We start from the raw sequence: 365,314 nt of genomic DNA, 5'->3' as shown, positions 1-365,314 counted from the left end.
CCACCGTAAACATTCAGCCCTAAACTACCAAAGTCCAATGGAATATGAAAACCATTACTTTTATTCTTTAACCTAAGCAAGTCAACTGTTCATCAAAACCGGTACACCTCAGTTCTCAGGTGTTTGCTTTTGAGTGGTCGTGGAGGGCTTTTGAGGTCTTGTTTCCATGATCATTGTTTTTGAGGTGAGTGAATGGAAACCCTCTCTTAATTTACTACTATTCTAGTCCACTTTTCGCTGAAGATTTACATACAGTGGTAAAAAGTTCATGAAACAACTCTTCACCATAAAGCTGGCGGGTACGTGAGATGGTGGAGTGCCAGGGCAGTTCTTCATCCATGTCATAGCCCAGGAAGTAAAGCATATCCAGGCGCATGGAAGCAGTATCGATGATGCGTCGATCAGAGAGCAGGTTTTCAAAGTAGCCGATCAACAGCAGTTTAAAAAACACCACCGGGTCAATGCTTTTCTGACCATCACGACCATAGTACTTTTTGGTTCGCACATATAGCCAATGCAGGTCCAGAGCCTCTTTGAGCCTGCGGTAAAAGTTGTGGGATGGAACACGGTCGGAGAGCTGAAAATGGGTGAACAGCTTCTCGGAGTAGTGCTTGCGGCCTTGCATGCCAAAAGATAATCAGCAACACGCTTCAATGCAAGCAGAGATGACGAAAGTTTTGTACGTTGTCCAACATGCACATGGTGTTTCTAAAACAGCGGCTGGATTGCAAATGCTGAACATTATATCTTTAATCATCAATAGAACATAGGTGGGGCTGAAGGAACACAGAATGCCGCTGCTTCAGAAACACGTCCTACGTTAGGCACCACTTTTTTGAAGACACAACTAACACTAACAGCAATTGCGATAATCCTTTCTTAATGCGGCAAAACGGGTGGCAAAGGACATGGAAAGCTTTTATCTGCTACAAAAGCCTTTTGTCGTGATGGCAAGAATTTCTTCCGCAGGAGGCCTATATTAATTTTAGAAAAACAACTTCAACTATAAATTGATAGTGAACACTTAGGACTATTGTATAAATGAAAGAAATTGTTTTCCTATTATGCACAATAAGTTTAGTTGTATTTTGTTCTGGATGAACATTAAAAAAATCTAGAAAAGGGGATTGAATTTGCGACGGTATTTTTTTCACTTAAATTGAAGCATGAAACATTCGATTCATTAGAAAAAACTTATGCAAACAATCACTACTAACCTAAATCACTCCTCAAAAATCAACCTACAATTTTCTTATTGCCATGCAATGCCCATATTGCTTTATGGGTTAATTTCATACTAAACGCGTAACAAAAAAATTGAACTATGGCGATTCCTGATTTTCCTAATGGCTTTGAGTCCTGGCAAAAAACACATTTTGAAGTAGTAGAGGTTTTGGTGTATATGCGCGAATTGGATGAAGACAAACAACCCAAAAATTTCGCGGAGTTGCAGGACCGGTCGGCAACCGACAAACTCTACAACCTTGCCCTTTATTTTACCAACAAATACGAAGAACAGACAAAAGGTAAAACTAGGGAACGCAGCCTGTTCGACGAAATTGAAGAATTCGTTTGGCAGGAAATCAAGCATGTATAACCGATTTTTTGCGATTAAGAACATGAGATTAGATAAATACGGTTGCAACTGCATATTCATCTTGCTACGGGTTGCATCGTTTAATGTGCAGTACCGAGGGGCTTTGCATAGAAATAAAACAACTAGCATTTGTGCGCTGCATGAAATGATCTTTTCAGCTGCTTGTTGCGGTGTTTTGTCATTTCATTTCCGCGTCGCTCCTTAGCTTTTTTTGCCACTTGCCAAAGCATTGATGCAACTAGATGCATCTGGTTGCTGGCTCCAAGCAGCACTCCGCAAAACTTTAACCCAACCATAAGGCGCTGGCAACGCACCACGGTATGTGAATTGCTCCTCAATAATAAAAAGCACAAAATGAGTAATACTGCCAAGCGAGTGGTGGTTGTAGGCGGCGGATTTGCCGGCATACATGTGATCAAAAAATTGCAATCAGATCAACGCTTTCACATAACCCTGGTGGATAAAAACAATTATCATTTTTTTCCACCCCTGCTCTACCAAGTGTCTACCGCTTTTATCGAGCCCTCCAATATCAGCTATCCCTTCCGGCGCATGTTCCAGGAAAAAGAAAACCTGCGCTTTCATATGGGCGAACTTGTCGCCGTCAGGCCCGAAACCAACACCATCGAAACAACGCATGGCATTTTGCCGTACGATTACCTGGTGTTGGCCTTGGGTACGGAAACGAATTATTTTGGCATGCAAAACGTGAAGGAGGCAGCCCTCCCGATGAAAACCATCGACGAAGCGCTTTCCCTGCGCAATACGCTTTTGCTGAACATGGAACAGGCAACGCGGGCCAAAAGCAAGGAAGACCGTGACCGACTGCTCAACATAGTTATTGCCGGCGGCGGGCCCACCGGCGTTGAAATGGCAGGCATGCTGGCCGAACTTGGCCGCAATGTGGCGGTGAAAGAATACCCCGAGATCCAGGATTTTGGCAGCCATCTTTACTTGGTGGATGCAGGCCCTACCCTATTGGGCCCGATGAGCGAAAAAGCGCAGGCCGAAGCGCTGGAGGTGTTGCAAAAGCTGGGCGTGCACGTTATTTTAAACACGGCCGTTAAAGATTACACCGAAGGCCGCGTGGTGCTGGCCAACGGCACCGTCATCGAAACCAATGCACTGATTTGGGCCTCGGGTGTGATAGCCCGCGAGGTGCCCGGCCTGCCCAAAGAACTGTTGGGCCGTGGCCGCAGGGTGCTGGTAGATGAGGTGAACCGCGTACAGGGCATACCCAATATTTTTGCGCTGGGCGATTTGTGTTTTCAAACCACCGACAAAGCTTTTCCTAATGGGCACCCACAAGTGGCGCAGGTGGCTATTCAGCAGGGCGAATTCCTGGCAAAAAATTTACGGCGGCTCGAGTCCAACGAAACGCTTCAGGCATTTGCGTACAACGACAAAGGCAGCATGGCCATTATTTCGAAATACAAGGCCGTGGCCGATTTGCCGAAGGTTTCCTTTAAAGGTTTTGCCGCCTGGCTGGTATGGCTGTTCATCCACATCATTCCGCTGGTGGGCTTCCGAAATAAACTGATGCTGGCGATGAGCTGGTTTTGGTCGTTCCTTACCAACGACCCCACTTTGCGGCTCATCATCCGGCCCGATAAAAAAGCGGAATCAACCAGCAACTCGGTGGCACATGCCAACCCAGTGGTGCAGCCGCTGGGCAACAAAGTGTAACACTGAATTGCTTTATAAATAAAAGCCGGCACGCCACTTCAATGTATGGTGTACCGGCTTTTTAGTTTTTGGCAAAATATGCGGCAGCTACTTTGAGGTTCCGTTCACTTCGTCGAGCGGGCGGCGGCGGGCCGCTCCTATTGTTTTAAAATGCGTTGGCGTGAGGCCTGTTACCTTTTTAAACTGGTTGGATAGATGCTGCACGCTGCTGTAACCCAGTTGCAACGCAATTTGCGACAGCGACAGCTCGCCGTAAACCAGCAGCTCCTTGGCCCGCTCTATTTTTTGTGCAATAAAATACTGCTCGATGGTCATCCCCTCCACCGATGAAAACAAGTGGCTCAGGTACGAATATTCGTGGTGCAGTTGCTTCGACAGGTAATCGGAAAGATTGTCCTGGATATCGTCCGGGTCTTGTGCCAGGCGGCGCAGCACCAGCTTTTTGATTTGTTCAATCAGGCGTGTTTTTTTATCGTCAATCAGTTCAAAACCTTCTTCGTGCAGCCGTTGCCGCAGTTGCTCCAGTTGTTCGGCGTCGGGTGGCTCCTGTAGCGGCACTTCGCCCAGCAACACCTGTTCGTGCCCAATGCCCAGTTCGGCCAGTATGCCGATAACCGATTTGATGCAGCGGTTGCACACCATGTTTTTTACATACAACACCATGAGGCTAAGGTAATGATTGGCGCAAACCCGGTGAATATGCAAGTTCCTAAAATGCAGTATCCGCCACCATTTCCCTTCCTCTTTTTCAAACCGTTATATTTGCCGCTATAACACTTCATTTTCATGATCAAGGTTGGCGTTTTCGGTACCGGGCACCTGGGCAAATTTCATTTGAACAACTGGAAAGAGCTTGAAGGCGTGGAATTGGTGGGCTTTTACGATCCACACGATGCCACGGCCGAGGCTGTAGCTGCCCAATACGGCTTGCGCCGCTACACCAGCGAAGACGAACTGATTGCCGCCGTTGATGCCATCGACGTGGTAACGCCTACCGACCAGCATTTTTCGGTGTGCGACCGCGCCATCCGCAACGGCAAACATGTGTTTGTAGAAAAACCCATGGCCAACACTATGAACGAGGCAGCCCAACTGGTTAAGCTGGTGAAGGAAAGCAATGTAAAACTGCAGGTAGGCCATGTAGAGCGGTTCAACCCGGCTTTTCTAGCTGCGCAAAACCTGGCGCTGTCGCCCATGTTTATTGAGGTGCACCGCCTGGCGCAATTCAACCCGCGGGGCACCGAGGTGAGCGTTATTCTCGACCTGATGATCCACGACATTGATGCTATTTTGTCGATTGTAAAAAGCGAGGTGCGTACTGTATCGGCTTCGGGTGTTGCGGTTTTAACCGACACACCGGATATTGCCAACGTCCGCATTGAGTTTCACAACGGCTGCGTGGCCAACCTTACCTCCAGCCGCATTTCGCTAAAGAAAATGCGCAAGATGCGCCTGTTTCAAAAAGACGCTTACATCGGCATCGACTTTTTGGAAAAGAAAACCGAGGTCATCAAGTTGAAAGAAGCCACCGATACCGGCACGTTTGATTTTGACATAGAAACACCGCAGGGCGTAAAAACCATTGCCATGGCTACGCCGCCGGTGCCCGAAGTAAATGCCATCAGGAAGGAACTGGAATCTTTTGCCGACGCCATCCGAAACAACACCGTGCCGGTGGTAAACGAAATTGACGGTTACCGCGCCATGGAAGTGGCCCACCAGATCTTAAGCAAAATCAATAAAGTATAGCGGCAATGACGCCATTCCGCAGCTATATCCGCAGCCACTGGTATGCGGTTTCCGACTTTGTAGCCGCACTGGCCGCCTGGCTCCTTTTTGATGTGCTACGCAAGGCGATGCTCAACGAAACCGTGCCGTTGGTCAACGGCTGGCATTTTGTGCTGTTCCTCCTTATTCCTTTTGGGTGGCTGGCCCTGTTTAGCCTCATGGGCGCTTATACCAAGCTGTATGCAAAATCACGGGCCAGCGAGTTGGCCAATACAATTGTTGGTTCCTTCCTCGGCACCATCGTGCTCTTTTTTGTACTGCTGGCCAACGATGTGTACAACTACAATTACAACTATTACTACACGGCTTTTGCTTCGCTTTTTGTGTTGCAAACCGGCTGCACGTTTGTAGGCCGGTTTATTTTGCTGTCCATAACCAAGCGCCAAATTGCCCAGGGCGTCATCTCCTTTCCGGCGGCCATCATCGGCCAACCTGAAGCGGCGCTCAACTTATATCACCTTACCAGCCGCAAGCTGGCGGTGGAAGGATATAGTGTAAAAGGATTCATCCCCGCCGAAGTATCGCCGGCGCAGAATGGCATGGCCTTCCTGGGCACACTGCCGAATCTGGAAGCGTTGGTGGACCAGCACCGCCTGCAACTGGTGCTGCTGGCACTTTCCAAACGGGAAGAAGACCAGATCGCCGACCTCGTTAGCCGCCTGAGTACTAAGGATGTGCACATCAGGCTACAACCGGATTTGCTCGATATTCTTTCGGGATCGGTAAAAACCGGCAACGTATTGACCGTGCCACTGGTGAACCTGAACGGCAACCCAATGGCGCCCTGGCAGCAGCATGTAAAGCGCCTGGTAGATGTGGTGCTGGCAGGCGGCGCACTCATTTTACTAATGCCGCTGATGATCTATGTGGCGCTTCGGGTAAATGCATCGTCGCCGGGCCCGGTGCTGTTCCGGCAGCAGCGCATTGGCTACCGCGGTCGCCCTTTTACTATGATCAAATTCCGAAGCATGTACCTCGGTGCTGAGGCCGATGGCCCTGCGTTGTCGTCCGACAATGATCCGCGCATCACACCATGGGGCCGCGTTATGCGCAAATGGCGCCTCGACGAATTGCCACAGCTTTGGAATGTACTGCGCGGCGATATGAGCCTGGTGGGCCCCCGTCCGGAGCGGGCTTTTTATATCAACCAGATTGTTGCGCAGTTTCCCTACTACAACTTTTTTTTCAAGGTAAAACCCGGCCTAACTTCCTGGGGTATGGTGCAGTTTGGCTACGCCGAAAACATCGAGGAAATGCTGGAGCGTGCCCGCTTCGACCTGGTTTATATTGAAAATGTGTCCTTGCTGCTCGATCTGAAGATCATGCTGCATACGCTGCGGATCATTTTTTTAGGCAAAGGAAAATGACAGTTTGCCATTGCGCTTCGCGTTTGCTTCATTTATCTACTTCGGCTGCAACATTCGTTCGCTATGTCCGCGGCAAAGCCTTTGCATGAAATAGCGTAACCGGTGAAAAAAACAGAACCGTTTTAAAGGCCATGCTGTATTTTGCTGCTTTACAATCTGACGCCTTGATAAACCAAACGGTCCATACTGCTTTTCGCTGCTGCGCTGCACGGCTTCGCAATTCCCGGTTTCTATTATTGCCTTTTGCATTGCTGCTGTTGCAGCAGGCGCAGGCACAATACTGGCAGCAACGGGTAGACTACCAACTGGAAGCTACCCTCAATGATACCAGCCGCACACTGGACGGATTTGCCACCATTAATTATTACAACAATTCGCCGGACACGCTGCGCTATATTCCTTTTCATCTTTGGCCCAATGCTTATAAAAATGATCAAACAGCACTGAGCGAACAGTTGCTGCGCATGGGGCAAACCGCCTTTTATTTTGCCGATAAAAACCAACGCGGCTACATCAACCGCCTTGATTTTAAAGTAAACGGTGCAAGGGTGCAGGTAGAGGCCCATCCGCAATATATTGATGTAGTTAGCCTGCTGCTGGAGGCGCCGCTGCCGCCGGGTGGCAACATCCGCATTACCACACCGTTTTTTGTAAAACTGCCCTTCAACTTTAGCCGCGGCGGGTATGATGGAAATTCATTTCAACTCACCCAGTGGTATCCCAAACCTGCTGTGTACGACCACAAAGGCTGGCACCCCATGCCGTATTTGCACCAAGGTGAGTTTTACAGCAATTTTGGAAAATTTGATGTGCGCATCACGCTGCCCGCAAAATACAAAGTGGCAGCTACGGGCTTGCTGCAGGAAATGGTTTTAACCAAACAAAACGGCACATCTGCGCCAATACCTGTTGCCAAAACCAAAAAAGCGGTTACACCTTCACGTAAGTCAGTGAGCAAAACAAAACCTGTCACTGCAAAAAGTAAAATTGCATTTACCGATACCTTGCCAACAGGCTTGCAAACGCTGCGCTATATGCAGGACAGCGTGCATGATTTTGCCCTGTTTGCAGCGCCCAATTACATTGTGCAAAAAGATACTTGCCGCTTGCCCTCGGGCCGGGTTATTTTGGTGCAATCCCTTTATACCGCGGCGCAGCAAAAAGTGTGGAACCAATCTATTGCCATGCTCAAAGAAGCGGTGCGCCATCGCAGCCAGCTCATTGGGGAATATCCCTTTGGCGTGGTAACGGCTGTGCAAGGGCCGGAAAGTTTTGGCGGCGGTATGGAGTATCCAACCATTACGGTCATTTCGCCACAGCAAGACCCGCTGATCCTTGCCGAACTGATTGGGCACGAAGTAGGACACAACTGGTTCCAGGGTATTCTTGCCTCTAATGAGCGGGCACATGCGTGGCTCGACGAGGGTTTGAACAGTTACTACGACCGGCGGCACCGAAGGGAAAAAGCCACCGGCAGTGCCCTAAATAAAAATGTACCCGACCTGGGCTTATTGCTAAACCGCGGCGAAGAATTGCTGCTGCAAACAAAAGTGCGGCAGAAGCTGGCGCAGCCAATCAATACCAAATCGGATGCCTTTAGCCCACTCAATTATTTGCTGGTTTCCTACACCAAAACGGCGCTTTGGCTCGAGAGCCTGGAAGCCCGCATTGGGCGGGACCAATTTGACAAAGCTATGCAGGCTTATTACAGCCAGTGGCAGTTTAAACACCCCTACCCCGAAGATTTTAGAAAAGTGCTGGAAGTGCAAACAGGACAGGATCTGCAATCATTCTTTGCCCACTTGGACGAAAAAAAAGTATTGAACGACACCGCCATGCGGGGCTTTAAAGTTGCATCCACGTTGGCGCCCAAAAGCATTGCTGCTTATTTGCGCCAGCCCACGCAAACTTTGCTGCTCATTTCGCCTGCGCTTGGGTATAACCGTTATGACCGTGTAATGGCCGGTGCACTGTTCACCAATTACAAAATTCCGCCGTCAAAGTTTCAATTTGCGGTAGTGCCGCTCTATGCATTTGGGTCAAAACAATTGAACGGGATTGGCCGGGCCGGCTACAACTGGTATACCGACGGCCGCATCCGCCGCACCGAGTTGTTCATGAACGCAGCGCGTTTTGCAAACAACAGTTTTGAACAAGAAAACGGCGCAAAACAAGTGGCGAGTTTCCTGAAAATTGCTCCAGGTATCCGGGCCACATTTAGGGAGCAAAGTCCGGCCAGCACACGGCGCACACAGGTGCATTGGAAAAGCTATTTTTTTCGCGAAGATGCATTTCGTTTTGGCAGGGATACGGTTTTTGGCAACGGCGATACCAGCATTTTTACTACTGCCCGCACTGTACAAGAAAGCCGTACCCTGCACCAGTTGCGGCTTACGTTGCAAGACCTTCGTGAATTGTACCCGTACAAAGCCGAAGTGCAGGTAGAGTTCGGCAAACAGTTTATCCGCCCCGCTATTACCGCACAATACTTTTTGAACTATGCCGGTGGCGGTGGATTGGACGCCCGGTTTTTTGGTGGCGCCTTGCTTTTTCCTAAAGGCCGAACCCTGCAACGCGAAATCGCAGCCGACCGCTATGGGTTGAACATGACCGGTCCCGACGGCTACCACGATTACACATACAATAACTATTTTATTGGCCGCAATGAATTTGAAGGATTTTCGAGCCAGCAAATTTTGATGCGGGATGGCGGGTTTAAAATGCGCACCGACCTGCTGGCCCAACCCGTAGGCCGCTCCGCAAAATGGCTGATGGCTATGAACTTTAGTTCATCCCTGCCCGACAAGATTAACCCGCTTTCGGTGCTGCCTTTTAAAATTCCGTTGCGTGTGTTTGCCGATGTGGGCACCTATGCCGAGGCCTGGAACGACCGGCAGGAAGGCTCCCGTTTTTTGTTTGATGCCGGCCTGCAGTTGCCGCTTTTTGGCGACCTGGTGCAGGTGTACCTGCCGCTCCTGTACAGCGCTCCGTTCCGCGATTACCAAAAAGCGTATATTCCGAAACAGCGCATGTTGAAAACGCTTTCGTTTTCCATCCAATTAAACCAACGGCCGCTGAACAAAGTATTTCGTGAAGTGGACCTATGAGCAGCGGGGCTAATATAAGGCACCTTAAACGGGCCGAAATTGACCCTACGAAGTGGGATGCCTGCATTGATGCATCACCTAATGGATTGGTGTATGCATATAGCTGGTACCTGGATGCCATGTGCGACCAATGGGATGGGCTGGTGCTGGATGATTATGCCGCAGTTATGTCTATACCGTGGCGAAAAAAATGGGGGATCAAATATGTGTACACGCCGGCGTTTGTGCAGCAGTTGGGACTCATCGGGAATATTGGGCAGCCGCTCTTAGCAATATTTTTGAGCCGCTTACCACAGATATGCTCATTTGGTGATTATCATTTAAATTTTGATAACCCTAACCCCAATCTTGTTGTACGGTCAAACTTTCTTTTGTCGCTCAATCAACAATACAGCACAATACAGAAAGGGTATAATAAGCATTTGCAACGCAATTTATCCCGTACCGTAAATAGTGGCTTGACTTACGAAAAGGATGACAATTTTAATAAAGCCATCACCAATTTTCGCAGCATATTTTCGCAGGACTTACCAGGAGTAAAAAAGCGCGACTATGATAATCTTACCCACTTCTGTGCGAACAATAAAAACTGGATTATTCGAAAGGTTATAGATAACAGCGGAGCAATTGTAGCAACAGCATTGATCTTAACGGCAAAAAACCGGTACTATTTGTTGCTGCCTGCAGTTACAGCCGCTGGCAGAGCTTTATCAGCCGGGCATTTTATGATTGATCAGTTCATACAGGAACACGCAGGCAGCAACGCCTTTCTCGATTTTGAGGGCTCAGACCTCCCCGGTGTAAAACGTTTTTATGCTTCTTTTGGTGGAGTCAACCAACCCTATTTCTTCCACCACTGGAATCATTTACCCATTCCACTTCGTTGGATAAAAAAATAGCAGCGAAAAAATCGCTGCTATTTTTATGTATATTTTTTTGTGCTAATTACACAATCAGCAATAAGTTTTACTTCTATTAATTCCAGATTAGCATAGCCAACGTTTCTACCTTTCCTTCACCAAACTTTTATCCAAAAATCCTTGCCGGATCATGCCTTCGGCAAACAGCAAATCGGCGGGGCGGGTAATTTTTATATTGTGCTCATCGCCAGGTACCAGCGATACTTTTAATCCAAATGCTTCCACCACTGTGGCTTCATCAGTGAAACGTTCTTTATAATCGATTTCAAAAGCGGGCAGTAAAATACGGCTGTGAAAAGTTTGTGGTGTTTGCACCAGCACCACGCGGTCGCGGTCCATCACCTCGTTGGTGTTTTCTTCGGCGTTCAGCAGCCGCACACTGTCGCGAACACGCACTGCAGGCACCGCACTGCCGGTTTCCAATGCATTTTCAAAACAGCGATGGATCAAATCAACCGTTACTAAACAGCGCACAGCATCGTGCACAAATACGATGGCATCTTTACCTACATGCCGCAAACCAGCCTGCACCGAATGAAAACGGGTTTCCCCACCCGATGTGATTTGTATGCGGGAGTAATCAAAGAATGCATCGATCACTTCTCGGCCCAGGTCGGTATAATCTTCGGGCAGTACCAACACGATGCGCAGGTCATCAAATGCATCCAAGAAAGTTTTCAGCGTATAATACAACACCGGCTTATCATGCAACATCAAAAACTGTTTTGGAATGGCGGCACCCATGCGCATTCCCGTACCCCCAGCAACAATCACGGCGTATTTCTGCATAAAAATTGTTTGTAGACCGGGACAAATGTAGCTTTAACCACAACCCCCGACATGGTGCAAATTAGCAAGAAAATTTATTTGGCAGCGACCGCATTCGTGCTGCTGTGCGGTTGCGCAAAAAAAGAGCCGCCGCAAACCCCGCCGCTGTTGCAATTGCGGCAAATTGGGCAGTTGGCTACCGCCGAAATGGAAGTTTCGAAAGTGGTGCGGGCCCGTGATGAAGACACCTGGTATAAGCTGGGCGAACGGCGCATGCTCATCACCTGCCGGGCCCGCATCAAAGCCGGTGTAAACCTGGAGCAATTGAAAGAAATGGACGTGGTGCAACAGGGTGGCAGCATCCTCATCAAGCTGCCGCCGCCACAGATCATTTCTTTTTCGATGCCGCCGGAAGCCATCCGTGTTTCGTATACCGATATCGGTCATTTTCGCGACCCGTTTTCGCAAACCGAAACCAACGCCATTATGAAACAGGCCGAAAGCCAGATTCGCCGGCATGCCGATAGCCTGGATATACTGGCCAGGGCAAAAGCTGGCGCCATTACTTTTGTTACCCGCTTTTTTGTGCAGGCAGGGTTTGAAGAAGTGATCGTTGAATAATACAAGGCAATTAATTTTTGAAAAACATTTCGCTGGAACAGCACTCACCGATAAGCCGAAGCATGAAGAGAATTTTGATCAATGTTGTTTTACTCGTTGTACTGGTCGCCGGCAGCTGGTGGTTGCTGCAACGGGCAGCCATACAGCCATTAAGGGAAATGTTTCGCAGCAAACCAATTGTGGTAGATGAGTCGCCGTTGCTGGTACAAAACATTAGGGAGCTGGCGCAATTGATGACCATTGAATACTACGATGAAGTGGTGGCCGATAGCAGCCGCGGCGCTGCACTGTTGCCGTTTCCACCCTACATTATTCCGGCCCGCCAATCGTTGGTATTGGTGGTAAAAGGCAGGCTGCTGGCCGGCATTGATTTGCAGCAACTGGACACCAGTCATATCCGCATTTACAACGACACCATCAGCATAGTGCTGCCCAAAGCGGAAGTGTTGGAAGTAGAAGTAAATCCTTCAGGGATTGAAACTTTTTCTGAAAAAGGAGAATGGAGCCAGCGTGCCGTTGCGGCCCTTACCGCCAAGGCAAGAGACCAGATGCTGCGCAATGCAGCAGCACAAGGAGTCCTGCGCCGTGCTGATGAAAAAGGAAAACAGTTGGTGGAGCAACTGCTGTTGTATGCGGGCTATAAAAATGTGGTGGTGATAACGCCGGATCTTGATTGAGGTTTTGAAGATTAGAATTGCAATTGCGTAGCCCGTCATTGCGCGGCGCAGCAGATGTTTAGTGGCAGAAATAATTCATGCGCCGAAGCAATCTCCAGCAACAAAAAAATATATGCAACAATTGCTTGGTAGTGAGTAAAAAGGGGGGTTGCTTCGGCGCGGAAAATGTTGATTGTTCAAGCCACCTAATCGCCTCGCACTGATGGAGCACATAACATTCTACTCCCGCCGCTTGCCACGCAATGCCAGATAATACAGCGGAATACCGAGCAACACAATGATCAATCCAGGCCAGGTAAACTTTGGCTTGTAAAACACCAGCAAAATACAAAAGGTTAAACCCATGGCGATGTACAGTGCGGGCAGCACCGGGTAACCTATAGCCTTGTACGGCCGTGGCGCTTCGGGGCGCTGCTTGCGGAGTAAAAAGATACCGGCAATAGTGAGCATATAAAAAATCACCACCACAAACGAAACCATATCCAGCAGGTCGCCGTAGCGGCCGCTGAGGCATAAAATGGCCGCCACCACGCATTGTGCCCAAAGTGCCCACTCAGGTACCGCATTCTTGTTGAGCGTACCAGCTTTTTGAAAAAACAAGCCGTCGTTGGCCATGGAGTAATACACACGTGCACCGGCCAGGATCAGTCCGTTGTTACAGCCAAAAGTCGAAATCATGATCATGATGGCGATGACATAGGTGCCGATGTTGCCGAAGATGGCATTGGCTGCAGATACTGCTACCCTATCGGCGGGCGCCGTGGCAATGCCGCTCAACGGCAGCACAGCGAGGTACATAAAATTGGCAGCCACGTAAATAACGGTAACGATGAGGGTACCCAAAAACAAGCTGAGGCCAATATTGCGTTGCGGGTTTTTGATTTCACCGGCAATAAAGGTTACGTTGTTCCATGCATCCGAGCTGAATATGGAACCAACCATGCTGGCGGCAATAGCGCCCAGTGCCGCAATGCCCAGCACGGTGCCAATGTTTCCATCGGCGCTGATCGATTTCATGGTCCAAGCATCGGCCCAATTGGCATTCCAAACATCGGTATCAAAGGCCAGTATAAAACCAAAAAGGATTAAGCCAAATAGCGACACCAATTTGGTTACGGTAAATGTTGTTTGGATCAGTTTGCCTTCTTTAACTCCTCGGGTATTGATCCACGTTAGTAACACAATGAGTGCAATGGAAACAAGTTGTGCCGGGTAAACTTTTAGCCAGCCCAGGTCCATCAAAATGTTAGCGTCGGTCATTTCCAGCGCGGGAATAAAATAGCCGGCAAACTTGGAAAAAGCAACGCCCACTGCGGCAATGGTGCCGGTTTGAATGACCGAGAAAAAACTCCAGCCATACAAGAATCCAATAAGTGGATTATACGCTTCTTTAAGGTAGACATACTGCCCCCCTGCGCGGGGAAACATGGCGCTCAGTTCGCCATAGCTCAGCGCAGCAGTAAGGGTCATAAAACCGGTAATGAGCCAAACAGCAATCAGCCAGCCGGCACTGCCTACGTTGCGGGTAATGTCGGCACTCACAATAAAAATACCCGAGCCAATCATGGAGCCCGCCACAATCATCGTGGCATCGAGCAGGCCCAGCGACCGCTTGAAATGGGTTTCTTTTTCGGCAGTTGCGGGCACGGTAGCAGTTTGCGGCATAACCAGTTTAGTTTGGGCGTCAAGATAAGGAAATGTGGGCAGCGCCTTGGTACCAAATTGCTGTGCGCTTTGCCGGATGAAATTGCAGTAGCTACACTGCTCCACAAAGAACAGGAAGATGAACGGAGCGTCGCAACAGGTGTTGCACAAAGTTGATCGGGCCGGAAACAAAAAAGCCGCTGCATAGTGCAGCTGCTTTTACAAACAGTTTGTATAGAATGGCGTACAATTACTTTTTACTATACCCGGCGTTCAGGCCTTTTACCACATCATCGGTGATGTTGTATGCCGTATCGCGGAAATAAAACAGGCCGGGCTCGTATGCAAAAATGTATGAGTAGTTTTTGTTGTTGTTATAGGTTTTGAGGTAGTCTTCGATGCGGGTTTTCACATCACGCATTTTGCGCATATAAAAATCCTGGTACTCCTGGTCAAGCGCGGCTTTGCGGTTCTGCATGTTCTGCTGCATCTGCATCATATCGCGGGTGGCCATTTCGCTTTGCACCTGGCTCATGGTAGCGGCTTGTCCCTGGTATTGTGCAGCTTTGTCGCGGTAGGTTTTTTCGAGGCGTGCCAATTCGGTGTTGATGGCTTCTTCCTTGCGGGCCAGTTCGCCTTTTACATCTTTCACCATCGAGAAGGATGCTTCCAGAGAATCCATTTCGAAATAAGCAATCCGGAATTCTTTAGCGGCCGGCGCAGCATCGGTGCTCACAGCAGCTTTTGGTGTTTCTTTTTTGCCGGAAGAAAAATGCAGGTAAAACAGCACACCTACCAATACTAACAGCACAACGTTTAACAGGAGTAATCCGCGATTCATTTTTTGCAAAATTGTTGTGCAAAGAAAAGGGCAAAAGGGTATTCGACGCCGAAACGGCCCGGCTTTTATGAAACATTTACAGCGAGGTACAGCTTTTGATAAACGTTTAGAAAAAAATCGTTATGGGAATCATCAGTTGGATTTTATTGGGCCTGGTTGCCGGTGCACTGGCAAAGGCCATTCGCCCGGGCCGCGACCCACAGGGCTGTATCGTTACCATGATCATTGGCATTGTAGGCGCCGTGCTGGGCGGCTGGATCGCCACTATGTTTGGCTGGGGCCGTGTAGATGGATTTAACGTGTACAGCCTGCTGGTAGCCACTGGTGGCGCCGTGCTGGCATTGGCCATTTGGGCAGCAGTTACGGGTAACCGGCGCAGGGATATCTAAGCTTTGTCCTAAACAATTATTGCAAGCCGGGTAAGGCCGCATTGAAATATTGTTTTAGGCTCATTGCTTTCTAATAGAACCACGGCAGTGGCTGCATTTTATTTTGTATAAACAAATTGCAGCCGGCGCCGTGGTTTGTTTTTTGGGTAATAAAAAATCCCCTCACTTTTTGGTGAGGGGACTAAAAGTATAAGGCGTTGAGTTGTCTTCTTGTTTAGGGTTTTCTTAGTACGGACGCCTTTGCTTTTCTAGGGTTGGAATAGTTTTCTTCGGAACGGCGGATCAAAAACGGGCTCTTTTCAAGGATAGATTGGATACTGGTTTTTCGAAAAAATAGAAGTTGACTGATACTGGATTTTGATTTTAGTTTTTCTGGGAACTGGATTCTGGTCTTTTTGGATTTGGACTTTGCTTTTTGGTTTTTTTCAGGATCTGGATCAATTTTGTCTTGTGGACGGTTCTTTGGATTTGGATTGGATTTGGTCTTTTCTTGGATACTGGTAGATTGATGTGCATCAATCAACTTCTGCCACAAAAGTAGGAGTATCAGCTCATCCATACAATCGCGATTATGCCCTAATTTTTTCTTATGGAAAATACTTAGTGCACGTACAACCTCCTACCGGCGTGGGTTTCGGGCATCGTTGTTATTCTTCGTACAAATACGATTACAATATTTTTGCTATTCATTCCTCATTGCACCTCAATGGATGGGCTTGTTATTGACAGGCTATTTTCCGATAAATTAAAACACTAAGTATTTTCCTGTACCACATTAAATTTTTATTGCAGATGCGCACCAACCAGCTGGCTATTTTACCAATAATAACATGCAACAACATGCATTCATTTTAAATAAAATGTCCGCCAAACGATAGACTCACGGGCATGTACATGCGCAAAAGTGAAAGCGCATATGATCGCTGCAATATTTTTTTATATAAAAAAAGAACCCCGCCGGCTGGCAGGGTTCTATCTTATCAATCTTTAGAAATCTTAAGAATCACTGGTTACTCTTCTTCGTCGAAACTCATCACCTCGCGGGTAGTTTGCAACAACTCGTATTCTTCTTTCGAACCTACGATGGTATTGTCAAACTCACGCAGACCCGTACCCGCAGGGATTGGGTGACCGGTGATTACGTTTTCTTTCAGACCCAGCATGTCATCGGCCTTACCTTGGATGGCTGCAGAAGAAAGCACCTTGGTGGTTTCCTGGAACGACGCAGCCGAGATCCAGCTTTGTGTACCCAGCGAAGCTTTGGTGATACCCAGCAACGTTGGCGACGAAGTAGCAGGTTGCGCATCGCGGAACTCAACCAGCTTTTTATCGGCACGGCGCAGGATGGAGTTTTCTTCCCGCAGTTCGCGCAGCGTAACGATCTGGCCGGCACGCATTTTCGAAGATTCGCCCGGTTCGGTCACTACCTTCTTGTCGAAGATATAGTCGTTCTCATCGAGGAACTCGAATTTGTCTACCAGGTCTTCTTCGAGGAAGCGGGTGTCGCCCGGATCCTGGATCGATACCTTACGCATCATCTGGCGTACGATCACTTCAATATGCTTGTCGTTGATCTTTACACCCTGCAAGCGATACACTTCCTGGATTTCGTTCACCACGTATTGCTGTACTGCAAATGGTCCCTGGATGTTCAGGATATCCTGCGGTGAAGTTTGACCATCGGAAAGCGCATTACCGGCTTTGATAAAGTCGCCGTCTTGTGCCAGGATCTGGCGGGTCAGCGGAACGAGGTATTTCTTGGTAACACCATCTTTTGCTTCGATGATGATCTCGCGGTTACCGCGTTTTACAGCACCCATGGTTACCACACCGTCAATTTCGGAAACGATGGCAGGGTTAGATGGATTACGTGCTTCAAACAGTTCGGTTACGCGGGGCAGACCACCGGTGATGTCGCGGAGTTTACCCAACACCCGAGGAATTTTTACCAGTACCTGGCCAGCTTTTACCTGGTCGCCTTCGTCCACAACAATGTGTGAACCGGTAGGCAGGTTGTAGCTTTTACGCTCCTTACCTTCCACCAGAATCGAAGGAATCTTTGTTTTATCGCGGGTTTCGATAACCACCTTTTCGCGGTGGCCGGTCTGTTCGTCCGACTCTTCGCGGTAGGTAACGCCATCGATTACGTTCTCGTATTTCAGTTCACCATCGATCTCGGCAATGATTACGTTGTTGAACGGATCCCAGGTACAGATCACCTGACCTTTCTGAATGGTCTGGCCATCTTTAACGGCCAGTGTAGCACCGTAAGGGATGTTCATTACGTTGAGCAAACGGTCGTTTTTCACGTCCATATTGCGGATCTCACCGGTACGGCCGATAACCACCTGTACTTTCTCGCCTTCGTTGTTCAGAACGGTTACAGTACGCAAACCGTCGAACTGCAGGGTACCGTCGAACTTGGCCAGCATGGTAGATTCTACAGCTGCAGAACCGGCCACACCACCCACGTGGAAGGTACGGAGGGTAAGCTGAGTACCGGGTTCACCGATGGACTGTGCAGCGATGATACCAACGGCATCACCACGCTGTGCGGTGTAACCTGTAGCCAGGTTTTTACCATAGCATTTTACGCAAGTACCACGTTTGCTTTCGCAAGCCAGTACCGAGCGGATCTCTACGGTTTCAATACCCGAATCTTCGATCTTCTGGGCAATCTCCGGAGTGATTTCTTCACCTGCTGCAATGATCAGTTCATCGGTCAGCGGGTTATAGATATCGTGTACCGATGTGCGGCCTTCAATACGGTCGCTCAGCGGCTCGATGATGTCTTCGTTGTCTTTCAGTGCCGAAGTAGCAATACCACGCAGGGTACCGCAGTCATCGTCGGCAATTACCACATCCTGTGCAACGTCCACCAAACGACGGGTCAGGTAACCGGCATCGGCCGTTTTCAGGGCCGTATCCGCCAGACCCTTACGGGCACCGTGGGTAGAGATAAAGTAGTCCAATACGTTCAGACCGCCTTTAAAGTTGGAGAGGATCGGGTTTTCGATGATCTCCGAACCGGTAGAACCAGACTTACGCGGCTTGGCCATCAGACCCCTCATACCAGCCAGCTGTTTGATCTGCTGTTTGGAACCACGGGCACCTGAATCGAGCATCATGAATACCGAGTTAAAGCCTTGCTTGTCGGTAGCCAGTTCGCGGATCAGGGTTTCGGTGATGCGGGTATCTACGCGGGACCAAATGTCAACGATCTGGTTGTAACGTTCGTTGTTGGTGATCAGACCCATGTTGTAGTTTTCCCAAACCTCTTCTACTTCTGCCTTCGCATTTTCCAGCAGTTCGTTTTTGATGTCGGGGATGATCAGGTCGTTGATCGAGAACGAAAGACCACCGGAGAAGGCCATGCGGAAACCAAGCTGCTTGATATCATCAAGGAACTTAGCCGTTTTTGGAATGTTAGTGATGCGGATGATATCGCCAATGATTTCACGCAGGTTTTTCTTGGTAAGCAGGGCGTTTACAAAACCAACCTCATCGGGCACATGTTGGTTGAACAACACACGGCCTACAGTAGTTTCCAGCAGTTTATTAACCAGTTGCTCATTTTCACGAACATTTGTTTTTACGCGGATATGCGCATGCAGGTCAACACGGCCTTCGTTGTAGGCAATGATCACCTCTTCTTCGCTGTAAAACGCTTTGCCTTCGCCGCGAACTTTTAACTCGTCGGTAGATTTGCGGCCTTTGGAAATATAATACAGACCCAGTACCATGTCCTGCGAAGGCAGGGTGATGGGGGTACCGTTTTGCGGGTTCAAAATGTTGTGCGAAGCCAGCATCAGCAATTGCGCTTCCAGTACGGCAGCGTTGCTCAGCGGTACGTGGACGGCCATTTGGTCGCCGTCAAAGTCGGCGTTGAACGCCGCGGTAACGAGGGGGTGCAGCTGTATGGCTTTACCTTCAATCAATCGGGGCTGGAAAGCCTGAATGGAAAGGCGGTGCAGCGTTGGGGCACGGTTGAGCATTACGGGGTGACCTTTCAGGATGTTTTCCAGAATGTCCCAGATAACGGCTTCTTTTTTATCAACCAGCTTGCGGGCCGATTTTACGGTTTTTACAATGCCACGCTCAATCAGCTTGCGGATAATGAACGGCTTGAAGAGCTCGGCAGCCATATCTTTTGGCAAACCGCACTCATGCAGTTTCAGCTCGGGGCCTACCACAATCACCGAACGGCCGGAGTAGTCCACGCGTTTACCCAACAGGTTTTGACGGAAACGGCCTTGTTTACCTTTCAGTACATCGGAAAGGGACTTCAGGGCACGGCCACCTTCAGCTTTAACGGCGTTAGACTTACGGCTGTTGTCAAATAAGCTGTCCACGGCCTCCTGCAGCATACGCTTTTCGTTACGCAGGATCACCTCGGGGGCTTTGATCTCCAGCAGACGCTTCAGGCGGTTGTTGCGGATGATTACCCGGCGGTACAGGTCGTTCAGGTCGGACGACGCAAAACGGCCACCATCCAGGGGAACGAGCGGACGCAGTTCGGGTGGAATAACCGGGATGTACTGCATTACCATCCACTCGGGGCGGTTGGTGATGCGGGTATTGGCATCGCGGAACGACTCCACCACCGACAGGCGCTTCAGGGCGTCAGCCTTACGCTGCTGCGATGTTTCGGTAGCAGCGGCGTTGCGCAGGTCGAAAGAAAGCTGGTCCAGATCGATGCGGGCCAGCATATCGTGCACAGCCTCGGCACCCATCTTTGCAATGAATTTATTGGGATCCTCGTCGGGCAGGTACTGGTTATCCTTGGGCAGGGTATCCAGGATGTCGAGGTATTCTTCTTCGGTGAGCAGGTCGCCGTAGTTCTGGCCTTTATCGGCACGGATGCCGGACTGAATCACCACAAAACGTTCGTAGTATACGATGCTTTCCAACTTTTTGGAAGAGGTACCCAGCAGGTAACCAATTTTGTTCGGCAGGCTTTTGAAGTACCAGATGTGTACCACCGGCACTACCAGCTTGATGTGGCCCATGCGTTCGCGGCGCACTTTTTTCTCGGTAACTTCTACACCGCAGCGGTCGCATACGATGCCTTTGTAGCGGATGCGTTTGTATTTGCCGCAGGCGCATTCATAGTCCTTTACCGGACCAAAGATGCGCTCACAGAACAAACCATCCCGCTCCGGCTTGTAGGTCCGGTAGTTGATGGTCTCAGGCTTCAGCACCTCGCCAAAACTCTTCTCCAGGATAGAGTCGGGCGAAGCCAGTCCGATCGTAATCTTCGAAAACGTTGCTTTCGGACGATTGTCTTTTTTTAGAGCCATATAATGATTGGTAATTTTTACGTTTTTTTCCGGCGTTCAACAAAAATTGCCCTGCATAGCAAGGCCTTAACCGCTCTTTTGAACAGTTGAAAACTTATTGAACACCAATAATTTAAGTGATTGTGCTTTAGACAATGGGGCCAATATACCTAAATTAAGACGGCAAAGGTAAGGGAAATGGCCGGAAAATTTATCCACAACTTGGGGCGATGGGAGGATTAACGGATTGTTGGGAGCAGCGGCGCAGAATATTGAACAGAGGAACAAGGAACTTCGAACAGACGAAGTTGAATGGCGAATAACGAACAAGGAACAATGAATGTCGAACCGGAGAAGGAAAAAGCCATTTAATATTCTTGTGGGTTCTGGCTGGTGTGCCGTAAACGCAGAATCTTGATTTTATCTTCCAGCACACGATAGCTGATCCTGAACCGGTAGGTTTCAAATGCCCGGTAACTTCCGTCGTTACCAGATTTGTATTTATCAGGAGGATGCATTTCCGGATTTTCCCTCAATCGGCCTGTTTGCTCCAGAATCTTATCCCGAACTTTTGCGGCATTTTGAATTGAGTCTTCCTTTATTTATAGAATGGCCTCTTTAAATGCATCAAGTGCAGCTTTATCCCAAATAATTTGGCGTTGCATTTTACCAATCTTTAGACATTCGTTCTACTTCTTCCTGCGTTTGGAACGCTCCGGCGTTAATCCTTTGTTCCGCCGCTTCTATGTCCCGGTTATATTCTTCTAAAGTTTGCTGGCCGTCCGGCACAAATGATTGCACCACCTTCAACAGTGATTCTTTTTGCACGGTGGTCAGCCTCGACCAGTAAGCCATAAACTCTGTATCTAATGAGGGGGCAGCCATAAAATACATTTGTACAAATTTACCCTTTTACCTCTCCGACCGACCTAGTTTCTTTTAAAAACCGCTCCCTGATTACATCCATCACGGCCACATTGCGGACCTTGCTCTCGAGCCAGGAAATAATATCGAGGTACAGGAAAGCGCGGGTTTCATATTTGTTGCGTTCCAGGCCACGCAGTTTTTCCAGCAGTTTTTGAAATTCCTCCTTTACCTGGAACCGCGATAGCTGCAGCGATTTACGCAAAAACCGCATGATCTCCTCCTCTACCCCGCTGATGTTTTCCATTTTCAACATAAAGCGGTACACCGATTTCATCAGGTATTCCAGCAGCTCGTAATTACCCAATTCGTAATGCGCAATCAGGTGCAGCAGGCGGGCATAACACTGGAGGTCGCTGCGGAGGTCGGTCTTCCAGTTGATAATTTTATTTAAATAATCAATCGACTGCTCGTATTGACCGCAGCCAAAATACAGCGAGGCAAATTTGTAATAAAACACCAGCACCCGGTGGCGATCCATGTATAGTCCGTAGTCGCTCAGCTTTTCTTCAATCTGCGGGATCAACTGCACGCCTTCGCGAAAAGTGCCGCACATAAAGTGTTTGTTGATGCGGCCGATATTGAGGTATACAAAAGCCTGTATCCGGTTGTTTTCGCTGGCCGATATGGATTTGTTTTCGGCAAAAGCCTCAAACTGCTGCAGCACTTCCCGAAACCTGGGATAGTTGCCGAGGTCGAAATGCGCACTGAGCAGGTTGTGCATGCCTTTGATATAATTGGCCGTATCAATATCGATCATGAAGGGCTGATCGTGAAAAAGGTCCACCCATTTTTGCGTATAGCGGTAATACATCAAAAAGTCGTGGCGAATGAACGCATACCAGCAATAGCTTTGAAACAGGTACAGCTTTTCGTAAAAGCCTGCTGCCTTTGCGGCGTCTTTAGGCAGGTGTTTTTTAAAATAATCCTGTAGCACAATCTCGTCCCGCTCGTTGCGGGCATGACCGTTTTTAATGTACCAGCTATACAGTTGAAGCGCCAGGTTCGATAGCTGCGTCATCAGCACCAGGCGGCCGTTTACGGCATCGGCTTCCGAAGTGAGCTGGTCGGCGCGGTCCTGCATGCTGCGGGTAATATGCAGCGATTCGATCTTTTTTTCCAGCGAAATAACCTGCACCATAATGGTGACTTGGTTGTGCGACCGGGCAGTTTCTTTTATTTTATCCAGCAGCTTCAGGCTTTGGTGGTACAGGCCTTTTTTATACAAAATGCGGGCATAGTCGAGTTGCTCGTGGAGTTGTATATCAATATCGGCGCCGTTATCCAACAAACGCAGCGATGCTAGTATTTGTTTATATAATAGCGCTTTGGTGTTGGACAGCTGCAGCTTGGAGATGCCGGGTGCTTTTTTCAAAATGGCTGCTTCGTCGTATTCGGACAGTTTATCCATAGCATCGAACAACTGCACCACTTTCAGTTCTTCGTTCGATGAATTACGGGTGGAGTAGAGTTTAAAATTCCGCTTTTCGCTCTTCGAAAGAGAACGGACCAATAAAAAAAGAGGGTCGGCAGAACGGTTGGGCATCGTAATTCTTTTTGAACAAATGTATTGGAAACCAATAATATAGATAGATAATCCGGACAGTTAAGCAATGTAAATTAATCCATATTTTAGTTCTGCTGCGCCAATAGGCCATGCTACATTTACATCAGAGCGGGCTGTTTCTCATAATAAGCAAGCAATCGTTAATACCGGCCCGCTCTAAAATTTTTCCGCTCCGAAATAGATGTTAAGGGTGAATGGGCCTGATTGTTTCGATCAGGCATTTTTTAAACCCGCCGGCGTTGAAACGAAAACCATCAAAAAGCAGCAGGCCCACGTGAGGCGCCTCGCGAAAAAGAACTTTATTCTATGGCCGATAACAAAGTCTATATTTTCGACACTACCCTGCGCGATGGCGAACAAGTACCCGGCTGTAAGCTGAATACTTCCGAAAAAATTGAGCTGGCCCTCCAACTCGAGGCTTTGGGTGTAGACATTATTGAAGCGGGTTTCCCTATTTCGTCTCCCGGCGATTTTGAGTCGGTAAATGCCATTGCTAAAATTGTAAAAAACGCTACCGTTTGCGGCCTCAGCCGTGCGGTGCAAAAAGATATTGAAGTGGCCGGCGAGGCACTGAAGCCCGCGGCCCGCAAAAGAATCCATACCGGCATCGGCACTTCCGACCTGCACATCAAAGCAAAATTTAATGCTACCCGCGAAGAGATTTTGCAGCGTGCCATCCAGGCCGTGAAATGGGCCCGCAACTTTACCGACGACGTAGAGTTTTATGCAGAAGATGCCGGCCGCACCGACAACGAATTTTTAGCCCGGGTAGTGGAGGCTGTTATTGCAGCCGGCGCCACTACCGTTAATATCCCAGATACGACTGGCTATTGTTTGCCCCATCAGTACGGAGAAAAAATCGCTTATCTCGTCAACAACGTGCCCAATGTAGATAAAGCGGTCCTCTCCTGTCATTGCCACAACGATCTTGGGTTGGCCACTGCCAATTCCATTGCCGGCGTAATAGCCGGTGCCCGCCAGATCGAGTGCACCATCAACGGCCTTGGCGAACGTGCAGGCAACACTGCACTGGAAGAAGTGGTGATGATTTTGCAACAGCACAAGCTTGGCCTCTACACCAATGTAAACGCCAAAATGCTGAACCCGCTGAGCCGCATGGTAAGCGATGTTATGCGCATGCCGGTGCAACCCAACAAAGCCATTGTTGGCGGCAACGCATTTTCACATTCGTCCGGCATTCACCAGGACGGCTTTTTGAAAGATGCGCAGACCTACGAGATCATCAACCCCGTAGAAGTGGGCGCCGAAGAAAGCAAGATCGTGCTCACAGCCCGCAGCGGCCGCAGCGCATTGGCGCACCGCCTGCAGAAACTGGGCTTTCAATACACCCGCAACGACATCGACGTTTTGTACCAGGAATTTCTGAAAGTAGCCGACGCTAAAAAAGAAGTGCTGGAAGACGACCTGGTCGCTATTTCGAAAGCATATCAGAAGGAAGCAGTGGTGGCGTAGAAAGATGATGGATGATGGATGGTAGATGATTGAGTTGATAGTTAACAGTTCGTAGTTGATAGTGAAAACAACATTGACCATTGACCATTCACGATTGACGTTTCACGTTTCACGAAAGAACAATATTTCACACTCCCCATGGGTAAGACCTTAGTAGAAAAAATTTGGGAAAAACATGTGGTTCGCTCTATTGAAGGCGGACCAGACGTGTTATATATCGACAAGCACCTCATTCACGAAGTAACTTCTCCGCAGGCGTTTGCCGGGCTGGAGAAAAGAGGCATTCCTGTAGCGCGTCCGCAGCAGGTGGTAGCCACCGCCGACCACAACGTGCCCACCATCAACCAACACCTGCCCATCCGCGAAGAACTGTCGCGCAAACAGGTAGAAAAACTGATCGAGAACTGCGCCAATCACGGCATTGAATTATACGGCCTTGGTCACCGCTACCAGGGCATTGTGCATGTTATCGGGCCAGAACTGGGCTTCACCCAACCAGGCATGACCATCGTTTGCGGCGACAGCCACACTTCCACACATGGCGCCTTTGGTTCCATTGCATTTGGCATTGGCACATCGGAAGTAGAAATGGTGTTGGCTACGCAATGCCTCATGCAAAGCAAACCCAAACTGATGCGCATCAACGTTGAAGGCGAACTAGCCAAAGGCGTTGTTGCAAAAGATATTATCCTCTACATCATTGCGCAGATCTCTGCCAGCGGGGCCACCGGCTTTTTTGTGGAGTATGCCGGTTCGGCCATCCGCTCGCTGAGCATGGAAGGCCGCATGACCATCTGCAACATGAGCATTGAAATGGGAGCCCGCGGCGGACTTATCGCTCCGGACCAAACCACATTTGACTATGTGCAAGGCCGCACTTTTGCCCCCAAAGGCGAAGTATGGGATAAAAAACTGGCCGAATGGAAAGAGTTGTATTCAGATGCGGATGCACAATTTGATCACGAGATCAACATCAATGCAGCCGATATCGAACCCATGATTACCTGGGGCACCAACCCGGGCCTGGGCATTGGCATTAACGATGCAATTCCAACTACCGAAACACTTTCGGAAGGCGAAAAACGCAACCTGAAAAAAGCGCTGGAATATATGGGCCTGCAAGAGGGCAAAGCCATTAAAGGCATGCCGGTGCAACATGTGTTCATTGGCTCTTGCACCAACAGCCGTATTGAAGATCTGCGCCTGGTGGCCGATGTGGTAAAAGGTCGCCGCAAGAACGACAATGTTAAAGTAATGATCGTTCCCGGCTCGCAGCAAGTGGCCGAGCAGGTACGTGCCGAAGGGCTCGATAAAATTTTTGAAGCCGCCGGCTTTGAAGTACGTCAGGCCGGATGCAGCGCATGCCTCGGCATGAATGAAGACAAAGTGCCCGCAGGCGAATATTGCATTTCCACTTCCAACAGAAACTTTGAAGGAAGGCAAGGCGCCGGTGCCCGCACACTGTTGGCCAGCCCGCTCACTGCAGCGGCCGCAGCCATCACCGGAGTAGTAACCGATGTTCGTGAACTTTTAGGATAATCTGAATGCAACCCATAAGAATTGTACATAGCACATTCGTTCCGCTGCCACTGGAGCAGGTAGATACCGACCAGATCATTCCGGCCCGCTTTTTAAAAGCAACCACCCGCGATGGATTTGGCAAAAACCTGTTTCGCGACTGGCGTTATGAGGCTGACGATGAAACAAAGCCGAAAAAAGATTTTGTCCTTAACAACCCATTATACCGCGGCGAAATTTTAGTAGCCGGTAAAAATTTTGGTTGTGGATCATCCCGAGAACATGCGGCATGGGCTGTACTGGATTATGGTTTTAAAGTAGTGGTGTCGTCATTTTTCGCCGACATTTTTAAAAACAACGCACTCAACAACGGCGTGCTGCCGGTACAGGTCAGCGAAGGCTTTTTGCAGCAAATTTTTGAGCAGGGCCCGGATGCAACTTTGACTGTTGACCTCGAAGCACAAACCATCACCATCGATGCAACTGGTGCTCACGAACAGTTTGAGATCAACAACTATAAGAAAACCTGTCTTCTCAATGGATACGACGACATTGATTATCTGCTGAGCATGAAGAGTGAGATTGAGGCATTTGAAACAGCTAGAAACTAGCAACAAGTTATCAGCTTCAAGCCGCAAGAAAATATTTGAAGCTTTCTAAAAATACTAGTGTGAATAAAAATATTGCAGTCATAAACGGTGATGGGATTGGCCCGGAGGTAACCGCCCAATCAATCAGGGTGCTGAATGCCATTGGTGAAAAGTTTGGCCACCAGTTCAATTACACCTATTGCCTGATGGGTGCCGATGCTATTGACAAAACCGGCAACCCGCTGCCCGACGAAACCATTGAAGTGTGCTTAAATGCTGATGCGATTTTGTTTGGCGCCATAGGCCATCCCAAATACGACAACGACCCCACAGCAAAGGTGCGTCCGGAGCAGGGGCTGCTGAAGCTGCGCAAATCGCTGCAACTGTTTGCCAACATCCGCCCCGTAAATACTTATCCTGCACTAGAACATTTGTCGCCATTGAAAGCAAAGCAACTCGAGAACGTTGACTTTGTAATTTACCGCGAACTGACCGGAGGCATTTATTTTGGTGAAAAGAAAGTGGCAGACGATTATAGCGAAGCTTCCGACCTCTGTGTTTATTCCAAACCCGAGATCGAACGTATAGCACACTTGGCTTTTAAAGCAGCACAACAGCGCCGCAAGAAATTGACGCTTGTTGATAAAGCCAACGTGTTGGAAACATCACGCCTGTGGCGCAAAGTAGTGCAGGAAATTGCACCGCAGTACAGCGATGTGCAGGTTGACTTTTTGTTTGTAGACAACGCGGCCATGCAGATCATCGTTAACCCCAAGCAGTTCGATGTAATGCTTACAGAGAACATGTTTGGCGATATTCTTTCCGATGAAGCTTCGGTTATTTCTGGTTCATTAGGCTTGTTGCCTTCTGCTTCGGTGGGTGCTGCTACTGCGCTATTCGAGCCCATTCATGGTTCTTACCCGCAAGCTGCCGGAAAGGACATTGCCAACCCCACCGGTTCCATTCTTTCTGCAGCTATGATGCTGGAGTATTTTAACTTGCTCGAAGAAGCAGCAATTGTACGTTCGGGTGTGGCCTGGGCCTTGAGCAATGGCTTTGTAACAAAAGACATCGACGGCGTGAACTATTACTTCACTTCCACCATCGGCGAACTGATTGCCGACTATGTACACAACCGCGTGAACACCGAAGTGAACCGCAACAACATCGAGCTGCGCAAATCAACCATCATATAACAACCACAGATTAAAGGATTGAAAATGATTTCCACCATTGCACATATAGCCGTAGGCATTATTGCTGTCGTGGTCATTATTATTCCGGCATAAACTGGAGGCGTTTACTTTTTACTACCATATAAAAACCGCCTCCACTGGAAAGGCGGTTTTTTTTGAAACATACTGCATCAAAATTTTAGACAAACAATGAGCGACGCAACAACACCACAGGCAGGCAATGGCATTTTGAACAAATACAGCCGTGTGCTGACGCAGGACGAAACCCAACCCGCGGCACAGGCCATGCTGTATGGCATTGGCCTCAGCGATGACGACATGAACAAGGCACAGGTAGGCATAGTGAGCATGGGCTACGATGGCAATACCTGCAACATGCACCTCAACGACCTGGCTAAAATTGTAAAGCAAGGCACCTGGGACAACGACCTCGTGGGCCTCATCTTCAACACCATTGGCGTGAGTGACGGCATGAGCAATGGCACCGATGGCATGCGCTATTCGCTGGTGAGCCGTGATGTAATTGCTGATTCCATTGAAGCCGTTTGCGGCGCTCAATATTACGATGGCGTGATTGCACTGCCTGGTTGCGACAAAAACATGCCTGGTTCCATCATTGCCATGGGCCGTTTGAATCGCCCTGCCATCATGGTATATGGCGGTACCATCGCTCCGGGCCATCACAACGGCCAGGATCTGAATATTGTTTCGGCGTTTGAAGCACTCGGTCAAAAAATTGCCGGTACCATCACGCCCGAAGATTTTAAATGCGTGGTAAAAGCATCCTGCCCCGGCGCTGGTGCCTGCGGAGGCATGTACACGGCCAACACAATGGCCGCGGCCATCGAAGCACTGGGCATGAGCCTGCCGTACTCTTCTTCCAACCCCGCAATTTCTGAAGATAAAAAACGGGAATGCCTCGAAGCAGGTAAAGCCATCCGCCTGTTGCTCGAAAAAGATATTAAGCCTTCGGACATCATGACCCGCAAGGCTTTTGAAAACGCCATTGTTACCATCATTGTGCTGGGTGGTTCTACCAACGCGGTGCTGCACCTGATTGCTATGGCCCGCAGTGTGGATGTCCCTCTGACGCAAGACGACATTCAAGCCATCAGTGACCGCACACCGGTGCTGGCCGATTTTAAACCGAGCGGCAAATACCTGATGCAGGATTTGTACCAGCACGGCGGTGTGCCTGCAGTAATGAAGTACCTGTTGCAAAAAGGTTTGCTGCATGGCGACTGCCTTACGGTAACCGGCAAAACCGTAGCGGAAAACCTGGCCGATGTTCCTGAACTGGATTTTGAAACACAAAAAATCATCCTGCCGCTGGAAACACCTTTGAAAGCATCAGGACATCTACAAATATTGTATGGCAACTTGGCCGAAGGCGGCTCGGTTGCAAAAATCAGTGGCAAAGAAGGCGAACGCTTTGAAGGCCCCGCCCGTGTATTTGATGGCGAACAGGAACTCATTGCCGGCATCCAAAGCGGCCGAGTCCAACCCGGTGATGTCGTCGTTATCCGCTACGTAGGACCTAAAGGTGGACCCGGCATGCCCGAAATGCTAAAACCAACATCAGCCATCATTGGCGCAGGTTTAGGCAAATCGGTAGCGCTCATCACGGATGGCCGGTTCAGTGGCGGCACCCACGGTTTTGTGGTGGGCCACATTACCCCCGAAGCCTACGAAGGCGGCAACATAGCACTGGTGCAGGATGGCGACACCATCACCATCGATGCAGTAAACAATACGATATCGGTGAAACTGAGCGACGGCGAGCTGTTGGGCCGCAGGGCACAATGGCAGCAGCCGCAGCCAAAAGCAACAAAAGGCTTGCTTTTTAAATACGCACAAAGCGTAAAAAATGCCGCCAACGGTTGCGTTACCGACGAAGCATAAATCATTTTCTTTCTTGACCGCATAAACTTGTAGCATATGACTACGCAAACACTCAACGCCGAAATTCAGCAGCCAGCCGAAACCCCAAATCCCCTTCAGGAAGTATCGGGCTCCGTGGCTGTGCTGGAAGCACTCATTGCCGAAGGCGTTGATACCATTTTTGGATATCCCGGGGGCGCCATTATGCCTATTTATGATGCGCTGTACGATTACAACGAAAAGATCGAGCACATACTGGTGCGCCACGAGCAGGGCGGCATCCATGCAGGCCAGGGCTATGCCCGCACATCGGGTCGGGTAGGCGTGGTGTTTGCCACCAGCGGACCCGGCGCCACCAACCTGGTTACCGGCCTGGCCGATGCACAGATCGACAGCACGCCGCTGGTTTGCATCACCGGCCAGGTGTTTGCACACCTGCTGGGCACCGACGCCTTCCAGGAAACCGATGTAATCAATATTACCACGCCGGTAACCAAATGGAACTACCAGGTTACCGATGCTTCCGAAATCCCGGAGGTAATGGCCAAGGCCTTTTACATTGCCCGCAGCGGCAGGCCCGGCCCGGTGCTGATTGACATTACCAAAAATGCGCAGCTGCAAAAATTTGCCTACAGCGGTTACACGCCTTGCAACCATATTCGCAGCTACCGCCCCAAGCCCATTGTACGCAAAGAATATGTGGAGGAAGCGGCACGCCTGATCAACAGCGCAGAAAAACCATTCATACTTTTTGGCCAGGGTATCATCCTGGGCAAGGCTGAAAAAGAGTTCAAACAATTTGTTGAAAAATCGGGCATTCCTGCTGCCTGGACCATCATGGGCCTGAGCGCATTACCTACCGATCATCCGCAAAACGTGGGCATGCTGGGCATGCACGGCAACTATGGCCCCAATGTACTCACCAACGAATGCGATGTGCTCATTGCCATCGGCATGCGTTTCGATGACCGCGTTACCGGCCGCCTCGATAAATATGCGAAGCAGGCAAAAGTGATCCACCTGGACATCGATCCTGCCGAAATTGACAAGAATGTAAAAGCAACTGTTCCGGTTTGGGGCGACTGTAAAGAAACCCTGCCGATGCTCACCGAATTGATCGAGCAAAAAGTGTATCCTCAATGGCTCGAAAAGTTCAATGAGTTCCGCAACCAGGAAGAGCAGATTTGCATACAGCCTGAGAAAAACCCCGACACCGAGATCATGAGCATGGCCGAAGTGCTGGAAGCGCTCAACGAACTCACCAACGGCGATGCCGTAATTGTTACCGATGTAGGCCAGCACCAGATGGTGGCCTGCCGCTATGCCAAGTTCAACGCATCGAAAAGCAATGTAACATCGGGCGGCCTCGGCACCATGGGTTTTGCACTGCCAGCAGCCATTGGCGCTAAGTACGGCGCACCGCAGCGTACCGTTGTAGCCATCATCGGCGATGGCGGTTTTCAAATGACGCTGCAGGAACTGGGCACCATCATGCAGTTCGATGTGAATGTAAAGATCCTCATCCTTAACAACGAGTTTTTGGGCATGGTGCGCCAGTGGCAACAACTGTTTCACGACCGCCGCTATTCGTTTGTAAACATCACTTCGCCCGACTTTGTGATGCTGGCAAAAAGCTACGGCGTTGAAGGACAAAAAGTGGCGCAGCGCGAAGGCCTGAAAGCCGCCCTGAAAGCTATGCTGGAGCACAACGGATCGTATTTACTGGAAGTGATGGTGGGCAGAGAAAACAACGTGTTCCCGATGGTGCCGCAAGGTTGCAGCGTATCGGAGATCCGCTTGCAGTAATCTTTTTCACTAGAACTGCGAAAGTAACGGCGAAGAATAAGCGCTTTTATGTAGCCAGCTACAGTAGCACTGTTCAGCACCGGTTGCGTCGCACACTTCATCGGCTAACACATCATTCAACAAAGGCATCATGAAACAGGAATATACCATCACCGTTTATACCGAAAACCATATTGGCCTGCTCAACCGCATCGCCATTATTTTTTCGCGCCGCAAAATCAACATTGATTCGCTCAACACCTCTCCTTCCGAGATCGAAGGCATCCACCGCTTCACCATCGTGATCGATGAAACTGAAGAAGTAGTGCACAAACTAGTACGCCAGATCGAAAAACAGGTGGAAGTGTTGAAAGCATACTACAACACGCCGGAAGAAATTGTATGGCAGGAAATGGCGCTGTACAAAGTGCCCACCGACGAAATTGCCGAAAAGGTAAAAGTAGAACGCCTGCTGCGCCAGTACGGTGCCCGTGCAGTTGTGATCCGCAAAGATTACACGGTGTTTGAAGCCACCGGCCACCGCGAGGAAACTGACAAACTGGTGGAAGTATTGGCACCTTATGGGCTTATCGAGTTTGTACGGACGGCCCGTGTGGCCATTATCAAAGCCAGCAAAGGTTTCCACGACAAACTAAAAGAGTTTGAAGAAGCCGAACCCGGCGAGGAAGTGATCGAAAACGAATACCTGAGCCAGCGCGAAGCGCTGTTTCCGGACACAGGATATTGATGTTTTACTGGTCAGGCCACTTGGAGTGGCCTGACCAGTAAAACCAGATTTACGATTGACGATCTCGGATTGCGGATTTATTAAAAACAACAAGTGTACCACTGGAGTGCACCTTCCGAAATCCGAAATCGCAAATCCGAAATTTTGGCCTCCCAGACTTTTACGAAATAAACAAAACACAAGCACTCATAAACAACAATCAACCATGGCAAAATTAAATTTCGGTGGTGTTGAGGAAAACGTAGTAACCCGCGACGAGTTCCCGCTTTCCAAGGCACAACAGGTTTTAGCAAATGAAACAGTAGCCGTAATCGGTTACGGTGTTCAAGGTCCCGGCCAGGCACTCAACCAAAAAGACAATGGCATCAACGTGATCGTTGGCCAGCGCAAAAACTCAAAGACTTGGGATAAGGCAATCGCAGATGGTTTTGTACCCGGTGAAACTCTTTTTGAAATTGAAGAAGCGCTCCAACGCGGTACCATCATTTGCTACCTGCTGAGCGATGCCGCCCAGATTGCCCTGTGGCCTACCGTGCAAAAACACCTCACGCCAGGCAAAGCCCTGTATTTTTCGCATGGCTTTGGCATCACGTTCAACGAGCAAACTGGCATCATTCCGCCGTCCGATGTGGATGTATTCCTGGTAGCACCAAAAGGTTCGGGCACTTCACTGCGCCGTATGTTCCTGCAGGGCCGTGGCCTCAACTCTTCTTATGCCATTTACCAGGATGCAACCGGCCGCGCTAAAGAGCGGGTTATTGCACTGGGTATCGCCGTAGGCAGTGGCTACCTGTTCGAAACCGATTTCCGCAAAGAAGTATACTCCGATCTTACCGGCGAACGCGGTACCTTGATGGGCGCCATCCAGGGCATTTTTGCAGCACAATATCAAGTGCTGCGCGACAAAGGCCACACGCCTTCCGAAGCATTCAACGAAACCGTTGAAGAACTGACCCAGAGCCTGATGCCGCTGGTGGCCGAAAACGGTATGGACTGGATGTACGCCAACTGCTCTACTACCGCTCAGCGCGGCGCACTGGACTGGTGGAAAAAGTTCCGCGATGCAACCGCCCCTGTTTTCCGCGAACTGTACGAAAGTGTGGAAACCGGTAAAGAATCGCAGCGTTCAATCGACTCCAACTCGCAGCCTGATTACCGCGAGAAGTTAGAAGTGGAATTGAAAGAATTGCGCGAAAGCGAAATGTGGCAAGCCGGCAAAACCGTACGCAGCCTGCGTCCGGAAAACCAAAAGGTTGAAGCCGACGCAACAGCATAAATCATATTCGTGAAACGTGAAACGCCAAACGTGAAGAGATAAAATGGTTTATTGAACGAGCGGCAATGCTACTATGAAACTTTAGTTGCGACGCTCCATTCAACACCTGTAACGCTCATCAGCATTTGTATTACACAATGCTTGTAGCAACGCTACTTTTCACGTTTGACTTTTCACGTTTCACGATTTCCAAAAAGTATCAATGACATCGACCCACACCCTACCCGCACTGGATGTTGCAGGTGCAGCAGAGCGTTTAAAAAAAGTAGTGACCCGCACACCGCTGGCCTACAGCCACAACTTGTCCCGAAAGTATGGCGCCACCATTCTGCTCAAACGCGAAGACCTGCAAGTGGTACGTTCTTATAAACTGCGCGGTGCCTACAACATGATCGCATCGCTGCCGCAGGAGCAGCTCGAACATGGTGTTGTGTGTGCATCGGCCGGAAACCATGCTCAGGGCTTTGCTTACTCGTGCCGCAAAAAAGGCATTCGTGGTGTGGTGTTCATGCCCATCATCACGCCGCAGCAAAAAGTGCAGCAAACCAAAATGTTTGGCGAAGGCTTTATCGAGATCAAACTCGTAGGCGACACTTTTGACGATTGCGCGGCTGCTGCAAAAGAATACACACTGGCCAACGGCCTTACGTTCATTCCCCCGTTTGATGACCTGCGCATCATTGAAGGGCAGGCAACCGTAGGATTGGAAATACTCGAAGACCAGTCGGACATTGATTATATTTTTGTGCCGGTTGGCGGCGGCGGACTGGCCGCAGGTGTCGGCAGTTATTTTAAAAACTTTTCGCCCAAAACAAAAATCATCGGCTTGGAACCGGAAGGTGCGCCATCGATGAAAACCGCACTGGATGCAGGCCATCCGGTGACGTTAGAAAACATTGAACGCTTTGTAGACGGCGCTGCCGTAAAACGCGTGGGCGAAATCACCTTTTCCATTTGCAAAGAAGTGCTCGATGAAATGCACCTCGTAGCCGAAGGACAGGTTTGCTCCACCATTCTCAAATTATACAACGAAGATGCACTGGTGGTAGAACCCGCCGGCGCATTGTCCATTGCCGCACTGGATCATTTTGCCGATGAAATCAGGGGCAAAACCGTGGTATGCGTGGTCAGCGGATCGAACAACGATATTGCCCGTATGCAGGAGATCAAAGAACGGTCGCTGCAATACGAAGGGCTGAAGCACTATTTCCTCATCCGCTTTGCACAGCGCCCCGGCGCACTGAAAGAGTTTGTAAACCATGTACTGGGCCCCACCGACGACATTGTGCGGTTTGAGTACATGCAAAAGCACAACAAAGAAACCGGCCCTGCGTTGGTAGGCATTGAATTGCAATCGAAAACCGATTATGAAGTGCTGCTCACCAATATGAACCATTACGGCATCAACTACACCGAACTAAATAAGAACGATAACCTATTCGGCTACCTCGTATAATCACCATAAAAGACATTTCTTTTAAAGAATCCGCTTTTTTTCACACGCATTTCTATATTTTATTTAATGAAATGCTGTTTTTGTTGTAATTTCAAGCGATTGCCCCACCATATGATTAATGACTGATTTTTCGGGCAACCGACATTTTTTTAAATATATCAATGAAGCGTATGGCTGGCAACACCGGATTATATTCTCCCGCATTTGAACGCGACTCCTGTGGCATTGGCTTTGTGGCCAATATTAAAGGGCACAAATCACATCAGCATATTTCTGATGCCCTTACCATCCTCGAAAACATGGAGCACCGCGGTGCCTGCGGCTGCGAAAACAACACCGGCGACGGCGCCGGTATCATGATCCAGACACCCCATGAATTTTTCTTCGACGAATGCGTGAAGCTGGGCGTACACCTGCCTTCATTTGGCCGCTACGGCGTAGGCGTGCTGTTTTTTCCCAAAGACATCAGGCTGAAGGAAGAATGCCGCGATATTTTTAACCGCGCCGCCGAAAAGCTTGGCCTCGAAATCATTGCATACCGCAAGGTTCCCGTTAACCCCGATGGCATTGGTGCCACCGCCCTTTCGGTGGAGCCCGAAATGGAGCAGGTGTTTATTGCATCGCCCGACCATATTTCGAACCCTGAAGAATTTGAACGTAAATTGTTTGTGCTGCGCAACTACGCATCGCACCTCATCAACAATACCGTAAAACGCGACAACATCGGGTTTTACATTGCATCGCTTTCGTACAAAACCGTGGTGTACAAAGGCCAGCTTACCTCCAACCAGGTGCGTGGCTATTTCCCCGACCTGCAAAACAAGCGGGTAGTTTCGGCGTTTGGCCTGGTGCACAGCCGTTTTGCCACCAACACTTTTCCTTCGTGGAAACTGGCACAGCCGTTCCGGTTTATTGCCCACAACGGTGAGATCAACACGGTACAGGGCAACCTGAACTGGTTGAAAACTAACGAACGCAATTTTACCACGCCATACTTTTCCCGCGAGGAGATGGAGATGCTGCTGCCGATCGTTTCGGATGGACAATCCGACTCGGCCAGCCTCGACAACATGATTGAACTGCTGGCGCTCTGCGGCCGGTCGCTGCCGCATGTGATGATGATGCTGATCCCCGAAGCATGGGACGGCAACGACCTGATGGACCCGGTAAAAAAAGCATTTTACGAATTCCACGCTTCCTTTATGGAGCCTTGGGATGGCCCCGCCTCTATTTCGTTTACCGACGGAAAAATCATTGGCGCCACCCTCGACCGCAACGGTTTGCGCCCCTCCCGCTACGCTGTTACCAACGACGACCGCGTAATTATGGCCTCGGAAACCGGCGCACTGCCCGTTGACCCGAAAATTGTGATTGAAAAAGGCCGCCTGCAGCCCGGCAAAATGTTCGTGGTGGACATGGAGCAGGGCCGCATCATTTCCGACGACGAGCTGAAACAAACCATCTGCGGCCAAAAGCCTTATGCAGAGTTTTTGAACAAATACAAGATCCGCCTCGAGGAGTTGCCCGAGCCCCGCGTAACCTTTACGCACCTCGAGCATGAGCAGGTGTTCAAGTACCAAAAAGCTTTTGGCTACAGCACCGAAGACCTCGAAAACATCATTGCGCCAATGGCGCTGGACGGCAAGGAGCCCATTGGCTCGATGGGTACCGATGTGCCGCTGGCCGTGCTGAGCGACCAGCCGCAGCACCTCACTTCTTATTTTAAACAACTGTTTGCACAGGTTACCAACCCGCCCATCGATCCCATCCGCGAACGGCTGGTAATGTCGTTGGCCACGTTTGTGGGCAACAACGGTAGTTTGCTTACGGAAGATCCCATTGCTTGTCACACTGTGGCGTTGAAACAGCCCATCCTGAATAACCACGAGCTGGAAAAAATCCGCTCGATCGATACCGGCATTTTCCAGGCAAAAACATTGCAGCTTTATTTCCGCGCCGATGGCAAACCCGGCTCGCTGCAACGCGGCCTGGAGCGACTTTGCCGCTACGCAGTAGATGCGGTGGATGATGGTTTTGAAGTCCTGATCCTTTCCGACCGTGCCATCGACTCCGACCACGCCCCCATTCCATCCTTGCTGGCAACGGCGGCGGTGCACCATCACCTGATCCGTAAAGGAAAACGTGGACAGGTAGGCTTGGTGGTGGAAGCCGGCGACTGCTGGGAAGTGCATCATTTTGCCTGCCTGGTTGCCTTTGGCGCCACGGCCATCAACCCATACCTGGCGCTTTCGTCCATCCGCGACATGAAGCTGCAGGGCTTGCTGGAAACAAACCTCGACCCCGATTACCTGAAAAAAAATTATGTAAAAGCGGTTAACGAAGGGCTGCTGAAGGTGTTCTCTAAAATGGGCATCTCCACGCTGCAATCGTACCAGGGTGCACAGATCTTCGAGATTATCGGCATCAACCGTTCGGTGGTAGATAAATATTTTACCGGCGCTGTTTCCCGCATTGAAGGCATGGGCCTCGACGAAATAGCACGGGAAACTTTGGCCAAACACAACTTGGCATTTTCGCAAAAAGAACTGCCGGTTGACCGCCTGCCCGTTGGCGGCATTTACCAGTGGAAACGCAAAGGTGAATACCACCTGTTCAACCCGCAAACCATTCACCTGCTGCAATACAGCACGAGGCTGAACGATTACAACACGTTCAAAAAATATTCGAAACTGGTAAATGAGCAAACCGAAAAAGCGGCAACACTGCGCGGCCTCTTCCAGTTCAAACGCAACCGTCCTTCTATTTCCATCGACGAAGTAGAATCGGCCGAGAATATTTACAAACGCTTTGCTACCGGCGCTATGTCGTTTGGCTCCATTTCGCATGAAGCCCACAGCACACTGGCCATTGCCATGAACCGCCTGGGCGGTAAAAGCAATACCGGCGAAGGTGGCGAAGACGAGCTGCGCTACGAAAAGCTGCCCAACGGCGACTCGATGCGTTCGGCAATCAAACAGGTAGCCTCGGCCCGTTTTGGGGTAACGTCTTACTACCTCACCATGGCCGACGAGCTGCAGATCAAAATGGCGCAGGGTGCCAAGCCCGGCGAAGGCGGCCAGCTGCCCGGCCACAAAGTGGACGAATGGATCGGAAAAGTACGCCACGCCACTCCTGGCGTAGGTTTGATCTCTCCGCCTCCGCACCACGACATTTACTCGATTGAAGATTTGGCGCAGTTGATTTTTGATTTGAAAAATGCCAACCGCGAAGCCCGCATTTCTGTAAAACTGGTATCAAAAGCAGGCGTGGGCACCATTGCAGCCGGCGTTACCAAAGCAAAAGCCGATGTGGTGCTGATTGCCGGCCACGATGGCGGCACTGGTGCTTCGCCGCTGAGCTCCATCAAACATGCTGGTTTGCCCTGGGAACTGGGCCTTGCCGAAACACACCAGACCCTGGTAAAAAATAAACTGCGCAGCCGCGTGGTGGTTCAGGCCGACGGTCAAATGAAAACCGGTCGCGACATTGCCATTGCCACCCTGCTGGGTGCCGAAGAATGGGGCATCGCCACTGCCGCACTGGTGGTGGAAGGCTGCATCATGATGCGTAAATGTCACCTTAACACCTGCCCGGTGGGTGTAGCTACGCAAGATCCGGAGCTGCGCAAACGCTTTAATGGCGATGCAGAGCACGTGGTGAATTTCTTTAAATTCATTACGCAGGAACTGCGGGAAATTATGGCTGAACTGGGCTTCCGCACCATCAACGAAATGGTGGGCCAGGTTGATTGCCTGGAGCCCCGCAACGACGTAAGCCACTGGAAATACAGCAAGCTTGATCTTTCCCCGATTTTATACAAAGAACCCGCATCGCTGTACACCGGTTTGTACAAGCAGGAAGAGCAGGACCACGGCATTGCCAATGTGCTGGACTGGAAACTGATTGAAGCAGCAAAACCAGCCCTGGAACGCAGCGAAAAAGTGTACCAGGAGTTTAAGTGCATCAACACCGACCGCAGCATCGGCACCATGCTTTCGAACGAAATTTCGAAAACGCATAAAGCAGCCGGTTTGCCTGAAGACACCATCCACTACAAGTTTACCGGAACCGCCGGGCAAAGCTTTGGTGCGTTTAATACCAACGGACTGACGCTGGAACTGGAAGGCGATGCCAATGATTATTTTGGCAAAGGCTTATCAGGCGCCAAGCTGGTGGTGTACCCTTCGGCCGACGCAGGATTTGTGCCCGAGGAAAACATCATCATCGGCAACGTGGCCTTTTATGGCGGCACGTCGGGCTCGGCATACATCCGCGGTAAAGCAGGCGAACGCTTTGCGGTACGCAACTCCGGCGTAACTGCAGTAGTAGAGGGTGTTGGCGACCATGGCTGCGAGTACATGACCGGCGGCTGCGTGGTGATCCTCGGTAATACGGGACGCAACTTTGCAGCAGGCATGAGTGGCGGTATTGCTTACGTATACGATGTAACTGGCAATTTTGCTACGTTGTGCAACAACGAAATGGTAGACCTCGACCCCGTAGGCAGCGAAGATGCAGTGCAGCTGCGCAACATGATCGAAAATCATTTTGCCTACACCGGCAGCACTGTTGCCCGCTTTGTACTCGACGACTTTGATGCCCAGCTGCGCAATTTTGTAAAAGTGTTTCCCCGCGATTACAAAAAAGTGCTCCAGGCAAAAGCGCAGGCCGTTAAAGTGTAAAAAATATTTGAACCGCAAAAACACAATGGAGTGCGAAAAGCTCCGGCGTGTTTTTATGGTTTAAAAACCATCATCAATCATCTATCAACCATCATCTTCAATATGGGTAAGCCCACAGGATTTTTGGAATTTACTCGCGAACTGCCGGCCAAACGGCCTGTGCAGGAGCGGGTACAGGATTACAACGAATTTATTGAGCGATACTCCGAACAGCAGCTCAACAAACAGGCAGCCCGCTGCATGGATTGCGGCGTTCCGTTTTGCCACAATGGCTGCCCGCTGGGCAACATCATCCCGGAGTTTAACGATGCGGTGTACCGCAAGTCGTGGGAAGAAGCCTACGAAATACTTTCCCTCACCAACAACTTTCCCGAGTTTACCGGCCGCATTTGCCCCGCCCCTTGCGAAAGTGCCTGCGTACTGGGCATCAACCAGCCGCCCATTACCATCGAGGAAATTGAAAAGCACATCATTGAAATTGCTTTTGAAAAAGGCCTGGTAAAACCAAAAGCACCGCTGGTACGCACCGGCAAGAAAGTAGCTGTGATTGGTTCCGGCCCCGCTGGTATGGCCGCTGCTGCGCAACTGAATTATGCAGGTCACCTGGTTACCGTTTTTGAACGCGATGATGCGCCGGGCGGACTGCTCCGCTACGGCATTCCGGATTTTAAACTGGAAAAATGGGTGATCGACCGCCGCGTAGAACTGCTGGAGCAGGAAGGTGTGGCGTTTAAATACAACGCCAATGTAGGCGTGAATGTGAGTGTAAACGACCTGCTGCGTGAATTCAATGCTATTGTGCTGGCAGGTGGCTCCACTGTGCCCCGCGACCTGCCCGTGCCGGGCCGCGACCTGAAAGGCGTTCATTTTGCCATGCAATTTTTAAAACAGCAAAACAAACGCAACGCCGGCCTCGACCCGCTGGCAAACCCGCAGATCGAAAGCAATATTTTTTCCGAACAACTCAACGCTGCCGGCAAAAACGTAATCGTGATTGGCGGCGGTGATACCGGCTCGGACTGTGTAGGTACATCCAACCGGCACGGCGCCAAATCCATTGCACAATTTGAGCTGCTGCCCAAGCCGCCCGAAAGCCGTGCCGCATCGATGCCCTGGCCCACCTACCCCATGGTGCTGAAAACTTCCACTTCGCATGAAGAGGGCGTGGAACGCCATTGGGCTGTAGCCACCAAAGCCTTTTTGGGCGACGAAGCGGGCAACTTGCGGGCCCTGCAAGTGGTGGACCTGGAATGGAAGATCACCGAAGACGGCCGCCCTGCTTCTTTTGTAGAAGTTCCGGGATCGGAGCGGGAAATGCCCTGCGAACTGGCACTGCTGGCCATGGGTTTTGTGCATCCGCAAAAAGAAGGACTGCTGGCCCAACTCGACGTAGAGTTGGACGAACGGGGCAACGTGAAAGCTTCGGAGAAAGCGTACCAGACCTCGATTGGTAAAATATTCACTGCCGGCGATATGCGCCGCGGCCAGAGCCTGGTGGTTTGGGCGATCTCGGAAGGCCGGGAATGTGCCCGCAAAGTGGATGAGTACCTGATGGGTTACTCCATTTTGGAGTCAAAAGACCAAAGTTTGATCGCATTATAGAATTTAAAATACACTGTAAAATTCACTAAAAAGCTGCACTTGTTGCAGCTTTTTTGTTTTTGAGCGCTTTTCACCGAATCAAAATTATTTGAAAACGCCCATTACCAGCGGTAAGAAATAAATTATGAAATAATATATCTGTTTACACTAATAAATATTAGCGCGTTAACATTTAATTTAGTAATAGAAACGAACAGATAGTTTTTTATTTAATTTAAAATTGCTACGTGTATGCTTAAATTCAAACGCTCCATTTCCTTCCTTATTCTGGGCGTTATTGCCTTAGGCGCAGCCTTCGTTCCTTCCCTCCCTACTTTCGACGATGGTGGCAAAATTTATAATAGCGCCGATATTGCATGGATTATTGTTGCAGCGGCCCTGGTATTCCTGATGACGCCCGGTCTGGCTTTCTTCTACGGTGGCATGGTACACCGCAAGAACGTGATCTCTACCATGATCAAAAGCATCGTGGCCACAGGCGTGGTAAGCGTGTTGTGGGTAACGGTGGGCTTCAGCCTTTGCTTTGGCGACTCTATAGGCGGCTTTATCGGCGACCCTACCACGTTTATGTTTTTTAAAAACGTGCTGTCCGGCGCTCCTGAACTGGCTGGCGGTGCCACTAAGTTTACAATCCCACTGGCACTGTTTGCCATGTTCCAATTAATGTTCGCCATCATCACCCCCGGACTGGTGGTAGGTGCCGTGGCCGAACGCATCCGTTTTACTTCTTATGTTTTATTTATAGCCCTTTTTAGCCTGCTGATTTATGCTCCTATTGCACACTGGACCTGGCATCCCGATGGCTTCCTGTTTCAAATGGGCGCCCTTGATTTTGCCGGCGGTACCGTAGTGCACATTTCTGCTGGTTGCGCTGCATTGGTTGGCGCCATAGTGTTGAAACGCCGCCAGGTGCATCTTGAGCAGAAAGAAATTCCGCCTGCAAACATTCCTTACGTACTGATTGGAACCGGTTTGCTATGGTTTGGCTGGTTTGGCTTCAACGCAGGTTCGGCACTGGGTGCCAACGCACTGGCTGTTTCCGCTTTTGCCACTACCAACACGGCTGCTGCTGCCGCAGGTCTTTCCTGGATGTTCTTTGATGTACTGCGCGGTAAAAAACCTTCTGTATTGGGCTTTTGCATCGGTGCGGTGGTTGGCCTGGTGGCCATTACGCCTGCGGCTGGTTTTGTAGCTGTTCCGCAATCCATCACCATCGGTGTGGTTGCCGCGGTGATCTCTAACCTCGCTGTTTACTACAAACAACGCTCTACACTGGACGATACCCTCGACGTATTTCCCTGCCACGGTATTGGCGGCATGGTAGGTATGCTGCTGACTGGCGTGTTTGCCACCAAAACCATCAATGGCGCCGGCGCCGATGGCCTGATGTATGGCAATGTAGATTTCTTCCTGACACAGGTAAAAGCACTGGCCATTGTGGTGGCTTACAGCGTAGCCATGTCGTTTGTCATCTTTAAAATTGTAAACCTGATCCAACCGCTGCGCGTAGCACCAGAAGACGAAGAACTGGGCCTGGATGCATCGCAGCACGACGAAAAATACCTGCAAGGCACACTGCTGGTTGATAAAAAAGGAAAGATCGAAGAAGAAGCACTTTCTGAAATTTAATGCCCGCCCTGAATACTATCTAAAGGCAGAAGGGCTACAATAACCACTGGGGCCCTTCTCCTTTTCAACTTCCTGCCTAACAATACTTGTACCCCGTTTTACCAAAACAAAAAAGGCACAGCACCGAATAAGCCTCTGATCCAGGCAAATGGGCTGCACCTTAATTTCTACTTACGTAAAAACCAAATCAATGTTACGAAAAATAATCTTTTCAGCAGTAGCTGCTGCGGCTACCTGCACACAAGTAAATGCTCAGGATTCAACAGAGGCGCAACCAAAATTAGCTATATCCGGGTACGTAGATGTGTACTATCGCTTTAACCTGAGCAACCCTAAAAAGGCCACCGACCAGTTCAACAACTTCACTTCGTTTACCAATTCGCAAAACTCATTTGAACTGAACATGGCTTCGGTAAAACTGGAGCACAGCTTTGGTAAAGTAGGCGTGGTGGCTGATCTTGGCTTTGGCAAAAGAGCCGAAGAATTTTCTTATGCCGATGACAAAACAAGGCTCGCAATCAAACAGGCTTATGTAAGCTACAGCCCACTGGCCAATGTAAAACTATCGGCTGGTAGCTGGGCTACGCATGTGGGCTACGAACTGGTAGACCCGACGCTGAACCGCAACTACAGCATGAGTTACATGTTTTCGTACGGCCCCTTTGCACACACCGGCATCAAGGCCGATGTTGCTTTGGGTAAAAGCGGGTTCATGATCGGTGTAACCAACCCCACCGACCTGAAATCGGCCAACTTTGCCCGCAAATTTTTGATTGCGCAATACAGCCTTTCAATGATCGACGACAAGTTGAAAGCGTATGTAAACTACCAGGGCGGCAAACCCGGCGATGGCCAGCGCATGAACCAGTTTGACATTACTGTAACCGGTGCCATTTCCAACAAGTTCAGCATGGGTTATAACGGAACCGTACAATCGCTGCAGGCAAAAGAAAATGGTGGCAAATTTGGCGACGGCAGCAAATGGTGGGGATCGGCGCTTTATTTCAACTTAGATCCAACCGAGAACTTCGGTCTCACCTGGCGCACCGAGTATTTCTCCAACGAGAAAGCCGTGGTAGCGGCACCGGAAGCCAACATCTTTTCCAACACACTTTCTGCAAATTTCAAAGTAGGACCACTCACCATCATTCCTGAAATCCGCCTTGAAAACGCAAATACCGCTATCTATACAAAAGGCGACAAAATTGGTGCTGAAAAAAGCACTGCCAGCGCACTGGTTGCCGCGGTATACGCATTCTAAGGCAGCCAAGGTTCACATCGAGAAAAACAAAACAAGGGACACCAAATGGTGTCCCTTAATTTTTTGTGCAGTTATAAAAAAATGCAGCCTTAATTATTGCAAACCCGCTGCTAAGCCGAGTTGCGGCCGGCATTGATGATACCAAACGAACAGCGCACCAGCAGCCTTTCCAGCGACTCGCGGCCTTCGGCAGGATGCTGGCCTGCTTCGATTTTGCGGATTACGCAAATGGCATATTGCTGGATGGTTGTAAGCGGCAACACGATGCGTTCCCGCATTTGAATCGACAACTGGTCCACAGGGTAATCGGCCATCAGTTCGGTCTTATCGGTCAGTTGCAAAATGTAACGCTGCGTCAGCTCGTACTCTTCGTAAATCATGCGCCAGATCTCGCCAAACTGCGGGTCATCGGCCAGGTAAGCAGTGAGCGGGAAAAAGCATTTACGCATCGCCATCTCACAGTTATCAATAAGCGTTTTAAAAAAAAGCGACGACCGATACAGTTCTTTCAATTGGCCCATCTTGCCGCGGCTTTCCAACTCTTTCAGCGAACTGCCCACGCCGTAATAACCCGGCACGTTTTGTTTGAGCTGGCTCCATGAACCCACGAACGGAATGGCCCGCAAATCTTTCAGCGATAGCTTTGCATTAGCACTACGTTTTGCCGGGCGGCTGCCGATGTTGGTTTCGGCGTAAAACTTCAATGGACTTACATGCGACAGGTATGGCAAAAAGAGCGGATGCTCTTTCAACGCCTGGTACGATTTCAAGCCTTCGTCTGCAAGTTCCTGCATCAAGGCAACATCGCCATCATCGAGCAGGCGCTCCTTGCGTGGAAATAAATCATTGGTAATACCGGCATTGAGCAATTGCTCAATATTGAATTGTGCCGAATCGATGGTGCCAAAGTTGGATGAAACCGTTTGGCCCTGGATGGTCAGTTGTATTTCTTTATTGGAAATATTCTTACCCATCGATGCATAAAACTTATGCGTTTTACCACCGCCCCGTGCAGGAGGACCGCCACGGCCATCAAAGAACACCACATCGATGCCGTATTCTTTAGAAACCTGGGTTAGTTCTTCTTTTGCTTTATAAATGCTCCAGTTGGCCATCAGGTAGCCACCATCTTTGGTACCATCTGAAAAGCCCACCATGATCGTTTGCGTATTGCGGCGCAGACGCAGGTGGCTTTTATAGTCTTCGTTTTCGTACAGGCGGCGCATGATGTCCGGTGCATGGCGCAGGTCATCGATGGTTTCAAAAAGCGGAACAATATCTACCCGCATGTCCGCTTTTTTCCAGCCACCCAGCAGGAACAATCCGTACACTTCCAGCACATTCCTGGCCTTGTTGCACTGGCTGATGATGTAGCGATGGCAACCCAGCTCACCGTTTTCCTGTTGGATTGTTTTTACTGCACCCACCGAAAGCAGCGTGTCTTTTACCAACGCATCATCAAAGCTGTCGGCGTTGGCCGGCGTGCTTATTTGGGTGAGCAACCGCTCCTGCTCTTCTTCTGAAAGTTGCGCGTAATTAGTCGGTAGCCCCGCGCCCTTTGCAGCAATAGCTTCCAGCACCTGCCCGTGGCTGTCGCTGTCCTGCCTGATGTCCAATGATGCAAAATGCATCCCGAACACCTGCACTTTGTTGATCAGCAGGTCGAGCTGGTTGAGGAACAAACCATTGTGCTGGTGTACCAGTATATCACGAATGGCCTGCAGTTTTTCCAGAATAAAATCGCGGGAAATATCCAGCTGGTGGCCCGGTATAAACAGGTTCGTGTACAGGCGTTCTTCCAGCTCAATGAGGATTACATCAAGCCCGCGGAAAGTAAGCCGGCGTTTGAGCTTGCGCACATCCAGGTAATAACATTTCAGCACGCTGGAACGCAGCGCTGCCGCCACTTTCAGCGTTGTTTCGGTGGTTACGTTCGGGTTGCCGTCGCGGTCGCCACCGGGCCAAAAGCCCATATTGATCACCGCATTTTGCGATGAAAGTGCATGCGGGAACCGTTCTTTTAAATACGTAACAATGCGGCCTGCAGCGTTGTAAAAAATATTTTCTAAATACCACACCAGGCTCACTGCTTCATCATAAGGTGTGGGCTTTTGTTTTTTGAAAAATGGCGTTTTACCCAATTGCTGCAACAGCAGGTTTACCAGCTGCGCATTGTTATCGGAAAGTGCTTTGGAGAGATCGTGTATGATGCCCAACACCGGGCCGGGATAAAACTGCGTGGGATGCGCCGTAAGCACCAGCCGGATGGCAAAGTCTTTCAGCTTTTCCGACAGTTCCTCTTCGCTGCCCGTCTGCAGCACTTCACTTTCTAGGTGCTTTAGCGAGCCGGCACCATTGATGTCGTGCACTTCTTTAAAAGCAGCATCTTCAAGGGCATCGAACAGCACCACCTGCCGCTCCACGTACTGCACAAAACGAAACAGGACATCGATCTGTTCGCGTGGGCTGGAAAGCATGGTATAGCGCTGGAAAAAATCATCAATAATCTGCTCCGGGCTTTGCTTTTTCTTAAAGCCTTCTTCGCAATGATTGAGCAACAGCGAAAGCTGCACACCTGTTTTTTCGATGCGGTGAAACGGTAGTGAAGTAAATAGGGAATTGTACAGTTGAAACTTGATGCCGACACTGTTTTTAAACTGCTGCAATCCGCGGGAAGCGTTGTGATCCATGAACGTTTATCCTTTCAGTGATGAAATAGTAATCATTAATTTGATATGGCAGCATCCTTGCAAGCGTATGAAAGTACAGCGAAGGCAGCATTTCATAAAATAATTTTTATAAATTTTGCCTGTTTATTGAATAATCTTTACCTTGGCACTCTATCCACGTGTTTTATTCTACACAACATATCATTCCTTCCACTACGGCAACCAGCCTTACTATGACTATTGCCCGCACTACAACCATCACCATTATTACAACCCGAAAGGGTTGTCTGTAGTCATATTGCCTGTTGGGCCCCTGCGCTGAATACCGAGTTAACACTCCAATTTATTACGCTTATACAGTAACCAAACTGTTTGTTTAAATACCCTCAAATGTTTGTATTAAAATTTGGTGGCACTTCGGTGGCACATGCTGAAAATATAAAGAAAGTTACAGCCATCGTTCGTGAAAAAGTGGCCACGGGAAAAGCGCTGGTGGTTGTATCGGCACTGAGTGGCGTAACCGATGCGCTGCTGCGCTGCGGAACACTGGCGGCCCTGGGCAATGCAGCGTATAAACAAGACCTGCAGGAAGTAACCCAACGCCACCTCGATGCGGTGCAAAACCTGCTGCCCCTCACCCACCAAAGTGCACTGCTGAGCCGCGTGATGCAGCAATGCCACGAAGTGGAAGATCTGTGCAACGGCATTTTCCTGCTGGGCGAATTTTCGGATCGTACCCGCGATAAGTTGCTGGCCTACGGCGAGCTGCTTTCTTCGCAAATTATTTCGACTTATTGGGCATCGGAGAGCCTGGAAAACCAATGGATCGATTCGCGGCAAATGATTGTAACAGACAGCAAGTTTACCAACGCAACCGTTGATGTAGCGGCAACCGAAGAAAAAATCAAAGACCATTTTGCAGCAGCCAATGCGCAACTCTTTATTGCGCCCGGCTTTGTAGCGGCCAATGAACAAGGTGTAACTACCACGCTGGGCCGCGGTGGCTCGGACTATACCGCGGCTATTTATGGCGCAGCCTTAAATGCAACCGAAGTGGAAATCTGGACCGATGTATCAGGCATGATGACCGCCGACCCACGGCTGGTAACCAATGCACGCCCCATTGTGCAGATCTCCTACCACGAAGCCATGGAACTATCGCATTTTGGTGCAAAAGTTATTTACCCGCCTACCGTATCGCCGCTGATGCACAAAGGCATACCGGTTTGGGTAAAAAATACGTTCGCACCAGCAGATTACGGCACGGTGATCAAAGCCGAAGTGGCCGGCAACGGCAACACCATCCGGGGCATTTCCAGCATCAACAATATTGCGTTGCTTTCACTTGAAGGCAGCAGCATGGTGGGCATCCCGGGCTTTAGCAAACGTTTGTTTGAGGCACTTGCCAACAGCAACATCAACGTGATCCTCATCACGCAGGCATCGTCGGAGCATTCTATCTGTGTGGGCGTAAACGAAAACGCAGCCGAAAGAGCCAAACTGGCCGTGGATAAGGCTTTCAGCCCTGAAATTGAAGCAGGCAAGGTAAACCCGCTGTCGGTTGAAACCGGTCTTTCCATTATAGCCGTAGTCGGCGACAATATGAAAAGCCACGCAGGAACGAGCGGAAAAATGTTTGCTGCCATTGGCCGCAACGGCATCAATGTGCGGGCCATTGCTCAAGGTTCATCAGAACGAAATATTTCCGCAGTGATCGCATCAGCCGATGTAAAAAAAGCAGTGAACGTGTTGCACGAAGCCTTTTTTGAAACAACATATAAGCAGGTCAATCTTTTTGTGATTGGCACCGGCAATGTAGGCGGCAAATTGCTGGCGCAAATGCAGCAGCAGGTGCAATACCTGCAGCAACACCTGCACCTGCAAATACGCCTGATTGGCTTGGCCAACAGCCGCAAAATGCTATTTGCCGATAACGGTATTGATTTAAACAACTGGAAAGCGCAACTGGACGGCGGTGAGCCTATGGAGTTGCAGCAGTTTGTGCAAAAAATTGAAGAAAAAAACCTGCGCAACTCCGTGTTTGTAGATGTAACAGCCAATGCGCAAGTGGCATCCATTTATGACCAGTTGCTGGAGCGTAGCATATCGGTAGTGGCGTGCAACAAAATCGCTTGTTCATCACCGTATGTACATTACCGTAAGCTTAAGGATCTTTCACGAGAGTACAACGCTGCCTTTCATTTTGAAACAAACGTGGGTGCAAGCCTGCCCATCATCGGCACCATCAACGACCTGTTGCGCAGCGGCGATGCCGTGCAAAAAATGCAGGCAGTACTCAGTGGCACTCTCAATTTTGTGTTTAACAATTACGACGGCACCCGCAGCTTTGCACAGGTGGTGCGGCAGGCGCAGGATGAAGGCTACACCGAGCCCGACCCGCGGCTTGACCTGAGCGGCACCGATGTGGCCCGCAAAATCCTGATCCTGGCAAGGGAAGCCGGCGAGCAACTGGAAATGGAAGACATCACCAACCAGCCGTTTATGCCGGAAAGTTGCATGCAGGGCAGCGTGGAAGATTTTTATGCCGAAATGGAACGCCAGGAACCGCATTTCAGAAGCCTGCTGGATACCGCCAATGCGGAAGGTAAAAAGCTGAAGTTTGTAGCGCAATACCACAACGGCAAAGCCGCAGTGGGCCTGCAACACATTGACCCGGCACACGACTTTTTCCATCTTTATGGCAAAGACAATATTGTGCTGTTTTACACCAACCGTTACACCGAGCAACCGATGGTGGTAAAAGGCGCCGGCGCCGGAGCAGAGGTAACCGCATCAGGTGTGTTTGCCGATGTGATCCGGGCGGCGAGGATTTAAATCAATTATGAATGATAAATTATGGATGATGAGATTCCCTCCTAATTCCTAATTTATAATTCAACAATTATAACTATTAACGTGACTTCAATAAAAGTACAGGCGCCGGGAACGGTAGCCAATCTTGTTTGCGGCTTCGATGTGCTGGGTCTTTGTCTGGAAGCACCATACGATACCATGGAAGTGCGGCTGCTGAACGAACGCAAAGTGATCGTTCAAAGTGCGGACGGCTATCCCTTACCCACGGATCCGTTGCAAAACACTGCCGGTGCGCCGCTGGTTGAGATGATCAAGGAGCTGGACGAATCCATAGGCTTTGAAGTGCTCATCCACAAAGCCATCAAACCGGGCAGCGGCATTGGTTCCAGCGCAGCCAGTGCAGCGGGTGCCGTGGTGGCTGCCAATCACTTGCTGAACCTGCGTTTTAGCAAAGAAGACCTGGTGCGCTTTGCGCTTTTTGGCGAAAAAGTAGCATCGGGTGTAAAGCACGCCGACAATATTGCGCCTTGTATTCACGGCGGCATCACGCTCATCCGATCCATTTACCCACTGGATATTATTTCGATACCAGCACCGGAACTGTATGTAACGGTGGTGCATCCGCAAATTGAAGTAAAGACCTCCGATGCCCGACAGATCCTGCGCAAGGAAGTTTTGCTGAAAGACGCCATCAAACAATGGGGCAATATTGCGGGCCTGGTGGCGGGTTTTATGAAATCGGATTACGACCTCATTGGCCGGTCGCTGGAAGACGTGATCATTGAGCCGCTGCGCAGTATTTTAATTCCGGGCTTTGCCGAGGTGAAATCAAAATCAATCGAAGCAGGCGCATTGGGTGGCGGTATTTCAGGCTCAGGCCCTTCCATTTTTATGCTCAGCAAGGATAAAGAAACCGCCGAAGCCGTGTCCAACATCATGCATGAAACTTACCAGCGCATTGGGTTGGAGCACCACACTTATGTGACGCGGGTAAACGGACAAGGCGTTACCGTAGTTGTTTAGGAAACCGCTTTTTATTTACCTAAACCACTAAAACCTAAACCTTCAAATCATTTTCCAAACAGCAACATGCAATTTCACAGCCTCAATAAACAAGCACCCGCGGTTGATTTCCGCACTGCTACCATCAACGGGCAAGCTCCTGATAAAGGTTTGTATTTTCCAGAGCACATTCCATTTCTGCCCAACGATTTTATCAATGAAATCAACTTTTACTCCAAGGAAGAAGTGGCCCTGCAAGTGATTGCGCCTTATGTGGGCAACAGCATTCCGCGCAGCGAGCTGCAACGCATTGTTGCGGAAACAGTGGCTTTTGATTTCCCACTGGTACCCATAACCGAAAACATACAATCGCTTGAGTTGTACCATGGGCCAACGCTGGCGTTTAAAGATGTGGGCGCCCGGTTTATGAGCCGTTGCCTTGGCTATTTTGTGCAGGGTCAAAATGGAAAAGTAACCGTGCTGGTGGCCACATCAGGTGATACAGGCGGTGCTGTTGCCAATGGTTTTTATGGCGTTGATGGCGTTGATGTGATAATTCTTTATCCATCCGGTAAAGTAAGCCCAGTGCAGGAGCTACAGCTTACAACCCTTGGTAAAAACGTAACGGCACTGGAAGTGGCCGGCCGCTTTGACGATTGCCAACGCATGGTAAAGCAGGCCTTTGCCGACGATACTTTGCAAAAAGAATTATTTCTTACCTCGGCCAACTCCATCAACGTAGCACGCTGGCTGCCGCAGCAGGTGTATTATTTCTTTGCATGGCAGCAGTGGGCCGACAAAGAACACCCGCCGGTAATTTGTGTACCCAGCGGCAACTTTGGCAACATTTGCGCAGGTGTGCTGGCAGCACAATCGGGGCTGCCGGTACAGCATTTTATTGCGGCCTGCAATGCCAACGATATTGTACCGCAATACCTGCAATCGGGCAACTATGCGGCAAAGGAAGCAGTTGCCACACTTTCCAATGCAATGGATGTAGGCGACCCCAGCAACTTCGTACGCATTCTGGAAATTTTTCAAAACGAATTTGCTGCACTTAAAAATAAACTGAGTGCCACATCAGTGTCGGATGAGGAAACCAAGGCCACCATTGCGCGGGTTTTTGGCGAACAAAATTATGTGCTGGACCCGCACGGCGCCGTAGCATATTTATCGCTGGAGCGATACCTGCAACAGCACCCGGCGCAAAAAGGATATATCCTTGAAACCGCCCACCCGGTGAAGTTTCCGGAGGCTGTAGAGCAGGCAACCGGGCAAAAGATTGAAGTGCCACAGTCGATACAAGGATTGTTTGGAAAAGAAAAACAAAGCATCAAGATGGAGCCGGACTTCGAAGCGTTGAAGTCATTTTTGCTGGATAAAAAATAGCAGTGTCACTTTTTTTGAAACTGTAAGCTCCCCCAATCTTCGGCCAGTGAAGTTAGAGTTATCAACCGAGTGAGTTGTTAACTTTAAACTTTGATACATGAAAAAGCGATTTACAGAGAATCAGATTGTAGCTGCCATCAAAAAGCAGGAAGCCGGTATTGCAGTGAAAGAGATTTGTCGGGAGCTGGGCATCTCGGATGCGACCTTTTACAACTGGAAGGCCAAGTACGGCGGCATGGAAGCCAGTGACGTAGCTAAACTAAAGGAGTTGGAAAGGGAGAATGCGGAACTCAAAAAAATGTTTGCGGAAGCCAGCATTGAGATCCGGGCGATGAAAAACCTTATTGAAAAAAAGTTCTAACGCCTGAGATGAAGCGGGAAGCTGTAGACTTCTTAACAAAGGAAGAGCAGCTCAGTAATCGCAAGGCGTGTGGGCTGATGGGACTGTCCCGAACCACCTATCAGTACAAACGAAAAACAAAAGATGATGGTGAAGTGCAGGAGGCATTAACCACGCTTACCACCCGGCATCCTGCCATAGGCTATTGGCAGTGTTGTTACCGGCTTTGGAACAAAGGTCACCAGTGGAATCACAAAAGGATTTACCGAGTTTATACCGACATGAAGCTCAATATCAGAAGAAGGGCGAAGAAAAGATTACCCGAACGGGTAAAGCAGCCCCTTGCTGTCCCCACAGCTCCCAATCAGGTGTGGAGCATTGATTTTATAAGTGATAGCCTAATAGATGGAAGGCGCTTCAGGCTCTTGAACATCTTGGATGATTTTAATCGTGAGTCGCTGGCCATTGAAGTAGACACCTCCCTGCCTTCGCTGCGAGTGATCAGGGTGCTGGAGAAACTGGTAGCTGACAGAGGCTGTCCTTCGAACATCCGCTGCGACAATGGTCCGGAGTTCATCTCTGATAAGCTGGAAGAGTGGTGCGCTCATCCAAGCCGTAGGATCAGCATTCAGTTTATCCAGCCTGGCAGGCCTATGCAGAACGCCTACATTGAACGAAAGAACGGAAGCATCAGGCGTGAATTGCTGAATGCTTATTTGTTTAGCAGCCTTTCGGAAGTACGGGCACTAAGCGAAGAGTGGAGAGTAGACTACAACACGGAAAGACCTCATAAATCATTGGGTTATTTGTCTCCTTTAAAATATGCGCAGGTGCACGGGCGGCAGGCAGCTTTATCCACACCGGCTCGCGAAAAATCAAATCAAATTGAAGCGCAGCCGGTCGTGGATAAAGCGGTGCAACACAAAAAGAAAACTACATTTGAAAACGCTAACTGACACTGGCACTAAAAAAGGGGGAGCTTACAAAACCTTAATTAAAGCTATTTGTAAAGCAGGTTTTCATCAGCATTACAACAAAACAAAAAGCTCCGTTTGGAGCTTTTTGTTTTACTAGGTTTATTGTTTTTGCTATAGCAAAAAGGGTTTGCACCGTTAGGCATCCACCGAATCGTACACTACTACTTTCTTCCACAGGTGGCTGTAGTTTTTTACAAAATCAAGATGTACCGGGTCAACCTGGTAGCGGTCTTGCGCAGCCTTATTGCCAAACACCAACAGCCACGATACGGCGTAGGAACGATCAATTACATCGCGGTTTGTATCGGCAGGAACACCAATGTGACTCATTTGAATGTCTTTGATTTTTACCAGTGTCCGCAGGCCTTCAACCAGCTTATCGCGGTCGGCAGTGCTGGAGGGATTATTAAGCCAAAAATAAACGTGGTGTATGAATTTGCCATTGGCGGCATCGGCAGCTTTCACAGTGTTGTTTGCAATACCAGTTGCGGCAACAGCCATAGTGGCCTGCGCCAAAAATTTCCGACGGTTCTGCATGTGCATTAAGGTTTGGGTAAATGTACTACGCAACAAACTTTGGTACACATTAAAATAATTGAATGTTGCAACGAGGCCTGCAATGAAACATTGTTGAACACAAAAAAAGCCGCTTCTTTCGAAGCGGCTTTGCTATGTTTTTTTATAAAATGCTTATTCAAACTTGAGGTCCAGACCCAGGCCACGCAGTTCGTGCACCAATACGTTGAACGACTCCGGAATGCCAGCGCGGGGAATGTTTTCGCCCTTAACGATGGCTTCATAGGTTTTCGCCCTTCCGATGATATCGTCCGACTTGATGGTAAGCAGTTCCTGCAGGATGTTGGCAGCACCGTATGCTTCTAGTGCCCACACTTCCATTTCACCAAAACGCTGACCACCAAACTGGGCTTTACCACCCAGGGGCTGTTGCGTAATGAGTGAGTATGGTCCGATGGAACGGGCGTGCATTTTATCATCAACCATGTGGTGCAGTTTGATGATGTAGATAACACCCACGGTTGCTTTCTGGTGGAAGCGTTCACCGGTTTCGCCATCGTACAGGTAGGTGTGACCAAACATTGGGATACCGGCTTGTTCGCAGAACGACGCAATATCTTCGGTGCTGGCACCATCGAAAATTGGCGTGGCAAACTTGGTACCCAGGTTCATACCTGCCCAACCCAGAACTGTTTCATAGATCTGTCCCAGGTTCATACGGGAAGGTACACCCAGCGGGTTCAGTACAATATCTACCGGCTCACCATTCTCGAGGAACGGCATGTCTTCGGCACGTACGATCTTGGCAACGATACCCTTGTTACCGTGGCGGCCCGCCATTTTATCACCCACTTTCAGCTTGCGCTTCACGGCGATGTAAACTTTGGCCAGCTTCAGTACACCTGCAGGCAGTTCGTCACCAATAGAGATGTTGAATTTCTCACGCTTGTAACGACCCAGTTCCTCGTTGTACTTGATGTTGAAGTTGTGCAGCAGAATGTTGATCTGGTCGTCCACTTTCGCGTCGCCGGTCCAACCCAGGGGGTTTACATTCTGGTAATCGATCTGGGCCAGGTTCTTTTGGGTAAACCGGGCGCCTTTTCCAATCAGCACTTCTCCAAAGTTGTTGCTTACGCTTTGGCTTGGCTTTTCTTTCAGCAAAGTCAGCAGTTTGTCCAGCAACACTTCTTTCAGATCGCTTACATTCTTTTCGTGGATGCGCTCCAGTTTTTCGATGGCCGCTTTTTCACGAACCTTGGCGTTCTTGTCCTTTTTAGCACGCTGGAACAGCTTTTTGTTGATCACCACACCTTCCACACCGTTGGGTGCTTTCAGCGAAGCGTCTTTAGCATCACCTGCTTTGTCGCCAAAGATGGCGCGGAGCAGTTTTTCTTCCGGCGTAGGATCAGATTCGCCTTTAGGTGTGATCTTACCGATCATGATATCGCCTTCCTTGATCTGGGCACCGATGCGGATGATACCGTTCTCGTCCAGGTCTTTGGTTGCGTCTTCCGACACGTTGGGGATATCCGGGGTCAGTTCTTCTTCACCCAGTTTTGTATCACGTACTTCCAGTTCGTATTCCGAAATGTGCACCGAAGTGAACATGTCTTCTTTAACCACCCGCTCCGAGATTACGATGGCATCCTCGAAGTTGTACCCTTTCCATGGCATGAAGGCCACTTTCAGGTTTTTACCCAGGGCCAGCTCACCATCTTTGGTAGCGTAGCCTTCGGTAAGGAAATCACCTTCGGCAACCTTCTGGCCTTTTTTCACGGCAGGCTTCAGGTTGATGGAAGTTTCCTGGTTGGTTTTGATGAACTTGGTGAGTTTGTAAATTTTCAGGTCTTCTTCAAAAGAAACCAAACGCTGCTCATCGTTGCGGTTGTAACGAACATGAATTTCGTTCGCATCCACAAATTCGACTACACCTTCACCTTCAGCGTGGATCTGAATGCGGGCATCACGGGCAGCTTTACCTTCCAGACCAGTACCAACAATGGGCACATCAGGACGCAGCAGCGGCACCGCCTGGCGTTGCATGTTCGATCCCATCAGGGCACGGTTGGCATCATCGTGTTCCAGGAACGGAATCAGCGATGCAGACAAACCAACGATCTGGTTGGGGGCAACGTCCATGTATTCCACTTCGCTCTTGTCGAGGATGGGGAAGTCGCCGGTTTCGCGGCTTACAATTTTATCTTCAGCAAAATTGTGCTTTTCATCCAGCGGCGTGTTTGCCTGAGCAATTTTTGCATTGTCTTCTTCTTCGGCGCTCAGGAACGTCAGTTGCTTCATGTCCACTTTACCGTTGGTTACTTTACGGTAAGGCGTTTCAATAAAGCCCATTTCGTTGATGGCGGCGTGTACGCAAAGCGTCGAGATTAGACCGATGTTTGGTCCTTCCGGTGTTTCGATGGTACACAGGCGGCCGTAGTGACTGTAGTGTACGTCACGCACCTCAAAGCCGGCACGTTCGCGGCTCAAACCACCAGGCCCGAGGGCGGAAATCCGACGCTTGTGCGTGATTTCAGACAGCGGGTTGGTTTGGTCGAGGAACTGCGAAAGTTGGGAAGTACCAAAGAATGAATTAATAACCGAAGACAGCGTACGGGCATTAATCAGGTCAACCGGGGTAAATACCTCGTTGTCCCGAACGTTCATGCGTTCGCGGATGGTACGGGCCATACGGGCCAAACCAACACCGAACTGCGCATACAACTGCTCGCCTACGGTACGAACACGGCGGTTAGACAGGTGATCGATATCGTCGATCTCTGCTTTACCATTGGTGAGGCGCACCAGGTATTTGATGATTTCAATGATGTCTTCTTTTGTCAGCGTTTTTTGCTCCAGCTTGGCGTTCAGGTTCAACTTGCGGTTGATCTTATAACGGCCTACTTCGCCGAGGTCGTAACGCTTGTCGGAGAAAAACAGTTTGTCGATGATGCCACGGGCCGTTTCGTTGTCCGGCGCATCGGCACCGCGCAACTGGCGGTAGATTACCTGAACGGCTTCCAGCTCGGAGTTGGAAGTATCCTTGTTCAGGGTATTATAAATGATGGCGTAATCACCACCTACATCTTCGCGCTGCAGGAACACGGATTTTACATCCATGTCGGCAATCATATCGATGGCTTCTTCGTCGAGTACGGAGTCACGTTCCAGAACTACTTCGTTCCGCTCAATCGATACCACTTCGCCGGTATCTTCATCCACAAAATCTTCAACCCAGCTGCGGAGAACCCGGGCTGCAAGGCGTTTGCCCACATGCTCCTGAAGTGCTTTGCGTTCGCCTTTCACTTCATCGGCCATACCGAAGAGTTGCAGGATATCGCGGTCGGTTTCAAAACCAATGGAACGCAGCAGCGTAGTAACCGGGAACTTTTTCTTCCGGTCGATGTACGCATACATTACGTTGTTGATGTCGGTGGCAAATTCCATCCATGCGCCCTTGAAAGGAATCACACGGGCAGAATAGATTTTAGTACCGTTGGGGTGAACACTCTGGCCAAAGAACACACCCGGCGAACGGTGCAACTGCGATACAACCACACGCTCAGCACCATTGATCACAAAAGTGCCGCGGGGGGTCATATAAGGGATATTGCCCAGGAACACGTCCTGAACAATGGTTTGGAAATCGATGTGCTCCTCGTCGTTACAGCTCAGGCGCAATTTGGCTTTCAGCGGCACGGCGTAAGTAAGGCCACGCTCCATACACTCTTCGATGGTGTAGCGGGGCGGATCGATAAAGTAGTCGAGAAACTCCAGCACGAAGATGTTGCGTGTGTCCGTAATAGGAAAGTTTTCCTTGAACACCCGGAACAAACCTTCTACGTTGCGCTTGTCGGGAGTGGTCTCTAATTGAAAAAACTCTTTAAACGACTGAATCTGAACGGCGAGCAGGTCAGGCGTGTCGGCTATATTTCCGATCTTACCAAAATTGACCCGCTGATTCATTGTTGTTGAAGGCATATTAAATAATACCGGTTTAAGGTTTTAAACGAGCAAAAACTTTCCCTGCTTCTATTCTGTTTCAAATAAAAGCTGGTGAAAGTCAGTCACTTAGACATTATTTGCTGCGTCAAAATTGTTTTTGGCCAAAACTAAGGAGGGCAAAAGTAAGCAAATTAACCCTATCAACAAGCGCTAAGTGATTTCAAAAACCGCACCGGAAGCTTTTTTATATTATATTTCTGAAAACAACTGCTTATGAGCTGGAAACGATTTGTAGCCGGCTATCTCCATTTTTCTAAAAGAGACCGCGCCGGTGTGCTGGGCCTGCTGCTGCTTTTAGCGCTGGCATTTCTGCTCCCCCTTTTAGCGCCCAATAAAGTGGAAATTCCACAGCCACTGGACGCCGCCACGCAACTGGCAACAGATAGTTTAAAAAAGATGCCGGCAAACGGTGGTCCTTCGGAAGATTACCGGTCTTATGCATTTGAACGGGCCGACGATGCTAACAAATTCCGCCCCGGCGAACTATTTGCATTTGACCCCAACACGCTGGATGATGCCGGCTGGCGGAGATTGGGCCTGCGTGAAAAAACCATCCGCACCATCAACAATTACCGGAGCAAAGGCGGCCGCTTTTACAAACCGCAGGACCTGGCGAAAATCTGGAGTTTGCCGCCCGGATTTTACGACCGCGTGAAAGGCCATATCCAAATTGCGCAACCCGCAAAAAAGTGGGAAGAACCGGCATATGCCGCGGCGCCAACTCCGTTTGTAAAAACAGCACCTAAAACCATTGATATCAATACAGCAGACACAGCTGCTTTTATTGCGCTGCCCGGTATTGGATCGAAACTGGCGGCACGCATTGTCAACTTCCGCAGCAAGTTGGGTGGGTTTACTTCGGTAGAGCAGTTGGGTGAAACCTATGGGTTACCAGATTCTACTTTTCAAAAAATACGAAGCAGGCTGGTTGTGGAAAGTGGCGCACTGCAAGCTATCAATCTCAACACAGCAACGAAGGAGGTATTGAGCGGACACCCTTATATTAATTGGAAATTGGCAAACGCTATTGTTGCCTATCGTGAACAACATGGGGCATTTACTTCCGTAGATGATTTAAAGAAGATCATGATTTTGGATGAAGCAACTTTTGAAAAGTTGCGGCCGTATTTGGGTTTGTGATTGGTGTGCCTTTGTACTCCGTCATTGCGAGGCGCAGGATGAACTTGGTGGATGTTTGTGTTTGGTGCGCCGAAGCAAGCTCCGGCTAGAAAGTGAATCGCTTATCGAAACACAAAGGTGTTACACTGTTTAAGGAGATTGCTTCGGCGCCGTCGTGTATAACAATTTGCAGCACCGAGCCGCGCCTCGCAATGACATGAGCTCGCCATTTCGATAATGATCATAACGCCAAACCCTAACCGAAACCCAACAAAAAAGGCCTTCCTTTCGGAAAGCCCTTTTGTATGCTATTGATAGAATCAATTAAGCGATTTCAACATCAGCACCAGCTTCTTTCAGCTTAGCAGCGATGTCTTCGGCAGTAGCTTTATCTACACCTTCTTTAACGGGCTTGGGAGCGCCGTCAACCAGGTCTTTTGCTTCTTTCAGGCCCAGACCGGTCAGATCTTTAACGATCTTAACTACGTTCAGTTTAGAACCACCTGCAGATTTCAGGATTACGTCGAAAGAAGTTTTTTCTTCTACTGCAGCGGCAGCAGGACCAGCAGGACCAGCTACTACGGTAGCAGCAGCAGGCTCGATGCCGTATTCAGATTTCATAAAATCAGCCAGTTCCTGTACTTCTTTTACAGTCAGGCCTACCAGTTGTTCAGCAAGTGCTTTAACGTCTGCCATGTTGTTTAAATTTTTTCCGACTTCACGCCCCTTACGCGGGATCCGCCGGAAGGTTTAAAAAAATTTGCCTTTTTGTTTGTACCCTCAGGCCTGGGTTTATTTTTAGCGGCAAGCTATCAGCCTTAAGCAGCAAGTGAATTATTACTTGAAGCTAGCAGCTAATAGCTTGTAGCTGTACTTTCTTATTCAGCTGCTGGTGCTTCTGCAGGTGCAGCTTCTGCGCCGCCGGCTTTTTGCTCGTGGTGGTGCAACAAGGCAGCCAGTACACGCTTAGCAGGCGATTGCAACAGACCGATAACTTCGCCAATAAGCTCGTTCTTGGTCTTGATTTTAGTGAGGGCAGCCAGGTTGTTGTCGCCGGCGTAAATATCGCCATTGATAAAGGCAGCCTTCAGCTCGGGCTTCTCGCCTTTCGACTCCTGACGGAAGGTAGAAAGGATCAGAGCGGGCTCTTTAGGGTTCTCGGAGAACATGAGGGCTGTTACGTTGTTCAGTGAATCGAACATGCCTGCATATTGCTCGTTGCCCAGCGATTCCAGCGCTTTTTTGATGAGGGTGTTTTTAGCCACACGCATCTCAACGTTCTTGCTGAAGCAAGCACGGCGCAGTTTGGAAACCTGCTCTACAGAGAGCGATTCTGTATTGGTAACATAGAAGTTGTTGTACTGGGAAAACTTACCCTTCAACACTTCTATAATCTCGTTCTTTTGCTCTTTAGTCATGATAAAGATTTTGTTCCTGCCGAACTGGTCGAAGGATTAGTGAATAAATGCTTTGGTATCCACAGTAATGCCGGGACTCATGGTGCTGGCCATGGTCAGGCCCTTCAGGTATGTACCCTTTGCAGTAGAAGGTTTTGCCTTGATGATTGCGTTGATCAGCTCCTGGCTGTTCTCGGTCAATTTCTCAGGGGTAAACGATACGCGGCCGATAGAAGCGTGGATGATACCAGCTTTATCTACCTTGAACGCAATTTTACCACCTTTTACTTCGGTTACCGCAGCGGCAACATCGTTGGTAACGGTACCGGTCTTAGGGTTTGGCATCAGGTTGCGGGGACCCAGGATTTTACCCAGACGACCAATTTTAGGCATTACGGCCGGTGTGGCAACAATTACGTCCACATCGGTCCAGCCGCCTTCAATCTTTTGTACAAATTCGTCCAGACCTACGAAGTCGGCGCCTGCACCTTTTGCAGCAGCTTCCTGGTCGGGGCCGCACAGTACCAGTACACGCTTGGTTTTACCGGTGCCATGTGGCAGGGTAACAGTTCCGCGGATGGCCTGGTCAGCTTTCTTAGGATCAACACCCAGGCGGATGTGGATGTCCACAGAAGCGTCGAATTTGGTAGTATTCACTTCTTTCACCAGGGAAGAAGCTTCCTTCAGCGAGTATATTTTGTTAGCATCCACCTTAGTGTTGGCTGCTTTTCTTTTCTTAGGAATGAAAGCCATGATTCAAGCTTTTTTAAATGAGGTTCAAAAACTTATTTTTCCCAGGGTGCAGTACCTTCTACGGTAAGTCCCATGCTGCGGGCTGTGCCGGCTACCATGCTCATGGCGCTTTCCAGCGTAAACGCGTTCAGGTCGGGCATTTTATCCTTGGCGATCTCTTCGATCTGTGCCCAGGATACTTTACCAACTTTAGCACGGTTGGGCTCTTTTGAACCTGATTGAATTTTGGCGGCATCCTTTAACTGAATAGCAGCCGGAGGGGTTTTGATAACAAAGTCGAACGACTTGTCGGTGTAAACGGTGAGCAGTACAGGCAGTACTTTTCCCATTTTGTCTTGTGTGCGGGCATTGAACTGCTTGCAGAATTCCATGATGTTAACACCCTTGGAACCCAGCGCAGGACCAATCGGAGGTGCGGGGTTGGCCTGGCCACCCTTCACCTGCAGCTTTACATAGCCGGAGATTTCTTTTGCCATTTTGTTCTGATTTATTGGTTCAAGCGACAGCCTATCTCAGCGACGGGTCTGTCTCCCAAATTCCTCTCTTGCAACCGCAGCCAAATTTGTGGTTTGGTGGCGGGTTTATTAAAGAACTTCTTTGGGGAGGCGCAAAGGTAAATATTTTTCTAATACTACCAAGTAGGTTGTAAAAAGGGATTGTTAAGGAAAAAAGGTGCGCTGGAGTTGCTTCCTGCTTTCCATCGTTCAATCACTGCGATTTTCATTCCTTGCAGTCGCTTGCCTTTGTCATCCTGAGCGCAGCGAAGGATCTGGGCTTGCAATGACCGGAACTTAGCAAACGAGTCACGCCTTTTTCGCTAAGTTGGAGCGGATACCCAGTTGAGATCCTTCGCTGCGCTCAGGATGACAAAAAGGAACTCCGCCATTATCATTGAAACCGGTAAACAACCATCCGCTCCCCGCCCCTTTTATCCCCGAAGGAAAAAATCGAATCCACCGGCCCGCCCTGCAGGTCGCGGTCAAACGAAATATAATTGCGGCCACTAACCCGCACCGAATCGTACAGGAGCAACTTGCCCGAATGTTTGTGGTAATAATAAGGCACCTGCGGATGAATAAGCGGCGGTACCGAAATGGTATCGCCCCTCCAGGAAAACACCTTTGTACCAATAGCCACCGGGAACGGCTGAACCGGACCCCAGTAATGCAGCGGCTGGCCTTTCGACGCTGCAACAGCTTCTTCCATCGGCGCTTCATAATGCGCTGTGCCCCTATCTTGGATGGGAATAAATACAATCGCATATACCAACCGCAGTAACATAATCCCGCCAATGAACAGCCATATTTTAAAGCTGCTCCTATTTCGGAAATACTGCCAGCAAAATATGCCTAAAAACAGCGCACAAATGAAACCTATCCGCCCTCCGGAATCAATAACAAATGGCAATATTACTGAAGCAGCTGCGGCCAGTACAAACAGCCATCCACCCCATCCCAAATAACGCAACAATTGCTGCTGCCTACCAGCAAAATAGCTGTGATACAACTGCACAAAAATGGTGGTGGCAAACGGCACAAACATATAAATGTACCGGGCCTTAGGCTGGCCGGTAAACCAATAAATCCAGAGGTTGCAGGCAATAAATAAAATAGAAAAACGCACCAGCGGATTTTGCCAAACCTGCTGCCGAACGCTTTTTACCGCCAGCGCAATCAGCAACAACGACCAAGGCGCCAGTAGCTTGAGCACCAGCACAGGGTAGCCCAGTGCTTTTTCCCACACCTTGCTTGACCGCTCACCTATCGCGGATTTCATCAGGGATTCGTTGAGAAAATTTACCAGCAGATGCTGTGCATTTCCGCCAGCATTGTAGCCCCCGAAATACAAGCCGGTTATTATGAAAAACAGCAAGCCACCAGCCAGGTGCTGCCACCGGAACAGCGGCTTAACCGAACGGGCATAAATGCACAACGCAATCAGCGTGAGGCCCTGGAAAACAATGGAAGGAAAACCTTTGGTAAGCAAACCAAAAGCGCACAACGCATACGAGGCCAGGTACAGATTAAGCCATTGCCTTTTTTGGTAAAAATGAAAAATGGCCACCGCCTGCAGGTACACCACAAACGAATAAAAAATATCGATCTCCGCACCATTGGCCAATCCATAGAAATAGATATCTACACAAGTAAGCTGCATGAACGCCGAAAGCAACGCCAGGTGTTTGGGAAAATAAGCGCGGGAAAAACGGTAGTGCACTGCTGCCCACAACAGGTAAATAAGCAGTGATGGCAGCCGCAGCGCAGCCTCGGAAGTGGACTGTAGCAGTTTCATGCTGCCGATCAGAATCCAGTTGAAAATAGGCGGCTTATTGAGGTAAGGCCAGCCAAACAGCGTTGGGTTCAGGTATTTACCGGAGTACATCATTTCCAGCGACACGACTGCACGGCGTGGCTCCTCGCCTTCCAGTTCCATCATGCCGAGGTTGATGATCACCGACAGCAGGTACAACACTACCAGCGCCGCTATGCCCCATACAATTTGTTTACTTGTAAAACCCTGTTCCTTCATTGGTATCCATAAAAAAAGCTGATCCAAAGGAACCAGCTTTTTCAGTATGAAATGATTTTTGTTTAACCCAGCTTTTCTACCTGCATGTAGTTGAGCTCTACCGGTGTAGAACGACCGAAGATCTTTACTGTTACTTTCAGTTTTTTCTTCTCGTCGTTTACCTCTTCAATCACACCGTTAAAGTCGTTGAACGGACCTTCGATGATCTTGATGGTTTCGCCAACAATGAACGGCTCGCTCATGCTTACGCCACCGGCTTCGGCCATCTCGTCCATCTTGCCCAGCATCTTATTCACTTCCGATTTGCGCAGGGCAATAGGATCGTCTTTGCCTAAGAAATGAATAACGTTGGTGGTATTTTTGATCAGGTCGCGCAGGTCGTCGCTCAGCTTGCCGTTGGTAATTTCCACCATCACGTAGCCGGGATAGTAGTTGCGTTCGCGCATTACTTTTTTGCCGTTCTGCACTTTGTACACCTTCTCTACCGGCAAAAAAATCTGCTTCACAGCATCCGACCAGTCGCGGGAAATTTCCTTATCCAGGTATTCCTTTACTTTCCGCTCCTTACCGCTCACCACACGCAGCACATACCATTTGGTATTATCGGGCTGCACAATTTCCGGCTGCACGTTTTCGGCCTGCTGTTCGTTGCTTATATTTTCGGGGCTTGTTGCTTCCATCTATTTAATTAGAACAGTTCGTAAATAAAGTTCAAACCGCCGGCAGCTACAAAGTCCATAACCCAAATAACGGCAGTAATCACCAGGGTGGCCACCAGCACAATCATGGTGCTTTGCTGCAGTTGCTCCCATGTAGGCCAGGTCACTTTTTCAGTCAGCTCACGGTACGATTCGCTGAAGTAATTGGAAATCTTGTTCATAAAATATGTTGCAAATGTACTAATATGCCAATGTGCTAATGTAGCACTTCCCTGAGGAATTTGGAGCACATTAGCACATTGTTTGTGGGCACGGGTGGAGAGATTCGAACTCCCATCAACGGTTTTGGAGACCGCTATTCTGCCATTGAACTACACCCGTATAAAGAGTACTTAGTATAAAGTACTTAGTACTCAGACTGTGGGTTTACCGTCATCTAAGTACTAAGCTATTGATCTTCGTACTAAGTACTGCGTACTATTTACTTCAGGATCTCAGTTACCTGACCGGCACCTACTGTACGGCCACCTTCGCGGATCGCGAATTTCAGACCCTTTTCCATAGCGATGGGTTGGATCAGGTGTACAGTCAGCGAGGTGTTGTCACCAGGCATTACCATCTCAGTACCTTCTGGCAGAGAGCACTCGCCAGTTACGTCAGTTGTACGGAAATAGAACTGAGGACGGTATTTGTTGAAGAACGGAGTGTGACGGCCGCCTTCTTCTTTGCTCAGTACGTATACTTCGCCTTTGAAATCGGTGTGCGGAGTGATAGAACCAGGCTTCACGATAACCATACCGCGACGGATCTGGGTTTTCTCAATACCACGGAGCAGCAGACCTGCGTTGTCACCAGCTTCACCTTCGTCGAGGAGCTTGCGGAACATTTCCACACCGGTACAAGTTGAAGTCAGGGGAGCATCCATCAGACCTACGATCTCTACAGGCTCACCAACTTTGATACGGCCACGCTCAATACGACCAGTAGCTACAGTACCACGACCTGTGATCGAGAATACGTCTTCTACCGACATCAGGAACGGCATATCAACCGGACGAGGAGGCAGGGGAATGTAAGTATCAACAGCTTCCATCAGCTCTTCTACTTTAGCAACCCATTGTGCTTCGCCAGCCAGGGCGCCGGTAGCAGAACCTTGGATGATTGGAGTGTTGTCGCCGTCAAAGCCGTAAGAGCTCAGCAGGTCGCGAATTTCCATCTCCACCAGTTCCAGCAGTTCAGCGTCGTCCACCAGGTCAACCTTGTTCATGAAAACAACGATACGGGGAACGCCTACCTGACGAGCCAGCAGGATGTGCTCTTTGGTTTGGGGCATAGGACCATCAGTAGCAGCCACAACTAGGATGGCACCGTCCATTTGTGCAGCACCGGTAATCATGTTCTTCACATAGTCAGCGTGACCGGGGCAGTCAACGTGAGCATAGTGACGGTTGGCAGTCTGATATTCTACGTGAGCAGTGTTGATGGTGATACCACGCTCTTTCTCTTCGGGGGCACCGTCAATCTCATCGTATTTTTTTGCTTCTGCCATACCTTTTGAAGCCAAAATGGTAGTGATAGCAGCGGTCAAAGTGGTTTTACCATGGTCAACGTGACCGATGGTACCAACGTTAACGTGGGGTTTATCCCGCTTAAAGTTCTCTTTTGCCATCTTATGGGTTTTTAGTTGTGGAGTTACAAATTTACCTGAAACAATAAACCTCCGAAGCACCTGGCGGCCCATCGAAGGATAAATTTTTTGAACCGAGCAACAGAATATCCATCAGGCTTCTGTTGCGTCGCACTCTTGTACATTTATAGCGCTATGCAGCTTATGTTAATTTTATTACCGAGCAATCACCTCTTTCGAAACACTGCTCATCAACACCACTGCTTTTGCTACCTGAGCCGTTAGTGAGAATCGAACTCACGACCTCTTCCCTACCAAGGAAGTGCTCTACCCCTGAGCTACAACGGCTTGAAAACCGTTGACAGTTGGAAGCCGACAGGAAAACTGTCAATCATCATCTGTCATCCGTCAACTTTTTCAGAGAGCGGGAGACGAGGCTCGAACTCGCCACCTATAGCTTGGAAGGCTATCGCTCTACCAAATGAGCTACTCCCGCATGTTAAGTTTACGAGTGCACAAGTTCAATTGTTCACGGGTTAAAAACCAACTAGTGAACTAACGAACGTGTGAACTGGTCAACTTTCAAAGAACGTGGGCAGGAGAGGATTCGAACCTCTGAAGTCGAAAGACAGCGGATTTACAGTCCGCCCCATTTGGCCGCTCTGGAACCTGCCCTTTTTCTGTGCTATTTAGCTTAGGGGGCACGAAGAAAAGTGATTTCCTTCGTATTTCCAATTTCTAAATTTTGCACAAAATAAAGAGCCGCTTGTCGGAATCGAACCAACGACCTACTGATTACAAATCAGTTGCTCTACCAGCTGAGCTAAAGCGGCAATTTTGTTGTTTTAAAGAACTACCCCTTGTTTTTGGGAAGGCAAAGGTAAAGGAATTTGAACTTCAGAAACAAACAGTAAATAAACTTTTTTTAGCCCGGCAGTATTTTTTTTAAGGGCAAAAAAAATCCCGCCTCTTGGGGCGGGATGCAATGAGTTTAAGCGTATTGTTTTTCTTTTTTTCTTTTTACCTGGGCTACCAGCGATTCGAATGCTTCGTCGAACGAGGTTTCAAATGTTTTAGAGGTGGATTTTACAAAAAAATCGGCTTTCGGTACGTGTACGCGGATCTCAACTACTTTGTCTTTGATCGTGTGTACTACATTATCCAGCTTCAGGAAAACATCTACTTTGATGATGCGATCATGAAACGTGGCCAGTTTCTCCAGCCTTTTCTGAACAAAATCAATCAATTTCTGGTCAGCATCAAAATGAAGCGATTGGATGTGTACATTCATAGAACTCTGTTTTGACTGTTTAACAATAAAAGAAAGAACTAGCAACAGCAATTATCCGTTCCCATTGAAGGTAAATGAAGCCGGTAAGTTTACCAAGAAAAGCAGGCGGATTTTTCTTACGAATAAGGGAAAATTTAGGCCGCCAGATTTACAGGTTTTGAACCACGAAGACACGAAGGCAGGAAGGTGCACAAAGGGATATACTCTATCAATTAGATATAGCAAGATTGGATAAAATGGGTTGCGTTGATGCCGCTATTTCACTTTATGCTTTAGGATGGGCTTTGCGGTAAATGTCTTTAAGCCGGCCGATGGAATTGTGGGTATAAACCTGCGTGGCCGCCAGGCTGCTGTGGCCCAGCAGTTCTTTCACCGCGTTGAGGTCGGCGCCATTGTTGGTAAGATGGGTGGCAAATGAGTGGCGCAATACGTGGGGGCTGCGTTTATCAATAGTGGTGACGCGGCTGAGGTGCGCCTTTACGCGGCTGTACACTTGGCGTGGCGCCAGCGCCGTTCCCTTTGCCGACACCAACAGCTTGGCCGGATCGGCACCTTCCATTTCCGTATGCTTCTTTTTTAGGTAGGCGTTTATCTCTGCCACCAGCGCAGCACTGATGGGAAGCAGGCGTTCTTTGCCCCCTTTACCCAATACCCTCAGCATGCCGTTAGCCGCATCCACGCTTTTTTCAGACAACCCAATGGCCTCACTTAAGCGCAGCCCGCATTGGTAAAAAAGCAGGAGCAACAAGCGGTCGGTTTGGCCTTCCCAGTCGTCGGTAAAGTTGTGTGGCGCAAACAGCGCATCCATATCGCCTTCTGCCACAAACTGCGGCAGCCGCTTCTCCACTTTTGGTGCTGTTACCCCGGTCATTGGCGACTGCGCCACCAAACCGGTTTTTACCGCATATTTAAAAAAAGCCCGCAGCGAAGCAATTTTCCGTTTGAGTGTTCGGGCTGTGTTTTGGTCCTTGTTTTTCAGTGCCACCAACCATGACCGGATGTGGCTGTGATGGATCTGCCCGATGGAAAGGCCGCTAAAGTCAGTTTGCACAAAATCGAAAAAAGCGGTGAGGTCTGTTTCGTAGGCACGCAGTGTATGTGGCGAAAAGCGCTTTTCAAACTGCAGGTACTGAACAAATGCCGCTAATTCGGGGTGAGGTAGGTACATAAAAGAATAGCTGCAAAGTAAAGAATACCTTGCAGCTAATACATATTTGGGAAGAGGTAAATTAAGCTTCGAGCTTGCCGCTGGCAATCTGCTGCTTGTACACAGCTTTCAGTACCTGGCCTCTGCGACGTACAGATGGCTTGGTGAAAGACTGGCGTTCACGCAACTGCAACAGGATCTTGGCTTTCTCAAATTTCTTTTTGTACTTCTTGAGGGCCTTGTCGATGTTTTCGCAGTCTTTAGAATCGATGATGAGCATGCTTATATACCTCCTTTGGTTATTTTTAAGAGGGGCAAAGATAAAGGCAATTTTGAATTATGGAAAAAAGAAAATGTAAAAAGCCGATTTTTGCGCCATGTTTACCGGGATTATTGAAACGCTGGGCCGTGTAGAACGTGTTAGCGAGAGGGGCACCAACCGCAGCTTTTGGATACAAAGTGCTATAACACAGGAACTTAAGGTGGACCAAAGCGTGGCGCATAACGGTGTTTGCCTCACCGTGGAAGTCATCAACGGCCACCAGTACCAGGTAACCGCCGTGCAGGAAACTTTGCAAAAAACGACTTTGGACAATTGGCAACCGGGCACAGCGGTAAATTTGGAACGCAGCCTCCTCCCCTCTTCCCGCCTGGATGGGCATTTTGTTCAGGGGCATGTGGATACCACCGGCGTTTGTGTTTCCATTACCGACAAAAGGGGCAGTTGGGAACTGGTATTTTCCTTTCCGGAACGGTTTGCAGCTTTGGTGATTGAGAAGGGGTCTATTTGTATTAATGGTATTTCGCTGACGGCATTTAATGTAACCGATTCTTTGCTAACTGTTGCCATTATACCTTATACCTGGGAGCAAACCAATTTGCAGTACCTGCAGACAGGTCATGCGGTGAATTTGGAGTTTGATATGGTGGGGAAGTATATATTGAGAAGTAAGATGCTCCACTCAACTTCCTTTTAAAAATCTATGAAAAACCTTCTCCAGCGAATACCCAACTCATCAGGCAAACAGTTAATATTGCTTTTGGCAGTCTGGATGCTGATCCAAATAGCGGTAGGATTTACATTGGGCATTCGCCCCAATTTGGAAAGCCTTAAATATATCCGAGAAGCTAATAATTTACTTGAAACCGGCTCATTTAGTGCTCCCAGATTTATATTTTATGGTTTTACAACATTTGTTATTGCAATAGGATTTAAAATAGGCGTGGGTTTTCCTTTTGTCGTAGCCCTACAGTTGTTGTGGAATCTAGCTGCATTAATTTGCTGGTTTTTTGCATTATCAAAAACCGAGAAGACAAAAGGCGCTGCATTCATAACCGCATTGGTGCTCATGTTCTGTATCCCATATCAAACCTGGAACTTTTACCTATATACCGAGTCATTTTTTTACAGCAATACATTACTGTTCTTTGCTGCTTGTATACACTTTCAAAAACGACTTACTACTTCTGGAATTATACTCCAGCTTTTTGTCCTGGCATTCGCGATTGTTTCACGCCCACTCGGGATCCTCCTACTACCTTGCTGGCTACTTTATATTATGATTCAGATACAATCGAAAAGAGGTCGAGCCTTGTTCACAATCGCTCTGGCAACTGGAGGCGGAATTAGCTTATTTATCATCAATACTATTTTGAGCACTATAAGTGACTGGAGTGTGTTGCGCCCATTTGCAGAGGGACATGTGATTTGCGATATGCCTGGAAACAAAACACTAGATCTTGGTGGTATATCTAAAGGGGCTCCCTTGATCCAACTATGTACATATCTCTTAAATTACCCAGGCCACTTTATAATTCTTGCAAGCGAAAGAATTTTTGCTTTCTTTTTTCTAATCAGATCTTATTACAGTAACGCCCATAATTTTTTTCTCATATTTATGAGTCTGATATTATACATCCCCCTTATACCCCAACTTGTTAAACGAAAGATGCATGACCCTACTTTTTACTTATCCTTTGTAATAACTATTTTCTTTGCAACGACTATAGCATTTCAATGCGATGATTATCACAACAGATTTTATCTTACGTTGGTGCCAATGCTATTACACGTTGGTTTGTTTAGGGCTATAAATAGCACAAAACCGATCAAATAGAAAATAAACGTGCGCAATAAGATACATGAAAAGATTTTTGCTGACTCTTGCAACCATAACCCTTCTAAGCTGCTTCTTAATATTTATTTCATCCACTTACGAGGCAATTGTACTAGTGTATCACGCAATTGTAATGGGAGTCATTTATACAGGTGTGTATTATGCCAATTTAATTTTGAGATCATTTCCAATCGTACCAAAGCAAAAAAACATTTTTATTATCATTTTAAACGGCATCATTTTCTACGCTCTAATTTTTTTCTACCTAGCAACGTTGATTAGTAATGCCCTTTGGAAAAAAACAATCACTTTTTCAATATTAAAAAATTATATACATAATCTTGGGGGCGTTCTCGATATAGTGCCCATCGAGAAATGGATTATACTCACAACCCTGTTGATATTTCTATTTTTGATTTCCCTGTTGTTTATTAAAATAGTACCGACAACTACCTCAGAAAAAAAAGCCTTTTATTTCCCGAATTGGAAAACACCCAAAATCTTTATTCCGGCCTTACTTTTTATTTGTGCGCTGTTTTCGATTGAATATTTAAAAAAAGCCAAACGCGCTATTCATTTTGCAGAAGAGCCATTGCTCCAGTTCGTTTTCGGCGGCATGTGGGGGTTAGAAAACGAGCTTGCTTTCGATTCGATCAGATATTCAAATGGTTTAAAAGATAGCACCTGCATCAACAACATCGAAGGGAGGCAACCAAGCAGAAATGTTATTCTGATTCTAATAGATGGGCTAAGAGCGGATCACCTTTCGACATATGGATACACGAGAAAAACCACACCTTTTTTAGATAGCTTGCTTCAGTCCAAAAGTCTTATTAAGGTAAAGCATAGCTTTTCTCCCTCAACAATGACAATTGGCGGAATCGCCGGAATGTTTTTTTCAAAAGACTGGACGGAATTTGGCTTCAACGGATTGAGCCTAATGAAATTTATGCAGCAGTCCGGCTTCAAAACTTATGCTTTCTTAACAGGATTTCACCGCGACTGGTATGGCCTCTCAGCTCTTTATAGAGGCAGTTGCGACTTTTACTATGAAAGTTCAAAAAACCCAGAAGTGAAAAATGATGATGACTTTATCACCTTAAGAGAATTCAATAAGACTAAAATACCACATGGCTTTTTTGCATATATACATTTACTTTCTGTACACACTTTGGGCAAGAGACATTTACACTTTCGCCCATATCAGCCAGACAAAATTGGTTTCTCGGTACCCAGAGAGATTGCGCTTGTAAACAATTATGACAATGGAGTGTTACAGGCTGACTACGTTGTTAAGCAGATATTTCATAAACTTAAAACTGAAAATCTTCTAAACAATTCAACAATTGTGATTACATCTGATCATGGAGAAATGCTAGGCGAGGAGGATACTTGGGGACATGGCGGCAACGTTCACCGAGCATTGCTAAATATACCATTGCTTATTTTTGACCAAAATATAGATTGGTATAAAAACACAGAAGCAGCAACATTGAAAGATATTGCACCGACTATTGCTACACGTATTGGGTCGGAGGTACCCGAATGCTGGGAGGGTACGTCACTTAACCAGCCTGCTAATACTTTTATTTTACCGGTTAACTCAGTTGAAGAATGCCAATTTCCATTTGGAAATTTAAGTTATCAAAATAACACCTTCAAACTGGAAATAATGAACAACAAACATCAGAAAATTAAAGAAGTGATTTGGCATCCCTAACAACTTTTTAGTCTAAAGAAATAAATGTGAGCTATATATTCAATATAATTAGAACAGGAGCAGTACGAACTACCCCAAAGAATGTCATTCAACAAATTGCGAAAAATATTTCTGCAAATCAAGCACCTATAGTTATCGAATTAGGCGCTGGGAAAGGCGAAATAACAGCAGCAGTAATTAACAGCCTACAATCTAAAGAAGAGTTTCAATATTACGCATTCGAGATATCAAAGCCGCAATGTAACAATCTTAAAAATATTCACAACAGGATCAAGCCTATTTGCGAAGATGCGCTAAAATTTAGGTCATTCATACCGACAAACACAAAAGTGGACACCATCATAAGCTCACTTCCACTTTCCTTCTTACCAAAAGCTGATGTGGATCAAATGTTAGTTGACGCAAAAAACTGTTTGATGCCCGGAGGTAAGATTGTCATCGTGTTTACCGCACCTTGGTTAGCATTTCAGCTAAAACGTTTTCTACCCAATTGTACCATCAGCACATTCTTATCGTTTCCTCCATATTTACTCCTTACCTACGAAAAACCATCGGTAAGTTGACCGTCATATTATCTTGCCCTTCATTGCCTTTCCAATCGCCTCATCCATCAATCGCTCAGCATAAGGCCGAGAAATATTATTCAATTTTTCGATAGCCGCTTGGACCTCATCCTTCGTTCCATTTGCAATTTTAGCCTCAAGGTCAGTCATTGCCAGTTTAGTTTCGGAAAGTTCCTCATCTGTTAGAATGCCTTCGTTCTTGAGTAAAAATGCTTGCGTCGTATCGAGCAACACTTTTCCCTCTGTTTGTGCTTCTACAAGGGCACGTTGTTGCATATCTTCTTTTGCATGCGTAATGGAATCCATCAGCATCTGCTCAACTTGTTCATCGGTAAGGCCAAATTGTGGCTTTACTTCAATGGACTGCGCGACACCGCTGCGCAATTCCTTCGCAGTGACCTGTAAAATGCCGTCAGCATTAATCAAAAACGACACTTCCACTTTTGGCAGCCCTGCAGGCATGCCAGGGATACCGGTTAAGCTAAACTCCGCCAGTTTGCGGTTGTCCTGCACCAGGTCGCGTTCGCCTTGGTATACAGATATGCGCATGCCGCTTTGACCATCTTTCTGCGTAGTATATTGCCGTCCTGCACGGGTAGGAATCCGATTGTTACGCGGAATCAACACATCCATCAAACCACCCATTGTTTCAATACCGAGCGACAGCGGCGTCACGTCCAACAATAACACATCTTTGTTGTTGCCCGCTAAAATATCTGCCTGTATGGCCGCACCAAGCGCAACCACCTCATCGGGATTCAATTCATCGTGAACAGCGCGCCCAAAGAAGGCAGCCACACTTTCCTTCACCAACGGTACCCGTGTCGATCCGCCCACCATCACCACTTCCTCTATTTCTGTCACGACCACACCCGCATCCTTTACCGCATTGCGGCAACTTGCAATGGTGCGTTCCACTAATGGCTGTATGAGTTGATTAAAATCATTCCGACTGATGCTTACGGCTGCGCCGTCAATTGTTGCGGTAAATGTATCGGAAACACTCAATTGCTTTTTAGCTTGTTCTGCTAACAGCCGCAACGACTGAGCCAATGATTTTTGCGCCATTTGCACTTCTGTTAATCCAAGTTGCTGGATCCAATATTGTACAATTGCGGCATCAAAATCATCTCCGCCAAGGTATGTATCGCCATGTGTGGAAAGCACTTCAAATACACCGTTGGTGATGCGCATTATCGATATATCGAAGGTGCCGCCCCCCAAGTCGTAAACTGCCACAGTTTTTTCATCAGGACCGATACCTAATCCATAGGCAAGGCTTGCTGCCGTCGGCTCATTTACAATGCGCAAAACATCCAAGCCTGCAAGTTTGCCTGCATCACGTGTGGCTTGCCGCTGTGCATCGTTGAAATAAGCAGGCACAGTAATCACGGCCTTATTGACTGGTGTTTTTAAAATATGCTCGGCACGGTCTTTTAATGCTTTTAGTATAAATGAAGACAGTTCGATGGGTGTATAAAACTTTCCGTCAATTGCAATTTTTACAAGATTGTCCGAACCATCATCAATTACCTGATAGCCGAGCATTTCTGAGTGCTCTTTGATGTCGGCATATGATTTACCCATTAATCTTTTGACAGAAAAAATGGTATTTGCCGGATCGGTTATTAAAAAATTTTTCGCAGCTTCACCTACTGACAGCGGACCGTTTGGTGAAAAATGCACAATTGACGGCACCAAGGAAGTTGCATCAAACTCCTTTAGTACAGTTGGCTTTTTTGTATCGGGATGGATGATGGCAATAAGACTGTTGGTGGTTCCAAGGTCAATGCCCACAATGATATCGCTTTGCTGTAAACTTCCAGTAGTCAGGTTTATTCCAATCTTCGCCATAGTATCTGTCTTTTATATTGTCGAAAAATAACATCTGGCAGCAAATAGCGGTCGCTGTTATTTTTCGTAATGCACTAAAGTATTTTGTCAGAAATGCAAAAGTCCCGATTAATCGGGACTTTTGCATTTTACAGGACAATAATTTACCGCATCAGGTACATTTTTCCATATCCTTTATTAAAATACTGGTCGGTTTGGTCGCCGGAGGCTTTGTATTTATCAAGCGATTTTCCGTTCAGTTGTGCAATCACCCGATACAGGTAAACACCATTGGCGAGCTTTTGACCGAACTGATCGGTGCCATCCCATTTAAACTCGGTGATATTGCGGCCAATGCGCAACGGACCCAGCTCCTGCCGTGTAATTTCGCGAACCACCTTTCCGGTAACCGTCAGGATCTGGATCTTGAGGTTCTGCGGAATTTCGGTGCCGGTGAGTGTAAATACAAACGCAGTAGAAGTGGTAAATGGATTGGGGTAATTGAGCATATTTGAGATCATCGGTTTGTTGATAACCTGAAACTGCACCCTGTAATCCGCATTTCCCGCTTTGTTACCGCTTCTGTCTTCGCCGGCAACGATCAATTCGTATTCTCCGTCTTCCGCAAAATAAGGCTTGAAGTTTACCGAAGCCACATTTTGGTTCAAATCAGTGGCCGGGCTCATCTTCAGCGTGTCGGTTCCGAAGCCATAAGATCGAACAACATTGTTGGTCAAATTACGCACCTGCACTTTGAACAGTGCAGTATCATTCAACAACAGCCGCTTCGATTCGTCCGTCAGTTTAATCAGGATGTCCGGTTTCGCTGAAACAATATCCCGGTTCAGAATGCGAACGTTATCGAAGGTGACATCGACTACCGGTGCAGTCCGGTCGTCCTGCACATAGAATGAATGATAGATAAAGTTGTTAAAGCTGAATTGTTCCGGTTGATCCCCATCCGGGTTTACCTGCACATACAACATGTTCATGCCAGCAAACTGCCGCGTGTTGATGGGATAACGTACATGCAATGTGTCACCAGCGTTCAGCGGCTTGTGGCGCAGGATAGGCAACTGATGCGGCACATTGTTCTTGTCCGTCACAACCATCTTAATTTTCAGGCTGTCGAACGGAGTTCCACTCACATTTTTAAATGCCAGCTTAAAATCAATCATCTCACCAACATCCAATGAATCTTTCATATTGAAGAATAAGTTGGGCGCTACGGCACCTTCTGGCACCGGATCGTAGGTAAGGCGCCAGTAGTCGAGTTGGTAGGGAGTATAGTTACTTGTGTCCGTTGTTTTTAATACAAGTTTTAATGATGGGTACTCTTGTGCACTGATTGAGGAAATGTCTCGTTCAGTTCCACTATGAAGCGAAACATTTTTTAATAGTGTATCTAAATGGCCATCTCGACGTATGCCTAGAATAGAAACTTGAGCATCATCTTTTGAATTGTCATTTACACCACTCCAAATAAAATTCTTCCAAGACTTTGCTGGCCCAAAAACTGGAGATACAAAAGTTCCTGTGCTTTCTGAAGTGACGCAAAATGCGGTTAAAGTCAAAATTTCAAATCGGTCTTTAGTAATAGCCTGACGCGCCTTATATGATAGGTCATTTTTATGGTATACGAACGCAAAAGCTTTTGGACTTGTCAACGAATCCAGTAGTGTAAAGCCGTGCTTTTTTAGCTCATAATAAATTCCTTTCCCTAATCCAAGGCGATTCTCGTCAAGTTTCCATTGATCGACATACTGGTTCTTTGAGAAATCACTATAAAGTTGATTCCTAACCACAATATAGCTACCATTCGGAATAGCACTTATGAAGTCAAATGCTTTTCTCCTTCCAGATGTATCGTTGCTGAATTCGAAATTATTGATTCGGCTTGCACCGCAGTTTGGCGGCAAACTTCCATAAAGTCCTTGGCCTGCCACCAAAGCATTACTCCAGGGCTTAAATGATCTACCATCAAAAACATTAATAATTATTCCATAATGACAAGTATTACGGATATATGATGCACCATTTACGTTTACTATCAAGTCACCCTCTTGGCCAGTTGCCGTACCCCAAACACCATTTTTAATAAACAAATCATTAATAGCCTCAGAAAACTGCCAATTTCTACTTGTACTATCGAGTTTGATTGATTGAAGATCAGCTTTAAGGTGCTGAAAAAGGTGACCCTGACTAAAACCCTCTTCTGAGTTCTGGATATACACAAAAGAGCTCTTATTCCAATGCACATCACCGCTATCAGGCACCACGCCAACCCGCCAGTAGTACACGGTATTGTTCCGTAGACTGACACCAGGCTGCACTTCCATCACACCACCAACGGTGCTTACCGTTTGTGCCCACTTCGACGACGAATTGAATAACTCCGTCGTGTCCATTTCTAATTGGTAACTACGCTTGGCACTGAACGCATCTGCAGTGGAAAATGTCAGCTTTACATCTGGTTTGTTTACAATGGCAAAATTGTATGGGTAGATGGGACGGGCCTCGTCCTGGTATATGAATACGTCTTTGGTAATGGTGTTGTTATTTTCGAACAGCTCTGCTACTTGATCGCCGGCATCTATAGTTACGGTCAATTTGTTCAAACCCACATCCTGTAATGCATCAATAGGAATGCTGTATTCGAAAACACTGGTATGCAGCGGTGCATCCACTGAATCCCGGATCACTTCTTTTTCCGTTCCATTGGGCAGTTTGCGCTTGATTGAAAGGATCCACTTATGATCAATAGCCTTACCCAGGTTGCGCACCTCCACATTTAGCTTGAACGATGTTTCCGCAACAGATACAAAGGTCGGATTTACTTTTACCATCGGTTCTGTGATGGCATAATCCGGCTTTGCTTCAACGTTCAATTTTACTGCCGGGTCGCCATGCAAAATGGATTCTTCAATATTTACCCGAACATAAAAGTTCTCTTCTCCATTAATGGTTTCAGCCAAAGTTTTAATCGCCGTCTCAGTGAGTGTTTCGCCGATTGTTTTACCATAACTGCTCACCGACATTTGCTTGTAAAACTGGTTGTTCCAAACACGCAGTGTACTTACAATACCAAAATGTGAGTTGGCTATAAAACTGATGGTGCCTTTTTGCGGTGCCAGTACATACTTTTCAGAAATGGCATCCTGCGCAGCAAAACGGTTCGCATTGAAACCAAATATCCCACCTGCCTGGCATCCTAGGGCTACAAAGAGCGGGTACTTTCCAGTGTTGTTGTAAGCACTGGGATTGTCCAAATTAAAATCTAAACCACTGTTTGATGAATGCCCAAAGTATGTAATGAGCGATATGCCTTCTTCAAACAGGTGCTCCAATCCTTTGTCACTGATCTGTTCTACGTTCTGGCCTGTTTTTTTGGTAAACGTATGAACCTGTGCTCCCCACAATGTATCGCTAATTATGTCTTTACACTGGGCCATGTGTACTTCAAGACGATTCTGCAAATTCGGATCACCGGATCCAATAATGTGTGCAATATTCTTTTTCCAGGTCATCACTGCCGGATCTGGCGACGGAGCGGCTTGGGCCGCCTCATACTGTTTTACTTTAGCCAAATAATCGGTGATTTCGGCAGGTGAAACCGCCGACAGCCGTCCTATGGACACAAGCGGCACAGCAGTGCCCGGTGCAGCAGCCAGCAAAATATCGGATGCCGGGTTGCCAAATGTCGGCACCAGGTTTAACTGGTTGATTTGCGGGTTGGCTTCGCGGGATCGCTGTTCATTGTATGTAGTGCCTTTGCCTAACAAAAACACATGCTTTGGTTTTTCACTAAAACGTTGCAGCGAAAACAGTATAAAATTCCGAATACCCAACGGATTCTTTTTAATACCAAAAGCAAATTGGTCCACTAGTTCTTCCACATCATAAATGCGGGCACTGTGGCTGCCGCCGGCAGCAGAACTGCGGTACTGGCGGTATTCTTCAACCATGTTGGTGCCAGATCCATTGTTGAAGAGGAGTTGGTTGGAAATGATCAGGAAATCGCCCTGGTTTTCCACCTTGGTATAATCAACAAACTTTCTTTCGGTAAGCGTGGGTACCTGCGTCACCAAGGCTGCTGCCTGGCTGCACAAAACAAACCGGCCAGGGCGGGCCGAAGGTTGCAAAAGAATGCGCACCTTACCCGATACAGCGGTATTGCCTAAATAACGGTGGCCGTTTTCCAAATCGAGCAACACGGGCTGCTGGCCGCCAATATTGAAGTTCGTAATCTCGATATATCTCGGCACACTGCTCTCCGGCAGCGTAAACTCAAAGTTGGTAGCATTGCCAAAATTGAAGAGCCGTGGGTAGGTCAATTCAAATTTGTGGATCACCATACGGTCAGAAGCCGTAGTGGTGAGGTTAGTTACCTGCACACTGTTGGTGGTACCCGATATCAACCGCAGCGGCACTTCTACCGAATCAGTTGCATAATTGAAATGATCCACGCTATTACCCAAAACAGAATCGGCATTGATGCGAACACGGTAACGCCGCAAAGCAATGCGGCTACCCGCCACCGTTATCTTGAATTGCGCTGCAGGACCAGTTGTTGCAACAAACAGGTTTCCTAAAGCAGTGCTGTTGGTTGCATTGGTACCGATGTTGGCCGATGTATATCCTTCGCCTAAATCATACGCCGATGAATACAGGTATTGCGTTTCTACATCTACCGCATACCCACCATTAAGCTGGTTGGTGTAGCTCTGCACATGTGTGTGGGTAAAATATGGCAGCGGTGCCAGCGTGTTTCCAGTAAGATCGTTGACTTGGGCCTGGATGCGCCGGTTGTTGCCGGTTGGATTTACCGTTAAAAAATAAATGGCTGTATCAGTAAACAAACTACTACGGTCATTCAGCTGGTAATGTGGTCTGCGATATAGCGCCTTATCAGGACGGCCATCATTTCGTTCACCATAAAATTCAATAAAGCCGTCGTTGGGCAGTGCGCCGGTTGGTGCCGATGTAAAAAGGGGCACTTCACTCCCATTGCGCCACACCTGGAAATGCTCGGCGGGCACTGTGCCCAAACCTACCGTATCCAGTTCGGCTTTGGAAATGCGGTGCAGGCCATTGCGGCCTACTTTTACTTTATAATAGGTTTTGGAATGATCGATCCATTCGTTATTGTAAACCTGTGCCGAGGCCAGCATGCCGCAGCAAAGGGTCAATAAGGCAAACAGAAACTTTTTCATGCAGTTTATTTTTGGGGTGCGGATTTTTATTGGGCTTTCTTCTTTTTATCGTTCGTGAGGTTGAGCTGCAGCGAAATGATATGCGTGAACAACGGGTTGCTTTGGTTGGCCAGGTTGGAAAAAGCATAATCAATCCGCACATTTTGCACATTGAAACCGGCACCTACCGAAGGCTGGTAAATCCAAACCTTTTTTTGATTGGTGAGGTCGCCATCGGCTAAGGCTTTTTGAAAATTATTGATGCCACCACGCAGGTAAAACACTTTATTGAAATCAAGCTCCAGTCCCAGCTTTGGATCTACACTTACCGGGTCGGCGCTGAGCACGGTATTGCGGCGGCCGTCAAAAGTGATATCGGCACTGGCTTCGGCCAGCAGCCCCATTTTTTTACCCAAAGCAAAATGGCGGGCCACACCAGCCACCAGGCGCGGTGCAGTAAGCTCTGTCGATTTTACCGGGATATCGTTATTGGTGAGGTACAGGGCTTCTTTTTCCCGCTCGGTAAATGTAAAATTCCAGGTATTGAACGTGGTGGTAATATCGCGGCCCACAAAGCCAAAACGCCATTTACCCTGGATGATCTGCAGGCCCACATCCACACCAAATCCCCAAGCCTTTGCAAACGAGCCCACGCTGCGGTGAATGACCTTTGCATTGACACCGAAGTGCACGTTCTTGTTTTCGCTTTCCTTTAGTTTTTGCGCCAGCGATACCAAAAAGCCATAGTCGGCCGAACTAAATGCAGAAATGTTATTGTAGTTGATGGTGCCATCGGGTTCCACTAAAAACAGGGTGTTGGGGATATCATCTACGGCAAAGCGCAGCGCCGAAATACCCAGCGTACGTTTGTTGTTGCTCATAGGGATAGCCAGGGCACCATAATCGTACTTGCCAATCTGGCCAAAATACTCGGCGTGCATGGCCGATACCTGCGGCACATCCTTTACGCCTGCTAGGCCAGCGGGGTTCCAGTATCCGGCAGTGGCATCCTGCACGGTGGCCACTTGCGCACCGCCCATACCCAGGCCGCGGGCACCGGCGCCAATGTTTAAAAATTCGTTGGAATACTTGCGCCATTGCGCGGCGCCATCCGTAATAATAAAGAGGGTGAAAAGGGTAAAAAGCAGAATGGGCTTTTTCATGCTGTCAGTTTTCGGATAAGCTTCAGGCTTTCCTGTTTTTTTCAAAGGATTTGGACGATCAAAAATAACGGAAAAACTCATTTTTATATTTATTCTTATACATTCCTGCCGCTGCGCAGGATTCTTCTCTGTTTATACCACTCGATATTCAAAGCTGGCGCTTGTTTTTATACCGCCCACTTTTTCAAAACGCACACTGCCAATTGGGCCAACCCCGCCGATCCTCCTTACTTTTGCCGCACAATTTTTCCTTTTATGACCAACCTGATGGAAGAACTCCGGTGGCGGGGCATGGTGCAAGACGCTATGCCGGGCACCGAAGAACAACTGCAAAAAGAACTGACCACCGGCTATATTGGCTTCGACCCAACCGCCGACTCGCTGCATATTGGCAACCTGGTACCCATCATGTTGCTGGTGCACCTGCAGCGGGCGGGCCATAAACCCATTGCGCTGGTGGGCGGTGCTACCGGCATGGTGGGCGATCCCAGTTTTAAAGCCGCCGAACGCCACATGCTGAGCGAAGAGGTGTTGCAAAAAAACTTGGAAGGTATCAAATCTCAATTGCAACGTTTTCTTCATTTCGATGCCTCCCTGCCGAATGCCGCCGAAATGGTCAATAACTACGATTGGTTTAAAGGCATTTCGTTTCTGGACTTTATCCGCGATACCGGCAAGCACATCACGGTAAACTATATGATGAGCAAAGACAGCGTTCGCAAACGCCTGGAAGGCGAGTCAGGCATTTCGTTTACCGAGTTTACCTACCAGCTAATTCAGGGCTACGATTTTTACTGGCTGTACCAAAATAAAGGCGTGAAGCTGCAAATGGGCGGCTCCGACCAGTGGGGCAACATCACCACCGGCACCGAACTGGTGCGCCGCAAAGCCGGCGGCGAAGCGTTTGCTTTTACCTGCCCGCTAATCACCAAAGCCGATGGCGGTAAGTTTGGCAAAAGCGAAGGCGGCAACGTTTGGCTCGATGCCGAAAAAACCACACCGTTCCAGTTTTACCAGTTCTGGCTCAATGCTGCTGATGCAGACGCAGAAAAATGGATCCGCATTTTTACCCTGCTCGATCGAAATACTATTGATGGCCTGATTGCTGAACACCGCCAGGATCCGGGCAAGCGTACGCTGCAAAAAGCTTTGGCCCGTGAGGTGACCATTTTCATTCATGGCGAGCCCGAATTTGAAAAGGCAGTGGAAACCACGGATAAGTTATTTGCGCAGCAAAATGCACCGGCCGATGCCCTGAGCGTTGAAGACCTGGAGGCGATGGAAGGCATTCAGAAAATTGATGTGCCGATGGACAGCCTGAATGCTGGTGTGGATGTCATTTCTTTTTTGTCGGACGCAAAAATTTTTCCCAGCCGTGGCGAAGCCCGTAAAATGATTCAGAATGGTGGCGTTAGCATCAACCGGCAAAAAGTTGCCGATGTTGCCGAAACCGTTTCGGCGGCGCAGTTGCTACACGGCCAGTACCTGTTGGTGCAAAAAGGCAAAAAGAATTATTACCTGGTAAAAGCCGTGTAAGCTGCTGCAGTGCACACATGGCACTGAATACCAGCATGGTGCTGTGCCTAAAAAAGAAATTTTTTAGGGCGTTTTTTGAAAAAGTTTTGGAGAGTTATTGCGACCCCTTTATTTTTGCACTCCCAATACGGATTGAGCTATGGTGTAACGGTAGCACTACAGATTTTGGTTCTGTCTGTCTAGGTTCGAATCCTAGTAGCTCAACTGAGTAGGACAAGCGAAGCAACCCTTCCTTGTCCTATTTTTTTGCCCCTACTTTATCGTGTCAATTGTAGGCAAACAAATAGAACAACTTCCATTCAAGTGCTGCTTTAATTTCTTTACCTGCTCAAACCCTGCTCGTTAATGCAGGTACCTCTAGCAGCCCGCACAAACCACCGGCATTTGCCCAATACAACCTAGATTTTGACTTGTGGCCCGCTCCTGCTTTTACCCAACAGCCCAAACAAATACATTTGATTCAATAGCTTTTACACACGCTTAATTGCCTGCCCATGTTGTGCAACAAAACAATCCTTGCGCTGTTACTTGTTTCCTTTGCTACGGGTTCAACTTCTTTTCATACACCAAAGGAACAAGCAACGCCAATTAGCGTTGCCGGTCATGTTGCAGAAAAAGAATTGCTGATTCCCGAGAAGGCATACCGCATCCCGGAAAACAACGATTACAACAACAACGAAAGCGAGTACAGTTTTGCACGCAAAATAGAAGGACCCAATATTGCCATCTTTTGGCATAAAGAGCTTGGCAACGAGCCATGGACTAACGCCAACGAACAAAAGCACTTTGACCCGCGGCAAGCCATAAAAGAGTTGGAGCGGTTTTACAATTTTTATGTAAACGACCTGAAGCTGGTGCAAAAGGGCAACTCCTTAACCGATAAATACAAGATGTTGCTGTATGTGCTGCCCGGCGAAGGCGGTACTGCATTTGGCGGCGGCGCCGATAACAAAGTGGGCATGTTGTGGACGCCACCCGGCCGGATGAACAAGATGCCATACGGTACGCTGGCCCACGAGTTGGGGCATTCGTTTCAATACATCATGCTTGCCGACAATGGCACCGGACCACGTGGCCCCATTGCTGAAATGTCGGCGCAGTACCTGCTGTGGCAGGTGTACCCCGAGTGGATGACTTTTGAAAACTATCACCTGAAAGACTTTTTCAAGAAAACGCATTTCGCATTTCTTCATCCCACTAATATGTACCACTCGCCTTATGTGCTGGAGTATTGGTCCAACAAACACGGCATTGATTTTTTTGGCAAACTATCCCGCTCAACGCAGGATGGCGAAGACCCGGTGATGACCTATAAAAGAATAACCGGGCTGAACCAGGAAGCATTCAACGATGAAATGTTTGATGCATGCCGCCGCTTTATTACCTGGGATATTAAACGCATTGAAGCAGTGGCCAAACCTTACGCCAACCAACACAAAACTGCGATGGATACTGTGGCCGGTGGATGGTTGCGTGTGGGACAAAACAACTGCCCGCAGAACTATGGCTACAACGGCATTCAACTGGCCGTGCCCAAACCAGGCAAGAAGGTTTCAGTGCAGTTTAAAGGCATTGCCGCCACAGCGCCATTCAGCAATGTAAAAACCGACAAAGCCGGATGGCGTTATGGTTTTGTGGCCTATAAAAAAGACGGCAGCCGTGAATACTCAAAAGTGCATAAAGATGCAAACGGCACGGCAACATTTAATGTACCCAAAAACACCACGCATTTATGGCTGGTAGTAATGGGTGCACCAACGGAACATTGGCCGGTTGCCAGCGGCCGGCAAAATGGAGCCAACAACCAGCAACCGGAAGAGCAATGGCCTTACGAAATAAAACTTAGCGGCACCACATTGACAGCCGCTTCGTTGTAGTTTAAAAAAGCCATTAGACTAATCATTTCTTTTTAGCAAGTGGCTTGATGCCTTCATGCGTTGGTGTAATTGGTTTGATGGAGCCGTCCGCAGCAAATTCCATTTTATCAATACACACTTCGCGGTTATAACCTGCGGCATCGCCCATGGTAATGCCTTTGGGATAATTGAAGCGGTGGTAAACAATATACCATTCATCGCGGCCCGGCACTTGTATGGTGGAATGGTGGCCCGTTGCATAAATATGTGCGCTCTTGTTTTTGGCCAGCACCAGGTTTTCTTTGGGTATTGAAATTGGCTCTAGCGGACCTGCTGCAGTGCCGTACCGAACACGATAATTTTCGCTGCGGGTATCGTCTTCGCTCCACATAAAATAATAGCGGCCGTTGCGGTACAACACATGCGTGCCTTCGCGGAAAGTTGCATCAGGCGTCAACACTTTCATGGTTTCCCGCTTGATCGATACCATGTCTTCATTCAGCTCCACTCCTGCCATATATCCATTGCCCCAATACAAGTACGACTTGCCGGTTTTAGGATCGGTAAAAACATCGGGATCAATTTCCTGTCCGCCTTTTACGCCTTCAGGCTTCGATGCAATCAGCGGTTTACCCATATCTACAAAGGGCCCGGTAGGATGATCGGCTACGGCAACACCAATTTTTTGCGCAGCTGTGTAGTAGTAAAAATATTTGTACTTGCCACCCACTTTCTTTTCAATAATGCAAGGCGCCCATGCATTGCGCTTGGCCCAGCTAACATCTTTTTGCAAGTCCAGTATAACGCCTTCGTCTTTCCAGTTCACCAAATCGGCGGAGGAAAACGCTTTGAAATAAGTACCCGACCAACCGGTGAAGCCATCACTGGTTGGGTAGAGATAATAGCGGCCAGTTTGCTCCGCGTAAATAATATCCGGATCGGCATAAAAACCTTCCAGCACAGGATTGTGATAAGTGCGGGCTGCTACGTTAAAAGTTTGTGCCGGCATGCCTTCAATGGCAACGGAATATTGTACCGGCCCCTTTGCAAAATTCTGCGCACCTGCGGGTTTAACAACAACGCCTGCCGGCGCATTGAAACGTGGATTGAACGCATTCAATTTGGTGCCCGGCTTCACCGGCAACACCACCGTACGGTTTGCTGAATCGTATGCAATGTTGATCCGCTTAATTTCCTTTGCACCGGCCGACTGCAATACATCAGCAGGCTTGCCCCAGCGCTTCATCAATGCAGCTGCTTCGGCCGCCGACACCACCATCACAGTTCCATGCCGCGGGTGAAAATTCATGGTTACTTCCTGGTCCACCACTGCAAAGTTTTCCAGGTCCTTGGTGCGGGTAAATTGGTATTTGCCTTTCATGTACACATCGTACATCAGTATCCATTCGTTTTTGCCAATAAGCTTAAATGCACCGGCACCTTCCACCGCTTCGGTTGTTTGTTGCAGGTAGCGGTCCTGCTCGATGGTGTATCCTTCTGTAAGTTTTTTCGACACTGCTTTTTTAATGCCATTACCACTTCCTTCTGTTTTAAAAAACAAGTGGTATTTACCCATGGCATAAATGATATCGCCATCAATACAGGATGTGTTCTGCGGGTGAAAAAACAATTGTTTTGGTTCCGATTCCAGGTCACTAAAATCCTTGTTGGCATAGGCGTAGTAAATGATATCCGGCCTGTTACCATGCTTCATCGAAAAATACACCATGTATTTGCCGGCCTTGCTATCGTAAATGGTTTGTGGTGCCCACACCCGCAACAGGCTGTCGTTGCCCGGAAAACGCTTTTGAATATTCACCACGCTGTGCGTCCAGTTTACCAGGTCGGTCGATTTCATCAGCACCATGGCCCGGTTCGAGTTCCATCCATTGGCCGATACCATGTCGGTAACCACCATGTAAAAAGTTTTGCCATCAGCGCCACGCAAAATATGCGGATCGCGAACACCACCGGTAGCACTGATTTGTTGCGATGAGATAATGGGCTCATTATTATTCAGCGCCCTGTAATTGTATCCATTACTGCTCAATGCAAAACGAATGGATTCTTCGGCCTTGCTGTTGCCGGTAAAGTATGCAAATAGATAAGCGCTGTCCTGCGCTACAAGTACACGCGGCACGGCGGTGCATAGAAAGAAAACTATGAATGCATATTTCATATAAACGTTTGTAAAAGATGAGAAAAGCCGCTGCTATTGAGGTGTTGTGCAGGTTGATCACACTTTGAAGTAACACTTCATGTGCTCCATCAGTTTGTGCAGTGCGATGTTGAGGTGACGGTCTACTGTTTTTTCTGAAATGTCCATGATGGCTGCAACTTCGCGGTAAGTAAAACCATCTTCCCGCACCAGTTTATACACCATCTGGCACTTGGGTGGCAGCGATTGTACGGCAGCCGTTACTTTTTGCGCCAGCTCTTTTTTCAATGCTGCTTCTTCGGGCTGGTACAGGTTGGAGTCGAGTTCAATATTGAGCTGCTCTATTTGGGTACTGCTGTATTTCTGGTTGCGTGCAAGGTAGTTGAACGTGGCGTTGCGAATGGCTTTGAACAGATACACCCGCAGGTTTGTGATCGCGGCAAGGTCAGACTTCATCGTCCAGATCTTTACCATTACATCCGACACAATTTCTTCTGCAGCTTCGTTGCTTTTGCAAATGCTGTAGGCAAACCGGTATAAAGTGGGATGATAAAATAAAAACAGCTTTTTATAAGCATGTTCATCGCGGTGATGCGCCACATTCAATTGCAGCAATCGCACTTCACATTCGTCGATCTTTTTCATATTGCAAGCAGTGCAGTTTTTGCGTGGTAAACGTTGAACCCAATGTTAAGCGTAAACTTAACACTTATTTTATACCATCGGCAACGGTTTTGAAAATTTATTCATGTGGTGCGCTGTATTTTTTGCAGTAAAATGTGCGCTAAAACAAGAATGCCCGCGGCAATTTGCTGCGGGCATTCTTGTTTTGGTTTTATTGCTTAACTGTCTTGATCAATCAAAAGGACTTTCAAATTTATACAGCTTTACAAACCGCACCCTGAATGCCTGCGCATCGTTTACCAGGTTGCCCAAAAAACCAATGGACACTTCCTGTTCGGCAGGCAGCTCAAACATCATTCGCGGTGCATTGTATGGCGCGGTAGCAATGGCCTGGCTGATGTTGTCGATATCGGGCAAACCCGCACCGGAGGCTACAGTGAGCAACAATTGATTGGAAATAACCGCCGTTTCAAAATCCGCATCGAAGCGGTATTTACCCTGCGGCAATTTGATGGTCTGGTATATTTTACCGTTCGGGATTTCGGGTGTTCCCCAGCGTTCCATGGCCAGGTAGGCGCCCCCATTAAAGCTGTCGAAACCACCCTTGGTGCGGTTGTCGATGTTCTTTACCGCATCGTTGCTGATCCAGTCGGCAAGAATACCAAAACGGCTGCTGGCGCCCTGGTCGGCACGGGCAAAAGGCGCACCTGGATTCTTCAAATACCGCGTGGTTATTTCTACCTGGCGTTCGCCAAACGTAGCCACATCAATGATGAGTGCAGCGGTGGACATTGCTTCGTTCAGTTCATACTTACTCGGATCTGAAATAGACAACATAACGCCGATCTTTTTACCTGCATGCGCATCCAGCACCGACTTGGGCACTTCTACCGCAAACGCAGCAGAGGACTCTTCTGCCGGAACATCCAGCGTGGCTACGCTGCCACCTTTGCCCGCTGCTACAATCGCATATTCAGTTGGCGCCAGCGGCGTAACATCGGCAGGCAAGCCTGCATCCGATGCCCTTAATTTAACCGAATAAGCTTCCCGGTCGGCCAAGCCAGAGCGGTTGACACCCAGCGCAACCGAGATCTTTTTTGCCGCCTTATCAATCGACACAATTCTTGAATCTACATTCACGGCAATCCTGCCATCTACAATATTGGTAATGTAAATTTTGGGCGGCGCCAGTTCTTTTACTTTTTCCAGTTCTTCTTTTTTGCAGCCAGTGCCCAGCAGCAACAGTGCGGGCAGGCAAAGCAATAAATAGTTTTTTATAAAGCTTTTCATTGTTGTTGTTTTAGCAATTACCAACCGGGGTTTTGAACCATTGCTTTGTTGCGGTCCATTTCAGATTGCGGGATGGGCCACAGGTAGTGCTTTCTTTGAAACACGCGGGTTTCAAACACGGTGCGTTCAAAAAAGGAAACATCGGTAAAGCTGTTGCCTTTGTTTACGTTCATGCCCCACATCGGTCCGCCGTCGGTTTGTTCGGCAATTTTCCAGCGGCGGTTGTCAAACACACGGTGGCCTTCAAAAGCCAGTTCTATGCGGCGTTCCAGCCGGATGCGTTCCCGCATTTCGGCCTGGCCCAGGCCCGCTGGAATTGCGGGTATGCCCGCCCGTTCGTGAATGAGGTCGAGGTATCGCTTGATATCGCCATGACCAGGACTGTACTCATTCAGCGCCTCAACATAATTGAGATAGATCTCTGCGAGGCGGAAATAATTCCAGGTCTTCATCACAAACTGGTCGGTGCGTGGGTTGCTGCTGGGGCTGGTAAATTTCGAGATGAGGTAACCTGTAGGGCTATAGTCATGCGAGCCGCCTTTACCCGAAGAACCAGTAAAATAAAACTGCAACCGGTCGCCGCTGCCCTGTGTGGAATTGGAAGGCCAGTAACCGCCGTTGTACGTAATAGTGGCGTAGAAACGTGGCTCCCTGCCTACATACATGTTCCATGCACCGGCCTTGGTGTACTTACCATCGGTAGTTGAAAATCCAGCTTCCACATATCCCGAACCCGGTTCGTTGATCTGCAGGCCATTGGCCATGTAGTATGCATCAACTTGCTGCTGCGTGGCAGCCATACCGTTGTAACCCCTGAACTGGCGTGGTGCAGCATGTTTTTGCCAACTCCACCAATCCGATGAAGGCCTGGCCCAAATGATCTCCTGGTTGAAACGATCAATAAATACATCGCGGTAAGAAGCCAGCGGATCAAACACGCCATTGGTGTTCTTTTTGTACAAACCCTCGGGCATCATGTCAATCAGCAGTTTCGCAGCATCTGCTGCTTTCTTCCATCTGTCCGCATCATACGTGGTATTTACCAGTTGCTTGCCATCACTGTTTTTAAAAGCTGCATAATCGGTGTTGCCGTTCCATAGCGGGCTAGCGGCATACAGCAAAATCCTCGACTTCATGGCTTGCACCACGCGGCCATCTACACGGCCCAGTTCACGGGTGTCGGCCACTTTTTGCGGCAGCGCCGCCTGTGCGCCATCCAGTTCTTCCATGATGTACGCCACACATTCGTCGAACGAACTGCGGGGCAATTGCGTAGCGCCCAATTCCACATCTACCGGCAGAATGTCTTTTACCAAAGCCACGGGCCCAAACTTGCGCATCAGCAAAAAGTAATACCAGGCACGCAGCGCTTTTGCTTCGGCAGCCCATTGCTTTTTACTGCCCGGAATCAGCTGCTCGCATTCGTTACACTCGCCTATGCGGGTAAGAAAAACCGAAGCCGAACGGATGCCGCGATACAAGCCGCCGAAGTCGTTGAACGGAATCCGATCGGGACTCCAGTTGCCGTTGTTGATATCGTTGTGCTCCATGTTCACAAACAGGATATCGCCTTCGTCGGATATACCCGAGAAGTTGGTCCACGGCGCCATTTCGTTGGGTAAAAAAGAATACACATTGCGCAGGTAGCGCTCCGCCTCCAGACGGTTGTTGAACACCTGATCCAGCGTCAGCATGTCATCAGGCTGTTTGTCCAGGAAATCTTTCCTGCACGAAAAGTTGAGTACTGCCAGCAACAGCAGCAGGTATTTTATGTTTGATTTCAGGATTTGCATAACCAGTGGATTAAAAGTTCATGTTTAAGCCTAAGTACAGATTGCGCTGAATGGGATAAGCCGCACCATTGCCGCTGCCCAGTTCAGGATCCCAGTATTTGAACTTACTCCAGGTAAGCAAATTGAAGCCGCTTACATATACACGGAACGTGTTGATCCTGGCTCTTTGTGTCAGGTTTTTGGGCAGTGTGTAGCCCAGTTCGGCAGTCTTCAGGCGCAGGTACGACGCTTCGCGCTGCCACCACGTTGAGGGCTGTGTATTGTTGGAATTGAGGCCCATCGACAGCCGCGGAAACAGTACATTCTGGCTTGGGTTATCAACCGTCCAGCGGTCCAGTGCATACTTGCTTACGCTGCCGCGGAAACCGGCTTCGCGGAAAGGATAAAAGCCAATGCCCCCGAGCATAAAATCCATGTTATCGCCACCCTGGAAAAACAGCGAAAGATCAAAGCCGCGGTAGCCAATGGTGGTACCAAAGCCATAGATCACTTCGGGTGTGGATGGGTTGCCAATAGCCACCTGGTCGTTGTTGTCGATTTTGCCATCGCCATTGATATCGGTGTATTTGATATCGCCGGGACGTACGGGGCCAAACGAATGTGTGGGCGATTTGGCAATATCCGCTGCATCTACAAACAAACCTTCCGCTACGAGGCCAAAGGGTTGGTTCAGTCTTTTGCCTTCGCGGTTGAGGTAAGGATACATCCAGTCGGGCTGGTTCATTTCAATCAGGTTGTTGCGGGCATAGGTGTAATTGCCGCGCAGCGTCAGGTCTATCTTGCCCAGCTTTTTGCGGTATTCCAGGGTTCCGTCCACACCCCTGTTTTTAAACTCGCCCAGGTTGCCAAACGGGTTGTTTTGCAAACCCATCAGCGCTGGCAGATCGTTGCGCTGCACATAAATGCCCTGGCGGTGGCGATTGAAGAAATCGGCCTGCAGGTAAAATCCTTTCAGGAAACGAATTTCAAACCCAAGATTCAGTTCCCGCTCTACTTCCCAGGTAAGGTCGGCGCCCCACTGGTCTTCGCCACGTGAGCCAATGTCGTTGTTGCCATCTAACCCAAATGGATAACCGCCGTTGCCGTTTCCTACAGTGGTGAGGTAAGCAAATCGGCGACCGCCAATCTGGTCGTTGCCTTTTTCACCAAACGAGCCGCGCAGTTTCAGGTATTCAATGGCCTTGATATTTTTTTCAAAAAACGCCTCTTCCGATACTACCCATCCGCCGGCAACTGCAGGGAAAAAGCCAAAGCGTTTTCCTTTTTTAAAGTTCTCCGAACCGTTGTAGCCGGCGCTTACTTCAAGAAAATATTTGTTGCGGTAAGCATAGGTAGCCCTACTAACGAGACCCTGTAACCGAAAAGGCAACGAAGCAATAGCAGCATTGGCTTCGCCATCCTGGTAATCCTGCTCGTTGTACAGCAGCAGGCCACCAACTGTATGATCGCCAAAAGTGCGGTTGTAGTTCAGGTCGGCCTGCAGGTACATGCGTCGGTTACCACCCGATTGGCGTGCAAAGCCCAGGTCTTTTTGTCCTTCCAGCCAGCGGTTCAGCAGCAGTTCTCCGGTGTTGGGGTCGCGGCCGGTGGCGATCCAGCGGTCGGCCACGCGGGTTCTTTGTATAAAATGGCGGTTGTATCCATCAAATGCAAATTTGCCCTGTATGCGCAGGCCTTTTACCAAATCCGACAGGTCGCGTTTGAGGGTAATGTCCGACTGGATGGTATTGCGCCACTCCGTTGCAAAGCCACGACCGGTAAGCAGTTCGTACGGGTTTTCCACACCGTTAATACCGCCATACACAATGCCGTTGCCCTGCGGATTGGGATAATATGGAGCATAACCCACCGGCGTAGCATACATCATACCGCCACCATTGCCACCGTTGGGGCCACCCTGCCAGATTGCCGGCGCACCAGTACCGGGATAGTTGCCGGTCACCAAAATGCCGCCAATGCCCAGGCTCAGCTCGGTACGCTTACTGAGGTTGATATCGGTATTTGCACGGAAATTATAACGCTTCAAACCCGCATTGGTATTGTAAGTATTCAGGTTATCGCCTTTCCAAATGCCGTCTTCGGAATAGTAGCTGGCCGATACAAAGTAGCGGGCTACATCGCCACCGCCGGCAATGTTCAGGTTGGCGCGGCTTCGGTTGGAGTAGTCCTTCATCATCAGGTCGATCCAATCCACGTTGGGATATAGCAAGGGGTCTTCGCCGGAGGCATATTTTGCAATGATCTCAGGCGTGTAAGGCGTTACAAAATTGGGGTTGGAAGCTAGTTGTGCTTCGTTGTACAGGTTGAGGTAGGTAGGTGCATCCACAAACTCGGGCACACGGGTAGGTGCCGAAATGCCCCGCTCAATTTTAAAGCTGATGTTGGGTTTTTCCCGGGCACCCCGCCGTGTTGTAACCAGTATTACGCCGTTGGCACCACGGATGCCATAGATGGCTGTTGCGGCAGCATCTTTCAACACTGAAAAAGATTCGATCTCTTCCGGCTCGATGTTGTTCAGCGGACGCTCCACACCATCAACCAGCACCAATGGATTGGCACCGGCGCCAAATGTGCTCACGCCCCTGATCCAGAATTGTGCATCATCATAACCGGGCTCGCCGCTGCGCTGCACCGAAATAACACCGGCCACTTTACCGGCCAGTGCGTTGTTGAGCGAACGGGGTGCAGCGCTTTTTACATCGGCTACTTTTACCGTAGAAATGGCGCCAACTACGCTGCCTTTGCGCTGCGTGCCATAGCCCACCACTACCACGTCGGCCATTTGGTTATTGGCTTCAGCCAATTTTACCGAAATACTGGCCTGACCATTTACGGGCACCTCTTGCGGCGTGTAGCCCACAATGCTGATCACCAGCACGGCCCGCGATGAATTTGTAGTCAGTTGAAATGATCCGTTGTCGGCGGTGGTGGTGCCGTTATTGGTGCCTTTTTCCAACACGCTTACGCCGGACAGCGGCTTGCCTGCAGCATCGGTAACCACGCCCCGCACATCATGTGCATCGTTGCCAGCATCGCCGGAAACCACTACGAGGTTGGAGCTCATGACCCGGAAAGAAAGAGTGGTATTGTTCAACAGCTTTTTCATCACTGCATCCAACCCTTCTTCTTTTACTTTAATGTTGATTTTGTGCTGTGGCAGCAAATCATCGTTGTATACAAAACGGAACACCGTTTCTTTTTCAATTGCCTTGAACACCTTTTTCAACGACGTGTTTTCCAGGTTCAGCGTGATGCGCTCCTGGGCCCGTCCGTCGTTTGCTATGGTTTGCAGTGAAAAAAAGCAAATCAGCAAGATCGTCAGTTTCATTACCAGCAGAAATTTGGTGATGGTGGCATAAGAAGGCATAGCCCTCCCATATCCCTCATTTTTCATAATTTAGAATTGAAATGTTAGAGGATGAATTAATTACTCGTGCAGAGTTCTGTTCAGATTTTAACAGCGGAGAATGTTGGCGCATTCTCCGTTTTTTTACGGCTAGGTTGGCTTGTGTTGGTGCATGGCAATCGTTTTAGTGGTGCAATCGTTTGTTACCAGATGGTCACGGTTTCGTCGGTGATTTTGAAATGAAAGCTCCGGCTTACCTGCAGTGCTTCCAGCACGCTGCGCAGGCTTTTGTGTTCAAATTCGCCGGTAAACCGCAAACCTTTCAGGTCTTCGTTTTTGATTTCAAATACTACGTTGTACCAGCGCTCCATTTTAAGCGCTGCGGTTTCAAATGGCTCGTTGTCAAACGCCAGCTTGTTGTCCACCCAGGAGGCTTCGGTGCTGATGCTGTCGTTGGTGAGGAAGTTTATTTTTTTCAAGGTAAACAAGGGCAATTCTTCGTTGCTGCTTGTTACCTTTCTATTAGTTGTGTTGTTTGTTGCTGGCGGCTCCTGTGCTTTCGCCACTACCAACTTATCGTGTGGCTTCAGGTAAATTTTCTGCGCCGGGTCCGATTTCAGTGTTACTTCAATAGAGCCGTGTATCAGCGAAGTTTCAATGGTATTTTCGTCGGCATAAGAACGAATATTGAATGCCGTTCCAAGCACTTTTACTTCCATCCCACCGGTATGGATAATAAAGGGGCGCTTTTTGTCTTTAGCCACATCGAAATAGGCTTCGCCTGTGAGCACCACTTCGCGGGTTTGCCGGCCAAAATCACCTTCATAGGTAAGCTTGCTGTCGGCATTGAGCCAAACGGTGGTACCATCAGGCAGTGTTATGTGCGACTTGGAACCTTTGCGGGTAACCACTTCGTTGCGGTTATGCCCATCGGTGCCGGTATTGTTTTGAGTATACCAAAAAATCGAAACGCCGAGCAGCGCTACCACGCATGCTGCGGCCACCCAATAACCTATTTTCCGGATGCTGCGGTTAGGCGGTTCCGTTATAGCCTCTTCTTCCAACAGTTGTTTGCTTTGCTCCAGTTCGCCTTCAATTTGGAGCCGCACGGCATGTGCCGCAAAGGCCTGCTCCGCTGCCAGTTCCTCCTGCTCGGTAGTTTCGGTTTTTGGGGCAAAAAGGGCATCGTATAATTGGCGCAGTTCCTCATCGGATTGGAGCAGCCCGGCCAGATGTTCCTTCTCAGACGCCGTGGCCTCGCCATTAAGAACCTTTCCCACCAAGTAGTAAAAAACTTCCGACATAATGTGCAGTAGCTAATAAAGACAGGACAAATGGCCAAACTCCCCAATGGGTTTGCCATTATTTTTAAAAATAAAATTTTGCTGCTTGTGCTGGAGGGGGGTAATGCCGGAAAAAGGAAGGCTGAGTGGGGTGTTAGATAGAAAAATGATTGTGCTTTGCTGGAATTTTATGTCTAGTCAGGTGAAAGAGAAAGCTTATTTCGCATTTATGATACAAACTCAATTTTTGGTAATAGATGGCGGTCATCTTTCGGAAAAACCTCTTTCAAGCTCAGTTCTTCGCCCCTGCTAAGGCGAGCAACTTTTCCTTCAACTTTATTCTTAACTCCGCATTGTTGTCGAAATAGTAATTGTCTAAACTGTCAAACAGCCCATTTGCTTGGTCAAGCCGATTTGCTTTAGCATTGAGAAAAGCCAAAACATACTCCGGATGTGGATTATGAAATTTGTAATGTTTCCCATCGGCTACTTGCCGCTCCGCTATGCTTACCAACTCTGATATTGACGATGCTGTATTAAACCAGTTTACAATGCTTGATTCATATCGGCTAAAAAGTGTGGCAATGGATTTCCTTGCGTTGTAAGCACCAAAATGAGTGGTTATACCGCCAGCAAGTTCTTTGCCCAAAAATGAACTCCTGTATTCATCTGTCCATTCAAAAAGATGATGCACATAATTTTTCGCTGATTTATGATAAACGATTTTTCCATTTGAAACTATTGGCAAAAAGTCAAGGTTTACGCCCCAAGTAAATGTTGCTTGTCCTCCCTTTAAAAGCGAATAAGAAAACCCTCGCCTGATATGATCAACAGTGGAATCATACCATAGATAGTTTGCTTGCCTGGTCAACCCAAGCTGTCCAAGTTTTGGAGAAAGTACCTCGCCAAGAATCTGTTGCAAGGTTGCAGCATCAATAAGCGAGTTGTCCATCTTGCGGAAAATATTGAACATGTTTTAATCGAAATGGCGCTCAAAAGCAGAATCGCTTAGTCGCTTTTAAAGATGCAGTTTTATTCAAAGGAAATGTTGGAGAAAGTTGCTTGGCAAAAAGCTTGTTTATCTATTAAAATGAAATACTTAAAATCCAACTGATTTTTTCAAGAACAAAAAATCCTGCAACGTTTTTCAACGATAAAACTCCTACTCTTTTCTACAACGCTTGCACACCTTGTTGCAACACTGGCATCACCAGGAAAAACTCGGCTCCTTTCCCCGGCTGGCTTAACGCAGTAATTGCGCCGTGGTGGTTTTCGGCAATGCGTTTGCAAATGGCCAGCCCAATACCGGTGCCGCCATACTGCGCACCATGCAGCCGCTGGAATATTTCAAAAGCCTTACCCGTATAAGCGGGGTCGAAGCCAATACCATCGTCTTCTACTTTCAGCAAAAAAAGCGGCTGGCGTGCCTGTTCGTTGTTGCCATCCAGTAGTGATTGCGTAAATGCAGGAAACAAGCGTTCACGGTTGAGTTGCTGGGCCGTCAGCAACCTGCCTTCAATAACAATGCGCGGCGGCATACCGGGTTTTGCAAACTTGATGGCATTGGTCAATAGGTTTTGTAGCAACTGGCCAATTTGGCTGGGAATCGCTTCCACTTGCGGCAGCTCGTTCCATGAAATGCGGGCACCGGTCTGGCCAATCAAAACCTCCATGTCAATCAGCACTTGTTGCAACAGCTCCATCATATTTACCCGCACAAAACCCTTTGCTTGTTCGCGAATGCTGGAGAATTGCAGAATGTCCTCAATAAGCGTTTGCATGCGTGCAGTGGATTGTACAATCTTGCCCACATAGCCCTGTTCCCGTTCGTCGAGGTGGTCTTTGCCTTGCTGCTGCAGCAGGGATGCAAAGGTCAATATTTTGCGCAGCGGCTCTTTTAAATCGTGGCTGGCAACATAAGCAAAACGCTGTAGCTCCTGGTTGGTGGCTTCCAGTGCATAAGTTTTTTCCACCAGTTCCTGCTGTGCCTTTTGCTGCTCGGTTACATCCTGTGCAGTGCCCAGCAAACCGGTTAAATTCCCGTCAGCATCCACCAACACTTCGCCTTTCGAAAATAGAATTTTCTCAGTACCATCTTCCAGCAAAATGCGGTGATACATACCGGCATATTGCTTTTTTGCCAAAGCCTCTTCCACCGATTTATTTACCCGCTGCCGGTCGGCGGGGTGAATGTGCTGGAGGTATTGTTTGTAATTGATGGGCGTGCCGATAGGCAACCCGAAAATCTGGTACAGCTTTGCCGACCAGATCACCTGGTCGCGGGCCATGTCCCAATGCCAGTGACCGAGGTTGGCAATATCCTGCGCTACAAGCAACTGCTGGTTGGCAATGCGCAGTTCCTGTTCCGCCTTTTCCCGTTCGGCTACTTCGTGCTCCAATTCTTCATTGGTTTTAAGCGTCATGGCCTCGGGCATTATCTTGATCATATAAAAAACGGTGGCCCAGCTAACAGCGCCGGTAATGAACCGGACCAATGCATTTAGCCGGTAGGCCGGAAACCAAAAAGTAATGGCATCGAGTAAATGCGTGGAGCCACAGGCAAGGATAAACGCGGCAAAAAGAAAATAAGCCCTGATGAACCGGGCTTTTGCTTTGCGGGTAATGAATTTGAGGATAATAAGGGGTATGGCAAAATATGCCGACCAGATGAGCAGATCGCTGATGATGTACAACCAGCCGTGAAATTCCGTCCATTTGCCACAATGCCACCGCGGCGGCCAGTCGGAAGTATCCAGCAGCTTGCTAAAAAAGTCAAGAACATCGTTCATAAGCAATTCAGGACTATTGGGGCAGAAACAATTGTTCAGACGGAAAGCTACTACACCGATCACATTAGAAAATCAACCCAATAAAAAAATCACCGCCAAACCCGTTTGGCGGCCGTAGCCTGTTGCCGGGTTTAGCGGTGATTTGTGCCGCACCTTATAAAACGATGCAATAAAATTATGAATTCGCTGCCGCCAGTTTTTGCACACAACGCTGCAGGCTTTGGCGCCAGGGCTGCAGTGGCAGCCCAAATGTTTGCTGGATCTTGGTTTTATCCATTACCGAGTAAGCAGGCCTTTTTGCCGGTGTGGGATACTGCTCGGTAGTAAGCGGTTGCACAGTGCAGTTAGAGCCAATCATTTCGCGGATGGCTTCGGCAAATTCAAACCAGGTAATTACACCATCGTTGCTGAAATGATAAATGCCCGGCACCCAGTTGCCACCATCAATGATGTGCATGATGGCTGCGGCCAGGTCGGCGGCATAGGTAGGCGAACCATACTGGTCGGCCACTACACCCACTTCGGCACGGCTGCCCATCAGCCGCATCATTGTTTTTACAAAATTGCCTCCAAACTCGGAGTACACCCAGGATGTGCGGATGATGATGCTGTCGACATTTGCTTCCTGCACCGCAGCCTCGCCGCTTTGCTTGGTTTTACCGTATGCATTTAACGGGTCAACAGGATCGTTTTCGCGGTACGGGCTGGTGCCATTACCATCAAAAACATAATCGGTAGAAACATGTACAAACCGGGCGCCGACCTGGCGACAAGCCGCAGCTAAAATGCCGGCACCGTCGCTGTTGATTGCCATCGCTGTTTCCAAATCCGTTTCTGCACGATCAACCGCCGTGTACGCTGCGCAATTGATCACAAACTGTGCGTTGCTTTTAGCAATCGCATCTGCCACAGCCGATGCATCTGTAATATCCAGGGTGTTGCGGTCGGTAAAGATAAATTGGTGCGCCGCTGCAGTTTTTGCAAGCTCCTGCAATTCGCTGCCCAATTGGCCGTCGGCACCTGTAACCAGAATATTCATGGTGATTAAAAAGTAAAGTTGTGATGTGCTTCAGACAAAACGGGCAATAGCAGGTCTTTATCGGAAACGATTGCATTTGCAGTTGGAACCCACCAATCAATTCCAAGCGCCGGGTCGTCGAAACGAATGCCGCCTTCGCTTTCTTTATTATAATACTGATCGCATTTGTACGACACAACTGCTGTTTCGCTCAGTACAGAAAAGCCATGTGAAAAGCCGGCAGGCAGGTACAATTGCTTGCAATTTTCATCGGACAATTCAATGGCGAAATGCTGCCCAAACGTTGGCGAACCTTCGCGGATATCAACGGCTACATCAAGTATCGTTCCTTGCAACACACGCACCAGTTTGGCCTGGGCAAAAGGATGGCGCTGGTAATGCAATCCACGGATCACGCCATAAGTTGACCGGGATTGATTGTCCTGCACAAAGTCGGCAGTGATGCCGTTCTCAACAAACGGTTTGCGGTTATACGACTCAAAAAAATATCCCCGGCTGTCCTGAAACAATTTTGGTGTAACAATGACCAGCCCGGGGATAGCACAAGTTTCAAATAACATAAAATTTCTTAGAAGCTCCAGTATTGCCTGCTGGTGATGCTACCACGGTAGGTACCTTTCAAATCGGCAACCAGGGCATTGGGTTTAGTGATGGACGCAAAATAAGCATCATCCAGCAAAGCATAAGGCTCGTGGCAAACCGTTACAATCACTGCATCGTAATCCTTGCCTGTTTCTTTTGCCAAACCAAAACCGTACTCATGCTGCAGTTCATCACTATCTGCATGCGGGTCCACCACATCTACATTCAGGAAAAAGTCCTGCAGTTCACGCACCACATCGGCAACCTTTGAGTTGCGGATGTCCGATACATTTTCCTTGAACGTTGCACCCATCACCAGCACTTTAGCGCTTTTTACATCATCCACATTTCTGATCACATGCTGCACCACCTTGCGGGCAAGGTACAGCGGCATGTTGTCATTGATGTAGCGGCCGGCAAGAATGACACGGGAGTTGTAGCCCAGCTCACTTGCTTTGTAGGTAAGGTAGTATGGATCCACACCGATGCAATGACCTCCTACAAGACCTGGGAAGAACTTCAGGAAGTTCCATTTGGTACCCGCAGCTTCCAGTACTTCAAAGGTGTTGATGCCCATACGATCAAAGATGATCGAAAGCTCATTCATCAGGGCAATGTTCAGGTCGCGCTGTGTGTTTTCGATGATCTTTGCAGCCTCTGCTACTTTGATGCTCGAAGCACGGTGCACACCGGCAGTAACCACCAGTTCATACACTTTAGCAATGGTTTCCAAAGATTCGGCATCACATCCCGACACTACTTTTACAATGGTAGCCAGCGTGTGTTGTTTATCGCCTGGGTTGATGCGCTCAGGCGAATAGCCCAACTTGAACCCTTCACCCATTGTAAGGCCCGAAAGCCTTTCAATAACGGGCAAACAATCTTCTTCAGTGCAGCCGGGATATACGGTAGATTCAAACACCACGTAGTCGCCCTGCTTCACCACTTTGCCGATGGTTTCACTAGCCCTTTTTACCGGGGTGAGATCGGGCACATTGTGGTGGTCTACGGGTGTGGGTACCGCTACAATGTAAAATGTGGCCTCACGCAGCACGTCCAGCGAGTTGGTGAAGGTAATATCGCAGCCTTCAAAAGCTTCCCGCTCTAGTTCGTTCGAGGGATCTATTCCCTGCTTCATCAGCTCAATGCGTTGGGCATTGATATCAAAACCAATTACCGAAATCTTTTTGGCAAACTCCAGTGCTATGGGCAGGCCTACATAGCCTAAACCAATCACTGCAAGCTTTTGCTTTTTTTCCACCAACTGCTGGTACATGTGCTTGAATCCTATTGTTTAATTTTTAAAATTTATTTCTGACTGACAAATTCCTTTGGTTGCTTGCTCCACTCTTCAGATGGCAGTGATTTGAAATATTCATACGTTTTTTTCAAACCTTCTGCACGGCCAACTTTGGGTTCCCATCCAAGAATTTCCCTTGCTTTAGTGATGTCCGGCTTCCGCTGCTTCGGGTCATCGGCAGGCAGCGGCTTGTACGCAATTTTTACCGTGTTGCCGGTCAATTGCAATACTTCTTCTGCAAATTCCTTCAACGAAATTTCGCTAGGGTTACCAATGTTTACCGGCATTGAATAATCGCTTAACAGTAACCGGTAGATGCCTTCAACCAGGTCATCAACATAGCAGAATGCGCGGGTTTGCGATCCATCACCAAAAACAGTTAGGTCTTCACCACGAAGTGCTTGTCCGACAAACGCCGGCAGTGCACGGCCGTCATTGAGGCGCATACGCGGCCCGTAGGTATTGAAGATGCGGATAATGCGGGTTTCTACACCATGAAAATTGTGGTATGCCATGGTGATGGATTCCAGGTAGCGCTTGGCTTCGTCGTACACACCACGCGGACCTACCGGGTTTACATTGCCCCAGTATTCCTCAGTCTGCGGATGCACCAGCGGATCGCCATACACCTCCGAAGTAGAAGCCACTAAAATGCGGGCACCTTTTGCTTTTGCCAAACCCAAACAATTATGCGTTCCCATAGCACCCACTTTCAGGGTTTGGATGGGAATTTTTAGGTAATCGATGGGGCTTGCAGGCGAAGCAAAATGCAGGATGTAATCGAGCTTGCCCGGAACATGAATAAACTTAGTAACGTCGTGGTGGTAAAATTCAAACTCCTTGAGCGGAAACAAGTGCTCAATGTTGCGCAGGTCGCCGGTAATGAGGTTATCCATGGCCACCACCTGGTAGCCTTCTTTTATAAACCGGTCGCACAGGTGCGAACCCAGGAAACCCGCGCCGCCGGTAATCAATATTCTTTTTGCCATTACACTATTTTAGGGAGTTGGATTAAAGGGCGGCCAATGCTTTCGTAATGGAAACCTTTTTCGAACATGGCAGGCACTTCAAAGAGGTTGCGGCCATCGAAGATCACCGGCTCTTTTAATGTAGCTAACACCTTGTCGAAATCCGGTGTGCGGAACTCGTTCCACTCCGTTGCAATGATCAGCGCATCCGCGCCTTCCAACGCATCGTATTGTGTTTCGGCAAAATTGATTTTATCACCAACAATGGCTTTTACATTAGGCATGGCCTCCGGGTCAAAAGCAGAAACGGTGGCACCAGCCGCCAGCAAACTGTTGATGATCTCCAGCGCCGGCGCTTCGCGAATGTCGTCGGTATTGGGTTTGAACGCAAGACCCCACACAGCAAAATGTTTACCCTGCAGATTGCCTTCGTAATGGTTGTTGATGCGGGAAACCAGGTGTTTTTTCTGCGTTTCATTTACATCCATAACGGCATTCAAAATCTTGAATTCGTAAGACACCTCATTGGAAGAATGAACCAGCGCCTGTACATCTTTGGGGAAACAGCTACCGCCATAGCCGATGCCGGGAAACAGGAAGCGTTTGCCAATACGGTCGTCCGAGCCAATACCGCGGCGCACCATATCCACATCAGCACCCAGGCGTTCGCAGAGTTGCGCAATTTCGTTCATGAACGAAATCTTGGTGGCCAAAAATGAGTTGGCAGCGTATTTGGTCAGTTCGGCCGAACGTTCATCCATAAAGATGATGGGATTACCCTGGCGAACGTAAGGACCATACAATTCGGTGAGCAGTTTTTTGGCTCGTTCCGAAGTAGTGCCAATCACCACGCGATCGGGTTTCATAAAGTCGTCAACGGCCACACCTTCACGCAAAAATTCGGGGTTGGAAACCACGTCGAACTCGCCTGCATAGTTTTTAGCAATAGCTGCATGTACTTTTTCCGCAGTACCTACGGGCACAGTGCTTTTGTCGATGATTACTTTGTAATCAGTTAGGATCTTTCCCAAATGCTCGGCTACGCCCAAAACATATTTCAGGTCGGCAGAGCCATCTTCACCCGGAGGTGTGGGTAGTGCCAAAAATATAATGGCGGCATCTTTAATGCCTTCTTCCAGATCGGTGGTAAAAAAAAGGCGCTCTTCCTTTAGGTTGCGCTCAAATAGTTTTTCCAGTCCCGGCTCGTAAATGGTTACCTGACCATTTTTCAGCTTATTAACTTTACGTTCGTCGATGTCTACGCAGGTAACTACGTTACCGGTTTCGGCTAAGCAGGTGCCTGTTACAAGACCTACATAGCCTGTGCCTACAACAGTAATTTTCATGTTGGTTTATTTGGTTACGAAAGATAAAATGCGGGACGTAATGTGGTGCAGTTGTTCCGGTTCCATTTCAGTATGGATGGGCAGCGATATTACCCTTTCGGTTAGCCAGTCAGTTACGGGTAGCTCTGTAGCTGCAGCATTGAAGCTGGCAAACATTTTTTGTCGGTGGGCTGGTACAGGGTAATATATCATCGACGGCACGTTTTCCGACGCAAGATAAGCATGGAGCGCATCCCGGTCAATACCGTCTAAAACTAAAGTATATTGATGAAATACATGCCGCGAAGCAGGGCTTCGGAACGGCGTATTGATGCCGGGAACATCTTTAAATGCCGCATCGTAGTGGTCGGCAACGGCGCGGCGGGCATCGATGTATGCATCAAGGTGTTTGAGCTTTATTTCCAAAACAGCCGCCTGAATGGTATCGAGCCGGCTGTTGCAGCCTACCAGGTCGTGGTAATACCGAACACTTTGGCCGTGGTTGGCCACCATGCGCAAAGTATTGGCCAAGGCTTCATCCTGCGTGGAAATGGCACCGCCATCGCCATAGCAGCCCAGGTTTTTTGATGGGAAAAAAGAAGTAGTACCAATGGTACCGATGGCGCCAGTTTTCTTTGTGGTGCCGTCGCTAAAATATACATCGCAGCCAATTGCCTGCGCGTTGTCTTCAATTACAAACAGGTTGTGGCGCTGCGCAATTTCCATGATGCGCTCCATATCCGCCGCCTGCCCGTATAGGTGCACCGGCACAATGGCTTTGGTGCGGGGCGTAATGGCTTTTTCAATTGCTTCAGGATCGATGCAAAAAGTTTTTGGATCTACATCCACAAATACCGGCGTCAGGCGCAGCAGCGCAATTACTTCGGTAGTTGCTATATAAGTAAATGAAGGGGTAATCACTTCGTCGCCGGGCTGCAGGCCCAGGGCCATCATCGCTATTTGCAGGGCATCGGTGCCGTTGGCGCAGGGAACCACATGCGCTGAACCCTGGTATGTTCCCAAAGCGGATGCAAAGCGGCCAACATGCGGACCATTGATAAATGCGCTGCTTTCCAAAACCCCTAAAACTGCAGCATCCACTTCTTCTTTGATATGGTGGTACTGGGTTTTCAAATCCACCATCTGTATTGCCCGCATCTTGATATATTAAATTTAAAAGTGGCGCAAAAATAGGGAAATATGGTTTGGTAAGGCCCCGCGCTTACATTTGCCGCTTACAAACTTAATAGCTGATTGGTAGTTCTGTACAACCTTTTTATACTGATTTTACGCCTGGGCATGCGCCTTGTAGCTTTAGGCAACCCAAAGGCAAAAGCCGGTCTGCGCGGCCGCAAGGATGTTTTTCCCAAACTGGCTGGATTCAATCCGGAAGGCAAACCGGTGGTGTGGGTGCACAGTGCTTCCACCGGCGAATTTGAGCAGGCAAAACCCCTTATCGAAGCCATCCGGCAGGCCTATCCCGGCCACTTGGTGCTGGGCACTTTTTTTTCTCCTTCCGGCTATGACGCCGCCAAAAATTATCCGGGTCTCGATGTGCGTTGCTACTTGCCTTTTGATACTGCGGTAAATGCAAAAAAAATCGTGGCGGCAGTTCGTCCTTCGCTGGTTGTTTTTTCGAAATATGATTTTTGGTACCACCACCTTAGAGCCGTCAACAAAGCCGGCGTGCCGCTGTTGCTGATCTCCGCTATTTTCCGGCCGGGACAATCTTTTTTCCAATGGTATGGTGGTTTCCAGCGCATTATGCTGCGGCGGTTCCGGCATTTGTTTGTCCAAGACCAGACCTCCATCGACCTGCTGCACAGCCGCGGCATCAAGAAATGCAGCATCAGCGGCGACACTCGTTTCGACCGCGTTTTGTCCATCCGGCAAAATGGTACACCCATTCCATTGGTGGCGCAGTTTGTGGGCGATAGCCCCGTGCTGGTGGCGGGCAGCACCTGGCCCGGCGACGAGCAGCTGTTGCAGCAAATGCATTTTGACATAAAAATGATCATTGCACCACACGAGATCAATGACGGCCATATTGCGGCGCTGCAACAAGCATTTCCCAAAAACGTGCTGCATTCCGAAGCGGCAGCTAATCCCTTTTTACTAAAAGACGCACAGGTACTTATTATTAATAACATTGGCATGCTATCGCGGCTGTACCAATACGCCACGTTAACCTATGTGGGCGGCGGTTTTATACCCAGCGGCATTCACAACACGCTGGAAGCAGCCGTTTGGGGCAAGCCGGTCATTTTTGGGCCCACCCACGAAAAATTTAGAGAGGCACAAGGGTTAATCGATGCCGGTGCTGGTTTTAGTATGGCCAATGCATCGGAGCTGCAACAAACCATGGAACGGCTGCTGCACAACAAAGCCGCCCTGGAGGCGGCTTCGGTTGCTGCGGAGCAATATGTTCGGGAAAATGGCGGCGCCACGGAGCGCATCATGCGCTATATTCAGGAAAACCGCCTTCTTACCAACTGATAAAAATGTTTTACGGTGGGGCTCTGGTCCAGCCAGCCCAGTTTTACTTTTAATTCGCGGTTGATCCAGTATTCGGCTTCGGGGAAAATATGGAACGAGTTGATGGTTTTGATGCTGCGTTCATACATCGCTTCATCGCCGCGGAACAGTTCGTTTACAAACAAAAACTTATCATTTACCCCAACGGCCTTCCGCAAGTCCTTGATGGGCGTGTCTTTCAGCACATGGGCAAGTTCGGTGCGTTCCTGCTTCAGGCGGTCGTTGAGCGACTCCTGCGGTCCGCTGATCAGTTCATGTATTTCTTTGGGTGCCTGCTTGGGCTCCTGCTGCTGCAGTGTGGGCGCTTCGTCGGCCAAATCAAAATGGGCGCCAAACAGGTTGGCCTGTGGTGCCGGCTGGGGCTCGGGTTGCGGTTCGGGCTGCGCAAATTTCTGCGCTTCGACTGCTTGGCCCATGCCGGGTTTTTGTAAAAAATAAGGCTCCCTTTTGGGTGCCGCCACTTCGGGCTCCGGTGCCGGCGCAGGCACTGCCGGAGGAGGCGGCGCAACGGCTTCTGCGGGCGGCGCTGGAGGTATTGCTGCTTCCACAATCGGCGCTGGCGTTGGTGCTGGTTCCGGCTCTTGAACTACAACAGGCGCAGCGGGTGCTGGTGCTGCAACCGGGGCAGGCGGCGGTGCAGCCGGCGGCACTACCACTGTTGGCCTGGGCGTTTCCTCGTAGGGGCTGCGCACCGCCACACGCGGCTTCGAAGGCATTACCACCGCCACTTTTTCATTCTTTGGAGCAGGCGTCTTTTGCGCGGCAAGCAGCAGTGCATCGTACAGTTGCTGCACGGTGGGTAGTAGTTGCATGGGCGCTTCCTGGCGCAGTCGCTGCTGATACAATTTGTCGATCAATTCCTGAACACGTTCCATTTTCCAGTACTTTTGGCGGCTGTTGTTTTGTAAAAATTATTTCGAAATGCCGGTGAACGCAACTGTGCGGCTACAGCTTTTATCAAGCTAAAAGTGCCAACGTTCCACACAGCAAAGATGCGGCTACTTGCTGGTTTTGCATTGCTGCAAAAGTGAAATTAAAATTATAAACACAGGCATTTTTCCATTACCAAAACCCGTACATTTTTTCTCATGTTCATCGAACCCAACCTGTCGGGCGAACGCAGGGGCTGGATTGAAGTTATTTGCGGCTCGATGTTTTCGGGAAAGACCGAAGAACTCATCCGCAGGCTGAAACGGGCACGCATTGCCAACCTCAAAGTAGAGATTTTTAAACCAGCCACTGATACCCGGTACGATGTGGTTAAAATTGTGTCGCACGACACCAATGCCATCCACTCCACTCCCGTTGACAACTCGCAAAAACTGCTGCTGCTGGCGCAGGATGTAGACGTGGTGGGCATTGACGAAGCACAATTCTTTGACGGGGAAATTGCTAATGTTTGCGATGAACTGGCGTTTCGCGGTGTGCGGGTAATTGTAGCCGGGCTCGATATGGATTTCCAGGGCAACCCGTTTGGACAAATGCCCAACCTGTTGGCCAAAGCTGATTTTATTACCAAGCTGCACGCCATTTGTGTGCAGTGCGGCAATATTGCCAATTACTCGTACCGCAAAATTCCGAACGAAGACCAGGTGATGCTGGGCGAAAAAGATGTATATGAACCACGGTGCCGCCGGTGTTATGTGCTGGATGGTAAACTGTAACCTCGGATTACGGGTCGGTCGGAATGAGCAGGATTGATTTTTTTATATTATTACCATCGCTCATCTACATCACCAGCATAAGCGGCTCATTAAAACATAGAAAGGCAACAGCGGCAGTTATTGATTAATTTTATAGCATGAAAGCTGTACGGAAAATTATTGAAAACGCACCGGGCACCATCTCCATTGATGTGCCGGATGAAATGCGGAACCAAAAGTTGGAAGTAATTCTTTTATCGGCAGATGAAAGCCAAGTGCAGCAAATTGATCCTATGGACAAGCCTGCTAAAAAGTATGACTTTTCAGATTTTTTTGGAAAATTGCAATGGCAGGGAGATGCAGTAGCCGAACAAAGAAGATTGCGCGATGAATGGGAATAAAATTTTTCTCGATACCAATGCATTGATTGCATACCTGCAGGGTAATCAAAACCTGTTTTCTATTTTTCGGGCCGCAACATGGGTTGGCACATCGGCCGTTTGCATCATTGAGTTTTTATCCTTCTCAAAATTGCCGGATGAAGATGAACGGTTGTTCAAAGCTTTCATCAGAGAAATGGAAATCATCAGCGTCCCAAATGATATTCAAGAACTGCAGCTTCTAGCAGATTTTAGAAAAAGTAATCAGCTAAAACTTCCCGACGCCATCATTGCAGCACAAGCCGCAGCTTCAGGTGCCACGCTTGTTTCGAACGATAAACATTTCAACAATATTCCGGGTTTAAACCTGCTTCAATTTTGAATTCACTCAAACAAATCTGGGCGCTGTTTCAAAAAGACCTGCTGCTGGAAATGCGGCAGTCGTATACATTTTATGGCATCCTGCTGTATGTGGGCGCCACCATTTTTGTGCTGTACATGGCCATTACCGAACCGGAGCACCGCGTATGGAACGGCCTGTTTTGGGTCATTCAATTATTTATTTGCATCAATGCCGTGGCCAAAAGTTTTTTGCAGGAAAGCCGCGGCCGCATGCTGTATTTCCAGTCGCTGGTAAGTGCGCAAAACTTTGTGCTGGCCAAGCTCCTGTTCAACACATTGCTGATGCTGTTGATGAGTGCCCTGAGCCTTTTCCTGTTCGTGCTGTTTTTTGGCAACCCGGTACTGCGCACCTTACCTTTTATCGGCATTGTGCTGCTGGGCGGCTGGAGCCTGAGCCTCGTGTTTTCTTTCCTGGCGGCCATTGCGGCCAAAGCGCAGCAAAACGCCGCCATCATGGCCATCTTGGGTTTCCCGCTCATCATCCCGCAACTGCTGATGCTGATGCAGGTATCCAATTCTTTTTTTACCAACGTACAGATACCGGTGGCCAACACGGTGCTGCTGCTGGCCCTCATCGATGTGTTTGTAATTGTGTTGTCGGCCATCCTGTTTCCATTTCTTTGGAAAGACTAACGGTGCACCATCCCGGCTTGGATTTTACCGAAACACCCACAACACCCTGCATCTAAAATTACCCGCACCCAATTGGATAGTATCTAATTCGGCTCCTTTATTTTAAACAGCAACCAACAAAAACGACAATTGGCGGAGGCTTATTTTTCTTAGCCTGCATTGCGCCGCCACACCCCTACGCAAACAATAAATCCTAAACTTCTTCCCGTATTTTTGCGCCACCTTTGCGGCAGCTGTCGCAAAATTTTGTATATGAAAAAATGGTGGTGGAAAATATTGTGCATTGCCTTGCTGGTGTATACTATACTGGCCGGCCTGCTGTGGAATAATGTGCCGCGGCTGCCCCAGCTGCAGGAAACCATTCGCAACCTTTACTTCCACGTATGTATGTGGTTTGCCATGATGGTGCTGTTTACCTGCTCGGTGGTGCATGCCGTAAAATACCTGCGCAACAACAACCTGCGCTCCGATATTCTTTCGCGGCAATATGCCGTGATGGGTATCGTGTTTGGCGTATTGGGTTATGCCACCGGCGCTATCTGGGCCACGTTTACCTGGGCCGATCCCAACCTGCCGGCATCCGAATCTTTTTCCGCCATTGCCCGCGATCCAAAGCTGATTGGTGCGGCCATTGCCCTGCTTATTTATGGCGCTTACCTGGTGCTGCGCGATTCGATCCAGGACATGGATAAAAAAGCCCGCATTGCCGCCGTATATAATGTATTTGCATTTGCGTTCCTGTTTCCGTCCATCTGGATCATTCCGCGGCTGCTGCCCTCGCTGCACCCCGGCGCCCCCGATGGTGAAGGTGGCAACCCGGCCCTCAACTTTAAGGACCTGGCGCCACAAATGCGTTTTGTGTTTTACCCCGCCATTGTGGGCTGGAGCCTGCTGGGCGTTTGGATCGCTACATTAAAAGTTCGGATGAACTTCATCAAAGAAAAAAACCTGCTTCATGAAGCATAAATGCTACGCTTTATTGTTCGCCGTTTTCTGCATGCTGCAAGCCATTGCGCAGCGCCCTTCCGCCACCGTAGAAATGGCTGACACACTTAGAAGCAATGGCAAAATATACGTGGTGGTGGCCGTGATCCTCACCATTTTTACCGGCATCATTTTGTACCTGGTGCGGCTCGACCGCAAATTGTCGCGGATTGAAAAAGATTCCATTAACCCATAGATCGAAAACGATTGCACATGGCACATACAGATTACAGTTTTTACGAAAGCGTTAACCAAAGTTTTGACAAGGCTGCAAAATTTACCAAATGGGATCCGGGTATCCTGGAGCAGATCAAAGCTTGTAACGCAGTGTACCGGATGAAGTTTCCGGTAAAAATGGACGACGGGCATATTGAAGTTATTGAGGCTTACCGGGTGCAGCATTCGCAGCACAAATCGCCCTGTAAAGGCGGTATCCGCTTTGCGGCCGAGGTAAACCAGGACGAGGTAATGGCACTGGCCGCGCTGATGACCTACAAATGCGCCATTGTAAACGTTCCGTTTGGTGGCGGTAAAGGCGGTATCAAAATCAACCCCAAAAAATATTCGGTATACGAGCTGGAAAAAGTTACCCGCCGCTATACTTCGGAGCTGGTGAAGAAAAACTTTATTGGCCCCGGCACCGACGTGCCTGCGCCTGACTACGGCACCGGCGAACGTGAAATGGCCTGGATTGTGGACACCTACCAAACCCTGCGCCCCGGCGAGCTGGACGCTGCAGGTTGCGTTACAGGCAAGCCCGTAACACAAGGCGGTGTCCGTGGCCGCCGCGAAGCCACCGGCCTTGGCGTGTTTTACGGTCTGCGTGAAGTATGCAACATGCCCGATGTAATGCAGAAGCTCGGACTGTCTACCGGTGTGGAAGGCAAGCGGGTGATCATTCAAGGCCTGGGAAATGTGGGCTACCACACGGCAAAATATTTTTACGAGGCAGGTGCTAAAATTGTTGCCCTTGCCGAGTACGAAGGCGCCATCTGGAACGATGCAGGACTGGATTACGAAGCTGTATTTCAGCACCGCAAAACCACCGGTTCGATCCTGAACTTTCCCGGTGCGCAGAATTTTGCCAAAAACACCGATGCACTGGAATACGATTGCGACATCCTGGTGCCCGCAGCGCTGGAAAACGTAATCAATGGCGAAAATGCCGGCCGCGTGAAAGCAAAGATCATTGGCGAAGCGGCCAACGGACCACTGACGCCTGAAGCTGACGAAATTTTAACGCAAAAAGGCACGCTGGTGGTACCCGATATGTACCTCAACGCCGGCGGTGTAACCGTATCGTATTTTGAATGGCTGAAGAACCTGAGCCACGTACGCTATGGCCGCATGGAAAAGCGTTTTACCGAGAACTTGAACACCCACATCCTGGCGCAGATCGAAGAATTGTCGGGTAAAAAAGTGGTGGAAAAAGAACGGGAGTTCATCATGCACGGCCCCGATGAAGTGGACCTGGTGTACAGTGGCCTGGAAGAAACCATGATCACCGCTACCCGCGAAATTATGGACACCTGGAAAGCCAACCCGCAACTGCCCGACATGCGTACGGCAGCGTTTGTGGTGGCCATCAACAAGGTTGCTACTTCTTACGCCGAGCTGGGTATTTTCCCATAAATTTTGGCGCTATATTTTTTTGCAAAATGCCCTGCCTTGTGCGGGGCATTTTTAATTAAACTTCAGTTCGCGGATGCGGGCTTTTACTACTTGCGTGTTGGGCGTGGTTACGTAAATAATTTTTCCGCTGGGGCAGGTGCAGGCCAAACAGGACGCTTCCAAAGCTGTTTTCTTTATGTTGACCGACGATACCGGCACACCGGCAGAATCGAGGTAGCGCCGAACATTTTGCGCCGTAACATTGTCGTCTGTGCTGGCGGGCCAGGGATCGGCGCACTGCGTTTGTGCATAAGCGTAAGTAACCAGGTCAGCACTTAGCTGCTTATTTTCCAGCAAAACCGAGCGGTTTTTATTACAGGCAAATGCGGCGAAGATTACAAAAAAGGTGAGCAGTACTTTGGTGGTTTGCATGGTTATTTTTTGTTACCTGACCGGTGCCGGTTAAAAACCGTTGCAGCGGTATTAAAAAAAAATGTGCTGCATGGAGCAAATTGAAACGGCACGGGTGATACAACTATGGAGCGTTGTCGCGCTTTTTGTTAAACCAAAGGCGCATCTAAGCGGTTTTCTTATTTTTACACCCTTGCGCTTGCCGTACGAAACCAACTGAATCCGGTACCCCGATAAGTGAACAAACGCTTATCCTAAATACAACATTGATGACGGCAGAACACCAGCGCCTTGCGGCAAATGCAACGAAACTTGTTCCACTGGAACAATGGGGCCCATATTTAAGCGAACGCCAATGGGGCACGGTTCGCGAAGACTATGGCCCTTACGGCGACGCCTGGAATTATTTTCCTTTTGATCATGCACATTGCCGCGCCTACAAATGGGGCGAGGACGGCCTGGCCGGCATATCCGATGTGCAGCAAAATATTTGCTTTGCGGTGGCCCTTTGGAACGGCAAAGATCCCATTTTAAAAGAACGCCTGTTTGGGCTGAAAAACGGCGAAGGCAACCACGGCGAGGATGTGAAAGAATTGTACTATTACCTCGACAACCTGCCTACGCATTATTACATGGAGTACCTGTACAAGTACCCGCAACAGGCATTCCCGTACGACTTATTGCGCAGCGAAAACCGCAAGCGTACCCGCCAAGATGTGGAGTACGAAATACTGGACACCGGCGTGTTCAACAACAACCAATACTTTGATGTGCTGGTAACTTATGCAAAGCGCAACAGCACCGATATTTTTATAAAAATTGATGTCACCAACCGCTACACCAAATCGGCTGATATAACGGTGCTGCCTACCCTATGGTTTTATAATCGCTACTCGAACCAGCGGCTGGAAACACAACCACTCATTTCGGCGGTGGACCGCACCTCGGTAGTGGCGGAGCATGGCCGCCTGGGCACGTATCATTTTTATTTTCAGCCGCCCACCGATGCACTGTTTACCAACAACGTAACCAACAAGGAAATTGTGCAGGGCCTGCCCAACGACGACATTTTTGTAAAAGATGCTTTTCACCAGGCCATTATCAACGGCGCCAATGTAAGCGACCTGCGCCGCAAAGGCTCGGGCACCAAGTTTTCGCCGGTGTATAAACTAAAAGTGGGCGGTGGCGAAACAAAAACCATTTACTGCCGTCTTTCCAGTGAAGAACATAGCCAGCCTTTTGCGCCGGGTTTCGAATACCTCTTTACCATGCGCAAAGAAGAAGCTGACGAATATTATGCAGCCATTATGCCGAAAGGTATGAGCCGCGATATGGCCGACATACAACGCCAGGCCATTGCCGGATTGCTGTGGAGCAAGCAATATTATCATTACGATGTGGAGCGCTGGCTGAGCACATCCGATGGCATTTCGGCAGTGAACCCAGGCAAGCAAAACGGCCGCAACCACGAGTGGAGCCACCTGAAAAACCAGGACGTGATCCTGATGCCGGACAAATGGGAATATCCCTGGTATGCCGCGTGGGACCTGGCGTTCCAGTGCATCAGCATGGCCGCCGCCGACCCTACATTTGCGAAGCACCAGTTGCTACTGCTGATGCGGGAATGGTATATGAAACCCGATGGGCAACTGCCGGCATACGAATGGAATTTTGGCGATGTAAACCCGCCGGTGCATGCATGGGCTGCGATGCAGGTGTATGAAATTGAGAAAAAACAAAAAGGCGGTACCGGCGATATACAGTTTTTGAAAAAAGCATTTCAAAAACTGCTGATCAATTTCACGTGGTGGACTAACCGAAAAGACAAGAACGGCAACAACATTTTTGAAGGCGGCTTTTTGGGCCTTGATAATATTGGCGTGTTCAACCGCAGTTATCACTTCATTAACGAGGTGCAACTGGAGCAGGCCGACGGCACCAGTTGGATGGGCACTTATGCACTGGACATGATGGATATGGCACTGGAAATTGCCGTGCACGACCCCTCTTTTGAAGATACCGCCACCAAGTTTTTTGAGCACTTCGTACTCATTGCCGAAGCACTGAACGAACACCACCTGTGGAACGAAGAAGATAAGTTTTACTACGATGTGCTGGTGCGTACCGGCAACGATCCATTGCCCCTGCGCATTAAATCGATTGTTGGTTTAACGCCGCTTTTTGCTGTATCCAAACTCGACCACCGCAAACTGGAAAAGCTGCGCGATTTTAATAAACGCTACAAGTGGTTTGAAAAATACCGCAAGCGCAACGGCAAGTTTTGGCCCAACGAGCAAAAAGATGATGGCACCACGCTCCTTTCATTGGTGCCCAAAGACAAACTAGTACACCTGCTGCAGCGGCTAGTGGATGAAGCCGAGTTCCTTTCGCCAGGCGGCATTCGTGCTCTTTCCAAATACCACGAAGAGCATCCGTATTCGGTAACACTTGATGGCAATTACTACACCATCCGCTACGATCCGGGCGACAGCACTTCGGATATTTTTGGCGGCAACTCCAACTGGCGCGGCCCGGTGTGGATGCCCATCAACTACCTGATCATTCAATCGATCCGTAGCTATGGCGAATTTTATGGCGATACACTGTTGCTTGAATTTCCAACCCGCTCGGGCCGCAAACTAAACCTTTGCCAGATTGCCGATGAACTAACGGCAAGGGTAATCTCGCTGTTTCAAAAAGACAGCAAGGGGGCCCGCCGCTACAATGCCGAATACAACTGGTTTTACCAGCAGCCGGGCAATGAACACCTGATGCTTTTTTACGAATATTTCAACGGCGACAGCGGCCGCGGCTTGGGTGCTGCGCACCAAACTGGCTGGACAGCACTAGTAGCCGAACTGATCTCCGAACTGGGCAACAAGCCCGAAGGCTGTGCACCGTTTTTGCAAAATGAATCAACGGCAACTGTGCCAACAGGCCAGGTATCTTAATCAAAAAAACACCGGGTAATTGCCCGGTGTTTTTTATGCTCATCATTCCTTGCTCATTTATACATTGTCTGGTGATGTCCCTTACAAAGGAAGTACTTCTGCCTCTGTCATAAGCTGTCATGCTGAACTTGTTTCAGCATCCCCTTCTGTTTTGAAAACATCTTTAAAAGAAGGAGATGCCGACATGCGTCGGCATGACAGACTCCGCTTGATTGGCATTCATTTCAATCATGCACAAACAAATTTTGTAAACCGCATTACTTCATCACAGCCTCCAGCCCGCTCGCCAGATACACCAATGGCGCATTCCAGTTAATGGCAATTTCATTGGATGCATACGAGCAGTCATCATCAGTAAATGCGGTTTCGGGTTCTGTAAATTTATAGGTGGTGCATTTATCCTGCCGGCCGGGATTGGGGCCGCCCGAAAGCAAGCCAGGCACGGGTTCCACAATACCATCAGCTACCGAAGGGCGGTGGTGCGGGTGCATGGGCGTTTTGCTGCCGTGGCCCGTCACAAACGAATAACCGGTAGCGTTTCGCCCCAGCAAATAATCCAGGTTAGTGAGTGCCGCGTCGCAATATTTTGTATTGCCGGTAAAACGATACGCATGCAACAGCGCAATGCCCTGGTTGGCTGCAACCGCACTGCTGCCCCAGATAAAATCACGAACCGACTGGCCCATGACAGTGCCAAATGCGCTGCGCTCCATTGCCGGGAACAAGCCGTCGGCATACTGGATGATTTGTTGCTTTGCCATAGCCGAAAGGTCGGTTGCTGCTGCTGGCAATTTAGTTGCTTTCGCCAACGTGTACCACCCTAATGCCGCCACGCTGTTCCAGGAAGGTAAAGTCATAGCGCTGGGCATGCGTTGGCGTACTTCGTTGAGGTACGTAGCATCGCCGGTTGTTGCCAGCAATTCGGTAGCGGCCCAAAACCATTCATCGGCCAGGTTGCGGTCGCCATAAGCGCCGGTTGTCACTTCGGGTTTGTGCAGCTTATTCATGCTGTCCTGGTTGTACAGCACGTTCGGGTTTTGCACCGACCATGCCCATGCCCTTTTTGCTACCGCTAAACAAGTATCACGCAGCCCCGGTACCTGTTTGGCATAAGGCTGCAACACCCTTGCTGCCTGCGCCGCCACTGCAGCCAGGTTCAATGCGGCAGCAGTACTTTTTTGCACCACGTATCGCGGTGCTATAGTAATGCCGGGCATTACCATCGCATCAAAGGCTGCGTTGGTGCATTTGTGGTATACACCACCATCGTTGGGGTCTTGCATCTGCAGCATCCAGCGCAGGTTGTACAGCGCTTCATCGATGATGTCGGGCAGCGCATTACCGCTTTCGGGGATAGCTAATTTTTGCTGCGCAAAATATTGCTGGTAGTCGGTGGCTGCCGACAATAAAGTAGCTGTAGTAATGCCGCTGTTGACCACGTATTTATTGTAATCGCCGGCATCGTACCAACCACCCGGCATGGATAACCGCGTTCCAGCGGGCCGTGCTGCCGATGCAGCCGACGGATGCACCAGCACTTCGGTATCGGGGTGGCCGGCGCCGCGGTGCCATTTGCCTGCAAACTGCGGCTGCAGCGGCATAGACATGCGTTGAAAATAAAATCCTTTAAGCGAAGCGCCAGCTACTTCGGCATGCACCGCCGGCGCAATGCGAAACACATAACTGTGGCCGAGGCCCGGCACCAGCAGTACGTAGCTGCCCGGTTTATTCAATGCCGAAAAATCGGCTTTGCGGGTAATGGTAGATGAATAGGCCGAAGCTTTTTCCGTTTCGAGTTTGCCCCGAAAAAATGTGTCGCGCAGGTTGGTGCTGGTGATATAAAACGCAGCTTCGGACTGCTTGCCTTTTACCATTGCAGCCTTTGGGGCGTTTGGGTAATAACCGATTTGATTGAGGCAAATGCTGTCGCTGACCATTTGTGCAGTTGCGGTGTGTGAATGGAGCAAAAAAATGGCTGCGACCGGCAGCAGCCGGCGCAAAATGACAAGCTCGTTATTCATGCAAAAAGTTTGTACAGCAAATTAAGCGATCCTCAAGTGTTATAGCCTGATTCTAATAAGTGCATTGTTTACAAAAGCAATTTTATCGTCACCGGATCAGCGTGACAGTGCCTTTAAGGAAATAAGGTTTTCCTTCAATATCTGTTGCCTTCATCGCCCAGCTAAATACGCCGGTGCGTTGCAGTACGCCGCCAACCTTGCCATCCCAGCCCTGTCCATTATTCTTTGAGCTGAATACCAATTGTCCCCACCTGTTGTAAATATTAAAATATTCGATTTGCTGCATGCCCAGCGCAATGGGCTTAAGGTTATCATTGCGGCCGTCGCCATTGGGTGTAAAAGCGTTGGGCACGAAAATCGTTGGCTTGGCAGCAACCACTTTTACGTTTACATAAGCCGAATCGGCACATCCAGCCTCATTCACCATCCTTACTTTGTATCTTATCCTTTCGGATGGCGAACTATAGTTGGCCACCGGGTTTGGGATGTTTGTTGCAGAAAGGCCAATAGCCGGCGACCATTCATATGCCACACCGCCACTTGCGTTCAGCTGCAATGGAAGGCCAATCAGTGCTGTAGTATCCTTTCCGGCAAAGGCCTGTATCGGTGGCAACACGGTTACCCGCACCGTATCCGACGAAGGTTTGGGACAACCTTTTGTATCAATAGCAGTCAGTATATAACTGGTGGTTTGTTTGGGCGCTGCAATCGGCTCCAATATGTTTGATGCGCTTAATGTGGATGCCGGCGACCAGGTGATCGAACTTCCATCAGACCGCCCCCGCAGCTGCACCGATGCCTGGTCACAAATAATTGTATCGGCACCCGCATTCACTACCGGATACGGAACCGCCACAACCCGTACCGTGTCTTTTGCCTTGCATCCACCAATAGAAGCAGTTACTTCAAAATCGGTTGTAGCATTGATGGTGGTCACCGGGTTGCGCAGCGCCGCCTTTTCGGGGGCCACATTGGTCCATGAAAAAGTTTGGCCATCAGAGGCAACTTTTAACTGAATAGAATCGCCCTGGCAAATGACTGTATCCCGCATTGCCTGTACCGACACTTGATCAATAAGCCGCACTGTTACTGAATCCTTATTTTGGCAACCATCCTTGTCTAACAACACATGGTAAACCGTGGTAACCGCAGGCCACACAAGTGGCTTATCGGTATTACCACCAACCATGTTAACCTGCGGCGACCAAGTAAAATTGCCACCCTCCGGCGCATGGGCAAAAAGTGCTGCAGTATCTCCCACACAAATCAATTGGGCTCTGCTAAACATGGTCAAAGCAGGCTTGGGCAAAATGTTGATGGTGCGCCTCAGCGTATCGCGGCAGCCATACGAAGTACCTACTACCATCTGTACCTTTTTTGGACCGCTGCTTTGGTATGGATAGATAGGGTTGAATTCCTTTGTAACATCAGGAATACCGTGGGCAGCATTGCCCCAAACATCATCACCAAAATTCCATTGCCAGTAATTGATCTGCCCAAGCGATGCTGTTGAAGTATTGGAAAACGTAGTGGGCCTACCCACACAATCACCGGAAAAAATAAAATCGGGCTTAAGCCCCGGGTACACTTTGGCAATGGCGGTGGCGGAGTCCACACATTCGTTGACGCCTTTGTTGATCACCAGCTTTATGTTATAAACCCCTGTGTCTTTAAAAGTGAACGCCACAGTGGGCTGCTTGTCGGTATGTAAAACAACCCCTTCGCTGTTGGATATTTGCCAATAGAAGCCCTCGACCCGGAAACCGGAAGAAAGGTTGGAAAGCTGGATGGTACTATTGTCTTTACACAGCAAGTATTCCGGAAGAAGGGATGCCTTTGCTATTTCGCAAGGGGCTACTTCAACATGAATTTCTTTGCGCTGCGTGGCTATGAGTACGCCATTACGGTATTCAGCTACGCAAATACAAACGACATAATTGCCTTTCCCCGGCGCCAGGCCTGTCATTAATCCCGATCGTTCATCCACTGTTATATTGGCACCCAAGGGCACACTACTGCTGAAATTGGGCGCATAGATGGAAGTTCGAAAAGGTGGTGGCGCCAAGGGGTCGATATTGCCATCCACATTTAATCCTGCCTGATAAGCACCACACAAGTAATACCGCAGTTCGTCCCCATCGTAATCCGTTGCCCCAAACCTGTATTCAAACTTTGAATTGACACAACTCACTACCCGGTCATCGCCTGCAATAGAAAAAGAACTGTTGGCAGCAGCCGAGCCTCCCGGAATTTCGGCGGTGTAAGTTGCAAACAATTCACCGCCTGTTAAATTAACGAGGTTATCGATGCGGTAACCAGGTGCAAAACACGCAAGCAAGTAGCCATTGGCATTGGGCGGCAATGAAACTTCAAAAGAATAGATTGCTTCAACAGTACATAAGGAAGGCGGATTGACAACGCAATCACTAAAAGCATCACCTGGCGGATTTTTGGTTGTTTTATTGTTCAATGGCGCATCAACCTTTTTCACAAGCACATTGGTGAGCCTTTCAAATACCGATACCGTAATGGAATTTGCGAAAGGCGCTCTGTCACACTTTGCATAAAACCGGGCTGCCACGCGATACACATGTGCTCCGTTGTGCATGCCCTGGTACGTATAGTATAATTCCCCGCCTGCAATATATCGCGGTGGTAAACCGGCCTGGGCACCGGCATTCATATAAAATAGCAATGGTAAACAGTAAATAAAAAAAGCCTTCATTAGCCAGTTAGTTTTGCCGGATAAGCTCAGGGCAAGCTTTCCAACAACATTTTAGCTATCACTATAATACATTGCCCGGCCCCGGTGTTGAAACCAAGAAACATCCTCGGCCTACAGAACTTAATTTGCTACTGCTGCCGCATCCGCTCCGTTAGATCAAATTTAGGACTATAGATGATTTAAATTAACCAAGCATAAAACAATACATTACAAGCGATCACCAATTTGGGCCCGCATCTGCTGCAACAAAGGCATACCAAAATAGAAAAGAGGAACTTCCAAATGCAAAAAATAGATTCGGCTTGGGGGCCGAAATAAGTAGGACAAAGATTTACTTCGGAGCTTTTTCCTCCGGCATGAATCAGGAAGATGCATCCAATAAAAAGCCGCCTGTTGGGAACAAGCGGCTTTTTATTGGATTAATTCAAAATATCAAAAGTCGTTCCGCTCCACTCCTTCCGAGTCAATGTATTTTACGGGGCCGAGGTTTAACTCCTGAATGCCCTTTTCAATTTTTGTCTTGTCACCTACAATCACCCAGGTCAGTTTTTGCGGCTGCACAATTTTGTTGGCGGCCTGCTGCACATCTGTAAGTTGCATGTTGCGCAGCATGGTTGGATAGTTTTTCAGGTAATCCATACCCCGCTCGTAGTTGATAGCGTTTTGCAATGTATTCAGCACGGCGCTGTTGGTTTCCCACATGCCGGGCAATTGCAGCACGGCGCTGCCCTGCATTTTGCCAAACTCCGCAGCGCTTGCTTTTCGTTCGCCCACATACTCTTTTAGTTCGCGCTGCAGTTCCTGGATAGACTCTTTGGTTTTGTCGGTTTGCACCGGTGCATAAGCCGTAAAAAACGATGGGCCTTTTGCATCGAGGTTGATGGTAAATGCGCCATAACTCCAATGTTTATTCTCCCGCAGGTTCATGTTGATCCGCGAGGTAAACTCGCCGCCTAGGATCTTGTTGGCCATTTGCATGGCTTCGTATTGCGGGTCTTTTGCCGAAGGCGAAACAGCGGCGGCGAAAATGATGCTTTGCTGCGCCTCTGGCTTGTCAATGATGTACACCGATGGCTTGTCGGCGCCGGCCACGGTGCCGATATTTTTTTGCGGCACGCTCTTCGATTTCCACTGCGCCAGGTTTTGCTCCAATCCTTTTTTCAGTTCCGCTTCGGTTACATCGCCCACCACTACAAGTGTTGCATTATTGGGTGCAAACCAGGTGTTTTGAAATTGTTGGAGGTCCTGCCGTGTAATTTTCTGCACCGATGCTTCGGTGCCCGAACCCGTGAACGGATTGCTATAAGCATGGCCGCTGCCATACAATAATTTGGGTAAAATGCGCAGGCCCATGGTTACGGGTTGTGCCTGCTCCTGTTTGATGTCGAGGAGTTGTTCTTCTTTCACCCGCTCGAAATCTTTTTGCGGAAAAGCCGGGTTAAGCAACACATCGCTAAACAGTGCCAGCGACGGAGCGAGGTTGCTTTTTAGTGCGCTGAGATAGAGGTAAGTGTTGTCGAGGTCGGAGTAACTGGAAACCGAAGCACCCAGGTCTGCCATCTGGTCGGAAAGCTGCAGCGAGCTGCGGGTTTTGGTGCCTTCGGTAAGCATGCTGCCCACCAGCGATGCAAGGCCCGGTTGGCCAAACTGGTCGGCGGCATAACCGGCATTGATCATCAGCGACATGTTGACCACCGGAACGCTTTTGCGCTCCACCAGCGCCACTTTTAGGCCATTGCTTAGCGTAAATTGTTTTACGGCCGGAAACTCAGGCGTTTTTGCACCCCCCAATGGCGGCTGTTCGGCTCTGTTGAGTGTAGCTGCCGAAGCGGTGTATGCAGGATACGGCGTAATGTGCAATACATACTCGCCATCCGACATCCATTTCTGACCGGCTTTTTTGAGGTCAGGTGCGGCGGCATCCCGCACCCATTGCATGATCTTTTTGTAATGTCCTGCATCGCCGGCATAGGTTTCGGCTTGCGCCAAAATATCGCTTTTACCGCCAAAGCCACCAATACGCTCCAGCCCTTTTACTACGCCGGTAAAATAGCGGGTTTTAGCCCGCTCCAATTCCTGAGGCGTGGGGCCCTGCGCCAACATGCGAATCAATTCTTCATTCATCACCGAATCGATACGACCAAGGCTCACACCAGGCTTTGCATCGGCCACCAAAAAGAACTGCCCGCCGATTTCTTTTTCATCGGTATAAAAATATACGTTCGATGCCAGTTGGTCGTCGTACACGAGGCGCTTGTACAAGCGGCTTGTTTTCCCCTCGGTCAGCACCGATCCCAGCAGGTTGAGGTGTGCCATTTCCTGCGTGCCCCAGCCGGGTATGTTCCAAACTTTTTGCAGGCGTGCCTGCGGCACCCGGTCCTGCGCGGTTTGAAAATGCTTGCCCTTCATGGGCGCAATCCAGGTGCTGTGCTTGGCAATGGGCGGCGATGCAGGAATATCGCCAAAATATTTTTCTACGCGTTTACGCACATCTTCTGCATCCACATCGCCGGCAATAACAACTACTGCATTGTTGGGGCCATAATATGCTTTAAACCATTCGTGCACATCTTTCAGCGAAGCCGCATCGAGGTCTTCCATCGACCCGATCACTGTCCATGAATAAGGGTGGTTGGCGGGATAGGTGCTTTTTACCGTCAACTCTTCCGACACGCTGTAGGGCTGGTTTTCCCACTGGCGTTTTTCGTTTTGCACCACGCCGCGCTGCTCGGCCAACTTAGCCGAATCCACCGCTTTGAGCAGGTAACCCATGCGGTCGCTTTCTACCCACAGCACTTTATCCAGTGCACTTACCGGGAAGGTTTGAAAATAGTTGGTGCGGTCGTTATTGGTGGTGCCATTGAGGTCGGTGGCACCGATGGAATCCATCAGTTGAAAATAGTCGTCGTTGTAGTGTTCGGAGCCGTTGAACATGAGGTGTTCAAACAGGTGTGCAAACCCGGTTTTACCAAGCTTTTCATTTTTGGAACCCACATGGTACCAAATGTTGAACGCAGCTACCGGCGCTTTATGGTCTTCGTGCACAATGAGGGTAAGGCCATTGGGCAGCACAAATTTTTTAAAGGGAATATCGATCTGCGGGTAGCTTTTCTTTACCGGTTGTGGCGTTTGCGCAAAAGCCGGCGCCACTGCCAGGAGCAAGGCAATGAACAGCAGTTTAGGTTTCATAAAAGAGGTATTAAGCAGGTGAACGATGTGCTTAATTTAAGCGCATTTTTTGGCAAAAAGAAAGCCGTTTTACAAACGGCTAATACCCCGCACCCAACTGCCAGTTACCCACTATTCACTGCCTTTGCTTTTGCCGCGACCGGCAACCTTTTGTTTGCCTTCTTCGCTGCGGGCAAAGCTGCGGTTCATGGTTTTGATATGGGCCACCCGACGGAACCGCAATGCGCTCCAGTCTTCATCGATGGCCACCATGCGTACGCCTTCAAAATTGGCTTCGGCAAGCGCATGCCAGCCGGTATCGCGGTTAAAATCGCAGGTGTATTTTTTAGAGCTGCCTTTGGGGTAGCAAAACCAAAGCACGCCATCGCCTTCCAGTTTTTGCGCCAGCAGCGGCGCCAAGCTATCCACCTCCTTTTGTTTTGTAACAAAGGCCATGATGAATGCACAACCCGTTACTGCATCGGCATCAGTTGCCACTTTTGTGTGTTCCGCCATTGATTCCATTTCGGGCACAAAACTCTCAGGTGCATTTAGAATTAACACCTGGGGTTGGTTTTTAAAATTCAATTTCTTAAATAGTGGCGTCATATATTTTGGAAAGAGTTACTAAGGTAGCGGCAGTTGGTGTTTTGTAAAAAGAATTACGGCAAAATATGGCGGGTAAAAATAGCGCAGGTGTATCAATGCTTTTCGATCAGTGCATCATTGCTGATGCTGGCACGAGTTTATTACCTAAGCCGGTGGGACAGATGCCGCATCGTGTTACCCTAAAAAATATGCACCCATTTTAATAACCAAAACAGGATACTATGGACCAGAAATTTCCGATGGAATTTACGCTAGACAGTGGCACGCATGTACTGATCCGGCAAACAGGCAGCAGCCGGTTTGAATTTAACCTCACGCCTACCGAAGGTGCACCGCGGCAATTTACGTACGTGGAGGGCGAACACACCAAAAGCGAATGGGACGATATTGCCGATTTTGAACAACTGGAAGCGCTGCGGCGGTTTTGGCTCGAAACAGAAGACATTGTATAAAGCAAAAGGCAAAATTCAAAAGGCAAAAGGAACAACGTTTAGCAAAACGATTTTTGCCTTTCGAATTTTTTAAGAGCTGCACGAAAGCATGGAGCAGCCTGCTTTTTGCGTAGCCCAGCCCGGCCTGCGGCCCAGCAACGCTGCATCGTGTACGGCATCGTATGGCTGTTTCATGGCCCTTTCCAGTTGGCGGAACGGCGCTTCGTTGCCGGCTTCCAAAGCCTCAATGGCTTCGTGCAACAGGTAGTTGCGCAAAATAAATTTCGGGTTGGCATCCTGCATGATCGTTTGCCGCACCTGCGCATCGCCGCTGTTTTGCTGCAGCCGCTTTTCGTATTGTTGTAAAAACTGCAACAAGGCCGCGGCACCTTCTGGCGATGGATCTGCGTAAAAAGTATCTGCAAAAATTTCCACTGCAGCGGCTTCGCTTTCCGGCGCTTCGGTTATACGTGCCAGTTGTTGAAAAAACAAGGTGTAATCGGGCTTTACCGCAGCCAGCATCTGCTCCAGGCTGTTGATCAATCGCGCATCCTCGGCCACCACGGTTTCCAGTCCCAGTTTGCGGCACATCATCACGTAATATTTTTTCCAGAACACATCATCGTAACTATTGAGTGCAGCCAGCAGCGCTTCGGTCTCGGGCAGTAAGGTTGCCACGGCACCGCCCAATGCGCCCAGGTTCCATTTGGCAATAGCGGCTTGTTTACCAAAAGCATAACGCCGCCCCGGCAAATCAGTAGTGTTTGGTGTAAATGTTGGATCGTAATCGTCGAGCATGGAATAAGGCCCAAAGTCAATGGTCAGGCCAAGGATCGACATGTTATCGGTATTCATCACACCGTGCACAAAACCCACCCGCAGCCATTCAACAATCATCGTTGCGGTGCGCTCTACCACTTCGGCAAACCACTGCACATAGGCATCCTCGCCGCTAATGTGCGGGTAATATCGGCTGATGGTCCAGTCGATAAGTTGTTGCAGGTTTTCCGATTCTTCCCGCGAAGCCGGCATTTCAAAATTCCCAAAGCGCAAAAAACTGGGCGCAGCACGCATTACAATGGCGCCGGGCTCCATTTGCGGGTTGCCATTGTAAAACATGTCGCGCATTACTTCATCGCCGGTGGCCACCAAGGCCAGTGCACGGGTGGTGGGCACGCCCAGGTGGTGCATGGCCTCACTCATCAGGTATTCCCGCACCGACGAACGCAGCACGGCACGGCCATCGGCCCGCCGCGAATAAGGCGTGGGTCCCGCGCCTTTCAGTTGCAGCTCCCAGCTTTGCCTACCATCGATTGGCCATTCGCCCAAAGTAATGGCGCGGCCATCGCCCAACTGGCCCGCCCATGAACCAAACTGGTGGCCCGCATAGCAGGCTGCATAAGGCCGCATGGTTGGCGCCAGCAAGTTGCCACCCAATAGTTGTACATCCTGCTCTGTTGGCGTAGCTATGCCCAAATCGGTAGCGAGTTCGTTGCTCCAAGCCAACAGCCGCGGCGCTGCCACAGGTGTAGGTTCGGCTTTGCTCCAAAGTACGCCGGGTGTTTGTCGGGGCCGCTTGTCGCCGCTGTCATCGCCGGGAAAATGGGTTACAAATTCGTTGCGGTAATTGCCGCTATGTAAATGTTGCATGCTTTTCTTTTCGTTGAATATCGTTACGCATTGTCCTGAAAATATCCGGCCAGTATTGGCGGGCACAATGCAAAACATGAAAAAAGGGTGCAGTAAAATGCGTCGCAAATGCAGGGCAGAGCCTGGCATTTTTTTAACCGATATCGGTCTTATTTTACCTACTTGCCGCCGCCCCAGCGATAGCTTTCATCGCGCAGGCCGGCCAGGTCTACAATGCGGTTCACAACCGTAAGGGCCGCATCTTCCAACGTTTGCGGCCGGCTGTAAAAAGAAGGCGTGGCAGGACAAATAATGCCACCCGCTAATGTTACCGTTTCCATGTTGCGGATGTGCACCAGGTTGTACGGCGTTTCCCTAACTACAAGAATAAGTTTCTTGCGTTCCTTCAGCATCACATCGGCGCCGCGGGTGGTAAGGTCATTGGAAATGCCACCGGCTATGCGGCCCAGTGTACCCATGGAGCAAGGCACAATGATCAGTGCATCGTACTGCGCTGAGCCCGATGCAAATGGTGCGGTAAAATCCTGCTGCGAATAGTATGTGAATGGAAAAGATTGGTAAGTTTCATCGCCCAGTTCGGTTTGCCACACAAAGGGTGCATTGGAGCTCATCACAACACTCACTTCGGCCAGTTGTGCCTGCAACTGCTCCAGCTTTTGCAACAACAATTTTGCATAAATCGACCCACTGGCACCGGTAATGGCAACGGCTATTTTTTTCATTTCGATGAAGATACAACCGGCGCTATATTTTGTTGTGGGCGGTGCGCAAAAGAAGCGCTTAAAGCGCTTTTTTAACAGTGCACCCTCATACATGAACGCTTTTTACCAACCGTTCTGTTTAGGCTTATTTCCCTATCTTCAAACCAACCTTTGAATGTATGAAACAGCTTGCCACATTGATGCTGCTCTGTGCAGCTACCCTTAACAGTTATGCGCAAACAACAACGCAATGGAAGCCTGCCGAAGGACGTATTTCCACGCCTTGGGCTGCTAAAGTAAACCCCGCCGCGCCACTCCCCGAGTATCCACGTCCGCAACTGGTGCGCAACACCTGGATGAACCTGAACGGTCTTTGGGATTACAGTTTGCTGCCGCAGGGCGGCGATGCACGACCAGCCAATTTTGATGGCAAAATACTGGTGCCGTTCGCTGTGGAATCATCGCTTTCAGGCGTGGCCAAAACAGTGGGCAAAGACAGCGTGTTGTGGTACCGCCGCACCGTGACGTTGCCCCGCAATTTTAACGGGCAAAAAGTGCTCCTGCATTTTGGCGCCGTAGACTGGCAGGCCGATGTGTATGTAAACGGCAAGCCCGCCGGTACGCACAAGGGTGGCTACGATCCTTTTTCGTTTGACATTACCCCGCACCTGAAACGCGGCCAGCAGGAAATTGTGGTGCGTGTTTGGGACCCCTCCGATGATGGCCCGCAGCCACGCGGTAAACAGGTAAAAAGACCGCATGGCATTTGGTACACACCGGTTACAGGCATTTGGCAAACAGTGTGGCTGGAAGCAGTGCCGCAAACTTATATTTCGGAAACAAAGCAAACACCCGACTTCGACAGCAAGCAGGTAACGGTGCAGGCACAGGTGGCCGGTGCACAGGCGTCGGATGTGGTGCAGGTATCGGTAATGGCCGGTGGCGCCGAGGTGGCCAAAGGACAAGGCAGCCCCGGTTCGGACATCACCATCACGGTGCCCAATGGCCGTGCATGGTCGCCGAAAGATCCGTTCCTCTACGACCTGAAATACACGGTGCTGCGCAATGGCCGGAAGTTGGATGAGGCCAAATCATACTTTGCGTTGCGCAAAGTATCAATGGCGCCGGATGCTGCAGGCATCCAGCGCATGTTGCTCAACAACGAATTTGTGTTTCATTTTGGTCCGCTGGACCAGGGTTGGTGGCCCGACGGGTTGTACACCGCGCCAACCGATGAAGCCTTGAAATACGACATTGAGCAAACGCTGGCGATGGGTTTCAACACCATTCGCAAACACGTAAAAACCGAGCCTGCACGCTGGTATCGCTACTGCGATGAAATGGGCGTGCTGGTGTGGCAGGATATGCCGAGCGGAGACCTCGGTGCCCGCTGGGAATCGAGGCCGGGCATTGTGGGCCTAGGCCGCGATATGGAACGCAAGCCTGAGTCGGAGCAAATTTTCCGCACCGAATGGGCCGAGATCATGAAGGACCTGCACAATTTTCCCAGCATTGTAGTTTGGGTACCCTTCAATGAAGCATGGGGACAATTCAAAACAGCGGAGTTAGTGGAGTGGACCGTGAAGCAAGATCCATCGCGTCTGGTAAATGGTGCTAGCGGTGGCAACTTTACCACTACCGGCCACATTATGGACCTGCACAATTATCCCGAACCGGCCATGCCCGATCCAAAAATTTATGGCGCTAAACAAGCCATTGTGCTGGGCGAATACGGCGGCCTGGGCCTGCCGTTGGAAGGCCATACCTGGCAAGACAAAAACAATTGGGGCTACCAGAATTTTAAAAACAAAGAAGAATTGTACCAGCGCTATGCTGCATTTATCGACCGCATCCCGGCCCTGATCAGGAATGGTCTTTCGGGTGCCATTTATACACAAACAACCGATGTGGAAATTGAAACAAACGGCCTGATGACCTACGACCGGCAGGTAATGAAAATACCTGCAGAGCAACTTAAGGGCATCACGCAAAAATTGTATGATGCATCATTGGTGCGTTTGAAACAATAATAGTTGATGCTAATAAACAAAAAGCCCGGATGCATGTTGTATCCGGGCTTTTTTCATTGGAATGTTGTGCGCCGTTTCTTTGTGCTTCCGTACTTTACTTCAGTTGAATACTTGTTGCCTGTCATCCTGACGAAGGAAGGATCTGAACTTTGCACAATTGTAAGCTTTGCAACGCTCAGATGCTTCGCTGCGCTCAGCATGACAAACAAAAAGGCGCTTGTTTTCTTGCAAGCAAAAACTGCATAGACTATTTAAAATCATTGAAACATGCAAATTTCCGCAGTGCACCACATTGCCATTATTTGTTCGGATTACGAACGTTCGAAAGCATTTTACACCAACATACTCGGTTTAGAAATCATCCGTGAAGTGTATCGCGCAGAGCGCAATTCCTACAAGCTTGATCTTGCATTGAACGGGCAATACATCATTGAATTATTTTCCTTTCCCAACCCTGCGCCACGCCCCTCCTATCCCGAGGCCTGCGGACTGCGGCATCTTTGTTTTGCGGTGCAAAACATTGCCGAAACAATCACTTATTTACAAGCAAAAGGCATCACACCAGAGTCTTTTCGCATCGATGAATACACGGGCAAACAGTTTACTTTTATTCAAGATCCCGATGGCTTACCTATTGAGTTTTATGAGGGCTAAAATCTGGCAAACAAATACAGCCTAATACTTCGAAACATCCACTTGCTCCCACCGCAACGCCGTATTTTTGCAGCCGCATGAAACGGACAGCGGAACAGGAAAGGATCATCAACACAAACGGCAACCTGAAAATAAATGCAGTGGCGGGCTCGGGCAAAACCACTACCGTGCTCGAATATGCCCGCAGCAGGCCTGCAGGTTCCCGCATCCTGTACCTTGCGTTTAATAAAACAGTAAAACTGGAAGCGGCCAAACGCTTTGCCGAGATGGGCATGCCGCAGGTAAAAGTGGAAACAGCACACTCGCTTGCTTATAAAAATATCGTGTTCCGCCATGGCTACGAAGTGCGGTCGCAGGGCTACCGCACCCATGAAATTGCGGAACTCCTGGGCCTGCAGGTAAGCGGCGAAAAACATGCTGCGTTTATTGCCGCCAATCATATCAATAAGTTCATTACTTATTTCTGCAACAGCAGCGCCGCCAAGGTGCAGGACCTTAATTACCTCGATGTGGTACACGATGCACAAGCCCGCAAATTTGTGCACAGCTTTTACCAGTACATCGAACTGCAAACACGCCAGTTGCTGGCCCGCATGGACCGCGGCGACATTCCCATCATCCACGATTTTTACCTGAAAAAATTTGGATTGTCGAACCCCGTGCTGCCCTTTGATTATATCCTGTTTGATGAAGCACAGGATGCATCGGCGGTGATGCTCGATATTTTTTTACAACAACGCGCTACAAAAATTATGGTGGGCGATACACACCAGCAAATCTATGGCTGGCGCTATGCTGTAAATGCCATGAATGGCGCTCCTTTTCAAAGCATGGAGTTATCGCGTTCCTTTCGTTTTGGGCAGGACATTGCCGACCTAGCAAAGGGCGTGCTGGGTTGGAAAAAAACGTTGCAACAGGATGCACTAACCGTGGAATTGCACGGTGCAGGAAAAAGCAAAAGCACTGCTGCAAAAGCCATTATTGCCCGCACCAACCTGGGCCTGCTGCTCAAAGCCATTGAAGCAGTAACCGGCCCCAAACCCTTGAAGCATCTTTATTTTGAAGGCAATCTTTCTTCGTACACTTATGCCGATGATGGCGCATCGCTGTACGATGTACTGAACCTGCACAATGACAAAAAAGAACAGATCCGCGACAAGCTAATTCAGGGTATGGGCAGCATGGCCGAACTGAAAGATTACGTGGAGAAAACAGAAGATGCGCAACTGGGCATGATGGTGGAAATAGTGCTGCAATACGAGAACGATATTTACGGCCTGCTGCAAACCATCCGCGACAAACATGTGGGCGACGAAGACCGCCACAAGGCCGATGCCATCTTCTCAACCGTGCACCGCTGCAAAGGCATGGAGTATGATGTGGTGGAGCTGGCACCTGATTTTATTACCGAAAGAAAACTGCAGCAACTGGTAGATGAAAGTACCGATGGCAGCCTTGATCGTGCACGGCTGAATGAAGAAATCAACCTCCTGTATGTTGCCATTACCCGTGCAAAAACCCACCTGCATTTGCCCGAAAATTATGTAGCCAAAGACTTCCCGCAATCGCCGCATATTACCCTGCTGCCGCCTGCCTGGCGCAACGAACAAAAGCCTGCAGAAAAAAAGACCACCTACAACCGCAATGCGGCAAAAGGGGGCAACACCCCAACCCGTGAACGTGCTGTAAAACGCGGCCGCTACCAAGCTTGGAATGCCGACAGCGACGAAGTGCTGACCCAGCTGGTAGACACCGGCGCCACCGTGGAAGAAATGGAACGGGTGCTGGAGCGTACCCGCGGCGACGTGGTAACGCGGATCAAAAAGCTGGGGCTTTGGGAGCGGGATTAAATAAGTTTCTTATTACAACTGATGGTTATTAATCGTGTGCAGGATTTTCCAAAAATGCGGCATCACCGCTTCAAATGAATTGCGTGCGGCAATAACGCCATAGTATCCCCGCTGCCGGTCGATCCAGGGCGTAAAACCAAAAGCACCCGGAGAGGCATTAATGGCAATATCTCCGTCTTTGATGACCCAGTTGCCCACTGCATAACGGGCAACCGCAGCCGAAGATGCAGCACCCGAAACATACTTGGTAAACGGGCTGTAGCCGGTGGTAGTGCTGCCCGTTTGGTCGGCCAGCATCAGGTCAACCTCTTTGGGAGTAAGGTATTGTTTGCCGCGAAAGTTGCCATTTCCGGCCAGCATTTCCAGCAACTTCAACGCATCGGCCGCAGTGCTGCTGATGCCGCCCGCCACGCGGGGCAGCGATCCCAGCCGGGAGCCGCTGTAGCGGGTGGCCGTCATGGCCAGCGGCCGCACCACTTCTGTTTCAAAAAGCTGGTTCCAGCTTTTGCCGGTAACAATTTCGCAAACCCTGCCCGCCACCTGCATGGAAAGGCCGCCATAATTGAACTGTGTGCCCGGTGCGGCTACCAGCGGCATGGCGGCAATTTCTTCCACCATTTCGGCCAGGCTTTGCCGGCGGTTGCCCATTAGTTCGGTTACGGTTTCGGCGTTGCCGGGCAGCCCGGTGGTGTGGGCAAAACAATGCAGCAGCGTGATGTTTTTTTTATCGACACCAAACGAAGGAATGTATTGACTCACTTTATCATCCAGCCGCAGTTTCCCGCCATGCACCAGCCGCATCAGCACCAGGCCTGCGTACCATTTCGATGCGGATGCAATCAACATCGGCGTGTTTTCGGTAAAGCCGCCACGCGACTGGCTGTAAATTGTTTGACCCCCTTTTTGCAGCACCATCGTGACGCCACCGCCCCTGCCGGCCATGGCGGTATAGGTTTGGTTAAAAACAGCATCCAGTGCGGGCTTATAAGTTTGGGCCCAAATGGCGTTGGTGCAGCAAAGTGCTGCCAGCAGGAATATTTGTTTCATAGCAGTGAGGGATGTTGCCAAAAACGAAACGTAGAAAGGCGTTGTTTATTTGAAAATGAAATCCAGTTTCAACGACAAGCTGCTTTTGTCTTTTTGCAAAACCGGGTGTTTTGGTGAAACAAATAGGTGCTTTTTATCGCGTTGGTAAAACAACAGCAACCGGCCGACACATAATTGCTCCCTTTTAACCTATTACCTATTTAATTTATTTAACTTAAAGGCCTGCAGCGCCATTTGGCGCCAAAAACCCAATGCTTTTGCCTGCATAAATACCGGCCGCTGATTATGAGAACCTGTTTCCTTTTGCTTCTATTCTTGTGTGCATCAATTACCGGCTGGGCCTTACACGGCAAGGGCGGCATGCTTACTTACGAATACCTCGGTGTGGGTGCTGCGCCCAATACTACTAAATACCGCATCACGGGCACTCACTACATTGATTGCGGCGGCACGCAGTTTACCGAAACTGCAATTTTTGTGGGCATATTTGATGGTGCAGGCAACAAGCTGCTGCGCACCCTCACCATTCAAAAAAGCGGGCAGGATTCTATTTATAAAAAATCGTTTGGCTGCATCAACCCCGCACCCAATGTTTGCTTTGTGGTGGCCACTTATGTGCAGGAGGTTGAACTGGCCAACAATGCTGCGGGGTACCTGCTGGTAGAACAGGAATGCTGCCGCATTGTGGGCATTCAAAACCTGGTGGCATCCAACAGTTATGGCAGCACGTTTACTGCCACTGTGCCGGGTGGTGCCAACCGGCGCAACAGCAGCCCGCAGTTTGCGGCACGCGATACGGCTGTTATTTGTTACAGCTCTTTTTTCCGCCTCGATATGAGTGCCACCGACGCCGACGGTGATTCACTTTCTTATGCATTTTGCTCGGCACTTACCGGCGGCTCCGGTTCCCAGCGCCAACCCAACCCACCAGCCGATCCGCCCTATAACGAAGTGGGATATTCGGCCGGATACTCTGGCGCTATTCCATTGGGCACCAGCGTTACCATCAACCCACGCACCGGCATGATATCGGGTACTGCGCCGGCAGTTACGGGTAAGTATATTGTTTCGGTCTGTGTATCGGAATACCGCAACGGCATGCTGATTGCCACCACCAAAAAAGAAGTGCAGGTGGAGGTGGCCAATTGCAAATTATCGGCCGCGGTGTTGCAGCCCGAATACATCAATTGCAACTCGTTTACTTCCACTTTTGAAAACGAAAACCCCAATGCGGAAGTAGCTACCTACTCCTGGGATTTTGGTGTATCCGGTATCAACACCGATGTTTCAACCGCACAGCGACCTTCTTACACCTACCCCGATACAGGCCGGTACGTGGTTAAATTAAAAGTAAGCACCACCAACGGTTGCACCGACAGCACCACTACCGAGGTGGCCGTTTACCCGGGCTTTGCTGCGGGCTTTTCCATCGACGGCAGTTGCTACCAATCGCCGTTTGTTTTTACCGATACCACCAAAGCAACTTATGGCGTGGTGAACAAATGGAAATGGAATATTTTCCCGGTGACCAACTCCACCGACCAAAACATCACCCACCAGTTTAGCGGTGTGGGGCAATACCCGGTTTCAATGATCGTGAGCAGCAGCAAGGGCTGCATTGATACCATTGAAACAACCGTGAACGTCTATGACCGCCCCGACCTCAAGCTAGGTTTTAAGGATACGCTGATTTGCAGCATCGATACGCTGCAATTAAGGGCCTCGGGTGCCGGCACCTACCAGTGGACCGCCACCAACGGATCGGGGCGCATACTGGATGCTGCTACGGCTACGCCTCGGGTGTTTCCGCAGGACACTACTTTTTACAAAGTAACCCTTACCGAAAAAACCTGTGTGGCTACCGATACGGTGCGGGTTGCGGTGCTGCCGTTTATTACGGTGCAATTGCCCGCGGACACTTCCATTTGCCGCGGCGACAGCATACAATTACTGCCGCAGAGCAGGGCGCTGCAATACCAATGGACGCCGGCAACGGGGATGGATAATGCTACTGCCAGAAACCCGATGGTGGCGCCCAATGTTACAACCAGCTACCGGGTAACAGCCAACCTGGGCCGCTGCCAGGATGAAGCCACGATGGTTGTAAAAGTGGCACCGTACCCGCAGGCATTTGCAGGCCGCGATACGCTGATTTGCTACGACACCGATGTACGCCTGCAGGGCGATATGGTAGCCTCCGCTTTTCGATGGAATCCAAGTAGCACGCTGACACCGGCCAACTCGCTGTTGCCGCTGGCAAGGCCGCTGCAGCCCACTGCTTATGTACTAACGGTGAGCGACACACTGGGTTGCCCTAAGGAAGTTTCCGATACGGTGTTGGTGGGCGTTGTGCCGCGGATATTTGCCGATGCGGGCCGCGATACCGCCGTTGTTGCCGGCCAGCCGCTGCAGTTGCAGGCATCTGGTGGTGATGCGTATCAATGGTCGCCTCTTTTTGGACTCAACAACCCGGATATAGCCAACCCTGTAGCATTACTTGATCGCGAAACAGAAACAATTACGTATCGTGTATCGGTGGAACGTGATGGCTGCTATGCTACCGACAGCATCAAGGTAGTGGTGTATAAACTGGGCGCCGATATACTGGTGCCATCAGCATTTTCTCCCAACGGCGATGGCCGCAATGATGTGTTGAAACCCATACTGGTGGGCATGAAAAGCCTGACCGAATTCCAGGTGTACAACCGCTGGGGCCAACTGGTTTACAGCACCCGTACAGCCGGCCAGGGTTGGGATGGCCGTATTGGCGGCAGTGCACAGGGCAGCGGCGTCTATGTGTTTCTTGCCACGGGCACTACATTCGATGACCGCAAGATTGTACGGAAGGGAACGGTGATGTTGGTGCGGTGACGATTTTTGTTTTATAATATCCCTCTAATCGAAAAGTATTTAGAGGATTTAGGCGTCCATATTCTGATTGTGCATTTACTTTTTTGCTCCTGCAAAAAAGTAACAAAAAAGCAGGCCCGAAATCAAATGACAGCCTGATTTCGGGTTTGTGCCTTGATTAAGCCTTAGTACTACTGTAGTGAAGTGCAGCAGATCACTGTTCAGCAATAAAACAGCTATTTGCATTATTGCATGACTTATTTCTTTTTCGATATAGGCAGGCACTTTGCTTTGTCATGCTGAGCGCAGCGAAGCATCTAAGTTAAGCATCGCAACCGCTTATACAACGCTCCGATCCTTCCTTCGCAGGATGACAATGCGAAGTATACTTAGCGTATCGAAATGTATGCTGGCCAAGGGCACATATAAAAACAATAGCAAAGAATCCGATCATTCAAATGGCAGCTAAGCAGGGCAATCCGAACTATGACAAATGCAAATGGCGGTTTAACAATTGAAATATCAACGCAAAAGCTTTTCCAAATCAAATTCATTGCTGAAAAATAAATTCCACTACAGAACCGCCGCGGCCCCTGCAGCCAAGCCCTCCATGTTCTGCGCCATCTGTTTCATCCGGTAGATGCGTTCGGTTTGGTGGTCCTGGCGCTGGTCTTCGGGGCAAAAAAAATCACCACTAAAGCCTTTAATATTTAGGCCCAGCCGATGCGCCAGCATAAAGGTATAAGGCCGCCAGCCCCAGCCCAATCCATCGGGCATGCTTTGCAGGTAGGGCACCAGTTTGGCATTCATCAAAAACGGACCGTAGATATAATCCAGTTCCTTCCCCATCAACTCTGCGCAGCAGCGATTAATGGTGGTTTCGGTCATTTGTTGGAAAGCGGGAAAAGTAGCAAATGCCGCAGCCGACCGGCTGGCTAGGTATATGCCGTTTCGGTCATCCACCTCAATTTGTGCCAGCATTTGCCGCAGGTGTTGTGTAAAAAAATGGAGCTTGTCCGGTTCGGCATAAAAGATCCATTCGGCACCGGTAGCAGCGGCGGCATCTATGCTGCTTTTTGTTTGAAGCCACAACCCTTTTACAGGTCCCATTACCATAGCATTGGGTAAGCCTTGCAAGCCGGCAACATAAGCTACATCTGAGCCGGCATCCGTAATAAATAGCGGCAGGCCAAATGTGGAAAGCTGGGTCAGTGAACTGGTTAAAACAGTTGCTTCATGGGCATCGCGGGCCCACGATATGGTGGCAATGGCTAAGGATTGGGTGTTCATACCGGGGCAATTTAAACCAAAATAAAAAGGCACAAAGCAAGGTGTATGCTTTATGCCTTTTTACAAAAAGAGGATAAAATTTTCCCCGGGATATTTTAATTACCAGCCGCCTGCTTTTTACGCCTGGCCTTGATCAATTCGATAATGGGCGGCACCAGCGACAAAAAGATGATGCCGAAAATAACATAGGTAAAGTTGTTTTTGATGGCCGGAATGCCGCCAAAAAAATAACCCAGGAACAGGAACGAAGTAACCCACACCACACCGCCAATAACATTGTACGATGCAAACCTGCTGTACGACATGGTGCCCACACCAGCCACAAACGGCGCAAAGGTGCGAACGATGGGTACAAAGCGGGCATAGATGATGGTTTTGCCGCCATACTTGTTGTAAAATGCCTGCGTTTGTTCGAGGTATTCTTTCTTCAACAATTTGTAGCGGCCGCTAAATGCCCGCGGACCAATATAATTGCCTACATGATAGTTCACCAAGTCGCCGAGGATGGCGGCAACAATGAGGATGCCGCACAACAAAAAAATGCTGAGGCCGCTTTCGGGGCGGGCTACAATGGTGCCGGCAGCAAACAGCAGCGAATCGCCGGGCAGGAACGGTGTTACTACCAAACCGGTTTCGGCAAAAATGATGAGGAATAAAATAAGGTAGGTCCAGGTTTTATAATTGCTCACGATCTCCACCAGGTGCTGGTCGATGTGGAGGATAAAGTCGATGATCGATTGTATGATTTCCAAGGTGTGCCGATTATGTTTTTGTTTGGGCTAAAATTCCAGCAAGATTAGCGATTTTTTGCCGTATCCATTTTTGCCGCAGCAGGCAAAGCAACAAAGGCATCAGAAAAACTACCGATGTGTAAACAGCAGCCAAAGCCGCGATCACAAATTTTTATGTGCAACCTGCGCATCGCAGCACCAACTTTTTCCAACCGAACAAGGGTTATAATACTATATAAAAAAACAACACGCATGAACCGGCGGTGCCGTTGCATGCGTGTTGCAATGATTTTTGGTTAAGGTAAACGTGATGCGCTTTATCTGCCAGTCCCCGCTTTTTGCTGTGGCTTGTAGCCAATCACAATCACCGGGCTGGAAACTTTTTGTTGTTTATTTAGCGAAGCCAACACTTCTTCATAACGCTTTTTGGTTGCCGCATCCGGCTCGCTGAATTTTCCATCGTCGTTTCCCAAATAAATAAACACCGGTATGGTGATCTGGAAGCCGTCGGGGATAGCTTTGATCTGCTCCAGGTTGTTGGCCTGGTTCAGCGCAGCTTCGGTCAGTACTTGTTTTTGGGTAAATGAGTTGAACAAAAAATCGGTCTTCAACCGGTCGCCGCTTTTAGCAACCTGCACCAGCACAATGCCGGTAGATTCGCAACCTTCACAACCCGTGGGCGCCACCGTATACCGCTCCATCAGTCGTTTTACATAACCATCCGGATTGGTTGCAGGGTCCACTTGTGCCCACGAGGCAAGGGAACATAAAAACACCGTTACAAAAGAATAAAGCCTTTTCATAACATTACATTTTATCTTTCTAAGTTACCCAATTTATATACCCGAAAAACATAATAAGAAGGGGCCAATAAAAAAGGCCGGTGCATGAACACCGGCCTTTTTGGTAAGACGCATCATCCCATTTTTCAAAGTCGTTATTTCACCCGCTTGGCCAAATCTGCAATGGGCATATAAATCAACCGCCCTTTTTGTTCTTTGCCGCGATAGGTAACCACTTTCAGCATCACTGCATCTTTTGGTGGCACCAAGGTTCCTTGCACTTTTGGTGAGTGGTGGTCGGGGAACGTATTGTCGAACGAGTAGTGAATGTCCAGATCTTTTACTTCGGTGCTCAGGTCGATCTTCAATTTGCCATCGGTGCCGCGGCCCACTTTTACAATCGGATCGAACATGCTGGGTGCATATTTTACATCGGCCACATCAAAGCGCTTCATGTGCGCTTCCACGCGGGGCACAAATGTATCCCAGTTCTTTTTTGCCTTGGGCGACCAAACCGATTCGGCAATGGCAAAACCGCGGGGCCAGGTCATGTACTGTGCATGGCGCATGTGGTACACCTGTTCGGTCCACAAGTTGGCCTGTCCGCCTTTGATAAGTTTTGGATCTACGCCTTCGGGCAACGGGTCAAACTGGTAGGCTTTGTTCAATCGCAACGAAGCATAAATGCGGGGCTCCACAAACGCATCGCCCTGCATGTAATCGATGTATGCAAAATCGGTGGGACTCATCACCACTTCGTGGCCCATTTTTGCGGCAGCAATACCGCCTTTCATACCGCGCCAACTCATTACCGCTGCACCAGGTGCCAGTCCGCCTTCCAGTATTTCATCCCAGCCAATCACCTTTTTGCCTTTTGATGAAACGATCTTTTCCACGCGTTTTACAAAATAGCTTTGCACTTCGTCCATGTTTTTCAGGTTCTCCCGTTTCATCAGGGCCTTTACCGCATCGCTGCTTTGCCAAAAGGTTTTAAAGGTTTCGTCGCCGCCCATGTGGATGTACGGGAAAGGAAACAACTGCGCTACTTCGGTAAACACTTTGTCGAGAAACTGGTACACGTTTTCATTGGCCGGGCACAGGTTGTCGTCGATGAGTGCAATGTGTTTGCTCCAGTCTTTAATTGACTGGCCCGATGATACTTCAGGCTTGGGACCTTTGCCAAACGAGCAGGCCAGCTCGGGGTAAGCGGCAATTGCTGCCAAGCTGTGGCCGGGCACATCAATCTCGGGTAGTATGTTTACAAAACGCTCCTGTGCATATTGTACCAGTTCGCGAATATCTTCATGCGTGTAAAAGCCGCCGTAGTTGCGGGGCTCGTCTTTAGTGGGCGGCGAAAAAGTGCCGAAATAGCCTTCTTTTTTTACGTTCCACGCACCCACTTCTGTCAACTTGGGCAGGCTTTTAATTTCAATACGCCAGCCTTCGTCATCGGTCAGGTGCAGGTGCAGCAGGTTGTACTTGTAGCGGGCCATCTGGTTGATGTACTGCTTTACGTCTTCTTTGGTAAAAAAATGACGCGCCACATCGAACATCAGTCCACGCCAGCCAAAGCGGGGATAATCGGTGATCTCCACATGCGGCATGTTCCAAGCCGCGCCCTGCACGGCGGTGGGGCTTTCAATTTCCTTGGGCAGCAATTGCAGCAGCGTTTGCACGCCGTAAAAAATACCTGCAGGCGCATTGGCCGAAACCACCGCACCATTTCCCGTTACCGAAATTTTATATCCTTCCTGCCCAATCTGCGCATCGGGGGTTTGCAGCAATTGCAGCCGAACGGTGGCGCCGGCTGCGCTGTTGTTTACCGATACATTGTAGCCGGTAGGCACCGACAGGCGTTGTTTTAAAAAATCAATGGTAGTGGTTAACGCAGGGTTGGCGTCCGCAGCAATCACTACCTGCTGGGGCAGGGTAAATAGGCCGCTGCCCGTCGTCATGCTAACCGGTTCGGGGATGATGGCCGGCTTTGGGGTGCTTTGGCTAAAACCGGAAGCATACAACAGCAAGCCGGCGGCAAGTACAAACAGTTTTTTCATGTTGAGCATATTCAGGTTCCAAAAGGTGTGGCAAAATGAGCTACAAGTTAATGTATCGCATCTGAACAGATTGTAAAAACGGCGCTGCAATCGATTGCGCTAAAGGAAGTTTTGGGGCAAAACGGGTTGTTGGCAGGGCACAACCTTCGGGCTTAACTTTGCGGCAAAATTGTAGCAATGGAATCATTACAAGGAAAAATAGCACTGGTGACCGGTGCAGGAAAAGGAATTGGTAAAGCGGTAGCACTGGCGCTTGCAACCGAAGGCGTACACGTTGGGCTACTGGCCCGCTCGGAAGGCGACCTGCAGCAGGTGGCTGAAACCGCTGCCGCAAAAGGCGTAAAAGTGTCGGTAGCCGTGGCCGATATCACCAACCTCGATGCGGTGAATGCAGCCGTGGCAAAAATCTCCAGCGAACTGGGGCCCATCGATATCCTGATCAACAATGCAGGCACGGCTGCGTTCGGCGGCTTTTTGCAGCTGGAGCCGGCCCAGTGGGAGCAAATCATCAAGGTAAACCTCATGGGCGTGTATTACACCACCCGCGCTGTGCTGCAGCAAATGATCGACCGAAAAACCGGCGACATTGTAAACATTTCCTCCACCGCCGGACAACGTGGTGCCGCAGCAACCAGCGCTTACAGCGCATCGAAGTTTGCCGTGCTGGGCCTTACCGAATCCCTGATGCAGGAAGTGCGCAAACACAACATCCGCGTAACGGCGCTTACGCCCAGCACTGTGGCCACCGACCTGGCCAAAGAGCTGAAGCTGACCGATGGCAACCCGGAAAAAGTAATGCAGCCCGAAGACTTTGCCGAACTCATTGTGATGCAGCTGAAACTCAACCGCCGTGTGTTTGTAAAAGAAGCAGGCTTGTGGAGTACCAACCCATAAGTTTTTGATCCACGAAGGCACAATGGGCACGAAGGAAATGTTGTACATGCACTAAACTATTGATGCAATCATTCAATAAACAACAAAACCGGCTATGGGTTCCTGTTAGGTAGCCAGAAAATTTAGCCAACAAAAATGGCTGCAACTTCCTGTTGCAGCCATTTTTTATTTTATAAACTTCATTTTACAACCCTTTGCGCTTTGCAGCAATAGATGCACACAACGCGGTAAACAGGATAATAGAAATAGAACTTGCGGGCATCAGTATGGCTGCCACCATAGGCGACAGGTTTGCACTGACTGCAAAACTCAACCCTACGAAGTTGTAGCAAATGGAAAGAATGAATGCGCCGGTGATGATGGTTTTGCCGCTGCGGGCATAGCCTACCAACTGGTGCAGGTTGCCCACACCCGAACTATCCAAAATGGCATCCGAAGCCGGCGTAAACTGGCTCGTGTTTTCACTCACCGCAATACCTACATCGCTTTGGCGCAGGGCACCAGCATCGTTGAGGCCATCGCCCAGCATCAGCACACGGGCTTTTGGTGTTTGTTGCAGCAGTTGTATGTACTCCAGCTTGCTTTGCGGCGACTGTCCAAAATGCATCGGCGTTTCCTTGCCAAATATTTGCTGCAGGTGTTCTCGCTCCGAGTCGTTGTCGCCGGACAGCAAATGCATTTCATAGCCTTTCTGCTCCAGGTGTTGCACCATGCTGCGTACCCCTTCGCGGTAAGAGTTAGCGATGGCAAAATGTCCCTTGGTATTGCCGTCGAAGGAAATCCAAACTTCGGCGCCACCATCTTTTTTGCCGGCTGGTTTGTGTGCCACAAAAGCGGCGGAGCCCAACAACACTTTGCAATCGTGCACCATGGCTTCGGCGCCCTTGCCGGCAATTTCTTTAAAATGCGCCACGGGCAGCGGCTGTGCGCCCTTTTCCAGCAGGTGTGCTGCCAGCATGCGGCTCAGCGGGTGCACCGATTGTTTGGCCAGCGAATACACCAGGCTTTGCTCCCATTTATTCAATTGGCCACCTACAAATTCGATGTTGGCTTTAGTGGTATGCGTCAGCGTGCCGGTTTTATCAAATACAATCGTATTCACCCGCGACAGCGCTTCAATCACCGATGCATTTTTTAAATACATTTTATTACGGCCAAATACCCGCATCATGTTGCCAAATGTAAACGTAGCCGAAAGCAGCAGCGAACAGGGACAAGCAACGATGAGTGCCGCAGTAACCGAAGGCAAAATGTTGGCAGGATTTACAATGGCCCAATAAATACCGGCACTGCCCGCAATGGTAAACAGCACCGCAGTGAAATATCGGCTCCACGGATGGATGAACGATTTGTCGCGGTTTTTTTGTCCGCCCATGCCGTCGTTGTTGTTCCACAGCTGCGTGATATAGCTTTGCGAAACGGCCTTTACCACCTCCAACTCCAGGCTGCCACCCAATTGGCGGGCACCGGCGTAAATCAGTTCGCCTTTGCGTTTGAGCACCGGTGTGTTTTCACCCGATACAAAACTGTAATCAATGTTGGCTTCGCCGCTCATGAGCACCGAATCGGCAGGCACCATTTCGTTGTGGCGCACCAGTATGCGGTCGCCGGCTTGTAGCTTGGAAATAGCCACGGGCTCTTCGGCACCATCCCGCAACACCGTTACGCCCAGCGGGAAATACGATTTATAATCGCGGTCGAACGAAAACGCATCGTGTGTTTTGTTTTGAAACCAACGCCCCACCAGCATAAAAAACACGATGCCCGACATGGAATCGAAATAGCCCACGCCGGTGCCCGAAACCACTTCGTATACGCTGCGCGAAAACGTCATGAGGATGGAGAGGGCAATGGGCGCATCAATATTGAGCCAGCTTTGGCGCAGCCCTTTGTATGCCGATACAAAAAACTCGGAGGCGCTATAAAAAAATACCGGCAGGGCCAAGATGAGGCAGAGCCAGGTAAATACGTTCTTGAGATATGCCTCGGAAATATGCCCCGATGAAAAATACTCGGGAAACGACAGCATCATGATCTGGCTGAAGGCGAAGCCGGCAACACCTATTTTGTAAAACTGTTTGCGGGAGATCTTTTTCGGTTTCTGCGTTTCCGAATCGTTCAGCGTGATGTATGGCTCGTAGCCAACAAATGCCAGCAGCTCCACCACTTTGCGCAGTGAGGTTTGCGCAGGATCGTAGGAGATGAATATTTCTTTTTGGCCAAAATTGGTGGTGCTTTGAATAATGCCTGGCTGGATGGCGTGCAGGTTTTCGAGCAGCCAGATGCAGGAGGCGCAGTGCATTTGCGGCAGGTACAGGACAAGGTGCGCCTGTTTTTCATCGCGAAAGCGCAGCAGCTTTTGCACCACTTCTTCGTTGTCGAGGTAAGCAAAACGCTCCGATGAAAATTTGCCTTTTACCTTAATGCCCGGTGTGCTGCTCAACTCGTAATAGTTGCACATGCCGTTTTCCTTGAGCAGGCCGTACACAAACTTGCACCCTTCGCAGCAAAAATATTTTTCCTCGTCCACGATCGAGTGGTCGCAGGCTTCGCCGCAATGATAACAGGTGGTGGCTTGCCGCTGGGGCTTTTTGGTGGCGGGCGGTGGTGGCGTTACAATTTCCATGAGCTGGGTCGTTGGGTGTCAATGTCTGCAAAAATGCCCCGGAAACCGGCGGCCCGGCCTGAGGGGGGTCAAAGGGGAAACTGAGAGAAGTCAGGCGGGGAGGGAGTTGGGTGTTGAGAGTTGAGAGTTCAGAGTTTAGAGTCGGGAGTCGGTAAAACGGTTGGGTGTATGCCACTCCCGGCTTTAAACACGGAACTATGCACTCTGAACTATGAACTACTGACTGTCAACTGTCAACTCCCAACCGCCAACTACCTCCCCCTGCCGCCAACGGCTCATTTATGATTGGAGCCTGATGGCGCTTATATTATTTTAACCGGCTGGATGTTCCACTGGCTGCATACCTCGCCTTGAAATACGTTGCTCTCTACCCGCTTGCCCCTTGATTTCGGTAGATCGGCACCCCTGACAACGCCCCTTCTTGGTTCACTTAAAAAACCACATGCAATGAAAAAGAATGTACCGGCCCCATTGGGCTGCTGCCTGCTCTGCCTCATTTTTGCCCACAACGCCGCCGCACAGGAAGTAAAAAAGCTGCCCGAAGTGTTTGTAACCACTGCACATTCGGTGCCCATCAGCAGTAAACTATCCCAGGCGTTTTATGCTGATTTTGCCAACGCCAGGCAACCGTTCTGGGACAAACAGGGAAAATATTTTTACGTGTACTTCCTCACCGACGATATGAGCAACCGGGCCAAGTACACCAAACGGGGCAACATACTGTACCAGATGAGCTACGGCCACGAACATAATTTACCCAACGATATCCGGCATCTGTTGCAAACAAACTACCATGACTACGCAGTAAGCGGGGTAACGCATGTAAAAATGGACCGGCAAAACGTGTGGCTGGCCAACCTGCAGGACAACAAAAACCTGCTGGTGGTGCGGGTAGACGATGCAGGCGTTGCACTGCTATCGCGATACGACCGGGCACAGTAATGTTGTGTGTGCAATAGTTCCTGACCGGTAACAAGCGGGTTGGCATTAAATGCTGGCCCGTTTCTTTTATACAGCATCATGGCATTGCCTCCCGGTGCCCGCAGGTGCGGCATTGGGGTGTACATTTACCCAAACCCCATACCATGAAATGGATTCCGATGGCCGCTCTGTTCCTGCTGGGTTGCGGCATGGAACGCGGCAGTGGATACAATAAATTTCTGGAGCCCACCAACGCGGTGCAGATCGTTGTGTTCAATGGCGGCGACACACTGTATTTTGATACAAAAGATACCACTGGTGTCCAGATTTTGGTGGACCAGGTTACGGGCAACTCCAACCCATACAAAGACACCTGCGCAGCCGAAGGCTACCTGCGGTACATGAATGACAGCACCCTGCTGCTGCAGGCCCGGTTTTCGGCCAACGGGTGCCGCTATATTGCTTATCAAAACGACGGGTACTCATTTGCACACCGCCTGAATGAACGGACGGCTAACCTGTTGCAAAAGGTGGTGCAACAGGCAAAGAATTAAGGCACGGTGTGATAAAATATAGCTATTCGGCTACACGGCTGCGCTTGCTTGCCCCGGAAGCCGCCTGCCCCTGGAAACGGCCAGCGGCGGGGAAAACGGAAGGTTAAACTCCCGTGGCTTTGCGCCGATTTGCCTACATTTAAGCCCTAAAAATTTACCACATCACATGAGAAGCACTTGGATGCTATTGTTGTTGTTGCCCCTGTTTACGCTGGCGCAAAACAAGAAGATCACCTTAGATGATATTTACAAAAAGGGCACCTTCCGTGCCGAGGCCGTCCGGGGTTTTGCGCCGCCGGCCGACAGCCTTTTTGACCCTAAAGATGTAAAAGACGAAACGGGCAAAGCCCTCGACACCCGCGACTTTGAAGCCAGCGCCGATAAAAAGCGCATCCTGTTTTTCAACGGCCGCGAACCCATTTATCGCCGCTCTTCTAAAAGCAACGCATACTTGTACGATGCGGCCACCAAAAAAACGGTGCGCCTGTCCGAAGGCAAAGTGCTGCACCCCTCCTTTTCGCCCGACGGCAGCAAGGTGGCGTATGTGTTCGACAACAATTTGTACCTCTATGATATTGCCTCCGGTAAAACCACCGCGGTAACTACCGATGGCAAATGGAACCATGTTATCAACGGTAACGCAGACTGGGTTTATGAAGAAGAATTTTCCTTTAGCCAGGCGTACCAGTGGAGCCCGGCCGGCAACTACATTGCTTACTACAAGTTTGATGAAAGCGGCGTGAAGGAGTTCAACATGACGATGTACGACAACAGCTACAACAAAGACTACCGCTACAAATATCCCAAGGCCGGCGAAGCCAACTCCAAAGTAAGCATCCACGTGTACAACGTGGCCAACGGGCAGCAGGTGCCAGCGCAGTTCCAGCAGGGCGATATTTACATTCCCCGCATCAAGTGGACACAGAACGACAGCAAGCTGGTGGTGTACTGGATGAACCGCCAGCAAAACAACCTGAAGCTCCTGATGACCGATGCCGCCACCGGCACTGCCACACCGCTGTACGAAGAAACCAACAAATACTATGTAGACATTAACGACGATTGGTGGTTTTTGAAAGACGGGAAGAACTTTTTGTTTGGCTCCGAAAAAGACGGCTACTACCAACTGTACCGCTACAGCCTCGATGGCAAGCAAAAAGTGCAACTGACCAAGGGCAAATACGACATTGCCGATGTATCGGGGGTGGACGAAAAGGCAAGGCTGGTGTACTTTACCGCGGCCTATCCCACGCCAATGGACCGCAACCTGTTTGTAACTGATTTTGACGGTAAAAAAACAACGCAGCTGACCAGCGGCACCGGCTGGCACCGCGTGGAGCTGAACGCCGATTTTACGCAGTTTTACGATTACTACTCCAACATCAACACGCCACAAACCGCCACACTGTACGACCTCAAAAAGTCGGGCAGCAATGTGACGGCGGTGAAGAATAAAGTGGCTGGCGAAAACACCCAATTGAAATCGGTGATTTCGGAATATGCCATGGGCAAGGTTGAGTTTATGCGCATTCCCAACTCAAAAGGCGATACGCTGAATGGCTGGATGCTGAAGCCCGCCGATTTTGACCCTGCAAAAAAATATCCTGTACTGTTTTGCAACTACGGCGGCCCCGGCTCGCAGCAAGTGGCCAACCGCTTTGGCGCCGCCTCCATGTGGCACCAGATGCTGGCGCAAAACGGCGTGATTGTGGTAAGCGTGGACAATACCGGCACGGGTTTCCGCGGCGAGGAGTTTAAAAAGAAAACTTATCTCAAACTGGGCCAGCTGGAAATTGAAGACCAGATCGACGCTGCAAAATATTTAGCCAAACAGCCCTTTATCGACGGGGCCCGCATCGGCCACTGGGGCTGGAGCTTTGGCGGCTTTATGAGCTCGCTGGCCATTACCAAAGGCGCCGATGTGTTTAAGGCAGCTGTAGCTGTGGCGCCTGTTACCGACTGGCGTTTTTACGACAACATTTACACCGAACGTTTTATGCGTACGCCACAGGAAAACCCTAAGGGCTACCAGGAAACCGCACCGGTAAACTTTACCGACCGCATCAAGGGCAAATACCTGATCATTCACGGTACAGCCGATGATAATGTGCATTTTCAAAATGCGGCGCAAATGATCACGGCGCTGGTTAAATCGAATATTGATTTTGAAAGTGCTTATTATCCCAATAAGAACCACGGCATTTCGGGCGGGGTAGACAATACTTCGTACCACCTGTGGAGCAAAATGACGAACTGGATTTACCAAAACCTTCGCGACAACCCGGCACCGGTTGGCGGCGCTGCAGGTACACAGGCCGATAAGAAGGCGTTTTGATTAACCCCATGTTTTTAAAAAAAGGCTTCCGGTTTTCGGAAGCCTTTTTTGTTGGTGACATTTCAGGTTTAAGTATTTACCGACTGAGCAATTTTATTCAGAACCGCTTTTTAAACGAGTCAACAAATTGGATAAACTAACCTGGCCAGTTTGGTAAAATCTAACGTAAACAGCAGCAAGAAAAAATCGCGTACACATAAAAAAACGAATAATAAATCGGCCCCTACAGCATCTCAGGGTCAACAGCAAAGGGGACGTGTGGCATTTGCCAAGAAAAAAGTTTGACCACTATTACATTTCAAAAATATAATATACTTTAGTTGCGAGCCCTTACCGGTTGCCCTGTCCATAATCCCATTTCAACCAAACACAACATCATTTTAGTTTAACTAAATCGCTGTCTTTATTAGAAGCATTCAATGAATGCTTCATTACGCGTTTATGCGCTCTTCTTAATCCCTTCCCTACCAACGCCTGCACCCTACTGAAAAACCGATCCCTCCGGCCCTGTTACGCTACGTTCTATTACTCTATCAATAACGCTAAAAACTCCTCCTTTTATGAGAAAATTTACGTTTTGCGTTCTATGGCTCTTGTTTACTTCATTAGCAGCCATAGGACAAACTACCCTTGTTCCTTTTAGCAGCACATGGAAATACCTAGAAGACGGCAGCAAGCCAAAGGGAGATTGGAAGGCTGGCACATATAACGATGCAAACTGGAAAACCGGCAAAGGCGCATTTGGATACAATGCACCTGGCCTAAACACCATTGTAAGCTATGGCAACGACAAGAAAAACAAACATGTCGTTACCTATTTCAGGAAGATCATCAACATCTCCGACCCGGCCATGTATCAGGAGTTTTCGGCCCAGATCGTACGCCGGGAAATAAACGGGGTTGCTGTTTTTGTAAACGGAGAAGAAGTATACCGGAAAACTGTTTCGAACGGCGGCGGCAATGGAAAGGGTGACGAAGAGGACGCCGGCCGCATCTTGACGGAGCAATTTGCCATCAATAAAATGCTTTTGAGAAAAGGCGATAACATCATTGCTGTTGAAGTAATGCTGAAAAGCAAACGCACTTCTTCAATGATTTTCGACCTGCAGATGACCGCCAAACTGGCTCCGCCACCGGTTAATACACCGCCAGCAGTTTTGAGCATAAACAGGCAAAATCCAACCGGTCAGCTAACCAATGCCACATCGGTCACTTTCCGAATCAGCTTTTCTGAAGCAGTGTCCGGTGTTGATGCTGCTGATTTTACAGTAAAAACAGTATCGGGCAATGTAACCGGAACGCCAACTTCGGTTGTGGCAGTGGGCTCCGACGGTAAAACTTATGACATCACCATTGGTTCCGTTTCAGGGTCCGGCACATTACGGCTTGACCTGAATAGCAGTGGCACCGGCATCAAAGATGCAGGAGGCGCAGCGCTTCCCGGCGGGTTTACAAATGGTCAAACTTATACGGTAGATCAATCAGCACCGGCTGCTACCAGCATCAACCGCGGCGAACCGGCATCGGAAACCACAACTGCGACCCAGGTTTCCTTTAATGTGGTATTTAGTGAAAAAGTAACCGGCGTAGATGCAACTGATTTCACCATTGCTGGTACGGCCAATGGTGTGATCGGTGCAAACGCGGTAACGCCTGTAGGCTCTGAAGGCACAACCTACAAAGTTGTGGTCAGCCAAATCACCGGCACCGGCACACTGCGGCTTGACCTCAAAGGGGCTGGAACCGGCATTACCGATGCTGCTGGCAATGCGATTAGCGGCGGCTTTAACTCCGGTCAGAGTTATACAATTGTAGCTGCTGATGTAACAGCACCTGTGGTGAGTGGCATTGTGCGTCAGTCGCCCTTGGAGCAAAATACTTCTGCCACTACGGTGAGCTTTGGCGTGACCTTCTCCGAAGCGGTGAGTGGTGTTGACGCTACTGATTTTACTTTAAGCACCGGCGGCACAGTGCAAGGCAGCATACAATCGGTGTCGGGCAGTGGCAGCAGCTACGTGGTAACGGTGGGCAGCATATCGGGCAGCGGCAGCCTTGGCCTTAACGTGAAGGCAAGCGGCACGGGCATTACCGATGGTGCAGGCAATGGGCTTAGTGGCGGCTTCAGTGGTGGGGAAACTTACAATGTTTCGCCTGCTGATGTAACGGCTCCAACGGTTACCAGCATCAACCGGCAAACACCGGCTGACGAAACCACGAACGCCAATTCCGTAATCTTTGGAGTTACATTCTCGGAAGCGGTTACAGGCGTAGATGTTTCGGACTTCAGCCTTACTACGGGTGGAACCGTACAAGGTACTGTTGCAAACGTATCGGGCTCAGGTACTTCTTATGCCGTTACGGTAAATAACATTTCGGGCTCGGGCACACTCCGCCTCGATTTGAAAGCTTCAGGCACCGGCATTACCGACGGAGCAGGCAATGCGATTAGCGGCGGCTTTACAGGCGGTCAAAGCTATACCATGAATCCGCCGCAGACGGTTTATGGTTTCTCCAGTGTAACACCGCTGAGCAATATTCCGATCAATGGCGACACGCAGGCCAAACCACAAGGCAAGACTTGGTTCTATGCAGGAAAATGGTGGACTGTTATTTCGCCGGCAGAAGGCGGCACCCGCCTGTATCGCCTCGATGGCACCACCTGGAGTGATGTGCGTACCATCTTTAACCTGGGTGGCCGTGCAGACACATGGGTAACCGGCAACCTGGTTCATGTACTGCTGTACCGCGGCACCACCGCCTCGCAACTGATCACGCTTGATTATAATGCCGCTACCGAAACTTATGTACCCTGGGCCCAACGTCCCGGTGCAACGCCGATTACCCTCCCTGCCGGGTCGGAAACGGCAACACTTACCATCGATGGCGCCGGCCGCATCTGGATGGCTGCAACAGGCACAACCGAGGTATATGTTTGGTATACTGATGCTCCATATACCACCTGGAGTGCGCCAATAACTTTGGCTACCGGCATCAACGACGACGATATTTGCGCCATCACCCGCTTGCCAGGTAAAATTGGGCTGCTTTGGTCGAACCAAACCACGGGCCGCTTCGGCTTCCGCACACATGTCGACGGAACAGACCCCACAGTTTGGACCGCCGATGAAATACCTGCGCAGCAATCGCTCATCCCCGGCAGCATAGAAATGGCCGATGATCATTTGAATATCGTAGTAGCGGCCGACGGCACATTGTACGCGGCAGTTAAAACAGGCTATGACTTGGCAGATGGTGCGAACCTGCCCTTGCTAGGATTGCTGGTACGGCGTCCGAACGGTAATTGGGATCCGCTTTATACGGTAACTACCACAAGCGAAGGCGGTGGCGGCTCTGCCGACAACTCCGGCACGCAGGCAATAGCATTGCTGAACGAAACACTTGGTAAAATAAAAGTTGTGTACACAACCGTATCCAACGGCGGAAGCATTGTGTACAAAGAAAGCCCGATCGCAGCGATTTCTTTTGGCCAGGCCAAAACCTTGATCGAGGCTACAGGCACCCTGTACAACTTTGCATCAAGCACACACCAGGCTTACCATCCAGAGGTGGTGATCGTGGCAACAAAACTCAATACCAGCCCCGCTGCTAACGAAGTAGTGAGTGTATTAGCTTCCGATGCACCGATCATTCTGCCAGGCATGGGTCAGCGCTCAGCACCACCAATGGTAATGCGGGCCGACAACCTGCAAACAAACAACGCCGCTGGCGAACTGCAGGCTTACCCCGTACCGGCACGGCGTGGTGTAGCCATTACGGTGAGGGCTGGTGGCAACGGCATTGCGGAAGCATTGCTGTCCGACGCCGGCGGCCGGATCGTTACCAGAATGCGGTTTACCGGAACAACCACTTTGAGTACCAGCAACCTCAACTCAGGTGTGTATACACTTACGGTAGTGGAGCAGGGCAAAAAGCAAACCCGCAAAGTGATGATTACTGAATAAAATAGGGTTTAGGTATAGCACAAGGGCTGCTTCAATTTGAAGCGGCCCTTTTATCTATAACTGATTTTACAAAGCCAGGTCATTTAGCAATCATATCATAATGCTGCTGCAATACAGTTGCATAATCAACCGGGTTATGCAACCACGGAATATGCCCGCAGTTGTTGATCCAGTGCACGGTTGCGGTGGGATACCGATGAAGCACAAAGTTTTTACTGGCGCTATAAATATCCCGGTCGCCGTATACAATAGTGATCTTAAAATGCGGCGCCGGCTGCCGTTGCAACAGGGGATATTTTAGGATCTGCGGCCGTGTTTTGTTGATGGGTGCTGCACGCAACAAATCGAAGTTTTTGCCTGCGCCATTTGTGCCCATAAAATCGTCGTTGTAGTTGTGCATTACCTGCGTAAACAAGCGGGCATACGCACTGTTGCTGCCCAGCATGCCCAGCAAATTATTCCAGCCCATTTTCGCCCACTGCCGCGGGGTACATTTCGAACGGTTCAACTGCATCACTTCCCTTTCGGTTTGCTGCCATTCGCTGCCGGTACCCGAGCCGGGACAACACAAGAATAAACTCAATAGATTTTCGCCATGTTGCTGCGCATAGATTTGCGCATACAAGCCGCCCCAGGAGTGGCCCCATAAATGAAACCTGTTGATGTCAAAATATTTGCGGATGGCCTCAACATCACTGATATAAGCATCCATCGAATAATCATTGCTGCTGCACGGCGAGGCCCCGGTTCCGCGTTGGTGAAAGGTAACCACTTGGAAACGGTCTTTCAATACCGCTGCCACTTCCACCAGGTCGTCGGGGAAGCCGGGGCCACCATGCAGCAACAAAATGGTTTGCTTGCCGGCATTTGGATAGATAGTAGTAAATAATTTATCGCCGCTATTGTCAACGATAATAGTTTGCTTGGGTTGGCTGCCTCCTGCGTCGTATTTAACTGCAACAACCGGCGTTGCCTGGATTTCCTGATTCATGTGTGCCTGCATATTTGGATGCACCAAAATTGCAGCACAAAAAAAGCAGCGCCGTTATCATTTGATAAAATTGTTGCTGCGGGCAAGCTCGTGCCGCAGCCTGCTGAACGACACATGGGTGATGCCGAGGTAAGAAGCGATCACATGGTGCGGCACGCTATTTTCGAGGTTGGGAAACTGTTGCCGCATGGCCAGCAACCGTTCCCGTGCAGTGGAGGCGCGCCATGCCGCTTCGGCGTGCAGGGCCGCAACCAGCGCACCTTCCAGCACCCGCTGGCCAAAAGCCCTGAACTCGGGATATTCCGTTCTTAATGCATCCAGTGCAGCCACCGGTATTTCGGCGGCAACTACATCGGTCAATGCTTGCAGGCTGAACAAACTTTTGCCCCGGTGCGTTCGGGCAAAATGCGGCGTGACCACCGCTGGCGCCACAAAAAAACCGGTGGTTACCGGGCTGCTCCCCTCCTGTTCGATAAAACGTTGCGCAATGCCGGACAAGATGATGTATTCTTTGTCGTTCTTTTTACCTGCGGCAAAAACGGTTGTTGACTTCGGCCATTCTGCCAACGTTGCATGTTCCCAAAACAGTTGTTGTGCTGTAATGGAGCCAACGCCTAAATCAAATAATATGTCGGTATATTTTTTTAGCATGCTGCAGCTGGGAACGGCTACAATTTAGGCAAAGCCTGTAGGAAATAACCTGATATTGATTGTTTGCGTACAACAGGAAGTAATCATTTATAACGCCTGATCAACACCAACGAAAATAGGAGCCTGCAGGGCTCCCTCTTTTTATAAATCATTTTAAAATGTACGCCAAACTTATGATGCCTGGAATGCCAGCTGCTCTTCGGCAATAGGCTCCTTTTTGGTGGGCGTTCCGTTGTAGGTTTTGCTTACAATCAGCCACTGGCCTCCGTCTTTTACCAACTGGAAATAGTTGGTGTAATCGTTTCCATAACAGGCTTCCTGCACCATTTCCACACTGGCCGCATTGCCGGCCAGCTGAATGCTGGTGATGGTGCACTGGTGCGGCTCGCCGGTTTTGGCGGGTGGCTCATTGGCTTCAATGTAAGCATACAGCGCATCGATGGGTGCTGCAATGGTTTGCCCGCCGCTGCTGCCATACATCATGGCCTGCGGATGAAACGCCGAACGCATGAGGGCAACATTTCCGGTTTGGCAACCTGCTGCCTACTTGTTAACGACCTGTGTGATGGCGGAAAGCTCGGTGTTGCGGGGATTCATGGTTGTAGATTTTGGAGTGACTGAATGCAGTTTTCATGCAGGCTTCAAAAGGACCAAAAATGTTTGCATCCGTAGGGGGACACATTAAATTAAGCAATACCGCTGCGGGATGCAAGCCCTAAAAAAGGCGCCAGTCTGCTATTGGCGCAGGATCTTTTCCATTTTTCTTCCCTTCGCCAGTTCATCCACCAGTTTATCGAGGTAGCGCACTTTGCGCATCAGCTCGTCTTCAATTTCCTCGATGCGGTAACCGCAAATAACACCGGTAATTTGCGATGCTGCAGGGTTGAACTGCGGCGCCTGTGCAAAGAAGGTTTTAAAGTCTACTTTGTTGTCTATTTGCTGTTGCAAAGTTGGCCCGTCGTACCCGGTGAGCCAGCAGATAACGGTATCCACTTCTTCCTTGGTGCGGCCTTTCTTTTCGGCTTTGGCAACGTAGTGCGGGTACACACCGGCAAACGACATTTTATATACTCGTGTATTGTCCATGACAGTATTCGGTTTTGGTATGTACCGAATGTAAGTATAGTTTAAGAATTCCGGCAGTCCACATGGGTTCATCCGGAACAAATGTTTGTATCAGGCCATCATTACATACAAGTGCCCGTTAATTTATTTATATGCAACACCCATTTGTACAACGCCCTCGTACACGACATTCCTGTGTTTATTACTTGTTCTGTTTAAGCCGTTGCAATTGCTGTTTTGCATTGCTATTGTTCGGGTTTAGCTTCAGGGCCTGCTCATAATTTTTTATGGCCAAATCCTTTTCATCCAGTGCTGCATAAAGCTCGCCCAGGCTGTCAAATGCATTACTGCTTTGCGGGTACAGGTATACATTCAGTTTAAATATCTCCAATGCGTGCTGCACTTTTTTCTGCCCGATGAGTGCATAGCCCCAAGTATTAAGTTCCCGTTCATTCAGCACAAAATCTTTGCGCTTTTTGCGCAGCGCCTTTACTTCGGTTATCGCGTTTTTATAACCGTTTTTATCAAGTGCCCCTTTCAGCAACCGGAGCGATGGCGACAATCCAAAACCATTAACGGCTTTCATATCCGGGATAAAAAAGCCGGCCAGTTCGTCAACAAAAGCCTCGGGGTTGCCACCCATCAGGTTGGTGAGCACAACAATGGAAAGATTGTCTTGCGGGTACACAAATACCGCAGAGCGGCCGCCACCAACGGCTGCGGCAGCAGGGTGTTCGGGCCTTGCGGCAATGGGCCAGCCGGCAGCATACCCATTGAGCTTGCTGCTAAAGCCGCCTGTATTGCCACTGGCTAAAAGTGCGGGTTGCCACAGGGCGTCGAGGCTTTCCTTTTTGGCAAGGAGCTGCCCGCTTTGCAGGGCAATGATCCATTGCGCCACCTCGGTAGCGGTAGCACTCATGCCGGCAGCCGTTTGCAACGCAGCAGGAAATGAAAAGAACGTGTTGCTGAGCACGCCCTGCCGGTAAGCATAGGCGGCCGCGGCATGCGGCACTATTGCTTTAGTGGCACCAAACCCTGAACGGATGGTAAGGGGCATGCCCACTTTTGCCAGTTGTTCCTTTATGATAAATTCCTGGAAAGGCATGCCACTTAGTGTATCAATGATGCGGCCCAGCAGGAGGTAATTGGTTTGGTTGTAGCGAAATTCGGCGCCAGGTGCAAAGTCCATGGGCATGGCCAAAACCTTTTGCCAAGACGCTTCAAGTGTAGGTGCAATCATTACTGCTTCTTCTTCATCCACCACATCCGGAATGCCCGAAGTGTGCGACAACAACTGTTGCACCGTTACGCCCTGCCAGGCCTGCGGCAGATCGTTGAGGTAGGTAGCAATGGGTGCCGACAGGCGCAGTTTGCCCTGTTCAGCCAATTGCAGCATGGCCACGCCAACAAAGGCTTTTGTAATAGAGTTAAGATTAAAAACAGTGCGGTTGCTCACGGCTATGGAGTCCTGCAGGTTGGCAAAGCCATAATTGCCCGTCTTTACCACGGCGCCGTTGCGTACAATGGCCAGTTGCAACCCGGGAATTTTGCGCTGCTGCATTTGCTGCTGCACAAAAACATCAATGCTATCTGTTTGTCCAACCGAAATATAACTACATCCAAGCAGCAACAGGGTTGCGGCCTCTTTTCTTAAAGTACCGATCATAAGTCGGCAAAGAACGCAGTTTTTGCCTTGCTTGCTGCGGCATAATTGAAGCGCTGGCAAAAAGCGTTATGGCTGGCAAAAAAGACAAAGGCAATGGCGTACTGTACTATGTTTGGAAATGTTATGGTGTAGGATACATTTTGTACATGCTGCACACCCGTGGATTATCTCCGGCCACTCGTTATTTAGGAATAACAAATGCTTGTAGCGCAGCCATCTTTTCATCCCGGAAGCGCCATACATCGCAGTAATGGTAGTGGATCATTTCGCCCGCTTCGTTCTTCATGCTAATCTCGCCAATGGCGGTTACAAAATCGCCTTCGGCGATGAGTTGCTCCACGGTAAATGTTGGTGGCTCGATGTAGGCTTTCGCCATGTATTGCCGCACGGCTTCTTTGCCTTTGAGTATTTGGTCGCCCACAAAGGTCCATTCGGTGTCTTCGGTGCAGTGGGCAAGGAAGCCTTCGTAGTTGGCTTTTTTAATTTCGGCGTTGGCGGTTTCGAGGATGTTTTTGTTGGGCTTGGTCATTTTACACTATTAGCTAATCTGTATTATTTGTAATTGGATACGTTGAAACCTTTACGTCATTGGTTATAACATGATTAAATAAATTAGTATTTACGGCGATCTTTTCTGTGTTTTTCAACACTATAAAGACGAGATGGAAGTGCGCAATCATGAAGCCGATTGGAATTATTTTCATGATGCTAGTTCAAATTGAACTCTGTTAAACACTGTTCCTTTCTGCTCCAAGGGATGTGCTTAACGCCATAATTATCCATTGCACTAATTACATCTTTAGAAACTTCTTTTTCCAAGTCATTATAAATAACAAAGTTTCTCGTTAGGGTTTCTCTTGTTTCACTAATGTCATTAAATGCCATAATGGAAGTTAGAACGCTGTCCTTACTTGCCGTATTGATTGCCTTAATTAGCCGTTCTGGCTTATTAGGAGAAGCAGGCACCAAGAAATCAATATTGTGGTCAAAGCCAGTCTTACCAGTTATTTTGATGTCTTTAGAAAATATTATACCGTGACTTTTAAAATACAATTCAACATCTTCTTTGAATAAGGAGTAGACTGTTTCCTTGGATAAATTAAACATATCATTTACTGCTAAAATCGCTTGCAGCAAATAGTGTTTCTTTTGACCAATATTTTGGCTCGTGGCATCAACGTAGAGTTCATCGTTACCATTAATTTTTACCCCAAAGCCATTTAGTGCCGTTCTAAGAATCCCCTCCCGTTTTGGAGTGTTTATTTCAAATCCGGACATCTTCAAGTCAGCTAACGTGTAGCCATTGTCCGTCAATTTTAAATTGTCCTTGGTTTTAAGCAAGTAAATATCCAGATGGTCATTGTGTCTGTCAAGGAAGGGAGTAGAGATAAGGCAGACCTTTCCCTCCTCAACTGTTTTTACAACAGTATTGTCTTTGATCCATTTAATATATTCAGATATGACTTGTTGACAATCCATTTTTAAAACATCGGAATTTCAATCGCCGGAAGGCTTTTTACATTACAAAATTGCATGATTTTCTTGAATACCTCTTCCATCGGCTCGTTAACGGTTACATTAATCTCACTCACTGGAAAAGCGAATTTATCATTGTACCCTTCGCGATATAAGTGAACGTGCGGGCCATCAAAAAGAATTCCGTCCGGGTTTGTGTGCCGACCAGCGTTGTCGTATCTCAGCATGATGATCGTCTGGCGGTATCTCTTATTCAAGGTATACTTACTCAATTCAAAACTACCTCTGTAAAAGTCCAAATTGAAAGATTCTTTCTCAATTACCGATTTAATTTGCCTTGTCCAACTGATGGGTGCAGGAGCTAGTTTTATTGGATTGACAATGTCTTCGAAAAATTTTTCCTGCCGCATTAAGAACTCGTATTCTGCTTGCGTTAGCGCCATATAGAAACTAAATTTTAGGACTGGTTAGTTTTGATATCGAAGGTTAAAAGCTGAATCACTTTACTTTCCCAAATTAAAATAATTCCCTGTACCCCTTAAATCAAAACTTTTCAATTCCAAAATAACTTTTACCCACCTCCCTAAAACAAAAAGGGGACTACATTGCTGCAGCCCCTCTTTGCCATTTTACCTTTCATTAACCTAGATATAGCGATTGATCAGGTTCTCCATATATTCCTGGCGGCCGCTGCGGATCTCGGGTTCACCGTTCTCTACAGCATAAGCCCGCAGGTCTTCCAGTGAAAGCTTGCCGGCTTCAAACTCGGCACCTTTACCGCTGTCGAAAGAAGCATAGCGCTCCTCGCGGATCTTTTTGTAATCCGACTTTTGCAGGATCGCATCAGCAGTTACCAGTGCACGGGCAAACGTGTCCATGCCACCGATGTGTGCATAAAACAGGTCGGCTGCATCGGTTGAGTTGCGGCGGATCTTGGCATCGAAGTTTACACCACCACCTTGCAGGCCACCGGCCTCCAGGATGATCAGCATGGCTTCGGTCAGTTCATTGATGTCGTTGGGGAACTGGTCGGTATCCCAGCCGTTCTGGTAGTCGCCGCGGTTAGCGTCGATCGAACCTAGCACACCTGCATCGGCAGCCACTTGCAGCTCGTGCTGGAAGGTGTGGCCCGCCAGTGTGGCGTGGTTTACTTCAATGTTGATTTTAAAATCGTTCAGCAGGTCGTACTGACGCAGGAAACCAATAACGGTAGCACAGTCGTAATCATACTGGTGCTTGGTAGGCTCCATGGGCTTGGGCTCAATAAAGAACGTGCCTTTAAAACCTTGCTTGCGGGCATAGTCTCTAGCGGTGTGGAGGAAGCGGGCCAGGTGTTCCTGCTCACGCTTCATGTTGGTGTTCAGCAGGCTCATGTAACCTTCGCGGCCACCCCAGAACACGTAGTTCTCACCACCCAGTGCAATGGTTGCATCCAGGGCTGCTTTCACTTGGGCGGCACCGTGAGCCAGCACATGAAAATCGGGGTTGGTAGAAGCACCGTTCATGTAACGCTGATGCGAAAACAGGTTGGCAGTGCCCCACAGCAGTTTGATGCCGCTTTCATTTTGCTTTTGCTGCGCATAGTCCACCATGGCTTGCAGGCGGCGGTCGTTCTCGGCAATGTCGTTGCCGTATTCAACCACGTCTACATCATGAAAACAGTAATAAGGCAGGTTCAGCTTGGTGAGAAATTCAAACGCTGCATCCATTTTCTTTTTGGCACGGCTAACGGCATCGGCGCCTTCGTTCCATGCAAAATTGTGGGTGCCCACGCCAAAGGGATCAGACCCGTCGTTGGAAAAAGAATGCCAGTAAGCGCCTGCAAACTTGAAGTGCTCCTTCATGGTTTTGCCCGCAACTACCTGGTTTTCGTCGTACCAACGGAATGCCAGCGGGTTGTCGCTGTCGCGGCCTTCAAACTTGATCTGCTCAATACCCTTAAAGTATTGCTGATCGCCTGTTATTACGTTCATGGATAAATGTTTATTGATTAAAGAATTTAAGTGCTGATTATTGATCCTAAAAGTGCTGCAGCAAAGCTTTTTTCCACTGCTGGTACAGCTCTTCGTACCGCGGTTGCAAAGCACCGGGTTCTACCAGCGCCAGCGGCTTCATATTGCGGAAAGCTTCTTCTTCCGTTTTATAAATGCCGGCGCCAATGCCTGCACCCAATGCAGCCCCCACCGATCCGTCGCAAGGGTATAGTTCTACCGGTACGCCGGTTACATTTACAAATGCTTCGGTAAATACGGGGCTTAAAAACATGTTGGCCTTGCCTGCACGGATGATGGCCGGGTTCATGCCGTTTTCCCGCATGATGTCGAGGCCGTAGCGAAAAGCAAACGCAATCCCTTCCTGCCCGGCACGAATGAGGTGTGCACGGCTGTGCAGGTTCAGGTCGAGGCAGTGCAGGTGTGCACCTATCAGTTTATTGCCCAGCATGCGTTCGGCGCCGTTGCCAAAAGGCAGTACCAGCAAGCCATCGCTGCCCGGCGCTACAGATGCCGCTTCTTCGTTCAACTGCGCATAACCTACACCGGGAGCCACCGTATCGCGCAGCCAGCGGTTGAGGATGCCCGTGCCATTGATGCAGAGCAGCACGCCCAGGCGCTTTTGATAGCCGCTGTGGTTTACGTGGGCAAATGTGTTGATGCGGCTTTGCGGGTCGTAAGTAAGCTGGTCCGAAATGCCGTAAATAACGCCTGATGTACCGGCAGTGGCGGCTACTTCGCCAGGCTGCAGCACGTTGAGGGAAAGGGCATTGTTGGGTTGGTCGCCCGATTTATAACTTACCGGGATGCCGGCTTTTAGGCCCAGTGCTTCGGCAATATTTTGCTCCAAATATCCATGCTCCGAAAAAGTAGGCTGCACGGTGGGTATCAAGCTTTTTTCAAAGCCAAAAGCCTGCAGCACGTCCTGCGATATGGCTTCGTCCTGGAAGTCCCAGAAAATACCTTCGGAAAGCGATGATGGAGAGATGGTGGCCTGGCCGGTAAGCTTCAGGGCAATGTAATCGCCGGGCAGCATTACCTGCGCAATTTTTTGAAACACCTGCGGCTCTTTTTCTTTTACCCAGGCCAGTTTGGCCGCAGTAAAATTGCCAGGAGAATTGAGTAGGTGAGAAAGGCTGCGCTCCTCGCCTATTTGCTGGAATGCTTTTTCGCCGTAAGGAATGGCGCGGCTATCGCACCAAATAATTGAATCGCGCAGTGCATTGCCGTTGCTATCCACCGTAACCAGTCCGTGCATTTGGTATGCAATACCAATAGCGGCAATATCGGTTGGTGCAAAATCGTTGCCCACGGTAGCCTTGCGGATGGCGCCCTGCACGTTCTCCCACCATTCGTCGGGGTTCTGCTCGGCCCAACCTGGCTGTAGCGCTTTGATGCCGGTCTCTTTTTCGGGGTACTGCGCCTGCGACAACACCTGGCCGGTTTCGGCATCAACAACAGAAGCTTTAATGGAGGACGTTCCTAGATCAATTCCAAGCAGGAGCATGGGCAAGCCGTTTAAATATGGTGGGCAAATTAGACCTGTTTGCCGGGGCAGCCTACTACTTTTTTATTGATTCCTTATTCGATCTTATTCGGATTGTTATTTTCAGGAAATAATAATGCTTAATATTGTTGCATGAGGTTGCTTGTTGAAAAACTCCCGCTCAGCGAAAACACATCGTTTGTGGCCCGCACCCACCGCACCCCGCATTTTGAAGTGCCCTGGCACCAGCACGAGGAGTATGAGTTGATCTTATTTACCGAAGGTGCCGGAATGAGCTTTGTGGGCAACCATGTGGGTGAGTTTGAAGTGGGCGATGTGTATTTTTTGGGCGCCAACCTGCCGCATACTTTTCAAAAACGCGGCGACCTGGTGACGAGTGCCGTAGTGGTGCAATTTCGCGACGATTTTTGGGGACCGCAATTTTTGGAGCTGCCCGAAAGCCGTGGCGTAAAGAAATTATTGCAGTCGGCAGCACAGGGTTTTAAAGCAAAAGGAAGCCTGCCGCAAAAGCTGGAACCGCTGATCAAACAATTAGAATTTGCACGAGGTTTTGAACGGTTGTTAATATTGGGACAATGCCTGCACTTGCTGGCGGGCAGCACCGAATGGGACACACTGTCTACGCAGGAACTGCGCCCCCTACAGCTCCGCGACCAGGAGCGCATCGACCGCATTTTCCAACACACCATGACGCATTTCCGCGAACCCATTTCATTGGAAGAAATTGCAGCTGTGGCCCGCATGAGCATTCCTGCTTTTTGCGCTTATTTTAAAAAGCGCACCAAAAAAACCTACATTGATTTTGTAAACGAAATGCGCATTGGCTATGCCTGCACGCTGCTTGCCGATACAGAGCAAACGGTGCTGCAGGTTTCGTACGATAGCGGGTTTAATACGATTGCGCATTTTAATAAACAGTTTTTGAAATTAAAAGGAATGACGCCGTCAAGGTTTCGGAAAACTTTTGAGGAATCTTCGTTTGCATGAGGGAAGTAGTGAATGGTGAGCGGGCAATGGTGAATGAGGTCGTGAAACGTCAATCGTGAAAGGGGCAGTTGTGAGCCGCGAGTTATGAGTAGGCAGCAGGGTTCGCATTGGGTTTGTAATTTTTATTTAACGCTAGCTTTTCTATTAGGGCATTAATGCAATCAATCGCTTTGTCCTTTCTCATTAGCATTTCCGCACTGAACCACTCCTTGATTTGCTGGGCCACTTTGCCTGTCATCCTGACGAAGGAAGGATCTGAACTTTCCGAAATTGTACGCTTTGCAACACCCAGATGCTTCGCTGCGCTCAGCATGACAACGGCAAAACACTGATGTGATTGCGGAAATATTACAGCGTGATATTTTGCATTTGAACACACCTGTCGCAATTATTATCCTTGTTCCGAAGAACAAATAAAAAACGCCCACTATCTACTCGCAACTCACGACTCATAACTCACAACGCCTCCCCCTTCACGATTGACGTTTCAAGTTTCACGAATTCACATTCACCATTGCCCAGTCACCATTCACCACTTCCCCGCACAACTTTTCCACACCTTGCTAAACATTTTAGGAAACGGCCGTACTTTGTATGAAATAAGGAAGTATGCCAACACATATAAAATGCCCTACATGTGCCACTGCTTTCGATGTGGAAGATGTGCTGTCGGCGGATGTGGAACAGCGCCTGAAAAGGCAATATGAACAACAACAGCAACAGCTGCTGACCCAGCTGGGCGCCGAGAAAAAGAAGCTGGAAGACGAGCAGCGTTCCTTTGAGGAAAAACGCAAAAACCAGAACGAACTCTTTGTGCAAAAGCTGCAACAGGAAAAAGCAAAACTGGAAGCACAAATGCAGGCCGACCGCCAGAAGATGGAAACCGAAATGCAGCAGCAGATCCGCAAATCGGTGGCTGCCGATTTTGAAAACCAGTTGCGCCTACTAAAAGAATCGGACCGCGAGAAAGAAGAAAAACTGCGCACTGCCCAGCAAAAAGAACTGGAGTTTATGCGCAAAGAGCAGGAACTGAAAACACGGGAGGCCGAACTGGAACTGGTGCTGCAAAAAAAGCTACTGCAGGAACGCAATACATTGATGGAGCAAATCCGCAAGGAAGAAGAACAACGCATTTCCATAAAAGAAGAAGAGCACCGTTTTCGGGTTAAAGACCTGGAGCTGCAGCTCGACGAACAAAAACGCCTAATTGAAGAAATGAAGCGCCGCGCCGAACAAGGCTCCATGCAGCGCCAGGGCGAAGTACAGGAGTTGGTGCTGGAAGAACTGCTTAAAGACCATTTCCCGTTTGACCTGATTGGCGAAGTGGGCAAAGGTGTGGAAGGCGCCGATTGCATTCAAACCGTTCGCAACCGCAACGGGCAGGATTGCGGCACCATCATTTTCGAAAGCAAACGCACCAAAACATTCAACAACGCGTGGATCGATAAACTAAAAGCCGACATGCGCAGCAAGGGCGCTGATGTGGCCATCCTGGTAACGCAGGCTTATCCCAAAGAAATGACCTGCTTTGGCGAGAAAGACGGCGTGTGGATCTGCTCCTTTGCCGAAGTGCTGGCGCTTACCAATGCCCTGCGCCACACCATCATCCGCGTATCGGAAACCACCAAGGCGGAAGAAAACAAAGGCGAGAAGATGCAGATGCTCTACACCTACCTCACAGGCAACGAATTTCGGCAAAGCATTGAAACCATCGTGGAAGGCTTTTTGTCGATGAAAAACAACATTACAAAGGAGCGCATCCAGATGGAAAAGATGTGGAAGGAACGCGAAAAGCAACTGGAAAAAGTGTTGCTCAGTACATCAGGCTTGTACGGCTCGATTAAAGGCATTGCCGGTGCATCCATTGGCAGTATTGCCTTGTTGGAAGAGGGTATGGAGGAAGAGGAAGAAAGCCCGCTGCTGTTGAAGTAGCAATGGCATGACTGAGGAAAATGCAATTTGCCCAACCTTATTCGTGTCAACAAAAAGAGCAGAATGAAATACCGTTTTGCTCTTTTTGCTTTTTATAACTACTCCAAACGACAATAGTGCGGCTGTGAAAAAACAGTGCGAACATCTGGCTAGAAATGCGGGCATCGCCCATCTCAAAGCATCCGACCAATTGTTTTTTGATGCGCATTTGTTAAACGTGCAACGGATGGAATTTAACTTCCATGTGCTGATGAACACATTTACCTATCGACTAGTTTTCATCACCCCACCACATAACTCAACCACACCCCATCCAACAACCGCGAATGAACTTCCAATGCTTCCGGTTCCTCTTTTTGAAACACCACCTGCATTACCATTTTCCCTGCGCCGTCGGCGGCACATTGTCCAATCTGGATATGTTCTTTAAAATCCACCTCGCCAGCGCCATACCATTTAAACACCGCTTCCTTGCAACTCCAGATCAACGTTGCTACCAGCGCATCTAAAGATGCACCGCCTACATGCACACTACCCCATGCGGCATACACACCTGTCCATTCCGCATTGGATGCAAACTTTTGCCGGATGCGCACAGCCTTCTCCGTTACCACCTCAATGTCCACCCCCACGCGGCTATGGCGGCTTACAATGGCGGCGGCATAATCGCTGCAATGCGAAATGGAAAAATGAAAGGCCTCGTCTTCCAAAAATGGCTTGCGGGTTTCGGCAATGCGAATCAGCTCCATCGGGAACTGCGGCGCCAGGTGGTGCAACAGGTAGCGGCCCGCCAGATGCTGCAGCCGCTTGTGCGGGTGGCTCACAGCCCGCTGCGGTACTGCACGACTGCGGTAAAATTCCTCATCTTCCAGAATATGCCATACCGCCAGTGAGGTATCGTCGTTAATGGTCCGTTGAAAAAGAAGCGGCATGATGCTGATTTTTGTTACTTTGCCCCGCAGCACAAGCGGCGCCGGGCGCCACAAATTTGCACCAATAAAATTCAACAGCACCCATGATCCTTTCCGATAAGCGCATTTTGGAAGAAATTGAAGCCGGAACTATCAAGATTGAACCATACCGCCGCGAGTGCCTGGGCAGCAACAGCTACGATGTACACCTGGGCAAAACCCTGGCCACTTACCGCGAACATATCCTGGATGCCAAAAAACATAACACCATCGAAACCTTCGAAATTCCCGAAGAAGGCTTTGTGTTGTACCCGCACATCTTTTACCTCGGCGTCACCGAGGAGTACACCGAAACCCATGCGCATGTGCCTTTTCTGGAAGGCAAGTCATCTACCGGTCGCCTGGGCATTGATATACATGCCACAGCAGGCAAAGGCGATGTTGGTTTTTGCGGCAACTGGACGCTGGAAATTTCGGTAAAGCAACCCGTGCGGGTGTATGCCGGCATGCCCATTGGTCAGCTCATTTACTTCCCTGTGGATGGCGAAATTGAGATCAAATACAACCAAAAGGCAAATGCCAAATACAGCGGCCAACCCAACCGCCCCGTGGAAAGCATGATGTGGAAGAATAAGTTTTAACGCCTGTTTTCGTCAACGATATTTTTACAGATTCCATCCCTTCAAGAGATGGAATCTTTTTTTGTAGCCAGCAGTTGTCATGCTATTGGGCCCCCGTTGCGTCGCACACTTGTACGTTCTGTATCGCTATTGTGCTTTGCTCATGCACCTGGAGTGAACCTTCGCCTTTATGCAATGTCATGCCGAACTTGTTTCGGCATCTCCAACATCTCGCGGAGTTTACTATTGTACAAGGAGATGCCGAAACAAGTTCGGCATGACAAACTCTAATTGTAATAATTGTCCTACACCAACGCTGAAATCATACTCTTTGATTGCAATGCTCTTTGCCCACCAATCATGCTTTTTGCCCTGTCATCCTGAGCGAAGCGAAGGATCTGAGCCGGCACCAGCACCACTTTCGAAGAAAAAGTAAGCCCACTCTTTTGCATCATATTTTACATTTACAACACTCAGCTGCTTCGCTGCGCTTAGCATGACAACGGCAAGGCTCCGCACATCAACACCAAAAGCCTCGATGAGCAACATGAAAAAAGAAAAAGCCACACGGATCAAAACCCGCATGGCCTTTATCGAACAAATACAATAACCACACACACAGTCAAAACAAATGCATCAAAACGAAATAGCATCCGCACCTTACTGGTTCAAATGCCAGATCGTTGCGGTAAGGATGCTGGCAAAACTGACCCAGGCAATATACGGCACCATCAGCCAGGCGGCCGTTTTACTGATGCGGGCAAATGCAAATATGGTGAGTAGGATGGCGATCCACAGCACAATGATCTCCACCAGTGCCCAGCCGAGTTGGTGTGCCCCGAAAAAGATGAGCGTCCACAAAAAGTTCAGCACCAGTTGCACCACCCACAGGGTCATGGCGGGGCGCTTTACTTTTTCCGGTGCGTTGCTTTTCCACACCAGGTAAAAAGCAATGCCCATCAGCACATACAGCGTGGTCCACACCGGCCCGAATATATAGCCCGGTGGGTTCCAGGATGGTTTTTGAATCTGCTGGTACCAGCTGCTTTCGCCAGTGTCGGTAAACAATACGCCGGACAAGCCAGCAATTTGCGGCATTGCCAGTGCAATCAATAATTTAACCCAGTTCTTCATTGTTCCATTTTTGTGGTTAACAAAAATCTGTTCCAGTGGTTGCACTACCTCATTAATCGTTCCAACCCCAACGCATAGCCGCAAAAATCAAATAGCAGTGCGGCCATGCTTTTTCCCAAAAGCCACCAGCCACGACACCACCTCGTTGTAAGCCAGCTTGCCCTGCGGCTGTTTGTTCCAGCGCAGGTAGGCATCATAAAACCAGGACATATAGGGCTCCACAGGGTTGCGGCTGCGCTCCAGGTATTGGGCAAGCGCCTGCAGGTCGCGCTGCACCCGGGGCGGCGCCGCCTGCCGGTACTGGCGGGCCTGCGCTGTATCGCGTTGGCGTATGTCGGACAGGGTATACAGGAACATTTCAAAATAAACGGCATAGCGCATGTGCGGGTCGGACGATTGGTGGCCGGCCAGGAAGGCCACAAAATTGGCTTCGCTTTCCTTGGCATAGCCCAATTGGTGGGCCATCTCGTGGGCCGTTACAAAAGGTTTTAAAAAATGGGGGATTGAAGTTTTGATCTGCGCTTCGCCGGTAAATGGGTTGTAGTAGCCGGTAAAACCCACAAAATGCCCCACCGCCGAATACAGCGACGGCTTTACCGAAGGTGCCTGATAGGTTAGAAAAGGCAGCCGCTGCGCTACCTCGCTATAGGCCTGCACGCCCTGTGCCTCCAAAAAACTATTATCATCGAGGCGGGTACGGGCCGCTGTGTCAATGAGAGGCGCAGTTTCCTCCAGGCGGGTTTGCAGTTGCTGCGCCAGTATGTCCAGGTCGCGGAGCTGGTAGGGCAATACTTTCAGGTCCATTTGTGCGGCAATGCCCTGCCGGCTATAATTGAGCCCCCAAAAAGTTTGAAACACGAGGTACACTACCAGCGCACCTTTTAGCATTTGTCCCAACAGGCGCTGCAACAAATGCCGCTTTGGGCCGCCCTGCCGCCACCGGCGCACCAGCCGCGCCGCTTTCCAGATTAGAAAAATTACCGCTGCCGCATACAGCAGGTCGCCGAAGCTAAAGGGCAGCCAACCCAGCCCGGTGCGCAACACTTTTGAAAAAGGCGGGTAAAAACCAAGGCTGTACCACCGCTCCACCAGCGCGGGGCTTTGGGCCAACAGCCCAAGCAGCAGGGCAACCACGAGTAAAAGGGTAACTTTGCGCAACAGAAATGGGCGGAGAAACATGCTCAACAGGGGAATGCGTTAAAATATTAGCCCAAACTAACCCATTTTGGCATAATTTCTCTACCTTTGCCCACCTTAAAAATCGAAGTCGATGAGCAGCCGCCGGGAATATGAGATTGCATTTGTGGGTCTGAAGCCGGGGTTGCACGAGTTCGTTTATAAGATAGATGACCGGTTCTTTGAGGAATATAACGAGCAGGATTTTAAAAATCCCCGCGCCGAAGTAAAGCTCATTCTGGAGAAAAACAACTCCTTTATGCTGCTGCGCTTTGAGGTGGGCGGACAGGCTGAAGTGATCTGCGACCGATGCAGCAGCAACCTGCCCCTGCAGTTGTTCGATGAATTTACCGTAACGGTAAAAATGACCGACAACCCCGATGAGGCCAACGACAGCGAAGAAGACCCGGACATTTTTTACATCAGCCGCACCGAAAGCCATATTGATGTAAAAGACTGGATCTACGAGTTTGTGAACCTGAGCATACCGATGCAAAAGACCTGTGCTTACGAAGCCATGGACGGACCGCATTGCGACCCGCAGGCCCGCGAACTGCTGAACAGCATGAAGCCTGAAGAAGGTAAAGAAAACCCGGTGTGGAAAGGACTGGAACAGTTCCGCAACCTGGGCGAAGAAGAAAGTTGATAGTTGACAGATGATCGTTGATAGTGTGTTCAATTATTCACCATTTACGATTCACATTTGACCAATAGCATTACCGGACGATGAAGTGAGTGACACAACCGAAGACGAACAAAGAGACAAAAGCCGGTGACCAAAAAATAAAAACAAAATAATCAGCAATTTAAATTACTGAGTTATGCCAAACCCCAAACGCAGACATTCGCAGCAAAGAAGTGCGAAACGCAGAACCCACTACAAAGCTGTGGCTGCTACGCTTACTACCGACAGCGCAACCGGTGAAATTCATGTGCGCCACCGTGCCCACGTAAGTGAAGGCAAATTGTACTACAAAGGACAACTGGTTGCCGAAAAAGCACCGCTGAAAGCGTAAACGAACTTTTTTTGGATAAAATCCATAACCCAAAAGCCCAACGGCCGGGTTATGGATTTTTTTATTTCTGGATACCATGACAATCGGCATTGATATGATGGGCGGCGACTTTGCCCCACAGGAAGCAATTAGCGGTATTCAACAATATTTCAGTGAAACGGGCAACCCGGCCCGCCTGGTGCTGCTGGGCGACGAAACCCAGATTGCACCCCTGCTGGCTGCCCTGCAACTTCCCGAAGGCGCCTGCCGCCTGGTGCACGCCCCGCAGGTAATAGGCATGCACGAGCACCCCACCCGGGCACTGAAAGAAAAACAGCAATCCTCAATCGCCATTGGTTTTCACCTGCTGGCCTCCGGCAAAATGGACGCTTTTATTTCGGCAGGCAACACCGGCGCCATGCTGGTGGGTGCACTCTACAGCGTAAAAGCGCTGGAAGGCGTGCTGCGCCCCACTATTGCCACCATTATTCCCAAAGAAAACGGCGCCACCGGCCTCCTGCTCGATGTAGGCCTCAACTCCGACTGCAAGCCCGAGCACCTGAACCAGTTTGCGCTGATGGGTTCGGTGTATGCACAAAATATTTTGGGGATCGCCAACCCACGGGTGGCCCTGCTCAATATTGGCGAGGAAGAAGGCAAAGGCAACCTGCTGGCACAAGCCACTTACCCGCTGCTGAAAGAAAATGCGCAGATCAACTTTGTGGGCAACGTGGAAGGCCGCGACCTGCTGCTGGACAAAGCCGATGTAATGGTGTGCGACGGGTTTACCGGCAACATTATTCTGAAACTGGCCGAGTCGCTTTTTGAAGTAACGCAGAAAAAAGACATCCAACACGAATACCTGGAGCGTTTCAATTTTGAAAACTACGGCGGCACACCGGTGCTGGGCATTGCCAAACCCGTAGTGATCGGCCACGGCATTTCGAAAGGCAAGGCATTTAAAAACATGATCCTGCTGGCCGAGAAAATGGTGGAAAAAGAAGTGATGCAAAAACTGGCCGCCGAAGTGGTGGCTTAAGCAAAAAATTTATGGTGGTGCGGACCATTTGCCTGCTTATTGCAACCGTGTATGCGGTTGCCGGCTGCAAGCCCATTGCCGCACAACTGTACCAGCCGGTGGTGGATACTTTACTGCTGCCGCTGGGCAACGATACGGTGCAGGTGCACCAAAGCCGCTATGGCGATGCACCTGCACCGTTTTTTGTGCTGCTGCACCACAACGAGCAAACCGCTAATGAAGCCGCACAGCAGCTGCTGCAACAGCGTGGTGGTGTTTATTTGGCGGTGCAAAACGGGCGGCAGCGGCTGGTGCGTTTCCGCCTCGATGGCAAGGCCCACCAGTTTGATCCGAACCGGATGTTTACGCCACTAGGCGCAGAGCAATCGCTGAAATTATTGGGTGACTACACGCCGGCAGCACTGGAAGCAGTGTTGCAATTAAGCGATACTTTGCTTTCGCTCCTCCCCGATTCGCTGCCGCTTATTGCGGTGCACAACAACACCGAAAACGCTTACTCTTTGCTTTCTTATTTTCCAGGCGGCTCGTTTGCAAACGAAGCGGCCGATGTGTTCCGCAATGCGGAAATGGACCCCGACGATTTTGTACTCACCACCGACAGCGCACTATTTTACCAGTTAAAAGAACAACGCATCAACGCCGTGCTGCAACACAACGATGGGGCGCAGGACGATGGCTCGCTGGGTTTTTTGTGGGGTAAAATGGGCCGCAGCTATACCAATGTGGAAGCACAATACGGGCATGGGCCGCAACAAACCAGGATGATTGAAGCCGTGTTGAAAGCGCTGGATAGGATGCGGTCAAACGAATATTAACCGCACCAGCTTTGTCTTTACTAGATACGTTGCAGGCACAAACACCTCACCTACATTTCACCAACGTCCCCGCCAGTTTTTCCGTTCTGCGTAATCACTTTTCCCGATCCGGCATATTCCGCAAAATGCAATGCCCGTGCTTTGCAAAAAATTTCCAAACAGGTGAAGAGATATATACTTTCGATGGCGGCGGTGATGGCATTGGCAACCGCCGGGGCTCAGGAAAACGGATTGGCATTTACCAGCGCACCGCCAAAAATTTTAATCGACGAAGTAAAAGCCGGCATTATTGAAGGCCGCGTTACCACTACCGATACACAACCCGCAGCAGGCGTAAGCGTTGACCTGCAGGGCACGGGCAAAGGCACCATTACCGACGAGTCGGGCTTTTTCCAGTTGCGCAATGTAAAACCCGGCAACTATGTGCTCGTGGTTTCGTTTGTGGGCTTGCAAACAAAACAGCAGGCAGTAGTGGTAAAAGAATCGCAAACGGTGCAACTTTCACTTTCGCTTACCGAAGATTCGCGCCAGCTGCAGGCTGTGATCATCCAGTCGTATAAAAGCCTCAACGAAAAGCCGGTGGCTATTGGCAAAGTGGCCATTGCACCCATGGACCTGCCGCAAAGCATTGCCGTAATTGGCAGCGAAGTGATCCGCGACCAGCAGGCACAGCGCCTGAGCGATGTGATCAAAAACGTAAACGGCGTTTACCTTTCCACCACCCGTGCCAGCACACAGGAAAACTTTTCGGCACGTGGCTATTCCTTTTCCAGCACCAACCTGTTTAAAAACGGTGCCCGCATCAACCCCGGCTCGATGCCCGAAATGAGTTCACTGGAAAAAGTGGAAGTGCTCAAAGGCAGCGCCGCCATTTTGTACGGGCAGGTAGCACCCGGCGGCGTAGTAAACATGGTAACCAAGCAACCCAAGTTCAGGCACGGCGGCGAATTATCGATGCGCATAGGTTCGTACGATTTGTACAAACCCGCATTTGATATTTACGGTCCGCTCAATGGCAAGGTGGCTTACCGCATCAACGGCACTTATGAAAAAGCCGGATCATACCGCGATGTGGTTGGTTCAGAGCGTTTTTATGTAAACCCTTCGCTGCTGTTTAAGCTGGGCAACCGCACCGAACTGGTAGTGGAAGGCGATTACCTGAAACACAATTTTACCCCTGATTTCGGCATTGGTTCCCTGGACAACACAAAGATCCCGGATGTGCCGCGCAACACTTTTTACGGCACGCCCTGGCAATATGCCCAAACACAGCAGGCCACTGCAACCGCTACGGTAAAACATGAGTTGAACGATGCATGGACCCTGAACGGCTCACTGTCGTACCAGAAATACAACCGCGATTATTATTCGACCGAACGCATCCAGGCAGCCCGCAACGGCGACTGGAAACGGCCCTTGGGCAGAACCTACACCGAAGAAGACTATTACACCGGCCAGCTGAACCTGAATGGTAAAATTAAAACCGGCCGCCTGCAACACACCATCCTGGCAGGCCTCGATGTCGACCGCTACCTCACCAATAACATTGCATTTAACCAACCCGCTATCTACGATTCGATCAATATACTCGACGCCAGCAAGTATGTGCGCCGCACCGATATCCCGGCTGCAGAGCGCATCCGTTCGGTGGATATCCCGATGAACCGCTATGGCGTGTACGTGCAGGATCTGATCCAGGTTTCTTCGAAATTCAATGTGCTGGCTGGCCTGCGTTATACGTATGTGCAAACAAAAGGCGCCGACTCCACCAACCTGCTCACAGGCAAACAAAGCAGGGGCAAAGACAAAACCGACAAGGCATTTTCGCCACGCCTGGGCCTGGTGTATAAACCCACTGAAACCACTTCGATCTTTGCATCGTACGCCAATTCGTTTAACACCAATACCGGTGTGGATGTGGACGGCAACACGCTGAAGCCTTCGATCATTGACCAGTATGAAGTGGGCGTGAAGAATGACTTCTTTGGCGGCCGCCTTTCGGCCAATATCACGGCATACCGCATTGTCAACAACAACCTATCGCAAACCGCACCGTTCCTAAAAGATGGCGTAACGCCAAACAACAACACTGCCATCAAGGCCCTTACCGGCCAAACCACCAGCGATGGCGTGGAGCTGGACCTCACCGGGCAGCCAATGGTTGGCTTGTCGTTGATGGCCGGCTACAGCTACAACTACATGCGCTACACCAAAACGCCTAATGCAAAAGGCAACTATGTGGAAGGCGAACGCCTGGTGAACACGCCGGCACACACCGCCAATGCCAGTGCATTTTATACCCTGCACACTACTGCGCTGAAAGGCCTGAAACTAGGCGCCACAGCCAACTATGTGGGCAACCGCTTTGGTGGCTGGAACAACACCAAAGAGCAAACGCAAACCTACTCGAGGCTGATGGAAGTGGATGGTTTTGCTACCATCGACCTGAGTGCCGGTTATACTTATAAAAAAATGTCGGTGCTGGCTAAAGTGTCGAACCTGACCAACACCTACAGCTATTACATGCACGAAAACTACAGCATCAACCCCATTCCGCCGCGGCAGTTTGTGGCCACTGTTGCCTATCGTTTTTAATTTAATACCTACAAGCCCTAACGCATAGGCACCAAGCAAAAACGACGGACTTAATCAGTCCGTCGTTTTATTTATTTGAATCGTTCTATAAATGTTAGCACCTTAGTAAAGCTTTTTAGTAAACCCTTTCTTTCAATTTACTCAATTTGATCAGGTACTTGCCCGCCTCCCCAAGTTCATAGGCACTTCCGGGCCTGCTTACAAAATGATAATGCTCTTTGACATTTGCTTCAATGGTCCAATTTGCACCATCACTAATTGTTGGAATTTGATAAACAGCAATCTCCCAATAATTAATTTCGCGCAGCATAGATTCAAACTTGTTCCATTCCTTCAAGCTTAGCATTCTTGTTTGATCAAAGATCATGTTTGCGCACCTGTCTGCTTTTCTTACCAGCATATCCGTTCTTGAACTGTCTACCATGTATCCCTCGTTAAAATATAGCCTAAGATCTATGCCAGGATAAACACCCGCATAATCATCTTCAAACTGAGGTTGCCTATCCAATATTTTCGTAGTTAACCAAACTACTCCTTCACTTTTTGCAATGGAAATGCACACCGGATTTTCGAAAGAGCGGAGCCAGAGCAGCCGATAAACATCATGTTTGATATTACTTTGGTGTAGGATGGGTTCATTGAAATTGTATAGTGCGGAACCATACCAACTCTGAACGAAACTATCATGCTTCGGCTTCTGATGAAAGCTATTTCTGGGAAAGTAAAATGCTAAACTGTCATCAGGTCGTTTCCATTCGTCGATCAACTGATTGCCTACGACTATCGTTGTGTCGTCATTTGTTTTGCAAGCGCAAAACAAAAAAGTGAGCACAGCAACAGCAAACAATCTTTGCATTTCAGCAGTTTAAAAATGAGATCAATTTGATCAAGTTGCACTGACATCGCCAATACTATACAGCCAAGTGCTGTCGCTGGTACGCAACAGAAAGCCCTGCAAGCAGGCAGCCCACGCCACAGTAAAAAGAAATGATAGCTGCCGGTTGGGGTAAAAAGATAGCGGCGGCAGTAAACGCCAGCCACAACAGCAGCGCCCATTTGGTGCTTTGGCTCCAGGCCCGCTGCCACAACCGGAACATCAGCACAAATGCAACCACGCAGGCCGCCACCAACGCCCACCGGAACAGGGGCTTCTGTATGAACCCGCGATTGAGCAGATCAATACCCGCAGCAAGCGAAATAGCAAGCGCCACCAGTGCCACCAAACCAAAGAACAGTTGTTGCTGCCTGTTGGCCTGCGACCGGAAACCAAAATACAGCGCTGCTGCAAACAGCACAAAGGCAACAGCCGATGGAGCCCAGTTTTGCCCGATGCCGGTTTCGGTTTGGTGCGGCTGGTTGCTGCCAAACAACACCAGCACCAGCACCCCAGCGCCCAGCAGTGTCCAAAGCTGGCGGCAGGCCACACCACACTGTGTGCTTACCTTTATGCTGATGCCGGAATAGCCGATCTGCTTTGCTGCTTTTTTCAGGTAAGCCACACAGGCCGCAATAAAACAAAAAGAGCCGGCCAGTTCGGAGCCTTCTTCCAGCAACAGGAGGCCCAGCGGCCGTTTCCAAAGCAGCGGGTCGGCAGCAGAGCGGTACGAGTCGATCTCGAGTTTTTCCTGGAACGGGTTGCTCAGGTACATCAGCACGCCAGCAAAAAATAGTACCAGCGCCAGGGGCACCCGCCGCAGCCGCATCCAGCCAAATGCCACCATCAGCAACCCCACCAGGCCTACCAGTATTTCAAACAGAAACCAGCCCGAGCCATTGCTGATTGTGGAGAACACGGATGTATCGCCAATGGTTTCGTGCACCGATCCCATTTCGTCGAAAGAAAGCAGGAGGAAAATAGCAGCCATAAACAGCCAACCCACGCTGACCACTCTTTGCCAGCCGCCGCCAAACTGCTGCACATCGGATCGGTATGCACCCAGCGACAGTAAACCTGCAATGAGCAGCAACATGCTCGAAAACCAGGCCGCAGCCACGTTTTCGATGGCGAGGCTCATTTGGCTGACCAACATTTGTTGCCAGTTATAAGGAAAGCTATTAAAATAAAGGTGGTGAAAGCTGGTGCCGGCAAGGAAGAATAGGGCCACCAGTAACAGCACCCAGAGGCATTGCCTCACCCGGTAAGCAGGTACCTGAACGTTCATAAGCAGCATTTGAGGGTATGACTCGGAAAAAATTGCAATAAGGCCGGATAGCAACCTTACTGCTCAGCTTGTAAATATATAATAATATAGCACAAAATTTTTATTTGCTCTATCAGCGGCATTCGACGGGTGTAAAAAAGGGCTGGCATTGTTTTGTGGGTGTACCTTTTAAAACAAGGCTATGGCTTCAAAAGAAAACAAGGGCGGCATGCTGCGCAACGAGGACATTGAACGGGAACTGGAGCGCACCGGTGCCAACGATCTGAAAGGCGGACAGCTGCGCGGTGCACAGGACACCGGAGATGATGTGGTGCGGGAACAGGGCACGCCTGTGCAGCGGCAGGACGGTGCCGGCGAGGAAAGCGACGAGTAATAGCAGCATGTTTGTGGCATGTCGTTGAAACTTGTGCAGTCATCGCTTCGCCTGTTGCATGTCTGTGGAAGTGGACAGTACCAATCTGCCCATTGAACAGGTTATAAAAAATCGGCGCGGCCCGTTTATATTTCCAAAACAAATTGTATCCTTTTTCGATACATTCGTATGGCTTCATTAATCCCCCTGTTTTACGATATAAGCAAACAAATGAATATGGTCAACCCGGCCGCCGGCGATGCAAAAGATGAAGTCTTCAATGCTGCGATCAAGCAGGTTTCTGATTTTAAGTTTGGCGAAAAAGTGGCCCGTGTGTTCGATGACATGGTGAACCGCTCCGTGCCTTTTTATGAGGAAATACAACGCATGGTAGCCGAGATAGCTGCCGACCATGCACAGCCCGACACTTATGTGTACGACCTGGGTTGCTCCACGGGCACCACCCTCATTAACATGGACAGCACAGTGGCCGAGGGCATTGCGTTTGTAGGCATTGATGACTCTACAGAGATGCTGGAAAAATGCCGCCACAAGCTGGCCGATATTGGCATGGAGCGTCCCTGCCAATTGGTATCTGCCGATTTGGGCGGACCCATCACCATCACCAACGCATCGGTGGTAGTACTGTGCCTTACGCTGCAATTTGTGCGGCCGCTGCATCGCGAAAAACTGGTGCGTACCATTGCCGACGGACTGCAACCGGGCGGTGTTTTAATATTGGTGGAAAAGATCCTGGCCGAAGAAAGTTCATTCAACCGCGACTTCATTAAATACTACTACGACATGAAGCGCCGCCACAACTACAGCGAAATGGAAATTGCGCAAAAACGCGAAGCGCTGGAAAATGTGCTCATCCCCTACAAGCTTTCCGAAAATGTGCTGATGCTGAAAGAAGCAGGCTTTGGCCACCACGAAGTGTTTTTTAAATGGTACAATTTCGCAGGCATCATTGCGCAGAAAAAATAACCCTATGATTGCGATCGGCAACTTTTTTTTCAGGTACCGCAACCTGTTGTTCATTGTATTGTATGCAGCCCTGTTCATTCCATCGCCACCCATTTTTTCAGCCGAAGGTTTTGGCCCGCATTATTACCTGTGGCCCATCATCATCGGGTTGGTCATCACCATCAGCGGCCAAGCTATAAGGGGCGCCACCATTGGGCTAGCTTATATCATTCGCGGCGGCAAAGGCGGTAAAGTATACGCGGAGCAACTGGTTACTTCAGGCATTTTCAACCATTGCCGCAACCCACTGTACGTGGGTAATATATTGATGCTGGCCGGCGTAGGCATATTGAGCAACTCACTGTTATACCTAACCGTATTTATCCCGCTGTTTCTTTTTATTTACCAGGCCATAGTGCTGGCCGAAGAAGCTTTTTTACGGGCCAAATTTGGGCCTGTATATGATGCATACACCCAACGCGTAAATCGCTGGATACCCGACCTCCGCGGCATTGGCCGCACTTTTTCGGGTATGCATTTTAAATGGAAACGATGGATACTAAAGGAGCACACCACGCAGGCCATTTGGCTGCTCGGCATCATCCTTATTTTGTTGTTCAACTACGATGCACTGACCGGCGGCGATGATGCCCTACGCAACCGCATGTTATGGATTTCCATTTCCATTTTGTTGGTGCTGTATGTGCTGGTGCGGTTTCTGAAAAAAACAGGGCGGATGCGTGATGAGTAAACATTCCGCAGGTAACAAATTTTACTTGTGGCACAGTAATTAATGCCCTTTGCCTGTACTAATAAACAGGCAGCAAATGGTCAAGAAACCGGGCATCTTTCCTACCTTTTTTATTTCGGGTTTTGAGTGTTCTTCTTTTCTTTGGAAAGACCAGGGGCGACGCAATTTAGTGGCCGAAACGGGCCACGACAAACACGCCGCTGCCGATTACCACCTGCTGCGCCAATGGGGCATTGCAGTCAGCCGCGAAGGTGTTTCGTGGCCGCATGTTGACAAAGCCGGCGTGTACGATTTTAGTTCCATCAACCCAATGATTGCCGCCATGCGGGAGCAGCAGATCCTGCCCATTTGGGACCTATGCCATTACGGCTACCCCGACGACCTGAGCCCGTTTACCGATGCATTTGTACAACGCTTTGCCGCATATTGCAAAGCGCTGGCAAGCTATGTAGCAACAAGGCTGCCGGGCCCCTATTTTTTTACACCCATTAATGAAATCACGTTCTTTTCATTTTGCGGCGGCGAGTGGGGCTGGGTGGCACCATACACCCGGTCGAAGGCCGACCGATTTGCATTCCGGTTGCAGTTGTGCAAAGCAGCCATTGCAGGGGTAAAAGCCATTCGGGAAGTGCTGCCCGATGCCCGCATGATCCACATCGATCCGCTGGTGCAGGTAGTGGCCCCCAGGGATCGCCCCGACCAACAGGCCGCTGCCCACCACGAAACATTTGTAGATACTTTTTTAGCATGGGATGTATTGTATGGAAAAGTGCATCCCGAGCTGGGCGGCGCACCGGAGATACTGGATATTGTAGGCGCCAACAACTATTCGTTCGGGCAAATGGAATACCGCGAAAAAGGCCCCCACAAAGCACTTGAGCCGCACGACGACCGCATTAAACCGTTATGCGACCTGCTGCGGCTGGTGTGGCAACGGTATCGCCGGCCGATGATAATCGGCGAAACCAGTGGCATGAACGAAGGCCGTGTGGACTGGCTGCGCGATGTAATGGAAGAATCGTTGGCCGCGGTGGCGTCAGGCATCGACCTGCACGGCATTTGCCTGTTTCCGGCAGTGGACATGCCCGACTGGCACACTGGGCAATGGCTGCACAACGGCCTGTGCGATGTGGTGCCTGAAGGCGATGATTTGAAACGGGTACCCTACCATCCTTATATAGCCGAACTGCGTCGCTGGCAAAAAGAACTAAACCGCGTAACCGAACTGGATGATGACCCGTTCAGCGACCCGGTGGAACTGCAGGATGTGATTGATGCTGCAAAAAGATTGAACAAGCAACCCGATGCCAATTGGCATTAGTGCAAGCGCCAGGCTGCGTATTATTTTATAAAAATAAATTGCTGTTTACACATATTGCAGCCGGTGCAAAATGCCGTAACCCACTACCCACAAAGAATAGCGGCTTACAAAATCGTTGTGTCGGTAAATGATTAACCGTCAGGTGGATACATGCACTTGCGGCTGGCATTTTCCTATTGCAACCGGCATCGCTTCACGTTCGCTGTTCGTTTTTGCGTACCAAGGAAATTGTTGAAACTGGCACCAGAGCGGACTTCAGGCGCATACGCCATTATAATGTTTTCAACCCTTTTATTACCTTGCCCCAAATTCAGAACCAGAACCAACTGCCACCATGAAGCGGACCTTATGTCTACTTGCTGCTTTTTTATTCATTGCGTTTACAGGTTTCAGCCAATCCATCAAATACACCGGCAACCTTTGCCAGGGCGGCTCATTAGTTCTTACGGTTGACGGTGCACCGGCCGGGGCAACTTTTCAGTGGTTGAAAGATAAAATTGCTGTTCCTACCGCAAGAGCAGCTAACCATACGATAGACAAGCCTGGCTCCTATTCTGTAATTGTTAATTCAGGCGACACGCTTAAGGCGGTGGATATAACGGAAAAAGCGAATCCTACTGCCAATTTTGCGTTTGATCCGGCAGGTCTTTGTGCAACAGTTCCAATAAAGTTTACCAATAGTTCAACGGGTTCTAACCTTACTTATTCCTGGAACTTTGATGATGTCGCATCAAGTAATAACAACTCCTCAACTGCAGCAAACCCAAGCCATCGCTTTCGAGGAAATGCAGGAAATAGTTCGCAGTCATTTGATGTTCGCTTATCAGTGACAAATGCCGATGGTTGCACAAATTCGATAGTGAAAAAGGTTGCAGTTAAGCAAACACCAAGCACTGAGTTGAATGGGACAGGGTCTACATTATATAACGGACTACCCTACTTTACTCAATGTAGTTCAACTCCTTCGCAATTCAACTTTACAAATGGTTCCACTACTCAATCAACAAATACTAACTATGAAATTCAATGGGGCGATGGAAGCACTAACTATTCATCAGCAACATTTAGTTCGCTATTAAATCATACATACAATGTTGGTGTCTACAAGCTATTGTTTATTGTTACTGGTCAAAACGGATGTAAGGATACTGGTACATACAACGTGTTTGTTGGCAGTAACCCTGCTGTTGGATTTGGCACTCGGGGAAATACCGTAATTTGCTCAGGCAGTTCGCTCACTTTTGATATTTCGAACACTACGAATAACCCACCCGGCACCAACTATACGGTAACATTTAACGATGAAACTGCGCCGATTAATTTTACCCATCCAGTACCTCTGGAAGTCACACATTTATTTGAAATAGGCTCTTGCGGGAAGGTTAGTGGATCATTCAATAATTCATTTTCTGCTTCTATTCAAGCTTCAAATCCTTGCGGCACTTCTGCAGCGACTGTTGCTCCGATTTATGTTTCAGAAAAAACAAAACCTGCAATTACAATTTCTCCAAAAGATACTGTATGTGTCAATACTCAAGTAACCGTAACTAATTCCGGGACAAACGGCAATAGTGTTTCCGCGCTGGGAGTTTGCTCGGCTGGAAAATCAGTATGGAAAATAACACCGGCGTCTGGTTGGACCCTGACATCTGGTTCTTTAGGCGATGCTTTTGGGTCCACTGATCCTTCATTGTGGAGTGCCGGCAGTACATCAATTGGCTTATCCTTTCAAACAGCTGGCGTTTATACAATAACATTAAATAGTGGTGGGAACAGTCTCTGCGGCTCCGGAACGGTTGTTAAAACCATTTGCGTTACACCAAGACCCGTCGCAAAGTTTGCCGTCGACAAAACCTCCGGTTGCGGTCCGCTTGCCGTTAAAACAACCAACAGTTCTGATAACCCCACCTGTGGCAACAACAACTACCGCTGGTCGGTGAGTTATGCCAACAGTGCAGGCTGTACACCTACCACTTCCAATTTTAATTATGTAAACGGTACATCCGCCAGTTCGGCCAACCCCGAGTTTCAATTCGTCAATCCCGGCGTGTACACCGTTAGCCTCGTGGTCATCAGCCCGGGTGGCTGCGAATCGGCGCCGGTAACCCAAGCCATCACCGTAAAAGAAAAACCGCGGATCAGCCTCAATATTCCTGCAGCCATTTGCCAGAACGGAACCATCACGCCAACGGCCACCGTAAACAATTGCTACAGCAGCACGGCAGCCACCTACGCATGGACCTTTCAAAACGGCACACCGGCTACTTCCAACAGCGCCACACCGGGCAATGTTACGTTTAACATCTCCGGTCCGCAACTGGTAACGCTGGCCGTTACCAACGAATGCGGCACCACCACCGAAACACAAACCGTTAACGTACGAACTGCACCGGATGTAACCGTGCCGCCCAGCCAAAGCATTTGTGCCGGCACTGCTACGGGTGTGCAAAATTTTACGGGCACCGTTAGCGGCACCACGTTCAACTGGACCAACGACAACACCAGCATTGGCCTGGCGGCCAGCGGCACCGGCAGCATTCCCAGTTTTACCGCCGTGAGTAATACTACTACACCCAAAGTGGCCCGCATTACCGTTACGCCGGTAACCGGTTGCGTCGGTCCGTCGGCCACCTTTACCATCACCGTCAACCCAAGGCCCAATGCGCCAACGGTTACATCGCCCCTAACCTATTGCCTCAACGGCGCGGCCAGTGCACTGTCGGCCACGGCCGCCGCAGGTAACACCCTCACCTGGTACAACAACAGTACACTCACCAACGGCGATCCCACATCGCCCATACCTGCCACTACAACAGCAGGAACCACCACCTATTATGTAACCCAAACGGGTGGCGGCTGCGCCAGTGCGCCGGCAACTATTTCGATAAATGTGTTACCCTCTATTTCGGGCAACACCATTGGCCCTGACCAAAACCTATGCTCGGGGAATGCAGCCACGGCCATTACCGGTGTGGCCAACCTTTCGGGCGGTAACGGCAGCTTTACGTACCAATGGCAATCCTCCGCAGATGGAACTACATGGGTCAACATCAGCGGTGCCACCAGTGCAACATATAACCCCGGCACGCCTGCAGCATCCACCAAATACCGCAGGCTGGTAACCAGCGGTGCCTGCACCGAGCAGGCATCCAATGCCGTTACCATCAACGTGCAGGGCGCACTGTCCAATTACGAAATTGGGGCAGCGCAAACTATTTGTGCCGGCGCAACGCCAGCCTTATTGGATGGACAAACACCTTCCGGCGATGCCACCGCATTCCGTTTTCAATGGCAGCAATCGGCAGATGGAAACACATGGACAAACATTGCAGTGGCCACTGCCGAAGACTACCAGCCACCCGCACTGAATGCCACAACATATTACCGCCGCAGGGTGGAAAGCGGCAGTTGCAGTGCGTTTTCGGGTTCGGTAAAAATTACGGTGGTTGAAACGCCGGTGCTGGCAGCGGTCACCGATCTTACGTTTTGCGCCAATACAACGGCAACCGGCGTAACATTTACCAGTACGCCCAACACGGGTGTTGGTTATGCATGGACCAACAGCAATGCAGCCATTGGGCTGGCGGCATCCGGCACCGGAAATATTCCGCAGTTTACTGCGGCCAACAACACCAAGCTGCCGCAAACAGCAACCATCACCGTAACGCCAACCAACATAGCCAACAGCACCAGTTGCGCAGGCAGTGCCGCTACATTTAAAATCACTGTGCTGCCACGCATCACGCTACAAGCTATACCGGATGAAGTGGTTTGCGCCGGCGCTACCATCACGGCGCTTACGCCGGTGCATGATGCAGAACAAACTGCAGGCGCAGCGGTGCGTTTCAATTGGACGGTTTTCGGCACGGGCATTAGTTTAACCAATGGCAGCGGCAATGCAATCCCCGCATTTACCGCAAGCAATACCGGCAACACCGACCTGGTAGCAACCATCACCGCTGTGCCCGTGTATCAATACAACGGTGCCCAATGCAATGGTGATCCCGTTTCGTATAAAGTAACGGTAAAGCCATCCACACCACCGGCTGCTGCAGGCCCTGACGCCGCTTTATGCGCAGCAACCACTTACACCATGAAAGGTGGAGCTACAGGCAATGCAGCGGGCGCCTGGCGGCAATTAAGCGGAGCGGATGCAACCATTGCAATGCCCTCCTCGCCTACATCCGCCATCAATGGATTGCTGCCGGGCAATACCTATGCTTTTGAATGGACCGTTTCCGGCTTTGCCAGTTGCGCAGCAACAAAAGACACTGTTTTTATACAGGTATTTCCGGCAGTTATCAATGAGATAGATGTGGCAGGTAAAACCATTTGCGCCGGGCAAACTCTTTCCGTTACGGGCCAAACACCAACCGGCGGGAATGGCAGTTATACCATGCAATGGCAGTTCAGCACCAATGGCAATAGTTGGAATGACATTGCCGGCCAAACAGGCAAAGAGCTAATTTATACACCCACACAATCGGGCTTTGTGAGAAGAGTAGTGCAATCGCAACCCTGCGCCAGCGAAAGCGACCAAGTACAGATCACCGTGCAGGCAGCAGTAGGCAACAACACTATTTCGGCAAATGGAAGCATCTGCCCAGGCGCCACACCCGCTGCACTGGTAGGCGCTGCACCCACCGGCGCCAATGGGGTCTTTTTATATCAATGGCAACAAAGCAGCGACGGCGCCACCTGGACGGACATTGCAGGCGCCACTTCGAAAGATTACCAGCCGGCAAATATCACCGCTACTACACAATACCGCAGGCTGGTCAGCTCCAACCTGTGTAGCGGCCCGCAAAGCAGTACCAGCAATGCAGTAACGATCACGGTAAACCCCGGTGCAAGGGCTGTATTTGCAGTAACGAAAGACACCGCCTGCGCACCGTTTAACATCAATACCTCCATCATCCAGCTACAGGCATTTGCCGACCGCAACAGGGATTACGAATGGTATGCGAACGGAAATTTAATCGGCAGGGGAAATTCATTCCCGGGATACACCATCAACGAAAGCCAGGATTCGGTTTTGATCAAACTAAAAGCGATAAGCTTGTATGACTGCAAGGCCGACAGCACGGAGCGTTGGTTCTTTACCGTGCGGGAACCCAAGCCTGCATTTACCATCAGCACCGATGGCGGCTGCGGCCCGCTGGATGTGCAGATCAATAATAACACACCGGACCAGGGCCTGTTTACTTTTTACTGGACCTTTGGCAACGGGCAAAATGCTACCAGCGCACAACCGGGCACCATTGCTTTTCAACCGGCGCCTTCGGCAAATGACACTACCTACACCATTAGTCTGCATGCTATTTCGGCATGCGATACCATTACGGTAACGCGGTCGGTGTTGGTAAAATCAAAACCAAAAGTGTTGTTTACCCCCAACAAAACAGTAGGATGCTCACCCATGCGGGTGGTGTTTAACAATACAACTTTGGGTAAAGTGGATGGCTATGTTTGGGACTTTGGCGACGGCACAATCGTGAACACCACATCGGCCGATACGATCGGGCACACATTCGTCACTGGTGTTCAGGATACGTTTTATGTTACGCTGCGGGCGGCAAACGATTGCGGGGCCGACTCGTTGCGCTACGCCATCGTTGTATCGCCCAACAAGCTCTTTCTTGATTTTGCCGTAAACGGAAACGAGCAGTCGGGGTGCCAGCCGCATACGGTTCGGTTTATCAACAACTCAAAAGGTGCTTCTTCATTCCGCTGGGATTTTGGCGACGGCAATGTGCTGAGTACCACCCGCAATATTGATACAATCACACACTTGTACCAACAGGCAGGCACATACGCAGTTAAGCTGTTTGCAACCAACGGTTGCTCCGACACCACCACCACCGAACAAATTGTGGTGTACCCCACGCCTGCTGCAGCATTTGCAGCAAACGAGTACACCGTTTGTATTGGCGACACGGTAAGGTTAGCCAATACATCAGGCAATGCAACATCGTACCTGTGGACCTTTGGTGACGGCGCCACATCATCGCTGGTGCAACCAACGCATTTATTCAAACAGGAAGGCATTTACACCGTGCGGCTGCAAGCCATCCGCACCAATGCGCCGGGCAGTGTGTGCACCGATACGGTAAGCCGGCAAATAACCGTTGTAAAAAGCAGGCGCGGCTGGTTTGATGCAACTGACACCGTTGCTAACTGCGCACCGTTAACAGTCACATTTACCAACCACAACACACCGGCTGTAACCGCGCAATGGAACTTTGGCGATGGCACCGAAGGCAGCGGTGATGCAGTGACCCACACTTTTGCAAAAGCAGGCACCTACACCGTTACACTCACCTCCGTAGTGCCCGGGGGTTGTACTTATATAACCACCCGGCAGGTGCAGGTGTTGGGCCCTTCGGGCTCGCTGCAATATGCAGGCGGTGTGCTGTGCAACGATGGGCAGGCAAGGCTGCAGGTGCAGGCATCCAACACCGATTCGATCCGGTGGGCCTTTGGCGACGGTACAATCACTACTACTACAAACAACGTAGCGTTTCATACATACCGGCAGGGTGGTGTTTACCTGCCATCGGCAACACTGCTCAACAAGGCCGGCTGCGCCATTGAGTTAAAAGGTTTGGACACCATTAAGGTGGATAAAATAGATGCCGGTTTTACCGTTGCGCAACAACAGGGCTGCAGCTGGACATCGGTTGCATTTACCGACACAACGCGACCCTATTTTGGCAAAGCTGCGGCAGCATGGAACTTTGGCGACGGCACCACCGGAACCGGTTTCAACGCCGTGCACCGCTACAGCGCCAGCGGCACCTATACGGTAACGTTAGTAGTAACGGGCAACAGCGGCTGCGCCGATACGGTGAGCCGCCAGGTTGCGGTAAAAGTGCCTAATATTCCCACCGCTGCTATCCAGGCCGAAAACACCGGTTGTACCAACACGGGCACACAGTTTCGTGCAGCGGTGCAGTCGGCCGATTCTGTTGCATTGCTTGATTGGACACTATCGAACGGAGCCAAAGGCAGCGGCGCCGTGTTTACCTACAATTTTGCACAACCGGGCAACTACACGCTGCGCCTGATCGCGGGCACCGTAAACGGATGTTATGATACGACCGTTCATGCCATTACCATCAATGCATCGCCAACGGTTACCGCCAGCAATGACCAAACCGTTTGCCTCGGCACATCAACGGTGCTTACTGCAGCGGGTGCACCGGCTATTAGCTGGACGCCGTTGGAAGGCTTGAGCTGCACTACCTGTACACAGCCCATTGCATCGCCCAAAACAACGACCAGCTACGTGGTTAAGGGCACCAATGCCATTGGCTGCAGTGCATTTGATACGGTGGTGGTAACGGTGATACAGCCACTCAACATGCAGGTGTCGGCAGACGACAGCATTTGTATTGGGCAATCATCGAACCTGCTAGCGAGGGGCGCTACTACCTACAGTTGGTCGCCGGCTGCGGGATTGAACAACACCACTATTTCCAACCCCACGGCTACGCCAACAGTTACCACCACTTACCGCGTGGTGGGTTACGATGGCTTCAACTGTTTCACCGATACCGCATTTGTAACGGTGGCCGTGGGCCAGTATCCAACCATCAACCTCGGTGCGGATTTAACGATGTCTACTGGTACGTTGCATCCGTTGGTTTCAACAGTAACGAATGGACCGATACGCAGATGGGAATGGTCGCCAGGTGCCGACCTGGATTGCGCCACTTGTCCGCAACCCATTGCACATATTAAACGGGATGTAACCTACCTGGTAAAAGCCACCACTGCTTATGGTTGCAGTGCTACCGATACGCTGGGCATTAAAGTGTTTTGCGAAAGCGCACAACTGTTTATTCCCAATGCATTTTCGCCGGATGGCGATGGTGTAAATGATATACTGATGGTGCGGGGTAAAGGCATTGCCGCCGTAAAAACATTCCGTGTATTCAACCGCTGGGGCGAAGTGGTATTTGAGCGCAGCGGCTTTGCACCCAACGATCCTGCACATGGCTGGGATGGTAAAGTAAGGGGTGTGATCGGCGGGCCGGAAGTATATGTTTATACCGCCGATGTGATCTGTGAAAACGGCGCCACTTACACGTACAAAGGAAATGTGTCCATACTCAAATAAAGAGTTCAACATGAAACGATTTTTTGCAATTGCTATAAGCCTCTTTTCCTGCTTCGGTTATGCACATGCGCAGGACATCAACTTCTCTCAGTTTTACGAAATGCCGCTGCTGCGCAACCCGGCGCTTGCCGGCACTTATGTGGGCGATGTGCGGGCCACCAGTGCGTTCAGGAGCCAGTGGGGCAGCGTATCGGTGCCGTACAAAACCGTGGCGTTGGGCACAGAAGTAAAATTTGCGCTGACGCAAAACTCGAACGACTACTTGAGCGTGGGCCTGCAAATGACCAACGACGTGGCAGGTGATTCGCGGCTGGGAAAGACGCAGGCCATGCCGCTGCTGGCTTACCACAAATCGCTTTCGGGAAGTAAAGATTCTTATTTAACCCTGGGCTTTATGGGTGGTGCAGTGCAGCAACGTTTCGACCCTACGGAGTTAAAGTTCGACGACCAGTTTGTGAATGGCGCCTACAGCCCCACCAACCCTACCCGACAAACCTTCAACAACACCAATGTAACGTATTGGGATGCGGCTGTGGGCCTTTCGTACAGCACGGTGCTGGGCATGGGCACCAAGTTTTATACAGGCGTTGCTTATTTTCATTTTACACAACCCAAGGTTGCATTTGACCAGCAAAGCGACATCCGCCTGAACAAAAAACTGGTGGCCAATGTAGGCCTTGCAGCACCAACCAGCGAAGTGGACCAGATGATTTTTTATGCCGACTTTTTTTACCAGGGCGGCAGCTACCAGGGCCAGGGCGGCGCTATGTACAAACATGACCTGTTGCAATATGGCGACGATGAAACAGTGAGTCTTTCTGCCGGTGCATTTTACCGCTGGAACGATGCGGTGATACCAGTAATTAAATTGAATTACTACAAACTGGCCATTGGCCTTACCTACGATGTGAATGTGAGCAAACTAAAAGTGGCATCGCAACTGCGGGGCGGGTTTGAACTAACATTGTCGTATAAAAGTTTTTTGAACATACGGAATAGTTCGGCGGAGAAAGTGCGGTGCCCGGTGGGATTTTAAGGTAATTGGGTGTTGCGTCTAATTCCAATCTACCTGCATTTAACCATTCTTCATGCTGAATGCAGGAAACAGATTCAAAGTATAAGCTTATGGATTCTTTTATTCTTTTTTTATTAAGCACTATCGCTATAGGTGTGGATTTTTGGGTTAAGAGAAAAGAAAATAATAAAAACAAAAGCAGTAATAAAACAAATTGGATAGCTACGCTTGTGGTGTTTGGAATAGCTACAATTAACCTTCGTACAGGTTGCGAGAATGAAGTAAAAGGCAGAAGTGCTGAGGAAAAGAGTAAATCTGCTGAGGTAAAGCAAAATACAGCAGACTCGTTAATCAAACAAATGCTTAAGTTTCAAAACAATGAAGATAGTTTAATCATAATAACACCATATAGATCAGGTGATTACATTGGATTCAGTGCTACCAATTTGGGCTATTACCCTGTACAAACCGTAGTGATAAACTTTCCCAATAAGCCATATATAGATTCTATACTTAGAAACAAGGGAAAGGAAAGTGATATATCGCTATCACCAGAGATCTTTGAAAACTGGCGAAAACAAGTGGAGATCTACCTAGACGGAAGAAGAAGTATAAACTTCTACAAAGTGATTATACCTGAATTTGATAAAAACTTTGAAATAACCTTCGATGTCAAATGGAGTAATCGCTTTATTAGGTATTCATACATTTTGAAGTTTCAAAAATCATCTAGAGCACTTGAATTGGTTTCTCAGTCTCACAACGATATATGGAGAAAGCAAAAGTTTACATTGATCGGCAGCACTCCGTCTTATCAGCGGTAGTAAGTTATCGAACCCTCACTATTTAATTATTAGCTTACCCCATAAAATAAAAGGATTCGAAAAAACTAAGAGCAACTAAAACAAAAAAGCGCCGAACAAATGTTCAGCGCTTTTTCCAGTGATCCGGCTGGGACTCGAACCCAGGGCCCATACATTAAAAGTGTATTGCTCTACCAACTGAGCTACCAGATCATCCCGTTTTTGTCGTTGGGAGTGCAAAGATAGGGAGGCACCTTTTTCAGGCCGCCCTTCCAAAATACCCCCAAAAGCCCAGTGGGTCCCTCGGAAAAAACGCTATGGGTCCCTTAAAGGTCCCTTTTCCTGCTTCAAAGAACATGACAAAGTTATATAACGAGATTAATTATAGAGTTACTTGTACGCATAGGATTGCGGGAAGAACAAACCGACTCTAGACAAAATCACCCATATTTCTAAATAGAAAACTGACTGGGCACAAAAATGCTGGCGCTTCGTGGTGTTTTCTTATATCTTATTTTACCTTAGAACCGGCATCCATTAGAATTGTAATCTAATCACCCACCCTTTCCCAACTGGGTTTACGGAGATCACAAAAAGCTGTAGAACCAACTTAACAGCAAAGGCCCTGTGATTCAAGCAAAGAAATGCATCCTCCAGCGAATTTAAGCTAAGCATAAACGAGTCAAGGCCCAGACAGCCAAAGCCTATGCCCCAATATTTGTATTCAACAGAACAATGCTTTAACGCTTAAATTATCAACTCATGCGGTCAAGCCTTACCAAAGGCCTTTTACTGACTCAGGAAGCGTTTATGCGCACCACATTTGGCGCTAGGCTTCAGGACATTAAAAAAGGGAAACTTGCAGACGAAGATGCTGTTAGCTTCAAAAACTTCTGGTTGGGCACAGGTGGAGAATATAGAAATTACCTCCATGCCCATTTTCCTTTTGGCAACCATAAGCAACTTTATAAAGACTTGGTTAGCACCGACGCAGCCGCTATTAACTTCTTCCTCTTTATAAAGCAAAACAAGAGCGACGCATCAATTTTGAAGTGGCTTGGTAATATCTTATGCTTTGGATCCGCTCTAAGGGCCATAGAAAGCATTGAGTTTGGCTACCCAAGTGCAAAATATGGAACCGATATAGAATCTGTGACATTTCACATTTACTTGAAGATCCTGACTGCCGAAAACCTAAAGATTGGCATTGGCTTTAGCTTTTCCCTTGCAGAAAACTATTTGTCTAAGGCGTTGGCCCGAAATCGTCGGATTGGCAATAAAAGTTGCTTATACAACATCATCAAGCAAGCAGCCAATCTAAATTACCCTTTGAATTTCCAAGCACATTCAAAGTATAGAGAACATGTGCCCTTTATTTACAGACATTCATTGGCCGCTACTTTAGCAAGCGGCAAGAAGCTAGACCAATTCCGATATATTCATATGTTCCCTCCCGGCAATGAGCTGCAATATGACGCAGCAATAGCATTCAAGGAAATCATTATCCCTCCTTTGCAAGAAACATTGAATGTTTTGGACTTTGAAACTTTTATTGGACTGGGCTTAGTGTGTCTTAAAGATAATAATAACGGATGTGATTGGCTTTCTTATTTGGAACGTAGATATGGGAAAAACGGTTACCCGACAAAATTGAATAATCAATTTTAGGCTTACTTGCCTTGGCTCGACCAACTAAATCTATGTTGTAAATATCAGATTTGGATCAAATAACGCGTCTTGTTATGAAGGAATTGAAGTGATCAGTTTTAAGCCATAGAAAAGATGATCTCCCAATAAGGATAACTTTTATACAATCAAATACTACAAAGCAGCAAAAAGGGGCCTCACGGCCCCTCTGTATTAAAGGGATATTCGAAAAAAGATCAGAATTAAGAGCAATGCACCGACTGCAATGTTTAGCATTAGGTCAACCATGTGGCTTCGAGATTTGTTGCCGGTTGCCCTCCTTGCTATATAGCCAATCAAGGCAGATGCACTAATTAGAACGAGGCATGCAATTATGTAAAGCATAACCAAATTGATCATAGATGAAAAGAAAGAGCAGCTTCTTTTCAGGGGTTTTCGTTTGCGCTTGAGCAGGGGCAAAACCGTCTCAAAAGAAGCTGCAGATGAAGAAAATGCAGCATAAGCCCCTATGAGTTTTCACCGGTACAAATTGTGTCAGCCCCCCAGTTCTATCCGGAAGTGGTGGTATGGCAGAAAGCACGTTCCTATCAGATAAAGCAGCCGATCTACCCTAGACTGTTCCACCTCTTCCACATATACCCAGGCACCAGAGGGCAAAGTAGTAATCGGGGAAATGCACTGCACCCGAAAAGGCACATAAAGCCGGCTGATCGTGCCGCTGCCATTTACGACCAGGATGCTGCTGTGGTCTATGTACCCACTATAAATTATTACTTCCTGCATAATGATAAATTGAAATGGCCTGCTAAACAAAGCAGGCCATTGTGATTCATTACTGAAGAAACCAGTTCACTTTCCCATCTTTGAGTGCATCTGCAAGGGAAGTCACCAGCTCAGAAGCGGATACTGATCGTGACAGGAATGCATCGATGTAGCTGGATTTATTGGCTGCAGTAAACAGGTTGTATAAGCGCCATAGATTTATGGAGCCGTCTTCCCCTTTACAAAAGCTGTGGTCCTTGTAGTAGTCCCTGCACACAGCACCAATCTGCTGATCGCCAAAGAGCAGTTCCGGAATCTCCCGCTTCTGACCTGCGGAAAGAAAGGAATACATGCGGCACCTGCCAATGAGATGTGCAAACTGGTTTTCGGCAAGGATATACTGCTGAAGCTCACTCATACGGGCAAGGGAGCTTACTGCATCATATTCGCTGACCAAGCTTTTAATAGCACTTTTCAGCTGAGAAAGACTCCACACCTTTACATCACCTGCCAATCCATCAGACCACACACACAGATTGGTGCATACTTGTACTTTGAAACCGATAAAGAGCTTGAAGTGTTCTTCGCCTCCCCGCTTAGCATAGAGATTGTCCAGGTTGTGTGCTTTTACCCCACCAATGGTAAGGGAGAGCCGCTGCCCATCGATTGTGTCGGTAATGGAAGCAACTTCCACTACAAAGGCCATACGCTCATAATAGATCGTCTTTTCTGCTTCCTGCAGCTCCTTGGCGGGCTTATCCTTTGCGTCCGGCACTCTGCCCATGATCGGATGAGAAAGCCGAATCTGTGGCTGTAGGATGCGCTCAGAAGGGAAATGGCCATGTACCGCATCCATAGTTGCCTCTATAAACTCCACCTGCGAGATTACAGGCTCATTATCCCGGTGGAATACCGGAATAATGTGGTGCCTGCGGATCTCCTCCAGCGTGGCCTCAATAGTATTTGCTTCAATAAAGGGCTTTTGCTTACCAATGTTGTTTACTGCCACCTCCAGAGAAGGTGTATTTGCTGCTTCCCGCAGCGGTGTGTTATAAAGTGGTTCCATTGCAATTTGATTTAGAAGGTGAGGTAATAATGGGTCCGGCAGAAAGGGTATGATTGAATTCCAGTACTTCCCGCCGGTCAATGAAGGCATTCATCACAGCCCTGTTCTTTCTGCCTGTGGCGAAGAAAAGGGCATGTAGCTCGGAAAGGGAGCAGCAGTTGTCGATCTTTTGCTGCAGTTCCTGAGGAACCTGAGAGATGCCTTTGTGTCGCTTGTGCTTATTATAACTGCCAGTGCACTCTATAACACGGACAGTTATATTAATGTGTACTACCATAACGCATGTTGTTATAATGGTGAACTCCGGATTTAGCCGGAAAGAACAAAGGCACCAGCTATTGCTAGCTACTGCCTTTGTAGTGAATTCAATATACACGTAATACTTAGGCTACCTGCTCGCCAGGCACAACCCGCAGGGGCACCACAGGAGCTTGTGGCGCAGCAGCTTTTCCTTCTTCCGGCACATAGGTATAACGGTAAGCAAGAAGAACTACTTCTCCTGTTTCAGGAATAGTGTACTCGTAGGGATCGCAGGAAGTGCGGACAATTGCTCCCGGCATAGATTTACCCACCATTAATTTGGCAGTCTCTGCATCGAATGTGGAATAGATAAAACAACGCCTTTGAGTGGCGTAGAACCTGCCTGTGTTCTGGGATTGAACCATTTCAAGATCGCCTACGAGTTCTAGGGACACATACGGCTTGTTTTCGGCATTCTGCCGGACGTGGTAATTCTTTACAGTTACCATAACTTAAAGTTTTAAAGTGAAGGAATATTCGACTTCCGGCTCTTGTTTATAATTCGAAAGTCTTTTGGCTAAGGGCGGGGGCACTGATTTGGGTAGGCCCCTGTGTATTAGGACCTTGACATAAAATGGGCCGGGGTATATATTTCCGACGGGGGTATAGAATGAATGTCGGAATAACTTATGTAGGAGCTATTCTTAAATGAAAAAGGCCAATTACGAAGATGATAATCTTTTACTACTACAAAGTCCTGTATCGCCTCTTTTAGTGCTTATTTTACTAGCTGTTCTTTCATTTGCAGAATTACCCTAGGTAAAGTAATTTGAAGGAAAATATAGCATATGCTTACAGACAAACAATCACTAATTAGGATTACGATGCGCCAGGATGGTGTACTAGTAATCTTGGACAAACTCAGAAACTTCACTCACGAAATTTACCCATTTGAAAGAAACAGGGTGGATGATAGTGGGATATCTGCCGTTGTAAAGTCATTCGTTCCCAAACTTTCAGACCATGACATATTCAAGGTGCTGAAACGATTAGAATCGCTTGATGAAAGCGGCCTGGTAAACTGGAACATAACCTACAATTTCTTATACAACTTGTATAATTCAAAAAGGTAGGTTTGTTTCAATATTCATAGTTTAGTATTGTACAGTGCAGTTTAGTAATGCATAGCTTATTTCCCTCCATTTATGGAGGGTTTTTTAATATCCCCCACACTTACCGCTAGAGTCAATTTATAAATCTGGTTTCTTTAAGCATGCTTAATAAATTCAAGAGTTAGTAGCCTTACCTGATAGGAACATCACATGGAAAATAATTCACCCTGTTGCACATCAAATAAAGGAAGGAAACCGACTTTTTTGAAAGGCAACGTAATAGAGAAACATCACTTCGGGATTAGTAGTATTCTTTGATATACCCATAGGCCTTTTCGAACAATTCCTCTTCCTTGTGTAATTGATATTTCAAGAGCGTTTTGCGGAGAGACTTCTGTACTTCCCGTTCTCCTGCAACTGTTGTTTGCCACCCAGGAAAACGCACCAGCTTTACAATGGCATCAATATCATTTACGATCCTTTCTACAACTGCAGGTGTTTTGTCGGTCTTCATTTCCATGAAAAGCTCCGTTAAGGCCGCAGTAGCCGTTTTGCGTTCTTCCGGCGTAAAGACATCCCGTTCGGCTTGAAGGGTCTCTCTTGCAATCTGACACAGTTGCTTGATAAAATCAATGCTGCTGATCAGTCCTTGTTCGGCTCTTTGCCTTACTTCTTCCAATCTTTGGCTTAGATCTTTAAATGCAGGATTACCACCGTGTTTGCGCAACCGGCCAATAAGGATTTGCACCAGCTTGTCCGCATCTTTTGGATCTTTCTTCGCCATCAGGTCATCAATCACTTCGGCATTCAGCTCCATCGTTTCCATGTCGCGATTTACACCATCCACATGGATATTATCGTAGATCAATTGAGTGGTTTGGGCACCAAGAGCCATCCACAGTAGCCGACCATGATCGCCCCCCACCGGACGGACAGAAGTATAAACTTGACTAAGCCATTTATAATCTTTAGAGTAAGGATTTAGCACCGGATCGGGGCTGAGCGCCTCCCATAGTTTGGATAGGGAAACATAATCCTGCGCAAAGGCATCTTTCTTTTCATCTGAGTTGATATAATCCTGTGCAGCCTGTAAGCCTTCAAAGCCATCAACGGTGCGATCACAGCCTTCGAAATGACTCAGTGCTTTTTCCATCAAAGAGGGCAGCAGTTCCCGCAACTCCTGCAAGTTGGTGATGACTTTCTTTACGATCTCCTCATCGAACATCAAAGCCTTTGCGGTATCATCAAACACGCCAAAGTAGTCTACTATTCTTCCAAAGGTCTTGTTCGGGTAAAGCCGGTTAGTACGGCAAATGGCCTGCAGCAGCGTGTGATCTTTCAGGGACTTGTCCAGGTACATGGTCTGCAGCACCGGCGAGTCAAACCCTGTGAGCAGCTTTGCCGTAACAATAATGAACTTCAATTCCGAAGCCGCATCATTGAACTGCTCCACAATCTTGTCCTGCCTTTCCTTATCTACACCCCATTTCTGCTTGAACTCAAAATCGTCATTGGCAGACGTAGAGATAACAACAGCACTGGCTTTGGCCGGCAGGTGACGATCCAGTTCCTCTTTGTACAACGTGCAGGCAAAGCGGTCCGGTGTGACAATCATGGCCTTAAAGCCTTGCGGCTCTACGTGCTGCCGGTAATGTTCCACAATGTCTGTTACTATGGTTCTGATACGCTCCGGTGATTTGAGGAACAGCAGCATTTTGGCTGCCATCTGGCTCAACAGGTTGCTGTCTTCTTTGGAAATGTCAGCAGTTAACTCTTTAAAAGCAAGATCAATGCTCCCCTTGTCAATGTGAACATTCGGTAGACGAGGTTCAAAATGCAGTGGCAAGGTTTGTTTATCACGTATGCTGTCCTGGAATGTATAGCGGCTCATGTAGCCCCCTTCGTCTTCCTCGGCGCCAAATGCCCAGAAGGTATTCTTGTCGACCTTGTTGATGGGCGTACCGGTTAAACCAAACAGGAAGGCATTGGGAAGAGCTGCCCGCATCTTACGGCCCAGATCACCTTCCTGGGTGCGGTGCGCTTCATCCACCATCAGAATGACGTTCTGCCGGGTATTCATGCCTTCGTAGGCATCTCTGAACTTCTGAATGGTGGTAATAAGGATCTTACGGGTGTCCTTTTCCAAATGGTCGTGCAGATCACCAATGCTGTCTACATTCACCAGATTGGGGATTTCAGCGGAGGTGAACGTGCCGGAGATCTGTGAGTCCAGGTCAATACGGTCCACTACAATGATAACGGTAGGACTTTTGAGCTCCTGTAGCTTACGCAGCTTTTGGGCGGCAAAGACCATGAGCAGCGATTTGCCGGAGCCTTGGAAATGCCAGATAAGGCCTTTCTTAATTCGTCCTTCCACCACCCTTTCCACAATGGCATTGGCACCCTGGTACTGCTGGTAACGGGCTAACACTTTAATCTTGCGCTTTTTGTTGTTGGTAGCGTAAATGGAGAAGTTCTGCAGGAAATCCAGAATGGTTGATGGATGCAGCAGGCTAGCCAACTCCTGGCCCACTTCTTTTAGCCCCATGTAATAGGCCAGGTCTTTTTCCTCCTCCTGCCGCCAAGGACCCCAAAACTCCAGTGGTGTACGCACTGCGCCATAGCGCAATTCCTTGCCTTCAGTGGCGAAGGAAAAGATGTTGGGCACAAACAGGTTGGGCACTGCATTTTCATACACTTCGTGAATATCGTGTGCACCATCGAGCCAGGAGATGGCTGGACGAACCGGCGTTTTAGCTTCACCTACTACCACAGGAATACCGTTGATGAAGAGAACAATGTCGGGTATCTTGGTTTCCCTTGTGCGAATCTTGAACTGATTGGTGGCAATATAGCTGTTGGCCGCTGGATTGCTAAAATCAATGAGGTAGACCGGTACATGTTCGCCAGCTTGGCCGAAAGGCATCGTCATTTCACCTTTGAGCCATTTGGCAAAATCTTCATTGGCCCGAACCAGTCCAACCTGGTTTACGCTGATGAGAATGGCTCTCAACCTGTGTATCACTTCATCGGCACGTGTTGGTTGCGCAGTAATTTCCGGATTGATGCGAATGAGTGCCTGTTTTAATTCTGGCTCAACTAGTACCTCGGTGATTTCTCTTTGCAGTTTGTCGGAAAGAATGTAATTCCACTTTAGTTGACCGTAGGTTCCCTCTGGATCATTTAATGCAGAAGAGGTATTGAGGTTTACACCTGTTAATTGCTCAAGGATGTAATGTTCAACAGTGTTAGCTTCGGTGAATGACATTGATTAAGAGAAGATTTGGTTGATTAAACTTCTTTGCAAAGCCAAAGAACAATTCAGCTTGCCTATTATTTGGTCACTTGTGTTACTCAACTTCTCAAGGGTTCTAGCAATTCTATTTTGTTCTTCAATTTCTGGAATAGCTACCGTGAATTTGCTTAATTCTTCCTTCGTAATAGTCTTGATAGTAGCCCCTCTCGCACTTTTCTCCTTTTCTTCGAATAATCGAAATAAAATATGTGCAAAGAATATTTGATTAATTTCAATCAGATATTTAGTGAAAATCAACACTGTCCTATCAACATAAGCATCATATTGTGTGATAGCCAATCTACCTATTGACCCTTGGATAGATATTATCAATGAACCTTCAGGAACAAATACACTGTTTTCAGCTGCTTTTTTGCTTATTTTAAACTTAGTTCTTTCTTTTAACCTCATATTGAAATCAATATCATAAACTTGGACAAATGGAAACCCGTTTTTATCATCATACCACTCTGGCAATCCATAAGGTTGAGGGAAACTCCCTCGCCTAAACTCAGCTAATTCTTCTATTTTATATTGTGTCCATTTCGGAGAATGATACTTGTCATGTCTTGTATTTGTAAAAAGCTTCTCAATAAAACACGTCCTAACTAGGTCAAATCCAGATTTCAACTCCTTATCTCTCTCAACTACCTCGTTCACTGCCCAAAGCAATTCAGCCAACTTAGCCTGTTGTTCTTTTGGTGGGAGCAAGAACTCTTGCACTGCTAACGTTTTCCAATTGATAGTTGGTGAGAGTGAGCCTACTGATATGTTAACAGCTCTATGCATGAAGGCGTCGGAATGCAAGAAGAATGGAAACAAATCTGGTTCAATCACTTTTGGATTCGGCCTTAGCACCATAGCATGAGCAGAACAAATGCCTTCAAATGTTGCCAAGGCAGCTTTTCGCTGATAAGCCCTTCTCTTTCCAAAAATGACATCACCAGGATAAACCTTCAGCTTCGTTCCTTCCACGTCACTTGGTGTACCCCAACGCTTAATATAAATCGATTCAGAGTCTAAATGCTCCAGACCGACATACATATCTAAATCTGTTTTCTGTGGTTCCACCCGCTCAGAGATGTTTAAAGCGATTTGGTCAAATCGAAACGTCTGCCAATCGGATTTATCAATCTGTTTTAAATCAAAAGGTGCTTTTATTATAAGTTCTTCTATCATGAATTACTTAATTCGCTTATTAATGATTTGATGTTACTACGCAACTTTATACTCTTATCGTTCCATTCTGCAACTAATTGATCCAATTCTATTTCGTCCTGTTTCTGCTTTACATTGGATACGTATTGTGGAATGTTCAGACTAGCCCTGTTTGATAGCACTTCCTCTATTTCAACTACTTTCGCAAACCCTTCGACGTCTTTAAAATCAGTATAGGCCTTGTGTATCCTTTGTATATGATTTTCATCCAAATAGCTGATTGCTTTTTCGGCCTTCACCTCATTTACAGCATTGATGAACAGTATCTTTCCCTTGCGTTGTTTCGGCTTATTCCTGCGGCATATTAGAAGGCAAGCTTCCATCGGTGAATTATAAAACAGGTTCGGGCCCAGTCCAATCACACATTCCACCATATCGCTCTCAATCATCCTCTTTCGCATTTCCATCTCTGCATCCCGGAACAAAACACCATGCGGCCAAAGAACAATAGACCGTCCATTTGTTCTATCCGTGCTCTTATGAATATGCTGCTGAAAGGCGTAATCGGCTGTTCCTTGTGGCGGCGTACCCCAAAGGTTACGGCCATAAGTGTCGGTGCTCCAGGCTTTCTGGTCCCATGCTTTAATGCTGTACGGCGGATTGGCCAGGATCACATTGAAGGTCTTTAGTTCGTCATTCTCCAAAAAGGCAGGGTTGCTCAGGGTATTGCCCCTCACAATTTGAAAGTCTTCAATGCCGTGCAGGAACATATTCATCCGGGCAATGGAGGAGGTAATGAGGTTGATCTCCTGCCCATAGAGCTTTAACGTTCTGTACTCCTTGCCCGCAGCCTTCAACTGCAAGGCTGCATTCAGCAGCAAACCGCCGGAACCGCAAGTGGGGTCATACACACTCTCTCCCGGCTGCGGGTCGGCTATCAGGGTCATTAGCCGCACCACCGTCCTGTTGGTATAGAATTCGGCAGCCGTATGGCCGCTATCATCAGCAAACTGCTTGATCAGGTATTCGTAAGCATTGCCCAGTTCATCCTGCGGCACATGCGCCAAATCGAGTTTGTGCTGGCTGAAATGCTCAACCAGGTTGATGAGCGTTCCATCGCTCAGGCGGTCTTTGTTTGTCCAGCCGGCGTCTCCAAATACGCCATAGAGCTGTTCGGGATTGGCTTTCTCAATGGCCCGCATAGCAGCCTGCAATGCCTGTCCCACGTTTCGGGTAACCTGCCGCACATCATTCCAATGGGCGTCTTCTGGTATCTGAAAACGGTGGTTCTCGGCAAAAGAGGCATAGTCCAGGTCACCACCGCTTTCCTGCATTGCCTGCTCAAATTCTTCGTCCCACACATCAGAGATGCGCTTGAAGAAAAGCAGCGGGAAGATGAACTGTTTATAATCCCCGGCATCTATGTGCCCACGTAGGAAAGTAGCAGCACCCCAGAGATATCGTTCTAGTTGTTGTAAGGTCATAAGATTATTAACTTAGCATTCGACAAAGTTGATTAAGCACCTTCTTCAGGCAATTCTTTGTTTTCGAATTGCTCTTTAATTAATTGCTGTTTTACCTTTTCTAGTATTTCAAATTCCTTTAACGCACCAGCGACAGCTTCTGATAGAGATTCATAAATACCGAAGATGTTTCTAGATTGCTCGTCCATAAATATCTCGTAGCCTTCATGCGTATCATCATCTAGTTTATGCTCAGTATATTCTATGTTTTCAATTGAAGACCTTATGATTTTAAGTTTACTGGTGAGGCTAGGTAGTATATGGGGATATACTCTAATTACTTTATCTAAAGTCGTCTTTATCAATTTAAACTTGCCATAAATAAATGGCGACATTAATTCAATAGCCTCATAATAATCAAAATCATCTGATGGAGGCAAATGATCTCCAATATCTTCAACAATAGTGTTTAATTCAGTTATAATTTGAATCTTTTCCTTCTCATTCTTAGATAATGTTTCGTTTGCAATAGTTAGAAGTTTTTCATACTTCGAATAATTAAACCTCTTAAGGCTAAGTTCATAGTTCTTCTTTAGGTCATCGAGTTTTTTAGTTTCATTAGCAAACTGTTGCCATGCTGCACTCGACTTCAAATCGAACTCCTTTAAAGCTAGGTCAAACTGTTTTCCTTTTAAATCTAACTCAGCCTGTGCTTTTTGCAACTCTTTTCGTTTCGAATAAAAGGTAATTAGCCCTCCTATTAGTGCTGCTACAAAAGCGCCGACTGCTGTTATCCATGGTGATGAAAAGTTGGTTTGTATAGGAGCTTGACTTAAGATCTCGACCTTTATTGGACTTGTATCATTCTTCATCGCTGTTAACATACTATCGATGATTATTAGTCTTAATGAATCTGGTGGCATAGTTGCTTATGATTGAATATTCAATATCTGTTTTATACAAATTCTGGCGCAGATACATTCTCAATATTCAGTATTGCCTGAAACCTTTCCCTTATTAACTGCTTACGCTTTTCGATAAACTCCGGGAATCCCTTCAAGTCCAATGAGAGATCTAATGGAATGAAGTGTTGAGCCTTATAATTCGCCAGCACAGTTACATTCGAACAATTCTTGTTCAGCCAATCCTTTATCGGTGTTGCGCTCTTTTCTACATTCTCGACCGCTTCAATCAGCTGAAGGTTTGCCAAGGTGTTGAAGTGCCTATAATAAATGTCGTACTGTTCTTCCTCAATGCCTTCCATTCTCAGCTTCTTGTTGGTGAAGAATGATTTCGGATGAATGTGGTCTTGGTGGTATTGAAAGGTCATGTTCAACCCATCGTACAAAAGCGACAATGCAGCAAAAGCGAATGCACTTCCATACTGCACATTGAGTAAATTATCAATGTCGTCCACTGTAAAGATTATGCTTTTTACATGTCCTCTGTACTGATCTATTATCCTTTCTAATGGGAATGCGCCGATGTTCTCATTCACTAACCTACGCAGCACCGGATAGATGTTATCAGGCGTACCGCCAAAGGTCTTTTTAAGAATTACCCTTAATAGCCATTCTTTCACTCTGCGGCGGTCCTCCGCTGCATGAGAACTTGACAGATAAGTTTCGTCGTGGTTATTCTTATATAAGTAATAGGCGATCGGAATTACTGCATTTGAAGTCGTAAGATTATCCCTGTTGAAACCAAAACGGGCAATCAGTTTAATCGCATTACGAATGGCGCCAGAAATAGCCGGCCAACTGCTTTCAATCTTAAGCATGTTTTCACGACTAAAGTTGTCCACTTTAAACTTGATGTCATTGAAGTCACCAAGCACAAGACACGATTTCAGGACAAAATCCTTATTGAAAGAAAAGCCCGAACCAATGGTATTGATTTCATCAACAAAACCGTGGATAACCTCTCTTGCATCAAGTTCGGCCCATTGTGCAGTTGCAATTGATAGCAAGAGGTCGGAATAACTGAGCTTCGTACCACCACTGTTGATTCGAATAAATATCTGCAATACTTTATCTAACTCTTCGCCCTGTTCCAGGTAATAACTTAATGTGCCTTTTTGGTGAACAACGTTGAAGAGTGTTGTTAGTGCGTTGGAAGCAAATTCAATTTGGTTCTGATCATATTTGGAAGCATCTATTAATCCATTCTTCATAAGGTACATCCACGACTGATTTAAATCCTTAAACTCTAATATCTCACCAACAGGAAACCAAAATCCCAACTTCGAATTCACTTCACCATCTGTTAAGAATTGAAAATCATATTCCATCTCTAGATCGTTGGATGGAGAAAGTAAGTTCAAGTAAAGCTTCTTCTTTGGAAAAGCATGCGGGCTGTCCCATTTGTAATAAGGAAGCTTTTCTGCATAGGAACCCTTCAGGCCGATATAGATGGAAGTGAGGCGTTGCTGGCCATCAAGAACTGCAATGACATCTTCTTCGTCAGGCAAGTCAGCCTTTTTGTTGTGTCGCTGGTTCTTTTCGTGGTAGTCTTTTAGAAACTCGTAGAATTGAAAGTCTTTAATCTTTTGCTTCTGCACATTCCAGAAGAGAAACGTGCTGATTGGGTAATCCCGCATGATGGAATCAAACAACGTTTCGATTTGATCTGCACCCCAGACAAACTCCCGCTGTATGGAAGGCAGTACATATTTACGTTTCTGGATGGCATTTATAGCCTCTTTTATTGTAATGGGAATTTGATAAGCCATGTTAGTTCTAGTTTATTAGTTTGAATTCTCTCAAAAGTGTCTTAAAGCGATCTTCTGCCTTCCAGGCTTCTTTAGCAGCCTGCTCTAGTTGAGCAAGTGCATCTTCCATGGTAGGAAGATTGTCCTCGGCTTGTTTTTCTATGTAAAGAGGAATATTCAGATTGAAGTCTTTTACTTCAATTTCATTAAGTGGAACAAGCTTACAATGATTTGTGACATCAAAACCCTCCTTATACCATTGAAATATCTGATCTACATGCTGCTTTTCCAGATAGTTTTGTGCACGTCCCACTCGAACCTGGCCGGAAGCATCAATAAATAGTACATGGCCCTTTCTAACTTCTTCTTTTCGCGACCGGAATACCATTACACATGCTGCCAAGCCGGTACCGTAAAAGATGTTAGGCCCCAGGCCGATGACAGCTTCGAGTAAATCCTGTCTGATCAAATGCTCCCTGATCTTTCCCTCTGCGCCCTTGCGAAATAAGGCACCGTGTGGCAATACAACTGCCATCCGGCCTGTATCAGGTTTCATAGATCGGATCATGTGCTGCACCCAAGCCATGTCTGCATTGCCGGCCGGTGGCACTCCTGCAAAGTTTCGTCCGTAAGGATCAGCCGTCCATGCCTCAATTCCCCACTCTTTTAATGAAAAGGGAGGGTTAGCTATAACACAGTCAAACTGCCTAAGACGGTCATTGTGGAGAAATGCAGGGTTGCGTAAAGTATCGCCACGCACAATCTGAAAATCCTCGATGCCATGTAAAAACATGTTCATTCTGGCAATCGTAGACGTTGTAAGGTTTTTCTCTTGTCCGAACATCTTAAGGGTCCGAAAGTCTTTACCCGCCTCCTTTAGATGATCTATACACTCAAGCAGCATACCGCCAGTGCCGCAAGCAGGATCATAAATAGCCTCTCCTTCTTGTGCGTCAATCAAAAGTCCCAGCAAGTGCACAACGGATCTTGGCGTATAGAATTCCCCAGCCTTCTTGTTGGTTAAATCGGCAAATTGCTTGATCAAGTATTCATATGCCTGACCTAATATGTCCGGCTCAACCGCTGAATTAGAAAGGCTGTATTGAGAAAAGTGTTCAATTAGGTTAATCAATAGCGAGTCAGGGAGCTTTTCTTTGTTTGTCCAGGGAGCATCACCAAAAATGCCGTACAGCAAGTCTGGGTTGGCCTTTTCAATAGACCGGAAAGCATTTTGCAGCGATTGGCCTACGTTTACTGTTACCTCCCGTACATTATTCCAGTGGCTGCCGGAAGGAATTACAAACCGGTGTAATTCGGCTAGACTTGCATAATCCACGTCATTTCCCGATTCATCCAATGCTTGTTGGAATTCTTCATCATATACGTCTGAAATACGTTTGAAGAAAAGGAGCGGGAAGATGAAAACCTTGAAATCAGCAGCGTCTACCGGCCCCTTTAGGATCCAAGCCGCTTTCGCTAGGTATTGTTCTAATTTACCAAGGGTCAATTTCTGCATTCTTCAGTTAGTTATGGCGAGCAATGTACAAAACAAGGACGTGTTTCTAATAACCTCATCAAATTAAGGATTATTGATTATTATCAGATAAAATCAATTCATGCATTACTATTTAGCCTTCGTAACTGAATATTTAGTAAATTCGCCCTAGCTTTCCCAGCATACTAATAATAGCTCCCAGCAAACATTCCCAGTAGCATTTTATAGATAAACTAAACAGAAACTCCCGTTTCCAAGTCATTCGTTTATCAATTAAACCTAAGGTTATTGCCTTTTGATGCTACATATAATTGCTTAAACAGTGGGGATAAAAAGACCGCAACCCCTGAATTCCTAAGACACCCTCAACTGGTGGTGCCAGTGGAATTATGCCGTTTCGCACAGTCAAATGGGCTTATTAAGTCATTTGACCTGTTCCTGCACATGAAAATGTACAGCGACGGCAAGATGCATATTACATCACCCGCACTTAAACAAATAAGAGCGGACCTCAGGTTAAAGGACGATAGAACATTCGACAAGCATATTGAAAAGCTACGTGCATTAAATTGGGTCGGATATAATCCTGCATCAGGATATTATTTCATTCGTGGTTTTCACTATATCCGCCTGATTCATAAAATAAACAACCGACAAGGTGTAATCTTTAATGCATTCAATCTCAATAATATTAAGGTTTTTGTTTACGGTGTGCTGATCTCAGCGATCGTAATCGGCCAGTTTCACAGCGCTGAAAAAGACGCAAAGAGAAAGTCCAGGACCGCAACGACATATGGTGGCGTTGCCAAACAATCCAATAGACTATCTCATTCAAATTTGCCCTACTTCGGTGTTAGCAATGCTGGAATTGGTGCTGCACTTAACTGCAGCACAACGCTTGCCTGTAATATGAAAAGGAAGGCAGAAGAAGCTGGGATGATCAAAACAAGGAAGCAATTCCATTTATTAGATCGAATCAAAGAGCCAGATTATAAGCTGAGAAGCTATCTATACGAGCAATATCCTAAGTTGATTGGCAGGATTCGTTTTTTAGGCAAATCAAACAGGGAAGAACGTTGGATAGAGGTTCTTCAGCAATTACATGACGAGATCATACCCAAGCTGCATTTCAAAGCAATGGCTAAGTTTGCTAAACTGAAGATTCCAGAAACGCTAGCCAACGTCCGTTCATTGCTTTTAGGCGAAATAAGGGGAAGGCAAGCTTTGGAAAGACTGTTGAAGGTCAAGAGAGGCGGGTAAACGGTGGGTCCAGGGCTTCACCACCACCTGACTAAGTTTCACCTTTTTGCAAGCAGAAATTGCTGCATAGGACCCCTCTTGCCCCAACCTTTGCGAAGTCAAGCTGAAGCTTATTAATTTGTTATCTTGATAAATTGGGTTAATAAGAACGCAGCTAGGGAGAGGAAATACGCCCAGCTGCCGACCATTTTCAGGCTAGCTTCTCTGCAAGTTTTGTCATTTCTTCACAAACTTTCAAATCAGTAATCAACGCATACATAGAAGTCATTCTTATGCTTTTATGACCCAGCATCTTGGATATAGATTCTATTGAAATGCCATTTCCAAGTGCTACCGTTGTTGCGAATGTCCTTCTTCCGGCATGACTGGTAAGCTCTTTATCAATACCACAAACGGTAGCTACCTCCTTTAGATATGCATTAAACTTCTGATTACTCATGACAGGCAGAAGGCCTTGGTTCTTACCCTGCCCTACCCCATATTTAGCCAGAAGCTTTTGTGGCTGAGGCAACAAAGGGATCATGGAAATAGATTTAGTCTTTTGCCGTTTCAGATAAAGCCAGGGTTTCCCATCGACACCTTCAATTATATGAACCGGCTTTAGCTGTTGCATATCAGTAAAGGCAAGTCCAGTGTAACATTGAAATAAAAACATATCCTTTACTATTTCCAGCCGGCGAATAGCGCATGCTTTCCGCTCTAATAAAGCCAATTCAGTGGAGGTTAAATAGGTTCGTTCAATGTCTTTATAACCCATTTTAAATGCGTCGAACGGCTGCTTGTCAATAAGGCCTTGTTCTTTCGCATAGTTCATGACCCGTTTAAGATTTCTGCAATATTTAGCTACGGTGTTGTGCTGTATTCTTTGTTCGATGAGTAAGAATTCGGAAAATCTGATAATGAAACGTTGATCGAGCTTGTCCACTATTACAGCCTGCTTTTGAAAATGGTGTTGTATAAAATCCTGCACTTTCCCTTTTAAGCACTTGTACTTCTTAAGTGTTTCTTTGGACCGGTCTACCTCAGTACGCTTTTGGAAGTCTTGGATGAACTGATCGAGTAATTTAATTAGGGGCAAGCTCTGGCGCCGATTAAATAGAGCTTCCATACAGGTTTCAAAATCCATCCGTCCTTCAAGTTCTAACTGATTTGTGACCTTAAGCACGTTGGCCCTGAATGCCTGCATATATGCCCAAACGGTTTTATGGTATTCGTCGGTTAACCGAACACCTTTTTCAATTTTACCCCAATCCCTAACCGAAAGTTGAAATCCTGTGGCAACTTGCTTGCGTTGCTTTTTCCAGGTGAGGCGAATGATTAATGGACATACTTGCTGTTGGTTTTGCTTTGCCTTGTTTAGGCAGAAAAGCACATGTAAATGCTGGGACATACCGCTAGTTTTAAGCTGATAAAAAGGTTTGAAAATGGGTCCCTCGAAGAAGAGAAAGTGGGTCCCTTAAAAGTCCCTTTAAGCGGTATTTTGGAGGGTTTTTGGGCGAAAACAAAAAGCGCTAATAAATTGATAATCAATTCATTAGCGCCTCTTCAGTGATCCGGCTGGGACTCGAACCCAGGGCCCATACATTAAAAGTGTATTGCTCTACCAACTGAGCTACCAGATCATCCCGTTTTCGTCGTTGGGAGTGCAAAGATAGGGAGGCACCTTTTTCAGGCCAAAATTTTTTGAAATAATTTTTTCATCCCATTCATTGTGAATAGTTTTTAAGTGTTTTGCCGCACCAAAAGAACGGCATTTTTAAAGTAGGTTTGCGCATCTAATTTGTTGTCATGTCCTCTTTTTTTGAAAATAAAGTAGTAGCCGTTACCGGTGGTTCCGATGGCATTGGCAGGGCGCTGGTGGGCCTGCTCCTGTCCAAAGGTGCACGGGTGGCTACCTGTGGCCGCAACCACGATAAGTTGTACCACCTGCAATCCGAATACCCATCATCGCCACTGCACACCGTAGTGGCCGACATCAGTGCAGAAAACGACTGCCGGCATTTTATACAGTCCACCATCAAAATGTTTGGCGGCATTGATGTCCTCATCAACAATGCAGGCATTTCCATGCGGGCCCTGTTGGAAGATTCTACCAACGATGTATTGCGGCAGGTAATGGACGTCAACTTTTTTGGCGCTGCGTATTGCACCCGCTTTGCACTTGATTCCATCATCCAACGCAAGGGCACCATTGTAGGCATCTCCTCCATTGCGGGTTACCGTGGCCTGCCCGGCCGCACTGCATACTCGGCATCCAAGTTTGCCCTGCAGGGCTGGCTCGAGGCACTGCGTACCGAAATGGTAGACCACGACGTGCATGTAATGTGGGTGTCGCCCGGATTTGTCACCTCCAACATCCGTAAGGTGGCGCTCAACGCCGAAGGCAAGCCCGAAGCAGAAAGCCTGATGAATGAAGGAAAAATGATGACACCCGAAGCAGCAGCCAAAGCAGTGGTGCGGGCCATTGAGCACAAACGCCGCAGCATCGTGATGTCGTTCACCGGCAAGCAAACGGTTTTTTTAAACCGCTTTTTTCCCGCCCTTGCCGACAAGCTGGTGCACCGGTTTTATTTTAAAGATGGGAAACTGATTAAGTAGGTGAAAGATTATTGATTAATGATTAACAATTATTGAAATAACTACGCACTCATCATCAATAATCATTAATCAATAATACCGGGCACATCGGCCCGTTGCACTACTTATAATCTTGTGCAATCCCTGAAACCGCCTTGCAGCAACGCTTTGCGGGCCTTATCAACAACGCGGGGCGTTTACAACTAAAAAAAACATCTTTGCAGAACAATCTGCACGCAACCAGCACACAGTAACTGCTACAATTTTTTGTATCATCTATGCCCTTAGTCACGCTTACATCCGACATTGGCAGCCAGGATTACCTGGTTGGCGCCGTCAAGGGCAGGTTGCTGCGCATCAACCCCGAGTTCAACATCATCGATATTTCGCATAGCCTTTCGCCGTTCAATTATCCGCAGGCAGCATATGTGTGCCGCAGTGCCATCCGCAATTTTCCGGAGTACACTTTTCATATTGTGCTCATCAACCTATTCGAGTCGAAACCCGACCAGTTGCTGTTTGCCTTTCACCGCGATCAGTATGTGATCTGTGCCGACAATGGCCTGCTCAGCATGATCCTCGAAGACAAGCCCGACATCGTGATTGGCGTACCGCTTGATAAATCGGCCATCAAGAACACTTTATATTGTATTGACGTGGCCGCTAAAGCCATCACCCAACTGGCCAACGGCGAACCGGTGGAACGCATTGGCATACCCGATACAGAGTACCAGGAAAAAAATCCGCTGCGGCCCATGCTCGGCGAAAACTGGATCGAAGGCCAGATCATTTTTATCGACAACTTCGAAAACGTGGTGGTCAACATTACGCAGGAGCAGTTTGAGCAGCAGCGCAAAGGGCGCCGGTTTAAGATCGTGTTCAAACGCGATGAAGTGATCGAACGCATCAGCGGCTCTTATGCCGATGTGCCGCAGGGCGAAAAGCTGGTACTGTTCAACAGCGCCGGTTATATGGAAATTGCCATCAACAAAGGCAATGCCGCCGGCCTCTTTGGTCTCCGCGGCTACAACGAAGCCACACAAGCCAGCACCATGCTGCACAACCGCCTGTTTTACCAAACGGTAAAAGTGTTTTTCGAGTAAGGATTATTTTCTCCACTATTTATAAAGCATCAAGGCATTAAATCTTATGAGGCAACAGGTAATTGCTGAACAATGATCTGCTGCCGTTCACCACAGTACCACCACGGCTTAATCAAGGCGTTATCCCGAAATCAGGCTGTCATTTGATTTCGGGCCTGCTTTTTTGTTACTTTTTTGCAGGAGCAAAAAAGTAAAAGTATAAACAGTAGCCATGTGATAAATAAGGCCCCATGACACTATTTATCAAAGCCACAACGCATTAAATAGACCTACGCTTATATAAACACTACCCTTCTTCCTTAAAAGATCATTTACCCACCTCTTCCACTCCCCTCACCACCTGTTGCGTCGCACACTTGTACCTCCGCATCGCTGTGCAGCATTTTTTAACATCTCCGCAAAAACAAACTTCCGTACAAAAGAAGCAACTTCGGCCTAAGTTCCCGCTCAAGGGGGCAGGGGTGCGGCTTTTCCCTATTTTTGCCCCGCCCTGATTGCAGGCGTTTAAAATTATTACCACCAGTATGAACTTTAGAAAAGTGAACAACATAACCGGATGGGTTGTGTTTCTTATTGCCTCGTTGGTGTACATCTTCACTACCGAAGCCCGGGGTTCCTTTTGGGATACCGGCGAATTCATCGCCTCGGCCTACAAACTGCAACTGCCCCACCCTCCCGGCGCACCGCTGTTTGTACTCATTGGCCGCCTGTTCATTGTGCTGTTTGGCAACGATCCCATGACCGCCGCCAAAGCCGTGAACGTGATGAGTGCACTGGCTTCTTCTTTTACCATCCTGTTCCTGTTCTGGACCATCACCCACTTTGCCCGCAAACTGGTGGTAGGCAACCTCGATGAGCCCGACATGACCAAAACCTGGACCATCATGGCCGCAGGTGCCGTAGGTGCATTGGCTTATACTTTCTCTGACTCATTTTGGTACTCGGCTGTGGAAGGCGAAGTGTATGCGCTGTCTTCCTTTTTTACCGCGCTGGTATTTTGGGCCATGCTTAAATGGGAACGTGCCGACGACCTGGCCGGCAACAGCGCCCTGCTGCGGGCCCGCGCCGACCGCTGGATCATCTTTATCTTCTTTATGATGGGCCTTTCCATTGGGGTGCACTTATTGAACCTCCTCACCATCCCGGCCATTGTAATGATCTATTATTACAAGCGCTATAACTATACCCGCAACGGCGCCATCTGGGCATTCATCATCGGCTGCCTCATCACCGGCGTGGTGCAGGTTGTGGCTATTCAATACTCCATCAAGTGGGCCGGTAAGTTCGATATCTGGGCGGTAAATGGTTTTGGCCTGCCGTTCTTTTCGGGCTTTATCTTCTTCTTTGTGTTGCTGGGCGTGCTCGTTTGGTTGGGCATGCGCTACGCAAACAAAAACGGCTACGGCTTTTTGCGCCTTGGTCTTTGGTGCTTTGTGTTCCTGATGGCGGGCTACTCTACCTACATCACCACCATGCAGCGTTCGGCGGCCAACCCGGCCATCGACATGAACAACGTGGACAACCCCATGAGCTTGGTGTACTACCTGGGCCGCGAACAGTATGGCTCACAGCCACTGCTGTATGGTCCGCATTTCGAAGCCGATTATGTGGATGAAAACGGCGACGGCTACATCGACTTCGATGAAGGCGAAATGAAATACACCAAGGGCAAGGACAAATACATTGAAATTGGTAAAGACTCGGAACCCAAATATGAAAGCGGCGACAAGCAATTGTTTGTTCGCGTTTGGGACCGCAGCAACGACCAGGGCCACAAAGATTTTTATGCCGACTGGCTGAACCTGGGCCGCACACAGGACCCCAACACCGGCCAAACAAAGTATGAAGACCCCACCTACGCCGATAACATCAACTGGTTTGTATCGTACCAGATGGGCTTTATGTACTGGCGCTACTTTATGTGGAACTTTGCCGGTAAACAAAACGACATCCAGGGCTTTGGCAACAAACGCGATGGCAACTGGATCACCGGTATTGGCGCCATCGACAATCCGCGCCTGGGCAGCCAGGCCCAAATGCCCGACAGCCTGAAAGCCAATAAGGCCAACAACAAGCTGTACATGATTCCATTCATCCTGGGTGTGCTGGGTTGCATTTATCATTTTCTCCGCGACCGTAAAGACTGGATCGTTTCGTTCCTGCTGTTTTTCTTCACCGGCCTCGCCATTGTGCTGTACCTCAACCAGGCGGGCAACCAGCCACGCGAACGGGACTACGCTTTTGTAGGTTCGTTCTATGCATTTGCCATCTGGATTGGGCTGGCTGTGGTAGCCGTTGTGGATCTTGCCCGTTTTTCGTTTAAAGAAAAACTGGTGCAGCAAACCCTGTTGGGTGGTGCATCAATCACCTTCCTCATTACACTTTTGAGTGGCATTTACGGCACTGGCATTTTTCTGCCGTCGGTGATTGCAGCGGTGTTGTTTGTGCTGTTTTCAGCCATTGCCATCGCCATTACACGGGCCGCATCCAAAGGCACCAACCTGCGCCTGGCTACCATCATTGCTTTTGCGCTGTGTATGATTGCCCCGGTGCTGATGGCCCAACAGGAATGGGACGACCACGACCGCAGCCAGAAAACACTGGCGCCGGATATGGCCCGCAACTACCTGGAGGCACTGTCGCCCAATGCCATCGTATTTACCTTTGGTGATAACGACACGTACCCGCTCTGGTATGCACAGGAAGTGGAAGGCGTCCGCCCCGATATCCGCATCATCAACACTTCGTTGCTGGGCATCGACTGGTACATCAACCAGCTGCGCTATAAGGTAAACGAAAGCGCCCCGATTGACGTGATCTGGACGCCGGAGCAAATTGAAGGACACAAACGCGAATACCTGCGTTACCAGCAGGCAGGCAGCAAGGATAATTTTTACGACCTGTACGATGTAATGAAAAACGTACTGGGCCAGGGCGACAACGTAAACTCGTTCCCCGTAAAACGTTTTATTGTACCGGTTGATGAAGCTGCGGTGCGCAAATCGGGACTGATCAATGCCAACGACACCACGTTTGCACAAATGGCATTTGAGATCCCTGAAAACCGCAACGACCTTACCCGCTCCGACCTGATCGTGTTCAACATCATTGCCTCCAATGCACAGGCCGGCTGGAACCGTCCCATTTATTTTACCAACCCATACGGTGAGCTGGGCTTTGGCCAATACCTGCGCAAGGAAGGCCTGAGCTACCGCCTGGTGCCGGTGCAAAACAGGTTTCCGCAACAAAACTGGGTGATTGACAAAGCCCTCCGCGAAGCCCGCATGGGCGGCACCGCCATCCGCGACAACAACATGGACGTGATGTACAAAGCCGTGATGGAGCAGTTCCGAACCGGCGGCGCCGATAAGCCCGGTGTGTACTTCGACGAGGAAAACCGCCGCCACCTGCTTTCGGTGCGGGCTACCTACGCCGAAGCTGCGGGCAACCTGGCTGATATTGGCCGCAAGGAAGACGGGCTGAAAGTGCTGCAGCAGTCAGATAAAATGATTGATCCGCAGAACCTGCCGTATGCACAGGCATCGCGGTACAACCAGCACAACCAAACCGGCATGATCATGCTGGAGGCTGCTTATAAAACTGGCAACACCGAGTTGGCCAATAAGCTGAAAGCCGCCATCAGCAAGGACCTGAAGGACCAGAAGGCTTACTACGATTACCTGAAGCAGGAAGGCGACAGCATGTTCCGCTCCATGGAGCAGGAAGCGCTGATCAACGACCTGATGACACAGGTGTTTGAAACGCTGGTGAAAAGCTATGAGCAAAAGCAACCGGTAAATGAATTTCCGGAAGGCGCTGCCCCGGCCCCGGCCGACAGCACCAACAGGTAATTTTTTTAAATGATAGTTTACAAAAGGCAGGTCTTGATAGGCCTGCCTTTTTTTGTCTACGTATTGGCTGTTGAACGCAATAGCGCAAAAACTAACGTTCATGAATTTGATTAAATTTGAATGATGAAGATTCCAGTGCAATACGTTAGCGACATAAACGGCAATCCTCAGGCAGTGCAACTTCCCCTTTCCGAGTGGAACAAAGTGTTGAACAAACTCAAGAAATACGAACAGGCACTTAAACTCCGTTCGGATCTGCAGGAAGCACATGACCAGGTTGCGGCCATGCGTAAGACGAAAGCCAGGAAGCAGGACCTAAACGAGTTCCTCAATGAGCTTTAGTGTTATCCCCACTGAAAAGTTCAAAAAGGAAGCTAAACGGCTGATTAAAAAGTATTCTTCCCTCCGACAAGAACTTCAGGACCTTGCGGCAATCCTCAGCGTTGCCCCAGAAACCGGAACGCCGCTTGGCGCCGACACCTACAAAATCCGCGTAGCGATTAAAAGTAAAGGCAAGGGCAAAAGCGGCGGAGCCCGGGTGATCACCTATGTAGTAACACCAGAGCAAGATGTTTACCTCCTTACGATTTACGATAAATCTGAACTGGATAGTCTGGACGATAAGACAATCAAACAAATCATTAAGAGTTTGGGCGAACAAAAATGAGGGTGTGCCAAAGGTTTATTGCGTGTCAAGCAAGATTGCTTTTTTTCAACGAAAGAAATTGCAAACTAACTCGCTCTGTCATGCCGAACTTGTTTCGGCATCCCCTTTATATTGAGAAATTTTAAAAACAACAGCAATCAGTTTTTTGGCCACAGCTTCTAATGTGGCAGGAGATGCCGAAACAAGTTCGGCATGACAGTTACCGAAAAAGCAAAAATCCTGACGTGGCCAAAACCCATTTTGCCTTTCCATTTTCGCCTTTTTACTCCCCCTCTAACCTGCCGCTAATCCCATCCCGCTCCTCCTTTGTGTTCCTCCGCTCCTTCGTGTCTTCGTGGTTCAACCCCGCCCCGCCAAGCTTTGCAAAACATTACCACCGCCAAATCCTGCTGTTGAACAAAGAAGGCGTACTTATTGTAAATTGAGTGGCGAAAACCGAAAGGGCCGGCACAATGCCACAGAACACGACGCGATAACTGCCTGCCCCGATAAAACACTTGTGATGCGTGGATTTCATTTTTCGCGGTTTGACCCCGCAGAAGGCAAAAGCAAATTTGAGCAGTTGCTCGACCTATTTATGCAATTGCTTACCTATACCAACGGCGATGTGGGCGAAGCCCTGCAATGGCTGAACCAACTGGACCGTCAGTACGAACTGACGGATGACCAATACGGTATGGGCGATTTTATTGACGATCTAAAACAAAAAGGATTCATTACCGAAGACAACCAGAAGGGTGAAATAAAGATCACCCCCAAGACCGAACAAGGCATTCGCAAACGCAGCCTGGAAGAGATCTTTGGCAAACTCAAAAAAACAAAAAGCGGCGAACATCAAACGTTCAAACCGGGCCAGGGCGACGAAATCAGCCCGGACACGAGGCCGTTCCAGTTTGGCGACATGCTGGAGCAGATCGACTTTACCGAATCAATCCGCAATGCGCAGATCAACCACGGGCTGGAGCAGTTTTCGATGCAGGAAGACGACCTGCAGATCCGAGAAACCGATTTTAAAGCACAAACTTCCACCGTGCTGATGATCGACATTTCGCACTCCATGATTCTGTATGGCGAAGACCGCATCACGCCGGCTAAAAAGGTGGCGATGGCACTCAGCGAACTGATCACCACCAAATATCCTAAAGACACGCTGGACATTGTGGTGTTTGGCAACGATGCATGGCCTGTGGAGATCAAAGACCTGCCCTATTTGCAGGTGGGTCCATATCATACCAACACGGTGGCCGGGCTTGAGCTGGCAATGGATATTTTGCGGCGGCGCAAAAACCCGAATAAACAGATCTTTATGATCACCGATGGCAAACCCACCTGTTTGAAAGTAGGCAAACGCTATTATAAAAATTCGTTTGGGCTTGACCGTAAGATCACCTCACGTTGCCTGAACTTGGCGGCGCAATGCAAAAAGCTGAAGATACCCATCACCACTTTTATGATTGCCACCGACCCGTACCTGCAGCGATTTGTACAGGAGTTTACCGAAACAAATAATGGCAAGGCATTCTTTGCATCGCTGGATAAACTGGGCGCATTTATTTTTAAAGACTTTGAAAGCGGTAAACGAAAAACCGTGTATTGAAATAGAACCACGAGGACACAAAGGACCGAAGACACACAAAGATATTTTCTTAGTGCTCCTTCGTTGCTTATGCCTTTGTGGTTCCAATAAAAACAACAGCAAATATTCATGAACCATAAGCACATCAACACACTTGGCGAGCTGAAAGAAGTAGGGTATCAACCCAAAAGCATTAAAGAAGAAATACGGCAAAACCTGCTGCGCCGGCTGCAGGAAGGCGAAGAAACTTTTACCGGCATCATGGGCTACGAAGACACGGTAATTCCAGATGTGGAACGGGCACTTTTAAGCAAACACAATATTCTTTTTTTAGGGTTGCGCGGACAGGCCAAAACCCGCATGGCGCGGCAAATGACGGGCCTGCTCGATGAACTGGTGCCGGTGGTTTCAGGCTCCGAAATCAACGACGACCCGCTCAATCCTATCTCAAAATTTGCAAAAGATCTAATTCGCGAAAAAGGTGACGATACACCCATTGAATGGATACACCGCAGCCAGCGCTACGGCGAAAAACTGGCCACGCCGGATGTTAGCGTTGCCGACCTTATTGGCGATGTGGACCCCATTAAAGCGGCCAATCTGCGGCTAAGTTTTGCAGACGAACGGGTGATCCATTATGGCATCATTCCAAAAAGCAACCGCTCTATTTTTGTGATCAACGAGTTGCCCGATTTGCAGGCACGCATTCAGGTTGGTTTGTTCAACATACTGGAAGAAGGCGATGTGCAGATCCGTGGTTTTAAACTGCGCTTGCCACTCGATATCCTGTTTGTATTTACGGCAAACCCCGAAGACTACACCAACCGCGGCTCGATTGTTACGCCGCTTAAAGACCGCATTGAAAGCCAGATCCTGACGCACTATCCAAAATCGTTGGAAACGGCACTGGCCATTACCGAGCAGGAAGCAGATTTGGCAGCAGAACAAAAAGAAAAAGTTGCCATCAGCGACCTGGTAAAACGCCTGATAGAACAAGTGGCATTTGAGGCCCGCGGCTCCGAGTTTGTAGACAAAAAAAGCGGTGTGAGTGCACGCCTCACCATCGCTGCGTTTGAAAATGCAGTGAGCTCCGCAGAACGCCGTACTATTTTAAATAAAGAAAAAAACACACAGGTTTGGATTGCCGACCTGATCGGCATTATTCCAGCCATTACGGGCAAGATCGAATTGGTGTATGAAGGCGAACAGGAAGGCCCATTCCAGGTTGCAATGAACCTTTTGGATAAGTCCATTCGTAGCCAGTTTGTGCAGTATTTCCCCAACCCCGAAACGTTGAAAAAACGTGCACCACGCAAAGGCGAAAGCCCGCAGGTCGTGGACAATCCGTATAAAGCCATTACATCCTGGTTTGACAAAGGCAATGCGCTGAATTTATCGTTTGGGCTAAAGGACCGCGATAAAATAAACCAGTTGTACTCGGTGGATGGATTGCATGGATTGGTAAAAAAAACCTTCCCGCATGCCAATGAAACAGAGGCTGCATTGCTGATGGAATTTGTGCTGCACGGACTTGCTTCTTACTCACTCCTGTCGAAAAAGATCTTTGAAACATCGGTGGAGTTTAAAGACCTGATGGGCAGCATGCTCAACATTCAAACATCGGCATTTGATGACGATGAAGAAGACGAGGATTTTAGATAAAATTTTTTGCTACAAAAAAACACCCGGTGCTTTCACAGCACCGGGTGTTTTGTTTATAACAGATAGCAAATTCATTAAAAAATGAACCGCTCAATTCTATTCAAAAACAACACATAAAAACAAAAGGCCCCAACAGGAAACTGCCAGGGCCATGTGCTGATCTGAGTTATAAACCTCTGCCTCAAAAAAGCGAATGATTTGAAATGATTCAGCCATAATAGATCCGGCTTATTGTTTTGGAATGATCACTTTACCTTTCCGCACTTTCTTAGTTTCCATTTTTTTCTCCAGTTTGCCCAGTTCATCCACAGCACCATCTACCACGCGGGCTATCACGATGTTGTCTTCACTTTCCAGGTTCACAATCCATGCAACCCGATCGGCCCATGCGTTATCATACGTAGCGCCGCGGTAGCGCACTTGGAAGGTGGCGCCCATTTCATGCTCGGGGTAAAAAGACCGGAGCAGGCTGCGCACTTCTTTGGGTGCATCTTTTGCCACACCATAAGTAACGGCATACACCATAAAGCCGTTGTTGGCAAATACCGCATTGGTTTTGCGGCCATCAAGGTCGAACTGTGCGAGGTAAATGTTTTTGGCCAGTTGTGACCACCGCACCGCATCTCTGGTACCGAAGTTTTTTGAAAATGTTTTTTGCACTTTGGCGCCGATGTTGGTAATATCCACCGGCACGCCGCTGTTACCAAAGCCTTCGCCGTTCACAAAGTTTTTTGCATCAAACAAAGCGGTGGTACCGTCCAAAACTTTTGCGTCGGATGAAGCTTCACGCTGGGCCGAAGCAGTTACAGAAAACAAAACACATGCTCCCAAAAACACGATGGCAAGAAAGATCTTTTTCATAGCAAATAGTTTTTACAGCAAACCAAAAGTTTACCTGGTGATGAAAGAAAATGGTTGTTAGCAACGGGGAACGGGAGCAGTGGGGTTGTGTGTGTGGTATAAATCTATTACGACAAAAACTAAAACGGTAGCTATATTGAGCGGTTGGCTTCAGGAGGATGTCAATTGGTAAAAATCGCTGATTGGGCGGCAGAAAAGCTCAGGCTTTATGGTGCAATAATTTATGGAGCAAAGCCTCTTTGCGGCTGCGCGAAACATCTATTTGCGAGCCGTCGCTCATGACCAGGCAGCCGCCTTCGACCTTGATGTATTTTTCAATTTCATTGATGTTAACGAGGTGTGAATGATGCACCCGAACGAATGAAAAATCCTGCAGCATTTCCTCTACTTCCTTCAACGTGCGGGACACAACGATTTTCGCTTTTTGCTTCAGGTGCAGCACCGAGTAATTGCTATCAGATGTGCAACTTATGATGCCGTTTACATCCACCATTTGCAGGCCTTGTTGCGTGGGCACTGCCACCTTGTGCACCTGTGCAGCTGTTTGCTCCATTCTTTTCACCAGTGTTTCCAGTTGCTGCGCCATGTGCAGTTGCTGGTGCAGTGCGGCCTTTGTTACTGCCTCCTGCAGCTCGTTGGGATTGATGGGCCGGATGAGGTAACCCAAGGCATTGAACCGGATGGCCTTTACGGCAAATTGCTCGTGGTCGCTAATGAAAATAACGCCGAAACGATTGGTGGGCAAATGTTCCAGCAGGTCAAATCCGTCGCCGTTGGTAGCGCTTACATCTAAAAAAACAAGTTCGGGATTATGTGTGTGCAGCGCCTGGTTAGCAGCGGCACAGGAGTGGATGATATCAGCAACCTTTACTTGCGGGCAATGCTGTTGCAATAGCTGCATCAAAGTGGTGCAATGCTCCAGCTCGCTGCCAATGATTAAGGCGCTGATCATGGTGTTTAAGGTTTAGGCTGCATTCACCCATGGAACATTAAACGCTGTCCGGCTAAACTTCAGACCGCATCGGACAGTTAGCGAAATAATAGCGCTATAGAATCAACCAACACTGTCGCTGCGCATCAAATAGTTCATCGCTTATTCAAATGCCAGCACCGAACTACAGATTAAACATTGCCAATTTAATAATATATCAAAGGGATAAAAGCGAGTGCTTTCAGGGGTTTTAGACTGCACGCCGACAATAAAGCCGCTTATTAAATGTAAGGACAGCGCCAGCCAACTCATAACCGAAACAGGCCCATTTTCAGCCAATGATATTTACTTCACGCTCCAGCAACACACCAAATTTTGCCTGCACCGATTGCAGTATTTCTTCGCTGAGGTCGAACAACTCCTGCCCTGTAGCATTGCCATAATTTACCAGCACCAGCGCCTGCTTTGGATAGCAGCCCGCATCGCCCTTGCGGTAACCTTTCCAGCCGCACTGTTCAATCAACCAGCCTGCAGCTAATTTCGTTTGCGCGGTACCGGAAGGAAAGGCAACGATCTGCGGAAACTGTTTTTTCAATTGTTCAAACTGTTCGTTGGGTATCGTTGGGTTCTTGAAAAACGAACCGGCGTTGCCCACCAGTTTCCAGTCGGGAAGTTTTGAAGAGCGGATGTTGATCACCGCCTGCGAAATGAGGCCGATGCTCAGCTCCTTTGCACCCATTGCCTCCAGTTCCTGCTGTATGGCGCCATAGCTGGTGTTGAAGCGCGGTGTTTTGTGTAGTTTGTAAGTAACGGATGTAATCACAAACTGGTCTTTGAGCTTTCGTTTAAAAACGCTTTCGCGGTAACCAAACTGGCATTCTTCCAATGAAAAATGTTGCACGGTTTTATCACCAATATGCCAGGCTTCCAGTTGGTGAAAGATGTCTTTTATCTCCACACCATAAGCACCGATGTTTTGCATGGGCGATGCACCAACTGAGCCGGGTATCAGCGACAGGTTTTCGGCGCCAGCATAATTGTGTTCAATGCAATGGAGCACAAACTGGTGCCAGGCTACACCTGCGCCGGCTTTTACATAAAAATGCTCCTCATCTTCACCCACCAGTTCAATGCCGCCAATCTTGTTGTGCAGCACAATGCCGTCGAAGTTTTGCGTGAGCAAAATATTACTGCCGCCGCCTAATATGAGTTGCTTGTTGGATGCAGCCTGTAGCGTGTTGGTAAGTGCTTCCAGTTCGTTGATGCTGGTAAACGCAGCAAAGTAGCGGGCCGTGGCATCGATGCCGAATGTGTTGTATGGTTTGAGTGATATGTTTTCGTGCAGTTGCATGGGTTGTGTTTATCTCGGGGTTAGGGTTTCACGCAGCGGCGCGGTGGTGCAGCGGATTTATGTAAATGATAATGACTATTAATTGTGGACGGAGTTTTATTTGCTTTACACCAATGCGTTTTAAAATGAAAGTTTGAGCACAATTAAATCGCATCTACATCGGGCACTACAACCACGTTTCGGAATCGCTTTTCATTGTGCAACGCCGCGATTTGTTTTTCAATGGCTTCCTTGCAGCGTTGTATGGTTTGTCCATCGCGGGGCAGTTTTAGCAACAGCTCCATCAGGTACATATTGCGTACCCGGTTCACCACCGGTTCGGCGGGGCCCACCAAGTATTGACCAAATACATGCATCAACGCATTGGCAAACTGGTGTGCTGCATCGGTCACCACATCCCGCTCTTTGTGGCGGAAAGATACATGAATGATGCGGCTGAACGGCGGGTACAAAAACATGCGACGCTTTTCCAATTCTTCAACATACATGCCTACAAAATCGTGGCGTGCCACGTACCCCAAAATCGGATGCGATGGCGTGGTAGTTTGAATGAGCACCCGGCCCGCGCCATGTTTTCGCCCAGCGCGGCCACTTACCTGCTCCATCAATTGAAAAGCCCGTTCGTTTACCCTGAACTCCGCAAAGTGCAGCAAGCCATCGGCATCCAGGATGCCCACCAGGTCTACGTTTTCAAAGTCGAGCCCTTTTACCACCATTTGCGTGCCCACCAGCACATCCAGCTTTTTTTGTTCAAATTGCTGTATGAGCACATCATGCGCATTTTTATTGCGCACTGTATCGAGGTCCATGCGGCCAATGCGGGCATCGGCCAGCTCTTTATCCAGCACCTCTTCTATCTTTTCGGTGCCAAAGTTTTTTTGCTGCAACTTATCGCTGCCGCAAGCAGCACAGGTGTTGGCCGGTGGATAGATATTGCCGCAATAATGGCATTTTAATTTATTCGAAAACTTGTGGTAGGTAAGCGATACATCGCAATGACGGCACTGCGCAATCCAGCCGCAAACCGTGCACAACTGGTAGGGTGAGTATCCGCGGCGATTTTGAAACAGAATCACTTGGCGCCCTTTGGCAATGGTCTCTTTCATGGCCTCCAGCAGCTGCGGCGAGATCATGACCTTGCCGCCATCCTGCTTCGCCACCATGCGGGTATCCACCATTTCAATGGTGGGCATCTGCACATCGCGGTAGCGTTCCGAAATGGTTACCAGCCCATACTTGCCGCCCTTTGCATTGAAGTAAGATTCCAGTGAAGGCGTGGCACTGCCCAGCAGCACTTTTGCCTGCAACAGCGAAGCCATATAAATGGCTGCATCACGGCCATGGTAACGTGGTGCAGGATCTTGCTGTTTGTAGGAAGAATCATGCTCTTCATCGCACAAAATGAGGCCCAGGTTGTAAAAAGGCAGGAACAGCGAGGAACGTGCACCGAGCACAATTTTAAGCTCGCCGCTTTTTACTTTGTTCCAGATTTCCACCCGTTCGTTTTGGCTGAACTTGGAATGATAAATACCAATGTAGCCGCCAAAATGCTTTTGCAACCGCCGGATGACCTGCGAGGTCAGCGCAATTTCGGGCAGCATGTACAAAACCTGTTTGCCCTGCCGCATGTATTGCTCCATCAGCTTGATGTACACATGCGTTTTACCGCTGCTGGTTACGCCGTGCAGCAGGCACACGCTTTTGGCATCGAGGCATTCTTTTACTTCGGTAAATGCGGTTGCCTGCGCCGGCGATAAATCAAAATCGATGGTCACATCTTTGGGCAGGTAATGCAGCCTATCTATGTGGCGCCGTTCGATGCGCAGGATATCTTTTTCCACCAGGCCTTTCAACTGCGCATCAGTAGCGCTTGATTTTTTCAGCAGGTCGGCTTTCAACACTTCGCCGCCGGTGCGCATCAGGTGCAGGTAACTGAGGAGCAATTCCATTTGCTTGGGTGCACGGCTCCAGTTGTTGAGCAGGTCCGACAATGTATCCTCATTGCCGTACTGCGGGTTCAGCAAAACAAAGGCTTCTTTTTTGGGTGCATAAGTTTGCTTCAGCGACTCCCACACAAAGCACACTTTTTTAGCAATAAGCTTGTTTACGATGGGATATACATGCGGCACATCCAATATTTGCTGCACTTCGTTCAGGCCCAGTTCGTGCTTCATCAGCAGCGCTTCGGCCACCAGGTATTCTTCGTTATCAAGGTCGGAAAAATCCTGCCCGTATTCTTCATTAAAAACAATGACCGTTTCGGAAGAAAGCTTGAAATGTGCCGGCAGTGCGGCCGCCATTACCTCGCCTTCGGAGCACATATAATAATCGGCCAGCCACTCCCAAAATTTGAGTTGCCAGGGTTGCACCACGGGTGCATCATCGAGCAGGTTCAGTATTTCTTTGGCTTCAAAAGTAGTGGGCTTATCGCTGTGCAGGCGTTTTACCACGCCGGCGTATTTTTTATTTTTTCCCAGGTTCACTTCCACACGGCAGCCCGGCTGCATGCGCTGTTCCAGCGCTGCAGGCACCTCCCAGGTGTAGTTTTTGGGCAAGGCCAGCGGTATGATGATTTCGGCGAACATAGGCCCTTGTTTCTCTTTGAAAGAAACCCAGGTTTAAGCTGTCTTTTTATTGGTAAAAACGCGTAGCGAAACGGCTGCAAGATAAGCGGAAGCTGCCGAACGGCACAGTTGGTCAGGCCAGCACCGGTTGCTGCCTGATCCACGCGGCTTTGTGGGCCACCAGCCCTGCTTCCATCATGGCATATACTTTTTCGCGCAGGGCTGCCACATCCTGCAAGGTATATCCGTCCACGGGCACCGGCTCCAAAAAAACAGCGCGGCTGCGCCCCGGCGTGATGGTAAACAATTTGCCTGGCGGCATGCGGCTCCAGGTGTCGAGCAGCAGCACGGGCCGGATGGGTGTGCCGGTTTCGATGGCCACGCGGAATGCACCGTCGTAAAAGCTTTTGAGCGGCCCGCCGGTTTCGTTGAATGTGCCTTCGGGAAATACCAGCACGGATATGCCTTTGCGCAGCACGGCTTTTAATTGCGCCACGCTTTTGGCCCGTGCTCCCGCCGAACTGCGGTCGACGGTAACGATGGCATTGCGGTAAATAAATCCAAAGAGCGGCACTTTGCTCAGCTCCACTTTGCCCAGGGCACGCAGCGGCAGGCGGAACACTTTTACAATAATGGCCGCATCGATGTAAGAAACGTGGTTGGCTACAAAAATCTGCGGCTCGCCTTTGTGCAGCGGCACTTCAAAGCGGTTGCGGTGGATGATGCCAATGAGTGGAAACCAAAGGTCGCCCCAGATGCAGCAGATGCGCCAGATGGCGTTGCCGCCTTTTATTTTACCAAAAAACGAAGCAATGATAACGAAAGGAAACAGGAGCAGCATGATGGCTACAAACAGCACCATGGCGTAGATGTTATACAGGACTTGCAGCGGCCGGACCAGGTAATTCACTAATTGGTTTTAGGGGCAAGATAACGAGGCTGAAGTTAAATGCGGTGTAAATGCATTGAGGATTGCGGATTTGGGATTTCGGATTGCGGAGCCCTTGCGCATGTTGCATCGTCATTGCGAGGCGCTGAAGCCGTTTTTTAAATGAACGAATCTGCAGCGCCGAAGCGATCTCCTGATCACACCAATCTAATTGACAGTAATGGATTCGAGGAAGCCGCCGGCATAGCAGGAGATTGCTTCGGCGCACCGATTGCCGTTGTATCATACCTTCCCGCTGCGCCTCGCAATGACGGTTCGGTAAAAGCAAGGGTTCCGCAATCCAAAATCGGCAATCCGAAATCACACAATCCGCAATCCTCAATAAACCAGCTGGTGCGTTTGTTTCACCACGCCCATCACAAACACACTTTGCACGTTGGCAATATTGTCCAGCTCACCCAGTTTGTTGACGTGAAAATTGTAATAGGCATCCATGTTTTCCGATACCACTTTCAGCATAAAATCAAACTCGCCGGAAATGGTGAGGCATTCCACCACTTCTTCCATTTCGAGTATTGATTTGATAAAATTAGCGCCTGCGTTTTTGCTGTGTTGCTTGATGGAAACATAACAGATCGTCATCAGGCCTTTTTTCACCAAGGCACCATTTACAATGGTGGCGTACTGCATGATCACGCCGGAGGCTTCCAGCCGGCGGATGCGGTCGTGCACCGGCGTAGTGCTGAGATGCACTTTTTCCGAAATTTCCTTGATGGTCATCCGTGCATTTTGCTGCAGCAACTTCAGTATCTCCAGGTCTTTTTTATCCAAAACAGGCATTTCGCCTGTTTGCGCTCCATTAGCCATGGCTCAATACAGTTTTATCCTGAAAAATACCGCATAGACCGCCATTTTTCCTAAATTCTTTATTTATTACAGGAAAATAACCTGGTTGGCTAACTTTGCCCAGCAAAACAAAGGCGGAATCTGAGGCGTATTCAAATGCTCCCTTTTTCCAGTCTTCCATTTGCTTTTTTGATTACAAAAACAAACAGTTTAATAATGTCAACAGCCGTAAACACCAACATCGACTTCTCGCTGAAGTACAAGGTGAAAGACATGAGCCTCGCCGAATGGGGCCGTAAAGAAATTCGTCTGGCCGAAGCCGAAATGCCCGGCCTGATGTCCATCCGCCAGGAGTACGCTGCATCGCAGCCCCTGAAAGGTGCCCGCATTGCCGGTTGCCTGCACATGACCATTCAAACAGCGGTGCTGATTGAAACCCTGGTTGCCCTGGGTGCCGAAGTAAAATGGAGCTCCTGCAACATCTTCTCTACGCAAGACCAGGCCGCTGCTGCTATTGCCGCTGCCGGTATTGGCGTGTTTGCCTGGAAAGGTCAAACGCAGGAAGAAGCTGATTGGTGTATTGAGCAAACCTTGTTCTTTGGTGGCGCCGATCGTCCGCTGAACATGATCCTCGACGATGGTGGCGACCTCACCAACATGGTGCTGGACAAATACCCCGAGCTGGTACAACACGTAAAAGGTATCTCCGAAGAAACAACTACCGGTGTACACCGCTTATACGAAAGAATGGCAAAAGGCACCCTGCCCATGCCTGCAATCAACGTAAACGATTCGGTTACCAAATCGAAATTCGATAACAAATACGGCTGTAAAGAATCACTGGTGGATTCTATCCGTCGGGCTACTGACGTTATGCTGGCCGGTAAGGTAGCTGTTGTTGGTGGTTATGGCGATGTGGGTAAGGGCTCTGCGGCTTCACTGGCTGGTGCTGGTTGCCGGGTGATTGTTACCGAGATCGATCCTATCTGCGCCCTGCAAGCTGCTATGGACGGCTTTGAAGTAAAGAAAATGATCGACGCTGTAAAAGAAGCTGACATTGTTGTTACCGCTTCGGGTTGCCGCGACCTGATCACCGGCGATCATTTCAAGCTGATGAAAGACAAAGCCATTGTTTGTAACATCGGTCACTTTGATATCGAGATCGACGTTGCCTGGTTGAACGAAAACTACGGCAATACAAAAGATACCGTAAAACCACAGGTTGACATTTACAATGTAGATGGCAAAGACATCATCCTGCTGGCCGAAGGCCGCCTGGTGAACCTCGGTTGCGCTACCGGTCACCCATCGTTTGTAATGTCTAACTCTTTCTCTAACCAAACCTTGGCCCAGATTGAGCTGTGGACAAACGGCGACAGCTACGAGAACAAAGTATATGTGCTGCCAAAGCACCTCGACGAGAAAGTGGCCCGCCTGCACCTCGCTAAAATTGGTGTGGAGCTGGACGAACTGACTACTGCACAAGCCGAGTACCTCGGCATCGCTAAAGAAGGTCCGTTCAAGCCGGAAGCGTATCGTTATTAATAGCTGATACCTGATATATAATCATAGCCCCTGCGAAAGCGGGGGCTTTTTTTGTGTTATCAGCTTTTGTAATGCTGTTGTGCACCTGTTGCTGCCTGTCCTGAACTTGTTTCAGGATCGCACACTTGTGCGGCTGGCAATACTATTCGGCAACAATAGCAACAGTGTTACCAAGCAGCATTATATTACTGTCACGGTTAACCGAGAAAACCATTTTTTATCAACCTAATTGTTATCCCCATTCCAGACTGGTAACTTTACAAGCTATAACATCAGAAGTTTATTTATACTAAGGTTTTACTATCCTTTATACAACTAGCGATTACAACCATTAAGCACTACACATTTTTAGCAGGAAGATTTAAAAATTAGCAGCGCATGTTAGCAGCATTTAAAAAAGAACAAACGTATTGGTTGTTACTCTTGCCCCTTGTTGGCATGGCTTGCATGGTACATATTGGCTTTTGGCTGAAACCGGCTGCATCGCTGCTGCAGGAAGACATTTACTACATCTGGCTGGAAGGGAACAGAATCATCAACGGCGAAAATCCTTATGCACGGATCCTGGCCAGCGACATGAATTTCAATAATAAATACGCCACCTATTTCCCGGTTACTTATTTGCTCTCTGCGCTGGTGCAAAAACTTGGGTTGACAACGTTTGCCGACTGGATCTATTTCTGGCGGCCGGTGTCGCTCATCTTCAACATCGGCATTGCTACACTGGTGCTGAAATTCTTTCGTGACAGAAGCTTAACGCTGCTTGGGTTTGCCGCCGCAATGACCCTCATATTAGGCCGTTGGAGCATCTATATTGTGCGGGTGCACCACATTGAGTTTCCCGCAATCTTCTTTTTACTGCTTTCTCTGGTGTTGTTAAACCGGCAGCGCACACTTTCTTTATTGGCGCTCAGCCTATCACTGGGCATCAAACAGGTGGCAATATTTTTACTGCCGCTGTACCTCATTTATTTATGGCAAACCGGCGATAAAAATAACCGCTTTAAAAATATGTTTCTTGAGCTGTTATTGATTGGCAGCATTCCACTACTCACATCACTGCCGTTCATTGTTGCAGATGCGGAAAGTTTTATCAAATCCATCTTGTTTTCCGCAACGCGTTTTGGCGATGCGCATATTATCGCCGCACCATCGTTTGATGTGGTGCTGGCTAAAAAGTTCACCTGGTTTTCCGGCCTCATTGCTAAAGCACCGATGCTCCTGCTCATGGGCATCATTTACCTAAGCTACCTAAAAGAAAAAGCCGGCATGTGGGTTTGTTGCACCATGGTGATGATGACTTTTGTTTACTTCAACTCCATTCTTTTCCTGCAATATATTATCTGGCCCGTATGCCTCATTCCATTTGCATTGGCTGCACATATGCAAAAGAAGTTAGCCTGAGTCCATGCTGGATTTAAGCACTCCTTTGAACAAGTAAGTATCAATAAACAATCAGCATCCAAGGCAAAGATTTTGCTCTTTTACCAACATGAATGAGCGGCCCACTTTTTACTCCGGCACCAGCAATGTTGTAGTGCCCGTCAAGCAATCGCAATACCCGCCTGAAGCAAGGGGTGCCAGCCGGCTGCAGTATTATGCAATGCTCCACTCCTCTGTAGAGATCAACGCCACGTTTTACAAAGTACCCAAAGCGGCTACCATCGAAAAATGGGGCAATAGTGTGCCCGCCGATTTCCGGTTTACTTTTAAAGTACCCAAAACCATCACGCATGCCAAAGACCTGCAGTTTAGCGGCAGCGATCTTGAAACATTTACTACAGCCATAGCTGCAGTTGCTGATAAAAGGGGCTGCATTTTGGTACAACTGCCACCATCCATCAAACAGGAGATGCAGGAAGAAGTGGAAGCAATTTTGGAAGGCCTGGTCAGCGATGCAAAGGGCTGGCATATTGCCGTGGAATTTCGCCATCCATCCTGGTACAAAAGCAGCGTGTACCGCATGTTGCAACACTACGGTGCCGGCATGGTGGAGCATGATTTACCGAAAGCACCGACACCACAAGTAACCGTAGCAGAAGATTTTAAATACCTGCGCTTTCATGGACCCGAAGGAACTTATCGCGGCAGTTACAGCGATGCCTTTTTAGCGGAGCATGCCTTGCGCATAGCAGCATGGGTACAGGAAGGAAAAGAAGTGTATGCTTATTTCAACAACACTTTGGGCAATGCATTGGATAATTTATCCACCCTGGATAAAATGGTAGCGGAGCATTTACAAACAAATGGTTAGTATGTTGCTTCATTTCAACTGTTGTTAATGATACCAGCAATGAATGTTTTTTTATTTAAATCATTTTGTAATCAGCTGTTGTAGTTCTGTTCCACACCTGTTGCGTCGCACACTTGTACTGCCTCAATACTGCTCGGCTTGTTTTGGTAAAATGGGCTACATTTGCTGCACTAAAACTAAACTTATGAGAACTGCATTACAACTGTTGTTGGTCTGCCTGCTGTTTACAGCCTGTCAAAAAGAAGCCAGCACCGACAACCCCACCAACCCTTCGGGCAACCGCCTTAAAAAGTTTACCGAAAAACTGGAAGCACCGGGCATGACCTTTTCCGAAACATTTAATGTTTCATACGACAACAATGGCCGCATCTCTTCGGTGGTATCCGAATCAAATGCAGGCGATAAATTTGAGTTTGCCTACCCTGCCGCCAACCGCCGCACCCTGCGCATTTTTTCCGACAATGAGCTGTCCATTCACTCCGATATTTTCATGACCAGTACGGCGCTGATTGATAGTGTTTTTCAATGGAACGATACCGAAGATTCGTCGGCCACCAAGTATGTGTACGATGCGAGCAAACGCGTAGTGCGCATCAAAGAATACGATTACACCAAGCGCACCGGTTCTGTTTTAACGAACACTACCAATTACACATACAACGATGATGGCGACCTCATTCGCTCCATTGATACCGATGGTTTGGAAACGCTGTTTGAATATTACCCCGGCGAAAAATACGAGCCGATCGATGTTTGGAACCTGGGCACAGCACAGGCCGGCGAAAAAACAAGATTGATCAAAAAACAAACGGTAAAATCGGGCAGCCGGTTGATTGGTACTGCGGAACACACCTACACATTTGATGCGCAGAAACGGATAACATCGGATATAGCCACTACCAACCAGGGTTATATCAGCACCAAAACATACACCTACCAATAACAAAAAAGGCAAGCTTCGAAAAGCTTGCCTTTTTTCTTTTTCGTTGTTACCATAACAACACTTGCTGCAGCAATGATGTTATTTATACTCCAATAGCTCAATCTTTCTAAAGTCCATTGGGTGGCTGTTTGATTGCAGGGAAATATAACCCGACTTGATGCTGGCATCGCCGTTTTTGATTAATGTTTTGGCTACTGCATGAGCCGTATCGTAGCGTGGATTTGCAAACTGCAAAATCTCTTCGCCATTGATAAAATGTTTGATCACACCATCACGTACTTCAATTTCGGCAGTCACCCACTGGTCGCCATGAAAGGTGCGCTTAACCGTTGCTGGCGTACAAAAAGAGGTGCTGGGTTTCCCGGCAATATCTACTTTGGTACCCGGCGTGCAGATCTCTCCTACCGGCCGCTCGTCTTTGCCGTTGCCACCATGCAGGTTGTACTCCAGGCACACCGGGAACTGCTGGTCCAGCGCCACTGCTGCAGGGCCCTGCCCGTGGTACTGAATGCCGCCATCCCGAAAGCCCCATGCCGGTGCGCCGGGTGCTGTTTCGCCCACAAAACGGTATTCCACCTTCAGTCGATAATTGGTCAGTGGCTTGTTGAAATACAGCGCACCAAAGGTGCTGTTGAAATTGCCATACTGATCGTACCGGGTACTTAAAATACCATCCTGCACCCGGAAGGTATTGCCAAAGTTTTCGCCCTGCGGATGGCCTGCAATTTTCACCACCCAGCCGTCCAGGTTTTTACCGTTGAACAGCGTGGTCCAGCCGTTGTTTGTACCCGATGCCATTTTGCCGCCAGTGCAGGAAATAAGTGCAATTGAAAAAATTAGCAGCGCCAGGTGAAAACGTTTCATGTGTATGATTGATAGTTGCCGAAGATAACGCGGCAACCGCTAATAAAATGGAGTTGCACCGCAGCACAACTCCATAAAAATTCACATGCTGATCGCCGTTTATTTTGAAGTAAACACTTTCACCCAGTCTACCAGCATGGTGCCGCCGGTTACCTGCGCCGGGTCGAGGCCGGTAAAAAAGTTGCCGCCCACCGCAAGGTTCAGCGTAATGCGTTGTGTTTTGCCAAACATTCGGGGAATATAGGTGCCCGACTTTACTTCAACCAGCACGCCATCGAGGTAAGTCGATAATGTATTCTTTTCCCACACCATTTCGTACACATGATAACACTGGGTAAGGTCGGCATTGGCTTGAATATATCCTTCGCCGTTGCGCACCAGGTTGGTGTTGGGTTTATTGCCATAAAAATAATTGGTGAGGTAGCGGGTAGGCTCCTGCCCTCTTGCTTCCAGTATGTCAATTTCGCCTTGTGTGGGCCAAGGATCGCCATAGCTCCAGAATGCAGGCCACAAACCATAACCGGCGGGCAATTTGATGCGTGCCGCCATCCGCACTTTGGGCGTTTTTACACTAGCCGAAACATTGGTTTTGCATTCAATGCGGCCCGATACGTATTGAAATGTTTTTGGCGTAGCATCATACGGCCTGGTGGGCCCATCAACGGTTTGCTTTGCTGCGGTAATGGCTAGGTTGCCGTTCAGCACCTGCAGGTTTTCAGCCCGGTACAATTGCCATTCGTTGTTAAATGCACCGCCATTCCATACATTCCATTTGGTAAGGTTGTCGGTAAAATCGTCTTCAAATGTTTTGGTCCAGCCTTGCGCTTTTAGTGCTGTTTCATCGAGGTTGTAATCACATTCAGCTTTAGCGGAAAAAGTAGTGGCGGCAGCCATTGCTGCTTTGTTTTCTGTTGTGGCAATATCCAATGATTTTCCCACCGAAGGCTTGTGGCAACCGGCTGCGGAAAACAAGGATAATACAATGAGCAACCGGCTACAATTAGAACCAATCCCTTGCATATTTTTTTGATACAATGTAACAGTTATATAGGGCCGCTGCAATGGGGTTAAGCTATTTATTTACCACTGCTTACAACGGTCCAAATATTATCGTGTATTATTTTTAAGCATGCAAACCCACTTCACCTTAAAAAGAACCACCACCAGCGATCCGGGTTTTCAAACCTTGATCCGGCAACTCGATCATGAATTGTGGAATGAACTGAACGAAGACCAGGCCACATACGACCCGTTCAATAAAGTACCCGATATAAAAACTGCGGTATTGGTGTATGCCGGCGACGAACCGGTAGCTTGCGGTTGCTTTAAAGCATTGAACACAGGTACAGTTGAAATCAAAAGAATGTTTGTGCAAAAAGCTTTTCGCGGAAAGGGATTGTCAAAGTTGGTATTGCAGGAGCTGGAGCGCTGGGCAGCAGCCCAGGGCTTTACACATGCAGTGCTCGAAACCAGCATACATTTCAACACTGCATGCACTTTATATCAAAGCAGCGGCTACCGCATTATTCCCAACTACCCGCCGTATGAAGGATTGGAAGAATCGGTGTGCATGCAAAAAGAGTTGGCGTATTGAGGGCTATGTTTTTGCCCCGATGATTGCGGCATTTACACCGGATCGCTATTAAACAGCGTTCTATTGAACAGCGGATGTCATTTCGGACTTGTCTCGGCAACTCTTCCATATTCAGAAAACTCCGCAGATTGAAGGGGATGCCGAAACAAGTTCGGCATGACAAACCTAAAGTTCAAAAACACAACAACATAGCATGTTGGTTTTAATTTGCTGCTTTTATCCCTTTCATATGGTTTTACCATATCATTTACCTAATTGCCATAATAAAAAAGCGCCCATGTAACATGAGCGCTTTTTGTTTCTTATCAATTAAAAACTTTGCTTAGCCTTCGTCGCGATCACCACCACGTTGCGGGCCATCATTTTTACGACCCAACTGGAAGTTCATGTCGCCAAACTTATACGAAAACACTAGGCGGAACGACCGCACATTGCGGCGGCTCCAACTTTCCTGGAAAAAGTATTCGGTGTCCAGTTCCGAACCAAAACGCAGCGAGTTGAACACATCCTGTACGCTAAAGGTTACGGTTGCTTTTTTGGCTTTGCCAAAATCCTTGCGCAGCGCCATATCCAGGCTGTAATTAGGGATGTTTACACCCTGCGGCACTACTTCCCTTGATTCGTATTCGCCAATGGCCTGCAGGCTCAGGTTGGTAAACACCGACCGCTCATTTACCGGCATAAACCGGTAGTTGGCAATCAGCTTAGCTTCCCAGTTAAAACCGTTGTTATCCAGCACCAGGTCGCCTACGCGGCCTTTTACTTTGCGGTACTGAAAGTTCACCGTAGGCGTAAGGTCAAAGGTTTTACCAAACTTTTGCTGCAGTGTAAATTCAGCACCCATACGGTTGGTGTACTGCGCATTTACAAAAGTGCTCAGGATGGCGTTCGAATCAATTGCAGGGTTATTGAACTGAGTATATTGCTCCGAACTCAGGGTATCACTGTAGCGGGTAATGTCGCCCTGGTTGTTGCGGAAGTAAACAGAGCCCAAAAAGTTGCTGCCGTTAAAATCCTTGCTGTAGTTGAACTCGATGCTGTTGGTGTACTCGGGGCGCAGTTGCGGGTTGCCTCGGCTAATGTTCAACGGGTCGTTGAAATCAACGAACGGGTTCAGGTTCCAAAACGACGGGCGGCGAATACGACGCGAATAGTTCAACTGCACCTGCTGGCGGTCGCCCAGTTCTTTGGTCAGGTACAAGCTTGGAAACAAGGCATCAAACAAGTTGCGGAACGACTCAGGGTAAGTGTATCCAAATTTTTGTGCACTGTCCACCAGTTCGCCGTCAAATTGCGAATGCTCGGCACGGAGGCCGGCCTGGTACCCAATGCTGCCCAATTTATTGGTGTAGGTTAAATAAGCTGCGTTGATGATTTCGCGGTACTTATAGTTGTTGCTCACCGGCAGCTTTGTTTCCAGCCCGTTAGCCACCGAAAACGAATTGAAGATGCTGTGCTGGTTGTTGATAAAGCTGCGGATACCGGTTTCCAGTTTTCCGTTTTCGCCCTGCGTGGTTTCGTAATCCACTTGTGCGGTTACCTGGTTGCTGGTATTATCGCCCACATTGCGCAGGCGGGCCGTTGGTGCAAACGGGCTGCCATCGGGTTTGGTAAATGTGTTGTCGATAAAAGTGTTGTCGCCGCCGCTGCCCCAGTTGTAATTGATGTTGGCCGAAAGCTCCCGGCCTGCCTGCGGAAACTTGTGTACGTAATTGAGCTGGCTGTTGTAGCGTTCAAAATTCGATTTTGAATTGGAAAGACGCTGGCCGGTACGTTCCAAAATACGGTTGGAAGTGAGGAACTGCTGGTATTGCTCCTGCTCGTTGCTGAAGCGGCCGTTCACAATATTTTGCGTTACCGAAATGGTATTGCGGTTGTCGAGGAAAAAGTCCAGTCCAAACCGCACCGATCCAAAGCGGCGCAGGCGGTCGTTCCACGATTGCTGGTTGAAATAGGAAGTGGGCACACCTTTGTCTTTGTTTTGCCGCTCCGATTGGCTGCGGGCACGGCCACCGCTTTGGTTGAACGAGCCAATGGTAAAGAAGTTGAATTTGCCCTGGCGCAGGTTCAGGTTTATATTTCCGGTAGCAATATCGGGGCTACCCACGCCGGCCGACACGATACCGTTCAATCCTACGCGGCGGTTTTTCTTTAAAACGATATTGACGATACCGCCACTCGAAGAGGCGTCGAACTTGGCGGACGGGTTCGTGATCAGTTCCACCCGCTCAATATTATCGGCCGGAATCTGGTCCAAAGTTAAAATCGTAGGGCGGCCATCCACAAAAATCTGGGGCGACGCGTTGCGCAGTTGCACGTTTCCGTCCACATCCACAGTTATTGAGGGAATATTTTTCATCAGGTCCACCGCGGTACCGCCGGTGGCGGTCAGGCTTTGATCGGCGGTAAAAACGCGGCGGTCCACACCCATTTGCAGGGCTGGCCGCTGAGCCGAAACGGTTACCGATTGCAGGGTTGTTACCGATGTTTCCAGCGTGATATTGCCGAGGTCGTTGCCGGTAGTGCCGGCGGGCATTACCCATTGTTCGACCCGCTCAAAACCTACCGAAGAAATCACCAGCCGGAATGAATCGGCCTGGGGCAGGCCGGCAAAGCTAAAATCGCCGTTGGCCCTGGTAACCAATGTTTTCAGTGGCAGGCTTGCGCCAGCAGCATCGGCCGAATCGGGCTGGGCAGCAAACAGCTGCACCGTTACGCCTTCGGCACCTCTGCGGGTTTTCGGGTCAAGCACTCTTCCATAAATCCGGGGCTCAGCAAGTACCGGTCGTTCGGTGTTTGTTTCTACCGGGGGCTCCCGGTCTTCTACCTGGGCCGATGCACCAATACTGATGCAGGTGGCCAGGCAGAAAATAGTCCATTTTCTTTTCATACTTAAGGGTGCAGCACGCTGCTTTAAGGGCTAATGATGCTTAATGCTGCAAACCTCGTGCAGCTAAACCACAACTGCAGGGGTGCCTATGTTAAAATAGCTTAACAAGTATTTGATTTGTAAAGGGATAAAATCGGGCAAACGAGTTTGATCCGCCCGAAATGCCGTGCAGTAAGTGTAAATAAGCTTTATCAAAACGCCCCTTTTTATGGATGTTTGCACCCATGAAGCCCGAGCTCTATTTTGACATCAGCACCGAAACAAGCGGCGGCACCCTGTTCCGGCAGGCCGACGGCAGTTTTTTGTGGCAGCACAGCACCTACGATGATGACCGCGACGAAACCAAAGTATTTCGTACCGCTTACCCCAGCTTCGATGCTTTTTGGAACATGCTTGTTGGCGACCGCGAGTGGTATTTTCAGCACCCGTTGTTTGTGCACCCGGAAGTGCGCCCATTTGTAAAGGAGAAATTGCAGTCGGCAGATTGGACCGCACAGGGTGATGCCAAGTGGCAGATCAGCCACCAGCGCCAGTGGACGAAGGTGCTCAGCGATAATGTTGACTACTATAATCCTTTTTGATAGTGCCCATTTAAACCCTACCCTTTTTCCACAACAAATGTGATTGGCTGCCTGCGGTAAGCCCGCACTTTAGTACCAAACTGGTTTGCTGGCACCCATTTTGGAGACTTCTTCAAAACGCGTAACACTTCTGCTTCCATACCATAACCATAGCTGGTTAATGCCTTGATGTCGCCAATGCTGCCGTCTTTTTCAACGATGAATTGGTACATAACTGTATATGCGCCAAATGGTGCGCCTTTTTTGGCTGCTACCGCAGGGTTTAAATTGCGCTGTAAAAAAACAATCCAGCCTTCATCCCCACCCTTGAACGCTGCATCTTTTTCCAGGCATTCGGATGGATCTACAGCCTTACCCAATTCAGTGAAACAAGCACAGGACTTTCGTTCGCCGGCAACATATTCTTCGGTTGCCATCACAGTGCCATTGGCGTGATAATATTTCCAAAGACCATCTTTAGCGGTATCGTTAATGGTCTTACCTTCTAACATCCGGATGCCGTCCTCGTTCCATGCCACCGTAGTGCCATTGCCGGCCCCGTCGAAATAGGAAGAATCGGCTCGTTTGCCATTGGTGTGCCATCCGATGCTCAGTCCTTTGCGCATTCCCTTTTCGTAGTGCGTACTGTCTAGCATTTGTCCCTGCTCATTATAGCGAATCCAAGTGCCATGTTTTTTACCCTGATCAAAGGAACCAATTTCACGAATGGCCCTGTTGGTATGGTACCACACAAACGATCCATGCTGTATGGTGCATGCTTCATCCTGATACCATCCTTCCATGGCGATAGCCCGTTCGGGCATGTACACAGCTGTCCGGCTCCAAAGGCCATTCTTATTTTCCGTTGTTACCAGATAGCGGGGAGGATTTTTAGTTGGTTTAAAAGAAAAGTCGAAACCTTCTTCCTTTTTTTGTGCGGATGCGCAGAGCTGGAGCGATAATGCTGCCAGGAGCAGTAGTTTTGTTCTCATAGTACAGAGTTTGGTGTGGCAAAATTAGGGCTTTTGCTAAATAACATAATACAAAGTCGACTACCATTAATTCCGGCTAAAAGCTTAGTTCCAACCGGCAAAAGCAAGTAAATCGTTAGGGTTATCTACTTTCAATACTAAGCAAATACAATCAACCCCAATCATATGGCTGCAAGAACCAAAACCGCCTACACCGATGTTGATGTCCCTGCATTCATTCATGCATTTGTAACCAGCGAACAAAAAAGAGCAGACAGCTTCCGGCTTATGGAGCTGATGCAGCAATGGTCGGGGTGTGCACCAAAAATGTGGGGACCCACCATCATTGGGTTTGGCAGCTACCATTACCGGTATGCAACCGGACATGAAGGCGATGCGCCCTTGATTGCTTTTTCGCCGCGTAAAGCGCAGTTCTCGCTGTATGTTACCGTTCCGGAAAATGGCGACCGGGAATTGCTCGAGGGCTTAGGCACTTACACCATGGGCAAATCCTGCATTTATTTTAAACAGCTCAAAGACCTTAACCTCGATGTACTGGAGCAGATGTGTAAGGCGGCCATCAAACACCATTCTGAAAATGGCACAAGCTCCTGCTGAATTGGAGCACAAACAATAAACTCCCACTCCTTGAAACCAACGGAGCAGTGATCATAAAGTGTAGTAAATCAAAAAGCCCCGGACAAAAAATCGTCCGGGGCTTTTTGATGAAACTAATACCAATCTCTTATTGCATCAGCTGCGCAATCGCATCAAACAATTGGGTTTTGGTAAATGGCTTTTCCAGGAAAATATCGGCGCCGTTTTCCATGGCCACGTCTTTAGCCGATCCGTCGAAACCCGAGATCATAATGATGCGGATGGACGGGTAATTTGCTTTGATGTGGCTGATGTAATCAATGCCAAAACCGTCGGGCAGCTTGTTGTCGAGGATCACCACGTTGGGCTGTTCCTTTTTCAGGTATTCGCCAGCCAGCTCCAGGTTTTTTACATGATCCAGTTCCATTTCCTTTCCGTTCAACATGATGTTGAGCAGCAGGCACATATCGCCTTCGTCTTCAATGATCAATACTTTTTTTGTCTTGGTGGGTTGTAGGGTTGCGTTTGACATAAATAATATCTGTTAGGTTTTTTAGGAGGCGACCAATGCTCCCATCTATTTTGAACGACGGGACGCAAAGCACTGAATAAAAAATCATTCCAAACTCAACAAAAAAACACGGGTATCGCAAAAAGGTTTGCTCCACCCAAAGGGAACCCTTTTGTAAATCGACGTAAAACGCTGGCCCAGCATCATCTGTGGATGAAAAATTTTGACAATTGAAAAAACAGCCTATTTTTCCGCCACAAAACCATTTCCATGAAAGCCATCTCTAATCAATTGGGCAAAATGCTCCGCCATCATTTTTTGCGCAACGGGGCAATTGCTGTAGGAATCATTGCCCTAATTAGCGCACTGTTGTACCTGCTCATAAATAGCCCTGCGTAAATCTGCCGCAAATTTATCAGCCAAATTCTTTGTCATCAACTGCCGGCCTTCCGGTACGGTTTTACACGCAGCTAATGCATGTTCAGCCCACCGCGGTTTGTGGCCGATGTACACCTGGGCCGGCTGGCCCGGCAACTACGTATGCTCGGTTTCGACACTGCATATAGCGCAGCGTGGAGCAAACCGCAATTATTAAAAACAGCCGTTTCCAAAAACCGCATCCTGCTAACGCGGCAAACGGCGCTTGCCCAAAACCCTTTTCTCCAAGCCTTTATTATTGAAAGCGAACATACTGCGCCACAATTGGCGCAGGTGATTGCGCATTTTGGCCGGCACCATCTTGAGCCATTTACGCGGTGCATGGCGTGCAACTGCTTATTAGAACCTGTCCATAAAGCCGATGTGCTGCATCGTTTGCAGCCCGCAACCATACAGGAGTTCCACCATTTTTGGCAATGCCCACAATGCAGTCGGGTGTACTGGCAAGGCTCGCATTACCAGCGGATGATGCAACAGATAAATCAATTAAAAAATGACTAATCCCAGTCATTCATTTTTTGTTAAAGCTGCTGGCCCATTACCCTCGCCACGGGTAGCAGGGCTTACTCTGGCCCCATTTTCGGAACGTATATAGGTAAAATAAAAGCTATGGATAAAGACCAATATCAGGCGGAGCGGACCCAACCGAAACAGGAAGGCGAACAACGGCCCAATCCATTTAAAGAGCCGGTCAATGACCGTGAGGCTACACCCGAAGAAGAAGCCGCATTGGAACAACAGCGAAAAGAAGCCCTGACCGAACGGGATTGATAGCAAGGACTTGATCCAACATCAACAAAGGAGACCTTATGAATAAAATAAGCAGCAATTTATTTGCAATAATCTTTTTCATTGTGGCTGCCGTTGTGCTTGCTGCATGCGGCACCGCCGGCGGTGCGCAGGGCGGTGGGGTTAATGCCGACAGCCTGTTGCAGGCCCGTCGCTTTGTATTTATACCCCAATCCATCAACCCCATTGGTGGCCGTACCCGGCAGGTAACGCCTGATTTTTTCCTGCGCATTAGTCCGGATACGGTGCAAAGCTATCTGCCCTACGTAGGGCGGGCATTTACGGCACCTATCGGCACCAACCGGGGCCCGATGGATTTTATACTCACGGATTTTAGCTATTCGGCCACAAGGGCCGGTAACGATCGCCAGGAGATTAGCATCAGCCCACGGGGCCAAACCGATATACGGGAATTGATCCTCAGCGTGAGCCCCAATGGCTACGCTACGCTGATTGCCGTGAGCAACAACCGCCAGCAGATTTCCTACAACGGATTTATACAGGCCCAACGCAGGTAACCACTTTCTGCAACCGACGAGACGACAGTTGGTGCTCTTTTACTTAGCACCGTATTTGATAACGTATGCACAAATGATTGGAATGGAATTGCAGGATTGTATAATCATAGGCGGCGGCCCTGCCGGGCTTAACGCTGCCGTGGTGCTGGGCCGTTGCCGCCGGAGCGTGGTGGTTTTTGATACGGCACGTTACCGCAACCAGTACTCGCATGGCATGCACAACTACCTTACCCGTGATGATATTTTACCCACCGATTTTTTACAGATCTGTCATACCGAACTGGATAAGTACGGTGTAAAACGCATCATGAAAAAAATAACCCATGCCCGCCAAAACAGCGACGGCCTGTTTGCGGTGCGGGATGAAGATGGTGCGCTGTATCATGCTAAAAAACTGCTCATTGCAACCGGCCTGATTGACAATGTGCCCGAGGTGCCCGGCTTCCAAGAGTTTTATGGGCATTCGGTTTTCCATTGCCCGTATTGCGATGGATGGGAAGTTCAGGACCGGAAAGTGGGCATCTATGCTCGCAACAAAGATGGCTGGGAGCTGGCGCTGGCATTAAAAGGCTGGACCGACCAGGTAACGCTGTACACCGACGGACGCCGTCATGTAAAACCCAAACAGCTGGAACAGCTAAAAGCCAACGGCGTTGAAGTGGTGTACGATGTGTTCGACCGGCTGGATGGAACGGGTACACAGTTGGAGCGCATTGTTTTTAAAAATGGCAAAACCCGTGACTGCGATGCTATATTTTTTGTAAACGGTTACACCCAGCACTGCGACCTGTACGAAACCTTTGGCTGTGAAGTGAGCAAGAAAGGCGTGGTGATCACCAACCGCTACCAGCAAACATCAACGCCGGGGCTGTATGTGGCCGGCGATGCGGACCGGGACATGCATTTTGTAGTAGTGGCCGCCGCCGAAGGCGCCAAAGCCGGGGTAATGATCAACAAGGAATTGCAAAAAGAAATTACCGACCGCAACAACAAAACGGCGAAGCAATGGCCGGAGGTGGCTGCTACTGCGTAGCAGCGTCGTGAGTTATGAGTTGTGAGTAGGCAGGCTCAGCTATGCTCGATGCTCGTAGCTCATCGCTTCAAAGCTCCGCCCCCACCACTCACAGCCTCTTCCCGCCATTGAACACGGGCAAGCGCATTCCGGTACAAAAATGGATTGCATGGAGAAAAGGCGCTGTTTACTTTTACAGCCGCCAAAATAACTGTATATTAGAAAAAAGCCCCGGCACAGCTTTTTTACTGTTGTAAACCCCAGATTATTGAGCATATGGAAAAGCAATTAACAGTAATAGTACCCAACGCTTCCGGTGAAGAAGGCCTGACCCAGATCTGCAAACGCGGCGACCTGTTTCGCAACAACAACGAGATCCGCGATCACTACAGCCAGGGTTACCGCATCCATGACTATTCGGTGCTCGATGTGCACCACAGCCATTCTACCGCAAGCCCCGAAACGGTTGTTCGGGTTATTATGCGCAAATAACAGCCGGCCAGCGCTAAAGCTGGCGGCTATTTATTACTTTTACCCTGCATTTGTACCCACGCAGCAGGCATTTATTGCCTGTGGGTCTATGCCATTTTAATCCGCAAAACCGTAAGAAAATTAAACATGAACTTTTTTAGCCAAAACCAACGCTCGCCTCAGCGGCGCCAATATGTGGATGCCCTGCTCATTGCCTCCATCGTACTGATGACTTTCTGCTACAAACTCATGAAAACGGATCCGCAGATTTTCCGCGAGTTGTTCCTGCATTAAAGCATTTTTATCCGGTAAAAAAAGCGCTGGGCGCACAAAGACATTTATTTAAAGCTACCTGTTAATGATGGGTAGCTTTTTTTGTTTTTGGGGAAAATATAAATTCCTGGATGCTGTGCATTTTTAGGCTGTAACAAAAGTTTGCGCTGATTGAAATTTACCATCCAATGCTTTTCCGGTTCGATCCTATCTTGTTGCGAAGCGCTAGAACATTGTTTAGAAAAAATGTATGTGCAGCAAAATTTCCACCGAGTATTGCTCTGAACTATCGTGCATTTTTTTTCGAACATTTTTCGACTAAAGTTTTACCAGGCTAAACACTGCACTTGGCTTTTTGCCTGCACCTTTGTTCTAAATTATTTGCATGGCCGTTCCTATTTTGATTGTTGACGATGACAGCCGGAACATTTTTGCACTAACCGCCACGCTACGATCGAAAGGTTTTACAGTCATTTCTGCTGTAACCGTGGCCGAGGCCCTGCAGCTGCTGCAGCAACATCCGCAAACGGGGGTGATACTTTTGGATATTATGATGCCCGAAATGGACGGTTACCAGGCCATTCCCATGCTCAAAGGCGACCCCGCATGGGGCCATATTCCCATCATTGCCGTTACGGCGCAGGCCATGGCCGGCGACCGGGAACGCTGCCTTGAGGCCGGTGCCGATGATTATCTTTCCAAACCAGTAGACGTGCCTAAACTTTTATTGCTACTGGACCGTTATTTGAAATAACCTCCAGAGAACAACACTTGCAAAGGAGTGCACACAGTAAAGCAGAACAACGGTGAACCCTACAGAAACGGCTATTATTAAGGAAGAAGAACTCGACCAGTTGCTGCTGGAACTGGCCGAACAATATGGCTATGACTTTAGCCACTATGCCCGTGCATCGCTGCGGCGGCGGGTAAACCGGCTGCTGATTGTAGACCGCTTTCCATCATTTGCCGAACTGCTGTACCACCTGCGCAACAACGCCAGTTACCTGAAACGGTTTGTAGAGGAAATAACGGTGAACGTAACCGAAATGTTTCGCGACCCGCATGCTTACCGCATCATCCGCACCCAGGTGTTGCCCGTGCTGGCCACGCATCCGTTTATCCGCATTTGGCATGCTGGCTGCGCCACCGGCGAGGAAGTGTACTCCATGGCCATCATGCTCCAAGAAGCAGGCCTGTTGCACAAGTCGCTGCTGTATGCTACCGACATCAACCCCGCGGTGGTGGAACAGGCAAGGCTGGGCATCTTTCCCATGCGCCACATGAAGCAGTACTCCGAAAACTATATTGCCTCCGGCGGCACCCGCGAATTTTCGGATTATTATACGGCTAAATACGACTGGGCAAAATTTGACGATCGTTTTAAAAAACGCATGATCACGGCTACACACAACCTGGTTTCGGACCGGTCGTTCAACGAGTTTCAACTGATCCTGTGCCGCAACGTGCTGATTTATTTTGATAAAACATTGCAGGACCAGGCCCTGCAGCTGTTTGATGAAAGCCTGGAAAAACTGGGCTTCCTGGTTTTGGGCACCAAGGAAAACATACGCTTCTCGGGCATTGCCCATAAATATGCACCTATTGCCGAAAAAGAAAAGATATGGCGCAAGATAGCCTAAGGCGGCAACGACTGGTGGTCATTGGCGGCTCGGCAGGCAGTTTGGAAATCGTACTTTCCATTGTAGCCGGTTTACCCGCGCTGCCCCATGCAGCCGTGTTAATCGTGCTGCATCGAAAGCAGTCGGCCGACTCGGTGCTGTTGGGGCTGCTAGCAGGCCGCACCAGCCTGCCGGTAAGAGAAGTGGAAGACAAAGACCCGCTGGTGCCTGGCGGCATTTACCTGGCCCCTCCCGATTATCACCTGCTGCTGGAGGGCCGCCACCAATTTTCTCTGGACGATTCGGAAAAAGTACACCACAGCCGCCCAAGCATTGATGTGAGCTTTGAATCGGCGGCTTACGCCTATGGCGCCGATACCATCGGTATTTTATTATCTGGGGCCAACGCCGACGGTGCCGAGGGGCTGCTGCGGATTAAGGAACGGGGCGGCGATACGCTGGTGCAGGACCCCGCCACAGCCGAAGTGTATTACATGCCGCAACAGGCGCTGCTACTCCATCCCGGTCATCGCGTAGTGGCTGGCAACCAATTGCACCAGGCCCTGCTGGAATACCTGTAAACCTTAAGCCATCCTCTTATTTACCCAATAAAAAACCACAGGCTTGCACGTGGCAATTACCTGTGGTGTCGAAGAAAAATATTTTTGAAATGCTCAGGACGTTTGCCTGCGGATGCCTTTTTTAATGTCCTCTGCGCAATGCGATACAAATTCTTCGGCAATGGCTTCAATCTGGCGCACATCAAGCGGCTTGGTGATAAAACCGGCTCCGTACTGGCGGGCATAATCCCGGTCGTGCGGCATGGACGAAGTAGAAAAAAGCACCACCGGGATCCGGGAAAACCGGTCCAGGTCGCGAATTTTTTTCAGGGCTTCTTTGCCGTTCATGCGAGGCATGTTGATGTCGAGGATCACGAGGCAGGGCACCGGGTCAAAATTGCCCAGGGTATTAAGATAAGATAATGCTTCGAGGCCGTCGGTGGCGGTTACCAGTTCTACATTGTCTGAATACCGGTTGAACGCTTCCTGCACCAGGCTCAGGTCGTCGGCGTCGTCGTCGGCATACAACACTACATATTTTGGAGGGTTCATTTTTGTCATGGTGGCTTGTGGTAGGCTACTGCAAGGGCGTGGCCGGCAGGGATGGTGGCTTAAGTGCTGTTTCCCGCATCAGCAACTGATCAACTCTTCGATACTGATCCGCTCGAGGTATGGGTCCAATGGTTCGGTAGACTCAAAACATCGTACTGACTCAATATGGCTGCGATACTTGCGATAGGCTATTTCGATGTAAAAATAATCCAGTTGGTACAACACTTTTACAACTCGGCCGAATTTATATTTTCCAAGGTACACCCCGGTGGTATAAATCAGGTCCATTTGGTCGTGTTGCGACAGCAGCGAAAAATCAAACGGCTTCATATCAATATTCTCCCGAAAAATATACATCAAATAACATGCGCCTATTGGTCATGCTCCAATATTGATGTGGGTGGCTCCTATTTATCCAGACCTATTCATCAGCGCTGCCTGGCCCCTAAAAATAAGGAGAAAGGGCGGCTGCAGGAAATAGGGAGGCAAAATAAAGCGAAGCATATGGGAGCAGGTGACGATCAAGCCCAATCCCAATCCGGCGCTTGCTTTCCGCTTACACTGATAATTGTTCAAAAAAATAAATTTCAGCGCAACTACGAATTAAATCGTATAAATTGTACGAAATAATTCGTGTTTCAATTAAAATCAACCAACATGGCAAACAACCCCTCTCACAAAATGATCCTGGCCACAACACTGGCTTGTGGTATGTTCCTGGCCGGCACCGCTCAAACTGCGCCGCCGCCACCTGCAGCGCCCAAGCCACCTGCCAAAATTGAAAGCTTTGAAGATGCGCAAAAAGCCATTGAGCGGGCACAGGCCGAGTTGGCCAAAAGCCTGAAAGACCTGAAAGTGCCCGTGCCGCCGCAGCCGGATGTGGCCGAAATGAACAACATGATCCGGCAGCTGAAACAAGCGACTGCCGCCAACATCGAAGCAACCGCGCAACTTTCGGAAGCCAAGCGGGCCGAGATTAAAAAGGAGCTGGCAGTGGCGTTGCACAATGCGCAGGAGGCTGTACAACATGTTCAAGCCAGCAAAGATTTGCAGATCCAAAGCGCTACATTGCAACAAAAGGTAGCAGCGGAAATGAAAAAGGCGCAGGAGCATATGGCTGCAGCCGCAACAGAAATGCGCCAGTTTGAAGCATTTGTAAACACGCTGATTGCTGATGGACTGATTCAGAAAGATGCATACCGGGTTGAAGAAAAAGCGGGCAAGCTGCTACTCGATGGCAAAGAGCAACCCAGTGCGGTTTATGAAAAACACCGCAGCTTTTTGAATAAACACAAAGGCGTAAAAATTACCAAAGACAGCAATGGCCTGCAGATAAAAAAGGAACAACAAGTGTGGCAATAGCCATTATTAATGGCCACCAACAGGCTTGCTAAATATTCGGCTTCCCAAGAAATAGGCTCATTGAATGTAGTCGCCGACAATAGCCGCACCGTGCATGGTGCGGCTATTGTTTTTTATAAATGAAATTTGCTTTGAACTGCCTCTTTTCTAAAAGGCATATTAATAGATCATTCATCCACAAAATGAAGTCTGTTGGTACAGGCATTGCCCCATTAAAAATATGAATAACGAATCGCGACAAATTAATGCAACGCAGCCCGCTTCCAGCATGTATTATATAGCCATCGTGTTGCCACCATCCATTAATGAGCAGGTGCTGCAATGGAAGCAGTGGTTCCGCAACCAGTTTGGTTGTACCGTGGGGCTAAAATCGCCAGCGCATATTACGCTGGTACCGCCGCATTGGATGCACATTGCGGCCGAAGCAGCACTGGCCGCTGCTGTTGCGCAATTTGCCCAAAATCAAAGCACATTTGTTTTATCCACGCAGGGATTTTCAGCTTTTAAACCCCGAACCATTTTTGCGGCCGTGCAACACAGCGATGCCTTGCACCAGTTGAAACAAAACCTGGAAACCGCACTTACTGCCAACCCCGCACTGAACATCAAAAAAGAAAACCGGCCTTTCCACCCGCATATTACCTTGGCTACCCGCGACCTGCGGCCACAACATTTTGCACAGGCATGGCCGCATTTTGCAACAAAAGAATTCCAGGTAGAATGGGAAGTGGCGAGCATTTCCATTTTAAAACACAACGGCCGACATTGGCACGTTTGGTACGATGTGCCATTTGGAACAAACCGGGAATAGTGGAAGCATTGTTTGCCTGCGGCTTCAATGCTGTTTTATCAATAAAAGACGCTTTTAAAATTGCACCACCGACGCGATGTAAAACAGCTATCCAGACCAATGCAAAACGGTACAACCTTTACAACCACCAGATAAGATTGCTCCAATAAAAAAGCGGTAGTGCAACATGCAGCTACCGCTTTTTCTATTTCGTGTATAAACTTATTTATTCACCACCGGAAAAATTGAAGATACCAGGCACCCAGTCAAAGTCGAGGATTTCTTCCATATCGATATTGAGTTGCAGGCCATCATCGGTTTTGATCTTTACTTTTTCGCGGCTCACCTTGCGGTAGCCATCCCGCTCAAATACCAACCGGTACATGCCCGGCTTCAGGTCACTGAACGAGTAGTTGCCTTCATTGTCGGTGAGTGCACGGCCTTCCTTTCTGTTGTTGGCATAAGCGGTCACCACTACATCGCGCAGCGGCTTGCGGCTATCGGCCGTATAAACAGTACCAAGTATATCGCTTTTGCTGGAAGTTTCGGTAGCGCCGTTGCCACCGGTGTTGGCCAAACCCGTTTGCGCAACCAGGCAGCTGGCCAGTATGGCACCAATCATCAGGATGTTTCTCAATTTCATTTCAGAGCGTTTGCAGTCGTTGGCAATCTCACTTATCGTTTCACAACATGAAGTTAACATTTTTTGCCAGTTTCTGTAGCTGAAAGCGGCATTCCTCCCACATTTCAGCCACAATAACAGCCGCAGGCTTTACCTCCGAAACCAATGCACTCACCTGCCCTATTTCCAGTTCGCCTTCCTCCAGGTTGCCTTCGTACATACCCAGCTTGGCACGGCCACGGCCAAGCAGTGCCTGCAATTCTTCGGCATCAGCGCCGCGGGCTTCGGCTTCTTGCACGGCCTGCGCAAACGGGTTGCGCAGCAGGCGCACCGGTGTTAGCTTTTTCAACGACAAACGGGTATCGCCCTCACCGGCGCTTATTACTGCGTTTTTGAAGTTCGCATGCACCGCTGCTTCTTCGCTGGCTACAAACCGGCTGCCCACCTGCACGCCTTCGGCGCCCAATGCCAGTGCCGCCAGCATTTGTGCACCGGTGCCAATGCCTCCGGCCGCAATCACCGGTATGCGCACAGCCTGCGCCACTGCCGGCACCAGTACCAGTGTAGTTGTTTCTTCGCGGCCGTTGTGGCCGCCCGCCTCAAATCCTTCAGCCACCACGGCATCACAGCCCGCGGCTTCGGCTTTGCGGGCAAACAGGCTGCTGCTCACCACATGCACCACGGTGATGCCGTGATTTTTTAAATGCGCGGTCCATTTTTTTGGATTGCCGGCTGAAGTGAACACAATCTTTACTCCTTCTTCAATAATAATGGCGATATGCTGCTCCAGGTCAGGATACAACAAGGGCAGGTTCACGCCGAAGGGCTTGCTTGTTGCCGCTTTGCACTGGCGAATCTGCTGGCGCAGTTCGTGCGGATACATGCTGCCCGCACCCAGCAACCCAAGCCCACCGGCATTGCTCACTGCTGATGCAAGTTGCCAGCCACTGGCCCAAATCATACCGGCCTGGATAATGGGAATTTCGATGCCAAAAAGTGTGTTGATCCGCGATGCATTCATGCTGCGCAAATTAAGCAATGCTGTTTGCTGCGCCGTTGTTGGTAAAAATGAACCGATACAATTTTGCAACTAATAGCATTATATCAAACCGGTTGAGCATGCCGAATGCTTGCTATTTTAATCCATAAAAAAGCTGCTTTGGTTTAAGAACTGGTTGTAAAAAAACGTGTGCCTGCACTTACGATGCATTTTTTTCTTAACTTACCTTTTGTGGCCCGTTTACCGGTGACGGCTAAAAATTCATTAAGTTTGTAATAATGACTCAGGTACAACAACATATTCAACAACAATGCATTGTCCGCCATCTGGTGGTGGACATGAGCGATTGTTACACCTGGTCGTTCCCGGAGTTTACCCCGTTCTGCCCGCATTTATATTACTTCTCCAACTTCAAGGACTTTAATAATTCTTCCCAAGCCCAATCGTAACCGGCTTGGGTACTGCCGTTCGGTATTTCATTTATTTAATTGAAACATTTTCCCATGCAACGAAATCCCAAAAAGGTTTCTGTTGGCGGAGCAGTAGTGCTGATGTTGGTAATGCTCAATGCATTTGTGCTGGAGCAGGGTTTGGTTTCCAAGGTATCGGGGTATTTGCCTCTTTTGCTTACCGTACCGTTGTTGTTGCTTTCCCTGGTCTTTCGCAACAGGATTTCTTAAAAACAAATTTCGCCACAACATAACGCCAACCAGAAACGAATAGATTTTCCCTATGGTTAATTGTGGCAGACCCGGCACAAAGCAATTGGTTGCCGGTCTGCCCCATTTGCTATTTAGTTAACAATAAAAAAAAGAGCTTATGCGTAAGATGATGCACCGGCTCAGTATTGCAGGTTTTGAAAACAAAACACCGTTTTCAGCACAGGAGGTACTGGCCGATAGTATAATTAGCCTGGATGAAATGAACCGCAGGCTGGTGGCTATGATCCGTGTAGGCATGCACCAGTTTAAGCGGGTGATTGTGCACCTCAACGAGGTGCAAAAATGCTCGGTGAAAAAAGTATACGGCGCCATCCACTCAGATGACCTGAGTGGCGGAAAGCTCGAACAACATTTAAAGAAAATTGTGCTGCAATTGGAATACGCCAATAAAGAGCAGGTGGAAATTCCGTTGTACACACCGAAATACAACAGCGTGTACCGGGTGCCCGAAATAGAGCAGAAAGCAAGGAAATGGGAAGCCAGGCTTTCGAGGCTGCTGAAGGCGCCTAAAACTCGCAACCGGCAGGCAACTGCACTGGCTACCGATGAGGCATAGCCGAAAATAAATTGATCACGATAAAATTGTACATCATGCAAACAATGAGCGGGCAGCTATTGCTGGCCAAAAACGACTACGAAGCCATTATGGGCTACATTAAATTGGGTGCAGGCCGCACCTCATTCAACCGGCATGATGCCGAAGAACTGGAAAAAGAATTAAAAAAGGCCATTCTGGTGAGCCGTGAAGAACTGCCGCAGGATGTGGTGCGCCTGAACTCGACCGTGAAAATAAGAGAAGAAAAAGCCTCCAAGGAAATGGAACTAACGCTGGTAGCGCCGGAAAAGGCCGACATCAAACAGCGGAAAATATCCATCCTGTCGCCCATCGGCACCGCACTGATTGGTTTTTGCAAAGGCCAGCAGGTGAGCTGGACGGTACCGGCCGGCACCAAAACCTTTACCATATTGGACGTGGTACACGAATAATGAGCCACTGCTTTGATTGTATCAACAATCGCGGCAGGCTTTGAAAGCCTGCCGCGATTGTTTTATAGCTACTATTCTCCCGCACTTCTCAGCATGGCCGTTTCCAGCGATGCACTGATGCGAAAATTTGTTTGTTTGATTTTGTGCAGCAGGGGAAGAACAGATTCGATATGCCCTTTAGTTTTTGCTTGTATCAAAAGTCCAAGCGTACCAGTTATTTTCAGCCCGAGCTGCTTGGCCAGGTTACGTCCTTTTATTTCATCAATGATTAAAAGACAGTCATCATGCTCCATGGCCAAAGCTATGGCACTGGCTTCGCCAGCATCCACAATCATCGTCAAAACCTGCTGGTTCTTTGGGTCTGTGGGTGCTTGAATGATTACCCATTCGGGCAAGGGCGCACCAAATTCTTCTAAAACTTTCGGTGTGGTTACTACCTGACCGAATAAAAGATGGAGCAAATCCAATTCCTGGATTTTATCCAGTAGAATAAAGCAGGAAGTATCAGAGATGATCGTTGCCGGCATTGCGCATATCGTTTTCTATTTCCTGCTCATCGTAGTTGAACAGCGATACGTTGTAATTGCCCAGCAATTCTATAAAAGTCCGTTTGCTGTAGCCAGCAAGTTCGGCAGCTTGCCCTGCCGACAATTTACCCTGCTCAAATAGCTTTGAAGCCAAAAGCATTGCTGCTTCACGGCTATCCAATTCCAAACTATCGGGTATGTTTAATGTCAGCGTCTTCACATCTTAAAACTACCCAAATTATATGAATTACATGCCGAACGTTCCATTGCAGTAATTCCCACCGCACAATTCCACAATAACAACGCCTACCCCAAATCAATATTGGTATTATCGCCAATATTCAGCGTACGGCTTTCGCCGCGGATGGAAGTGTCGGAGCCGATGAGGGATTCGTCCAGCACAATATCAAACAGGTTGGCATAAGTGCCGATGATGGACTGCCGGATAATGGAAGAATCAACCGTGGTGTTTTCGCCGATGGTTACGTTGGGGCCAATGATGGAATTGCGAATAGTGCAGCCCGGCCCGATGCTTACGGGCTGAATGATCACCGTGTTTTCATAACACTCGTGGCAGATCACTTTATCACCAAACTTTTTGAGCAGCGTTGCATTTGATTCCAGCAGGGTGTCTTTTTTGCCACAGTCGAACCAGCTTTCCACTTTAAAAGGCACAATCTTTACGCCTTTGCGGATCATACAATCCAGTGCATCGGAAATGCTGTACTCGCCATGGGTGCGGATGCCGTTGCGGATATTGTCATCCAGGCATTCAAACAACTGGTCCGACTCGCGGATCTTGTACACCCCCACCAGTGCCATATTCGATTTCGGGATCTGCGGTTTTTCCACCACATGGGTCATGGTGCCTTCGCTGTTGAATTCCACCACGCCAAATTCCCGCGGGTCGTCTACTTTTTTCACACCCACCATCGAGTTGGGGTTAGCCAGCACCGCCGCCACATCGTATTCGCAAATGGTATCGCCCAACACAATAAAAACTTCATCGCCGCCAACAACGGGGCGGGTTAGCCGAAGCGCATGGCCAATGCCCTCGCGGTTGTTTTGCCGCACAAAATGCGCCTGTATATCGGGGTAATTGGTGGCCACATAATCCTGGATCTTTTCGCCCAGGTAGCCTACAATAAAAATAAACTCGTTGATGCCCGCATCCTTCAACTGGTCGATGATGATGCTCAGCACGGTTTTTCCGGCCATCGGGATCAATGCCTTTGGCTGTGTATATGTATGCGGCCGCAGTTTGGTACCCGCTCCGGCCACTGGAATAATTGCTTTCATTATTTTGTTTTTTGATGGGCCTGTTCACCATTCTTTTCCACGTCCATCAGCCCCTGCAAATGACCGCTGCCGCGGTGCATCGAAGCGGACGAAATTAACCATTTTAGCTAAATCAAAAATTGACCCTTTCCATGCAGGCAAATGCCGCGGCACTTACCTTTGCTGCGCAATTCAAAAGTTTGCAAGTTCACGGGTTCACGAGTTCACCAGTTTGTTTAAAAACCGGTGAACTTGTGAACTTGTAAACTCGTGAACTTGTAAACCCCATCCAACATGCAAAGAGACACCCAGGTTTTCGACCTCATTAATCAGGAGCTGCAACGCCAGCGCCAGGGCATCGAACTGATCGCTTCGGAAAATTTTACCTCCCTGCAGGTAATGCAGGCCATGGGCGGCGTTATGACCAATAAATACGCCGAAGGCTACCCTGGCCGCCGCTATTATGGCGGCTGCGAAATTGTAGACCAAACCGAGCAACTGGCCATCGACCGCATTAAGCAGATATTTGGCTGCGCCTATGCCAACGTGCAGCCCCACAGCGGCGCACAGGCCAACGCGGCGGTTTTCCTGGCCGTGCTGCAGCCCGGCGATAAAATCCTGGGCCTCGATCTGAGCATGGGCGGCCACCTGACGCATGGCTCGCCGGTGAACTTTAGCGGCAAACTGTACCAGCCTCATTTTTACAGCGTACACCGCGACAGCGGCCTGGTGAACTACGAAGAACTGGAAGCAGTGGCCCGCCGCGAACAACCCAAAATGATCGTTTGTGGTGCATCGGCATACAGCCGCGATTGGGATTATGCCCGCATCCGCGCCGTGGCCGACGAAGTAGGTGCTTTTGTTATGGCCGATATTGCCCACCCTGCGGGCCTTATTGCCAAAGGCCTGCTGAGCAACCCGTTTGAGCATTGCCATTTTGTTACCTCTACCACGCATAAAACTTTGCGCGGCCCCCGCGGCGGCGTGATCCTGATGGGTAAAGATTTTGAAAACCCGATGGGCCTGAAAGACCTGAAGGGCAACATCCGGATGATGAGCAACCTGCTGGATATGGCGGTGTTTCCCGGCATCCAGGGCGGTCCGCTGGAGCATGTGATTGCCGCAAAAGCCATTGCCTTTGGCGAAATACTTTCCGACGAATACACCACATACGCAGCGCAGGTGCAGCAAAACGCACAGGCGATGGCGGCTGCATTTGTAGGCCGCGGTTACAATATCATTTCGGGCGGCACCGACAACCACCTGATGCTGATTGACCTGCGCAACAAAAACATTACCGGCAAAAAAGCACAGGAAACGCTGGACCGTGCCCATATTACACTGAATAAAAACGCAGTGCCTTACGACGATAAAAGCCCGTTTGTTACTTCGGGCATCCGCGTGGGTGTGCCGGCCATTACTACCCGCGGCCTGAAAGAAGGCGACATGGAAACCGTGGTAGCCCTCATCGACCGGGTGCTGATGAACCTCGACAACGAAGGCGAAGTTTCGGCCGTATCGAAAGAAGTAAACCGGTTCATGGAGGGCTTTCCGCTGTACCCGGAACTGGGGTAGTTTGGATGATCGATGATGGATGGTAGATGATTGCAAAGCAGGAAATGAAATATTTTGATGTGCAGTATAAGAAGTATTCCATCGGATAAGTCGGCTTGCAAACAACCATCATCCATCATCTACCATCAATCATCTTAAATAAAAACACATGTTACAACGAATACAAAGCATCTGGCTGCTGCTGGCGGCGGGGTTTGATGCGATAACTTTTAAGGTGCCTTTTTACAACGGCGATTACCTGCACGATGAGGTGGTGGCGCCGGTTGACCTGAACGCACAAACCACGCTGTACCTCACCATTATTTCGGTGGTAACCGGCGTGCTGGCATTTGCCACCATTTTTTTATTTAGCAATCGTAAGCTGCAGTTGCGGCTGGTGTACCTTGGACTATTTCTTTCGCTGGCACTACTGGCCATTTACCTGTTCCTCATCAACGAGTTCAACGGCGGCACCGTGTCTATTTGGGCGGTATTTTATTTTGCCATGGCTGTTGCATTTATCCTGGCGGCCAGGGGCATCCGCGCCGATGAAAAATTGATCCGCAGCATGAATCGGTTCCGGTAATGTTGTTTGATTTATTGTAAAACAAATCATTGTCATAAAAAATTAAGGCTGCTTCCCGCAGCTTTTTTTGTTGCGCAACACCACCACCAACGCCGCTGCAATCCGCCACGCCGTCATTGCGAGGCGCATAGTAAACCTGCTTACACCACAAATCATCTGCGCCGAAGCAATCTCCCCGATCATGCACCACTATCCGCATAATGTACAGCGACCGAAATATGCATACAGGAGATTGCTTCGGCGCAACAAACTCCTAAACGACAAAGCGGCTACGGCGCCTCGCAATGACAGCGCTTGTGCGTGCCGGAATAACACCCACAAAAAAACGCCGGCATTGCTGCCGGCGTTTATGCCATTTATTAATGGGTTAGGTTTTATTGCAATAGGAATGATTGCGTAAACTGAACCGCGCCTTTCACTTCTACAATGTAGCGGCCGGCACCGGCACCTTGCAGGGGCAGTGCTTCGGAAAGCGAACCGCCTGTGTGCTGCAGTTGTTTGGTAGCCATCACCTGTCCGTTGCCGTTGTACAGGCGGATGCTGTACACACCGGCAGGCAGGTTGGCCAGTTGCAGGTTGATGCCCGAAGCTTTAGAAGCAGGGTTGGGGTACAACACCAGCGAAGCGGCCGCACCACTCACACCCACTTTCACTACCGAGCTGTACACTTGCTTACCGGTAGTTTCTACGGCACGGATGCGGTAGTAGTTATCGCCGGCAGCAGGAGCTGCGTCATTGAACAGGTAATCTACGTGGCTATTGTTGTTGGCCTTAGGCGCAATGGTACCAATAGATTGGAACTGGTAGCCGTTGGTAGAACGTTCAACATGGTAAACAGCTACTTCTTCTTCGGTGAGGTTGGCGAAGGCAATATCCACACCAGCGGCTTTGCGGGTAGCTTTTACATGGGCAAAGCGAACAGGGAGGGCAATGTTGCCGCCTGCTAAACCAATGGTAAACGAACCAACTTGCTCTGTTTCAAGTGTTGCAAAATTCCCTTCTGTGGTGTTGGCATTGCTATAAGCTGCATCATCATCAGTTTCGCTCAATTCACCTGGGGCATTAAATCGGCGAACACCAATTTGCGTAGCGCCTTGGAAGTTTGACCCTTCAACTGCTGTTCCCGGCCAACGCAATTCCATCTTATAGAGCTCAGCATTATTATTCAGGCGGTCGATTTTCCAAACTACATTCACTAAATTCCTAAGGTCATCGGCGCTTGCCAAGCTTCCATTAGGTTGCCCGTTGAAAGTAAGTGGTGCAAATACAACGAAACGAAAATCAGTTGCTGTAATTGGATCAACAGTTGCAGGCAGATAATATGTGCCATTCCCAATAGGCGCAAGGAATGGACTTGTTATGCCATTTACCTGAAAGATACCTTCCACTCCTGTAGTGGTGTTTACTTCTGTAACAATATGTTTGGCTGCACCAAATGGGCTGCCACCTACAGCAGTTGGTGTGTTTTTAGTGAGTGTAAATCCGGGGCGGATAAAAAGCTTACCGTTTGTTAGTGTTAAGCCAGATGTAGAACCGCTTTGCGCAAATGCTACACCGGATGCGTTACTAATATCAATGCTGTTAAAAGTTGTAAGACTTGTACCGCTAATGGTTTGTAGTGTAGAACCATCGAATGTTACCGTAGCTGTACCGCCATTAAACGCACCGCCATTTTTGATCCAATTACCAGCAACATTTATCGACTTATTTGAAGAATTAAGGGTACCAGAAACTATCTCCAAAGTTCCGTTTACATCAGCATTTTCGGCTAGAGTAACTATTCCTGTGCTCCTAATTGTAAGATTGTTGACAGTGCTTGGAAGACCTGCCGTTGCTTGAGTTGCTCCGAAAAATTCAAAATTTGCTGTGGTTGGAAGAGTAATCGCTTTATTTGTTGCAGAAAGTGGCAGGGAACAACTAGGGCAAGAAATTCCATTTGAATTAGCAGTCCTCAGAGTACCGCTTTCGCCCAAAACGAAATCAGTTCCATTACCACCACCGCTTAATGTGACTTGATTTCCAGTTGTTTTTAAAAACTCTACAGTACCATTAATGAAAACATCTGAATTATTACCGCCTACCGCCAAAGTCCCTTCGACTCTGAGCGTAACATTTGACCCCAAAGTCCAATTGCTATTATTACTGAAACTCGTTGTCCTATTCGATGGGATGATAAAGATGTCTCCATTAGTTATAAAATTCAGAGGCGTTGATCCACTTCCGTCAAGCTTTGTATTCCAATTATTAAGGGTAGATGGATTAGAATTTGACGTAAGATAATATGTCGCTGCACTAGCCATTTGAACGGTGGACAATAGCCCAACTAAAATTAAAAGGACATAGAATTGGGTTTTGAAGCTGCGTAAAATTTTCTTCATACAATAGTTTAAATGGTTAACAAAAGGTTTGTTTACCACAGGGATTGAATTAAGTACGAAGGAAAATTTCAGAGGAAGTTGGGACGGATCGGCTATGAACCAGTTTTGGTTGATGCAGGCCGTAAATGTATTACAGTGTTTTTACCTATCCAACGATAATCGTATTACGTTAAAAATATATTTTTCCTTAATACAAAGCTCAGCAGTAAAACAAGCGGTTAGGGGATTTCGGAGTGCGGATTTCGGATGTCGGAATTGCCGGCAACAGGCTGTTATCTGTCGGCTAATTTCTACTATCTGCCAGCTACCAGCTATTTGCCACCGGCTGCCGGCTATAAAAAAAGGGGCATGTTGCCATGCCCCTCCTGTGCTCAACCTAAACCTCCGCTTAACGAACTAAAAACGTTTGCCGCACTACCTGCGGGCCGGCCAGTTCCAGCACATACCAACCGCTGTGCAGGTGGGGCAGCACCAGGTTGGCGCTGAGCCAGCCACCGGCATGCGCCATGCGGGTAACCAGCACCGGTTGGCCGGCGCCATTGAATATGCGCACCGTATAATTTCCTGCCGGCAGTATGCCACAAGTGTATTGCAATGCAGCCCCCACCACCGGGTTGGGCGCAACCTGCAAGCCAGCGTTCGCTATCCTGGCGCGGGCACTGGCCACACCACTAAACGATACCACACCGGTTTCTTCCATAGCCTGCACCCGGTAATAGCGGTCGGCTACCAGTGGGCGGGCATCCCTGAACTCATATTGCACCGTAGCGCCGTTGTTGCTTTGCGGCTTCAGCAGGGCACGCACTTCCCAGTTGTGGCCGTCGGCAGATGTTTCTACTTTATAATGATCCACGCCCAGTTCATTGTGCACGGTAAACTGCAGCACCAGGTTGGTGCCTTGTGCAAACAGCCGTAGGCCGGCAAACTTCACGGGCAGCGGTCCTTGCGCAGCGCCGTTCAATACAAAGGCGGAAAATTGCGTCCAATTGGAAAGCGTTACGGTGCGGATGCCGCCTGCTGCGCCTGCGGGGTTGAGCGGGGCGCCTGCTTTGTTCCAAACGCCGTCATGCCGATGGTACACCTGCACTTTGTCGGCTGCGTCAAATGCGGCACCCAGTTGGGCTTCATCTCCTTCATCGTATTGGAAGGAAACAGTGGCGCCGGTGGTGGGCACGGCGGATGGCGTAATGTTCCAGGTACGCTGTACTGCACCATCCGGGTTGGCAGCCTGCACGGCGTCGAGCACGTTTACGCTCCATGATAAACTGCCAGGATGTTGTAGCGTTACAGGATTATAGGTGCTGCGTCCAACTGGGAAAAGAATGGGCGTGGCGCCGGTCACCGGAATGGCCAGTGACCCGGTGCCGTTGGTTTGTACATAGGCGTTGGCGTTGCCGCCTTCAATGTTTTGCGTGGTCAAATAGAAATCATTCAGTGCAAGCTTTCCTGCCTGCAGCACCAGTTTCTCGGTAAGCACCATGTTGCTGGCTATTTGCGCATTACCGGTAACGTATATGCGCTTTAAGTTGGTTGCGGCGGAAATCAGAGCACCTTCTTTTGCCAGGCGGCTTTGGCTGTTGCGTAGGTCGATGTTGGCATTGGCAACTGTTTCAAAGTCAGTGCTGTTGTTATTCTGATCTACCCCTTCTGCCTTACGTTTTAATCCATCACCTGAAGAAATTTGTCCTGCGGCTGCAGTTTCTGTCAGGTTTCCTCCCGTAAGTGTTCCATATCCCAAAGCGTCAATAACAACATTATCAAACTTCCGGGCAATAGCAAACTGTGCGTTCGGTGTGTATCCATCATTGATAACAACATCTGCGTTAATGTTAGAAATACCTACAGCGACGGTAGGCTTTGTCGCTAATAGCCAATAACTGTAGGGCAGCAATGTACCCGATAACCCTTCAGGCAATCTGGATCCGCCCGAACTGCTTTGGTATAGAATATTCAGGTCGGACAATTCAAAAGAGTGACCCGTTGTATTCACCAGTTCAATATATTCATCCGACCCAGTACTATAACCAGGGTTGAATTGATTGATCACAATATCACCAGCACTGGGCATCCAACGCATCGTTTCTGTTGCCTGAACCCCGCTGCTCCAATTGTTCCCTTTGCGTGTAAATATTTTTAAATAATAAACCATGCCCCTTGTTAAACCTGTGATTGTTTGGCCTGACATATTTCCTTTATACACTACTTTGCCACCATCTAATATTGATCCATTACCAGTAAAAGAAAGGTCTGCCACAAGTTGACTCCCATCCCCTGCTGGGAGACCATTAATTCCGGAACCTTCTTTGCATACCAATACAACTTCGTCGAAGCAACCAGGTGGGTTTGTCCAATTAATAGTAAGTGCGGTATTGTTCGCGAACATTTTTAGACCCGTAATGTTCTTAGCACCATTTATAACTTCAAAAGTATTGCTAACCTGCCCGTAAAATGTGGTGGTGCTAACACCATCCAATCGCAAACGATACCCTGTTCCAGATGGCAAACCCGCTGGAATATTAATCTGCATGGCACCTGCAGGGTTAGTTCCAGTAATGGTGGTATTGCCAACTGGAACATTTTGAGAAAAAACTCCTGCAGCATCGGATAAATACGCAGATACCGCATTACTGGAAAACGAACCGGTTGCAGTGAAGTGAACCGTAGCTAAAGCGCCGCTAATATTGTTGATACAAACGGGCAGGCTTTCGATATTGGATACAACGATATTGCCGCCTGAACAAGAATGTGTAGGAGCGGCACTATTCCTAGGATTCGGAGCCGCCACATAAAAGTCGGTTGCATTATTATTATCGTCTTTGCATCCATGATTTAATCGCAACAAGGCATTTTGAGAGGTAATAGCTGCCGCGTTAGATCCTTCCTGGCAATTAGCTCCTCCATATCCAACTAAATCGATAACACCAGCGGTGGGACATATACCCGTTAAGTTTTGGTTGTGGTTTAGGAGGGCCACTTTTCCAGCAGTTGCACTCATTCCAATTTCTTCGGCTGCCTGATCGGGTGTTGGCAAATCGGCCCCAATCGGGTTCTCACTTTTTAATTTGATTAAAAAATATTGACCCGGACCAATGGAGCCGGTCAATAGTACTTTGTTACCCCAATTTGAACCGGTTGCACTTGCGTACTGCAACGACCAGCCAACCAACGACACGTTGCTGCCAGTTGGGTTGTACAACTCCACAAAATCGTTCTTAAATGGAGCATTGTCATTACCCCCACCACCATATACCTGGCTGATGACTACATGGTCGGGCGATTGGGCAAATGAAAAGATCACGGAAAGACAGAGCAGAACGAGTAAGGGTATTCGTTTGTTCATTGCAGTTAGTTTGATTGGTTGTATGATACTGCCGCAGGGGCAGGTTTTGGTAGCGGTAAAAGTAAGGTAACAAGTATTTTTCTTTTTTGCAATATGTATCAGATGGACAAGGAAAATTTTTTATCGGTTGTATGTTACCGATAAGCGGTTGTGGCTACCAGGTCGGATTTTGCGCCTGTCATCCTGAGCGCAGCGAAGGATCTGAGTTGTTATTAATGGAAAATTCGAAAGAAATCAGACGTTTTTACAACAGGGCCCTGATTTATAATGCTCAGATCCTTCGCTGCGCTCAGGATGACAAAGGCAAGCGGTTGCCGGAATGATGGAATGTTTCAAGAGCGGGAGCAGTAATTGTAAACAACTGGCTAACATTTAGGTACGTATAAACGAAAAACCCCGCAAACAGCTGTTTGCGGGGTTGAAGAAAATATTATTGATTCACGATTTACAAAAACGCAGCCGTACGGCTTTCAGCAACAGCCTTCAGTCCTTCAGGTTTACCGGCATACACTAATGTGCCGCCGCCATCACCAGCCTCTGGACCTAAGTCAATGATCCAGTCGGCGGAGCGCATTACATCGGTGTTGTGTTCAATCACCAGCACCGAGTGTCCCTGTTCGATCAATGCATTGAACGATGCCAGCAACTTTTTAATGTCGTGAAAATGCAGCCCGGTTGTGGGCTCATCGAAGATGAATAAAATTTTACCTGCAGCTTTTCCTTTGCCCAGGAACGAAGCCAGTTTTACCCGCTGCGCCTCGCCACCCGAAAGTGTATCGGACGACTGGCCCAGTTTTACATAACCCAAGCCTACTTCGCTCAGGGGCTTGATGGCAGTGAGCACCGATTTTTCATCGCCGAAAAATTCAATGGCTTCATCTACACTCAGCTCCAGCACTTCAAAAACGTTCTTGCCGCGATAGGTTACTTCCAGTACTTCCTCCTTGAACTTTTTACCACCGCACACTTCACAGGTCAGGTGCACATCGGCAAGGAACTGCATCTCCACGATTTTTTCGCCTTCACCTTTACAGGCATCACAACGACCGCCATCTACGTTGAACGAAAAATGTTTGGGCTGAAAACCACGCATCTTACTCAGGGGCTGCACGGCAAACAAATCGCGGATGCAATCCCACGCCTTCACATAAGTAACGGGGTTGGACCGCGATGATTTACCGATCGGATTCTGGTCCACCATTTCCACTGCGGTAATGGCTTCCACATCGCCGCTAATGGCTTGGTGGAAACCAACTTTATCAGCCGGCTCACCTTGCAGTTTTTTCAATCCCGGATACAAAATTTGTCGCACCAATGTGCTTTTGCCACTACCACTCACACCGCTTACCACGCACAAAACATTCAGCGGAAACGCAACCGTGATGTCTTTCAAATTGTGTTGGCGTGCACCTTCCACCACAATGCTTTGTTTCCACTTGCGCAGCTTATTCGGCGCATCAATGGTCAAAGCTCCACTCAGGTATTTACCGGTAAGGCTTTCCTTATTTTTTACAATTGAATTATAATTGCCTGCAGCAATTACTTCACCACCCAGGTGCGATGCTAGCGGGCCCATATCAATAATATGGTCGGCTTCACGCATCATCATTTCATCGTGTTCCACCACTACAACAGTGTTGCCCAGGTCGCGCAGTTCTTTTAATACACGGATCAAATTAGCTGTATCGCGTGGGTGCAAGCCAATGGAAGGTTCATCAAGTATATACAAAGAGTTGGTAAGGTTAGAACCGAGGCTGCGCGTCAGTTGTATGCGCTGGCTTTCGCCACCACTCAATGTATTGGCTAACCGGTTCAGTGTTAAATATCCAAGACCTACATTCAGCAAAGTATCAATGCGGCCTTTTATCTCCAGATTAATGCGTTTGCCCACCGTGGCTTCAAACTCGGTAAAATGCGACACTGCTTTTTCAAACCAAACCTTCAGGTCGCGTACAGGCATTTCGCTGAGTTCGCCAATATGTGCACCGGCAATTTTTACATACAATGCTTCCTTGCGCAGCCGGTAGCCTTCACACTCGGGGCACCTGGTGCGGCCACGGTAGCGGCTTAGCAACACGCGGTATTGCACTTTATATAAATTAGCCTCTACTTCTTTAAAAAAGTCATTGATGCCTTCTACATGCAGGTTGCCTTCCCACAAAATGCGGTACTGCTCCTTGGTAAGATCGGCAATGGGTTTGTGCACCGGGAAATCGAAATGGCGTGCAGCTTTTACAAAACGTTCGCGCCACAGCCCCAGCTTCTCTCCTTTCCACGGCGCCACGGCACCTTCGTATACACTCAGTCTTTTATCCGGGATCACCAGTTCTTCGTCAATGCCCAGCACCATTGAAAAACCTTCGCACACAGGGCAGGCGCCAAATGGATTATTGAAGGAAAAAAGGTTAGGCACAGGTTCTTCAAACACGATGCCGTCCAACTCAAAGCGGTTGTTGAAGTGCAGCAGCTTGATGTCTCTATCGCCACGGCCCGGTGAGTCTACTTCCACATACACATCGCCTTCGCCTTCGTAAAAAGCAGTGCCTACTGAATCGGCCAGGCGGTGTTCGTCATCTTCGTCAAACTCTTTTGCCACCAACCGGTCAACCAGCACAAATACATTCTCGGGGTAGCGAAACACTTCGGCGAAATCTTCCGGGCTGCCGGCCAGCAGGTCTTCAATGTGGTGGGTGCTGCTGCTGTCCACAGGGTTTTCTGCCTGCCCACGCGATACCGCCGAAACATAGATCCGCGAGAAGCCTTTTTGCATCAGGATGTTCAGCTCCTCCCGAACGTCGCGGTTCTGGTGCTGCTTAAACGCCGCCAGCACAAATACTTTACTGCCTTCGCGCAGGCTCCGGATGGCGGCCACCACTTCGGTAACATCATCCTTTTTCACCTCACGCCCCGAAATGGGCGAAATGGTTTTGCCCACCCGGGCATACAGCAGGCGCAGGTAATCGTAGATCTCCGTCATGGAGCCAACGGTGCTGCGTGGTGTGCGGGTAATTACTTTTTGCTCAATGGCAATGGCCGGTGCCAGTCCTTTGATGTAGTCCACATCGGGCTTGTCCATGCGGTTCAAAAACTGGCGTACATAAGCGCTCAGGCTTTCGGCATAGCGGCGCTGCCCTTCGGCATACAGCGTATCAATGGTTAGCGAGGATTTGCCCGAGCCCGAAACACCGGTAACAACAATGAGTTTGTTGCGCGGAAAAAGTACATCGATGTTTTTGAGGTTGTGTACACGGGCCCCTTTTATAAATATATCGTCACCGGCCGGAGCGGGTGCCGGCGCAGTGGCGGTAGCGGTCTTTTTTTTCATGATTTATTTGCCGAGCAAAATTAGCACCCCGGGTTGAGGGTGCCATGAACCATTAACAGTTCTTTAGCCAAAGAAAAGCAGCGATGGCCGAAAAAACGAGGCGTGGAATAGAAAAAGATTATACTTTTAACGCATAAATCCTAATCACTAGTCACAACAAACTGTCCCGCCTATCGTCATTACTTCTACTTTTTTTTCACTCAGTTTCAGCATCCATTCCCTTGAACACCTAAACCCTGTAGGAGTACTATGACACCATTATCGCGTCTGACCGACCATGACCTGATCAATGCATTCATTGCTGGTAATGTAAACGCATTGGAAACCCTTGTATTGCGTCACAAGGATAAATTGTATTCATCTATTTTATTTTTGGTAAAAGACAAGTTCCTTGCCGAAGATATTTTTCAGGATGTGTTTATCCGCATCATCGATACCATGCGGGGCGGCCGCTACACCGAAGAGGGTAAGTTTTTACCCTGGGCTATGCGCATTGCCCACAACCTGTGCGTGGATCATTTCCGCAAGGTAAAACGCACCCCCACCATTAAGAACAGCGAAGACCAGGACATTTTCGAGGTATTGAATTTTACCGAAGAAAGTGCCGAGGATAAAATGATCAAACGGCAAAGCCATAGCCGGGTTCGGGAAATGCTGGACAAGCTGCCCGAAGACCAACGCGAAGTGATCATTTTGCGCCACTATGCCGATATGAGCTTTAAGGAAATTGCACAAATCACCAATTGCAGCATCAACACGGCACTGGGCCGTATGCGCTATGGCCTCATTAACCTACGCAAGATGATGGTGCAAAAACAAATTGCCCTTTAATGTTTTCAGCAATAAATGCATAGCCGCTTTGAACCATTGCGGCAATTTGTTGTTGTTATAGGCGTACAAAAAACGGGGGAATGTTAGCGAATGTTAAAGAATAGCATCGGGGTGTTTTTTTGTGCAGCTATTTGATAATTTAGCGCTTTCAAAACAACACAAACAGCTGGAATTTTTATCCGCCGGTTGTTGCAAATAAATGTCATTCTCCGGCTCCAACTGCATGCTTAGTAATGCTTGCCGCAGAAGGCTGACGGAGAATGACGACTAATTGAAAAGGCCCGCAACTGGTGTTGCGGGCCTTTTCGTTTTATATCATTTTCAATACTGGCTTGACCTAACTTGCTCATTCGTGGTTTATCGCAATTGATAAATGATACAAGCGATCAATGGCTTTGCGTCAGAACTATTTAACGCGATACACCAATACCGGCAGCATGCTTTCTTTTTCACTGGGTCCCATTGCCCTGATCTTTTCAAGCGTGATGGATGTTCCGGGCTTGGCATGCTGGGCCAGCAACTGCTTTGCTTCCGGCGTAAACAAGGCAGTTGGGCAATCGGCAGTTTTCACATTGCCCGCTTCATCTTCCACCTTCAGGGTAAAACCGGTGATTTTATATTGTACCTCAAACGGAAAATCTTTGATGTAAGCGCCGACGCCGGGTTGGGCTTGCAATGCTGCAAATGAAATAGCCTCGCCTGCCGGATACCCGCCAATAGTGGGCATTGGCGTGGGTAGCGATCGTACCCGGAAGTTGGAAGTGCCTACCTGTTTACCATCAACAAAAACCTTGATCACGCATTGATCCGAAGGCTTAGCCACCCGCACATTGTACAAGCCTGCGCTGCTTTTTTCAATGGTACCCTCGCCACCTTCAATGGCTACGGTGGTTTGTTCATCGGTAGCGTTTGCTGCGGCTATTGAAACCGGGTTGTCAATACCAATGTATAACACGTTCATCTTGCTGGGCGCCACCGCCACTTGCGCTTGGACTGTGTAAGCGCTTAATGCGCAAAATGATAATAAAAGAAGGAATGGCTTTTTGCTCCAAAGCTGTTGTAGTTGCTGGTTCATAATGGTTAAGTTTGATTGGAAAGGGAATGCTGAAAAGCAAATTGATGCATTGAATATAAAAAATATATTACATTAAATCGCTATCAAGGTAAAGTCCTTTTCCGCAGGAGGGGTCATGCCGAACTTGTTTTGGCATCTCCTTTTATCGCCTGAGTTTTTCGAATGTGGAGCAGCTGCCGAAACAAGTGCGGCATGACATTCACAAGTTTGAAATACCTGTTTGTTAGCATTGTGGTAGGCAAACTTTGTGGAAAATGTTTTCCAACCGCATTCGGTCACATGTTTGCCCAACCGAAAATTGCTCGACGGCTTTAATTCAACCTTATTAAGCATTAAAACAAAAAGCCCCACCTGCCTTATGTAATCCAACAGGTGGGGCTTCAATACTTATTGCAATAGCCTAACGGAAAACATTACCTGGCCGCAAAAACCAGCTACTTTATTTTGCGCTTTTCATTGCATTCAGGCCGCACTGAAGCCACTCGCGGAACTCTTTTGCATCGGGTGTATAGGCCTTTGTTTTGGTCAGCGCCTGCTCCGATGGGCTCACGATGGCGTACTGCGGTTGCGATACGGCACCAAAGTTTTCCGACTGGAACGTGGCCCATTTATCACCCACAGTAACAATAGATTTCTCTGTGCCCAACTTGGTTGTGTACACCATCTGCTCGGTCAGCGGCAACTTGCGGCGTTCATCCACATACAGCGATACCACCACAAAATCTTCTTTCATCATGCGGGCCACTTCGGGGTCGGGCCATACTTTTTCTTCCATGCGGCGGCAGTTGACACAGGCCCAGCCGGTAAAGTCGATCAAAATGGGTTTGTTCTGCGCTTTGGCCACCTTTAATGCTTCTTCGTAATCCTTCAGCGGTTCGATACCCTGCTCACAGTTGATCGGGTTATCATAAACACTATAGCACAATGGCGGAGGGAACCCGCTGATCAATTCAAGCCGGGCCAGTTTTGAATTGGTTACACCGGGCACCAGGTAAATGGTAAATGCCATAAACAACACCGCCACACCCATGCGGGCCGGTGTGAGCTTGGGTTTTGGCCCGCCAAAACGAATCACCCCCAGTAGGTACAGCACCAGCGCAAAGCCAATCACGATCCAGATGCCGATAAACACTTCACGCGGTAAAATATGCCACTGTTTCACGAGGTCGGCATTGGAGAAAAACTTAACCGCAAGGGCCAGCTCCAAAAAGCCCAGCACCACTTTTACCGAAGTAAGCCACCCGCCGGACTTGGGCAGCGATTGGAGCCAGTTGGGGAACAAGGCAAAAAGGGCAAAAGGCAGCCCGAGGCCCAGGCCAAAACCGCCCATGCCAAAGGTGAGTTGCACGGCACCGCCACTGTTGGTAAGGGCACCCGCCAGCAACGATCCCAAAATGGGCCCGGTGCAAGAGAACGAAACAATGGCCAGCGTCAGGGCCATAAAGAAAATGCCCCAAAAGTCCGACACGCCGGATTTGGAATCGATTTTAGAAGCAAGGCCGCCGGGCAGCGTTATTTCAAACAGCCCGAAGAACGACAGGGCAAATACAATGAAAATGACGAAGAACAGGAGGTTGAGCCAGACGTTGGTGGAGATGTTGTTGAGCACTTCGGGATTGGCGCCTTCCACCACGTAAAACGGCAGGCTCAGGAGTACGTAGATCAGGAAAATGCTCATGCCATACAGCAGCGCATTGGTGATGCCTTTTTTACGCGAACCCGAACGTTTTGTAAAAAATGAAACCGTTAGTGGAATGAGCGGAAATACGCAGGGTGTAACCAGCGCAATAAGGCCGCCCAAAAATCCTAAAAAGAATATCGAGGCCAGCCCCTGGTCGGCAGTGTCTTCATCGCCGCAGGGCGACAGTGCGCCTTTCGGGTCCAGCGATGGAATTAAAATGCGGGTACCGGCAACCTTGCCGCCCTCCAGCGCTACGGTAAATTCATGCGCTGTGCCGGGGTAAAATTCTTCGCCCTTGCCATAGGTATAAAGCAGCGTGCCTTGTAACGATGCCGGCACATCGCCGTTGATCGAAATTTCGGTGGTCCAGGTGACTGCGCCGCCGTGCAGCCGCACCTGCGTCCCTTCAAACAAGGTACTTGCTACTGTTTCGGCATTGCCGCTGTCTTTAAAATTGCCGGTAGCCTGGATGGCCGAATCCTGGAACTGCAGTTCGGCGGTGGCTACTTCGTTCAGCATTTGCGGTGCGTACAACTGCCAAGCGCTGTTGCCCGGCGTGGCAAACCTGAGCTCGTAGCGGCCTTCGGCCAGTTTTTTACTGGACACCTGCCATTGGAAAGGTGCGGCCGGTGCTTCGTCCTGGCTAAATGAGCAAAAGGAAATCAGCGCAAAAAGGATACTGAGGCTGTAGCGTAAAAAAGCGGGCATGTACAAATGATTGAATAAAGAAGCGGGTTCTAAAAGAACCCGCCGCAAAGAAAGATATTTATGTTGGTGAAGCGCCAGTCTGCAAAGTGTAGATAGGAAAACGTATTGCAAAGCGTTCTTTCACGATTGACGTTTCACGTTTCACGATCATTTCAGCGCAATGGAAAAGGCCACCGTTTTGGGCGGCAGGCATTTTTCGTCGTCGCAGGTTTGAAACTCCAGTTTGCCGGTAACCGCGGTTTTGGCTTTGCCTACCACTTTTACTTTTTGCACAAACTGCACTTTGTTGCTGTATTGGTTGGCCGAAACATCCAGTTTTTCATCCCTGAACTTTTCCAGCTTACCGATTTCCCGCACTTTGCCATCATATTGCAGCAGGGGGTTTTTGGTAAATGCAAAAGTGGTGGGCTGCGCAATGGCATCGGTGGGCTGGCTTTGTGCATACAGGTGCCAGCCGGGTTGGATGCTTGCGTTTAAATATACTTCGTAAACGCCTTCGGAGATTTTTTTGCTGCTGAACGACCAGGATACCGGCGATGTGGTTTGCGCCGCAGCGCCCATACCAACCAACAGCATCAGGAAAAGAAATAAACGTTTCATGGTTTGTGCATTGAAGGGCTACAAATTTCCGCTTTAAGCCAAAGCCCCGGTGTTAAAGGAGGTACAAGCTTTTGAGAGCAGCTTCAAGGTATCAGCTACAAGCTACAAGTAATGTGTGCAAAAGGTTGTATGCATTCACTTGTAGCTTGCCGCTTGTGGCTTGCAGCTCCTAGTTATTGGCTAACCGCCAACAGCTGCTCCCTAATCACCGGGTACAGCAATTCAAAAATCTTGCGGCCATCAGTATTGCCCAGTGCCGTGGAGCAGGCACGTTCGGGGTGCGGCATCATGCCAATAACGTTGCCAGCTTCGTTGCGGATGCCCGCAATGTTGCGCACCGAACCATTGGGGTTGGCTTCGGCAGTTTCAGCTCCCTGCTCATCGCAATAGCGCAGCACCACCTGGCCAGCTGCTTCCAACTTGTTCAGGGTTTCTTCGTCGGCATGGTAGCGGCCTTCGCCGTGGGCCACGGGAATTTTATATACTTCGCCTGCGGCATCTTTTACAAAAACGTTTTTACAAACAAACTGCTGGCGTTCGTTGCGCAGCAGGGCGCCGGGCAGCAGGTGCGATTCGCACAGGATCTGAAAACCGTTGCACACACCCAGCACTTTGCCGCCCTTTTGGGCAAACTCGATCACGCTTTGCATGATGGGGCTAAAGCGGGCAATGGCGCCGGTGCGCAGGTAATCGCCGTACGAGAAACCGCCGGGCAGCACAATGCAGTCGTCGGTGGTAAAACCTTCGAGGCCGGCATTTTTGTGCCACAGCATTTCGGCTTCCTGACCCAGGTCATTTTTTAAAGCTTCATATATATCGCGGTCGCAGTTGGAACCGGGAAAAACAACAACGCCAAATTTCATATCGAAAAATTGAAGTGCGAAGATAAAGGGTAGTTGGTAGTTTATGGTTGGTAGTGGGTAGTTAGTTGATTAATGCATTGTCAAAAGTTTTCAGCAATTGAGTTGACTTACTAATAATACAATAACACTTCATTATTTGAAGCCCAACTACAAATTACCAACTCAAAGCTACAGACCTTTAAAATGCAACAGTCCATATTGCTGCGCCACCACAAAAGCCACGGTGCCCCAAAACATCAGTGGCGCCACCCATTTTTTGGTTGGATACAGGTAAGCGCAGGCATGAAAGGCTGCAAAGGCGGGCAGTGCCAGCACCCAGTTGTGCAGCGATGCATTGCTATTAATAAAAGGCACCAACAGCGCCAGCAACAGGTAAAACAACACGATGGTCCAATACTTACGCACCTGAATCAGCATTTTGCGCAGCTGTGCCTGTATATGCCAGGAGCCCACCATAAATGGAATGGTGAGAAAACCAGCGGCCACCGCCAGCCTGATGGATTGACCTACCTGCGGCAGTTCAATATGAATGTGCGGAAACAGTGTTTGCAACTGCAGGCTGTCGTTGAGGAACAGGTAAACGGCGTAGAAATAATAAGGCGTAAGGGCGCCCATCAAAAAAAGCAGCAGCTCATTTACCCGGAACGGCCGCAAAATTAATATACCCAGGAGCAGGCACAACAAAAAAGCAGCCGATGGAAAAAACACCATTGAAGCCACACCAACGATAAGACCGGTGTTGAACAAGGTGCCCAGCACCTCCTGCTGGTTGTAAGTGCGAAATAGTTTTAAGATGGCCCAGATGATGAGCGTGGACGCTACCAGCGGCGGCGAAAGCAAGTTCCACTCCGGCACCAGCGAGGTGGTGAGCAGGTAAGCCATGCCCGACAAAAAGGTAAACTTTTGCGTGAGCCGGTGCTCGTTTACGCCGTAATTGATCATCAGTGCCTGGCTATACAGCAGGGCAAATGCAACAAGTGCGGCGGTAAGGGAATGCGGGTTGCCCCCGGCCAGCACCTGCAGCAAACCCTGGAATAAGAGCCCGCCCGGCAGGGTGCCGGGCAAGGAAGCAGGTTGCAGCAGGTACGGCATTTTTATCAGCAGGCCAAATATCAGCAACATCACCAGGTTGGCCGGCGATTTTTGTTTAAACAGCGCTATCACGCGGCAATGCTATTAATTAAACTCCACTTTAGCAAAGCAAATGTAGTTGCGGTAATAGCAGGGAATAACCATGGTGCGGGCCGCCACCTGTTTGCCGAACTTGGGCATAAATTCGTAACCCTTGTCCAGGTTCTTTAATGTGGGGTTGCGGCTGATGTCGCCATCGGCATTGAGGGTAAAATCGTTGAGCAGCAGGGAACGCTTTTCCTCCTGGTTGAAGAGGAAATGGGCCTGGCTGCCAGTGAGCATCATGGCATATGAAATGCGGTCGTCCGATTCATCGTCGAACTGGCCCTTGTGGATCACTGCGTTCCATTCGGGTTTGCCGCCATTGTCGAACGACATGATGGTAATATTATCGGCATGGTGACGCACCGCCTGGTTGCGGCCCCAGCCCTGGTTGCGGTAGTACCAGCTATTGTACAGCGGCGAGTACGAGTAATAATCAAACGTACTCATGGGCATGCCATAGAGGTAGTTCCAGCGGTTCCAGTTGTTGAACCGTGAAGTGGTATAATACGACTCGGCACCGATCAGGAACCCGCCATCGCGTTTTACAATAATGTTGCGGATAAAATAATCGTTGAAGGCTGTTTTTACCGACGCTTCGCCGCGGGCTTCGTTGCGCAGTTCGTCGCTCAGGGCCACGGCGTTTTGCATTACCGGGTTGCCCGTTGTTTTATCCCAATTGAAAAAGTAAAAGCCCTCGATGTTGCCGCGACGCTGTTTGTAATAAAATGAAGTAAGGAAATAACGCTTGTTGGCATTGTCCACTTTTATATGCGGCTCGTCGAGGAACATGCCTTCATGCGGCACCGGGATGATGGTAATCGTATCGGCAGCGGCGGGCTTCCACATCAGTTGGGTTTGCACCAGGTTGTCGTTGTTGTTGCGGGTAAAGCGGGTAAACACCAGGTCGCCTTCGTTGTCCACGTTGAATTTATCCAGGAAATCATCACGGTCCTTCATAGCCAGCGGAAACTGGCTGCGCTTCTGCAAGGCCAGGTCTTTGTTGAACAGGAGCGTGGTGATCTGGTACAGCTCTTTGTTGCGGCTGTTTATTTTAAACAACATGATGTTGTTGCGATCGTCGGAGGAAATGGCCGAGTAAATGCGGTTACCGCCACCAAAACCAATATGCGTGGTATCGAGGTGAACCACATCGCTTGCCTTTTTACCCATGCCGTCTACCTGCACGGCCTCGCAGTACACCACGTTGCGGCGCTGGTACTGGTACACCATCCATGCATGGTTGGCATAGGGAAAAAAGTCAACATTGATCAGCCGGTCGTACGGGATATAGTCGTGCAGCACCCGTTCGGTTTGCACCATGTCGTTGTTGTAAACGCCAATATAATTTTTGCCGGAAAAATTTTTATACACTAAAAAATTAGGACCCACCTTACCGATCACCTCGAAGTTCATGCGGCGGGTTTCGTCGCGGTCGGGCTGCGAATACACGATCCGCTGCGCAAACCCGGCCGATAGGGAAAGGAGAAAAAAGGAAAAAAGAACCACCTGCTTTACGTTCATAAATAGTCTTTTGCGTTTTAAAATTAGCCTATTGCCTACTTACTAAGACGCTAAAATTTAAAATGGGATGCGCCTGTTTGGGGCTTGCCGCCGGGGTATAAACGAAACAAAGCCCCTGCTTGTTTTTCTTTATTAGTTTTAACATTAATTTCAGCCCTTCGTGGCCCCCGTTTTTAAGCTATTGAAAAAAACCACAGGTGAGAATTCCTTTAAACCGCGTAACGACCGCCGGACTGATTGTAGCACTTGGAATTATTTACGGCGATATCGGCACCTCGCCCCTCTATGTTTACAACGCCATCATCAACGGCCGTACCATTACCGACGAACTGATCATTGGCAGCCTGTCCTGCATCATCTGGACCATTACGCTGCAAACCACCGTTAAGTATGTATTGCTGGTATTGAAAGCCGATAACCGGGGTGAAGGGGGCACCTTTGCACTGTATGCCCTGGTGCGCCGGCACAGGCGGTGGCTGGTAATGCCGGCCATGATTGGCGGAGCCGCACTTTTGGCCGATGGTATTATTACACCGCCCATTTCCATTACATCTGCCGTCGAAGGCTTGCGGGAGTTGCCGCAGTTCCGAGCCATCGATCATTATATTGTTTACATCGTACTGGTCATCCTGGCGCTGTTTTTTTTCCTGCAGCAATTTGGCACCGCATCCATCGGCCGCTTTTTTGGGCCGGTCATGGCGGTTTGGTTTTCCATGCTGGCGGTGCTGGGCATATCGCACCTTTCCGATGACTGGAGCATTTTAAAAGCCTTTAGCCCGCACTATGCTTTTCAATTTGTAAGCGCTTACCCCAACGCCCTGTGGCTGCTGGGTGCCGTATTCCTTTGTACCACCGGTGCCGAGGCACTGTACAGCGACCTGGGTCATTGTGGCCGCAGCAACATCAGGGTTACCTGGATTTTTGTGAAAAGCTGCCTCATCCTCAACTACCTGGGGCAGGGCGCCTCACTCCTACACTACCACCGCAACCTTACCGTTTCGCCAGCAGTAAAAGAGCAGTTGGGCATCAATGCTTTTTACGACCTGATGCCCCAGTGGTTTATTATTCCCGGTGTGGTGATTGCCACCGTGGCCGCCATCATTGCCAGCCAGGCCATGATCTCGGGTTCGTTTACCCTGATTTCCGAAGCCATGCGCCTCAACCTCTGGCCAAAGCTGCGCATCAATTATCCCTCCGAAGAGCGGGGTCAACTGTTTATTCCTTCGCTCAACTTCCTGATGTTTTTGGGCTGTGTGGGAGTGGTGCTGTATTTCCGCACCTCCAGCCGTATGGAGGCAGCTTATGGTTTGGCCATTGTGGTAACCATGCTCATGACCACCGTGCTGTTTTCCAACTACATGGTTTCACGGCGCATCAAGCCCATTTACATTTGGCTGTTTCTTGTTTTTTACACGGCCATCGAAATACTGTTCCTAACGGCATTGATGGAAAAATTTGCGCATGGCGGTTACATTACCCTGCTTATTGGCGGCGTGATGTTCTTGGTGATGTACTCCTGGTTTAAAGCCCGCAAGATCAAAAACCGCTACGTGGAGTTTGTGCGGCTGGAAAGCTATATTCCTAAAATACAGGAGTTGAGCAACGACCGGTCGGTGCCCAAATATGCCACGCACCTGGTTTACCTTACCTCGGCCGATAACCCCAAGGAAATTGAGCACAAGATCATTTACTCCATACTGAATAAAAAACCGAAACGGTCGGATATATACTGGTTTGTACACGTGGACACGCTGGACGAGCCGTACACGATGGAGTATAAAGTGGATCATATTATTCCAAACGACATCATTCGCGTGGAGTTTCGCTTGGGCTTCCGGGTGCAGCCGCGCATCAACCTCATGTTCCGCAAGGTGGTGGAAGACCTGGTAAAAAACAAAGAAGTAAACATCACCAGCCGCTACGAAAGCCTTGAACGCAGCAACACGGTGGGCGATTTTACTTTTATTGTGATGGAAAAATACCTGAGCCAGGACAACGACCTGCCGTTCCTCGAACGCCTGGTAATGAAAATGTATTTCTGGCTCAAGGAACGCAGCCTTTCGGAAGAACGTGGCTTTGGCCTCGATGTAAGCAACGTGATCATCGAAAAATTCCCGCTCATTGTTTCGCCGGTAACGAATATACAGTTGAAGCGGGTGCAAGTAGACTAGGAGATTTGGGATTTACGATTGACGATTGACGATTGAAACAGCCAATTGAGGCCGGCAAAAATGAATATAGGCCGCAGGCCAAAAATCCGAAATCGTAAATCGTCAATCGTAAATCCAAAATCGTAAATCCCAAATCTCCTAACGCTTTCTTAATTAATGCTCTCTCCTGTAACTTTATCCGTTCCAACTACTCCTATATATAAAACCGTTCTACCATGACCAAAATCTACATAACTGCTGTTTTGTTCCTGTTTGCTTTTGCGGCCTGCAAGTCGGCGCAAAAAATGTACGACCGCGGCAACTATGCCGAGGCCATCGAACGCTCCATCCGCAAGCTGCAAAAAGAACCCAACGACGCCACAGCCAAATCTATTTTAAAAGATGCCTACCGCGAAGCGGTGGCCCGGCAGGAAGGCGAGATCCGCACCGTGCTGAACAGTGCTTCGGAAAACCGCTACGAGCAGGCCTACCGCCAGTACGCCAACCTGCAGCAACTGTACCATTCGGTGCAGCAGGTGCCGGCCGCAGCCCGTGCAGTGGCCGCTACCGATTACGCCAGCTTTGTGGAAACCTACCGCAACAAAGCCGCCGATGTGCGGCTGGAGCGTGCCGAAAAATGGATGGACGACGAAACCATTACCGGCTACCGCGAGGCGTACCGCGAATACCAGGCAGCACAGCGCCTGAAACCCAATGATGTGGATATTAAGAAGCAGGTGCAATATGCCCTCGATATGGCTACCTTAAAAATATTAGTGGTGCCCATCGACCTGCAGGGTTCCAATTATTATTACAGCAACTCATCATACCAGATGCGCAATTTCCAGGACCGGCTGGTGCGCAAGCTGAACATACATTCGGGCAGCGAGTTTGTGCGTTTTATTACTGAATGGGAAGGCCGCAGCCGCGACATTGTGCCCGACGAAATTTTGGAAATGCGCATGAGCCGCCTGGTTATTGGCCGCCCATACGACCAATCCGAAACCCGCACCGTTCAAAAAGAAGTGGTGGTGAAAGAAACTGTGTATAAAAAAGATTCGGTGGTAAAAGAATACGCTACCGTAAAAGCCAGGATCGCCACTACCCGGCGCATGTTGGTGTCGGAAGCTTCATTGTTTTTAACGACCCGCGATGCCGGCGGACGCATCTTGTGGAATGATGAATTTAGGGGTGAGCACCGCCGCGAGGCGAAGTTTGTAACCTACACCGGCGACGAAAGAGCCCTGAGCAATACCGATAAAGAGTTGATCAAAAACAACAAACCCGAAGACATTCGTGTGCCCCGCGAAGACGAGATTGTAGAGGACCTGATGCAGCAGATTGAAAGCGACCTGGCCCAACGCCTGCGCCAGCATTACCAGCGGAGTTTTTAATGCATTTTTATTCATAAAACGCAAAAGCCCGAAGGATCCTCCGGGCTTTTGCGTGGCCGTCATTGCGAGGCGCAGCATGAGCATTCGAACTGTTAGATAACTATGGCGCCGAAGCAATCTCCTGCAACCCAACGCTTCCATCACCTCCTTTTGAAACGATTAGCATGAATCTGAAGGATAGCAGGAGATTGCTTCGGCGCAATAAACATCAAAAGTACATAGGGACTAAGGCGCCTCGCAATGACGGAGTTGCATTTTCTTTAATTACCGGCACTGCAGTTCAACCAATCTTCATCAGTCGCGCCAATCGGAGCGCCATCTGGTATGGGTAAAGTGCCCGGCACGGTAAGTTTTTCGCCACCCGCTTCCAGCTCTTTTATTTGATTGAGCGTATAACGATAATGTGCTCTCCAGGCTACATCTTTCGCCGGTGCCGTTGTTAGCCATTGCTTTAATTCGGACAGCTTGATGCCCGCAATTGCCTGCACCTGGGGCATCGCATCTTTGTTATTGGCCAGTAGCAGCAATTGCTTCAGCACCTGGTTGTTTACCGACTGCTGCAACAGTGCCGCATAACCGCTTTTTGTGGGTGCTTTTATTGTGGCCGTTACAATGCGGTCGATCACTGCTTCCAGCGAAGGCAGCTCTGGGTAAAGTGCACTGTGCGCCACCAACCGTGCAGCCCGTTCAGGGTGCAGCACAAAGCTCAGGGTCATGTTAGCAGCAACGGCTGCCGGTGCCACCGGGTCGAACGTAAGGCCGGTGTTTCCGCTAAATGTTTCCCGCTCATTTTTATCATAGCCGTAGGGTCGCGGCGGAATCAGTTGCAGTGCTTTTTCGGGCAGGGCTAGTTGCTCCGGGCTGAGCGTTTTAAGCAAAGCATCCAGCGCACTCCACTGCTCTTTTGCCGGCACCATTACTACCGGCTTTTGCCCATCGCCACGCAGTGCATAAGTATAGGTAACGCCACCCAGCACTTTTGCGGCGGCTTCGGCCTGGTAGCGGTGCATCAGGTAAATGGGCACCAGCATTTCTTCCAGCGTGGCCAACGGTGCGCCTACCGGTATCTTTTTTTCCGAAAAATTGCGGAGCACAGCTGTCCGCAGTTTCATAACGCGGTCCAGCTCTGCAACGGCATTGCTGCCATTATCCCACAGGTGCACGGCCGGGTGTGCACTACCTGCAGGCCGTGCATCCTGGTCGGCCATAAAGCTTAATCCCTTCTGATGGTATTGAGCCACCAGTTTCGACAACTCTTTTTGCTCATCGCCGCCTCGCGCAAACTGCGCATAGGCCATTGTCACCGCCGCTTTATCCCACTCGCCAATGCCTTCGGCATAAGCATCGGAAAGATCAACATTTCCCTGCGCATCCAACTTTGCCAAAGGATGCGGGTAATCCATCACCGATGCACGGCCTTGTGTACTGGCAATATAGTTGTGCGGCAGGCCCAGCGTGTGGCCCACTTCGTGTGCTGCCAACTGCCGCATCCGTGCCATGCAAAGCTCCATAATTTGCGGCGACATTTGTTTGCCGTCTTCAAAATCGGCGAGCAACCCTTGCGCAATCAGCAGGTCCTGCCGAACCCGCAAAGAACCCAGCGTTACTTTTCCTTTAATGATCTCACCGGTACGCGGGTCGGTAATGCCACCGCCGTACGACCAGCCGCGGGTGCTGCGGTGCACCCATTGCACCAGGTTGTATCGAATGTCCATCGGGTCGGCATCGGGCGGCAGCAACTGCACCTGGAATGCATTTTTATAACCGGCAGCTTCAAATGCGGCATTCCACCATTTAGTTCCTTCAACCAATGCAGTGCGGATAGGTTCCGGCGTACCCGGATCGACGTAATAAATAATGGGTTTTACCGCTTCGCTCATAGCTGCAGAGGGGTCCCGCTTTTCCAAACGATGGCGGCGGATAAAACGCTTTTCAATGGGCTGATCTACCGGTGTGGCATAGTCGAAATATGAAATATAGCCGCTGCCGGTGCGGGGATCAAATACCCGCGGTTTGTAGTTGCCATCGGGCAGTTGTACAAATGAAAAATGCTGCCGCAACGTAACGGCACCCGGCACGGGCACCACCTGGCGCAGGTACGCACCGGCCCCCTCCCCTGTCCATGTAGTGGTTACTTCCACCTCGGTATTTTGGGGAAAGTTTTTGGTCATGGGTAAATAAAACGCACTGCGCAACGGATCGATGCGGTAGTTGCCCTGCCTTGTACGGGCAATGGCTTGTGCAGCACCAACTGCATCTTGTTGTAAAAAGAACGGCGTGCCGTCGATCAGTACTTTGCCACCTTCCTGTGCGGCTACTTCAAAACCCCACAACACAGACCGGGCAAAGGATTCGGCCACTGCACGGCGCTCCATTTCGTTGGTAGTGTTGGCGCGGTAATCGTAGTTCTGTGCCACCAGCAGCACTTTATTTCCCGACCGTTCCCATTGCACCACGTATTGCTGGCCCATCCGGCCGCGATCAAGGCCAATATCGTTTGAGCCCATACCCGCAGCAAGTGAGGGGTAATACAAAAACTCGAGGTTCCATTTATCTATTTCCAAAAACATGCGGCCTTTCTGGGCATCCCAATACAGCGAGAAATAACCGGGAATAGATTGCATGCCCCTGGTAAATGCAGCAATGCCGGTTGTTGTTTTATCGGCGGCTGCCGGTTCGGGCTTTTGTGCAAAAAGAAGCTGACTGCTGAAGAGGGAAAAGAGCAATAAAAAAGGTAAGCGCATAGCGGGTTCTTTGCACACAAATTAGGGCAATGCACCCTTATTTTAACTGCAGGGCCGTTTTAAATACACCTCGTTTTTTTAGCATTAAAAGAATGACAGCTTTATAAAATCGGACCGTAAAAAAACCCGGCAAATGCGAAAGGGCTACCTTTGGGCATTAAACACCCGAAACCTAAAGCTCATGGCAACAAAAAAAATGACGGCAGCCGATTTCCGCGCCGAAATTTTTGATTACGAAACAGGCAACGAATGGCAGTTCAAAGGCAGCCGGCCGGCCATTATTGATTTTTACGCCGACTGGTGCGGTCCCTGCAAAGCAGTGGCGCCGGTGTTGGAAGAACTTTCGGACGAATACAAAGACCAGGTTGACATTTATAAAATTGACACCGATGCCGAGCAGGAACTTTCCGGTTTGTTTGGCATTCAAAGCATCCCCACATTTTTATTTATTCCTGTAGCAGGCAGCCCTATGATGCAACGCGGCGCATTGCCCAAAAATGCGTTTGTACAGGTCATTACCGAACGGCTATTGGCTGCACAACCCAAGGAGAACGGCGAAGCCTAGCCTTTGGTCATTAATATAAAAAAAAGCTGTTGAAATGCACCATGATACATTTCAACAGCTTACACTTAAAAAATGATTGCAATTTGTGCAGGTTGCATAGATATGTAAAAAAAACCGCTGTGTCATTTCTGCTTTCCGATAAAGCAGATAGTTTTGTCTTAAACGTACCTGAATGTCCACTACCGCGCTTTTAGTCCCAGTGGGCCTTGCCACTGGCGCAGTTTCACTGATACTGAGTTTATACCTGGCCGTACAATGCAGGCGGCATAAAAAAACAATCGACAAGCTTCAGGTGCAGGCCAAAAACCAATCCGAAGAATACAACCTGCTGCTCGAACGCATCCGCACCGCGGTGCAGCCACAGTTTGCAGCGGTGGGCGTCAGCCTGAATGAAAACATTAATCGCATTGATATAAAACTGCAAAACCTGGGTGCTGCAGCGGTGCTGGAAAAAGTGGTGACCAGCACGCCGGATATCGACTTTCTGGACGATCGCTTTTTCCCGGTGCGCATCGAAACCGAAGACCTGTTTATTGTAACCGGCATTTCGAAAGGGTTGCCGTTGGTGCAATGCCGCTATGTGGTGCAACTGCATTTCAGCGATATTCACGGCAATCATTACATCACCGCCATCCGCGGCGAAGGACAGGAATTTAACGTGGCTACCAATCCAAAAAAGTAGTTGCTCTTTTTATAGAATTGAAAATGCAGCGCCGATTGTTTGGCGTTGCATTTTTTTATATAAAAAACTAAGTTGCTGTATCAACGGCCTACACAAATGTTCCAGCAACTTTTCTGTGAAAAATAAAACAATAAAATACTGGTGCAAAGCGGTTATTTAGCCGGCACCAATTGGCTGAATAAATTAGGGTAATCTGAAATAATTCCATCCACACCGGCGTCAACCAGTTGCTGCATCTGCGCCAGTTCGTTCACGGTCCAGGGCACTATCTTCATGCCTTTGGCATGCACCTGCTGCACTAGTTCTTTGGTAACAATAGAGAAATGCGGGCTGTAAATAGAGGGAACAAAACCAAGCTTTGACAACTGGCTTTCCATCGGCTCTTTTGATGCCTCCACCAGGTACGAAACCGTCACACCCGGATGCTGTTGGTGCAGGTATTGCAGCGGACGCACATCAAACGATTGGATATATGCATGGTCCATTAATTTTTGCTGCCGCAAAACATCCAGCACCAGGGTTACAAACTCGGGCGGCGCAGGGTGGCGGGTGCCATCGCCGCTGGCAGAGGATTTGATCTCAATGTTATACCGAACGCTTTTACCTTTTGTTTTTGCATGTTGTTCGCAGGCCTGCAACAGCTCGGAAAGCAGTGGCTTGTACACGGCCATTTTTTCCTGCTGCGGAAAGCTGGGATGCGGCTTTAAACCTACATCGTATTTGCGGATGCTATCGTACGGGATTTGATACAACAAATGCCTGGTGGCCGTTGCACGGTCGAACGTGCTGCCATCCGGTGCGGTGGTAATGTGTTCATGAAAATAATGATCGTGTGATACGACCACTTGCTTATCACCACTGATCACTACATCCAGTTCTAGTGTAGTTGCACCCAAATCAATGGCACGCAGCATGGACGGAATGGTATTTTCGGGCAGCAGGCCACGGGCACCGCGGTGGCCCTGCAGGTCCAAAGAGGGTGATTTCATTTGCGCTGTGTTGCGTACAGGATTGCACTGGGTTGCCACCAAGGCCAGGAGCACTAAACAAATTCTAAACATCGAGCTTGGATTAGGGTGAACAGTCATTGGGCTCAAAAGTAGCACCCAACGACCGCAGCAAATATTACTTTTCGGTTACACATTGCCGGTACAGGAAGCCTTTTAATTTACCCGCACCAAAAAGTAAAGCAAAGCAGCAACCGCTGCACCAACCAAGGGGCCAATAATCGGAACCCATGCATAAGCCCAGTTGGACGTGCCTTTGGTGCGTATGGGCAATACTGCATGCACCAGGCGCGGCCCCAAGTCGCGAACAGGGTTGATGGCATAACCGGTAGTGCCGCCCAGCCCCAAACCAATGGCCCACACCAGGAAGGCAACGGGCACTGCGCCTAATGAACCCAATCCTACCGGTGTTTTATCGTTACCCATTTCGCCTTGTGTAAAATAAAATACCACGAAAACCAGCACGAATGTGCCTACTATTTCGCTCAGCAAATTAAAAGTGCGGTGGCGTATGGCAGGCCCCGTGCAAAACACGGCAAGACAGGTATCGGGTTCGGCTGTGGCGTTGAAATGATGATAATAAACCACCCACACGAAGAACGCACCGAGCATTGATCCAAGCAATTGCGCCAGCATATACAGGGCCACTTTTCCCCAGGCAAATTTACCGGCAATGGCCAGGCCCAAAGTAACGGCAGGATTGAGGTGTGCGCCGCTATAAGGGGCCGCAATAACTACTCCTACAAACACGGCCAGCGCCCAGCCGGTGGTGATGGCGATCCAGCCGCCATTGTGCCCTTTCGTGTCTTTCAAAACAGTGTTGGCCACTACCCCGTTGCCCAATAATATCAGCAGGAAGGTGCCCAGTAGTTCAGCCGAAAATTCAGACATAGTATTGTTGTTTTTTTAGGAGCAAATGGAGTTGAGATAAAGACGAGAGATGATAGACTATAGACATTAGATTTTAGACTAAAACCGAATGTTGGCGGACAGACGCAAGGCGTGAAGATTTACTTCTAGTCTGTTATCTAACATCTAATGTCTACTGTCTCCTGTCTTTCCCCCATCATCAATCATCCATCATCTGTCATCCTTACTTCCTACCCTTCCGCCCAGGCCAAACAAGCTTTTACAGCCCGCTGCCAACCTTGCAGCCATGCTTCCCGGTTAGGGCCGGGTTGGGGGGTAAATTGTTGGTCTATTTTCCATTGTTGTTCCAGTGAGGATAAGTCTTTCCAAAAACCAACGGCGAGACCCGCCAGGAATGCGGCGCCCATCGCAGTTGTTTCGGAAACCTGCGGCCGCACAACTGTTGTTTGCAGAACATCGGCCTGTATCTGCATCAGCAGGTTGTTTGCCGTAGCGCCGCCATCCACCCGCAACTCGGTAACGGGTTTGCCTGCATCACGTTCCATACATTGCAGCACATCGCCGGTTTGAAAAGCAATGCTTTCCAGCGCAGCCCTTGCCAGGTGCGCATCGGTAGTGCCGCGGGTAAGGCCCACCACTATGCCCCGTGCATGGCCGTTCCAATGTGGTGCGCCCAGGCCCGCAAATGCAGGAACTAAATAAACGCCGTCCGTGTGGGACACCGCCTGCGCAAGGTTTTCCACTTCGGCTGCAGTTGTAATCAGTCCCAATCCGTCGCGCAACCACTGCACTACGGCGCCGCCAATAAAAATGCTTCCTTCCAGCGCATACTGCACTTCGTTGCCAATTTTCCAGGCTACGGTGGTCAGCAAATTATTTTGCGACAGCACCGGCTGGCTGCCAATATTCATCAACATAAAACATCCCGTTCCGTATGTGTTTTTTACCATACCCGGGCGGGTGCATTGCTGGCCAAAAAGTGCCGCCTGCTGATCGCCGGCAATGCCGGCAATGGGAATGCGGTGCGCCAACAAACGTCCAGCAGTATGGCCATACAATTCAGAAGAAGATTTGACCTCGGGCAGCATGCAACGCGGTACGCCAAAAAGCTGCAACAATTCATCATCCCACTGCAGCGTATGTATGTTGAACAACAAGGTTCGCGATGCGTTGGTAACATCGGTAATATGCACTTCGCCACCGGTAAGATTCCATACCAGCCAACTATCGACCGTACCAAAAAGCAATTCTCCCTTTTCTGCACGCTGGCGTGCACCTTCCACATTGTTTAAAATCCAGTGCAGTTTGGTGGCAGAAAAATATGCGTCGATCACCAGCCCGGTTTTGTCGCGGATGATTTGCAGTTGGCCTTCCTGCTGCAGTTGGTCGCAAAAGGCTGCGGTGCGCCGGTCCTGCCACACAATAGCATTGCAAATGGCATTGCCCGTATTGCGATCCCACACAATTGTAGTTTCACGCTGGTTAGTGATGCCAATGGCCGCAATATCTGTGGGACTGGCGCCAGCTTTTAAAATAGCTTCGGTAGCCACTGATGCCTGCGTACTCCAAATTTCGGCAGGGTCGTGCTCCACCCAACCAGCCTGCGGGTATATCTGCGTAAATTCTTTTTGCGCCAGCGACACAATTTCGCCGGCATGATTGAACAGCAGGGCACGTGAAGAAGTGGTACCCTGGTCAAGCGACAGGATATAAGGTGGCAAGCTCATCGTAGCAAATTAAGTGGGCAATAAGAGTGAAAAAGATAGGACCTTTTTTTATTCTGAAAAAAGATTAGCACAAGCAAAAATCCACCGCTCCGGTCCTTACTTTTCCTGATTTATAATAGCGGCGTTTGAAACCGGCACGGCATCGGGCAGGTAGTGCCTGGCGAGTTCGGCAAATGCAATGATCTGGCCCTTTTCCCAAGCTTCATTCTGTGTCAGTTCTTTAGCCATGATGCGGGCCACCAATGGCGCTGCTTCAGTAGCGGCAGCCGCATCTAAAAACAGGAGCCGCAGCCTGCGGGCCAAAACATCGGCAACAGTGCGGGCCATTTCGTGGCGCACCGCCCATATCACTTCGGCAACGGTATAGGGATGGCCTGCAGCAATTTTTTGCTGCCATTCAGGATGTTGCTGCAGCAAATCTTGTATGGCGCTGGCATCGGAACCATAAACGCTCCAGTGGCCTATTTGAGGCGCAGGCGTACAGCCATGTATGGGTAAGTTTTTGGTAGTGCAAACCGCAGGATTAAAGCCACCAACTTTAATAGCTGCATTCACTGCATCTTCGGCCATTTTCCGATAGGTGGTCCATTTACCGCCGGTGATGGTGATAAGGCCCGATGGCGCCACCAGCAATTTATGGCTGCGGGAAATTTCCTTTGTTTTGCTGGTACCATCCTGTGGTGCAGCCAGTGGCCGCAAGCCTGCAAACACACTTTGCACATTTTTTCGGGTAGGGATATGCGTTAGGTATTGCGCCACGTTGTGCAACACAAAATCAATTTCTTCATCCAAAGCCTTGGGTTCAAACGAATGCTGGTGCAATGGTGTATCGGTTGTGCCCACCAGCAGCCGGTTGTACCAGGGCAGCGCAAACAACACACGGCCGTCGGATGTTTGCGGTATCATCAGCGCTGCATTGCCCGGAAGAAATGACCGCTCCAGCACCAGGTGAATGCCCTGGCTGGGCCGCACCCATGATTTTGTTTCGGGTGCATCCATCTGCATCAATGCATCGACAAAAACACCGGCGGCATTGATCACTACTTTTGCAGGTATTTCATAAATGCGCCCGGTTTCAGAATCTTTTGCTTCCACACCACTTACAAGGCTGCCTTTTTTTAGCAGCCGCTCCACCGACATATAATTGATCAATGCGGCGCCTTGCTCCGCAGCTGTTTGGGCCAAATTGAGTGCCAGCCGTGCATCATCAAACTGCCCATCAAAATACTGTATGCCGCCGCACAAATGATTGGTTTGTACGCCGGGCAAAAGCGCCGCCACCTGCGCTGCAGAAAGCCATTGCGACGCACCAAAACTATGCTGCACCGAAAGCCAGTCGTACAGCTTTAAACCAGCCCAATATTTGGCCAGCGAACCGCGGCTGTAACAAGGAATAATAAAGCTTTGTTTGCGCACCAGGTGTGCTGCATTGCGCAACAGGTAACCACGTTCACGCAGCGCTTCAAACACCAGCCCCAACTGCCCTTGTGCGAGGTAACGTACACCGCCATGAACCAATTTGGTGCTGCGGCTGGAAGTACCTTGCGCAAAATCGAAACGTTCGAGTAATAAAGTCTTTAAACCGCGGTGTGCGGCATCCACTGCAATGCCCAATCCGGTAGCGCCGCCACCAATAACAACCACATCCCAAAGCGGTGTGTTCTCAATTTGCTGCAGCGCTGCTGCACGGGTAAAGGAAAGGGTGGGCCGAGCTGCGGCATTCATGAAGAAAACTTTCCTGAATGTAGGAAGAAAATAGAAGATGATGGATGGGAGATGATAGATGATAGACAAGAGATAATAGGCAAGACGCAATTCAACAAAGCAAGCATCTATCCACTACCATTCGTCTCCAGTCTAAAATCTATAATCTGTAGTCTTTAATCTGTGCTCAACCATCCATTATCTTCCTCACCACTACTTGTGCGCAATAAACACCGGCAGTTTGTGTACTTCAATAACATCGGACACAAAGCTTTTGCGGAACAACTGCGAAACAATAGAACGGCCGAATGCACCACATACCAGTATGGCATCGTCGTTTTCGGCAACCCATTGGCTGAACTCCTTGCGCGGCGCCATGCGCAGTCCTATTTGTTCGAGGTTGGGAAAATGTGCGCCTGCCAATTCGCTGATTTGTCGCTGCGCAGGAATGGCAGATTCCGTGTCTTCTTTTAAATAAACCAGCAGCGATTTATTGGCCAGCAATTCAGGAAACAGGTATGCAAACTGCTTGATGGCATACACTGAAGATGCGCTGCCATCATAAGCCAAAATGTTTTTGCCCGGAAAAACAAAATGCTCCGGCACAATCACCACCGGGCATTCGGCAGCATGCACCACATCGCGTAAAAAGCCTGCAGTTTCATCGGTGCCCCATTGCTGGTAAAACTTTTCGCTGCTCAACACCAGCAAGTCAGCAAAACGGGATTCTTCTTTTAGTTCGGGCAGTGCAAAATCATAAAAATGTTTGTGCACCGAATGGCGGATGTTGTGTTGCGTACAAAGCGTTTCAAAACGATAAATATTTTCCTGCACCTGGTCGGCTTCCGATTGTTCGAGCAAGGGAATAAAATCGGGGCCGCCGGCAGCTGCGCCATAGCTCCACAGCGATGCAAAACTTACCTGCGGTACAAACACGGCAACGGCCAGGATGGGCTGCCGTTCATTGAGCTGGCGTATAAAACTAAACGTACCTTCTGAAAAGGCTGTTCCGTCAAACGCCAGTAAAATCTTTTTCATGGCAATAGATTGAAGGATGATAAAAAGCCATGCGAAAGGTACAAACTACAGGCAGCAAAAGCGGTGACTTACGTCAGGCATTAAGTCAAAACAAGCAACCCACCGCACTGCAATAACGACGACGCAACGAGCAGCAAAAAATAGAAAACAATTTACCTGCTGAACAGTGCAGCCAGGTGCAGGCTGTCTTTTAATTGGCCCTGGCACAGGGCAAAAGTGATGGCGCCAATGCTGTTGTTGTCGAAATGCAGCTGCGCTTTGCGCACTTCAACGGCAGCCACTTCCAGCGCCTTGCGATGGTAGCGGCGCACCGGCGTGCTGGTGCCCAATGTTTGCGCAAACGATTGCAAAAAAGCATCGCCGCTGTTGCTTATTTCCTCGGGTGTAAATTCACCCAACTCCCACTCGGCCACAACCCTGGCCTGCAGGTTTTCAGCATCGAGGTTTTCCCGTGCAATGGCATCAAATGTATCACCAATGCGCAGCGCAAAAATGGTCAGAATGAGGTTGTCGAGCAGATCAAAATTGAGTGCATTGGCGGGCACTTCCCTGAACGTATATAGTCCTTCGATGCCCGACATCAGCAGTAGCGGGTTGATACCGGATGCGGCGGCCTGGGCTTGTATTGCCTGCAAAAATTCCTGTTCGTTCATGGGGTGTTTATAGGCTTTCGTTTAGCGATAAAATAAAAAGCGGCACTTTTTTCTTGCATAAAAAACAGGCAGTTATACAGTACACACATCATTGCGTGGTGCCAAAGATAGAAGCCCGGCTTTGCCTGTGCAAAAATTTAGGCTGTTGAAAACATTACTCAGCTTAAAGCCAATCCGCGTGGCATAGGGATAAAACCCGCCGCCAGAGCGCCGTTTTACGCAACAGGCGTGCTGGCAAGAATATTGACCAACTGCCATGCCTGTTTGCCACAACAGGCAGCAGAAAATACAGACGATCATCAAAATAATACCACCTTGAACCCAATATCAGTGTATCCAGGGCACCCTTTTCCATTGGGCGCCACATGGGACAACGAAGGCGTCAACTTTGCCGTGTATGCAGAAAATGCCACCGGTGTAGATCTTTGCCTGTTCGATCCCGAGAACCCGGCTTATGAATCGGTGAACATCCGGGTAAAAGAACGCACCAACCATGTATGGCATGTATATGTGCCCGGCCTGCAACCCGGCCAATTGTACGGCTACCGCGTTTATGGTCCATACGATCCGGAAAACGGCCATCGTTTTAACCCCAATAAATTGCTGATCGACCCATATGCCAAAGCCATTTCCGGCACCATACAATGGCACGATTCGCTGTTTGGTTACGAAGTGGGCCACCCCGATGGCGATCTTTCTTTTTCAGAAACCGACAGTGCGCCTTACATTCCAAAGTCGGTGGTGATCGATCACAATTTTGATTGGGAAGGGGTGCAGCAGCCCAATATTCCCTACCACGAAAGCATCATTTACGAAGCGCATTTAAAAGGATTTACCCGGCAGCATCCCGATATTCCGGAGCACCTGCGCGGCACTTATGCAGCACTGGCACACCCCGTTACTATTCAGTACCTAAAAGACCTGGGCATTACGGCAGTGGAACTGATGCCGGTGCACCATTTTGTAGCCGACCGGCACCTGGTGGATCGTGGCCTCACCAATTACTGGGGCTATAATTCGATTGGCTTTTTTGCACCGGATGTACGCTACAGCAGCACATCGGGGCCGGGCCAGCAGGTAGCCGAATTTAAAAGCATGGTAAAAGAGCTGCACCGCAACGGCATTGAAGTAATTCTTGACGTGGTGTACAACCACACCGCCGAAGGCAACCAGTTGGGTCCTACCCTCTCGTTCCGCGGCATCGACAATGCATCGTACTACCGCCTGGCCGATGGACGCTATTACATGGATTATACCGGCACGGGCAACACGCTGAATGCAATGATGCCAAACGTGCTGCGCCTCATCATGGACAGCCTGCGCTACTGGGTGCTGGAAATGCATGTGGATGGCTTCCGGTTTGACCTTGCGTCTACACTTGCCCGTGAGTTGCACGAAGTGGACCGGCTCGGGTCATTTTTCGACATCATCCACCAGGATCCCGTGATCTCGCAGGTAAAGCTGATTGCGGAACCTTGGGACATTGGCGAAGGCGGTTACCAGGTCGGTAAATTTCCGCCGGGCTGGGCCGAGTGGAATGGCAAATACCGCGACTGCATCCGCGATTACTGGCGTGGCGCCGATAGCATGCTAGGAGAATTTGCGGAGCGGTTTACAGGCTCGTCCGACCTGTACAAAGAAGATTACCGCAGGCCAACGGCATCCATCAATTTTATTACCGCACATGATGGCTTTACGCTGCACGACCTGGTGAGCTACCACGAAAAACACAACGAAGCCAACGGCGAATTCAACAACGATGGCGAAACGCACAACCGGTCGTGGAACTGCGGTGTGGAAGGCCCTACCGATGATGCAGCCATCATGCAACTACGCAACCAGCAAAAGCGGAACTTTTTGGCAACACTATTTTTATCGCAAGGTGTGCCTATGCTGGTGGCCGGCGATGAATTGAGCCGCACACAGGGCGGCAACAATAATGCTTATTGCCAAGACAATGAAGTGTCGTGGATCGACTGGCAGGATGCGGATAAAGACCTGCTCCGTTTTACGCAAAAACTGATTCAGCTGCGCAAAGAGCACCCCGTGTTTTGCCGCAGGCGCTGGTTTAAAGGCCAGCCTATTAAAGGCATCGGCCTGGAAGACATTGCCTGGTTTTTACCCGAAGGCATTGAAATGGGTGAAGATGCATGGCGGAGCGATTTTGCCCGTTCGCTGGCGGTGTATTTAAATGGCCGCGGACTGCGGTCGGTGGGGCCTCGCGGCGAGCACATTATCGACGACAGTTTTTACATCATTTTCAACGCATACCACGACAGCCTTGATTACCTGTTGCCCTCGGAAATATATGGCACCCGGTGGATCAAGATTCTGGACACAGCCACCGCCGAAGTGGAAGACGAAGAAACCGAATACCTCGCCAGTTCATTGGTGCCGGTTGCCGGCCGATCGGTGGTGGTTTTATTAAGCCCATTAACTGCACAACAAAAAAAAGAACATGAACAAAAGAAAGGCGCCCGGCGTACGGTTTGATGCCGCGGGTGCAGCAACAATACAAGTGTGGGCGCCAACGGCCAGCCGTGTAACCCTGCACCTAACAGATAGAAATACCGCGGAGGAATTGCATCAGGCATCGGAAGGTTATTGGCAATTGCAAACGGGCAGCCTGCAACATGGTACCCGCTATAAACTTTCGGTCGATGGCGGTGAACCTTTCCCCGACCCAGGTTCCGTATCGCAACCGGATGGTGTGCATGGTCCTTCACAGGCACTGGACTTTTCCAAGTTTTCGGCTAAGCATGCTCATTGGGATGCGCCTGCACTTGATGAATACATTATTTACGAATTGCATACCGGCACATTTACACCGGAGGGCACGTTCGGTGGCATCATCAGCAAATTGCCTTACTTAAAATCATTGGGTGTAAATGCCATTGAGCTCATGCCGGTGGCACAATTTCCGGGCGGCCGCAACTGGGGTTACGATGGTGTGTTTCCTTACGCTGTGCAAAACACGTATGGTGGCGCTGAAGGCCTGATGCAATTGGTAAATGCATGCCACCAGCAAGGCATTGCAGTAGTGCTGGATGTGGTATACAACCACATGGGCCCCGAAGGCAATTACCTGGGTATTTACGGCCCTTATTTTACCGATAAATACAAAACACCCTGGGGCAACGCCATCAATTTTGATGATGCGTGGTGCGATGGTGTGCGGGATTATTTTGTGCAAAATGCGCTGATGTGGTTTAAAGATTTTGGTGTGGATGCGCTGCGCCTGGATGCCGTGCATGCCATCAAAGATTTTAGTGCTGTGCACCTGCTGCAAGAAATCAGGCAGGCGACTGATGATTTAATCGAAGAATCCGGTAACAAGCATTACCTGATTGTGGAACTTGATTTAAATGACACCCGTTTCATCAAACCTTTAAAACAAGGCGGCTTTGGCATGGATGCGCAGTGGGTAGATGAATTTCATCATGCGCTGCGGGTAGCGGCCGGCGGTAGCCGCACCGGTTACTACAGCGACTTTTCAGGCATTGAGCATTTGGCAAAAGCCTACAATGATGCGTATGTGTACGATGGCCAGTATTCGCCACACCGGCAACGAAAATTTGGCATTCCTGCAAAGGAGCATGAGGGCAAACAGTTTATAGTTTTTTCGCAAAACCACGACCAAGTGGGCAACCGCATGCTGGGCGAACGCACCAGCGTGCTGCATTCGTTTGAAATGCAAAAACTGATGGCGGCTGCAGTGATGCTCAGCCCGTTTGTGCCGATGTTGTTTATGGGCGAAGAGTGGAGCGAGCCGAATCCCTTCCTGTACTTTGTAAGCCATACCGACCCCGAGTTGGCTGCAGCAGTACGAGAAGGTCGCAGGGCCGAATTTGCCGCCTTCCATGCCGATGGCGAAGCGCCAGATCCGGTAGCGGTGGAAACGTTTGAAACATCCAAACTACAATGGCAGTTGCTGGAACAGGAGCCACACAATACGGCATTGCAATATTACCAGGCACTTATTCAATTACGCAAGGAACACGAAGTGTTAAGAACCCTTGACAGGAGCAGTGTACACGCCGAAGCTGATGCAGCTAAAAACTGCCTGGTGCTGCGCCGGGGTATGGATAAAAAAGAAGTGGTTTGCCTGATGAATTTTTCGCAGCAAGTGCAAACATTATTCTTACCGCAGCATGCAACTGGCTACCGCAAAATATTTGACTCGGCGGATCCAAAATGGCGTGGACCAAAAGCAGCACCAGAAAAGGCGGATGCTAACGTTGAGGTACAACCGGAATCAGTGGTTGTGTACGAGAAATTGCAGCAGGCACAAAACACCAACCAGTAAAAGTAAATATTTAAACACGGCAGAATCATCATTGATCATTCACCCTTCACCAACATGTACAATCCAAAATCTACCTACCGCATACAATTTCATAAAGACTTTACGCTGGCCCACCTGGAGCAGGTGTACGATTACCTGCGCCAACTGGGTGTAGGCACCATCTATGCTTCGCCTATTTTTGAAGCAGTGCCCGGCAGCACCCACGGTTACGATAGCACCAACCCGCTGCGCATCAACCCCGAGGTGGGCACCATTGAGCAACTGCGCAAAATATCGGCACGGCTACAAAAAGACGACATTGGATGGTTGCAGGATATTGTGCCCAACCATATGGCTTTTGATGTACGCAATCCGTGGTTGTTTGATGTGCTGGAGAAAGGAAAAAGGAGCCGCTACAATCATTTCTTCGACATCACCTGGACGGGTGGCATACTGCACGGCGGCAAGCTGATGGTGCCGTTTTTAGGCAGCTCGTTGGAGGCCGTGATTGAACAGGGCGAACTGGGTTTGCAATATTCCAACGGCCGCATTTACCTGAAATACTACGATGCCATTTACCCCGTAAAGCCCCGCACTTACCGCATGATTTTAGAGCAGGGCGATGGTAAAAAGCCGCAGGCGCTGGAACAGTTGCTCGATCAGCTGGACGACCTGCACAGCGTAGAAGACCCGGTGGCATATACAACACAATGGGACGAATGGCGCACCCAGTTTACTGCACTGGAAAAAACAAAACCGGTGCAAAAATTCATTGATGACAGCATTGCTGCAGCATCGGCCGATAAGGCCGCGATGACGCAGATTGCAGAGGAACAAGAATACCGCCTGTGCCATTGGCAGGAAACAGATCAGCGTATTAATTTTCGGCGGTTCTTTACCGTTAATGGGCTTATCTGCCTCAACATCCAGGACAGCCATGTGCTGGAAGAACACCACCGCTTGATCTTTGACTTGGTGGCTAACGATGTGTTCCAGGGGCTGCGCATCGACCACATTGATGGTTTATACGATCCCACCGAATACCTGGAAGCACTGCGCCACAAAACAGGTGAGGAAACATACATTGTTATTGAAAAGATCCTGGAACCCGGCGAGCCCATGCCGCATTGGTGGCCCATCGAAGGCAGCAGCGGCTACGATTTTTTAGCACAGGTAAATGGCCTACTTACTTACAGCGGCGGCGAAAAATTATTCACGCAGTTTTACCACCGCCTCACTGAAGACCACCAAAGTATAGCGCAACATATTTACCAGAAAAAGCACCACATCCTGTACGAGCATATGGGTGGTGAACTGGCCAACTTGTACCACCTGTTCATGCAATCGAATTTGGTGGATCGCAGGGCACTTTCATCCATACACCGCGAAGACCTAAAGACTGCGCTGGCTGAGTTTTTAATTCAATGCCCGGTGTACCGTTATTATGGCAGCAGCTTTCCGCTGAACCACGAAGAAGCAGGCGAAGTACACCAGATTTTTCAACGCATCAGGCGCAGCGGCAATGCAAAAGAAGCAGCTTTGCAGGTGTTTGAAAATGTGCTGCTGCACTACCCGCCGCACCGCGATGAGGTGTACAATAAAAACGCGGCGCATTTTTACAAACGATGCATGCAGTTTACCGGCCCGCTGATGGCAAAAGGCGTGGAAGACACCGTAATGTACACGTACAATCGTTTTATTGGCCACAACGAAGTCGGCGATGCACCCGAAGCTTTTGGCTTACCGGTACCCGCTTTTCATAAAATAATGCAGGAGCGGCAGGAGCAGTGGCCGCTGGCAATCAACGGCACTTCCACACACGATACCAAACGCGGTGAAGATGTACGTGCAAGGTTAAACGTGCTCACCGAATTGCCCAAGGAATGGATTGCCAAAGTGGGCGAATGGCAGGCTTTAGCAAAACCGCTGAAAACTGCAGATGGCCCCGATGGCAACGATGAATATTTTATTTACCAAACGGTACTCGGTGCTTATCCCATGCCGGGCGGCGATGAAAGTGATTTTGAAAACCGCCTGGCCGAATACCTGCAAAAAGCATTGCGTGAAGCCAAGCGTTTTTCCAATTGGACCACGCCAAATGAAGCATACGAAGGAGCAACAATCCAGTTCGCTAAAAGCCTGTTGCAAAAAGGGGGTAAATTTTGGAAAAGCTTCCAGCCTTTTCACCAAAGAATTGCCGATGCAGGCATTGTAAACTCGCTGGTGCAGGTGCTGCTGAAATTTACCTGCCCCGGCGTGCCCGATGTGTACCAGGGCTGCGAGTTTTGGGACCTGAGCCTGGTGGACCCCGACAACCGCCGCCCGGTTGATTACAACCAGCGCATGGCAGCTTTACAGGAAATGGATGGCCAGCGGGCCGAAACCCTGATCCCGGAACTTTGGAAGTCTCGTTTTGATGGCCGCATCAAACTGTGGCTTACCCGCGAACTGGCGCAGTTGCGGCAAAAACAATCCTACATTTTTTCCGAGGGCGAATACCACCCGTTGGAAGTAACGGGCCAATACAAAGAGCATGTGATTGCATTTGCTCGCAAACACCGGCAACAGGTTTTTGTGGTGGCTGCACCACTGCATACAGCGGCCCTTTGTGCTGCGCAAAAAAAGAGCGATGTGCTGCAACTGGATTGGGCCGATACCAGCATTCAATTGCCCGATGAAGCCGACATTGCATGGGACCACATTTTTGACGGCACCAGCGCACAATTGGACGGATGCATAGCCATAAAGGATTTGTTTGCCCATTTGCCGCTGGCCATCATGAAAGGCCATGTGCTGGACAACGAACGGGGCGCTGGTTTGCTGCTGCACATTTCATCGCTGCCCTCACCGTTTGGCATTGGCGATATGGGCCGCGAAGCCAAGCTGTTTGCCGACTTCCTCTTTCGCAGCAACCAAAAATACTGGCAACTGCTGCCCCTCAATCCTACCGAAGCGGGCCAGGGCCATTCGCCATATAGTTCCATTTCCAGCCGTGCATTCAATACCCTGCTTATTTCGCCACGCAGTTTGATGGAAGATGGGTGGATCACACCGGAAGAAATGGAAGCGGCAAAATTGCCACCTGCGCCGCGGGTTGATTATGATTTGGTGGAACAAAAAAAGGCAGTGCTTTTTGAGCAGGCATTTCAACGGTTTTTGGAAACGGCCACCGAAGCGGACAGAACTGCATTTGCCGCATTTAAAGAAAAAGAGACGCATTGGCTGGAAGATTTTGCACTGTTTTCTGCACTGAAAAAAGAACAGGGTGGCGCCGCCTGGTTTCAATGGCCCGAGCCCCTAAAGCAACGCAATGCTGCGGCACTGAAAAAAGCAACAGCAGCACATGCAGCGGAGTTGGAAAAAATTGCATGGCTGCAATGGCAGGCCTCGCGGCAGTGGCACCACTTGCGTAGCTATTGCAACGATCACGGCATCCGGCTGCTGGGCGACCTGCCTATTTATGTAAGCTACGATTCAGTGGATGTGTGGTCGAACCGTGAACTGTTTGCAATTGATGAAGAAGGCAAAATGATGGGCGTGGCTGGTACCCCACCCGATGCATTTTCCGATGATGGGCAGCTTTGGGGCATGCCGGTGTTTCGTTGGGATGTATTGAAAGAACAAGGCTACCAATGGTGGATCGAGCGGTTGCGGCACAACACGGAACTCTTCGACCTGGTACGCATCGACCATTTCCGCGCCTTCGCCGACTACTGGGAAGTGCCCGCCGATGCGCCTTCGGCAAAAAGCGGCCAGTGGAAACCCGGGCCTGGCGCCGATTTTTTTACCGCAGTGCAGGAAGCGCTGGGCGGCCTGCCCTTTGTGGCCGAAGACCTGGGCGAAATAAACAAAGCAGTGACCGATCTGCGCGACCAGTTTCGCCTGCCGGGCATGAAGATCCTCCTGTTTGCCTTTGGCGACGACATGCCCCGCTCCGATTATATCCCGCATAATTATAATCCCAACTTTTTGGTGTACACCGGTACGCATGACAATAACACGGTGCGTGGCTGGTTTGCAACCGAAGCCAACGATGCTACCCGCCAGCGGCTGGAAGCATATGTTGGCCGCGGTCTTTCGGCAGCCGAAGTGCACTTGGTACTGGGGCAGATGGCGTATGCATCGGTAGCCAAAACTGCGATCCTGCCCGTGCAGGACCTGATGGGCCTCGATGAATCGGCACGGATGAACATGCCGGGGCAGGGCAGCAACAACTGGGCATGGCGGCTCCTACCTGGCCAGCTAAATGAGGGCGCCGAGGACCTGCTGAAAAAATGGACCGAATTGTATAACCGGGAATAAAAAATACAATGGAACAAAAACGCCCAGACGAAAATGTTTGGGCGTTTTCTCTAAAAGGCAAGCGCTTTTACTTTTAGTTTACCATCGGTAAGTTCAAGGCCGGGCAGCGGCACTTTAATGGTATTGAGCACAAAAAAAGCGGTGCGCAAAAACTTACTGTTAGTTGGAATTTTAGTGAGATCGATATCGGGTGCCAGGTACCATTGGCGTCGTCGCGGCAAATTGCGGCGGTCAAATACAATAGCACCAGTACGATCCTTGCGGATGTTTTCTTTTTGTCCGTACAGGTGCTCACCGCCCATGCCCACCGCCAGGTTCAGCCACCGGGGCAACCCTTGAGCACCAAGGCTGTGCAGGTTGGCACTCAGCCAAAAAGTTTGTTGGTTATAATCTTTAATAGCCCGCTCAGCCCCGGAACCAAACAGGATTGATATCTGCTCGTCGACCTGTTTGTCGGTATAACTACGGGGCACACCCGAAAATTTCAACTGCAATTTCTGCTCGCCCCAGCCCCATTGCTGCGCTGCCCAAAATGCAGTACCGCCAATGTTAGCACCCACATCTGCCCAGCCCCAGCCCCAGCGCGGGTTGTGGGCATCGATCAATTCTTTTGCAGTCATGAATAATAGACTGCCGCCTGCAGCCACCCAGATACTTTTCTTTTCATTCACTCCTGCCCAGTTGAGCGTGCCGTGCAGCAAGCGTGCCGTGGTGTACGACAACTGGCCATGCAGCATTTTATCCATACCGAGGTAGTCGAGCCCGCCACGATCCACATGAAATTTAGAGGTGTACTTATATTCACTGGATTGTACAAACAGCAACAACGCGCCACCCATTACCAGTGTTGTACCCCCAGCCGCAATCCATTTTCGGGTAGCCGGTGCCGTTGTATCCGGTTGAATCATGGAAGCATCCGCACCATGAACCGTTACAATGTTGCAAAGCAGCAACGCGAACACAAAGGAAATCGATCTAAATAAGCTGACAGGTTTTGGTAACATCATATGTAGCGTGTTGCAACCGTTGAACAATTGGGAGGAAATACAGTTGCCGGTGCCGTAAACCTAACCGTACAAACCCACAAATGAAAGCAAGCCATCACCTATATTTTTATACATATATACAGCACTGAAAAACAAGCACATCCGCCAACCGTTTATAAAAATTATGACTGCACCGCAGCGGCAAGTTTCGTAACTTAAAGGTGGCTAACCGACCGTTCAATCTTACACCTTAAAACCTACAGATATGAACGAGCATTCTATTTCCCGCTTTGCCGTATATCTCCTTTCGGCAGTGATGTTGGTGTTTGGCATTTATCACCTGATGTATCCCAAAATGTGGCTGGTGTATGTTCCCGATTTTATCCCCGGCGGCATTCTTTGGGTGTATTTTACCGGCATTGCCTTTATTGGCGTAGCGCTGGCTTTTGTTACCAACCGCATGGTAAAACTGGCCGGGTACCTGCTGGCAGCAATGCTGCTGGTGTTTGTACTCACCATTCACCTGCCCAACTACCTCAATGCCGGCGACCCCGAAATGCGCCAACAGGCATTTGCCAGTTTACTGAAAGACACGGCCATCATGGGCTTTGCCCTTTTTGTGGCAGCCAATGCACGGCACCAGCGCATCAACGAAGCAGAGGAAGAAGCAGAAACAGCCCGGATCAGGGTGCTGGAAACCAACGCGCCGGCAACGGTATAAATTGGTCCTGAACCGGAAAAAGTTAGCAAAGGCAAAAGGCTTGCAGGGCCCCTGTACGCCCAACAAAAAAAGCACGGTCATGTACTTTTTTTGTTGGGCTGATCAATGTCAACAGGAATCAATTTGTTTTATAAAAACTGCGTCAGGTAAACCTCCACCAGCCGTTGCACTTTCTGATCAAGGGCAATTTTGGGTTTCAGCAGCAGCATGTGTTCGGGCTGCTCCAGCGTCAGTTCAATTACCTCTTTGCGTTCGCCAAAATGAAACAAAATATTCATCCACAATTTTTGGCTGGGCGAGTTGTGGTTAACACGGGTAAAATAATAATTACAGGCAACCTGTTTTCCCCCATATGTAAAATGAAACAGGCGGCCGGCCTGCGTAAAAAATTTTTCGGGGTTCATGTGTAGGGGCTTGTTTTACTTAAAGATAAACGGACTTGGGCTTTTGCCAATAGGCAGTTGAGGTTGCGGCCCTTATTTTATGCGGGCAGGGTATTGGGGCAAATTTGTTTACTTCGCGCAGATTGATACCAAACCCTCACCCATGGCACCACGAATGAAAGTAACGAGGCTGTTCCAGGCATTTTTTAAAAGCGAACGCAGTGCGGGTTACGTATTGATCGGCACCACCATTTTAAGCCTGCTGCTGGCCAACGTGTTGATCGGGCCTGCGTTTCCGGAGTTCTTTCACCACAAGGCGGGCTTTGCAAATGAGTTCATTTCGCTCAACCTGTCGCTGGAGCATTGGGTAAACGATGGCCTGATGACGATCTTTTTCCTGCTCGTTGGCCTTGAAATAGAACGGGAAATTTACATCGGCGAACTCTCCTCCCTCCGCAATGCTTCCTTGCCGCTGTTTGCGGCATTGGGCGGCATGGTCATTCCATTCGGCATTCACTTTTTATTCAATGCGGGCCTGCCTACACAGGGCGGTGGCGGCATTCCAATGGCTACCGATATTGCTTTTGCGCTGGGCATTTTATCGCTGGGAAAACGAGTTCCCTATGGACTAAAAGTATTTCTCACCGCCTTTGCCATCATCGACGACCTAGGTGCCATTTTGGTGATTGCATTTTTTTATACCAAAAGCCTGCAGATGCTATACCTGCTTGGTGCAATGGCTGTTTGGGGATTGCTGTTTGTGTGCAACCGCCTGAAGATTTACCGCGTTTGGGTGTACCTGTTGCTGGGCGTGGTCATGTGGTACTGCATGCTGCGGTCGGGGGTGCACGCTACGCTGGCTGGCGTGTTGCTGGCGTTTGCCATGCCTTTTGGTAACGGCGATGAACAGTCGCTTTCCTACCGGGTGCAGCACTGGCTGCACTACCCGGTTGCGTTTGTTATTCTGCCGCTTTTCGCCCTCGTCAATACGGGCATCATTATCCCAACCACCTGGTTTTCCGACCTGCAAAACAACAACAGCCTGGGCATCATGCTGGGGCTGGTGGCAGGCAAGCCGCTGGGCATTATGGCGTTTTGCGGTGGGGCGGTGGCCCTGGGCTGGAGTTCTTTACCCACGGGTGTAAACTGGCGTTACCTGCTGTCGGCGGGCATTTTGGGCGGCATTGGCTTTACGATGTCCATTTTTATCACGCTACTGGCCTTCGATGATCCTAACGTGGTGGCACAATCGAAAATATCGATCCTGCTGGCTTCGGTAGTGGCTTCGGTGCTGGGTTTGCTGGTGCTGCAAATGGCAGGTAAAAAGGACCTTGCTTTGCAAGGCAAGCCCTAATGTTTTCTATTCCATTCTTTCAAGATAGTTTTTGCGTATGCCGCTGCTGATCTGGCTCTTGTCATTTTTGTTGGTAAAATCCGAACCGCTGCGCCGGTTTGAGTTGCGGGGCAAAGCGCAGGGCACTACCTATTCCGTAATTTATTACGCCACCGACAGCATCGTAACCAAGGGCCAATGTGATAGCGTGTTTCGTTCCCTCGACAGTGCGCTTTCCATTTACCAACCCTATTCAGAAATCAACCGGTTGAATGCGGCAAAAAGAAAATTTGCTGCGGGACCCCATTTGCGCAATGTGTTGCAAAAAGCCGCAGTGGTGAGCCGCCAAACCGGCGGTGCATTTGATGTAACAGTGCTGCCGCTGGTACAGGCCTGGGGCTTTGGCGCCAGGCCGCACAACAACCCGCCGGACAGCGCAACGGTGCGGCAATTAAAGTCTTGCACGGGCTGGCAGCTGTTGCGCATCAGGGGCAGGCATGTGTATAAAAAAAAGCCCTGCGTGCAGGCTGATGTTAATGGCATTGCACAAGGTTATAGCGTAGATGTGCTGGCCGGTTTTTTAGCAGCGAAAGGTTTGGAAAATTACCTCGTGGAAATTGGCGGCGAACTAAGGGTACAGGGCCGGCGCCAGCCTTCCGGCGAGCCATTTACCATCGGCATTGAAAGCCCCGAAGCAGCCGAAAACATGGGCGCTCCGCTGCAACAGCAACTGGCGCTCCGTTCGGGTGCACTCACCACATCAGGCAGTTACCGGCGGTATTATTTAAGCGGCAATAAAGCCATTGCACACCTGCTCGATCCGGCAACCGGTTTTCCGCTGACCAACAACCTGGTGGCCGTAACCGTGTGGGCACCGGACGCCATCACGGCCGATGCTATGGACAATGCGCTGATGACGATGGGCCTGGAAAGGGGCCTGCAGTTTGCCGAACAACAAAAAGACCTGGAGGCTTATTTTATTTACAAAAAACGGGACGGTACCCCGGCCGATACCGCTACTTCCGGTTTTGATGCATTGCTGCAGCAAAAGAAAATACAATAATCAAGTTTTACCCCTGCCCAGCTGAAACTGAACCGTTACAATCCTTATTTGCCGCAAGATTAACAGCCAAAAATTGAATTGGGTACAGATTTGGGTATAGAAAGGGTAACACTGTTTAACCATGGAAACTTTCTCTACCGTACTTTTTGTTGACCAGTTCCCCATTGGCTACCGGGTACAGCGCAGCGCCAACCGTATGGAGCTCAATCCGGCCGAGAACCCGTCCCGTAGCTTTATTGCACCACACCTGGTAGCGGAAAACCGCGGCGGACACTGGGATGTTTCGGGCACCGAAAACCCCGAGATCATTCAGCAGGTGCTGGACGAATTGAATCATAACCTTGTCACCGGAATGCCGATATTGCTCAGCGCTGCACCATAATCTTCATTTCCATAGCGCCTTTTTTTTATTAAACCCTTTGTACAGCAAGCGGTTGCGTGTAGAACTTTCTCTACAGCACCCATTGGTTTTCTTTAATTTGCTCCCGCTAAAGCCCGCTTGTATCAACGATGTTTTTAAGGTCTGGTATTTGCGCAGGTAGCGGTGCCAAGCGCACCTTTTTCCCATGCAAACCGAAGCAAACACCCGGCCTGTAGCCGTTCGTATACTCCGCATTTTTCTAAAGTCCATCCTGTTCCTGCTGCTTTTTGTGGTGGTTATTTTTCTATTAATACTAACGCCGCCGGTGCAAAGCTTTTTGACCGGCAGGGCGGAAAGTTTTCTGGAAAAAAAGCTGCAGACAAGGGTAGATATTGGCGCTGTGCGCTTTGGGCTTTCGGGTAAAATAAGCCTGCAGGATGTGTACATAGAAGATCTTTCGAAAGACACACTTGTGTCGGGCGGCTCCATTAAAACCCGGCTGGCGCTGGGCAAACTGCTCAATAATGAACTTGAAATTAATTACTTGGAGCTGGAAAATATTACCGCCAAAATAAAGCGGGTACTGCCGGACACCACGTTCAATTTCCAGTTTATTGTAGATGCATTTACACCCAAAACGACGACGGTAGACACCACAACCACCGCGCCGATGAAGATGGCGCTGGACCGGCTTACGCTGGACAACGTGGTGTTTCAAATGGCGGATGATGTAACGGGCAGCAACCTGCGGGTACGCATTGGCGGCGCCGAAGCCCGTATGGACAGCATCAATCCCGCGGCTTTTTACTACGATATTCCTTCGGTGCAGCTGCGCAACGTAACGGCCAATATCCGGCAGTATAAGCCGCTGGCTACGCCGGAGCCGCTTTCCAAAGACATTGCCGATGCCGTTACGCCGCAGCCCATGCAGTTGAAGATCGGGCAGGTCGACCTGTCGCAGATTGCGGTGAATTTTGCCAACGACGTTTCGGCTTTTTATACCGACCTGAACCTGGGCCGGCTGCAAACTACCGGGCGGCAGCTTAATCTCTCCAACAATACCGTGCACCTCGAAAACCTGCTGCTCGAAAACACAACCGCAGTGATCCGCATGGGTAAGTCGGCTGGTGCCAAGGTGGTGGAAAAAGAAGTAGTGCAGGAAGTGGAGGCGCAGCAGGTATTGGGATACGATTTCCGGGTGGGTCAGTTGCGCCTGAACAACAACAACATCAAATTTGACAACGACAACGAGCCCCGTGCCCCACGCGGTATGGACTATGCCCACCTCGATGCCAAGGCGCTGACCCTGCATGCAGACGGGTTGGTAATCACGCCAGATTCAATGGCGGCCCGCATCAGCAGGGGTTCGGTGCAAGAAAAGAGCGGCTTCAATCTGCAGGAGCTGCAAGGCAACCTGTTGTATGCCTACAACGGTGCCCACCTGCAGGATTTGTATATAAAAACGCCGGGCACCGAACTACGCCGCGACCTGACGCTGAAGTATTCTTCGTTTGAAGCGCTGATGAACAATTTTCCGCAAACGCAGATGGATGTCAACATCGACGACAGCCGCATTAAAGTGGCCGACATCCTTACGTTTGCGCCCATGCTGGCAGCACAACCCGCTTTCCGCAACGCGAACGATACCTGGTATGTGGACCTGCAGGCCCGCGGATCAATGAACGATTTGTTGGTAAATAACCTGCAATTCAGCGGCATGGGCAATACCAGCATCAGCGCCTCGGGGCGGCTAACCAACCTGACTAACCCGGATAAAATGGGTGCCGATTTTACGGTAAACCGCCTGCGCACCACCAAAAGCGACCTGCAAACCCTGAGCGGCGGTGCCATCCCGGAAGATGCCATCAACCTGCCACAAAATATTGACCTCGACGGCACCATCCGCGGCAGCGGTGGCAATCTTGCCGCCAATGTAAACCTGCGTACTTCGGCCGGCTCGGCAGCCATTCGCGGCACATTTGCCAATATTACCAACCCGGCCGCCGCCCGCTACGATGCTACCGTGCAGGCCCGCGGGCTCCAACTGGGTTCTATTTTGCGCAACCCGCAACTGGGTTCGCTTACGGGCACAGTGCGGGCCAATGGCGTAGGCTTTACGCCGGAAAGCATGCGCACCAACTTTTCAGGGGTGATCAGCAACGCGGGTTTCAATGGGTACAACTACCGCAATATAGATTTCAAGGGAAACCTTGCGGGAACAGAGTTTTCGGCCACGCTGGACAGCCGAGATGCCAATGCCGCATTTGACCTGACGGCGTCCGGCGATTTTGGCGGGGCCGCTCCTGCCATCAAATTGTCGGGCATGATCGACAGCCTGAAAACGATGCCGCTTGGTTTCACTACCGAACCGCTCATTTTCCGTGGCCGCATTGCCGGCGATATGCCGTCGCTGGATCCCAACGCCCTGCAGGCTGATGTGCAAATTACCGAAGCGCTTTTTGTGACCGGCGCCAACCGCCTCAACCTGGATACGCTGCAACTGCAGGCCGGCGGCACCGACAGCGGCCAGTACATCAGGGTGCAAAGCGATATCATCAACGCCGCTATAGAAGGGCAGTACCGGCTTACGGAGCTGGCGGCAGTTTTTCAGCAAAACCTGGCGCCTTATATCAACCTGATGCCTGCCGGTGCACCGGCGCAGGTGCAACCTTATGATTTTACGTTCCGGGCCGATGTGCAGCCCTCTCCCATCATTGGCGCCTTTGTACCGGGCATGGAAGTTACCAGTCCCATCAACATCGACGGGCGGCTGGCAACAGGCTCGGGCATGCAGGCAAATGTGGTGTCGGATGGGTTGGTGTTTGCAGGTAGTACGCTTACCGGTATCAACATACAAGCTTATACCGAGCCACAGGGCCTGCAGATCAGGGGCGAACTGGCCGGTGTGCAAAGCGGCGGCATTGTGCTGCACCGCACCAGCATCACTGCAACGGCACTGAACAACAACATCAATTTTGGCCTGAACCTGCGCGACAATACCGACCGCAGCAAATACATGCTGGCCGGGCTGTTTCAGATGGAGCAAAGCGGCATCAATCGCCTTTCCCTTTCGCCGGACAGCCTGATGCTGAACTATAATAGCTGGAGCATTGCACCCAACAACCAGATTGTGCTGGCGCCTACTTATATGCGTGCCGACAACTTCGTGCTGTCACAGGGTGCACAGCGGCTGGAGTTGCAAAGTGGCGCCGGCAATGGCGTGCAGCCGCTTACAGTTACGTTCGATGAATTTCAGCTGGCAACACTAACCGGCTTTATACAGGAAGATTCGCTTTTTGCCGACGGCAGAATTGATGGCGTGGTGACTTTTCCCGCATTGCCCAAACAAATACTGTTCACCTCCGACCTCACCATTGCCGACCTGGCCATGCAAAACGATACCATCGGTAACCTGCGGCTGCAGGTGCTGAGCCAAACACCACAACGCTACGATGCCGATGTGGTGCTGAGCGGCCGCGGCAACGATGCCCACATTACCGGATCGATGACGCAACTGGCAAATGACATTGGCCTTGACCTGAATGTGGCCCTGCAGCAATTGCAACTGTCCACATTTGAAGGCGCCATGGAAGCATTTGTTACCCGTGCGGCCGGCACCATCAGCGGCAATATGCGTATTGCAGGTACAGCTTCCAAACCAGATATTGACGGCGAATTGCGCTTCAACCAGGTGTCGCTCAACACCGTTGCCATCGGCGGTCCGTTTAATATTAATGATGAAGAATTGCGCCTGAATAACGACGGGCTGGTGTTCGACGGGTTTTCCATTTTGGATACAGCAGGCCAGGCCCTGAATATTGACGGCACGGTAAAATCTTCCAACTTTATCAACTACGCATTTGACCTAGATGTGAACGCCGATAATTTCAAAGCGCTGAGTACGGTAAAACAACCGAATGCTCTGTATTACGGCGACCTGGTGATTTCGACCCGCATGCATGTGGGCGGCACCGAAACCTCACCGGAAGTGGATGGACAGGTAACGGTGGAGGAAGCAACCAATTTTTCGATTGTGATTCCACAGGCTGAAGCCGGCGTGGTGTCGCGGGATGGTGTGGTTGAATTTGTAGATTTTGATGCGCCGCTCAACGACTCGCTGTTCCGTGCTTATGATTCACTAAACACATCATCGCTGGTGGGTTTTGATGTGGCGGCAAACATCACCATTACCAAGGAAGCCAACTTTAACCTGGTGGTGGATGTAGCTAATGGCGACTTCCTGAACATTCGCGGCGAAGGCCAGCTTTCGGGTGGCATCGACCCCAGCGGCAAGATCACCCTCACCGGTACCTACACCGTGGAAGAAGGTGCTTACCGCTTTTCGTTCAACTTTTTGCAACGGCGTTTTGACCTGCAAAAAGGCAGCACCATTACCTGGATGGGCGAACCCACCAATGCGCAGCTCGATATGACGGCAGTGTACATTGCCAATACTGCCCCGCTTGACCTGGTGGAAGCCCAGGTGGAACAGGACCAGCGCAATTTTTACCTGCAAAAACTGCCGTTTAACGTGCTGCTGAACCTGGATGGTGAAATGCTGAAACCCGTGCTCACCTTCGATATTACCCTGCCTAAAGACCAGAACTATAATGTGGGCGGCGACGTGGTGCAAACCGTGGATTATCGGCTGGCGCAATTGCGGCAGGAGCCATCGGAATTGAACAAGCAGGTGTTTGCCATTTTGCTCCTCAACCGATTTGTGGGCGAAAATCCATTTGGCGGTGGCGAAGGCGGTGGCTTTAATGCAGAAACATTTGCCCGCCAGAGTGTAAGCAAACTGTTGACAGAACAGCTCAACAACCTGGCCGGCGACCTGATTGCCGGCGTGGACCTGAACTTCGGCGTAACCTCAAGCGACGACTATGCGACGGGAGACCGCCGTACCCGCACCGACCTGAACGTGGGCTTGAGCAAACGCCTGCTCAACGACCGGCTGACGGTAAACGTGGGCTCTGACTTTATGCTGGAAGGCGCACAACAAACCAACCAGCGGTCGTCGAACATTGCCGGCAACGTAGCCATTAATTATCAACTGAGCCGCGATGGCCGCTATGCGCTGCGGTTTTACCGCCGCAACGAATACGAGGCCGAACTGTTGGGCCATGTTATTGAAACCGGCCTCGGCTTTATTATGACGGTAGATTACAACCGGGTTCGGCAAATATTTGAAAGCACGAAAAAGAAAGAAGAACGACGGAAACAGTGGCAGCTGCAACGCGAAATAGAAGCACTTAACGCAAGAGAGCAAGAACCCCAAACCGAACAAAAGAACCAATGAACCGACAGCAGTCATTAAAGTTGTTTTGCCCGCTGGTAGCCCTGGTGCTGCTGGCGGCCTGCAATGTTACCAAAAGCGTTCCTGCCGGCGACCGCCTGTACACCGGCGCCACCGTAGACCTGAAGGCCGACAGTGCCAGCGCCAAACTGCGCAAGGTGCTCCGTTCCGACCTGCAAGGCCTGACGCGGCCCAAACCGAATGCGCGGTTTTTAGGCATTCCATTTAAACTATTGATTTATAATGCGCTGAGCAATAAAAGAGACAGCTCTTTTTGGGGCCGCATCCGCGAACGCCAGGGTGAGCCGCCGGTGCTGATGAGCGATGTGAACATGCAGGTAAACATGGACAACCTGCGCACCCACCTCGAGAACAAAGGCTTTTTCCGTGCTTCGGTCAGTGCCGACTCTACGCTGTCGGCAAAAAAGGGCAGCGTAAAATACACCGCACTGGCAGGGCGTCAATACCTGCTCGATTCGGTAATATACCCGCAAGACAGCAGTGCACTGGCCGCTTCCATCCGCGAAAGTACTACGGCTGCGCTCCTTAAATCCGGCGCTCCATTTGACCTGGATGTAATTAAAGGCGAACGGATCAGGATTGATGCGTACCTGAAAGAGCGGGGATATTATTTCTTTAGCCCCGAGTTTTTGCTGGCCCAGGTTGACACTACCGACGGCGATGCATCGATTGACCTGCGCATGGTGCTGAAGCCGCAAACACCCAGCGAAGCCGACGAGCCCTATCGCATCAACAGGGTGTACATTTACAGCGGTTATAACCTCAATTCCAGCCGACTGGACACGGCTAAAAACACCGGCACACTATATAAAGGCTTTACTGTAATTGATCCGCGCAACCGGTATAAGCCGAAAATGTTCGACCTGGCCATGCAGTTCCGCCCCGGTGAGCTCTACAACCGCACCGACCACAACATGAGCCTGCAGCGGCTCATTAACCTGAACGAGTTTCGTTTTGTAAAAAACCGGTTTGAGCCCCTGCCCGACAGCAACAAGCTGGATGCCTATTACTACCTGACGCCGCTACCCAAAAAATCGATCCGGGCCGAAACCAATGCCATCACCAAAAGCAGCAACCAGAATGGTTTGGAACTGACGGTAAGCTGGCGCAACCGCAACACATTTGGAGCCGGTGAGCACCTGCGCATATCGGCTTATGTAGGTAGCGAAACGCAGTTTGGCGGCAACTTCCGTGGTTACAACACGTTCCGCACCGGTGCTGAGGCCACCCTCAGTATTCCTCGGTTTGTGATCCCGTTTTTTGATGTGCGTACCCGTGGCAGCTTTGTGCCGCATTCCAATTTTGTGCTCGGCTATGATATCCTGACCCGCAACAAACTGTACACACTCAATTCGTTCCGCGGCGGTTTTGGCTACACCTGGCAGCAAACCCCGAAGGTTCGGCATGAGTTTAACCCCGTGAGCATTACCTATGTGCAGCCGATCAATGTAACAGCCGAGTACCGGGCCAATATTGTAAAATACCCCTACCTCTCCAACATCATCGACTCGCAGTTTGTGCTGGGGATGAACTACAATTTTAATTACAACGACATGGTGGCTGGTGTCACCAAGCCCAATTCGTTTTATTTCAATGGCCTGATCGATCTTTCGGGTAACCTGGCCGGTGCATTTACCGGCGGCAAAGGCAGCCCCGAAAATCCCAAGCGCCTGTTCAATGCAGTGTTTGATCAGTACGCCAAGTTTGAAACCGACCTGCGCTACTACCGCAGCTTTGGACCGGCGCTTACCTGGGCCAACCGCATCATCGTGGGTATGGGCTTTCCGTACGGAAACTCCAACCGGCTGCCTTATGTAAAACAATTCTTTGCTGGCGGCAACAACAGCATCCGGGCCTTCCGCAGCCGCACCCTGGGCCCCGGCACCTACCGCCCGGATGAGCCCACCACTTTTACCGACCAGACCGGCGATATTAGGCTGGAATTCAATACGGAGTTCCGGCCACGCATCAGCGGCCCGCTGTATGGCGCCATTTTCCTGGATGCCGGTAACATCTGGCTCCGCAATGAAGACCCGAATCGTCCCGGCGCCAAGTTTTCGAAAAACTGGGTAAAAGAACTGGCAGTAGGTACCGGCGTGGGCTTGCGGCTGGATATCCAGTTGTTTGTGATCCGTGTGGACCTGGGCATACCGGTGCGCAAACCGTGGGAACAAAACCCACGCTGGTTCTCGGATCTGCGTTTCGGGCAAAAACAATGGCGCAAAGAAAACCTGGTGTTCAACCTGGCGATTGGCTATCCGTTCTAAGGAAATGTCGAACAGACGAACAAGGAATTTCGAACAGAAGAAGTCTGGCGAGAATATCGAACAAGGATGAAGGAAATATAAATGATGAGTTATGTATTTGTGTTAACCCCAATAACTAATAATTCATAATCAATAGTTTACGAGCCCCTTCCCTACTTCATCATTCGTCTGTTCCTTGTTCCTCTGTTCGACATTCTTTTTGCTTTTCTTCACCTTTTCCGGCCCTCCGTTTGCACATTGCGCGGCACAATGGCTATGAAAAACAACCTCTTCCTCCTGATGCTTTCGGGCTCCCTGGCCCTGGCATCCTGCGGCAAAGTAGCCGCCACCGTGTTTGGTCCAAAAACGCCCCGCGAGGCATACGAACAGGCACTGGATAAAAAAGATTTAGACAAAACTCCCGAAGGCCTGCGCTGGACGGCCGCCGGCAATGCAGCTTTGGCGCAGCCGGTAAAAATGACCATTCCGTTCAAACTGGATGGTCATTTTCCCGCCGCGCAGCAACTGGCGCTGGGGCTTCAGTTTGACGCAAAAAAGGGCGGCCAGCTACGCATTGCCCTCGATAAACCTGCCGCTCCGTTTACACTGTATGCCGAACTGTACCAGCACGAAACAGGCACAGAGCCCCAACTGCTGCATGCTGCCGATACGGCAGCGCAGGAATTTACCTACGATATAGAAACCGCCGGCACTTACACGCTGCGCCTGCAGCCGGAGTTGCTCAAGGGCGGCAACTATTCCATTACAGTTACGCAGGGCCCATCGATTGGCTTTCCGGTAACCGATCCCAAAGCCAACATTGGTTCGTTTTGGGGTGCCGACCGCGACGGTGGCAAACGCCGCCACGAAGGGGTGGACATTTTTGCAAAAAAAGGTTCGCCGGCAGTAGCGGCGTTGGATGGCTACGTTACCGCCATTCAGGAAACGCCGATTGGTGGTAAAGTGGTGTGGCTGCGTCCTCACGGTAAAGATTATACGCTGTATTACGCCCACCTCGATAAACACTTGGTGCAATCGGGCCAGACCGTAAGCAAAGGCGATACGCTGGGCACGGTGGGCAATACCGGTAATGCCCGCACTACACCGGCGCACCTGCACTTTGGCATTTACACAACCCGCGGGCCGGTTGACCCCTTGATTTTTGTAAATAAAGTGGTGAAAAAACCTGCAGCCGTGCCTAAAAAATCGCTGGCGGGATACATGCGGCTAACCAAAGCGGCAAACGGCGGCACTTTACCTACCAATACCATTGTAATGCCGGTGGCGGTTGGCGCCAAAACTTATTTGGCTGCCCTGCCCGATGGAACGATCATGGAGGTTCCGTTCAGTGCCGTGCAGCCAACCACCAAGCCTTTAAAAGCCCAGCCGGCTACCGTCCAACTTTCCTTACTACAATTGCCCGCAGCCGATGCGGCAACAGCCCAATCGATTCCGAAAGGCAGCCAGGTAGAAGTGTTGGGATATTTTGAGGAATACACACTAGTGCGTGCCGGCAACGTGGAAGGCTGGATGCCGAAAGGATAGTGGGATTTACGATTGACGATTTTGGATTTACGATTGATAACAGCCGATGACTTTTATTCGTAAATCCAAAATCGTCAATCGTAAATTGTTAGATGGTCTTTTTGGGTGGCAGTGCAAATGCTACTGCTTCGTGCTCGAAATGCCCTTTATGTGAACCATCGCAAAACGGCTTGTTTTTCGACATGCCGCAGCGGCAAATGGAAACCACATCGCGGCCACCTAGGTCGTATTTATTGCCTTCTTTATCTACAATTTCAAAATCGCCCTCTACGCGTAGCGAACCGTTGTTGTTCACTGTAATCTTTGTTGTTGCCATGTTCGTCGTTTTCGTTTGCTGCGAAAATAATCCTTCCCTGCTTCAGCGGAAGATTTGTATAAAATCATCGGCTTGATAACCAATGGTGATTGAGCAATTTTAATTAAAGCAACAGGCTCCCCGACTCTTCCTTGCCGCTCCAGTCGCGGAAGCGCAGCAGGTTATCAGGCACTTTCAAATTCCCGGTACTTACATCAATCAGCCCATTGCGTTCGTCTTCAATATCGGTTGCCTGTGTGTACACATCACCGGCAATCTGGCGTTTGCGCATTTCCTCTTTAAACTGCCTGATTTTATCGGCCCGGTCGTCGTTATCCGATGGGCCTCCATAATCGGCAAAGCCAAAACCACCCCACTCGCTAACCACCAGCGGCACATGCCGGCGGTAAAAAAACGGGTCGCCCACCACCAACGGGAAAGCAGCCACCCCTTCATTTTGTCCTGACACCAATTGGTTCAACAACTCTTTCCAGCGCCCTAGTTCGGGTGTGTATAAATGCGCTGTCAGCAGGTCCGATTTGAGGCGGCCTTCAAAAGAAATATGTTGCCAGCCATCATTGTCCACCACCAAAAACTGCGGCTGCGCAATGTGCATGTAATGATACATGTCCATGATGTACTGCCTTGTCTCAGGGTTGGTGGCAATATCCTGTGCGCCCCAGTCTTCGTTGTACAGGCTCCAGATTACCACCGACGGGTGGGTGCCAATAAGGGCCAGCATCCGCATCAGTTCATCGCGGTGGGCGGCTCGGCTTTTGGCCGAAGAGCGGTGCGGGCTGGGCACTTCCACCCACAGCAGCATGCCCATTTTATCAGCCAGGTTGTAAATGCGCGGGTCGATGCCGGCAATATGAATGCGCACCAGGTTGCAGCCAAGGCGCTTCATGGCGTACATGTGTTTTTCAATTTCTTCGTAAGTGGCCGTGCCGGGCTGGTATAAAATGCCATCGAGGTAAACTGCGTTGGAGTTAAGATACACACAGCAGCCACGGGCTTCAATTTTGCGGAGCCCAAAATGCGTTTCAATGGCAGCGGCATAGCCTTCGGCATCCACCAACTCTGCAACCAGGTGATACAGGTTCGGCTCTTCAGGCGACCACAATTTGGCACCCGGAATTTCCAACACCACCCGCTGGGCTTTTTGTCCTGCTTCTAATTTCAGCGGGTAATTGTCTTCTGCTATTGGCACCTCGCGGTCCTGGTTGTACTCATACACTTTTAGCCGCAACGTATAGCTGCCCGGGTCATGAATGCGGGTGGTTAAATTAAAACGCACCATATTGTCTTCCACAATGCTCACCACGCCCACCCTTGAACGAAGGCGGTTGCGCTCCACCGTTTCGAGCCAGATGCTGCGCACCGCACCGGTATACGTTTGGTACCAGATGCCGCCACGTTTATACACGTGCGACTCCTGCTTGCCGCGTGGAATATCGGCATCCATCGTATCGGCAATGCGCACCGTAAGGCGGTTCACCGGCCGCAGCATTTCGGAGTTGAGTTCAAAGGAAAACGAAGTGTATTCGCCCACATGCACCTCCTCGCCTTCCACGGTGCGGAGCGGAATGCCATTGAGCCAAACCCGTGTTTCGTAGCCACAGGCACCAAAAGTGAGCTGCAGCATTTTGTGGTGCGAAGCCGTATCGCCATTGCCATTGCCGGCCGTGGGCACCGGGAACTCCCGTTCGTACCAGGCCACTACTTTATCCTGCCACCGCTTGATGCCCTGGTCGGTTTTAGCCTGCGCCAGGTGTTGCTCAATGGAGCCGGGCCAGCTGGTTACTTCGGTGTATTTGTGCCCGAGGTACCAGGTTTCCTGGAGGCCGCGGTCGTCGGTGTCGATGGCAAAATTCCACTCTCCGTCCAGCAGCACAAAATCGTTTTGCCGGATGACTGCGCGGGGCAAAGGATTGATGAAGTTGCCATCGGCATTGGCTTCTTCACGGGTGTTCGTTAGTCCGTAGTTGGGGTGATTCGCATCCATATGCCGGGCTTGCTGCGAATATTGGACCAAGGCGAAGATAGAATATCGAACAGATGAACAAGGAACAGAGGAAGTTGAGGGGAGAATGTCGAACAAGGAACAAGGAATGTTGAATAAAGAAGGAGAACAGCCGACAGTAGGAAATTATGAATGAGGAATTAGCGAGTCGGTGCGTTAGGAGAATGATTCAAAATTTTGAAATAAAGAAACCATCAATAAAAAATGTGGGCATCGCCCACACCTGTTGGTAGCGCGACGTTTGTAAGGGGAATATTTTGGGCGTAGCCCAAACCTGTTGAACGCGAACCTTGTCGCAAGATTTCGTCGGTTCACAGGGTTGATCTACGATCAACGGAAACGATGGCGATTGGGAAAAGCCATTTTGCTACCAACAGGTTTGGGCTACGCCCAATTGCTGGTGCTTTGAATAAAATAGAATTTCGAACAAGCGAACTAGGAACATCGAATCATGAATTATAAATGTGGAATGATTAGTTATGAATTTGCGGAAAATCCAATAATTAGTAATTCATCATCAATAATTCATCATTCCTCTGTTCGACATTCCTTCCTTCGTTATTCATCTAAAAGCGCTGCAAGCTTTTCCGCCAGTTTTGCCGCATTGGGCAGCATCGCAGCTTCGAGGCCGGTATTGAGCGGAACGGCGGGCAGGTTGAGGGCACCCAGCACTTCCACCGGCGCATCGAGGTAGCGGAAACAGGCTTTGGATATGCGGCCGGCCAGAGCCTCGGCAAATGAATTGCCTTGCTGTTCTTCGGTTAAGATGAGGCATTTGCCGTGGCGTTTTACGGTATCAAAAACCAGCGCTTCGTCCAACGGGAACAACGTTCGCAGGTCAATGATCTCAATTTTACCCTTGAAATTTTGCGCAGCAGCAGTGGCCCAATAAACGCCCATGCCGTAAGTAATGATACATGCAGTGCCACCTGCTTCCACCTGCTGGCCATTTGCCGCTAACACAACGGCACCTTTTCCAAAAGGCAATATGTAATCTTTATCCGGTTCGATGGTTTTGGCACCGTCCGTTCCGGGCACTTTGCTCCAGTACAGGCCTTTGTGTTCCAGCATCACCACGGGGTTGGGGTCGTGCCAGGCGGCTTTCATCAGGCCTTTCATGTCGGCGGCGTTGGAGGGGTAAGCCACTTTGATGCCTTTGATGGTGAGCAATGTACTTTCCACGCTGCCACTGTGGTACGGACCGCCACCGCCATAGGCGCCAATAGGCACCCGAATAATTGTGCTGACGGGAAACTTTCCGCAACTGAGGTAACAGCTTTTGGAAATTTCTGTAACCAACTGGTTGAAACCCGGGTAAATGTAATCGGCAAACTGCACTTCCACAATGGGCCGCAACCCAACAGCGCTCAGGCCGGCTGTGGAGCCAATAATGTAGGCTTCCTGTATGGCGGTATTAAATACCCGGTGGCTGCCAAACCGGTCGGCCAGGGTAGCCGCTTCGCGAAAAACGCCACCGAGTTGCATGCCTACATCCTGTCCGTACAACAGGCACTGGGGATGGTCTTCCATTAACTCGCGGATAGCAAAAAGCGCCGCATCCACCATCATGATCCTGTTGCCGACATCGGGTTTGCGTTGGCCCTTTTCTTCCAAAACCGGCGTGGGCACAAACACATGATCGGAAACGGTTTGCGGGTCGGGATCGGGTGCAGCAATGGCTTCGGCAAATTGGGCGGCAATCTGCGTAGTTATTTCCTGCTCTACCTGCACAAGTGTTTTCTCCGGAAAACTGCGCAGCACTTCTTTTTTCAATTTAGGCAATGGGTCGGCGGCGGCGTGCAGCGCCAGGTCATCATCGGTGCGGTAAAATTCTTTGCGAACGCCGCTGGTGTGGTGGTTGAGCAGGCACACACGGGCATGCACCAGCCAGGGCTGGCGGTGCTGTCGCACATGGTCAATTACATTATGCATGGCCTGGTACGAAGCCAAAAAGTCGGTACCATCTACCTGCAGGCGGTGCAGACCTTTGAAGCCCGCAGCGTATTCAAAAGCATTCATGGCACGGCCCTCTTTTGCCGATACCGAAATGCCCCATTCATTGTCCTGTACTAAATAAATAACAGGCAGTCCGTGCAACACGGCAAACTGGATGGCTTCGCTTACTTCGCCTTCGGTTACCGATGCATCGCCAAGGGAGCAAACAACAACCGGCCTATCTGGTGCATCGTTGTCGGTCCAGGGCCCATCCACCAACGACTGGTATTTTAACCCCTGCGCTACACCTGTGGTAGGAATGGCCTGCATGCCGGTGGCGCTGCTTTGGTGAATGATCTTTGGCCGGTCGCTGCGCCGGGAAGAAGGATGGCTGTAGTAACTGCGGCCGCTGGAGAATGGGTCGGCCCCTTTGCTCAGCAGTTGCAGCATCAATTCGTATGGGCTCCAGCCCATGGCCAGCAGCATGCTTTCATCTCGGTAGTACGGACTTACCCAATCGTGGGGCTGCAATTGCAGGCCGGTGGCCAGTTGCACGGCTTCGTGGCCGCGGGAAGTGGAGTGTACGTATTTGGCTACAGACCGGTTCTTTTCATAAGTTTCGGCCATAACGGATGCGCTGTACATAAGCCGGTAGGCGTACAGCAACTGTTCTTTGTCCAACATGAAGCAAGCAATTAATCGTTCGGCGCAAAGATAAGCGGATGGAGATAGCTGAATGTCGAACAGATGAACAGATGAACAAGGAACAGAGGAAGTTGGGAAAGAATGTTGAAAAAGGAACAAGGAATGTTGAATGACGAAGGGAAACTATGATTGATGAATTATGAGTGATGAATTTGTGAGCCGGTTCGTTGAAGGGGAATGCAAAATTTTGAAACAAAGAAACCATCAATAAAAATGTGGGCATAGCCCACACCCGTTGGTAGCCCCACATCTAATAGGGAAATATTTTGGGCGTAGCCCAAACCCGTCCAACGGGTGTTCTTCTGCAATATTTTAGCGGCACACAGGGTTGATCTACGATCAACGGAAATGATGGCAATTGGAAGAAACCATTTTGCTACCGACAGGTTTGGGCTATGCCCAATTGCTAATGGTGGATGTCTAATAAAGAAACAAGGATCGCTGAAGGAACATTATGAATGATGAATTATTGATTATGAATTTGGACGAACTAAATAATTAATAATTCATAATCAATAATTCATCATTCGTCTGTTCGTTATGTTACTTTACTTCCAGCGCCAGCAGTGAGGCGCCTTCGAGGAAGGCTTCAATTTCATCGCCCACTACCAGCTCGCCTACGCCGGCAGGGGTGCCGGTGTAAATTAGGTCGCCGATATTGATGGAAAAAAAGTTGGAGATATAAGATACCAGGTAATCGAACCCAAAGATCATTTCCGACGAAGCGCCTTTTTGCACCTGTTCGCCGTTTTTATTCAGGCCAAACTGAATGTCCTTGCGGTTTTTCAGCTCCTGCACGGGCACCCATTTGCCAATGGCAGCCGAGTTATCCCAAGCCTTTGCCTTTTCCCAGGGCAGGCCTTTTTTCTTGAGTTCTGCCTGTATGTCGCGGGCAGTAAAGTCGATGCCTACAGTGATGGCATCATAGTATTTGTGGGCAAATTTTTCCTGGATGTATTTTCCGTTTTTACATACACGCAGCACCAGCTCACATTCGTAGTGCAGTTCGTTGGTAAACTCGGGGTAATAAAAAGGCGTATGCGGTTGCAGCAACGCACTTTTGGGCTTCATAAAAATTACGGGCTCGTCGGGTACGGTATTGCCTAATTCCTGGGCATGCTCGGTGTAATTACGTCCTACGCAAAAAATCTTCATCAGAAGTTGGTTTAATGTAAATACATTGGATACAAACTAGGGTTGTTAATCCTATATATTCCGTGGCTTGACAGAGGACATGGAGATTGCCTAAGTGGGAGTTGGTGCGCTAAAGTAAGTATTTATATGCAACCGTCATAATGCGAACTCAACATTGTTTATTTTATTCATGGTGGCTGCCAAACCCACTGTAGCCCAGCTTTCTATGGCTTCGGTACACTTGTCAATCTTCAGGCGCACCATAGGTTCTTCTTCAGCGGTCCATTTACCCAAAACAAAATCAACCTGGCGCCCTTTTGCAAAGCTATCGCCAATGCCAAAGCGCAGGCGCGGATACTGTTGTGTGGCCAGGCTTTCCTGGATGCTTTTCAGCCCATTGTGCCCACCATCGGAGCCGCCCGAACGAATGCGCAACTTATTGAGCGGAATGGCCAAGTCATCGAACACAACCATCAGGTTCTCAACAACAATTTTTTCTTTATCCATCCAATACTTTACCGATTTGCCACTCAGGTTCATGTAAGTGGTGGGGCAAATCACTATAAAATTGCGGCCCTTCCAGCGCACCTCCGCCACGTTGGCCAGGCGGTCGGACCGGAACTGGCCCCCATGCTTGGCTACAAATGCAGCAGCCACATCAAAACCAATATTGTGACGGGTATGGGCATACTCGGCGCCAATGTTGCCCAGTCCGGCAATGAGATACTTCATACTTGTAAGTTGAATGATGCCGCAATTAAAGGCAAAAGTCAAAAGGCAAAACCAAAAAGTTTACTTAGCATAAACAAATTACGGGGTTTCACTTTTGGCCTTTGCCTTAATAAAAAAAGCCCGCCAATGCAGCGGGCCTTTCAAGAAAATCAAATTCCGGATTATTTCTTTTTAGCCGGAGCAGCTGCAGCTTCTTCCTGGCGCAGGGCACGGGTAGTAACTACAGAAGCGATGGGAATACGGGGCGAGTTCATTACCTCGTAGTTTTCCACCTTTACATCTTCCACGCGGATGTTGTCGCCAACTTCCATGTGCTCGATGTTTACTTCGATCTGCTCTTGCAGGTGCTTGGGCAGCGTTTTTACTTTCAGGGTCTTCATTTTGGTAACCAAACGGCCACCTGCACGAACACCTACTGCAGTACCAACGTAGTTCAGCGGAATATCGGCCACTACTTTTTTGTCTTCTACCAGCTCCAGCAGATCCACGTGGATCAGGGCGTCGGTTACTTTGTCAAACTGCAGGTCCTTCAGGATGGTGCGGTAAGTTTTTCCGTCAACTACCAGTTCGGCAATCTGGAAATTACCAGTGTAAACCAGGGGCTTGAACGCCTTTGCAGGAGCAAAGAAACTTACCTCCTGGGCACCGCCATAAATTACACCAGGCACTTGTTCCTGAGAGCGAAGCCGGCGGGTGGCTGATTTGCCGAATTCGGTCCTCAGTTGTCCTTCGATTGTAATTGATTTCATTGTATTTAAATTAAAAGTTCAAAAGTTTACAGGTTCACGAGTTCACGAGTTGAGTTCAAAAAACCTGTGAACTCGTCAACTTGCGAACCTTGCTATTTGTTCCGCATTTGCGAATGAATAAAGAGGTTGTTGATGCTCTTATTTTCATTGGCGTTGCGGATGGCTACTGCAAACAGGTCGGCTACGCTCAGCACTTTGACTTTATCTGGTGCTCCAGGTTTCAGCGGAATGGTATTGCATACCACCAGTTCTTCCAGCACGCTGTTGCCAATGTTTTCGTAAGCCTTGCCACTCAACACCGGATGCGTTACCAGAGCCCTTACGCTGCGGGCACCTTTTTCTTTTAAAAGAGCTGCACTTTTTGCCAGTGTGCCGGCGGTATCGCAAATGTCATCAATGATCACAATGTCTTTACCGGTCACATCCCCAATTACCACCATCGAAGCGATCTCGTTGGCACGTTTGCGGTGCTTGTCGCAGATCACCATTTCCGCGTTGAAATAAGAAGCAATCTCCCGTATCCGGTTGGTTGCTCCTACGTCGGGGGCCGCAAAGGTAAGGTTTTCCAGTTTCAAACCTGTTATATATGGTATAAAAACAGCCGAGGAGTCGAGGTGGTCCACCGGGATATCGAAATAGCCTTGAATTTGTGGAGCGTGCAAATCCATGGTAATCACCCGGTCGGCGCCGGCTGCGGTAAGCATATTGGCTACCAGCTTGGAGCCAATGGCAACCCTTGGGCGGTCTTTACGGTCTTGTCGGGCATAACCGTAATAAGGCAGCACGGCCACAATCTTGTTGGCCGAAGCACGGCGGGCCGCATCGATCATGAGCAGCAGTTCCATAAAGTTTTCGGCAGGGCCATAGGTGCTTTGCACCAAAAAAACCATGTTTCCGCGGATGCTTTCTTCGTACGTGGTCTGGATTTCGCCGTCGCTAAAACGTTGCAGATTGATCTTTCCAGGCTGACAGCCATAACGGTCGCAAATCTGCTGGGTGAGCTGCAAAGAGCCGGTACCCGAGAAAATTTTCAGTGGAGATTGCATGAAAGGTAAATGTGCGGCGAAGATATTAATTAGCCGCACATTTACGGATAAGGTGTAAAATTTCAGCGCATGGCGGTAACGCTTCCGCCGCTATTGATGCGGGGCGACTCCACTTCTTTTGCGGTAAAATTTTCTTCTGAAACTGCGCCGGAAGCCAGCATGCTGTTGTACACTGCATTGCAAATAAAAAAGGCAAGCGCCAGTGAAATGCCGTACACAAAAACAAAAAATAAAATGGGGTGCAACGCACCAACGGCACCACGCGAATTGTTTCTGCTCATAGGATTGGGTTTAGCGGTTTAACAGAATCTGGATCTATTGACGGGCATAAAAATATTATCTATACTTGAGCTATGCAACCGCAAAACTACTCCATCAAGCAGTGGGCAATCGACGACCGGCCCCGCGAAAAGTTACGTGCAAAAGGCCCCGCTGCCCTCTCCGATTCCGAACTGGTGGCCATTTTGCTGCACCATGGCACCCGGGAAAAAAGTGCGGTGGACCTGGCCAAAGACGTGTTGCGCATGGGCAAAGACAACCTGGGAGAGCTGGGAAAAATAACGGTGAAGGAGTTGACGCGGATCAAAGGCATTGGCGAAGCAAAAGCCATCACCATTGTGGCTGCAATGGAACTGGGCCGCCGGCGCCAGGCGCATGCTTCACTGGAAAAGCCGGTTATTGGCAGCAGTTCCGATGTGGCCCGCTACCTGCAAACCCTGCTGCGCGATCACCGCCACGAAGTGTTTGCGGTGTTGTTTTTAAACAGGGCCAATAAGATTAACCACTTCCAAGTGATTTCGGAAGGCGGCATCACCGGCACGGTGGCCGATCCGCGGATTATTTTGAAACGGGCTTTGGAAGAAGATGCGGTGAGCTTGATCCTTTGCCACAACCATCCCTCTGGTTCCCTCAAACCCAGCCGCGCCGATGAAGACCTAACACTGAAAATAAAAGAAGCTGCCCGCTATTTCGACATCAAAGTGCTGGACCACCTGATTGTTAGCGAGGATGGCTATTTCAGCTTTGCGGATGAAGGGATTATATAGAATGATGAACAGAGGAACAAGGAATGTCGAATGTCGAAGTTGAGGGGAGAATTTTGAATATGGAACAAAGAATGTTGAAAAACGAAGGGAAATATAAATGATCAATTGGGGGATTCGCAATTCGAAAGGGCATATTCATACTTTCAAAAAGAAGAACTCATCTTGCAATAAAAATGTGGGCAGAGCCCACACCTGTTGGTAGCAATAGATCAAACGATAAAATCATTTGGGCGTAGCCCAAGCCTGCGCTTTAAATCATTTTGTAATTCAACATTCCATTTACAGGGTTGATCTACGATCAACGGGAAAATTGAAATGATGTTGATTGTGTTACTACCAATGGGCTTGGGCTATGCCCAATAATATCGTGTGCAATATTTAACTGCAACAGCCATTACTAATAATTCATAATCAATAATTCATCACTCCCCTGTGCCTCTGTTCGCTATTCCCTAGGCCTGGCCGGTAGGGCCGCCAAAGGTAAGCGGGATGGAAATTTCTTCCAGGTCTTTGATGTTGCCATTGGCGGCTTCGTAGCGTTCAATATTTTCGGTGAGGGCATTCATAAAACGCTTGGCATGCTGCGGCGTAAAGATGATGCGGCTTTTCACTTTGCTTTTGGGGGTGCCCGGCATCACGTTTACAAAGTCGATGACAAACTCGGCGTGGGAATGAGTAATGATCGCCAGGTTTGCGTATTGCCCTTCGGCCACTTCCTCTGATATTTCGATGTTGATTTGGTTTTGTTGCTGTTGCTGATCTGACATGTTGCTAGTTTGTACAAATGTATGGGTATCCATTTATGGCTTTGCAGAAATACAGCACATCGGAGCCACAGTTTTTCCCGGCATTATCATGAAGTGGAGCTGCACACTTTGTTTAACACCTGCATTAGATGATCAACTAGACAAGGCATTCAATTAAAAAGGGGCTGAAAACTCAGCCCCTTTTTTATTATACAGTTATCATGTTAGCGGTCTTTGGTAAACTTCCACACTTCCTGAAAGGTTGTACGGACAGTTGTTCCGGGCTGCAGCATGAAGTACCGGATATAGAAAGTTTGTGTATCCGGATCATAACGGTTATCAAAATCAGGATCCAGCTTGGCAGAACGGCCATTTGCAGCAGGCTGACCATACCAGTTCACCAGGTTAGTGATCTTGTTAGTAACCGGGTCTATCGTCAATTCGAGGCCAAAGCTGCCATAATAACTAAGATCTGGACCGCTTTGGATTATGTGTCCCACACCACCTAAATCGGTATTGTCCCATACCACAATTTTGGTAGGACCAGCAGTAACCAGATCCCATGTTAATGGGTAATAACCAGTAATTGTAGGCACGGCATTGTCAACCAGTGTACCTGTTACTTCATAAACACCGTCCCATTGGTTTTTCACACTTACCATTGCCACGATTTCCTTTTTACCTTCGTTGATATCAAGATTAGCTGAATCGGTGATGGTAAAGGCTAATGCATAAGTATGAGATATGTCCCACTTGGCGCCATTCAACTTAATGGTAAACTCTTTTGAGAATTCTCCTGGTGCAAAGTTTACAGTGTAACCGCTTGCAGTTTTTACAAACGACGAATTCGTCAAAGTATATAAGCTGTCGGGCAGTAGTTCATAAGATGTGCTGTTCTCATCATTGTACTCTTCGATCAGGTCAGGATTGCTGGTTATGGTAATGGCCGAAGCGGTCTTTAGCGCGCTATTGCCATTGGCCTCTTTCCTTAAAGTAAACAGATCGACTGTACGCTCATCTGTAAATGGAGAAAAATAATGGATTTGCTCCGGGGCTTCAAGGAACTTGACGAAGGAATTGCCAACATTATCCCCCATCTCCTTTAAATTATCTTCTTCTTTGATACAGGCGGTAAGCAGCAGGGATGCCGCACCAAACACGCCCAAAAACTGTAATATCTTGTTCAGTTTCATATCTTTTTTTTGAAAAGCACTGTAAGACTTAAACCATCTTACAGTGCCAATAAACAATTTTATTGAACGTCCCACCAAACTCTTGCATCTTGGGTATCACCGCCCTGAATGCGTGCAGCAGCTGCATCGGTAGCGGCCTTATTGGTGCCATATTCAGTTGGACCGTAAGTATACCTGCGTGGAATTTGTTTTGATGAATTGGTAGCATCTGGTGCAGGCGTTAGTACAGGGAAGCCAGTTTTGCGCCAGATGTTCCAGGCGGCCAGCCCGTTGGGATAAGCGGCTAGGTATCTTTGTGTGGCAATTGGCCGAAGATTGGCACCTGTGCCAGCAGCAGCATTTAAAGCCACGTTTGATTGTGTGAAGTAGGTAGCTGGTGCTGTTAATCCCCACTGTTCAAAGGAAAGCTCAATACCACGACGGTAAACGTTAGCCAGGTTTTCTGTGGTCCAGCCATAATCGGCAGCTTCGGCCCGGGCTAATGTAACGTCAGCAGCGCTGATGATTACCTGCATACTATTTTCCAGGCGGAAGTCGCTACGAAGGATCCGAGCCCAAGTAGGGTTAGCACCTGTGAATGCTTCAGCACTTGCACGGGCCAACCCGTAAGGCACACCAACATTCGAAGTTGCTCTATAATCAGGACTCAAAGGATCTTCTGATTTGCCACCAAATGCCTGTTGGCGGGGATCGTTCAGTGCACCGGTCAGATCAGTAAGCGTTTTGCTCTGAGCAAAATCCTTACGACCGTTGTAGGTGTTGAACCAAGGATTACGAAAATTACCGCCTGGATATCTCAGCGTCATGTTTTCGCTGTTTTCATCAATGCTACCCGCTGGGTCGTTCAGTGCGGCTTTAAACTCGGTAGCTGCATACTCGTTGGCTCCGCGGTACCGCTTCGAAAGTTGCAACGCCATCATCATCCTCATCGAGTTAGCAGCCTTTTTCCAAGCACTTACGTTTCCGCTATAAACCAAATCGCCGGTAATGGGAGAAGCATTATCCATTTTTGCTACTGCATCGGTAAGTGTAGCAATCATGCCCTTATACACCTCTTCCTGTGTGTCGTACTTAGGCGTGGTATTTCCTTTCAACGCTTCGCTGTAAGGAATATCGCCCCAACGATCGGTAAGCGTCCAATAAATGTATTGTTGCAAAATTCTGGCAACCTGTGTTTGGTTGTTGCTTTCGTTTGCATTAATAATGGATTGCAAATCCATAAGCGACGGGCCAGAATAGCCGGTACCATCTGGGTTAGGACCTGCGTATTCTCCACTAAAATTTAACTGAGGCAGGCTGTACAGGGAAACATCGGTATACTGTGTTTCTGAAAAATACTGTGCATATAATCCTCCGCGGGTATTGGCTGCAAGGTTGCCCAAGTAACCAGCCTGAACGTTGGTAAGCAATGCACCTACCACGGGCGATGATGCACCATTGGGGTTTTGATTGGTGTCCCCAAAATCGTCTAACTTATTACAACCTGTCACCGTTATTGCAAACGGCAACAAACCGATAATTAAATATTTCTTGAAATTCATTGTGTTCTTTTTTAAACGTCAATTAGAAACCTACACGCAGGTTAAAACCAAAGCCACGGGTGCCGGGCAACTGACCGGTTTCACCGCTCAGACCACTGATTTCAGCCGGGTCGAAATCAGGAGTTTTTGCATAAATAAGAATGGGATTACGGGCTACAAAAGAGATAGTAGCACGGTTGGCCCATTTGGAAACATTACCCATTTTGGCCAGCGGGAGATTGTAACCGATTGACAGTTCACGAAGTTTTACAAAGGTCAGGTCGTAAACGAACTCGTCGAAGGTTTTGTTGTTGTACAGGTTGTGGAAGTAGTCCTGAGCCTCAACATAGTATTCAACAGGCTTGCCGTCTGCATCTACACCTTTTACTTGCACGCCGCCGCCATCGGCAACTGCATCACGGATGGGGTTGCCTTTAGGGTTCATTGCTGCAGTGCGGGCTGTAAGGCCAGAGTATGAGCCCCACATGTTAGACAGGGAAAAGAATTTACCACCAAACTGGTAATCGATGTTCGCACCTACCAGGATGTCCTTAAACAGGGTAATGGAGTTTTGCAAACCACCAGTGTATTTAGGCAGTACGCTGCCAAAGTTCACATTCGGATCATTTACATAAAAACCGCTGGAGTTCAGCACAGGCTGGCCGTTAATACGCTTAATGCCATTGCCAAACAATTGGCCCCAATCTTCACCTACAGCATGTACTAGGTACGGCGCAGTGGTGCCCCAAGCAGCCTCAATTGAAGTGGTACGATCAATACCCTCTGCAATTTTCACCACTTTGTTTTCAATCAGGTAACCCAAAGTACCATTGATATCCCAAGAGAAGTTCTGTGTAGATACCGGGCGAACACTCAACTGGATGTCAATGCCTTTTTTAGAAATCTCACCGGTGTTGATCAACTTAGAGGTAAAGCCACTGGCGCCGTTGATGGGCACAGAACGGGGAATGTCTTTTTCAGTTCCATCCCAGTAAGTTGCGGTAAGGCCCAGGCGGTTTTTCAGGAAACGTAGCTCCACGCCAATTTCACGCTGTGTTTTCACCGCACCACGAATAGCTGAATCAACCAACTCGTTTGGTGTTCCTAGCATAAAGTTGCCATTCCACTGAAATTGGTTAACGCCATAAATAAAGCCTGGGTATCGGTAAGCGCCAAACGTGGTAGAGTTAGTGCCCAGTGCCTGTGGAATTTCACCCCATGATGCACGCAGTTTACCAAAGCTCAGCCAAGGCAGTTTTACCAGGTCACTGAAAACAAAAGAAGCACCAAACGATTTAGACAGTACATCATTATCCGCAGTAGGCAATGTAGAGAACCAGTCGTTGCGCAGGGTAAACTCAGCAAACAGGAAGTTGCGGTAACCCACATCGCCACGGGTCAGGATCGCTTTATACTTTTCCTCCCTGCGGTCGTTAAATGTACGGGCCGGATTTTTTGAGTTGGACAACGTAAATACGTTAGGGACGTTCAGACCCTGGTCGGTATTGCCGCCGTTGTCTTTATACTGCCAACGGAAAAAGTCGGTGCCTGCGTTCAGGTTTACAGCAAAATCGCCAAACTTTTGGCTGTAAGTAGCCATTACCTCAACATTCTGGCGGTTACTGTACGACTGCGAAGTAGCATAGTAACCACGGGCACGAGGTTCATTACCGGTAGTTTGCAGTCCGCTTTCAAAAAGTTCAGAGCGGAATTTTTCTTCGAACCAGGTGTTGGTTTGTTGCTTGCGGAAAGTACCGCGAACAGAGAAATTGTCGTTCAACCGGTAGGTTAGCGAAGCATCACCAAACAAGCGGTCGCGGTTAGTTACTGATTTAGCCAGGTCAAACCAAGTAAAGAAATTGTACCAGTAGTTGCCGCCAAAAAAGCTGCGCGGGTTGGCTGGGTTATAAGTATCGGGGTTGGCGTGGTTCCAGCTGGCATAGATGCCTTGAGGTGTACGCAAGCCACGCAACTCCTTCATATAATCCATATCGATGTTGCGGTGAAACCACTGGTTGAAAGAGCCGGTAGACTGGTTGGAGTAATCATCCGAAATCTCACCGTTTACGATCTGGTTGATATAATTAATATTACCGCTGACGGTAAAATGCTCATTCAAGTCGATAGAGCCATTCAGGTTGAAGGTATTACGCTTCAGGCTAGTGGTTGGCAGCAGACCGCGAACATCCACATTACCATACGAAAAACGCAGGTTCATGTTATCGGTAGCCTTCGAGAAACTGATGGTGTTGTTCAGGGTCAGGCCAGTGTTGAAGAAATCACGGGCATTGTCTTTTTGTGGCGACAACGGAGCGGTTTGATAGGCGCGGGCATGGCCACCATACCAGGCATACCAGGGAATATACTCCTGGCCTACCATGCGGGGACCCCAGGAAGCATCATCGGAATAATCGTGGTAATATTTTCCATCGAGGGCCTTCCACTCTTCGGGTTGGCCGGCCTGCCAGGTGTATTTGCGCAGGTCGGCAGTACTGCCACCAGCATATGAGTTTTGATAATTGGGTAAAACATATACTTTATCCCATTGTGCACCAATGTTCAGGTCGATGCCGATGCCACGGCTGCGAGTACCTTTTTTCATGGTTACTACAATAGCACCGTTGGCACCTTGCGGGCCAAACTGTGCAGCAGCGGCAGGGCCTTGCAGCACGGTCAGGTCGGCCACATCATCGAGGTTGATGTCGTTGATGTTAGGCAGGATGGTACCATCCACTACATAAATAATGTTCTCATCGCCACCCAGGCCAGAAGCACCGCGCAGGCGGACGATTCCTTCACGGCCGAGGGCTGCTGCCGACTGGCTGCGCACCTGCAAGCCCGAAACCTTACCCGCAAGGGCGTTGTTCAGGTTGGTTTGGCGAATGGTGTTCATTTGTTCACCGGTAACCACCTGTGCGTTGTATGAAGTACTGCGGGCGGTTCTTTTGGTGTTGTAAGCGCCGGTAACCACAACTTCCTGGAGCTGGGCATCGGAGCGGCGGAGTGAAATGTTGGCGGTTTCGCCAGTGGGGTTAAAGCTTTGCTGGGCTACAAAGCCGGCAGCGGTTACGTTCAGGGTACCGTTTTGCGCAATGGAAATCCGGAATACGCCATTTGCGTCGGTGGTGGTGCCCCGGTTGGTACCACTTTCTGTTACGCTGGCAAATGGAATTGGGTTTCCATTCTCATCTCTGACTGTACCCGTTACGGTACGGGCCTGGCCAAACGCTAATGTGCATAGCAACATCAACACTGGCAACAGTGATGCGATTTTTCTCATGTGATTCTCTGATTTAATGGTAAAGCGTTTGTTGAAAATCCTACATGCAACTATTCAATGGGGGCGCATGTTTGGATCGTTGGCTGTCCAAGGGTGTCAAATATAATTTTTTTAATCTCCTCCCAAAAAAAATGTTAACGTTCGATGTTTTCTTGGTTTTGCGGGTAAAAATTTTAGATTACAAACTTTACCCCGATGTAAAAAGGCAAATTTCTTTTTTGGTTCGCTGCATGGTGTCTAAAAAATGTGTTAGGGACGGGTGAAAAGTTAAAACTTTCTTCTAATAAAGATTAAAATTTTATTAACGCTTGCATTTTTAGTTCAGTCCGGCCCTTTCCATTAATACGGTTCAAGCCGGTTCCGACAGACTCAGCCCCGGGATAAAAGAAATGAGCAGCCCTTAGCCACAGCAAAATGTTTTTATTTACGGCTCCATGCACCACCAGATAACCCCGAAAACCTGCACCAAACAGCGGCGGAATGGAATACCCATATAAAACATCCGTTTCAAAAGCATACAGCCGGGTATCATAACTGTCGGTTTTAAAATAAGCCAGCCGTCCGCTTACGTTGATGCGCTTATTGCCCTTGTATTGGGCTTCGCCATAAATGAGCATGCCCTGCTCCTGTTTCTTTGCATCCTGCTGCCACCATACCAACTCGGCGCGGCTCCGAAGGACCCAACGCCCCAAATTTTTACCTGCATGCAGCCTCAGGTTTTGTTGCCGATACAGTAGTGGTAACTCCAAAGGCCAACCGGCACCTGCAACATTTCGTTCTTTTTGCCTTGCCCGATAGCGCACATACCATTCCGTTCCCTTTTGTGGCTGATAGGTTGCCTGCACCAAAAAATCGCTGCCGGTGGAAGGAGCGCCTACGCGAAAACGCAACCAAGGAAAACGAAAGACATCAGCATAGGCGTTGACCACCAATTTTGCATGCGGCCGCATTTGCACGCCCCAGTAAGCACCCTGCTCATTAGTGGGCACTGTGCCCTCGGTAAATGCGCTGGCCGCCATAGTGGTGTATCCGGGTTGCATCATCCGCACATGCAGCGCCATGTCGATACGCGGATGAATGCTGGCCACCAGGCCCTGCACCCAGGCGTATTTGCCCGGCGCATTGGCAGCCACCTCGCCAAAAAGGTGCAGGTTGCGCCAGGTAAAACTGTAATCGGTGCTGTAGTTCAAAAACGACCGGCCCTTTAATGCATACAAATTGTAAGGTTCATCCCGCTTTTCAACCGGAAGCGACAGGTAATAATAAACCGCGTTAAGGCCCCAGTTAAACAGCCCTTTGCCATACTGCACATTTCCACCAACCACCTGCTGCCCTACCGTTTTGCGCTTGGCCAGTTCCGTTGCAGTGCGGTGCAAACCTGAAACATCAAAGCTGCTGATCACCGATTCGCCCAACTCATTGATGTCGGTATTGGCACCTATTTTTTGCCGGGCGGCAAAAACGTTGGCCTCCCAAGATTTATGCTGCAGTGTGGAACCTACACCGCGCAAAAAAAGTGCTTCGCCCGCCGAGGCGTAAGGCCGCAACACGGGGCTTTGCCGCTTGATGGCTACAGCCGCAGGCCCTTTGCCAAATGCCAGTGCCTGCCAGTGCACCAAACCCTGTCCCATATTTGCCGTAAAATCGCCAATGGCCAGTGCTTTTATTTTGCCCATACGCCGGATAAACAGGTGTGCCGATAAAAAATCGGGAGTTACGCGACCCTTTTTAAAGATCGTTTCCCCGGCATCTTTTTCCGCGGTGATCCCCCATTGCAAACCATCGGCATTGCGGTATTGGTGCCGCAACAACACTTGTTGCCGGTCACCTGCAAAACCGTTCGCGCCGGACTTTTTAAAACCTTCAGATTGTTGCACTACCCGCGTAGTACGCAACAAGGTTTGGTGTTCGCCGCCGTGCATGCGCTGCAACAAATTACGAACAGGTGCCATGGCCGGCTGCACCTGTACAAAAGGTAAAAGTTGGCGGATGATATGCAGTTCCCAGCCAGGAATGCTTTGCAGCTCGTGTAGGTCGATGAATGGGCCCAGCAGGTTTCGATAGGCCAAAAAATGATGGATGTGGACCGGGGTTAAAAACGGGAAGACTTGTAGGTCAGCAGCATCCGCAACATTGAGGTTCAGCGGTCGTTTTTGCCAAAAAACCAGTTGTTGCAGTAAGGCATCATCCTCGGGCTCTTCCTCGTTGGCTTCGGCAACCAACTCCAGTTGCTGGCGGGCATTTAAAGGCAGCTCCTGCCCGGCCGTTACGCTGGCAAGCATCATGAATAATATAAAGCAAGCGAGCTTCATAGCGCCACATCATTTTGCCCCAATAAGAGTTGCAGCCCCGGCGAAAATCCTAATCTTGGATGCAGGCCGGTAAACAGGTGCAGTTGCATTTTTTTATGTAAAAAACCGGCGCCTACAATCAGCTCCCTGTTTGCCGACTGCAAGCCCAGCCGCGCCGAAATGGCGGGTACCGGCTTATAACTGATCGATGCATGGACATCAGGCTTAAATGATTCCGTTTGCATAAAGCTGGTTGAAACAAACACCTGCGGAGACAGGTCCCACCCAAGTCCAACATGGTAGTAACCAGCAAGTCGCTCGACCGGCTTTTTTGTAGTAACCGCAGCTGGCACAAACAGGTAGGCGCCTGCCTGCAGCTGTTCCGAAACTTGGTACAATCCGCCGATGCCGGCACCCCACATGCCGATGGTGCCATAGCCGGCGGCCGCTACCGAACGATAGTGAAACGAAGCACCAACGGCGGCCTTTTTACCCAGGCTTTGCGCCGATGAAAATTGGATTGCCGTATGGTAAAATGAGGCAGCGCCGTAATGTTGCACAACTGCACCGAAATATGTGTTGCCTGCAGGAACCGCAACACTCAATGCACCTGAACGAACGCCGGGCAGCATGTGCGACTGCACTCCTGATAAACCGGCATGTGGCTTATGCAAGTGCCGTAAAGTAGCGGGATTGGTATGGAAAGAAAATGCATCGGCTTGGTGGCGGCTCAGGCCCACCGAGGCAGCATAAGGCAGCTGCATGGGCGGATGCAGCAATTGTGCAAAAGCGACGGAACCCTTGATACAGAGTATACCTGCAAGCAGAAATCTCAAAGCAGTTAGTGTTTGACTTAAATTTAATTATTATATGTTAAAAACAAAATAGGTGTACAGGTAGCACTGCCTCACTTTACCTTTGCGCCATGCAAATTTTAAACGGCAAGGAAGCCGCTCAGGCCATCAAGGATTCGTTGAAGATCAAAGTAGCACAGCTTGCGTCGCAAGGAAAAGAAGTACCCCACCTGGCGGCCATCCTGGTGGGCAACAACGGCGCATCGGAAACTTATGTAGCCGCAAAAGTGAAGGCCTGCGAAGAAGTTGGTTTTAAATCTACCCTCATTAGGGCTGAAGAAAATATCACCGCACAAAAACTGCTCGAAACCATCCGCGAACTGAACAGCGACCCCGATGTGGACGGCATTTTGGTGCAACTGCCCCTGCCCAAACATATTTCGGAAGATGAAGTGATCAACGCCATTGATCCCGGTAAAGATGTGGATGGTTTTCATCCATCCAACGTAGGCCGCATGGTGCTGGGACAAAGCACATTTGTACCCGCAACGCCCTACGGCATTATGCTGTTGCTGGAGCATTATAAAGTGGAAACAAAAGGCAAGCACGCCGTGGTCATTGGCCGCAGCAATATTGTGGGCCGCCCCATGAGCATTTTGCTCAGTGGCAACAGCAATCCCGGCAACTGCACGGTTACACTTTGCCATTCGCATACGCCCAACCTGAAAGAACTTTGCCTGGAAGCAGACATCATTGTTGCCGCACTGGGCCGCGCAGAGTTTGTAACCGCCCATATGGTTAAAGATGGCGCTGTGGTGATTGACGTAGGCATTACCCGAGTGGAAGATGCCACCAAAAAATCGGGCTTTAAATTGAAGGGCGATGTGGCTTATGATGAAGTGGCACCCAAGTGCTCGTTCATTACACCGGTGCCTGGTGGTGTTGGTCCCATGACCATTGCTGCATTGATGAAAAATACTTTTAAATCCTGCGCCCAAAAGCACTACGAAGAAGCAGAAGGCGAGTAAGAATATCGAACAGACAAACAAGGAATTTCGAACAGAAGAAGGCGGAGGAGAATAACAAACAAGGAATGATGTATAAAGAAGGGAACAGCCAATAATCAATAATGAATAATAAATAAATACTGATTATTGGATTATTCATTATTAGCGCAATATTTCATACAGCTTCGTCATTCGCCATTCCTTGTTCGTCTGTTCTGATCGATTATTATAAATCATGACTGAAATAGCAACAACAATAACAACGCTGCCCGTAATGGAGCACTTTTACACCCTGCAGGGCGAAGGTGCTTATATGGGCAAAGCCGCATATTTCATCCGTCTTGGCGGATGCGATGTGGGCTGCGTGTGGTGCGATGTAAAAGAAAGCTGGGATGCTGCAAAGCACCCGCATTGGGCGGTGGAAGACCTGGTAGCAACCGTTAAGGAAACACCAACCGAAATTGTAGTAATAACTGGCGGTGAGCCACTCCTGCACGATCTTTCCGAACTGACCGGCAGACTGAAAATTGCTGGTATCCGCACCCATATTGAAACATCGGGTTCATCGCCGCTGAGCGGGACGCTTGACTGGATCACATTATCGCCCAAAAAATTCAAAGCGCCACTACCCGAAGTGCTGGAAATGGCCAACGAACTAAAAATTGTGGTGTTTAATAAATCGGATTTTGCATGGGCCGAACAATGGGCTGCACATGTGGCGCCGCATTGCCGCCTGTACCTGCAACCCGAGTGGAGCAAGGCCGCGCAAATGACTCCGCTTATTATTGATTATATCAAGGCCAATCCGCAATGGCAACTATCGCTGCAGGTGCACAAGTACATTAATGTGCCATAAGCAGTTTAAAGTTTGAAGTTTAATGTTTAAAGTTGGCCGCTGCATCTTGTTCTGTTACTGCAAAAAAGTGCCTAAAACAGGCAATTAACTTTTACAGCAATTACACACCGAGGCAACAACCTTAGACCTTAAACTTCAAACCTTAATCTATAAACCGCAAACTTCTAAACTCCTATTAAAATCCTGCTTCGCTTCTCCGCCGCACCACCGAACGGCCTATCTTCAATGCATGAAAAACCGGTGCACCCTATTCCTTTTTGCCGCAGTTTTTTTATTCCAGGCAGCGCAGGCACAATACAATCCCGATAAGGTTGCCAAAAAAGCCGTGGCCGCTTACAACGAAGCCATGCAACATGCCGAGAACGGCGCATTTCCCCGTGCTATAAAATTGCTGGAAGAAGCGGTGCAAAAAGACGCCGGTTATGTAGAAGCGTGGCTGTCGCTGGGCGGTGTGTATGGGCAAATGAAACAACACGAGCAAAGCGTGGCAGCTTACGAAAAAGCTTTTGCGCTGGACTCCAACTATACTTCCGATTTCCGCCTGCCCTACACCATCAACCTGGCGGGTATGGGCCAGTTTGATAAGGCGCTCCAGGTAACCAATGCATTGCTGGGCCGCCCCGGCATTGGCGCCAACACCCGCAAGGCCGCGGAGTATCGCCGCAAATCGTACCAGTTTGCCGTGGAATTTGCACAATCCGATGCCGCTAAAAATTATGTGTTCAAACCAGAAAACCTAGGCAGCAGCATCAACTCGCCTGCTTCGGAATATTGGCCATCGATGTCGGTGGAAGGCAACCAAATGATTTTTACCCGCAGGGATGGCGACGAAGATTTTTATATCAGCGAAAAATCTGGTAGTGGCTGGCAGCCCGCATTCCGGCTCAACGGCAGCATCAACACGCCCAACAACGAAGGCGCACAGATCATTTCGCAGGACGGACAGTGGCTCGTTTTTGCCGGTAAAGATCGCCCCGGCGGCTATGGCGGTTTTGACATTTACATAGCCTACAAAACGCCGCAGGGCTGGAGCGAAGCCATTAACCTAGGGTCAAAAATCAATACTGATTCATGGGAATCGCAGCCATGCCTGTCGCCCGATAAACGGGCTATTTATTTTGCCAGTTCAAGGCCCGGCGGCTACGGCGGCTCCGATATTTACGTGTCGTACCTGCAGCCCAACGGCCGCTTTGGCGAGCCGCAAAATATGGGGCCCGGCATCAACACCGCAGGCGAGGATGCCTGTCCGTTTATGCACGCCGATGGACAAACGTTGTACTTTTCTTCCAACGGCTGGCCCGGCTATGGCGAGGGTGATATTTTCGTGGTACGCCGCACCGATACGGGCTGGACACAACCGCAAAACCTGGGTTATCCCATCAACACCATCAACAACGAAGCAACGCTTTTTGTAGAATCCGACGGGCAAACGGCTTACTATTCCTCCGACCGCAGCGACAGCCGCGGCGGGCTGGATATTTACCGCTTTGAACTGCGCCCCGATGTGCGGCCCGCAAAAACGCTGTGGGTAAAAGGTAAAGTGTTTGACCAAAAAACTACCGCCGGTTTGCCTTCGGCTGTGGAGTTGATTGACCTGGCGACGAACAAAACTTTTTCGCGGGTGCAAACCGATGAAGCGGGCAATTACCTGATCACGCTGCCGCTGGGCAAAGACTATGCATTCAACGTGGCCCGCAAAGGCTACCTGTTTTACTCCGATAATTTTTCGCTGAAACAAAAGCCTGCAGATTCCACGTATCAGAAAGATATTCCACTGCAACCCATTGAGCTGAATGCATCGGTGGTGCTGCGCAATATTTTCTTTGATGTGGCCAAATACAACCTGAAGCCCGAATCGCAGGCCGAACTGGACCGCGTGGTGGCATTGCTACAGGAAAATCCATCGCTGAAGATCCAGATTGAAGGCCATACCGACAATGTTGGTTCAGCCGCCGATAATGCAACCCTTTCGCTCAACCGCGCCAAGGCTGTTACCACTTACCTTTCAAGTAAAGGCATTGAAGCGGCACGCCTCCAGGCTAAAGGTTTTGGCGCCACTGTGCCCGTTGCCGACAACAACACTGAACCGGGCCGTGCCCAAAACCGGCGTACGGAGTTGAAGATTGTGGGAAAATAGGAGTTGATAGTTGGTAGTTGATAGTTGGCAGTCGGGAGTTCGGAGTTAAGTGTAGAAGTTAAGAGTTATAGTTTGTGGTTATAATGATAAATGCAAACATGGACCAGCATTGCCATCCTGCCGTCATTGCGAGGTGCATCAGTGGTTGTCATTAAGCCTGCTCTTTATGCGCCGAAGCAATCTCCTTTATTACTTAAACCCTTCTTAATAAGCAACAGCAATAAACCACAAGTGGCGATCTGACAACCAGGCCGCCACTTGTTTTTCCACCACCCTACAAAACTCCAATCAAACATTTTTATTTACCCCGCCAATTGCACCAACCCCATTCATTTTCTATCTTAACCGCCGCCATTAGTCAATCGTCAATCGTCAATCACAAACCACTAACTGCTCATGACCGAACTGCTTTATCAGCTGGCCCTTAGCCAGATCCCACAAATTGGTGTTGTACAAACCAAGATACTGGTGCAGCATTTTGGCGAAGCCACTGCTATTTTCAAAGCAAAAAAGCACCAGCTCGAAAGCATCGAAGGCATCGGCGCAGTGCGGGCTTCGGCCATTCGCTCATTTAATGATTTTGGCGTGGCGGAAAAAGAATTGCAGTTTTTGGAACAGTATAAAATCAAACCGCTCTTTCTCACCGATGCTGCTTACCCGCAACGCATGCTGCATTGTACCGATGCGCCTTCACTGCTTTTTTACCGCGGCAATGCCGATCTGAACAATTCCAAAATACTGGCCATCATTGGCACACGCACCAACACGGAATATGGTAAAAAGTGCACCGAACAACTCATTGCCGACCTGGCGGCGCATGGTGTGCTCATTGTAAGCGGGCTTGCATTTGGCATTGATGCAATTGCACACAAAGCAGCCCTCAAAAACGGCTTGCCAACGGTAGGCGTAGTGGGCCACGGGCTCGATAAAATTTACCCGCACCAGCACAATGCACTGGCCCGAGAAATGGCCCTGGGCGATGGCGGCCTGCTCTCCGAATTTTGGAGCGGAACAAAGCCCGACAAACATAATTTCCCACTGCGCAACCGCATTGTTGCAGGCATGAGCGATGCAACGCTGGTGATTGAAACCGACATCCGCGGCGGCAGCATGATCACCGCACAACTGGCTGATGGCTACAACCGCGATGTGCTGGCGCTGCCCGGCCGCACCACCGATGTAAAAAGCCGCGGCTGCAACCACCTCATTCAGCAAAACCGCGCCACCATGTTTACCGATGCCGAACAACTCATGACCACACTGGGTTGGCAAACAGAACAGCAAAAAGCCAAACCGGCGCAACGCGTTTTGTTTATCGAACTGACTCCCGAAGAGCAAACCGTGGTGGCGATGCTGCAGCAAAAAGACTCGGTGCACATTGATGAAATCAACCTGCGTTCGGGCTTTAGCAGCAGCACTACTGCGGCAGCCATTTTAAATCTTGAATTGGCTAACGTGGTGCAATCGCTGCCGGGAAAAATGTACAAGCTGGCTTAATTGCTACCAATTTGAACCAATGCAATTTTTAGTTTTTTAAAAATATTTCAATCAGCAAAATGGCACTGCCATAGGGCTGTCAGTGGGGGCTGGTTTCTTTGTATGTATAAACCAAAAACGTTTTACACATGGAAACCCTCCAACTGACAGAAACCACCAGCGCCCACATTACTCCCGATCAATTGCTCCAGTACTGGCAAGGCAACAGAAGGCTTACCCGCCGGGTGATTGCGGCTTTCCCCGATGAACATTTCGCCACTTTTTCCATCGGTGGCATGCGCAGCTTTGCCGACATTACCCTAGAGATGCTCGACATGGCGGAAGGCATGCCGGGCCTGGCACACGGCGTATGGAAAACGATGGAAGAACTGGCCCATGTGGGCGAAGAGCGGCCCAAAACCAAAGCGGAAATTTTGCAGCGCTGGGATGCCGCCACCAGACAGATCGACGAGCTGTGGCCCGCACTTACACCGGAGCGCATGCAGCAGGTAGACAAAGCATTTGGCATGTACGAAGGACCGGTTTATTCCACATTGCTCTATTTTATCGACAATGAAATTCACCACCGCGGACAAGGCTATGTGTACCTGCGGGCACTAGGTGTAGAGCCGCCACCCTTCTGGGATCGCCATTAATTAGGGCGCATCATTTTTACCCATATAAAACTTATGTACACCTACAGGGCTGCCCTTTTGCAGCCCTGTATTTTCACGGCATGAGCAGCTCCCCTACTTCACCGGTTCGACATTCCTTGTTCGTCTGTTCATCTGTTCCTTTTCTTCGTCGATGTTTGATATTTGCCGGTTCCCCTATCTTTGCACATGGCTGTAAATAACAACCCCACCGAACGCAACTTCCTCGAAGGTTTGACATTTGATGACGTACTGCTGGTTCCGGCTTATTCCGAAATTCTTCCCCGCGACGTTGAGATCAAAACAAGATTAACCAAAAACATTTCGCTCAACATTCCCATGCTTTCTGCAGCAATGGACACCGTTACCGAAGCGGCCCTGGCCATTGCGCTGGCCCGCGAAGGCGGCATCGGCATCCTGCACAAAAACATGAGCATCGAACGGCAGGCCGAGCAGGTGCGGAAGGTGAAACGCAGCGAAAGCGCCATGATCATCGACCCCATTACGCTGCTGCACAACGCCACCATTGGCGACGCCAAGCGCCTGATGCGGGAAAACAAAATCGGCGGCATTCCCATTGTAGATGGCGACGGCAAACTAACGGGCATCCTCACCAGCCGCGACTTGCGGTTTGAAGAAGACATGCAGCGCCCCGTTAGCGAGGTAATGACCAAAGAAGGACTCATCACTGCTCCGGAAGGCACCGACCTGAAAAAAGCAGAGATCATTTTCCGCCAAAACCGCATCGAAAAGCTGCCCGTGGTTGACGGCAGCGGCAAACTCATTGGCCTCATTACCTACCGCGATATTCAACAGGTTACTTCTTTCCCCAACGCCAATAAAGACAGCAAAGGCCGACTGCTGGTGGGCGCCGCCGTTGGTGTTACCCGCGACCTGCTGGACCGTGTGGCTGCACTGCAGCATGTAGGCGTAGACGTTATTTGTCTTGACAGTGCCCACGGTCATTCCAAAGGCATTATTGATTCGGTGCGCAGCGTAAAACAAGCCTTTAAAGACATCAACGTAATTGCGGGCAACATTGCCACCGCCGAAGGCGCACAGGCCCTCGTTGATGCCGGCGCCGATTGCGTTAAAGTGGGCATTGGCCCGGGTTCTATTTGCACCACCCGCATTGTGGCCGGTGCAGGTGTACCGCAGCTTACCGCCATCATGCAGGCACACTCGGTGCTGCGCAAAGCAGGCGTTCCGCTTATTGCCGATGGCGGCATCCGCTACACCGGCGATATGGTAAAAGCACTTGCTGCCGGTGCCGATTGCGTGATGATGGGTTCCATTTTTGCGGGCACCGAAGAAAGCCCCGGCGAAACCATTATTTACGAAGGCCGCAAGTTTAAAGAATACCGCGGCATGGGCTCGCTTGGTGCCATGGCCACCGGCTCCTCCGACCGCTACTTCCAGGATCCCGAAGCCGACGTAAAGAAATATGTACCCGAAGGCATCGAAGGCCGTGTGGCGTACAAAGGCTCGCTTCGCGAAATTGTGTACCAATATGTAGGCGGCCTGCGTGCAGGCATGGGCTACTGCGGCGCCAAAAACATCGAAGAGCTGAAAGCGGCAACTTTTGTAAAAATTACCAATGCTGGTATGCGGGAAAGCCATACCCACGATGTAGAGATTACTAGGGAAGCACCCAACTATAGCAGGAAATAATCCAAGGCTGTAAAAACAGTGTCCCAAACAACATCAAAGATTCCATCGCTTCAAGAGATGGAATCTTTTTTTATGGAGCCAACTGTTGCAACTCGTTTGATCGCCTGTTGCGTCGCACACTTGTACGGCTGGTTCGCTATTGGGCAAATAAAGGTTTGAAAATTGCACAGTGTTGTTGATCATTCTTTTCAAAAATGACGTTCATGATCAACACAGAAAACTTTGGCTCCAATGCTTCGTTCAATGGAGCCGCAAATGCGGCCGTTCGGGTGGAGCACCGCTACATTGCCCGCGGCTGGTATACACCGCCCGGCGCCACGGCACTCCTGCTCGGCACTTTTCCATCGGTACTCATTCGGGAAGCTTTTGGCAGGGTGCGCTCCTCCGATGTTGACTTCTTTTACGGCAGCGCCGACAATAACTTTTGGAAAGACCTTTCGCTTATCTACCAAACGCCACTCCTGTATGCCCGCACCGAAGAAGCCGTGCAGCAGCGCATGCGCCTGCTCGATGACCTGAAACTGGCGCTATCCGACGCCATTTTTGCCTGCACCACTTCGGGCAGCGCTATGGATACGGCCCTGCAAAACATTGAATTGAATACCGGCATCATCCGCACCCTGGATAGCCATCCATCCATTGCCACGCTTTATTTTACTTCATCTTCAGGGAAAGTAAATGCGGAATCTTTAACGCTGCGGCTCCTAAAAGAAAACGGCCGGCTCAGCGGCATGAAGATCATCCAGCAAAGCCGGCCACGCCGCAGGCAATTTATCTATACCGATGCGGCCGGCATTCAGCGCATGATGCACACCGTTACCCTTATTTCCCCATCGCCACTCGCCGAGCAAATGGCCGGCATCAGCCCGCTCCAGCGCAGGGAACTGTACCAAACCTGGCTGCCTAAGAAGGTTTAAAGTTTAATGTTTAATGTTTAGAGAATAGCCAACATCAAAAACTGATGAAACCATTGAACACATTGAACGAATTGAACAACGTTAAACCTTAAACTTTAAACCCCAAACTCCCTACTCCCCAAACCACCGTTGCCGGAACTTTTGATAGAGAAAAGAAACGATCAGCAGCAGCAAACCAAGCACCACGTAGGCCACCACTTTGTGCCCGGCTGAAAAGCGTTGGCTATCCAGTGCCAGCAGTTTGATCAGCGTTAGCGCCATCAGCGCCAGTGAGGCCAGCCGCCACAACTTTTCGCGCAGCAGGGCGCCCAGCGCAAACATACCAACGGCAAGCAGCAGCCATAGCAGTGTTACCGGTAGCCCATCGAGGTAAAAAGCCGCAGCCAGCACCGCCAGTGCCACCGCCCACATATAATGCATTTGCCGCAGCAACGGGGACGCCGGTAGCATTTTATAAAATACAACACCCTGCAACGCTGCAAAAAGGGCGCAACAAATGCTTACAGCCGCAAGGCCCGCATCGCTTTGTGCCGGTGAAAAAACAAACAGCGCACTAAAATATAATGCTGCATTATTAAGCACCTGCTGGTAGGCATCGGCTGCCCTAGCGATCTCCTTTTGCCGCCAGGCAGTATACAGCGCCATCACTGAAAACAGGATGAAAAAAGCAATAAGAAATGTAGTTGCCGAACCAGTTTGCGCAGCGGTAAAACGTGTACTGCTCCACCCAATAAACAGCAGCCAGGTAAGTGCCTGCGCCACCTGCCCCACTACCCGCCAGCCCATTTTGATGCGCAAAAAAAGTACACCGCAATTGATGATCAAAATGTAGAGAAATAACAGGTCGGCACGCTCCGAATTTTTGCTCACCAAAAACGGAATGCCGTATGCACCGATCAATCCCAGCAACGCAATTTCCGGCCGTTTATAACGCACCGCTTCAAATGCTGTAAAAATGGTGAGCAGCACCATCAACGCAAACACCGCGGCAAACGGCAGCAGGCCATAATACACATGCGCCGCGTAAGAGGTAAAATAAAAAGTGGCCATGGCACCACTGAACAGGATGGCACTTAACCGCTCATAATCTTTGCGCAATCGGTAGGCAAAAAGGAGCAGCAACGCACCTGCGCCATAGGCCAGCGCTATGCGGGTGGTTTCGGAAATGAGGTTGCGGTCGAAGGCATATTTTACCCCAATGGCAACACCGATCACCAGCACCACAATGCCCACGATGTGTATGAGCCGCAACCCGATAAAATTCTCGAGTGTGATTATTGGCTGCGCGGAAGAGGGTTGCACATATTTGTGTGCATTGCCACCCTGCAACTTTGCAATGCGTGCTTCGATCTGTTGCAGGCGAGCATACTGCCCTTCCATATCTTTTCGAATAGCCTGCACTTCTTGTCGCAACGTGGCTAACTCGTCCTGTTCATCCATAGCCGAAAATTAACAAAACTGCGTTGCTTTTAACAGCGGCACCGACAGGGGCCGTTCTTTTTTAATTATCTTTCCCGCCCAAATTTGGCCCACTTGAGAAAACCCCTGCTGCTTGGCTGCCTGCTTTTTTTGTTTTCTATCATTGGCTTTTCACAGCCCGATTCATGCAGCACCCGCATCAGCCTGCTTACCTGCAGCCCCGGCAACGACCTATACTCTACTTTTGGGCATACGGCCATCCGCGTTCAGGATCCATTGGCGGGCACCGATATTGTGTACAACTACGGCACATTTGAGTTTTCACCCGACTTTTATATCAAGTTCATCCGGGGTAAATTAAATTATGCCCTTGCCACCGAAAGCTATGCCGACTTTTTGTACACCTACCAGTACGAAAGCCGCAGCGTGGTGGAGCAGGAGTTGCTGCTTACCTGCGCCCAAAAGGACCAATTGTGGATGGCGCTGCAGCATAATGCGACGCCCGAAAACCGCTTTTACCTATACGATTTTTTGTTTGACAACTGCACCACACGGGCCCGCGACATGATTGTAGCACATGCCGGCAAGCCGGTGACGGTACCCAATGTGCTGCCCGGTAGCAACACTACTTTTAGGAACATGCTGCACACCTACCTCGACCGCGGTGGGCAGCACTGGAGCAAACTGGGTATCGATATTTTGCTGGGTTCCCGCATCGACAGAAAAGTGGAACAGGCAGAGGCAACGTTTTTACCCGACTTCCTGCTCAAGGCCATGAACGGCGCCACCGGCGGTGGAAGCCGCATCGCCACGGACCCGCAGCCGCTGCTCACCATGCCATCAACATTGGATAAAGGCACGCTGTTTTTGCCGTCGGTGGTGTTTGGTGCCATGCTGCTGCTGGCTTTAGTGCTAAGCTTTTATAAAAGAGGTGCTGCGCAAAAAGCATTGCGGATCTTCGACCGCTCTTTATTTCTGCTGTTGGGACTGGCGGGTGTGCTGCTCGTGTTTATGTGGGTAGGCACCGACCACCGCGATACAAAAGATAACTTCAACTTGTTGTGGGCCCTGCCCACACACCTGCTTGGTGCCTACCTGCTGGGCCGCGGCACAAAAGGGGAGCACCTTTATTTTAAAGCCGTATTTTGGATAACCGTTGGGCTGCTGGCAACCTGGGCATTTTTGCCGCAGCAACTCAACACAGCATTGCTGCCGCTTGTGGCCACCGTGGCCCTGCGCAGCGGCATGCTGGGAAAAATTTTTGGTCATGCTTGAAACAACCTGCAATATATCCGGCGTTCCCCTTTTTTACCGCACAGCCGGCGAAGGGCCCGCCGTGGTATTGCTGCATGGCTTCGGTGAAACGGGCATCATTTGGAACGACCAGGTGTCGGCACTTTCGGGTTATCGCCTCATTGTTCCCGACCTTCCCGGCAGCGGCCAGTCGGCAATGATTGGGGATATGAGCATGGAAGGCTTGGCCACAGCCGTACACGGGTTGCTGCAGGAGTTGGGTATTGAACGCTGTGTGCTCATTGGCCACAGCATGGGCGGATATATTGCCCTGGCATTTTTAGAAAAATACGGGGAATTGCTAGCCGGCATTGGTTTGTTTCATTCCTCCGCATTTGCTGACAGCGAAGAAAAAAAGGGCACCCGCCAGAAAGGAATTCAATTTATTGAAAAACACGGCGCAGCCGCTTTTTTAGAAACGGCTACGCCAAACCTGTACAGTCCGGCCACCAAAGAGGAACGGCCGGAGTTGGTTTCAGCCCATATTGAATCGGTAAAAGAAGCCTCAGCAGCAGCGTTGATCGCTTATTATCGGTCTATGATGCAGCGCCCCGACCGCACCGCCCTGCTCCAACAAAATAAAATACCGGTTTTGTTTGTTTTAGGGAAATACGACACCGCTGTGCCCATGGCCGACGGGCTGGCACAGGCGCACCTGCCGGCAGTTTCCCATGTGCACTTGTTAGAGCACTCGGGACATATGGGCATGAAAGAAGAAACGGAACGGAGCAACGGGCTGTTGCAGGCATTTTTAACCACCATACACCATTGAACCAATTGTTGCCAACCACCAACATGAAAAGAGCAGCGCTACTAATTACTTTTTTCCTTTCGGCACTGGGTGCTTTTGCATCGCATATTGTGGGTGGCGAAATGTACTACGAATACATCGGGCCAGGCACAGCGGCCAACACCCATAAATACCGGATTACCCTGCGTCTGTTTAGAGATGAGTTGTGCGCAGCGCCCTGCGCCGACATGCCTCCCAATGTTTGGATTGGTGTATTTGATAATGGCACGGGGCGACAGTATCCTGGCCCAAACCAGTACACCGAAGTAATTAAAGGCAACGAAAATCCCATCAGCATCGGCAATCCGCTGCCCTGCGTAGTAAATCCGCCGGCACTCAGCTACAACGCAGCAGATTATTCTTATACCATCGACCTGCCCATTAACGCAAAAGGATATACGGCAGCCTATCAAACCTGTTGTCGCGTAAATCCCATGAACAACGTGTTCAATACCGGGCGGGTTGGTGATGGCACCGGCTCGACCTACATGGCACAGATACCCGGCACCGAGGCTTTGGGTAATTCAACGCCCAACAGCAGCCCCAAGTTTGAAACCTTAGCGTCCAGGATTTGCGCAGGCAAACCATTTTCGCTTGATTTTTCGGTAAAAGAAGAAGATGGCGACGAGATCAGTTATGTGTTTTGCGAAGCATATGGCGGTGGTCTTTCTACCAATTCCAGCAACATCAATCCTTCAGCCCCACCCTATCAATCGGTGCCTTACATTTCGGGCTATAGTGCAGGCCAACCCATGGGCGAAAAAGTAACCATTGATTCCAAAACCGGTATCATTTCCGGTATTGCACCACCTGTTGGCCGTTATGTGATCAGTGTGTGTGCTTATGAAACAAGGGGCGGTAAAGTGATCAACATCCACAGGAAGGACTTTTTAGTAAACGTGGCCGACTGCGATTTTGCCGGCGCCCAACTGGATCCATCATATTCTTTTTGCGAAAGCCTAACCGCATCTTTTCAAAATCAGAATCCTTCCAATTTAAACAAGACCTACTTCTGGGATTTTGGCGATGGCAACAGCTCTACGGTTCAATCGCCGGTGCATACTTATGGCGATACCGGCACTTACAAAATAAAACTGGTAGTTAACCGCAACGAACCTTGCGGCGACTCAACCACAGCCGAAGTAAAAGTGTACCCCGATTTTAAAGCCGACTTTTCGTTTGCCGGCGGCTGTTTTGACAAACCCACCCAGTTTACCGACCGCACCACCACCACTTATGGACAGGTGGCCTCCTGGAACTGGAGCTTCGGCGGCACCGGACTGGGGCAAACCTCCACGGCGCAAAACCCCACCCATGTGTTTCCCGCCATGGGGCAGCAACAGGTGCGCCTGATCGCCACCAGCAGCAAAGGGTGCAGGGACACCATTCAAAAAGCCATTCCTATTACCGACAAACCTTTTATTGACCTGCGTTTTAGGGATACACTGATTTGTAACGGCGACCGGCTGCAACTGGAAGCTTTCGGTCAGGGCAATTTTACATGGACGCCTGGCACTTCCATTGAACAGGCCAACACGGCTACGCCAACGGTTTTCCCGGCCAGCACCACCAATTACGTGGTGCGCCTCGACCAGGAAGGGTGCATCAACCAGGATACCGTGCAGGTGCGGGTGGTCAACTCGGTATCGCTGGCCATGCCGGCTGATACAGTAATTTGTGCCACCGACACCATTCAATTGAAACCTGTTTCCAATGGGCTGCGCTTTGCCTGGAGCCCTGCAGCTTCGGTGAGTAATCCGGATATTTTAACCCCCAGTACGGCACCGGCCGCAACCACCATCTACCAGCTCAGCGCCACTATTGGCGGCTGTACCACCACCGAATCGATGAAGGTGACCGTGGTGCCTTACCCGGTGGCCACCGCAGGCGATGACCAATTGATTTGTTTTGAAAATACTGCGCAACTGCTGGCTTCGATGGATGGAAACAGGTTTGAGTGGACCCCCGCGGCGCTGCTGGAAAACCCAATTGCTATTGCTCCAACCACCAAACCACTGCTCGCATCGCAGCAGTTTATACTGGCGGTGTACGATAATAAAGGCTGTCCCAAACCCGGCCGCGATACGGTGCTGGTGCAGGTGTTGCCCTCCATCAACGCTTCGGCCGGCCGCGACACAGCGGTGATTGTGGGCCAGCCGCTGCAACTGCAGGCTACCGGCGGCAGCAGTTACCAATGGTTGCCACCGCTGGGGCTCAACAATCCCAATATTGCCAACCCCGTTGCCGTGTTTGACGGCAGCCAGGAAACCGTTACCTACCAGGTGCTGGTGGCCAACGAAGCAAGCTGTGTGGATTCGGCCAGCATTACGGTGCGCATTTTCAAAACCGATCCGCGGGTATTTGTGCCTACCGCATTTACCCCGAACGGCGATGGCAAAAACGACCTGTTCCGGCCTATTGCTGTGGGCATGACACAGATTCAGTTTTTCCGGGTGTTCAACCGCTGGGGCGAAAAAGTGTTTGAAACAACCAAAAGTGAAGATGGCTGGGATGGCCGCATTGGTGGTAAGCTGCAGGCAACGGGCACTTTTGTGTGGGTGGTAAAAGGAATTGATTTCAACGGCAAAGAGTTTTTTGCCAAAGGCACAGTGACGTTGATCCGGTAGAGAGTGAACAGTTGACAGTTTGGAGTTGGGAGTCGGCAGTTGTTGGGAGCGAATGACGTACAATTTGCAGCGAAAGCTTTTTAGTTATAAAAACACAACTGCAAAAAACCATTCAACCAATCAACCAACAACAAACAATGCACACTGTTCATTCCATTTTGTTGCGGCCAACAGTGCTTTCGGACCTGGAAGCGTTCTTTGTTTTTCAATTGGATCCGGAAGCCAATTATATGGCCGCATTTACTTCGAAAGACGGAACCGACAAACAGGCGTATTTGGCCAAATACACGGCGTTGCTCCAAAACCCCACCATCAATATGCAAACGGTGCTGGTTGACGGCGCCATTGCCGGAAGCATCTCGAAGTTTGAATTAGAAGGTGATGCGGAAATCACTTACTGGTTCGATAAAAAATGGTGGGGAAAAGGCATTGCATCGGCAGCACTCCGGCAATTTTTGTTATTAGAATCCACTAGGCCCATTTATGGCCGCGTTGCTTTTGACAACATCGGTTCGCAAAAAGTGCTGGAAGCAGCGGGCTTCCGAAAAACAGGCACGGACCGCGGTTTTGCACATGCAAGGCAAACCGAAATCGAAGAGGCCATTTACAAACTGGATCAATAAAAAATGCCGCTCTTTTGAAGCGGCATTTATATATACTCTTTTGATGCATTAATTTCTAAACACGGTGCCCTGCTGTTGCTGCGGTGCGTTGGGTGCTGTTTTCTTCAGCAGCATTACATAGCCACACAAGTTTTTCTTTTGCTTTTTATTTACCTGCACCGGCCTGATCATGTGAAACTCGGAAAACTGCGGCTGGTAAGAATAAGTAATGATATTGCCATCTATATCGCCCCACATTTTCTTTTGGTACACCACCTGCTTTTCGTTCCAGTCGAACATGCGCACCTCGTACAGGCGTGATGTGGGCTCGCCAATAAATACAAACTGGTACCAGCTGCGCTCCTGTAGCGGAACGATCACGGGCATTTCGTACTCGCTTTCCATGGTAATGGATGCTTCTTTCAGTACGGTAAAGCCATCTTTTGCGTAAAGGGATTTAAGGCTGTCGACCTGGCCTTTGATGAAGTCGCTTTTACATTCCTGCAGCCGGATCACATCCTGCGATCGGGCAGCCGAGAAAAACAGGCACAAGGCCAGCATGAGGGATATTGGTTTGGACATAGGGTACTTTTTGTACGAACGGATAGGTAGCATAAAAGTAAATGGAAAATGGGTGAAGATTAAATACTTAGCTGCCATTTTTAACAGGCTAAGTAATAATCCTAAGTAATTCTACAGGTTTGGTGTTTCGCGTTCCCATAACGGCTGCCGGCATCGGCTTATTGCCTGCTAACCAATTGGGTGGACAAATTTACCCCACAACAAAAGGCCGGCAATGGCCGGCCTGTGTGAATTGGCTTTAACTATGTATGAACTACCCCTTGTGGAGGTAAAATGAATTGGCCTGCGCCGTGGAGGTTACCACCAGGTCGTTGATGCACACATGCGGCGGCAGCGTGGTGGTGTAGTAAACAATATCGGCCACATCCTGCGCCACCAGCGGCTGGTAGCCTTCGTATACTTTGCGGGCTGCATCTTCATTCCCTTTAAATCGTACGTTGGAAAACTCGGTGTCGGCAGCGCCGGGGTGCACCGCGGTAACTTTAATGGCATGTGGCAACAGGTCGATGCGCATGCTTTTGGAAAGCGCATCCAGTGCATGTTTGCTGGCGCAATAAGCATTGCCCCATTGGTACACTTCTTTGCCGGCCGTGGAGCCGATATTGATGATCTGGCTGCCGCCGGTTTGTATCAAAAAGGGCAGCGCTGCCTTGGTTACATACATCACCCCTTTTACATTGGTATCGATCATGGTTTCCCAGTCATCGAGGTTGGCTTCTTCAAACGGGTCGCGGCCCAAGGCCAGGCCTGCGTTGTTGACCAACACATGTATTTGCTGCCAGTTTTCTGGCAAGCCTTCAATAGCTGCAAAAACGGCCGACCGGTCCTGTACATCAAAAGGCAGCGGCAGGCATTCGACGCCCCACTGTTGCTGCAGTTCTTGCGCCAATTGTTGCAGGCGTTCTTGGCGGCGTCCGTTCAGGATGATTCGGTAATTGTGCTGGGCAAATGTGCGGGCACAGGCTTCGCCAAAACCAGAAGTGGCGCCGGTGATGAGTACTGTTTTTTTCACCTTGTAAATATAGCCCAATGACCGGAGCACAATTGGCAAAATAGCGGGCACCGACTGGTTGATACCGTTCGGTACTTATCAACAATGGCTGCTGCTGTATTGAAATTATTATTATTTGTTGCTACCTTTTGAGCAGCCGTTTTCCGCTACCCCTCCGCCCCGCCACTCCTGCCCTCCCTTTTACCACACCAAAAATCCGGTAGGATTATGAGGCTGCCCGACCTTACGCTCAGAACCCGTGCTGCAATCTTTTCGTTTGCCTTTTTCTTGTTTTCGGCACTGCTGGTGTTCTTATTTTTTTTCCGCATCATACCCGCCAATACCGAGGAACTGCACCGCCACGGCTACACCATTTTGCGCAACATTAAAACCAACGTTCAGGAAACCAACCGGCACCGCCACCAGTTTTACGGCCTCATACTGGACGAGCTGGTAAAACCGCTGCAACGCGATATTGAAAAAGGCGCTGGCGCAAAAGCTTTCCAACATAAAAAAGACTCACTGATTGAACGGGTACGCCAACGGCTCGATTCGATCAAAAGCCCCGCAATGGTGGTGGATGCTTCGGGCAACCTGCCACACACTACAGATGCAACCAGGCTAAAAGGTGCGCTGAGTAAAGACAAAGTAAACCTGACGCATGTTGAAAACAACAGCCTGCTGTACCAGCCCAAAGACACGCAAATAGCCGTAGCCATTGGCGAGCCCGCAGCCGATTTTTTGCAACCCATTTTAAAAACACAAAAAACAGAACTGTTCAGCGCCTACCTGTTACTGGCATCGGCGGGGAGCACCAGCCAACTGGTGTATGCCGATCCGGAACTGGGTGTGCGCCCCGGCACTTTTAACGACACGCAATTTGTGGGCAGCGAGGGGCCGCTCCACTCCAATGTGCGGGATGTGGTGCTATCGGGACAGGCGTATAAAATGTTCTTTGAGCCCTTTGCCCTGGGCAACCACAACCTGGTTTTGTGCGGTTTTGTAAAAGCCGAAGAATACCAGCGCCGCCAACGAGAATTTTCGCCGGCCAATGTTTCCATTATCGTTGCGTTTTTCCTGTTCCTTATTGCCTGCCTGCCCATTGCCAAAATATTCCTGCTCGACCGCAGCCAGCGGCTACAGCCAAGGGATCTCAAACTACTGGGCGTAGCGCTTTTTATTGCACCAGCCATTCTCTCCTTGCTGCTAATGCAGCAGGTGTTGCTCAAAGCCGGTAAGCGCCAGGTTTCCGACAACCTCGCGGCAATATCGGCCGAGCTGCGCTGCCAGTTTCGCAACGAAATAAAAGATGCTTATGCGCAGCTCAATGTTTTTGATGAAATGGTAGCGGCCAGCCGGTTCCGCACGGGCAACGCACCATTTTTAAATACCGGCGGTTTGCAGGTAGATGCCACGCAGGCATTTAAAACCTGGATGGCTACGCAACCCGCTACACTCACTTATTACCCGTTCGACCGGGTTTTTTGGATGAATGAAAACGGCCGGCAAATCATCAAGGTAGAATTGGGCAGCAACTACAAAAGCTTTGTAGACGTATCGGAGCGGGATTATTTTAAAACCCTAAAAGAACGCACCGGCCTGATGGTGCCGTTTACCCAATCCGATACAATGGGCCTGCAGCCGCTGTACAACTGGGCCGATGGCAAGTTCCGGTTTTTGGTATCGAAGCGGAGCAAGCCGCAACCCAACACCAACAACGGGAACAAAGACGATCAGCCTTTTGCCGCAGCCATTTCTTCGCTCATGCCATCCGTTAGCCACACAGTGCTATCGTCGGGCTATGGTTTTTGTTTGATTGATGAAGGCGGCAACGTGCTGGTGCACAGCAATATGAACCGCAACCTGCGGGAAAACATCTTTGAAAAATCGGGCAACAGCGCCGATATAGCCGAAGCGTTGCTTACCCGGCAGGCCACCGAAAAAACCATGCGCCTGTATGGCAAAAACCAGGTGGTAAATATTGCGCCTGTGGAAGGGTTGCCGCTGTATGCCGTTACTTATTTCGACCGCAACTACCTCGAGGTAATGAACATGGAGTTGCTGACCATTGACATACTTACCATACTTGGTGCATTCCTGCTTTCGTTCCTCATTATCTGGGTGGTGGCATATGTGGTGCAGTTCAATTTTTCAGCATACCCTTACCTCTACACGCCGCTCGATAATTTAAAATGGCTCACACCGCGGCCGGCTGCCAATTCCTATTTTACCAACGCCACCGGATGCCTGTTGCTGCACGGTTTATTGCTGTCCACCTTCCTCATTATTTTCCGCGATCACCACCTTGATACCTGGCTGTTTGTGTATTTGCTGGTCACTACTATTTTGGGCATTGCATCGTGTATTAAAATTTTGTCGCTGCCCTTTGGCAGTACCGACCGCGACCGGGTTTGGAATGAGCGCATCAACCGCAACTCGTTTGCCATATTTGGCACTGCAGCAGGTGTGGCCGCACTGGCCATGTTCGTGGTGGCCGATAGAGCGTTTTCGGCCATCTGCGGCATTGCCCTACTGGTGCTTTTGTACATGCTTTGGGTAAACAGGAACAAGGATTTTTTGTACCGGCAAATCATACAACGAAAGCTGCGCTCCGGCCTGCAGCCCTATTGCCTGCTGCTGACCGCGCTGCTCACCATGTTGGTGTTTTTGCTGCCCATCATCAGCAGTTGGTACGACCGCAATAACGAGCTGTTTCAAACGCTGAAAAAACAGCAATTGTTTTTGGCCAAAGCAATTACCGACCGGCAGAAAAATGTGTGGCAACCAGACGCAAATTTTGCCCGCTATCCCAAGCCCTTGCAGGAGCACCTGGTGCTGCATGCCGGCGTGTACCCCGTGTACCGCGATAGCATTGACCGGGCTTTGCCGCAAGCAGTGCCGGGCCAACGGGACAATTACAGCCGCTACACCCGCACCGGCCTCCGCGGCTTTGGCAAAGGATACGAAAACCAGTTTCTGTACACCTCATTGCGCCAAAATCCTTCCGACAGTGCCTGGGCCTGGCTGCGCTATCCCGACTCGGGGCGGGTGCATTTTTGGTATAAAAACATGGGGCGGCCCGAGGACTCGATTTACATTGCTTCGCATATACCTTACAACAACTTTATCTCCACGCTGTTTCGCTGGGGCAGTCTTGGTTTTGTGCTGATGACGGTGCTCCTGTACTGGGTCATCAGCGGGCTGGCCAACCGCTTATTCCCGAGCAGGTTTTTGCATGCGGCGCGGCAGGTTTTGGAAAAAAATAAAGGCGAAAATTTCCGCAGGTTTGGTGTGTATTACAGTTCGGAAATTGCAGAAAAAACTGACCCATTGGCCAATAAAGAAGACTATTTTAATTACGAGCACAAAGTAATTGCGCAGGCATCGGCACGCAGCAAAAACTACAGCGAGCTATGGCACGAATGCAACGACCGCGAAAAAATCCTGCTGTATTATTTTGCCTGTTACGGGCTTATTAACTACACCAACTCCGCCGAAATTTATAGCCTCATCAACAAAGGCATTCTCATTGCCAGCAGCGATGAACTGAAGTTTTTAAGCCCCGGATTTCGTGGTTATGTCTTGTCGCAAAATGATAGCGGTGCCATTGACCGCCTGTACCAAGAAAAGAACAAGAACGGATTCTGGCAGGCTTTCCGCACCCCATTTGTAGTGTTCCTCGTAAGCATCGGTGCCTTTGTATTTTTTACGCAGGAAACAACTTTTCAAAAGATCATTTTACTCATTACCGGGCTGGGCAGTGCATCATCGCTGCTGCCACAAATTTTTGCAAGCAAGGAAAAGAGCAGTAACGGATAATGCTTACTGTAAAAAGGCTGTGCCGAAGGTTGAAATAAGACAATATCAACTGCGCATATTGTTGCCTGTTACATTTTGGTGGATGATAACATCAATGTGCTGAAATCACCAGTGCTGCTATTTTATGTAAACAGTATCATCGCCAAGCTTGTATTCGAGTGTTGCCGGCTGCGCTTCCTTTCGGTCCCACTTTTCAATGCGGCCGCCGAATGTAAATACGCACTGACCATAAACCGTTAACTTTTGTGCTGCTTTATCCAGCACAATCTTATCCGCACCTTCAATCTTTAAAGTGCCTGCAACAATAGCTGCATTGCCTTCGATGATTGTTTGCCGGCCACTATCAGCAACCGTTATCCTGTCGCTGCTCAGTATGGTCATTTTTGATGTACCCTCTTGTGCATGCAGGTTGGTTGCGGCGGTAAAGGAAACTAACAGGGCTAACAAATAGGTGCAGTGCCTGGTCATGGTTTTGGTTTTAAAGATTTGGAGTAAATTTCGATGCTTTATCGTTAAGTGCGGGTTAACCTTTGGCATAAAGCATTGCAACCCGCAGCTCATAAAAAGCTTACTATGATGGAACAAAAAATCCTGGACTACATCTCCAAATACGTAGTGCTCACCGATGAGGATAAGGCATCCATTATGCAAGACCTTCCGTATAAAACATTGAGCAAGGGTACACATCTTTTAAAGGAAGGACAGGTTTCAAAAGAATGTTACTTTAACGTGCAGGGACTGATCCGGCAATACGAGCTTGTGGACGGCGCCGAACGAACCACAGATTTTTATACTGAAGGCGAAGCGGTAGTGGCTTTTCACAGCGCATCGAATAAAGTTCCGAGCACGTTCAACTGGGTTTGCGAAGAAGAAACAACAGTGGTGATTGGGCGGCTGGATAAAACACCGGAACTGTATGCCCGCAACCCAAAGCTGGAACAAATGTCGGGGCTGTTCATCAGCCGCGAGTTTGGTAAATACCAGGAACTGAGCGCTTCGTTCATCACCCTCACTCCCGAACAACGTTATGTGCAGTTACTACAAAAAAGACCGCAACTGGTTCACCGGGTGCCGCAGTACACCCTAGCAAGTTACCTGGGCATACAACCCGAAACTTTAAGCAGGATTCGAAGAAGGCTGTCGCAAAAAGCCTGATGGATTGGTGTTGAAAGAACGGGCAAGCTGGTTGCGGTTGAACCAAAGATGCAGGCCCAAAGCAATTTCTGCACAACTCATGGGAACAATGAAAATAGCAATGATAACATTATGCAGCAACGAGCTAATCGTTGGGAAAATGGTAATCATGCTGTTGGCAAAATAACCCACACCTGCAACCACCACCAACCAGGCAATCCATTTCGCAGCACCACCCCACTGCAATAAAATACGTCCGAGCAACATTAAATGCAGCCCGAAAAATACAAGCGCCACAGCAAAACCATAATGGTGCATTTTTAAAAAATGCATGGCCTGCACCGCAAGTGCCTCGTTGTTTGGAGTCGCAGCTTCTACCGGCAAAGCATATATATCCCTCGCCAATAATAAGCCCACGATTGCTACACCTTTTATTGCCACATATAACAGCCGCAACACCGCCATCGCACCGGCTCTCAATTTACCTGCAGGCCTCAACAATGTGTAAAACGCAACTGCCAGCAAGACATCCAATACAATGATCACAACAAAGGCAGCAATGCCCGCATTGAATAACGGCAATGCCTGTGCGATATTTGTATGAGTCAACACCGGATCATTCCAGGAGATCAACTTGTTGCGCACCACAAACTCTGCAAACACACCCAACACAAACATCAGCAACAAGCTGCTCATAATTATAGTGATTGCGTTGCTGTGTGTCCAGTTGCTTTTGTTTTTGATTACCATTACAGGTTGTTTCACACAAATTGCAGCAATGCTTTTACAGCGCTATTGACTTAAGTCAAAAAGATCTGCAACTGCAATCCATTTCCAAAACAGCCATCAAACAACTAAAAACCACCAACAAAAAATGCCGGCCACCTTGGGAAACATCTCCCGGTGGCCGGCACTCTGCTATCATCTATCATCTACCAACGATCATCTTCGCTACTGCGCCAGCGAAATCCGCACCTGCGCACCGGCCCTTGTAGTGGTAATGGGCGCCGAGGTGGCAATCTTCGGAATGCTGCGGTTCTGTTCAAAGAACAGGCGGAAATTGATGCGGTTGTTGATCACATAATCTATGGATGGCGCCAGGCGAATTACTTTTTGCCCGGCGGTGCCAAAGGCCGTGTTCTGGTCCAGTTTACTGTTGGCCGTGGCGTCATCGCGCAGGCTAAAGTCGAAGCGGAAGGTAACGTCGTTGTTCAGCGTGCGCTCCTTTTTTCCCAGCTTTATGTTTTGTAAAAACGGCACCCCGCGCCGGCGCCAGTTGAGGCCCAGCGTGTATTCGGTGCTGCGGTTTTCGGCTAACTGGTAATCCACCAGGCTCAGGCTCAGTTGGCGGCTTTTGCGGTATTCAAAACGGGTACTCAGCTGGTTGGTAAACGTCATGTCCACTTCAATGAGCGGTGCAAACTGCTCCGATATGGTGATGTTGGGCACCAGGAAATACGGGATATAGTTGCCGGTCAAAGTATCGCGGAAATAAGGCATGCCCACCCGCAGCGGATCCTGGAACAGGAGCGCCGTGTTGAACGAGTTCATACCCAGCGTGCTGCTGTACCCGTGCCGGATGGTAAAGTTTGTAAAGATCTTATCCAGCCCCGGGATCCTCGAAAGGCCGTTGTAGCTCAGGTTCCAGTTGGGCCGCGGCACCAGGCGTGAGAACGGGTTGGCCCGCAGGTTGGGGTTGTCGTTCCGGACCAGTTTTACACTAGCCGGGTCTTTTTTGGTGTATGCCGCCAGGAACGACGGGATGAGCACATCCTGCGCATAGCGGCCATAGCCTTCAACAAAACCCTCGCTGTTGGGGTCGTCCGGCGCATAGCCATTTTCCTTGCCCAATCGTTGCGACAGCAACGTACGGTTGGCTTCAAACTGGCGGAACGTAGCCGACACTTCATTCGGATCGAACGGCGTGAACAGGGTTTGATAAGAAATATAAGAGATCGAGAAAGAGCCGGTGGCGTACGGGTTGAACCGGTTCAGCCCCGATGTGCCGCTGGTGTCTTTATACAATTCCGAATACTGCTTTTCAAAGGTCTTGTCCAGGTTCAGGTCAATGGTCAGGTCGCGAATGGGGCTCAATTGCGCCGTGATGTTCAGCTTCTGGCTGTACCGCTGTTGTATCATGGCATTGAACAGGGCACTGCGGGTAAGCAGGCCTTGTGCACCCATGCTGTTGATGTCGCTGGTATCGGGCTGGTAACCCAGAATGTATTTCCAGTTCGGGTTCTGGCTGCGCAGGTTCATGCCCAGCACCTGTGTGCTGTCGAGGTAGCCGGGCAGCAGCGTACCCAGGTCTTCGGTGTATTGCACACCCACACGTTTCAGCGATGTGGCCAGTTGCAGCAGTGCTTTTGGTACCGCACCCAGTTGCGGCGGCGCACCGGGCACTTTTACTTTTTTACCGCTGGAGTCGCGCTGCGCTGTGGCCGGTTGCTGGCCTTGCGGTGCTGGCTGCGCTGGCGTGTTGGCAGCCCGCAGCAGGCCCCACTTATTATACAGTTGGTCAAAATTAAACTCGCCGGTTACGTTGCGGGTTTGGCCGTTCAGCAGCGTGTTGCCCAGTTCGCGGGCCAGCAAGGATGCAGCCACCCAATCGTAGCGGGCAGTGTAGTTCAGCCGCACGGTAGTCCAATCCAACAGCGGCAATTTTGCCGTAGGCAAATTATACGCAAGGGTAATGTCGTGGTGGTACCGCGTGGTGCGGCCACCTTTCAGCACATTTTCCCGCACCGAGTCTTTCTCGCCCTTGGTGTCGATGCGGCCAAATGGCTCATCCACCCGCGCATTGTTGATGGCGTTCAGGTCCAGCGTCAAGGAACGGGTCAGGTCCCAACGCATGGTAAAATACCGGTCGAAATAAAAATACTTGTCGTAGGTCTCTGGTATTTTATACGGACCGCCACCCACATTGCGTGCCCTGAAGGCGCCAAACTGCCGGAACAGGTCGGCCTTGAAAGAGAACATGGAAGGTTTGTAGTTAAAATTAAAATCACGCACCAGCGACAGCCATGGCGATGGCGATTTGATCAAACCCTTAAACGGTTCCACAAACCGGGGCTGCGGTGCATAATTGTAACCAATGGCGGCCCTGGTGCGGCGCAACTCTTCCGATTCAATGATCGGGTTGGTGCGCTGCTGGTGCGTCATCGAGTAATTCAGGTCGATATTGGAAATATCCCAGGGCTGCGATGGCTTGCCGTTGGTTTTGTTCTTTTTTACATTGGTAAATGTTACCGTTTTAATGGTCAGCTCGTCCACTGCATCGCGGCGAATCGAGTCGCGGTCCTTGCCCGATGCGGCAGCATTCAGCTTGTCGTCCAGTTTAATGTCCAGGTCGTACGGATCGTACTCCGGCGTGCTGGTAGTTTTCGAAACACCTGCATACACCGGCACCTGGATCGCTGCTTCTTTCGGCAGCAGTTTGCCCAAGTCGAGGCTGGCACTTACATCAAACTGCGAAAAGTCTTCGCGGCTGCGTTCGTTTACCCGCTGTTCCAAAGCGCCAAAACCGCGGCTGCGGCGGCTGCCGGTAAACGAGATATTACCCAGGTCGGCCAGGCGCAGGTCTACGCGGCCCACGGCTGCATAACCGCCTTTTTCATCGAGGCGGCCCAGGCGCAGTTCGTTGAACCATACTTCGGTACACACATTGGTGCTGCGACGGTTTTGTACGGCCAGCAACATGCCCCGCACTTCGCCCAAGTTGGGGTTGCCCAAAATGGCAAACTGCTTGCCTTCAATTTCCTCGCTGTAATAGGCCGAAGGCGAACCGCCACCCGAGTTGCGGCGCAGCTTCAACTGCGTCAGCAGGTCCAGGTCAAAATCAATATTGTTGGCGGCGGGCCAGATGGCCAGCGAATCCATAGCACCCCACTGGGTCATTTCAAGGGGCACTTTTATTTCGTAATAATTCGAAACAAAGTCGTTACCGATCCGCATCACGGCATAGAGGTCGCCGTTCCGCACATCGTTGGGGTTGTTTACCGATTCGGCGTGCACAAACATCTGCAGGCGGCCGTACTGGCGCATGTCGAGGTTCATGGTTTTAAACACGCCGCGGGCCTGTTGCTGTGGCAGGTCGCACACTTTCAGGCTCAGCGACTGCTCGTTGAGCAACAACTGTACGTTGTTGTTCGAGATCTGCTGCTGGCGTTCAATGCCCGGCGGCTGCGCATATTTAATGGGCTGGCGCTGGTCGTTTTCTTCCAGGTTCACGGCCAGGATATCGGTAGTAACCGGGTCGTTTTGCGGCAGCGGCACGTAGTTGCCCGATGTATCGGTTTCGTAGGTAAACTTCCGCCATTGGTTGCGGATCAGTTCCAGTTTACCAAAACGCAACACCGCAGTGTCTTCAAAATTGGTAAGGAACATCCGGATAAAACGGATGGATTTGAAGTCGGGGATATTGCCCACTTTAACGTCGTAATCTTTTACCGGGATGCGGAACAGGTACCAGGCTTCGTCGCGGCGGGTGCCGTCGGCAAGGTCCACCGTTACCACGCGTTTGTCGGTAATAAACCGGTTGGTACGGGCATCCATATCCGGCTTCAATTCCACGCGGTATTGAAAATATTCTTCTGTTTCGTTCAGCGTATTATCTCGGTTCAGTTCTTCCTGGTCGGGGTACAGGGTAAATGCGTTGGTAAACTGGTCGGAGTTGTTGGCCACCGGCGAGTTGCCATGGGGGTTGTTGATGGCTTTATAACGCTCCAGTATACCCGAAGATGTTTTGTCGTACAGCGGGTCGCGGTAACCGCGGAAGTTATCACCCGACGGGTCATTCAATGCATTTTGGTAAAACTCGGAGTTGGCACCAAACACCGAACGCACCTGCTCGAGGTAAGGCGCAAAATGGCGCACCTCGGCCGAGTCGGTCAGACCGTCGAAGCCCACATCCTGGTAAGGCCGGTCGGCCGGGTCGTTGCTAAAAGCATTGGTTACCTGGATAGGATTGCGCGGCACCACACCCCAAATGGTTGGGTCCACGGGCAGTGCGCTGGAACTGGGCGCCGGCAGGCCGTTTTCGTACATGCGCTTGCCGTCTTTCAACACGTCTTCGGCAATGTTACCGAGGTTAAAATACAGCTCACCGCCCTGGCTGCCGGGTTTACCAATAAACGGATCCTGCACCCAAAACTCGATGAACTCGATGTTGCTGGTTTCAAAATCGGTTTGGTCAATATTGCGCATGATGCCGCCCCATGCCTTTTTGGGATTCAGCAGGCGGCCGCGGCCATCAATGCGGCTGCGGTCGGCCAGGTAGTTGTACGGCCCTTTTTCGGTGGGGTAATATGCGAGGTCGAAAGTATTGAGCAGGGCCTGGCCCACGTCGTTGGTTCGGTTAGGGAAAATTTCCCGTTGAAACACCTGGCGGGTTTGCGGCTTCGACAACTCCCTGGCATCCTTGATCGGGTTGTTGGCATCGCGGCGCTCCTGCAGGCGGGGCTCGATGTTGTACCAGGCCAGGCGTGCCCGGTTGAAACCGGTTTCCAGGCTGTTGCTCAAATTGGCTTCGGGGAACAGCTCCTGCCCGTTGCGGTCTTTTGCGCCACGGGGCACCGATGACAGCGTCCAACTTACCAGCGGAAAACGCAGGTCGATGGAAGAGCGTGTGCCCTCAAAATCATCGATATACACCACGCCCTGGTTTCCCTTGCCAATTTGCGGGGCATGGCCGGGTTGCAGCATGGCCGCTTCGCCATAAGCAGTTATGCTCGATGTGGCACGGGTAGTATAAAAAGGCAGTTTATCGAGCCACTTGGTGAGGCGCGGAATTTCGTTGCGGTAGTCAAAATCGAACCCGTACATGGTGTTGCGTATGGGATCGTCGCCGTAGGATTGTTTGGTAAAAAACGGCCGTTCGCCCAGGCGTACCATGGTGGCGCCCACCGTCAGGTTTTTGTTCCATAAATAGTCGGCGCGGAAGGCTGTGTAGTTGCGGGTCTGAAAACCAAAGTTTGCCTGGTTCTCGTACTGCACCTGCACCGGTACGCCGGAACTGAGGATGGCAGGGTTGATGATGCGCAGTGTGCCGAGGTCGTAGTTGATCTCGTAGTCAATATTTTCCTGCAACACCTGTCCGCCGGCCATCACCGAAACCGACCCGCGGGGAATGTTGAAACCCAACTGGTATTCGGAGTTGGCGCCGGCCGATTTGGAGCGGCCCTGTAACTCAAACCGGTTGAGGTTAGCGTACGTTTGTGCAATGGCTTTGATGGTATCGTACAGCGGGTAAAACAAGGTTTTGCGCCGCGCTTCATCTGAAATAAAAACAGTATCCAGGTCGCGGCCAAAGGGCTCGAGCACCGGGAACACAATGCGGCTTTGCGAGGAAATAACGGTAAAGCCTTCAATAAAATCGAACACCCCATCGGGCTGCGGGTCGTTCTGGTTATTCAGCCGGTCCAGGTTTACCTGTTGCAGCAGCGGCTGTCCGCGCAGCTCGGGGCGCACCACGTCTTCGGGCAGGTAGCGCTTTTCACCTTTGCTGGGCTCTTCGTATAAAATGTTTAACTGGAAATCCTGCCGCTCCAGCTGGCCAAAGCCCACGCTGTATACGTTCTTCATCATCAGGTCCCACAGCGGCAGGTTGGGGCGTTGCGAGGTGGCCTTCAGCAATTTAAGGAACAGCACATTCTGGCTGTTGCCGGTGCTGTCCGGTGGCACATCCTGTGAAAACTCACCCACCTGGAACACACGGCCGTTGTAGGTATATTGAAAGGCCACACCCAGCACTTCGTCGGGTTGCAGCGGTTGGTTTAAAGAAATAAAACCAATCTGCGGGTTGAAATAATAATCGGTGGGCTGCAGTTTGCGGGCAAATGTTTTTTCAAATTCCTGCACCGGCTCCAGGCCCAAACCTGTAAGCACGCCTTGCACCTGTGTGGAGTTGCGGGCACCCGGTGTATTGCGCAGGGTGTTGTACAAACTGTTCGAACCGTTATCGGGGTAAGGCGTTTGCGAGCTGCCCCAGCGCTGGTTATATGGAGTGCTTTCGCCCAAGTCCATAAACGAAACCACGTCGCGGGTGTTGGTGGTGGCGCCGGTGCGGTTAGTTACCCACACTTCCACACGCAGTATCTGCACGTTGGAGGTAACCACGGGCAGTCGGCGCATGGCCTGGTTAAAGTTGCTGCGGAAATATTGGGAAAAAAGAAAGTGGCGGTTTTCCTCATACTCGTCGGCTTTTACGCTAAATGTTTGCGCAGCAGTACCACCCTGCAGCGCCAGTGTTTGCCGCTGCGAACGTTGGTTGGCCAGCACACCGGTGAGGTAAAGTTTACCAAACTGCAACTGCGTTTTTACACCAAAAAGCGCCTGTGCGCCTGGAATGAGTGAACCTTTGGAAGAAAAAGAAACGTTACCGGCCTGGAACTGTTTTAGCACTTCATCGTCCTTGCCGTTGTAATCGAGCTTGAGCTGGTTTTCAAAATCGAAATTCGCCAGCGTGTTGTAGTTGATCGGGAGCCTTATTTTATCACCAATGATGGCGTCAACCTGTAGTTGCGCATTCATCGGGAAATCGAGTCCGCCAAATTTGCGGGCCCGTTCGGGCAGCGTTGGGTTTTTAATATTTTGGCCCTGGTAGCCAATGCCCAAATCCACATAACCCGATGGGCGGATCTCCACTTTGCCGTTGCCGGTAATGCGGTTGACCCAATCTTTTGAAAAGCCAAATGCCGGCTTGTCGTTCCGGCGGTTGAGGTTAGTGAGCAGTGCGGAGCGCTGCCTAAAATATTCCTGCTCGTCTTTGCGGCCCTGCAGTTCCACAAACTCTTTCATTGAAAAAGTCATGGGTGTGCGGTAGTTGCGACTGCCCAGTTTTTCTACAATGTAATATTGTTTGGTAACAGGGTCGAACTCCACGCGGCGTTTGACAAATGAAGTATCGGAAAGTTCGAACGGGTTACGCGATGGATAAGTGTACGGATCGCCGCGGCGGTCGCGGAGCGGGTATCGTGCAGTGTCTTGGGTGCGTGGTGCGGTGGTGTCCTGTAACCAGCCCAGGCCAGACGCAGGTATACCGGCATGCAGTGGCAGGGCTGAAGTGGTCAATAGCAGGAACGCTACCAACATCCGCAACAAAGAGGTAGAATGGTGTGCCAAGTCTAATTTTCTCAACTATGGTGGTTTCTAAAAGGATATCAGTGTTTCAGAGAAACTTCAAAGCGCTTTTGATCAGTTCTTCTACCGGCAGATTGGGGTGCTGTTGGGTGGCTTTTTTCAAAGCACCTTCGGCCGCCTGACGGTTGATGCCCAGCGCTATCAGGGCATTTAACGCATCGGTCTGCAAGGTATTGCCTTGCGGCAGCGAAATATTTGCATCGAGGGGTTGTTTGGCCAGGCGGTCGCGGAGTTCTACCACTACCCTTTCGGCGGTTTTTTTACCAATGCCTTTGATGGCCTCCAGGCTGCGGCTGTTGCCCTGTACAATGGCAGCACTCAGTTCTTCGGGTTTCATGTACGAAAGCATCACGCGGGCCGTGCTGGCACCAATTCCCGACACGCCAATGAGCTGCAGGAACATGTCCCGTTCGATGACGTCGTAAAAACCATAGAGGATATGGGCATCTTCCCGTACCAGCAGGTGGGTAAACAGGGTGCCTTCTTCGCGGCTTTGGATCTTGGAGTAGGTATTGAGGCTGATGTGCACATCGTAGCCAACACCATTTACGTCGATGATAACGGATGCTGGTGTTTTGTGGGCAAACTTGCCCTTGAGGTATGCGATCATGCCGCGAAGATAGTTGACCCTTTGGAGTTGGCGGTTGACTGCAGCAAGCTGATAGATGATGGGTGAAAGTTGATAGACCGAAATGGAAAGATGGTCGGTGAATGCCGCAGGGCTTGTTTTGGAAAAGAGGTTGGCTTCCCGCCATTTTTAAAAACCCAACTATCAACTGTCAACTACCAACTCCCAACTGTCATCTGTCAACTATCCCTTAGCTTTGCCCACTTTATTTAAAAGGCAAGCAATGATCGAGAAAAAAATAACTGCAGCCATTACCGCCGTTGGTGGTTATGTGCCCGAGTACCGGCTTACCAACGCCGAGCTGGAAACGATGGTGGAAACCAACGACGAATGGATTAAAACCCGCACCGGCGTGGAAGAGCGCCGCATCCTCAAAGGCGAAGGCTTGGGCACTTCCGACCTGGCTGCACCGGCCATTTTGCAGCTCTGCGAAAAGCGTGGCATTTCGCCGGAAGAAATTGATTGTATCATTTGCGCCACCGTTACCCCCGACATGGTGTTCCCCGCCACAGCCAATATTATTTCGGCTAAAATAGGCGCCAAAAACGCCTGGGGCTTTGACGTGGAAGCCGCCTGCTCAGGGTTTTTATACAGCCTTACCGTAGGCGCATCGCTTATTGAAAGCCGCCGCTACAAAAAAGTGGTCGTGGTGGGTGCCGATAAAATGAGCGCCATTGTCGATTATACCGACCGCACTACCTGCATCCTGTTTGGCGATGGCGCCGGCGCCGTGTTGCTCGAGCCCAATACCGATGGTTTTGGCGTGCTGGATTCCATCCTGAAAAGCGATGGCAGCGGCGTTGAATACCTGCATATGAAAGCTGGCGGATCGCTGAAGCCCGCTTCGGCAGAAACCGTGGCTAACAAAGAGCATTTTATTTTCCAGGACGGACAGCCGGTGTTTAAAGCAGCGGTAAAAGGCATGGCCGATGTAAGTGCCGAATTGCTGGAACGCAACAAGCTTACCGGCGACGATATTGCGTGGCTGGTGCCGCACCAGGCCAACAAACGCATTATTGATGCCACTGCCAACCGCATGGGCATCAGCTCCGAAAAAGTAATGCTCAACATCAGCAAGTATGGCAATACCACGGCGGCTACTATTCCGCTGTGCCTGTGGGAGTGGCGCCAGCAACTGAACAAAGGCGACCTGATTGTGCTGGCTGCGTTTGGCGGCGGATTTACTTGGGGTGCTACCTTGGTGAAATGGGAGTATTGATTGAGCCTTTAGTTGCAATTTGAACCACGGAGGCAGGAAGGGCACGGTTTGATGCGTTACTGTATTCGATGCTCAAATATTTCCTTGGTTTCTCTATAAGCCTTTCGGCAAATACATTGTAAAAATGCCCCCGCAACCGGGGGCATTTTTGTGCGGCCACATTTCGGCTACCGGGCAGGTTTGCATGTTTATTTACCTAAATAACATATAGAAAATACATTGCAGCATAGCATATATAACTATGTTTGCCGCGACGATGACCACCGGAAGCAAACTGTTGATACCCGCCAACCTAAAGCAAAATAACCTGGACCTGTTGCGCCAATTGCTGGCCATTTTTGTTTTATACAGCCACTGCTACATCATCTTTTTTGGCACCATGGATAGGGAGCCGGTAAAGCTTTTTTCCGGCGGGCAAACCGAACTCGGCACCCTGTCGGTGTATTGCTTTTTTATCATCAGCGGGTTTTTAATTGTGCGCAGTTTTCAAAACAGCAAGTCCATAGCCGGTTACTTCAATAAGAGGCTGCTGCGCATTGTGCCGGGGTTTGTGGTGGCCGTGTTGGCTAGTGTGTTTATTGCAGGTCCGCTGGGCACTACCGATGCAGCCTTTGCTGCCGAGCCGGGCAAAGACTATTTCTCCAGTTTGCCGTTGCCCAGGTTTGCGGTTGAACTGGTGACGTTGCAAATGCCCGAAATTTCTTTTGCGTTCAATACAGTTCCGGTGCCCGGCGTACCCAACGGTTCGTTGTGGACCATTCAACACGAGGTACTTTGTTACTTAGCGGTGCCGCTGTTGGCAGCCATTGGGTTGTTTCGGAAAAAATACCTGTTGCCCGTTGCATTTGTCCTTGCATTTGGCACAATGCTGTTGCTTCAGTTGCCGCAATTGGCGTACTATTATTATGTAGATACGCACCTTATTAATTTTCCCGGTTATCTGCCCACTTTCCTGGTGTATTTCATGGCCGGTGCATTTTGTTACTTAAAACGCGAATCGTTGGTGCGCAGTAAATGGTTGGCCATTGTAGCAATTTTGCTTATTGCGATCACGGCTAGGTTTGGCGGTTTCAATATTGTGTTTCCTTTCGCCGGCACTTATCTCTTGTTTTATATTGCTTTTCATCCCACCATCTTGTATCCCCATTTTGCCCGCCGCGGCGATCTTTCTTACGGCACATATTTGTATGCCTGGCCGGTACAGCAACTGGTGATGTTTTATTTCGGAGCCGCACTCCATTTTAATTTATTTTTTATCCTGTCGTTGGCATTTACGCTGGTTGTTGCATGGCTTAGCTGGCACCTAGTGGAGCGGCCTTTTTTGCAATTGAAAAAAGTGCCGCAAGTAAAACCGGCACCGCTGCCGCATGCTGTTGCATAGCACAAAAGAAAGGGCATTTGTACACTTAAAAACACGCCGCTGAACCTATTAACGTTGGTTAAGAAACGGCTTGTTAATTAACCCGTTATGCTCCGTCGTTAACACCATCCGGCACCTTTTTGGCTTTATGTGCGGCACAAACAAAAACCGCACATCACCATGAAAAAACCATTACTTTTTGTGCTTTCCCTGATGATGGTAACAGCGTCTTTTGCGCAGATCACCATCCGCATTGGGCGGCACGATGCACCGGCTTCCTGGAGCCCTGCAACACAACAAAATTTCGCTTCATCATCGGAGGCGCAGCAATATGCCCAGGACATCATCAACGTGGTTGGCCTCAAGCCCAATTTTGAGATCATGGCGTCCAACAGCGTGGACAACGCCGCAGCCGTGACCTACGGCGGCAAACGTTACGTGTTGTACAACCCGCGTTTTATTGACGCACTGGTGCAGCGCACCGGCAACAAATGGGCAGCCATATCGGTGCTGGCCCACGAAATTGGTCACCACCTGAATGGACATACCGTAAGCGGCCAGGGCAGCCAGCCAACCGTGGAATTGGAGGCCGATGAATTTTCGGGCTTTGTGCTGCGCAAAATGGGTGCTTCGCTGCAGGATGCGCAGGCTGCTATGAAGCTGCTTGCAGCGCAAACAGCCAGCCGTACCCACCCGGCCCAATACGACCGCCTGGCTTATATTGAACGCGGCTGGCGCAATGGCGGTGGCGAAAGAATGAACGACGTGGCAGTAAGCCGTCCGCAGCCGCAGGTGCAACAACCCACGGTGCGTACCCAACCCGTGTACCGCCAGCAAACCCGCACCAACACGCCTGCACGTAGCATGGCCAGTGTGATCGGTAAGGTTAGGTTTAACGCCAACCCTTATGCGCAATATTTTGTAACCAACAGCTACCAGTTGGTGCAGGTGCAAAACCAGCAGGTACGCACCATTGGTAAAGTGGCGCGGATCAATAGCAGCCAGTATCCTTACGTGATTTACGATGAGCAGAACACCCAACTGCTGGTGAACAGCAGGGGCGCCATTGTTACACGCCAGGGACGGCAGGTGGGCCAGATGAGTGCTTACAACGGATAAATGGATTGAAACATACACCCTATTATCCCCAACACTTTGAAAAATCAAAATCCCCGCACACCCGCGGGGATTTTGATTTTATTGATTGTCTAGCGGCTATTCAAACACCGCATCTACCATAATCCCTCAAATGCGGTTTCGTATTGCATTTGCCTGCCCTATTTTTTATATTGGTAAAGCACCCATTTTCTTTCCCTAAACACTTTACCATGAAGAAGACCAAATTGCCGGCTATAGCCGTGCTCATCTTGTGCTTTTCTTTCCAGTTGTTTGCACAGGAAAAGACCGCCACCAAGCCAAAGCTCAAACACACACCCACTGCCGATTCATTAAAAGCCGCCCGTGACTCAGTGCGGGAACGGCTAAAAGGAAGCCGCAAAGATGAAGGCCTGTTTACGCTGTACCAGGATACCCTTTCGGGCAGCATCATGATGTATGTAAAAAAAGACCAGCTGGGACCCGAGTTTATTTATCAAAGCTTTTCAATGGGCGGCCCGGCAGCGCTTTTTCTCAACCAGAACATGATCCGCGAAACATGGGTTTTTGCCATCCGCAAAAAGTTTGAAAAACTGGAGTTTGTGCGGGCCAATACCAATTTTTACTACGACCCCAAAAACAAATTGAGCAAAGCCGCAAATGTGGATGTAGCCGATGCCGTTTTCTTTACCGACAAAGTGGCGATGAAAGATTCCGGCGGCTTTTATATCAACGCCGACGGGCTTTTTTTAAGCGACAAACTGGACCGCGTAAAACCTTTTTTTCCGCCTACCCTGCCGCCCACCGCGTATTTTAATTTGGGGCAATTAACGCCTGCAAAATCCACGTATAATAAGGTCCGCTCTTTTCCGCAAAACACTGATGTAGTGGTGGAACTGGCTTACGAAAACCCGGCGCCGATGAATGAAGGCGGCCGCGACATCACCGATGCCCGGTATGTGTCGGTAAAAATGCAACACAGCTTTCTGGAAATGCCCAAAAACGATTATGTGCCCCGCATGGACGACCCACGGGTGGGCTATTTTACACAGGAAACCGACGACATGACCACCACACATCATGTCAATTACCGCGACCTGATTAACCGGTGGGACCTGAAGAAAAAAACACCTGGACCGGGACTCAGCGAGCCCGTTACACCGATTGTTTTTTGGGTGGAAAATACAGCGCCGGAAGAGATCAGGCAGGTAACGCTGGAGGCTGGCGAAAAATGGAATGAAGCGTTTGAAAAAGCAGGTTTTAAAAATGCGCTGGTGATGAAAATGATGCCCGACACCGCTACCTGGGACCCTGCCGACATCAGGTACAATGTGATCCGGTTCGTATCGTCGGACCTTGGATATGCCATCGGGCCATCGTTTATCAACCCGCGTACCGGCCAGATTCTTGGCTCTGATATCACCATTGATTATGGCTCTTTTATTCGCGGTTTAACGGAAATGGAAGATCTTTTTGAAGGCATGAGCAATAGTTTTACAACGCCCGCCACAAGTGGCAAAAACACCAGCCATTGGCGCAACTGCACCATTGGAAAAGGTTTGTCGGCGCAGTTTGCCATGGGCAAAGCTGCACTGGAAGTTTTTGACGCTTCGCCTGCCGAAAAAGACTCCCTGATCAAGCAGTTTTTTACCGAACTGGTATTGCACGAAATTGGCCACACACTGGGTTTGAACCACAACATGAAGGCCAGCCAGATGCTTTCGCCGCAGGACATACACAACCAGGCGATTACCCGAAAAATTGGCCTTACCGGCTCAGTGATGGACTACCCGATTGCCAACATTGCGCTGGACCGAACCAAGCAGGGCGACTATTACACTACCAAAACCGGCCCCTACGACTGGTGGGCGATTGAGTATGGCTACACGCCTTTTGAAAAAGGCGCAGAAGAAGCTGGTTTGGCAAAAATCCTGAGCCGCAGCACCGACCCGGAACTGACGTTTGGCAACGATGCCGATATTACATCTGCAGGCTCCGGCATCGACCCGCGGGTGATGGTCTGGGACATGAGCAGCGATATGGTTCAATACGGCACAGAGCGCTTTCAGTTGGTAAACCAGATGATGGGTAAATTAAAAGACCGCTTTGCCACACAGGGCCAGTCGTATCAAAACCTGTGGTCGAAATACCTGACACTGTTGTCTCAACGATTTAGAACAGCAGTGGCATTGAGCAATTATGTTGGTGGCGTTCAGGTTGACCGCAGCTTTGTTGGACAAGCCGGTGCACCGACACAGCCGTTTACACCAGTGCCTGCCGACTACCAGCAAAAGGCCCTGCAAACGCTCAATACATATCTTTTTGCACCCAACGCTTTTGAAGCCGACAGCTACCTGTTTCCATACCTGCAACAACAGCGCAGGGGCTTTAACTTTTATGGCCGTCCCGAAGATCCAAAGCCGGAGCAATTCGTTTTGCAAATGCAAAACAACGTGCTGAATTTTATGCTTTACCCCGCCACACTCAAGCGCATCAACTCCACCACGCTGTATGGAAATACATACGCCGCAGCCAATGTGCTTACCGATGTAAACAGCATGTTGTTTGATGCAGATTTGAAAGGCGCCGTGAATTTATACAGGCAAAATATTCAAACGGAGTACGTAAAAAAACTGGCCGCCATTACTAGCAGCAATGAATACGACAATGCCTCGGAAGCCGCAGCACTCAACGCTTTGCAGGAAGTGCGGGTTAAAATGAAAAAAGCAACTTCGGCCAATGAGCAAACCAAAGCGCACCGAAGCAGCATTGCCTTTTTAATTGACAAAGCATTGGCTATAAAATAGCCTCGCAACAACATAAAACAACAAAGACCTCTGCTAGGAGGTCTTTGTTGTTTTATAGCTTCATTCCAATTTACTTCTTCCTGCTCCACACAATAAAATCGGTTTGCGGAATTTTAGTGATACCCAACTGCCGCATCATGGTTACCAGTTGGCCGCGGTGGTACGTGTTGTGGTTAAAAAGGTGCAGCAGCATTTGAAAGGTAGGTTGCTTAAACTGTTCGCGTTTGCTGTTGGCGTATAAAAAAACATGTTGCAATGTGTGCTCCGTTGCTGCACCGATCCATTGGTGCCATTGGCGGTCTAATGCAATGATTTGTCGCACGGCATCTTTGGTTGAACCTTTAAAATCTTGTCCCGGCCAGATGACCCGCTCCTGCAGTTTCAGCCGCTGCCACCACACGCTTGACGCATCGAGCATATGCAGCACCGTTTGGTGCAACGATGGAAAAGAAGAGGGCACGGGCTGTACCTGTTGTTCCTGCAGCAGGCTGGCCACCACATCCAGCAGTTGCCCGTTTGCCCACATATTGTAGGCGGCAAATTGCAACAGCGATTCTTTCATAGCAGCAAATGAAATGAATAATTTAAAATGCGGCCCTGATTTTTACCACATAGTCAATACTTTTGATGCCTTCGCAAAAAACACCTGTACATATAAATACAAACCATGTCCAATCATCATTTCAAACCCACCGGATTTGGCTCCGCGGCCGTGCATGCAGGCCATGAAAAAGACCCGCGTCATGCGCACCTCACGCCTATTTACGCCACCAGCACCTACCTGTTTGATACTGCGGAACAAGGCATGCGCCGTTTTAGCGGCGAGGAGCCCGGGTATATTTATTCGCGGTGGGGCAACCCAAGCTTTACCGAGGCGGAGCAAAAAATTGCTGCGATGGAAACCTTTGGGCTGAACATGGAAGCAAAAGGATTGTTGCATGCTTCGGGCATGGCGGCTATTGCATCCTTAATGCTGGCGGTGCTGAAACCCGGTGATAAAATTCTGACGCATTACTCGCTGTATGGCGGCACCGAAGAACTGATTCATAAAGTGCTCACCGACCTAAACATCACACCCATCATCATGGACCTGCACAACCTGCAGGCTGCCGAAGATGTGTTGAAAGGGGACGCGGCCATCAAGATGATTTACCTAGAAACGCCAGCCAACCCCACTTTGCAGTGCGTGGACCTGGAAGCCCTGATTGGCCTGGCCAAGCAATATGGTAAACTGACGGCTTGCGATAACACGTTTGCTACACCTTACCTGCAACAGCCGTTTCGTTTTGGTGCCGATTTTATTGTGCACTCCACCACCAAATTCCTGAACGGCCACGGCACTGCCATTGGTGGCATTTTGCTGGGCCGCGATGTGGAGCAAATGAACACCGTGGTTACCAAAACGCATCGCCTGCTGGGTGGCAATGCCAACCCGTTTGATGCGTTTTTATTGACCAATGGTTTAAAGACATTGGAAGTACGTATGGACCGGCATTGCAGCAATGCGCAGGCCGTAGCCGAGTATCTTGAAAGCCATTCCAAGGTCGGCCGCGTTAATCATACGGGCCTTGCATCGCATCCTGATTTTGCCATTGCGCAAAAACAAATGCGCCGTGCCGGTGGTCTGCTTTCCTTTGAATTGAAAGGCGGGTTCGATGCCGGTGTGCAAACCATGAACAAGTTGCAAATGTGCCTGCGGGCTGTATCGCTGGGCACTTGCGATACACTGCTCTGCCATCCTGCATCAATGACGCATTATGGTGTGTCGCGGGAACAGCGCGAACAATATGGCATTACCGATGGACTGATCCGCATGAACGTGGGCATTGAAAACATTGAAGACATTATTGCTGATCTGGACCAGGCGCTGGCGTAAATGGCTAATGGCTGATTTAGGGATCGGTGATTTTTTAAATCACCGATCTGCACTCTTTTCAATGCCAAAATTCAACGTTCATTTCCTACATCAGACATCAGAAATCGAACATCAGAGATCGTTTATATACATCCTACATTTTACATCACACACAACAGATGAACATCAATATACGCCGTGCCGTAAAAGAAGATTGCATCCGCATCATGGAGTTGGTTCGCGAACTGGCTGTTTATGAAAAAGCACCGAACGAAGTAACCGTTACACTCGATCATTTTGTGCAAAGTGGCTTTGGCGAAAACCCTGTGTGGTGGGCGTTTGTGGCCGAAGTGGACGGCACCATCCAGGGCTTTGCGCTGTATTATATTCGCTACAGCACCTGGCGTGGACAACGCCTATACCTCGAGGATTTTTATGTGCGGGACGAAATGCGTGGCAAAGGTTTGGGCAAGCTGTTGTTTGACCGCATTCTGGCCGAAGCAAAAGACCGCAACCTTAATGGTGTGCAGTGGCAGGTGCTGGAGTGGAACGAACCGGCCATTAATTTTTATAAAAAATACAATGCAGTGTTCGACGGCGAATGGGTCAATTGCGCCGTGTCGGTGGCATAAATAAAAACGCCGGGTGCAGTAGCACCCGGCGTTTTTATTTCTAACACTTTCTAAAAAGGCACTAACAGAATCTATTTGAATAATTAGGCACCAGCAAGAATTGCTATACGCAAAGCCAATATTGCTACCAGCCAAATAGACCAGCCTACAAGTGCCCATTTGGTGCGGTTCTTTTTGTAGTCGTCTTTGAATAAAAGAGTGATCAACACACCGATAAGGCCCAGAAAAAAACCAAGGAAAAAACCACCGGCGTGAAAACCAGTTTCACTTGCGGCGACTTTTGCAGCAACCTTTTTTACTTTTTTGTTTTGAATGGTGCCATCCTCCGCGATGCTTTTGCGCAGGTGGTGCTGGGCCAGCCTAAATCCAACCCGATCCGAAAATTTCATTTCGTTACCGGTAACCTGCTCAAATTGGGCGAGGGAGATGTGGGCAAGACTGTAGAGAGAAATAGTTTTTCCGGTTTTGCCAACAGGCAGCAAAACCTGGTGGGCATTGTGAGGTGTACCGGTTTTGATGAACAGTTGACTTGCTTAGGTTAAAGAATAAAAGTAATGGTTTTCATATTCCATTGGACTTTGGTAGTTTAGGGCTGAATGTTTACGGTGG

At 49.4% G+C, this 365,314-nt stretch carries 273 protein-coding genes, 8 tRNA genes and 5 pseudogenes; 135 read left to right on the top strand and 151 right to left on the bottom strand.

The features are described from left to right. Positions 1-217: 217 nt before the first annotated feature. Positions 218-625, bottom strand: coding sequence for a transposase (locus DRJ53_RS07790; RefSeq protein WP_241558492.1), 408 nt, complete (start codon positions 623-625; stop codon positions 218-220). A gap of 699 nt (positions 626-1,324) precedes the next feature. Here DRJ53_RS07790 and DRJ53_RS07785 point away from each other — a divergent pair. Then, positions 1,325-1,597, top strand: coding sequence for a hypothetical protein (locus DRJ53_RS07785; RefSeq protein ID WP_114235035.1), 273 nt, complete (start codon positions 1,325-1,327; stop codon positions 1,595-1,597). A gap of 354 nt (positions 1,598-1,951) precedes the next feature. Beyond that, the gene (locus DRJ53_RS07780) at positions 1,952-3,283 is read left to right on the top strand and encodes an NAD(P)/FAD-dependent oxidoreductase (RefSeq protein ID WP_114235034.1); all 1,332 of its coding nucleotides are present in this window, start codon (positions 1,952-1,954) and stop codon (positions 3,281-3,283) included. A gap of 87 nt (positions 3,284-3,370) precedes the next feature. Here the strand turns inward: DRJ53_RS07780 and DRJ53_RS07775 are convergent, their stop codons facing one another. Next, entirely contained in the window at positions 3,371-3,946 is a 576-nt protein-coding gene (locus DRJ53_RS07775) for a helix-turn-helix domain-containing protein (protein WP_114235033.1), read from the bottom strand. A 123-nt stretch (positions 3,947-4,069) separates the two neighbouring features. On the opposite strand from DRJ53_RS07775, the gene DRJ53_RS07770 reads away from it, so the two are divergent. The 4 genes from DRJ53_RS07770 to DRJ53_RS07750 all read left to right on the top strand — a co-directional run bounded on the left by DRJ53_RS07770 (position 4,070) and on the right by DRJ53_RS07750 (position 10,444). Then, positions 4,070-5,032: a Gfo/Idh/MocA family protein gene (locus DRJ53_RS07770; protein WP_114235032.1), complete on the top strand. Its 963-nt coding sequence runs from the start codon at positions 4,070-4,072 to the stop codon at positions 5,030-5,032. A gap of 5 nt (positions 5,033-5,037) precedes the next feature. After that, entirely contained in the window at positions 5,038-6,438 is a 1,401-nt protein-coding gene (locus tag DRJ53_RS07765) for a sugar transferase (RefSeq protein WP_114235031.1), read from the top strand. Positions 6,439-6,674: 236 nt separating this feature from the next. Continuing rightward, complete coding sequence (locus DRJ53_RS07755) at positions 6,675-9,545, top strand: M1 family metallopeptidase (RefSeq protein ID WP_123893427.1); 2,871 nt, start codon at positions 6,675-6,677, stop codon at positions 9,543-9,545. Then, positions 9,542-10,444 (top strand): hypothetical protein, encoded by a 903-nt coding sequence (locus tag DRJ53_RS07750; protein ID WP_114235028.1) that lies wholly within the window; start codon positions 9,542-9,544, stop codon positions 10,442-10,444. Before DRJ53_RS07755 ends, DRJ53_RS07750 begins: the two co-directional genes overlap by 4 nt. Before the next feature lie 105 nt (positions 10,445-10,549). Here the strand turns inward: DRJ53_RS07750 and DRJ53_RS07745 are convergent, their stop codons facing one another. Then, positions 10,550-11,254: a 2-C-methyl-D-erythritol 4-phosphate cytidylyltransferase gene (locus DRJ53_RS07745; RefSeq protein WP_114235027.1), complete on the bottom strand. Its 705-nt coding sequence runs from the start codon at positions 11,252-11,254 to the stop codon at positions 10,550-10,552. 51 nt (positions 11,255-11,305) lie between these two features. Between DRJ53_RS07745 and DRJ53_RS07740 the strand changes: the two genes are divergently transcribed. Together DRJ53_RS07740 and DRJ53_RS07735 are read left to right on the top strand one after the other, a co-directional pair. Beyond that, positions 11,306-11,854, top strand: a complete 549-nt coding sequence (locus DRJ53_RS07740; protein WP_114235026.1) for a DUF4230 domain-containing protein — start codon at positions 11,306-11,308, stop codon at positions 11,852-11,854. Positions 11,855-11,916: 62 nt separating this feature from the next. Continuing rightward, positions 11,917-12,531, top strand: coding sequence for a DUF4230 domain-containing protein (locus tag DRJ53_RS07735; RefSeq protein WP_114235025.1), 615 nt, complete (start codon positions 11,917-11,919; stop codon positions 12,529-12,531). 219 nt (positions 12,532-12,750) lie between these two features. On the opposite strand, the gene DRJ53_RS07730 is transcribed toward DRJ53_RS07735, so the two are convergent. Beyond that, a complete protein-coding gene (locus tag DRJ53_RS07730; protein WP_114235057.1) occupies positions 12,751-14,196 on the bottom strand; it encodes an APC family permease in 1,446 nt (481 codons plus the stop codon). A 229-nt stretch (positions 14,197-14,425) separates the two neighbouring features. Further along, the gene (locus DRJ53_RS07725; protein ID WP_114235024.1) at positions 14,426-15,016 is read right to left on the bottom strand and encodes an OmpH/Skp family outer membrane protein; all 591 of its coding nucleotides are present in this window, start codon (positions 15,014-15,016) and stop codon (positions 14,426-14,428) included. Between the two features lie 122 nt (positions 15,017-15,138). Here DRJ53_RS07725 and DRJ53_RS07720 point away from each other — a divergent pair, with 122 nt between their 5' ends. Then, positions 15,139-15,405 carry a GlsB/YeaQ/YmgE family stress response membrane protein gene (locus DRJ53_RS07720; RefSeq protein ID WP_114235023.1) on the top strand — a complete coding sequence of 89 codons (267 nt, stop codon included), beginning with the start codon at positions 15,139-15,141 and terminating at the stop codon, positions 15,403-15,405. Between the two features lie 214 nt (positions 15,406-15,619). Here the strand turns inward: DRJ53_RS07720 and DRJ53_RS07715 are convergent, their stop codons facing one another. The 5 genes from DRJ53_RS07715 to DRJ53_RS07695 all read right to left on the bottom strand — a co-directional run bounded on the left by DRJ53_RS07715 (position 15,620) and on the right by DRJ53_RS07695 (position 23,154). Next, positions 15,620-15,964 (bottom strand): hypothetical protein, encoded by a 345-nt coding sequence (locus DRJ53_RS07715; RefSeq protein WP_114235022.1) that lies wholly within the window; start codon positions 15,962-15,964, stop codon positions 15,620-15,622. A 451-nt stretch (positions 15,965-16,415) separates the two neighbouring features. Beyond that, a complete protein-coding gene (gene rpoC / locus DRJ53_RS07710; RefSeq protein ID WP_114235021.1) occupies positions 16,416-20,705 on the bottom strand; it encodes a DNA-directed RNA polymerase subunit beta' in 4,290 nt (1,429 codons plus the stop codon). 347 nt (positions 20,706-21,052) lie between these two features. Further along, the gene (locus DRJ53_RS07705) at positions 21,053-21,271 is read right to left on the bottom strand and encodes a type II toxin-antitoxin system RelE/ParE family toxin (RefSeq protein ID WP_277749271.1); all 219 of its coding nucleotides are present in this window, start codon (positions 21,269-21,271) and stop codon (positions 21,053-21,055) included. Positions 21,272-21,350: 79 nt separating this feature from the next. After that, positions 21,351-21,569, bottom strand: a complete 219-nt coding sequence (locus DRJ53_RS07700) for a hypothetical protein (RefSeq protein WP_123893425.1) — start codon at positions 21,567-21,569, stop codon at positions 21,351-21,353. A gap of 19 nt (positions 21,570-21,588) precedes the next feature. Further along, positions 21,589-23,154 carry a hypothetical protein gene (locus tag DRJ53_RS07695; RefSeq protein ID WP_114235018.1) on the bottom strand — a complete coding sequence of 522 codons (1,566 nt, stop codon included), beginning with the start codon at positions 23,152-23,154 and terminating at the stop codon, positions 21,589-21,591. A 327-nt stretch (positions 23,155-23,481) separates the two neighbouring features. Here DRJ53_RS07695 and DRJ53_RS07690 point away from each other — a divergent pair, with 327 nt between their 5' ends. From DRJ53_RS07690 to DRJ53_RS07630, 13 genes are all read left to right on the top strand, one after another. Beyond that, complete coding sequence (locus DRJ53_RS07690) at positions 23,482-24,648, top strand: 2-isopropylmalate synthase (protein ID WP_114235017.1); 1,167 nt, start codon at positions 23,482-23,484, stop codon at positions 24,646-24,648. A gap of 138 nt (positions 24,649-24,786) precedes the next feature. Next, positions 24,787-26,187 (top strand): 3-isopropylmalate dehydratase large subunit, encoded by a 1,401-nt coding sequence (gene leuC, locus DRJ53_RS07685; protein WP_114235016.1) that lies wholly within the window; start codon positions 24,787-24,789, stop codon positions 26,185-26,187. Positions 26,188-26,192: 5 nt separating this feature from the next. After that, positions 26,193-26,777, top strand: coding sequence for a 3-isopropylmalate dehydratase small subunit (gene leuD, locus DRJ53_RS07680; RefSeq protein ID WP_114235015.1), 585 nt, complete (start codon positions 26,193-26,195; stop codon positions 26,775-26,777). Between the two features lie 59 nt (positions 26,778-26,836). Continuing rightward, the gene (gene leuB / locus DRJ53_RS07675; RefSeq protein WP_114235014.1) at positions 26,837-27,952 is read left to right on the top strand and encodes a 3-isopropylmalate dehydrogenase; all 1,116 of its coding nucleotides are present in this window, start codon (positions 26,837-26,839) and stop codon (positions 27,950-27,952) included. A 189-nt stretch (positions 27,953-28,141) separates the two neighbouring features. Further along, on the top strand, positions 28,142-29,854 hold the full coding sequence (ilvD, locus tag DRJ53_RS07670) for a dihydroxy-acid dehydratase (protein ID WP_114235013.1): 1,713 nt from the start codon (positions 28,142-28,144) through the stop codon (positions 29,852-29,854). A gap of 36 nt (positions 29,855-29,890) precedes the next feature. Continuing rightward, a complete protein-coding gene (gene ilvB, locus DRJ53_RS07665) occupies positions 29,891-31,639 on the top strand; it encodes a biosynthetic-type acetolactate synthase large subunit (protein WP_114235012.1) in 1,749 nt (582 codons plus the stop codon). A 130-nt stretch (positions 31,640-31,769) separates the two neighbouring features. Beyond that, entirely contained in the window at positions 31,770-32,366 is a 597-nt protein-coding gene (gene ilvN / locus DRJ53_RS07660) for an acetolactate synthase small subunit (protein ID WP_114235011.1), read from the top strand. Between the two features lie 205 nt (positions 32,367-32,571). Then, positions 32,572-33,642: a ketol-acid reductoisomerase gene (ilvC, locus tag DRJ53_RS07655; RefSeq protein ID WP_114235010.1), complete on the top strand. Its 1,071-nt coding sequence runs from the start codon at positions 32,572-32,574 to the stop codon at positions 33,640-33,642. A gap of 202 nt (positions 33,643-33,844) precedes the next feature. Next, positions 33,845-35,098 carry a threonine ammonia-lyase gene (gene ilvA, locus DRJ53_RS07650; protein WP_114235009.1) on the top strand — a complete coding sequence of 418 codons (1,254 nt, stop codon included), beginning with the start codon at positions 33,845-33,847 and terminating at the stop codon, positions 35,096-35,098. 161 nt (positions 35,099-35,259) lie between these two features. Continuing rightward, positions 35,260-39,780 (top strand): glutamate synthase large subunit, encoded by a 4,521-nt coding sequence (gene gltB / locus DRJ53_RS07645; protein ID WP_241558490.1) that lies wholly within the window; start codon positions 35,260-35,262, stop codon positions 39,778-39,780. A gap of 30 nt (positions 39,781-39,810) precedes the next feature. Beyond that, positions 39,811-41,382 (top strand): glutamate synthase subunit beta, encoded by a 1,572-nt coding sequence (locus DRJ53_RS07640; RefSeq protein WP_241558489.1) that lies wholly within the window; start codon positions 39,811-39,813, stop codon positions 41,380-41,382. A 231-nt stretch (positions 41,383-41,613) separates the two neighbouring features. After that, positions 41,614-43,011, top strand: coding sequence for an ammonium transporter (locus DRJ53_RS07635; protein WP_114235006.1), 1,398 nt, complete (start codon positions 41,614-41,616; stop codon positions 43,009-43,011). Positions 43,012-43,201: 190 nt separating this feature from the next. Then, a complete protein-coding gene (locus tag DRJ53_RS07630) occupies positions 43,202-44,272 on the top strand; it encodes an outer membrane beta-barrel protein (RefSeq protein WP_114235005.1) in 1,071 nt (356 codons plus the stop codon). Between the two features lie 110 nt (positions 44,273-44,382). On the opposite strand, the gene DRJ53_RS07625 is transcribed toward DRJ53_RS07630, so the two are convergent. Then, positions 44,383-46,962 carry a phosphoenolpyruvate carboxylase gene (locus tag DRJ53_RS07625; protein WP_114235004.1) on the bottom strand — a complete coding sequence of 860 codons (2,580 nt, stop codon included), beginning with the start codon at positions 46,960-46,962 and terminating at the stop codon, positions 44,383-44,385. A gap of 369 nt (positions 46,963-47,331) precedes the next feature. Here DRJ53_RS07625 and thrA point away from each other — a divergent pair, with 369 nt between their 5' ends. From thrA to DRJ53_RS07605, 4 genes and pseudogenes are all read left to right on the top strand, one after another. Continuing rightward, complete coding sequence (gene thrA, locus DRJ53_RS07620) at positions 47,332-49,776, top strand: bifunctional aspartate kinase/homoserine dehydrogenase I (RefSeq protein WP_114235003.1); 2,445 nt, start codon at positions 47,332-47,334, stop codon at positions 49,774-49,776. 81 nt (positions 49,777-49,857) lie between these two features. Then, positions 49,858-50,778: a homoserine kinase gene (locus DRJ53_RS07615; protein ID WP_114235002.1), complete on the top strand. Its 921-nt coding sequence runs from the start codon at positions 49,858-49,860 to the stop codon at positions 50,776-50,778. A gap of 66 nt (positions 50,779-50,844) precedes the next feature. After that, positions 50,845-52,146 carry a threonine synthase gene (gene thrC, locus DRJ53_RS07610; RefSeq protein WP_114235001.1) on the top strand — a complete coding sequence of 434 codons (1,302 nt, stop codon included), beginning with the start codon at positions 50,845-50,847 and terminating at the stop codon, positions 52,144-52,146. A 97-nt stretch (positions 52,147-52,243) separates the two neighbouring features. Beyond that, positions 52,244-53,310: pseudogene (locus DRJ53_RS07605) on the top strand (IS3 family transposase); the annotation flags it as partial. Positions 53,311-53,598: 288 nt separating this feature from the next. On the opposite strand, the gene DRJ53_RS07600 reads toward DRJ53_RS07605, so the two are convergent. Together DRJ53_RS07600 and rpoB are read right to left on the bottom strand one after the other, a co-directional pair. Then, entirely contained in the window at positions 53,599-54,000 is a 402-nt protein-coding gene (locus tag DRJ53_RS07600; protein WP_241558488.1) for a Dabb family protein, read from the bottom strand. Between the two features lie 153 nt (positions 54,001-54,153). Beyond that, positions 54,154-57,957 (bottom strand): DNA-directed RNA polymerase subunit beta, encoded by a 3,804-nt coding sequence (rpoB, locus tag DRJ53_RS07595; protein ID WP_114234999.1) that lies wholly within the window; start codon positions 57,955-57,957, stop codon positions 54,154-54,156. 237 nt (positions 57,958-58,194) lie between these two features. Here rpoB and DRJ53_RS07590 point away from each other — a divergent pair, with 237 nt between their 5' ends. Continuing rightward, complete coding sequence (locus DRJ53_RS07590) at positions 58,195-59,121, top strand: helix-hairpin-helix domain-containing protein (protein WP_114234998.1); 927 nt, start codon at positions 58,195-58,197, stop codon at positions 59,119-59,121. 303 nt (positions 59,122-59,424) lie between these two features. Here the strand turns inward: DRJ53_RS07590 and rplL are convergent, their stop codons facing one another. The 16 genes from rplL to rpsU form a co-directional block, all read right to left on the bottom strand. Then, a complete protein-coding gene (gene rplL, locus DRJ53_RS07585) occupies positions 59,425-59,796 on the bottom strand; it encodes a 50S ribosomal protein L7/L12 (protein ID WP_114234997.1) in 372 nt (123 codons plus the stop codon). Positions 59,797-59,978: 182 nt separating this feature from the next. After that, the gene (rplJ, locus tag DRJ53_RS07580; protein ID WP_114234996.1) at positions 59,979-60,518 is read right to left on the bottom strand and encodes a 50S ribosomal protein L10; all 540 of its coding nucleotides are present in this window, start codon (positions 60,516-60,518) and stop codon (positions 59,979-59,981) included. Positions 60,519-60,554: 36 nt separating this feature from the next. Further along, a complete protein-coding gene (rplA, locus tag DRJ53_RS07575) occupies positions 60,555-61,250 on the bottom strand; it encodes a 50S ribosomal protein L1 (protein ID WP_114234995.1) in 696 nt (231 codons plus the stop codon). 32 nt (positions 61,251-61,282) lie between these two features. Continuing rightward, positions 61,283-61,726 carry a 50S ribosomal protein L11 gene (gene rplK / locus DRJ53_RS07570; RefSeq protein WP_114234994.1) on the bottom strand — a complete coding sequence of 148 codons (444 nt, stop codon included), beginning with the start codon at positions 61,724-61,726 and terminating at the stop codon, positions 61,283-61,285. A 412-nt stretch (positions 61,727-62,138) separates the two neighbouring features. Further along, positions 62,139-63,779, bottom strand: coding sequence for an ArnT family glycosyltransferase (locus tag DRJ53_RS07565; protein ID WP_114234993.1), 1,641 nt, complete (start codon positions 63,777-63,779; stop codon positions 62,139-62,141). Between the two features lie 62 nt (positions 63,780-63,841). Beyond that, entirely contained in the window at positions 63,842-64,459 is a 618-nt protein-coding gene (nusG, locus tag DRJ53_RS07560) for a transcription termination/antitermination protein NusG (protein WP_240040653.1), read from the bottom strand. A gap of 8 nt (positions 64,460-64,467) precedes the next feature. After that, positions 64,468-64,659: a preprotein translocase subunit SecE gene (secE, locus tag DRJ53_RS07555; RefSeq protein ID WP_114234992.1), complete on the bottom strand. Its 192-nt coding sequence runs from the start codon at positions 64,657-64,659 to the stop codon at positions 64,468-64,470. An 89-nt stretch (positions 64,660-64,748) separates the two neighbouring features. Further along, positions 64,749-64,819 (bottom strand) — tRNA-Trp (locus DRJ53_RS07550). Positions 64,820-64,919: 100 nt separating this feature from the next. Next, complete coding sequence (gene tuf, locus DRJ53_RS07545) at positions 64,920-66,107, bottom strand: elongation factor Tu (protein WP_114235055.1); 1,188 nt, start codon at positions 66,105-66,107, stop codon at positions 64,920-64,922. A 234-nt stretch (positions 66,108-66,341) separates the two neighbouring features. Continuing rightward, positions 66,342-66,413: transfer RNA gene (locus DRJ53_RS07540), tRNA-Thr, on the bottom strand. Between the two features lie 75 nt (positions 66,414-66,488). Beyond that, positions 66,489-66,561 (bottom strand) — tRNA-Gly (locus DRJ53_RS07535). Positions 66,562-66,657: 96 nt separating this feature from the next. Next, positions 66,658-66,740: transfer RNA gene (locus DRJ53_RS07530), tRNA-Tyr, on the bottom strand. A gap of 85 nt (positions 66,741-66,825) precedes the next feature. Then, positions 66,826-66,898: transfer RNA gene (locus tag DRJ53_RS07525), tRNA-Thr, on the bottom strand. 158 nt (positions 66,899-67,056) lie between these two features. Then, positions 67,057-67,356 carry an HPF/RaiA family ribosome-associated protein gene (locus DRJ53_RS07520; protein ID WP_114234991.1) on the bottom strand — a complete coding sequence of 100 codons (300 nt, stop codon included), beginning with the start codon at positions 67,354-67,356 and terminating at the stop codon, positions 67,057-67,059. Between the two features lie 265 nt (positions 67,357-67,621). Then, positions 67,622-68,524, bottom strand: a complete 903-nt coding sequence (locus DRJ53_RS07515; RefSeq protein ID WP_114234990.1) for a tyrosine-type recombinase/integrase — start codon at positions 68,522-68,524, stop codon at positions 67,622-67,624. A gap of 61 nt (positions 68,525-68,585) precedes the next feature. Beyond that, positions 68,586-68,783: a 30S ribosomal protein S21 gene (gene rpsU / locus DRJ53_RS07510; RefSeq protein WP_114234989.1), complete on the bottom strand. Its 198-nt coding sequence runs from the start codon at positions 68,781-68,783 to the stop codon at positions 68,586-68,588. Between the two features lie 97 nt (positions 68,784-68,880). On the opposite strand from rpsU, the gene DRJ53_RS07505 reads away from it, so the two are divergent. The 4 genes from DRJ53_RS07505 to DRJ53_RS07490 are packed head-to-tail and all read left to right on the top strand — an operon-like array spanning position 68,881 to position 72,903. Beyond that, positions 68,881-69,480, top strand: a complete 600-nt coding sequence (locus tag DRJ53_RS07505; protein ID WP_114234988.1) for a riboflavin synthase — start codon at positions 68,881-68,883, stop codon at positions 69,478-69,480. A gap of 6 nt (positions 69,481-69,486) precedes the next feature. Next, the gene (locus DRJ53_RS07500; protein ID WP_114234987.1) at positions 69,487-70,620 is read left to right on the top strand and encodes a hypothetical protein; all 1,134 of its coding nucleotides are present in this window, start codon (positions 69,487-69,489) and stop codon (positions 70,618-70,620) included. Between the two features lie 25 nt (positions 70,621-70,645). Next, positions 70,646-72,340, top strand: a complete 1,695-nt coding sequence (locus DRJ53_RS07495; RefSeq protein ID WP_114234986.1) for a sulfatase-like hydrolase/transferase — start codon at positions 70,646-70,648, stop codon at positions 72,338-72,340. Between the two features lie 26 nt (positions 72,341-72,366). Further along, the gene (locus tag DRJ53_RS07490) at positions 72,367-72,903 is read left to right on the top strand and encodes a class I SAM-dependent methyltransferase (RefSeq protein ID WP_162303827.1); all 537 of its coding nucleotides are present in this window, start codon (positions 72,367-72,369) and stop codon (positions 72,901-72,903) included. 3 nt (positions 72,904-72,906) lie between these two features. On the opposite strand, the gene hscA is transcribed toward DRJ53_RS07490, so the two are convergent. The 3 genes from hscA to DRJ53_RS07475 form a co-directional block, all read right to left on the bottom strand. Next, complete coding sequence (hscA, locus tag DRJ53_RS07485; protein WP_114234984.1) at positions 72,907-74,757, bottom strand: Fe-S protein assembly chaperone HscA; 1,851 nt, start codon at positions 74,755-74,757, stop codon at positions 72,907-72,909. A gap of 143 nt (positions 74,758-74,900) precedes the next feature. After that, positions 74,901-79,949, bottom strand: coding sequence for a putative type IX secretion system sortase PorU2 (gene porU2, locus DRJ53_RS07480; protein ID WP_114234983.1), 5,049 nt, complete (start codon positions 79,947-79,949; stop codon positions 74,901-74,903). A gap of 26 nt (positions 79,950-79,975) precedes the next feature. Next, positions 79,976-81,091: a putative type IX sorting system protein PorV2 gene (locus DRJ53_RS07475; protein WP_114235054.1), complete on the bottom strand. Its 1,116-nt coding sequence runs from the start codon at positions 81,089-81,091 to the stop codon at positions 79,976-79,978. A gap of 255 nt (positions 81,092-81,346) precedes the next feature. Here DRJ53_RS07475 and tyrS point away from each other — a divergent pair, with 255 nt between their 5' ends. The 3 genes and pseudogenes from tyrS to DRJ53_RS07460 form a co-directional block, all read left to right on the top strand. After that, positions 81,347-82,627: a tyrosine--tRNA ligase gene (gene tyrS / locus DRJ53_RS07470; RefSeq protein ID WP_114234982.1), complete on the top strand. Its 1,281-nt coding sequence runs from the start codon at positions 81,347-81,349 to the stop codon at positions 82,625-82,627. Positions 82,628-82,760: 133 nt separating this feature from the next. Then, a tRNA-Gln gene (locus DRJ53_RS07465) sits at positions 82,761-82,831 on the top strand. 413 nt (positions 82,832-83,244) lie between these two features. After that, positions 83,245-84,504, top strand: a pseudogene (locus DRJ53_RS07460) (DUF6055 domain-containing protein); the annotation flags it as partial. A 22-nt stretch (positions 84,505-84,526) separates the two neighbouring features. Here DRJ53_RS07460 and DRJ53_RS07455 read toward each other — a convergent pair. The 14 genes from DRJ53_RS07455 to DRJ53_RS07390 all read right to left on the bottom strand — a co-directional run bounded on the left by DRJ53_RS07455 (position 84,527) and on the right by DRJ53_RS07390 (position 104,138). After that, positions 84,527-86,662 (bottom strand): glycoside hydrolase family 43 protein, encoded by a 2,136-nt coding sequence (locus DRJ53_RS07455; RefSeq protein ID WP_114234980.1) that lies wholly within the window; start codon positions 86,660-86,662, stop codon positions 84,527-84,529. Positions 86,663-86,719: 57 nt separating this feature from the next. Continuing rightward, entirely contained in the window at positions 86,720-87,286 is a 567-nt protein-coding gene (locus DRJ53_RS07450; RefSeq protein ID WP_114234979.1) for an RNA polymerase sigma factor, read from the bottom strand. A gap of 210 nt (positions 87,287-87,496) precedes the next feature. After that, entirely contained in the window at positions 87,497-88,555 is a 1,059-nt protein-coding gene (locus tag DRJ53_RS07445; protein ID WP_114234978.1) for a DUF5013 domain-containing protein, read from the bottom strand. Between the two features lie 17 nt (positions 88,556-88,572). After that, positions 88,573-90,348, bottom strand: coding sequence for a RagB/SusD family nutrient uptake outer membrane protein (locus DRJ53_RS07440; RefSeq protein ID WP_114234977.1), 1,776 nt, complete (start codon positions 90,346-90,348; stop codon positions 88,573-88,575). A 10-nt stretch (positions 90,349-90,358) separates the two neighbouring features. Next, the gene (locus DRJ53_RS07435; RefSeq protein WP_114234976.1) at positions 90,359-93,742 is read right to left on the bottom strand and encodes a SusC/RagA family TonB-linked outer membrane protein; all 3,384 of its coding nucleotides are present in this window, start codon (positions 93,740-93,742) and stop codon (positions 90,359-90,361) included. 155 nt (positions 93,743-93,897) lie between these two features. Next, positions 93,898-94,998, bottom strand: a complete 1,101-nt coding sequence (locus tag DRJ53_RS07430) for a FecR family protein (protein WP_114234975.1) — start codon at positions 94,996-94,998, stop codon at positions 93,898-93,900. 271 nt (positions 94,999-95,269) lie between these two features. Further along, positions 95,270-95,950, bottom strand: a complete 681-nt coding sequence (locus DRJ53_RS07425) for a hypothetical protein (protein ID WP_114234974.1) — start codon at positions 95,948-95,950, stop codon at positions 95,270-95,272. 199 nt (positions 95,951-96,149) lie between these two features. Beyond that, entirely contained in the window at positions 96,150-97,766 is a 1,617-nt protein-coding gene (locus DRJ53_RS07420) for a sensor histidine kinase (protein ID WP_114234973.1), read from the bottom strand. A gap of 175 nt (positions 97,767-97,941) precedes the next feature. Continuing rightward, a complete protein-coding gene (gene rfbD, locus DRJ53_RS07415; protein ID WP_114234972.1) occupies positions 97,942-98,805 on the bottom strand; it encodes a dTDP-4-dehydrorhamnose reductase in 864 nt (287 codons plus the stop codon). Between the two features lie 5 nt (positions 98,806-98,810). Continuing rightward, positions 98,811-99,365 carry a dTDP-4-dehydrorhamnose 3,5-epimerase gene (gene rfbC, locus DRJ53_RS07410; RefSeq protein ID WP_114234971.1) on the bottom strand — a complete coding sequence of 185 codons (555 nt, stop codon included), beginning with the start codon at positions 99,363-99,365 and terminating at the stop codon, positions 98,811-98,813. Between the two features lie 8 nt (positions 99,366-99,373). Further along, complete coding sequence (locus tag DRJ53_RS07405; protein WP_114234970.1) at positions 99,374-100,663, bottom strand: nucleotide sugar dehydrogenase; 1,290 nt, start codon at positions 100,661-100,663, stop codon at positions 99,374-99,376. A 32-nt stretch (positions 100,664-100,695) separates the two neighbouring features. Next, a complete protein-coding gene (locus DRJ53_RS07400; protein ID WP_114234969.1) occupies positions 100,696-101,676 on the bottom strand; it encodes a UDP-glucuronic acid decarboxylase family protein in 981 nt (326 codons plus the stop codon). Then, positions 101,676-103,001, bottom strand: coding sequence for a UDP-glucose dehydrogenase family protein (locus DRJ53_RS07395; protein WP_114234968.1), 1,326 nt, complete (start codon positions 102,999-103,001; stop codon positions 101,676-101,678). The genes DRJ53_RS07400 and DRJ53_RS07395 overlap by 1 nt, the downstream gene beginning before the upstream one ends. Before the next feature lie 6 nt (positions 103,002-103,007). Next, a complete protein-coding gene (locus tag DRJ53_RS07390) occupies positions 103,008-104,138 on the bottom strand; it encodes a DegT/DnrJ/EryC1/StrS family aminotransferase (RefSeq protein ID WP_114234967.1) in 1,131 nt (376 codons plus the stop codon). A gap of 141 nt (positions 104,139-104,279) precedes the next feature. On the opposite strand from DRJ53_RS07390, the gene DRJ53_RS07385 reads away from it, so the two are divergent. Further along, positions 104,280-105,476, top strand: a complete 1,197-nt coding sequence (locus tag DRJ53_RS07385; protein ID WP_123893423.1) for a 3-deoxy-D-manno-octulosonic acid transferase — start codon at positions 104,280-104,282, stop codon at positions 105,474-105,476. On the opposite strand, the gene DRJ53_RS07380 is transcribed toward DRJ53_RS07385, so the two are convergent. Beyond that, entirely contained in the window at positions 105,449-106,390 is a 942-nt protein-coding gene (locus DRJ53_RS07380) for a hypothetical protein (RefSeq protein WP_114234965.1), read from the bottom strand. The genes DRJ53_RS07385 and DRJ53_RS07380 overlap by 28 nt on opposite strands. A gap of 213 nt (positions 106,391-106,603) precedes the next feature. On the opposite strand from DRJ53_RS07380, the gene DRJ53_RS07375 reads away from it, so the two are divergent. The 7 genes from DRJ53_RS07375 (at position 106,604) to DRJ53_RS07345 (ending at position 111,189) form a co-directional block, all read left to right on the top strand. After that, positions 106,604-107,179, top strand: coding sequence for a thymidine kinase (locus DRJ53_RS07375; RefSeq protein ID WP_114234964.1), 576 nt, complete (start codon positions 106,604-106,606; stop codon positions 107,177-107,179). Between the two features lie 137 nt (positions 107,180-107,316). Next, positions 107,317-107,559, top strand: coding sequence for a hypothetical protein (locus DRJ53_RS07370; protein ID WP_114234963.1), 243 nt, complete (start codon positions 107,317-107,319; stop codon positions 107,557-107,559). Then, positions 107,546-107,920 (top strand): PIN domain-containing protein, encoded by a 375-nt coding sequence (locus DRJ53_RS07365; RefSeq protein WP_114234962.1) that lies wholly within the window; start codon positions 107,546-107,548, stop codon positions 107,918-107,920. Before DRJ53_RS07370 ends, DRJ53_RS07365 begins: the two co-directional genes overlap by 14 nt. Next, positions 107,917-108,573 carry a heme exporter protein CcmB gene (locus DRJ53_RS07360; protein ID WP_114234961.1) on the top strand — a complete coding sequence of 219 codons (657 nt, stop codon included), beginning with the start codon at positions 107,917-107,919 and terminating at the stop codon, positions 108,571-108,573. The genes DRJ53_RS07365 and DRJ53_RS07360 overlap by 4 nt, the downstream gene beginning before the upstream one ends. 252 nt (positions 108,574-108,825) lie before the next feature. Then, positions 108,826-109,539 carry a cytochrome c biogenesis protein CcsA gene (ccsA, locus tag DRJ53_RS07355; protein ID WP_114234960.1) on the top strand — a complete coding sequence of 238 codons (714 nt, stop codon included), beginning with the start codon at positions 108,826-108,828 and terminating at the stop codon, positions 109,537-109,539. Beyond that, positions 109,529-109,753: a CcmD family protein gene (locus DRJ53_RS07350; protein WP_114234959.1), complete on the top strand. Its 225-nt coding sequence runs from the start codon at positions 109,529-109,531 to the stop codon at positions 109,751-109,753. The genes ccsA and DRJ53_RS07350 overlap by 11 nt, the downstream gene beginning before the upstream one ends. 17 nt (positions 109,754-109,770) lie before the next feature. After that, positions 109,771-111,189: a Glu/Leu/Phe/Val family dehydrogenase gene (locus DRJ53_RS07345; protein WP_114234958.1), complete on the top strand. Its 1,419-nt coding sequence runs from the start codon at positions 109,771-109,773 to the stop codon at positions 111,187-111,189. 51 nt (positions 111,190-111,240) lie between these two features. On the opposite strand, the gene DRJ53_RS07340 is transcribed toward DRJ53_RS07345, so the two are convergent. Next, positions 111,241-111,600, bottom strand: coding sequence for a hypothetical protein (locus DRJ53_RS07340; protein WP_114234957.1), 360 nt, complete (start codon positions 111,598-111,600; stop codon positions 111,241-111,243). A gap of 248 nt (positions 111,601-111,848) precedes the next feature. On the opposite strand from DRJ53_RS07340, the gene DRJ53_RS07335 reads away from it, so the two are divergent. Next, the gene (locus DRJ53_RS07335) at positions 111,849-114,530 is read left to right on the top strand and encodes an MGH1-like glycoside hydrolase domain-containing protein (protein ID WP_241558487.1); all 2,682 of its coding nucleotides are present in this window, start codon (positions 111,849-111,851) and stop codon (positions 114,528-114,530) included. Between the two features lie 257 nt (positions 114,531-114,787). Here DRJ53_RS07335 and DRJ53_RS07330 read toward each other — a convergent pair whose 3' ends face one another. The 4 genes from DRJ53_RS07330 to DRJ53_RS07315 form a co-directional block, all read right to left on the bottom strand. Next, the gene (locus tag DRJ53_RS07330; RefSeq protein ID WP_114234956.1) at positions 114,788-116,551 is read right to left on the bottom strand and encodes a glycoside hydrolase family 9 protein; all 1,764 of its coding nucleotides are present in this window, start codon (positions 116,549-116,551) and stop codon (positions 114,788-114,790) included. An 88-nt stretch (positions 116,552-116,639) separates the two neighbouring features. Further along, positions 116,640-119,042 carry a T9SS type B sorting domain-containing protein gene (locus DRJ53_RS07325; protein ID WP_162303826.1) on the bottom strand — a complete coding sequence of 801 codons (2,403 nt, stop codon included), beginning with the start codon at positions 119,040-119,042 and terminating at the stop codon, positions 116,640-116,642. A 666-nt stretch (positions 119,043-119,708) separates the two neighbouring features. Beyond that, positions 119,709-122,465: a M16 family metallopeptidase gene (locus tag DRJ53_RS07320; protein WP_114234954.1), complete on the bottom strand. Its 2,757-nt coding sequence runs from the start codon at positions 122,463-122,465 to the stop codon at positions 119,709-119,711. A 111-nt stretch (positions 122,466-122,576) separates the two neighbouring features. After that, entirely contained in the window at positions 122,577-122,960 is a 384-nt protein-coding gene (locus tag DRJ53_RS07315) for a hypothetical protein (RefSeq protein WP_206609728.1), read from the bottom strand. Between the two features lie 314 nt (positions 122,961-123,274). Here DRJ53_RS07315 and DRJ53_RS07310 point away from each other — a divergent pair, with 314 nt between their 5' ends. Next, complete coding sequence (locus DRJ53_RS07310) at positions 123,275-123,505, top strand: hypothetical protein (RefSeq protein WP_114234952.1); 231 nt, start codon at positions 123,275-123,277, stop codon at positions 123,503-123,505. Between the two features lie 69 nt (positions 123,506-123,574). On the opposite strand, the gene DRJ53_RS07305 is transcribed toward DRJ53_RS07310, so the two are convergent. Then, positions 123,575-125,134 carry a protein adenylyltransferase SelO gene (locus tag DRJ53_RS07305; protein ID WP_114235053.1) on the bottom strand — a complete coding sequence of 520 codons (1,560 nt, stop codon included), beginning with the start codon at positions 125,132-125,134 and terminating at the stop codon, positions 123,575-123,577. Positions 125,135-125,292: 158 nt separating this feature from the next. Then, positions 125,293-125,856 (bottom strand): UbiX family flavin prenyltransferase, encoded by a 564-nt coding sequence (locus tag DRJ53_RS07300; RefSeq protein WP_175580742.1) that lies wholly within the window; start codon positions 125,854-125,856, stop codon positions 125,293-125,295. 158 nt (positions 125,857-126,014) lie between these two features. Here DRJ53_RS07300 and DRJ53_RS07295 point away from each other — a divergent pair, with 158 nt between their 5' ends. From DRJ53_RS07295 to DRJ53_RS07285, 3 genes are all read left to right on the top strand, one after another. Next, the gene (locus DRJ53_RS07295; RefSeq protein WP_114234951.1) at positions 126,015-127,865 is read left to right on the top strand and encodes a glycoside hydrolase family 2 protein; all 1,851 of its coding nucleotides are present in this window, start codon (positions 126,015-126,017) and stop codon (positions 127,863-127,865) included. Between the two features lie 267 nt (positions 127,866-128,132). Beyond that, complete coding sequence (gene gloA2 / locus DRJ53_RS07290; protein WP_114234950.1) at positions 128,133-128,519, top strand: SMU1112c/YaeR family gloxylase I-like metalloprotein; 387 nt, start codon at positions 128,133-128,135, stop codon at positions 128,517-128,519. Between the two features lie 77 nt (positions 128,520-128,596). Then, entirely contained in the window at positions 128,597-130,369 is a 1,773-nt protein-coding gene (locus tag DRJ53_RS07285; RefSeq protein ID WP_114234949.1) for a UvrD-helicase domain-containing protein, read from the top strand. Between the two features lie 12 nt (positions 130,370-130,381). Here DRJ53_RS07285 and DRJ53_RS07280 read toward each other — a convergent pair whose 3' ends face one another. Then, on the bottom strand, positions 130,382-131,416 hold the full coding sequence (locus DRJ53_RS07280) for a serine hydrolase domain-containing protein (RefSeq protein WP_114234948.1): 1,035 nt from the start codon (positions 131,414-131,416) through the stop codon (positions 130,382-130,384). A 285-nt stretch (positions 131,417-131,701) separates the two neighbouring features. Between DRJ53_RS07280 and DRJ53_RS07275 the strand changes: the two genes are divergently transcribed. Further along, positions 131,702-134,287: a PKD domain-containing protein gene (locus DRJ53_RS07275; RefSeq protein ID WP_114234947.1), complete on the top strand. Its 2,586-nt coding sequence runs from the start codon at positions 131,702-131,704 to the stop codon at positions 134,285-134,287. A 552-nt stretch (positions 134,288-134,839) separates the two neighbouring features. Here the strand turns inward: DRJ53_RS07275 and DRJ53_RS07270 are convergent. The 5 genes from DRJ53_RS07270 to DRJ53_RS07250 form a co-directional block, all read right to left on the bottom strand. Further along, positions 134,840-135,556 (bottom strand): hypothetical protein, encoded by a 717-nt coding sequence (locus DRJ53_RS07270; protein ID WP_114234946.1) that lies wholly within the window; start codon positions 135,554-135,556, stop codon positions 134,840-134,842. A gap of 95 nt (positions 135,557-135,651) precedes the next feature. Then, on the bottom strand, positions 135,652-136,308 hold the full coding sequence (locus DRJ53_RS07265; protein WP_114234945.1) for a DedA family protein: 657 nt from the start codon (positions 136,306-136,308) through the stop codon (positions 135,652-135,654). 44 nt (positions 136,309-136,352) lie between these two features. Next, positions 136,353-136,499 carry a hypothetical protein gene (locus tag DRJ53_RS07260; protein ID WP_155523201.1) on the bottom strand — a complete coding sequence of 49 codons (147 nt, stop codon included), beginning with the start codon at positions 136,497-136,499 and terminating at the stop codon, positions 136,353-136,355. A gap of 105 nt (positions 136,500-136,604) precedes the next feature. Further along, positions 136,605-137,090, bottom strand: coding sequence for a hypothetical protein (locus tag DRJ53_RS07255; protein ID WP_114234943.1), 486 nt, complete (start codon positions 137,088-137,090; stop codon positions 136,605-136,607). A 134-nt stretch (positions 137,091-137,224) separates the two neighbouring features. Next, complete coding sequence (locus DRJ53_RS07250) at positions 137,225-139,123, bottom strand: beta-N-acetylhexosaminidase (RefSeq protein WP_114235051.1); 1,899 nt, start codon at positions 139,121-139,123, stop codon at positions 137,225-137,227. Positions 139,124-139,300: 177 nt separating this feature from the next. Here DRJ53_RS07250 and DRJ53_RS07245 point away from each other — a divergent pair, with 177 nt between their 5' ends. Then, the gene (locus DRJ53_RS07245; protein WP_114234942.1) at positions 139,301-140,017 is read left to right on the top strand and encodes a 3-ketoacyl-ACP reductase; all 717 of its coding nucleotides are present in this window, start codon (positions 139,301-139,303) and stop codon (positions 140,015-140,017) included. A 184-nt stretch (positions 140,018-140,201) separates the two neighbouring features. On the opposite strand, the gene DRJ53_RS07240 is transcribed toward DRJ53_RS07245, so the two are convergent. Further along, positions 140,202-142,643 (bottom strand): heavy metal translocating P-type ATPase, encoded by a 2,442-nt coding sequence (locus tag DRJ53_RS07240; RefSeq protein ID WP_114234941.1) that lies wholly within the window; start codon positions 142,641-142,643, stop codon positions 140,202-140,204. A 447-nt stretch (positions 142,644-143,090) separates the two neighbouring features. Here DRJ53_RS07240 and DRJ53_RS07235 point away from each other — a divergent pair, with 447 nt between their 5' ends. From DRJ53_RS07235 to DRJ53_RS07220, 4 genes are all read left to right on the top strand, one after another. Then, positions 143,091-143,585 carry a hypothetical protein gene (locus DRJ53_RS07235; RefSeq protein ID WP_114234940.1) on the top strand — a complete coding sequence of 165 codons (495 nt, stop codon included), beginning with the start codon at positions 143,091-143,093 and terminating at the stop codon, positions 143,583-143,585. 143 nt (positions 143,586-143,728) lie between these two features. Continuing rightward, positions 143,729-144,118, top strand: coding sequence for a hypothetical protein (locus tag DRJ53_RS07230; RefSeq protein WP_114234939.1), 390 nt, complete (start codon positions 143,729-143,731; stop codon positions 144,116-144,118). A 166-nt stretch (positions 144,119-144,284) separates the two neighbouring features. Next, positions 144,285-146,453, top strand: coding sequence for a S9 family peptidase (locus DRJ53_RS07225; RefSeq protein ID WP_114234938.1), 2,169 nt, complete (start codon positions 144,285-144,287; stop codon positions 146,451-146,453). Positions 146,454-147,013: 560 nt separating this feature from the next. Further along, positions 147,014-150,415 carry a beta strand repeat-containing protein gene (locus DRJ53_RS07220; RefSeq protein ID WP_114234937.1) on the top strand — a complete coding sequence of 1,134 codons (3,402 nt, stop codon included), beginning with the start codon at positions 147,014-147,016 and terminating at the stop codon, positions 150,413-150,415. 79 nt (positions 150,416-150,494) lie between these two features. On the opposite strand, the gene DRJ53_RS07215 is transcribed toward DRJ53_RS07220, so the two are convergent. The 10 genes and pseudogenes from DRJ53_RS07215 to DRJ53_RS07170 form a co-directional block, all read right to left on the bottom strand. Further along, positions 150,495-151,406 carry an alpha/beta fold hydrolase gene (locus tag DRJ53_RS07215; protein ID WP_114235050.1) on the bottom strand — a complete coding sequence of 304 codons (912 nt, stop codon included), beginning with the start codon at positions 151,404-151,406 and terminating at the stop codon, positions 150,495-150,497. 57 nt (positions 151,407-151,463) lie between these two features. Beyond that, positions 151,464-152,057, bottom strand: coding sequence for a Crp/Fnr family transcriptional regulator (locus tag DRJ53_RS07210; RefSeq protein WP_114234936.1), 594 nt, complete (start codon positions 152,055-152,057; stop codon positions 151,464-151,466). A 171-nt stretch (positions 152,058-152,228) separates the two neighbouring features. Next, positions 152,229-152,582, bottom strand: a pseudogene (locus DRJ53_RS07205) (nuclear transport factor 2 family protein); the annotation flags it as partial. Positions 152,583-152,792: 210 nt separating this feature from the next. After that, positions 152,793-153,143 (bottom strand): DUF2200 domain-containing protein, encoded by a 351-nt coding sequence (locus DRJ53_RS07200; protein WP_114234934.1) that lies wholly within the window; start codon positions 153,141-153,143, stop codon positions 152,793-152,795. Between the two features lie 181 nt (positions 153,144-153,324). After that, positions 153,325-154,788 carry a serine hydrolase domain-containing protein gene (locus DRJ53_RS07195; protein ID WP_114234933.1) on the bottom strand — a complete coding sequence of 488 codons (1,464 nt, stop codon included), beginning with the start codon at positions 154,786-154,788 and terminating at the stop codon, positions 153,325-153,327. A gap of 181 nt (positions 154,789-154,969) precedes the next feature. Further along, positions 154,970-155,317: a nuclear transport factor 2 family protein gene (locus tag DRJ53_RS07190; RefSeq protein ID WP_114234932.1), complete on the bottom strand. Its 348-nt coding sequence runs from the start codon at positions 155,315-155,317 to the stop codon at positions 154,970-154,972. 179 nt (positions 155,318-155,496) lie between these two features. Next, on the bottom strand, positions 155,497-156,267 hold the full coding sequence (locus tag DRJ53_RS07185) for a DUF1828 domain-containing protein (RefSeq protein WP_114234931.1): 771 nt from the start codon (positions 156,265-156,267) through the stop codon (positions 155,497-155,499). Between the two features lie 2 nt (positions 156,268-156,269). Beyond that, positions 156,270-156,707: a DUF6978 family protein gene (locus DRJ53_RS07180; protein ID WP_114234930.1), complete on the bottom strand. Its 438-nt coding sequence runs from the start codon at positions 156,705-156,707 to the stop codon at positions 156,270-156,272. Positions 156,708-156,908: 201 nt separating this feature from the next. Then, entirely contained in the window at positions 156,909-158,237 is a 1,329-nt protein-coding gene (gene xylA, locus DRJ53_RS07175; RefSeq protein WP_114234929.1) for a xylose isomerase, read from the bottom strand. A 46-nt stretch (positions 158,238-158,283) separates the two neighbouring features. After that, on the bottom strand, positions 158,284-159,762 hold the full coding sequence (locus tag DRJ53_RS07170; protein WP_114234928.1) for a xylulokinase: 1,479 nt from the start codon (positions 159,760-159,762) through the stop codon (positions 158,284-158,286). 132 nt (positions 159,763-159,894) lie between these two features. Here DRJ53_RS07170 and DRJ53_RS07165 point away from each other — a divergent pair, with 132 nt between their 5' ends. Together DRJ53_RS07165 and DRJ53_RS07155 are read left to right on the top strand one after the other, a co-directional pair. Further along, complete coding sequence (locus DRJ53_RS07165; protein ID WP_114234927.1) at positions 159,895-160,749, top strand: AraC family transcriptional regulator; 855 nt, start codon at positions 159,895-159,897, stop codon at positions 160,747-160,749. Between the two features lie 609 nt (positions 160,750-161,358). Continuing rightward, positions 161,359-162,681, top strand: coding sequence for a DUF2130 domain-containing protein (locus DRJ53_RS07155; RefSeq protein ID WP_114234925.1), 1,323 nt, complete (start codon positions 161,359-161,361; stop codon positions 162,679-162,681). 281 nt (positions 162,682-162,962) lie between these two features. Here the strand turns inward: DRJ53_RS07155 and DRJ53_RS07150 are convergent, their stop codons facing one another. After that, positions 162,963-163,613, bottom strand: coding sequence for a 4'-phosphopantetheinyl transferase family protein (locus tag DRJ53_RS07150; protein ID WP_114235049.1), 651 nt, complete (start codon positions 163,611-163,613; stop codon positions 162,963-162,965). Positions 163,614-163,696: 83 nt separating this feature from the next. Between DRJ53_RS07150 and dcd the strand changes: the two genes are divergently transcribed. After that, positions 163,697-164,233: a dCTP deaminase gene (gene dcd / locus DRJ53_RS07145; protein ID WP_114234924.1), complete on the top strand. Its 537-nt coding sequence runs from the start codon at positions 163,697-163,699 to the stop codon at positions 164,231-164,233. Between the two features lie 354 nt (positions 164,234-164,587). On the opposite strand, the gene DRJ53_RS07140 is transcribed toward dcd, so the two are convergent. From DRJ53_RS07140 to DRJ53_RS07130, 3 genes are all read right to left on the bottom strand, one after another. Continuing rightward, positions 164,588-164,788, bottom strand: coding sequence for a hypothetical protein (locus DRJ53_RS07140; RefSeq protein WP_123893419.1), 201 nt, complete (start codon positions 164,786-164,788; stop codon positions 164,588-164,590). Positions 164,789-164,872: 84 nt separating this feature from the next. Further along, positions 164,873-165,346, bottom strand: coding sequence for a TspO/MBR family protein (locus DRJ53_RS07135; RefSeq protein WP_114234922.1), 474 nt, complete (start codon positions 165,344-165,346; stop codon positions 164,873-164,875). Positions 165,347-165,433: 87 nt separating this feature from the next. After that, positions 165,434-166,525, bottom strand: a complete 1,092-nt coding sequence (locus DRJ53_RS07130; protein ID WP_114234921.1) for a DUF3810 domain-containing protein — start codon at positions 166,523-166,525, stop codon at positions 165,434-165,436. 91 nt (positions 166,526-166,616) lie between these two features. Here DRJ53_RS07130 and DRJ53_RS07125 point away from each other — a divergent pair, with 91 nt between their 5' ends. The 5 genes from DRJ53_RS07125 (at position 166,617) to DRJ53_RS07105 (ending at position 171,966) form a co-directional block, all read left to right on the top strand. Continuing rightward, on the top strand, positions 166,617-167,168 hold the full coding sequence (locus DRJ53_RS07125; RefSeq protein ID WP_114234920.1) for a YceD family protein: 552 nt from the start codon (positions 166,617-166,619) through the stop codon (positions 167,166-167,168). Positions 167,169-167,343: 175 nt separating this feature from the next. Then, entirely contained in the window at positions 167,344-167,538 is a 195-nt protein-coding gene (rpmF, locus tag DRJ53_RS07120) for a 50S ribosomal protein L32 (RefSeq protein WP_114234919.1), read from the top strand. 76 nt (positions 167,539-167,614) lie between these two features. Continuing rightward, the gene (gene plsX / locus DRJ53_RS07115) at positions 167,615-168,556 is read left to right on the top strand and encodes a phosphate acyltransferase PlsX (protein ID WP_114234918.1); all 942 of its coding nucleotides are present in this window, start codon (positions 167,615-167,617) and stop codon (positions 168,554-168,556) included. Positions 168,557-168,567: 11 nt separating this feature from the next. After that, positions 168,568-169,371 carry a hypothetical protein gene (locus DRJ53_RS07110; protein WP_114234917.1) on the top strand — a complete coding sequence of 268 codons (804 nt, stop codon included), beginning with the start codon at positions 168,568-168,570 and terminating at the stop codon, positions 169,369-169,371. A 162-nt stretch (positions 169,372-169,533) separates the two neighbouring features. After that, positions 169,534-171,966: a TonB-dependent receptor gene (locus DRJ53_RS07105; RefSeq protein WP_241558486.1), complete on the top strand. Its 2,433-nt coding sequence runs from the start codon at positions 169,534-169,536 to the stop codon at positions 171,964-171,966. Between the two features lie 115 nt (positions 171,967-172,081). Here the strand turns inward: DRJ53_RS07105 and DRJ53_RS07100 are convergent, their stop codons facing one another. Further along, on the bottom strand, positions 172,082-172,822 hold the full coding sequence (locus tag DRJ53_RS07100; RefSeq protein ID WP_114234915.1) for a hypothetical protein: 741 nt from the start codon (positions 172,820-172,822) through the stop codon (positions 172,082-172,084). 55 nt (positions 172,823-172,877) lie between these two features. After that, entirely contained in the window at positions 172,878-174,128 is a 1,251-nt protein-coding gene (locus DRJ53_RS07095) for a hypothetical protein (protein ID WP_123893416.1), read from the bottom strand. Between the two features lie 181 nt (positions 174,129-174,309). On the opposite strand from DRJ53_RS07095, the gene DRJ53_RS07090 reads away from it, so the two are divergent. The 8 genes and pseudogenes from DRJ53_RS07090 to DRJ53_RS07060 all read left to right on the top strand — a co-directional run bounded on the left by DRJ53_RS07090 (position 174,310) and on the right by DRJ53_RS07060 (position 187,479). After that, positions 174,310-174,501, top strand: a complete 192-nt coding sequence (locus DRJ53_RS07090) for a hypothetical protein (RefSeq protein WP_114234913.1) — start codon at positions 174,310-174,312, stop codon at positions 174,499-174,501. Positions 174,502-174,717: 216 nt separating this feature from the next. Beyond that, positions 174,718-175,467 carry a carboxy-S-adenosyl-L-methionine synthase CmoA gene (gene cmoA, locus DRJ53_RS07085; protein WP_175580741.1) on the top strand — a complete coding sequence of 250 codons (750 nt, stop codon included), beginning with the start codon at positions 174,718-174,720 and terminating at the stop codon, positions 175,465-175,467. A gap of 4 nt (positions 175,468-175,471) precedes the next feature. Further along, positions 175,472-176,197: a methyltransferase family protein gene (locus tag DRJ53_RS07080; protein ID WP_114234912.1), complete on the top strand. Its 726-nt coding sequence runs from the start codon at positions 175,472-175,474 to the stop codon at positions 176,195-176,197. A gap of 76 nt (positions 176,198-176,273) precedes the next feature. After that, positions 176,274-177,518: a family 1 glycosylhydrolase gene (locus DRJ53_RS07075; protein WP_114234911.1), complete on the top strand. Its 1,245-nt coding sequence runs from the start codon at positions 176,274-176,276 to the stop codon at positions 177,516-177,518. 334 nt (positions 177,519-177,852) lie between these two features. After that, positions 177,853-178,377 (top strand): annotated as a pseudogene (locus tag DRJ53_RS21865) (PKD domain-containing protein); the annotation flags it as partial. Between the two features lie 1,077 nt (positions 178,378-179,454). After that, positions 179,455-185,640 carry a PKD domain-containing protein gene (locus tag DRJ53_RS07070; RefSeq protein ID WP_241558485.1) on the top strand — a complete coding sequence of 2,062 codons (6,186 nt, stop codon included), beginning with the start codon at positions 179,455-179,457 and terminating at the stop codon, positions 185,638-185,640. 10 nt (positions 185,641-185,650) lie between these two features. Continuing rightward, entirely contained in the window at positions 185,651-186,676 is a 1,026-nt protein-coding gene (locus DRJ53_RS07065) for a PorP/SprF family type IX secretion system membrane protein (RefSeq protein WP_162303825.1), read from the top strand. A gap of 89 nt (positions 186,677-186,765) precedes the next feature. Then, positions 186,766-187,479: a hypothetical protein gene (locus DRJ53_RS07060; protein WP_123893414.1), complete on the top strand. Its 714-nt coding sequence runs from the start codon at positions 186,766-186,768 to the stop codon at positions 187,477-187,479. Positions 187,480-187,598: 119 nt separating this feature from the next. On the opposite strand, the gene DRJ53_RS07055 is transcribed toward DRJ53_RS07060, so the two are convergent. Beyond that, positions 187,599-187,671 (bottom strand) — tRNA-Lys (locus DRJ53_RS07055). Between the two features lie 549 nt (positions 187,672-188,220). Here DRJ53_RS07055 and DRJ53_RS07050 point away from each other — a divergent pair. Next, a complete protein-coding gene (locus tag DRJ53_RS07050; protein WP_114234907.1) occupies positions 188,221-189,126 on the top strand; it encodes a hypothetical protein in 906 nt (301 codons plus the stop codon). Positions 189,127-189,937: 811 nt separating this feature from the next. Here the strand turns inward: DRJ53_RS07050 and DRJ53_RS07035 are convergent. The 8 genes from DRJ53_RS07035 to DRJ53_RS06995 all read right to left on the bottom strand — a co-directional run bounded on the left by DRJ53_RS07035 (position 189,938) and on the right by DRJ53_RS06995 (position 202,427). Then, positions 189,938-190,933, bottom strand: coding sequence for a DUF3871 family protein (locus DRJ53_RS07035; RefSeq protein WP_114235047.1), 996 nt, complete (start codon positions 190,931-190,933; stop codon positions 189,938-189,940). 383 nt (positions 190,934-191,316) lie between these two features. After that, complete coding sequence (locus DRJ53_RS07030; protein WP_175580740.1) at positions 191,317-191,682, bottom strand: hypothetical protein; 366 nt, start codon at positions 191,680-191,682, stop codon at positions 191,317-191,319. Positions 191,683-192,586: 904 nt separating this feature from the next. Then, positions 192,587-195,553: a type I restriction endonuclease subunit R gene (locus DRJ53_RS07020; protein WP_114234903.1), complete on the bottom strand. Its 2,967-nt coding sequence runs from the start codon at positions 195,551-195,553 to the stop codon at positions 192,587-192,589. Between the two features lie 3 nt (positions 195,554-195,556). Next, the gene (locus tag DRJ53_RS21400; protein WP_162303824.1) at positions 195,557-196,759 is read right to left on the bottom strand and encodes a restriction endonuclease subunit S; all 1,203 of its coding nucleotides are present in this window, start codon (positions 196,757-196,759) and stop codon (positions 195,557-195,559) included. Beyond that, on the bottom strand, positions 196,756-198,222 hold the full coding sequence (locus tag DRJ53_RS07010) for a type I restriction-modification system subunit M (RefSeq protein ID WP_114234902.1): 1,467 nt from the start codon (positions 198,220-198,222) through the stop codon (positions 196,756-196,758). Before DRJ53_RS07010 ends, DRJ53_RS21400 begins: the two co-directional genes overlap by 4 nt. A gap of 32 nt (positions 198,223-198,254) precedes the next feature. After that, a complete protein-coding gene (locus tag DRJ53_RS07005) occupies positions 198,255-199,085 on the bottom strand; it encodes a hypothetical protein (protein WP_123893412.1) in 831 nt (276 codons plus the stop codon). 71 nt (positions 199,086-199,156) lie between these two features. Continuing rightward, the gene (locus DRJ53_RS07000) at positions 199,157-200,932 is read right to left on the bottom strand and encodes a DUF262 domain-containing protein (RefSeq protein WP_114234900.1); all 1,776 of its coding nucleotides are present in this window, start codon (positions 200,930-200,932) and stop codon (positions 199,157-199,159) included. 7 nt (positions 200,933-200,939) lie between these two features. After that, positions 200,940-202,427 carry a type I restriction-modification system subunit M gene (locus tag DRJ53_RS06995; RefSeq protein WP_114234899.1) on the bottom strand — a complete coding sequence of 496 codons (1,488 nt, stop codon included), beginning with the start codon at positions 202,425-202,427 and terminating at the stop codon, positions 200,940-200,942. Positions 202,428-202,694: 267 nt separating this feature from the next. On the opposite strand from DRJ53_RS06995, the gene DRJ53_RS06990 reads away from it, so the two are divergent. Further along, positions 202,695-203,666, top strand: coding sequence for a hypothetical protein (locus DRJ53_RS06990; RefSeq protein ID WP_114234898.1), 972 nt, complete (start codon positions 202,695-202,697; stop codon positions 203,664-203,666). A 190-nt stretch (positions 203,667-203,856) separates the two neighbouring features. Here DRJ53_RS06990 and DRJ53_RS06985 read toward each other — a convergent pair whose 3' ends face one another. Further along, positions 203,857-205,056 (bottom strand): site-specific integrase, encoded by a 1,200-nt coding sequence (locus DRJ53_RS06985; RefSeq protein WP_114234897.1) that lies wholly within the window; start codon positions 205,054-205,056, stop codon positions 203,857-203,859. Between the two features lie 159 nt (positions 205,057-205,215). Beyond that, positions 205,216-205,288: transfer RNA gene (locus DRJ53_RS06980), tRNA-Lys, on the bottom strand. A gap of 166 nt (positions 205,289-205,454) precedes the next feature. Here DRJ53_RS06980 and DRJ53_RS06975 point away from each other — a divergent pair. The 5 genes from DRJ53_RS06975 to DRJ53_RS06955 all read left to right on the top strand — a co-directional run bounded on the left by DRJ53_RS06975 (position 205,455) and on the right by DRJ53_RS06955 (position 211,864). Then, entirely contained in the window at positions 205,455-206,264 is an 810-nt protein-coding gene (locus DRJ53_RS06975) for an SDR family oxidoreductase (RefSeq protein WP_114234896.1), read from the top strand. A gap of 257 nt (positions 206,265-206,521) precedes the next feature. Beyond that, the gene (locus tag DRJ53_RS06970) at positions 206,522-207,346 is read left to right on the top strand and encodes an SAM hydrolase/SAM-dependent halogenase family protein (protein ID WP_114234895.1); all 825 of its coding nucleotides are present in this window, start codon (positions 206,522-206,524) and stop codon (positions 207,344-207,346) included. Positions 207,347-207,870: 524 nt separating this feature from the next. Next, entirely contained in the window at positions 207,871-211,197 is a 3,327-nt protein-coding gene (locus tag DRJ53_RS06965; protein WP_114235046.1) for a glycosyltransferase family 117 protein, read from the top strand. 123 nt (positions 211,198-211,320) lie between these two features. Beyond that, positions 211,321-211,539 (top strand): hypothetical protein, encoded by a 219-nt coding sequence (locus DRJ53_RS06960; protein WP_155523200.1) that lies wholly within the window; start codon positions 211,321-211,323, stop codon positions 211,537-211,539. Beyond that, entirely contained in the window at positions 211,529-211,864 is a 336-nt protein-coding gene (locus tag DRJ53_RS06955) for a hypothetical protein (RefSeq protein ID WP_114234893.1), read from the top strand. Before DRJ53_RS06960 ends, DRJ53_RS06955 begins: the two co-directional genes overlap by 11 nt. Positions 211,865-211,942: 78 nt before the next feature. On the opposite strand, the gene DRJ53_RS21265 is transcribed toward DRJ53_RS06955, so the two are convergent. Continuing rightward, positions 211,943-212,116, bottom strand: coding sequence for a hypothetical protein (locus tag DRJ53_RS21265; protein WP_155523199.1), 174 nt, complete (start codon positions 212,114-212,116; stop codon positions 211,943-211,945). 250 nt (positions 212,117-212,366) lie between these two features. Between DRJ53_RS21265 and DRJ53_RS06945 the strand changes: the two genes are divergently transcribed. Both DRJ53_RS06945 and DRJ53_RS06940 read left to right on the top strand, forming a co-directional pair. Continuing rightward, positions 212,367-213,461, top strand: coding sequence for a vWA domain-containing protein (locus DRJ53_RS06945; RefSeq protein WP_114235045.1), 1,095 nt, complete (start codon positions 212,367-212,369; stop codon positions 213,459-213,461). A 108-nt stretch (positions 213,462-213,569) separates the two neighbouring features. Further along, positions 213,570-215,102: a magnesium chelatase gene (locus DRJ53_RS06940; protein ID WP_114234891.1), complete on the top strand. Its 1,533-nt coding sequence runs from the start codon at positions 213,570-213,572 to the stop codon at positions 215,100-215,102. A gap of 228 nt (positions 215,103-215,330) precedes the next feature. On the opposite strand, the gene DRJ53_RS06935 is transcribed toward DRJ53_RS06940, so the two are convergent. The 7 genes from DRJ53_RS06935 to DRJ53_RS21260 form a co-directional block, all read right to left on the bottom strand. Continuing rightward, the gene (locus tag DRJ53_RS06935) at positions 215,331-215,963 is read right to left on the bottom strand and encodes a hypothetical protein (protein WP_114234890.1); all 633 of its coding nucleotides are present in this window, start codon (positions 215,961-215,963) and stop codon (positions 215,331-215,333) included. A 199-nt stretch (positions 215,964-216,162) separates the two neighbouring features. Continuing rightward, positions 216,163-216,915 carry a LytR/AlgR family response regulator transcription factor gene (locus DRJ53_RS06930; protein ID WP_114234889.1) on the bottom strand — a complete coding sequence of 251 codons (753 nt, stop codon included), beginning with the start codon at positions 216,913-216,915 and terminating at the stop codon, positions 216,163-216,165. Between the two features lie 310 nt (positions 216,916-217,225). Next, complete coding sequence (gene murB, locus DRJ53_RS06925; RefSeq protein WP_114234888.1) at positions 217,226-218,245, bottom strand: UDP-N-acetylmuramate dehydrogenase; 1,020 nt, start codon at positions 218,243-218,245, stop codon at positions 217,226-217,228. A gap of 143 nt (positions 218,246-218,388) precedes the next feature. Beyond that, positions 218,389-220,830: a replication restart helicase PriA gene (gene priA, locus DRJ53_RS06920; RefSeq protein WP_114234887.1), complete on the bottom strand. Its 2,442-nt coding sequence runs from the start codon at positions 220,828-220,830 to the stop codon at positions 218,389-218,391. 112 nt (positions 220,831-220,942) lie between these two features. Next, complete coding sequence (locus DRJ53_RS06915; protein ID WP_241558484.1) at positions 220,943-221,719, bottom strand: lysophospholipid acyltransferase family protein; 777 nt, start codon at positions 221,717-221,719, stop codon at positions 220,943-220,945. A 357-nt stretch (positions 221,720-222,076) separates the two neighbouring features. Beyond that, complete coding sequence (locus tag DRJ53_RS06910; protein WP_114234886.1) at positions 222,077-222,565, bottom strand: Lrp/AsnC family transcriptional regulator; 489 nt, start codon at positions 222,563-222,565, stop codon at positions 222,077-222,079. Next, a complete protein-coding gene (locus DRJ53_RS21260; protein ID WP_155523198.1) occupies positions 222,558-222,725 on the bottom strand; it encodes a hypothetical protein in 168 nt (55 codons plus the stop codon). Before DRJ53_RS21260 ends, DRJ53_RS06910 begins: the two co-directional genes overlap by 8 nt. A gap of 35 nt (positions 222,726-222,760) precedes the next feature. On the opposite strand from DRJ53_RS21260, the gene ahcY reads away from it, so the two are divergent. From ahcY to DRJ53_RS06890, 4 genes are all read left to right on the top strand, one after another. After that, complete coding sequence (ahcY, locus tag DRJ53_RS06905) at positions 222,761-224,089, top strand: adenosylhomocysteinase (protein ID WP_114234885.1); 1,329 nt, start codon at positions 222,761-222,763, stop codon at positions 224,087-224,089. Positions 224,090-224,467: 378 nt separating this feature from the next. After that, complete coding sequence (locus DRJ53_RS06900; protein WP_114234884.1) at positions 224,468-225,493, top strand: hypothetical protein; 1,026 nt, start codon at positions 224,468-224,470, stop codon at positions 225,491-225,493. 88 nt (positions 225,494-225,581) lie between these two features. Continuing rightward, complete coding sequence (locus tag DRJ53_RS06895) at positions 225,582-226,343, top strand: DUF72 domain-containing protein (protein ID WP_114234883.1); 762 nt, start codon at positions 225,582-225,584, stop codon at positions 226,341-226,343. A gap of 184 nt (positions 226,344-226,527) precedes the next feature. Beyond that, entirely contained in the window at positions 226,528-227,286 is a 759-nt protein-coding gene (locus DRJ53_RS06890) for a hypothetical protein (RefSeq protein ID WP_114234882.1), read from the top strand. A gap of 78 nt (positions 227,287-227,364) precedes the next feature. Here DRJ53_RS06890 and DRJ53_RS06885 read toward each other — a convergent pair whose 3' ends face one another. Both DRJ53_RS06885 and DRJ53_RS06880 read right to left on the bottom strand, forming a co-directional pair. Then, positions 227,365-228,150, bottom strand: coding sequence for a 3-keto-disaccharide hydrolase (locus DRJ53_RS06885; protein ID WP_114234881.1), 786 nt, complete (start codon positions 228,148-228,150; stop codon positions 227,365-227,367). A gap of 99 nt (positions 228,151-228,249) precedes the next feature. Further along, complete coding sequence (locus tag DRJ53_RS06880; RefSeq protein WP_162303823.1) at positions 228,250-229,140, bottom strand: glycoside hydrolase family 16 protein; 891 nt, start codon at positions 229,138-229,140, stop codon at positions 228,250-228,252. Positions 229,141-229,279: 139 nt separating this feature from the next. Between DRJ53_RS06880 and DRJ53_RS06875 the strand changes: the two genes are divergently transcribed. Beyond that, a complete protein-coding gene (locus DRJ53_RS06875) occupies positions 229,280-229,744 on the top strand; it encodes a GNAT family N-acetyltransferase (RefSeq protein WP_114234879.1) in 465 nt (154 codons plus the stop codon). A gap of 322 nt (positions 229,745-230,066) precedes the next feature. Here the strand turns inward: DRJ53_RS06875 and DRJ53_RS06870 are convergent, their stop codons facing one another. Beyond that, a complete protein-coding gene (locus tag DRJ53_RS06870) occupies positions 230,067-232,634 on the bottom strand; it encodes a TonB-dependent receptor (RefSeq protein WP_114234878.1) in 2,568 nt (855 codons plus the stop codon). Positions 232,635-232,846: 212 nt separating this feature from the next. Between DRJ53_RS06870 and DRJ53_RS06865 the strand changes: the two genes are divergently transcribed. Further along, a complete protein-coding gene (locus tag DRJ53_RS06865) occupies positions 232,847-233,215 on the top strand; it encodes a hypothetical protein (RefSeq protein WP_114234877.1) in 369 nt (122 codons plus the stop codon). Positions 233,216-233,232: 17 nt separating this feature from the next. Here DRJ53_RS06865 and DRJ53_RS06860 read toward each other — a convergent pair whose 3' ends face one another. Further along, positions 233,233-234,186 (bottom strand): energy transducer TonB, encoded by a 954-nt coding sequence (locus tag DRJ53_RS06860; RefSeq protein WP_114234876.1) that lies wholly within the window; start codon positions 234,184-234,186, stop codon positions 233,233-233,235. Positions 234,187-234,351: 165 nt separating this feature from the next. On the opposite strand from DRJ53_RS06860, the gene DRJ53_RS06855 reads away from it, so the two are divergent. Further along, positions 234,352-234,783 (top strand): DUF1801 domain-containing protein, encoded by a 432-nt coding sequence (locus DRJ53_RS06855; RefSeq protein WP_114234875.1) that lies wholly within the window; start codon positions 234,352-234,354, stop codon positions 234,781-234,783. Between the two features lie 127 nt (positions 234,784-234,910). Here the strand turns inward: DRJ53_RS06855 and DRJ53_RS06850 are convergent, their stop codons facing one another. Then, the gene (locus DRJ53_RS06850; protein ID WP_114234874.1) at positions 234,911-235,294 is read right to left on the bottom strand and encodes a response regulator; all 384 of its coding nucleotides are present in this window, start codon (positions 235,292-235,294) and stop codon (positions 234,911-234,913) included. 456 nt (positions 235,295-235,750) lie between these two features. On the opposite strand from DRJ53_RS06850, the gene DRJ53_RS06845 reads away from it, so the two are divergent. From DRJ53_RS06845 to DRJ53_RS06830, 5 genes are all read left to right on the top strand, one after another. Continuing rightward, the gene (locus DRJ53_RS06845) at positions 235,751-236,212 is read left to right on the top strand and encodes a Mut7-C RNAse domain-containing protein (protein WP_114234873.1); all 462 of its coding nucleotides are present in this window, start codon (positions 235,751-235,753) and stop codon (positions 236,210-236,212) included. Between the two features lie 108 nt (positions 236,213-236,320). Next, on the top strand, positions 236,321-236,482 hold the full coding sequence (locus DRJ53_RS21255) for a hypothetical protein (RefSeq protein ID WP_155523197.1): 162 nt from the start codon (positions 236,321-236,323) through the stop codon (positions 236,480-236,482). 38 nt (positions 236,483-236,520) lie between these two features. After that, positions 236,521-237,018, top strand: a complete 498-nt coding sequence (locus DRJ53_RS06840) for a DUF4251 domain-containing protein (RefSeq protein ID WP_114234872.1) — start codon at positions 236,521-236,523, stop codon at positions 237,016-237,018. A gap of 82 nt (positions 237,019-237,100) precedes the next feature. After that, on the top strand, positions 237,101-238,051 hold the full coding sequence (locus tag DRJ53_RS06835; protein ID WP_114234871.1) for an NAD(P)/FAD-dependent oxidoreductase: 951 nt from the start codon (positions 237,101-237,103) through the stop codon (positions 238,049-238,051). A gap of 255 nt (positions 238,052-238,306) precedes the next feature. Beyond that, on the top strand, positions 238,307-238,522 hold the full coding sequence (locus tag DRJ53_RS06830) for a hypothetical protein (protein ID WP_114234870.1): 216 nt from the start codon (positions 238,307-238,309) through the stop codon (positions 238,520-238,522). A gap of 120 nt (positions 238,523-238,642) precedes the next feature. Here DRJ53_RS06830 and DRJ53_RS21250 read toward each other — a convergent pair whose 3' ends face one another. After that, positions 238,643-238,792, bottom strand: a complete 150-nt coding sequence (locus DRJ53_RS21250) for a hypothetical protein (protein WP_155523196.1) — start codon at positions 238,790-238,792, stop codon at positions 238,643-238,645. Positions 238,793-239,159: 367 nt separating this feature from the next. Here DRJ53_RS21250 and DRJ53_RS06825 point away from each other — a divergent pair, with 367 nt between their 5' ends. From DRJ53_RS06825 to DRJ53_RS06815, 3 genes are read left to right on the top strand one after another with little or no spacing between them, the layout of a single operon-like run. Then, positions 239,160-239,528 (top strand): response regulator, encoded by a 369-nt coding sequence (locus tag DRJ53_RS06825; protein WP_114234869.1) that lies wholly within the window; start codon positions 239,160-239,162, stop codon positions 239,526-239,528. A 52-nt stretch (positions 239,529-239,580) separates the two neighbouring features. Beyond that, positions 239,581-240,414, top strand: coding sequence for a CheR family methyltransferase (locus DRJ53_RS06820; RefSeq protein ID WP_241558483.1), 834 nt, complete (start codon positions 239,581-239,583; stop codon positions 240,412-240,414). Next, positions 240,396-240,974 (top strand): chemotaxis protein CheB, encoded by a 579-nt coding sequence (locus DRJ53_RS06815; RefSeq protein WP_114234868.1) that lies wholly within the window; start codon positions 240,396-240,398, stop codon positions 240,972-240,974. Before DRJ53_RS06820 ends, DRJ53_RS06815 begins: the two co-directional genes overlap by 19 nt. A 93-nt stretch (positions 240,975-241,067) precedes the next feature. On the opposite strand, the gene DRJ53_RS06810 is transcribed toward DRJ53_RS06815, so the two are convergent. Further along, a complete protein-coding gene (locus tag DRJ53_RS06810) occupies positions 241,068-241,505 on the bottom strand; it encodes a response regulator (protein WP_162303822.1) in 438 nt (145 codons plus the stop codon). 78 nt (positions 241,506-241,583) lie between these two features. Further along, positions 241,584-241,865: a hypothetical protein gene (locus DRJ53_RS06805; protein ID WP_123893408.1), complete on the bottom strand. Its 282-nt coding sequence runs from the start codon at positions 241,863-241,865 to the stop codon at positions 241,584-241,586. A gap of 297 nt (positions 241,866-242,162) precedes the next feature. On the opposite strand from DRJ53_RS06805, the gene DRJ53_RS06800 reads away from it, so the two are divergent. Next, positions 242,163-242,867, top strand: coding sequence for a hypothetical protein (locus DRJ53_RS06800; protein ID WP_114234865.1), 705 nt, complete (start codon positions 242,163-242,165; stop codon positions 242,865-242,867). A gap of 220 nt (positions 242,868-243,087) precedes the next feature. Beyond that, a complete protein-coding gene (thpR, locus tag DRJ53_RS06790; protein ID WP_114234864.1) occupies positions 243,088-243,678 on the top strand; it encodes an RNA 2',3'-cyclic phosphodiesterase in 591 nt (196 codons plus the stop codon). 205 nt (positions 243,679-243,883) lie between these two features. Here thpR and DRJ53_RS06785 read toward each other — a convergent pair whose 3' ends face one another. Both DRJ53_RS06785 and DRJ53_RS06780 read right to left on the bottom strand, forming a co-directional pair. Continuing rightward, the gene (locus tag DRJ53_RS06785; protein ID WP_162303821.1) at positions 243,884-244,300 is read right to left on the bottom strand and encodes a carboxypeptidase-like regulatory domain-containing protein; all 417 of its coding nucleotides are present in this window, start codon (positions 244,298-244,300) and stop codon (positions 243,884-243,886) included. Between the two features lie 40 nt (positions 244,301-244,340). Beyond that, positions 244,341-245,300 (bottom strand): NAD(P)H-dependent flavin oxidoreductase, encoded by a 960-nt coding sequence (locus tag DRJ53_RS06780; RefSeq protein WP_114234862.1) that lies wholly within the window; start codon positions 245,298-245,300, stop codon positions 244,341-244,343. A 482-nt stretch (positions 245,301-245,782) separates the two neighbouring features. On the opposite strand from DRJ53_RS06780, the gene DRJ53_RS21245 reads away from it, so the two are divergent. From DRJ53_RS21245 to rnk, 3 genes are all read left to right on the top strand, one after another. Next, the gene (locus DRJ53_RS21245) at positions 245,783-245,959 is read left to right on the top strand and encodes a hypothetical protein (RefSeq protein ID WP_155523195.1); all 177 of its coding nucleotides are present in this window, start codon (positions 245,783-245,785) and stop codon (positions 245,957-245,959) included. Between the two features lie 139 nt (positions 245,960-246,098). Next, on the top strand, positions 246,099-246,557 hold the full coding sequence (locus tag DRJ53_RS06775; protein ID WP_114234861.1) for a hypothetical protein: 459 nt from the start codon (positions 246,099-246,101) through the stop codon (positions 246,555-246,557). A gap of 35 nt (positions 246,558-246,592) precedes the next feature. Beyond that, positions 246,593-246,988 carry a nucleoside diphosphate kinase regulator gene (gene rnk / locus DRJ53_RS06770; protein ID WP_114234860.1) on the top strand — a complete coding sequence of 132 codons (396 nt, stop codon included), beginning with the start codon at positions 246,593-246,595 and terminating at the stop codon, positions 246,986-246,988. A 71-nt stretch (positions 246,989-247,059) separates the two neighbouring features. Here rnk and DRJ53_RS06765 read toward each other — a convergent pair whose 3' ends face one another. The 3 genes from DRJ53_RS06765 to DRJ53_RS06755 form a co-directional block, all read right to left on the bottom strand. Continuing rightward, positions 247,060-247,515 (bottom strand): PIN domain-containing protein, encoded by a 456-nt coding sequence (locus DRJ53_RS06765; RefSeq protein WP_114234859.1) that lies wholly within the window; start codon positions 247,513-247,515, stop codon positions 247,060-247,062. Next, positions 247,493-247,735 carry a UPF0175 family protein gene (locus tag DRJ53_RS06760; protein WP_114234858.1) on the bottom strand — a complete coding sequence of 81 codons (243 nt, stop codon included), beginning with the start codon at positions 247,733-247,735 and terminating at the stop codon, positions 247,493-247,495. Before DRJ53_RS06760 ends, DRJ53_RS06765 begins: the two co-directional genes overlap by 23 nt. A gap of 86 nt (positions 247,736-247,821) precedes the next feature. After that, complete coding sequence (locus tag DRJ53_RS06755; protein ID WP_114234857.1) at positions 247,822-248,814, bottom strand: sugar phosphate nucleotidyltransferase; 993 nt, start codon at positions 248,812-248,814, stop codon at positions 247,822-247,824. Positions 248,815-249,087: 273 nt separating this feature from the next. Here DRJ53_RS06755 and DRJ53_RS06750 point away from each other — a divergent pair, with 273 nt between their 5' ends. Next, a complete protein-coding gene (locus tag DRJ53_RS06750) occupies positions 249,088-250,368 on the top strand; it encodes a serine hydroxymethyltransferase (protein ID WP_114234856.1) in 1,281 nt (426 codons plus the stop codon). Positions 250,369-250,516: 148 nt separating this feature from the next. Beyond that, positions 250,517-250,933 (top strand): DUF4293 domain-containing protein, encoded by a 417-nt coding sequence (locus tag DRJ53_RS06745; protein ID WP_114234855.1) that lies wholly within the window; start codon positions 250,517-250,519, stop codon positions 250,931-250,933. Between the two features lie 374 nt (positions 250,934-251,307). On the opposite strand, the gene DRJ53_RS06740 is transcribed toward DRJ53_RS06745, so the two are convergent. The 4 genes and pseudogenes from DRJ53_RS06740 to uvrA all read right to left on the bottom strand — a co-directional run bounded on the left by DRJ53_RS06740 (position 251,308) and on the right by uvrA (position 259,976). Further along, positions 251,308-253,311 (bottom strand): T9SS type A sorting domain-containing protein, encoded by a 2,004-nt coding sequence (locus DRJ53_RS06740; RefSeq protein ID WP_114234854.1) that lies wholly within the window; start codon positions 253,309-253,311, stop codon positions 251,308-251,310. A gap of 388 nt (positions 253,312-253,699) precedes the next feature. Beyond that, on the bottom strand, positions 253,700-255,460 hold the full coding sequence (locus DRJ53_RS21665) for a lamin tail domain-containing protein (RefSeq protein WP_241558482.1): 1,761 nt from the start codon (positions 255,458-255,460) through the stop codon (positions 253,700-253,702). An 807-nt stretch (positions 255,461-256,267) separates the two neighbouring features. Next, positions 256,268-256,651 (bottom strand): annotated as a pseudogene (locus DRJ53_RS21860) (lamin tail domain-containing protein); the annotation flags it as partial. Between the two features lie 445 nt (positions 256,652-257,096). Beyond that, positions 257,097-259,976 carry an excinuclease ABC subunit UvrA gene (gene uvrA, locus DRJ53_RS06730; RefSeq protein WP_114234852.1) on the bottom strand — a complete coding sequence of 960 codons (2,880 nt, stop codon included), beginning with the start codon at positions 259,974-259,976 and terminating at the stop codon, positions 257,097-257,099. A 249-nt stretch (positions 259,977-260,225) separates the two neighbouring features. Here uvrA and DRJ53_RS06725 point away from each other — a divergent pair, with 249 nt between their 5' ends. Next, the gene (locus DRJ53_RS06725) at positions 260,226-260,807 is read left to right on the top strand and encodes an RNA polymerase sigma factor (protein ID WP_114234851.1); all 582 of its coding nucleotides are present in this window, start codon (positions 260,226-260,228) and stop codon (positions 260,805-260,807) included. A gap of 406 nt (positions 260,808-261,213) precedes the next feature. On the opposite strand, the gene DRJ53_RS06720 is transcribed toward DRJ53_RS06725, so the two are convergent. The 6 genes from DRJ53_RS06720 to DRJ53_RS06690 form a co-directional block, all read right to left on the bottom strand. Continuing rightward, positions 261,214-261,882 carry a GldM family protein gene (locus tag DRJ53_RS06720; protein ID WP_114234850.1) on the bottom strand — a complete coding sequence of 223 codons (669 nt, stop codon included), beginning with the start codon at positions 261,880-261,882 and terminating at the stop codon, positions 261,214-261,216. A gap of 439 nt (positions 261,883-262,321) precedes the next feature. Beyond that, positions 262,322-264,271: a protein-disulfide reductase DsbD family protein gene (locus DRJ53_RS06710; RefSeq protein ID WP_114234848.1), complete on the bottom strand. Its 1,950-nt coding sequence runs from the start codon at positions 264,269-264,271 to the stop codon at positions 262,322-262,324. 147 nt (positions 264,272-264,418) lie between these two features. Beyond that, a complete protein-coding gene (locus DRJ53_RS06705) occupies positions 264,419-264,871 on the bottom strand; it encodes a protein-disulfide reductase DsbD domain-containing protein (RefSeq protein WP_114234847.1) in 453 nt (150 codons plus the stop codon). A 173-nt stretch (positions 264,872-265,044) separates the two neighbouring features. Continuing rightward, a complete protein-coding gene (gene purQ / locus DRJ53_RS06700; protein WP_114234846.1) occupies positions 265,045-265,734 on the bottom strand; it encodes a phosphoribosylformylglycinamidine synthase subunit PurQ in 690 nt (229 codons plus the stop codon). A 168-nt stretch (positions 265,735-265,902) separates the two neighbouring features. Then, positions 265,903-266,898, bottom strand: coding sequence for a hypothetical protein (locus DRJ53_RS06695; protein WP_114234845.1), 996 nt, complete (start codon positions 266,896-266,898; stop codon positions 265,903-265,905). Between the two features lie 12 nt (positions 266,899-266,910). Beyond that, positions 266,911-268,431: a hypothetical protein gene (locus DRJ53_RS06690; protein ID WP_114234844.1), complete on the bottom strand. Its 1,521-nt coding sequence runs from the start codon at positions 268,429-268,431 to the stop codon at positions 266,911-266,913. Between the two features lie 197 nt (positions 268,432-268,628). On the opposite strand from DRJ53_RS06690, the gene DRJ53_RS06685 reads away from it, so the two are divergent. Further along, positions 268,629-270,602, top strand: a complete 1,974-nt coding sequence (locus tag DRJ53_RS06685) for a KUP/HAK/KT family potassium transporter (protein WP_114234843.1) — start codon at positions 268,629-268,631, stop codon at positions 270,600-270,602. Positions 270,603-270,817: 215 nt separating this feature from the next. Continuing rightward, positions 270,818-271,975, top strand: coding sequence for a hypothetical protein (locus DRJ53_RS06680; RefSeq protein ID WP_114234842.1), 1,158 nt, complete (start codon positions 270,818-270,820; stop codon positions 271,973-271,975). Positions 271,976-272,235: 260 nt separating this feature from the next. Here the strand turns inward: DRJ53_RS06680 and DRJ53_RS06675 are convergent, their stop codons facing one another. Next, a complete protein-coding gene (locus DRJ53_RS06675) occupies positions 272,236-274,719 on the bottom strand; it encodes a zinc-dependent metalloprotease (RefSeq protein ID WP_114234841.1) in 2,484 nt (827 codons plus the stop codon). A gap of 181 nt (positions 274,720-274,900) precedes the next feature. Between DRJ53_RS06675 and trxA the strand changes: the two genes are divergently transcribed. Both trxA and DRJ53_RS06665 read left to right on the top strand, forming a co-directional pair. Beyond that, positions 274,901-275,284: a thioredoxin gene (gene trxA, locus DRJ53_RS06670; RefSeq protein ID WP_114235041.1), complete on the top strand. Its 384-nt coding sequence runs from the start codon at positions 274,901-274,903 to the stop codon at positions 275,282-275,284. Positions 275,285-275,456: 172 nt separating this feature from the next. Continuing rightward, positions 275,457-275,966 carry a hypothetical protein gene (locus DRJ53_RS06665; RefSeq protein ID WP_114234840.1) on the top strand — a complete coding sequence of 170 codons (510 nt, stop codon included), beginning with the start codon at positions 275,457-275,459 and terminating at the stop codon, positions 275,964-275,966. A 152-nt stretch (positions 275,967-276,118) separates the two neighbouring features. Here the strand turns inward: DRJ53_RS06665 and DRJ53_RS06660 are convergent, their stop codons facing one another. The 6 genes from DRJ53_RS06660 to DRJ53_RS06635 form a co-directional block, all read right to left on the bottom strand. Beyond that, positions 276,119-276,955 (bottom strand): glycerophosphodiester phosphodiesterase family protein, encoded by an 837-nt coding sequence (locus DRJ53_RS06660; RefSeq protein ID WP_241558481.1) that lies wholly within the window; start codon positions 276,953-276,955, stop codon positions 276,119-276,121. Positions 276,956-277,129: 174 nt separating this feature from the next. After that, the gene (locus DRJ53_RS06655) at positions 277,130-277,864 is read right to left on the bottom strand and encodes an MIP/aquaporin family protein (protein WP_114234838.1); all 735 of its coding nucleotides are present in this window, start codon (positions 277,862-277,864) and stop codon (positions 277,130-277,132) included. Between the two features lie 209 nt (positions 277,865-278,073). Further along, positions 278,074-279,570 (bottom strand): glycerol kinase GlpK, encoded by a 1,497-nt coding sequence (gene glpK / locus DRJ53_RS06650; RefSeq protein WP_114234837.1) that lies wholly within the window; start codon positions 279,568-279,570, stop codon positions 278,074-278,076. 96 nt (positions 279,571-279,666) lie between these two features. Next, complete coding sequence (locus DRJ53_RS06645; protein WP_114234836.1) at positions 279,667-281,295, bottom strand: glycerol-3-phosphate dehydrogenase/oxidase; 1,629 nt, start codon at positions 281,293-281,295, stop codon at positions 279,667-279,669. 192 nt (positions 281,296-281,487) lie between these two features. Continuing rightward, entirely contained in the window at positions 281,488-282,312 is an 825-nt protein-coding gene (locus DRJ53_RS06640; protein ID WP_114234835.1) for a hypothetical protein, read from the bottom strand. Between the two features lie 152 nt (positions 282,313-282,464). Beyond that, positions 282,465-282,965 carry a hypothetical protein gene (locus tag DRJ53_RS06635; RefSeq protein WP_114234834.1) on the bottom strand — a complete coding sequence of 167 codons (501 nt, stop codon included), beginning with the start codon at positions 282,963-282,965 and terminating at the stop codon, positions 282,465-282,467. 315 nt (positions 282,966-283,280) lie between these two features. Between DRJ53_RS06635 and glgX the strand changes: the two genes are divergently transcribed. The 3 genes from glgX to treY are packed head-to-tail and all read left to right on the top strand — an operon-like array spanning position 283,281 to position 291,552. Beyond that, on the top strand, positions 283,281-285,458 hold the full coding sequence (gene glgX / locus DRJ53_RS06630; protein WP_114235040.1) for a glycogen debranching protein GlgX: 2,178 nt from the start codon (positions 283,281-283,283) through the stop codon (positions 285,456-285,458). Beyond that, positions 285,424-287,271 (top strand): malto-oligosyltrehalose trehalohydrolase, encoded by a 1,848-nt coding sequence (gene treZ, locus DRJ53_RS06625; protein WP_114234833.1) that lies wholly within the window; start codon positions 285,424-285,426, stop codon positions 287,269-287,271. The genes glgX and treZ overlap by 35 nt, the downstream gene beginning before the upstream one ends. A 54-nt stretch (positions 287,272-287,325) precedes the next feature. Continuing rightward, positions 287,326-291,552, top strand: a complete 4,227-nt coding sequence (gene treY / locus DRJ53_RS21660; RefSeq protein WP_114234832.1) for a malto-oligosyltrehalose synthase — start codon at positions 287,326-287,328, stop codon at positions 291,550-291,552. 50 nt (positions 291,553-291,602) lie between these two features. Here treY and DRJ53_RS06615 read toward each other — a convergent pair whose 3' ends face one another. Further along, positions 291,603-292,559, bottom strand: coding sequence for a DUF2279 domain-containing protein (locus tag DRJ53_RS06615; protein ID WP_114234831.1), 957 nt, complete (start codon positions 292,557-292,559; stop codon positions 291,603-291,605). Between the two features lie 244 nt (positions 292,560-292,803). Between DRJ53_RS06615 and DRJ53_RS06610 the strand changes: the two genes are divergently transcribed. After that, positions 292,804-293,259, top strand: coding sequence for a DoxX family protein (locus DRJ53_RS06610; protein WP_123893406.1), 456 nt, complete (start codon positions 292,804-292,806; stop codon positions 293,257-293,259). Between the two features lie 128 nt (positions 293,260-293,387). On the opposite strand, the gene DRJ53_RS06605 is transcribed toward DRJ53_RS06610, so the two are convergent. After that, positions 293,388-293,663, bottom strand: a complete 276-nt coding sequence (locus DRJ53_RS06605; protein ID WP_114234829.1) for a hypothetical protein — start codon at positions 293,661-293,663, stop codon at positions 293,388-293,390. A 142-nt stretch (positions 293,664-293,805) separates the two neighbouring features. Between DRJ53_RS06605 and nhaA the strand changes: the two genes are divergently transcribed. The 6 genes from nhaA to DRJ53_RS06575 all read left to right on the top strand — a co-directional run bounded on the left by nhaA (position 293,806) and on the right by DRJ53_RS06575 (position 305,507). Next, positions 293,806-294,996, top strand: coding sequence for a Na+/H+ antiporter NhaA (gene nhaA, locus DRJ53_RS06600; RefSeq protein ID WP_241558480.1), 1,191 nt, complete (start codon positions 293,806-293,808; stop codon positions 294,994-294,996). 37 nt (positions 294,997-295,033) lie between these two features. After that, positions 295,034-296,038 carry an FAD:protein FMN transferase gene (locus DRJ53_RS06595; protein ID WP_114234828.1) on the top strand — a complete coding sequence of 335 codons (1,005 nt, stop codon included), beginning with the start codon at positions 295,034-295,036 and terminating at the stop codon, positions 296,036-296,038. Positions 296,039-296,159: 121 nt separating this feature from the next. Then, positions 296,160-296,420 carry a hypothetical protein gene (locus tag DRJ53_RS06590; RefSeq protein WP_114234827.1) on the top strand — a complete coding sequence of 87 codons (261 nt, stop codon included), beginning with the start codon at positions 296,160-296,162 and terminating at the stop codon, positions 296,418-296,420. Between the two features lie 184 nt (positions 296,421-296,604). After that, positions 296,605-301,698 carry a translocation/assembly module TamB domain-containing protein gene (locus DRJ53_RS06585; protein ID WP_114234826.1) on the top strand — a complete coding sequence of 1,698 codons (5,094 nt, stop codon included), beginning with the start codon at positions 296,605-296,607 and terminating at the stop codon, positions 301,696-301,698. Continuing rightward, positions 301,695-303,983 (top strand): translocation and assembly module lipoprotein TamL, encoded by a 2,289-nt coding sequence (tamL, locus tag DRJ53_RS06580; protein WP_114234825.1) that lies wholly within the window; start codon positions 301,695-301,697, stop codon positions 303,981-303,983. The genes DRJ53_RS06585 and tamL overlap by 4 nt, the downstream gene beginning before the upstream one ends. 255 nt (positions 303,984-304,238) lie before the next feature. Beyond that, complete coding sequence (locus DRJ53_RS06575; RefSeq protein ID WP_162303820.1) at positions 304,239-305,507, top strand: M23 family metallopeptidase; 1,269 nt, start codon at positions 304,239-304,241, stop codon at positions 305,505-305,507. A gap of 88 nt (positions 305,508-305,595) precedes the next feature. Here the strand turns inward: DRJ53_RS06575 and DRJ53_RS06570 are convergent, their stop codons facing one another. From DRJ53_RS06570 to DRJ53_RS06535, 8 genes are all read right to left on the bottom strand, one after another. Beyond that, positions 305,596-305,823: a CDGSH iron-sulfur domain-containing protein gene (locus tag DRJ53_RS06570; RefSeq protein ID WP_114234823.1), complete on the bottom strand. Its 228-nt coding sequence runs from the start codon at positions 305,821-305,823 to the stop codon at positions 305,596-305,598. Between the two features lie 103 nt (positions 305,824-305,926). Further along, a complete protein-coding gene (locus DRJ53_RS06565; RefSeq protein WP_114234822.1) occupies positions 305,927-307,807 on the bottom strand; it encodes a glycoside hydrolase family 2 protein in 1,881 nt (626 codons plus the stop codon). A gap of 576 nt (positions 307,808-308,383) precedes the next feature. Beyond that, on the bottom strand, positions 308,384-310,444 hold the full coding sequence (locus tag DRJ53_RS06560; protein WP_114234821.1) for an alpha-ketoacid dehydrogenase subunit alpha/beta: 2,061 nt from the start codon (positions 310,442-310,444) through the stop codon (positions 308,384-308,386). Between the two features lie 564 nt (positions 310,445-311,008). After that, entirely contained in the window at positions 311,009-311,620 is a 612-nt protein-coding gene (locus DRJ53_RS06555; RefSeq protein WP_114234820.1) for a fumarylacetoacetate hydrolase family protein, read from the bottom strand. Between the two features lie 135 nt (positions 311,621-311,755). Further along, positions 311,756-312,331, bottom strand: a complete 576-nt coding sequence (pth, locus tag DRJ53_RS06550; protein WP_114234819.1) for an aminoacyl-tRNA hydrolase — start codon at positions 312,329-312,331, stop codon at positions 311,756-311,758. 161 nt (positions 312,332-312,492) lie between these two features. Beyond that, entirely contained in the window at positions 312,493-313,080 is a 588-nt protein-coding gene (locus tag DRJ53_RS06545; protein WP_114234818.1) for a 50S ribosomal protein L25, read from the bottom strand. Between the two features lie 92 nt (positions 313,081-313,172). Next, complete coding sequence (locus DRJ53_RS06540) at positions 313,173-314,126, bottom strand: ribose-phosphate pyrophosphokinase (protein ID WP_114234817.1); 954 nt, start codon at positions 314,124-314,126, stop codon at positions 313,173-313,175. 62 nt (positions 314,127-314,188) lie between these two features. Next, a complete protein-coding gene (locus DRJ53_RS06535; protein ID WP_114234816.1) occupies positions 314,189-314,407 on the bottom strand; it encodes a hypothetical protein in 219 nt (72 codons plus the stop codon). A 72-nt stretch (positions 314,408-314,479) separates the two neighbouring features. On the opposite strand from DRJ53_RS06535, the gene radC reads away from it, so the two are divergent. Beyond that, positions 314,480-315,172, top strand: coding sequence for a RadC family protein (gene radC, locus DRJ53_RS06530; protein ID WP_114234815.1), 693 nt, complete (start codon positions 314,480-314,482; stop codon positions 315,170-315,172). A gap of 452 nt (positions 315,173-315,624) precedes the next feature. Here the strand turns inward: radC and DRJ53_RS06525 are convergent, their stop codons facing one another. The 6 genes from DRJ53_RS06525 to DRJ53_RS06495 all read right to left on the bottom strand — a co-directional run bounded on the left by DRJ53_RS06525 (position 315,625) and on the right by DRJ53_RS06495 (position 325,038). Continuing rightward, positions 315,625-315,939: a DUF3467 domain-containing protein gene (locus DRJ53_RS06525; RefSeq protein WP_114235038.1), complete on the bottom strand. Its 315-nt coding sequence runs from the start codon at positions 315,937-315,939 to the stop codon at positions 315,625-315,627. 203 nt (positions 315,940-316,142) lie between these two features. Then, positions 316,143-317,111, bottom strand: a complete 969-nt coding sequence (locus tag DRJ53_RS06520) for a DUF1735 domain-containing protein (RefSeq protein ID WP_123893404.1) — start codon at positions 317,109-317,111, stop codon at positions 316,143-316,145. Between the two features lie 59 nt (positions 317,112-317,170). Then, entirely contained in the window at positions 317,171-318,652 is a 1,482-nt protein-coding gene (locus tag DRJ53_RS06515; protein WP_114234813.1) for a SusD/RagB family nutrient-binding outer membrane lipoprotein, read from the bottom strand. 22 nt (positions 318,653-318,674) lie between these two features. Next, positions 318,675-321,911 (bottom strand): SusC/RagA family TonB-linked outer membrane protein, encoded by a 3,237-nt coding sequence (locus DRJ53_RS06510; RefSeq protein WP_114234812.1) that lies wholly within the window; start codon positions 321,909-321,911, stop codon positions 318,675-318,677. Between the two features lie 290 nt (positions 321,912-322,201). Continuing rightward, positions 322,202-324,223 carry a ComEA family DNA-binding protein gene (locus tag DRJ53_RS06500; RefSeq protein WP_114234810.1) on the bottom strand — a complete coding sequence of 674 codons (2,022 nt, stop codon included), beginning with the start codon at positions 324,221-324,223 and terminating at the stop codon, positions 322,202-322,204. Further along, on the bottom strand, positions 324,220-325,038 hold the full coding sequence (locus tag DRJ53_RS06495) for a hypothetical protein (protein ID WP_123893402.1): 819 nt from the start codon (positions 325,036-325,038) through the stop codon (positions 324,220-324,222). The genes DRJ53_RS06500 and DRJ53_RS06495 overlap by 4 nt, the downstream gene beginning before the upstream one ends. 89 nt (positions 325,039-325,127) lie before the next feature. Between DRJ53_RS06495 and DRJ53_RS06490 the strand changes: the two genes are divergently transcribed. The 7 genes from DRJ53_RS06490 (at position 325,128) to DRJ53_RS06460 (ending at position 333,713) form a co-directional block, all read left to right on the top strand. Next, positions 325,128-326,024, top strand: coding sequence for a bifunctional 5,10-methylenetetrahydrofolate dehydrogenase/5,10-methenyltetrahydrofolate cyclohydrolase (locus DRJ53_RS06490; RefSeq protein ID WP_114234808.1), 897 nt, complete (start codon positions 325,128-325,130; stop codon positions 326,022-326,024). A gap of 214 nt (positions 326,025-326,238) precedes the next feature. Beyond that, entirely contained in the window at positions 326,239-326,859 is a 621-nt protein-coding gene (locus DRJ53_RS06485; RefSeq protein ID WP_241558479.1) for a 7-carboxy-7-deazaguanine synthase QueE, read from the top strand. Positions 326,860-327,088: 229 nt separating this feature from the next. Then, a complete protein-coding gene (locus tag DRJ53_RS06480) occupies positions 327,089-328,996 on the top strand; it encodes an OmpA family protein (RefSeq protein WP_114234807.1) in 1,908 nt (635 codons plus the stop codon). A gap of 396 nt (positions 328,997-329,392) precedes the next feature. Then, positions 329,393-330,493, top strand: coding sequence for a DNA-processing protein DprA (gene dprA, locus DRJ53_RS06475; RefSeq protein ID WP_114234806.1), 1,101 nt, complete (start codon positions 329,393-329,395; stop codon positions 330,491-330,493). Positions 330,494-330,621: 128 nt separating this feature from the next. Next, complete coding sequence (locus tag DRJ53_RS06470) at positions 330,622-331,128, top strand: DinB family protein (RefSeq protein ID WP_114234805.1); 507 nt, start codon at positions 330,622-330,624, stop codon at positions 331,126-331,128. 186 nt (positions 331,129-331,314) lie between these two features. Beyond that, positions 331,315-332,796, top strand: coding sequence for an IMP dehydrogenase (gene guaB / locus DRJ53_RS06465; protein ID WP_114234804.1), 1,482 nt, complete (start codon positions 331,315-331,317; stop codon positions 332,794-332,796). Positions 332,797-332,999: 203 nt separating this feature from the next. Continuing rightward, the gene (locus DRJ53_RS06460) at positions 333,000-333,713 is read left to right on the top strand and encodes a hypothetical protein (protein ID WP_123893400.1); all 714 of its coding nucleotides are present in this window, start codon (positions 333,000-333,002) and stop codon (positions 333,711-333,713) included. A 111-nt stretch (positions 333,714-333,824) separates the two neighbouring features. On the opposite strand, the gene DRJ53_RS06455 is transcribed toward DRJ53_RS06460, so the two are convergent. After that, positions 333,825-335,153, bottom strand: coding sequence for a DUF2339 domain-containing protein (locus tag DRJ53_RS06455; protein WP_114234802.1), 1,329 nt, complete (start codon positions 335,151-335,153; stop codon positions 333,825-333,827). A gap of 93 nt (positions 335,154-335,246) precedes the next feature. On the opposite strand from DRJ53_RS06455, the gene DRJ53_RS06450 reads away from it, so the two are divergent. From DRJ53_RS06450 to DRJ53_RS06435, 4 genes are all read left to right on the top strand, one after another. After that, positions 335,247-336,407 (top strand): Lnb N-terminal periplasmic domain-containing protein, encoded by a 1,161-nt coding sequence (locus tag DRJ53_RS06450; protein WP_162303819.1) that lies wholly within the window; start codon positions 335,247-335,249, stop codon positions 336,405-336,407. Further along, complete coding sequence (locus DRJ53_RS06445; protein ID WP_114234800.1) at positions 336,400-337,197, top strand: alpha/beta fold hydrolase; 798 nt, start codon at positions 336,400-336,402, stop codon at positions 337,195-337,197. Before DRJ53_RS06450 ends, DRJ53_RS06445 begins: the two co-directional genes overlap by 8 nt. 23 nt (positions 337,198-337,220) lie before the next feature. Continuing rightward, positions 337,221-339,842: a PKD domain-containing protein gene (locus tag DRJ53_RS06440; protein WP_123893398.1), complete on the top strand. Its 2,622-nt coding sequence runs from the start codon at positions 337,221-337,223 to the stop codon at positions 339,840-339,842. Positions 339,843-339,979: 137 nt separating this feature from the next. Beyond that, positions 339,980-340,465 (top strand): GNAT family N-acetyltransferase, encoded by a 486-nt coding sequence (locus DRJ53_RS06435; protein WP_114234798.1) that lies wholly within the window; start codon positions 339,980-339,982, stop codon positions 340,463-340,465. Between the two features lie 48 nt (positions 340,466-340,513). On the opposite strand, the gene DRJ53_RS06430 is transcribed toward DRJ53_RS06435, so the two are convergent. Both DRJ53_RS06430 and DRJ53_RS06425 read right to left on the bottom strand, forming a co-directional pair. Continuing rightward, on the bottom strand, positions 340,514-341,026 hold the full coding sequence (locus DRJ53_RS06430) for a hypothetical protein (RefSeq protein ID WP_114234797.1): 513 nt from the start codon (positions 341,024-341,026) through the stop codon (positions 340,514-340,516). Between the two features lie 253 nt (positions 341,027-341,279). Next, the gene (locus DRJ53_RS06425) at positions 341,280-342,038 is read right to left on the bottom strand and encodes an SDR family NAD(P)-dependent oxidoreductase (protein ID WP_114235036.1); all 759 of its coding nucleotides are present in this window, start codon (positions 342,036-342,038) and stop codon (positions 341,280-341,282) included. 207 nt (positions 342,039-342,245) lie between these two features. Here DRJ53_RS06425 and DRJ53_RS06420 point away from each other — a divergent pair, with 207 nt between their 5' ends. Then, positions 342,246-345,836 (top strand): PDC sensor domain-containing protein, encoded by a 3,591-nt coding sequence (locus tag DRJ53_RS06420; protein WP_114234796.1) that lies wholly within the window; start codon positions 342,246-342,248, stop codon positions 345,834-345,836. Between the two features lie 117 nt (positions 345,837-345,953). Here the strand turns inward: DRJ53_RS06420 and DRJ53_RS06415 are convergent, their stop codons facing one another. Beyond that, positions 345,954-346,304: a hypothetical protein gene (locus DRJ53_RS06415; protein WP_114234795.1), complete on the bottom strand. Its 351-nt coding sequence runs from the start codon at positions 346,302-346,304 to the stop codon at positions 345,954-345,956. A gap of 105 nt (positions 346,305-346,409) precedes the next feature. Here DRJ53_RS06415 and DRJ53_RS06410 point away from each other — a divergent pair, with 105 nt between their 5' ends. After that, positions 346,410-346,991, top strand: coding sequence for a Crp/Fnr family transcriptional regulator (locus DRJ53_RS06410; RefSeq protein WP_114234794.1), 582 nt, complete (start codon positions 346,410-346,412; stop codon positions 346,989-346,991). On the opposite strand, the gene DRJ53_RS06405 is transcribed toward DRJ53_RS06410, so the two are convergent. From DRJ53_RS06405 to ruvA, 3 genes are all read right to left on the bottom strand, one after another. Beyond that, a complete protein-coding gene (locus DRJ53_RS06405; RefSeq protein WP_277749270.1) occupies positions 346,953-347,648 on the bottom strand; it encodes a DUF4386 domain-containing protein in 696 nt (231 codons plus the stop codon). The genes DRJ53_RS06410 and DRJ53_RS06405 overlap by 39 nt on opposite strands. Before the next feature lie 273 nt (positions 347,649-347,921). Beyond that, the gene (sov, locus tag DRJ53_RS06400) at positions 347,922-355,106 is read right to left on the bottom strand and encodes a T9SS outer membrane translocon Sov/SprA (protein ID WP_241558478.1); all 7,185 of its coding nucleotides are present in this window, start codon (positions 355,104-355,106) and stop codon (positions 347,922-347,924) included. 31 nt (positions 355,107-355,137) lie between these two features. Further along, positions 355,138-355,719, bottom strand: a complete 582-nt coding sequence (gene ruvA, locus DRJ53_RS06395; RefSeq protein WP_114234791.1) for a Holliday junction branch migration protein RuvA — start codon at positions 355,717-355,719, stop codon at positions 355,138-355,140. A 241-nt stretch (positions 355,720-355,960) separates the two neighbouring features. Between ruvA and DRJ53_RS06390 the strand changes: the two genes are divergently transcribed. The 4 genes from DRJ53_RS06390 to DRJ53_RS06375 all read left to right on the top strand — a co-directional run bounded on the left by DRJ53_RS06390 (position 355,961) and on the right by DRJ53_RS06375 (position 362,218). After that, positions 355,961-356,956 carry a beta-ketoacyl-ACP synthase III gene (locus DRJ53_RS06390; RefSeq protein ID WP_114234790.1) on the top strand — a complete coding sequence of 332 codons (996 nt, stop codon included), beginning with the start codon at positions 355,961-355,963 and terminating at the stop codon, positions 356,954-356,956. Between the two features lie 256 nt (positions 356,957-357,212). Beyond that, on the top strand, positions 357,213-358,337 hold the full coding sequence (locus DRJ53_RS06385; protein ID WP_162303817.1) for an acyltransferase family protein: 1,125 nt from the start codon (positions 357,213-357,215) through the stop codon (positions 358,335-358,337). 159 nt (positions 358,338-358,496) lie between these two features. Next, on the top strand, positions 358,497-359,435 hold the full coding sequence (locus tag DRJ53_RS06380) for a M48 family metalloprotease (RefSeq protein ID WP_123893396.1): 939 nt from the start codon (positions 358,497-358,499) through the stop codon (positions 359,433-359,435). A 209-nt stretch (positions 359,436-359,644) separates the two neighbouring features. Next, entirely contained in the window at positions 359,645-362,218 is a 2,574-nt protein-coding gene (locus DRJ53_RS06375) for a zinc-dependent metalloprotease (protein WP_114234787.1), read from the top strand. A 70-nt stretch (positions 362,219-362,288) separates the two neighbouring features. Here DRJ53_RS06375 and DRJ53_RS06370 read toward each other — a convergent pair whose 3' ends face one another. After that, on the bottom strand, positions 362,289-362,780 hold the full coding sequence (locus tag DRJ53_RS06370) for a DinB family protein (protein ID WP_114234786.1): 492 nt from the start codon (positions 362,778-362,780) through the stop codon (positions 362,289-362,291). 105 nt (positions 362,781-362,885) lie between these two features. Here DRJ53_RS06370 and DRJ53_RS06365 point away from each other — a divergent pair, with 105 nt between their 5' ends. Both DRJ53_RS06365 and DRJ53_RS06360 read left to right on the top strand, forming a co-directional pair. Beyond that, a complete protein-coding gene (locus DRJ53_RS06365) occupies positions 362,886-364,094 on the top strand; it encodes a trans-sulfuration enzyme family protein (protein ID WP_114234785.1) in 1,209 nt (402 codons plus the stop codon). 158 nt (positions 364,095-364,252) lie between these two features. Then, positions 364,253-364,705 carry a GNAT family N-acetyltransferase gene (locus DRJ53_RS06360; RefSeq protein ID WP_114234784.1) on the top strand — a complete coding sequence of 151 codons (453 nt, stop codon included), beginning with the start codon at positions 364,253-364,255 and terminating at the stop codon, positions 364,703-364,705. A gap of 83 nt (positions 364,706-364,788) precedes the next feature. Here DRJ53_RS06360 and DRJ53_RS06355 read toward each other — a convergent pair whose 3' ends face one another. After that, positions 364,789-365,187, bottom strand: a complete 399-nt coding sequence (locus DRJ53_RS06355) for a hypothetical protein (protein WP_123893394.1) — start codon at positions 365,185-365,187, stop codon at positions 364,789-364,791. Positions 365,188-365,314 lie beyond the last annotated feature (127 nt).

Origin of the sequence: Paracnuella aquatica (genome assembly GCF_003332885.2) — a bacterium.
GTDB classification, from domain to species: domain Bacteria; phylum Bacteroidota; class Bacteroidia; order Chitinophagales; family Chitinophagaceae; genus Flavisolibacter; species Flavisolibacter aquaticus.
Note: the sequence above shows the minus strand (reverse complement) of the source record. Positions and strands in the feature narration are given on the sequence as shown.

Excerpts from the sequence above, each read along its gene's own strand:
- DRJ53_RS21255 (WP_155523197.1), top strand. The coding sequence starts at position 236,321 with ATGGATAAAGACCAATATCAGGCGGAGCGGACCCAACCGAAACAGGAA.
- treY (WP_114234832.1), top strand. The coding sequence starts at position 287,326 with ATGTACAATCCAAAATCTACCTACCGCATACAATTTCATAAAGACTTT.
- DRJ53_RS07365 (WP_114234962.1), top strand. The coding sequence starts at position 107,546 with ATGAATGGGAATAAAATTTTTCTCGATACCAATGCATTGATTGCATAC.
- DRJ53_RS06810 (WP_162303822.1), bottom strand. The coding sequence starts at position 241,505 with ATGAACCCTCCAAAATATGTAGTGTTGTATGCCGACGACGACGCCGAC.
- DRJ53_RS07210 (WP_114234936.1), bottom strand. The coding sequence starts at position 152,057 with ATGCTAAAAAAATATACCGACATATTATTTGATTTAGGCGTTGGCTCC.
- DRJ53_RS07635 (WP_114235006.1), top strand. The coding sequence starts at position 41,614 with ATGCTTAAATTCAAACGCTCCATTTCCTTCCTTATTCTGGGCGTTATT.
- DRJ53_RS07370 (WP_114234963.1), top strand. The coding sequence starts at position 107,317 with ATGAAAGCTGTACGGAAAATTATTGAAAACGCACCGGGCACCATCTCC.
- DRJ53_RS07725 (WP_114235024.1), bottom strand. The coding sequence starts at position 15,016 with ATGAATCGCGGATTACTCCTGTTAAACGTTGTGCTGTTAGTATTGGTA.
- DRJ53_RS07190 (WP_114234932.1), bottom strand. The coding sequence starts at position 155,317 with ATGACCAAGCCCAACAAAAACATCCTCGAAACCGCCAACGCCGAAATT.
- DRJ53_RS07400 (WP_114234969.1), bottom strand. The coding sequence starts at position 101,676 with ATGGCAAAAAGAATATTGATTACCGGCGGCGCGGGTTTCCTGGGTTCG.
- DRJ53_RS06960 (WP_155523200.1), top strand. The coding sequence starts at position 211,321 with ATGAAGATTCCAGTGCAATACGTTAGCGACATAAACGGCAATCCTCAG.
- DRJ53_RS06565 (WP_114234822.1), bottom strand. The coding sequence starts at position 307,807 with ATGGATGCGAATCACCCCAACTACGGACTAACGAACACCCGTGAAGAA.
- DRJ53_RS07375 (WP_114234964.1), top strand. The coding sequence starts at position 106,604 with ATGTTCATCGAACCCAACCTGTCGGGCGAACGCAGGGGCTGGATTGAA.
- DRJ53_RS07285 (WP_114234949.1), top strand. The coding sequence starts at position 128,597 with ATGAAACGGACAGCGGAACAGGAAAGGATCATCAACACAAACGGCAAC.
- DRJ53_RS06410 (WP_114234794.1), top strand. The coding sequence starts at position 346,410 with ATGATGGAACAAAAAATCCTGGACTACATCTCCAAATACGTAGTGCTC.
- DRJ53_RS06745 (WP_114234855.1), top strand. The coding sequence starts at position 250,517 with ATGTTACAACGAATACAAAGCATCTGGCTGCTGCTGGCGGCGGGGTTT.
- rfbC (WP_114234971.1), bottom strand. The coding sequence starts at position 99,365 with ATGTTATTTGAAACTTGTGCTATCCCCGGGCTGGTCATTGTTACACCA.
- DRJ53_RS06775 (WP_114234861.1), top strand. The coding sequence starts at position 246,099 with ATGCGTAAGATGATGCACCGGCTCAGTATTGCAGGTTTTGAAAACAAA.
- DRJ53_RS21245 (WP_155523195.1), top strand. The coding sequence starts at position 245,783 with ATGCAACGAAATCCCAAAAAGGTTTCTGTTGGCGGAGCAGTAGTGCTG.
- DRJ53_RS07185 (WP_114234931.1), bottom strand. The coding sequence starts at position 156,267 with ATGGATTGTCAACAAGTCATATCTGAATATATTAAATGGATCAAAGAC.
- DRJ53_RS06430 (WP_114234797.1), bottom strand. The coding sequence starts at position 341,026 with ATGTCCAAACCAATATCCCTCATGCTGGCCTTGTGCCTGTTTTTCTCG.
- DRJ53_RS07000 (WP_114234900.1), bottom strand. The coding sequence starts at position 200,932 with ATGGCTTATCAAATTCCCATTACAATAAAAGAGGCTATAAATGCCATC.
- DRJ53_RS06445 (WP_114234800.1), top strand. The coding sequence starts at position 336,400 with ATGCTTGAAACAACCTGCAATATATCCGGCGTTCCCCTTTTTTACCGC.
- secE (WP_114234992.1), bottom strand. The coding sequence starts at position 64,659 with ATGAACAAGATTTCCAATTACTTCAGCGAATCGTACCGTGAGCTGACT.
- tamL (WP_114234825.1), top strand. The coding sequence starts at position 301,695 with ATGAACCGACAGCAGTCATTAAAGTTGTTTTGCCCGCTGGTAGCCCTG.
- DRJ53_RS07425 (WP_114234974.1), bottom strand. The coding sequence starts at position 95,950 with ATGTTCAATATTTTCCGCAAGATGGACAACTCGCTTATTGATGCTGCA.
- DRJ53_RS21260 (WP_155523198.1), bottom strand. The coding sequence starts at position 222,725 with ATGGAAGACTGGAAAAAGGGAGCATTTGAATACGCCTCAGATTCCGCC.
- DRJ53_RS06405 (WP_277749270.1), bottom strand. The coding sequence starts at position 347,648 with ATGTTTGTGTTGGGTGTGTTTGCAGAGTTTGTGGTGCGCAACAAGTTG.
- DRJ53_RS06710 (WP_114234848.1), bottom strand. The coding sequence starts at position 264,271 with ATGCCCGCTTTTTTACGCTACAGCCTCAGTATCCTTTTTGCGCTGATT.
- DRJ53_RS06675 (WP_114234841.1), bottom strand. The coding sequence starts at position 274,719 with ATGCGCTTACCTTTTTTATTGCTCTTTTCCCTCTTCAGCAGTCAGCTT.
- DRJ53_RS06575 (WP_162303820.1), top strand. The coding sequence starts at position 304,239 with ATGAAAAACAACCTCTTCCTCCTGATGCTTTCGGGCTCCCTGGCCCTG.
- DRJ53_RS21265 (WP_155523199.1), bottom strand. The coding sequence starts at position 212,116 with ATGGAAAGGCAAAATGGGTTTTGGCCACGTCAGGATTTTTGCTTTTTC.
- trxA (WP_114235041.1), top strand. The coding sequence starts at position 274,901 with ATGGCAACAAAAAAAATGACGGCAGCCGATTTCCGCGCCGAAATTTTT.
- ilvD (WP_114235013.1), top strand. The coding sequence starts at position 28,142 with ATGAGCGACGCAACAACACCACAGGCAGGCAATGGCATTTTGAACAAA.
- DRJ53_RS07440 (WP_114234977.1), bottom strand. The coding sequence starts at position 90,348 with ATGCAAATCCTGAAATCAAACATAAAATACCTGCTGCTGTTGCTGGCA.
- DRJ53_RS07110 (WP_114234917.1), top strand. The coding sequence starts at position 168,568 with ATGGTGGTGCGGACCATTTGCCTGCTTATTGCAACCGTGTATGCGGTT.
- DRJ53_RS07600 (WP_241558488.1), bottom strand. The coding sequence starts at position 54,000 with ATGCAGAACCGTCGGAAATTTTTGGCGCAGGCCACTATGGCTGTTGCC.
- glpK (WP_114234837.1), bottom strand. The coding sequence starts at position 279,570 with ATGAGCTTGCCACCTTATATCCTGTCGCTTGACCAGGGTACCACTTCT.
- tuf (WP_114235055.1), bottom strand. The coding sequence starts at position 66,107 with ATGGCAAAAGAGAACTTTAAGCGGGATAAACCCCACGTTAACGTTGGT.
- DRJ53_RS07315 (WP_206609728.1), bottom strand. The coding sequence starts at position 122,960 with ATGGCGGAACACACAAAAGTGGCAACTGATGCCGATGCAGTAACGGGT.
- DRJ53_RS06415 (WP_114234795.1), bottom strand. The coding sequence starts at position 346,304 with ATGACCAGGCACTGCACCTATTTGTTAGCCCTGTTAGTTTCCTTTACC.
- DRJ53_RS07565 (WP_114234993.1), bottom strand. The coding sequence starts at position 63,779 with ATGAAGGAACAGGGTTTTACAAGTAAACAAATTGTATGGGGCATAGCG.
- DRJ53_RS07395 (WP_114234968.1), bottom strand. The coding sequence starts at position 103,001 with ATGAAAATTACTGTTGTAGGCACAGGCTATGTAGGTCTTGTAACAGGC.
- DRJ53_RS06595 (WP_114234828.1), top strand. The coding sequence starts at position 295,034 with ATGCCGCTGCTGATCTGGCTCTTGTCATTTTTGTTGGTAAAATCCGAA.
- DRJ53_RS07135 (WP_114234922.1), bottom strand. The coding sequence starts at position 165,346 with ATGAAGAACTGGGTTAAATTATTGATTGCACTGGCAATGCCGCAAATT.
- DRJ53_RS06440 (WP_123893398.1), top strand. The coding sequence starts at position 337,221 with ATGAAAAGAGCAGCGCTACTAATTACTTTTTTCCTTTCGGCACTGGGT.
- DRJ53_RS07790 (WP_241558492.1), bottom strand. The coding sequence starts at position 625 with ATGCAAGGCCGCAAGCACTACTCCGAGAAGCTGTTCACCCATTTTCAG.
- rplK (WP_114234994.1), bottom strand. The coding sequence starts at position 61,726 with ATGGCAAAAGAAATCTCCGGCTATGTAAAGCTGCAGGTGAAGGGTGGC.
- DRJ53_RS06900 (WP_114234884.1), top strand. The coding sequence starts at position 224,468 with ATGTTAGCAGCATTTAAAAAAGAACAAACGTATTGGTTGTTACTCTTG.
- DRJ53_RS06560 (WP_114234821.1), bottom strand. The coding sequence starts at position 310,444 with ATGTTGGACAAAGAACAGTTGCTGTACGCCTACCGGCTTATGTACAGC.
- DRJ53_RS07235 (WP_114234940.1), top strand. The coding sequence starts at position 143,091 with ATGAAAAAGAATGTACCGGCCCCATTGGGCTGCTGCCTGCTCTGCCTC.
- rpoC (WP_114235021.1), bottom strand. The coding sequence starts at position 20,705 with ATGGCTCTAAAAAAAGACAATCGTCCGAAAGCAACGTTTTCGAAGATT.
- DRJ53_RS07330 (WP_114234956.1), bottom strand. The coding sequence starts at position 116,551 with ATGAATAACGAGCTTGTCATTTTGCGCCGGCTGCTGCCGGTCGCAGCC.
- DRJ53_RS06365 (WP_114234785.1), top strand. The coding sequence starts at position 362,886 with ATGTCCAATCATCATTTCAAACCCACCGGATTTGGCTCCGCGGCCGTG.
- DRJ53_RS07170 (WP_114234928.1), bottom strand. The coding sequence starts at position 159,762 with ATGCTCCTGCTTGGAATTGATCTAGGAACGTCCTCCATTAAAGCTTCT.
- DRJ53_RS07020 (WP_114234903.1), bottom strand. The coding sequence starts at position 195,553 with ATGTCATTCACCGAAGCTAACACTGTTGAACATTACATCCTTGAGCAA.
- ilvC (WP_114235010.1), top strand. The coding sequence starts at position 32,572 with ATGGCAAAATTAAATTTCGGTGGTGTTGAGGAAAACGTAGTAACCCGC.
- DRJ53_RS07030 (WP_175580740.1), bottom strand. The coding sequence starts at position 191,682 with ATGGTAACTGTAAAGAATTACCACGTCCGGCAGAATGCCGAAAACAAG.
- uvrA (WP_114234852.1), bottom strand. The coding sequence starts at position 259,976 with ATGAAAAAAAAGACCGCTACCGCCACTGCGCCGGCACCCGCTCCGGCC.
- DRJ53_RS07385 (WP_123893423.1), top strand. The coding sequence starts at position 104,280 with ATGCGCCTTGTAGCTTTAGGCAACCCAAAGGCAAAAGCCGGTCTGCGC.
- DRJ53_RS06615 (WP_114234831.1), bottom strand. The coding sequence starts at position 292,559 with ATGATGTTACCAAAACCTGTCAGCTTATTTAGATCGATTTCCTTTGTG.
- DRJ53_RS06855 (WP_114234875.1), top strand. The coding sequence starts at position 234,352 with ATGGCTGCAAGAACCAAAACCGCCTACACCGATGTTGATGTCCCTGCA.
- DRJ53_RS07630 (WP_114235005.1), top strand. The coding sequence starts at position 43,202 with ATGTTACGAAAAATAATCTTTTCAGCAGTAGCTGCTGCGGCTACCTGC.
- DRJ53_RS06665 (WP_114234840.1), top strand. The coding sequence starts at position 275,457 with ATGTCCACTACCGCGCTTTTAGTCCCAGTGGGCCTTGCCACTGGCGCA.
- rpsU (WP_114234989.1), bottom strand. The coding sequence starts at position 68,783 with ATGCTCATCATCGATTCTAAAGACTGCGAAAACATCGACAAGGCCCTC.
- DRJ53_RS06780 (WP_114234862.1), bottom strand. The coding sequence starts at position 245,300 with ATGAATGCATCGCGGATCAACACACTTTTTGGCATCGAAATTCCCATT.
- DRJ53_RS06935 (WP_114234890.1), bottom strand. The coding sequence starts at position 215,963 with ATGAAAAAGATCTTTCTTGCCATCGTGTTTTTGGGAGCATGTGTTTTG.
- DRJ53_RS06555 (WP_114234820.1), bottom strand. The coding sequence starts at position 311,620 with ATGAAGATTTTTTGCGTAGGACGTAATTACACCGAGCATGCCCAGGAA.
- DRJ53_RS06680 (WP_114234842.1), top strand. The coding sequence starts at position 270,818 with ATGACCAAAATCTACATAACTGCTGTTTTGTTCCTGTTTGCTTTTGCG.
- DRJ53_RS07075 (WP_114234911.1), top strand. The coding sequence starts at position 176,274 with ATGGTCAAGAAACCGGGCATCTTTCCTACCTTTTTTATTTCGGGTTTT.
- DRJ53_RS06825 (WP_114234869.1), top strand. The coding sequence starts at position 239,160 with ATGGCCGTTCCTATTTTGATTGTTGACGATGACAGCCGGAACATTTTT.
- DRJ53_RS06870 (WP_114234878.1), bottom strand. The coding sequence starts at position 232,634 with ATGAAAAGAAAATGGACTATTTTCTGCCTGGCCACCTGCATCAGTATT.
- DRJ53_RS06800 (WP_114234865.1), top strand. The coding sequence starts at position 242,163 with ATGGCAAACAACCCCTCTCACAAAATGATCCTGGCCACAACACTGGCT.
- DRJ53_RS06435 (WP_114234798.1), top strand. The coding sequence starts at position 339,980 with ATGCACACTGTTCATTCCATTTTGTTGCGGCCAACAGTGCTTTCGGAC.
- ilvN (WP_114235011.1), top strand. The coding sequence starts at position 31,770 with ATGAAACAGGAATATACCATCACCGTTTATACCGAAAACCATATTGGC.
- DRJ53_RS06490 (WP_114234808.1), top strand. The coding sequence starts at position 325,128 with ATGCAAATTTTAAACGGCAAGGAAGCCGCTCAGGCCATCAAGGATTCG.
- rfbD (WP_114234972.1), bottom strand. The coding sequence starts at position 98,805 with ATGAATATTCTGGTTACAGGTGCCGACGGCCAATTGGGCAGCGAATTG.
- rnk (WP_114234860.1), top strand. The coding sequence starts at position 246,593 with ATGCAAACAATGAGCGGGCAGCTATTGCTGGCCAAAAACGACTACGAA.
- DRJ53_RS07740 (WP_114235026.1), top strand. The coding sequence starts at position 11,306 with ATGGTGCAAATTAGCAAGAAAATTTATTTGGCAGCGACCGCATTCGTG.
- DRJ53_RS07780 (WP_114235034.1), top strand. The coding sequence starts at position 1,952 with ATGAGTAATACTGCCAAGCGAGTGGTGGTTGTAGGCGGCGGATTTGCC.
- DRJ53_RS07475 (WP_114235054.1), bottom strand. The coding sequence starts at position 81,091 with ATGAAAAAGCCCATTCTGCTTTTTACCCTTTTCACCCTCTTTATTATT.
- guaB (WP_114234804.1), top strand. The coding sequence starts at position 331,315 with ATGGCTGTAAATAACAACCCCACCGAACGCAACTTCCTCGAAGGTTTG.
- rplL (WP_114234997.1), bottom strand. The coding sequence starts at position 59,796 with ATGGCAGACGTTAAAGCACTTGCTGAACAACTGGTAGGCCTGACTGTA.
- DRJ53_RS07450 (WP_114234979.1), bottom strand. The coding sequence starts at position 87,286 with ATGAAAAAGATCGACGAATGTGAAGTGCGATTGCTGCAATTGAATGTG.
- xylA (WP_114234929.1), bottom strand. The coding sequence starts at position 158,237 with ATGAACGTAATAACAGGCGATCAGCAATACTTTAAGGGTATTGAGCAG.
- DRJ53_RS07150 (WP_114235049.1), bottom strand. The coding sequence starts at position 163,613 with ATGCCGCTTCTTTTTCAACGGACCATTAACGACGATACCTCACTGGCG.
- DRJ53_RS07505 (WP_114234988.1), top strand. The coding sequence starts at position 68,881 with ATGTTTACCGGGATTATTGAAACGCTGGGCCGTGTAGAACGTGTTAGC.
- treZ (WP_114234833.1), top strand. The coding sequence starts at position 285,424 with ATGAACAAAAGAAAGGCGCCCGGCGTACGGTTTGATGCCGCGGGTGCA.
- DRJ53_RS07495 (WP_114234986.1), top strand. The coding sequence starts at position 70,646 with ATGAAAAGATTTTTGCTGACTCTTGCAACCATAACCCTTCTAAGCTGC.
- DRJ53_RS06370 (WP_114234786.1), bottom strand. The coding sequence starts at position 362,780 with ATGAAAGAATCGCTGTTGCAATTTGCCGCCTACAATATGTGGGCAAAC.
- DRJ53_RS07695 (WP_114235018.1), bottom strand. The coding sequence starts at position 23,154 with ATGCCCAACCGTTCTGCCGACCCTCTTTTTTTATTGGTCCGTTCTCTT.
- plsX (WP_114234918.1), top strand. The coding sequence starts at position 167,615 with ATGACAATCGGCATTGATATGATGGGCGGCGACTTTGCCCCACAGGAA.
- DRJ53_RS06525 (WP_114235038.1), bottom strand. The coding sequence starts at position 315,939 with ATGTCAGATCAGCAACAGCAACAAAACCAAATCAACATCGAAATATCA.
- DRJ53_RS07035 (WP_114235047.1), bottom strand. The coding sequence starts at position 190,933 with ATGGAACCACTTTATAACACACCGCTGCGGGAAGCAGCAAATACACCT.
- DRJ53_RS06765 (WP_114234859.1), bottom strand. The coding sequence starts at position 247,515 with ATGCCGGCAACGATCATCTCTGATACTTCCTGCTTTATTCTACTGGAT.
- nhaA (WP_241558480.1), top strand. The coding sequence starts at position 293,806 with ATGGCACCACGAATGAAAGTAACGAGGCTGTTCCAGGCATTTTTTAAA.
- DRJ53_RS07270 (WP_114234946.1), bottom strand. The coding sequence starts at position 135,556 with ATGAACACCCAATCCTTAGCCATTGCCACCATATCGTGGGCCCGCGAT.
- DRJ53_RS06480 (WP_114234807.1), top strand. The coding sequence starts at position 327,089 with ATGAAAAACCGGTGCACCCTATTCCTTTTTGCCGCAGTTTTTTTATTC.
- ruvA (WP_114234791.1), bottom strand. The coding sequence starts at position 355,719 with ATGATCGCATACCTCAAGGGCAAGTTTGCCCACAAAACACCAGCATCC.
- DRJ53_RS21665 (WP_241558482.1), bottom strand. The coding sequence starts at position 255,460 with ATGGTTTATTATTTAAAAATATTTACACGCAAAGGGAACAATTGGAGC.
- DRJ53_RS07155 (WP_114234925.1), top strand. The coding sequence starts at position 161,359 with ATGCCAACACATATAAAATGCCCTACATGTGCCACTGCTTTCGATGTG.
- DRJ53_RS07230 (WP_114234939.1), top strand. The coding sequence starts at position 143,729 with ATGAAATGGATTCCGATGGCCGCTCTGTTCCTGCTGGGTTGCGGCATG.
- tyrS (WP_114234982.1), top strand. The coding sequence starts at position 81,347 with ATGACCAACCTGATGGAAGAACTCCGGTGGCGGGGCATGGTGCAAGAC.
- ilvA (WP_114235009.1), top strand. The coding sequence starts at position 33,845 with ATGACATCGACCCACACCCTACCCGCACTGGATGTTGCAGGTGCAGCA.
- rplJ (WP_114234996.1), bottom strand. The coding sequence starts at position 60,518 with ATGACTAAAGAGCAAAAGAACGAGATTATAGAAGTGTTGAAGGGTAAG.
- DRJ53_RS07305 (WP_114235053.1), bottom strand. The coding sequence starts at position 125,134 with ATGCAACATTTACATAGCGGCAATTACCGCAACGAATTTGTAACCCAT.
- DRJ53_RS07010 (WP_114234902.1), bottom strand. The coding sequence starts at position 198,222 with ATGACCTTACAACAACTAGAACGATATCTCTGGGGTGCTGCTACTTTC.
- DRJ53_RS06640 (WP_114234835.1), bottom strand. The coding sequence starts at position 282,312 with ATGAAAAAGATTTTACTGGCGTTTGACGGAACAGCCTTTTCAGAAGGT.
- ilvB (WP_114235012.1), top strand. The coding sequence starts at position 29,891 with ATGACTACGCAAACACTCAACGCCGAAATTCAGCAGCCAGCCGAAACC.
- DRJ53_RS06635 (WP_114234834.1), bottom strand. The coding sequence starts at position 282,965 with ATGAACGAACAGGAATTTTTGCAGGCAATACAAGCCCAGGCCGCCGCA.
- rpmF (WP_114234919.1), top strand. The coding sequence starts at position 167,344 with ATGCCAAACCCCAAACGCAGACATTCGCAGCAAAGAAGTGCGAAACGC.
- DRJ53_RS06660 (WP_241558481.1), bottom strand. The coding sequence starts at position 276,955 with ATGAAATCACCCTCTTTGGACCTGCAGGGCCACCGCGGTGCCCGTGGC.
- DRJ53_RS06520 (WP_123893404.1), bottom strand. The coding sequence starts at position 317,111 with ATGAAACTGAACAAGATATTACAGTTTTTGGGCGTGTTTGGTGCGGCA.
- DRJ53_RS21250 (WP_155523196.1), bottom strand. The coding sequence starts at position 238,792 with ATGCAGGAACAACTCGCGGAAAATCTGCGGATCCGTTTTCATGAGTTT.
- DRJ53_RS07745 (WP_114235027.1), bottom strand. The coding sequence starts at position 11,254 with ATGCAGAAATACGCCGTGATTGTTGCTGGGGGTACGGGAATGCGCATG.
- DRJ53_RS06965 (WP_114235046.1), top strand. The coding sequence starts at position 207,871 with ATGAACTTTAGAAAAGTGAACAACATAACCGGATGGGTTGTGTTTCTT.
- DRJ53_RS06755 (WP_114234857.1), bottom strand. The coding sequence starts at position 248,814 with ATGAAAGCAATTATTCCAGTGGCCGGAGCGGGTACCAAACTGCGGCCG.
- DRJ53_RS06485 (WP_241558479.1), top strand. The coding sequence starts at position 326,239 with ATGACTGAAATAGCAACAACAATAACAACGCTGCCCGTAATGGAGCAC.
- DRJ53_RS07420 (WP_114234973.1), bottom strand. The coding sequence starts at position 97,766 with ATGAACGATGTTCTTGACTTTTTTAGCAAGCTGCTGGATACTTCCGAC.
- DRJ53_RS07090 (WP_114234913.1), top strand. The coding sequence starts at position 174,310 with ATGGCTTCAAAAGAAAACAAGGGCGGCATGCTGCGCAACGAGGACATT.
- DRJ53_RS06875 (WP_114234879.1), top strand. The coding sequence starts at position 229,280 with ATGCAAACCCACTTCACCTTAAAAAGAACCACCACCAGCGATCCGGGT.
- DRJ53_RS06510 (WP_114234812.1), bottom strand. The coding sequence starts at position 321,911 with ATGAGAAAAATCGCATCACTGTTGCCAGTGTTGATGTTGCTATGCACA.
- DRJ53_RS07785 (WP_114235035.1), top strand. The coding sequence starts at position 1,325 with ATGGCGATTCCTGATTTTCCTAATGGCTTTGAGTCCTGGCAAAAAACA.
- DRJ53_RS06740 (WP_114234854.1), bottom strand. The coding sequence starts at position 253,311 with ATGAAGAAAATTTTACGCAGCTTCAAAACCCAATTCTATGTCCTTTTA.
- DRJ53_RS06850 (WP_114234874.1), bottom strand. The coding sequence starts at position 235,294 with ATGTCAAACGCAACCCTACAACCCACCAAGACAAAAAAAGTATTGATC.
- DRJ53_RS06845 (WP_114234873.1), top strand. The coding sequence starts at position 235,751 with ATGTTCAGCCCACCGCGGTTTGTGGCCGATGTACACCTGGGCCGGCTG.
- gloA2 (WP_114234950.1), top strand. The coding sequence starts at position 128,133 with ATGCAAATTTCCGCAGTGCACCACATTGCCATTATTTGTTCGGATTAC.
- DRJ53_RS06785 (WP_162303821.1), bottom strand. The coding sequence starts at position 244,300 with ATGAAATTGAGAAACATCCTGATGATTGGTGCCATACTGGCCAGCTGC.
- DRJ53_RS06470 (WP_114234805.1), top strand. The coding sequence starts at position 330,622 with ATGGAAACCCTCCAACTGACAGAAACCACCAGCGCCCACATTACTCCC.
- DRJ53_RS06885 (WP_114234881.1), bottom strand. The coding sequence starts at position 228,150 with ATGAAACGTTTTCACCTGGCGCTGCTAATTTTTTCAATTGCACTTATT.
- thpR (WP_114234864.1), top strand. The coding sequence starts at position 243,088 with ATGAATAACGAATCGCGACAAATTAATGCAACGCAGCCCGCTTCCAGC.
- DRJ53_RS07730 (WP_114235057.1), bottom strand. The coding sequence starts at position 14,196 with ATGCCGCAAACTGCTACCGTGCCCGCAACTGCCGAAAAAGAAACCCAT.
- priA (WP_114234887.1), bottom strand. The coding sequence starts at position 220,830 with ATGTTCGCCGAAATCATCATACCGCTGGCCTTGCCCAAAAACTACACC.
- DRJ53_RS06540 (WP_114234817.1), bottom strand. The coding sequence starts at position 314,126 with ATGCAATCTCCACTGAAAATTTTCTCGGGTACCGGCTCTTTGCAGCTC.
- DRJ53_RS07445 (WP_114234978.1), bottom strand. The coding sequence starts at position 88,555 with ATGAAAAGCTTTATAAAAAACTATTTATTGCTTTGCCTGCCCGCACTG.
- DRJ53_RS06515 (WP_114234813.1), bottom strand. The coding sequence starts at position 318,652 with ATGAATTTCAAGAAATATTTAATTATCGGTTTGTTGCCGTTTGCAATA.
- DRJ53_RS07225 (WP_114234938.1), top strand. The coding sequence starts at position 144,285 with ATGAGAAGCACTTGGATGCTATTGTTGTTGTTGCCCCTGTTTACGCTG.
- DRJ53_RS07390 (WP_114234967.1), bottom strand. The coding sequence starts at position 104,138 with ATGCGGGCAATACAGATGGTGGATTTGAAAACCCAGTACCACCATATC.
- DRJ53_RS07500 (WP_114234987.1), top strand. The coding sequence starts at position 69,487 with ATGAAAAACCTTCTCCAGCGAATACCCAACTCATCAGGCAAACAGTTA.
- pth (WP_114234819.1), bottom strand. The coding sequence starts at position 312,331 with ATGAAGTATCTCATTGCCGGACTGGGCAACATTGGCGCCGAGTATGCC.
- DRJ53_RS06385 (WP_162303817.1), top strand. The coding sequence starts at position 357,213 with ATGACCACCGGAAGCAAACTGTTGATACCCGCCAACCTAAAGCAAAAT.
- DRJ53_RS07245 (WP_114234942.1), top strand. The coding sequence starts at position 139,301 with ATGGAATCATTACAAGGAAAAATAGCACTGGTGACCGGTGCAGGAAAA.
- DRJ53_RS07130 (WP_114234921.1), bottom strand. The coding sequence starts at position 166,525 with ATGTTTCTCCGCCCATTTCTGTTGCGCAAAGTTACCCTTTTACTCGTG.
- murB (WP_114234888.1), bottom strand. The coding sequence starts at position 218,245 with ATGCAACTGCACGAAAACATATCACTCAAACCATACAACACATTCGGC.
- DRJ53_RS07435 (WP_114234976.1), bottom strand. The coding sequence starts at position 93,742 with ATGAAAAATGAGGGATATGGGAGGGCTATGCCTTCTTATGCCACCATC.
- DRJ53_RS06535 (WP_114234816.1), bottom strand. The coding sequence starts at position 314,407 with ATGAGCAGAAACAATTCGCGTGGTGCCGTTGGTGCGTTGCACCCCATT.
- DRJ53_RS21400 (WP_162303824.1), bottom strand. The coding sequence starts at position 196,759 with ATGATAGAAGAACTTATAATAAAAGCACCTTTTGATTTAAAACAGATT.
- DRJ53_RS06970 (WP_114234895.1), top strand. The coding sequence starts at position 206,522 with ATGCCCTTAGTCACGCTTACATCCGACATTGGCAGCCAGGATTACCTG.
- DRJ53_RS07380 (WP_114234965.1), bottom strand. The coding sequence starts at position 106,390 with ATGGAACGTGTTCAGGAATTGATCGACAAATTGTATCAGCAGCGACTG.
- DRJ53_RS06910 (WP_114234886.1), bottom strand. The coding sequence starts at position 222,565 with ATGGCTAATGGAGCGCAAACAGGCGAAATGCCTGTTTTGGATAAAAAA.
- DRJ53_RS07430 (WP_114234975.1), bottom strand. The coding sequence starts at position 94,998 with ATGTCGGAAGTTTTTTACTACTTGGTGGGAAAGGTTCTTAATGGCGAG.
- DRJ53_RS07295 (WP_114234951.1), top strand. The coding sequence starts at position 126,015 with ATGAAACAGCTTGCCACATTGATGCTGCTCTGTGCAGCTACCCTTAAC.
- DRJ53_RS06945 (WP_114235045.1), top strand. The coding sequence starts at position 212,367 with ATGCGTGGATTTCATTTTTCGCGGTTTGACCCCGCAGAAGGCAAAAGC.
- DRJ53_RS07345 (WP_114234958.1), top strand. The coding sequence starts at position 109,771 with ATGGCACATACAGATTACAGTTTTTACGAAAGCGTTAACCAAAGTTTT.
- DRJ53_RS06955 (WP_114234893.1), top strand. The coding sequence starts at position 211,529 with ATGAGCTTTAGTGTTATCCCCACTGAAAAGTTCAAAAAGGAAGCTAAA.
- DRJ53_RS07350 (WP_114234959.1), top strand. The coding sequence starts at position 109,529 with ATGAAGCATAAATGCTACGCTTTATTGTTCGCCGTTTTCTGCATGCTG.
- hscA (WP_114234984.1), bottom strand. The coding sequence starts at position 74,757 with ATGGCGAAGATTGGAATAAACCTGACTACTGGAAGTTTACAGCAAAGC.
- DRJ53_RS07735 (WP_114235025.1), top strand. The coding sequence starts at position 11,917 with ATGAAGAGAATTTTGATCAATGTTGTTTTACTCGTTGTACTGGTCGCC.
- gltB (WP_241558490.1), top strand. The coding sequence starts at position 35,260 with ATGAAGCGTATGGCTGGCAACACCGGATTATATTCTCCCGCATTTGAA.
- DRJ53_RS06375 (WP_114234787.1), top strand. The coding sequence starts at position 359,645 with ATGAAGAAGACCAAATTGCCGGCTATAGCCGTGCTCATCTTGTGCTTT.
- DRJ53_RS06940 (WP_114234891.1), top strand. The coding sequence starts at position 213,570 with ATGAACCATAAGCACATCAACACACTTGGCGAGCTGAAAGAAGTAGGG.
- DRJ53_RS06500 (WP_114234810.1), bottom strand. The coding sequence starts at position 324,223 with ATGAAGCTCGCTTGCTTTATATTATTCATGATGCTTGCCAGCGTAACG.
- dprA (WP_114234806.1), top strand. The coding sequence starts at position 329,393 with ATGACCGAACTGCTTTATCAGCTGGCCCTTAGCCAGATCCCACAAATT.
- DRJ53_RS06750 (WP_114234856.1), top strand. The coding sequence starts at position 249,088 with ATGCAAAGAGACACCCAGGTTTTCGACCTCATTAATCAGGAGCTGCAA.
- DRJ53_RS06590 (WP_114234827.1), top strand. The coding sequence starts at position 296,160 with ATGGAAACTTTCTCTACCGTACTTTTTGTTGACCAGTTCCCCATTGGC.
- DRJ53_RS06830 (WP_114234870.1), top strand. The coding sequence starts at position 238,307 with ATGGAAAAGCAATTAACAGTAATAGTACCCAACGCTTCCGGTGAAGAA.
- DRJ53_RS07240 (WP_114234941.1), bottom strand. The coding sequence starts at position 142,643 with ATGGAAATTGTAACGCCACCACCGCCCGCCACCAAAAAGCCCCAGCGG.
- DRJ53_RS06585 (WP_114234826.1), top strand. The coding sequence starts at position 296,605 with ATGCAAACCGAAGCAAACACCCGGCCTGTAGCCGTTCGTATACTCCGC.
- DRJ53_RS07405 (WP_114234970.1), bottom strand. The coding sequence starts at position 100,663 with ATGTACCAGCAGTTGGTGGAAAAAAAGCAAAAGCTTGCAGTGATTGGT.
- leuC (WP_114235016.1), top strand. The coding sequence starts at position 24,787 with ATGGGTAAGACCTTAGTAGAAAAAATTTGGGAAAAACATGTGGTTCGC.
- DRJ53_RS07065 (WP_162303825.1), top strand. The coding sequence starts at position 185,651 with ATGAAACGATTTTTTGCAATTGCTATAAGCCTCTTTTCCTGCTTCGGT.
- DRJ53_RS07275 (WP_114234947.1), top strand. The coding sequence starts at position 131,702 with ATGAGAACCTGTTTCCTTTTGCTTCTATTCTTGTGTGCATCAATTACC.
- radC (WP_114234815.1), top strand. The coding sequence starts at position 314,480 with ATGCAACCGCAAAACTACTCCATCAAGCAGTGGGCAATCGACGACCGG.
- DRJ53_RS07100 (WP_114234915.1), bottom strand. The coding sequence starts at position 172,822 with ATGCAAAGATTGTTTGCTGTTGCTGTGCTCACTTTTTTGTTTTGCGCT.
- DRJ53_RS07080 (WP_114234912.1), top strand. The coding sequence starts at position 175,472 with ATGATTGCGATCGGCAACTTTTTTTTCAGGTACCGCAACCTGTTGTTC.
- DRJ53_RS07220 (WP_114234937.1), top strand. The coding sequence starts at position 147,014 with ATGAGAAAATTTACGTTTTGCGTTCTATGGCTCTTGTTTACTTCATTA.
- DRJ53_RS06690 (WP_114234844.1), bottom strand. The coding sequence starts at position 268,431 with ATGAACGTAAAGCAGGTGGTTCTTTTTTCCTTTTTTCTCCTTTCCCTA.
- DRJ53_RS06610 (WP_123893406.1), top strand. The coding sequence starts at position 292,804 with ATGAACGAGCATTCTATTTCCCGCTTTGCCGTATATCTCCTTTCGGCA.
- DRJ53_RS06705 (WP_114234847.1), bottom strand. The coding sequence starts at position 264,871 with ATGAAACGTTTATTTCTTTTCCTGATGCTGTTGGTTGGTATGGGCGCT.
- DRJ53_RS07310 (WP_114234952.1), top strand. The coding sequence starts at position 123,275 with ATGGACCAGAAATTTCCGATGGAATTTACGCTAGACAGTGGCACGCAT.
- DRJ53_RS06865 (WP_114234877.1), top strand. The coding sequence starts at position 232,847 with ATGTTTGCACCCATGAAGCCCGAGCTCTATTTTGACATCAGCACCGAA.
- DRJ53_RS07750 (WP_114235028.1), top strand. The coding sequence starts at position 9,542 with ATGAGCAGCGGGGCTAATATAAGGCACCTTAAACGGGCCGAAATTGAC.
- thrC (WP_114235001.1), top strand. The coding sequence starts at position 50,845 with ATGCAATTTCACAGCCTCAATAAACAAGCACCCGCGGTTGATTTCCGC.
- DRJ53_RS07125 (WP_114234920.1), top strand. The coding sequence starts at position 166,617 with ATGAGCAGCCGCCGGGAATATGAGATTGCATTTGTGGGTCTGAAGCCG.
- DRJ53_RS07060 (WP_123893414.1), top strand. The coding sequence starts at position 186,766 with ATGGATTCTTTTATTCTTTTTTTATTAAGCACTATCGCTATAGGTGTG.
- DRJ53_RS06420 (WP_114234796.1), top strand. The coding sequence starts at position 342,246 with ATGAGGCTGCCCGACCTTACGCTCAGAACCCGTGCTGCAATCTTTTCG.
- DRJ53_RS07340 (WP_114234957.1), bottom strand. The coding sequence starts at position 111,600 with ATGCAAACCACCAAAGTACTGCTCACCTTTTTTGTAATCTTCGCCGCA.
- DRJ53_RS07215 (WP_114235050.1), bottom strand. The coding sequence starts at position 151,406 with ATGAATCAGGAAATCCAGGCAACGCCGGTTGTTGCAGTTAAATACGAC.
- DRJ53_RS07715 (WP_114235022.1), bottom strand. The coding sequence starts at position 15,964 with ATGGATGAGCTGATACTCCTACTTTTGTGGCAGAAGTTGATTGATGCA.
- DRJ53_RS06975 (WP_114234896.1), top strand. The coding sequence starts at position 205,455 with ATGTCCTCTTTTTTTGAAAATAAAGTAGTAGCCGTTACCGGTGGTTCC.
- DRJ53_RS06860 (WP_114234876.1), bottom strand. The coding sequence starts at position 234,186 with ATGAGAACAAAACTACTGCTCCTGGCAGCATTATCGCTCCAGCTCTGC.
- DRJ53_RS06390 (WP_114234790.1), top strand. The coding sequence starts at position 355,961 with ATGATCGAGAAAAAAATAACTGCAGCCATTACCGCCGTTGGTGGTTAT.
- DRJ53_RS07700 (WP_123893425.1), bottom strand. The coding sequence starts at position 21,569 with ATGGCTGCCCCCTCATTAGATACAGAGTTTATGGCTTACTGGTCGAGG.
- DRJ53_RS07765 (WP_114235031.1), top strand. The coding sequence starts at position 5,038 with ATGACGCCATTCCGCAGCTATATCCGCAGCCACTGGTATGCGGTTTCC.
- DRJ53_RS07690 (WP_114235017.1), top strand. The coding sequence starts at position 23,482 with ATGGCCGATAACAAAGTCTATATTTTCGACACTACCCTGCGCGATGGC.
- thrA (WP_114235003.1), top strand. The coding sequence starts at position 47,332 with ATGTTTGTATTAAAATTTGGTGGCACTTCGGTGGCACATGCTGAAAAT.
- DRJ53_RS07515 (WP_114234990.1), bottom strand. The coding sequence starts at position 68,524 with ATGTACCTACCTCACCCCGAATTAGCGGCATTTGTTCAGTACCTGCAG.
- DRJ53_RS06655 (WP_114234838.1), bottom strand. The coding sequence starts at position 277,864 with ATGTCTGAATTTTCGGCTGAACTACTGGGCACCTTCCTGCTGATATTA.
- DRJ53_RS07625 (WP_114235004.1), bottom strand. The coding sequence starts at position 46,962 with ATGGATCACAACGCTTCCCGCGGATTGCAGCAGTTTAAAAACAGTGTC.
- DRJ53_RS06895 (WP_114234883.1), top strand. The coding sequence starts at position 225,582 with ATGAATGAGCGGCCCACTTTTTACTCCGGCACCAGCAATGTTGTAGTG.
- purQ (WP_114234846.1), bottom strand. The coding sequence starts at position 265,734 with ATGAAATTTGGCGTTGTTGTTTTTCCCGGTTCCAACTGCGACCGCGAT.
- DRJ53_RS07300 (WP_175580742.1), bottom strand. The coding sequence starts at position 125,856 with ATGAAAAAAATAGCCGTTGCCATTACCGGTGCCAGTGGGTCGATTTAT.
- DRJ53_RS06455 (WP_114234802.1), bottom strand. The coding sequence starts at position 335,153 with ATGGATGAACAGGACGAGTTAGCCACGTTGCGACAAGAAGTGCAGGCT.
- DRJ53_RS07165 (WP_114234927.1), top strand. The coding sequence starts at position 159,895 with ATGAGGTTGCTTGTTGAAAAACTCCCGCTCAGCGAAAACACATCGTTT.
- DRJ53_RS07095 (WP_123893416.1), bottom strand. The coding sequence starts at position 174,128 with ATGAACGTTCAGGTACCTGCTTACCGGGTGAGGCAATGCCTCTGGGTG.
- DRJ53_RS07520 (WP_114234991.1), bottom strand. The coding sequence starts at position 67,356 with ATGAATGTACACATCCAATCGCTTCATTTTGATGCTGACCAGAAATTG.
- ccsA (WP_114234960.1), top strand. The coding sequence starts at position 108,826 with ATGAAAAAATGGTGGTGGAAAATATTGTGCATTGCCTTGCTGGTGTAT.
- DRJ53_RS07050 (WP_114234907.1), top strand. The coding sequence starts at position 188,221 with ATGCGGTCAAGCCTTACCAAAGGCCTTTTACTGACTCAGGAAGCGTTT.
- DRJ53_RS06995 (WP_114234899.1), bottom strand. The coding sequence starts at position 202,427 with ATGCAGAAATTGACCCTTGGTAAATTAGAACAATACCTAGCGAAAGCG.
- DRJ53_RS07455 (WP_114234980.1), bottom strand. The coding sequence starts at position 86,662 with ATGAAATATGCATTCATAGTTTTCTTTCTATGCACCGCCGTGCCGCGT.
- cmoA (WP_175580741.1), top strand. The coding sequence starts at position 174,718 with ATGGTCAACCCGGCCGCCGGCGATGCAAAAGATGAAGTCTTCAATGCT.
- DRJ53_RS06570 (WP_114234823.1), bottom strand. The coding sequence starts at position 305,823 with ATGGCAACAACAAAGATTACAGTGAACAACAACGGTTCGCTACGCGTA.
- DRJ53_RS07005 (WP_123893412.1), bottom strand. The coding sequence starts at position 199,085 with ATGTTAACAGCGATGAAGAATGATACAAGTCCAATAAAGGTCGAGATC.
- DRJ53_RS06605 (WP_114234829.1), bottom strand. The coding sequence starts at position 293,663 with ATGAACCCCGAAAAATTTTTTACGCAGGCCGGCCGCCTGTTTCATTTT.
- leuD (WP_114235015.1), top strand. The coding sequence starts at position 26,193 with ATGCAACCCATAAGAATTGTACATAGCACATTCGTTCCGCTGCCACTG.
- DRJ53_RS07775 (WP_114235033.1), bottom strand. The coding sequence starts at position 3,946 with ATGGTGTTGTATGTAAAAAACATGGTGTGCAACCGCTGCATCAAATCG.
- DRJ53_RS06725 (WP_114234851.1), top strand. The coding sequence starts at position 260,226 with ATGACACCATTATCGCGTCTGACCGACCATGACCTGATCAATGCATTC.
- DRJ53_RS06460 (WP_123893400.1), top strand. The coding sequence starts at position 333,000 with ATGATCAACACAGAAAACTTTGGCTCCAATGCTTCGTTCAATGGAGCC.
- DRJ53_RS07255 (WP_114234943.1), bottom strand. The coding sequence starts at position 137,090 with ATGAAAAGGCTTTATTCTTTTGTAACGGTGTTTTTATGTTCCCTTGCC.
- nusG (WP_240040653.1), bottom strand. The coding sequence starts at position 64,459 with ATGGAAGCAACAAGCCCCGAAAATATAAGCAACGAACAGCAGGCCGAA.
- DRJ53_RS07195 (WP_114234933.1), bottom strand. The coding sequence starts at position 154,788 with ATGATCGGTACTTTAAGAAAAGAGGCCGCAACCCTGTTGCTGCTTGGA.
- DRJ53_RS07180 (WP_114234930.1), bottom strand. The coding sequence starts at position 156,707 with ATGGCGCTAACGCAAGCAGAATACGAGTTCTTAATGCGGCAGGAAAAA.
- DRJ53_RS07320 (WP_114234954.1), bottom strand. The coding sequence starts at position 122,465 with ATGAAACCTAAACTGCTGTTCATTGCCTTGCTCCTGGCAGTGGCGCCG.
- DRJ53_RS07280 (WP_114234948.1), bottom strand. The coding sequence starts at position 131,416 with ATGAAACAAATATTCCTGCTGGCAGCACTTTGCTGCACCAACGCCATT.
- DRJ53_RS06985 (WP_114234897.1), bottom strand. The coding sequence starts at position 205,056 with ATGTCCCAGCATTTACATGTGCTTTTCTGCCTAAACAAGGCAAAGCAA.
- DRJ53_RS06545 (WP_114234818.1), bottom strand. The coding sequence starts at position 313,080 with ATGAAATCAATTACAATCGAAGGACAACTGAGGACCGAATTCGGCAAA.
- DRJ53_RS07200 (WP_114234934.1), bottom strand. The coding sequence starts at position 153,143 with ATGGACAATACACGAGTATATAAAATGTCGTTTGCCGGTGTGTACCCG.
- DRJ53_RS06835 (WP_114234871.1), top strand. The coding sequence starts at position 237,101 with ATGGAATTGCAGGATTGTATAATCATAGGCGGCGGCCCTGCCGGGCTT.
- DRJ53_RS06815 (WP_114234868.1), top strand. The coding sequence starts at position 240,396 with ATGGCGCAAGATAGCCTAAGGCGGCAACGACTGGTGGTCATTGGCGGC.
- DRJ53_RS06890 (WP_114234882.1), top strand. The coding sequence starts at position 226,528 with ATGAGAACTGCATTACAACTGTTGTTGGTCTGCCTGCTGTTTACAGCC.
- rplA (WP_114234995.1), bottom strand. The coding sequence starts at position 61,250 with ATGGCTTTCATTCCTAAGAAAAGAAAAGCAGCCAACACTAAGGTGGAT.
- DRJ53_RS07770 (WP_114235032.1), top strand. The coding sequence starts at position 4,070 with ATGATCAAGGTTGGCGTTTTCGGTACCGGGCACCTGGGCAAATTTCAT.
- DRJ53_RS06645 (WP_114234836.1), bottom strand. The coding sequence starts at position 281,295 with ATGAATGCCGCAGCTCGGCCCACCCTTTCCTTTACCCGTGCAGCAGCG.
- DRJ53_RS06380 (WP_123893396.1), top strand. The coding sequence starts at position 358,497 with ATGAAAAAACCATTACTTTTTGTGCTTTCCCTGATGATGGTAACAGCG.
- DRJ53_RS07335 (WP_241558487.1), top strand. The coding sequence starts at position 111,849 with ATGACGGCAGAACACCAGCGCCTTGCGGCAAATGCAACGAAACTTGTT.
- DRJ53_RS06840 (WP_114234872.1), top strand. The coding sequence starts at position 236,521 with ATGAATAAAATAAGCAGCAATTTATTTGCAATAATCTTTTTCATTGTG.
- DRJ53_RS06360 (WP_114234784.1), top strand. The coding sequence starts at position 364,253 with ATGAACATCAATATACGCCGTGCCGTAAAAGAAGATTGCATCCGCATC.
- rpoB (WP_114234999.1), bottom strand. The coding sequence starts at position 57,957 with ATGCCTTCAACAACAATGAATCAGCGGGTCAATTTTGGTAAGATCGGA.
- DRJ53_RS07590 (WP_114234998.1), top strand. The coding sequence starts at position 58,195 with ATGAGCTGGAAACGATTTGTAGCCGGCTATCTCCATTTTTCTAAAAGA.
- dcd (WP_114234924.1), top strand. The coding sequence starts at position 163,697 with ATGATCCTTTCCGATAAGCGCATTTTGGAAGAAATTGAAGCCGGAACT.
- DRJ53_RS06720 (WP_114234850.1), bottom strand. The coding sequence starts at position 261,882 with ATGAACCAGCAACTACAACAGCTTTGGAGCAAAAAGCCATTCCTTCTT.
- DRJ53_RS07720 (WP_114235023.1), top strand. The coding sequence starts at position 15,139 with ATGGGAATCATCAGTTGGATTTTATTGGGCCTGGTTGCCGGTGCACTG.
- ahcY (WP_114234885.1), top strand. The coding sequence starts at position 222,761 with ATGTCAACAGCCGTAAACACCAACATCGACTTCTCGCTGAAGTACAAG.
- DRJ53_RS07250 (WP_114235051.1), bottom strand. The coding sequence starts at position 139,123 with ATGAAAAAACTGTTTGTACTTGCCGCCGGCTTGCTGTTGTATGCTTCC.
- porU2 (WP_114234983.1), bottom strand. The coding sequence starts at position 79,949 with ATGAAAAAGTTTCTGTTTGCCTTATTGACCCTTTGCTGCGGCATGCTG.
- DRJ53_RS06930 (WP_114234889.1), bottom strand. The coding sequence starts at position 216,915 with ATGATCAGCGCCTTAATCATTGGCAGCGAGCTGGAGCATTGCACCACT.